Origin of the sequence: Paracoccus xiamenensis, from assembly GCF_011308835.1 — a bacterium.
GTDB lineage: Bacteria > Pseudomonadota > Alphaproteobacteria > Rhodobacterales > Rhodobacteraceae > Paracoccus > Paracoccus xiamenensis.
This window is the reverse complement of sequence record NZ_JAAOHY010000001.1, coordinates 614,145-1,068,822: the sequence shown is the minus strand read 5'-3', so window position 1 is coordinate 1,068,822 and position 454,678 is coordinate 614,145. Positions and strand designations below refer to the sequence as shown.

The window sequence follows — 454,678 nt, the reverse complement described above, 5'->3', positions numbered from 1 at the left end:
GCCTATGTTCTTGAACGCGCGGCTGGCTTTGCCGCCCGTCCTGCGCAATGGTGGTAACGGAACGGATGAAAAAGGGGCGTGCGATGAAGAAGATGTTTCTCGGTCTGGCCTGCCTCGCGGGGCTTGCCGCCTGCGCGGATGGACGGGGGCAAGTGGCCGATCCCCGATATCGGTTCAGCAGCGATGCGCCCTATGACCAGTACCGCGCTGCGCGCGAGATGGCGCTGACCGGTCGGGGCGAGGCGTTGCTGACGGTGCCACGGGCGCGTCCCTATAACGCACCGACACCGGAAATGATCGCCAGCCCGACCGCCATTCAGCGGATGTCTGGCCAGACATCGGGAACAGTTGCGGCCGGTACCGTGCCGGCTTCGGGCAAGGGCGGCTATTACGACCCGGCTACGGGCCAGCGGCTCGCCTCGGCGCCGGCAGCGCGCCCGGCGACGGTTGCCGCTCCGGCAGCTGCTCCGGCGCAGCCAGCCCCGCCTGAACGCCCTACCGACGCACTTACCCGCTACGCTGAATCGCAGCGCCACGCGCCTGGCACGGCGATCTATGCCCGCGCCGGCGGCTCGGCCGCGGATGCCGCAAGGGCCTGCGCACGTTCCCCCAACCCGAACGCGGCGCAATTGCAATTCCTGGCATCGGGCGGCCCGCAGCAGGATCCGATGGGAATGGACCCGGACGGCGACGGTTATGTCTGTGGCTGGACCCCCGCGATACAGCGGGCCAGCCAGTTGTGATCCTGCGCGCCGGCGCTGCACCGATCCGGCTGAACAACTCGCCCTGGCCGCGCCATGTTGCTCAACAGGCGCGGCCCGGCATAACCCTCAATGGCAATGCCGCCTTCAGTCTGGCCCAAATATCCCGGGGTGAGGCCCGGCACGGGCCGAGGGGCAGCGCCCCTGTTCCGCGATGACCCATCCCAGCCCCAACCATGGCGAAAGACGCGATGGCGCGCGACCGTCGCTGATCGTGATCCATTACACCGGCATGTCCGATGCCGCCTCTGCCCGCGAACGCCTTTGTGATCCGGCGGCCGAGGTCAGCGCCCATTGGCTGATCCACGATGACGGCACGCCAGAGGCCCTCGTGCCTGAGGAGCTTCGCGCCTGGCATGCCGGCGCTGGCTCCTGGCGCGGCCGGGATGACGTGAATTCCCGCAGCATCGGGATCGAGATCGCCAATCCCGGCAACCGCCCCTTTGCTGCCGCCCAGATGGACACGCTGGAACTGCTGCTGGCGCGGATCATGGCGCGGTGGTCCATTGGCCCCGACGGGGTGATCGGCCATTCCGACATGGCGCCGGGCCGCAAGATCGACCCCGGCCCGCGTTTCGATTGGGCGCGGTTGGCGCGGCGGGGGCTGGCGTTGCATCCGTCGGCGCCGAGCGATGATGCGCCCCTTGCCGCCAGTCTTGATGCAATCGGCTATCCCGAGGCCGCACCGGAAACGCGTCTTGCCGCCTTTCGCCTGCGCTTCCGCCCCGGTGCGACCGGGCCGGAAAGCGCCGAGGACCGGCGCATGGCTGCTGCCGCGGCAACACTCTTTACCAGTCTTCAGTAAGGCTCTTGCCCTTGTCGTCCGACATCGCTAACGGCGGCGGATGGAATTCGCACGCTATCGCCCTCATCTGATCGCCACGCTGGCGCTCGGCCTGCCGCTGGTCGGCAGCCATCTTGCGCGCATGGCCATCGGCATTTCGGATACGGTCATGGTCGGCTGGTACGGGGTCGAGGCACTGGCGGCGCTGGTGTTGGCGACCTCGTTCCAGTTCATCCTGATGATGCTGGGATCTGGCTATGGCATTGGTGTCATGGGGCTTCTGGCGGCGGCGAATGCGCGCGGCGATACCACCGAGATCCGCCGGGCGACCCGCATGGCGCTGTGGCTGTCGGCCATCCATTCTGTGCTGATCATGCCGTCCCTGTGGTATTCCCAGCCGATCCTGCTGGGGCTTGGCCAGACGCCCGAGGTGGCGCAGCTGTCGCAGGACTATTTGCGAATCGCCGGCTTTGGCGTGGGCGCGGCGCTGTGGGCGATGGTGCTGAATTCCTACCTCGCCTCGATGGAGCGAACGCAGGTCGTGCTGTGGCTGACGGTGGCCGGCATTCCGCTGAATATCCTGCTGAACTGGGTCTTCATCTTCGGTAATCTCGGCGCGCCGGAACTGGGTGTCAGGGGGGCGGCCATTGCCTCGATCTCGACCCAGTTCATCACTTTGGCAGCGATCCTTGCCTATGCGCTGTGGTTGCCTCAGACGCGGCCCATCGCACTGCTGCAGCGCTTCTGGCGCCCTGACTGGCCGGCATTCCGGGCGATCTTCTGGCTGGGATTGCCGGTCGGTCTGACCCTGGTGGCCGAGGTCGGCATGTTCGTCGGCACCAACATCATGATGGGCTGGTTCGGCACCCGCGAATTGGCCGCGCATGGAATAGCGCTGCAACTGGCCTCGATCACCTTCATGTTCCATCTGGGCATGTCCAACGCGGGCACCATCCGCGCCGGGCAGGCGCAGGGGCTTGGCGATCCGGTCATGCTGCGTGATGCGGCGGCGACGGTGATCACGGTTTCGGTCCTGTTCGGGGTGCTGACCAGTCTTTGGTTCATGCTGGCCCCCGGGCCGCTGGTGGCGCTGTATCTGGACCCCTCGGACCCCGAGGCGCCTTCGATCCTTGCGCTTGCGACCGGGCTGATGTTCTGGGCGGCGCTGTTCCAGCTGGTCGATGCGTTGCAGGTGCAGGGGCTGGGGCTGCTGCGCGGGGTGCAGGATACACGGGTGCCGATGGTGCTGGCGGCGATCAGCTATTGGGTGATCGGCCTGCCCACGGCCTATCTGCTGGCTTTCCCGCTGGGGATGGGGCCGGCCGGGCTTTGGGCGGGGCTGCTGGTCGGCCTGTCGGTCGCGGCAGTGCTGATGCTGCGCCGCTTCTATGCCGGGCTTGCGCGCGGGGACTGGACCCGCGCCGCCCCGGCGCGATAGGCTGCGCGGGCAATTACCGAAAGGCTGCCCATGCGCCCCGTTTTCGTGCAGTTTCACTGCGCCCCCGGCAAGACCTATGCCGTCGCCGATGCCATCTATGACCGCGAGGTGGTGTCGGAACTTTACTCCACCTCGGGCGAATTCGACCTGCTGGCCAAGGTCTATATCCCCGATGATGTGGATGTCGGCCACTACCTGAACGAAAACCTGTTCGACATCGAAGGCATTGTCCGCACCCTGACGACGATGACCTTCAAGGCCTTCTAAACCGGTGGCGAAGGTGGCCCACCACGGCCGAAAGCCGAGGCGCGTGCCGATTAACTGGCCGGCGCGGTCTTTTCGCCTGCAACAGGGCCTTTTCACCCGCGCCCCGAAGCCTTAGGTTTCGGGGCGAATTTTCAGGGGGGACGCATGTCGTTCTTTTCCAAGCTGCGCGAGCGGCTGACCAAATCATCATCCAAGATCGGGCAGGGGCTGGACGATCTGGTGGGCGAGGGCACGCCGGAACCGGCCACGCCGGCCGCGCCAGAACCTGCGCCGCCCCCACCCGCACCGCCCAAAGCGGCGGAACCGGCACCTGCCGTGATACCGACGCCCGCACCTGCACCGACGCCTCCGCCGACCCCGGCACCGCGGGCGGCGGAACCTGCGCCTGCACCCGCACCTCAACCCGCGCCAAAGCCCGGCCTGATGGGCCGCCTGTTCGGCACCGGCGCGCCCACGGCCGCCGAACCCCGGCGCGAGCTTGACGATGCCATGTTGGAGGAGTTGGAGGACACCTTAGTCGCGGCCGATATGGGGGTCGAGACGGCCCTGAGCGTCACCGCCAATATCGCCGAAGGGCGGATGGGGCGGCGGATTTCCTCGACCGAGCTCAAGACCCTGCTGGCGGATGAAATCACCCGGATCATGACCCCGGTGGCCCGGCCGCTGCCGCTGTATCCGAAGAAGCCGCAGGTTGTGCTGGTGGTCGGCGTCAACGGCTCTGGCAAGACCACGACGATCGGCAAGCTGGCCAGCCAGTTCAAGGCGGCGGGCAAGAACGTGGTGATTGCGGCGGGCGATACCTTTCGCGCCGCAGCGGTCGAACAGTTGCAGGTCTGGGGGCAGCGCGCGGGCGTCCCGGTGATGACCGCGCCCGAAGGGTCGGACCCCGCAAGCCTCGCCTTCGACGCCATGACCCGGGCAGAGGCCGAGGGGGCGGACCTGCTGATGATCGACACGGCGGGCCGGTTGCAGAACCGTCAGGACCTGATGGAGGAACTGGCCAAAATCGTCCGCGTCATCCGCAAGAAGGATCCTTCCGCGCCGCATAATACCCTGCTGGTTCTGGACGCGACGACCGGCCAGAACGCGCTGTCACAGGTCGAAACCTTCCGGAAGCTGGCCGATGTGTCGGGTCTGGTGATGACCAAGCTGGACGGCACTGCGCGCGGCGGCGTGCTGGTCGCGCTTGCCGACAAGTTCGGCCTGCCGATCCACGCCATCGGTGTGGGCGAACAGATCGACGACCTCGACGCGTTCGAGCCGCAGGACTTCGCCCGCGCGCTTGTGGGGCTTTGATGGCGGGCCGCGTCCCGCCGGTCGCGGTCTTTGCCATCGTCGCACTCGCCCCCGCGCTGCTGCTGATCTGGGGCGCGGCCAACGGCGGCTGGGCCATCTGGGCCGGGTTCCTGTGGATGGCCGTCGCGGCGCCGCTGGCAGACACGATCATCGCGCGCGGCTTTGGCGACGCTGAAGATGGCGCGCGCTTTCCCGGCGCGAATGCGCTTTTGGTCGTGCTGGCGATCATCCATCTTGACCTGCTCGTCGGGGCGCTTCGCGGCTTTGCGAATGACTGGCTCAGCGGGCCGGAACGGGTGGCGCTGTTTCTGGGCGCGGGCATGTGGTTCGGACAGGTCTCGAACTCTTTCGCGCATGAGCTGATCCATCGCGGCAGCCGCGGCCTGTTCCGGCTGGGTGCTGCCGTCTATGTCACGCTGCTGTTCGGTCATCATGTCAGCGCTCACCGGCTGGTCCATCATGTTCATGTGGCGACGGATGGCGACCCGAACTCTGCCCGGCAGGGCGAGGGCTTCTGGCGCTTCTTTCCCCGTGCGTGGTTCGGATCCTTCAAGGCCGGACTGGCGGCAGAACGGAAGCGCGCGGCGTCATCGGGGCGGATGAACCCTTACGCATTCTGGAATGGTGGGGCTGCGCTTTGCACGGTGCTGGTGTGGGTGATTTTCGGACCGCGCGCGACGCTCGACTATCTGCTGCTGTGCCTTTACGCGCAGATGCAGCTGATGCTGTCGGATTACGTCCAGCATTACGGGTTGCGCCGCGCGCGGAATGACGGGCGGCCGGAGCCGGTCGGCCCCCGCCACAGCTGGGATGCGCCGCATCCGTTTTCGTCGCTGGCCATGGTCAACGCGCCGCGCCATTCCGACCACCATGCTCATCCGGGACGGGAATATCCGGCGCTGCGCCTTGGCGCGGATAGTCGCCCGATGCTGCCTTGGTCGCTGCCTGTTATGGGCGCGATTGCGATGGTGCCGCCTTTGTGGCGCCGGGTGATGGACAGGCGGGTGACGCGGATGATGGCAGATTAGGTGCCGCGCGGCTTGGCGCGCAGGGTCGGATCGGCCTCGGTCGGGTCTTCGGGCCACGGGTGACGCGGATAGCGGCCGCGCATATCCTTGCGCACATCGGCGTAAGATCCGGCCCAGAAACCGGGCAGGTCGCTGGTCACCGCAATCGGCTTCTGACCGGGCGACAGCAGGGTGATACGCAGCGGCTGGCGGCCGACGGTCGGGTGCGTGGTCTGGCCGAACAGCTCTTGCAAGCGAAGCTCGATCGAGGGGGTTTCGGCGTCGTAATCAATCGGCACCTTGCGCCCCAGGGGCGTGGTGAAATGGGCAGGAGCCAGCCGGTTCAGCGCCTGTTGGCCATCCCAACGCAGCAGGTCCATCAGCGCAGGAACAAGGTCCAGTGACCTGATATCGTTTCTGTTTTTGACTTTCCCAAGATGCGGAATCAACCAGTCGCCGTCCGCCAGAAGCGCGTCATCTGACACATCGGGGCCATCCGGCAGCAGCCGAATCCGGGCGCGCAGGCGGGCGGCGGCAGGCGACCAACTTAGCCCTTCGGTGCGTACTCCTTCCCATGCGGCGCGGGAAAGCGCGTCGGGGGCAGGAGATTCCAGCGGGCGTTCGGTCAGGGTCAGTGCGCCCAGCTTTTCGCGCAGACGAGCGGTAATGCGGCCTTCGCGCGCGGACCACTCGACAGCCTCCGCGGGTTCGATCCGGTCGGCGAAAAGGTCGCGGATCTCGGATTCGGTGATTGGCAGGGCCAGCCGGATCTTCGATTCGCGCCCCTCGCCGTCCAGATCGGTGGCAACGATCAGGCGTTCGGCGCCCATTGCGTCGCCCTCGGCCATGATCGCGCCGCGCCCGCCCGACAGCAGATATCGCGGCTGGTCGCCAGGCCGGCGCATCCCGATCCGGTCGGGATAGGCGAGTGCAGCCATCGCGCCGGGCGACAGCGCCGGGCCGTCACCCGACAGACGGCGCAGGCGCGCTGCCTCGGTGCGGATGCGGTCAAGCGCGCCACGCGCCGGGCCGTGACGGGCAGGGTCGCGCAGCGCCCGCAGCCGCAACGTCAGATCGGCGCCAGCACCCCGCAGTGGGTCGCGGTCTTCTATCAGCGCTGCCAGCTCGGCCGCGCCGCGTCCCGCCTGCGTCAGCATATGGGCGATGCGCGGATGGACCGGCAGCTGCGCCAGCGCCTTGCCGTGGGCGGTGATACGGCCGCGGCCATCCAGTGCGCCCAGATCGTGCAGCAGCGCACGGGCCTCGGTCAGCGCGGCATCGGGCGGTGGGGTCAGAAAGGCCAGATCGGCACCGTCGCTGCCCCAGTTGGCCAGTTCCAGCGCGAGGCCCGACAGATCCGCCACGGCGATTTCGGGCGGGGCATAGGCGGGCAGGGCGCCTTCCTCGGCCCGCGCCCACATCCGGTAACAGATCCCCGGCGCGACCCGGCCGGCGCGGCCACGGCGCTGTTCGGCCTCGGCCCGGCTGACCTTTTCGGTGACCAGCCGCGACATGCCGGAACCCGGATCAAAACGAGCTCGCCGCGCCCGGCCTGCATCGACCACCACCCGGACGCCGGGGATGGTCAGCGAGGTTTCCGCGATCGAGGTCGCCAGCACGATCCGCCGCCGTGGTCCGGGGGGCGCCAGCACCTCGCGCTGTGCCTTGAAATCCATGGCGCCATAAAGGGGCAGGATCTCGGCGGGCAGGTCTGACAGGCTTGCAGCGACCCGACGGATCTCGCCCTCGCCCGGCAGGAAGGCCAGGATGGAGCCGCCGGGGGCGTGGCGGGTTTCCGCCTCTGCGGTGGCGATCAGGCGGGCGGCTTCGACGTCAAAGCGGGTGCCGGCGGGCAGGGGGCGGGGCAGGTGGCGTGTTTCGATCGGATAGGCGCGGCCCAGGCTTTCGACGATGGGGGCATCATCCAGCAATGCCGCGACCGGACCCGCATCCAGCGTGGCCGACATGACCAGCACTTGCAGATCGGGCCGCAGCGCCCCGCGCGTTTCCCAAACCAGCGCAAGGCCAAGGTCGGCGTTCAGGCTGCGCTCGTGAAATTCGTCGAAGATCACGCAGCCGACACCGTCAAGCGAAGGATCGGATTGCAGCATCCGGGTCAGGATGCCCTCGGTCACAACCTCGATCCGGGTACCCGGCACGGATTGCCCGCGCATGCGATAGCCCACGTCTTGCCCCGGCTGCTGACCCAGACTGTCGGCCAGACGCTCGGCCGCCGCACGTGCGGCAAGCCGGCGGGGTTCCAGCATGACGATCTTGCCGGGGGTCTGGTCCAACAGTGCCAATGGCACCCGCGTGGTCTTGCCCGCGCCGGGCGGTGCGATCAGGACCGCGCGGCCATGCTGGGCCATTGCCGCGCGCAGGGCGGGCAAGGCGTCCTCGATCGGCAGGCTGGCGGGCGCGTTGTCGGTCATGGCTGCGTTATGGCGCGCAGGCCCGCGCCCTGCCAGCGGAAATACTTGCAGAGGTCGCACCGGCAACCGATATGAAACCGGTTGCGGGGGAAAAGGGTTGTCCCGGAAAGAGATGGCGGGACGATGGGCATTACCGACTTCACGAATGACCTGATGCGTGGCATCGGTATGGGCGATCCAGTCATCCGGCTGGGGGTCACCGGTCTCAGCCGGGCGGGCAAGACGGTCTTCATCACCTCGCTGGTGGCCAATCTGATGGACCGGGGGCGGATGACGGCGCTGCGGGCCGCGGCCGACGGCTCAATCAAGGCGGCGTGGTTGCAGCCGCAGCCCGACGACACGGTGCCGCGCTTTGAATTCGAACGTCATCTTGCCGCGCTGACCGGCCCGGAACCCTATTGGCCCGAGGGCACGCGGCATATCTCCGAATTGCGGCTGTCGCTGCGGGTGCAGCCGAAAGGCATCCTCGGCGGTTGGCGCAGCCCGCAGACGGTGCATCTGGATATTGTCGATTATCCCGGCGAATGGCTGCTGGACCTGCGCCTGATGGAACGCAGCTATGACGAATGGTCGGCCGAGGTGCTGGAGCGCATGCCCGGCCGCCCCCGCGCCGAGGATTACATGGCAGCGCTGGCGGCGACCGACCTGCACGCGGCGCTGTCGGAACAGACCGCGCAGGAACTCGCCGCCGCCTATACCGCGCATCTGAACGCCTCGCGCGAGGCCGGCTGGTCGGATTGCACGCCGGGCCGCTTCCTGCTGCCGGGCGAGATGGCTGGATCGCCCGCGCTGACCTTTGCGCCGCTGCCGCCGGTTGAGGGCAAGTCGCCCTTGCGCCGCGAATTCGCCCGCCGATACGAGGCCTATAAGTCGCGGATCGTGAAGCCCTTCTTCCGCGACCATTTCGCCCGTATCGACCGGCAGGTGGTGCTGGTTGATGTGCTGGGCGCGATCCATGCCGGCCCGCCGGCGCTGGAAGATCTGCGCCGAACCATGGCCGACATCCTGTCGGCCTTCAATCCGGGCCGGGCCGGTTGGCTGGCGCAGGTGCTGGGCCTGCGCCGGGTCGAACGGATCCTGTTCGCGGCGACGAAGGCTGACCACTTGCACCACACCCAGCATCCCCGCCTGACCAATATCGCAACCGCCCTGCTGCGCGAGGCCCGCGACCGCGCCGATTTCGCCGGTGCCCGGACCGAGGCCATGGCCATCGCCGCCCTGCGCGCCACGACCGAGGCGATGATCGAACAGAACGGTCAGGAGCTGCCCGCCGTTCGCGGCACGCTGATGGATGGGCGCCGCGCCGCCTTCTATCCGGGCGAGCTGCCCGCCGATCCCGCATCCCTGCTGGTCCCCGCCCGAGAGGGTCGCAGGGAATGGCTGGACGGAGATTATGCGGCGATGAATTTCCGGCCTGCCGCCGATACCTCGCGCCCCGGCGACGGCCCGCCCCATATCCGGCTGGACCGCGCCGCCGAATTCCTGATCGGAGACCGCCTGTGACCGAACCGCGCCGCCACGGACCCGTGCTGATCGAACTGGATGATGGCACGCCCCAGCCCTCTGCCAGCGCCAACCCCGCCGACGCCGCACCGATCGAGGATGGCGCAGCGGTTCTGCCGCGTCCGCGCACGATGGAACTGGTGACACGGCTGGCCGGGCGCGGTCCCTCGCGCCTGACGCGGTTCCTGTTCAATACCGGCGCGGCGCTGTTTACCTTCCTGCTGTCGGTGGGGGCGCTGAATTATATCTCGGGGCTGATGACCAGCTGGCCGATCCTGGGTTGGATCGGGGTCACACTGTTTGCGCTGTTCACGCTGGCGGTGCTGGCGGTGGCCTTCCGCGAATATCGGGCATGGGGCCGGTTCGCGCAGATCGACCAGATCCATCGCGATGCCGGCCTTGCGCTGTCGAAGGACGATCTGACAGCGGCGCGGTCGGTGGTAAAGCGGCTGGATGCGATTTATGCCTCGCGCCCACAGGCGCAATGGGGGCGGGCCGAACTGGCCGAACGCAGCGGCGATGTCTTTGACGCCCAGACCCTGCTGACGCTGGCCGAAACCCAGCTGCTGGCGCAATTGGACCAGGAAGCCCGGCGCGAAATCGAGGCCGCCTCGCGCACCGTCGCCGCCGCCACCGCGATGATCCCGCTGGCCTTCGCCGATGTGGCGGCGGCGCTGGCGGCCAATCTGCGGATGATCCGGCGCATGGCCGAAATCTATGGCGGGCGCGCAGGTGCGGTTGGCGGCTGGCGGTTGGCGCGGACGGTGATGACGCATCTGGTTGCGACGGGCGCGGTCGCTGCGGGCGACGACATGATCCACACGCTGGCCGGCGGCGGATTGCTGGCAAAACTCTCGCGTCGCTTTGGCGAGGGCGTGGTGAACGGCGCACTGACCGCCCGCGTCGGCATCGCCGCGATGGAGGTCTGCCGCCCCTTGCCTTTCATCGCTCAGCCCCGGCCAAAGGTTGGCAATCTGGTCTCGCGCGGTCTCGCCGGGCTGTTCGGCACCGGTGATGCACCCACCGCGCCCCCTGAGGACCAGACTGCCCCGAAGGGCTGAGGGGTGCCGGTAAGGCCCCCTTGAACGCCGCCCCCCGGCTCGTTACCTTGGGACTAACTTGATATCGGAGGGCGTGACCATGGCGCCCAGGCGTCCTGCGGGTGCGGACGCGTTCCCGACTGCAAAGGTTGAGCCGTCAGGCACCCGCCAGCCCGATTCGGGGCCGCTTTATGCGGCTTTGGATTTGGGAACAAATAGTTGCCGGATGCTGATTGCCCGACCGACGGGCAGTCAGTTTCAGGTCGTTGACAGCTTTTCGAAGCCGGTCCAGCTCGGTCAGGGGTTGGAGGCCTCGGGGCGGCTGTCGCGTGCGTCCATGTCGCGCACCGTGCATGCGCTGCAGGTGTGCCGGCGCAAGCTGGAACAGCACGAGGTGCAGAATATGCGGCTGGTCGCGACCGAGGCCTGCCGCCGCGCGCGCAACAGCCGCGACTTCATGCGCATGATCCGGCGCGAGACCGGCCTGCCGATCGAGGTGATCGGGGCCGAGGAGGAGGCGCGCCTTGCCGTCATCTCTTGCGCGCCGCTGGTCAATCAGCAGACGGAACAGCTGCTGGTCGTCGATATCGGCGGCGGCTCGACCGAGCTGGTCTGGATCGATCTGGCCGAAGTCGATCCGAACGAACGCTCGCGCGCGATCATGAAGCTTGGCGACAGTTTCACCTCGATGCCGGGGGGCGCGCGGGTGGTCGACTGGATCAGCGTGCCGCTGGGTGTGGCGACCTTGCGCGACCAGTTCGCCGACGTCACCGACGATCCCGGCCGCTTCGCCCTGATGAGCTGGTATTTCGAAGAAATGCTTGCCGATTTCGCCCCCTATGCAAAGGGTGCGCCGGATCGTGGTTTCCAGATCATCGGCACCTCGGGCACCGTCACCACGGTGGCGGCCAGCCATCTGGGGCTGAAGCGCTATGACCGCACCAAGGTCGACGGGCTGACCATGACCAGTGCAGAAATCGACGCGGTGATCCGCACCTATCTGGCCCTTGGCCCCGAAGGCCGGCGCGCCGATCCGCGCATCGGGCGGGAACGTCACGCGCTGATCATGTCGGGCGCGGCGATCCTGCAGACGCTGATGCGGATCTGGCCGACGCGGCGGCTGTCGGTCGCCGACCGCGGCCTGCGCGAGGGGCTTTTATATTCTCAGATGGTCCGCGACGGGGCCATCACAGACGACGCATTGAACGGGGTAACCTGATGGTAAAGAAGCCGGGCGGCGGCGTGAACGGGCCGCGCGAACGCAAGTCCTCTGGCCGGGGGCAGCGCGACCTGAAGGTGCGGGTGAAGACGGCGAAGGGACGCAAGCTCAGCTCGACCCTTTGGCTGGAGCGACAGCTGAACGACCCCTATGTCGCCCGCGCCCGGCGCGAGGGCTATCGCGGCCGTGCGGCCTTCAAGATCCTGGAGCTTGACGACAAGTATCGCTTTCTGGTCCCCGGCGCGCGTGTGGTCGATCTGGGCTGTGCGCCCGGCGGTTGGCTGCAGGTGGCGATCCCGCGCATCAATGCTTTGGGCGAGAAATCGGGCAAGAAGGTCGGCCGCATCATCGGCGTCGACCTGCAAGAGGTCGACCCGATCCCCGGCGCTGAGATCCACGTGCTGGACTTTTTGGAAGACGGCGCCGACGACAAGGTGAAGACCTGGCTGGGGGGCGAGGCCGATGTGGTCATGTCCGACATGGCCGCCGCGTCCTCGGGGCATAAGGGCACCGACCACTTGCGCATCGTGGCCTTGGTCGAGGCCGCCGCTCAGCTGGCATTCGACGTGCTGGCACCGGGCGGCACCTTTGTCGCCAAGGTTCTGGCGGGCGGGGCCGAGCAGAACCTGCAAGCCCTGCTGAAACAGAATTTCGAAAAGGTCGCGAATGTGAAGCCCGGTGCATCGCGCGCCGATTCGTCCGAGAAATTCGTGGTGGCGATGGGATACCGTGGGGCGCAGCCCGTCGCGGTGGAAGACGAAGACGAGGCTTAACCCTGCGGCCCTACCTGCAGGGTTTCCCATGATTTCATGCGGTTGCGGAACCATATCCGCTGTGATTTCGCATATTGGCGAGTGGCGATGATGGCGCGTTCCAGCGCCGTCGCGGCATCGGTTTCTTCGCGCAGATAGGCGGCGATTTCAGGTGCACCGATGGCGCGGGTCCATTGCGCGCCCGGCGCCCATTCGGGCAGCATGGCGCGCACCTCATCCACTGCGCCTTGATCCCACATCTGCCGGAACCTCCGGTCGATCCGTTCCGCCAGCCAGTCCCGGTCCGAGGTCAGCACCAGACAATGCGCATCCTCTGGCGCGATCATCGGCGCGGGCGTGTCCTGCTGCCAGGCGGAGATGCCGCGCCCCGTCGCCTCCAAAACCTCCCATGCGCGCTGAACGCGGACGGGGTTGCGGGTGTCGATCTTCTCGCGCGTGGGGGGATCAAGGGCCGCGACCATCTGTTCCAGCCCGCCTGCGGCCAGCCAAGCGTCGCCGCGCGCCCGGATTTCCGCCGGCACCGCAGGAATCGGTGCCAGACCCGAGGTCAGCGCCGTTAGATACAGCCCCGTGCCGCCCGCCACGATCAGCCGGCCTTTCAGCCCGGCCACATCCTTCAACCAATCGCCCACCGAATAGGCCCGGCCGGGATCGACATGGCCGTAAAGCGCGTGTGGGGCGGCGGCTTCGTCGGCCTCATCCGGGCGCGCGGTCAGCACGCGCCAGCAGGACCAGATCTGCAACGCATCGGCATTGACCACCGTGCCGCCCTGCGTTTGCGCGATCTGCAATGCCAGTGCGGATTTACCCGATGCCGTCGGCCCCGCGATCACCACATGGCGATCCGGGTCGATCCCGGCGATGATCTTCTGCGCGTCCATGTGTTCACCCGGTTGAACCTTTGGCCCTTTTGCGACATTTTGCGCGCCAGTTGAACCGCTGGAAGGGCAAAGCAGATGAGCGACACCGAAGTTAAGACCCCGACCAGTTATGATCGCGTCATGCTGAAGATCTCGGGCGAGGCGCTGATGGGCGATCAGGGCTTTGGCCTGCACCCGCCGACCATTGCCCGCATCGCTGATGAGGTCGAATCGGTCCAGCAGATGGGCGTAGAGGTCTGCATGGTCATCGGCGGCGGCAATATCTTTCGCGGTCTGCAGGGCAGCGCGCAGGGGATGGAACGCACCACCGCCGATTACATGGGGATGCTGGCCACGGTGATGAATGCGCTGGCGATGCAATCGGCACTGGAAGCCAAGGGCATCCACACCCGCGTCATCAGCGCGATCCGCATGGACGAGGTGGCAGAGCCCTATATCCGCCGCCGCGCCGTGCGCCACCTTGAGAAAAAGCGCGTCATCATCTTCGCCGCTGGCACCGGGAACCCCTATTTCACCACCGATACCGCCGCGACCCTGCGCGCGTCTGAAATGAACTGTCAGGCGATCTTCAAGGGCACCAAGGTCGACGGGGTCTATGACAAGGATCCGAACAAGTTCGCCGATGCCGTGCGCTATGACGAAGTCACCTATGACGAGGCGCTGCAGAAGAACCTCGGCGTGATGGATGCATCGGCGATTGCGCTGGCGCGTGACAACAAGCTGCCGATCATCGTGTTTTCGCTGGACGAGCCGGGCGGCTTCCGTGGCATCCTGTCGGGTGAAGGCACCTATACCCGCGTCACCGACGGCAAGACCCGTCCGGGTCGCGAGGTGAAATCCTGACCCTGATCCCGTCCTGCCCGCGCACGGTCAGCCGCGCGACGGGCACCGGCGGGACGGTCGTTTCAAGCCGGTGATCGCGCAGCATCAGCGACAGCATCAGCGGCCCTTCAACCATCGCAAATCCCGCGCCGGGGCAGACGCGCGCGCCGGCCGAGAACGGGATATAGGCGCGGCGCTGGCAGGCGCGGCCGTTTTCCGTCTCCCATCGTGCCGGATCGAAGCCGTCGGGGTTGTCCCACAGGCGTTCATGGCGGTGCAGATGCCAGGGAGAGACGACGATCTGCGCGCCCTTCGGCACCTCGCGGTCGCGGAACTGTTCCGGGCAGGCGGCCTCGCGCACCATCATTGGCACCGGCGGGTAAAGGCGCAAGGCCTCCCGGAAGACTGCACGGCTGAGGTTCAGGCGTGAAATAACTGAAAATTCGGGGTTTTCTGGATTGATCGCGGTGCGAGACTCGGCCGCGACGCGGTCCTGCCAGTCGGGATTGGCCGCCAGAAGCCACAGCGCCCATGCCAGCGCCGACGCGCTGGTTTCGTGACCGGCAAGGAAGAAGATCGCCACCTGATCGACCATTTCGGGCGGCGTGAAAGTTTCGCCCGTCTGCGGATCCGGCGTGGTCATGATCTTGGTCGCCAGATCGTCGGGTGCGGTGCCGTCCTTGATCCGCGCCGCGCGTTCGGCGACCAGCCGCGCGATCAGCCCTCGGATATGTGCGGCCGTCCGGCGGGTGCGGCGCGAATGGAAGCGCGGGAACCATGCGGGCAGGGGGATCAGCGCGCCGGCATTCACGATCGGCTGGGCGTCCTGATGGGCGCGAAAGGCGGCAAAGACCTGCGCCGCTGTCGCGTCCTCGATCGGCAGCGAAAACAGCGTGCGGAAGATCACATCGGCCGCCGCGTGCGAGGTCACGGGCTCCAGATCGATTTCGGCCGATTGCGGCAGGCGGCGGGCGGCGGCAAGGCTGGCGTCCCAGATCTGCGGAAAGATCTCGCGCAGGCGGCCACCTTCGAATGCGGGATCGATGATGCGGCGCTGGCGTTGCCATTCCGCGCCATTGGTGACGAAGACGGATCGCCCCAGCAGCGGCGCCAGCCCCTCGCGCAGGCGGTTCGATTTCGGGAAATCGGCCGGACGTTCGCGCAGGACGAGGCTGACCAGCTCGGGGTCGTTGCAGACAAAGCTGTGGATCGGGCCGGTGCGATATTCCGCCATCCATGCGCGATAAAGCCGCGCGGGTAGCGCCGACAGCAGATCGCGGCGGAAATGACGCAGGTAATGCAACAGGCCGGTGCGGCCTTCGCTGGAGGCGGGTTTGGGTGCAGTCATGGATAATGCCAACGATTGGCCGGGGTGGTGATGCGGCCGGGCGAATGGCGGCGATTGACAAAGCGTTCGGCCAGCGTCAGGGGGCCGGCGGTGATCTGGAAATAGTCGTACTCGCCGGGCCGGTCGAAGGCGCAGAGATACTGGAAGTGCAACCGGAACCAGCGGTTGCGTAGCACCTTCTGCTTTTCGGGCGACAGCGTGCGGGTGAAGGCCGCCGACAGCACCAGCGGGCCGCCGCCGCCAGCAGGCACAGATCGCGACACCGCCACCGGATCGCAAAGGCCAAAGCTGCAGGCATCGCCCGGCGCGGTCACATCGACCCAGACCTGCCCCTGCGCCGCCAGATCATGCAGGTCCCGGCGCAACTGGTCCGCGCCCGGCAGGAAGGACGCCATCGGCACCACATGGCCAAGCGTCAGCAACGCGACATTCGCAGGCAGCCGCCGCGCGCGCGCAAGCTGCGCCAGGGCGGAAACCGCGATATAGGCGCCCGAGGAATGGCCGATCACCAGCACCTCGTCCCAGTCGCCCGCCGCGACCTGCGCGATACGCTCGGCAAAACCCGTGATACGGTCTTGCAGCGCGGGCGGATAGGCGCCGCCATTCTGCGCCGTGAAGGCAAAATCATGCATCAGGTAATAGGCGAAGATCTTCCCATCCAGCTTGCGCCACTGCCGCAGGCCCAGCACGAAGACCACCAGCGCCACCGGCAGCCCCGCCCACCACGTCGCAACAAGCGACACCAGCCAGCCCGCCAGCCATCCGGCAAACCCCGCGACCAGTGCCTGCGCCAGAAGCACGGCGATGGGATACAGCGCGGCAAGCACAGGCCCCCGCCGAAGCCGCATCAGCCGCCACAGCGCGCCCGATCCGATATAGGCCCATGCGGTCCGCGCCAGTTGCGCATAGGTGGCCGGGATCGACTGGCCCATCGAACCGGCGACGATATCGGACCAGACCAGCACCTCGAATTCGGCCTGCGCTGACTGGCCATCAATGATCGTGCTGGCCCCCCAGCCAAAGCCGGTGCGATCCGTCCGCGCGCCGGTTTCCAGAACATAGCCGGAAATCGCCGCCTGCTCGGCCCCTTCGCGCTTGTAAAGCTCGCGATAGCGGCGCGGCGGAATCGGGTCGTAACCGGGAATATACAGCACCCGGCGACGCATCAGATCTTTCCGATCCTCGGCAGGTCGCGCAGCATGATTTCGCGCGAATTCGACGCGAATTCCCGCCGCCAGGTCAGCGCAAACACCACGGTGGTGGTGATCGCCAACATCCACGCACCGGCCAGCCACCCAAGGGCCGCCAGCCCGAAATAGACGCTGCGCAGCCCGATATTATAGCTTTTGGCGGCGGTCACGTTCAGCTCTGCCGCCTGGTGGGCGCGGATATCGGCCAGGGGATCATCGGCCTCGTTCGGGACCGAGGCCATCAGGATCGCGCAATAGCCGAAAAGCCGATGCGCCCAGACGAATTTCAGGAACGCATTGGCGACGAAGAACAGTGCCGTCATCACTTTCAGCTGCCACAGGACGGTGGGCGCCTGACCCAGTTCCAGCTCTCCGGCGACCTGGCGTAGGCTTTCGGGGTTGCCGATCAGCGCCATGCCACCCCCGATCGCGATCATCGAGGCGGATGCGAAGAACGTCGTCCCCTCGCGCAGGGTTTGCAGGATCGCGCTGTCGAAGATGCGCGGCTGGCGGGTGATGAACTGGCGCATCCATTCGTGACGATAGTTGACCATCAGCGTGCTGACCGACGGGTGCCGGGCAGGGGGATGTTCGGTCAACCAGCCGATGCCAAGCCATGCGGCGAATAGCCACAGCAGCGCCAGCAGGTCGGCGAGTGTCAAGACGGATAGGATCGTGGGCATATGCATGCTGCATTGATAGGGCGACATCGTCACGGTTGCCAGCCGCAAACGCGCCCTCTAACAATGGGATATACGTCAGAAGGAGGACGAGATGGCCGCACCTCACGCCATTCACGAAGAATTCCCCGATGATGCGGAAGTCATTCACAAGCTGAAGATATCCGATGCGCATTTCGCCAGGCTTCTGGAGGAATATGACAGCCTCAACGATGAGGTTGCGGCGGCCGAAACCTTCGTCAAGCCGACCGCCGAGGATGCCGAGACAGAGATGCGCCGCCGTCGCGTGCTGCTTAAGGACCAGATCGCCCGCGCCATCGCTGCGGCGAAGTCCTGAAATGCAGATGCCGGCCCCCGACACGGCCGTGATCGCCCGCCGCGACCAGATCGCGGGGCGGCTGCGTGCGGCGGTGGCTGACAAGGCCGCCGTCATCACCGACCCGGCAGAGACGCGCGCCTATGAATGCGACGCGCTGTCTGCCTATCGCTGCCCGCCCTTGGTGGTGGTGCTGCCCTCGACAACCGAGGAGGTCGCGGCGGTGCTGCGCATCTGCGCCGAGGAGGGCGTGCCGGTGGTGCCGCGCGGTGCCGGCACCAGTCTGGCCGGCGGCGCGATGCCGACGGCGGATGCGGTGATGATCGGGCTGGCGCGGATGAATGCGGTGCTGGAGATCTCGCCCGAGGATCGGCTGATCCGGGTCCAGACCGGGCGCACCAATCTGGCCGTGACCGGTGCGGTTGAGGGGCAGGGGTTCTTCTATGCGCCTGATCCCTCCAGTCAGTTGGCCTGCGCCATCGGCGGCAATATCGCCATGAACTCGGGCGGTGCGCATTGCCTGAAATACGGGGTGACCACCAATAATCTGCTGGGCGTCACCATGGTGCTGATGGATGGCAGTATCGTCGAATTGGGCGGCCCGATGGGCGAGGGCGCGGGGCTGGATCTGCTGGGCCTGATCTGCGGATCCGAAGGCCAGCTTGGCATCGTGACCGAGGCCACCTTGCGCATCCTGCCCAAACCCGCCGGCGCCCGTCCGGTGCTGGTGGCTTTCGACAGCGCCGAAACGGCGGGCGCCTGCGTCGCCGCGATCATCCGCTCGGGCATCCTGCCGGTCGCCATCGAATACATGGACCGCCCCTGCATCGCCGCGACCGAGGATTTCTGCGGCGCGGGCTATCCCCAATGCGAGGCCCTGTTGATTATCGAGGTCGAGGGCACCGCCCCCGAAATCACCGAACAACTGACCCTGATCCGCCAGATCGCCGAGGGCTTCGGCCCTCTGGAATTCCGCGAATCCCGGTCCGAGGACGAATCGAAACGCATCTGGCTGGGCCGCAAATCCGCCTTCGGGGCGATGGGCGTCATCAGCGATTACATGTGTCTCGACGGGACCATCCCGGTCAGCCAGTTGCCGCATGTGCTGAACCGCATCGGCGAGTTGTCCGCAGAAGCCGGGCTGCGCGTCGCCAATGTCTTTCACGCGGGCGACGGCAACATGCACCCGCTGATCCTGTTCGACGCCAATACTCCCGGCGATCTTGAACGCTGCGAGGCGCTTGGCGCCGATATCCTGCGGCTCTGCGTCGAGGTTGGCGGCTGCCTGACTGGCGAACATGGCGTTGGCGTCGAAAAGCGCGAGCTGATGGGGACGCAATACGGCCCCGACGATCTGGAAGTGCAGATGCAGGTCAAGGATGTCTTCGACCCCCATTGGCTGCTGAACGCGGCCAAGGTCTTTCCACTGGCGGTATCCGCGCCGCGACGAGGGCAGGATGCGGCCTGAAAGCGAAAACCAACTTGCGGCGATGATCCGGGGCGCCCCGGGCCCGCTGTCGGTGACGGGCGGGGCTTCGCGCCTGCTGCCGGGAGAGGGGCAGGGCACGCGGATCGACATGGGCGCGATGACCGGCATCACCCTTTACGAACCCGCCACGCTGACGCTGGTCGTGCGTGCAGGCACGCCGTTGGCCGAAGTGAATGCCGCCCTTGCCGCCGAAAACCAGATGCTGGGTTTCGAGCCGGATCCGCGGCCGGGGTCGACCATCGGGGGGGTGGCGGCCAGCAATGCCTCGGGTCCGCGCCGGGTCGCGGGCGGGGCCTGCCGTGATGCGATGCTGGGGGTGCGGCTGGTCACCGGGGACGGCCGGATCGTCAAGAATGGCGGCCGGGTGATGAAGAATGTCACCGGCTATGATCTGGTCAAGCTGCTGGCCGGGTCGCGCGGCACGCTCGGCGCGATCACCGAGATCGCTTTTCGGACCACACCGGTCCCGCCTGCGCGGGCCGTGTTGCGGCTGCACGGGCTGGATGATGCCAGCGCCATTGCCGCGATGACCGCGGCGCTTGGGGGGCCGTACGATGTGACCGGGGCCGGGCGGCTGCCCGATGGTCAGGTGATCCTGCGACTGGAAGGTCTGCCCGGATCGGTGGAGCTGCGCGCCAAGGCGCTCGGCACCGCGCTAGCGGTTTTTGGTGGGGTTGAGATCGTGGAAAATGGAAATGATTTCGACAAGTTACGTGACTTTCCTGCGAAAAATGCCGCCGCGTTGTGGCGGATCGTCCTGCGGCCCTCGCAGGCGGCGGGGCTGCTGGCGAAATTGCCGGGCCGCCACGCGGTCGATTGGGGTGGCGCGCTGATCTGGGCCGAGGCGCCTGCCGACCGGCGCCCCGATCTGCCATCCGGTGCCCGCGCCACCTGCGTCAAGGGCGAGGCAGCAGCACTGCCCCCCGCCGATCCGGTCACTGCCCGGCTGGAAGGCGGGTTACGCGCCGCATTCGATCCGCGCGGCCTGTTCAAGGGGTACCCATGAAAACCGAGTTCACCCCCGAACAGCTGACCGATCCGCATCTGGCAGAAGCCAACAAGATCCTGCGCACCTGTGTGCATTGTGGTTTCTGTACAGCGACTTGTCCGACATTCTTGATCCGCGGGGACGAATTGGACAGCCCGCGCGGCCGCATCTATCTGATGAAGGATATGCTGGAATCGGGCCGCGCCGCCGACGCGAAGACCGTCACCCATATCGACCGCTGCCTTGGCTGTCTGGCCTGCATGACGACCTGTCCCTCGGGCGTGCATTACGCGCATCTGCTGGAAATCGGAAAAGCCCATATCGAGGCCACCTATCGCCGCCCCTGGCATGACCGCGCGCTGCGCTGGATGCTGGCGAAGATCGTGCCCCATGCCGGGCGCTTTAGGCTGGCCATGCTAGGCGCAAAAATTGCTCGTCCTTTCCGTGGCTTGCTTCCTGATCCTCGACTAAGGGCGATGCTTGAAATGGCCCCGCCCAGTCTGCCGCCGGTCAGCCGCAATGACGATGCCCAGACCTTCGCGCCCATCGGCGCCAGACGCGCCCGTGTCGCGCTGATGATTGGCTGCGCGCAGCGGGCGCTGAACACCGACATCAACGACGCCACCATCCGACTGCTGCGCCGCGCCGGGTGCGAGGTGGTGATCCCCAAGAATTTCGGCTGCTGCGGCGCGATGACCCTGCATATGGGCCGCGAGGCCGAGGGCCGCGCCACGGCCCGCGCCTCGATCGCGTCGCTGATCAAGGCGGATCGCGAGGGCCCGCTGGATGCGATCATCATCAACACCTCGGGCTGCGGGACGACGATCAAGGATTACGGGCATCTGTTCGCGGGCGATGCGATTGCGGGCGACGCGGCGCGCGTTTCGGCGCTGGCGAAAGACGTGACGGAATTTTTCGACGCCTTCGGTCTGCCCGAAGTCTCGCCCAAGGCTGCCCGCGTGGCCTATCACTCCGCCTGTTCGCTGCAACATGGCCAGCAGGTGAAGGCCGCCCCGAAATCCTTGCTGGCGCAGGCCGGATTTACCGTGGTGGAGCCGGAGAACCCGCATCTCTGCTGTGGCTCGGCGGGGACCTATAACCTGCTGCAACCGGAGCTGTCCGGCGAATTGAAGCGCCGGAAGGTTGCGACGCTGGCGGCGACCGCGCCGGAAATCATCGCCGCAGGCAATATCGGCTGCATGGTCCAGATCGGTTCTGGCACCGATACGCCGGTGATCCACACGGTCGAGTTGCTGGACTGGGCCACCGGCGGGCCACGCCCACGCGGGCTTGAAACGCGGGCGCACTGAACCCAAGTCATCAGCACGGGACGCCGCAAGGGTCCCGGTCAAATGCCGCCCGGATTCCGGGGGCTTACATAGACATCGCTTCGAAAGGATGTGCCTGATGCGACATTTTGATCGCGCACCGCTTTACCGTGCCTCGGTCGGCTTCGACCGCATGGCCGACCTGATGGACCGCGTGCTGTCGGCCGACACCGCCACCCAGTCCTATCCGCCCTATAATATCGAAAAGACCGGCGACAATGCCTATCGCATTTCTGTCGCCGTGGCCGGGTTTGCTGCAGATGACCTGACGGTCGAACTGCGCGACGGCGCTGTCATCGTTGCCGCCCGCAAGGCCGAGGAAGACAGCGAACGCAGCTTCCTGCATCGCGGCATCGCCACCCGCGCCTTCGAGCGCCGGTTTGCCTTGGCCGAACATATCCGTGTCGAGGGTGCCTCGCACAAGGATGGCATGCTGCATATCGACCTGATCCGCGAAGTGCCCGAGGCGCTGAAGCCCCGTCAGATCGCCATCGACCGCGTGGAACCCACTCCGCGCGTGGCCAAGCTGGACGCCTGATCCCGCTGTCATTTGGGGCGCGAGGGGGAACTCTCGCGCCTTTTTCTTGCGTCCCGTCCCGCGCATTGCTAACCGCCGCCCATGGAACCCGTTCACATCATCGGTGCCGGCCTTGCCGGTTCAGAAGCCGCCTGGCAGATCTCTCGCGCCGGCGTGCCCGTCGTGCTGCACGAGATGCGGCCTGTCGTCGAAACCTTCGCGCATAAGACCGGCGGATTCGCCGAAATGGTCTGTTCGAACTCGTTCCGCTCGGACGATGACGAAAACAATGCCGTCGGTCAGCTGCATTGGGAAATGCGAGCGGCTGGCGGGCTGATCATGGCAATGGCCGACCGGCATAAGCTGCCTGCGGGCGGTGCCTTGGCCGTCGACCGCGATGCCTTTTCCGACGACGTGACCGCCGCCCTGCGGGCAGAGCCGCTGATCACGGTGGAAGAAGGTGAGATCGCCGAATTGCCGACCGAGGGCCGCTGGATCATCGCGACGGGGCCGTTGACCTCTGCCGCGCTTGGTGCGGCCATCCGTGCGGAAACCGGCGCGGAATCGCTGGCGTTCTTCGATGCCATCGCCCCCATCGTCTATGCCGAAAGCATCGACATGAACACTGCATGGCGGCAGTCCCGCTATGACAAGGGCGAGAACGAGGAAGAACGCACCGCCTATATCAACTGCCCGATGACCAGGGACCAGTACGAGGCCTTCATCGACGCGCTTCTGGCCTCGGACAAGACCGAGTTCCACGAGGGCGAAACGGCCGGTTATTTCGACGGCTGCCTGCCGATCGAGGTCATGGCCGATCGCGGCCGCGAGACGCTGCGCTTTGGCCCGATGAAACCTGTGGGGCTGACCAATGCCCATAAACCCGATGAAAAGCCCTATGCAGTTGTCCAGCTTCGTCGGGATAACGCATTGGGAACGCTGTATAATATCGTCGGCTTTCAGACCAAGATGAAATACGGCGCGCAGACCGAAGTGCTGCGCATGATCCCGGGTCTTCAGAATGCCAGCTTCGCGCGACTGGGTGGCATCCACCGCAACACTTTCCTGAACTCGCCCACTTTGCTGGACGACCGTATGCGGCTGCGCGCGCGGCCGAACCTGCGCTTTGCCGGGCAGATTACTGGGGTCGAGGGCTATGTCGAAAGCGCCGCCATGGGCCTGCTGGCGGGGCGGATGGCTGCGGCCGAGGCGAAGGGTATCGACCTTGCGCCGCCCTCGGGCAATACTGCCATGGGCGCGCTGATCCACCACATCACCGGCGGGGCCGAGGCCAAGACCTTTCAGCCGATGAACGTGAATTTCGGCCTGTTCCCCCCGATTGACGCCAAGGGCGGCCGGCGCGGGCGCAAGGACCGCTATCCGGCCTATACCGGGCGGGCAAAGGATGATTTCCGGGCATGGCTGGCGGGACAGTAACGCGCTTTGCGCCCTCGCCAACCGGGCTTCTGCATCTGGGCCACGCCTTTTCGGCGATGATCGCCCATCAGGCGGCGTCCGGCCAGTTCCTGTTGCGGATCGAGGATATCGACCGCGACCGCTGCCGCCCCGAATTCGAGGCCGCGATTTTCGAGGATCTGGCCTGGCTGGGCCTTGACTGGCCTCAGCCGGTGATGCGGCAATCGGCGCGGCTGCCGGTCTATCAGGCGGCGCTGGATTATCTGGCGGATCTGGGCGTCACCTATCCCTGTTCCTGCACGCGCGGCGACATCAAGGCCGCGCTTTCGGCCCCGCAGGAAGGTGCGCCGATCCTCGGGCCGGACGGGCTGGTCTATCCGGGAACCTGCCGGCGCCGGGGCATGAAGACCCTGCGCGACGGTGACGTGATCCGGCTGGATGCCGAGGCTGCATTCGACCTGCTGGGCGACAATATGCTGCATTTTCAGGACGCGAAGCCGCATGTTCTGACCCGCGATGCCTTCCTTGCCGGTATCGGCGATGTGGTGTTGGCACGACGTGGGATGGGAACGTCCTATCACCTGTCGGTGGTGGTCGATGACGCGGCGCAGGGTGTCACGCTGGTGACGCGCGGGCTGGACCTGTTCGATTCGACCTGGATCCATGTGCTGCTGCAACGCCTGCTGGACCTGCCGACGCCGAAATACCACCATCATCGCCTGATCCGCGACGAGGCCGGCAAGCGGCTGGCCAAGCGTGACGATGCGCGGTCCCTGCGCGAGCTGCGCGAGCAGGGGGCAAGCCCGGCAGATATTCGGGCGTTAGTCGGCCTTTAGCGGGCGCAGGATCTCGACCTCGTCGCCGTCGCGCAGGGCGGTGAAGAAGCAGGACCGGCGGTTGGTGTGGCAGGCGGGACCGGTCTGTTCGATCAGCAAAAGCAGCGTGTCGCGGTCGCAATCGACGCGCATCTCCACCAGCTTCTGGACATGGCCCGAGGTTTCGCCCTTGACCCAGAAAGCCTGCCGCGACCGCGACCAATAGGTTACTCGTCCGCTGTCCAGCGTGCGGGCCACGGCTTCGGCATTCATCCAGGCCATCATCAGCACGTCGCCATTTTCTGCATCCTGCGCGATGGCGGGGATCAGCCCATTGGCGTCATAGCGCAGGGTCGAGGGGTCGAACATCGGCTTTCCTTTCGCGGCTTCGATGCCTATCTAATCTTGCAGCCACGCGAGGGGAACCATGTCCGACGCCGATATGATGCAGCTCTATTCGAAACGCATTCTGGCGCTTGCCGCCGATATTCCGCATCTGGGCCGGCTGGAGGACGCCGATGGCAGCGCCATGAAGCGTTCGCCGCAATGCGGGTCCACGGTGACCGCCCATCTGCGCATGGAAGACGGCAGGATCGCCGCCTTTGGGCAAGAGGTGCGGGCCTGTGCGCTTGGGCAGGCCTCGGCCGGGGTGCTGGGGAAGGCGGTGATTGGCGCGCGGCGCGAGGATGTCGCCCGCGGTGCAGCCCAGTTGCAGGCGATGCTGAAAGAAGGCGGCCCCGTCCCCGATGCCCCATGGCAGGGGCTGGAGGTGCTGGTGCCGGCGCGGGATTACCCGAACCGCCATGCCTCGATCATGCTTTGCTGGCTGGCGGTGCTGGATGCGATTGATGCGGCCGAGGCCGGGCAGGGGCAATCTGCATCTGGCTGAGGGCCAGACCTGCCATGAAAAAAGGCGGCGCGATTGCGCCGCCTTTTTCTTTGCATCCGCGAAGGATCACTCCTCGGCGGTCTCGGCTTCGGGTGCTTCTTCCTCGGTCGAACCGGCATCAGCCGACACCAGCGCCGAAGGCGCGGCGATGTTGGCGATCACGAAGTTGCGGTCGGTGGTCGGGGTCGCGCCGGCCGGCAGTTTGATGTCCTGAATGTGGATCGAATCACCGATCTGGCGACCGGTCAGGTCCACGGTGATGCTTTCCGGGATGTCGCCGGCGGTCACGTTCAGCTCCACCTCGGGGCGCACCGTCACCAGCGTGCCGCCACGCTTCAGGCCGGGGCTGTCCTCGGCGTTGATGAAGTCGACATGGATGAACAGGTTCACCTTGGTGGTGCGGCGCAGGCGCATGAAGTCGATATGCGTCGGCAGATCCTTGACCACGTCTTTCTGAACGCCGCGGCAAATGACGCGCACGTCGTCCTGACCGGGAACCTGCAGGTTCCACAGCGTCGACATGAAGCGGCCCGCGCGCAGCGTGGTCAGCAGTTTGTTGAAGTCGAACTGGATGGCGATCGGATCTTTGTGATCGCCATAAACGATACCGGGCACCTTGCCTTCGCGGCGAGCTTGACGGGCGGCCCCCTTGCCTGTCCCCGTGCGTGCCTCGGCCACCAGATTCGGAATCTCTTTGGCCATGATATTTCCCTTTCATGTGTAAGCGGCCTCCTCCAAGGGTGAGACCGAAGGCGCGCGCATAGCAGGGTTTGCAGGGTTTGAAAAGGGGGCGGACCCGGATTTCCGATGCCGGCCTGCCGGCAGGCCTGCACGGCTTGGTGCCCGGGCCCGCTGAACGCGAAAAGGGCGCCCCGAAAGGCGCCCTTCGCAATCCTGACAATCAGATCACAGTGTGCCGTTGCGCTGCTGGATCATCATGAAGGTGTCATAGGTGTATTCGGCGGTCTGGTTGTACAGATACCAATTCTCACGGAACGCCTTGATCGAATCCCAGATTTTCTTCCAGTTTTCGTTACTCGCATCCAGCTCGGTATAGACCTCGTTGGCGGCTTCATAGAAGGCCTGCATGACCTCGGGCGGGAAGGGACGCAGCTGCGCACCGCTGGCGACCAGCTCCTTCAGCGCAGTCGGGTTCTTCCAGTCGTATTTCTGCAGCATGTCGGCATCTTCGGCCTGGCAGCAGGTGCGCAGGATCGCCTGATAGACCGGCGGCAGCGCGTCAAAGCGTTCCTTGTTGAACATGAAGTGGACGGTCGGGCCACCTTCCCACCAGCCGGGATAGTAGTAATAGGGCGCGACCTTGGCGAAGCCGAGCTTCTGGTCGTCATAGGGGCCGACCCATTCAGCGCCGTCGATGGTGCCCTTTTCCAGCGCCGGATAGATGTCGCCGCCGGCAATCTGCTGCGGCACGACGCCCAGCTTTTCGGCCACCGCGCCGGCAAAGCCGCCAAGACGGACCTTCAGGCCCTTCAGATCCTCGACGCTGTTGATTTCCTTGCGGTACCAACCGCCCATCTGGGCGCCGGTATTGCCGCCGGGATATGCGACGATGTTCTGGGTGGCCATGAATTCGTTGAACAGGTCGATCCCGCCGCCGTGATACTGCCAGGCGTTATGCGCACGCGCCGACAGGCCGAACGGAACAGCCGCGCCAAGCGCCCAGGCCGGATCTTTCCCCCAGTAATAGTAGGAAACGGTGTGGCAGCAGTCGACGGTGCCGTCGCTGGCCGCGTCGGCCGCCTGCAGGCCGGGGACGATCTCGCCGGCGGCGAAGACCTGGATCTTGAACTTGCCGTCAGTCGCGTCGCTGACCATTTTCGACAGCACTTCAGCGCCGCCATAGATGGTGTCCAGCGATTTCGGGAAGGACGAGGTCAGGCGCCAGTTCACCGTCGGCATTTCCTGCGCGATCGCAGGCGCCGCCAGCGTCGAGGCGGCAGCCGCAGACGCCCCCCCGATCGTCGCGCGGGTCAGAAAGCGGCGGCGATCAAGTTTCGAATTGTCAGTCATGGTTCCTCCACTGCGCGGGGCTTGTCCTGCACCGCTTGGCCGACATTGTGCACGCAGATCGTGTTGTGTCGAGATGAAAGACCTGCCGCCGGGTAAAAAAGCCGCCATCAAAAGATGACGTTAGGGAAAGCGGGCCGCGAGGCGGCTGTCATTTTATCTGGCTTTTCAAACCCACTATTCCCTTTATAGACTTGGCCAAAACGCCCGCTGGGAGAAATGATGTCCTCAACCCGTTTCGACGCCGAGGCGCGCCAGGGTCTGGCCATGGTGTCGCCGCCGCTGATCTACGCGGTGTTGATGCTGGCCGCGCCACTGATCACCATCCTCGCCTATTCCTTCTTCAAGGACGGCTACCTGGAGGTGGTCCGCGAATTCACGCTGGAAAACTACCGCGCGGTCTGGTCCGATCCGATCTTTCACAAGGTCATGGCGCGTTCGCTTGGGGTGGCATTTGCGGTAACGCTGGCCACGGTGGCCCTGGCCTTCCCGGTGGCCTATTTCCTGTCCTTCGTTGTCCCGCCCGAGCGTAAGGCGCTGTGGATTTTCCTGATTACCATCCCGTTCTGGACCTCGTATCTGATCCGGGTGTTCCTGTGGAAAGTGATCCTCGGTCATAACGGGGTCATCAATTCGACCCTGACCGGCCTGGGCTTCATCGACGAACCACTGGGCTTTCTACTGTATAACGTGCAGGCCATGGTCATCACCTTGGCGCATGCCTATGCGCCCTTTGCCATCCTGCCGATCTATGTGGCGCTGGAAAAGATCGACCGCTCGCTGCTGGAAGCAGGGCGAGACCTGGGCGAATCGCGGCTGATGACCTTCTGGCGGGTGACCTTGCCGCTGGCCATGCCGGGCGTCGTTGCCGCCACGCTGATCGTCTTTATCCCGACCATCGGCGATTACGTCACGCCGGAACTGATCGGCGGCGGCAAGATGCCCATGGTCGCCAATATGGTGCAGGCCAATATGCTGGCGCTGGATAACAAGCCCATGGGCTCGGCCCTTGCGGTGACGGCGATGCTGATCGTGGCCGTGGTCAGCGTGATCTTCCTGTTCCTCAACCGCCGCTTTCTGAGGGTGAAACAATGAAGGGCAGCGGTCTGCGCATCTACGCCATCGCCTATCTGATCTTTCTTTACGCGCCGATTCTGCTGCTGCCGATCTTCGCGTTCAATTCGGGCACCATCATCGCCTTCCCGCTGAAGGGGTTCACGGCCGATTGGTTCATGCAGATGCTGGCGAATGAGACCCTGCGCCGCGCCTTCCTGAATTCGCTGATTATCGCGCTCAGTTCGGCCATATTCGCGACCTGCCTTGGCATCTTTGCAGCGCGGGCCTCGACCCGCTTCGATTTTCCGGCCAAGACCGGCATCATGGGGCTGATCATGCTGCCGCTGGTGCTGCCGGAAATCATCGTGGCAATGTCGCTGTTGGTGGTGCTGCTGGCCATCGGCGTGCAGCTGTCGATCTTCACCGTGATCCTTGGCCATACGCTGATTTGCCTGCCCTATACGATCGCGATCCTGTCGACGGCCTTCAACAGCCTCGACAAATCGCTGGAGGAAGCAGCCTATGATCTTGGCGAAACGAAGTGGAGCGCGTTTCGCCTGGTCATTCTGCCGCTGGTGATGCCGGGCATCATCTCGGCCCTGTTGATGAGCTTTACCATCAGCCTCGATGAATTCATCATCGCCTTCTTCCTTGCTGGGAACGAGCCGACGCTGCCGACCTATATCTTCAGCCAGCTGCGCTTCCCGAAATCCATTCCGGTCATCATGGCGCTTGGCACCGTATTGGTGGTGATGTCGATCCTGCTGCTGACCGTTGCCGAATATTTCCGCCGCCGCGGCGTTGCCCGGACCGGCGGACAAGACCATGGGGGTTTCCTGTGAACGATACGATTAAGGTCGCTGCGCCCGCCACGCCCGCGCGCAAGCCCAAGGCCGCAACCCGCTATGCCGAGCTGCAGGCATCGAAACCGATGATCGAGTGCCGCGAGGTGCACAAGTATTACGGCGATTACCACGCGTTGCGCGGCATCGACCTGACCATCCGTGAAGGCGAGTTCTTCTCGCTTCTGGGGCCGTCCGGCTGCGGCAAGACCACGCTGCTGCGCACCATTGCGGGGTTTGAGGGCATCAATTCCGGCGTGGTCCTGATCGACGACAAGGATATGGCCGCCGTTCCCGCGAACAAGCGCCCGACCAATATGGTGTTCCAGTCCTACGCCATCTTCCCGCATCTGACCGTGGCCGAAAACGTCGCTTTCGGGTTGCGCCGCGATCCGCGCAGCAAGGCCGAAAAGGCCGCCGCCGTGGACGAGGCGCTGAAGATGGTGGGCCTTGCCGGTTACGGCAAGCGGGCGGCACATGCGCTGTCGGGCGGCCAGCGGCAGCGGGTGGCGCTGGCACGCGCGTTGATCCTGAAGCCAAAGGTTCTGCTGCTGGATGAGCCGCTCTCGGCGCTGGATCGCAAGATGCGCGAACAGATGCAGGTCGAACTGATCAAGTTGCAACGTCAGGTCGGCATCACCTTTGTGCTGGTCACCCACGATCAGGAAGAAGCCCTTGTGATGTCGGACCGCATCGCGGTGATGTTCGAGGGCCAGATCGCCCAGCTGGACTATCCCGAGGCGCTGTATTCCCGTCCTGTCAGCCGGCGGGTCGCAGATTTCATCGGGGTTATGAACTTCCTGCCGGTGACGATCCTGTCCGAGGATGCCGACACCATCCGCGTCGATGTCGAAGGACTGGGAGAGATCGATCTGCCGCATTCTCAGGTGGCCGCCAAGGGTGCAGATGACGAACAACCGATGATCGGCTTCCGCCCCGAAGCCATGAACATCTTCCCCGAGGGTCAGCCCCAGACCGCCCCGCGCCAGAACGGCGCGGTGATCGACGAGGTGGTCTATTACGGCGACATGACCTATTACGACGCCCGCCTGGACGAGGCCGACGGCACCCTGTCCGCACCGGTCCGTATCTCGATGCGCAACGTCTTTGGCCGCGACATCCCCGATGTGGGTACCCGCGCCACGGTGGGCTGGTCGCCCTCCAGCCTGATCCTGTTCCGCTGAACCAAGGCGGGCGCGAATGCCGCCGCGCCCGTCCTCCGCGACAGTTATCAGCCCGCGGGTGCCAGCCCGGCCTGCACCTTCTTGGGCAATGATTCGCGAATGATCCGATAGGACTGCTGGATGCGATGCTCCAGCTCGTCAGGAGCGGCATCGCAATCCAGCGCCACCCAACTGCGATGCATATAGGGGGCCTTCTGTGCCACGCCCGCATCAATCAGCATGGCCGCCGTCTCGATCCCGTCGCATTTGACCGAGACGCGCTCTTCCATCGCGCCGATCAACGCAAAGATCTTGCCGCCGACCTTCCAGCAATCATGCCCGCCGCCCCAGGGATCGGACACCTCCGCGCCCGGCATGCCTGCACAAATCTGATTGACCAGCGACCGACTCATGCCCGGCAGCCTAGCATCATCTTCACTGCGAAAATACCGCGCGGAGGTCCGGGGGTGTGATGCCCCGGGCCTGAATCGCCGCTCAGACTTCCTCGATCCGCAACTCCACCGGATCCTCGGCGATGACGCCGGTTTTGGGCAGTTCGGCGATCGCATGGTCAATCGCATCCGGCGTGGTCTTGTGGGTCACGATCAGCACCGGGGCGGGGCCGTCCTGATGATCGTATTGCCGCATCCGGTGGATCGAGATCCCGGCATCGCCCAGAACCGTCGCCACCTTGGCAAGCGCGCCCGGCTTGTCCAGTAAAGCCAGCCGCAGGTAATAGGCCGCCGGCACGGCCGTCCGGGCATGCACCGGCTTTTTCAACCGCCCGGCGGGCTGGCCAAAGACCGGCATGCGCACGCCGCGCGCCAGTTCGACAATGTCGGACATGACCGCGCTGGCGGTGGGCCCTTCGCCGGCACCGGCGCCGCGCAGGACGATCTGGCCGACGCTGTCGCCTTCGACCACGACCATATTCGTTCCGCCCTGCAACTGCCCCAGCGGGCTGTCGGCGGGCACCAGACAGGGCGACATGCGCTGTTCCAGCCCGCGCCCGGTCATCTGCGCCACGCCCAGCAGCTTGATGCGGTAACCCATATCGGCAGCGCGGCGGATGTCGTCGATGCTGACCCGCTCGATCCCTTCGATCTCGACACCGTCGAACGAGACCTGGGTCCCGAAGGCGATGGAAGACAGGATCGCCAGCTTGTGGCTTGCGTCGATGCCGCCCACGTCCAGCGTCGGATCTGCCTCCAGATAGCCCAGCTGGCGGGCTTCCTCGAACACCGCCTCATAGGGAAGACCGGCGCTTTCCATCCGGGTCAGGATATAATTGCAGGTGCCGTTCATCACCCCCATGACGCGGGTGATGTGGTTGCCAGCCAGCGATTCGGTCATCGCCTTGATGACGGGAATGCCGCCGGCGACGGCAGCCTCGAACCGGATGACCTGGCCGTTTTCCTCGGCGAGTGCGGCCAGTTCCTGCCCGTGCATGGCCAGCAGCGCCTTGTTGGCGGTGACCACGTCCTTGCCGGATTTCAGCGCCAATTCGACGGATTCACGGGCCACGCCGTTGTCGCCGCCGATCAACTCGACATAGATATCGATATCGTCGCGGGTCGCCAGCTCGACCGGGTCCTCGACCCAAGTATAGCCCGACAGGTCGGCATCGCGATTCTTCATCCGGTCCCGCGCGCTGACGGCGGTGATCGTCACCGGACGACCGGAACGGGCCGAGAGCAGATCGGCATGCTGCTGGATGATCTTGACGACACCGATTCCGACAGTGCCAAGCCCGGCAATGCCAAGCCGAAGGGGGGCGGACATGAAAGCCTCTTGTCTAAGCGTGCCTGGGTGTTAGCGCGACCCGCGCCCCGTTGCAACGCGGCAGACGGATTCAACGCGCGGCGTTTGCGTCTGTGGACGCCGCGCCCCGACCGCACGACACAGCAGATAGCCCGAAGGCAGATGCGCAATCTGCATGACCTAGTCCTCGGGGTCGTGGCCAACCCATTCGCCATCTATCCCCGTGGCCCGCATGATCGACACGATCCGGGCGGCCACGTCCTGCGTCTCGGCGGCGATGGCGTCGATATCCTTGGCGCTCATGTCGTCGGGGAAGACTTCGCCCTTGGTGTTCAGAAAGGACGGATGCCAGCGCCCTTTCGTTTCCGTGGGCCGCCAGGAGGCATGACACAGCAGGTTGCGGTTGTTGCGGATCTTGCGCAGCTCGGCCGCCAGCTTGGCTTCGTCGCGAATCTGGGCGCGCGCCATCTGCTTGATGAACTGGTCGATCAGCGTCCCCAGCGTGTCATCGGCAATTTCTTCCATTCGTTGCAGGAAAGAGGCCACGGCGCGATCATCGGGGCGCTTGCCCAGGCCTTCCAGCGACAGCGCGAAGATGGCGCGTTTCAGCGCCTCTTCCAGGAAACCGAAACCGGCAATGGCGCGACCAAGGGCGGCGGCGAAATCATCGGGCAGGCGGGCAGGGGTCTTTGGCATGGTCATGGCTGATTTCTAGTCCAGCCCCCGGGGCTTGTCTGCACCCCGAATGCATTTCGTCGGTTCGCTGTGCCTTTCCCATTCGGCGCGCGCACCTATATGGTGAATCCAGCGAGGTGGTAATGAAAAATCTGTTTGCGATCACGATGGTGGTCATGGCCGTGTCGGCAATGGGACCGGGCCGAGAGATGAGCGCGCCGTCGCGCGTCAATCCGCCCTCGGCGGCGGATGTCGATGCGGCGCAGGCAGTGCGGCCCGATCCCGCGCCGAATGACGCCGCGACCGCCAGCGGCCTGCATATTCTGGAGGCCGCGACCACCACGCCAGAGGAGTTCCTGTGGCAGGCCCGACCCATCGTCGTTTTCGCCGACACTGCCGCAGACCCGGCTTTTTTGTTGCAGATCAGATCATTGCAGGATCTTCCTGCGCCAATGATCGAGCGTGACGTGGTTGTCATCACCGATACCGACCCAGCGGCCGCCAGCGTCTGGCGCAGGCAATTGCATCCGCGCGGCTTTTCGCTGGTGATCATGGACAAGGACGGTCAGGTCAAGCAGCGCAAGCCCGCACCGTGGAGCGTGCGCGAGATTTCACGCGCCATCGACAAATTCCCGCTGCGGCGGGAGGAGATCGGCCGAATGGGCGTCCTGCCCTGACGGTAAGGGCCTGTTTACCGCGATCATTCCGAAAGATTGCGAAATGGCGGCGATATGCCTATATTTGCAGATGTGCAGATTGGCATATGCCAATGACGCATTGTCAGAAGGGAGACTTCGCCATGTCCGCGATCTATGCGCCCAAGCCGATCAAGGTCAGAACCGGTCCTCGTCCCGGTTACTAGGCCGTCCCGTCCCGTCCATATTGGACAGGATTGCACCCAAGGCCGCCTCGCCGAGTTCGATGGCGCCCAGTTTCATTGAAATATAGTCGCGATACATTGCCGCCGCCCGCTCGGGGCCGATGCGGACCGTATCCAACGAGCGCAGATCCGCGATCATCGCCCCGATCGCGTTGAGTTGACTGTAATACAGCACCACCGGATCGACCGTATCGCGCGGCAGCACGTGAATCTCGCTGACGATGGCGCGGAAAATGGCGTCGTTATGCTCGGTCGGGATGACGGGGAAATATCCAGGTTCAGTTTCCACGCGTGTGGCGATGGCGGCACCATATTCGGCGATGTGGTCGCGTTCCAGCACCGCCAGATAGGCGCGGATTTCGGCAAACAGGGCACGCTGCACGTCGCGCACCCGTTCAGCCCGCAGCTTGAGGTCGCGCTTGCGGCTTTGCCAGGCGACGACCCACCAGCCGATGGCCAGGAAAAACCCGGCAATCACGGCAGATTGGGCCTGCGGCGCCAGAATCTGGTCGAAAGGCGGCATCGGGTCAGTCGAGCTCCATGATGATGTCGTCGACGCTGAGGCTGTCGCCGAGTGCCGGCCGGATCTTCGCGACCCGGGCCTTGCGTCCGGCGCGCAGGATGTTTTCCATCTTCATCGCCTCGATGGTGACCAGGGACTGCCCGATTTCTAGCGTATCGCCCTCGGCGACTGCAATGGCGGTGACCAGACCCGGCATTGGGCACAGCAGCAAATGCGCAAAATCAGGCACGCGGGGTGCGAATCAGCTCCCGCATACCCGCGCCAGAACTGCGCAGCCGGAACCCCGAGGGATCTTGTGGACACTCACCACCAGCGCCTGGGCTTCCACCGTCACGCGCGCCAGCCGCGTCTCGGTCGCGCGCGGAATGGCCGCCACGGTCGCAATCCCGTCTTGCGTTGGCTTAATGATGCGGCAGGCGATTTTGCCGCGACTGGCGATCATATCTTCTGGAAAATGGCAGCGATGCTGACATGAAAAAGCCGCCTGCGGCAGGGCCGGAGGCGGCTTTGACTTGAATGCCTGCGACACGCATCGTGTCGACGGCAGGGTCACGATCAGCGGCAGAAGCCGACATCATTACAGACCGCACCTGCGGCGGCACCAGCGGCGGCACCTTTCAGGACATCGCTGCTATCCTTGCCGGCGACATGGGCGATGGTCGCACCAGTGGCGGCACCGATTGCGGCGCGGTCAACATCGGTCGGGTTGATGTTCTGGGTGCAACCGGCAACGCCGAGCGCCAGAACTGCGGCAATGCCTGCGAATTTGAGCTTATGCATTGTCTGTCATGCTCCGTATGAGGGTCGCGAACGTGAAGGTTGCGACCCTGGGATTTGCGCATCGCGGCCACATCGGCAGCCGCGACAACATGGGTTTTATTCAGCCTGCTGCCAGGATTACTGGCAGACGCGGGCGTCGTCGCACAGCGCGCCAGCGGCTGCGCCGAGCACTGCGCCGGTGCCGACGTCTTCATCGAATGCCTTGGCGGCCACGGCGCCTGCACCAGCGCCGATCAGCGCGCGCTGTGCGTCCGGCGACATGCCGGTTCCGCCATAGCCTTGCTGGCAAGCCGACAGCGCGACCGCGGCAAAAAGGGCGCCTGCGACGCGAAGAGAGGTTTTGGTCTGCATAGTACACTGCCTTTGTCTAAAGCCCGCTTTTCGGGCGTGTATGTTGTAACGCGCAATCTGCCACAGCGGTTCACCGGGCGAAACTGACAAGTCCGTGAAATTGCAATAAATTGAACCCGGCGGCAATTCACCGCCTATGCGTCATCCTCATCGTCCCAATCCTCGTCATCGTCGTCCCAGTCATCGCCAGCATCGTCCAGATCTTCCTCGTTTGCGGCGAAGATCTCGGGGAAATTGGCCTGGGCCTTCTTCAGGTCGAGGCGGAACAACTGTTCGTAGGATGTCGGGTCCAGCTTGCCCACCGCCACCACTTCGCGGCCCAGCAGCCAGGACAGCCGGCCGGCGTCCAGATTGCCACGTTCGAATTCTTCCTCGCCGAAATGGTTGATCAGCGCGGCCAGGAAACCGGCATCGGCGCGGCGGTCGGCGGCGCTGCGGTCGCGAAAGCGTTCGCGGGCAGCCAGCTTGGTCGCGCCCTTCGGATTGGCGCGGCGAATCGTGAACTGGTAATCGCTTGAGGGTAGGCGGGACGGAAATCCGCGATGTTTCAGCATGTCATGCCCCTGTTCCATGCTTGCGGTTGGTCATGCCGTATGCCGGCACGTGTTGCGCGGGCAGTTGGCCGCCCGCGCCGTGACTGGCCAAGATCAGTTGGCGCCGTATTTGCCATTGTAGACCGGCTCGACCGAGACGGGGGCCGGGGTGGTGATGACTTCCGGCTGACGCGGCTGGCATGCGGCCAGAACACCAACGGCGATGAGGGCAAGCGCGATTTTCTTCGACATGGTCTGCTCCTGTATAAGGGGTTTGACTACCCCTTTTTGTCGATTGTCGGCACGCGGGATGCGCGGACATGCTGAATTTACGAGGGAAACCGGTCCTGCGGTAGCCGGGCCTTGCGGCCATCGGCGCGTCCCCGCCGACCTGTGGCAGGCTTGCATCAGGCATCAAAATGGCTCCCAGATGCATTCATCGCGGTCGGCGGGCAGGCTGAAGGCCTCGAACAGCTGCACTGCACCGGTGGCCAGATCGCCGGATGCCGTCGGGCGGTCTGACAATGAGATCACGATTTCCGTCGGCCTCGGGGCCGGGCTGGCGATGCGGGGAAGCACGAAATTCTCGCACAGCCAGACGATATCGTCATGCATCGGATCCTGCACCAGAATATCGGGGGCAGGGGGCAGCGCCTCGCCGTCGATTTCGGCGGCAATGATGGCGTCTGCCTCCTCCTCGGCCTCATGGAACGAGATGACCGGGGCCAGGTTTAGTTCGTGCTGGGAAATCAGCCCGTCACCGACGGCTGTGGCCAGAATCGAGGCCGCGGGATCGCCCTCGGTATTGGCCAGATCCTCCAGCGCGGCCATGTCTTCCTCGGTCAATTCGTCCATGGGGGCGGTATCGGCCCAGGGCACCAGATCGGCCAGGTCAGGGGCGACAAAGCGAAAGCGATAGGTCAGGCCATGCACGCCGGGGACGCCATGGATGGTTTCCTGCCAGTAGATCGGCTGGCCGGAAGGCACGGGCAGGGGCATCTGCGTGACGTCTTCGGCAAGGGCAGGAAGGGTCAGGGTGCAGAACAGGACAGGCAGGGCAAGGCGCAGCGAGTAATACTTCATCGTGGCGGTTATCGTATTTTTTTCATCGATTGTCCTGCCATATGTTTCGAATGCTGGCAAATGTGCGCGCGGTGCGTCGTCGCGTGCTGCCGGACATTATCGCTTCGTCGATGAAACCGTGCTCGGCGGCGAAGGGGTTGGCAAAGCGAATCTCGTCGTCGCAGGCCAGTTCGGCCATGCGTTCGCTGTCCGCCAGCGCCCAACACAGCGATTTCCGCGATGGGCCGAGCATAAATGCGACCACCCCGCGAGTGTTTCGAACACATCACGATAGAGGCATCGCCATATGCCTTGCGGGTTATCACGGTGATCTTTGGCACTGTCGCCTCGCCGTAAGCGAAAGCCAGCTTCGTGCCGCTTCACGCGGTGAGGTTTGGCCTAGTCATGGGCTTCGCAAAACCAGCCGCACCTTGACGAAGCCGGGATGATAGGGGAAAGCGGCGGCATGGCATTGCAGATCGATCTCGGGGCCCTTCGGGCCAATTATCGCGCGCTTGCGGCGCTGGGGCCTTCGGCGCGCGCTGGTGGCGTGGTCAAGGCGGATGGTTACGGGTTGGGCGCAGGGCTGGTGGCGCAGGCGCTTGCGCAGGAAGGGGTCTCGGATTTCTTCGTGGCGCTGGCGTCCGAAGCCGGTGCCGTCCGCGCGGCCGTTGGCCCCGGCCCGCGTATTTTCGTGCTGTCGGGCCATATGGCAGGCGCCGATCTGGGCGACGCCATCCCGGTCCTGAACAGCCCCGAGCAATATTTCCGCGATCGCGCCATCCGGCCCGGTCAGCCTTTTGCGATCCAGCTGGACACCGGCATGAACCGGCTGGGGTTCGAGCCTGGCGAGTGGGCGGCGCTGAAGGCCGAGATTCTGACCGCCGGCCCCGCGCTGGTGATGTCGCATCTGGCCTGCGCGGACGAGCCCGACCACCCGATGAACCCGCGCCAGCTGGCGGCCTTCCGCGAGATGACCGAGGGCGTGACCGTTCCGCGCAGCTTTGCCGCAACTGGCGGCATCCTGCTGGGGACGGAATATCATTTTGATCTGCTACGCCCCGGCGTGGGTCTGTATGGCGGCATGCCCTTTGCCGATGCGCGCCCCGTGGTGCGCCTGTCACTTCCGGTGATCCAGACCCGCGACGTGGCCCCGGGCGAGACGGCCGGCTATTCCAACACCTGGACCGCCGAACGCGCCTGCCGCATCGCCACGGTGGCGGCAGGCTATGCCGATGGTTTGCACCGGACGCTGTCCTCGGACGGGCAGCGCCCGCGGATTGACCTGTTCGCGGGTGATGTCCGCTGCCCCATCGTCGGGCGGGTGTCGATGGATCTGATCACGGTCGATGTCTCGGCCCTGGCAGAGATCCCGGCAGAGCTGGACCTGATCTGCCCGCAGCAGCCCGTCGATGCCGTGGCCGAGGCCATGGGCACCATCGGCTATGAGGTGCTGACCGGGCTTGGCCGCCGCTATTCGCGCAGCGCCGTATGACCCTGACGGCCCCCGTCTCCGGTCTGGGCCGGCTGGCCCTGGCGGCCCTGCGCGGCATCGGCCGGATCGCGCTTTTCGCGGCGCGCGGGCTGTTCGCGGTCCCGGACCCGCGCGAATTCTTGCGCCAGTTGGTGCAGATCGGCTGGCTGTCGCTGCCAGTCGTCGGGCTGACGGCGCTGTTTACTGGCGCGGCCCTTGCCTTGCAGATGTATTCGGGGGGCGAGCGTTTCGCCGCCGGTGATGTCATGCCCGCCGTGGTCGCCATCGGCATGGCGCGAGAGCTTGGCCCGGTGCTGGGCGGGCTGATGGTGGCGGCGCGGGTGGCCTCCAGCATCGCGGCCGAAATCGGCACCATGCGGGTGACCGAACAGATCGACGCGCTGGTGACCCTGTCGGCGAATCCGATCCACCACCTGGTCACCCCGCGCATCTGGGCGGCGATTCTGGCGGTGCCGATGCTGGTGGGCGTGGGCGACGTGATCGGCATCATGGGCGGCTGGATCGTGGGGACGCAATCGCTGGGCTTTACCTCTGCCGCCTATATCAACGGCAGTTGGTCCTTTCTGGAAAGCTGGGACGTGATTTCAGGGCTGCTGAAAGGGGCCGTCTTCGGGCTGATCGTGGCGCTGTCGGGCTGCTGGTTCGGCATGAATGCCGGACGCGGCGCGGCGGGCGTCGGACGGGCCACGAAATACGCCGTGGTCGTCGCCGCCGTCGGCATCTTCGCGGCGAATTTCGTGCTGACCGGGCTGTTTTTCGCATGACCCCGGTGCTTGAAACCCGCGCGCTGACCAAAAGCTTCGGCGCCCAGAAGGTGCTGAACGGGGTCGATCTTGCGGTGGCACCGGGCGAAAGCCTCGTGGTGATCGGGCAGTCGGGCACCGGCAAGTCGGTGCTGCTGAAGTGCATTCTCGGGCTGGAAAGCCCCGATGCGGGGCAGGTGCTGTGGCAGGGTCAGCCGCTGAATGCCGCCCGGCGTCCGGCCTTTCTGGATGGGTTCGGGATGCTGTTTCAGGGCGCAGCGCTGTTCGACAGCCTGACCGTCTGGCAGAATGTGGCCTTTCGCCTGCGCCGCAGTCATGGCGACCGCCGCGCGCGCGAGATCGCCATCGAAAAGCTGGCCCGTGTGGGCCTTGGCCCCGAGGTCGCCGACCTGCATCCGGCCGCGCTGTCGGGTGGCATGGCCAAGCGCGCCGGCCTTGCCCGCGCCATTGCCGCCGATCCGAAGGTGATCTTCTTTGACGAGCCGACGACCGGGCTTGATCCGATCCGGGCCGCGCGCATCAACGCGCTGATCCGCGACATTGTCACTGAAACCGGGGCAAGCGCGATCACCATCACCCATGACATGACCACGGTGCGCAGCGTCGGCGACCGCGTCGCCATGCTGGCGGAAGGCCGCGTCTGGTGGCAGGGCGACGTCTCGGCCATGGATGCGGCGACCGAACCGCATCTGTACAACTTCATCCGCGGCATCTGGCAGGCGTAAAACTTTTACGACAGAGGCGTGCTTTGTTACGCTAGCCCTTGTGTTAATCCCCTGCGCACCCCACCATGGAACGGACACCCAACCCGGAGAACTCATTGGGCCTGACCCCGACCTCACCCGATACCGCCGCGCCAACCGCCGCATCGCAGGGCGAGACGCTTCTTGAATTTCCCGACAACCGGCTGCTGATCGAGCTATGCGGTCCGGCAGATCGCAACCTCGCGCAGATCGAGGGCGCGCTTGGCGTCCATATCCTGCGCCGGGGCAATCTGCTGGCCGTGGTGGGCGACGCCCAGCCGCAGACGGACGCCGCCCAGCTGTTGCGCGCGCTTTACGCCCGCATCGAACAGGGCCGCCCGGTCGGCAGCGCCGAAATCGACGCCGCCCTGCGCATGGGGCCAGATGCCGAGCCTGCCTCGCTGTCGCCCGACGAACAGCTGGAGATGTTCAGCACCGGCCCGATCGAGCTGCGCACCCGCAAGAAAACGGTTGAGCCGCGCACCGATGCGCAGAAGGACTATGTCCGCAACCTGTTCGCCAATGAAATGGCCTTCGGGATCGGGCCTGCAGGCACCGGCAAGACCTATCTGGCGGTGGCGGTCGGCGTCACCATGCTGATCGGCGGCCATGTCGACCGCATCATCCTGTCACGCCCGGCGGTCGAAGCGGGCGAGCGTCTGGGCTTTCTGCCCGGCGACATGAAGGAAAAGGTCGACCCCTACATGCAGCCGCTTTACGACGCGCTGAACGACTTTCTGCCCGGCAAGCAGCTGGCCAAGCTGATGGAGGAAAAGCGCATCGAGATCGCGCCCTTGGCCTTCATGCGCGGCCGCACTCTGTCCAATGCCTTCGTGGTGCTGGATGAGGCGCAGAATGCCTCGACCATGCAGATGAAGATGTTTCTGACCCGTCTGGGCGAAGGCTCGCGCATGGTCATCACCGGCGACCGCAGCCAGATCGACCTGCCGCGCGGGACGCAATCGGGGCTGGTCGATGCCGAACGCATCCTTGCCAGGGTGAAGGGCATCAGCTTCAACTATTTCACCGCCAAGGACGTCGTGCGTCACCCGCTGGTCGCCCGCGTCATCGAAGCCTATGAGGCCGACGACGCCATCGCCATCGCGCGCGGTGAGGATCCGTCGCGCGGGGGCGGCTATGTGCCGCGCCGCGCGCCGGGATCCTCTGCCCTCGCGCAGGGCCGCGACAATGGCTGAAATCGACACCGTGATCGAGGATGACAGGTGGGAAACCGCCGGTCTTGAGGATCTGGCTGCGCGGGCCGGGCGGGCCACGCTGGACTGGCTGGGCATGGATGCGGATATCGTCGTCATGGGTTGCGACGATGCCCGCATCGCCGATCTGAACGCCGATTTTCGCGGCAAGCCGCAGCCGACCAATGTGCTGTCCTGGCCCGCGGTCGAACATGTCGAACATGCCCCCGGTGCCCATCCCCCGCGCCCGGACACCGACGAACTGGGCGACATCGCCATTGCCTTTGAAACCTGCACCCGCGAGGCGGCACAGCAGGGCAAGGGGTTCGATGCCCATGTGACCCATCTGCTGGTCCATGCGGTCCTGCATCTGGCCGGTTACGATCATCAAAATGATGCCGATGCCGAAACCATGGAGGCTGCCGAGCGTTCGATCCTTTTGCCGCTTGGCATCACCGATCCCTATCTTGAGAGGACCCAATGAACAGCGACCCGTCCCGAAGTCCCACCTCCGCCGCCGATGTCAGCGCCGATCCTGCCGGATGGGCTGATGGTATCGGTGGCGAGGGGCGCGATCTGCCCGCCTCACGCGGGTTTCTGGGCCGGCTGTTCGGCGCCTTTTCTGGCGGGGACGACGGAAATACCCTTGCCGAAGAACACCGCGCGCCAGAGCCGACGGTGCCCGGCATCGGCAACCTGCGCCGGCTTCGCGTCGACGATGTGGCGATTCCCAAGGTGGAAATCGTGGCTGCACCGATCACCGCCAAGCTGGATGAGCTGGTCGAGATGTTTCGCGAACACGGGTTTTCCCGCATTCCGGTCTATCGCGGTACGCTGGATACGCCGGTCGGGCTGATCCACCTGAAGGATCTGGCGCTGAAGCATGGCTTCGGCGCCAGGCCGGGCGGCAAGTTCAGCCTGCGCCCGATGCTGCGCCCGCTGCTTTACGTGCCGCCATCCATGCCCATCGGCGTGCTTCTGCAACAGATGCAGAAGGAACGCATCCATATGGCGCTGGTGATCGACGAATATGGCGGCGTCGACGGGCTGGTCACCATCGAGGACCTGATCGAACAGGTCATCGGCGAGATCGAGGACGAACACGACGAGGCCGAGGGCGAGCCCTGGCTGGCCGAGAAACCGGGGCAGTGGCTGGTTCAGGCCAAGGCACCGCTGGACGAGTTGGAACAGGAAATCGGCCTGCGCCTCGCCCCGGGCGAGGAGGACGAGGATGTCGACACGCTGGGCGGCTTGATCTTCATGCTGACTGGCCGCGTACCGCTGCGCGGCGAGGTGATCCCCCATGATTCCGGTGCCGAATTTGAGATCGTCGATGCGGACCCCCGCCGGATCAAGCGCGTCCGCCTGCGGATGCCGGCAACCGCCACGGGCGAGGACGCGCGGGCCGGCTAGGGCCGCCGCCTTGGCGGCTGTGGTCCGCTGATGGCTGCCTCAGCCATTCATCGGTCAATGGTCGTGCAGTCGGCGCCCGGCTGGGCGCGTGCGAATTGCCCGTGAAATCTACGGTGGTTTTGTCCTGATCGGTGCCAACCGCCGTCTGCCGGTGGGTTTCGGCGCGCGGCGGTGAATGCTGCGTAACGCGGCGGATGAAAGGCGTGGCAATATCTGCTAGACTGCGACCAGAGGACGGTTCGGCCCGGCAGATGCGCGGGCAGATGCCGGGTTTTCCGGCTGATGCCTCGCCGCGCGTGCGGGCTCTCCAGGCAGGGAGGAAGCAGCATGGCAAAGAAGACGATTGGGAACCCGCTTAGCTGGGGCTTGCAGGGGCTGGCCGGTGCCGGTCGCGGCGTCGAGGCCGCGGTTGACGGCATTGCCAGCCATGACATGACCCGGCCGAAGGTCAATCGGATTGGCGCTGCCGATATCCGCGCGGCGCTGCGTGCGGGGGCAGCGGATTTCGCCGCCATGCGCTCTGACGTGATCAGCGCGGTGCTGCTTTATCCGGCGATTGGCTTCGTTCTGGCGATCTGGGCCGTCAGCGCGGGCCAGGTGCATCTGCTGTTTCCGTTGATCGCCGGTTTCCCCATTGTCGGGCCTGTCGCGGCCGTGGGCCTTTACGAGATGAGCCGACGGCGCGAACTGGGCGAGAGCACGGATTGGCGCGCGGCTTTCACAACACTACGCGGCAAGGTTCTGGGGCCGGTGCTGATGTTGGGCCTGTTGCTGATGGCGATCTTCTTCCTGTGGCTGTTCACCGCGCATGCGATCTGGCTGGCCACACTCGGCCCGGAACCGAGCGAGAGCATGTCGGTGCTTTTGCGCGATACGTTCACCACCAATGAAGGCTGGACGATGGTCGTCCTTGGCGTGGGCGTCGGGTTCATATTCGCGGCGGTATCTTTGTGCATCAGCCTGGTGTCGTTCCCGATGCTGATCGACCGCCCCGTGGGTGTGCCGGTCGCCTTGGCAACCTCGCTGGAGGTCGTGCGCCGCAATCCCGGAACGGCGGTACTTTGGGGGCTAGTGGTTGCAGTCACGATCCTGATCGGGGCCATCCCGTTGATGGTCGGGCTGATCGTGGTGCTGCCGATCCTTGGTCACGCAACCTGGCACCTTTACCGCCGCGCCGTATCCTGGCCCGTCCGCAGGTCCTGACAAACCAGATACGCTGTCGTCTAGGTCTCGGCGCGTTGCATGGCGCGTCGACAGCTCGGAGGCATCAAAGCCGCCCGCATCGGCGGGTGAAATCAGACCACCGTAACAGGCCTGTAACGGCACGGCTCCGGCTGCTGCCGCCACCGCTTAACGATGCCGAGGAAGTCGTAATGTGTTGAAATACAGAGAAGAAAGGGGAAACCTTTCCATCAATTCCTCTGCCGCCCGAGGGGCGTCTGTGCAGATGAATTGGGAAAAGGTGGCAGCCCGTAGGGGAGTCGAACCCCTCTTTTCAGGTTGAAAACCTGACGTCCTAACCGATAGACGAACGGGCCATCCTTTGTCGCTTTCAGCGTTTCGCTTCTTGCGTGAGGCGGTGTTTAGGTCAGCGGCGTGGGGGCCGCAAGACGAAAAATCACCTTTATCAAAAATTTTTTCCTCACGCCTCGGCAACATCGTCCAGACGCAGGCGCACGCGGGCGCGGCCGCCCCAATGCGACAGTTCCAACTTGCCTGCGGCATGGAACCGACGACCGCGCGCGCCGATCAATGCAGGGCCTAGCGCGCTGTCCATGGCACCCCAAGCGACGGCTTCCAGCGGTTTCTGCCCCGCGACACGGAACGCTGCGCGCAGGTGGTTTTCGCCCATGGTGGCTGCACTATCCAGAATCAGATCGGCGAAGGCGAAGCGTGGGGCAGGGGCGGCCTGCCCGAAGGGTCCGGCGGATTCGATCAGGGCCATCAATTCGGGCGTGGCGGCGGCAGGCTCCATCAGGCCAGAGATTCGCAGATCGCCAACGCCGCTGCGATCGGCGAGTTCGGGCGCGATCATCTCGGCCAGCCGATCCATGGCTGCGGCGATGCTTGCCTCGGCCACGGTCAGTCCGGCGGCCATGCGGTGCCCGCCGCCTTTCTCGATCAAGCCTTCGGCCGCCAGCCGCTGCACGGCGCGGCCCAGATCCACCCCCGGCACCGACCGGGCCGATCCTTTGCCGACACCGCCTTCGACACCGATCACGACCGAAGGCAGGCCGCTGCGCTCCTTGACCCGTGCCGCGACGATCCCGACGACCCCGGGATGCCAGCCATCGCCCGCCGCCCAGGACAGTACGGCATTGCCGCGCGCCTCGACCTGCGCCAGGGCTTCCTCGCGGACGGCGGCCTCGATGGCGCGGCGGTCGCGGTTCAACTCGTCCAGCTGTTCGGCCATGCGGCGGGCCTGATCTGTATCCGTGGCACTCAGGCAGCGTGCCCCAAGATCGGCGCGGCCAACCCGACCGCCGGCATTGACGCGCGGACCGATCATGAAACCAAGATGAAAACTGGTCGGCGCCGTATCCAGCCGCGCCACGTCGGACAGGGCCACCAGACCGGGCCTTTCGCGCCGGCCCATGATGGCGAGGCCCTGCCGGACAAAGGCACGGTTGACGCCCGTCAGCGGCGCCACATCGGCGACCGTCGCCAAAGCGACCAGATCCAGAAGCGGCAGCAAGGGCGGCTCTTTCAGGCCCTGATCGCGCAGGACGCGTCCAGCCTGAACCAGCGTCATGAAAACGACGCCGGCAGCGCAAAGATGGCCCAGGGCGCCGTCCTCGTCCATGCGGTTCGGATTTACCACCGCCAGGGCCGGCGGCAGGGTCTCGCCGCCAAGGTGGTGATCGAGGACGATGATGTCGGCCGCCGCCCCGGCGGCGAGCGCGTCATGTGACAGCGTTCCGCAATCGACGCAGACAATCAGGTCGTGGTCTTTCGCCAGCGCAGCCATGGCGGGAGCATTGGGGCCATAGCCTTCGTCAATGCGGTCCGGGATATACAGCGTTGCATCGCGGCCCTGCCGGCGCAGCCAATCCAGAAGCAGGGCGGCCGAGGCGCCGCCGTCGACATCGTAATCCGCGAAGATGGCGATGCGCTCGCCCGAGGTTGCTGCAGCAATCAGCCGCTCTGCTGCCTTGGCCATGTCGCGCAGGCTCAGCGGGTCGGGCAACATTTCGCGCAAGGTGGGCGACAGGAAGCCCGGCGCGTCTGCGGCGGCAATGCCGCGCTCGGCCAGGATGCGGGCCACGGGCAGGGGCAGGTCTGCCCCCTGGGCCAGGGCTTCGGCCTGGCGGGCAAGCGCGTCGTCGGGGCCGACCCAGCGACGTCCGGTCAGTGAGGTCTCGACATTCAGAAAGGCTTTCATGCCCTGCTAGATGCGCCATGCGCGACGCCGGAGCAAGGGGTGAGGCCGCGCGGGGGGCTGTCTGCCCCCGTCCTGCGGACTCCCCCGAGGATATTTGCACCAGACTGAAAGACGCGCTTTCACGCTGGCCCCAATATCCCCGGGGGTGAATGGCCGAAGGCCAGAGGGGGCGCGGGCGCCCCTTTAGCGGATCGGGTTGCGATAGATCATGCGGCGGACCGAGCCGGTCTTCGACCGCATGAGGATGGTTTCCGTTTCCAGGAATTTCGGTTCGCGCTTGACGCCGCGCACGATCGAACCGTTGGTCACGCCGGTGGCCGAGAAGATCACGTCTGCCGTCACCATGTCGTCGCGCGAATAGATGCGGTTGAAATCGGTGATTCCGGCCTTTTTCGCGCGGCCGCGTTCGTCGTCATTGCGGAACAGCAGCCGGCCCCACATCTGGCCGCCCATGCATTTCAGGGCGGATGCCGCCAGCACCCCTTCGGGTGCGCCGCCCGCGCCCATATACATGTCGATGCCGGTCAGGTCCGGTTCGGCGCAATGCATGACGCCAGCCACGTCACCGTCGGTGATCAGGCGGATCGCGGCGCCGGTGGCGCGGACCTCGGCGATCAGGTCTTCGTGGCGGGGGCGTTCGAGGATACAGACGGTAATGTCCGAGGGCTTGACCCCCTGTGCGCGGGCAAGCGCCTCGACGCGTTCAGTCGGGCTCATGTCCAGGCTGACCACGTCCTTGTCGTAGCCGGGACCGATCGCCAGCTTGTCCATATAGACGTCGGGCGCGTGCAGCAGCGTGCCGCGCGGGGCCATGGCGATCACGGTCAGCGCGTTCGGCATGTCCTTGGCGGTCAGCGTCGTGCCTTCCAGCGGATCAAGCGCGATGTCCACCTCGGGGCCTGTGCCGCTGCCGACTTCCTCGCCGATGAACAGCATCGGGGCCTCGTCACGCTCGCCTTCGCCGATGACCACGACGCCCTTGATGTCCAGCTTGTTCAGCTGGTCGCGCATGGCGTTGACGGCGGCCTGGTCGGCGGCCTTTTCATCGCCGCGCCCGATCAGCGTGGCCGAGGCATGGGCTGCAGCCTCGGACACCCGGGCCAGGCCCAGCGAAAGCATACGATCGTTGAAATCGGTCTTGGAGGGCATGGGCAAATCCTTTGAAACTGGCTTTGTCGCCTGCATAGGCGCGCCCCTCAACGGGGGCAAGACTGGGGGCGCTAACGCCAAATGATTGCGAACTATGTCCGGCCCTTGGCAGCGCCGCCCTGATGGGCTAAGTCTGCCCCATGTTCGCAATCCGCGCCACCATCTGCATTATCCGCTGACGCATTTCTGCGGGGCGAGGTGCTGTGACCGGATCCCCGCAAGGGGGAACCATGGTCGAAATCAGCCTGACCAACACACGCACCCGGACGAAGGAACGGTTCGAGCCGATCGATCCGAAGAATATTCGCGTCTATGCCTGCGGCCCGACCGTGTATGACCGCGCTCATCTGGGAAATGCACGGCCTGTCGTGGTCTTTGATGTTCTGTTCCGTCTGCTGCGGCACGTTTATGGCGAGGATGCAGTCACTTACGTGCGGAACTTCACAGACGTCGACGACAAGATCAACGCCCGCGCGGCCGTGACCGGCCGCCCGATCCGCGACATCACCGAGGAAACCATCGGCTGGTATCACGACGACATGGACGCGCTTGGCGCGCTGCGGCCGACGCATGAGCCTCGGGCGACGGATTATATCGGCCAGATGACCTCGATGATCGAGGATCTGGTCGCGAAGGATTTTGCTTACCCTGAACAGGGGCACGTCCTGTTCGACGTCCGCAAGTTCCCCGAATACGGCAAGCTGTCAGGCCGTTCGCTGGACGACATGATTGCCGGCGCGCGGGTCGAGGTTGCGCCCTATAAGCGCGATCCGATGGATTTCGTGCTGTGGAAGCCTTCGGCTGGCGACCAGCCTGGCTGGGATTCGCCTTGGGGTTATGGGCGTCCGGGCTGGCATATCGAATGCTCGGCCATGTCGGCGGAATTGTTGGGCGATGTGTTCGACATCCATGCCGGTGGCATCGACCTGCAATTCCCCCATCACGAGAACGAAATCGCCCAGAGCCGCTGCGCCCATGGCACCGAGGTCATGGCGAAGACCTGGCTGCATAACGAGATGCTGCAGGTCGAGGGCAAGAAGATGTCCAAATCTCTGGGCAATTTCTTCACCGTCCGCGATCTGTTGAATCAGGGGATACCGGGCGAGGTGATCCGGTTTGTGCTGCTGATGACGCATTACCGCAAGCCGATGGATTGGACGGCGGAGAAAGTTAGGGAGGCCGAGGCGACGCTGCAGGGCTGGTATAATCTGACTGACGGAATTGAAGCCGATTCATCCATGGACTTCTTGATCGTGGATGCGCTTGCCGACGATCTCAATACCCCAGCCGCTTTAGAAAAGCTGCACCGGTTTTCGAGTTCATCTGCTGCGCGGCTCAAATCGGGGATGCGTTTGCTGGGCCTAAAAGACGCAGAAGAAACCGACTGGTGGCGAACGACTATTGTGTCGCTATCCTCTACATTCTCCACGGGAGATACGCCTCTATATCTATCAGAAATTGTGCCGTTTTTAGAGAAGTGGCAGCAGTTGCGACTCGCTAAAAATTACGAAGAGGCAGATCTACTGAAGAAGCGACTTGAGGGGACTGGTCTCAGTGTCATAGTGCAACCGGCTGGTCCGGTCGCGATAGTTCCGCATGGATTTGATCCCAAGCTTCTCGAAGCGATAGAACTATGACCGACCGCCTCTACCTCTACGACACCACCCTTCGCGACGGCCAGCAGACACAGGGCGTTCAGTTCTCTGCCAGCGAGAAGACCGAAATCGCAACCATGCTCGACGCCCTTGGCGTCGATTACATCGAGGGCGGTTGGCCCGGCGCGAACCCGACCGACAGCGAATTTTTCGACAAGCCGCCACAAACCCGCGCCACGCTGACGGCTTTCGGGATGACCAAGCGGGCAGGGCGCTCTGCCGGGAATGACGAGGTGCTGGCGGCGGTCATCAATGCTGGCACCGATAGCGTCTGTCTGGTCGGCAAGACCCATGATTTTCATGTGCGCGAGGCGCTTGGCATCACTCTGGATGAAAATATCCAGAATATCGCCGCCTCCATCGCGCATATCGTGGGCCTCGGGCGCGAGGCCATCTTCGATGCCGAACATTTCTTCGATGGCTGGAAGGCGAACCGCGAATACGCGCTGTCCTGCCTGATCGCCGCGCGGGACGCCGGCGCGCGTTGGGTCGTGCTGTGCGACACCAATGGAGGCACGCTGCCCCATGAGGTCGAGGCGATCACCGCCGAGGTCATCGCCGCCGGCATCCCCGGCGACCGGCTGGGCATCCATACTCATGACGATACCGGCAACGCGGTTGCGGGCAGTCTTGCCGCGATCCGCGCCGGTGCGCGTCAGGTGCAGGGAACGCTGAACGGGCTGGGTGAACGCTGCGGCAATGCGAACCTGACGACCCTGATCGCGACGCTGGCGCTGAAGCCGGAATTCGCGCCTCTGGTTCCGCAGATCAGCACGGATGCGCTGAAATCACTGCAAAAAATTTCGCGGCGGCTGGATGAGATCCTGAACCGTGCCCCGGCACCGAATGCGCCCTATGTCGGTGCCTCGGCCTTTGCGCATAAAGCGGGCCTGCATGCCAGCGCCATCGTTAAAAACCCTGCAACCTACGAACATGTGGCACCCGAAACCGTTGGCAATGCCCGCATCATTCCGATGTCGAACCAGGCCGGGCAGTCGAACCTGCGCGCCCGCCTGCGCGATGCCGGGCTGGACATTCCCGAAGGCGCCGATCTGGCCGCGATCCTGACCGAGGTGAAGGCGCGCGAGGATCAGGGTTATGCCTATGACGTGGCGCAGGCCAGTTTCGAACTGCTCGCCCGGCGCCATCTGGGCCTGCTGCCGAGCTTCTTCGATGTCGAGCGTTACCGCGTCATCGTCGAGCGGCGGCGTAATGCGATGGGCGAACAGATCTCGGTTTCCGAAGCCGTGGTCACGGTGCAGATCCACGGTCAGCGCGTGATGTCGGTCAGCGAATCCCATGGCGAGACCGACAGCGACGATCGCGGCCCGGTCAACGCGTTGTGGCGTGCGCTCGGCAAGGATCTGGGCGCCTATCAGGCCAGCATCGACGACATGTGGCTGGTCGATTTCCGCGTACGGATCACTCAAGGCGGGACAGAGGCCGTGACCCGCGTCACCATCGACAGTGAAGACGGGCAGGGCAATCGCTGGTCCACGGTCGGCGTCTCCCCCAACATCGTCGATGCCAGCTTCGAGGCGCTGCATGACGCCATCGTCTGGAAGCTGATCCGCGACGGGGCCCGCCCGTGACCCCAGAACATTGCGCCGAGATGCTGCGCAGCGCCGATCCCGACCGTTTTGCCTGCGTGATGGCAGCACGGCCCGGCGACCGCGCCCGGCTGGCCACGCTTTACGCCGCCAATCTGGAAATCGCCCGTGCCGCGCTGGCATCGGCAGAGCCGCTGATCTCGCAGATGCGCCTGCAATGGTGGACCGACCAGATCGCCGCCATCGCCGCCGGCCGCGCCGTCCCCGCGCATGAGGTCGCGAGTCCCTTGGCGGCCGCTTGGGGATCCGACATCGCGCCCTTGGCCGAAGTGGTCGAGGCCCGCCAGCGCGACGCCTTGCGAGAGCCTTTTTCGTCGAAGGCAGAGGTCATCGACCATGTCGAGGGTTGTACCGGCGGGTTGATGCGGCTGGCGGCGACGGCCTGCGGATCAGAGGCCGACGATGTGTTGCAGGATCAAGCGCGCGGGGCGGGGCTAGCAGCTTGGCTGGGCGCGTATCCGCAGCTCAGGGAACTGAATTTGGGGCTGTTCGGCGATCCGCCCGAGCAATTGGCCGACTTGGCGCGGACGGGCATCGCCGCACTTGATTCGGCGCACGTGAAAGGGCGCGGGGTCCCGCGTCATGCGGCACCTGCGCTGTATCCCGGGGCCGGCGCACGTCGTAAGCTGTTGGCCGCCGCACGGGGCGAAATGGTCGAAATTTCGGGCTTTTCGCGAAATCTGTCTTATCTCGCCTTGTCCTTCCTGGGTCGTTGGCAGGGTTAGGGACAGCTCGCAAAAGCGCGTTAAACCTATCTTCATCCATCTGTGCCAGCTTTGCCGCATGACCGGTAAGGAGTGGCAAATGATGTCAGGCACGCGAAGCCGTTTAGGGACGCATTCCAGGTGAAGCCGATCCGCGTGCTCGTCGTGGACGATTCAATCACCATGCGTCGGCTGATCTCGATGCGGCTGCGCGCCGACCCGCGGATCGCGGTGGTAGGAGAGGCCGCCAACGCCGCCGAGGCGAGGGTCGCCATCACCACGCTTTCGCCGGATGTCCTGACGCTTGACGTTGAAATGCCCGGCCAATCCGGCCTCGACTTCCTGCCCGAGTTGATGCGGACCCGGCCGATGCCGGTCATCATGGTCTCGTCCGAAACGCGCAAAGGCAGCGCGGCCGCCATCGATGCACTGTCGCGCGGGGCCATTGAATGCGTGGGCAAGCCGCGCGGCGGGGAATCCGGCAATGCCTTCGCCGATCTGCCGGCGCTGGTAATCGCGGCCTCGACCGCGGATCTGCGAAAGCGCTGCAGGATCCCCACCCGGCCAACGGCTGATGCCGCGCGGCCTTTTCAGTGGAACAACAAGATCGTGCTGATCGGATCTTCCACCGGTGGGGTGGATGCGCTGGAAACGATCATTGCGGGGATGCCGCAGAACTGTCCGCCCGTTCTTATCACCCAGCACATGCCCGCAAGCTTTCTGGCCAGCTTCGCACAGCGAATGAACGCGCTCTATGCGCCCAACGTGATCCTGGCTGAACATAACGTGCCCATGTCGCAGGGCACCATCCAACTTGCGCCGGGCGGCGATCATCATCTGGCGATCATGCCGGGGCCGCGTCCGCGCACTGCGCTGATCGCCTCGGAAAAGGTCTGCGGTCATCGGCCCTCGGTCGACGTGCTGTTCAATTCGGCGCGCCCCATGGCCGCGCGGATCGTCGCGGCAATCCTGACCGGGATGGGGGTGGACGGTGCGCAAGGCATGCTTCACCTGCGGCGCGCGGGCGCCCGCTGCCTTGCGCAGGACGAGGCCAGTTCGATTGTCTGGGGCATGCCGCGCGTGGCGTGGCAGAATGGCGGTGCCGAAAAACTGGTTCCGCTGCATTCCATCGCTGCCGAATTGCTCGCCGCGACGGCGCGGGGTGCCCTCGCCGACCGGACCATCTGATGCGCGGCGGAGAGCGAATTCACCTGATCCAGGGCGAATACCGGGTGATGCGCGAAGGTGGTGACAGCTGTTTGACGACGGTGCTGGGCTCGTGTGTTTCTGTCTGCCTGATCGACCCGCTGTTCCACGTGGGCGGGATGAACCACTTCCTGCTTCCGACTGGCCAGACCGGGGGTGCAAGCTCGGCCAGTTACGGCGTGAACGCCATGGAGTTGTTGATTGATGAGATGATAAAGGCCGGCGCCCATCAGCGCCGGCTGCGCGCCCATGTCTTCGGCGGTGCCCGGATGATGTCGGGGCTGGGAAATGTCGGGGACAGGAATGCCGAATTTGCGCGTGACTTCTTGACCCAAAAGGGAATCCGCATCGCAGGCATCTCGACCGGCGGGACCGCCGCTCGGCGGGTAACGCTGTGGCCCGCAACCTGCCGGGTGAAGGAGGAACTGATTGGCGACACCGTGGTCGAACGCCCCATCACGTTGCCGAAGGCAGATGATGCCTAACGGTTCTGTTCGGCCGAGGGCGCGGCTGAATAAGCCGCGAGTGGGAGGCTGTCGCCTGTTGCCGCGGTGAAACGCAGCGTTCAGCGCTGGCGAATGACGCAATGGTCTTCCAACCATTGCAGGGACTTCCTCGTGCCGTCATAAACTTGGGCGTCCCGAATCGGGGCACGACCAGGAAGGTGCAGCAGATGCGATACGACAAACCCGGCCCCGTTGAACGCGACTGGTCCGATGCAATTTCCGGCATCGAAGAGATCATCGAGGACGCGCGCAATGGCCGCATGTTCGTCCTGGTCGACCACGAGGATCGCGAAAACGAAGGCGACCTGGTAATCCCGGCGCAGATGGCCACGCCCGATGCGATCAATTTCATGGCCACCTATGGTCGGGGGCTGATTTGCCTCGCGCTGCCGGGGCAGCGGATCGACGCGCTCGGGCTCAGCCTGATGTCGCCGAAGAACTCCAGCCGTCACGAAACCGCCTTTACCATGTCGATCGAAGCGCGCGAGGGCGTCACCACCGGCATCTCTGCCCATGATCGGGCGCGCACCATTTCCGTCGCCATCGACCCGACCAAGGGCGCGGCTGACATCGCCACGCCCGGCCATGTCTTTCCGCTGCGCGCGCGCGAAGGTGGGGTGCTGGTCCGTGCCGGCCATACCGAGGCCGCGGTCGATGTCTCTCGGCTGGCCGGGCTGAACGCCTCGGGCGTGATCTGCGAGATCATGAACGAAGACGGCACCATGGCGCGCCTGCCGGATCTGGTGGCCTTTGCGCAAAAGCACGGGCTGAAGATCGGCACTATCAGTGATCTGATCGCCTATCGTCGGCGCCACGACAACCTGATCGCCGAACGGGCGCAGCGCGCGGTGAACTCGGTCTATGGCGGCGACTGGATGATGCGCGTTTTCGCCGATGAAACCCATGGCGCCGAACATATCGTGCTGTCAAAGGGGGACCTGTGCGCGCCCGGTCCGGTGATGGTGCGCATGCACGCGCTCGATCCGCTGCATGACGTGCTGGGCATTGACCGCAGCGGTGACCTGCCCGCCGCCATGCGCATGATCGCCGAGGAAGGCCGCGGCGTCGTCGTGCTGATCCGTGACCTCAACAAGACCATTCCATTCGAGGGCGAGGTCAGCCCGCATACGCTGCGCCAATATGGCCTGGGCGCGCAGATCCTGTCGACGCTCGGCCTGCACGAGCTGATCCTGCTGACCAATTCGGCGCCCGTCAAGGTGATCGGGCTGGACGCCTACGGGCTGTCCATCGCCGAGACCCGCCCCATCGCGAAGGAATAAACCATGGCCGGAGTGTCGCATTACGAATTGCCGCTGCCGCGTTTCGACGCGCCTCCGCGTTTGCTGATCGTCGTCTCGCCCTATTACCGCGAGATCGCCGACGGGCTGATTGCCGGCGCGCGCGCAGTGGCCGAACAGGCCGGCGCGGTGGTGGATCAGATCGACGTGCCCGGCGCATTGGAAATCCCGACGGCTGTCGGCATGGCTGCACGCAGCGGCCGATATGACGGCTTCGTCGCGCTTGGCTGCGTGATCCGGGGCGAGACCACGCATTACGAAACAGTCTGCAATGACAGCTCGCGCGGGCTGACACTGCTGGGGCTGGAAGGCGTGGCGGTCGGCAATGGCATCCTCACGGTCGAGAATGAGGGCCAGGCCATCGTGCGCGCCGACCCGGCCGGGCAGAACAAGGGCGGCGGTGCCGCCGCAGCGGCCTTGCATCTGATCGCATTGTCGCGCAAATACGCCGCCACCCGTCCGCAGAGCGCGCCCGATACCGAGGACCGCGATCCGATCCGGCTGGCGGGACGACTGGAAGGACCAAACGGCGCATGAGCAGCCAAGACCGACAGGATGAACGCCGCCAGCGCAGCACGGCGGCGCGCCTTTACGCCGTGCAGGCGCTGTTCCAGATGGAGGCCTCTGGCCAGTCCGTCGAACGTGTGCAGCGCGAATTCGAAGATTGGCGCATCGGCGTCGAAACCGAAGGCGAGGCATCGCCCGAGGCCGATGAGGCGCTGTTCGCCCGCATCCTGAACGATGCGGTGATGTGGCAGGCGCGTATCGACCAGATGACTGACCGGGCGCTTGTCGCCCGCTGGCCTATCGACCGCATTGACCCGGTTCTGCGTGCAGTGTTCCGCGCGGCCGGCGCCGAGCTGGTCGCAGGAAAGGCGCCGCCGCGTGTGATCATCAGCCAGTATGTCGGCGTCGCCAACGCCTTTTTCACCGAGGGGGCGGAGACGAAATTCGTCAATGCGGTGCTCGACCATATGGCCCGCGAGGCGTCGCCTGACGCCATGTCGTGATGGGCTGACACAGCCGCTTTCGGCCAAATAGCTTTCCAAATGCGCCTTCGATGCCTAGATTTGATTTATCGGTGTCGGAGATCCGCTCATGCCCAAGCTTGTCCGCCTGTATATCGTCAATATCGCCGTTGGCTTTTTGCTGGCGGTGATCTTCACGGCAGCACTGATTGGTCTCAACATCGGTAATCTGCGCCACCTCGTCACCTCGGTCAGTGCTGGCTGGGTTGCGGTGGCCATGCTGATAGCCTTCCACACCGTCCTTTTTGCTGGCGTGCAGTTTGCCATCGCGGTGATGCGTATGGCTGAAGATGGCGGTGGCCCCACCTCTGGCCGACGGATCACGGTGTTCCGCCCGGACGCGTCGCTCCGAGCGGCAATCGCGCCGCAGGGCACGCAGCCGCGCCGGTAAGCATAAGCTGAGATCGAAACGTTAAATCGTAGGCATCAGGCAAGGCAAATTTGCCTGCGACCTGTGGTATTGATGCAACGGGGAGATCACAGTTTGCCGCTATCTGTTACGGTTTCGTAACCACGTCTTGCGCTGATGTGAGCATCCATGAACAGTCTGGGAGGTGATTGTGGTTAACGCAAGCGACCGATTTGGAATGTTTTTTGCCGCAGATTTGAAACTAAAATAACAAGTTTAGTTCGCGGTTCCCTCGCAAATTCTCACATTTCCGCGACAGGTCTGATCGCGCCAGGCATATGGAAACCGGCCTGAGCGAGGCGTAGTTCACTCTACGGGAATGACGGAGCCAGAACCCGTCATGAATAATTTGAGGATGAAACCATGAAAGCAGTTGCTCTTCTTGCTGGTGCTTCCGCGATTGCCGCGGCACTGTCGGCCCCGGCATTTGCCCAAACCGAGATCGCCACTGGCGCCAATGTCTCGGGCGTTTCGGACGTGAACGACCGTATCGACGACGTGCAGGAAGCCGTTGAAGACGATTTTGCCCGTTCGAATGACGCCGACCGCTTCGGTCCGCAAGATCGTCGTCAGGGCCTGTTCGGCGGTGTGTCGCTGACCTATGCCGGCTCGACCGGGAATGACGAAAGCCAGGACTTCGCGCTGGCTGGCCGCATGTCCTATAACCAAGGTCCGTTCGCGCAGTCGGTCGGTCTGGGTATGGAGTTCGGCGAGGACGACGACGGTGACAAGGACAAGGAAGAAGTCTACGCGATCTATGACGCGCAGTACTACTTCAACGATCGCTTCTACGCCTTCGCTCTGGGCCGCATCAACACCGATGGCATGGTTCAGGAAGACCTGGACGATATGGAAGACGGTCTGCTGACCCAGGAAGAAATCGACGAGTTGGAAGGCGAAAAGAAGCGTGACGCGTTCCTGGGCTTCGGTCCTGGTTACCGCATCATCAACACGCCCGACACGACCTGGCGCGTGCAGGCTGGTGTTGGCGTCCGCTACACCCAGCAGGTCGATTTCGACGAGAACGACAACCTGCGTTCGGAAACCGAAACCGGTTACATCGCGTCGTCGCGGTTCTATCACCGCTTCAACGACATGATCTTCCTGACCAACGACACCGACTATCTGACCTCGGATTCGGCTGGTGACGAGATCACCAACGAACTGGGTCTGAACTTCAAGATGTCGGACCAGATGGCGACCCGCATCTCCTACTCGACCGAGTATCAGGAAGAACGCGCGATCCGCACGGACAACACCCTGGGCGTCTCGCTCGTCTACGGGTTCTGATCCGTCCCGCTTGTCTCTCGGGAAAAGGGTGGCCATCAGGCCACCCTTTTTTCATGCGATGACGCGCAGTAAAAAAGCCGCCCCCGAAGGGACGGCTTGTGGCGAGAACCGCAGCGACCGTGAGGCGCAGGTTTTCCCGAAAGCCTGGAGAACCAGGTGGGCACCGGGTAACGTGACCAAGGTCACGACAGAGCCAGCCCCCATCGAGAAATTATAGGCCAGTGGAAAAAATGGCCTTCACGGGAAGAGCAGAAACCCGCCGGAGACCAGAGATAGGCGCGGCTGCAGCGCCTTTCAAGGGCCGAGATATGGGGCAGGGGACTTGCAGTTTGTTTCTGTTTTGTTCATGGTTGGCCCATGACCCTTGACCCGACATTGCCTGATCAGCCCGGCTTTCGCCTTGCCCGCGGGGTGGCGCGGATGCTGCGCAGCTTTGATCACGCGGTTCTGTGCGAATTCGTTCCGGCGCGGGGGTTGCGGGTTGATGTGATTTCGATCTCGCCCTTGGGCGAGATCTGGATCGTGGAATGCAAAAGCTGCCGATCTGATTTTGTCGGCGACCGGAAATGGCAATCGTATCTGGAATGGAGCGATCGGTACTTCTGGGCCGTCGACGGCGATTTTCCCGATGACCTGTTGCCTGCCGATACCGGGCTGATCCGGGCCGATGCCTACGGCGCAGAAATCCTGCGCGAATCGCCGCTGACGAAAATGGCGGCGGCGCGGCGTGCGCGCCTGATGCGGGACATTGCGCGGGTGGCGTCGATCCGGCTGCAAGCATTGACCGACCCGCAGGGGGCCGGCCCTATGTGACTGCCTAGCGGCGCGGCTTGCCTTTCTTGCCGCCCGATCCGCCCAGACTGCGGGCGGCCTCGGCCGAGGCAAGCAGTTCCTCGGCGATTTCGGTGGCTTCATCGGGGTCGAAGTCCAGCGGCAGGTCGATGCCGTTGCCTTCGACATAGATTCGGACCATGCCCTGATCGGTCGGGCCGATCTGCAGATTGGCCGAGATGTCGCTTTCGCTGTTGATACCCATGATCAATCCTTTTTTTCTGTCCTAACGCGCATGCGATTTTGCGGCAAGTCCGTGCTTGCATCCCCCGGCCGGGGGCGCTAAATCACCGCCACGTGCCGCCTTAGCTCAGTTGGTTAGAGCGCTGGATTGTGGATCCAGAGGTCCCCCGTTCAAGCCGGGGAGGCGGTACCATCCTTCCTTTATGCGTTTTGCACCGGCGGCCCGTGGTGGATCGGGATCCGTTTTGCATTTATCAATGCTGGCGCTGGAACGAGGCGCGCGCGATGCGCGTTCTTTTGCATATATCGCCTTATGCAAAAGGAGAGCCGTGATGGCAAAGAACGAATATACCTCCGACGATCTGAAAGCCGACCTGCAAAATACGGCAGACGAAGCACGCTCAACCGCGCGACGTGCCGCCGATCAGGCGGCTGCGAAGGGCGAGGAATTGGCCGGCAAGGTTCAGGATATGGCCCATACTGCCCGCGAGCGTGCCGGAGAGGCCGCCGATTCGGCGCGCGAGTTGGGCCGTGAATATGCCGATGTCGCCCGCGACGAGGCCAAGCGCCTGTATCGCGCGGGCGAGCGCCGCGCTGGCGAGGTCGCAGAGGTGGCCGAGGGCTATTATGACGACGTTTCGGAAATGGTGCGCCGCAATCCAGCGCAAGCGCTAGGCATTGCCGCCGGCGTCGGATTCCTGGTCGGCCTGCTGCTGGCGCGTCGCTGATCCGATGTTTGATTATGTCAACAAGTTGCAGCTGGCGCTTGGCGACAAGGCGCGGCGAACCTCAGCCAAGGCTGGGGCGGGGGTCGTCGCGCTCATCGGGGCTGGCTTCCTGATCGCCTCTCTATGGAGTTGGCTTGCCTGGAATATGGAGTATGGCCCGGCGCTTGCATCGCTGATCATTGGCGGTGGCCTTGTCCTGCTGGCGCTGATTATCCTGGCCGCAACCAAGCCGGTGCGTCACCAGATGCCTACCAGCGACGAGTTGAAAAGCGAAATCGAGATGCGTCTGAGTAACGCCACCGATGCCGCCTTCGACCGGGCGAAGTTCAAGGCCGAGGAGACCATGGACAGCGTCCAGAACCGGGTGACCTCGCTGGTCGGCACTGCCGGCGACAAGGCGCGCGGCGTGTTCGAGGCCGCTGGGTCGCGCGCCCAGGATGCCGCCAGCACCGTGGGGCTGACCGGTGAGAACCTGCAGGATGCGAAGGACGTGATAGACCGCGCCAGTCATCACCGCGCGGCGCCTGCGGTCGGGCTGGCTGGGGCTTTCGCGGTCGGCATGGCGGTTGCCAGCGCCCTTAAATCGCGTCGCAGCAAAGAGGATTTCTATTACGACGATGAGGACGATTATGACGACCTGTCTTATCGTCGTTGATCCGACACATATTTGAAAGGCCGCCCCTCGGGGCGGCCTTTTGGCTTATCGCCATCAGGTCGGCGGGCAGGGGCGTAACGTGATCGCCGCGCCGGGTTCGGCACCAAAGTCGCGACATTCGGTCCCGTCGCAGAACCTCCAGGCCGAGGGCGTGGCGCCCGAGGCAGCAAGTATCAGCTCTGTCTGCGCCGGCAATCTGGGCTGCCAGACCCACCAACCGTCCTCCAGTACAGCATCGGGCCCCGGCTCCATTCCGGCGCCGGACCCCTTGATGGACGCCTTCAGCAGCCGCAGACCGGACTGTTCGGCCACCCATTCCTCGCGCCAAGTGGTCTTTTCAACGGAATGGGTCCATTCCAGCGTAAAGCGGTCGCCGGACAGGGCCACGGCGACAGCCCCGATCAGAAGGCAGCTCATGCCTGCCGGTTCCGACGCCAGATAATGAAAGCAAACAGCGCTGTCAGCGCAAAGCCGATCTCGTCCGTCATCGGCAGGGCTGCGATCAGGGTAAAGGCCGCGACCATCGCCAACAGGCGTTCCCAGACCTGCAGGCGCTTGCCCAGCCAGCCGACCACGGCCGCGCCCCACAGTCCGATGGAGAGCACGCATTTCAGCACGATATAGGCGACTGCCAGCGGGAAGCCCATCGAGTCGGACAGCGGACCGCCCGGTTGCAGCATCAGGGCAGGCGTATAGACCGCCATATAGGGGATGACGAAGCCCGCCGCCGCCACCTTGATCGCCTCCAGACTGATCTTGAAGCCGGATTCGCGCGCGATGGGCGCGGCAGCAAAGCAGGCAAGTGCCACCGGCGGCGTCAGATCGGCGAGAATGCCGAAATAGAAGACGAACATGTGGCTGACAATCAGCGGCACGCCCAGTTCCAGAAGCGCAGGCGCGGCGATCGAGGAGGTGATGATATAGTTCGGGATGGTCGGGATACCCATCCCCAGCACGATGCAGGTCAGCATGGTCAACATCAACGACAGCAGCAGCGAATTCTCACCCACGCTGACGATGAAGATGCCGAAGGTATTGGCCGCTCCGGTCAGGGTCATGGTGCCGATGATGACGCCCACAAGCGCGCAGGCGACGCCAACGGGCAGGGCGGTCTTGGCGCCTTCGGCCAGGCTGTCGATCACCTGCCAGATGGTCTGGCGTCCGCCATTGGTGAAAACGCTGATGGCCAGCAGCGCCACCACCACCAGCCACAGCATCGTTTCCATCCGGTTCTGCAGCATATAGCCGACCAGCAGCCCCAGACCGATCCAGAACACGGTTCGGATTACCGATGAGGGCAGTCCCAGCATCAGCGATGCCCCGAGGATCAGCATGATCGTCAGCGCCAGCCCGACCGCGCCCGCATAAAGCGGGGTAAAGCCGGAAAACAGCAGGAAGACCAGCACCGCCAGCGGCAGGATCAGATACCAGCCATCCTTCAGCGCCTTGCGGGCCGAGGGCAGATCTTCCTTTGCCATACCGCGCAACTCGCGCCGGCCGGCCTCCAGATGGACCATCCAGAAGGCCGAGGCGAAATACAGGATCGCCGGGATGATTGCCGCCTGGACGATGTCGACGTAAGGAACCCCCAGCGTTTCAGCCATGATGAAGGCCACAGCGCCCATCACCGGCGGCATGATCTGTCCACCCATCGAGGCCGTCGCCTCGACACCGCCTGCGAAAGCGGCGCGATAGCCGAAGCTTTTCATCAGCGGGATGGTGAACTGCCCGGTGGTCACGACATTGGCCACGCCAGAGCCAGAGATCGTGCCCATCAGCCCCGAGCTGACCACCGAAACCTTGGCCGCCCCGCCCATCTTGTGCCCGACCATTCCCAGCGAGACATCGGTGAACAGCTTGATCATCCCGGCTTTTTCAAGAAACGAGCCGAACAGGATGAACAGGAAAATATAGGTTGCGCTGACATAAAGCGGGGTGCCGTAGATGCCTTCGGTCCCGAAGGCCATCTGTTCGACCACCTGTTCCAGCGAATAACCGCGCGTCTGCATGGCGCCGGGGAAATATTCGCCGAACAATGCATATATCAGGAAGATGCCGGCCACGACGGGCAGGGCAGGGCCCATGACCACCCAGGCGGCGGCGAAGACGGCGATGATTGTGGCAATGCCGACGACCGTATCGACGCCGTTGATGTCGCCCGCGCGCATCATCAGCGGCACATATTCGATCCATTGATAGGCGGCGATTGCGACACCCAGCAGGCCCATGACCCAGGCCGCGACTTGCAAGGGCGGGCTGCGATGACGCAGCAGCGCCAGAAGCGGAAAGCCCAACAGCAGCAGGAAGCCGAGGTGAATGGCGCGCTGCACCTGGCTGTTCAACCCGATCAGATGGGCGGAAATGGCAATCTGATACAATGAGAATGCGACCGCGATCCAGAACAGAAGACGCCCTTGCAGGCTTGGCGGAAAGCTTTCGGCCAGCGGATCGTGCAGGCCAAGATCGGCTTCGGCAGCCGTGGGGTGGGCGTCGGTCATGTCGGGGGCTCGCGCAGGGGATCGGCAGGGAAGGGCCGGGACGCGAGCGCCCCGGCCGGCAGATTATTCGGCCTTCACGCCAACTTCGTCATAGTATTTCTGGGCGCCCGGATGAACCGGAACCGGCATGCCCTGCAGCGCCTTCTGCACATCGATGTCATTGGCGGCGGCATGGGCGGCCTTCATCTCGTCAAGGCTCTCGAACATGGACTTGGTCATCGCATAGGCCACGTCGTCGCTAACCGCGTCAGAGCTGACCAGATAGTTGATGACTGCGACAGTCGGCACAGTCTCTGCCTGACCCTCATAGGTGCTGGCCGGGATTTCGCCGGCAACATAGGGCGCGCCCAGCTTTTCGGCCACCTCGGCCGGAACCGAGACGACGGTGATCGGGATCGAGGTCGACAGATCCTTCAGCGAGGCCACACCGAGCCCTGCGGACTGCAGCGTCGCGTCGATCTGACGGTTCTTCATCAGCTCGACCGATTCCGCGAAGGGCAGGTACTCGACCTTGCCAAGATCGTCATAGCTCATCCCGGCTGCTTCCAGGATCGCGCGCGCGTTCAGCTCGGTCCCCGATTTCGGCGCCCCGACGGATACCGATTTCCCCTTCAGGTCGGCGAGTGTCTTGATGCCGGATTCCTCGCTGGCGACGATCTGAATATAGTTGGGATAGACAGCGGCGATCCCGCGCAGCTTGTCCAAGGGTGCCGCAAAGCCCGCATCGGCATTGCCTTCAGCCGCCAGCTTCACCGAATCGCCAAGCGAAAAGCCGATCTCGCCCTTGCCCTGTTGCAGCAGGTTCAGGTTTTCGACGCTGGCCTTGGTGGACTGGACCTGAACCTTCGCATCCGGCAGCGCCTCGGTATAGATTTTCGACAGCGCCACACCCATCGGGTAATAGACGCCAGAGGTGCCGCCCGTCAGCACATTGATGAATTCGGCGGCGTGAGCGCCCAGCGGTGCAGTCACGGCCGACAGACCGATTGCGGCTGCGGCCAGACGATTGCGAACGGTCATGTTTTTCCTCCCACGGAATTTTTTTTGACAGATGCAGGTTAGGGGTGAAATGGCCCGGCGTCAAAAGGAAAGCCCCGCAGCGAGGCGGGGCTTTTGAACGGCGCATCAGTTGAATTTTATTGCGAAATCAGGCGTTTGCCGCACGGATCTTTTCTGCAGCGTCCTTGTTGTAGGTGACTTCCTTCTGGTCGAACAGTTGGTCAAGCTCACCCGACAGGGTCATTTCAGTGATGATGTCGCAGCCACCAATGAACTCGCCCTTGACGTAAAGCTGGGGAATGGTCGGCCAGTCGGAATATTCCTTGATCCCCTGACGGATCGCGTCGTCGGATAACACGTTCACATCGCGAAAATCGACGCCCATATAGTTGAGGACGCCGGCGACGCGGCTGGAAAAACCGCATTGCGGCATTTCCTTGGTGCCCTTCATGAACAGGACGACGTCGTTTTCGTCCAGGGTTTGCTGAATCTGCGCGCGGGCATCGGTCATCGGTCGTTCCTCAATCGGGTGCTTTGGTCGTCAGGGCAAGCGCGTGCAATTGGCCGTTGGGACCATCCATCTTGCCATTCAGCGCCGCATAGACGGCACGCTGCTGCTGCACGCGGTTCAAGCCGCGAAAGGATTCGTCAATCACCTCGGCGGCGAAGTGGTTCCCGTCGCCAGCCAGGTCAGTGATCGAGATCTGCGCGTCAGGGAACGCGGCGCGGATCAGGGCTTCGATATCGTGGGCTTCCATGGCCATGCAGCTATCCTTCGGCTTTCCTTAGAGATGTAGGGGATGGCTGTCGCAGTCGCAAGGGCAGGCGGCGGACCTGGTCTCAGATCGCTTGGATCAATGACCGTCACCACCGATATAAGCAGCAGAGGGTCATGCGGAGCCGGTCCGGTTCAACTCTCGGTCAAATGTCTACGCAGCCACAGGATATATTAATAATCGGTATTATGTAACTAAAAACGCAAATTTTGCGGGCCACATTGGCATTCCGGCCATGCACAGACCTTGCGGCGGCGCTGCTGTCGACCCTAGTTAGCAATGCAAAGAACGAATGCGAGGATCAGATGGCCGTTTCAACACCCGTATGCGATTTCGATGCGCCCATCGTGGATTTCGCTTTGCCGGATCCCGACGGCCATCTCTGGCGCCTGGAAGACATCCGCGGCCCGAACGGCACATTGGTCATGTTCATCTGCAACCATTGTCCTTACGTTCAGGCGGTGATGGACCGGATCACCCGCGATGCGGCCGAGCTGCGCCGCGACCATGGTATTGGCGTCGTCGCCATCTCTGCCAATGATACCGAAACCTACCCACAAGACGCACCGCAGTTCATGAAGGTCGAGGCCGAAAGACATGGCTTCGACTTTCCCTATCTCCATGACGCGACGCAAGAGATCGCGCGGGCCTACGGCGCTGAATGCACGCCCGATTTCTTCGGCTATAACGCGGACGGCAAGCTGCAATATCGCGGACGGCTGGATGCCTCGGGGCGTCAGGCTGGCCCGGCGGATGCGCGGCGCGAACTCTTCGAGGCTATGGTCCTGATCGCGCAGACCGGAGAAGGTCCGCGCGATCAGGTTGCTTCGATGGGCTGTTCGATCAAGTGGAAGGACTAAGCGCGCCCTTTCTTTGAACAGCTATTCCGCGCCAAGCGCGCGCTTCACATTCGCCGTCCAGCCCAGAAAGAACTGGCCATCAAGGTCGATTGCCGGGCGCTTCATGAGCGCCGGTTTTGCCGCCAGCATCTCGACCGGCGGCGCGGCACGTTCTTCCTCGGACATGCCGCGCCAGGTCAGGCTGGCGCGATTCACCAGCTTTTCGCCGAAATTATCCAGCATTTGCTGCCATTCTGCCGGGCTTAGCGGATCAGCCTTTACATCGCGGAAATCGATCTGCCAGCCGACGCCTTCCAGCGCAGCGCGGGCCTTCTGGACTGTCGAGCAATAGTCGAGGCCGTAGATTTTCAATCGTTTAGCCATGGCGATCAGACAAACGGAACCAGCGGAACGCCGCAGGCGGCGAGGGTCAGTACAGCGGCTAAGGCAATCAGAATTCTCATTCATTCCTCCATGTTTTGGGGCGTTATGGCTGCCCTGCCCCGACCCGTCCAGTCAGGAATGATGAATTGCCGCCTTCAGTCGCCGCAGGCCCAGCCAGGCCAATCCGACCACGACGGGCGTCGCCAGTGCCATCAGCACCGTCTTGTCGATCCCGGCGGATGCCGCCAACGGCGCCAGCAAATAGCCCAGCAGACCCACCGCATAATAGCTGATCGCGACCACCGACAGGCCTTCGACCGTGTGTTGCAGGCGCAGCTGCAATTCGGCGCGGTGATCCATGCGTTCCAGCAGTTGCTGGTTCTGGCCGCTGCGTTCGACCTCGATCCGGGTGCGCAGCAACTCTCCGGCGCGGCTGGTGCGTTCCAGCATCTGGTTCAGCCGTGCCTCTGTCGATTTGACCGTGCGCATCGCCGGGTCATAGCGGCGGGTCAGAAATTCGCCCAATAACTGCCTGTCTTTAAAGCGTTCTTCCCGCAATGCGCGCACGCGATCCATGGCGATCGCTTCGTAAGCGCGGGTGGCGCCAAAGCGGAAAGCGGTCTGCGTGGCCAGCGATTCCAGCTTTGCGGCGACCGACAGCAGCCGATGCAGCGTGGTTTCGGCCGGGCCGTTTTCCATCTCTCCCGCCATGGCGGCCAGTTCGGGTTCCAGCGCGTTCAGCCGCTCTGACAGCATGCGGGCACGTTCCAGGCCCAGCATGGACATGGCGCGATAGGTCTCGATCTCGCAAAGGCGTTGAATGATGCGACCGGTGCGTCCCGATCCCAGATCCGGGCGCACGAAGACGGCAAAGCGCATCCAGCCATCCGGGTCGATGCGGAAATCCGAGGCGACGAGCGCCGATTTGTCCAGCACCCAGAAGGTGGCGAGGCTGTCGACGCTGAACCAACCGGCAAGTTCACTTTCGACGCCGGATTGGTCTTCGGGCATCTGCTCGACCCGGACCATCATCGCCGTCACCCGACGACCCGGTGCATTGGTCTGCCAGTCGGCGGCAAAAATGGCGGCCGCGCTTGGGTCGAAGTGCCGCGACGGCAGACCTTCGGCGATGGCGGTGTAGCTGACGAACTCTGTATGGCTTTCCCAGGTCACATCATATCGGCCAAGGCGCGCGGCGTAATGGCCGGCTTCCTCATCGGGGCGTGGCGCGCCGTGGCGGTGCGTCAACGCGGCAAGATGCGCGACATCAAGGCTGCGGTCGCGGGCGGCAGCTTCGCGCGGTTCCTTGAAGGCCAGATAAACTGCGTGGCACGGCGCCCGCACCCGCGGCGAGGGCCGTGTGTGCAGTTCGTTCACCAACGTGGTGCGCAGCGGGTGGTCAAGATTGCGATCCATGCCGGCACGTTAGCCGGGCGATTTCAAAGCACAAAGCGAGACGTGAGGGCAACCGCTCAAGCCCTCGTGAAGCGTGGCCGCATTGCACCGCCCTGCCCCAGCGGTCACAATACCGGCAAAGCGGCGAACGCATGAAAGGATGACGGATGCGGAGGGAATTCCTGAAACTGATGCTGGGCGGGGCCAGCCTGCTGGCGATTGCCAGTTGCTCGTCCACGGATCCCAAGTTCAAGACCTATTCCGGTCCGCCGGTCACCCGTATCGACCTGTTCAAGTCGAGCCGCGTGATGACCTTCTATTCCGGCACGACGCCAATCAAGTCCTATAATTTTGGCCTTGGGTTCGCTCCGGTCGGCAACAAGGAATATGAAGGCGACGGCAAGACGCCCGAGGGGCTGTATTACATCGACCGCCGCAACCCCAATTCGCGCTATCACCTCTCGGTCGGGATTTCCTATCCCAACGATGCCGATCGCGCCCGCGCACTGGCACAGGGCGTGCAGGTCGGCAGCGACATCTTCATCCACGGTCAGGGTCCTGAGGGCCGCGTCGCCACCAAGCGCGACTGGACGGCCGGCTGTATCGCCGTCACCGATGCCGAAATCGAGGACATCTATGCCATGGTTCCCGATGGCACGCCTATCATGATCTACGCGTAATGCGTTGAAAGAACAAAAAAAGGGCGGCGCCGAAGCGCCGCCCTTTTTCGTTGTTTTCCGCTGCCTTACTCGATCAAAGGCAGCAGCGCGTTCACCGAATCCTTGGCGTCGCCATAGAACATCCGGGTGTTTTCCTTGTAGAACAAGGGGTTCTCGATGCCCGAATAGCCGGTGCCCTGCCCGCGTTTGCTGACGAACACGTTCTTGGCCTTCCAGACCTCCAGCACCGGCATGCCGGCGATGGGGCTGTTCGGGTCTTCCTGCGCCGCCGGGTTCACGATGTCGTTCGAGCCGATGACGATGACCACGTCGGTCGAGGGGAAGTCCTCGTTGATCTCGTCCATTTCCATGACGATGTCATACGGCACCTTGGCCTCGGCCAGCAGCACGTTCATGTGGCCCGGCAGACGTCCAGCGACCGGGTGGATGGCAAAGCGGACCTCTTTGCCGGCGGCGCGCAGCTTGCGCGTCAGTTCCGACACCGGCCCCTGCGCCTGCGCCACCGCCATGCCATAGCCGGGCACGATAATGACGCTGTCAGCTTCGTTAAGGGCTGCGGCCACGCTGTCGGCGTCGATGGCGATCTGTTCGCCCTCGATCTCTGCCGCTGGCCCCGTGGTGCCGCCAAAGCCGCCCAGGATCACGCTGACGAAATTGCGGTTCATCGCCTTGCACATGATGTAGGACAGGATCGCACCCGACGAACCCACCAGCGCGCCCACCACGATCAGCAGGTCATTGCCCAGGGTAAAGCCGATCATTGCCGCGGCCCAGCCCGAATAGCTGTTCAGCATCGACACCACGACCGGCATGTCGGCCCCGCCGATGCCCATGATCAGGTGCCAGCCGATAAAGAACGCCAGCAGCGCGATCAGGATCAGCCAGAACGTGCCCGGACCGAAACCGGTGCAGTAAAGAATGGTGAACAGCAGCGACAGCCCGACTGCGGTCGCGTTCAGCATATGACCGCCCGGCAGTTTCTTGGGCTTGCCGTCGACCTTGCCCGCCAGCTTGCCATAAGCCACGACCGAGCCGGTGAAGGTCACCGCGCCGATGAAGATGCCGAGAGCCACCTCGATCTTCAGCATGGCGATTTCCTGCGCCGTCTTGTGGGCCAGCACAGCGGCAAAGCCGTCAAAGACCTGGTTGGCGTTTTCCCGCAGCAGTCGGGTGACGCGGCCCAGCTCGAACTGGGCGTTGAAGCCGACAAAGACCGCCGCCAGACCGACCAGCGAGTGCATGGCGGCGACCAGCTGCGGCATCTCGGTCATCTGGACGCGCTTGGCCACGACCCAGCCGATGGCGCCACCAATGGCGATCATCACCAGCGACAGCAGCCAGTTGCCGGCACCCGGCCCCAGCAGCGTTGCGACCACCGCCAACGTCATGCCGGCGATGCCGTACCAGACCGCGCGTTTCGCGCTTTCCTGGCCCGACAACCCGCCCAGCGACAGGATGAACAGCACCGCCGCCACCACATAGGCGGCCGTGGTGAAACCGAATTCAGGAAGTGCAGCCATCACATGCGCCGCAGCGGGATCGGAATTAACGACCACTTGCTCCATGGTGCCCTCCTTACGATTTCTGGAACATGGCGAGCATCCGGCGCGTGACCAGGAAGCCCCCGAAGATGTTGATGCCGGCCATCAGCACCGCCAGCATTGCCAGCAACACCACCAGCCAGCTGCCAGACCCGATCTGCATCAGCGCGCCGACGATGATGATGGACGAGATCGCGTTGGTGATCGCCATCAGCGGCGTGTGCAACGAATGGCTGACATTCCAGATCACCTGGAAGCCGACAAAGACGGCCAGAACGAAGACGATGAAATGCGACAGGAAGGATGCGGGCGCGAACAGGCCGACCAGCAGCATCACCGCCGCACCCACGGCCAGCAGCGTGACCTGGCTGCGGGTCTGGGCCTTGAAGGCGGCGACCTCGGCGGAGCGGCGTTCTTCGGGCGTCAGCTCCTTTTTCTTCTCCTTCGGCTTCTGCACCGCGATGGCGGCGATCTTGGGCGGCGGCGGCGGATAGGTGATGTCGCCGTCATGGGTGACGGTGGCACCCCGGATCACGTCGTCTTCCATGTTTTGCACGATCGCGCCGTCCTTGGCCGGCGTCAGATCGGTCAGGAAGTGGCGGATGTTGTTGCCGTACAGTTCAGAAGACTGCGCCGCCATCCGCGACGGGAAATCAGTATAGCCGATGATGGTGACGCCGTTTTCGGTGACGATCTTCTCGTCGGGCTGGGTCAGTTCGGCATTGCCGCCCTTTTCGGCGGCCAGGTCGACGATGACGCTGCCGGGCTTCATCGCCTCGATCATGTCCTTCGTCCACAGCACCGGCGCATCGCGGCCGGGGATCAGCGCCGTGGTGATGACGATGTCCATCTGCGGGGCCAGTTCGCGGAACTTCTCCAGCTGCTTTTCGCGGAACTCGGGGCTTGAGGGTGCTGCATAGCCGCCCGTGGCCGCGCCGTCCTGCTGCTGTTCGTCGAATTCCAGAAAGACGAACTCGGCCCCCATCGATTCGATTTGCTCGGCCACTTCGGGGCGAACGTCGAAGGCATAGACCTGCGCGCCCAGGCTGACCGCCGTGCCGATCGCGGCAAGCCCCGCGACCCCTGCCCCGACCACCAGAACCTTCGCCGGCGGCACCTTGCCCGCCGCCGTCACCTGTCCGGTGAAGAAACGGCCGAAATTGTTCGCGGCCTCGATCACCGCGCGATACCCGGCGATATTCGCCATGGAGGACAGCGCGTCCATCTTTTGCGCCCGGCTGATGCGCGGCACCATGTCCATGGCGATGGCAGTGACGCCCTGGGCGCGCGCGACCTCCAGCAATTCGGCGTTCTGGGCCGGATAGAAATAGGAAATCAGCGTCTGGCCCTCGTGCATCCGCTTGATCTCGGCGTCCTCGGGGGGGCGGACCTTCACCACCACGTCGACGGCTTCGGTCAGGGCCTTTGCCGTGGGGTGGACGATAACGCCCGCCGCCTCGTAATCGGCATCCGAGAAACCGGCCCGCGCACCGGCCCCGGTTTCGACATGCACCTCATGCCCCAGCTTCTTCAGATGCGCCGCCGAGGCGGGTGTCGCCGCCACCCGCGCTTCGCCATCCTGGCTTTCCTTCAATGCGCCAATTTTCATCGCCATCTCCCTCCGATGTCGGTCGGGGAATGTCTATCATCGCGAAATATTGTTTCACAAGTAACTGAGGCGATATCCGCTTATGAAAATGTATGGGCGAGTTCTGGAAATTTTCGATGCGGACAGCAAAAGGGCCACCTCACACACGGTGCAGTGGCCCCGATGGCGCAATTTGCGCCGTTGCTTCAGATCGTGCCGATCAGTTTGCGGGCGTGGTGGTGGTCGCCGGCGGCACGACGGTCGTGTCGGTCGCCGGGTCGGTCGTCGCGTCCGGCGTGGTGGCTTCTTCAATTGCCGTCACGGCGTCGCTGGCGGTGTCCTCGACAGCGGTCGCGGCGTCCGAGGCGGCTTCGCCGGCAGCCGTCGCCGCATCCGAGGCGGCGCCTTCGACCGCAGTCGCTGCATCGGAAGCGGTATCGGCCGCGGTGGTGGCGGCAGCATCGCCAGCGGCAACAGCGGCCTCGCCGGCGGCTTCTACCGCTTCGCCTGCGGCGCTGGCGGCATCGTCGGCAGCATCGGCGGCGGTGTCAGCAGCGGCGGCTGCGTCGTCAGCGGCTGCCTCGGCTTCGGCTTCGGCCTCGGCTTCTGCAGCGGGCTCAGCGGCCGGCTCGGCGGCGGGTGCGGTTTCAACCGGCGCGGTTTCGGCCGGCTCGGTCACGGCGGGCTCTTCGACCACAACGGGGTCATCGCTGCCCATGAAGCGGGTCAGCACGAAATAGGCAAGCGCCAAGGCCAGCAGGATGCCGATGATCAGCGGCAGCGGGGACGAACGCTTTTCGACCGGTTCGACATAGGTTTCGCGCACCGTAGTCTTGTTCGGATCGTTCGGATCATAATTGGCCATTTGGTTCTCCTTCAAAATGTCAGTCTGTCCCGCTCATCCACCGCCAGGTCCTCCCCATGCGGCTTGCGAGACAGCTATCTTGCGCTTAACTCGGGCGCGACGGGACAAGTTCCCATATCGAAAGCATTTTCCGGAAAGGAAAGATCATGAATCAGGTTCAGCCCAATCAGACCCCGCATCTGTTGGCGGATTATCGCCGATATCCCTTTGCGATCAGTCAGGTACGGCTGGACTTTGCCCTGGACCCCAAGGCGACCCGTGTTCGGGCAGAGATAGACATGACGCGCGAAGGTCCGGGCGATCTGGTGCTGGATATCGGCGCGGGCGTCGTGCTGGATGAATTGGCCGTGAACGGCGTGGCCCTGCCCGCCGGCGACTGGCAGCGCGAGGCAGAGCTGCTGACCATCACCGCCCCCCTGCCCGACAGCTTCACCCTGCAAAGCCAGGTCACCATCGACCCGTCGGCCAATACCGCTTTCGAGGGGCTGTATCTGTCAAACGGCATGTTCTGCACCCAATGCGAGGCCGAGGGCTTCCGACACATCACCCCCTATCCCGACCGCCCCGACGTGATGGCCCCGTTCGAGGTCACCATTCATTCCGATTTGCCGGTGCTGCTGTCGAACGGCAACCCGATCCGGCAAGAACCGGGGCTGGCCGTCTGGCATGACCCCTGGAAAAAGCCCGCCTATCTGTTCGCGCTTGTTGCGGGCGATCTGCGCGCCGTGTCCGACAAGTTCACCACCGCGTCCGGCCGGCCGGTTGATCTGAATGTCTGGGTCCGCCCCGGCGACGAAAACCGCGCCGGTTACGCGATGGAAAGCCTGATCCGGTCGATGAAATGGGATGAGGAGGCTTACGGGCGCGAATATGACCTCGACGTGTTCAACATCGTCGCCGTTGACGATTTCAACATGGGCGCGATGGAAAACAAGGGGTTGAACATCTTCAACTCGAAACTGGTGCTGGCCTCGCCCGAAACTGCGACCGATGGCGATTACGAACGGATCGAGGGCGTCATCGGCCACGAATATTTCCACAACTGGACCGGCAACCGCATCACCTGCCGCGATTGGTTCCAGCTGTGCCTGAAGGAAGGTCTGACGGTTTTCCGCGATCAGCAATTCACCAGCGACATGCGCAGCGCGCCGGTCAAGCGTATCAATGACGTGCTGACCCTGCGTTCGCGCCAGTTCCGCGAGGATCAGGGCCCGCTGGCCCATCCAGTGCGCCCGGATTCCTATATCGAGATCAACAACTTCTATACCGCCACCGTCTATGAAAAAGGTGCCGAGGTGATCGGCATGTTGAAAACTCTGGTCGGTGACGAAGGCTATCGCAAGTCGCTGGACCTGTATTTTGACCGCCATGACGGCGATGCCGCGACCATCGAGGATTGGTTGCAGGTCTTCGAAGACGCGACCGGGCGCGACCTGACCCAGTTCAAGCGCTGGTACACCGATGCCGGGACGCCGGTTCTGACCATGACCGAATCCTGGGATGCGGGCGCCGGCCAGCTGACGCTCAGCTTTGCGCAGATGACCCCGCCCACACCGGGCCAGAAGGACAAGCCGGCGCGCGTCATTCCGATCGCGGTGGGCCTGCTGTCGCCCAATGGCGACGAGGTGGTGCCGACGACGGTGCTGGAAATGACCGAGGCCGCGCAGGACTTCACTTTCGACGGGCTTGCGTCACGTCCGGTCGTCTCGGCGCTGCGCGGGTTTTCGGCCCCGGTGGTGCTGAAGCGCGATCTTGCGCCCTCTGACCGGGCCTTCCTGCTGGCCCATGACACCGACCCCTTCGCACGCTGGGAAGCCGCGCGCGATCTGGCGCGGGGCACCCTGCTGGCGATGCTTGACGGTGCCGCGCCAGAACCCGAATACCTGTCCGCCATTGGGCGACTTCTCGCCGATCCGGCACTGGATCCCGCCTATCGCGCGCTGTGCCTGAAACTGCCCTCGGACGAGGAAATCGCCACCGCTATCGCCGATGCCGGCTCGGTCCCCGACCCCGACGCGATCCATGCCGCGCGAGAGGCGCTGGCGACCGAAATCGCCCGCACGCATGAAGCCGCGCTGCGGGCGATCTATCGCGACAGCGCTGTGCCCGGCCCCTTCAGCCCGGATGCCGATGCCGCCGGCAAACGCGCGCTGCGGCTGGCCGCGCTTGGCCTTCTGAACCGCATCGACGGCGGCACCACGGCGGCCGCGCTTTATGCGGATGCCAACAACATGACCGAACGCGCCGCAGCGCTTGCGGCGCTGATCGCAGCCGGTCGTGGTGATGCCGAAGTCCAGGCGTTCTATAACGAATTCAAGGACGTACGTCTGGTTATCGACATGTGGTTCATGCTGCAGCCGTTGAACACCAGCCCCGAAAAAGCAGTCAGCGTGGCGCGCCACCTTGCGGCCAATCCGGCATTTGACTGGAAGAACCCTAACCGGTTCCGGGCGCTGATCGGCGGACTGTCGGCGAATCATGCCGCCTTCCATGCGGCCGATGGCTCTGGCTATGAGTTCCTGGCGGATTGGCTGCTGAAGATGGATCCGCTGAATCCGCAGATTGCCGCGCGCATGTCGGGGGCATTCGACAGCTGGCGCAAATACGATTCGGCCCGGCAGGACAAGGCGCGCGCCGCGCTCGACCGGATCCTTGCCGCGCCGAAGCTGTCGAAGAACCTCTCGGAAATGGTGACGCGGATCCGCAACGCTGCCTGACATCTTGCCTCCGTGCCCCCCTTGCGGGTTCGTACGGGGGCAAGATAATCTCACGGCATGAACAGCCAGCTGGACAATGCCCGCGACGAGATGCAGCAACGTCTCGACCCGCTTATAGCAGAGCGGGCGCCCTGGCTTTTTTCGGGTCGCCTGCACCACGACCTCGCCCGCAAGCTGTTGATGCGCATGCTGGGTTATCCCCGCACGCTGGACCTTGGCGCGCAGTTCCGCGACACCCCCACCGCCGAGATCTTCGCCCGGATGGAGCAGATGATCATCCGCGATCTGGAAGTTTCGGGGCTGGAACATATTCCAAAGGATGGGCCGGCGCTGATCGTGGCCAACCACCCGACCGGAATCGCCGACGGCGTGGTGATGTATTCGCTGATCGGCCGGGTCCGCCCGGACCTTTTCGTCTATACCAACCAGGACATTCTGCGCGTGCTACCGCAGCTGGAGGATCTGATCGTCCCCGTTGAATGGCGGCTGGAAAAGCGGACCCATGCCAAGACCCGCGCCACGATGGAACAGACCCGAGAGTGGCTGGCCAAGGACCGGATCGGGCTGATTTTCCCGTCCGGGCGGCTGGCCAAGCGGCGCGGGCTGACCCTGCACGAGCGGCCCTGGATGGCCTCGGCGGCGATGATCGCGCGCAAGATGGACGTGCCGGTGATTCCGCTGCGGATCCGGGCGCGCAACTCGATCCTGTTCTACCTGTTCGACGCTATCCACCCGACGCTGCGCGACGTGACGCTGTTCCACGAAGTTCTGAACAAGGCGGGCCAGCAATATCAGATCACGATAGGCGCGCCGGTTGCGGCGAAATCGCTGCCAGCCAAAAGCGACGAGGCGATCGAGATGCTGCGCCGAATCGTGCTGGCCCTGCCCGAGCCCGCCGATACCCGGCCGGTTTCGACCTCGCGGCTGGTCAAGCGGCGGATCATCAAACACGTCTGATCGTCGACTGCCGCAGGTATGAAAAAAGGGGGCCAAAAGGCCCCCTTTTCCGCATTTGGGATGCGCTTACTGAGCCGGCGCGGCAGGCGCTTCTGCAGCCGGTGCGGACTCGGCTGGGGCGGCGGCCGCGGCAGCTTCGGCCTTGGCGCGCAGCTCGTTGACCGAGGTTTCCAGCGCAGTGTAGCCGGCGGTAAAGCCTTTCAGCGACAGGCTCAGGTTCACCACAGCTTCCTTCGGCGCACCGTAAGGCAGCACGCTGACGGTGGCGGCATTGCCGCGCTTCAGCCCGCTCACTTCGTTTGCCGTCAGGCCGACGCGCGAAACGCAGCCAACCGGGGCGCAGAAATTGAACGGATAAGCCTTCGTCTCGCCCGAATCGATCTTCAGCTGGATGCCCTGCTGCAGATCGGTTTCCAGCGGCGACACCACGGTCGCACCGGCCGCTGCTTCGCCGCCATTCGCCAGCGGGATCAGGGTGATTTCGGCCACCGAGTTCCCCTGCCCGTCCTTCATGAGCTGATAAAGTTCGCAAGGATCGGCGTCGTTTTCGGTCTTGATGCAGCGCAGTTGCCAGGAATCGAAGGTTTCGCTGACGTAATAGGCGCCGACCTGCGGTTCGCCCGACGCTTCAGCCGCAGCGGGCGCATCCGTCGCCGCGGGGGCTTCCGCCGCTGCGGGGGCTTCTGCCGGTGCGGCGGGGGCTTCTGCCGGTGCGGCGGGGGCTTCTGCCGGTGCCGCTGCCGGAGCTTCGGCGGGCGCGGTCGTGGCCGGCGCATCGGGTGCCGCCGGTGCCGGGGTCTCGGTTGCGGTCTGCGCCATCAGCGGCGCTGCGCCCAGGACGAGAATCGCCGCCAGCGCCGTCGAGGTGATTTTCGGTGACATGCATGTCTCCTTCCGTGAATGCGGTCGCAGCACGGTTAGCACCTGCGCAGCCGAATGTCAGGGGCGAACGAAAAAACCGCTGTAACAGTTTTGTCACGAAGGATCGTGATAAAATACATCGTAATTTATTGATGTAGAACAAAAAAAGGGCCACGCGAACGTGACCCTTCTCTCCCCGCCGGACTGGTCGGTCATCGTGATTGATCGGACGGTAATGTGACGGAACCCCGCCCGTCAACTGTCCTTTCGGATAGATGCGAACCGATCGAAAACGAAAAAAGCCGCGCCCGAGGGCGCGGCAGTCCAACAGGGAGGAAGTGTTCAGGATGGGGTCACAGACCCCGTGAACACCCCCAGTCTGGCACAAATTAATTAACTTAGTATTGTCTTTCCGCGCGAGAGTTGCGCGTTTCGGCAAAAAAGCACCACTGAGGGCCCCGAATGAACGTAATCGACCTGAACAATGGCAGTATCTTCGTAGGCGGCGCGGGTGCGAATTATGCCGAACCTGAAAATCTGCTTATGAAATACGCCAATAGTCACGGCCTGATCGCCGGCGCGACCGGCACCGGCAAGACGGTCACCTTGCAGACCCTGGCCGAATCACTGTCGCAAGCGGGGGTTCCGGTCTTTCTGGCGGATGTGAAAGGTGATCTCGCGGGTATGGCCAAGGCGGGTGCGCCGGACGGAAAGCTGCATGATGCCTTCACCAAGCGCGCAACCCAGATTGGCGTCGACCTGGAGTATCAGACATATCCGGTCACCTTCTGGGATGTTTTCGGCCAGAAAGGCCACCCGGTGCGCACCACGCCGGCCGAGATGGGGCCGCTGCTGCTGGCCCGGCTGCTGAATCTGACCGATGTGCAGGAAGGTGTGCTGAACATCGCCTTTCGCGTTGCCGACGAACAGGGGTTGGCGCTGCTGGACCTGAAGGATCTTCAGGCGATGCTGGTCTGGGTCGGGCAGAACGCCTCTGAATTGTCGCTCAGCTACGGCAATATCAGCGCCGCCTCGGTCGGGGCGATTCAGCGCGCGCTGCTGGTGCTGGAGGGCGAAGGCGGCGACAAGCTGTTTGGCGAGCCGGCACTGCAACTTTCGGACATCATCCGGGTGGATGCGGCGGGCAAGGGCGTGGTCAATATCCTTGCTGCTGACAAGCTGATGAACGCGCCGCGCCTGTATTCGACTTTCCTGCTGTGGCTGCTGTCGGAATTGTTCGAACAACTGCCCGAGGTCGGCGACCCGGCCAAGCCGGTCTGCGCCTTCTTCTTCGACGAGGCGCATCTGCTGTTTGACGACGCCCCCAAGGCATTGATCGACAAGGTCGAGCAGGTGGCGCGGCTGATCCGGTCCAAGGGCGTCAGCGTCTGGTTCATCAGCCAGAACCCGACCGACGTGCCCGAGGACATCCTTGGCCAGCTGGGCAACCGCGTCCAGCATGCGCTGCGCGCCTTTACCGCCAAGGACCAAAAGGCATTGCGGCTGGCGGCAGAGAACTATCGCCCTAACCCCGAGTTCGACACGGCCGAGGCGATCCAGCAGGTCGGCACTGGCGAGGCGGTCACCTCTTTTCTGGAACCGAAGGGCGTGCCGGGGGTGGTGATGCGCACGTTGATCCGCCCGCCCTTCTCGCAACTGGGCCCCATCACCGAGGCAGAGCGCGCGGCAATCATGGCAGCTTCGCCCATGGCCGTGAAATACGATGCGCCGCTGGACCGTGAATCTGCATCGGAACTGCTGGCCAAGCGCGCCGCCGAAGCGGCGGCCGAGGCGCAACAGACCGCCACCCCGGCGCAGGGCGACGACGATCTCTGGGTCGTTGGCGGCAAGCCGGATGAGAAATTCACCCGCGCCCGCCGCTATGATCCCAAGCTGACTATTCCCGCCGACAGCACGGGGACAGGCAGCAGATCCGGGCGCAAGACAACGACCCGTCGCAGCTCCAGCAGTGATTCCGTGCTGGAGACCTTTGGCAAAAGCGTTGCGCGCGAACTCGGACGCTCGGGGACGCGGTCGATCATGCGCGGCGTGCTGGGCGGGCTTTTCCGCGGCCGCTGAAGGCAATGACGTTGCCCGCAGCCAGGGGCCCCATCTCTGCCTGAAGGCGCATTTCGGCCAGAAGTGCGATGATCAGCCGCACATGGCGGTGCATATCGTAATCGGCGCGGCCCTCGCGGCGCGCGGAATCGGCCGCGCTTTCGGCTGCGCGCAGCATCCGCAACGCCGCCGGATTCGAAGGCAGCGTCTCGCGACCCAGCAACCGCGGCAGGTCGCGGTCCCGCCGCCATCCCGCCTGCCCGGCCCTTGCCGCACGAATCAGCGTGGCCGGTCGGCGCAGCGGTGCCTGTGCCGATGCGAGGTCAAAGATTGCGGGGTCGGTCATGAAGCTCATCGCGGATCCTCCTGGGCGGTGATGACGCGACAAGATTCACACAACTTTAACGTGCGTTGCCGGAATCGCATGAGCAACGTCCGACCTAGAAGGAAATCTTTAGGGATTGTTAGGAAATATGCAGTTCTGCTTAACCTTAACCTGTCCCAAACGACAGGTTTGACCAATAGCGGGCCGCTTCGCTGCCGAAGTGCCCGCCAGAGACAAGGGACGAATATGACCATTTTGACGCCAGATTTCGGTATGGCCGGCGCGGTCCTTCCCAAGGCGCTTGGGGGCGCGACGGCGGGACCGGTGCTGGCACCCTCCGAAGCAGCCATCGACGATAGTCTGACCGAAGATGCCCGGCTGTATCTGCGCCATGTCGAGGGCGGTGAATCGATCCGCGCAATCGCGCGAGAGGCCGGCTGCCACGCCTCGACCATCCTGCGCCGCATCCGCCGTTTTGAATGCCGTCGCGACGATCCGCTGGTCGACGGGGCGTTGCAGAACATCGGCGCGGCGTCTCTGCCCCAACGCAGCGACCGCAGCAATCAGGATCAGGCCCGTCGGGTGCTGCGCCGTCTGGCCGAGCCGGGGGCCGAATTGGTGGTGGCCTCGGGGATGGAAAAGGCAATCGTGACCCGCGGCGAAGTCCGCACCGCCATTGTTGAACGTCGCCTGGCCGAATCCTTTGCCCTTAACGGATGGGTCGAACAGATCACGCAGGGCGCGCGGATGAATCGTTATCGGCTGTCTGTCGCGGGCCGGGCGGCCCTGCGTCGGCTGGGTGCCGGCGAAGGCGGGCTGCCGCGCGCCAGCGACTTCGCCAATGCCCGACCAGTCCAGGCAGAGACACAGGCACCGGGAATGGCAGAGCCGGCAGCCACATTCGATCACGCTGATCAGCATCGTGTCTGGGGCAGCCGCGCCCTGCCCGATACCGAGGACGGCAAGCCGCGCCGCATGCGCGTCAATCTGGCCGAAAGCCCGCTGCAACTGCTGGCCCGTCGGCGCGACAGCAAAGGCAACCCGTTTCTCGACGCCGAACTCGTATCCGCCGGCGAGCGACTGCGCGAGGATTTTGAGACCGCCCAGATGGGGCCGCGGGTGACCCAGAACTGGGACCGCTTCATGACCTCGGGTATAGATGAATCGATGCGCGGCGAGCGGCAACTGGGCGGATCGGACCGCGCTCGCGCCCGCGTGGCCGAAGCCCTGCGCGAGCTTGGCCCCGGCATGGGCGATCTGGTCCTGCGCGTTTGCTGCTTTCTCGAAGGGCTGGAAATGACCGAGCGTCGTCTGGGCTGGTCTGCCCGTTCTGGCAAGGTGGTGCTGAAGCTGGCGCTGGAACGGCTGGCGCGGCACTATGCCGACCGCTACGGCCCCGGCGGCCCGCTGATCGGATAGTCCCGGAAGATGGGCCGTCCGCTGGGGCGGCCTTTTCATGAATGCAGTCACCGCTGCGCGCAGTCCTGAGTTTTGGCACCATCCGGCTGCATGGACGCCGCAACTATCGCGCATACCAGCCCTGACAGGGACGCCGTTGATAACGCGGCGGAAACGGATTAACTCTGGTCGCAATCCCGACGAGAGGCCGCCATGTCTGACCAGCCCCCTGCCCTTCGTGCCGCCGCCGCACGGGCCCGCCACCCTGAAAAGGCGCATCGCGCCGACCAGGCACAGCCGAAAAAGCCCGATTGGATCCGCGTGAAGGCACCGACCTCGCAGGGCTACAAGGACACGCGCGACATCCTGCGCGAAAACAAGCTGTCGACCGTCTGCGAAGAAGCCGGCTGCCCCAATGTCGGCGAATGCTGGAGCCAGGGTCACGCCACCATGATGATCATGGGCGAGATCTGTACCCGTGGCTGTTCCTTCTGCAACGTCATCACCGGCAAGCCCAGTTCGCTTGATCCGTTCGAGCCGGGCCGCGTTGCCCATGCGGTGCAGAAGCTGGGGCTGAACCACGTTGTCATCACCTCGGTCGATCGCGACGATCTGGACGATGGCGGCGCGGAACATTTCGCCCAGGTGATCCGTGCCATCCGTCACCGCTCTCCCGGCTCCACCATCGAGGTGCTGACGCCCGACTTCCTGAAATGCGGCCCCGAGGCGCTGGAAATCGTGGTCGAGGCCCGCCCGGACGTGTTCAACCACAACCTCGAAACCGTGCCCGGCCTTTACCCCACCGTGCGGCCCGGCGCGCGTTACTTCCACTCGCTGCGCCTGCTGCAGCGCGTGAAGGAACTCGATCCTTCGATGTTCACCAAATCGGGCATCATGGTCGGCTTGGGCGAAGACCGGCAGGGGGTCTTGCAGGTCATGGACGACATGCGCGCGGCCGACGTGGATTTCATGACCATCGGGCAATATCTGCAGCCGACGCCCAAACACCACCGGGTGGACCGCTTCGTCACGCCCGAAGAGTTCAAGGGCTATGAAAAATCGGCATTCGGCAAGGGCTTCCTGATGGTCTCGGCGACGCCGCTGACCCGGTCCAGCTATCACGCCGGTGACGATTTCGCGCAACTGCGCGAGGCGCGGCTGACAAAGCTGGGCCGCGCCTGACGCCGGGCGTCAGCATTCTTGTCAACATTCCCGGCACCCCCTTGCCGCCGGGCGCAAACCCCGCTATCGCTTCACCCGCATTGGCCCGAGTGGCGGAATGGTAGACGCAGCGGATTCAAAATCCGCCGACGCAAGTCATGTCGGTTCGAGTCCGACCTCGGGTACCAGCCAAGCGCGTGAGGAAATCACCATGGCGATTCGCGCCCTGCCCGCGCTTTCGGGCCTGATTTCACTGCTGGCGCTTGCCGGCTGCGGCGATCCTTCCGGTGATTATCCGGCGCTGCTGCCGACCGACCGGCTGCTGGCTGAACCCTCGATCCCCGGACATGCGGGCATTGCCGCGACAAGCCCCGATCAGGTGGTCTCTGACCTGACATCGGCAGGTGCGGCGCTGTCGGTCTCGCAATCCCAGGTGACGGCGGCAGATGTGACCGATGACGCCGCCCTTGCCGCGCGGGCCGAAGCGCTGCGCGCCAAGGCTGCGGCGCTGTCTGCTGAAACACCGGCCTGCCCCGACCCCACCAGCGCCGACTGCTAAGCCGACCCCGGACGACCTGCCCCGCCACCCGGCCAACAGGATCGGGCCGCAGGAAAGGGTCACGGATTCATCCCACGTCAAAAATGAAACGGGGGCGCCTGGCCCCCGTCTCGTTGTCAGTTCGATGGCGCGGTCAGACCGGGCGGCAGACCGCCCAATGGGTCCATGCCGCCCGATTGCGCCGGGGCCGCTGGTGCCGGCGCGTCGGTCGCGGGTGCCTCGGTCGCCGGGGCATCGCTCGGACCGCCGAAATTCGGCGGGCCGCCAAGCCCGCCCAGATCGCCGGCCGCAGGCGCAGGTGCGCCGCCCGGTGCGGCATCGGTCGCAGCGGGCGCGCCAAAGGGCGAACCGCCCAGACCGCCCAGGCCACCAAGCCCGCCGAAGCCGCCATCGCCGCCGCCCATCGGGATCTCGATCTTGACATCCTCGACGTTCACCGGCGCGCCTTTGTAGTGCATCACCAGACCCGGGAACATGATGACCACGGCGATCATCAGGATCTGGATGAACACGAAAGGCACCGCGCCCCAATAGATCTGGCTCGACTTGATGCCCTCGACCACCTTTCCCGTGACCCGGTCGGCATAGGCCGCGCGCGGTGCAACGGATCGCAGATAGAACAGCGCGAATCCAAAGGGCGGATGCATGAACGAGGTCTGCATGTTCACCCCCAGGATCACCCCGAACCAGATCAGATCGATCCCCAGACTTTCGGCGGCAGGCGCCAGCAGCGGAACGATGATGAAGGCCAGCTCGAAGAAATCGAGGAAGAAGGCCAGGAAGAAGACCAGCACCGACACCGCGATCAGGAAGCCGTATTCGCCCCCCGGCAACGAGGTCAGCAGGTGTTCCACCCAAAGATGCCCGTTTACCCCGTAGAAGGTCAGCGAGAAGACCCGCGCACCGATCAGGATGAACATCACAAAGGCCGACAGACGCGTGGTCGATGCCAGCGCCTGCTTGATCACGTCAAAGGTCAGCCGGCCCTTCATCGCCGACAGAACCAGCGCGCCGACGGCACCCATGGCGCCGCCCTCGGTGGGCGTGGCCCAACCCAGGAAGATCGTCCCCAGCACAAAGAACACCAGCGCCAGCGGCGGCACCAGAACGATGACGACCTGCTGAGCCAGACGGCTGGTCAGGTTGAAACCGTGTTCCCGCTGCCAGCTGAAGTCGATGACACCCGACAGGATGCGCATCAGCATGCTATAGACGACGAAGGCCAGAATCGCCGCGCCGAAGACGGTGGCGATCAGGGTGCCGGTGCGAACATTGGTCGAAACGCTGTTCATCGCGTCCAGCCCGTTGACCCAATGCAGGAAGAACCAACCGACGAAAGCACCGACCAGACCGGCGCCGACCTTGACCAGAAAGCGCCAGCCCTCCTTGTCGGTCATCGCCAGCAGATACATCGCCGCCACCGCAGCCGCCATGCCAAGGATATCGGCATTGGTGCCCTGGCTCGCCGACAGGTAATGATGCGCGGCATAGAAGATCACCCCGCCCACGACCAGCAGCACCAGCAGCGACACAACGCCCGAACCCAGCGTCCGCGCCTCTTTCGGAAGCGCCGGGACATAGGACGGCCGCACGATCGAGACGACGAAGATGTACAGCAGGTAAATGCCCGTCAGCACCAGACCGGGGATCAGCGCGCCCTTGTACATGTCGCCGACCGAACGGCCCAGCTGGTCGGCCATGACGATCAGCACCAGCGAGGGCGGAATGATCTGCGCCAGCGTGCCCGAGGCCGCGATCACGCCCGATGCCATCCGCCGGTCGTAACCATAGCGCAGCATGATCGGAAGCGAGATAAGCCCCATGGCGATGACCGAAGCCGCGACCACGCCGGTCGTTGCCGCCAGCAGCGCGCCCACGATGACCACCGCATAGGCCAGACCGCCGCGGACCGGACCGAACAGCTGCCCGATCGTGTCCAGAAGGTCTTCCGCCATGCCGGATTTCTCCAGCAGGATCCCCATGAAGGTAAAGAAGGGAATGGCAAGTAAGGTCTCGTTTGCCAGCACCCCCCACAGGCGGTCTGGCATGGTGCCAAGCAGGTTCCAGTCCAGATAGATGGAATCGGACAGCGGCGCCAGTTCGACGCCGATGACGAAGAACAGCAAGCCGTTCGCCGCCAGCGCAAAGGCGACGGGATAGCCGAACAACAGGAACAGGATCAGCGAGGCGAACATGATCGGCGCCATGTTCTGCGCAATAAGTTCCATCATGTGCGGTTCCCCCGGCCGTCATCCTTCGGCTGTGCCTCGGGTCCGCCGAATGCCGAATCGGCCATCAGGGCCGGGTCGATTTCCAGTGGCGCGTGGTGACCGGAATGCGCGTGCGGATCGGGGATCAGCCCCCGCATCACCGCGATCTTCTTGATGATCTCGGAAATCCCCTGAAAGAACAGCAGGATGAAACCGACCAGCAGCATCGCCTTTGCCGGCCACAGGATCAGCCCGCCGGCACTGGACGAGATCTCGCCGCGTTCAAAGGACCGCACGGTCCAAGGATACAGATAATATAGCATCAGGATCACGAAGGGCATCAGGAACAGGACGCTTCCGATCAGGTCGATCCAGTGCTGCACCTTGCGCGACCACATCCCGTAAACCAGATCGATGCGGATATGTTCGTTTTCCAGCAGCGTATAGGCGGCGGCGCCCAGAAAGGCGGCCCCGTACAAATACCACTGCAATTCCAGCCACATGTTCGACGAGGTGTTGAACACCTTGCGCACGATGGCGTTGCCGGCGCTGACCAGCACCGCCAGCAGGATCAGCCAGGACACCGCCTTGCCGATCGTCGTGTTAACGCGGTCGATGCCGCGCGACAGGGCTAATAGCCCATTCATGAAGATCCCTCCCCTTGCGGCGCGCCTTGTCTTTCACATGTCATCTGCATGTGTTCGGCGCGCGCGAACATTTCGTTTTGTAACCTGCCGCCGCGTCCGATCAACCCCCAAGGCTGGAAAATCGCCGCTATGCCGCAATTGCTTCGCTGCACCGCCGCAAGGTTGACCCGACGTCCTCGGCCTGCGGCGTAACATCACTTGCCAGACGGTTCGTTTTGCATAACGTTACGCCATTCCGGCGCCGAAAGAGCGCCCAACGAAAATGGGAGACTACGCCATGACCAAATTCCTGATGACGACGGCGCTTGCGCTGTCCTTTGCGCTGCCGTCGCTTGCTGCCAGCGTGCCAGAAGGAACGAAACTGGCCGAAAAACAAGAATATAACTTCTGGTTGCTCGACGCGATCAAGTCCACGGACCCGGCGAAAAACACCGATGTCGAAGGCTCGGATGTGCTGCGCCAGCTGTTCGAAGGCCTCTATAACGAGGACGGCACCGGTGCGATGGTTCCCGGCGTTGCCTCTGATTACACGCTGTCCGATGACAAGCTGACCTACACGTTCAAGCTGCGCCCGGAAGCCAAGTGGTCGAACGGTGATCCCGTGACCGCCAATGATTTCGTCTATGGCTGGCGCCGCGTCGCCGACCCGGCCACCGCATCCGAATATGCGTGGTTCATCGAGCTGATGAACATCGAAAACGCCACCGCCGTGGTGAAGGGCGAGATGACGCCCGACCAGCTGGGCGTCAAGGCTGTTGACGATCACACGCTGGAAGTGAAGCTGACGACCCCCACCCCCTATCTGATCAAGACGCTGGCCCATACCTCGACCTTCCCGGCCAACCAGAAGGTGATCGAGGCCGAAGGCGACGCCTGGACCCAGCCCGGCAAGCTGGTCGGCAACGGTGCCTATACGCTGACGGGGCACAATCTTGGCGTGGATATCACGCTGGAAAAGAACGACAATTACTGGGATGCCGCCAATACCGTCATCACCAAGGCGACCGGCATCACCGTCAATGACATCAATATCGGCCTGACCCGCTATCAATCGGGCGAGCTGGACCGCGTGGACATCCCGGCCGGCCAGTATCCGCGTCTGGAAGCGGAATCCCCGGACGAGGCAACCTCGACCCCCTATGCCTGCTCTTACGCCTATGTCTTCAACATCTCGGAAAAAGGCCCCGAGGCGCTGAAGGATGTGCGCGTGCGCAAGGCGCTTTCGCTGGCGGTGAACCGCGACGTGATCGTCGACAAGGTGCTGCAAGGCGGCCAAAAGCCGGCCTGGACCTGGTCGCATTGGGCGATCGAGGGCTTTGAAGCCCCCGAAAACGCCGATCAGGCCAAGACCCAGGAAGAGCGGATCGAGGAAGCCAAGGCCCTGTTGGCCGAGGCAGGTTACGGTCCCGACAAGCCGCTGGACCTGACCATCCAGTACAACACCTCGGAAGATCACAAGAAGCTGGCGGTTGCCGTCCAGCAGTTCTGGAAGCAGCTGGGCGTCAATGTCACGCTGAACAACGTCGAATGGAAGGTGCACACCGACCGCCTGCAGAACCAGGACTTTGAAGTCGCGCGCTATGCCTGGTGCGGTGACTTCAACGAAGCCTCGACCTTCCTCGACTGGTTCCGCACCGATGGCTACAACTCGGGCAAATGGTCGAACGCGGAATACGACCAGCTGATGGCCGATGCGAAAACCGCCGCGGACACCAAGCCGATCTACAAGCGGGCCGAGGAAATCCTCGCCGAAGAAGCGCCCGCGGCATTCGTCTATCACTATGCCAACGCGGATATGATCAAGCCGGACGTCAAAGGGCTGCCGCTCGAAAACGTGATGAATACATGGTATCTTAAGGACATGTATCGCGTCGCCGAGTGACGCACGCGCCATTGATCACCCTGACGGGGGGCGCGGACATCGCGCCTCCCGTTTGACCTATTCACCCTTTCGGGTTACGGCCCGCCCTTTTTCGGGCGACCGCCCCAGAGGAAAAGACAGGCATGTTTGGCTTCATTCTTCGACGCATCGGCGTTGCGATTCCGACTCTGCTTCTGCTGATCGTCGCATCCTTCCTGCTGATGCATATGGCCCCCGGTGGCCCCTTTACGCAAGAACGCGCCCTGCCCCCGCAGGTTCTGGCGAATATCAACGCGAAATACGGACTGGACCAGCCGGTGCTGGTGCAGCTGTGGAACTACCTGTCCGGGGTCATATTCCATTTCGATTTCGGACCCAGCTTTGAATATCCCGACCGCACGGTGAACCAGGTGATTGCTGCCGGTTTCCCGGTGACGCTGACCTACGGGTTGATTTCGTTCCTGTTCGCGGTTCTGGTCGGCTGCGCGCTGGGAACGGCCGCGGCGATCCGGCACAACAGCTGGCTGGACTATCTGGCGGTCGGCATCTCCATCGGCGCGCAGGTGCTGCCGAACTTCGTGATGGCGCCGATCCTGGTGCTGTTGTTCACTTTCACTCTCGGCTGGCTGCCCGGCGGCGGCTGGAGCTGGTCTGACCCCAGCTTCTGGATCATGCCGGTGATCGCGCTTTCGACCTCTTACATGGCATCCATCGCGCGCATCACCCGCGCCTCCATGCTCGAGGTGCTCAGCTCCAACCACATCCGCACCGCCCGCGCCAAGGGCCTGCCGGAACGCAAGGTGATCCTGCGCCACGCGCTGAAACCGGCACTGCTGCCGGTGATTTCCTATCTGGGGCCGGCCTTCGTTTCGATGATTACCGGCTCGGTGGTGATCGACATGTATTTCTCGACCGGCGGGATCGGCAAATCCTTCGTCGATTCGGCGCTGAACCGCGATTACGCGGTGATGATGGGGGTCACGATCCTGATTGGCGCGCTGACGATCCTGTTCAGCCTTGTCGTCGACATCCTCTATGCGTGGATCGACCCGAAGATCAGGTATTAACGACATGACAATGATAGAACACGATAAAATCAAGGGCATGTCCGACCGCATGGCGCAGGCCGAGGTCAAGGGCCGCAGTCCCTGGGCCGATGCCCGCAAGCGCTTCTTCCGCAACCGTGCGGCCCTCGTGGCGCTGGTGGTGCTGCTGCTGGTCGGGCTGTTTGCGGCCTTCGGCAATACCGTCGCCGCCTGGTCGAACGAAGATATCGACTTCGAGGTCATGGGCTCTGCCGCGACACTGGGCGCGCCCTCGCTGGCCAACGGGCACTATTTCGGGACCGACGATCTTGGCCGCGACCTGTTCGCGCGCACCGTGCAGGGCACGCAGATCTCGCTGATGGTGGGCATCGTCGGCGCCTTCGTCGCGGTGGTCGTCGGCACGCTGTATGGCGCTACCTCGGGCTATATCGGCGGGCGCACCGATCAGATCATGATGCGGCTGGTCGATATCCTGATGTCGATCCCCTATATGTTCGTGCTGATCCTGCTGCTGGTGATGTTCGGCCGGTCAATCTCGATGCTGTTTCTGGGCATCGGGCTGATCTCCTGGCTGGAAATGTCGCGCATCGTGCGCGGCCAGACCCTGACCCTGAAAAACCGCGAATTCATCGAGGCCGCACGCGCCACCGGCGTTCCCACATGGAAGATCATCCTGCGCCATATCGTGCCCAACCTTCTGGGCGTGGTCGCGGTCTATGCGACGCTGCTGGTGCCGCTGATGATCCTGACCGAAAGCTTCATCAGCTTCCTCGGCCTTGGCGTGCAAGAGCCGCTGACGTCATGGGGTGCGCTGATTTCCGAAGGCGCAGGCACAATGCGCTACGGCACCATCTGGCAACTCGCCTTCCCGCTGGGGTTCTTCGTTGTGACCCTGTTCTCGTTCTTCTTCGTGGGGGACGGGTTGCGGGACGCGCTCGACCCGAAGGACCGCTGATATGGCACTTCTGGACATCAACAACCTCAACGTCACCTTCAACACCAATGACGGGCAGGTCCATGCCGTCAACGGCATCGACCTGTCGCTGGAACGGGGCGAGACGCTGGGCATCGTGGGCGAATCCGGCTCTGGCAAGTCGCAGCTGGCGTTTTCGATCATGGGGCTTCTGGCCAAGAACGGACGGGCCGACGGCAGCATCAGCTTTGACGGGCAGGAAATCCTGAACGCGCCGCTGAAGACCCTGAACCGCATTCGCGCCGAACATATCGCGATGATTTTTCAGGATCCGATGACCTCGCTGAACCCCTATATGCGGGTCTCCGACCAGATGGCCGAGGTGCTGATGCTGCATCACGGGCTGTCGAAATCGGCGGCGGTCGCGGAATCGGTGCGGATGCTGGACGCGGTGCGCATACCTGACGCCAAGGGGCGCGCGCGGCTTTATCCGCACGAGTTTTCCGGCGGGATGCGCCAGCGGGTGATGATCGCCATGGCGCTGCTGTGCAAGCCCGACGTGCTGATCGCGGATGAACCGACCACCGCGCTGGATGTGACGGTGCAGGCGCAGATCATGAAGCTGCTGGCCGATCTACAGGCCGAATTCGGCATGGCGATGATGCTGATCACCCATGACCTCGGCGTCGTGGCGGGATCGTGCGAAAGGGTCGTCGTCATGTATGGCGGCCGCGTCCGCGAGGAAGGCGGCACGGATGCGATCTTTGTCGATCCGACCCACCCCTATACCAAGGGCCTTCTGGCCGCGATCCCGCGTGTAGACCAGAAGGGCGACAAGCTGTCGGCCATTCCCGGCAGCCCGCCCAATATGTCGAACCCGCCGCCCGGCTGCGCCTTTGAGCCTCGCTGCGATTTCGCCTTCGATCTTTGCAGTCTCAAGCGCCCGGCCCTGACCCCATTCGCCAGCGGTCGCACACGCGCTTGCCATGCCGAGATCGATGTGGTCCGCGCCGGTCCGACCCATCACACCGACCTGCCGATGGAAGCCGCCGCCGATGAGATGGGGCAGATGGATATCGGCGATCCAGATGAGCACATCACCGAGGGCCTGACCGTTGGCCCCGCCACTGCCGGAACCCCGCAGGAGCTGCCCGATGACAAACGCTAAGCCGCTGCTCGACGTTCGCGACCTGCGCGTCACCTTCAACATCCGGCGTGAGGGCGACCTGCCCTGGACCAAACCGCGCCTGCTGCATGCGGTGGGCGGCGTCGATTTCACCCTGAACCCCGGCGAGACCTTGGGGATCGTGGGCGAATCCGGTTCGGGCAAGTCGACGCTGGCGCGCGCGCTGATCGGCCTCGCGCCCGCCACCGGCACCGCGCGCTGGCAGGACGGCACCAATCTGGTCGGCCTCAGCCCGCGCAAGATGCTGAAATATCGCAGCGACATCCAGATGGTGTTTCAGGATCCGCTGGCCTCGCTGAACCCGCGCATGACCGTGGGCCAGATCATTGCCGAACCCCTGACCACCCATCATCCCGGCCTGCCGCGCGAAACGGTCAAGACCCGCGTGAAGGAGATGATGGAACGCGTGGGCCTGCTGCCCAACCAGATCAACCGCTATCCGCACGAATTCTCCGGCGGGCAATGCCAGCGCATCGGCATCGCGCGGGCGCTGATCGTGGAACCCAAGCTTGTGATCTGCGATGAACCGGTATCTGCGCTGGATGTGTCCATTCAGGCGCAGGTCATCAACCTGCTGGCGGATCTGCAGCGCGATCTGGGTCTGGCGCTGATTTTCATCGCTCATGACCTGTCGGTGGTAAAGCATATCAGCGACCGGGTGCTGGTCATGTATCTGGGCCGGGTGATGGAAGTGGCGCAGGCGGAATCGCTCTATTCTGCACCGCAGCACCCCTATACGCAGGCGCTGCTGTCGGCGGTCCCGGTCCCCGACCCGGAGCTGGAGCGGAACAAGACCATCATCCCGCTGGCGGGGGAACTGCCCTCGCCCATGGCGCCGCCATCGGGCTGTGTCTTCCGCACCCGCTGCCCGCGCGCGCAATCGGCCTGCGCGGCCACGGTTCCGGCACTGATGGGCACCCCCGGCCACCTGACCGCCTGCCATTTCCCCGGCCCGTTGACGGCGGATGAAGTTGCCCGCGCGCAGGTGGCAGAGCCCGCCTGATGGCCCCGCCACCAAGGGAACTGCCAAAAACCTTCGCCGCCCGCTGGGCGGCGATGAAGAACATCCCGCCCTTCCTGCGCCTCGTCTGGAAGGCGGCCCCTGGCCTGACGCTGGCATCCATGATCCTGCGCCTGACCCGCGCGGTGATCCCGGTCACATCCCTGTGGATCGGCAAGCTCATCATCGACGAGGTCATCCGCCTTGTGGCCCTCGACGGCCCCGAAACCCTGTCGGCATGGTTCACCGGCGGGCAGGCCAACCACCTGATGATCCTCGTCGCCGCCGAATTCGGCCTCGCGATCCTCTCGGACATGCTCGCCCGCCTCGTCTCGCTGATCGATTCATTGCTGGCGGAACGGCTGACCATCTCGCTGACCATGGACCTGATGGAACACGCGGCAAACCTCGACCTCGAAGATTTCGAGGACGCCGTCTTCCAGGACAAGCTCGACCGCGCCCGCCGTCAGGCCGCTGGCCGCATGTCGCTGATGGGCCTGATCTTCCAGCAATTGCAGGACATGGTCACCGTCCTGACCTTCGCCGGCGGCCTGATCGCCTATAACCCCTGGCTCGTCGTCCTGCTGCTTCTGACCCTCATCCCCGCCTTTCTGGGCGAGGCGCATTTCAACGCGAAGAACTACAATCTCGACTTCGGCCGCACCCCCGAGCGGCGAGAGCTCGACTATATCCGCCAGGTCGCCAGCTGGCCCGACACCGCGAAAGAGGTCAAGATCTTCGACCTCCACCGCTTCCTCGCCGACCGCTACCGGACGCTGTCCGAGAAATTCTATACCGAGCGCCGCCAGATCGCCCGCTCACGCGCCTTCTGGGGCGTGATCTTCACCGCCATCGGCACGCTCGGCTATTACACCGCCTATCTCTGGATCGTCGGCGCGACGCTGGCCGGCGCGCTGAGTATCGGCGATCTGACCTTCCTCGCCGGCTCCTTCCAGCGGCTGCGTTCGCTTCTGAACGGCTTGCTCACCTCCTTCTCCTCGACCGCCGCGCAGGCGCTTTACCTCGAAGACCTGTTCGAGTTCTTTCAGGTCGAGCCCGAAATCACCTCCGACCCCGGCGCCATCCCCGTCCCCGCCACCATCCGCGAAGGCTTCCGGTTCGAGGATGTCGGCTTCCGCTATCCCGGCGCCTCGACCTGGGCCGTCCGCAACCTCTCCTTCACGCTCCATGCCGGCGAAACGCTGGCCCTTGTCGGCGAAAACGGCGCGGGCAAGACGACGCTGGTGAAACTCCTCGCCCGCCTCTACGACCCGGACGAAGGCCGCATCACGCTCGACGGACGCGACCTCCGTTCCTACGACCTCGACAGCTTGCGCGCCGCCATCGGCGTGATCTTTCAGGATTTCGTCCGCTACAGCTGGACCGCCGCCGACAATATCGCCGTCGGCCGGATCGAGGCCCGCGCCGACCGCCCGAGGATCGAGGCCGCCGCCGAAAGCGCCATGGCCGACCAGGTCATCGCCAAACTGCCCGGCGGCTACGACCAGATGATCGGCAAGCGCTTCGCAAACGGGGTCGAGCTATCCGGCGGCGAATGGCAAAAACTCGCCATCGCCCGCGCCTATATGCGCGACGCCCAGGTCCTGATCCTCGACGAGCCCACCGCCGCCCTCGACGCCCGCGCCGAATTCGAGGTGTTCGAGCGTTTCAAACACCTCTCCACCGGCAAAACCGCCATCCTGATCTCCCACCGCTTCAGCTCCGTGAGGATGGCCGACCGGATATTGGTGCTGGAAAACGGCCGCGTCGAGGCCGAGGGCACGCATCAGGAACTGATGCTGTCCGAGGGGCGGTATCGGGAGTTGTTTGAGTTGCAGGCGGCGGGGTATCGGTGAGGGGTCCGGCCCACCCAGTTCGCCCATTCATACAATTTTTCCGCCAATACACTGCAACCTATCATTCTAAATTCTCGTGTCAGGCCTAAAATAGGTGCATTGCGAGCAGCCTATATCCGGGTCTTTGATGCTGCCTCAGTTGGATTTAATTAACTGCCAAGTCTGCGGCCAGTTCAATTTCATCAATCCAAGACTTCCATAGGAAGTCAGAACTGTTTGGGTCTACCCAGCAGATCATGTCCGAAGGATGCCTAAATGAGTTGTATAGGTACCGAACCTTTGCGGCCCTCACTCCCTGTAGCGTTGAATTGCTGATGTGGGCTGAAGCGTTTCTGCAGAGTTGCAGATCTGCGATGCGGACACACGCCGACAGCCCCGCAAGAATCGAGGTTCCGTTGCTACAACCGATGCCAGATGCCACGATATTCACCTTTGAGAGGTCGCCCCATGTATGTTCTTGATGGCTTCCGGTAAGAGATCTGATGGTATTGATTGGTTCACTTTTTGATAGCCGTTTTGCAATATACGCAATTTCCATGTCAGATAGTGCGCCATACGGTGATGTAGTGATTGTTCCGCATCTCGTGATTGCGCCCTGTGTAGAGTGGATAATGATCTCTCGACAAAAGCTACACCACGTCTGCCAGAGAGCCGATACATACCCTTCCTGTAACGCAAATTTGTCTGTTTTACGAACAACGATCGGGCTCACGACATGCCTATCAAATGCGCCGTCGAGAACATTTAGGCGTTGCTGTAGTTTGTTTCGAAGAGCATCAAGCGAGATCGGCATCTACTGCTTCCGGGACGTCCGCGCCAAGAATCCGCAGAATCGCTGCTACACGTGCCGTTCGGCGGGACTTTCTGTCTGTGGTGCTTAAGCATCCCCATACATACTTTGCATGGGGACCGTCATCTTCCTTTGCCTCATGAGCTTGAGCGAGTTCGAGAAGCTTCAGCTCGGCATTCCGGGGATCGACAGAAAATTCTCCGAGAGGCTGCACCCCCCACTCATCTTGGATAGCCTGAATGCCAAACCGGCAATGCAAGAGAGCAGTAATCAGCGAGTGAAGCGCATAGGGCTTCATCATGAATGTGGTCCGCAACTTTACTAGGTTCTCAACGATGAACTGGAACGTCTCCGACAACATCTCATGATATTGCATACGGCGATCAAAGTGTTCATCGTAGCGCAGGTAGAGTTGTCGCAAGTTCTTCGGACTCGAACTGATCACGCCGTTCTCATACGCATCCACACACTCGGAAATCATTGCGGCATCAGACATTCGGACAATTTGACGATTGGTAAATACCCCAAACTCCAAGAAGAACTCGTTCAGATTATCGGCAAATTCATTTACGAACCATTTGAATTCTCCCTGAAACGAAGAATGACGCTTTTCGGCCTCGTTAAGAGGCAGCGTGTAAGCGTTCATCCTCCTAAACATTTGGAGAATTTCGCCTCTCTGAGCACTGCGTATTACGTCCACAGAAACAACGTAAGTTAGGAATTTCTCCTGAGCCTCATCATTCAAATCCTGGAACCGGCAACCCGCATATTTTGAGTCTGAACCAAGAGCGAATTCATTTTGATAAAATCTAGTAATCGCAGATATTCGCTGCTGGCCATCCACAATTTCTTTACGAACCTTGCGATCTTCCCGATTTACGAATTCGTACATGTAGATTTTCGGGAAGGGAAAATTCTCGATAATCGTGTCTACAAAGTAGCTACTTGGTCCAGTCGGCCATATGCCAGAACCCCGCTGATAGTCTTGGTTTACAACGAGTTCTCGGCGCTCAAGCATATGAAGGATTTCGATAATGCTATAGTTGTTACTAGTTATCTGCATTTATTATATACCTTCTGAAATGACAGCAGAACTTTCCTCTGCGATCACTGCTCAAGTGGGAGGACTTTTTTGAAGCGTAGGCTGGATAGTTGGGGCGAGCCTTTCGGTTCGAATATGCATGACATGCTTCCATTACATGGCGTCAAATGGGGGGCGCGTGTTCATTACCAACCCTTATTCTATGGCAGCTAGCGCGTGCCAATGGAAGCACTCATTAGGCTTTTATATTGGGATGCTCGCCACTGCCGGCTAAGGCCGCTCAGGTATACGCCGCCAGCTGCCCTTTTTACACCCTCAGGAGCGGAGATACCCATCTAGCCACTCTGTAAACTGTTCGCTTCTGGAGTGAACCGTAGTCGCCATCCGACTCCCACACCCAATATGCACACCCTGTGCACACCCGGTGTACACCCTGTGTACGGGTGGTGAGGCTCAATCCTCGGCCGTCGCCTCGGCGCGGCTCTTGCCCGAAACATCCAGCGCCAGGGTCGCCGCCATGAACGCGTCGAGGTCGCCGTCGAGCACCCCTTGCGTGTCCGAGGTCTCGTGCGAGGTGCGCAGATCCTTCACCATCTGATAGGGATGCAGCACATAAGACCGGATCTGATTGCCCCAGCCGGCATCGCCCTTGGCGTCGTGCTGGGCGTTGATCTCGGCGTTGCGTTTGTCGAGCTCCATCTGGTAAAGCCTTGCTTTCAAAGCATTCATTGCGGCCTCACGGTTCTGGTGTTGCGACTTCATCGAGCTTGTCACAACGATATTCGTCGGCAGGTGAGTGATCCGCACCGCCGAATCCGTGGTGTTGACGTGCTGCCCGCCCGCGCCCGAGGACCGATAAGTGTCGATGCGGATATCGCTGTCCGGAATGGTGATTTCGATATTGTCATCCACCACCGGATAAACCCAGATCGAGCTGAAAGACGTATGCCGACGCGCCGCACTGTCATAAGGCGAAATCCGCACCAACCGATGCACCCCCGACTCCGTCTTCAACCACCCATAAGCATTATGCCCCGAGATCTTGTAGGCCGCCGACCGGATGCCCGCTTCTTCACCCGGAGATTCGGAAATGAGTTCAACGTCATAGCCCTTCTTCTCGGCCCAACGCACATACATCCGCGCCAGCATTGACGCCCAGTCCGCGCTCTCCGTTCCGCCTGCGCCCGCGTTGATTTCCAGGAAGGTGTCGTTGCCGTCCGCCTCGCCGTTCAGCAGGGCTTCCAGCTCCTTCTGCGCGGCTTCCTCGGCCAGCGATTTCAGGTTCGCCTCGGCCTCGGAAACCAGATCCGCGTCGCCCTCGGCCTCGGCCAGTTCGACCATCTCCGCATTCGCCTCCAAGTCGCCCGCGATGCGGCGATAACCCTCGACCGCATCCGACAAAGCCTGCCGGTCGCGCATCAGTTTCTGCGCCCGCGCGGGATCGTTCCACAGATCGCCCTGCTCGATCATCGCGTTCAGTTCTTCCAGCCTGTGCGGCGCGGTTTCCCAGTCCATGCGCTGCGCCAGCAGCCGCAGGGATTTGCGGATCGCTTCGATGGTGGCGGCAGTGTCGGCGCGCATGGGCTCGGTCCTTCTTTAAGGGTGGCCCGTCAGATAACCCGTCAATGACGCCCTCACAAGGGCCGCATGAAAGGCGAGCACGAAACCGGACAGGCTACCCCGCGTTCATTGTTGTCACAGTACTGTCATGAGAGTGTCATGGAGCGAGTCTTAGAGTATATTGGCCACCTTGAATCCATGTCTGAACTGGACGCCACGCTGCGGATGTCCGCAGCCTTGTTTCTCGGTGCGCTGATCGGATGGGAGCGAGAGGCGAACGCGCGTGCAGCGGGCCTTCGCACGCATATGCTGATCTCGCTGGCCGCGGCGCTTTTCACCATCATCGCGATGGAACTGACACATATCGAGGGCGACCCGCAGGCAGCGATGGCCTATGATCCGGGCCGACTGATTGAGGCGGTGACCTCTGGCGTCGCGTTTCTGGCAGCGGGGTCGATTGTCATCAACGGCATGAATGTCCGTGGCGTGACGACCGGAGCGTCCATGTGGCTGGTGGGGGCAATCGGGCTTGCATGCGGGACTGGTGACCTGCTGCTGGCCAGCATGGCGACGCTGATGGCGCTGATCGTTCTGTGGCTGGTCCGCATCTCCATTAAACCAATCGCACAGAACGGCGCGAGCCTTGAAACGCAGCCAGACCCGAACGGTCAAGATCAGTAAAGGCCACCCGAAGACATTGATCCGAAATCAGCCTTCTGCGGGATCACCTTGCGCTTCCCGGACGATGTCGTGACCGACTTTGACCCCGCCCCCTGGCCCGAGGATTTCGGCAGCTCTTTCAGTGTGTCGGGGATGCCTTCGACCTTCGGCATGACCCTGGCGACGAAGCCGCCATCGATCATGCGGCCGGCGTCGTTTTCGGTGCCGTTGCGGAAGAATTCCGAGATGACATTGTCACCCGAGGCATTCGCCGACAGCAGTTGGCCGGTGAAGCGGTCGATCTTTTCGAAATGGCCGCCCTCAGGGACGCGGAACCGGGTGCCGCCGAATTCGCGCACAGCCTCGCGCATGAAGGCGTTGAAGACCGGCACGCACAGCGTTCCGCCGAAGGCGTTGTCACCAAGCGAGCGCGGCTGGTCATAGCCGAGATAGCAGCCCGCAACGATATTGCTGGAATAGCCGATGAACCACACGTCTTTCGCGTCGTTGGTGGTCCCGGTCTTGCCAGCAATCGGCACCGGCAGGTTGACCCCCTTGCCCGAGCCGCGCCTGACAGCGCCTTCCAGCATCGAGGTCAACTGATAGGCAGTGACCGCGTCCATCACCCGTTCGCGGTTGGTGTCGATTTCGGGCGCGGTGCCGGCGGGAAGGGCGTTCTGCGCGCAGCCGACGCAATCGCGCTGATCGTGGCGATAGATGGTGCGGCCGCGACGGTCCTGAACGCGGTCGACCAGAGTGGGCTCGACCCGCTCGCCGCCATTGGCGAACATGGCGTAAGCCGCGACCATCTTGAACAGCGTGGTTTCCTGCGCCCCCAGCGAGTTGGCCAGGAAATGCCGCATCTGACCGTCGTCATAGACGCCAAAACGCTCGGCATATTTGGCAACCGTGTCCATGCCGATATCCTGCGCCACACGGATGGTCATCAGGTTCCGCGACTGCTCGATCCCGGTGCGCAGCGGCGTCGGGCCGTAGGTCCGGTTCGAGCTGTTCTTGGGTCGCCACAAGCCGGCGGGGGTGTTGATGGCGATCTCCTCGTCCACGACGATTGTGGCGGGGGTATAGTTGTTATCCAGCGCCGCCGCATAGACGAAGGGCTTGAAGCTGGACCCCGGCTGGCGCATTGCCTGCGTCGCCCGGTTGAAGACCGAAGACTGGTACGAGAACCCGCCCTGCATCGCAATCACGCGGCCGGTGTTGACGTCCATGGCCATGAAGCCGCCCTGGATCTGCGGCACCTGGCGCAGCGTCCAGCGGATGAACTTGCCGGTGCTGTCCTCGGTCATGGCGCGCACCATCACCACGTCGCCGGGCTGGACCAGATCGCCTGCACCCTGCGCGCGCGCGCCCAGTTTGCCGTCGGGCAGCAGCGGCCGCGCCCATTGCGCGTCCTTGGCCGGGATCCAGTGGCCGTCGGCGTCTTCCTCGATCCCTTCGATGCCGATGCGGGCATTGCCGTCTTCAACGGCCAACACCACGGCGGGGATCCAGTCCTCGACATCGCGGGGGGCTTCGCGGGTTCCGAACAATGCACCGCGCCAGCCGGCTTCCGTGGCCAGCTCTTCGGGGGGGAGTTTCGCGATCACGCCATGCCAGATGCCCCGGCCGCGGTCATAGCTTTCCAAGGCGCTCTGCAGCGCCTTTGCTGCGATGCCCTGAAGGGTCGGGTCGACGGTGGCGCGGATGGTCAGGCCGCCGCCGAAAAATTCGTCCTGCCCAAAGTCCTGCGACAGCTGGCGACGGATTTCGTCGGTGAAATAGTCGCGCGGCGGCAGCTTTTCGGCGAATGCGGGGAAGTCGCCATTCTGGACCGAGCGCAGCGGCTTTTCCGCCTCGGACCGATAGGTCGCCTCGTCGATATAACCGTTCTGCCACATCTCGCGCAGCACATAGTTGCGCCGTTCCGTCACCCGTTCCTTGGCCTTGACCGGGTGATAGCGGCCCGGGGCTTGCGGCATGGATGCAAGGGTCGCCGCCTCATGCGGTTCCAGTTGGGACAGGGTCTTGTTGAAATAGGTTTGCGCGGCGGCAGCCACGCCATAGCTGTTCTGTCCAAGGAAAATCTCGTTCAGATAAAGCTCCAGGATCTGATCCTTGCTCAGCGACTGTTCCAGCCTTGTGGCAAGGATCAGTTCCTTGACCTTGCGTTCGACACTGCGATCCGAGGACAGCAGGAAGTTCTTCATCACCTGCTGGGTGATGGTCGAGGCGCCGCGCAGGTTTTCGCCGCGCGAAACCAGCGCATCGCGCGCCGCCGCCATGATGCCCATGACATCGAAGCCGTGATGGACGTAGAAATTCTTGTCCTCTGCCGACACGAAGGCCTGCTTGACCTGATCGGGGATCTCCTCGCCCGGCACGAAGATGCGGCGTTCCTGCGCGAATTCGTCGATCAGGCGCCCCTCGCCGGAATAGACGCGACTGATGGTCTTGGGCGCGTATTGGGACAGCTGTTCATGGCTGGGCAGATCGCGCCCATAGGCCCAGAACACCCCACCAAGGATGAGCATGGCGAAAAGCAGCCCGGTCACCAGAAGCGAGAAAATCCCGCCAAAAAACGAAAGAATGAATCGGACCACAGGCCTGCCTCGCGCGTATTTATGCGGCTTCATAAACTTCGGGGGCGCGGCAGTCAAAACAAGCTTCGGTCATCGGAACGACCATGGGGCGGAAAAATGCGCGCCAAAGCGTCCTAGTGCCGACGCAGTGCGGCGCGGGCGTTGTCGTCCTGCGACCAGTCGGTGACCGCGCCGGCGATGGCCTGCGCCATGCGCGCGCGCCATTCGGGATTGGTCAGATTGGCCCTGTCCCTTGCGTCAGTCAGGAAACCCATCTCGACCAGGGCGGAGGGAATATCCGGTGATTTCAATACGCTGAACGCCGCACCTTTCACCGGATTGCGATGCAGCGCCAGCCCGGCCTGCGCCAGATGGGACGACAGGTGTTTTGCAAATGCTTCGGATCGGGGCTGCGTGTCGGCGCGCGCCATATCCATCAGCGTGCCCGCGATCTGGTCGTCTGTGCCCTGCAGATCCAGACCGGCCACCAGATCGGCGCGGTCATGGCGCGCTGCCAACTGGCGCGAGGCGCGATCATCGGCCTGACTGTTCCAGATGAACACCGACGCCCCCGCCGCCTGCCCCTCTGGCAGCGCATCGGCATGAAGCGAGATGAACAGATCCGCGCCCGAGGCCCGCGCCTCGGTCATCCGCGCCTCCAGCCCGAGGAATTCATCCTTGCGGCGCGTCAGCACCACCTCGAATCCGGCGCGGATCAGCTTTTCGGTCAGTTCGCGCCCAAAGGTCAGCATCAGATCGGCCTCGCGCAGGCCTTCTGCGATGGCGCCGGAATCGATGCCGCCATGGCCGGGGTCGATGGCGACCCGTAAGGGTTGAGGCCGTGACGGATCGACGACCGGCGTCGTCGGCAGCGGAAGGTTCCACAGCGCCGACATGGCGTTGGGCGCGCCAGCGAAATCTTCAGCCGCGACAGGCGACAGTCGCAGGCGCAGCGTTGCGCCCTGCCCTGTGCCCCCGGTCTGCTGGACGGCCTCGATCACCGCATAGGGCGCGCGCAACTGAAAGACCAGGCGCCCCCAGTCGGTCCGAAAAGGGCCGGCGCGCACTGCCTCCATTGCGGTGGATCCAGGGATCGATGCGGCGTCCGTGCCGTCCAGTTCCAGCCCCTTCATGTCGATGACCAGCCGCTTGGGATCATCCAGCAGCAAGATGCGGTAAGGCGCGGGCGCGTCCAGCCGCAGCGACAGCACCAGATCCTCCTTGTCGATCACGATGGTCGAGGCCGCTACGTCCAGCCGCACCGGCCCTTCGGCATGTGCCGCGAAGGGGATCAGCAGCCAGATCAGCAGCAGCCAACGCATTAGCGCGCGCCCATGAAACGGGTTAGCCGGGCGATGCCTTCGGCAATATCGGCGGTGCTGCGGGCATAGGAAAAACGCAGCGTTTGCACCCCCCGCAACGGATCGAAATCCAGCCCCGGCGTGACGGCGACGCCCGCGCCTTCCAGGATCTCGGCGGCAAGCGCGCGGCTGTCATCGGTCAGATCCGAGACATCGGCATAGATATAGAAGGCCCCGTCCGGCGGCGCGATGCGGTCGAAACCGATCTTCGGCAGCGCCTCTAGCAGCAGGCGACGGTTTTCGGCATAGGTGGCCATGTTGGCTTCGCATTCATCAACCGCATCCAGCGCCGCCAGCGCCGCGACCTGGCTGGCATGGGGCGGGCAGATGAACATGTTCTGGGCAATGCGTTCGACGGTGCGGATATGATCCTCGGGCACGACCATCCAGCCGATCCTCCAGCCGGTCATCGAGAAATATTTCGAAAACGAGTTGATGACATAAACGTCGTCGCTGACCTCCAGTGCGGAGTGACAACGCTCGCCATAGCTCAGCCCGTGATAGATCTCGTCCGAGATCACGCTGATACCCAGCTCCCTGGCGCGTCCCAGCAGCCCGCGATAGTCCTGAAGGCTCAGCATGGTGCCCGATGGATTGCCGGGCGAGGCCAGCATCAGCCCGGCGACATCGGCCGGGATTTCGTGCGGCTGCGGCTGATAGCGATGGGCCGGATCGGTCTGGATGCCCACGGGTTCCAGCGACATGGCGCGCAGGATCTGGCGATAGCTGGGATACCCTGGCTCGCCTAAAGCCACGCGGTCGCCAGCGTCGAACAGCGCCGCAAAGGCCAGCATGAACGCCCCCGAGGACCCGGGCGTCACCACCACACGGGCCGGGTCCAGATCGACGCCGTACCAGCGTTTATAGAGGTCCGCGATCCCGGCCCGCAATTCGGGCAGACCCAGCGCAACTGTATAGCCCAGCGGATGATCCAGCCGCGCCTTCAGCCCGGTACGTGCAGCGGCCGGTGCAGGGGTCGAGGGCTGGCCTACCTCCATATGGATGATGCTGCGACCCGCCTCCTCGGCACGGCGCGCTGCCTCCATGACGTCCATGACGATGAACGGATCGACCTGACCCCGCTTCGACTGCCGCATCTCTGCCTCGCTTCTTTTTGTCATGGTCTATGCCCGCCAGCCCGGCGCCGGGTCAAGCGGATCACGCATCCTTGGCTTGTCATCGTGGGGATTTGCGGCCAGTCTCCGGCCAGAAATGAAAAGGACGCAAAGATGAAATCGCTGATCGCCGCCCTGCTGCTGACCGCCACGCCCGCGCTTGCCCTTGATCTGGGGGCAATGTCCGACAGCGAGAAAGAACAGTTCGGCGCCGCCGTCCGCGCCTATCTGATGGAGAATCCGCAGGTCCTGATCGAAGCCATGACAGAGCTGGAACAGCGCCGCGTGGCTGACGAGGCGAAAAACGACAGCGCCATGATCGCCCAGCTTCAGGAGCAGATCTATAATGACGGTCACAGCTGGGTCGGCGGCAATCCCGAAGGCGACGTGACCGTGGTCGAATTCATCGACTACCGCTGCGGCGTTTGCCGGCAGGTCTTCCCGCATGTCGAGGAAACTGTCGCAAATGACGGGAACGTAAGAATTATCTTCAAGGATCTTCCGATCCTCGGGCAGGAAAGCGACCTTGCCGCGCGCTTTGCCATCGCGGTCAAGCAGAACGAGGGCGATGCGGCCTACAAGAAGGTGCACGACCATTTCTTTACCATGCGCGGCAATGTGACCGTCGAAGGGCTGAAGGCCACCGCCGAGGAGATGGGCTTTGATGCCGACAAGGTTATCACGGCGATGAGCTCGGATGCGGTGACCGATGTGCTGCGCAAGAACGCGCAACTGGCCGACGCGCTGCAGATCGCCGGCACGCCAAGCTTCATCATCGGTGACACGCTGATGCGTGGCATGCCGCAATCGGGCATCGTGCCGGTGATCGAACAGGCGCGCGAAAAGGCGAAGTCTGACAGCTAAACCTATATAGATGCGGGATAAAGCGGCCATGCGGTTCCCCGTTGGCCGCCTTCCTGACCGTCCCAGCCCGCTTCGCTAGCAACACGTCCGCGACGGCATCGCTGCGCCGGAATCCCTGATCCCGCGGGCAGACCGTTTGTCTTCGGAGTTGAAAGATCTTGGGGCGCGTGGGAACGCCCCGAAAATTATTCTGCCGCTTCGGCCTTTGCGGCTTCGATCTTCGCGGCGCGTTCCTCGACCAGTTCGACGATATGGTCGATCATCTGGTCGTTGGTCATCTTGTGGTCCTGCCGTCCGGCCAGATAGACCATGCCCGACCCAGCCCCGCCGCCGGTAAAGCCGATATCGGTCATCAATGCCTCGCCCGGCCCGTTGACCACGCAGCCAATGATCGACAGCGACATCGGCGTCTTCACATGTTCCAGCCGCTGTTCCAGCGCCTCGACAGTCTTGATGACGTCAAAGCCTTGCCGCGCGCAGGACGGGCAGGAGATGATCTGCACGCCGCGCGTGCGCAGGCCCAGCGATTTCAGGACCTCAAAGCCGACCTTGACTTCCTCGACCGGATCGGCGGACAGGCTGACGCGAATGGTATCGCCAATCCCGGCCCAAAGCAGGTTGCCGAGGCCGATTGCCGATTTTACCGTGCCGCCACGCAGGCCCCCGGCCTCGGTGATGCCCAGATGGATCGGTGCGTCGGTCGCATCGGCCAGCTGTTGATAGGCCGCAGCGGCCAGAAACACGTCCGAGGCCTTCACGCTGATCTTGAATTCATGAAAATCGTGATCCTGCAGGATCTTGATATGGTCCAGCCCGCTTTCGACCATCGCATCCGGGCAGGGCTCGCCATATTTTTCCAGCAGGTGCTTTTCCAGACTGCCCGCATTGACGCCAATGCGGATCGAGGCGCCATTCTCGCGCGCAGCCCGCACCACCTCGGCCACGCGCTTGGCATCGCCGATATTGCCCGGATTGATGCGCAGGCAGGCCGCGCCGGCATCGGCGGCCTCCAACGCGCGCTTATAGTGGAAATGGATATCGGCCACGATCGGCACCGGGCTTTCGCGGACGATCTCGCGCAGCGCCCGGGTCGAAGATTCGTCAGGGGTCGAGATGCGCACGATATCGGCCCCCGCCTCGGCCGCGCGGATGACCTGGTCCAGCGTCGCGCGCACATCCGACGAATCGGTGTTGGTCATCGTCTGCACGCTGATCGGGGCGTCGCCGCCCACGGGGACATTGCCGACCATGATCTTGCGCGACTTGCGCCGTTCGATGTCGCGCCAGGGACGGATCGGGTTGTGGGTCATCTGAAACCTCTTTTCCTGCGCCCCAGATAGTCCCTTGCCGGGGTGCCGGCAAGCGCGGGCGCGCATCCGTGCGGATCAGCGCCGGTCGGCACGGTCGGGCAGGATGACCGTAAAACTGGAGCCCTGCCCCTTTTCCGATTCGATCTTCAGCCTGCCGCGATGGCGGCTGATGATATGCTTGACGATGGCCAGACCCAGCCCCGTCCCCCCCTTCTGGCGCGAACGGTGGCTGTCCACGCGGTAAAACCGCTCGGTCAGACGCGGCAGGTGCATGGGGTCGATCCCGTCGCCGCGATCCGCGACCTCGACGGCGGTTGCGGGACCGCGCAGCACGGGGTCATGGGAAACAGCCGTCAGGCGCAACCTCACCTCGCCCCCGGAGCCGCCGTATTTCACCGCATTTTCCACGAGATTGTGAAACACCTGGGTCAGCTGGTCGGGGTCGCCATGGACGTAAACGGGACTGGAGGCACCCTCGACCCGGATCTGCACACCGGCCGCCGCGGCCTGCGGCTGCAATGTCGCGGCGACAGCGCGGATCAGCATGGCCAGGTCGATCGGTTCGGCGGGACGGCGGCGTTCCTCGGATTCCACTCGGCTCAGCGACAGCAGGTCCTGAACCAGACGATTCATTCGCGCCGCCTCGGATTCCATGATGCTCAGGAAACGCTCGCGCGCGGCGGGATCGTCGCGGGCGGGACCGCGCAGGGTCTCGATAAAGCCCATCAGCGCGGTCAGCGGGGTGCGCAGTTCGTGGCTGACATTGGCGACGAAATCGCGGCGCTGCTGCTCGGCCTCCTCGATGCCGGAACTGTCTTCGATCACGATCAGCGCGCCCGCGCGAGCGGGCAGGCCGGAAACCGTGACTTCGGCGGGAATGTCGCGCCCTCGTGCAGAAATCTGCACCCGCATCCGATGCCCGCCCGAGGCCACGGCCTTCAGCGTCGGATCAACCACCGGCGGGACCACATGGGCCGGATCCAGCACCGCGTCCACCGCCTGCACCACGACCGGCTGGCGCAGGACATGGACGAAAGGCCGGTCTGTCAGCGCTTCGCCCAGCAGCGCCTTGGCGGCACTGTTGGCGGCAGTCACCCGCGCCTCTGCGTCGACGGCCAACACCGCGACGGGCAAGGCCGCGATCAGATCCCGGACCAGCCCGGCGTCCATCGCGATCAGTCCAGCCGTTTCAGCCCGGCGCGGAAACGCGCGCCATTGGCTTGATAACGAGCGGCCGAGTCCAGAAGGCCCTGATATTGCGCTTCGTCGATCTCGCGCACGACCCGGCCGGGTGCGCCCATGACCAGAACGCGGTCGGGGATCTCCTTGCCTTCCGACACCAGTGCCGAGGCGCCGATCAGGCTGCCCTCACCAATTCGGGCACCGTTCAGCACCGTCGCCCCCATGCCGATCAGGCTACCTTCGCCGATAATGCAGCCGTGCAGCATCGCGCGATGACCGACGGTCACATTGGCACCGATGTGCAGCGGAAAGCCCGGATCAGTATGCAGGCAGCACAGATCCTGAACGTTGGAGCCGCGCCCGACACGGATTTCTTCGTTATCCCCGCGCAGCACGGCACCCCACCAGATGCTGGCACCCGGCTCGACCACCACCCGGCCAATGATCTGTGCATCGGGCGCAATCCAGGCATCCTCGGCGATTTCCGGGGCGACCCCGTCCAGTTCCCAGATCATGCGCGCTCTCCCTCCATCAGCGTCTTGACGAACCCGCCCAGACCTTTTTGCCTCTCGCGCCGCAGCCGTTCGGCCGAGAGGATCGCGGTCAGCCGGTCAAATGTGGCGTCCAGATCGTCATTCACCAGTACATAGTCATATTCGGCCCAATGGGAAATCTCGTCGCGGCTCTTGTCCATGCGGCCCCGGATGATCTCGGCCGTGTCCTGACCGCGACTGACCAGCCGGCGCTCCAGCTCCTCCAACGAGGGCGGCAGGATGAAGATGCTGACCACATGCGGGCCGAGAGCCGAGGCGCGGATCTGCTGGCCGCCCTGCCAGTCGACATCGAACAGCGTATCGCGACCAGCCAGCATCGCGGCCTCGACTGGTCGGCGCGGCGAGCCATAGAGGTTGCCGAACACCTCCGCATGTTCCAGCATGTCGCCGGCTTCGACCATGGCGGCGAAATCCGGGCGGGCAATGAAATGGTAGTGCTGGCCATCAACCTCGGCGGGCCGTGCTGCGCGAGTGGTGGCGGAAACCGAGAAGGACAGCGTTGGATCCCACTCGATCAGGCGCCGCGCGAGTGTCGATTTGCCTGCCCCGGAAGGTGAAGACAGAATGATGAGTAGCCCGGTCCGGTCCATGCCGCCCCCTTATTGTTTGGCCGCATTTGCGCGGGACGGGCAGCAAGAATCAAGTCTCAGGTCTTAACCATCTGGAAAGAAATTCCGGGATGAGGGGGTGCGAATGGGCTATGGTGGATTTTCCGCGACATGGTGTGCCGGTGCTTGACGCCGGAATGCGGCAACCGGAATGATATGTGATGAGTGACGATTTTGACGACAGTTTCCCCGGCGACATTCGGACCCGGTCAGACAACAGGTCTGATCCGGCGGGTGGTGATGTCGTGGAGTTTCAGGCCACGGGCGGTCCCGATCCGGCGCGAATCCTGGCGGATCTGCGTGCCTACTGGGAAAGCTTGCGCAAGGGGCGTGCGGTTCCCGACCGCGCCGAGGTCGAACCGAAGGGCATCCGGCGGGCGCTGGATTACGCCTTTATTCTGGAACGCATTGCGCCGGGAGCGGCGCGGTTTCGTCTGGCCGGACGCCATCTTGTCGACGTGATGGGGATGGAGGTCCGCGGCATGCCCGTCTGCTCGCTGCTCAATCCGGGCAGCCGTGGGCGGCTGTCGGACGTTCTGGAAACGGTCTTCAAAGGCCCGCAGATCGCCGAGGTGGCGCTGCAGTCCGAGGCCGGTTATGGCAGGCCGCTGCTGGCGGGGCGGATGTTGTTCCTGCCGCTGAAATCCGATCTTGGTGACGTCACCCGCGCGCTTGGCTGTCTGGTCACGCAAGGTCAGATCGGGCGCGGCCCGCGCCGCTTTGACCTGACCCGTGACGCGGTGTTCCCGGTGATCGAGGGCGCGCAGCCGCTGTCGCCCAACCCGGGCGGCTTTGCCGATGATCCGGCACTGTGGCGTCCGCCGGTATTGGCGCGCCCTGTCCTGAACCCCGTCCGCAGCGATGAAACCCCCGAAGAACGCCGCGCCCGGTTTTGCATCGTGACCAAGAGAACCGGCGACTGATCGCCCATCCGCCGCCCGATCTGCGCAAGAATATTACCAGCCATGCCGTCTGCGCATGGCTGCATTCCGCTGCTGGCGATTACCGCGAAACTTCGTTAAGACAGGCGCATTAGCTGCCTATGGCATAGCCACACGGAAGGACTGATCATGCCCGCCTATCGTTCCCGCACCTCGACCCATGGCCGCAATATGGCTGGCGCGCGCGGTCTATGGCGCGCGACGGGCATGAAAGATGGCGATTTTGGCAAGCCGATCATTGCCATCGTGAACAGCTTTACCCAATTCGTGCCCGGTCACGTCCACCTGAAGGATCTGGGCCAGCTTGTCGCGCGCGAGGTCGAAAAGGCCGGAGGCGTCGCCAAGGAATTCAACACCATCGCCGTCGACGACGGCATCGCCATGGGCCATGACGGGATGCTGTACTCGCTACCCTCGCGCGAGGTGATCTCTGACAGCGTCGAATACATGGTCAACGCGCATTGCGCCGATGCGATGGTCTGCATCTCGAACTGCGACAAGATCACGCCCGGCATGCTGAACGCGGCGATGCGGCTGAATATCCCGGCGATCTTCGTCTCGGGCGGCCCGATGGAGGCCGGAAAGGTCGTGCTGCAAGACGGCAAGCTGCATGCGCTGGATCTGGTCGATGCCATGGTCGCCGCCGCCGATGACAGCGTCAGCGACGAGGACGTGGCAACCATCGAACGTTCGGCCTGCCCGACCTGCGGGTCGTGCTCGGGCATGTTCACCGCGAACTCGATGAACTGCCTGACCGAGGCGCTTGGCCTCTCGCTGCCCGGCAACGGTTCCACCCTTGCCACCCATGCCGACCGCCAGCGCCTGTTCGAGGAAGCCGGTCAGCGCATCGTCGGCCTGGCAAAGCGTTATTACGAGCAGGAGGATACCAGCGTCCTGCCCCGCAACGTCGCAAACAAGAAAGCGTTTGAAAACGCCATGTCGCTGGATATTGCCATGGGCGGCTCCACCAACACGGTGCTGCATATCCTTGCCGCCGCTTACGAAGGCGGCATCGATTTCGATATGGACGATATCGACGCGCTTTCGCGCAAGGTGCCCTGCCTATCCAAGGTCGCGCCGGCCAAGCAGGACGTGCATATGGAAGACGTCCACCGCGCCGGTGGGATCATGGCGATCCTCGGCCAGCTTGATCGCGGCGGACTGATCCATCGCGACAGCCCCACGGTTCATACCGCGACCCTGGGTGAGGCGATCGACCAATGGGACATCTCGCGCAGCGAAGATCCGGCGGTCCACAAGTTCTATTCCGCGGCCCCCGGCGGGGTGCCGACCCAGACCGCGTTTTCACAGTCGCAGCGGTGGGAGACGCTTGATCTCGACCGCGAAAGCGGCGTGATCCGGTCGGTCAACTCGCCCTTCTCGGCGGATGGCGGGCTGGCGGTGCTGAAGGGCAATATCGCGCTGGATGGCTGCATCGTGAAAACGGCGGGCGTCGACGAATCCATCCTGAAATTCGCCGGCCCCGCTGTCGTTTATGAAAGCCAGGACGCAGCCGTCAGCGGCATCCTGACCGGCAAGGTCAAGGCAGGCGACGTGGTCGTTATCCGCTATGAAGGCCCGAAGGGCGGTCCGGGGATGCAGGAAATGCTGTACCCGACCAGCTATCTGAAATCCAAGGGCCTCGGCAAAGCCTGCGCGCTTGTGACCGATGGCCGCTTCTCGGGCGGGACCTCGGGGCTGTCCATCGGCCACGCCTCGCCCGAAGCGGCGCAGGGCGGCCTGATCGGTCTGGTCCGTGACGGCGACCGGATCGAGATCGACATCCCGAACCGCACCATCCATCTGGCCGTCGATGAGGCCGAGCTGGAGGCTCGCCGCGTCCACCAGAACGAGATCGGCTGGCACCCGGCAGAAAAGCGCAAACGCAACGTGACCACGGCGCTGCGGGCGTATGCCACTTTCGCTGCCAGCGCCGACAAGGGCGCGGTGCGGGTGCTGCCGGACTAAGTTCCGCTGCCATCTCCCGTCGCGTTCGATAGTGAGTCTCGCCGACCAGAGGTCGGCGGGGTTACTTTTCTAGCTTGCGAGAAATGGCAGCCTTGAGCCCTAAGCGGACCATCGCTGTCAGCGCAACGCGAAGCTACCCGGAACGCGAACCCCAAGAACTTCGATCATCGGAACGATGAGGGCTTCCTCCCCACTCTCGGGTAACCCTGGGCCAGCGAACAAGAGAACGCGAGCCTCTCCAGGCTGAAGGTCGCCGGGTATGTTTGCCGTTTTGAATAAATTCGGCCCCTGGAAGCCGGCTTGAACCAACGGTGTCTCCCGACCTTTTTCCAAGTAGCGCACGCCATATCTTATCGACTCGATGGCTTCGGAAGATTTGTTGAAGATAGAACAATACAACAGTTTGAACCGCCCATCTCCCATCTCACCCGCCAGGAAAGAGCAGTCCGTAATCTCGACATCCTGCTTCAGGGAAGGGGGTGGATGGTAGGCAAGGACGCACTTGTCAGGATCATAGGCATTGCCGGGAATGGGGGGCAGACAAGCAGCCGCGGACAGGGGCGCCACGTCCGCAAACGCTGGCAAAGAGGGTGCGGCCAGGCAGATGAAAATCAATGCAGCGCGCAACTCTTGCTCCAAATACCAGCCGTGAAAGCGGCGTCAGCTTCTGTGCCTAGCCCCTCAGTATCGCTCCTTCAATGGCTGGTTTGTCCCACAAAGCGGCCACTCTACCTAAAATGCAAAAAAAAACCTCGCGAACCGCCCCTCAAACCACCATGTCATCCCGATGCACAAGTGCTGCGCGGCCGGCATAGCCCAGGATCTCCGCGATCTCTTCGCTGCGATGACCGGAAATCCTGCGCGCCTCGTCCGAGGTATAGCGCGTCAGCCCCCGAGCCAGCGTCTCGCCTGAAGGGCCAAGCACGGCCACCGGCTCTCCGCGACCGAAATCGCCTGATACCCGCGTCACCCCGGCAGGCAACAGCGATTTTCCAGCCTGCAAGGCACGGGCGGCACCGGCGTCGATCACGAATTCGCCCTTGGGCTTCATCGCCGCGATCCAGCGCTTGCGGGCGAGCTGAGGGTCGCCGTCGGGCAGGAACCATGTCACGCGCGCGCCCTGCGCCACCGCTGAAATCGGGCGCAGCACGGACCCCTCGGCAATTGCCATCGCGCAGCCGCCCGACACCGCCGTGCGGGCCGCCATCAGCTTGGTCTTCATCCCGCCCTTCGACAGGCCAGATACCGGATCGCCGCCCATCGCCTCGACCTCGGGGGTGATGCGCTCGACAACGGGCAGATGCCGCGCCGAAGGGTCAGTCTTGGGGTTCGCGGTATAAAGCCCGTCCACGTCGGACAGCAGCAGAAGCTGATCGGCCCCCGCCGTCACTGCAATCTGCGCGGCAAGTCGGTCATTGTCGCCATAGCGCATCTCGTCGGTGGCGACGGTGTCGTTCTCGTTCACGATGGGCACGACGCCGTAACCCAGCAGCGCCTGCATGGTCGCGCGGCTGTTCAGATAGCGGCGGCGGTCCATCGTGTCTTCCAGCGTCACCAGCACCTGCGCGGTGCGGACGCCATGGGGGGCAAGCGCTTCTTCGTAAGCGCGGGCAAGCCGGATCTGGCCGACAGCGGCCGAAGCCTGCGCCTGTTCCAGCGACAACGCGCCCGGCGGCAGGTCCAGCACCCGGCGACCAAGCGCGATCGCACCCGAGGATACCAGCACCACATCGGCCCCTTGCGCCCGCCAGTCGGCCACGTCGTCGCACAGCGCGCGAAGCCAGTCGCCGCGCAAGCCGTCAGGCCCGACCAGCAGGGCCGAGCCGATCTTGACGACAAGTCTGCGGGCCGATGCGATATTGGGGCTTAAGGTTGCCACTTCGTCGGTTCCTCTTCCGCCGCCATGCGGGTGGGCGCAATATCGGACCACAGCGCGCGCAGCACCTCGGGGACGCCCTGTTTCGTCACGCCTGACATGGTCAGAACCTTGGCTCCTAGCGCGTCTTCCAGCGCGGCGCGGCGTTCTTCCAGTTCTTCCGGGTCCACGGCGTCGGTCTTGTTCAGCGCGGTCACGCGGGGCTTTTCCATCAGCACCGGTGAATAGGCGGCGAGTTCGGCCAGCACCGTTTGCGCGTCGGTAACCACATCTTCCGAAGTCGCGTCGATCAGGTGCAGCAGCGTCGCGCAGCGCTCGATATGGCCGAGGAAGCGGTCACCGATCCCCCTGCCCTCGGATGCGCCTTCGATAAGGCCCGGAATATCGGCCATGACGAATTCGCGCCCGTCGATGCCGACCACGCCCAGGTTCGGATGCAGCGTGGTAAAGGGATAATCCGCGATCTTCGGCCGCGCGTTGGAGGTCGCGGCGAGGAAGGTCGACTTGCCGGCGTTGGGCAGCCCGACCAGACCGGCATCGGCGATCAGCTTCAGACGCAGCCAGATCGTGCGCTCCACCCCTTCCAGACCGGGGTTGGCGTTGCGCGGCGCGCGGTTAGTCGAGGTCTTGAAGTGCAGGTTCCCAAAGCCGCCATTGCCGCCCTTGGCAAGCACCACGCGCTGCCCGACCTCGGTCAGGTCCGCGATCACGGTTTCCTCGTCCTCGTCCAGGATCTCGGTTCCCACTGGCACCTTCAACACGATGTCATCGCCGGAGGCGCCGGTGCGTTGCCGACCCATCCCGTGCTGGCCGTTCTGGGCATAGAAATGCTGCTGATACCGGAAGTCGATCAGCGTGTTCAGCCCTTCGATCGCCTCGACGATCACGTCGCCACCGCGCCCGCCGTCGCCGCCATCGGGGCCGCCGTATTCGATGAACTTCTCGCGCCGGAAGCTGACGGCGCCCGCGCCGCCCGAGCCGGACCGGATATAGACCTTGGCGAGATCGAGGAATTTCATCGCGTTTCTCCTTTGGCATTCGCGATACGCGGTCCACCGACAAGCTGCAAGGGAGCCATGACACTTGCTTTTTGTTAAGAAGCACGCAATCTGCGCGAGGTTTTGCCCATGCAGACAAGAGGGTATCATGTCTCAAAAATTTGTGGCCGAAGTTTTCGGCACGTTCATTCTGGTCTTTTTCGGCTGCGGCGCGGCCGTTCTGATGGGGTCGGAGATTGGCTTTCATGGCATCGCGTTAGCTTTCGGCCTGTCGATCGTAGCGGCGGCATACGGCTTGGGCACCATGTCTGGCGCCCATCTGAATCCGGCAGTTTCGTTGGGTTTCGTGCTGTCAGGTCGGATGTCGACCGGCGATTTCGTCAGCTATGTGATCGCTCAGCTGATCGGCGCCACGCTTGGCGCGCTGGTGATCATGCTGATCGCGCAAGGCCAGCCGGACTACACTGTGGCCGTGAATGGCCTTGGCCAGAACGGCTACGGTGCCGGCTATAACGGCGGTTATAACCTGGCCGCCGCGCTGATCTTCGAATTCGTGGCCACTCTGGTCTTCGTCACCGTCATTCTGGGTGCCACGCAGTCAGATTCCCCGGCGGGCTTTGCGGGTCTGGCGATCGGTCTGACCTTGGTTGCCATCCATCTGGTTGGCATCAACGTCACCGGCGTATCGGTGAACCCTGCGCGCAGCTTCGGCCCGGCGGTCTTTGTCGGCGGCAAGGCGCTGGCGGATCTTTGGGTCTTCATCGTGGCGCCTCTGGCGGGCGGTGCGCTGGCGGGCATTCTGCACGGCATGGGCATCACCCGGTCGAACAACGCCAAGCCCACCGGCAATTGAGCCGGTCGCCAATCATCTCGAAGGGGCCATCTCGGATGGCCCTTTTTTATTTGCGCGCCTGTCCTTAAATCTTCTTTCATGAGCGCACCCCAGTTCGACAATAGCTATACCGCCCTGCCCGCCCGCTTCTTCGCGCGTACGGCCCCCGCCGGCAGCCCCGATCCGCAGTTGCTGGCGCTGAACCGACCATTGGCAGAACGCCTCGGGCTTGATCCAGACTGGCTTTCAGGCGCCGGGGGCGTCGCGATGCTATCTGGCAACGCCCTGCCTGAAGGTGCTGCATCCATCGCGCAGGCCTATGCGGGGCATCAGTTCGGCAATCTCGTTCCGCAGCTTGGCGATGGCCGGGCGCTGATGATTGGCGAGATCGTGGCCCCGGACGGCAAGCGGTTCGATCTGCAACTGAAAGGCAGCGGCCCGACGCCGTTCTCGCGGCAGGGCGACGGTCTGGCATGGTTGGGGCCGGTGCTGCGCGAGTATCTCGACAGCGAATTCATGGCGGCGATGGGTGTGCCCACCACGCGCGCGCTGGCGGCGGTGGCGACCGGCGGTCTGGTACAGCGTGAAACGGTGTTGCCCGGCGGCATCCTGACACGCGTCGCCGCCAGCCATATCCGTGTCGGCACCTTCGAATATTTTGCGCTGCGCGGCGATAACGAGGCGCTGCGCGCCCTGACGGATCACGTCATCACCCGCCACTACCCGGATGCGCAATCCCCGCTGCAACTGCTGGAAAAGGTTGTCGCCGCACAGGCTCGTCTGATCGCGCAATGGATGGCGCTTGGCTTCATCCACGGGGTGATGAATACCGACAACATGGCGATTTCGGGCGAGACGATCGACTATGGCCCGGCGGCCTTCATGGACGCCTATCATCCCGATATGGTTTTCTCCTCGATTGACCGGCGGGGGCGATATGCGTGGTCGCAGCAGCCGCAGGTGGCCGTGTGGAACCTGGCGCAATTCGCCTCTTGCCTGATCCCGCTGATGGGGCAGGATGAGGAAAAAGCCGTCGAGGAGGCGACCCGCGCCGTGCACAGTTTCCCGCATATCTATCAGGCCGAATGGCAGGGCCGTTTCGCGGCCAAGATCGGGCTTTCCCCCTCTCCCCAGGCGTTCGATCTGGTGAGCCGGCTGCTGGACCTGATGGCCGCAGGTCAGGCCGATTTCACCCGCAGCTTTGCCGGGTTGGCCGATGGTCGGGCGCGTGACGAGTTTCTTGATCGCGCTGCCTTTGATGCGTGGGAGGCCGACTGGCAGGCCGCCGATCCCGATGCCGGGCTGATGGCGGCCGCGAACCCGGTCCGCATCCCCCGCAACCACCGGATCGAGGAAGCAATTCAGGCCGCGGTCGCCGGTGATCTCGCGCCTTTCCAACGGCTGGAGGCCGCGCTGACCCACCCGTTCGAGGCGCGCCCCGAATGGGACGACCTGTCGCGCGCGCCTTTGGCTGATGAGCGTGTCCTGCGGACCTTCTGCGGCACATGAAGCTTCGCATCGCCAGCTATAACCTGCACAAGGGGCGCGGCATGACCGGCCCCCATGCGCCAGAGCGCAATCTGCAAGTCATCGCCGAACTGCGCCCCGATATCATCACCCTGCAAGAGGTCGATTTCCGCTTTGGCGCCCGGCCAGAAGCGCTGCCCCGTGCGCTGATCGCCGAAATGACCGGGCTGGTTCCGATCCAGATGCGCACGACCGGCGAGACTTCGCTGGGGTGGCACGGTCAGTCTGTGCTGATGCGGGCGGATCTGGCCGAACAGGCCGTCACCCGCCGCCTGCCCCTGCCGGGGATCGAGCCGCGCGGCGCATTGGCGGTGCGGGTGCATGACCTGACCCTGATCGGCGTGCATTTGGGCCTTGCGCGGTCGTCGCGCCGGGCGCAACTGGCGCGGCTGGTGGCCAAGGCTTCAAGGCTGGCCGGCGGCTCGGTCATGTTGATGGGCGATTTCAACGAATGGCGCGATGATCGCGGTCTGGAATCGCTGGAAACGCTGCGGGTGATCGCGCCCGGACCCAGCTATCCGGCACCGATGCCGCGGCTTCGGCTGGACCGGATCGCGGTGTCCCATTGCGTCGAGGTTCTGGCAACCGGCGTCGGCGACACACCGCTGGCGCGACAGGCATCGGATCATCTGCCGATCTGGGCAGAAATCAGGCTACCGCGCGACTAGCCGAACTCTGCCGACGCCGCGGAAATTTGCGCCTTTCACCCCCCGATCCGCGAGGTTATACCCGGCGCAACGGATCAGGAGGGACCTATGACCGCGATCATCGACATTTATGCCCGTGAAATCCTCGACAGCCGGGGCAATCCGACCGTCGAGGTCGACGTGACCCTGGAAGACGGCACCATGGGCCGCGCGGCGGTGCCCTCGGGCGCGTCCACCGGTGCGCATGAAGCCGTGGAAAAGCGTGACGGCGACAAGTCGCGTTATCTGGGCAAGGGCGTGCTGGACGCCGTGGACAACGTCAATGGCGAACTGGCCGAGGCTCTGATCGGCGAAGATGCGACCGATCAGCGGACCATCGACGCGCTGATGATCGAACTGGACGGCACCCCCAACAAGGCCCGCCTTGGCGCCAATGCCATTCTGGGCGTGTCGCTGGCGGTGGCGAAGGCTGCGGCGGATGCCTCGGCGCTGCCGCTGTACCGCTATGTCGGCGGCGCCTCGGCGCATATCCTGCCAGTGCCGATGATGAACATCATCAATGGCGGCGAACATGCCGACAATCCGATCGACATTCAGGAATTCATGATCATGCCGGTCAGCGCGGAAAACATCCGCGAGGCCGTACGCATGGGGTCGGAAGTCTTCCATACGCTGAAGAAAGAACTGTCTGCGGCTGGCCTGTCGACCGGCATTGGCGATGAGGGCGGCTTTGCGCCGAACCTGTCCAGCACCCGCGACGCGCTGGATTTCATCCTGAAGGCGGTCGAGAAGGCCGGCTATAAGCCCGGTGACGACATCATGCTGGCGCTGGATTGCGCATCGACCGAGTATTTCAAGAACGGCAAGTACGAAATGGTCGGCGAAGGCAAGTCGTTGAGCTCGGCCGAGAATGTCGATTATCTGGCGGCGCTCTGTGCCGATTACCCGATCCTGTCGATCGAGGACGGCTGCGCAGAGGATGACTGGGAAGGCTGGAAGCTGCTGACCGACAAGCTGGGCAAATCGGTGCAGCTGGTCGGCGACGACCTGTTTGTGACCAACCCTGTCCGTCTGGCCGAGGGGATCAAGAAGGGCTGCGGCAACTCGCTGCTGGTGAAGGTCAACCAGATCGGCACGCTGTCGGAAACGCTGGACGCCGTCGCCATGGCCACCCGCGCCGGCTATACATCGGTCATGTCCCACCGCTCGGGCGAAACCGAGGACGCCACCATCGCCGATCTGGCGGTCGCCACCAATTGCGGCCAGATCAAGACCGGCTCGCTGGCGCGGTCGGACCGGCTGGCGAAATACAACCAGCTTATCCGCATCGAGGAAATGCTGGGCGACGCGGCGGTTTACGCAGGAAAGTCGATCCTGCGCTGATCATCCATCAGGTCAAATAAGATGGGGGGCGCCCAAAGCGCCCCCCATTTTTTGTTCCAAAGACGGCCTTGCGTCATTCACAAAGGCCGGTCAGCAGCGCTTCAAGGCCTTTGCGATCTGAACCTTGTCATTCGCCTCGATCGCCCTGGTTTCTTCAATCCCGCCAAAAATCGCCTGGGTCTGCCCATAGGTCTGCGCCTCTGCGCCACCCAGTGCCGCGGTCAGCCCGCCCGTCAGTGATTTTGAGCGCGCCGCACCAAGTTCGCCGTCAAGCCGGCCTTCGTGATAGGCCAGCTCGCGGCAGCTCATGCGGTTGTAATCCCGCTGTTCCGGTCCGTCCGATGCGCACCCGGAAAGCAGTGTCAGCCCCGCAACAAGCGTTATTCCTACCTTCAAACCTATCTCCTTGTTTTCCTGCTAGATTCGGATTGGGCGGTCCTGCTAGCGGAAGCGGCAAGGCGATGACACCGTTATCGGATAACAACTCGTTGAATGGGCTTTTTGTCGCAGTTTCAGCCTGCCTCGGCCAGCCGGGCGACGTATCGAGCCAGCGTATCAATTTCGAGGTTCACCTTGTCGCCGACGCGCGCCCCGCCCCAGGTCGTCACCTCCTGCGTATGCGGGATCAGGTTGATGCCAAAGCGGTTGCCGCTGACTTCGTTCACCGTCAGCGAGGTGCCATTCAGCGCCACCGAGCCCTTGGGCGCGATGAAGCGTGCCAGTTCCGGCGGGGCCTCGAAGGTCAGGCGCAGGCTGTCGCCTTCGTCATGCATCTCGACCAGTTCAGCCACGCCGTCGACATGGCCCGAGACGATATGCCCGCCCAGCTCGTCGCCGACCTTCAGCGCCCGCTCCAGGTTGATGCGGACGCCCGGAGCCCAGCCGTGATGGCCGATATTGGTCTTGGAAATTGTCTCGGCCGAGATGTCGACGTCGAACCAGTCCGGCCCCTTGCCGACCACCGTCAGACAGACCCCGTTACACGCGATGGACGCGCCCATATCCACGCCCGCCATGTCATAGGAATTCTGAATGCGCGCGCGCAGATCGCCGCGCTGCTGGGTCTCGGTGACGGTGCCGATATCGGTAATGATCCCGGTGAACATGATCTCTCCTCAGATTTGGGTCTTGGGTAGCGAAGCCGACCCGGCCGGGCAAGGCAGAAGGGACACAGGACGCGCCCCATTGCCGCCCATTTCACAAGCCGGCTTTCCAAGCCCGCGCGAAGCTGCAACATAGTGCCCGTTCAACAGCCCTGGTCTTCGCTACTTCCATGCCGCGCCTTTCCCCATCCCCGAATATGTCTCAGGATCCGACGACGCAGGCGCCTGACATCCCGGTAGATGGGCGTGTTTTCCTGATGTTGCAAGGGCCGCATGGCCCGTTCTTCAGCAGGCTTGGCAGGCTGCTGCAGGCGACGGGGGCGCAGGTCTGGCGGGTGGCCTTCAATGCCGGTGATGCCTTTTTCTGGTCCGACCCCGACCGGTTGATTTTGCATCGCGACCCGCCCGAGGACTGGCCCGCCCATCTCGACCGCATCATCGCCGAGAAAGGCGTCACCGATATCGTGCTTTACGGCGATGTTCGCCCCGTCCACGCGGCCGCCCGCGCGGCCGCGAAGGCAAACGGTCTGACGCTGCATGTCTTTGAAGAAGGGTATCTGCGCCCCTTCTGGGTCACCTACGAGCGTGGCGGCTCGAACGGGCATTCGCGCTTGATGGCGATCACCCTGGACGAGATGCGCGCGGCTCTGCGCGGCCCGCAGCCCGACCTGCCTCGCCCGCCTGCCAACTGGGGCGACATGCGCCAGCACAAGTTTTACGGTGCGCTCTATCACTTTCTGATCCTCACCGCGAATGGCCGCTTTCCCGGTTATCGGACCCATCGCGCCATCTCGGTTTTGCAGGAGTTCCGGCTGAACTTGCGCCGCCTGCTGTTGAGCCCGGCGATTATGGTCGATCACTTCCTGCGCACCCGGCAGATCCGGCGCAGCGGCCATCCGTTCACGCTGGTGCTGATGCAGCTGGAACATGACGCCAGTTTCCGCGCGCATTCCGAATACGACGCCATGGCCGACTTCACCGCCGAGGTGCTGGAGGCTTTCGCTGCCAACGCCCCGCGCCATCATCATCTGGTCTTCAAGGGCCATCCGCTGGATGACGGCCGCTCGCAGCAGCGCCATGACATTATGGTCAAGGCCGAAGAACTGGGCATTCGCGACCGTGTCCACCACGTCCCCGGCGGCAAGCTGGCGCTGCTGCTGGGACAGGCGCGATCAGTGGTGACGGTGAACTCGACCTCGGCCCAGCAGGCGCTTTGGCGCGGTTTGCCGGTCAAGGCGATGGGTCGGGCTGTGTTCGATAAGCAACAGCTTGTTTCGGACCAGAGCCTGCCGGACTTCTTCGTTCACCCGCAGCGTCCCGATCCGCGCAGCTATAGGTTGTATCGCGACTATCTGCTTGAAACCAGCCAGATACCCGGGGGGTTTTATGCTGCCCGCGCCCGTGCGCCCGCTCTGCGACTGGTTGTCGATATGATGCTGGCCCCGCCCGACCCCTATGACGCGCTTGCCGAAGGGCGGGCAGAAACCCGCCAGCAACGGGGATCGGATTCACGCTAAATAACATCAACATATAGATAATCACGCCGCCTCGCGCTAACGTGTCCGCGAGGGACGCCCGACTCGGCGTGAAGCAGGAGATAAGAACTTGACCGCCACAGAAGTGTTCAACGCACCGGCGCGATCCATGCGTTTGCCTTTGATTGCCGCCTTGATCGCCGTGACCGCATTGGGGGCCTGCGGATTGCCCCGATCCGGCCCCAGCAAGAAAGAAATTCTGTCGGGGGCAGTGGAAAATGGCGGTGACGCGCATGTGATCTTCGTCAACAACCACGTCAACCGCACCGCCAACTTCACCCCGGCCTATGGCTTCTCGAATGAGTTCCTGAATGCCGGTACCGTCGGCGCCGATGAAATCCGGCCCGGCGATACGCTGGGGCTGATGATCTGGGAAAACGTCGATGACGGCCTTCTGGTGGGCCTCGGGCAAAGCTCGACCCAGTTGCAGCAGCTGCAGGTTGACAGTCAGGGCTATATCTTCGTGCCCTATGCCGGCCGGATCCGCGCCGCCGGCAGTTCGCCCGACCAGCTGCGCGAAGCGATCACCCAGCGACTGGAAAGCCAAACCCCCGACCCGCAGGTCTCTGTCACGCGGGTGGCTGGCGACGGCGCGACCGTGTCGGTCATGGGCAAGGTCTTCGGCCAGGGCGTCTACCCGATCGAACGCCCGACCCGGACGCTGTCGTCGATGCTGGCGAAATCGGGCGGCGTGAATGTCGAGCCCGAGGTCGCTGTGATCACCGTCAAGCGCGGCCGCGAAACCGGCAAGGTCTGGCTGTCCGACCTGTATTTCAACCCCGCCTATGACATCGCGCTGCGCCCCGGCGACGTGATCCTGGTCGAGGAAGATCAGCGCAGCTTCACCGCGCTCGGCGCAATTGGCGGTCAGACCAAGGTGCCGCTGGGCAACGAACAGATCAGCGCGATCGAGGGGATTGCGATGGTTGGCGGTCTGGCCACGGTCACCGCAGACCCGACCGGCGTTTTCGTGCTGCGCGATGAACCGGCGCAGGTTGCCTCGGCCGTACTCGGCCAACCGGTTTCGGGTACCCAGCGTATGGTCTATGTTCTGGACCTGACCCGACCGAACGGGCTGTTCCTGGCCCGCGACTTCATGATCCGCGACGGCGATACCGTTTACGTCACCGAGGCGCCTTATGTTCAGTGGCAGAAGCTGCTGGGCGCGATCACCGGCGGCGCGAATTCGGTCCGAACGCTGGAAACGCTTGGCAATTGATCGGGGATCTTCGCAATACAGCCGCCGGGGTTCAGCCTCGGCGGCTGTTCTCATATAATGGTGGCCTGCTTCGTGGTCGGGTGCGACGGATCCTCGATCTGGCCGGTTGGGGGCCGCGTCTGGGGCTGGCCGGCAGGGATGATCTGATCGGCATCTGGGGTGCCGCCGGCACCGCATGGCGGGGGCACGCCGTTGCCGCGCGGACCGGCGCGGGCCTGGTCCATGTCGAGGACGCCTTCCTGCGTTCGATCCTACCCGGACGGGCGCGAGGGGCGTTGGCGCGGCGCGGGCCCATCGGGCTGATCGTCGACCCTCTGGGACTGCATTTCGACCCAGGTCGCCCCTCGCTGATCGAAACCCTGATTGCCAGCGGCGCAACCGCCCCGTTCCATGCACAGGCTCGCGGCAGCATCGCCCGGCTGATCGCGGCCGACCTGTCGAAATACAATGCCCACCTGCCCGATGCCGCCCCGCCAGAGCATGGCTATGTTCTGGTGATCGACCAGACTGCGGGCGATGCGGCGCTAATGGGGGCGGACCGTGGTGTCTTTTTGCGCATGATCGCCGCCGCACGTGCCGAAAACCCCGGCCAACGGATCATCATCCGCAGCCACCCAGAGACCGCCCAGGGCCTGCGCCCCGGCCATTTCACCCGCGCCGACCTGCGACCGGGCGAAGGCTTCTGCGACACCCCCGTCTCTCCCTGGGCGCTGCTTGCCGGCGCGCGGGCGGTCTATGCCGTCAGTTCCCAACTGGGATACGAGGCGATGCTGGCGGGGCACCGGCCGCGCCTGTTTGGACAGCCATTTTATGCGGGCTGGGGCCTCAGCACCGACGAGACCGCGACCCCACACCGCCAACCGGCGCCGATCGAGGCACTGTTTGCCGCCAGCCACCTGATCGCGCCGATCTGGTATGATCCCTGCCGGGACGCCCTGACCGATTTCGACGGCGCACTGGATCAACTGGAGGCCGAGGTCCGCGCCTTCAGGCAGGATCACGCCGGCCATCTGGCCTATGGGATGCGGCTGTGGAAACGACCCCATATTGCGCGCGCTTTCGGCGTGGCGGGCATCAGGTTCACCCGAAAACCAACCTCCCAGGTCACACTCGCCTGGGCCAATCGCGCCGCCGAACTGCCCTCGCCGCATGTCCTGCGGGTCGAGGACGGCTTCCTGCGCTCCCGCGGGTTGGGCGCGGCACTGGTGCCGCCGCTGTCGCTGGTCGCGGACGATCTTGGCATCTATTACGACCCGACCCGGCCCTCGCGGCTGGAGGCGCTGATCGCTGCACCCCTGCCCCCCGGTGGTGCCGAGCGCGCGGCCCGGTTGCGTGCGGCACTGATCGCGGCCGGTCTCAGCAAGTATAATCTGGGCGGCGGCGGCGATCTTCCACCCCGCGATGCGCGGCCGCGCATCCTTGTGCCGGGCCAGGTCGAAGATGACGCCTCGATCCGCCTTGGCGCCGGCGCCGAAAAGACGAATCTCGCCCTGCTGGCGCGTGTACGTGCCGAAAATCCGGGTGCTTTCCTGATCTACAAACCGCATCCCGATGTCGAGGCCGGCCTGCGTCCCGGCCGGATCCCGCCCGAGGATCTGGCGCGTCTGGCCGATCATACGGCCCCCAACGCCGACCCGGTGGCGCTGTTGAACCAGATCGATGCGGTGTGGACCATCACCTCGACCCTCGGGTTCGAGGCGCTTCTGCGCGGTATTCCCGTCACCACGCTGGGGGTTCCATTCTATGCAGGATGGGGGCTGACCCGTGATCTCGGGACGGTGCCGGTGCGGCGGCAGGCGCGCCCCGACCTAGACGCGCTGACCCATGCGGTCCTGATTTCCTATCCGCGCTATTGCGATCCGGTCAGTGGCCTTCCCTGCCCGCCCGAGCTGGCGCTGGAGCGGCTGTCGGGCCCCACCACCCAACGCAGCATGCGATTGCGGTTACTGGCCAAGGCGCAGGGCGCGCTAGCGGGCCATGCCTGGATCTGGCGCCGCTAGGACGCCAAGCGGGTCCAGTGCTGGCACAGGTCAGGGCCCAGCCGGAAGCTGCCTTGCAGTTCAAAACGCGGGGCAGCGGCCAGTTTCGTCAACCCGAGCGGGCCGATGGCGGGGCGCGCGTCGGCACCAAGAACCAATCCGGCGCTGTAAAAGACCAGCTCGTCCACCAGATCATCGGCTAGTAGCTGCGCGGCCAACATGCCGCCACCTTCGCAAAAAATGCGGGTCAGGCCCTGTTCGGCCAGCCCCGACAGCGCCGCGCGCAGGTCGCCGGACACCTGCCAAAGCGGGCCGTGATTTGCATCCTCTTCTGCCAGGCCCTGTACCGGTCGGTCTGAAACCACGATTCGCACCGGCTGCCGCACCGGACCAAAGCCGCGCACATTCAGCGACGGACGATCTGCCCGCGCGGTGCCGCCCCCGACCATGATCGCGTCATGCTGAAGCCGCAGCAGATGGACATGCCGGCGCGCCGCCTCTCCGGTGATCCACTGGCTTTCGCCGCTGGCGGTGGCGATGCGACCGTCCAGACTGGCGGCGAGTTTCAGCGTCACCATCGGCAGGCCTTCTGCGACGCGTTTCAGAAAACCGCGTTGCAGGGCGGCGGCCTCGGCGGTGCGGACGCCTTCGACGACCTCGATCCCGGCGGCGCGCAGCTTCGCATGCCCCTGTCCGGCCGTGCGCGCATCTGGATCGGTCAGCGCGGTTACGACGCGCGCGACACCCGCCGCGATCAGCGCGTCAGAACAGGGCCCGGCACGGCCCTTATGGGCGCAGGGCTCCAGCGTGGCATAGGCGGTGGCGCCGCGCGCATCCGCGCCGGCCTGATCCAGCGCCATGCGTTCGGCATGGGGCCGCCCGCCCGGCTGGGTCCAGCCACGCCCGACGACGCGACCGTCCTGAACCAGGACGCAACCCACCGCCGGATTCGGCCATGTATTTCCCAAGCCCCGCCGTGCCAGGCGAAGGGCATGGTCCATGTGTTGCAGATCTGGTGTCACTCTTCGGTCGGGGGGCGCAGTTCCGACACGAATTTATCGAAATCGCCCGCATCCTGGAAGTTCTTGTAAACGCTGGCAAAGCGGACATAGGCGACATTGTCGATCCGGGCCAGCGTCTCCATCACGATCTCGCCGATGATCTTCGACGAGATATCAGTCTCGCCCATGCTTTCCAATCGCCGCACGATGCCGGAAATCAACTGGTCGATGCGGTCGGCTTCGACCGGGCGCTTCTGCATGGCGATACGGATCGACCGGGCCATCTTGTCGCGGTCGAAATCCTCGCGCCGGCCATTGGACTTGACCACCACAAGATCACGCAACTGCACGCGTTCATAGGTGGTGAAGCGTCCGCCGCAGGCGGGACAAAAACGTCGGCGTCGGATGGCGACATTATCCTCGGCAGGACGCGAGTCCTTGACCTGAGTATCCACATTTCCGCAAAACGGGCAGCGCATCCTGTGTCCCTTATCTCGTCCTCAAGGCAGAGTTATCCACAAGCTGCGCGGAAATCGCAACAGAGATTGTGGAATAAGCACAGGTTAACACCAGATGCGGGTCAGGTCGACAGGAATGCCAGCGCCACCTCACGCCGATGGGCATGGGTGCGGTGCTCGACCAGGTAGATGCCCTGCCAGCGGCCCAGCAACATCCGCCCGGCGCGCACAGGCACTTGCAACGAACTGGGCAGAACCGAGGCCTTGATATGCGCAGGCATGTCATCGGGGCCTTCCAGCCGGTGGGTAATCCAGCTCATGTCCGGGGAATCCGCCGGCGGGGCCAGCCGGTCCAGCCATGCCAGAAGATCGGTCCGCACATCGGGATCGGCATTTTCCTGAATCAGAAGACTGGCCGAGGTGTGCCGGATCAACAGCGTCAGAACGCCGTCGCCGCAGCCCGCCAGAACCCCCGAAACCGCATTGGTAATTTCGTAAAATCCAACGCCCTGCGTCTCTATCTGCAATAGATCGATCATGCGTTGCGATCATCCGGCGCGGGCAAAGCGTCGGCCTTGTCATGGTCGAGGGCCAGCTTCTTCGTGGTTCGCGCACCCAATTCACGCAGCATTTCGACCTGACGGATGACGTTGCCCTGACCGCGCGACAGCCGGTCGACGGCAGTGCGATGCGCCTGCCCAGCCTTGTTCAGCGCCGCGCCGACATCATCCAGCGCGTCCACAAAACCTACAACCTTATCATAGAGTTGACCGGCGCGCTTCGCAATTTCCAAGGCGTTGGATTCGCGGCGTTCTACCGTCCAGATGTGTTCAACCGTGCGCAGGGTCAGCATCAGCGTGGTCGGCGTGGTCAGCCCAACGCGGCGATCCATGGCAAAGCTAGCGAGGCCGGGATCGACGCGCAGCGCTTCGGAAAACGCCCCTTCGATAGGAATGAACATCAGCACGTAATCGACCGCGCCGTCATCAAGCTGGTCATAACCCTTGGCAGACAACGCGGTGACATGGGCGCGCACGGATTCAACATGGCGCTTTAGTGCCGCCGTCCGGTCCGCGTCGGTTTCGGCGTTCACCGCCGCCTCATAGGCATTCAGCGAGACCTTGCTGTCAACGACCAGCAACTTTTTCTGCGGCATCCGCACGATCACATCGGGGCGCCAGACATTACCGTCCTCATCCGTCCAGCTTGATTGGATATCATAATGAAGACCGCGCTCCAGCCCGGATTCTTCAAGGATCCGTTCAAGGATCATCTCGCCCCAAGCACCCTGTTTCTGCTTGTCGCCCTTCAGCGCGCGGGTCAGTGCGCTGGCTTCATTGCCGATATTGGCGATCTGTTCGCGCAGCCGTGCGCCTTCCTCGTCGAGAATGCGGTTACGGTCGCGCAGCTCGCGCTGGAAGTGCTGCACCTGTTCGCGAAACGGGTTCAGCAGAGCATTCAGCTGCTCGCCATGGGTCTTCTGCATATCGGCGCCCTGCACGCGCAGGGTTTCATTGGCCATCAGGCGGAAATGCCCGGTCATTTCCTCGCGCAATTCGCGCAACTGCTTTAGATCATGGGCCGCACGTTCCCGGTCTTTTTCGGCAGAAAGTCGCGTCTCTGCCAGATCGGTTTCCAGCCGAGCCAGCGCCTGCCGGGCGTTGTAGAGCGCGTCGTTCAGATCGTCCCGCTCCTCGGTCAGTTCTGCAACTCGCGCAACACGATCTTCCAGTCGTGTCTCGGCCTGGCTGGCGCGAAGCGCATGATTTCGCGCGACCTCGGCTTCGGCATCATAACGCTGCCTCATATCGGCAAGCGAACTGGTTTCGCGTTCAAGCGCTTCTGTCCGCTGGTTCAGATCGCGGTCAAGACGCGCAGCCCAGTCCTGCGAAGCTGCAAGTGCCCGGCGTGCGCGAAGGAACATGACGGTCAGCCCGGCGATCAATGCCGCACCGAGCGCCACAACCCAGCCCATCAGCTGCGGATCACCCAACCAGTTCTGAAAATTCTCGCCCATCGCCGGCCCCGTTTCGGCACAATTTCGTTGTTCTTGTTTTGTGCTAACGGATCGACGGGTTCACTGCAACAGTCCTGCCGGACTCAGGCTGCACGCAAAAGCAGGAACTGCTGCAGAGACTGACCAAAGCCGCGCAAATCATGTGATGGCGCACCCTGTTCAGTCAGCCACTCGAACAGGGGGGCTTGCCGGCCGCTTGAAAAGCCCATCGTCCAGTTCGGGAACTTGCGGACATCGATACCACCTTCGCTATAGACGGTGATGTCACGATGGCGAGGATCGTTCATGATGCTTTCGACGACTAGACGGATTTCCTCCTCTGGTCCTTCCAGCCATTGGATGAACACCCCGTCTTCCGCATGAAGGAAACCTGTCAGTCCAGCCTCACTGTTTCTTGTGCGGGCAACACGAAGAATTTCCTCGCAATCCTTGTCGAAAACTTCAGTGTTACCGCTGCTGCGATAGAGGATGTGCTTGAGGGGCATGCTGTTTCCTTTCAGGCCGTCCGCAATTGGGCCAGCATTTCCCCAATCAATGCAAGAAGTTGTTTCACAAACTAGGAAACGTTAACTCGTTTCTACTGGTCCAGGAAGCTGCGCAGCTTGCGCGACCGCGAGGGGTGCTTCAGCTTGCGAAGCGCCTTGGCCTCGATCTGGCGGATGCGTTCGCGGGTGACGCTGAACTGCTGGCCGACCTCTTCCAGGGTATGGTCGGTGTTCATGCCGATGCCGAAACGCATGCGTAGAACACGTTCCTCGCGCGGGGTCAGGCTGGCCAGAACGCGGGTCGTGGTTTCCTTGAGGTTTTCCTGAATGGCGCTGTCCAGCGGCAGGACGGCGTTCTTGTCCTCGATGAAATCGCCAAGCTGGCTGTCTTCCTCGTCCCCGATCGGGGTTTCAAGGCTGATCGGCTCTTTGGCGATCTTCATCACCTTGCGGACCTTTTCCAGCGGCATCTGCAGCTTTTCGGCCAGTTCTTCCGGCGTCGGCTCGCGGCCGATTTCATGCAGCATCTGGCGACCGGTACGGACCAGCTTGTTGATCGTCTCGATCATGTGGACCGGGATGCGGATGGTACGCGCCTGATCCGCGATGGACCGCGTGATCGCCTGACGGATCCACCATGTAGCATAAGTGCTGAACTTGTAGCCACGGCGGTATTCGAACTTGTCCACGGCCTTCATCAGGCCGATATTACCTTCTTGAATGAGATCAAGGAATTGCAGGCCACGGTTCGTGTATTTCTTGGCGATGGAGATAACCAGACGCAGGTTCGCCTCGACCATTTCCTTCTTGGCCTGACGCGCCTCTTTCTCGCCGCGCTGCACCTGGTTCACGATGCGGCGGAATTCTTCGATATCAACGCCAACATATTGGCCGACCTCGGCCATGTCGTTGCGCAGCTGTTCGACCTTGTCGAGGCTGCGTTCAAACAGCGCCTGCCAGCCGCGGCCCTTGTTGGCCGACATGCGATCGACCCAAGCCGGGTCAAGTTCGGCGCCACGGTAGGCGTCGATGAATTCGCGCCGGTTGATGCGCGCGGCATCCGCCAGCTTCACCATGCCGCTGTCGATGGTCACGATGCGGCGGTTGATGCCGTAAAGCTGATCGACAAGCGCCTCGATGCGGTTGTTGTGCAGGTGAAGCGAGTTCACCAGCACGACGATTTCGCCGCGCAGTTTCTGATAGGCGATCTCATCAGAGACCGAGAAGCTGCCATCCTCGTTCAGGGTCGCGGACATCCGCTGATCCTGCATGTCGGCAAGGTTTTCATAGTCGCGGGCAATGGCTTCCAGCGTCTCCAGCACCTGCGGCTTAAGGCTGGCTTCCATCGCCGCCAGCGACAGGTTGGCGCCTTCGTCTTCCTCGTCATCGTCCGACTGCAGCGGGTTGCCGTCGGCGTCGGTTTCCTGCTCGCGTTCGGTCCGTGCGGCGGGGGTGGCGCTTTCGGTCAGGTCTTCCTCGCCCTCTTCGTCCATGGACTGACCGAAGGTGGTTTCAAGGTCGATCACGTCGCGCAGCAGGATGTCTTCGTCGAGAAGTTCCTGCCGCCACATGGTGATGGCCTTGAAGGTCAGCGGGCTTTCGCACAGGCCCGCAATCATGGTGTTGCGACCGGCTTCGATACGCTTGGCGATGGCGATCTCGCCTTCGCGAGAAAGCAGCTCGACCGAGCCCATCTCGCGCAGATACATGCGCACCGGGTCGTCAGTGCGGTCCAGCTTCTCGGTTTCGGTGGTGGCAACGGCCACCTCGCGCGAACCCGAGCCGGTGACGGCCACTTCGCCGCCTTCGCCGTCCTCGCCCTCTTCCTCGTTCTCGACGACCTGAATGCCCATTTCGGACAGCATCGACATCACGTCCTCGATCTGGTCGGAACTGACCTGTTCGGGGGGCAAGACCGCGTTCAGCTGGTCATAGGTGATGAAGCCACGCTCGCGCGCCTCGGCGATCATTTTCTTGACCGCCGTCTGGCTGATATCGAGCGAGTGGTCGTTATCCTGGCTGTCGTCGCGGGAAGTGTCGTCGTCCTTGGCGGCCATGGGCGTCCTGTCAGCGTAGTGATTCGATTTGACCCGAATCAGATGGGGATCGGCACCGTTGTAGACAAGATGCGCGCGGGGTTCAAAGGCCGGGCGATTCGCATTTTCGCGAATCAGGTCCGAATCACCCGCGCCTGTCGCGCTTGGTGTCGAAATAGGAAGCAAGACGCGCCGAAAGCGCGCTGCGGTCTTCGTTCATATCCGAGGTATCTTCGATCTCGGGACTTTCGGCGCGGTGCCGGGCACGGGCCGATTCGCTCATCCTCCAGGTCAGGCCCTCATCGACGAGGCCCTGAATTTCTGCTTCGGCCCGGGCCAGTTCCGCCATGGCGGCGCGGCGGGCCTCGATCTTGTCGAGAATATTGGCAAGCACCACGGCGGCCTTGTCGGGGTTGTCGGGTTGGCGGATCAGCGGCGAGGCCCTGACGTAGGCATCCTCCATGATCCGCGCAAGGGCTGCACGGCCAGCCACGCTGTCGGAACCTGCCAGCAGGTCGTGGCACAGCGCCGCGCGGTCTTCGTCGGTCGGGGCCAACAGCTCCATCCGCGATTCGACCCGGTGGGCGAGACCCGGATAAGCGGCACAAAGCGCCAGCACCATGGATTCCATCGTCACGTCGCCCGCGTCCTGTTGCCCCAGCGGCGTTGCCATTGTCTGCGCGCGGGCAGGCTCTGGCAGGCCCCGCCGGCCTCGCTGGTCGCGGGTTTCGCGGGGACCGGGCGTCAGCCGCCCTGCCCCGCGCCGGCCGCCGAAAAGTTCGTATCGGCGGTCCTTCAGCGCGGCGGCATAGTGGTTTCGCGTGGCCTCGTCGGGAATCACGGCGATGGCTTTGCGCAGGCTGGCATCCAGCGCCGCGCGCCGTTCGGGGCTGTCGAAATCGCGCCCCTCGGTTTCGCGCTGCCACAGCAGATCGACCAGCGGGCGCGCGCTGTCCAGAACCGCCTGCATGGCACCTGCCCCCTGCGCGCGGATCAGGTCGTCGGGGTCCTGCCCCGCCGGCAGCACCGCAAAGCGCAGCGCCTGCCCCGGCCCGGTCATTGGCAGCGCCAGATCAATCAGCCGCAGCGCCGCGCGCTGCCCGGCGGCATCACCGTCCAGCATGATGACCGGCTCAGGCGAGATCCGCCACATCAGCCGCAGCTGATCCTCGGTAATGGCGGTGCCAAGGGGGGCCACCGCGCCCTCGAACCCCGCGACCACCAGCGCGATCACGTCCATATAGCCCTCGGCCACGATCAGCGGCGCACCCTTGGCGACGGCGGAGCGGGCGGGGGCGACGTTGTAAAGGTTGCGGCCCTTGTCGAACAAAGGCGTTTCCGGGCTGTTGAGGTATTTGGCCCGTGCATTCGGGTCCATCGCCCGGCCGCCGAAGGCGATGGCGCGGCCGCGCGCGTCGCGGATGGGGAAGATGATCCGGCCCCGGAAGCGGTCGAAAGGGGCGCCGCCATCGTCGGGCTTGGCGGCAAGCCCGGCATCGACGATCACCTCGGGCGGCATGCCTTTTTCGCGCAGCGTGTGGAACAAGCCCTGCCGCGCATCGGGGGCAAAGCCCAACTCGAACCGGTCGATGACCGCCTGATCCAGCCCGCGCCGGGTCAGGTATTCCCGCGCCGCCGTCCCCTGCCCGGTCGACAGCTGCATCCGGTAATGACGGGTCGCGGCCTCCATCGCCTCGACCAGGACGCTGCGACGGTCGGCGCGCTGACGCTCGCCCGGGTCGCGTTCGGGCATGGGCAGCCCGGCCTCCGAGGCCAGCACCCTGACGGCCTCGATGAAATCCAAGCCCTCGGCTTCGCGCAGGAAGGTCAGCGCGTCGCCCTTGGCGTGGCAGCCGAAGCAGTAATAGAAGCCCTTTTGATCATCGACATGAAAGGACGCGGTTTTTTCGCCGTGAAACGGGCACGGCGACCACCAGTCGCCCTTGGCCTGATTGGACCGGCGCAAATCCCATGTGACCTTTCGCCCGACGATCCGGCTGACCGGGACGCGGGCGCGCAATTCGTCCAGAAAGGCGGGTGAGATCGACATTATCGCTATATCGGGCTTCGTGGGGTCTTGGGCAAGTGCGGCGGTGTCAGCGTTCCACGGCACCGACCGCGCCGCGAACCAGCCCACGATAGTAGTGATGCAACTGCCCGCGGTCCAGACGTCCGCCATCGCGATACCAGTTCGTCACCGAGGTCAGCATCCCGATCAATGCCATCCGCGTCAGCCGGGTGTCGTCGATCCGCATCTGCCCCTCAACCACGCCCGCATCCAGTATCTGCTGCAACGCCCGTTCATATCGCCGCCGAAGATCGGTGATAAGTGCCAGATTGTCCGGGCTGAGATTGCGGAGCTCCATGTAAGACAGGAAAACCCCGTCGGGATGATCGAGGCTCATGTCGATGTGGAAATCCACGAACCGATCCAGCTGCGCCAGCGGCGGCTGGTCAGGATCGTCCCGCCAGGCCGTCAGGATCATCTCCATATGATCGCGCAGCAGATCGGTCAGCAGCGCCTGCTTGTCCGCCGTATAGGCGTAAAGGGTGCCGACCTGCACGCCGACCTCGGCCGCGATCTGCCGCATCGAGACCGCTGCATAGCCATGCCGCGCGAAAAGGCGCAGCGCGGCATCGCGGATCAGCGGCCCGGTCACCTCGGCACGGGAACCCTGCGTCCGGGCCATGGCGGGCTTACTTCAACGGGGGCGAGCCACGCTCGCCCGAGGTGCCGAACAGGTCGAAAAACTCGGCCGGTGCACGGGCGCGCAACTCATCAGCCAGATCGCGGCCCATATCCGCACCGTCTGACGCCAGCCCCTCACGGCGGCCCGCGAACACGGCCGAGCCGTCGGGCATGATGATCTCGCCCCGCAGGGTCAGGATATCGCCGCGTAATTCGGCCAGCCCGGCGATGGGGGTCTGGCAGGACCCGTCAAGCCGGGCCAGAAAGGCGCGTTCGGCATTGATGCGCAACGTGGTGTCGGCGTCATTGATCGCCGCCAGCAAGGGGCCGGTGCGGGCATCGTCGCGGCGGCGTTCGATGCCGATGGCGCCCTGGGCCACGGCGGGCAGCATCTCGTCGGTGGAGATCTCGCTGCGGACCACGTCCAACCGCCCCAGCCGGGTTAGCCCGGCCATGGCAAGGAATGTCGCCTGCGCCACCCCGTCCGCCAGTTTCTGCATCCGTGTCTGGACGTTGCCGCGAAACTCGACCAGCACCAGATCGGGCCGGCAATGCGCCAATTGTGCGCGTCGGCGCAGGCTGGAGCTGCCAACCACCGCCCCCTGCGGCAGATCCGCAATCGTGGCGAAATCCGGGCTGACGAAGGCATCGCGCACGTCCTGCCGGGGCAGATAGCAATCAATCACCAGCCCGTCGGGTTGCAGGACCGGCATGTCCTTCATCGAATGCACCGCAATGTCGATGTCGCCGTCCAGCAGCGCGTCCTCGATCTCGCGGGTGAACAGGCCCTTGCCGCCGATTTCCTTCAGCGGTCTGTCCAGAATGCGGTCGCCGGTGGTCTTGATAACCACGACCTCGAACGCGTCCTCGGGCAGGCCATGGGCCAGCATCAGCCGGTCGCGCGTCTCGTAAGCCTGCGCCAGCGCCAGAGGCGAGCCGCGCGTGCCGATTTTCAGGGTGCTCTCAGGGGTCGGCCATTGTGTCATGCGGAAGGCATAGCGACGCTGCGAAGACTTGACAATGGGCAGGCCCCTGCGGTGAAAGGCCGCGAAGGAGACCGCGATGACCAAGACGATCCTGCGCGCCCTGGCGGGCGAGACCCTGCCCACCCCCCCGATCTGGATGATGCGTCAGGCCGGGCGTTATCTGCCCGAATACCGCGCCACGCGGGCGCAGGCGGGTGACTTCCTGTCGCTGTGCTACACCCCCGATCTGGCGGCCGAGGTGACCTTGCAGCCGATCCGCCGTTACGGCTTCGACGCGGCCATCCTGTTCGCCGATATTCTGCTTGTTCCGCAGGCACTTGGCGCCGATTTGTGGTTTGTCACCGGCGAAGGCCCGCGGCTGTCGACGATCACCGATGCGGCGGGTGTGGCCGCCCTGAAGCCCGTCGATGCGATCCACGAGACGCTGTCGCCAGTCTATGAAACCCTGCGGATCCTGTCGCGCGAACTACCGCGCGAGACGACGCTGATCGGTTTTGCCGGTGCGCCCTGGACCGTCGCCACCTATATGGTCGCCGGTCGTGGCACCAAGGACCAAGGCCCGGCCCATGCGATGAAAGCCGCTGATCGCGCGGCATTTTCGGCGCTGATCGACCGGATCACCGATGCCACCATCGAATATCTCTCGGCCCAGATCGACGCCGGGGCCGAGGTCGTAAAACTGTTCGACAGCTGGGCGGGCAGCCTGAAGGGGCAGGATTTCGACGATTTCGCCCTGGCCCCCGCCACCCGCATCATCGCGGCCCTGAAGGCCCGCCATCCGGGCATCCCCGTCATCGCCTTCCCGCGCGAGGCCGGCCCCCGCTATGAAGGTTTCGCCCGCGCGACCGGAGCGGATGCGGTGGCCATCGACAATTCCGTTGACGCGGCATGGGCAGCGGCCCATGTGCAGCGGGACGGCTGCGTTCAGGGCAATCTCGACCCGCGGCATATGGTCACGGGCGGGGCCGAGTTGGTGTCGGAAACGCGCCGCATCGTCGAGGCCTTCCGCGGTGGTCCGCATATCTTCAATCTCGGCCACGGGATCACGCCGGACGCGGATCCCGACCACGTCGCCCTGATGATCGAGACCGTTCGCAAGGGCTAGCCATGTGGATCCTCGCCACCCTGATCGCGGCGGCGGCCCAGACCGGCCGCAATGCCGCGCAGGCGGGACTGACAGGCCAGATCGGCACCATCGGCGCGACCGCCGTTCGCTTCATCTTCGGCCTGCCCTTCGCCGCGCTGTTCCTGGCAGTGCTGGCGTGGCAGACGCCCCTGCCGGCGGTGGGGGCGCGAACCCTTGCCTGGGCCGCGCTTGGCGGCAGCGCCCAGATCGCCGCAACCGCCTTCATGCTGGTGACCATGCGCGGCCAGAGCTTTGGCGTGGCCACCGCATTGATGAAGACCGAGCCGGTGACCCTTGCCATCTTCGGGGCGCTGCTTCTGGCAGAGCCGCTCGGCCTGCCACGGCTGGCTGCAATCTCGCTTGCGGTCTTGGGCGTGGTGCTGATGTCGGGCGCCGATTGGCGGCGCGCCCGCACAGCAACAGTTGCGACGGGAATCGTGGCGGGGGCGTTGTTCGGATTGTCAGCTGTCGGCTTTCGCGGCGCGATCCTGGCCTTGCCCGAGGGCAGCGCGCTGCTGCGTGCCGCGGTGGTGCTGGTAATTTCATTGGCGATGCAATCGGTGGCGATGGTTCTGTGGCTGGCCCTGCGCGAGCCGCATACGCTGGGGGCCATCGCCCGCAGCTGGCGGGTCTCGCTGCTTGCGGGTGCGCTTGGCGCCTTTGCGTCGCTGTTCTGGTTCATCGGCTTCGCGCTGACTGCGGCCGCCAATGTGCGCACATTGGCGCTGATCGAGGTGCTCTTCGCACAGTTCCTGTCCGCGCGCCTGTTTCGCGAAGGCGTCCAGCCACGCCAACTGCTGGGCATGGGGTTGATCGTGGCGGGTGTGGCGCTGCTGATCCGGGTGGCGTAAATATCCGTTCGAAAACCGCCATTTTCCGCTTGTGACCCCCCCGCTTGCGCTGCTAAACGCGTCGACGGAGACGTGGCCGAGTGGTCGAAGGCACACCCCTGCTAAGGGTGCATACCGGGAACGGTATCGAGGGTTCGAATCCCTTCGTCTCCGCCACCTTTCCTTGGTTTTTCTGGCGAATTCCACGGGCGCGGAATTTGCGTGCTGTGTACGCTACAGTCCTGCACCAGAACTGAAAAGATCCGCAGACAAACGCCCGGACACAGGAAAAGCCCCGCCTGAGCGGGGCTGATGGTCGCTATGGGAAAACCGCCGGCAGGCGGTCGGTCCGGTCGAAAGGCAGAGCGCCTATCTATTCCTGCTTTTCATCATCCGGGTGCCCGATATCGACGAACCAGCCGCCAAGGCAGCGAACCGCCGGCGCGCGCGGATCGGGGGTGTCGGTGCGGGCCTCCATCGCGCTGCGGAAGCGTTCGGTATTGTCCTTGGGGTGATAGCCCAGATGTCCCGCCAGACGGTTGTCGACCGGCTTAACCGTGTTGTCAGAGATCCCGAAGCTGACCGTGAAGCCCACCCGCGGCGCGGTCAGTGCGGCGGTCACCAGCCGGACGCAATCGTCGAAGGACAGCCACGACCACAGCATCCTGCGATCCGCCGGTTCCGGGAAGGAGGAGAAGATGCGCAGCATCACGCTCTCTATCCCGAACTTGTCCCAGTAGAGCCGGCCCAGATCCTCGACAAAGCACTTCGACAGCCCGTAAAGACTGTCCGGCCGGTGCGCGGCGGCGGCGTCGATATGGGTTTCCAGATCGTGATAGCCGATCGCGTGGACCGAGGACGCATAGATCACCCGTGGCACGCCATGTTTCCGCGCGCCCTCATAGATGTGATAGCTGCCGCGGATATTGGCGTTCAGAACCTCGTGCCAGGGCCGTTCATGCGGGGCGCCGCCGAAATGGACGATGGCGTCGACGCCTTCGCAGGCGGCCATCACCGCGTCCATATCGGCCAGATCGAAGGTCAGCACTTCCTCGTTCGGCTTGGGATCCGTGACTGGGGCGACATCGGCCAGGCGCAGCTTGCGGGCCAGCGGCGCAAGGCCCCGGCGCAGCTCGGTTCCAAGGCGGCCGGCGGCGCCCGTGATCAGGATGGTGTCGAAACGGGGGCTCATGCAGTGGTCTCCTCGGCAGGTTCAAGTACGGCGACGGCGCGGCCGATGCGCGCCACTGCCTCGGTCAGCACCTCGTCCGACGTGGCGGTCGAGATGCGAAAGAAGGGCGACAGGCCGTAAGCCGATCCGGGGACCGAACCTACATGAGCTTCCGCCAGAAGGTAATCCGAGACGTCGCGGTCGGTTTCCAGCAGCTTGCCCTGCGGCGTGCGCCGCCCGATCAGATCGGCGCAGCCGATATAGGCATAGAAGGCACCTTCTGGCGCGGGCAAGGTCAGCCCCTCGATCTGCGCGATGCCGTCGACCACCAGATCGCGGCGACGCTGGAAGGCCTCGCGAAACTGGGCCACGCAATCCTGCGGGCCACTCAGCGCTGCCAGCGCCGCCGCCTGCATCGGGGCCGCGACCGAGGTGCAGCTTTGGCTTTGCACCGTGGTCATGGCCTTGATCAGCGGCGCAGGCCCCGCCGCATAGCCCACCCGCCAGCCGGTCATGGCATAGGCCTTGGCGACGCCATTCACGATCAGCGTGCGGTCGCGCAATTCCGGGCAGGCCTGCCCGAAGCTGACAAATTCGCGACCGTCGAAGATGATATGTTCATAGATCTCGTCCGACAGGATCAGCACCTGCGGGAAATCCGCCAGCACCGCGCCAAGCGCCTGCATCTCCTCGCGGCTGTAAACCGCGCCCGAGGGGTTGCCGGGGGCGTTCAGGAACAGCCATTTCGAGGCCGGGGTCAGCGCTGCGCGCAGCACCTCGGGGGTCAGGCGAAAGCCCGCTTCGGCCGTGCAAAGCGGCATGACCGGCACGCCGCCCAGCAGCTTCACCATCTCGGGATAGCTGACGAAATAGGGGGCGGGCAGGATTACCTCGTCACCTTCGTTCAGCGTCGCCAGCAGGGCGTTGAAGATGATCTGCTTGGCGCCATTGGCAACGACGATATTGTCGGGGCCACAATCAAGGCCGTTCTCGCGCCGGAACTTGTCTGCCACCGCCTGCCGCAGGGCCAGCGTCCCGGCAGATGCCGTATACAGCGTCTCACCCGCCAGTGCGGCGCGATAGCTGGCTTCCGAGATATGCGCAGGCGTCGGAAAATCCGGCTCCCCCAGCCCGAGGTCGATCACATCCACCCCGGCTGCCGCCAGCGCCTTCGCCGCCTGCGACGCCGCCATCGAGGCCGAAGGCTTCACCACCGAAAGCCGTGTTGCGACATAGCTCATTGCCCGTCCTCCGTCACATAACCTTTTGAGACATCATTTGACCGTGCCGCGTTGCTGCGCCGCGCGGGGTCGCCGTAGCCGCCACCGCCGGGCAGCTCCAGCACCAGCCTGCGGCCGGGCGGAACATGCTGCCAGCCCTTCGGCCGCATCTGCGTGCCATCGTCCAGCCGGGCCGCGCCGGGTTTGCCGTTCTGCCCGCCATTGCGTCCGCGCGGGGCATTGACGATGCGGTCGAACATGGCCGAGAAATCAAACTGGTGACCCTCGGCGGCGGCGATCTCGATCACCTGCCCCAAGCCTCCGCGATATTCGCCGTCGCCGGCGGAATCGGGGCGCAGCTCCTTGCGCCAGATGACGATGGGGCCGGTCTGCTCGGTCGCCTCGATCGGCATGGTCATCACGCCCGAGGGGAAGGCCGTGGCCGACAACCCATCCAGTTCCGGCCGCGCACCCATGCCGCCGGAATTGAACATCAGGATTTCGGCGCTGCGCCCTTCTGCCCCCGGCAGCGGTCGGGCAGAAATATGGATGTTCCACAGCGCCCCTGCCCCCTCGGCCAGGATCTGACCCGGCAGTGCCTGCGCAAGCGCCCCCAGCACCAGATCGGGAACCATATGGCCAAAGACGTGGCGCAGACTGACCGGGGCGGGGCGCTGCGCGTTCAGGATATTCACTGGCGAGGATACCGTGAACGGCTCCAACGAGGCCCAGTTGTTGGGAATATCGGGCGCGATCACGCATTTCATCGCATAGCAGGCATAGGCCTTGGTATAGATGATCGGCACGTTGATGCCCCAGCGGCTGACCGGATCGCTGCCGGTGAAATCGACATTCACCGTCTCGCCGCGCGTTTCCAGCCGCGCCTTCAGGTGGACGGGATCGTCATAGCCGTCGACGGTCAATTCGTTTTCCCATGCACCTTCAGGCAGCGTCGCGATGCGTTCCAGCGTGGCCGCACGGGTGCGCGAGAAGATGAAGGCCCCCAGCTTGTCGAGGCTGTCCAGCCCGATCTCCTCCATCATCTCGATCAGGCGGCGGTGGCCGACATCGTTGCAGGCGGCCAGCGAATAGAAGTCCCCGATCACCTGATTGGGCTCGCGGATATTGGCGCGCAGGATGCGGATCAGGTCGCGGTTCACCTCGCCCTTTTCGGCGAATTTCATGATCGGGATCTGGATGCCTTCCTCATAGACGGATTTCCCATCCGCCCCGAAACCGCGCCCGCCGACATCGACGACATGGGCGGTGCAGGCGAAGAAGCCGACCAGATTTTCGCCCTTGAAGCTGGGTGAGACCATGGTGATGTCATGCAGATGCCCGGTTCCCAGCCAAGGGTCGTTGGTGACATAGGTATCGCCCGGAAACATCTGATCGCGCGGGATTTCAGCCATGAAGTTGCCGACCGCCTCGGCCATTGTGTTGACATGGCCGGGCGTGCCGGTGACGGCCTGGGCCAGCATCCGCCCCTGCGGGTCGAAGACGCCCGCCGACAGGTCGCCGGCCTCTCGCACGGATGTCGAAAAGGCCGTGCGCAGCAGCGTCATCGCCTGCTCCTCGACGACCGAGATCAGTCGGTTCCACATCACCTGCATGCGGATTTCCAGAGTGGCTTCTGCCGGTGCGTCTCTCATGGCTGGGCCTCCTTGCGGGTCAGAAGAAGCGATCCGTCGCTTTGCATCACGACGTCGAAGGGCGAGGTCACAACGGTCGAGGTTTCGCGTTCGGTGATGATCGCGGGGCCGCTGACGCGCGCACCGGGGGGCAGACCGGCGCGCTCAATGATCGAGGACGCCACCATCCGCCCCTGCGCGGGGTCGAACACCTCGCGCAGGACGCCGTTGAACTTGCCAATCTCGCCAAGGGTGATGCGGTGGGGATCGGGCGCGGCTCGTTCGTCCTGCGCCTTGACCGAGAAGGTCACGATCTCGATCTCCAGCCCGTCCAGGCCGTCGATGGCGCGCCCGAAGAAGCGGGCATAGGCGGCGCGGAAACTGTCGCGCAGCCAATCCGCATCGGCCGATGTGAAAGGCCGGTCCGGCAGCAGCACCGGGATTTCCCAGCCCTGCCCGACATAGCGCATGAAGGCGGTGGCTTCGCGCTGGATCGCGCCCTTGCTGCCTTCGCGGACGAAACCTTCGGCGGTGTCGGTCAGATCGGCCAGCAGCGCGTTGATGCGGTCCGCGTCGAAATCCGACAGCCGCACCACCTGCGAAATCAGCGCCTCATAACCGAAGGGGGCTTTCAGAAAGCCGATGGCCGAGCCCACGCCCGCGCCCGGCGGCACCAGGCATTGGTCGATCCCCAGCTTCTCGCACAGTCGTGCGGCATGCAGCGGGGCCGCGCCGCCAAAGGCGATCATGATATTGTCCGAGATATTCTTGCCGTTTTCCACCGCATGGACGCGCGCGGCATTGGCCATGTTTTCATCCACCACCTCGACAATACCGAAGGCTGCGGCCTCGACCGGCAGGCTGAGTCGTGTGCCCACATCGCGCGAGATGGCGCCTTCGGCATTGGCCATCGACAGCCGGATCGCGCCGCCGGCGAAATTGTCGGGATCCAGTTTGCCAAGCGCCAGATCGGCATCGGTGATCGCGGGCTTCTCTCCTCCCCGCTGATAGCAGGCTGGACCGGGTTCCGAGGCCGCCGATTCCGGGCCAGTCTGGATGCGGCCCATGGCATCGACCCAGGCAATGGACCCGCCCCCTGCCCCGATCTCGATCATCTCGATCACCGGGATAGAAATCGGCATGCCAGAACCCTTGCAGAAGCGATAGGTGCGCGCGACTTCGAAGGTGCGGGCGGTTTTCGGTGCGAAATCCTCGATCAGGCAGATCTTGGCGGTGGTGCCGCCCATGTCATAGCTGACGACTTTTTCCAGCCCGAAACGCTGCGCGACGTCGGCGGCAAAGATCGCGCCCCCTGCCGGGCCGGATTCGACCAGCCGCACCGGGAATTCGGCGGCAGTGTCGACGCCGATCAGCCCGCCGCCGGAATGGATCATGAAGACCGGGCAATCCGCCCCCATCTCCTTCAACCGCACCTGCAAGCGGGTCAGATAATCCTGCATCTGCGGGCGGACATAGGCGTTGGCGCAGACGGTGTTGAAGCGCTCAAACTCGCGCATCTGCGGCGAAACCTCGCTTGAGATCGAGATCGGCACGGCGACCTTCTCGGCGATGATTTCGCGGGCGCGGCGTTCATGTGCGGGGTTCATGTAGGAATGGATGAAGCCGATGGCGACGGCGCCGAAACCTTCGGCTGCGATGCGGTCGGCCAGTTCTTCCAGTGCGACTTCGTCCAACGGCTGCAATTCCTGCCCTTGCGCGCCGATGCGGCCCGCGACGGTAAAGCGGTCCTCGCGCGGGATCAGCGGCGTGGGCAGCCGGAGGTTCAGGTCATATTGTTCAAAGCGGTTTTCGGTCCGCATCTCGATCACGTCCCGGAACCCCTCGGTCGTGATCAGCGCCGTGCGCGCGCCGCGCCGTTCGATCAGCGCATTGGTGGCCAGCGTCGTGCCGTGGATGACGATGTCCAGATCGGCGGGCGTGATGCCTGCGTCGCGCAGCACGACCTCGATCCCGTCCAGGATCGACTGTTCGGGGGCAGCGTAATTCGTCAGCACTTTGGTCGAGAACATCTGCCCCCGGCATTCAAGGGCGATATCGGTGAAGGTGCCGCCAATATCGGCGCCAAGGCGGATCGCGTCGGTCATGCGGTTTCCTTTGCGGCTAGGGCTGCTTCGCGCATCTGGGTCAGGGTCTGGCGCGGGGTCAGTGCCTCGGGCGAGATGTTCAGGTCGAGGACCGCGCCCGTCGGCGAACCCATGGCGCGGGCGAAGGCGGCGGGAAAAGCGTCGGTGCTGTCGACCTTTTCGGCGTGGAAGCCGTAGGCGCGGGCCAGCCCGATGAAGTCGGGGTTTTGCAGCGTGGTGCCTGATACGCGGCCGGGATAGCCGCGTTCCTGATGCGCCCGGATGGTGCCATAGATGCCGTTGTTCAGGATCAGCACGATGGGCTGCGCGCCGGCCTGCATTGCGGTGCCGAGCTCTTGGCAGTTCATCTGGAAATCACCGTCGCCGGCGAAGCAGACCACCACGCGGTCAGGATGGGCCAGTTGCGCGGCGATGGCGGCGGGCAGGCCGTAGCCCATCGCCCCCGATTGGGGGGCCAGCAGGCGCGCCTTGGGACCGTAGGCGAAGAACTTGTTTGGCCAGACGGTGAAATTGCCCGCGCCGTTGGTCAGGATTGCATCATCCGGCAAGACATCGCGCAGATGCGCCGTCACCGCGACCATATCGACCGGCGAGGGCTGGGCCGGGGCATTGAGGCTGGCCAGCCATGCCGTCCGCGCGCTTTCGCGCCACGCAGCCCAATCGCCACTGACAGGAGACAGCGCGGCCACGAAAGCATTCGGCCCGGCATGGATGCCAAGGGTCGGCTGATAGATCTTGCCGATCTCACGGTCCGATCCGTGGACATGGATCAGTTTCTGCGCCGGCACTGGCACATTCAGCAGCGTATAGCCGTCGGTGGTCATCTCGCCGAAGCGGGTGTTGATGGCGAGGATCAGGTCGGCATCAACGATCAGCGCCCTGACATGCGGCGGCATCCCGACACCGGCCTCGCCCGCATAGCAGGACGAGAAATTGTCGAACTGGTCTTGATAGCGGAAGGCGGCGACGACCGGGATGTCCGAGGCTTCGGCGAAGCCCTGCAGTGCCGCCTGCCCTTCCTGCGTCCAGTTGCAGCCGCCCATCAGGATCAGCGGGCGCTGTGCCGCGGCCAGCATCGCACGCGCTTCGGTGACGGCCTCGGGACTGGGCGCGGGTTCGGCGATCCGGGCCGGGCCAGTCAGCGGGGCTGCGTTCGTCAGACTTGTCAGCATATCTTCTGGCAATGCGATGACCACCGGGCCGGGCCGTCCGGTGGTGGCCGTCACCCACGCGCGGCCGAGGATTTCGGGAATGCGGGTCACATCGTCGATCTCGACCGCCCATTTCGCCATGGTGCCGAAGACGGCGCGATAGTCGATTTCTTGAAACGCCTCGCGGCCTTTCATGTCGGTGCCGACCTGCCCCACAAAGACGATCATCGGCGCCGAATCCTGCATCGCAGTATGGATCCCGATCGAGGCATTGGTGACGCCGGGGCCGCGGGTCACGAAACACAGGCCCGGGCTGCCGGTCAGCTTACCCCAGGCGGCAGCCATGAAGGCGGCACCGCCTTCGTTCCGGCAAAGCACGAAATCCAGCTTGCCGGCAGTGTCGTGCAGCGCGTCCAGAACCGCCAGATAGCTTTCGCCCGGCACGCCAAAACCCTTGCGCGCCCCCAACGCGATCAGGCTTTCGACCAGCAACTGACCTCCGTTGCGTATCATCCCTGCGGCTCCCTTTGCGTGCATCCTGACATCAGACTGCCTTTCCAGCCGGGCCGAGAAAACAAAGAAGCACGGCCAACATGAAAGTAAGTCTTTGCGTTCACGCAGACTTTTGCGCTTGGAAATGCGCAAAGTGGCCCTTCCGGCGCAGGCGCGCGCCGGCCGCAAAAGGTGATCTTTCGGGTCGGGCCGCTCAGTGCCCCATGACCTGCGACAGGAACTGGCGGGTGCGCTCGTTCTTGGGGGCTGAAAAGAAGGTCTCGGGGTCGGCGGTCTCGACGATCTCGCCGCGGTCCATAAAGATCACGCGGTCGGCCACGCGGCGGGCAAAGCCCATCTCGTGGGTGACGCAGATCATCGTCATCCCGTCCGAGGCAAGGCTGACCATCACATCCAGCACTTCCGAGATCATCTCGGGATCCAGCGCCGAGGTCGGCTCGTCAAACAGCATCACCTTGGGTTCCATGCACAAGGACCGCGCGATGGCCACGCGCTGCTGCTGGCCGCCCGACAGCTGGCCCGGATACTTCTGCGCCTGTTCGGGGATGCGCACCTTTTCCAGGTAACGCATGGCGGCGGCCTCTGCCTGCGCGCGCGGGGTCTTGCGAACCAGCATGGGCGCGAGGACGCAGTTTTCCAGCACCGTCATATGCGGGAACAGGTTGAAGTGCTGGAAGACCATGCCGACCTCGCGGCGGATCTCGTCGATATTGCCGACATCGTCGTTCAGTTCGATCCCCAGCACCTCGATCAGGCCGGAGTTATGTTCCTCCAGCCGGTTGATGCAGCGGATCATCGTTGATTTGCCAGAACCCGAGGGGCCACAGACGACCACCTTCTCGCCGGGCTCGACCCTCAGGTCTATGTCCTTCAACGCATGGAAATTGCCGTAATATTTGTTCATGGCCGCAATGCTGACGGCAAGATCGGAACGGGTCATCCGGATGCTCCCTAGAACGTGCCGACCGCCATGCGCCGTTCCAGATAGGCGCCATAGCGGGACAGGCTGAAGACAAAGACAAAATAGATCAGGGCGATGAAGGCGTAGACCTCGCGGTAAGCAAAGGTCCAGTCACCGGTGCCATAGGCGGCATTGCCCGAGGCGAGGATTTCGAAGAAGCCGACGACAATGACCAGCGAGGTTTCCTTGAACGAGATGACGAACTGGTTGATCGTCGCTGGCAACGCGTTGCGCATGGCCTGCGGCAGGATGATCCGGCTGATCCGGTGCCAATAGCCGATGCCCAGCGATTTCGCTGCCTCGTCCTGACCCAGCGCCACCCCCTGCATGCCGCCGCGAATGATCTCTGCCTGATAGGCGGCGAAGAACAGCGCGGCGCCGCAGATGACGCGGTACAGCTTGCCGGTCTGCAACCAGCCGGGCAGCATGAAGGGCACGACGACCGCGAAGGCGAACAGGATCGACAAAAGCGGCAGGGACCGCACCGCGTCGATGAAAAGCCCGATCCCCTTCGAGATCACCGGCAGCTCTGACCGGCGCAGCAGTGCAAGGACGATCGACAGCGGAAACCCGATCAGGCAGGTGGCGACGAAGATGAACAGCGTCAGCGCCAGCCCGCCCCATTTCTCCTCTCCGATCAGCGGCAGGCCCAGCAGGCCACCCTTCATCAGCAGATAGAAAAGCCCGGTGCCCAGCACCCAGACCGCCGCCAGCCGCCTGCCCGCCCAGAAGGCCGGAACGCAGCTGAGCACAACCATCGCCACGACGACGACGCAAGCCAGCGCCGAGCGCCATTGCTGGTCGAACGGATACAGCCCGAACAGGATGATCCGCCAGCGCTGCGCGATCACCGTCCAGCAGGCACCGGCGGCGGCGCGGCAGGTTTCGGGGCTGGCCTGCCCATCCCAGACGGCGGAAAACACCGCCCAATTCAGCAGAGTCCACAGGATCCAGCCCAGCAGCCCTAACCCGAGGATCGAGATCACGGACTGGATCGGCGTCGGGAAATAACGCCGGCGGACGTTGTCAAACCAGCCGGGCGGCGTGTTGGCGATTGTGCGTTTTGGTGAGGTGTCGGTCATCGCATCAGCCCCGCAACTGGTTGCCCTTCAGGGCAATCGCCTTGTTGATCCGGTTGAAGATCGCCGCCAGCGTCAGGTTGATGGCCAGGAAGCCTGCCATGAGGATGGCAATCGCCTCGATGGTCTGGCCCGACTGGTTGATGGTGACGGCAACGATCATGAAGAAGTCGGTAAAGCCGATGGCGATGCCCATCGTGGTGGCCTTGATCAGCCAGATGTACTGGTTGGCCAGGATCGGCAGCATCGCCCGCAGCGCCAGCGGCAGCCGGATACGGAAGAAGCTTTGCAAGGGCGTCAGGCCAAGGGCGTGGGCGGCCTCGGTCTGGCCGCGGCCCACGGCCTTGAAGCCCCCGCGCACGATTTCGGCGATATAGGCCCCGCCATAGATGCCGATGGCGATCAGCATGGCGCTGAACTCCGGCGGGATGCGCAAGCCGCCGCGAATATTCAGCCCTTGCAGTTCTGGCCGGCTGATCAGCGGCCCGGCCGCGTCACGACCAACCAGCAGGATGACGAGCGCGGCGAGGATACCACCCGCCAGCACGCCACGCACCAGGCCGCGCCGCTCCTCGGGCGGGCGGGAAATGCGGCGGGTCCGCGCCAGCCAAAGCGGCAGCACCAGCGCCAGCAGCAGCGTCAGACCTGCCGCCGCCAGATACCAGCCGCCGACATTCAGCGCCGGCATATACAGGCCGCGGCTGGACAGGGTCAGCGGCCCGAAGTCAATGGCATTGCGCGGGGCCGGCAGGTGGGTAACCAGCGCATACCAAAAAAACACCTGCAAGATCAGGGGGATGTTTCGGAAGAAATCGACATAGCTGCGCCCCAGCAGGTTCAGGACGGGATGGGCAACGGTGCGCATGATCCCGATGGTTCCGCCGATCAGCGTGGCCAAGGCCAGCCCCAGCGTGCCGAGAAACAGCGTGTTGACGATGCCGATCAGGAAGAACCACCAATAAGGGTCTGAGGCCGAATGCGGCAGCAGCGAAAAGTTGACGTCCCAGCCGGTGGCCTTTTCCAGCAAACCAAAGCCCGACACGATATGCTGGGCCTGCAGGGTCTGCTGGGCGTTGCGCCAGCCGCCGACGACGATGACCAGCACCGCCGCCACGAACAGGACTTGCAGCAGGATGTTGCGAATCTTCTGGTTGCGCAGAAAGCCGGGCATCGGAACCCTCCGTCACGGTAAGACGGCGCCGCCACAGCGGCAGCGCCGCCGGATTTCAGTCGATCACATAGGGGTAGAGCACGCCGCCATTGTTCCACAGCGCGGTCATCTCTCGGTCCATCTTGTAGGGAGAGTCCGCCCCCAGCGTGCGGTCAAAGATCTCGGCATAATTGCCGACATTCTTGATCACGTTATAGGCCCAGTCATCCGACAGGCCCAGCGAGGCACCCATGCCGGGGCTGCCGCCCAGAAACTTTGCCACATCGGGGCTGGGCGGATTGGCCTTGATCTCGTCGACATTGGCCGAGGTGATGCCTTCCTGTTCGGCAAACCACAGCGCCGAAAGCGTCCAGTTGGCGATGTCGATCCAGTTGTCGTCGCCCGGTCGCATCACGATCACCTCGGGCTCTACCGCCAGGACGTCGGGCAGGATGACATGTTCGTCAGGGTTGCCTTTGGCGGCGCGGGCGATGGCGAGGACCGGTCCCCATTGGGTGTAAAGATCGCAGCGGCCCGAGAAATAGGCCTGCTCCAATTCCTCGGTCTTTTCGATGATCACCGGCTCCAGCGTGATGCCCAGCTTGGCCCCGTAAGATGCGATCTGCTGTTGCTGCGTGGTCCCGGCGGGGATGCAGACCGTGCCGCCATCGGCATCCTTCAGCGAGGTCAGTTCCAGTTCCTTATGGGCCATGATCTTCGTGGTCCCGAGATAGTAGGACAACGAGAATTGCAGCCCCAGTTCGGTATCGCGGCTGAGCGTCGCGCCCGAGGCCTTGATGACCATGTCCACCTCGCCCGATTGCAGCGCGGGCCAGCGTTGCGCCCAGCTGATCGGGATGATGGTCAGCTTGGTGGGATCGCCGAAGATGGCGGTGGCGACGGCGCGGCACAGCTCGATATCGATGCCTTGCCATTCGCCCTTGTCATCGACCTCGGCAAAGCCAAGGTAGGATCCATCGTGGCCGGTGCACAGCAGATTGCCGCGTTCCTGCACCGCCTTCAACGTGTCGCCATTGGCCGCCCAGGCCGCGCTGCCCGAAAGGGCAAGGGCGGCGGCGGCAAGAAGACCGTATGTTCCAGAACTCATCGAAGTCACTCCCAGTTGGTTTCGGCTTTCTTGGTCTTGGTCGTCAGCCCGCCCGCAAGGATGCCGGTCGGGATCGTTCAGCTGGCCACCCTGCCGGCGCGGTCGTCTCGGGCCGGATCGGGGTGGCGCAGATCGTGGTTCCAGTCCTGCGCAACCATCCAGCGATGCAGCGCTGCCACGCCCTGCACGCGCAGATGCCCGCGCGGCACCAGCAGATAGAAGCCGGGCACCTGCGCCTCGGGCATGTCGGCCAGCACGTCGCGGCCAAGCGGCGCCATCAGCGCGCCCGCGCGCATGTCGGCGTCGGCCTCGTGGGGCGACAGCAGCCCGACGCCGATCCCCTGCAAGGTCGCGCGCCGCATCGAGGCGGCATCGTCAAAGCCGATGCTGCCGTGACGTTCGCCGGCGGCGACGCCCAGATGGTCAAAAATGTCGTTCCACAGCCGCTTGGATTTCACCGTGTCCAGCAGCGTGCAGTCCAGAAGATCGGTAGGCGTCTTCAGCCGGGCGGCGATCTCGGGCGTGCAACAGATGACTTTGGGATCGCGCACCAGCAGGGTGCATTCCACATCGCTCCAATTGCCATAGCCCCATTGGACGGTCATATCGACGTCGTCGCGGGCGAAGTCCGGCAAGTCGATCATGGTCGTCAGCCGCAGGTCCAGATTGGGCATTTCCTCGCGGAACTCGGACAGGTGGCGCAGCAGGTAATTGGTGGCGAAATAGGGGCTGGTGTTCAGGTTGATGCGGTCGCGATAACTGCTGCGGGTGATGCGGCGTACACCCTCGGCGAATTCGGCGAAACCGGCCTCGACATAATGGGCCAGCAGGATGGCCGCCTCGGTCGGCTCGATCGAGCGGCCCTTGCGTTCGAACAGCGCCACCTGCAGCGAATCCTCCAGCAGCTTGATCTGCTGGCCGACCGCCTGCGGGGTGACGTAAAGTTCGTCCGCCGCCTGACGCAGGCTTTTGTGTCGGGCGACGGCGTGAAAGGCGCGCAGGGCGTTCAGGGGCGGAAGGCGCAGCTTGCCGCTCCCCTGACCTTTCCCGCGCGCGCTCTCTCCGTCATGCATAGATGTAACCACCCGAAACGATGACGTTTTCCCCGGTCATATAGGTGTTCTTCGGGCCGCCCGTCATCAGCACCCATTCGGCGATCTCGGTCGGCTGGGCACCGCGATTCAGCGGGCTGGCCTTGGCCAGTTCCTCCAGGAAACCCAGTTGACGGGCGCGTTCGGTGGCCATGCCGGCGGGCGCAACCGAATTGACCAGGATCCCGTCGCCGGCAAGATGATGGGCAAAGGACCGCGTCAGGCTGACCACTGCCGCCTTGGTGGCGGCGTAATGGGCGTTCTGCGGATGGGCCTTGAAGGCATCGACCGAGGTCAGGTTGACGATGCGCCCGCGCACATGAGCCTTTGGTTCCTGCCCGCGCATGTGGTCGGCCGCGGCGACCATCATGTGATAGGTGCCCTTGATATTGATCCCGTTCGAGGCGTCCCAGTCAGCGTCCAAGATCTCCATGATCGGTTTGCGGGGATAGATCGCGGCGCAGTTGATCAGCGTATCGACGCGGCCAAGCTGAGCGGCCACCGTCTTGAATGCCGCGTGACATTCCGGGCCGTTCTGGATGTCGGCCACGGCCGAGGCCGTTGGCAGGCCCTTGTCGTGGGCGGGTTTCAGCGCCGCCTCGGCAGCGTCGCTGTTGATATCGATGATGCCGATGGCGCTTGCGCCGGCATCCACTGCCATCTGCGCCAAAAGCGCCCCGAGACCCGAGCCGCCACCGACGATCAGCACCGAAAGATCCTTCATCATCACACCTTTTTCGCAGGAGGGGTTGGGCGCGTCGGCACGATGTCGAAGCGCGAGACGGTAGCCCATTCGGGCAGATCCAGAACCGCGCGAACCATGCGCGCGATGTCTTCTGGCTGGACGGCCTTGCTGGCATACATGGCCGCCCGCGCCGTATCGTCGAGGATGTTCTTGTAAAGCGCGGTCTCGACCCGGCCGGGGACGATCTCGGTCACGCGGATGCCAAAGGGTGACAGGTCGGCGCGCAAGCCCTGGGCAAAGCTGGCAATGGCGCCCTTGGTCGCCGAATAGACCGCCATGTTCGGAAAGACCGCATGCGCGGCCGCCGAGCCGGTGAACAGGATGTCCCCCCGTCCACGGTCGCGCATCTGCGGCACCACCAGCCGGGTCAGGGCAATTGCCGCGCTGAGATTGACCTCCAGCGCGGTGTCGATATCGGCCATGGCCATATCGGCGAAATTACCCAAGGGCGGCATCATCCCGGCATTGTTGACCAGCACGTCGATTTCCAACCCCTCCAGCGCGGCATGGGCGGCCTCTCGGTCGGTCACGTCAAGCGCGATTGGGGTGATGGCGGGATGGGCGGCGCGCAGCGCGTTCAGCCCCCGCTCACCGCGGGCAATGGCAAAGACCTGCCGGCCCGATTGCGCCAATTCCAGCGCGATGGCCAGTCCGATCCCGCTTGATGCGCCCGTCACCAGTGCTGCGCCCATGGGCCTGTCACCTTTCCTGATCCTGCCACCCAGTGTCCGGCCAGATGTCAGTTCACAAAATCAAGAATTTCCAACAATACGAAAGTAAATCTTTCCATAAGTCAGGCAAGCAGGCTTTATTCACCGCGAAAGCGCAGGCGGGCGTACCTTCGGCCGACGCAGATAAGGCCGAAATTACAAAGCTGCGCTTACCGGTTGCCGCAACCGCTCAGGCCCCGGCCGCGGGCATGGCCCGGGCAAACAGGGCACGGGCAGCTTCGGCATTCGCCGATGGATCGCCCTTCACCCCTGCGGTCGCCGCCAGCGCCTTCATCCGCTCAAGGCTGTTGACCAGATGGCGCCGCATCGCGTCACGGGCGGCGGCAGGGTTGCCGGCCGAGATGGCGGCGACGATGCGCTGATGTTCATCATGGATGCGGGCGTAATAGCCATCTTTCAGATCGGCGGTCACGATATCGCCCAGTTGAAAGCGCGGCACGATCAGCGGGCGCAGATATTCCAGAAAGGCCAGCATAAACGCGTTTCGCGCGGCTTGGGCGATGCGCAGGTGAAAGTCGTAATCGTAATGGATCTCGACCACCGAAGGGTCGGCATGGGCGCGGTCGATCCGTTCCATCAGCGCGGCGATCTCCTGCGCCTCGGCATCGCTGCGACGCTCGGCGCACAGCCCCGCCGATTCCACCTCGACGCTCAGGCGCAATTCCAGCAGCGCAATGGTTTCGCCCAGTGTCTGCAACGCTTCTTCCGAGATCTGAAAGGCCGGTTGACGCGGCGCCTCGCTGACGAACATGCCGCGGCCTTGCTGGGGGATCACCAGACCGGCGGATCGCAGCCGCGCAATCGCTTCGCGCACGACGGTGCGGCTGACCTCGTATTCGGCGCAAAGCTCTGCCTCTGTCGGCAGCTGCGCGCCGGGTTTCAGCACGCCCGAGGCGATCTTGTCGGACAGGCTTTCCCAGACGAGGGTCGAGAGTGGTTTGCGCTTGGCCATCAGCCTTCCTTGATCGGATTTCCGCGCAGATAATGCGCATAGGGGGCCTGAATCAACCAGCCCGCATCAACCGGCAGCGTCACCCCGGTGATCGAGGCGGCCCGGTCCGAACACAGAAACAGCGCGGCTTCTGCAACATCTCCGGGCAGCACGAATTTCTTCAGTGCCGTACTGTCAGTGATCGCGTCCGGGTCACGTTCCCCCGCCGCGATCTTTGCTTTCAGCCCGTCCGACAGCGTATAGCCGGGCGCCACGGCGTTGACGCGGATGCCATGCGGGCCAAGTTCGGCCGCCAGCATGCCGGTCAGGGCCGTCACCGCATGCTTGCCCGGGGTATAGGCCGGCAGCGACAGTGGGGCGAAAGAGGCCAGCGAGCCGACATTCAGGATTGCCCCCCGCCCTGCCCGCTTCATCAACCGCCCGACGACCTGACAACCCAGCAATGTCCCACGATAATTGATCCGCCAGAGCCGTTCGTCCTCATCCAGATCCTGGTCGAGGACGCGCTTGCCGCTTTGCAGGATACCAGCGCAGTTTACCAGCACCTGCGGTGTCCCGATGGCGTCATCCGTCGCATCCGCCAGCGCCTGAACCGAGGCCGGATCGCCCACATCGACGGCGATGAAATGCGCCTCGGGCGCGCCGGCCCGCCTGCTGGCTTCCGCAACCTCAAGGCCGCGCGTGGCGTCGCGGCCGGCAATCAACACCCGCGCACCATCGACCGCCATCCGCAGCGCGATGGCCTTGCCGATACCCGAGGTTCCGCCGATGACGACGGCGCTTTCGACCTCAGCCATCATTCCGGTCCTTGCGGTCGATGTCGAAGAATTCAGCCATCGCCTCGACCTGATAATCCATCATCGGTCGACCCGGCTGGATCTTGCAGCCGATGCGTCTTGCCGCTTGCAGCAGCGGCGTCTCGGCGGGCTCCATGATGATGTCGACGACGGTCATGTCGGGTGTCAGCGCGGATATGTCCAGCGGCAGCGGATCGGTTGGCTTCAGCCCCATGGGCGTTGCATTGACGACCAGATCCATCCCGGTCGGATCGGCTGCGCCGACCACAACCCGGCAGGTCGGGAAGGCCTTGGCCACCAGTTCCGCCAGAGTCTCGGCGCGGCTTTCGTCCACGTCGCTCAGCCGGATTTCTGCGGCGCCTGCCTCGGCCAGGCAATAGGCCAGCGAGGCCCCCGCCCCGCCCGCGCCAACCTGCACCACCCGCTTGCCGGCGACCTGGTGGCCCGCCGCTTTCAGCGCGTCGATGAAGCCCACGCCGTCGAAATTGTCAGCGTACCAGCTGCCGTCTGGATTGCGGCGAACGGAATTGGCGCTGCGCACACGCACCGCCCGGTCATGGCCGCCCGCGCATTTCTCGAACACTGCCGCCTTATAGGGGACCGAGACGATAACACCGCGCACATTTTCCGCCGCTGTCAGCCCCTCCCAGAAGATGTCGAAATCCTCGGGCCGGCAGCTCAGCGGGACCATCAGGCTGTCGAGGCCTTTTTCCTCGAAGATCTGGTTGAAGATGCCGGGGCTTTTGGCGTGGCCCACCGGATGGGCCAGCATCACGAAAACATCTGCCTTGCCGGTTCCGCGCATCATGCACCGCCTTTCACATTCGGGACATTCGCGATGGGGTGATCTGCCATGCGTTCCAGCGCTTCGACCATGGCCGAGTGGTCCTTGTCGGCCCCACCATGGGCGACACAGGCATTCAACAATTCCTGCGCGGTCGCCGTATTGGGCAGGGCCACGCCAAGCGTTCGCGCACTGTCCAGTGCCAGCCCCAGATCCTTCTGGTGCAGCCGGATCCGAAAACCCGGCGCGAAGCCGCGCTGAATCATCCGCTCGCCATGTACCTCCAGCACGCGCGAGGCGGCAAAGCCGCCCAGCAGCGCCGCACGGACTTTTGCGGGGTCGCAACCGGCCTTGGCGGCGAAAACCAGCGCCTCGGCCACGGCCTCGATATTCAGGGCAACGATGATCTGATTGGCGATCTTGCAGGTCTGACCGGCGCCGTTATCAGTGCCGACAAGGGTGATGTTCTTGCCCAGCAGCTGGAAGATCGGCAAGGCGCGCTGGAAATCGGCATCCGCGCCGCCGACCATGATCGTCAGGCTGGCGGCCTTGGCCCCGACCTCGCCACCAGAAACCGGCGCATCCAGATAACCCGCGCCCGCATCTCGGATCCGTTCCGCGATCCGCGCGGTGGCAATCGGGCTGATCGAGCTCATGTCGATCACCAATGCGCCGGACTGCACACCCGCAACCACGCCCTCCGGCCCCAGCATGACCGTTTCGACATCGGGCGTGTCGGGCAGCATGGTGATGACGATCTCGCTGAGCCGCGCGACCTCGGCCGGACTGTCCACCACCCGCGCCGTGATCCCTTCGGGCAGGCCTGCCCTGTGCAACGTCACCGTCAATTCATGCCCGGCTGCGGACAGGTTGCGTGCCATCGGCGCCCCCATGACCCCCAGGCCGATAAAACCGATTTTCACCGCGATGATCCTTTCACTTGCGACTCATTGCGTCTCGGCATTATCGTCATTCATAAGACATCATACAACATACAAATCTGCATGATGGAGCGGAGCATGATGCAAGAGCGTGAGAATGTCCTGAAGCAGACCCTGGCAGATGGGGGGCCCGCCTTTGGCCTGTGGTGCTCACTGGCCGAAGCGCTGACCACCGAGGTCATGGCGGGTGCAGGTGCTGACTGGTTGCTGATCGACGCCGAACACAGCCCCAACGACCTGCGCAGCGTCGTGAGCCAATTGCAGGTCGCCGCTGCCTTCCCATGCGAGCCGATGGTTCGCCTGCCGGCGGACGACGCAAACCTGATCAAGCAGTTCATGGATGGCGGGGCCCGCAGCCTGATGATCCCGAATGTGCGCACGGCCCAGCAGGCGCGTGCCATCGTCAACGCCATGGCCTATGCGCCGCTCGGGGGAATTCGCGGTTTCTCGGTCGGGCACCGCGCCAACCAGTTCGGGCGCATCAAGGATTACCACAGCAAGGCCCGCGACCGGCAATTCCTGGCAGTGCAGATCGAATGCGAGGCCGGGGTTGCCAATGCCGCTGAAATCGCAGGCGTCGAGGGCGTCGACGCGCTGTTCGTCGGACCGGGCGATCTGTCGACCAACCTCGGCGCCATGGGCAATCCCAATGCGGACCATGTGCAGGCGGCCATCACCTCGGTTCTGGACGCGGCCCGCCGGGCGGGCAAACCCGCCGGTATCCTTGCGCCGCTGAAATCCGACGCTGACCGTTATCTGGCGAATGGCTTCACCATGGTCGCCATCGGATCCGATCTCGGGCTGCTGGCACGCGCTTCGGACGCGCTTGTCGCCGCCTTCAGAAGCTGAGAGCCGACATGCCTATTCCCGCCTACAAGGCCCCGAAATCCCGCGCCTATGACATCGTGATCGCCGGCGGTGCCGTGGTCGGTTCGTCGACCGCCTATTGGCTCAGCCAGAAATTGGGGCGCGAGGCGTCGGTGCTGGTGGTCGAACGCGACAGCAGCTATGAATTTTCCTCGACGGCGCTGTCGACAAGCGCCATCCGGCAGCAATATTCGAACCCGATCAACGTGAAGATCAGCCAGTTCGGGATCGAATTCATCCGCGATTTCCCCGAACGGATGGCCCCCTTCTTCCGCGATGAGGCCGCGCCGGATCTCGGCTTTCGCGAACATGGTTATCTTTACTGCGTGTCTCCCGAGGGGGTCGACCCCGCGCGCGAGCGGGTCGATCTGCAACGCAGCCTCGGCGCGCATACGGTGTTTCTAGAGCCTGGCCCGCTGAAGGAACGCTTCCCCTGGCTGAATGTCGACGACCTCGGCGGCGGCGCCTGGGGGGCGCGCGACGAAGGCTGGTTCGATTCGATGGGCATGCTGAACGGGCTACGCCGGGCCGCGCGCTGCAGCGGCATCGAATATATCGACAATGCGGTCATCGGGTTGGGGATGCAGGGCGGCCGTGTGGCCTCGGTCCGGCTGGCAACGGGCGAAGAAGTCGCATGCGGCGTGCTGGTCAATGCGGCCGGTCCCCGCGCCCAGCAGATCTGCGACATGGCGGGACTGTCAATCCCGGTCGCGCCCTTCAAGCGCTACAGCTTCGTTTTCGCCAGCTGCACGCCGATCCCCGGCCGGATGCCCAATGTCATCGATCTTTCCGGCACCTTTGTCCGGCCTGAGGGCGAGCTGTTCCTGACCGGCAACACGCCGCTGAACGACGGCCCCGCCGATTACGACGATTTCGAAATTCACCACGACGAATTCGACGATCGCATCTGGCCGGCGCTGTGGCACCGCATCCCCGATTTCGACGCCTTGCGGGTCAAGCAGTGCTGGACCGGGCATTACGAATACAACATGCTGGACCATAACGGCATCGTGGGCTTTCACCCGGAGGTGACGAATTTCATGTTCGCCAACGGCTTTTCCGGCCACGGGCTGCAGCAATCCCCCGCGGTCGGCCGCGCCGTCGCCGAACTGATCGTCGATGGAGGTTTCCAGACCCTCGACCTGAGCGCCTTTCGATACGAGCGCATCCCCCTGAACGAACCCTTCGTCGAGGAAGCGGTCATCTGACAGCAGGCCTGCGCGGGCCAACGCCGCGTGCTGGCAGGCCCGCCGCCCCGTCGTTTTCAGCCGCGCCCGATATAGGGCATGGCGGTGGCCATCACGGTCATGAATTGCACATTCGTGCCTTTGGGAAGCGTCGCCATATGCCAGACCGAGCGCGCGACATCTGCCGCCGCCATCACCGGCTCAACCCGCATTTGCCCATCGGCCTGCGGAACACCCCGGGTCATCTTTTCGGCCATGTCGGTCATGGCGTTGCCGATGTCGATCTGGCCGCAGGCGATATCGAAGGCGCGCCCATCCAGCGACAGCGACCGCGTCAGCCCGGTGACCGCGTGTTTCGACATCGTATAGGCGGCCGAGCCATAGCGCGGCACCTGCGCTGAAACCGAGCCGTTGTTGATGATCCGCCCGCCTTGCGGATCCTGCTGCCGCATCTGCGCAAAGGTTGCCCGCGCCGCCAGGAACATGCCCGTAATGTTCACATTCGCCAGCGCCAACCAATCCTCGACCGCGATCTCGTCGATCATCGCGGTGGGCAGCGAGATGCCGGCATTGTTGAACAGCACGTCGAGCCGTCCAAACCGCGCCGCACAAGCGGCCACTGCGGCACCAATGGCTTCGGCGTCGGTCACATCGCAGGGCAGCAGCATGGCACCGGCCGCGCTTTCGGCGGTATCGGCCAAGGCGTCCTCGCGCCGGCCCACCAACCCGACATTCCAGCCATTTTGCAGGAACAGCCGCGCCGTTTCCCGCCCGATTCCGCTGCCGGCCCCCGTGATCAGGATTGTTTCGGTCATCCTCTCCTCCTTCATCATCGCGCGTTGACAGGTTAAAATGTTATCGTTACCATTAACGCAGGGAGAGGATTCGGGCAAGCTGTTTTGCTGCCTGCGAATCCGGTCAACCAGAGGGAGGAACCGACAGATGATTGAACGCGGCACCGCCGTGATCTGGGTCCTGATCGAGGCGCTTCTGGCGCTTCTTCTGGCCGGCATGATCATCCTGGTATTTACCAATGTCGTGATGCGCTACGGTTTCAACTCTGGCCTGCGTTGGGGGATCGAGCTGTCCCGCCTGGCCTTTGTCTGGATCGCCATGCTCGGCTCGGCGCTGGCGCTGCGCAGCAATGAACATCTGGCCGTCACCGAGGTGGTGGAAACATTCCTTCCCAATGCACTGCGACCGATCTGGGTCGTGACGCGGCTGGTCATTATCGGGCTGCTGGCGATCTTCGTCATCGGCTGCTGGCGGCAGATGAACCTGAACTGGGTCAATATCAGCCAGGTGACCGGCTTGCCGACGGCGTTGATCTATATGGCGGGCGTGGTCGGTGGCGGCCTTATGATCGTCGTGGCGGCCGCCCAGATCCTCAACCCGGTCCCCTTTGGCCGCCATGACGAAAGGCCGATCGAATGACGCTGGCGCTTTTCCTTGGGGTCCTGATCGGCTCTATCCTGCTGGGTCTTCCGGTGGCCTTCGCACTGCTGCTGTCCTCGCTTGCACTGATGCTGCATCTGGACACGTTCAGCGTCGACATCATGGCGCAATCGCTGATCAACGGCATCGACAGCTTTCCGCTGCTGGCCATCCCGTTCTTTCTGGTCGCGGGCGAGGTGATGTCCGTCGGCGGCCTGTCAAAGCGTATCGTGCGGCTGGCCACCAGCCTGATGGGCCACCGCAAGGGTGGTCTGGGCTATGTCGCGATCTTCACCTCGGTTCTGCTGGCGGGGCTGTCGGGTTCGGCCGTGGCCGACGCGGCGGCGCTGGTGTCGATCCTGTATCCGATGATGAAACAATCGGGCTATCCCGAGGGGCGCTCGCTGGGCCTGCTGGCAGCTGGCGGGATCATCGCCCCCGTCATTCCGCCCTCGCTGCCGCTGATCGTGCTGGGCGTTGCCGGCAATATCTCGATCGCGCAGCTTTTCATCGGCGGCATCGTGCCCGGCCTGATGATGGGGGCCGCGCTGATGATCACCTGGTCGATCACAACCCGCAACGAGGATCTCGCCGTCGCGCCCCGTGCCAGCGCGGCAGAACGCTGGGCGGCGCTGCGCGACGGGATCTGGGCGCTGTTCATGCCGATCCTGATCATTGGCGGCATCCGTTCCGGCATCGTCACGCCGACCGAGGCCGCCGTCGTCGCCGCTGTCTATGCCATCCTCGTCTCGATGCTGATCTATCGTGAGATGACCTGGAAGACGCTGTTCCGCACGCTGATCTCGGCCGGGCGTTCCACCGCGATGGTGATGTTCCTTGTCGGCTCGGCGATGGTTGCGGCGTGGCTGATCACCATTGCCCAGCTGCCGCAGCAGCTGGCGGTGGCGCTTGGCGGGCTGGTCGACAATCCCCGCCTGCTGATGCTGGTCATCATGATCGTGGTCTTCCTGGTCGGCATGGTCATGGACCTCGTGCCCTCTGTCCTGATCCTGGTGCCGCTGATGCTGCCAGTGGTGAAGCAGGCGGGCATCGACCCGGTCTATTTCGGGCTGATGTTCATCATCAATTCCTGCATCGGGCTGATCACGCCGCCCGTGGGTTCGGTGCTGAACGTCGTCTGTGGCGTCGGCAAGGCACCGGTGTCGCGGGTGGTGCGCGGCACCCTGCCCTTCGTCGGCGCCTATCTGGTCCTGCTGGGCCTGTTCATCCTGTTCCCCAGCCTCATCACCGTGCCGCTCGGCCTGCTGACCGGCAAGTAAACCCAAAACGACGAAAACAAGGAGGATCCCATGACCCAATTTTTCCGTACCACCGGACTGGCGGCCGTGATGGCGCTGGCAGGCTTTGCCGCCCAGGCGCAGGTCACGCTGAAGCTGGCCCACCCGGTGCCCGAGGCCGATCTGCAGCAGAACCTCGCCGTCGAATTCAAGCGCGTGATCGAGGAAAAGACCGGCGGCGAGGTGACCGTCCAGATTTTCCCCAACGGCCAGCTGGGCAATGATCAGCAGATGATCGACGGGACGCGCTCGGGCATCATCGACGTGGCGCTGATCGGCCTGAACAACTATACCGGTCTGGTCCCCGAAGCCGGCGCGTTCGAGCTGCCCTTCATCTTCCCGACGCGCGAGGTCGCCTATAAGGTGCTGGACGGCGCACCGGGTCAGGCAGTCGCGACGCAGATGGAAACCCACGGGCTGAAACTGCTGGGTTACGGCGAAAACGGTTATCGGAACATGACCAACAATCGCGGACCGATCCGCGCGCCGGCTGATCTGGATGGGCTGCGGATGCGGGTCAACAACTCCAAGGCGCTGAACGACATGTTCGAGATCCTCGGGGCCAACCCGCAGCAGCTGCCCGTGGCTGAACTGTACACGGCGCTGGAAACCGGCGTCGTCGATGCGCAGGACCACCCGATCGGCGTGGTCGTGTCCTTCAAATTCAACGAGGTCCAGCAATATCTGAGCCTGACCCAGCACGCCTATTCGGCGCTGGGTCTGACCATGAACAAGGCCAAGTTTGACGGCCTGACGCCCGAACAACAAGCCGCCATCACCGAGGCCGCCAAGACCGCCATCGATCTGCAACGCGGACTGGTGCAGGAGAAGGAAGAAGAAATGATTGCCGGGCTGGAGGCCGAAGGGATGGAGGTCAACCGCGACGTCGATGCCGCTGCCTTCCAGGCCGCGATCAAGCCGGTCTGGGACAATTTCGTCGCCGAGAACGGCGATGAGCTGCTGAACCAGGTGCTTGAAACCGCGAAGTGATTGCCTATCCCGCGCCGGTCGAGGCGCGGGCCACAAGCTGCGGCTCGATCTCGATCAGGGTCGGGCCGTTTTTCGTGACCTTGCCGCGCAGCAACCCGGCGATCAACTCGCCCGCCTGTTCGCCCATGCGGGCCGGAAACGGGTCAATGGTGGTCAGCGCGGGCACCGACACGCCCGAAATCTCGAAATTGCCGAAGCCGGCAATGGCAATGTCGTCGGGCACACGGATGCCGCGACGGTGGCATTCGGTCAGCGCGCCGAAGGCGGCGGGATCAGCCACCGCGATCACGGCCTCGGTATCGGGCAGCGTATCCAGCAGGATCGCCATTGCCGCCGCGCCTTCACGCATCGACACCGGCGGGCGTCCGACAGTAATCAGCCGCGACGGGTCGAGCCCGCGATCCTGCATCGCCGTGACAAAGCCCCGCCGACGGTCGGCGCCGCGGGTGTCGAAGCTGGAATCGCCACCGATGAAGGCGATCTTGCGATATCCGCGCGCCGACAGATGCGCGACCATCACCCGCATCGCATCGGCATTGGAAAAGCCCACGACATTGCCCAGCGGCTCCTGCGGCAGATCCCAGGTTTCGATCACCGGAATGGCAGCGTTCTGCATCATTCGCCGGGCGCGTTCAGTGTGGTGCCCGCCGGTGATGACAAGCGCCTCTGGTTGGCGACGTAGCAACTGGCCGATCAGACGCTCTTCCTCGGCCATGTCGTAATTGGTGCGCCCCAGCAACACCTGCAGGCCTGCCGGATCCAGCCGACCGCTCAGCGCGGCGACAGTGTCGGCGAAATTGGCATTGTTGATCGACGGGATGGTGACGGCCACAAACCCGCTGCGCTGCGAGCGCAGGTTCGAGGCGACGGCGTCAAAGACATATCCCAGTTCATCGGCGACATTGCGGATGCGTTCGCGCGTGTCGTCGCTGATCGAGGCATCGCTGCGGAAGGCACGCGACACGGTCATCACCGAAACGCCCGCAGCCGCTGCCACTTCCTTCATTGTTGGTTTCGTGCTCATCCCGGCTCCTCCCGGGCAGGAATAGAGTGGATCAGTCGGAATAATCAAGCATATCAGAGACATGATGATGGATTTTTCCCTCGAACCGCCCGGCGATGGCTGCCTGGGTGGCCGCGCGGCTGGTCAGGCGGACCGGATGTTCCAGCGCCGCCTCCATCGTCGGGCGGTCGGGATAGGTAATGGCGAGGATCAGCGGATATTCCGGCGCGCCCTCGTCACGTTCCAGCCCAAAGGTGATGCGCAGCCCGGTCTGTCCGGGGAATTGCCGCCACATCGGGACCAGATCTTTGATGACGGCCTCGCGGAATGCCTCGGCCTGGCCGGGCAGCAGGTGGCCTTCGAAAATCGCATAGCGGGTCAGCATCATGATACCTTTGGGCTTGGCAGGGTTGCAGTGAAATATTCCATCAGCGCGGCCTGATCCTCACCGCCAAGACCGGCGGCGGTCAGCATCCGGTGCACCTCGGCGCACAGGCTGGTCAGCGGCATCGGCGTCGTCGTTTCGCGGGCCACAGCCAAGGCTCCGTCAAGGTCTTTGACCATGTTGTCGATCCGGCCAGTCCGGCGGTAATCGCGCGCGGCAAAACGCGGCATGTATTCCTGCAAGATGGCGCTGTCGGCGCGCCCGCCACGCAGGGCTTGCGGGATGCGGTCGGCGGCGATCCCGGCGGCTTCGGCAAGCGCCGTTGCCTCGGCCACGGCCAGGAAGTTCAGCCCGCATAGCACCTGATTGATCAGCTTCGTCGCCTGTCCGGCGCCTGCCGGTCCCATATGGGTGATGTTGCTGGCGACATGGCCCAGCACCACGCGTGCGCGTGCGACATCGGCATCCGTGCCCCCAAGCATCAGGGTCAATTCACCCGTCGCGGCCTTGGGCGCACCGCCAGACAATGGGCTGTCGACCCAAGCCAGCCCGGCTTCGGCGGCACGCGCAGCCAGATCGCGGGTGGCGGCCGGGTCGATCGAGGACATGTCGATGACCAGCGTGCCCGGCCCCGCACCTTCGGCAACGCCACCCGGACCGAAGACCGCTGCCTCGACAATGCGCGGGCTGTTCAGGCTAAGGATCACCGCATCCGCCCCGCGCGCGGCATCCGCCGCCGAAGGCGCGGCCTCGGCGCCCTGATCCACCAGTGCGGCGACCTTGCCGGCATCCAGATCGAAAACCCGCAGGGGCTGGCCCACGGCACACAGCCGCGCGCCAATCGCCCCGCCCATGGCGCCCGCGCCAATCAACGCCACGCTCATAGCGACACCGAGATGCCGCCGTCGACGAACAGCGTATGTCCGTTGACGAAGCTGGACGCATCCGACGAGAGGAAGACGCAGGCGCCGACCAGTTCCTCCACCTTGCCCCAGCGACCGGCGGGTGTTCGACCCTCCAGCCAGCTGCTGAAATCGGGGTCTGCCACAAGGGCGGCGTTCAGCGGCGTGTCGAAATAGCCCGGCGCGATGGCGTTGCAGTTCAGCCCCAGCCGCGCCCAATCGGTGGCCATGCCCTTGGTCAGGTTGCCCACCGCGCCCTTGGTCGCGGTATAGGGCGCGATGCCGGGCCGGGCGAGCGCCGTCTGCACGCTGGCGATATTGATGATCTTGCCGCGACCGCGCCCGATCATGTGGCGGGCCACCGCCTGCCCGACGTGGAAGACGCTGGCGATATTGGTCTGTAGAAGGCGTTCGAACGCATCTGCGGGGAAATCCTGCAACGGCGTGCGATGCTGCATGCCCGCATTGTTGACCAGAATGTCGATGGGGCCGGCTTCGGCCTCGAACGCATCGACAGCGCGGCGGACGGCGTCGTGGTCGGTGGCATCGAAGGCCAGTTCCTCGACCTGAAAGCCATCGTCCCGCAGCGCCTGGGCGGCCTTGGCAAGCCGCGCGGTGTCCCGCCCGTTCAGCACCACCGCGGCCCCCGCTTCGGCCAGCCCGCGCGCCAGCGCGAGCCCGATCCCCTGTGTCGAGCCGGTCACCAGCGCCCGCCGGCCGCTGAGATCGAACATCGCCACACCTTTGACTTCAGGCTGCATGGCCACAACTCCCCGCTTTTCAAATCCCTCTCATCCATGTATGTTATCGTTAACACGTTATGTCAAGCGAGTCGCCCATGCCCGAGATGAAAGCCATCGTCGTCCATGCCGCACATGATGTGCGGATCGAGGACCGGCCCATGCCCCTTGCCCCCGCGCCCGGACAGGTGCTGTTGCGACTGGCCGCTGGCGGCATCTGCGGGTCGGATCTGCATTACGCGCAGCATGGGGGCTTCGGTGCCGTACGACTGAAGGAACCGATGATCCTTGGCCACGAGGTCTCGGCCCATGTGGTGGCACTTGGTGACGGCGTGGATGGGCTGCGGCCCGGTCAACTGGTCGCGATTTCACCCTCGCGCCCCTGTGGTGCCTGTCGCTATTGCCTGGAAGGGTTGCCCAATCACTGCGAGAATATGCGCTTCTATGGCAGCGCCATGCCCTTCCCCCATATTCAGGGCGCTTTTCGTGAATATCTGCTGGCCGATGCGCGCCAATGCGTGCCTGCCGACGGTCTGACCCCGGCCGAGGCGGCGATGGCCGAACCGCTGTCGGTCGCGCTGCATGCGACGCGGCGGGTTGGCGGCATGCTGGGGGCCAGCGTGCTGGTGACCGGCTGCGGGCCGATCGGGCTGCTGGCGATACTCGCCGCGCGGCGGGCGGGGGCTGACCACATTGTCGCCGCCGACCTTTCGGATTTCACGCTCGACATGGCGCGCCGCGTGGGCGCGGATGAAACCGTCAACCTTGCCCGTGATCCGTCGGGGCTGGCCGCTTTTGCCGCTGGCAAGGGGACGTTCGGGGTGATGTATGAATGCTCTGGCGCCAGTGCGGCGCTGAATGCGGGGATCGCGGCGATGCGGCCGCGCGGGATCATCATGCAGCTTGGCCTTGGCGGCGACATGACTATCCCGCTGGGCCTGCTGACCGCGCGCGAGATCGACCTGCGCGGCGCCTTCCGCTTTCACGAGGAATTCAGCCTCGCCGTCAGTCTGATGCAGAAGAGGCTGATCGACGTTCGCCCGCTGATTACCCACAGCCTGCCGCTGGCCGATGCGCTAGAGGCATTCCAGATCGCCGCCGACCGCAGCCGCGCCGTCAAGGCCCAGATCGTTTTTGACCAGACCGAGGAACCGACCCAATGACCCAGACCATCGCCATCGGCGCCTATACCGACACTGACGCGCAGGCCCTGACCGGGGAACTGGGCGCGCTCGCCCTGCCCGAGCTGGCTGCACTGGCCGCGCTTCCCGAAGATCAGCGAAATGGCGTGCGCGCGCTCGCCTATAAGGGCCATGATCCGCTTGGCGGTGCGCAGATGGACCTGCTGCCAAAGCTCGAGGTGATCGCGAATTTCGGCGTCGGCTATGATGCGATCGACGTTGCGGCGGCGAATGCCCGGAAGGTTCTGGTCACTAACACGCCTGATGTGCTGACCGAAGATGTGGCCGATCTGGCCGTGGCGCTGATCCTGACCCACGCGCGCGAGGTGGTCCCGGCGGCCCAATATGTGCTGGACGGCGACTGGGCGCGCGGCGCGGACCTGCCGCTGGCGCACAAGGTCTCTGGCCGGCGCGTGGGCATTCTGGGCTTGGGGCGGATCGGCCAGCAGATCGCGCAACGCATGGCGGCCTTCAACTGCCCGATCCATTACTGGTCGCGGAGACCGAAGGACGCCCCCGGCTGGACCTGGCACGACACGCCCGAGGCGCTGGCGGCCAACAGCGATTTTCTGGTCATCGCGCTTGTCGGGGGGGCGGAAACCGCCGGGCTGGTCTCTGCCCCGGTGATCGCCGCGCTGCCCGAAAACGCGGTGGTGGTTAACATCTCGCGCGGCTCGACCGTGGATGAAGACGCCCTGATCGCGGCGCTGGAGGATGGCCGCATCCGCGGCGCGGCGCTGGATGTTATGCTGAACGAGCCGAACCCCAACCCGCGCCTGCTGGCGCTGCCGAACGTGCTGCTGCTGCCGCATATCGGTTCGGCCACGGTGGAAACCCGCGCCGAGATGGGTGCATTGCAGCGCCGCAATATCACGGCCGTACTGGCCGGTCAGCCGGCCGAGACGCCGGTAAATACCGGCTTCGGTGCCTGATCGTCGCGCCCCGACATGAAAAGGCGCGGCAATCGCTTGCCGCGCCTTTCTACTGTGATGTCGGATCAGGGACGAACGGCGGTGACCTCGATCTCGACCAGCCAGTTCGGGTTGACCAGCTGATCGACGATCATCGCTGAACGGGCCGGCAGGTTCGGCTGTTCGGAGGTGCCGAAGAACTGAGTATAGCCCTCCATAAAGCCCGCGAAGTCTGCCGGCGCGCCTTCGGGGGCGACCAGGAAGACCTGCATCTTCACCACGTCACCCATGGTCAGATCCATATCCTTCAGATTTGCGTCGATGGCATTCAGGACGCTGACGGTCTGGGCCTTGGTATCGCCCCAGGCTTCGGGCGTCGCGGGGTCTGCGGCTTCGTCGGCCACCGCCGGCACCACGCCGGACAGGTAAACGGTGGTTTTGCCCGCCGGAATTTCCACCGCGCGCGAAATCGGGAAATCGGAATCGGGCAGCTTATGGCGGACGATGTCCTGCGCTTGCGCCAGCAGCGGCAGTGTGGCCAGGGCGGCGGCGAGGGCAAATGTCTTTTTCATCTGATATCCTTTCATTCTGTTCCGTCTCATTGGCGGGTCCGCATCAGCGCGCGGCGGCAACGTCTTCGGCAGTGGTCTCGCCTTCGAAGTTATTACCAAGATCGTGGCGAATGTAATTCACGACTGCGGCAATCTGGGCGTCATCCATCACATCGCCGACCGGCGGCATCGCCTTCTGCCCGTTGATGATCAGGTAGATCGGATAATCGGGCACTTCCAGGTTCGCGTTTCCAGCCAGCGCCGGATAATGCCCTGCCCCGGTCGCGCCCTCTCCCGCGGCCATGTGGCAGCCCGAACAGATGGCGTTATAGATCGCCTTGCCCTCGGTCCCGGGCAGTTTGGCATCGCTGCCGCTTTGCACGAAATCCTGCGCCGAAGCCGCGCCCGAAAGCGCCGTCATGGCTGCGAAAACCGCCAGATAAATGCGTTTCATAGCTGTGATCCTTTCCGGTGGCGTCACTCAGGCGCCGATGACATGCTTGTGCAGACGCTCGATGGCATCCAGCGCCGACAGGATGGCGCCCTCCTGCCATGCCGGCAGGTACGAGATATGTTCGCCCGCCATCAGCGTGCGCTGATCCATCTGGGTGGCGATCGGGTAATATTCTTCCTGGTTGCGCCAGATGCCGTAACAGCCCAGCGTCCAGGGCACCCGGTGCCAGGCGACGGAAACGCCACTGGCGAATTCGTCACGATATTGCGGATGGATCTGCGACCCGAATTCCAGCGCGCGCTCGATCCGTTCGGCGGGCGGGACGGCACTGAACTGATAGGCAGCCGCGCCCCAGGAATAGGTCGCCAGCAACACGCCCGGCCCGTCACTGAAGAAGTCCGTCGAGGGATAGGAAATCAGCGTGATCGGCAGGTTCGTATAGCTGATCCCGCCATAGATGTGATCGTCCTGCTCCCAGAACCGGCGCTTGAATTCCAGACCGACCTTGATCGAGGCCTCGTAATAGACATCGTCGATTGCGGCCGACATGTCGGACGAGAAATTGTGGTCGATCTGCCCGAGGACCGAGAAGGGGATCGTGCAGATGCAGTAATCGGCGCTCGCGGTCTGCTCCTCGGTGCCGCCATTGCTGTCGACCCAAGTGGCCTCAACGCCGGTTTCGCTGCCGCGGATGCGGATGACCTTGGCATCATAGGTGATGACATCGCCCAATTCGCGGGCGAAGGCCTGCGCGATCATGTCCATGCCGCCGACGGGCTGGAAGATCGCCGCCTGATGGTCGATGGATTCGCCGGTGATGAGGTCATTCCACAGCCGCCCCTGCAAAATGTCGCTCAGCGAGATCGTGTCCGAAGGCACACCCGGTCCCTGGGTGCCGCCGCCCGGATCCTTCTCCCATCCACGATACAGCGACACCGCGTCAGATTTAACATAGGCGAGGTCATCGTTCAGCACGCCGTATTTCTTCAGCGATGCGACCAGCATTTCGGCATCGGCATCTGTCACCAGACCGTCCAGCTTCTTCTGGTCAACGGCCTTGGCCAGCAATTCGGCGATCTGGCCGCGATAATCGGCCTGGATCTGCTTGAAGCGCTGCGGCTTGCCTTCGAAGGCCTCGGTATTGTGCAGGTAGGCGTTCCAGTTGACCTGAATGAACGGCTCCAGCTTGACGCCGAAGCGCTTGCAGTAATCCAGCACGGCGTAGTGGTCCGAGGGGATGCGCCAAGGGCCGGGGTTCATGTAATTGCCCTCGGCGAATTGCACCTCCTGAACATCGTCGCCCAGTTCGGCATAGCTGTCACCGCTGCGCAGCGTCCAGCAGCGGCCGCCCGCTTTTTCACGATATTCCAGCACCTGAACGCTATAGCCGGCATTACGCAGTTCATAGGCGGCGGTCATGCCAGCCAGTCCCGCGCCCAGCACCAGCACCTTGGTGCCCTTGGGATCACCTTCCAGCTTGATCGGACCCTTGTAGTCGGATGTCGCGGCATAGCCCATGCCCGACATGGCGGCGTACATTGCTGAGGCGCCAGCCGTCATGCCGACCATGGTCAGCAGATCGCGACGCGACATTCCAGTCGGATTGCTTGTCATGTCATTCTCCATCTCGCGCAGAAATTCTGAGACGATTTGCCGCATTGCAAATGAGGATATCGCCTGACCTGAACTGATCTCGCCTGAGGGAAAGTTGCAAGGTAAATTCAGAATATTCGAGTGAATGCGTATAATATATTGATTTATTTGAATATTTTTTTTGAACCAAAGGGTGCAAAGCGCTGCCTGTACATCGGGCAATGCAGAACTTCCGGATCAGCGCGGACATGGCGCAAGTCAACGCCCTCGGCAAGCGCGGCCGGTATCAGCGCCTCTCATCAACTGTTCGACCAGTAGGCCGCCTGACATCGCGGGTTTCCGCTGCACCCGAGAAATTTCCGGGGTCCGACAGCAGCGAAAATAAAATATCCAATTGATTTACATGAATGAATTGACACAATGCAGTCGAATTTTTTGAGCCACACTGATTCTGATGCACATTTTGCAGAACGCACTCAACGACCGCATTGGGAATCACGATGCCACTGTGCCAGCGCTTCGCCTGACAGGCGCGACGGATCGAAATCACCGCCGGCACGTCGAGACTGAAAACAGATACTCCCATAGCCCGGAACAACGTGATTCCACCAGTTGGGAGAGGATTGACCGATGACGACAACGCGGACCGAACATGGCTCGTTGGGCGAGATCGGCGTGCCTGCAGGCGCCCGGTACGGGTTGCATAGCCTGCGGGCACTGGACAGTTTGCCGCGCCCCGGAGTTGGGCTGAACCACTTCCCCGAACTGGTCCGGTCGCTGCCGACGGTCAAGGAAGCTGCCCACTTTGTCGGCGGCTTAAGCGATGCCGACATGGGTGAGGCTTTTCAACCGGATGTGGTTCTGGGTCCGCAGACGCTGCGGGCGAAGGTTTCTTGAACACGACGAAATTAACGGAGGCGCTTTTGCGCCGCCGCATTAAACTCCGAGGGAGGGGAATATGACCGACAACACGAAGATACCCGACGATCACGCGCAGCCGCGCGGTCTTTGGGGCCGCTGGCGCGGGATGATGTTGTGGAAGCAGATCTTCATCGCGCTGGCACTGGGTGCCGGGCTTGGCATCGTGCTGAATCAGACCGGAAATGCTGACATCGCGCTGGCGATCAAGCCCGTCGGCACCATGTTTGTTAACGCCATCAAGATGCTGATCGTGCCGCTGATCTTCGTGTCGCTGGTGGTCGGCATGATGTCGATGCAGGATCTGGGCAAGATGGGCCGCGTCGGGGTAAAGACGGTGCTGCTGTATCTGGTCACCACCGCCATCGCGATCACCATCGGGCTGGGGCTTGGGATCATCCTTCAACCCGGTGCCGGGATCGACATGTCGGCCGCCTCCGCCGCTGCCGAAGCCGGGGCCGCCCCCAGCCTTGTCCAGATCGTCGTCGATCTGATCCCGACCAACCCGATCGCCGCCGCGGTCGATGGCAATGTGCTGCAGCTCATCGTCTTCGCGATCCTGTTCGGCATCGCCATCAATCTTGCCGGCGACAAGGCCCGCCCGGTGCGCGAATTCTTCGAATCGCTGTCCGAGGTGATTTACAAGCTGACCGCCATCATCATCGCCTTTGCGCCCTACGGTGTCTTTGCGCTGATGGTCTGGGTGGCTGGGACATACGGCCTCGACATGCTCCTGCCGCTGGGCAAGGTGATCTTTGCCGTCTATCTGGGCTGCGTCATCCATGCCGTGCTGGTCTATGGCGGCCTGGTCAAGCTGCTGGCGCGGCTGAACCCGGCGCGCTTTTTCCAAGGCGTGTTCGAACCCGCCATGGTGGCCTTCACCTCGACCTCCAGCTCTGGCACGCTGGCAGTGTCGATGACGGCGGCGGAAAAGAACCTCGGCGTGTCGCGCGGGATTTCCAGTTTCGTGTTGCCGCTGGGGGCGACCATCAACATGGACGGCACGGCGCTGTATCAGGGCGTCTGTGCGCTGTTCGTGGCGCAGGCCTTCGGGGTGGACCTTGGCGGTGCCGACTATGTCACCATCATCCTGACCGCGACGCTTGCCTCGATCGGGACGGCGGGCGTGCCGGGGGCGGGTGTGATCATGCTGTCGCTGGTGCTGGCTTCGGTCGGGTTGCCGCTGGAAGGCGTGGCGGTGATTGCGGGCATCGACCGGATCCTCGACATGGCGCGTACGGCGCTGAATGTGACTGGCGATTGCGCAGTGTCCGTGGTGGTCGGGAAAAGCGAGGGCGAGTTGGACCAGCAAGCCTATGACACCCCGCATGTCATGGACACGCCCACGATGAATGAACTGCGGCAATAGATCACGCGGGCGGGCGTCTCGGCGCCCGCCGCAGCCTTTCGTGACGGGCGGCGCCGCAGCTTAGGCTGCATTCAGCGCCGCGCATGGCCTGTCACGGTCGATTTCGGCGAGCACCGGAACCGCATATATGCCCCGACATCAGGCCGCCGAGGCCAGAACCTCTTGCAGGTCCGACACCGTCAGGGTGACCGGGTTGCCCTTGTAGGACGAGCTTTGCATCGCTGCCCTCGCCACCTGCGCATGCAGCGACGGATCCAGCCCCTGCGCCATCAGCCCCTGAAGCCCCGCGTTGCGCGCCCATGCGGCAAGTGCGGCAGGGGCGTCGGCCTCGGGGACCGACAGCGCGGCGGCGATCAGGTCGCAGACATGGGCGATCCGGCGCGCGGCCTCGCCTTCGGCACGCATCCGGTTCATCGCAAGAACCGGCCCCAACAGCGCGCCGCAGATGGCCCCATGCGCCGCCGGCGTCACGCCGCCGATCACGCCCGCCAACCCATGCACCGCGCCGAGACCGCCATTCGCCAGCGCCATGCCGCCCGACAGGCTGACCCAGGCCATGGTATCGCGCGCCGCCGCGTCCTCGGCCTGCATCAGGCGTCGAAGCGCCGCCAGACCCGGCCCGATCACCGGCAGGGTCAGCGCATCAGTGAAGGGCGTGGCCTTGGCCGAAATATAGGGCTCGATCACCTGCGCCAGCGCATCCAGCCCCGAGGTCAGCGTCACCGCGCGCGGGCAATGATCTATCAGGGCTGGATCGACAATGGCGATGCGCGGCAGCATCCGCACGTCACGCAGCGAGACCTTGCGGCCATGGTCGGGCAGGCCGATGACGGCGTTGCGTGTGGCCTCGGCCCCGGTGCCGGCGGTGGTGGGGATTGCAACAAAGGGCAAGGGCGGAACCGCCAGCGGCAGCGCGCGGCCCACGACCTCAAGGTGATCCATGGGGGTGCCGGGCGCAGGTATCAGCGCCGCCAGCGCCTTGCCCATGTCGATGGCCGCGCCGCCGCCCAGAGACGCTACCCAGTCGGGCCGCGCCGCGCGGGCCTGATCCAGAGCGTCCATCAGCATGGGAAGCGTCGGTTCCGACCCGCAGGCCACCGCCGTGACTTGTTGGCCCGCCGCGCGCAATGCGTCCACCAGCCATGCGGCGCGGTCGGCGGAATGGCCGTGGACGACGACACCCCTGCCCCCGAACGCGGCGATCAGGCCGGGCGCTTTCGCAGCCTCGCCGCGCCCGAACAGCACCTGTCCGGGCAGCGCGAATCCGAAAGCCCCGCTCATGTCGCGGAAATCGTGGCTTGCACGGCGCGCTGCCAGCGGGCGTATTTCGCGGACCGCTTATCCTCATCCATGGCAGGATCAAAGCGGCGTTCAAGCGCCCAGCTTTCGGCAAATCCTTCCTGTCCCGGACAGATCCCGGCCCGCATCCCCGCAAGCCATGCCGCGCCGAGCGCGGTGGTTTCAGTCACGATCGGCCGGTCCACCGGCGCGCCCAGAATGTCGGACAGGAACTGCATCGCCCAGTCAGAAGCCACCATGCCGCCATCGACGCGCAATACGCCCTCGGCCTCTGCCGTCCAGTCGGCATGCATGGCCTCCAGCAGGTCGCGCGTCTGATAACCGACGCTTTCCAGCGCCGCGCGGGCAAATTCCGCCGGCCCGGAATTGCGGGTCAGCCCATAGACCGCGCCGCGGCTTTCCGGCCGCCAATAGGGCGCGCCAAGCCCGGTGAAGGCCGGCACCAGCACCACGTCCTGCGTCGGATCGGCGGCCTCGGCCAACCCCTGCGTTTCGGACGCATGGCGAATGATCTTCAGCCCGTCACGCAGCCATTGCACGACCGCACCGGCAATGAAGATCGAGCCTTCCAGCGCATAGGTGGTCCGGCCGTCAAGCCGGTAAGCGATGGTGGTCAGCAGCCGGTTGGTCGAGGGCACCATCTCCTCGCCCGTATTCAACAGTGCGAAGCAGCCAGTGCCATAGGTCGATTTCATCATGCCGGGCTGGAAACAGGCCTGCCCCATCGCGGCGGCATGCTGATCGCCCGCAACGCCCAATATGGGGATCTCGCGCCCGAACAGATCGGCGCGTGTCACGCCGAAATCATCGGCGCAATCGCGGACCTCGGGCAGCAGGGCGGCGGGAATCTCCAGAAGCGCCAGGATCTCGTCGTCCCAGCGGTTTTCGGCGATGTTATACAGCAGCGTGCGCGCCGCATTGGTCGCATCGGTCGCATGCACCTTGCCGCCGGTCAGGTTCCAGATCAGCCAGCTGTCGACGGTGCCAAAGGCCAGCTCGCCCTTCGCCGCCCGTTCGCGCGCGCCGGGGATGTTGTCCAGCAGCCATTTCAGCTTGGTGCCCGAAAAATAGGGGTCCAGCAGAAGGCCGGTGCGCGCGGTGACCATCTCCTCGTGGCCCTGATCTTTCAGCGACGCGCAGATATCGGATGTGCGGCGGTCCTGCCAGACAATCGCATTATGCAGCGGTTGCCCGGTCGCACGATCCCACAGCAGCGTGGTTTCGCGCTGATTGGTGATGCCGATGGCGCTGATGGCCGAGGCCTGAATCTTTGCCTTCTCGATCGCCGCCCGCGCGGTGGCGGCGACGGTGGCCCAGATGTCCGAGGGGTCATGTTCGACCCAGCCCGATTGCGGGTAATGCTGGGGAAATTCTTCCTGCGCGGTGGCGACGGGGCGAAGCTCCGCGTCAAAAAGGATGGCGCGGGACGAGGTCGTGCCCTGATCGATGGCAAGGATATGGGTCATGGCGCAGCTTCCCCCCGTGCTGCCGGGCGCAGACGCCCGTCGAAAATGTCATAAGAAAAGGCGGGCAGCCGCAGCCGCCCGCCCTGCCCGGTCTTACTGCCAGGATTTCAGCAGCTCGTCATAGGAAACCGTTTCGCCCTGCGGCTTTTCGTTTTCCAGCGCCGCAACAGGTGCGCCGGGTGCGTCCAGCCATTCCTGCGGATCCTTTTCCTCGTTCATCACCGGCCCAAGATCGCCCTGAACACCTGCACGTTCCAGACGCTCCAGCACACGCTCCTGCTCGGCGCAGAGGGCATCCAGCGCCTCCTGCGGGGTTTTGGCACCCGACAGCGCGTCACCGATATTCTGCCACCACAGCTGCGCAAGCTTCGGATAGTCAGGAATGTTGGTGCCGGTCGGCGACCACTGCACGCGCGCGGGCGAGCGGTAGAATTCGACCAGACCGCCCAGTTTCGGCGCGCGATCCGTGAAGGACTGGTCCTGAACGGTCGATTCGCGCACGAAGGTCAGCCCGACATGGGACTTCTTCACGTCCACTGTTTTCGAGCCGACGAACTGCGCATACAGCCATGCGGCCTGTGCGCGGTCCACGGGGGTCGATTTCAGCAGCGTCCACGACCCCACGTCCTGATAACCGATCTTGGTGCCTTCTTCCCAGTAAGCGCCATGAGGCGAAGGGGCCATGCGCCATTTCGGCGTGCCGTCCTCGTTCACGACCGCAGTGCCTTCCTTGACCATATCGGCGGTGAAGGCGGTGTACCAGAACATCTGCTGGGCGATATCGCCACGCGCCGGCACCGGGCCGGCCTCACCAAAGGTCATGCCCATGGCTTCCGGTGGCGTGAACTTGTTCAGCCAGTCGATCGCCTTGGTGACGGCATAGACCGCCGCCGCGTCGTTCGTCGCACCACCGCGCGCCACGCAGGAGCCGACAGGACGCGAGTTTTCGTCCACGCGGATGCCCCATTCGTCGACCGGCAGCCCGTTCGGGTCGCCTTTGTCGCCCATGCCGGCCATGGACATCCAGGCATCGGTGTAACGCCAGCCGAGGCTGGGGTCCTTCTTGCCGTAATCCATGTTGCCCCAGGCAGAGGTCGGGCCGCCCTCGATATAGGACATGTCGCGGCCGGTGAAGAATTCGGCGATGTCTTCATAGGCCGACCAGTTCACCGGAACGCCCAGATCATAGCCGTATTTGGCCTTGAAATCGTCCTTGGTCTTCTGGTCGTTGAACCAGTCATAGCGGAACCAGTAGAGGTTCGCGAATTGCTGGTCGGGCAGCTGATACAGGTCGCCATCCGGCGCGGTGGTGAATTTCAGACCCAGATAATCGTCCAGATCCAGACCAGGGTTGGTGAAGTCCTTGCCTTCGCCTTCCATCCAGTCGGTCAGGCTGCGGGCCTGCTGATAGCGCCAATGGGTGCCGATCAGATCGGAATCGTTGACATAGCCGTCGTAGATGTTTTCGCCGGTCTGCATCTGGGTCTGCAGCTTTTCGACGACGTCGCCCTCGCCGATCAGATCATGGGTGACCTTGATGCCGGTGATCGCGGTGAAGGCCGGGGCCAGCACCTTCGATTCATATTCATGCGTGGTGATGGTTTCGGAAACGACCTTGATTTCCATCCCCGCCAGCGGCGCTGCCGCATCGATGAACCATTGCATTTCCGCTTCCTGATCGGCGCGCGACAGCGACGACATCTCGCCGATTTCGGCATCGAGGAAGGCCTTCGCGGCATCCATATCCGCAAATGCCGGTGCCCCGGTCACCATCAGCGCAAGCGCCATGGCGGTGGTCGTGTAAGTCAGTCTCATGTGATCCTCCCGTTGAGACGTTTTATATGCCGGGGGCGGGCAGCCGCCCCGCAGCTTATCGTGGTGCCGTCAGACCCAGCGAAACACCGCTGCGGCATAGACGAGGCATAGCATCAGGCCCCACCAGACCGGGGCGCCGAAGAAGAACAGCCAGCCAAGGCAGATGAAGGCTGAGCCGAGAAGCGTGATGAACAGCCGGTCCCCGCGCGTGGTTTCGATCCGCAGGATGCCGCGTCGGGGCGTTTCCGGGAAGCGGACGGCCAGAATGGTGAACAGGACCAGCAGGCTGGCGATGACCCAGAAGAACAGCGCGACCGGGAAGGTCCACGCCATCCACCCGCCGGGGATCATCGGATCGGTCCATGCCTTCGCGCCGTCCTCGGTCACCGGCGTGGCCCAGATCAAAAAGCCGAGGGCAGCACCAAGGATGATGATGGCCGCCCCATAGATCGCGGGCCAGTTGGCGCGGCGGGTCGGGATTGCGGTATCGGTCATCAGACCCTCCCCAGGGCGAAGCCCTTGGCGATGTAGTTGCGGACGAACCAGATGACCAAGGCACCCGGTATGATGGTCAGCACCCCTGCCGCGGCCAGCACGCCCCAGTCCATGCCGGACGCGCTGACCGTGCGGGTCATGGTGGCGGCGATGGGCTTGGCGTTGACTGATGTCAGCGTGCGCGACAGCAGAAGTTCAACCCAAGAGAACATGAAGCAGAAGAAGGCGGCGACGCCGATGCCACTCGCGATCAGGGGCATGAAGATGCGGATGAAGAAGCGGGGGAAGGAATAGCCGTCGATATAGGCGGTCTCGTCGATTTCCTTCGGCACGCCGCGCATGAAGCCTTCCAGAATCCACACAGCCAGCGGCACGTTGAACAGGCAATGCGCCAGCGCCACCGCGATATGCGTATCGAACAACCCGATGGACGAATAAAGCTGGAAGAAGGGCAGCGCGAAAACTGCGGGGGGCGCCATGCGGTTCGTCAGCAGCCAGAAGAACAGGTGCTTGTCGCCGATGAAGTTATAGCGGCTGAAGGCGTAAGCCGCCGGCAGCGCCACCGCAATCGAGATTACCGTGTTCATCACCACATAGATGATCGAATTGACATAGCCCATGTACCAGCTGGGATCGGTCAGGATCACCGTATAGTTCCGCAACGTGAAGTTGTCCGGGAACAGGGTGAAGGCGCCGGTGATCTCGGCATTGGTCTTGAAGCTCATGTTCACGAGCCAGTAGATCGGCACCATCAGGAACAGCAGGTAAAGCGCCATCACCACGGCAGAGGATTTGATCCGCATTACAGTTCCTCCGGGATGTCGGATGCCGAACGGTCCATGTTCGTCATCACGGTGTAGAAAACCCAGCTGACCAGCAGGATCACAAGGAAATACATCAGGCTGAAGGCGGCGGCCGGGCCAAGGTCGAACTGTCCCACGGCCATCTTCACAAGGTCGATGGACAGGAAGGTCGTGGCATTGCCCGGACCGCCGCCGGTGACGACGAAGGGCTCTGTATAGATCATGAAGCTGTCCATGAAGCGCAGCAGAACGGCGATCAGCAGCACGCCCGACATCTTCGGCAGCTCGATATAGCGGAAGACGGCCCAACGGCTGGCCTGATCGATCTTGGCGGCCTGATAATAGGCCTGCGGGATGGATTGCAGCCCGGCATAGCACAAAAGCGCCACAAGCGAGGTCCAGTGCCAGACATCCATCACCACAACGGTGATCCACGCATCCAGCACATCGGCGGTGTAGTTATAGTCGATGCCAAGGGCTGCCAGCGTATGGCCCAGCAGGCCGATATCGGTGCGCCCGAAGATCTGCCAGATGGTGCCCACCACGTTGAACGGGATCAGCAGCGGCAGCGACATCACCACCAGCACGAAGCTGGACCAGAAGCCCTTCTTCGGCATGTTCAGCGCCACGAAAATCCCCAGCGGCACCTCGATCGCGAGGATAATGGCCGAGAACAGGATCTGCCGGCCAAGTGCCTCGTGCAGGCGCGAGGAATGGATCATCTCGTCGAACCATTCCAGACCCGCCCAGAAGAACTGGTTATTCCCGAACGTGTCGTTGAAGGCGTAATTCACCACCGTCATCAGCGGGATCACCGCCGAGAAGGCGACCAGCACCAGCACCGGCAGGACAAGGAACCAGGCCTTGTTGTTCTGTGTCTTGTCCATCAGGCCGCCCTCCCCAGCGGAGCGACGCGCCAGTCATCGGCATAGACGTTGATTTTAGCGGGCGTGAAGGCGACGCGGGCGTTTTCGCCGACCGGCTGGCCTTCCGGCAGGACGATGTTCAGGGGGCTGCCCATCACCTCGCCGCGCAGGATGCGGTGACGGCCAGCATCCTCGATCCGGTTGATCGTCAGCGGCAGGCCCGCGCCATCGGTCAGCACCGCATGTTCGGGGCGGATGCCGATCTGCACCTTGCCCGAGGCGGGCGCATATTCCGCACCCAGATCGACGCTTTCGCCACCGGGCAGCAGCGCGCGATTGCCCTGCACATCCGCATCCAGAAAATTCATTCCGGGCGAGCCGATGAAGTAACCCACGAAGGTATGCGCCGGGGTTTCGAACAGTTCTTCGGGCGTGCCCATCTGGACGACGCGGCCGTCATACATCACCACAACCTTGTCGGCGAAGGTCAGCGCCTCGGTCTGGTCGTGGGTGACATAGATCATCGTATGGCCGAATTCGCGGTGCAGCTGCTTCAGCTGCGTGCGCAATTCCCACTTCATATGCGGGTCGATGACGGTCAGCGGTTCGTCGAACAGGATCGCGTTCACGTCCTCGCGCACCATGCCGCGGCCAAGGCTGATCTTCTGCTTGGCATCCGCCGTCAGGCCCTGCGCCTTGCGCTGCAGCATCGATTCCATCCCGATCATCTGGGCGATCTGGTCGACGCGGGCCTTGATATAAGCCGCATCCATGCCGCGATTGCGCAGCGGGAAAGCCAGATTGTCGCGCACCGACATGGTGTCGTAGACGACCGGGAACTGGAAGACCTGGGCGATGTTTCGTTCCGCCGTCGCCGCATCCGTCACATCGCGGTCATTGAACAGCACCCGCCCATGACTGGGCCGCAGCAGGCCAGAGATGATGTTCAGAAGCGTCGTCTTGCCGCAGCCCGATGATCCCAGCAGCGCGTAAGCGCCCCCATCCAGCCAGACGTGATCCATTTCCTTCAGCGCGTAATCCTGCTCCGATTGCGGGTTCGGATAATAGCTGTGGGCGAGGTTTTTCAGCGTGATCTGTGCCATGGTCCCCTCAGGCCGCCATTGCATAGGAGGCGGGCGCGGCAAGCCGGCCTGCATCGTCGAACAGATAGACATGGGCCGGGTCCAGCCAGACCGTCAGCACCTGACCGGGGGTCAGGTCATGCACGCCCTCGACCAGACCGACCCAGCGGTCAGCGCCGTGACGAACATGGATGAAGGTCTCGGAGCCGGTGATTTCGGTCACGGACAGGGTGCAATCGAAGGGGATCGCCGCGTCGCTGTGCTTTGCCAGATGCAGGTGATTGGCGCGGAAGCCGGCCTGATAGCTGCCGTCGGGCAGATCGCTGAAACCGGCGACCGGTGAGCTGCTGTCGCCAAGCGTGACCTGCCCGCCTTGCTTGCGGGCGGTGACGAAATTCATCGGCGGGTCGCTGAATACGCGCGCGGTGGTGGCGTCCTGCGGCTGACGGTAAACCTCGGTCGTGGGGCCGAATTGCGTCACCCGGCCTTCCCACAGGGTCGCCGTGTTGCCACCCAGAAGCAGCGCTTCTTCGGGTTCGGTGGTGGCATAGACGAAGATCGCGCCTGAGGCTTCGAAAATGCGCGGGATTTCCACGCGCAGTTCCTCGCGCAGCTTGTAATCGAGGTTCGCCAGCGGTTCATCCAGCAGCACCAGCCCCGCGCCCTTCACCAACGCGCGGGCAAGCGCGCAGCGCTGCTGCTGGCCGCCCGACAGTTCCAGCGGTTTGCGCTCCAGCATCGGGGTCAAGCGCATCATTTCAGCGGTTTCGCGCACCTGGCGGTCGATTTCATCCGCCGGCCGGCCAAGGATGCGCAGGGGCGAGGCGATGTTTTCGTAAACCGTCAGGCCGGGATAGTTGATGAACTGCTGGTAAACCATGGCGACGCCCCGGTCCTGCACCCGCTGGCCGGTCACGTCCTGACCGTCCCAAAGGATGCGGCCCGCGCTTGGCTGGTCCAGCCCGGCCATCAGCCGCATCAGGCTGGTCTTGCCGGCCAGGGTCGGCCCCAGCAGCACGTTCATCGTGCCCTTCTGCAATGTCAGGCTGGTGGGGTGGATATGCATCCTTCCCCCAACCGCGCGTGACACTCCTTGCAACTCCAGCGACATTCGCCCTCCCCTTTATCTGCTTCGCGCGCCTGCCTTGGCCCGGCGGCAGCGCGTTTATTCTGCGGCGGCCTCGTGCCGTGCCTGCCGCACATAGTCGTCCACTGCCGCCGCCCGGTCTGGCGGCAGATGCAGCCCCAGCTTGGTGCGACGCCACAGAATATCCTCGGCCGAGCGGGCATATTCCTTTGAAATCAGCCAGTTGACTTCGGCCCCGGTCAGCGTTGCACCGAAATCCGGGCCAAGATCGGCGGCGGTATTCGCAGCACCCAGCAAGTCGAACGCATCGGTCCCATAGGTGCGGACCAATCGGCCGGCCCATTCGCGCGTCAGGAACGGGTAACGCTTCTGGATCGTCGCGATGAGTTCCTCGACACCGTCGACCGCGAAATCCCCACCCGGCAGCGCCACCCCGGCGGTCCAGTCGCCCGAGGCCTGCGGAAACCAAGGTTTCAGCTTCGCCAGCGCGCTTTCGGCCAGCCGGCGATAGGTGGTGATCTTGCCGCCGAAAACGTTCAGCAGCGGCGCACCCTTGTCGTCGACGGTCAGGACATAGTCGCGCGTCGCCGCCGTCGCCGATTTCGCGCCGTCATTATACAGCGGCCGCACCCCGGAATAGGTCCAGACCACATCGTCGGGCGTTACCGGCTTGGCGAAATACTGGCTGGCAAAGGCGCAAAGGTAATCGCGTTCCTCGTCAGAGCAATGCACCTGATCCGGGCGGCCCTGATGGTCCTTGTCGGTGGTCCCGATCAGGGTGAAGTCCTGCTCGTAAGGGATTGCAAAGATGATCCTTCCGTCCGAGCCCTGGAAAAAATAGCAGCGATCGTGATCGTACAGCTTGGGCACGACGATATGGCTGCCGCGCACCAGACGCACGCCCTCGGTTGAATCGATATGAACCACATCGCGGATCACACCCTCGACCCACGGCCCACCCGCATTCACCAATGCGCGGGCATAATGGGTGGCAGGGCCGTTCGGGCCGTCAACCTCGACCCGCCACAGATCGCCCTCACGATAGGCGGCGGTCACACGGGTGGCGGTCATGATCTGGGCGCCGCGTGCTTCCGCGTCGCGCGCATTCAGCACCACCAGACGGGAATCCTGCACCCAGCAATCGCTGTATTCATAGGCCAACCCGAAGCCCGGCTTCAGCGGCTGGCCGGCCGGATCGGTCCTCAGGTCCAGCTTGCGCGTGCCCGGCAGGATCTTCCGCCCGCCCAGATTGTCATACAGAAACAGGCCCAGCCGGATCAGCCATGCCGGCCGACGCCCCTTCATCCAGGGCATGACCACCCCCAGCAGACGCGAGGTCGGAGTGTCGTTTTCGAACCGCATGTCCGGCGAATAGGGCAGCACGAAACGCATCGGCCAGCTGATATGAGGCATGGCGCGCAGCAGGGTTTCGCGTTCCTCCAGCGCCTCACGGACCAGACGGAACTCGAAATACTCCAGATACCGCAAACCGCCGTGGAACAGCTTGGTCGAGGCCGAAGACGTACCCTGCGCCAGATCGCCCTGCTCGGCCAGCACCACCGACAATCCGCGCCCGGCAGCGTCGCGGGCAATGCCACAGCCGTTGATGCCGCCGCCAATGACGAACAGGTCGACAGGTGCGGTCAATGCGGATGCTGGCACGTTTCCTCTCCCCCACGCGTTAGCGACGCGTTTTTTGATGCCCTCAGCAGTAACCGTTTCGGGGTGATGGTCAAGAATTATTTTCGTTCATGTTCGTTTTCATCTAAAGCGAACATGAATACGCTGCGTCGTGGTGCCAAACAGTGGTTCTATGCCGCATGTGCAGCATGATTTGCCCCTTGAATGCGCGTTTTCCTTGGGTCAGTTTTACGAAAGGGAAAACCGGAGGGACCATGGCGCTGAGCATCCGTCAGAATGAGATCGTCGAACTTGCGCGCGCCGAGGGTCGGGTTCTGGTCGATGACCTTGCCCAGCGTTTCGAGGTGACGCTGCAGACCATTCGCCGCGATCTGGGCGACCTGGCCGAAGCGGGGCTGGTTGATCGCGTCCACGGCGGCGCCGTGCCGCGCATGGGTATGGTCAACCTGGGATACGAGGCGCGCCGCCGCCTGCATTCGGATGCCAAGGCCGCCATTGGCGCAGCCTGCGCGGCGGCGATCCCTGACAATTCCAGCCTGATCCTGAACCTCGGCACCACGACCGAGGCGGTTGCCCAGGCGCTGATTCACCACTCCAACATCACCGTCATCACCAACAACATGAACGTGGCCAATATCCTTGCCGCCAATCCGGGCTGCGAGATCATGGTGGCGGGGGGCGCGCTGCGCAGGTCCGATGGCGGGCTGGTGGGCGAACTTGCCACCCAGTTCATCGAGCAGTTCAAGGTTGATTATGCGATCATCGGCTCTTCGGCGCTGGATCTGGACGGCGACATGCTGGACTACGACCTGGCCGAGGTCCGCGTCAGCCGCGCCATCCTGCGCCAGGCGCGCCAGTCCTTTCTGGTCAGCGACCACTCCAAGCTCGGCCGATCGGCCCCGGCGCGCATCGCCAGCCTGTCAGAGATAGACGTCTTCTTCACCGACCTGCCCCTGCCCGATCCGTTGATGGAACGCTGCGCCGATTGGGGAACCGAGGTGCAGCTGTGCGGCGGCGACGCCGACGATTAACGCAGCGCGGTCGCCCGAAAAAACGCGAAAGGGCCGCCCCGAACGGCGGCCCCTGATGCTTTCGCGTTGTCGCTCGGGCTAGTTCAGGCCCAGCAGGCGCATGGCCTCGGTGACCTGATCCTCGACCGCCAGCGCCATGTCGACGACTACGCCATCCTCGTCCGGCTCCAGCAGTTCCAGCGTCGCCAGCTGCGAATCCAGCAGCGAGGGCGCGAAGAAATGGCCCGAGCGGTGGGCCAGCCGGTCGGTCAGCAACTCGCGCGAGCCATGGACATGCAGGAACCGGACCCGTGGTGCGCCGCTGCGCAGGATGTCGCGATAGGACCGCTTCAACGACGAACAGCCCATGACCGCGCATTCGCCCTGCGCTTCGAACCGCGCGAGTTCGGCCGCCAGCGCATGCAGCCAGGGATCGCGGTCGGCATCGGTCAGCGGGATACCGGCATGCATCTTTTCGACATTGGCGGCAGGATGGAAGCTGTCACCTTCGATAAAGGGCCAGCCCATCCGGCGGGCGAGCGCTTCGCCGGTGGTGGATTTGCCGGCACCCGACACGCCCATCACCACGATATGCTGAAGGATCGCGCTCACAGCAGCCACCAGCCGATGGCGGCAAGGGTAAAGCCGATGGTGCCCAGCAGGGTCTCCATCACGGTCCAGGTCTTCAACGTGGTCTTTTCATCCATGTTCAGGAACCTCCCCACCAGCCAGAAGCCGGAATCGTTGAAATGGCTGAGCACGGTCGAGCCGCTGGCAATGGCGATCACCAGAAAGCACAGGTCCAGCTGGCTGAGACCGGTGGTCGCGGCGACCGTCGGCGCGATCAGCCCCGCCGTGGTGGTCAGTGCCACCGTGGCCGAACCCTGCGCCACCCGCAAGGCTGTTGCGATCACGAAGGCCGCGACGATCAGCGGCATGCCGATGTCCTGAAGGCTGCCCGCCAGCGCCTGCCCGATGCCGCTGGCACGCAGCACGCCGCCGAACATGCCGCCCGCCCCGGTCACCAGAATGACCGTGCAGATCGGTGCCAGCGCGCGGTCCATGATTTTTTCCAGCTCGGCCGGATTGCGCCCGCCCCGCAGCAGGAACATCGCAACGATCACCGTAATCAGCAGCGCCACCGGCGTCTGCCCGATCAGGCGCAGCGCTGCGACCCATGTCGCACCGCCATCGACCGTGCCCATCGTTGCCAGCGTGTTCAACCCGGTATTCAGGAAAATCAGCCCCAGCGGCAACAGCAGCACCGTCATCACCCGCCAGAAATCGGGGGGCGTGGTCTTGCTGGCGTTTTCCGACAGGTCGGCGCCCAGCAGCTCCGGCACCGGCAGGACCACCCGCTTGCCGATCCACAGGCCATACAGATAGGCCCCGAAGAACCAGGTCGGGATGGCCAGGATCAGGCCGACGATCAGCAAAAGCCCGATATCGGCGCCCAGCAGATCGCCCGCCGCGACCGGGCCGGGATGGGGCGGCACGAAGGCATGCATGACCGCGAATGCCCCGGCGGCCGGAAAGGCATAGCGCAGGACCGAGCCGCCGAACCGCAACGCAACACTGAAGATGATCGGCAGCATGACCACCAGGCCGGCATCGAAGAAGATCGGAAAGCCGAACATCAGCGAGGCCACACCAAGCGCCAGCGGCGCACGGCTTTCGCCGAACTTGTTGATCAGCCGGTCTGCCAGCACCTGCGCGCCGCCGGTAACCTCCAGCAGGCGGCCGATCATGGCACCGAAACCGACCAGCAGCGCGACCGAGGCCAGCGTGCTGCCAAAGCCCTTCAACATCTCGGGGACGACATCGGCAAAGGGAATCCCCGCCACCAGCGCCGTCAGCAGGCTGACCAGCACCAGTGCCACGAAGGCATGCAACCGGAAGCGCATAATCAAAACCAGCAGCAACACGACCGCAAGCGCGGCAATGGTCAGCAGCACGCCCGTACTGTGGACCGGTTCAATCGGAGTCATGTTTCCATCCCCTCGTTTAAATGATGCATCAATTCCCCCAAAAGCTGCCATTTGCAACCGCACATTGTCCCCGCCTGCGACCGTCCGCCGGCACGTGCGCCAGCCGCAGCAAACGACAGGCACGACGAAAGGCCATGGCTTCCTCGAACCTCTGCGGCTTATGGTGCAAGGCATCTGCCCCTGTATCCGTTTCGAGGTCCGCATGTTCCGGCTGTTTCAGTTTTTTCTCGCGCTCATCCTGATCGCCCCGGGCGCATGGGCCGAGACCTTGCCCGCATATCAGCCCGCGAATGTCCGGCAGGTCTGCGCGCCCGCCGCGCTTCTGGATCAGCCGGGCGGCGCGGTGATCGGGCAGCTCGATCCGGGAATGGCGGTCACGATTGACGGCATCGGCTTTGATGCGAGCGGTCAGGGCTTTCTTCGGATCGAAAGCCAGGGTGAGCCTGGCTTTGCCGAGATGGGCCCGCTTTACCATTTCTGCGCGCCAGTTCACCCGCTGCTGGCGCCGCCGAATAGCTGCCATCTGGTGCTGGCCCGACGCGCAAGTCTGGAAGGGGTGAACGAGGCCGCCGCCCGCAGCCCCGACTTTCTACCGATGATGACGGCTTACCGAACCCGCGATGGCTATGCGCTTACCGCCGGGCCGATCAGCTTGCTGGCGCGGAGCCGCGTGCTCTCATCGGACCGGTTACCAGAGGGCGCCGATTGTGAAACCGGCGCGGATTTCACGGCGCCGCTGGACCGCATCGGGGACCGTTTCGAGATGGTGCCCGATACCCCGCCCGCCGAAGCTTCAAACGATGCGCAACAGCTTTTGCGCTGGCGTTGCCAGCAGGGCGAGGCCGCCGATTGTGCCCGCTATTCCCAGGCGCTTGGGGATATCCGGCCCCGAGACGACGCGCTGGAGGCCGAAATGGCGCGCTTTGATTTGCTGGGTTGCATGGCAGGCCGCGCGCTGAGCTGTCAACGGTTGATGGAATCCGATCAGGGCTGGATCAACAAGCCTGTTTTTACCGCCTTGCCCAATGCCGGTTCAGGCATCGCGCTGATCGAACCGGAATTGGGCAAGATCGGCTGTGATGCAGGACGCGTGGACAGCTGCCTGTTGCTGGGGCGGCCAGAGCTCCAGTTCAAGACGCATGAGCGGGGCGCGCATCTTACCGCGTTTTTGGCCTATCTTCATGCCTGCCGTAAGGCTGGTGGCTGGACCTGCGAAGAACTGGCGGGCCTGATTGACGTCACCCCGCAGGTGCTCGACGCCAGTCTGACGGCAGATGACGAATATGCTTTGGCCGAGGCCTTGTTTTCCGGCTGCGATCTGGCCCGAGCGTCGCGTCGGGGCTGCAACCGGGCATTCACCGGTTTCACGCGTTTTGCAGAGGCACAGACCGGCGACACCACACGCGACGGCGTGGTCTATTTCCGGCTGCGCGACGGCTGCGCGGCGAACAATGTCATCGCCTGCGTCGGCGTCAGCAAGCTTGAGAGAATGTTCAGCGTGCTGGACCGCAGGATGGCGGCCGCGCGGGCGTTGGAGCTTTGCGAGGAACGCGGTTCCGCGGGGGCCGGCTGCGGGAGCCTGGCCTATACCCTTTCCCCCGATCTGCCCGAGGCGCGCGCACCTCAGCAGGCAAAATTTGACGAAGAAGCCAGAAAATGCGCCGAGGAAAGCGGCCTGACTGCCAGTCAGGCCTGCAAATCGGCGCTTTCATTTTTTCGCGACAACCTTTCCAGCGGGCCAGAGGACTTCCCCGAACAGCTGTTGCGCGAAAATTGCAGCGGCGACAGGATCCACGGCTGCGCCGCGCTTGCCTCTGCCTATAGCGTGCAGGAGCGGAAGGGCCCGGATGGTCAGGCGATTTCCTGGCCGGGCCAGCCCGATCAGCGGCTGCGGGCGTTGCAGGCCGGCTGCAAGGCGGGCTCGGTTGGCATGGAAAACTGCGAGAGCCTCGGCTGGCTGCTGGAGCGGCAGGGCGATGCGGCGGGTGCCTCTGCCGCCTATGCCATGGGCTGCACATCGGCAATGACATTGGATGCCGACCCACTTTCCTGCTATTCCGGGGGCAAGCACGCCTTGAATAACACCCGCGATTACGACACCGCCGGGCGCTATTTCACACATGTCTGCGATAGCGATGATCTGCGCATCGCACCTTATGCCTGCAAGTATCTGGGCCAGATGGCGGCTGCCGGTCAGGGCGGGGATGTCGATCCTTCCGACGCGATGGCGCAGTTCCAGCGGGCCTGTTTTCACGACCGGGTGGAAACGGTGGATGGCGAAGGCTGCCTGCTTTACGGGCGCGCACTTATCGAAAATCGCGCGCATCTGGATTGGGACGAAACGACCTATGGCCTCGCATTCGTGCCGGGCCATGACAGCCATCCCGAGATCGCGCGCTACGGTCTCAGCCGGGCATCCCACGCCTTTCTGCGCGGCTGCCGCGACGGTATCGGGCAGGCCTGCGATGCCAACCGAGCCCTGCTGGCGGCGTGGTCCGCAGGCGATTACCCCCGCGCGGCCGCGGCCTGCCGGGTGACGGATGCGGCGGGGCGGGTCACCTCGCAGAAGGATTGCGGGCGGTTCCGCTACCATGTGCTGGAATTCGAAGGCGATGGCGCGGCCGAGATTTTCGTCTGGCCCGATGGCGACCGCACGGTGACCAACCGCGCAGGCGGCGATTGGCGCCTGAACGGCGGCGAGGTCAGCGACCACCGGATCGGTGATGGCTGGGAATGCTGGACCAACGCCCGCAGCGGCAACAGCTTCTGCGCCGACTATCAGGAAGTCGTTGACGAATATTGACAGATGCCGCGCCCGCGCACAGCTTACCGCCATGGCCCAGAACCCTGATATCGTCGCCCGCCTTGCAACCCGCCTGAAAGAGGCACGCCGCGCCAAGGGGCTCAGCCTTGATGCCGTGGCCAAGCTGTCGGGCGTCAGTCGGTCGATGGTCAGCCAGATAGAGCGCGGCGAATCCAGCCCGACGGTGGCCACGCTGTGGAACCTGACCCAGGCGCTGCAGGTCGATTTCGCCGGGCTGCTGGAAGGCCGCGTGGAACCAGAGATCCGCGTCGTCCCCGCCGCCGCCGCCCCGGTGATCGAAGACCGCGGCCGCGACGTGGTGATCCGCATCCTCAGCGCGCCGCAATCGGTGGGCGAACACGAGATCTACGAAATCCGATTCAAGCCGGGCGCGGCACTGGATTCAGCGCCCCATCGCGCCGGGTGCCGCGAGGATCTGGTGGTCCTCGAAGGCTCGGTCACCATCACGTCGGGCAGCGAGCAGGCGCAGTTGCGGGTGAATGACGCCGCCAATTACGCCGCCGACTGCCCCCATACTGTCACCGCGGGGGAGGATCCGACACGGGTGTTGATGATCGTCAGGAACAGCTAAAAATCCGTCATACCGGATTTTATCTTCTATCTTGCACGAATCTACGCCCCCTCGTATCTTCCGTTAAAACGGAGAGGATTCACTTATGGCGGATGCGACGGAGTTCCTGAACCATGCCAGCGCCGAGCTGGCGTCAATCGCGGCTGACGGGCTGACCAAGCGCGAAAGGCTGATCACCAGCCCGCAGGGCAGCCGCATCACGGTGGGCGACCGCCAGACCATCAACCTTTGCGCCAACAACTATCTGGGGCTGGCCAACCACCCTGCCCTGCGCGCCGCGGCCGATGAGGCGATGGAAACGCATGGTTACGGCATGGCCTCGGTCCGGTTCATCTGCGGCACCCAGGACCTGCACCGCACGCTGGAACAGCGCATCGCCCGCTGGCTGGGCCATGATGATAGCATCCTGTTCGCCTCTTGCTTCGATGCCAATGGCGCGTTGTTCGAACCGCTGCTGGGGCCGGAAGACGCCGTCATCTCGGACGCGCTCAACCACGCCTCGATCATCGACGGCATCCGGCTGTGCAAGGCGAAACGCTATCGCTATGCCAATTCCGACATGGCGGATCTGGAATCGCAGTTGCAAAAGGCCCGCGCCGATGGCGCCCGCTTCATCATGATCGCCACCGATGGCGTCTTTTCGATGGATGGTTATCTGGCGAAGCTTCCCGAAATCCGCGCGCTGGCAGATCAGTACGGCGCGCTGCTGATGGTCGATGATTGCCATTCGGCGGGCATTCTGGGGCCGAAGGGGGCCGGGACGGCGGCGCATTTTGGCACCCGCGCCGACGTCATCACCGGCACGCTGGGCAAGGCGCTTGGCGGGGCGCTTGGCGGCTATATCGCCGGGCCGCAGCCGGTCATCGACCTGCTGCGCCAGCGCGCGCGACCCTATCTGTTCTCGAACGCGCTGCCGCCGGCGATCACCGCCGCCGGCCTTGCCGCGATTGATCTGGTCGAGGGCGCGGACGACCTGCGCAGCGAACTGTTCCGCAAGACCCAATACTGGCGCGACGGCCTTGCCGATGCGGGTTTCGACCTGCTGCCGGGCGAAACCGCCATCGTCCCGGTGATGCTGGGCGAGGCCACGCTGGCCCAGCAGATGGCGCAGGCGCTGGATCAGCGCGGCGTCTATGTCGCTGGCTTCTTCTTCCCGGTCGTGCCGCGCGGTCAGGCCCGCATCCGCACCCAGATGAACGCGGCCATCGCCATGGAAGATCTGGACATCGCCTTGCAGGCCTTCCGCGAGGCAGGCCGCGAAACAGGAGTAATCCGATGAAAGCTCTGGTCAAGGCGAAACCCGAAGTCGGGCTGTGGCTTCAGGACGAACCCGTCCCTGAAATCGGCCCCTCGGACGTGCTGATCCGCATCCGCAAGACCGGCATCTGCGGCACCGATATTCATATCTGGAACTGGGACGAATGGGCGCAGCGCACGGTGCCGGTGCCCATGATCACCGGCCATGAATTCGCGGGTGAGATTGTCGAGCTGGGCCGTGATGTGAAGGATCTGACCGTCGGTCAGCGCGTCTCGGGCGAGGGGCACCTCATCGGCACGACCAGCCGGCAAAGCCGGTCCGGCCAGTTCCATCTGGACCCCGAAACCAAGGGGATCGGGGTGAATGTGCAGGGTGCCTTCGCGCAATATCTGCGCCTGCCTGCCTTTAACGTGGTCCCGCTGCCCGACAGCGTGCCCGACCGGATCGGGGCGATTCTGGACCCGCTGGGCAATGCCGTCCATACCGCGCTCAGCTTTAACCTGATCGGCGAGGACGTGCTGGTCACCGGCGCCGGTCCCATCGGGATCATGGCGGCGGCGGTCGCGCGCCATGTCGGTGCGCGCCATGTGGTGATCACCGATGTGAACCAGACCCGGCTGGATCTGGCGGCGCGCGTCGCCGATGTCGTTCCGGTGAATGTCGCAACCGAGGATCTGGCCGCGATCCCCGCCCGTCTTGGCATGCGTCAGGGCTTTGACGTCGGACTGGAAATGTCTGGCAATCCGCGCGCCTTCGATCAGATGGTCGAGGCCATGGTCATGGGCGGGCGCATCGCCATGCTGGGCATCCCGCCCGGCTCGACCCCAGTGGATTGGAGCCGGATCGTGCTTAAATCCATCACCATCAAGGGCATCTATGGCCGCGAGATCTTCGAGACCTGGTACAAGATGCTGGCGATGCTGGAAAACGGGCTGGATATCAGCGGGGTGATAACCCACGAACTGCCGGTCGACAGCTTCGTCGAAGGGTTCGAGACGATGCGACAGGGTCACAGCGGCAAGATCGTTCTCGATTGGGACTGAACACAGCAGCAAGATGCAGGAAGGGCCGGGCGCTACGCCCGGCCTTTCGCATATCGAAGGTAGTCTCATTAGCGCGCAATGGTAATGCGCCTGGCCCAACTAAGCTGAACCCAGCATCGCATCGTTGGTGCGGCCCGCGCTTCCACTGCGGGCAAGGCTCACCGTTAGCCGAGGCTCTCTAGGCAGTACGACCCGGCCCCAACAACGCCAACATATCGTCGAAAAGTCGGGTCCAATCGGCATCTTCAAATTCGATCAGCCCAAGCGCCCGCAGCAGAAACGCACCCTCGCCGGCCAGAAACGCCAAGGCCACCCGGCGATCCCCGTCGCGGCCCAGATCCAGCCCGGCCAAACGCTGCATGTACCAGTCGCGCAACTCTGCCACGCGTTCGGGACGATCCAACAGTGCCGTCATCATGACCGCCGAGCGAGAATGATCGGCCGCGTCCTCGTCCCGCGTCACGGTCAAATGGCCTCGGACCACCTCGGCCGGTGCGGGATCGGGACCGACCAGATTGGCGATGTTGACCTCAAAAGCGTCGCTCCAGCGATCGATCATGGCGCCGATCAGCTTTTCCTTGGTGCCAAAGCAATACTGCACGCCACCCTTGGTGATGCCGGCAGCGCGGGCAACGGCTTCAAAGGTCAGACCAGCCGCCCCCGTGGTCGTAACAATGCCTTCGGCCGCGTCCAGAACCTTGTCCCTGTCGATGCTGCGCGGGCGTCCCGTCATGTTTTCCTCCTAATTTCCATACGCAGGTATTGAATAGCAGCCGCACTTTCAGTACAACCGTATTTATAGTGGTGGTGAGGCCCGCGACCGGAAAGGAAAGGCAATGCTGTCTCGTAATCGCTGGCTGGTGCTGGCCATTGTTTCCAGCGCGTTGCTGCTGATCGTCGTCGACATGACAGTGCTGTATACGGCCCTGCCCCGTCTGACCCATGATCTGGGCGCGACGGCCTCGGAAAAGCTGTGGATCGTGAACGCTTATCCGCTGGTGGTGGCAGGGCTGCTGCCCGGGCTGGGCACGCTGGGTGACCGGGCCGGGCACAAGCGGATGTTCCTGATGGGGCTGGTCCTGTTCGGGCTTGCCTCGGCGTTTGCGGCATTCGCGCCCACGCCACAACTGCTGATCGCGGCGCGGGTCCTGCTGGCGGTGGGGGCGGCAATGATGATGCCCGCCACGCTGTCGCTGATCCGGCTGACCTTCACCGACGAGGCAGAACGCGCATTCGCCATCGGCATCTGGGCCGCCGTGGCATCGGGCGGCTCGGCGCTTGGGCCGGTACTGGGCGGTCTGCTGCTGGAATATTTCTGGTGGGGCTCGGTCTTTCTTATCAACGTGCCGGTGGTGCTGGTGGCCCTGCTCGCGGGTGCGATGCTGCTGGAAAACCGGCCCGGCAATGCTGATCGGCCATGGGATCTGATCGGTTCGCTGCAAGTGCTGATCGGGTTGGTGGGTGTGACATTTGCCATCAAGGAAATCAGCAAGCGCAACCCGGATCCGGCGCTTGTCGTGCCGGCGCTGATCCTCGGGGCGGTGTTTCTGACGCTGTTCGTGCGCCGCCAGTTGGGCAGCGCGCATCCGCTGATCGATTTTGCGCTGTTTTCCAATCCCCGCTTTTCGGCCGGGGTGGCCACGGCGCTAACCGCATCGGGGGCGCTTGTGGGGGTGGAACTGGTGCTGAGCCAGCATCTGCAACTTGTCCAGAACCTCAGCCCCTTGCAGGCGGGACTGGTGATCTTGCCCATTCCGGCCGCGGCCTTCTTCGCCGGGCCACTGACGGGGCTGGCATTGCCCCGTATGGGTGCGATGCGGGTTTTGTGGATGGCGTTGCTGTCGACGGGGCTGGCGCTGGCGGCCTATTTGCTGACGCGGGACGGGCCCGCTGTCATATGGATTGCGGCGCTGGCAGCGATGGGGTTTTCGGTGAGTGCAGCCATGACCGGGGCCTCCAGCGCGATCATGCTGTCCGCACCCGAGGATCGCGCCGGCATGGCCGCCTCGGTCGAGGAAGTGTCCTATGAACTGGGTGGGGCGCTTGGCGTCGCCCTTCTGGGCAGCCTGATGACAGCGATCTATACTCGCAGCCTGAGCCTGCCGGGCCATATCGCCATTGCGCCCGAAGCCCGCGACAGTCTGGACGAGGCACTGATCCTGTCCGAGGCCCTGCCCGCCGCGCAGGCGGCAGAGGTCACCATGCTGGCCCGCATGGCGTTCGAAAACGCCTTTATCGGCGTGACCGTGGCGGCAACGGGGATCCTGATCGCTGTGGCATTGGTCATCTGGCGCCGGTCCTATTCCGCGCCGCACCAGTCGGACACGGCAAATTCGGCCGCGAGATAGTCAATCAGCATCCGCAACTTGATCGGCATGGGCGAGACAGGCGGCCAGACCGCCATGATCGGCATCACGCGCGACTCGACGTCTTGGAGAACCCGAACCAGACGACCATCGGCAAGGGCGCGGGCGACGATAAAGCCCGGCAGCATGGCAAGGCCCAGCCCTTCGACCGCCATGTCGCGGATCGCCTCGCCATTGTTCAGCGTCAGCCGACCATTGACCGCTGGCGAGATCATGCGACCGCCCTGTTTGAACTGCCAGATCTGCGCATTGGGGACATGGCTGTAACCGATCACCGGATGCTGGGCCAGATCGGCCGGGGTCGCCGGGATGCCCGCCCGTTCCAGATAGGCCGGGCTGGCCACGACCACAGGCCGATCCTCGCACAGCTTGCGCGCCATCAGCGCGCCATCGCGGGCATTGCCGACACGGATGCCCAGATCGAAACCGTCGCGGGTAATATCGCGCAGCCGATCGTCGTAATCGACCCGCAGTTCCAGCGCCGGGTGGGCTGCGGCAAAGCGGGCCAGAACCGGGGTCAGGTACATGGTGCCAAAGGTCATCGGCGCGGCAATCGCCAGTGAGCCGCGCAGACTGGCCGCGCCGTCCATCCCCCATGCGGCGCTTTCGGTGGCTGCGACCAATTCCGATAATGCCGGACGCAACCGTTCGGACAGGCGGATCGCGGCCTCGGTCGGGGTGATGCGGCCGGCATTGCGCTTGAACAGTGCCGCCCCGATCACCGTCTCGAAATCGCTGATCCGTTTCGAGATGACGGATTTCGACAGGTTCAGCCGCGCCGCCGCCGCGGTCACGGTGCCCAGTTCCATCACCGCAAGGAAGGTCTCTATCTGGTCGAGGTCATAGCGCATGGCGGCAGCATAGCAGCCCCCGCCCCGTTCGCAATATTCGAACGCCGGCTTCGGCTTTGTCCGGCTGGCGTAAGGCACGACAGGGGTCAATATTGATGGCAACGAAAAGGAGACCGACATGGACCTTACCGGCATTCACCACCTGACCGCGATCACCGCCGATGCTCCGGCCAACAATCGCTTCTATACCGATACGCTGGGCCTGCGCCGCGTGAAGAAGACCGTGAACCAGGACGATACCTCGGCCTATCACCTGTTCTTCGCCGATGGCAAAGGCAGCGCTGGCACCGATCTGACCTTCTTCGACTGGCCCGTCTCACGCGAAAGGCGCGGCACCCATTCGATCAGCCGCACCGGGCTGCGCGTGAATGAATCCAGCCTTGATTTCTGGTCCGCGCGGCTGCGCGACCGGGGCCTGCTGGTCGGCGATATCGCCAGTACCGATACCCGCGCCACGCTGGATTTCGAAGACCCAGAGGGGCAGCGCTTTCGCCTGACCGGCGACATTCCGGGCGAGGCGAACCCGTGGGAACGCAGCCCCGTCGACGCCGAACACCAGATCCGTGGTCTTGGCCCGATCACCATTTCAGTCGCCGATCTTGCCCCGACCGAGGCGGTGCTGACCCGCGTGATGAACATGCGCCGTGTCCGCGACTATGCCAGCCCGGACGGCCAGGGCCAGGTTCATGTGTTCGAGATGGGACCCGGCGGACCGGCAGCCGAACTGCATGTCGCCGTCCAGCCCGATCTGCCGGTCGCGCGTCAGGGCGCGGGCGCCGTCCACCACGTCGCGTTCCGCACCCCGGACGTGCAGACGATCCACGGCTGGGCCAACCGCCTGAACGAGTTCCGCATCCCCTCCTCGGGCGAGGTCGAGCGGTATTACTTCCGCAGCCTCTATTTCCGCGAACCCGGCGGCAACCTTTTCGAGATCGCCACCGACGGCCCCGGTTTCGCCGTGGACGAACCGATCGAGACCATGGGCGAAGGCCTGTCCCTACCCCCCTTCCTGGAGCCGCGCCGCGCCCAGATCGAGGCCGGGCTGAAGCCGCTGGACTGAAGCGGGACAGTTGCAAGCCATTTCGGGGCCGCCGGGACTTCCGGCGGCCCTTTCTTGCGTCGTTTCGCCCAAGCCGAACGGACTGCTTGCAACTTGATCTCTGGGCACGAACAATCAGGCAAACCGGAGAAAAGGAGAATCGCATGGCGGTCGAGGGCTTGGGGCACACGATCGGGCCGGTTGTGGTCCTTATGGCTGCAGCGGTGGTTGCGGTTCCGCTGTTTCGGCGGCTGGGGCTCGGTTCGGTGCTGGGCTATTTCGCTGCCGGCGCTCTTGTCGGGCCGTCGGTTCTGGGGCTGTTCACCGATCCGCAGGCGATCCTGCATTTTTCAGAACTGGGCGTCGTCATGTTCCTGTTCGTCATCGGGCTGGAGCTGCGACCGCAGAAACTGTGGACCATGCGCGGGCAGATTTTCGGGCTGGGGCTGGCGCAGGTCAGCGTGGCGATCGCGCTGCTGACGCTCGCTGGCTACCTGATCTTCGGACTGCCCTGGGCGATTGCCTTTGTAGCCGGGTCCGGCTTCGTGATGTCCTCGACCGCCGTGATCATGTCCACCCTTGCGGATCGCGGCGAGCTTGCCAGTGCCGAGGGGCAGAAGGCCGTCTCGATCCTGTTGTTCGAAGATCTGATGATCGTGCCGCTGCTGGCGGTGGTGGCCTTCCTTTCCCCGGCCGATACCGGCGAAGGCGGGCTGCGCGCGTTGGGAATGGCGCTGGCGGGGCTTGCGGTGCTGCTGATCGTCGGGCGCTGGCTTCTGGATCCGTTCTTTGCGCTGCTGGCCCGCGCCCGCGCGCGCGAAGTGCTGACGGCGGGCGCGCTTCTGGTGGTGCTGGGTTCGGCGCTGCTGATGGAAGCGGTCGGGCTGTCGATGGCAATGGGTGCGTTTCTTGCGGGCGTGATGCTGTCGGGCTCCAGCTATCGCCACCAGATCGAAAGCGATATCGAGCCTTTCCGGGGCCTGCTGATGGGGCTGTTCTTCCTGGCCGTCGGCATGTCGCTTGACCTGCGCATCGTCGCCACGGAATGGCCGCTGCTGCTGGCCATGCTGGCGGTCTATGTCGCGGTCAAGGGCATCGCGATCTACGGCGTCGCCCGCGCCTTCGGCAGCACAAATACCGCCGCCCTCCACCGCACGGCGATGTTCGCCCAGGGCGGTGAATTTGCCTTTGTCCTTTACACCGCGGCACTTGGCGGCGGGCTGATCAGCGACCGCGAGACGGCGATCTTTGCCAGCGTCGTGATCCTGTCCATGGCGGTAACGCCGCTGGTGCTGCTGGCCTCGGACCGGTTTCTGCGCAGCGATCCCTCGATGGAGGGTGTCGATCCCGCCTTCGAGCTGAAGGGCCAGGTGCTGGTCATCGGCTTTGGCCGTTTCGGCCAGATCGCCCTGCAACTGCTGCTGGCGCGCGGCGTCCAGGTTTCCGTCATCGACAGCAGTCCCGACCGCATCCGAGAGGCCGAACGCTGGGGCTTCAAGGTCTATTACGGCGACGGCACCCGGCTGGATATCCTGCGCCATTCCGGCGCCGAGGATGCCGAGGTGATCATGGTCTGCGTCGATGACCGCAAGGCGGCAAACCAGATCGTCGAATTGGCCAAGCACCAGTTCCCCAATGCCACGCTTCTGGTGCGCAGCTATGACCGGGGCCATTCGATGGAGTTGCGCCGCGCTGGTGTCGATTACGAAATCCGCGAAACCGTCGAATCCGCGCTTCTGATGGGGGCCGAAGGTCTGCGCGCCCTCACCTGCTCGGAAGCCAGCATCGAGGAAACGCTGGCCGACATCCGCAACCGCGACGCCGACCGCCTGATCGAGCAGACGCAGGGCGGCATGATGTCGGGCCGCGACCGTATGCACACGGCACCAGTGCCGGAACCGCTGACGATGCCGCGAGAACGCACCGAAACCAGCACCGGCGACGCGGGGGCGTAAACTGTCCTAGCCTCGGCCGTGCGGCTCCATCCAGTCGATAACCGGGTTGATCGGGATGATCCGATACGGGTTAATCGTGTCGTGGCTGTAATGATAGTGGCGGACGATATGGCCCATATCCACCGTCTCGGCCACGCCGGGGATCTGGTAAAGCTCGCGCGTCCAGCCCCAGAGGTTCGGATATTCGCGCAGCCACTTTCGGTTGCATTTGAAATGCGTGTGATAGACCGGGTCGAAGCGGACCATGGTGGTGAACAGGCGCCAATCGGCCTCGGTCAAACGGTCGCCGGTCAGATAGCGGTTGCGGCCCAGCAGATCCTCCAGCCAGTCGAGGCTTTCGAACAACGGAACGACGCCCTCGTCATAGGCTTCCTGCGTGGTGGCAAAGCCGGCCTTGTAAACGCCGTTATTGACGGTGTCGTAGATGCGGGCGTTCAACGCCTCGATCTGCGGGCGCAGATCTTCTGGCCAATAGTCGTCCGTGTTTCCGGTCAGCCCGTCGAAGGCGGAGTTGAACATGCGGATGATATCGGCGCTTTCGTTGCTGACGATGGTGTCCGTCTGCTTGTCCCACAGAACCGGCACCGTCACCCGGCCAGAAGCCTTTGGATCGGCCTTAAGGTAGATGTCGCGCAGGAAAGGCAGCCCGAACAGCCGGTCGCCGGTAGCGCCGGGGAAATCGGTGCGGAATTCCCACCCGTCCGAAAGCATGTCGGGATGCACCGCCGAGATGTCGATATGGGGCTGAAGCCCCTTCAGCGCCCGAAAAATCAGCGTGCGATGCGCCCATGGGCAGGCTAGGCAGACGTAGAGATGATAGCGCCCGCTTTCGGCCTTGAAGCCGCCCTTGCCCGTTGGCCCGGCCGCGCCGTCGGGCGTGATCCAGTTGCGCCAGCCGGTCGTGCTGCGCTGAAACCGTCCGCCCGTGCTGGCGGTGTCATACCATTTGTCCTGCCAGACGCCGTCGACAAGCAATCCCATCGGTCTTCCTTTCCGTTACATCCCACCCGCAAGCATGCTGCGGATCGCTGTGGTCCTGTGCGACGACAACTCTCAGGGGTCTTCGCCGGGCTTGGTGGTGAACAGGTCCGACCATTCCGGGTGACGCGCATATTGGCCGCGCACAAAGGGGCAGATCGGAATGATGCGGAAACTATTGGCGCGCGCGTCCTCCAGCATGAAATCCAGCAACGCCTTGGCCACGCCCTTGCCACCCATCGCATCGGGAACCCCGGTATGATCGGCACTGATGACGCCGGGGCCGCGATGGGTAAAGGTGATCTCACCCTCGGCCGCGATGCCGTCGATGCGGGCGACATAACGGCCATGGCGGCCGTCTTCTTCCTTGGTGATGGTGGTCATCTCGGCTCTCCCTCTCCTGCGGTATCTCTCGCGGCCAACCATGGACCCGGTTCAGCCGCGCGGCAATGAAAAGGGCGGCCGTTGTGGGCCGCCCTGATCGGATTACGCGGTTTTTTCGCGCGCCGCCTTGGTGGCATTCGTCCACCATGCCAGCTCGTCCAGCGTCGCCTGCAACGAGGGCTGCAGCACGGCATCGACCTCGGACATGTCGCCGTTCTGGCCCAGCGGGCTGACCTTCATGAACTCGCCCCCGCCCAGATGGACGGCATTGCGGATCGGGACCATCTGAAGCTCAACCGCGATGCCGCGCAGATGTTCGATGGCGCGCGCGGCACCCACGCCGCCATAGCCCATCGCGGCCATCGGTTTGTGGTTCCATTCCTTATAGGCCTGATCCAGCGCGTTTTTCAGCGAACCGCTGACCGAGTGGTTGTATTCCGCGGTCACGAACATATAGCCGTCGAATTCGGCCAGCTTCTGCTGCCATTTCACCACTCGCGGGTCCTGCGACGGCACCCACAGGTTCGAGGCGACCTCGTTGAACAACGGCAGGTCGTAATCGCGCAGATCGACCAGTTCGAATTCCAGGTCGTCACGCTTCTGGGCGTTTTCCAGCAGCCAGGCAGCCGGTTTGTCGGCGAAACGCGTCTCGCGGGTCGAGCCGATGATAATGGCGATTTTCGGTTTGCTCATGATTATCCCGATCTGTTTCGGTTCAGGTATGTGTCGGCCGTGATGGCCGGAAATCTGTCTTCTGGGTCGAAGTTACGATCGCGGATCGTTCGCAACAAGCGGGCTTGAATGAAATGCCGCGTTCGACGGAACCGAACAGCGGATTGATCGCCGAGGGCTTTTGCGCAGCCCCGCATGACGCTCCGCTCAGCCATAGTCGCGCGCGGTCTCGGGCACCTGATCCAGCATCTGGTCAAGCGCAGCCAGAAAGGCCGCCTCGGCGGCCGAGAAGCGACGCCCCCCGTGTCGCACCAGATGGACCGGCACCCGCGCCACGCCGCCGGGCACCTCGATCCGCCGCAACCGGCCTCGCGCGACATCATCGGCGGCAATATGAACCGGCAGCGCGCCGATCCCCAGCCCGGCGGCGATCATCCGACGCAACTCGTGCAGGCTGGATGACAGTCCGCGCGGATGTGATTTCAGGCCGATCCGGTCACGCATCAGGCGTACGTCGCGCAGCGGGCCGTCCAGCGTCTCGGTCTGGAAGCTGACGGTTTCATATTCGGCCAATTCTGCCGCCGGTATCGCCACGCGACCGAAGCCCGGATGGCCAGCCCCGCAATAGATGGCGAAATGTTCGTGAAACAACACGCGGGTCTGCAACCCCTCGGGCGGGTGATCCAACAGGCAGATTCCGGCGGTGACGCGGTTTTCGCGGACCATGTTCGCCACTTCGCGGCTTTCATGGACCGGCAGCGCAAAGCCAATTCCGGGATGTTCCAGCCCGAAGCGTGACAGCAGATCGTCGAAATGGGTCGAGACAACATGGCTTGCCAATGCGACGGTCACCTGTCCCTGCAGCCTGTCGCCATTCTCGGCAATCAGGTCGGGAAGCTGGGCGACGGCGCCGAAAATCGCTGCCGCTTCCTGATACAATTGCCGCCCCGCCGGGGTCAGGTCGAACTGGCGCGGCCCACGGGCAACCAATTGGACCTGCATGCTGGCCTCCAGCCGTTGCAGGGCCGCGCTGACGGTGGGTTGCTTCACCCCCAGCACATTCGCAGCCGCCGTGATACCCTGCCGGTCGGCGATTACCATGAAGGTTCGAAGCAGATTCCAGTCCAGATTCCAGACGAAGCGGCGGTCGTACATAAATGTCATCTATGCTTTGAATAGGAATTATCTGTTTGTCCGATGAAAACTGACAACGCAAGATAATCCGAGGACTCGTAAAAAATGCGACCAACATGGGAGAAGATGATGAGCTTTATCAGCCGTGCGCTGACCAGTGGCGCCCTGATCGCAGCGGCGCTGACCGCAGCACCCGCCCTTGCCGAGGATCTGGACAAGATCAAGGAAGCCGGCGTGATGCGCATCGCCATGTCGGGCGCCTATCCGCCCTTCAACTTCGTCAACGAACAGAACGAAGTCGTGGGCTTCGATGCCGCAATCGGCACCGAGATCGCCAAACGCATGGGCGTCGAGGCCGAGATCGTCACCACCGCCTGGGACGGCATCATCGGCGGGTTGCTGGCCAACAAATATGACGCTGTCGTCGGCTCGATGTCGATCACCGAGGAACGCCAGCAGGTCGTCGACTTCGTTGGCCCCTATTACAACACCCGCCGCGGCATCTTCGCCCCGGCCGATGGCAAGGTCAAAAGCGTCGACGACCTGAAGGACGCCACCGTCGGGGTCACTCTGGGCGAAACGCATGACCAATGGACACGCGACCAGGGCTATAACGTCCGCACCTACAAGGGCTTGCCAGAGCTGCTGCTGGAACTGGAAAACGGCCGCGTCGACGCCATCGTCAACGACGACATCCCGGTGATGATCGCCATCAAGGAAGGCAAGACCAACGCGGTCGAGGTCGACTATCCCGAGGCAGAAACCTTCGCCGCCGGGATCGCCATCCGCAAGGACAACCCCGCCCTCGCCGCCGAGATGCAGAAGGCGCTGGATGCGATGATGGAAGACGGCACCTATCTGAAAATCGCCGAGGAATGGGTCGGCGGCGACATCCGCTAAGGTGAAACGCCCCGGCCGGGCAGATGCCTGCCGGGGCCGCGCGAACAGGCGGGGCAATGGATTTCGAACTGATCCGCACGGTCTTCCCCTTCTTTCTGAAGGCGGCTTGGGTGACGGTGCTGCTGTCGGTGCTGACGGCGATCCTCGGGCTGATCTGCGGATCGCTGGGGGCGGCGGCGCGGCTGTCGCGCTCACGCGTTCTGCGCTTTCTGGGGGCGGCCTATGTCAGCGTTTTTCGCGGCACGCCGGCGCTGATCCAGCTGTTCCTGCTGTATTTCGGCGGCCCGCAGATCGGCATCCAGCTGGACGCCTTTCAGGCCGGGGTCATCGGGCTGGGCGTCAATGCCGGCGCTTATATGACCGAGACGATCCGCGGCGCCATCATCGCCGTCGATCGAGGCCAGACCGAGGCGGCGCGCACCATCGGCATGTCGCGTTGGCAGGCCATGCGCCACGTCATCCTGCCGCAGGCGATGCGGCTGATGATCCGGCCGCTTGGCGTCAATATCAACGCGCTGATCAAGGCCACCGCCCTTGTCGCGCCGATTTCCGTGGTCGAGCTGACCTATACCGCGCAGCGCTATATCGGCTCGACCTATCGTCCGTTCGAAATGTTCCTGCTGGCGGGGATTCTCTACCTCATCATCATCCTGTCGGTCGGCCGTGTGGTCGGCTGGCTGGATCGCAAGGCACGCATCGCATGACCGGGGGGCAGCATGGGACTTGATTTCAGCGTTCTGGGCGGCTTCTGGGGGCTGCTTCTGCAAGGCACGCTTTGGACCGTTGCCATCACCGTGCTGGCGGGGGTGCTGTCCTATATCGGCGGGGTGCTGTTCGCGGTGGTGGCACTGTATGCGCCGGCAGTGATCCGCTGGCCCTTTCGCCTGTTCGAGGCCCTGTTCATGGGCACGCCGCTGCTGCTGCAACTGTTCCTGATCTATTTCGGGCTGATCCAGATCGGCATCGACCTGCCCGCCTTCGTTGCCGGCGTCATCGGGCTGGGGCTGCATTTCGCGGTCTATAACTCGGAACTGATCCAGGCCGCGATCCTGGCCGTCGACAAGGGCCAGACCGAGGCCGCCCGCACCATCGGCCTGTCGCGCTGGCAGGCGCTGCGCCATGTCGTCATCCCGCAGGCGGTGCGCGCGGTCATCCCGCCCATCGGCAACAACATGATCGCGCTGCTGAAGGATTCGGCGCTGGTATCGGTGATCGGGGTGGCTGAACTGACGCTTTCGGCGCAGCAGGCCATCAGCCGCACCTTCCGCCCGTTCGAATTCTACCTGGCGGCGGCGGTTCTTTACTACATCGTCAACCTCGGCATGGAAGCCGTGCAGCGCCGGATCGAGCGCCGCATCGCCGCTTCGCGCTGAAAGGGGGATCCGTGTGACCGAACAACCCATCATCGAGATCCGAAACGCTGCCAAAAGCTATGGCGCGCTGGAGGTGCTGAAGGATATCAGCCTGACCGTGAACCGGGGCGAGATCGTGGCGATCATCGGTCCTTCGGGATCAGGCAAATCCACCTTCCTGCGCGCCATCAATGAGCTTGACCCCCTGTCGGGCGGCGAGATCTTCCTTGAAGGCGAGCAGGTGAACAAGCGTCTGCCGCCGCGCGAATACGAACGCCATATCAACCGGATCCGGCAGGAAATCGGCATGGTGTTCCAGCATTTCAACCTGTTCCCGCATCTGACCGTGCGCGGAAATGTCACCCTTGGCCCGCGCCTGCTGAAGGGTCTATCGCAGGCCGATGTCGACAAGCTGGCCGAGGAACAGCTGGATCATGTCGGCATGCTGGAACGCATCGACTATTTCCCCAGCCAGTTGTCGGGCGGCCAGAAACAGCGCGTGGCCATTGCCCGCGCGCTGGCGATGAAGCCCAAGGTGATGCTGTTTGACGAAGCGACCTCGGCCCTTGATCCCGAACTGGTCGAAGAAGTGAACGCAGTGATGAAGCGGCTGGCGCAGGAACACATGACCATGCTGATCGTCACCCATGAAATGGGCTTCGCGCAGGATGTCTGCGACCGCGTCCTGTTCATGGATCAGGGCGTCGTGGTCGAGGAAGGCCCGCCCGATGTGATCTTCCGCAACCCCACCAACGAACGCACCCGCAACTTCCTGCGCAAACATCTCGAAGGCCGATCATGAGCAGCCATCTTTTCTATCAGTCCCGCCTGTCCCGCCCAATGCTGGACCGGGCCGAGGGGATCTATCTGTGGGACACAGAAGGGCGGCGCTACTTGGACGGGTCATCGGGCGCGATGGTCAGCAATATCGGCCACTCCAACCCGCGCGTGCTGGCGGCGATGCAGGCACAGATGGCGAAATCGACCTTCGGTTACCGGCTGCATTTCCAGAACCAACCGGCCGAGGATCTGGCCCGGATGACCGCCGAGATGATGCCCGCGGGCCTTGACCGGGTGTTCTTCGTCTCGGGCGGGTCCGAAGCGGTCGAAAGCACGATCAAGCTGGCGCGCCAATACGCGCTAACCCAGGGGCGCGACAGGGCGTGGAAGGTGATCTCGCGCTTTCCGTCCTATCACGGCTCGACCATGGGGTCGCTGGCGATCACCGGCATGGACAGCTTTACCGGCCCATTCGCGCCGATGATGCGGGTGATGCCCAAGGTTCCCGCGCCCACCTGCTATCTGGACCGCGACAATCTGGACGATGCCGCGCGCGGCCTGCGCTATGCCGAGATGCTGCGCGACGAGATCGTCGCCCAAGGCCCCGAAACCGTGCTGGCCTTCATCATGGAGCCGGTGGGCGGCGCCTCGACCGGGGCGTTGGTGGCGCCCGACAGCTACTATACTCGCATCCGCGAGATCTGCGACGAATTCGGCATACTGCTGATCTATGACGAGGTGATGACCGGCGCCGGCCGCACCGGCCGCTTTGTCGCCGCCCAGCACTGGGGGGTGACGCCCGACATCATGGCGCTGTCCAAGGGCTTTGCCGCCGGCTATGTGCCGCTTGGCGCGATGGTCGCGCGCGGCGATATCGTCGAGCCGGTGCTGGACGCGGGCGGCTTTTTGCACGGCCATACCTATGCTGGCAACCCGCTGGCCTGCGCGGCTGGCTGCGCGGTGCTGACCGAACTACAACGTGGCGGGCTGACCGACAACGCAGCGCGCATGGGCGATCTGCTGAAATCGCGGCTGGAAGGGCTGATGAACCGCTATCCCTTCATCGGCGACGTGCGTGGCAAGGGGCTGCTGCTGGCCTTCGAACTGGTCTCGGATCGCAGCACCATGGCGCCCCTGCCCAAGGAACTGAACGCCTATCTGCGACTGGTTGATCTGGCTTACGAACGTGGGCTCATCATCTATGCGCGCCGCACCCGTGGCGGGTTGGAGGGGGATCATTTCATGGTCTGCCCGCCGCTGATCGTGACGCCCACCCAGATCGACGAGATCATCAGCCTGCTGACCGAGGCGCTGGATGCCTTCGCGGTCGAAGCCGGCCTGCCAGTGGCGGAGGCGGCATGAGGCTCGACAGCCGCATCATCGACGCCGCCCGCGCCGTGGCCGATATTCCCGACGGGGCTTCGGTCATGGTCGGCGGCTTCGGCGTGCCGGGCACACCCTTCACGCTGATCCGCGCGCTGGTGGACCATGGCGCCCGCGACCTGACCATCATCAAGAACGACGCCAACGAATCCGGCATGGGCATCGACCTGTTGCTGCAATCGGGCCAGATGGCGCGGCTGATCACCAGCCATATCGGGCTGAACGCCAATATGGTCGCGGCGATGAACGAAAGCCGGGTGGCGGTCGAATTCGTGCCGCAGGGCATCCTTGCCGAACGGATCCGCACTGGCGGCGCGGGAATGGCGGCGTTTCTCAGCGACATTGGCATCGGCACCCGCATGGCCGAGGGCAAGCAGCGCGTCACCATGCCCGACGGTCGCAGCTATCTGGTCGAGCCCGCCTTGCGCGCCGACTTCGCGCTGATCCATGCGGCGGCGGCGGACGGCTTCGGCAATCTGCGCTTTGCGGCCTCGGCCAGGAATTTCAACCCGCTGATGGCCATGGCCGCCCGCACCACCATCGCCGAGGCGGAATGTGTGCTGCCTCTGGGCGGCCTTGACCCCGATGACATCCACACGCCCGGCCCCTTTGTCGACCGGGTCGTCGCCCTGCCCGAATCCCTGCCGGAGGTTTACGGTGTCGTCAAGCGATAGCCCGCGCGAACGCATGCTGGCCCGCGCCGCCCGCGATATTCGCGCCGGCATGGTGGTCAATCTGGGCATCGGGTTGCCCACCCAGGTTCTGCGCCATGTGCCGCCCGCCCTGCCCGTCTGTCTGCATGCCGAAAACGGCATCAGCGGCGTCGGCCCGGTGCGCGCGAAAGGGTCCGAGGACCGCAACCTGATCGACGCCGGTGGGGCCTATGTCTCGACCCTGCCGGGCGCGGCCTTTTTCGACAGCGCCGTCAGCTTTGCAATCGTGCGCTCGGGCCGGCTGGACCTGACGCTGCTGGGCGCGTTCGAGGTCGCGGGCAATGGCGATCTGGCAAACTGGATGATCCCCGGCAGCTTCACCCCCGGCGCCGGCGGCGCCATCGAACTGGCGCAAAAGGCCCGCCGCGTCGGCGTCATCACCACCCATACCGACAAGGCCGGCCGGCCAAAGATCGTTGCAAGCTGCTCGCTACCGCTGACCGCGCCGGGTTGCGTCGACCGCATCTATACCGATCTCGCCGTCTGCGATGTCACGCCCGACGGGCTGGTGCTTGCCGAACTGGCGGCCGGTGTTACCACCGCCGAGGTGGTGGCCAAGACCGGCGCCCCGCTGATCCTGCCCGCGGGCGAGATCCCACGCTTCTGAGGCCGACGATGAACCAGACACCCGACCTTCCAACCACCGGGATCCTGCGCGCCGTCGATGCCGGTTTCGACGCGCAGACCGAATTTCTGGCCGAACTGACCGCCCATCCCTCGACCCGTGGGCAAGAACAGTCGGCGCAGGACTTCATCGCCTCTGAATATGCCGCGCGCGGGCTGTCCGTGGACCGCTGGCAGATCCGGCTGGACGATATCCGCCACCTGCCCGGCTTTTCCCCAGTCATCGGCGATTACGAGGACGCGGTGAATGTGGTCGCCAGCCACACGCCCCGGAGTGCCAAGGGCCGCAGCCTGATCCTGAACGGCCATATCGATGTGGTCCCCGAAGGTCCGCTGGACATGTGGGACAGCCCGCCCTTTGCGCCGCGTGTTGACAGTGGCTGGATGTATGGGCGCGGCGCAGGCGACATGAAGGCCGGGCTGGCGGCGAACCTGTTCGCGCTGGATGCGTTGCGCCGCGCGGGCTTCCAGCCTGCCGCGCCCGTCTTTGTGCAATCCGTGGTCGAGGAAGAATGCACCGGCAACGGCGCGCTAGCCTGCCTTGCGCGCGGCTATCGCGCCGATGCGGCGCTGATCCCGGAACCCTTCGCCGAAACGCTGGTCTCGGCACAGGTCGGCGTGCTGTGGTTTCAGATCCATCTGAAGGGGCTGCCCACCCATGTCGCCTATGCCGGCACCGGTGCCAATGCCATCGAGGCCGCGCCGCCCATCTTCGCCGCCCTGCATGCGTTGGAGCATCGCTGGAACGCGCCCGACCGCCGCAGTCCCGACTTTGCCGGTCATGACCATGCGCTGAACCTGAATGTCGGCCGCATCCGGGGCGGCGACTGGACCAGCTCTGTCCCGGCCTGGTGCGTCTTTGATGTGCGCATGGGGGTCTTTCCTGGTCAGGATCTGGCCGAGGCCCGCGCCGAGATCACCGATTGCGTCATGGCCGCTGCGCGTGAGGTCCCTTTTCTGAAAAACGCCCTGCCAGCGATCACCTGGCACGGCTTCGCCGCCGAGGGCTATGCGCTTGCGCAGGACCGCTCGGCCATGGCCGGGGCCGCAACTCGCGCGCTGGAAGGCGCCCATCGCGCGGTGACGGGGGGCGAGCTGACCCGCGCGCCGATCACAGCCACCACCGATGCCCGCTTCTTCGGGCTTTACGCGGACACCCCGGCACTCGTCTATGGTCCCCGCGCCGAGGCGATCCATGGCTTCAACGAACGCGTCGATCTGGAATCCATGCGAAGGGTGACCCAGACCACGGCGCTGTTCATCGCCCAATGGTGCGGGCTGGAGGCGATCTGATGCGTGATCCGGTTATCGTGTCCTATGCCCGCACGCCCATCGGCAAGGCCTATCGCGGGGCCTTCAACGATACGCCGGTGCCGCTGCTGGGGGCGTCGGCCCTGCACGCCGCGACCGCCCGCGCCGGTCTGGACGGGGCCGAGATCGAAGACCTGACCATGGGCTGCGCGCTGACGCAGGGGACCGGCGGGATCAATGCCGCGCGCCATGTGGTGATGGCGGCGGGGCTGCCCGATCAGGTGGCGGCGGCGACCGTCGATAGGCAATGCGCCTCGGGGCTGAACGCCATTGCCGTTGCCGCCAGCCAGATCCGTGACGGCGCGCAGATCGTGGCGGCGGGCGGGATGGACAGTATTTCGCTGGTGCAGAACGAACACTGGAACAGCCACCGTTATCGGCTGGATCAGGTGCGCGCGGGCTATTACCTGCCGATGCTGGACACGGCGGAAATGGTCGCCAGGGAGTGCGCCGTCACCCGCGCAGCGCAGGATGCCTATGCGCTGGAAAGCCAGCGCCGGACGGCAGCAGCGCAGGCGGCGGGACTGTTCGGCGATGAAATCGTCCCGGTCACTGCCCGCAAGCAGGTCACCGACAGGGCCACGGGCGAAACCTGTTTCGAGGAGGTCACGCTGAGCGCCGACGAATGCAACCGCCCCGGCACCACGGCCAAAGGGCTGGCCGCCCTGCCCCCGGTCCGCGATGGCGGCACGGTGACCGCCGGCAATGCCAGCCAGATGTCAGACGGTGCTGCCGCCATGGTATTGATGGACGCGGCCGAGGCCGCCCTGCGCGGGCTGGCCCCGTTGGGCGCATTTCGTGGTTTCGTCGCGGTCGGCTGTGCGCCCGAGGAAATGGGGCTGGGGCCGCTTTTCGCCATTCCGCGCCTGCTGGAGCGGCACGGGCTGCGGATCGCCGATATCCACCTGTGGGAAATCAACGAGGCCTTCGCCGCCCAGCTTCTGCCATGTCGCGACCGGCTGGGCATCGACCCGGAACGGCTGAACGTCAACGGCGGCGCCATCTCCATCGGCCATCCCTACGGCATGAGCGGCGCGCGCATGGTCGGACATCTGCTGATGGAGGGAAGGCGGCGCAAGGCCAAGCTGGGCGTGGTGTCGATGTGCGTGGGCTTCGGACAAGGCGCAGCGGGGCTGTTCGAGATATTCTAGGCGGGCCGCGTCAGCGCCGCGAACATGCCGGTCATGCTGTCCAGCACCGGCGCTGCACCCTTCCTGCGCAACAGCTCGACATGTTCGGCCCGTCTGCTGTCCAGATGAGAGCCCCCCACGAAACCGACAGCCCGCGCGCCGGCCCGCAGCGCGCCGGTGACGCCATGGGGCGAATCCTCCAGAACCACGCAATCCGCGGGATCGACGCGCAATTCGCGCGCGGCCAGCAGGAACAGATCCGGCGCGGGTTTGCCCATCGCCACCTGATCGGCGCTGAAGGCGCGGCCCCGAAACCAGCGATCAAGGCCCGAGACCCGCAGCGTCTCGCCCATGCGGCGCAACGAGCCGCCGGTGGCAATGGCGATGGGAATGCCCGCATTCGTCAAGTCATCCAGCAGTTCCGGCACGCCGGGGATCACCCGCAACTCTTTCGGATAGCGGGCCAGCAGGCGGTCCTCGAAACGCTCGGCAAAAGCCTCTGGCACGGGGCGGCCAAGGCGTTCGGCGACATAGGCGCGGATCACTGGCAGCGCCACGCCAAGGAATTGCCGCCCGACCTCGTCCGCGGTGGCGTCGGCTATGCCGGCCGCGCGCATCTCCTCGGCGAGGACGCCAAGCGACAGGGGCTCGCTGTCGACCAGCACCCCGTCGAGGTCAAATATCACCGCCGCGGTCATTGCGGTCAGATCCGCTGTTCGGTCTTGGCGTCGAACAGATGGACGTTGGCAGGGTCAATCACGAAATGGATCTGCGAACCCGGTGCCGCGCGGATGCGATCCTTGACGATGGCGTCGATCACATCGCCGCCGGCCTTGGCAAATATCTGGGTTTCCGATCCCGTGGGTTCGACCACCACCACATTGACCGGGACCCCCCCCGCGGTCCCGTCCGCGGACACGCCGATATGTTCGGGGCGGATGCCATAGATGACCTCGGCCCCGTCGGGCGCGCCGGTGTCCGGCAGCGGCAGGCGAAGCCCGCTGTCAGAGGCGAATTGCTTTGCACCGTCGGCGCTGGCGATCTTGCCACGCAGGAAATTCATCGAGGGCGAGCCGATGAAGCCCGCGACGAAAACATTGCCCGGACGGTCGTAAAGATCCAGCGGCGCGCCGATCTGTTCGACGCGGCCATCGCGCATGACGACGATCTTGTCGGCCATGGTCATCGCCTCGATCTGGTCATGGGTGACATAGACGATGGTGGTTTTCAGGCGCTGATGCAGCTCCTTGATCTCGACCCGCATGGTCACGCGCAGCTTGGCGTCGAGGTTCGACAGCGGTTCGTCGAACAGGAAGACCTGCGGATCGCGCACGATGGCGCGGCCCATTGCGACGCGCTGGCGCTGACCACCCGACAGCTGTTTTGGAAAGCGGTCCAGCAGATGCGCAAGGTCCAGGATCTTGGCCGCGCGGGTGACCTTTTCGTCGATCTCGGCCTTGGGGCGCTTGGCCATTTTCAGCGGAAATCCGATGTTTTCGGCTACGGTCTTGTGCGGGTACAGCGCATAGGACTGAAACACCATCGAGATGTCGCGATCCTTGGGCGAGACGCCGTTCACCACCTTGTCGCCGATGGAAATCGTGCCGTCGCTGATCTCCTCCAGCCCGGCCAGCATCCGCAGCAGCGTGGACTTGCCGCAACCCGAAGGCCCGACCAGCACGACGAATTCGCCATGCTCGATATCCACGTTGACGCCATGCATGACCTGCACGGCCCCATAGCGTTTGACCACATTGTCGATCTTCACGTTTGCCATGACGGCCTCCGGTTACTGGGGCAGGACGATCTGCATTTTCACGTCCGCCGGCGGGGCGGATGCGGCGATCTCGAAGGCCTGCACGCTGTCCTTGAAATCAAATGTCCGGGTAATCAGCGGCTTCACGTCGATGGCGCCGGAGGCGAGCATGGCGACGCAGCGCGGGAAGACATGGGCGTAGCGAAAGATGTTCTCGACCCGCGCCTCGCGGATCATGGCGGCACCTGCGTCATAGCTGATCGGATCGGGCTGGCCGCCGATCATCACCACGCAGCCCCCCGGTGCCAGCGGTTCGAACACGCCGGCGGCCGCCTTCGGCGAGCCAGTGGCCTCGAAGACCACATCCGCGCCCCAGCCCTCGGTTTCTGCCTTCACCCGTTCGACAAGGTTTTCGCGCGCGACATTGACCGGGGTGATGGCCGGCGAAAGGCTGGCCGCGATTTCCAGCTTCTTCTCGGCCAGATCAGCGACATAGACCCGCGCGCAACCGGCGGCGAGCGCCGACAGCGCCGTGACAAGACCAATCGGCCCTGCCCCGATCACCAGCCCGATATCGCCCGGCTTGATCCGCGCCTTGGTCGCGGCGTGGACACCGACGGCCAGCGGTTCGACCATCGCGGCCTCGGCAAAGCTGACATTGTCGGGCAGCTTGAAGGTGAAGGCCTCGGGGTGGGTGCAGGTCGGGCGCAGGATGCCATGCACCGGCGGCGTCGCCCAGAAACGCACCGCCGGGTCGATGTTATACATTCCCAGCCGCGTGGCCTTGCTGTTCGGGTCGGGAATGCCCGGCTCCATACAGACCCGGTCACCGGGTTGCAGGGTGGTGACGGCAGACCCGATCTCGATCACGGTGCCTGACGCCTCGTGACCCAGGATCATCGGTTCGTTGACGACAAACGGCCCGATCCGGCCATGCGTGTAGTAATGCACGTCCGACCCGCAGATCCCCACCGTATGCAGCCGGATGCGCACATCATGGGGCCCGAGGCTTTCCTCCTCGCGGTCGATGGCGGGAAAATCCCGCAGCGAGAGTTCGTCTTTCTTTTCAAGAACAAGCGCTTCCATGGCTATCCCTTGCGAATGATGAAGACGGCGGCGATCAGGGACAAGGCGAGGCACAGCCAGATCGACAGGCCGAGCGGTTCCAGAAAGCGAAACCAGAACAGCGACAGCGCCACCCAAAGCACGACGCTGATGAAAACGCGGTCGAACCAGTTCGTCTCAATCGGAAGAAAGCCGGTGGCGGCGCTTGGGGCGCGGTCGGCGTCTTCCTCGACCAGATGGGCGAGGACGAGGGCGGGGTTCTCCTCCTGCGCCAGCTTTTCGGTGTCGTTGCTCATGGCTTATCCTTTCACCGCGCCGAAGGTCAGGCCGGTCACGATATGGCGCTGCACAAGGCTGAAGACGATCAGCGCCGGGATCAGCGTGAAGACGGAAATCGCCGCCATGATCCCCCATTCGGTGCCGGTCGTGGTGACATATTCCGAGAGGCCGGTGGTCAGCGTGCGGGCGTTGAAATTGGTCAGGGTCGCGGCCAACAGATATTCGTTCCAGGCGAAAACCCAGGTCAGGATCAGCGTGACGGCAAGACCGGGGCGGGCCAGCGGAAAGACGACCTCGGTGATGACCTTCCAGGGGCTGGCCCCGTCGACATAGGCGGCCTCATCCAGCTCTTTTGGGATGCCGTCGACGGTGGGGCGCAGGGTCCAGATCGCGAAAGGCAGGTTGAAGGTGCAATAGACAAGGATCATCCCGATCCGCGTATCGGCCAGCGAGAAGTCCCCGATCTTGTAGACCTGCGTCAGCAGCAGGAACATCGGCAGCAGAAAGACGGCGGGCGGGGCCATGCGGTTGGTGATGGTCCAGAAGAAGATGCTTTCCTTGCCCGGCAGGTTAAAACGCGACAGCGCATAGCAGGTCAGGAAGCCGAGGATCGTGCACAAGACCGCGTTGCCGGTCGAGATGATGAGCGAGTTCATCATATAGCTGCGCAGCGTGCGGTCGTTCAGAACGTCGATGTAATTCTGCCAGTAGAACTTGGTCAGGATCACATCGGGTGTCGAGAACAGCTCGACCGCGGGTTTCACCGACACGACGAACAGCCAATAGATCGGGAACAGCGTCAGGAAGCTGACAAAGCACCAGAACAGGATCATCAGCCAGGGGCGAAGGGCTTTCATGGCCTATCCTTTCTTCGTGTTGCGGGGGGCGATCAGGCCGACATAGAGCAGCCAGCAGATGACGATGGTCATGTACAGCACGACGACCGAGATGGCCGAACCATAGCCGTAATTCGTGCGCGGGAAGACTTCCTTGAAGATATGCACGCCGATATAGCGCGTGGCAGATCCGGGGCCGCCTCCGGTCAGCATCAAGACCTCGTCCACGGTGCGCAGCGCATCCATCAGGCGGATGAAGACGGTTGCGACAACGGCGGGGGCGATCATCGGCAGGGTGATGTGCCAGAAGATCTGGCGCTTGTTCGCGCCGTCGATCTGGGCCTGTTCGAACGGGTCGGGCGGCAAGGATACAAGTGCTGCGATCAGCGACAGCGTTACGAGTGGCGTCCAGTGCCAGATATCCATCACCACCGTGACGGTGAAGGCGGCAAGCGCGCTTTGCCCGATATTCAGATCAAGCCCGAACCAGCTTTGCACAAGGCTGGGAATGATGCCGATGGAGGGCGTGGTCATCAGCTTCCAGATCGAGCCGACGATGATCGGCGCCATGATCAGCGGCAGCGTGTGGATGGTGCGGAAGAAGGCCTTGCCGGGAAAATCCTTCATGAAGGCCTGCGCCAGCAGATAGCCGAGGATCAGTTCGGACACGACCGCGAAGAAGACGAACGCGAAGGTGACCCCAAGGGACGCCATCAACTGCGCGTCAAACACCACCTGCCGGTAATTCGAGGCCCAGTTGAAAACCATGTTCGGATTGGCCGCGAAGGGGTTCCATTGGTGGAAGGACACCCAGATCACATAAAAGAAGGGGACCACTCCGAAGAAGAACAGAATGATCATCGTGGGCGCCAGCAGCAGCCAGCCCAAACGATTGGAGTGCATGCGCAGATCCTCCGGCGTCATGGGGGTCAGGGCGGGTGACCGGGGCCGCGAACGGCCCCGGTCGTTGGCAGAGAGCCTTATTGACGGTAACCGAGTGCCGTCAGTTCTTCCTCGGCCTTCTGGGCCATCTGGTCGACGCCCGCGTCGGCTTCGATCTGGCCGGTCAGGATCTGGTAATAGATCGGGGCCAGTGCCTCGCGAAGCTGGGCGTGGAACGGATAGGCCGGCGCGCCGCCGAAGATCGCGCCCTGATCCTTCAGCATGGTGAAATAGCCACCAAGCTTGCCGTCCAGTTCCTGCACCTTGGGATCTTCATAGGTCGCGTTATTGGTGATGCGCGACCCGGCGACGGCCCAATCGGCCTGCAATTCGTCCTGGGCGATGAATTCAAGGAACAGCATCGCCGCTTCCTTGTTCTTGGAGGTGATCGGGATGCCGAATGCGCCGCCGTCGTAATAGCCGACATAGCCCTCACCGGCCTGCGCCTGTTCCAGCACGCCTTCCGACATTGGCGGCAGAGCGACGCCGATATTGCCGACAACCCGCGACTGGTTTTCATCGGATGCGATCCAGGCGGCGTTTTCGCCATAGATCATGCCTTGCGCGGCGCGGCCGGCGGCCATCGTCGTCGCGGTTTCGGTCCATGTCGACTGCACCGATTCCGGCGGCGCGAGGTCGCGCAGTTGCAGGACATAGCGCATCGCCTCTTTCGCCTCGGGCGAATTCATCCGGCCGCCACTTCCCACGGTCGCGGCGAAGTTGTTTTCCGCGTCGATGCCCCAGTTGTAGACACCGAAAGTCGGCAGCACGGTTTCGACATATTCGTACCAGCTGGCCGGGTGGCCGGTATGCGATTGCGAGGTCGTGCCCCACAGCTCGCCCCCATTGGCCTGCCCCCATTCGGTGAAATACTGGGCAATCGCCAGATAGTCCTCATGCGTCGTTGCTGGCGCCAGATCCTTGCCGGTCTTTTCCTTGTAGGCCGCCTGATGTTCGGGATCGTTGAACAGGTCCGTGCGGTACAGATAGGGCTTGATGAAAGCCTCAACCGGGATGCCATAAAGATGGCCATTCTCGCCCCGGAAGCTTTCGGCAAAGGTCGTGAACTGCGATTCGTCATAGCTGGGCGATTTCAGCGCCGCATTGTCAGCCAGCAATTGCGTCGTGTCGGTCAGGAAGTCGCGCGACAGATAGGCATAGACGATGTCCTGTTCGATATAGACCATGTCATAGATGCCGGTCCCGGCCTCCATGTCCTTGATGGCCTTGTCATACATCTGGTCCCAGGATGTCGTCTCGATATCGACGCGGATACCGGTCAGCTCCTCGAACTGCGGGGCCAGCACGTCCTTGATGTAGTTTGACGGCGGCGTGGATTCGGTCACCCCATGCAGCGTGACGCCCTCGTAAGGTTTCGCCGCCTCGGCCCAGAAAGCGCTGGCATCCTGCGCAAGGGCAATTCCCGCGCTGGCAGTCAGCGCGATCACCGAGACGCCGAGCTTGAAAGCGAAGCTCATATCATTCCTCCCAGATTGTTTAGCTTGGTCCGCCCTTGGCGCGGTGTTTGTAACCGCCGGCGTCCTCACCTGCCAAATCATTACAAATGTAATCCGATTCTCTCAAGTGATAATTTCATCTGTATGCATGACGTGACATTTGTAATATTAATCCTGGCACTAGTCCGAACCGGAGAAATGCCCTTAAAAGCAGATGGATTGCAGCAGGGACTGGACGCGCATGGCCAGAGAAAAAATCGACGACAGCGATGCCTTCATCACCGAGGTTTGCTGGCACTATTATGTCAACAGCATGACCCAGGCCGACATCGCGCGGCATATGGACGTGACCCGGCTGCGGGTGAATCAGGCGATCCAGCGGGCGAAATCGCTGGGCATGGTGAAGGTGCAGATCGAATCACCTTTCCTGCCCAGGATCGAGCTGCAAGAAAAGCTGGTCGCAACCTATGGGCTGGATCAGGCCATGGTCGCCCCAGCCGATCCCGAACATTACGACTACAACTATCCCGCCGGCGCGGCCCTTGCCAGCTTTCTGCAACGCCGGGTCGAGACGGGCGACCTGCGCAAGATCGGCGTGTCCTGGGGGATCACCCTGCAAAGCGCCATCGCCAACATGCCGCGCCAAAGCCATCCGGATCTGGAGGTGATCTCGATGTTCGGGGGCACCGTCCGGGGGGCGACGTTCAATTCCTTCGCGATCGTTTCCGGACTGGCCGAACGGCTGGGGGCCAGCTACTCGATCCTCGCGGCGCCGAATTTTCTGTCAAAAGGCGTCGACCGTGACCTGTTCCTGTCGCAGGAACAGTTCCGCGAACATTTCGACAAGTTCGAACAACTGGACGCGGCGGTTCTGACCTGCAGCGACATCTCGGCGAAATCCTATCTGGTACAGGAAGGCCTGCCGCCCGAGGTCAGCCCTCAGGATCTGATCGATGCCGGCGCAGTTGGCGACGTGGTGGGCATTTTCCTTGACCGGAACGGGATCGCGGTCCCAACCCCGCTGAGTTCGCGCACCATTGGGATCTCACTGGAAACCCTGCTGCGTGTTCCCTTGCGGGTGCTGGTCGCGGCCGGCCCCCACAAGGCCGAGATCATCCGCGCCGTGCTGCGCCAAGGCATCGCCAACACGCTTATCACCGACGACGTGACCGCCGAGATGCTGCTTGAGGACAGCGCGCCCTGACCGTTTTCGCCGGCCCGTCGGCTGATCTTGTCCCATACAGAATTTCCATTTGTATTTTATAAAATGCAAATGTAACGTCCTTCTTGCCGGCCGTTGGCGGATTCGCGCGGCCATGGACGGGATATACGGAGGACAAGATGGGACGTCTGGGAATTCACTCCTTTGTCTGGACCGGCGGTCAGACCCAGGACGGGCTGGAACGCGCGCTGGAAAAATCGGCAGAGCACGGCTATCGCACCATCGAATTCGCATATCTTCGGCCTGAACTGTTCGATCTGGACCGGCTGGCGCAAAAGGCACAGGCGCTGGATGTGGAAATCGGCGTGACCATGGGGCTGCCGCGCGACAAGGACGTGTCCTCGACCGACCCGGATGCGGTCAAGGCGGGCAAGCAGATGCTGGCGGATGCGGTCCATGCCGTGCGCGATATTGGCGGCAACAAGCTGGGCGGGATCCTTTATTCCGCGCATACGAAATACGACCGCCAACCGACGCCCGAGGGCTGGAAAAACAGCATCGACGCCATCGCCGAAACCGCCGAGATCGCACAGGCCGCCAATGTCGATCTTGTGCTGGAGGTGGTGAACCGCTTTGAAACCAACCTGCTGAACACCACCGCGCAGGGGTTGAAATTCATCGAGGATACCGGCTCGGACCATGTGCGCCTGCACCTGGACACCTTCCACATGAATATTGAAGAGGCCAATCCCGCCGGCGCGATCCGGCTGGCGGGCGACAAGCTGGGTTATTTCCATATCGGCGAAAGCAATCGCGGCTATCTGGGCGACGGCACGATCCCGTTCGACCGCGTTTTTGACGCGCTGCTGGATATCGACTATCAACGGGACATTGTCTTCGAAAGCTTCTCGACTGCGGTGGTCGATGAAAGCCTGTCGCTGGCCTGTGCGATCTGGCGCGACACCTGGACCGACAACGACCCGCTGGCGGCCCATGCCAAGGAGTTCATCGAGCTGAAGATGGCCGAGGCCGAACGCCGCCGCGCCACCAATTCCCGGCCCTGAGCCATGGCCGCGCTTGCCCCCGACGCGCTTGGCCCGACCGTCTGCGTTGGCGAAATTCTGGTCGAAATCGTCGCCACCACCATCGGCGACGGTTTCCGGGCCGCCCAACCGCTGACCGGTCCCTATCCAAGTGGCGCGCCTGCGATCTTCATTGACCAATGCGGCCGCATGGGCGGCGCGGCGGCGATGGTGGGCGCGGTCGGGCGCGACGATTTCGGGGCCGTGAACCTTGACCGGCTGCGCGCCGACGGGGTCGATGTCTCGGCCATCGCCGAAGACGCGGACTATCCGACCGGCAGCGCTTTTGTGCGTTATCGCACCGATGGGTCGCGCGATTTCGTCTATAATATCGCCACCTCGGCCGCCGCCCGTTTCGGGCTGAGCGATGCGGTGCGCGCACTGATCGACCGTGCGGGGCATCTGCATGTCATGGGCACGGCGCTGTCGATGCCCGCCGCCCGCACGGTGATCGAATTCGCCGCCCCGCGCATCAAGGCGCAGGGCGGCAGCATCTCGGTCGATCCGAACCTGCGCAAGGAACTGGCCCGCGATGCCGAAACCGAGGCGCTTTTCGCGCAGCTCATCGCCCAGTCAGACCTGCTTCTGCCCTCGGGCGAGGAGTTGGAACGGGCGGCGGGCGTCAGCGGCCAGGACGCCGCCATCGCCCGCCTGTTCGAGATGGGCGTGACCGAAATCGCACTGAAACAAGGCGCAGCCGGGGCGACGGTGTTCACCCCCGGCGCGGACCCCGTCCACCACTCGGGCTTCAAGGTCGAGGAACGCGACCCGACCGGCGCCGGCGATTGCTTCGGCGGCGCCTATGTCGCCTGTCGCCGGCTGGGCCTGCCCATCGCCGACGCCCTGCGTTACGGCAATGCGGCCGGCGCGCGCAATGTCACCGTGCTGGGACCGATGGAGGGCGCGGGAACGCGCGCCGAACTCGACGCCTTCATCGCCGCACAGGAGGGATCGACATGAGCCTTCAGGCCCTGACTGAATTGGCGGTGGCGCGGGTTGCGGGGCAGCCCTTGGGCATTACCTCGGTCTGTTCGGCCCATCCGCTGGTCCTGCGCGCGGCGCTGCGCGCAGGCGCCGAAACCGGCGCGCCGGTCCTGATCGAGGCGACCTGCAACCAGGTCAATCATCAGGGCGGCTATACCGGCATGACGCCGCAGGATTTCGCGGATCTCGTCTTTGGACTTGCGGCGCAGGAAGGTTGCCCGAAGGAACTGATCATCCTTGGCGGCGATCATCTGGGCCCAAACCCCTGGCGCGACCGCCCGGCCGAAGATGCCATGGCCGAGGCGGAAAAGATGGTCGCGGCCTATGTCGCGGCGGGGTTTCGCAAGATCCATCTCGACTGCTCGATGGGCGCGGCAGGGGAACCAGAGGCGCTTGACGACGAGACCACTGCCCGGCGCGCCGCACGGCTGGCCAAACTGGCAGAGGCCGCGGCGACGGATGCGGGCGGCGACATGCCGGTCTATGTCATCGGCACCGAAGTCCCACCGCCGGGCGGTGCCGATCATGTGCTGGACACCATCACGCCCACCTCGCCCGAGGCCGCACGGCGCACCATCGACATTCATCGCAAGGTCTTCGCCGAGGCCGGTCTGACCGATGCGCTTTCCCGTGTCATCGCCCTTGTCGTCCAGCCCGGCGTCGAATTCGGCAATCAGAACGTCATCTTCTATCGCCCCGAACTGGCCCGCGATCTGGCCGCCACGCTGGCCGGTGAACCCGCCCTGATTTTTGAGGCCCATTCGACCGATTATCAGGGCACTGGCCCGCTGTCAGATCTGGTCGCGGACGGCTTTGCCATCCTCAAGGTCGGGCCAGAGCTGACCTTCGTGCTGCGCGAGGCACTTTATGCGCTGGATCTGATCGCTTCGGATCTTGATCCGGCATACGGCGACCGCCCCCTGATGGCCGCGATGGAGGCCGAGATGCAGGACCATCCGGCAAACTGGCAACGTCACTATGCAGGCGACCCGGCCAAGCTGCGCATGCTGCGGCATTATTCGCTGTCCGACCGCATCCGATACTATTGGCCCTCGGAACGCGCCGAAAAGGCGGTGAAGCGCCTGTTCGACACGCTGAAGGGCCGCACCATCCCCCTGCCCCTTCTGTGGCAGCACCTGAACGGCCGCACCGACCTTGCTGACGGCCCCCTGAACCCCGAGGAGGTGGTGGTAGCCCATGTGCGCCGCAGCCTCGACACCTATCACGCGGCCTGCCGGGCTGGCAGCGCCCCCGACTATAGCGGAGCATGACGATGACGATGGAGAAATTCCGGCTGGACGGAAAGGTGGCGCTGATTACCGGCGGCAATCGCGGCATCGGGCTGGCGATTGCGAAACTGTTTGGCGAGGCGGGCGCGCGCTGCATGCTGACCAGCCGCAGCGAGACGCCGGCACTGAAGGAGTTGCTGGCATCCGACCCGGACCGCTTCGCATGGGTGCAGGCCGATGTGAATGACGACGACGCGCCCGCGCGGATCGTGGCGGCGGCGCTGGAACGCTTTGGCCAGCTGGATGTGCTGGTCAACAATGCCGGCGTCGCGGCGGATGGGGATTTCCACGATTTCGACGATGAACGCATGCATTACATCTTCGACACCAACCTGATCGCCCCCTTCCGCATCGCGCGCGAGGCGATCCGGCCGATGCTGGCGCAGGGCAGTGGATCGATCGTCAATATCGGCTCGATCTCGGCACTGGTGGCGAACAAGCCGCAATTGCAGGTGGCTTACAACTCGTCAAAGGCCGCCATCCATACGATGACGCTGACCATGGCCTTCGAATATGCCGGCAGGGGCATCCGGGTCAATGCGCTGGCGCCGGGCTATGTGGTCTCGGACATGACGGCAGGCGGAATCGCCAATGAGGAGTGGAACCCGGTCTGGACCGCGAACACGCCGATGGGCCGCTTTGGCGAGCCCGAGGAAATGGCGACCTGCGCACTGTTTCTGGCATCCGACGCGGCCAGCTATGTCACCGGGTCGGTGCTGGTCGCCGATGGCGGCTATACCACGCATTAGGGGGAAATCATGGCAGAAGATCTGAACGGAAAAATTGCGGCGGTCACCGGCGCGGCCTCAGGCATCGGGCTCGCGACGGTCGAGGCGCTGCTGGACGCGGGCGCCACTGTGGTCATGGTCGACCGCGATACCGCGGCGCTGGAAAAGCTGCGCGAACGTCTGGGCGAACGCGCCATCCCGCAGGTGACGGACCTGCTGGACTCGGCAAGCTGCGATGCGATGGTGCCCGAGATCCTTGAAAAGGTGGATCATATCGACATCCTGCACTGCAACGCCGGCACCTATATCGGCGGCGATCTGGATGAAACCGATCCCGCCACCATCGACCGGATGCTGAACCTGAACGTCAACGCGGTGATGAAAAACGTCCACGGGGTCATCCCGCATATGGCCGAACGCGGGACCGGCGACATCGTCGTCACCTGCTCCGTCGCCGGCCATTTCCCCGTCCCGTGGGAGCCGGTCTATTCCGGCTCGAAATGGGCGATCACCTGCTTTGTGCAGACCATGCGCCGGCAGCTGAACAAGAAGGGCATCCGCGTGGGCCAGGTCTCGCCCGGGCCGGTGGTGTCTGCCTTGCTGGCCGACTGGCCCGAGGAAAACCTGAAGAAGGCCAAGGACAGCGGCAGCCTGATCGAACCGACCGAGGTATCTGACGCGATCATGTTCATGCTGACCCGGCCGCGCAATGTCACCATCCGCGACATGATCGTCCTGCCGACGAATTTCGACATCTGAGGGGCCGCATATGTCTGATCTGAGCGGCAGGACCGTCTTGATCACCGGCGCGGCAGGCGGGATCGGCACGGCGATGGCGGAACGCTTTGCCGCTGCCGGCGCGCGGCTGGCGCTGGTGGATATCGGCGACGCATCCGATCTGGCGGCCCGGCTGGGGCCCGACAATCGGACCTACTCGCTGGATCTGGGCGATCCGGCGGCGATTGCCGAAACCGTGGCGCGGATCGGGGCCGAGATGGGCATCGACGTGCTGGTCAACAATGCCGGTGTCGGCATGGTCTTTCCGGCGGAGACGGCCGATCTGGCCGCCTGGGATCTGACCATGAACATCAATCTGCGCGCGCCCTGGCTGGTCGCGGCGGCAGCGCTGCCGTTTTTGAAGGCCTCGGGTCGGGGGCGGATCATCAATATCTCGTCACAGGCGGGGCTGGTGGCCATCGACGAACATGCGGCTTACGGGGCCAGCAAGGCGGGGCTGATCCTGCTGACGAAAATTCAGGCGCTGGAATGGGCGCGTTTCGGGATCACCGCAAATTCCATCGCGCCGACGGTCGTGGAAACGCCGATGGCGCTGGTGGGCTGGTCGGGCGAGAAGGGCGTGAAGGCGCGGCAGGAAATCCCCGTCGGCCGCTTCGCCAAACCGTCCGAGATCGCGGCGGCGGCGGTGTTTCTGGCCGGTGAGGATGCCGGGATCATCAATGGCGAAACGCTGGTCGCCGATGGCGGTTTTACCATTCGCTGACACCGGTCCGGGTCAGCGGGGCGGATCCAGCAGAAAGCGCCCCAGTCCTTCCGTCGCGGTCTGGCCGCCCAGACAGGCTGCGGCCGCCCGGTGCCCCAGATCAACGCAGGCCTCGCGCGGCCAACCTTCGTGCAAGCCATGGATCACCCCGGCAGCAAGCGCGTCCCCCGCCCCGACCGAGCTGACGATCCGTTCCGGTGCCAGCGTTTCTGGGACAAAGACATGCGCCTCGGCCCCTTCCAGCCAGATGGTGCGCGCGGGCGAATGCAGGATCACCGCGTGGCCGATGCCCCCCGCCATCAGCGTGTGCGCAGCGGCGATCATGCCGGCTTCGTCCTCGGGTCCGGTGATCGGCAGGGCGGTGGCGCGGGCGGCCTCGATCTCGTTCAGGAACAGCACGTCGATTTCGGGCAGGCAACCGAAGACGGTGGCGCGGAAGGCCTCGCTTTGCGATGACACCAGATCGACGCAGGTCATCATCCCCCCTGCCCGCGCCCGCGCCAGCACCCCGGCGGCGCGGGGACGGCCATCCGGCCCCGGCGCATCCAGCCGCGCCAGTAGGTTCAGATAGCCGAGATAGAAGATCTTCAACCCCATCGCCGCCAGCCCGTCCACATCGATCATCTCTGCGTCCAGCAGGTCATTGGCGCCGGTATGGTGAAAGAAGGTGCGGCTGTCGCCCGGCACGTTCATCACATGCGTCTGCGAGGTCGTGGCCTGCGTCGTGCGCCCGATCCGCGCTGTATCCAGCCCCGCCGCCTGCGCCATCGCGATCATGCCGTCGCCAAGCGCCCGCGCGCCGACCAGCCCGACCGGCACCAGCGGATAATCCACCCCCATCGCCGCCAGCCCGGCAGCGACATTGGCAGGGCCGCCGCCCAGCCCGCTGGTCTGCGCCCGGATCTGGACGAGGTCCGATTTTTCCGGCCATGCCGGGATGTCATGGACGATGTCGAGGATCCAGTTCCCGACACAGGCAATCCCGCGCCGCGTCACGTTCCGCCCTCGTTCCACAGCAGGCGGTAAGGCGGTTCGTCCTCGTCTATCTGAGAAAACCGGCCGATCGGCTCCAGAAAGAAGTTGTCGGCGTGGTCGTCGTTACACTGGCTGACCTCGGCAACAAAGGCGGGCGCACCTTCGGCCCAGAAGCGATGCTGCATGCCGCGTGGGACGGTGACGCCTTGGCCTGCTTCCAGCCGGTGGACGCGGCCATAAGCAGGGTGCTCGGCGCCGTCGATGCGGATGGTGTCGGGGACCGGCTCGCCGCTTTGGGGCACCTCCGCGCCTTCGGGGGTGAATTCGATGCACAGCGTGCCGCCGGCGCGCAGGATGATGTCTTCCAGCTTCATGCGATGCGCGTGGTAAGGGGTTTCCTGCCCGACGCCGGCAAACAACAGCTTCTCGGCATAGGGCCGTTCGCCCGGCGAGCCGAAGATACCGTTGCGGGTGCACAGCAGCACCAGCCCCCGCGCCGCAAAATCGCCTGATCCGAAATCGGTTACATCCCAGCCGATCTGGCGTTCCGACAGCCAGCGGCTGCGTGCGGCATGGCGGCTGTGGTCCTGCGGCGTCCAGCGGGCGAAATCGGGGACGGCCCAGCCATGGGCGGCCAGCATTTCTTCGGCCTGACGGATGGCGGCGTTGATCTGTGAACGTTTCATCGGGGATACTCCACTTCGACCACGCGGCCTTCCTTGCCGGCGGTCAGGGCGGCGGTCAGAATGGCGTGATGGGCGGCGGCTTCTTCGGGCGTGGCACAGGTGAAGCCGCGCGCATCGCCGCCGGCCAGTTCATCGACGAATGCCGCCCACATCTGCTGGATCGCGTCCGTAAAGCCGAACTCAAAAATGCCGCCGGTGATGGCCGGGAACAGCGACTGATAGCCCAGATCCTCGACCTGCCAGGTCTGCGACCCGCCCGGTTCGTATCGCATGAAGCGCCATTGCCGGGGATTCTTGGTCGAAAACTCGGCCGAGCCGTGCATCCCCAGCACCCGGATCGACCAGGTGTTCGATTCCCCCGGCGCGATCCGCCAGGTCTTCAAGACCAGCGGAAAGGCATCTGCGCCCTCGCCCACCATGCCGGTGATGGTGGCATTGTCCCAGGTCTCGCAGGGGACGCGGTTGCCCTTGCCGTCGGGGCGCGTCGTCACCCGTTTGACAAGGCTGGCGCTGACCGTCCGCGGACGCCAGCCAAGGCGCAGCGGCACATGGCAGACATGCATCCCCAGATCGCCCATGCAGCCATATTCGCCGTTCACGCCAACCACGCGCTTCCAGTTGATCGGCTTGTCGGGGTTGATGTCGGAGGAATGCAGAAAGGCGCATTCGACCTCCAGAATATCGCCAAGCGCGCCCGAACGCACAAAGTCGATCACCCTTTGCGCACCCGGATAGAACGGCATTTCCGAGGAACAACGCACCAACTGCCCCGGCCCGTCCCGCAATGCCGCCATGATCGCGGCATTCTGGGCGCGGTCCATCCCGAAGGGCTTTTCCCCCAGCAGCGCCTTGCCCGAGGCGATGATCTGGGGATAGATCTCTGCGTGCAGGACATGGGGGACGGCGCAATAGACCGCCTCGACATCCGGGTTGTCCAGCAGCTCGCGGTAGTCGTTCGTCGTCTGCCCGACATGGGGCAGATTGTCGGTATACCAGCCCATCAGCGCCGGGTTGGTGTCGCAGACGGCGACGATTTCGGGCCGGGCGGGCATGTCGGTCAGATGCATCCAGCGCGCAGCGGCCGAGGCGAATTCGCGCCCCATCAAACCGCAGCCGATAATGCCGAAATTGATCCTGCGCATCGCCTAGCTCAGCTTTGCCATGGCGTCATCGACGCTGGCGCCGTCATGGACAATCGCCATCAGCGCCGCGGTCATGCCCGCCGGGTTCTGGTGGTGGATGACGTTGCGACCGTAAACGATGCCGCGCGCGCCCTGTTCCATCAGCACCCTGGTTCGCGACAGGATTTCTTCGTCAGAGACCTTGCCGCCCCCGCGCACCAGCACCGGCACCCCTTGGGCGATCTGGATAACGCGGCTGTATTCCTGCGGGTCGTCGCAGGGATCGGCCTTGATGATGTCCGCACCCAGCTCGACCGCCTGCCTGACCAGCGGCAGGATCTTGTCGATATTGCCGTCTACCATATAGCCGCCCTTGGAGTTGTCCTGCATCACCAGCGGCTCGATCATCAGCGGCATGCCGGCATCGTCGCAGGCGGGTTTCAGGCGGTTGATGTTGCGGATGCAGGCCTCGTAGACCTCAGGCTCATCGGGCAGCATCAGCAGGTTGACCACCGCGCAGGCCGCGTCCAGCCGGACCGCCTGTTCCACGGCGCGGTCTATGACCTCGGAGAAAAGCTTGCGCGGCAAGGGCGTGCCATAGACATTCGCAATATCGGTGCGCAACACCAGCGCCGGGCGGTCCTTGCCGGGGCGCGATTGCAGGATCGGCGCGGTGCCGGGCGGCAGCTGAATCGCGTCGGGCCGGGCCGAGGCCACGACCTCAATCGCCTGGCGCATATCCTCGATCCCGCCCAGAAAGGTCTTTTCGTTGAACATGCCGTGGTCGATCGCCACGTCGAAACAGTTCCCCGAGGTGCCGAACAGGCGCATCATCCGTGCTTGTTTCATCTTGCTCTCCTTCAAACCACCGAAATCAAACTGCTGTGAAACCGCCATCAATTGGCAGCGCCGCGCCCGAGATCATCGATGCCCCATCCGACAGCAGGAAGGCGATGGGGGCGGCAATCTCCTCCTCGGTGGCCCAACGACCCAGCGGCATCTGGGCAAGGAATGGGCCCTCGATTTCCGGGCGGCCCCAATACCAGGCGGACATCGGCGTCATCACCACCGTCGGATGCACGCTGTTCACTCGGATCCCATGCGGCCCCAGTTCCAGCGCCGAGACCTTGGTGATGTTATCCAGCGCCCCCTTGGATGCACCATAGCTGACATGCCCCTTCAGCGCGACCAGCGAGGCCTGGCTGGAGACATTGACGATGGCCCCGCCCTTCCCCAGCCGGATCATGCTGGCGGCGGCGTATTTCGTCACCAGCAGCGCACCGCGTGCATTGATCGCGATCACCTTGTCGAAAACGTCGATATCGGTGTCCATGGGCGTCGCGATCTCGCCGCCGAAGCCGCCGCAATTGACGACGCCCCACAGGTCCAACCCGTCAAGCGCATCCTTCACGCTGTCTTCGCTGGTCAGATCGAAGGGCAGCGCCCGGCAGCCCGTATCGGCCGCGAGGGCGTCCAGCTTGCCGGCGTTCTGGCCCGCGGCAATCACATCGGCCCCCTTCTGGCACAGCAGGCGCACGGTCGCGCCGCCGATGCCGCCGCTGGCGCCGGTGACCAGGATCGCACCCTTGTCGTAATCTGCCATGCTTCCCTCCCCGAATAAGGTTTCTATCCCGTCTCGCCTTCCCGAAGCGCCGCAAGCACCTGCGCGGCCAGATCGCCCTGCGGCGCGCCCGCGCCTTCGACTTCGATCACCGGACCCAGCGCGATGGGCCGGGCGCGCGCGGCCAGTTCGGCCAGTTCCTCGGCATAGCTGGCGGGCAGATGGCCCGAATGCCGACGGCAGGCGCGGGCGCGATAGCGGCGCGCGGCCTCGGCCGGATCCACCCGAACCCAGATTTCCACCACACGCGCAGCACCTGCACGGGCCAGGTGGTCGCGCAGCACGCTTTCGGGCTGAAAGCCGTGCCAGGCATCGATCACCGGCAGAATCCCGTCCGAAAATCCTGCGACCAGGTTGAATATCGCGTGATAGCTGGCGCGGCCGAGCATCCGGTTGTGATCTCGGTCTCCGGTGCCAATCTGGGCGAAAAGCCCTTCCTTCACGGTGTCGAGACCCAGCGGCACCACCGCCATGCCCTCTGCCACCAATGCGCGTACCAACATGCGGGCCACGGTGGACTTGCCGCTGGCCGGCACCCCGTTGACCAGCACCACGCGCTTCATGCCGTCCTCGCCTGATGTTCCGGCGCCGGAATGGCCGCCAGCCCGGCGCCGATTACGCCTGCATTATCGCCCAGCCGCGCGGCGGTGACCGGCAGGCCGAACCAGCCCCCACCCGCCGGCAGACGTGCCAACGCCGCGACCATTTCAGCGCCGACCCCGCCACCGATCACGATCAGCTTCGGATCGGCGACCGCGACCAGCGTTTCCAGCGCCCGGCGCAGGGGTTCGGCCCAGTCCGCCAGCACCGCGGACGCGACCGGATCGCCTGCCTCAGCCCGCGCAAGAAGAGCTGCTGCCCGAGTGTCCGGCGGCAAGTCCTCGCCCGCGATCAGCCTTCCAAGCGCGGTGCCAGAGCTCAGCGTCTCGACACAGCCGCGCCGGCCGCATTTGCAGGCGGGCCCATCCGCTTCGACGACGATATGGCCGAACTGTCCGGCAATGCCGCCACCGTGCCACGGCCTACCGTCCAGCAGCGCGGCACCACCGATCCCGGTGCCGATGGTGACCATCAGGATCAACCCCGAGACGCCATGGCCTGACAGCGCGGCCTCGGCAATCAGCGCCATGGTGGCATCGTTTTCGACACGGGCGGGCAGGCCGGCATGGTCGGCGATCAGGCGCGGCAGGTCCAGCCCGGCAATGTCCAGATAGCCCGCCGACAGGATCCGCTGGGTCGCGCCCTCGACCCGGCCGGGAATGCCGATACCGACCGCCACGCTGCCCGGATCGCGCAGATCGTCGATCAATCGCAGAAGCTGGGCGGAAAACCCGGCGCGGTCGTGCCGCACCGCTTCGATCACGCAGCCATGCATGGTTCCGTCGCGCGCGATCCGGGCGACGCGGATATGGGTGCCGCCGACATCCACCCCAAGCGTGTTTTCAGGCCCTTCCCGCATATCTGTCCAAGACGCCCTGAATTTCCCTCAGCCTTGCGCTGGCGATGGTTTCCAGCCTGTCCCGCTGAATCTCCGCATCCAGCGAGATGCAGTCCTTCCACAATGCCCGGCCCGCGATCACACCGGAAGCCCCGTTCTGCATCGCCGTTTCGACCTGGCCGATGAAGGTGGCATGATCCACCCCTGCCGACAGCACTGCCCAAGGCACGCTGCCGCAAATGTCGGAAATCGCGGCGCATGCCTCTGGCGTGCCGGGATAGGGCAGCTTCAGCACTTTCGCCCCCAGCCCGACCGCGATGCGGGCGCTTTCGACGATCAGCCCCGGAAAGGCCGCGCGGTAATCGTCATCACTTTCCCCTTCCAACTGGTAAGTCAGGATTTCCACCACCAGCAACAGGTCTTCGGCACCGAAATCGGCGATGCAGTCGCGAATGATGCCCAGATTGACGGCATTCGCCTCGGGCCGGTCGGGGCGCAGATAAACCATCAGCTTGGCCCCCGTCCCGCCAAGCGCGCGCACGCGGCGTGCATCGACCCCCGGCACCAGCTGCGAGATGCGATAGCCCGCCGCATCGGTCCCCCAGCCCGAGGCATCAAGCCCCACCAGCAGCCCGGTATCGCGTCCCAGCACGCCCTGATCGACCACGCCGGGTACTGCGCAAACCGCATCCAGCAAGACACATGAGGCCTTGTTGGCCAGATTGCGCACGACACCCGCTTTGACCACGCCAAGCGTCGCCTCGTCGATGCGCGCTTGTGCGTCAGGGGTGTCGGCCAGCACCTTGCGCATCCCGCCCCGTTGGTCGCAGGCCACCACCATCATCATGCCATTCTGGCCGCAGATCTGCTGATAGCCGCGTCGTTCCGACGTGGTCATGGCCGAAGTCATCGGGCCGTCCCCCCTGATGTCATGCCGTCCGGCATATGCACATCGGCAGCCAGCAGGCTGCCCCGAACGGCAGCCTAGCGCGGGCCAATTGTACGTACAACAATATTTTTCAGAAATATATTTCTGCTAACCGTCCGCGGCCAGCAGCTCCAGCATGGCAGCGGCGGCCCGGGTATCGGTCACCAGCGCATTGACCATGCCGGAACGTACAGCGCCGATGATGGCAGCAGCCTTTTCGCGCCCCATGGCGGCACCGATGGACAGCGGAATGCGCTGCAATTCGGCCCGGCTGATCGACATCAGCCCGTGCATGCCGGGCCACGCGATATCGCGGCCTTCAAGGTCGACATAGTGGCGCGCCACATCGCCCACCGCCGCCTCGGCCGCGGCCGCGTCAAGGCCGGGATCGCTGCCGGCACCGCGATGATAAAGGCCGATGCCCAGAATGGCCGCATCGACCCGGCCCCAGGCGGCGATGACCTGCGCCGCGTCGAGATCGCGCGCCAGCACGGCCCGCAATTCGTCCGAAACGGTGGACGGGGCGTGCAGAAACCGCGCCTCGGCCCCCATCTGGGCTGCCGCCTTGCGCACGAATTCGTTGATCTGGAAATGCGAGGCGGTCTCACTCATGCCGCCGGTTGTGGGCACCACCACCAGACCGGGCAGCTGCGGCAGGCCTGCGGCGATCACGCTTTGCACCGTGCGCCCCCAGCCGATGGCCAAGACCGCACCCGCCGCCAGCCCGGCCCGCTGCAGAAGCGCCGCAACCTCGGCACCAAGTGCTGCGGGAAGCGCGCCGTCGATGACCCTGACGGCCTGCAAACCCAGCGCCAGCGCCAGCTTCTCGCCCAGAATGTCCGCCTCGTCGAAATCGACGACCTGAATGCGCACGATCCCTTCCTCTCGCGCCAGCGCCAGCAACCGTGAAACCGTCGCGGTCGAAACCTCCATCCGCCGCGACACCTCAAGCTGGGACAGCCCGTCCAGGTAATGCAGCCGCGCCGCCGCATGCATCAGGCTGCGGTTCAAAAGCCGGGCGGATGTGGGACGGCGGACCATGAAATCCTCGTGTGAAAGAAATTTCAGCTGTAACCTGACTGCCGGAATTGCGCCTGCACCGCAATGGTCAGAGCGATCAGGCAGATTCGCGCAGCACCAGCCGGCCCGGGATTCGGCGGAAATCATGGGGGCCATCCGGGCTGCGCGGCGTTTCGATCCGGCCCAGCAGGATCGAGACCGCCTCGCGCGCGATCCGCGGCACATCCTGTTCGACCGTGGTCAGGCCGGGATGCAGAAAGCGGGTCAGCGCATCATTGTCATGCCCGGCCAGGTGGAACCCCGACGCCTTGCCTTGCGGGAACAACCCGAATTCATGCGCGGCTTTCAGCGCCCCCATCGCCACCCGGTCACTGGCGCAAAGCACCGTCGCGCGGGTGTGCCGGCCGGCAGCGAATTCGGCGTGCATCACCGAATGGCCGTGGCGTTCGAAATCCCAATGCGGGGCCTCCGCCGAATCCGCCAGCACCTCGGCCGGGCGGTCATGCCGGGCCATGGCGGCACGATAAGCCTCGACCCGTTCGACCGCGTTCAGGTTGACGGGTGGCATCGGCAGAAAGACCGGATCGTGGCCCGAGCGGACCAGATAATCGACCACCAGCCCGATGCTGTGGTGATTGTCATTGCCGACGAAATCGAAGGCCTCGATCTCGGTGTCGGCACGCGAATCGATCAGCACCAGCGGCAGATGGGTTTCCGCCCGGCGCAGCATCTCGGTATCCGAGGCCAGCCCCAGCGGTGCGATCAGGATACCATCCGCATTCATCGACCGAAGCGCCTCGATCGCCGCTGCTTCGCGGGCGGGGTCGTTGTCCGAATTCTGAACGATGATCTTATAGTCGCTTTCGCCGGCGGCGGCGTCGATGGCGTTGATGAGGCTGGTCTGGAAAATGTCGTTGAGATGCGGCACCACCACCCCGATCAGCCGCGTGCGCTTGCGGTTGAGGTTGCGGGCGAAAAAGTTCGGCACATAGTCGACGGCGGTCAGCCGCGCCTCGATCTTGGCGCGGGTCTTGCTGCGCACGCTGGACGGGTCGTGAAAGTAACGCGACAGCGTCGGCCGCGAGACGTCAATCTCGGTGGCCAGTTCTTCCATCGTGCGGATCGTCTTGCGTGTCATGCCCGTCCCAATGTCAGCCCTGCGCTTCATCGAACAGCGAGGCGACCTGATCGACGAGGCTTTGTTCATAACTGCGCGGATTCACGGGGAAATTCCAGCCCCTTTGCAACGCGCCGATGAAATCGGCATTGGCCGCAAAGGGGCCGGTGACGTGGACAGGCCCCCGCGCGCCGATCGCCCGCATGCCGTCAAGTGCCGCGCCTGCCAGCAGCCGGTCCAACCCGGCTGCGGGGCTGTCGCCGTCCGGGCGTGCGGGGCGTCCCGCCTTATCCAGCAGCCGGAATTGCCCCGTTGCCGGATCCTGTTCGATCCGGCACGTCTCTGCCGGACGCGCGGCCAGATCAACAGGGGCGGCCAGAATATCGGCCCGCGCCTTCCCGGCCATGAAACGGAAATTCGGCACCAATTGCCCGAAGATATCCAGACTGGCCATCACACCCGGCAAGGCCTTCGGCGGCATCGCCTCGACCCCAATGGCGAAGGCCGTCAGCCATGTCCCGGTCGACATCGCGACCGAGGGCGCACGCCGCCCGCGTCCGGCATGGGGCACCAGCGCAAGACTGCTGTCATGTGCGCCGACATGGACAGTCAGGTCCGCCGGCAAGCCATGGGCCGCTGCCAGATCTTTGCGCAAAGTGCCAGCAACCGACCAAGCCGAAGCCAGCGCCGGAAACAGCCCGCCTGCCATGCCGTCCACCTGCGTCCCGTCAGCCAGCGACCACAGGTCGGCATGGCTGGTGGCATAGGAAATCTCGCTGACGGCGCGACCGGTCAGCCACCAAGTCCAGTATTGCGGCCAGAAAAGCGCCTGGCGTGCCTGCGCCACCCGCTCGGGAAAACAGCGGCGCAGCCAGTGCAGTTGCGCACCGATATTCAGCCCGCCCGGCATCCGGGGCGAACCGGTCAGGGCGAAATCCGGCCGCAGCCGGTCATATTCGGCTGCCAGTTCGTCAGGGCCGGAAAACTCGTAATCCAGAACTGGCAGAACCAGCCCGGAATCATCCACCAGCGCCACCGTCGCGCCATGGCCGATGACCATGACACCGGTAAGCCGTGCCAGCGCCGCGAATTCTGTCAGCGCCGAGATGATAAACGCAGCCTGCACCTTCACATCAAGATGCGGATAGGGCGGCCCCGGCAGGACGTGGTTTTCCATGCGGCGTACGGCCAGTTCCTGCCGTGCGGTCAGATCTGCCAGTATCGCGCGGATGTTGGTCTTGCCGATGTCGATGATGACGAAGGCCTCAGGCATCGCCCTGCCCCGAACGGTTTTGTGCCTGGCGATATTTCTCTGCCTCCCAGTTCAGCAATTCGGCGCATTCGGCCGGGCTGAAATAGCGGATCTCACCGCCGCCATTGCTGAGATAGCGTTTCAGAACCTGGGCATATCCGGCAAGCAACGCCTCGGTCCCGCGCATGGCGTCGGTGCGGATCAGCGCGCCCTGCCCCTCGACCAGAACCACCGCATTCAGCGGCAGCGGTTGCGCCGACAGCGCGGAAAGGCGCGCGGGCAGGTCCGGGCCGGGTTGCAGGATCGGCACAGAAGGGCCGAAGAAAACGACGAAATCCGGCGCGATGGCGCAGTTCCCGGCAAGCGCGCACAGCGCCTGCGACAGGGCAAGATCATGGCCGTCTGGCACCTGCGCCGGTGCATAGCCGGTCCCTTCCAGTGCCGGCAGCGCCGGCATCGCCGCTTGCGATGGGGCGATATCCCCGCCCAGACGATGCCGCATATCGGCAATCAGCTCCTCGGCCTCAAGCGGTGTATCGGCGCTGACGATCAGGCCGTGATTGCCCAGCACGATGATCGCAGCGCGATCGGCCCCAGCCGCTCGCATCGCCATTGTCAGCCGCACACCCGGCTTGACGTAGGGCTGCCAGTGCCAGGCCACCCCCGGAAGCCGTTGGGCAAGCCGCGCCTGTCCGTCCGCGAGAATGGCCATGGCAATCGTATCGACGCAATGGACATGGATCACGCAGCGCCCCGGCAGCAAGGCGTGGAACGGTGCCTCGACCGAAGCGCGCAGGCCCGCCGGCCCGCCCGGCAGCGTCATGGCGGCAATCTCGGATTCCATCAGATCCCCCGACAGCACCCGCCCGCGCAGCGCCGCCAGATCGACCGGCACCATGACCGGTTCCGTCGCCGCATCGGCCAGCCAGGTGCCCGACGCCTTGATCCACATCGTCGCGCCATCCTTCAGCGAGGTATTCCCACCCGCCCCCTGAACCAGCCCGACATCGCCGCCGATCCGGGCCGAGACGGTCAGGAAATCGTCCCAGATCGGACCTTCGGGAACCGCCACCACCCCGATCACCAGCAGGTATAGCCGGCATCGGCCGATACAATGGCGCCGGTCATCAGGCTGGACGCGTCCGAGGCCAGAAACAGCACGACCGAGGCGATCTCATCCGGGCGGCCGAGGCGTTTCATCGGGGTCATGTCCAGCCAGATCCGTTCCATCTCGGGGATGTCCTTCAACACACGGCTGACCAGCTCTGTCTCGATCACGGTCGGCGCGACGGCATTGACACGGACCCCGCGGGAGGCCCATTCAGCAGCCAGCGATTTCGTCAGGTGATGCACGCCGGCCTTCGAGGCGTTGTAAAAGCTCTGCTCCTGCGGCTTGTTCACGATCAGCCCCGACATCGAGCCCATATTGACTATGCTGCCCCGTCCCCGCGCCAGCATCCGCCGGCCAAAACTGCGGGCGCAGAAAAAGACCCCGTCCAGATTAACCGCCATGTGACGCCGCCAATGGTCGTCTGGGCAGTCCTCGGCGGGCATGTTCGACTGCACGATACCGGCATTGTTGATCAGGATATCAACGCCGCCATCCGCCTCCAACGCCTCGGCCAGGGCCTCGACACCGGTGCTGTCGGTGACGTCCAGAAACACCCCCACCGCCTGCCCGCCCGCGTCGCGGATGGCTGCCGCCCGCGTCTCGGCGGCGGCGGTATCCAGATCGGCGATCACCACCCGGGCGCCCGCCTCGGCGAGCGCCTCGGCGCAGGCCGCACCGATACCTTGCGCGCCACCGGTCACCAATGCCGACCTTCCGCCGAGGTCAAACTTTTGCAGATACATTGCCCGCCTCCCCTTGCATGTCATTCCTGCAAAGCATGCGCCACACAATTTACATGCGTCAATTTTAAAGTGTGAAGACTGGACAGAAGTTGCCGCTGCGTAGCCTGATTATACAACCCCCACTCGCTCATCGGAAAAGTTGGTTGAAAGATTTTTATTTACGCGCGTAATTTTTGATGTCAGCCTGCAACCGGAGGACTCGGCGGGGCGATCCCGCGCAGTGAATCGAAGGGGGGGACGATGCCGGACATTCGGGGGAAAGTGGCGCTCATTACCGGGGCCAGTTCGGGCATCGGGTTGGCCACGGCAGAGGCGCTTGTCGCGGCCGGCGCCAAGGTGGCCCTTGTGGCGCGGTCGACCGAAAAGCTGCAGGCGGCGGCCGAGCGGTTGGGACCGGATGCCGTCGCGCTTGCTGCCGACCTTACCGGGCCGGGGGCGTCGGAGATGGTGCTGGAACAGGTGGAAAAGACGCTGGGACCGGTGGACATCCTGATGGCCAATGCCGGGATCTATCTGGCCGGTGATCTGGTCGAGGCCGATCCGCAGGACATCGACAAGGTGCTGGCGACCAATGTCGTCGCCGTTTTTCAGATGGTCCGCGCGGTGCTGCCCGGCATGATCGAACGCGGCGGCGGCGACATCCTGGTCACCAGTTCGGTCGCCGGCCATCAGGCGATCCCGTGGGAGCCGGTCTATTCCGCCTCGAAACACGCGGTGCAGTCATTTGTCCATGGGCTGCGCCAGCAGGTCGGGCCGCAGGACGTGCGCGTTCTGGCCATCGCGCCCGGCGTGGTTCTGAACGATCTGTGGGGCATTTCCGACCCCGAGGAGATCGACCGCAAGGCCGCCGAAGGCCTAGGCCTGCGATCCGAGGACGTTGCTGACGCGGCGCTGTTCATGCTGACACGCCCGCGCAACGTAACCATCCGCGACCTGGTGATCCTGCCGCGCGCGCAGCAGATCTGACGGCCGCAGACGACCCGCCGCGAGAGGAGCGTGGCGGACCGATGCGGCCCCATCCAGGCCGCGCCCCAACAGGAGGAGACACGCATGAGGAACATCATCACTTCGGCCGCGCTTGCCTGCGCGATGGCCACTGCCGCTTTGGCGCAGGACGCCAAGGACGTGACCATTGCATTGGTGCCGGGCCTGACCACTGACGCTTTCTATATCACCATGAACCGCGGCGCGCAGGCTGCCGCAGAGGCGCTTGGCATCACGGTCGACTTTCAGGGTGCCGAGGAGTTCGACCCGGTGCTGCAGACCCCCGTGCTGGACGCGGTGATCGGGCGCGGTCCCGACGCGATCCTGATCGCACCCACCGACAGCACGCAGATGATCGAGCCCCTGCGCCGCGCATCGGATGCCGGCATCCCGGTGATCACCGTCGACACCTTCATTGACGACGGCATGTATCAGGACGGCGGCGGCGACGGTGATTTTCCGCTGGCCTATATCGCCTCGGACAATATCGGCGGTGGCCGGATGGCGGCGCGCTATATGGCTGACAAGATCGGTGCCACGGGTCAGGTCTATGTCGCCAACCTGCGGCCCGGCGTATCGACAACCGATCAGCGCGAGGAAGGCTTCAAGGCCGAAATGGCCGAGAATTTCCCCGATATCGAGGTGCTGGAAACCCAGTATAACGAGAATGACGCCTCGCTTGCCGCCTCGCAGTTCCAGGCCGTGCTGGCGCGCAACCCAGACATCAAGGGCGTCTTCGGCGCCAATCTGTTTTCCGCGCTTGGGGCTGGGAACGGTGTCGAAAGTGCGGGCAAGATCGACGACGTGACCGTCGTGGCCTTTGATGCGCCCGCTTCAATCGTCAACAATATCTCCTCGGGCCTGGTCGATGCTGCCATCGCGCAGCACCCGGCCGAGATCGGCTATTTCGGTGTCATGGCGGCCTATGCCAACCTGACAGGGGAATCGATCCCGACCAGCATCGGCACCGGATTTACCGTGATCGACGCCGGCAATGTCGATGACGAGGCGACCAAGAAATTCATCTATTCGGAATGAATGATGGATCATGTCGTGCAACGGAATGGGACTTCATTCGTGAAGTCCCTGCTCAACGCCTGGTCATGGCTGTTTCTGGTGCTGATCCTCGGCTTTTTCGAGGTTTACGCCCAGACGCAGACCGGCAGCACCTTCCTGTTCCGGGTCTATAACCTGCAATCCATCGCGGTCGCGGCATCGCAGATCCTGCTGCTGGCGCTTGGGCTGACTCTGGTGATCGTGGCCGGACATATCGACCTGTCGATTGCGTTCTCGTCCGGTCTTGCGTCGGTGGTGATCGCCTTGGTGATCCGTGCGGGCGGTGTCGATGCCGGCTGGGGCATCGTGGCCCTTGCTGCATTTGCCGGACTGGCGGCGGCGGCCATCGTGGGCGTCGTCAATGGCTGGCTGGTCGCCTGGCTGGCGGTGCCAAGCTTCATCGGCACGCTGGGCACTTACGGCGTTGCGCGGGGCGCGGCGCTGATCATGGCCGGCGGTGCGACCGTGTCGATCCGCAACGAACATGCCCGCGAACTGGGCAACGGCACCCTGCTGGGCTTTCCGATACCGCTGGTTACCGCAATGGTGCTGGCGCTGATCTGCCATTACGTGCTGAAACACACCCGCTTTGGCGCGCATACCTATGCGCTTGGCGCCAATCCGGCATCGGTCGAGCGGGCGGGCGTCGACGTCAAGCGACACCTGATCATGCTTTTCGTGATCTCGGCCCTGACGGCCGGGATGGGCGGGCTGATCTATACCTTCCGCTTCTCGGCCGGGGCGGCCAATTCGGGCGAACCCATCCTGCTTTATGCCGTCGCCGCGGTCTTTATCGGTGGCGCGTCGCTGACCGGCGGACAGGGCACCATCTCCGGCACGGTCATCGGGGCCTTCATCATCGCGGTCATCCAATTCGGCCTCGTTTTCTGCGGTTTGCCGCCCTATTGGCAATTCGTCGCGGTGGGGCTTGTCATCATCGTGGCGGTGCTGGTCGACCAGTCCAAGGACCGCATCGTGGGGGGCAAGGCATGAGCGAACTGCTGAAGGTCGAAGGCCTGCGCAAGCGTTTCGGCGGCAATGAGGCGGTGAAGAACGTCACCTTCACCGTCGGTCCGGGCGAATGCGTGGTGCTGGCGGGCGATAACGGGGCCGGCAAATCCACGGTCATCAAGATGATCTCTGGCGTCTATCAGCCGACTGATGGCCAGGTCTTTCTGAATGGCGACCTGCTGACCGGCAAGACGCCCGAGGCCGTGCGGACGGCCGGGATCGAGACGATCTATCAGGATCTCGCGCTTGCCGACAATCTGGACCCCGGCCTGAACCTGTATCTGGGCCGCGAACGCACGATCCGCCGCTTTGGCCTGCCGTTTCTGGACCGCAAGACGATGCGGGACGACGCGGTCGAGGTGATGAAAAGCCTTGGTATCGTCGTCCCCGACCCGGCCGCACCCGTGCGCGAGATGTCGGGCGGCCAGCGTCAGGCCATTGCCATCGCCCGCGCGATCCATTGGCAGGCCGGGCTTGTCATCATGGACGAACCCACGGCGGCGCTTGGTGTGCCCGAGCAGCGCGAGGTCATGGCGCTGATCCATCGGCTGAAAGCGAAGGGTGTGGGGATCATCCTGATCTCGCACAACCTGCCCGACATCTTCGCCGCCGCCGACCGGATCATCGTGCTGGCGCGCGGCGTGGTGGCGGGCGAGCGCCGCCCAGCCGAGACCAATGACGAAGAGATCGTCCGGATGATGATGGGCGCGACGCTGTAGCCTCGGGTCACGAACCGCCGCGCCCGGCGGACTGGGTTCCGGGCGCGTTCAGACGAGGAGCTCGCAGACGATCAGAACGAAGCCTGCCAGAAAAAGCGTCTCGGCCACAAGCAACGCGATCGCACCGGGTCCGACCTTCAGGACCTGATCCAGTCGGGTGCGCATTCCGACTGCGGCGATGGCGATCAGCAGCGCCCAGCCGGACAGCTGTTGCAGCGCCGCCCTGACCGGTTCGGGCAGCCAGCCAAGCGAGTTGATGGCCGCCAGCACCGCAAAGCCGATCACGAAGCCGGGCAGCGGCACCCCCGCCCCGGCCGTCGCCCCCCGACCGCGGTAGCAAAGCGACAGGGCAATCACCACCGGCGCAAGCATGCTGACCCGGATCAGCTTGACCAGGGTCGCGGTCTCTCCGGCCTCATCCGAGATGGAGAACCCGGCCCCGACCACCTGCGCAACATCGTGGATCGTACCGCCAAGGAAGATCCCCGCCATGCGGTCGGTCATCCCGAAGGCGGCGGCAATGGCGGGATAAAGGATCATCGCCAGCGTCGACAACATGGTGATGCCCAGCACGGTGAACATCAGCTGCTGATCGCTTTTTTCGGTGCGCGGCTGCACGGCGGCAATGGCAATGGCCGCCGATACCCCACAGATCGCGACCGCCCCCGCGGTCAGCACCGAAAAACGCGGATCCTGCCGCAGCAGCCGGCCCAGCACCACGCCTGCACCGATGGTCAGCACAATGCCAAGGACCAGCATGGCGATCGTGCCAACCCCCAGATCCGCCAGCAGCCCGGCGCTGATCCGCGCACCCATCAGCGCCACGCCAACCCGCAGCACAACACGGTTGGCAAAGCCGATCCCTTCGACCGCGCGGCCCTCTTGTCCAAGGAAGTTCAGCGCGATCCCGAACAGCAGCGCCATCAGCATCGCCGGTGCGCCGTAATGTTCGGCCACGAATTGCGCCGCCACCGCCACCAGCACCGCCACCAGCAAGCCCGGCACCATTCGATGGGCCCAATCGCGCCCCATTTCCGCCCGCATCGGCCTTCTCCTGCCCAGATCAGTTGTCGGCCGCAATCCGCCCATGGCACCGCGAAGTCAAGGGCCGCGCCCCATCAGGCGCGGTCTCGATCCTTGGCGAATGACCTGATCGGGGCGGCAATTCCGACCGGCCCCGCACTCCGGCGCGGGGGCTGCCGATTTCGGCTTGCCTGTCGCGCGCCGAATGCCGAGGCTCGGCCCTGTCCGGCACCGGGTAGCGACGCGAAGGCGTCCGCCCCAAAGCTGGCATCGAGTGAAAGGGCCGGATCGGGCGCGATAAAAGGAGACATGATGGGCGAAATGCTGTTGGGAGCGTTGAAGCCGCTGGAATGGATCAACGCGCGGCTGGCTCGGTTAGGCGCGATCCTTGCCGCATCGGCGCTGGCGCTGATGGTGGTGGTGATCCTGGTGCAGGTCTTCTGCCGCTATGTGCTGAACAGCGCCCTGCCGTGGCCCGAGGAAGCCGCGCGGTTTCTGATGCTGTGGATGACCGGGCTGGCAGCACCCGCCGTCTATCGCCGGGGCGGTTTCGTCGCCATCGACATGCTGGATCTGGCCTTGCCCCCGCGCCTGTCCGCGCTTCTTTCGCTGCTGCTGTTGATCGTCTCGGGCGCGGTGCTGGCAATGGCGCTGCATTTCGGCTGGAAACATGTCGGCTCGGGCTGGCTGTTCAATTCATCCTCGTTACGCCTGCCGCTGGACCTGATCGGCATGCAGGCGATGCGGATCAAGCTTGCATGGATGTATCTGTCGCTGTTCACGGGCTTTGTCCTGCTCGCAATGGTCAATGCCGAACTGATCCTGCGCAGCCTGATCCGCCTGCTGGGGCATGAGGCCGCCCTGACCCCGATCCCCCCCGTCGCCATCGCCGAGGCCGAGTAATGCTGATCTGGTTTCTGCCCCTGTTCCTGATCCTGTTGATGATCGGCCTGCCGGTCTTTTTTGCGCTTCTGGCCGCGCCCGGTCTTGTGCTGTGGTTGAACGGGCAGGAGCGCGATGTCGCGCTGCTGTATCGCAACGCCTATAACGGCATGGACAGCTTTCCGCTGATGGCGATCCCTTTCTTCATGCTGGCGGGCGAGCTGATGAATCGCGGCGGCATCACCGAAAGGCTGGTCGAGTTCAGTCAGGCGTTGATGGGCCATCTGCGCGGCGGGCTTGCGCATGTGAACATCCTGTCCTCGATGTTGTTTGCGGGGCTTTCGGGTTCGGCGGTCGCGGACACTTCGGCGCTTGGGTCGATGCTGATCCCGGCGATGGAAAAGCAGGGTTATACGCGGCGGTTTTCGGCCGCGATCACCGCGGCCTCCAGCGTGATCGGGCCGATCATCCCGCCGTCGGGGATTATGATCATCTATGCCTATGTCATGGGCGAAAGCGTGGCGGCGCTGTTTCTGGCGGGCATCCTGCCCGGTGTTATGGTCGGACTGTCACTGATGCTGATGGTGAAGGTCATGGCCGACCGGTATGATTTCCCCATTGCCAGCCGCAAGACCAGCTGGCGCGAACGCGGCCAGGCCAGCCTGCGGGCCTTCTTTCCGCTGATGACCCCCGTCATCATCATGGGTGGCATCCTTGGCGGCGTCTTCACACCAACCGAAGCCGCCGCTGTCGCCGCCGCATACGGGCTGATGATAGGGCTGTTCGTCATGCGCACGCTGACCTTGCGCGACATCCCGGGCATCCTGCAACGCGCTGCGGCGATGTCGGCGGTCGTCCTGTTGCTGGTTGGTGCGGCCATGGCCTTCAAGACCGTGGTCAGCCTGTCGCACGCACCCGAAATCCTGGCCGAGATGATCCTCGGCCTGTCGGAAAACCCGCTGATCCTGCTGTTCCTCATCAATCTTCTGCTGTTCGGTATCGGCATGTTTCTGGATGCCGGCCCTGCGATCATCATCCTTGGCCCGGTGTTGGGGCCGATCTTTACCCAGATGGGGGTCGATCCGATCCATTTCGCCATCATCATGTCGGTAAACCTGACCGTGGGCCTGATCACGCCGCCGATGGGGCTGGTGCTGTTCGTGGCCTCATCTGTTTCAGGAGAGCGGATCTCTACCATATCCCGCGCAATCCTGCCCTTCCTGCTGATGGAGATCGCCGTGATCTTTCTGATCACCTATGTCCCCGCCATCTCGATGACTGTCCCGCGTTTGACGGGCTTCGCCGATTAGGTAGGAATGAACCACCAACACGGGAGAAGACGATGCTGAAGACGACATTGACCTCTATGCTGCTGCTGGCGGCCCTTGCGGGGACCGGCGCGGCCCAGGAATACACCCTGCGCGCAACCGCCAATTCCAACGAGCAGGACGAGGATTTCGACGGGCTGGTCGTGTTCAAGAATTATGTCGAGAACGCCTCGAACGGTGCGATCAAGGTCGATCTGTTCATCGGGACCCAGCTTTGCGGCAATGGTGCCGAGTGCCTGCAGGGTGTGGCCGACGGCTCAATCGACATTTTCATGTCGACCTCGGGCGGTGCGGCAGGGATTTTCCCGTATATTCAAATTCTTGACCTGCCATATCTGATGAGTGACGACCGCGTCGCAGAGGCGGTCTTGACCAGCGATTTCCCCACCATGCTGCGCGACAGGATGCTGGACAGCAGCGGCGGCAAGATCCGTCTGATGACCATCGGCAATACCGGCGGCTGGCGCAGCATCGCCAATACGGAAAAGCGCGTGCAGACCCCCGCCGATCTGGCCGGAATGAAGCTGCGCACGGTCGAGGCCGACCTGCCGCAGGAACTGGTGCGCGCGCTTGGTGCCTCGCCCACGCCGATCCCCTGGCCCGACCTGTTCACCTCGTTGCAGACCGGCGTCGTCGAGGGCACGCAGAACGGCATCACCGACATCATGAACATGAAATTCCCCGATGCGGGTCTGAACTATCTGACGCTGGACAACCATTCCTATATGGGCGGGTTCTGGTTCATGTCGAACGACAGGTTCATGTCCATGCCCGAGGATATGCGCCAGATCGTCGCCGATGGCTTCTATCAATTGCAGCAGGCCACCTTCGCCAGCCCCAAGCGCAAGTCCATCGCGGGGTACGAGGAATTTGCGGCTGCAGGCGGCGATCTTTATGTGCCCACCGCCGAAGAAAAGGCCGCATTCCAGGAAGCCGCCGCCCCGGTCTATGAATGGTTCACGACCAGCGTCGAAGACGGCGCCGAAGTCTTCGCCGCCTTTGAGGAAGCCGTGGCCGCCGCCCAGTCCGAGGTTGATGCAGAACGCGCGTCCGAGATCAACTGAAACAGGTCCGGGCGGCGCACCCCGCCGCCCGGGTCAGGCCCTAGCGCCGCAACCTGGCGATCAGTGACGAGGTGTCCCAACGCCCGCCGCCCATGCCCTGCACCTCTTTGTAGAACTGATCCACCAGCGCGGTGACCGGCAGGCTGACGCCCAGATCGTCGCCGGCGTCCAGACAGATCCCCAGATCCTTGCGCATCCAGTCGACGGCGAAACCGTGGTCGAATTCGTCCGCCGCCATGGTCTTGTGGCGGTTCGACATCTGCCAGCTGCCGGCGGCGCCCTGACTGATGACCTCGACCACCTTTTCGATGTCCAGCCCCGAGGCCTCGGCGAAGCGCAGCGATTCAGACAGCGCCTGCACCAGACCGGCAATGGCGATCTGGTTGCACATCTTAGTCGTCTGCCCGGCCCCCACCGGCCCCATCAGCCGGCAGATCTTGGCATAGGCGTCGATCACCGGCTGGGCGCGGTCGAATTCGCCCTGTTCGCCGCCGCACATTACCGAAAGCTGGCCATTCTCGGCACCCGCCTGCCCGCCCGAAACCGGCCCGTCGACATAGCCGATCCCGGTCTCGGCGGCTTTTTCGGCCAACTCGCGCGTGACCCGCGCCGAAACCGTGGTGTGATCGACAAAGACCGCGCCGGTCGCCATGCCGGCGAATGCGCCATCATCGCCCAGGCAGATGCTGCGCAGGTCGTCATCATTGCCCACGCAGGCCATGACGAATTCCGCGCCCGAGGCGGCCTCTCGCGGGGTTGCCGCAGCGCTGCCGCCGTGCCGCGAAACCCAGTCTGCGGCCTTGGCTGCGCTGCGGTTATAGACGGTGACATCATGGCCCGCCGCCGCCAGATGGCCCGCCATCGGAAACCCCATCACGCCCAGTCCCAGAAATGCCACCTTCGCCATAAAGGCCCCCTTGTCCTGCTGTTATCCGCGTTGAAAGCCAGCTTCGCTTGGCCTACACAACCGCAAAGACACCACCCCCCGGCCCCGCGGTCAAGCGAGGGCGTTGCGAAGGACCCTGCCCGACATGTTGACCCTGTTCCGCTGGTTTTTGCGGCTGACCCTCGGTTTGATCGTCGGGCTGTTGCTGGCAACGGGGCTGATCTGGTATTTCGCCGTCCGCTCTTTGCCCGATTATGACGCCAGTTATCGCGTGGCCGGGATTACCCAGCCGGTCGAGATCGTCCGGTCGACCGAGAACGTGCCGCATATCTTTGCCACAGCCGATAGCGACGCCTATTTCGCGCTTGGTCTTGCCCATGCGCAGGACCGGCTGTTCCAGATGACCGTTCTGCGCCGCGCCGCGCAGGGTCGTCTGGCCGAGATTTATGGCACCCGCGCCCTGCCGGCCGATGATCTGGCCAGGCGCATCGGGATCGCAAGGGTCGCCCGCGCCTCGCTGGCGGCACAGACGCCACAGACGCGCGAGGCGTTGCAGGCCTATGCCGATGGTGTGAATCAGTGGATCGAGATCGTCAATCAAGGCGCGCTTGGCCGAGGCGCCCCGGAATTCTTCCTGTTTCCCGATGACATCGCCTATTGGCAGCCTGCCGATTCGCTGGCCATCCTGAAACTGTTCGCCGCCGCCAGCAGCCGCCAGATCCCGGCCGAGGTGCTGCGCGCCCAGCTGTCGCTGGTGGCGCCCGAACGCGGGCAGGACCTGGTCGCGGGCCTGGGCGAACCGGCCATGCCGGCCTATGCGACGCTGTTTTCAGCGGCCCGTATCTCGCCCACGCAGCCCGCCGGGGGACAGGACTGGCCCTATGACCTCGCCGGCTATCTGCGGCCCTTCGCAGGCAACGGCGCCACGGCCTTCGCCGCCGACGGGCAGCGCACCACCGCCGGCCAGCCGCTGCTGGCAAACGACCCGCAGGCGGCGCTGACCCTGCCGTCGCTGTGGTATCTGGCGCGGATGCAGCTGCAATCGGGCGATGTGATCGGGGCCACCATTCCAGGGATCCCGGCGGTGATGTCGGGACGTTCGGCCAAGCTGGCCTGGGGCTTCGTGCCCGCCCAGATCGACGATGCCGACATCCATATCGAGGAGATCCAGCCCGGCGACATGAACCGTTATCGCGGCGTCACCGGCTGGCAGGATTTCACCGCCCGGCGCGAGATCATCCGCGTCCGCGACAGCGAGGACCGTGCCATCACCCTGCGCGAGACCGAAAACGGCCCGCTGCTGTCGGCAACAAGCTTTGGCCTCGGTTCGGTCATGCCGGCGGGGTTTGCCGCCTCGCTGAACTGGACCGGGTTGACCTCGGACGACCGAACCATGAGCGCGCTGATCGGCGTCATGACCGCGCCCGACCGCAACGCTGCCTTCACCGCCGCGCAGGACTGGGTTGCCCCGGCCGTGCGGCTGTCGCTGGCCGATCGCGACGGCATTGCTGAACGGCTGATCGGGCTGGTCCCGCAGCGGCTGGCGGATCACGCCACCAAAGGTCGGATGCCGACGCCGGGCTGGATCGCCGGCAACCGCTGGCAAGGCCTCGGTCGCCCGGAATCGCCGGATGCGACGGAAAACGGGCTTGATCTGTCGACCGGCGCGCTAAGCGGCGGCGCTTACGGCTTCGATGGCGATTCCGCCCTGCGCCGCGAACGTCTGCGCCGGCTTCTGGACGGCCGCGAGGTCCATAGCCGCGACAGTTTCATCGAAACCCAACTGGACATCGTCAGCCCCGCCGCCCGCGCGCTGCTGCCGCTGGTCGGTGCCGATCTGTGGTTCGCAGGCGAGCCGGCGGCCCAAGGCACGCCCGAACGCCAGCGCCAGGATGCCCTGCGCCTGCTGGCAGAATGGGACGGCGCGATGAGCGAACACCTGCCCGAACCGCTGATCTATGCCGCCTGGATGCGCGCGCTTCAGGATCGCCTGATCCGGGACGAGCTGGGCCCGCTGGCCGATCACATCGCCCCCCTTCAGCCAGCCTTTATCGAGCGGGTCTATCGCAATCGTGGCGGCGCGGCGGCCTGGTGCGATATCCGCCAGTCGGCGGCGGTCGAATCCTGTTCAACCTTGGCCCGGCAGGCGCTGGATGCGGCGATCCTGGACCTGACCGACCGCTACGGCCCCGATGTGACCAGCTGGCGTTGGGGCGATGCGCATGAGGCCGTGCAGATGCACCCCGCGCTTGGGCCGATCCCGCGCCTCGGCTGGATCGCCAATCTGCGCCAATCGCTGTCGGGCGGCGATACCACGCTGGCACGCGCACCGGCGCAGGACGCGGGCGGACGCCCGTTCCAGCCGATCAGCGGGGCGGGCTATCGCGGCGTTTACGATCTGGCGGACCCCGACAGCTCGGTCTTCATCATCGCTTCGGGCCAGTCGGGGCATCCCTTCTCGCGCCATTATGACGACCTTGCGGTGAAATGGCGGCGCGGCGAATATGTGACGATGTCGCTGGACCCGGATCTCGCGCGGGCGGCGGCGGCGGGTGTCACGCGGCTGCTTCCCGCCGCAGCCGGGCCTGCGGGCCGCTAGGCCGTCTTGGCAAAGCGGGCAGCGGCGGAATATTAACGGATGAAATCTGGTAGGGCGGATGAGCAAGCAAGCTGACCTTCTATGTATTGGGGCTATGCTCTGGGACGTGATCGGCCGTTGCCCGCGTCCCATGGCAACGGGTGCCGACATGCCGGGCCGGATCAGCCATATTCCGGGCGGCGTGGCGCTGAACGTGGCGCTTGCCGTCTCGCGCTGGGGCATGACGCCGGCCATCCTGTCGGCCGTTGGCCGCGACAGCGAAGGCGAGGCGCTGATCGCCGCCGTCACCAAGCTGGGCGTCGTGACCGATTTTCTGTGCCGCGATGGCGGCCCGACCGATGTGTATATGGCGATCGAGGATGTGAACGGCCTGATCGCCGCCGTCGCTGACGCCCATTCGCTGGAAGAAGCGGGCGAATCCGTGCTGACGCCGATCCGCGATGGCCGCCTGGCTGCCGAGGCCGCGCCCTGGCAGGGCGTCGCAGTAATTGACGGCAACCTGACCATGGACCAACTGTCCCGCATCGCGCAGGAGCCAGGTCTTGCACAGGCTGATCTGCGCATCGTGCCGGCCAGCCCCGGCAAGGCCGAACGGCTTGCTCCGCTGATCGGGTCGGCCCATGGCTGCTTCTATCTGAACCGCTATGAGGCCGAGGTGCTGGCCCGGCGCGATCTGCCCGATGCCGCAACTGCTGCCCTGGCGATGCTGGATCTGGGGATGCATCGGGTGCTGGTCACCGATGGCGGCCAGCCGGTCGCCGACGGGCTGGCCGGCGCGGGCGTCATCAACATCACGCCGCCACCCGTTACAATCGCCCGCGTCACCGGGGCGGGTGACTGCTTCCTTGCCGCCCATCTGGCCGCCGAACGCGCCGGCCTTGACCGGATGCAGGCGCTGACCCGCGCCACCCAAGCCGCTGCTGCCCATGTTTCGGGAAAGGACATGCCATGAAGAACCTGATCGACTACGCGCCCGAAGTGGCCGAGGCCCGCGCCAAGGGCGCCCCCATCGTGGCGCTGGAATCGACCATCATCACCCATGGCATGCCCTTCCCGCAGAACCTTGAAATGGCCCGCAAGGTCGAGGCAGAGATCCGCGCCCATGGTGCCGTGCCCGCCACCATCGCGGTCATGGATGGCCGCATCCGGATCGGTCTGGACGATGCCGCGATGGAACAGCTGGCCCGCACCCCGCAGGCGCAGGTGATGAAGCTGTCGCGCGCCGATCTGGCGGTCTGCGTCGCAGCGGGCCGCACCGGCGCGACGACTGTCGCCGCCACCATGATCTGCGCCCATTTGGCTGGGATCGGGGTCTTCGCCACTGGCGGGATAGGCGGCGTCCATCGCGGGGCGGAACTCAGCTTCGACATTTCCGCCGACCTTCAGGAACTGGCGCAAACCCCCGTCACCGTGGTCTGCGCGGGCGCCAAGGCGATCCTCGACCTGCCGAAAACGCTGGAAGTTCTGGAAACCCTTGGCGTGCCGGTCATCGCCTTCGGGCAAGACCAGCTGCCCGCCTTCTGGTCGCGGGATTCGGGACTGAAAGCGCCGCTGCGCATGGACGATGCGGCCCAGATCGCCCGCGCTGCCGCCATCCGCGCGCGGCTCGGCCTGCCCGGCGGCCTGCTGGTCGCCAACCCGATCCCGGCCGAAGCCGAGATCCCCCGCACTGTCATCGGCCCGATCGTTGAAAAGGCGCTGGCGGATGCCGCCCAACACCGCATCGCCGCCAAGGCCGTGACCCCCTATCTGCTGCAGCGCATTTTCGAGCTGACCACGGGCGCCTCGCTAGAGGCCAACATCGCCCTGGTGCTGAACAATGCCCGCCTTGCCGCAAAAATCGCCGTCGACGCCGCAGCGCTTGAAAATTCCGTCTGACCCCGAGATGAAAGTTTCGTGACATCAATGCCTTGAAAACAGGGCTTGACGGAATCGGGCGGGTTGGAAAGCATCGCGGGGGAAGGAAACCGCGATGACCCAAGACCTGCCTCCGCTGCGCCCGGCGCAAGTGAAGCGCCGCCGCTCTGGCCCGTTTTCAGCGCTGCGCGCATCGTTCCTGACCGGGCTGATCGTCATCGCCCCGATTGGCATCACCGTCTGGCTGATCTGGGCACTGACCGGCTGGATGGACAGCTGGGTTCTGCCGCTGATCCCGCCGCGCTGGCGCCCGGAAAACCATATCGGCATCGACCTGCGCGGCATCGGCGTGCTGGTCTTTCTGATCTTCACCTTGCTGATCGGCATCATCGCACGCGTCTGGATCGGCCGCGCGGTGATCGAGGCGGGCGAGGCGGTCGTCACCCGCGTCCCCTTCATCGGTGCCATCCATGGCGGGCTGAAACAGATCGCGGAAACCATCCTCAGCCAGGACGATGACAAGTTCGACCGCGCCTGTCTGATCGAATATCCCCGAAAGGGTCTGTGGGGTCTGGGTTTTGTCGCCGGCCCCGCCAAGGGCGAGGTGGCGCGGATCAGCGCCACCATGGGAAGCGGGAACTATCTGGCGGTCTTCGTGCCAACCACACCCAACCCGACCTCGGGCTTTCTGCTGTTCGTGCCCGAGGAAGACGTCCATATCCTTGACATGGGGGTCGAGGACGCGGCCAAGCTGATTATCTCGGGCGGGCTGGTGTATCCACCGACGGATGGATCGGTGCCGCCCGTGGGAACAGCGCCGCAAAATCAACCGAATCGCGGTGATTGAGGTCACCTGCATGCTGTTCCAGAAAGCTGTCTGCTGCCACCTGACCTGCCGCAAACATGCGCTGCAACAGACCGGGATCGGGCAGGATCTTGGTGCGCGCGCTAAGATCGTTCATCAGCGTGTCGTCCAGGATCATATGCATCAGGACGTTCTTCATCACCTTGCCTTCCAGCCGCCCTTCATCATGCAGTCGCTTGACGAAATAGACGGCCCGCAACTCTGACAGAAGCGCTGTGTTGAAGCTGACCTCGTTCACCCGGTCGGCGATGGCGGCGGGTGTTTTCGGCAGCGCCTCGCGCCGCAAGGGGTTGATGTTGACCAACACAATGTCGCGCGGCAACCCCGGCGCGTAAAGCGGCCAAAGCGAGGGGTTACCCGAATAGCCGCCATCCCAGTATTCTTCCATGCGACCGGTGAGGGGGTCGTTGATCTGTACCGCGCGATAGATCGTCGGCAAGCAGGCCGAGGCCAGCACCGCATCCACCGTCACCTCGGCATCGCTGAAAACCCGCGGCTGACCGGTCCGCACATTGGTGGCATTGACGAAAAGCCGCGTCCCGCCTTCTGCCCCCAACTGTGGATAGGGCATGTTCTTCAGAATGCCGCGCAGCGGGTTGGTATAGAAGGGGCCGGAATCGTAGGGGCTGAACATCCGCGTCATGCTGTCCAGCCAGGCAAAGGGCGAAAACGCCTCGGCCCAGCGTTCCATGGCGCGCGGCACGGGCGAGAAGGAACATAGCCAGCGGACGATCGCGGAATCGCTGACCTGCCCCACCTCTGACCAGATATGCGCCAGGTTTTCGCGTGCGGCCTGACGTGCGTGCCGCCCCTTTGCCGCCGCCAGCCCCGCCTGCAAGGCCGCGCCATTCAAGGCCCCGGCCGAGGTCCCACTGATCGCTGCGATGTCCAGCCAGTGCTCGTCCAGAAGGCGGTCCAACACCCCCCAGGTAAAAGCGCCATGCGCCCCACCGCCCTGAAGGGCGAGGTTGATGCTGCGCCGATCCATATGCGTATCCTGCCTGTTTCCTGGCGGATTCTTACGCCGATTCAGCCGCCTGCTGCAACGCCGCATAAAAAAGCGGGCGGCGGGCTTTCGCCACACCACCCGCAAGGAACTGATCCAAGGCCAGGGGGACCGAGCTGGAACAGGTCAGGCAGACAGGATCGCAGGAAGCCACAAAACGGTGGCCATGGTAACGGACAGTGCCAGCACACCCACAGCATCGCCCAGCAATTCGCGGGCAGAGGCGGTTTCACCGGACAGGACGGCTTTGACGGCTTGGCTCATGGCAATCTCCCTTGCGAGTTGCCCTTTTGTTCTCATGTTCTCACGATTCGCGCAAGAACTTTTTAAGAACATTTTAACCTGTCTTGATCAGCCGGATCGCCTGGTCCTGCTCCATCAGCCACAAAAGCGCCCGAATGGCGCGGCCGCGATCGCTGGTCATCTCGGGATCGCGTTCCAGAAAGGCGCGCGCATCGGCCTGCGCCACCTGCATCAACCCGGCCTGACGTTCCAGATCGGCGATGCGGAACCGCGGCAGCCCCGATTGCGCGGTGCCGATCACATCGCCGGCACCACGCATTTCCAGATCCACCTCGGCAATCCGAAATCCGTCCTCGGTTTCGCGCAGGGTGTGCAGGCGCCGTGCGCCGCCTTCGGTCAGCGGTGCGTGATACATCAACACGCAGCTGGAGGCCGCCTGTCCGCGTCCGACCCGCCCGCGCAACTGGTGCAACTGCGCCAGACCAAAACTTTCGGCGCGCTCGATCACCATAATCGAGGCTTCGGGCACATCCACACCCACCTCGATCACCGTGGTCGCAACGAGGATCTGGGCGCGGCCGGCGACGAAATCGGCCATGGCGGCGTCGCGTTCCTCGGCCGGCATCTGGCCATGGACCATCCGCACCGCATCGCCGAAACGCGCCCGCAGCGCTGAAAACCGCGCCTCGGCCGCCGTCAGATCGGAAAGCTCGGACTCCTCGACCAGCGGGCAGACCCAATAGGCCCGCGCGCCGCCCTGCAACGCCTTGCCGATCCGGTCCACGATTTCATCCATCCGCCGGTCATCCAGCATGATGGTGGTAATCGGTTTGCGCCCGGGCGGTTTTTCGTCCAGCACCGACAGGTCGAGGTCGCCATATTGCGCCAGCGACAGCGAACGCGGGATCGGCGTCGCCGTCATCACCAATACGTCGGGCGGTGCGGCGTCGCCCTTGGCGGCCAGCTTCAGCCGCTGCGCCACGCCGAAACGGTGCTGTTCGTCGATCACCGCAAGGCGCAGGTCACGAAATCGCACCTCGTCCTGAAACACCGCATGGGTGCCGACCAGAATGTCGATGCGCCCCTCGGCCAGATCGGTCAGGATATTGGCGCGGGCATCACCCTTGTCGCGGCCGGTCAGCGCCTCGATCCTGATGCCCGCCGCCTGCGCCAGCGGCATGAGCGCGCGCAAGTGCTGGCGGGCCAGGATCTCGGTCGGGGCCATCAGCACGCCCTGCCCGCCCGCCTCGACCGCGATCAGCAGCGACAGCATGGCGACCAGCGTCTTGCCCGCGCCCACATCGCCCTGCAACAGCCGGTTCATCCGCAAATCCGAGGCCATGTCGTCCGCGATTTCCGCCACCGCGCGGCGCTGCGCCCCGGTCGGTGGCCATGGCAGACTGGATAGAACGCGCTCGCGCAACTGGCCACCACCCTGACTGCGGCGCCCTTTGCCGCGCCGATGTTGGCGCCGCGCCAGCGCCAGCGTCAGTTGATGGGCGAACAGTTCGTCATAGGCCAGACGCGTTCGCGCGCTGGAACTCGCCGCCAGGTCTGCTGGTCCCTGCGGCGCATGGGCCTGCATCAGCGCATCACGCCAGCCCGGCCAGCCCTCGCGCGCCAGCAGCGCCGGGTCGATCCACTCCTCCATCTCAGGGGCGCGGGCCAGTGCGGCCTCGGCACCCTTGGCCATCTGCTTCTGCGTCAAGCCGGCGGCCAACGGATAGACCGGCTCGAAATCCGCCGGCAGATCCTCGCCTTCGTGCAGGATATGGTCGGGATGAACCATCTGCGCAGTGCCGTCGAACCTTTCGACCTTGCCGGAAACGACGCGCTTCTGGCCGATCGGCAATTCCTTTTCCAGCCAGTCACGGCGCGCATGAAAGAAGACCAGAACCAGATCGCTTTGCCCATCGGTGCAGGTGACGCGGTAAGGGCGGCCGCGCCCCGAGGGCGCGGAATGCCGCGTGACGGTGACCTTCAGCGTCGCGACTTCCGGCGGGCGCAGATCGGCAATACGGTCAACCGCACGCCGCGCAATCCCGCCGCTTGGCAGGGTCAGGATCAGGTCGCGCGGGCGGGTAACGCCCATGGTTTCCAGCGCATCCGCCGCCTTCGGGCCGATGCCCGGCAGCGTCTCGATCCCCGCGAAAAGCGGGAACAGCGCCGGCGGCCGGCCCTTCGGCGTCATCCGATCAGCGTCAGCCATGCGTCCTCGTCGATCACCTCGACGCCCAATGCGGCAGCCTTGCTGGCCTTGGACCCCGCCCCCGGCCCGGCCACCAGGATATCGGTTTTAGCCGAGACAGAGCCCGCGACCTTCGCGCCCATCGCTTCGGCCCGCGCCTTGGCTTCGGCGCGGGTCATCCGCTCCAGCGTGCCGGTGAAGACGATGGTCTTGCCGGCAATCGGGCTGTCATCGGTCGAGGGCATCTCTGCAGGTTCGACATTGCGCAGTTGCGCAACCAGATCGTCGATAGCACCACGTTCGGCCGGCTGGTGAAAGGCCGTGACCAGCGACTGCGCCAGAACGGCGCCGATGCCGTCGATACTGACCAGTTCGTCCCAGGCGGCCCTGGCCGCGGGCCAATCGGCGACATCGTCCGGCACCACATCCCAGACCGCCTGCCGGGTGTCGCTGATACGCGCACGCCGGCCTTCGGCCTCGGCGGCCCGGCGCTCGACAGCGACCGCGTCCTCGGCAGCCAGATGACGCGCGGCGGCTGGAGCCGAGGCGTCAAGCGCGGCGGTAAAGCTTTCCCAAGTCCCGTAATGCCGCGCCAGTACCGCCGCCGCGACCTCGCCAACATGCCGGATCCCGAGCGCAAAGATCAGCCGGGCCAGCCCGATATCGCGCCGCGTATCTATGGCACGGAACAGGTTCTCGGCCGAGGTCGCCCCCCAGCCGTCGCGATTTTTCAGCTTGCTCAACCCGGCAGAGTCGCGGGCCTGCAGGGTGAAAATATCTGCGGGGGTGCGGATGGGCAGGCTGTCGTCGCGGTAGAAGGCCTCGACCTGCTTGGCACCCAGGCCTTCGATATCGAATGCCCCACGACTGACGAAATGCTTCAGTTTTTCGATGGCCTGCGCCGGACACGCGATGCCGCCCGTACAACGGCGCGCAGCATCGCCCGGCTCTCGGATGGCGGCGGAACCGCATTCAGGGCAGGTTTCAGGGAAGACATAGGGCTGTTCAGCGCCGCTGCGCTTGGCCACATCCACGTCCGAGATCTTCGGGATCACGTCGCCGGCCCGGTAAACCTTCACCCAGTCGCCGATGCGGATGTCTGTCTCTCGGATCCGTTCGCCCGCGCTGTTCAACCCGGCGATATAGTCTTCGTTATGCAGCGTGGCGTTGGAGACGGTCACGCCACCGACCGTCACCGGATCCAGCCGCGCCACCGGCGACAGCGCGCCGGTGCGACCGACCTGGATCTCGATGTCGCGCAGCCGTGTCCATGCGGTCTCGGCCGGAAATTTATGGGCGATGGCCCAACGCGGCGTGGTGGACCGAAACCCAAGCCGCGCCTGCAGTCCGAGGTCGTTGACCTTGTAGACGACCCCGTCGATGTCATAACCGAGGCTCGCCCGTTGCGCCTCGATCGCGGCCCATTGCGCAACCATCTCGGCGGTGTCGCGGCACAGTTTGGTCAGCGGATTGGTCTGGAACCCGAAACTGGCCAGCCGCTCCACCGCGCCCATCTGGGTTTCGGCCACTGGCGCGCTGATCTGACCCCAAGCATAGGCGAAGAATTTCAATGGCCGGGCAGCGGTGACCGTCGGATCCAGCTGGCGCAGCGATCCGGCGGCGGCATTTCGCGGATTGGCGAAGATGCGCGCGCCCTCGCCCGCATTCAGGGCAGTGAAATCGGCATGAGACATGTAGACCTCACCCCGAACCTCCAGGATTTCAGGCGGATCGCCCGTCAGCAGTTGCGGGATATCTTCGATGGTGCGAGCGTTGGCAGTGACATTCTCGCCCACCGTACCATCGCCACGCGTGGCCGCCTGCACCAACCTGCCCGCCTCATATCGTAGCGAGAGCGATAGCCCGTCGATCTTCGGTTCCGCAGTGAAATCAAGTTCGGCACCGGCGCCAAGGCCCAGAAAGTTGCGAATTCGGGCAACGAATTCGTCGATCTCAGCGGCGGCAAAGGCATTTTCCAGCGACATCATGCGTTGCGCATGGGTGATCTTGCCGAATGCCTCGGAGGGGGCGGCACCCACCTGGCGCGTCGGGCTGTCGGCGCTGGCAAGTGCTGGAAATGCCTCCTCCAAGGCGGCGAGCGCGCGCTTGGCCCGATCATAATCGGCATCAGAAATGGTCGGGGCGTCGCTCTGGTGATAGTCCAGATTGGCCTGGGTGACGATGTCGGTTAGCGCCGCGATCCGGTCTGCCGCCTGCGCTTCGGTCAGGGTTTTCGGATCTGCCTCGGCTGCCGATCCGTCCAGCAGATTCGCACCCGGTTCGCTGACACCATCACCATTCCGATCCGATCCCGCCATATTCTGCCCCGTCGATTGATCGCGGGCCAATTCGAACTGCCCGCGCCTAGGGTGATAAACCGGGACCGACGGCGAGACCAGACGCGACCGCGGCGCACGGGTCAGGCGCGAACGTGCCGCGCCTTCCTTTTTTCCATGCCCGATCAGGCACCGAGGGCAAGTCGCTCGCTATCGGCATGCTGGGGGTCACGCAGCACATAGCCACGCCCCCAGACCGTCTCGATATGGTTTTCGCCGTCCATCGCTTCGGACAGCTTCTTGCGCAGCTTGCAGATGAAGACGTCGATGATCTTCAGTTCCGGCTCATCCATGCCACCGTAGAGATGGTTCAGGAACATCTCCTTGGTCAGGGTGGTGCCCTTGCGCAGGCTGAGCAATTCGAGGATCTGGTATTCCTTGCCCGTCAGGTTCACGGGCTTGCCATGCACCTCGACCGAGCGGGCGTCGAGATTGACGACCAGATCACCGGTGCGGATCACCGAATGGCTGTGTCCCTTGGAACGGCGGATAATGGCGGCAATGCGGGCGACCAGTTCCTCGCGATGGAAGGGTTTTGTCATATAATCATCGGCACCGAAGCCAAAGCCGCGCAGCTTGCTTTCGGTGTCATCCGAGCCGGTCAGAATCAGGATCGGCGTATTGATCCGCGACATGCGGATCTGGCGCAGAACCTCCATCCCGTGCATATCGGGCAGATCCAAGTCCAGCAGGATCAGGTCGTAATCATAGAGTTTGGCGAGGTCGATGCCTTCTTCGCCCATATCTGTCAGGAAAACGTTGTAATTCGCGTGGGTCAGCATCATTTCAATGCTGCGTGCAGTGGTCGGATCATCCTCAACCAGAAGGATACGCATGGCTCGGTCCCCGTTTCGAATCGATGTCTGACGTTCACATTCGCGGCAATTAGTTAAGATCGGGTTACTCAACGCGTTTTATCGACATTAATCAACCTCTGGTTGTCTGTACTGCTGCAAGGCAGTCACCCTTAAAGCGCGTACACCATGTTCGCGAATAGCCGCCGACCAGCTATCAAACTCCTCCTCCGACAGTCCATAACGCGCGATGGCTTCGTCGCGCGTGATCAGTCCATGCGTCACGGCCTTCACCACAATCGCCTTGCGGCTGGCGACCCACCGCGTCGCGGGTGGCGGCAAATCGGCCAGTGACAGCACCGTACCATCCGGCAGGTGGACGGCACGCGGGCCCGTGGTTCGTCGCAGATACATTGGCACCTCCTTTATGCCACCTGCCTAGAACAGACTGCTTAATAGTGCGTGAAGCCGCCCCTTGTGAAAACGCGGATAATTACTATAATTTTCACGAGATCGGAGCCCGCAGCGGCAGCCCGAAAGGATATTCCGTGACAGTTACGACCAAAATCGCCCCGGAAACGGGCCTGAATTCATTGGGTTTTGCCAAGCCTCCTGCCGAGACGCGGGTGGTTGTCGCCATGTCGGGCGGCGTCGACAGTTCGGTCGTCGCGGCTTATCTGGCCGAGCAGGGCTATGATGTGGTCGGCGTGACCTTGCAGCTTTACGACCATGGGGCGGCACTGGCCAAAAAGGGCGCCTGCTGCGCCGGGCAGGACATTCACGATGCTCGTCGGGTGGCAGAACGCATCGGATTTCCGCATTATGTCCTTGATTACGAAAACAAGTTCCGCGAATCCGTCATCGACGAATTTGCCGATGCCTATCTGGCAGGTGCCACGCCCGTGCCCTGCATCCGCTGCAACGAGCGGGTGAAGTTCCGCGATTTGCTGGAAACCGCGCGTGATCTTGATGCCGATTGCATGGCGACGGGCCACTATATCCAGCGCAAGATGGGCGCGCTTGGGGCCGAGCTGCACATGGCCAGCGACCCAAACCGGGATCAGAGCTATTTCCTGTTCTCGACCACGCAGGAACAGCTGGATTTCCTGCGCTTCCCGCTGGGCCATTTGGCCAGCAAGGCCGAGACGCGGGCGATGGCCGCGCGATACGGGCTGTCAGTGGCGGACAAGCCTGACAGTCAGGACATCTGCTTCGTGCCGAATGGCAATTACGCCGCCGTCATTGAAAAGCTGCGCCCCGGTGCCGCCGATCCCGGCGAGATCGTCGATATGGACGGCAATGTGCTGGGCAGCCATAACGGCGTCATCCACTATACGATCGGTCAGCGGCGCGGCCTTGGCATCGGCGGACTTGGCGATCCGCTTTACGTCGTCAAGCTGGACCCGGAAGCGCGCCGCGTCATCGTCGGCCCGCGCGAGGCGCTGTCGACGCGGGTCGTGCCGGTGGGCGAGGTGAACTGGATCGGTGACGGCCCCTTCGAAACCGCCGAGCCGCGCGAAATTCTGGTTCGCATCCGTTCGACCCGGCCACCGCGCGCGGCGATCTTGCGTCCGACCGGTCCCCGGTCCGCCGAGATTGAGTTGATGGACCCCGAAGAAGGCGTCAGCCCCGGCCAGGCCTGCGTCTTCTATGATACCGGCAGCACCCGCGTATTGGGCGGCGGCTGGATTCAGGCGCGTCGCTAAGACGATCCCTAACGAGCGCTCCGGTCAATATCCGGGGTCATGCAAGAAACATAACCTGAGCTATTGCAGAACGTTGTCTGTAATCCCTCAGGTTTTTACCTGCTTCCCGCGTGCAAGAAAATCCAGAACCGATTTTGCCGCCCGCAGGCCGGGCGGTGCGCCGCCCTCTCCCAATCGCTTCATCGTCAAGGACATGGCCTCGGCCTGCGCCGCACGCTGTTCCGGGTGTTCAAGCAGGTCCAGAAGCGCTGCCGCAATCGCTTCCGCGCGGCATTTATTGCCCAGAAACTCCGGCACGGCGCGGGTCTCGCTGACAAGGTTAACCAGTGTGACCGTATCCGTCTTCAGCAGCAGGCCGATGATCCAGCGCGACAGCGGCGCCATGTCATAGGCAATGATCATCGGCACCGCATTGGCGGCGAGTTCGAGGCTGACCGTACCCGAGGCCGCCAGCGACAGGTTGGCGGCCTGAAAGGCGGCGCGCTTGTCGGCAGCGTCTTCGACCACGATGGGCGCGGTTGGCCAGCGGCGCGTCATCTCGCGCACCAGACGCGCAACGCCGGGCACAGTCGGGATCACCACCCGCAATTCGGGGATGCGGTCACGAACCCGGATCAACGCCTCGTCGAAACGAGGGCCCAGCCGCGAAACCTCGCCCCGGCGCGAGCCGGGCAGGCACAGGACCAGTGGCGCGTCGGGGGTGATGCCATGGGCGGCGCGGAAGGCCTCAGCCTCGGCGCGGGTGGCGCGTTCTTCGGCAACGACGGGATGGCCGACGAAATCGCAACTCATCCCGGCGGCTTCCATATAGGGCGGCTCGAAGGGCAGCAGGGCAAGGACATGATCGACCACCTTGGCCATCTTCGCCGCTCGTCCCGGACGCCAGGCCCAGACAGAGGGCGCGACGTAATGAATGACCGGGCCATCATAGCCCAGATCCTTTGCGGCTTTGGCAACGCGCAGACAGAAATCGGGGCTGTCGATGGTGATTAGCGCGTCGGGGCGCGCCTTTGCCACGGCAGCGGCGGTTTCGGCGATGCGGCGCTTCAACTGGCGGTATTTGGGCAGCACCTCGGCGATGCCCATGACCGAGAGTTCTTCCATCGGGAAGCGGCTTTCAAGACCCTGCGCGGCCATCTCTGCCCCGCCGATGCCGGCGAATTCGACACCCGGCGCAAGGGCCTTCAGGCCCGCCATCAACGCCCCGCCCAGCTTGTCGCCAGAGGGTTCTCCTGCGATCAGGAAGACACGCATGCCGTTCCTCCCTTGCTTTGAATCAGCGTCGTACAGGGGCCGCCGATCAGCGTGCCCACAGGAAAACACCCGCGTCGCGGGCGCGTTCCACCGCGACCTCTCGTTCCAGCAGAATGACGCCACCGGCCTGCCAGGCGATCCCGGCCAGACCTGCCCGAGCCACTTGATCGACGGTTTCGGGGCCGATGGCCGGCAGGTCGATCCGGCGGTCCTGTCCCGGTTTCGGCGCCTTCCAGAACACACCGCGCGGGCCGTTCGGGCGCGGGCGCATGTCGCGATGGGCGGCGACGAAATCCAGCATGGCCCCGGTGCCGGGCAGCGTTTCCACGGCAAGGCACAACCCCTGCGCGACAACTGCGCCCTGCCCCAGATCCAGCGCGCCCAGGCCCTCGACGATCTTCGCCGCACGGTCGGTATCGGCAATGTCGGCAGCCGTCGGCTCGCCCACCAGAATGCCCTCACCCGGCACCAGATCGGGGGCGATTTCCTCGGTCCCGGCAACGGTGAAGCCCGCTTCTTCAAACAGCGCGATCACCTCGCGCAGGGCGGCGTCGTCGCCTGACTGCATGGCGGTCAGGATGCGCGGCACCAAGCTGGCGGTGCGCGGATCGAAGGCTTCGGGGTCAAGCCGGGGGCGGCGGACGGCACCGGCAAATGTCACCCTGTCGACGCCCCGTTCGGCCAGCCAGTCAAAGAACGGCACCAGCCGCTCCAGCCGGAAGTTCTCATGCGGGATCGAAGGCGCAAAACCTTCCAGAGCGGCCACAACCGGGTCCTCCAGCCTGGCGGCGATGGCCGGGGCAAGCGCACCCTGACCGGCGATGATGGCGGTACGGCTCATGCGGGTTTCAGGAAGCTGCGGTCAGAGGGACCAAGGATGAAATCCAGCACCTCACCGACCATCGCGCCGCGGTCCATGGACGAAAGCTCGCGCGCGGTGTCCCGGAACGCGCCGTCATGCAGGCGGGCCAGCACCTCGCGCAATTCCGCGATCTCGGCGCGGCTGGTGCCACGACGCTTCAGCCCGACAAGGTTCAAGCCGTCCAGATGGGCGCGCGGCCCCTGCACCAGCCCGTGCGGGATCACGTCGGCGGTGACCATGGACAGCGCCCCGATCATCGCGCCGCGCCCGATACGGACGAATTGGTGGATGCCCGACAGCCCGCCCACGATCACCTCGTCCTCGACCACGCAGTGACCGGCAACAGCGACCGAGTTCACCAGCACGACATGATTGCCGATGCGGCAATCATGGGCGACATGGCAGCTGGCCATGAACAGCCCGTCATCGCCGACCTGCGTCAGCCCGCCGCCGCCCTCGGTTCCCGGCTGCATGGTGACATATTCGCGGATCCGGTTGCGGGCACCGATTTCCAGACGGGTATGTTCGCCTTTGAATTTCAGATCCTGCGGGTCATGGCCGATTGACGCAAAGGGATAGATCACCGTGTCCTCGCCGACCGAGGTGTCGCCGGCAATCACCACATGCGATTTCAGTTCGACCCCTGCGGCCAGCCGCACCTGCGGGCCGACGATGCAGAAGGGGCCGATGCGCACGCCCTGCCCGATTTCCGCCCCCGGCTCGATAATGGCCGAGGGGTGGATCAGCGTCTCAGCCATCCGCGGCCTCGCGCGCGGGCTGGTCCATCATGGCGGTGAACTCTGCCTCGCAGGCGGTTTCGCCGTCGACGATGCCCTTGCCCTCGAATTTCCAGATCTTGCCGCCGCCACGCTTGACGGTGACATGCAGTTCCAGCACGTCGCCCGGAACCACCATGCGGCGGAATTTCACCTTGTCGATGGCCATGAAATAGGTCTTCATCCCGCGGTCGGCGAGGTCAAGGCTGACGCCCACCACCACCGCAGCCGTTTGCGCCATCGCCTCGACGATGGTCACGCCCGGCATCACCGGCTGGTTCGGGAAATGGCCCTGGAAATGCGGCTCGTTGAAGGTCACGTTCTTGATACCGGTGCCGGATTTATGCGGCACGATATCGCGGACCTTGTCGATCAGCAGGAACGGATAGCGGTGCGGGATGATCCGCTGGATCAGGCCGATGTCGGCTTCGGTCGTCTGGGTCTCGGCCATGCGGTTGCCTTTCGGGTATGTTCGCCAATGGTGCTAGCAAACGGGGGGGCTGATTGGCAAGGCGAAGCGGGCGCAGATCAGACCCGGCGGCGGCCTTCGACCAGCCAGCCGGCCAGCATGACCCCACCGATCAGGCACAACCATGCCCAACCCGGAAGCAGCGGCCGGCGGCTGAGACCGGTGACGGTTTCCGCCTCGCGCGCGACCAGCCCGATCCAGCGCCCGGCCACGCCGCGCCCATCGGTCGGGCGGCCTTCGGCCACGCGGCGCAGATCGGGGATGCCGTCGGACAGCCGGTGGATGCTGCCGCCCGAGTTTTCGGTCAGCCCCGCCATGTCGGCGGCATTGGCCACGGTACGATCAAATTCGCGTGGCGCCGCCGGACCGACCGCGATTGAGCGGGTCAGATCGTCCTGCCGCACCGTGTAAAGTCCCGGCTCTGGCGCGGTGAAGCGGCCGGTGAACAGGCCCGCACCGTTTTCCTGCAAGGTGATCTCGGCGGTCTGGCCCTGCGGGCCGGTCAGCCCGACCGCACCCACGGTTTCGCGCAGGCTGCGCCGCGTCACCTCGACCTGCTGGCCGGGAAGGCCGCGCAGTTCCAGCGCCTCTTCCTCCAGCTCGGGTTCCTTCATCGACCAATGCGCGACCCGCCGCATCAGGTCCAGTTGCGGCCCGCCGCCTTCGAAACCGCGCCCCCACAGCCAGATCTGATCCGAGGCGATCAGCGCCACCCGCCCCTCGCCCTGACGGCGCAGCATCAGCAGTGGCTGGTTGCTTTCGCCCACCATGGCCACGGTGCTGTCGGGCGCAGGCGAAGTTTCGATCATCCGCAGCCAGCGGCCCCAGCTGTCATCGCCCGGGGTGCCGTCCTCGGCCGGTGCGCCGGGCAGACCGGCGGTCACGGGATGGCGGCGGCCGTCATCGGTCAGGCGGGGCAGCAGGGGCGCTTCGATGACCCGGCCGGTCGGACGGGCCGGCAGGATCGGGCCAAGGGCCGAGCGCGCGATGCTGTCAACGCCGGCAAATTCCGGCCCGGCCGAGACCAGCACCGCGCCACCGTTTTCGACATAGCGGCGGATATTGTCGTAATATTCCGGCAGCAGGATGCCGCGTATCCGATAGCGGTCGAAGATAATCAGGTCGAAATCCTCGATCCGCTCCATGAACAACTCGCGTGTGGGAAAGGCGATCAGCGCCAGTTCATCCACGGGCACACCGTCGAATTTTTCCGGCGGGCGCAGAATGGTGAAATGGATAAGATCGATATTCGCGTCCGACTTCAAAAGGTTGCGCCACGTTCTTTCACCGGGGTTCGGCTCTCCCGAGACCAGCAGCACCCGCAGCCGGTCGCGCACCGCATTGATGGTCAGCGCGGCCTGGTTGTTCAGGCCGGTCAACTCTCCGTCCAGCGTCTCGACCGAGATCAGCACCACGTTCGGACCCGCCGTATTCAACGTGACCGGCAGGTCGATCCGGCTGCCGGGGGTGACGGCGACGCTGGCGATCACCTCGCCATCCAGCCGCGCGGTCAGCGTCATCGGGCCCGCCAGCTCTGCCGGCAAGGCGCCCTCATCGGCGATATGCAGGCGGATCGTCGTCGGTTCCCCGATCAGGGCAAAGCGCGGGGCCTCGTCGATGACAATGCGGCGGTCCCAATCCGTGGGCGCGCCGGTTTGCAGGAAATGCACCGGTGCGGGTGCGGTTTCCGGGATGGCAGCGGCATCATGGCTTAGCCCGTCGCTGATGACGATCGCCCCGGCCAGCCGGTTCGCCGGTTCCGCCGCAATCGCCTTGGACAGCGCTGCACCCAGCAAGGTGCCGTCCTCGGTGTCGGCGACGGTCAGGCGGCGGATCTCGGTCTCTGGCCATTGGGCCAGCTGCTCCTCGATCTGCGCCAGCGCCGTGTCGCTGGCCGCGCCGCGACCGGGCAGCGACTGGCTGGCGCTGCGGTCATCGACCAGCAGGACGATATCGGACAACGGCCGTGCGGTGCCCTGCTGCAAGGCCGGACCGGCAAGCGCCGCCGCAATCAGCAGCAGTGCAAACCCGCGCCACCACGCCCCGCGCAACCCGCGCCACAAGGCGAACGCAGTTGCCAGCACTGCCAATACCGCCACGATCCCCGCGATCCAGGCCGCCGCCATCGGCCCGACCAGCGGCGACAGGATCGGGTCCAGAACCAGCGCGCCCCAGGCGAACCCCCCGTTCATTGCGCCTCCTCCTGCCGCAGGCGTTCCAGCAGCGCGGGCACATGGATCTGGTCGGATTTGTAATTGCCGGTCAGCACATACATGATCAGGTTGACGCCGAAGCGATGGGCCAGTTCGCGCTGACGTTCGCCATCAAGCCCGGCGCCGACTGCAAACAGCGGCAGCCCGCGGTCGTCGGTGGCCCAGGCCTCGGCCCAGGCATTGCCACCGATCACCACCGGTGAGACGCCGTCATTGACCGTCCCCGCCTCGGCCGTGGCGGTTTCGACCCAGACATCGCCATCGCTGAAGCGGCCGGGCAGATCGTCCAGCAGGTAGAAGCTGCGGGTCAGAACGTGGTCGCGCGGCACCAGCTGCAGGGGCGGCATGTCCAGCGGCCCGGCCAGCCGGCGCAGATCCTCGGCCCCATCGGCCCCGCTGCCCGCCAGATCGGCGTCGCGGGTGTCGAACAGGATCATACCGCCGCCGCGCAGAAAGCGGTTCAGGCGCAGATAGGCCTCGGCCGTCGGGACCGGCTGATCGGGGCCGATGGGCCAGTAAAGAAAGCTCATCAACGTCAGGTCGGCGGTTTCCAGATCGATGGCGACGGGCGGGGTCGGCTCGACCGTGGTGCGCGCCATCAGCGTCAGCGAAAGCCCCTCCAGCCCGGCGCGCGAAATCTCGTCCAGCTCCGCGTCGCCGGTCAGCACGTAGCCCATTGCAAATTCCGAGGCCGCGCGGGCCAGTTCAGGGTCAATCTCTTGCGCGCGCGGGGTTTCGGGCGGCAAGGTCAGCGCGAGGGCGGCGATCAGCACTGCCGCCAGCCGCCCCCGGCGCAGCGCCGCGCTGCCCAACAGATCAGCCAGCAAAGCCGTGGCGGCGGCCAGCAGCAGCCAGCCCGCAAGCGGAATGCCGGGCTGGCTGTCGGTTTCAACCGTGGCACCGGGCCAATCGGCGGCCACCATCGGCAGGCCTGCATTCAGCGCAAGGATCCGCTCACCCGAGGCATAGATCCCTGCCGGCAGATCGGGCGCCGCGCCCTGCGCCAGAACCTCGGTCTCGACCGGCACCGGGGACTCTGCCGGGGACAGCCGGCCAAAGCCGTCCAGCACTTGCGTGGCCGTCCAGATCCCGCCCTGCGGCAGTTCCTGCGCGGGACCGGCTGCGCGACCGGCCCCGGCGATCAGGCGTTCCAGCATCTGCACGAACAGCCCCGAGATCGGCAGCGAGGACCAGTCGGCATTGGCCGTGGAATGGAACAGCACCACCCGCCCCTCGCCCAGCGGCGCGCGGGTCACCAAGGGCGTGCCATCGGTCAGCGTGGCGATGCTGCGGGCGGCCAGATCGGGCGCGGGTTCGGCCATCAGTTGCGCGCGGATGGTCACATCGCCCGGCACCGAAAGACCGGCGAAAGGGCCATCGGCCGCAAAGGGCGCAATCGGGCGCGGGTCGCCCCAGCTGAGCGCACCGCCCATGTCACGCCCGCCCGGCCGCAACCGCACCGGCAACAGCGGTTCGTTGGCGAGCTGCGGATCGGCGGCCATGCGGGGCCCGGCAAAGCGGATCAGCAGCCCGCCTGCAGTCACCCAATCGGCCAGCGGGCCGTCAGCCTCCAGCCCCGAACGGTCCATCAGCACGATCACATCGGGCTGGGCGGCCAAGGCGTCATCCAGCCCGGCCTCGATCACCCGGGCGGAGCCGTCAAGCGCGCTGCGCAGAAAATGCGCCGGCGACAGCAGCGCTTGCCCTTCCGAGCGCGCCTGCCCCTGCCCGATCAGCGCCACAACGGGGCGGCGCAGGCGGTCATCGCCCAAGACCACGGCGGCGGCGGATTCCACGCCCTCGATCTGAAAACGGGTGACGCGGCCCAACAATTCCGGCGGCAGATCCACCGGCACCGGGCGCGAGGTGATGCCGTCGCGCGTGGTCGGCGCGCCGGGCGTAAGCCGGGCAAGTTCGCGGGGGATACCCTGCGGATCGGGGCCGAGCGCCAGGATTGCGCCGGCGCCAGTCTCAGCCTCATTTGTCGTCGATTGAAGTTGCAATTCCGGTTGGGCACCGTCGCGCGCCATGCGCAGCATCTGCGGGGCGACGGCAGGCGAGACGACACCGACCGGCCCCCGCGCCGACAGTGCCGCCAACCATTCGGCCCGTCCCGGATGGTCCAGCCCATCGCTGAGCCAGAGCGTGCGCAGACCGTCTTCGGGCGCATTGGCCAGCAAATCCTCGGGCGCGTCAGGATAGGCACCGGGCCAGGCCTGCGGCGCCGCCGCGCGCAGCAATGCCGCCACACCGTCATCGGCGCCGAACGGCAGCGCACCTTCTGACCGGCCATCGGCCAGCAGCACCGCCACCGGATGCCCGCCGGCAATGGCACCTTCGGCAGCGCGAAGCGCGCGGATCTGCGCCGCACGCCAACCGGGCGCAGCGGTGGCGCCGGCATCCATGACGATCAGCAGCGCCTCTCCCTCGACCGGAGGCGGCGCGGGCCGCCACACCGGGGCCGAAAAGGCCAGGATCGCCGCCGCAACCGCCATCAGGCGCAGCAGCAGCAGCCACCACGGCGTGCGCCGCGCCACCGGATTGGGGTCCTGCAACCCGGCCAGCAGCGCCGTGCCAGGAAAGCGGATGCGTTTCGGCACCGGCGGCAGCGCCCGTAACAACCACCACAGCAGCGGCAGCGTCGCCAGCGCCAGCAGCACCAGCGGCGCGCCGAAACCTATCGGGCCCAGCATCATCATCGCGCCGCCAGCACCCCATGCAACCAGATCATCGCCTCGGTCACCGGACGGCCAAGGTCGTGGGTGCCGAAGACAAAGCCGGTCTGCTGCGCCATCCGGGCCAGCAACGCGCGGCGTTCGTCAAGCCGCGCCAGATAGGCCGCGCGCAACCCGCCTGCATCACGGGTGTCATGTTGCAACCCACCCACGGTTTCGAACCGGATGGCGCCGTCGAAGGGAAAGACCTCCTCGTCAGGGTGCAGCAATTGCAGGATCACGCCGCTTGCTCCAAGATCGGAGGCCGCTTGAAGAAACGACCCCAAATCACTCGTATCGTTCAGAAAATCGTCAATCAGAATAATGACCTGACCGGCCCGCGCAGTTCCCAAAGCAGGCGCATCGGCATCCCGGGCAAGCGGAGCCACGGCCGCGATGGCTTCGGACAGTTTCGCCGCCTGCGTGGCGCCAGAGCCGGGACTGTCACCCAGCAGGGCCACCCGCTCGCCCGCGCGGATCAGCGCCAGCGACAGCGCCAATCCGATGACCCGGGCGCGGTCAAGCTTGGTTTCGCTGCCCTGCTGTCCGGCATAGTCCATGCCCGCGCCGCGCCCCAGCCAGATCGCCGCCGTCCGCGCAGTCTGACGCTCGCGGTCACGCACGAAGCGTGAATCGCCGCGCGCCGAACGCCGCCAGTCGATGGCGGATGCGGTATCGCCCTCATGCGCCAGACGATACTGCCAGAAGTCTTCGCCCAGACCGGGACGGCGCAGGCCATGTCCGCCGGGCGCCACGGTCGCAGCAATCGGGCCACGCGCCAGCAGCAGGGGCGGCAGCGCTGCTGCGGCTGCCTCGGCCTTTGCGCGCAATTCGGCCGGCGGGATCCGTTCTGGGCTCACGCCGCCTTCCGGAACTGGCTTTCCCGGATGCGGGCGATAATGCCATCGACGGTCTCGCCCCGTGCACGCGCCCCGAAGCCGAGCGCCATGCGGTGACGCAGGACCGGCGCGGCCATGGCGTCGACATCCTCCAGCGTCGGCGCGAAACGACCGTTCAACACCGCCCGCGCCCGCGTGACCAGCATCAGCGCCTGCGCCGCACGCGGACCCGGCCCCCAGCTGAGCGTCTCTGCCACCCAGGGCGCGCCCTCTGGCCCCGGACGCAGCGCCCGCACCAGGTCGAGGATCGCATTCACTACCGTCTCGCCTACCGGCATCCGCCGGATCAAAGCCTGCGCGGCGATCAGCCCGTCCGCGCTCATGACCGCATGGGGTTCGTCGCGCAGGGTGCCGGTGGTGGCCAGCAGGATCGCGCGTTCGGTGTCGCGGTCGGGATAATCCACGTCGACCTGCATCAGAAAACGGTCCAGCTGTGCCTCGGGCAACGGATAGGTGCCTTCCTGCTCGATCGGGTTCTGGGTCGCCAGCACATGAAAGGGGCGCCCCAGCGAACGATGTGCGCCGCCAACAGTCACCTGTCCTTCCTGCATGGCCTGAAGCAGGGCGGATTGGGTGCGCGGGCTGGCGCGGTTGATCTCGTCGGCCATCAGCAGCTGCGTGAAGACCGGCCCCTCGACAAAGCGGAAGGCGCGGCGGCCATCAGGCGACTGATCCAGCACCTCGGAGCCAAGAATATCGGCGGGCATCAGGTCGGGCGTGAACTGGATGCGGGCGTCCTGAAGCCCCAGCACCGTGGCCAGCGTATCGACAAGCATGGTCTTGCCCAGACCCGGCTGACCAACCAGCAGCGCGTGGCCGCCTGACAGGATTGCCGCCAGAACCTGCTCAACCACCTCGTGCTGGCCGACGAAACGGCGTTCAATGCTGCTTCGTGCCTCAGCCAGCTGACCACCCAGGATCAAGATCTCGTCAACCAGTTTGTCATCCTCGGACATGACAACTCTCTCATTCTGCTCTAAGACATATGAAACCACGGATCGAACACAGGTGAAATGGGCAATACGTCCGACATCGCATCAAGGTCAGGGCCGGCGGGGGATCGCGCAGACGGCATTGCCGCGGCTGCGCGCAAGGCCGGCATACGCGGCCCCGCACCGGTGCATCTGTGGAACCCGCCCTATTGCGGCGAAATGGACATGGAAATCCGCGCCGATGGGACCTGGTTTCACGAAGGCTCACCGATCGGCCGGCCCGGCATGGTGCGGATGTTCGCCAATATCCTGAAATATGAAGATGGACGTCACTATCTTGTGACCCCGGTCGAAAAGATCGGAATCCGGGTCGAAGACGCCCCCTTCATTGCCGTGGATGTCGATATCGGTCCCGATATCGTCTTTCACACCAATATCGGCGACAGCGCCCGTCTGGACGCCGATCATCCGCTCGTCATGGAAGGGACGCCCGATCTGCCGCGCCCCTATGTCGAGGTTCGTGGCGGCTTGCGCGCCCGGATAGACCGCAAGAGTTTTTATCGGTTGGCCGAACAGGCCTCCAAAGGCCCTGACGGGCTGATGGGGGTGCGTTCGGCCGGTGTTTACTTCCCGTTGGAGTTACCATCATGGCACGGTTCGCCGCCAATCTGACACTACTGTTCAACGAACTCCCCATGCTGCAACGATTCGATGCAGCGAAGCGCGCAGGCTTTCAGGGGGTCGAAATCCTCTTCCCCTATGACCTTGCAGCACCAGAGCTGCGTCAGGCCGCCCGACAGGCCGGCATGGACATCGTGCTGATCAACTGCCCACCGCCAAACTGGGCTGGCGGTCCGCGCGGCTTCGCGGCAGTGCCGGGACTGCGCGACCGGTTCCAGCGCGATTTCGAGCGCGCGCTACGCGTGGCAGAGGTCTTGTCGGCACGCCACATCCACATCATGTCCGGCAAGGCCGAGGGCGAGCCCGCAATGGCCTGCATGATCGAAAACCTGCGTTGGGCCGCTGCGCGCGCACCCCATGCCAGCCTGACGATCGAGCCGATGAACCAGACCGACATGCCCGGCTACTTCCTGTCCGACTTCGATCTTGCCGCCAAGATTCTGGACGCAGTCGCAGCCCCCAATCTCGGGCTGCAATTCGACGCCTATCAGGCCCATATGATCACCGGCGACGTGCTGACAACATGGGAGACGCACCGCCACCGCGTCCACCACATCCAGATCGCTGGCGCCCCCGGCCGTCACGAGCCACGCGAGGGCGATATCGATTACCCGGCCTTCTTCCGCGCCGTCGATGCCTCGCACTATCCCGGCTGGGTCGCGGCTGAATATACCCCGCGGACCACGACCGAGGCCGGCTTGCGCTGGATGGGGCGACCCGCTGCCGGAATGTAACCGCGACGACCGCCTTGCCGCGCCCTGCGCAGGTGCTGCAATGGATATTTGGGCCAGAATGAAAGCGATAGCGGATCACGCTGGCCCAAATATCCCGGGGTGAGGCCCGGAACGGGCCGAGGGGCAGCGCCCCTGTCGCCGCGGACAGGAAGCGCCGTAACGGCCTTCAGACCCGCTTCAACGCGATCACCGCATTCAGCCCGCCGAATGCAAAGGCATTGGAGAGGACCGCATCGACCTTCGCATCGCGGGCGACATTCGGGACCACATCCAGCGCGCATTCGGGATCGGGCTCCTCATAGCCGATGGTCGGCGCAATGATCCCGTCGCGCAGCGCCAGGATGCAGGCCAGCATCTCGATCGCCCCGGTGCCACCGATGACATGGCCATGCATCGACTTGGTCGATGAAATCATCAGCCGGTCGGCATGATGGCCAAAGGCATGGGCGACGGCGGCGCATTCGGTCTTGTCATTGGCCGCGGTGCCAGTGCCATGGGCATTGATATAGCCGATATCATGCGGGTTGAGGCCGGCATCGCGCATCGCGCCGGTGATCGCCCTTTCGGCCCCTTGGGCGCTTGGCATCACGATATCCTGCGCATCCGAAGACATGGCAAATCCCACCACCTCGGCCAGAATATCGGCACCGCGGGCGCGAGCGTGATCGTAATCCTCGAAGACAAAGACGCCGGCACCTTCGCCCTGGACCATGCCGTTGCGGTTGGCGCTGAAGGGGCGGCAGGCATCCTTGGACATGACGCGCAGGCCCTCCCATGCCTTGACGCCGCCGAAGCACAGCATCGCCTCGGACCCGCCGGTCAGCATCACCTGCGCAGCCCCCGAACGCACCATCTGGAAGGCCAGTCCCATCGCATGGTTCGAACTCGCGCAAGCGGTGGCGACTGTAAAGGACGGCCCGCGCAGCCCGAACTCCATGCTGACATGAGAGGCAGCTGCATTGTTCATCAGCTTCGGCACCACGAAGGGGTGAACGCGGTTCTTCCCTTCTTCGTAGACGGTGCGGTAATTTTCGTCCCAGGTGTTCATCCCGCCCGCCGCAGTGCCCAGCACCACGCCCGCGGAAAGCCCGAGTTCACCTTGAAATTCCAGCCCGGATTGCGCCACCGCCTCTTTGGCGGCCATCAGCGTGAACTGGGTGAACTTGTCGTAAAGCAGGATCTGCTGGCGGTTGAACCAGGTTTCGGGCTGCCAGTCATGGATCTGGCCACCGATCTGGATGGTCAGCCGGTCGACATCGCGGAAATCCAGCTGGGTGATCCCGCAGCGCGCCTCGCGGAATGCTTCCAGCGTCGCGGCCACGTCGAGGCCGAGCGCGTTGACCGTTCCCATCCCGGTGATGGCAACCCGGCGCAGCCCGCCAGCCGTCCGCACAACCTGAGGGGTCGGTGACGCCTTGCCCTTGTCTTCCTTGACTTTCTTCGCACTCATCCCTTCGCAGCCACCAGTTTTTCAACCGCCGCGATGATGCTGCCCATGTTCGAGATGTCGAATTCCGACTTCTCCGGTTCGTTGGCGTTGAAGGGGATGGTGATGTCGAACTCCTCCTCAAGCGCGAAGATCGATTCGACAAGGCCAAGGCTGTCGATGCCCAGATCGGCCGGGGTGGAATCGTCGGTCACCTGATCCACGTCCAGCATGGCTTGTTCGGCGATGATGTTTCTGATGCGATCGCGAATATCGGTCATGTGGTTCTCCGTTCAGGCCTTTTCGATCAAGTCTGTAACAGTTTTCTGAAGCTTTGCGACCGTGGCGGCGAGTCGCGGCAAACGGCGGGTGGCCCGGTCCATTTCCAGCCGGGTGGTCATCTCGACCGCCGGGTTGCCCAGAACCACGCGCCCGGCCGGCACGCGGCTGAAAATCTTGGCCGAACCGCCCGCAATCACGTCATCCCCGATGGTAATGTTGTCGGACACGCCCACCTGCCCCGCCAGGACCACCCGGTCGCCGATCACCACCGACCCCGCGACACCGACCTGCCCGCAGATCAGGCAGTCGCGCCCGATGATCACGTTATGGCCAAGATGAACGAGGTTATCGAGCTTGGTGCCCGACCCGATTTTCGTCGCCCGGACGGTTCCCCGGTCGAGGGTCGCGCCAGAGCCGATCTCGACATCATCGCCAATCTCGACTCCGCCGAGCGAGTGGATCCGCTCCCACGATTGCGGAGTAAAATTTTCGCGTTTTCCAAGGCTTCGGCGCATTTCCTCGACGCCTGATTCCTCAGCGGTCACGAAGGAAAATCCATCGCCGCCGATGATCGCGCCGGGCTGGACCACCACCCGGTCGCCGATCTGAATCCCGTGCTGAAGACGCGCGCCGTTCAGGATCAGCGCATCATCGCCGATCTGCGTCCCCCGCTCGATCGAGACATGGCTGGCGATCCGCGCCCGCGCGCCAATGGTCACGCCCGCGCCGATGCTGACGAAGGGACCAATGGCCGCATCCGCGCCGATGGTCGCGGAGGGATCGACCACCGCGCAGGGATGGATGCCGGGGGCAATGTCGGGGCCGGGATCGAAACTGCGCGTCAGCCCGGCCATCACCAGCCGCGGGCGCGGCGCGAAAATGGCTGCGGCCAGACCGTATGCCTCTGGGTCCATGCCTTCCGACAGGATGGCAGCGCTGCCGGGGCGCAGTGCCTCGGCATATTTGGGCGTCATCGCAAGGGCGATCTGGCCCGGCTGATCCTGACCCGGTTCTGCCGCGCCAGAGATCAACATGGTCTGATCGCCCCAGGCGCGGGCGTTCAGAGCCTGCGCGAGTTCCCTGATCGTGATCTGCATGGCGGTCTCCTTTTCGCGGAATGATCTAGACATCCGCGGGCCGCTTTGCCAGTCCCATGCGTCCCGAAGGTCAGGTGCCGGCCTCGGCCGCCTTTTGCATCGCCGACCAGACCTTCGCGTCGCGACCGTAAATATCGGGATAGGTGCGCAGCGTGCCGTCCGGGCCGGGAATGGCGGTGAAATACACCAGATGGATCGGCAGCGGCTCTTCCAGTTTCAGCCAGCGCTCCTCGCCGGTGTCCAGCACCTTGTGGAACAGCGCCCTGGGATCCGATGAATTGCCGCGCAGCAGATCATAGGCCAGCTCGAACGGCTTGGCGACGCGGACGCAGCCATGCGAGGCGGCGCGGTTCCGATTCCCGAACAGCCCTTTCGAGGGCGTGTCATGCAGATAGATGTTCCAGGGGTTCGGGAACATGAACTTCACCAGCCCCAATGCATTGTCGGGCGACGGCTTCTGTCGCAGCCGATAGGGAAAATTCTTGTCATTATAGCGATTGAAATCGACCTGATCGCGGGGGATCACCCGACCCTTGCGATCCACAACGTCCAGATGCGCCACCGCATAACGGTTGGCGCGCAGTTTCGACAGGTAGGATTCGGCGGCAATGGATTGGGGCACGTTCCAGCGCGGGTTGGGCACGACGAATTCCATCGTGTCGCTGAATTCGGGCGTTTCCCAATCGGGATCAGGCTTGCCGACGACGACGCGCGTGTCGAAGGTCGTTTGCCCGTTTTCGCGGATCTCGGCCATGTAGCTTGGGATATTCACCCAGATCATCCGCGCGTTCAGGTCATTGCCGTTGAGCCAGCGCAGCCGCTCCATCGCGATCATGATCCGGCGCGTCTGCGGCCCCGCATCGCCGCCGCTCAGTTGCGCCACCGTCTTCGGGCCGGCAATGCCGTCGTCGGGCAGTCCTGCCGCCTGCTGATAGCGGGCGACGACCTGGGCCAAGTCCTCGTCGAACAGCTGCGGATCGGCGGGCGTCACGTCCGGCGCGAATCCAATGCTGGACAGCCGCGCGCGCAGGTTAGCGACCTCGGCCCCGCTGACGCCAATCTTGTACAGGCCCTTGGCCACGGTCGGCGCATCGGCCGGCGGGACCAAGGCGGCATGATCGGCCAGCACGGCCTGTAGCTGCAGATAGGCCGGATCGTTGGGCGGCAGTGCCGCCAGCGCAGCCGCCGGATCGTCAGAGATGAGGCTTTCCAGCAGCGCGGACATGTCAACCGGGGCCACATTGCGCTTGTTCATCGAATCCGTGCGCTGCGGATCGACCAGCCCGTTGGAAACATCATTGGCCCAACGCGACAGCAGCCGGGCATAGCGCAGCTCGACCGCGATGTCCTGTCCGGTCTCGGCCGCGCTTAGCCCGGAAACATCATAGCGCACGGGTGGCAGCCCGTGCTGAGGAGCAGTGGAAACGGCGGCCAGCAGCGCGGCGCGGCGGCCCTCGGCCTCGGGGCCCAGAAAGACCGGTTTCAGCCCATGCGCGCCGTAAAAGGCCGCCAGACCCGCATCGCTGGCGACGGTCTGGGCCAGCAGCATCTCGGCTTCGGTAAAATCCAGTTTCGGCGCGGGCATTGCCGCAGCCAGCACCGGCGTGATCGCCAGGCAGGCCCCGGCAAGGACGATTCGGCGAATACGATTCGCAAACTTGTTCACGTTTTAACCTCTGCTCGGCACTTTTGGTCCCTTTTGCCAGCGGCGGATGGGATCGTCCAGCGAAGCTGCGGCGTCTTGCCCCTTGACGCGTCCTTGCTGATCGAATCGTTGCGGGCAGACCACAGACTGGCGGATTTCCGCCGATTTTGGCACAATTTCGCCGTGCAGGGAACGAATTGCTTTCAGCCCGTAGGGGCTTGGTGACATATTCTTAATCAGTTCCGCATAAGCAGGGACATGCCACCGAACTGTGGTGAGTTAAGAAAAGCAGGACAGGCGATCTGAAATGACAATCGACATCACCCGCCGCGGCATCCTCGGGGTATTTGCCGCAACCGCCGTTGTGGCCGCGCCCGTAGCCAGCAACGCCTTTGGCATTTTGCGCCGCGCCGGCGACTATCGGCGCGTCAGCATGTACTCGCCGCGAACCGGCGAAAGCATCGACACCGTCTATTGGATCGATGGGAAATACATTCGCGACGCCCTGAACGAGATCAATTACTTCATGCGCGACTGGCGCAGCGGTCAGGCCATCGGGATCGACCCGCGCACCATCGACATCGCCGCCGCATCGCACCGGATGCTGCAAACCAACGAACCCTACATGATGCTGTCGGGCTACCGCTCGCCCAAGACCAATGCCATGCTGCGGTCGCGGTCGGAAGGCGTGGCCAAGAATTCGCTTCACATGACCGGCAAGGCCGCCGACCTGCGGCTGAAATCGCGCTCGGTCAACCAGATGTACAAGGCCGCGATGGCTTGCCGCGGTGGCGGCGTCGGCAAATACTCGCGCTCGAACTTCGTGCATATGGATTGCGGCCCGATCCGCACCTGGGGCGCCTGAACGACAGCGCAACCGCATAAAACGGCCCGCCTCTTGGCGGGCCTTTGCATTCGCGCAAGGGCTGTCCCGGATTTCGGTTAGACAGACCTCATCACGCGGGCGTTACGCCGGATTTCCGGCTGCGAGCTCGTCGATGACCTGACGCCACAAATCTGCCGGCTGCGCGCCCGTCAGCACATGCGTATCGCCGATGATGAAAGTCGGGACCGAACGGATCCCCCGCTCGCGCGCATGGGCCTCGCGCGTCAGCACCTCTTCGCGGTCGGCATCGCTGGCCAGCAGCCGCAGGATCATCGCGGGATCCATCCCGGCGCCCTGCCCGACTTGGGACAGGACCTCGGGATCGGAAATATTGCGCCCTTCGCGCCAATAGGCCCGCATCAGACCGGACATCACGCGCGTCTGCGCCCCTTCGATCCCGGCCCAATGAAGCAGCCGGAACGCGTCCAGCGTTTGCGGAACCCTCTCGATCGCAGCCATGTTGAGCCAAAGGCCAAGACGTTCCGCAGCTTCCAGCACCGGCTTGTTGGCGGCAATGATGCCCGCCTCGTCACCGAATTTCGCCTTCATGTAATCGACGTGGTCGACGCCCGACGGGGGAAGATTGGGGTTCAGCCGGAACGGGTGCCAGACCAGGTTGAACGGATGGCCGGGGCGCGATTCCAGCGCCAGATCCAGCTCTGCCTTGCCGATAAGGCACCACGGGCAGGTCGGATCGGCAAAGATATCAAGCGTAGTCATAGGCTTCTGGTCCCGTGCATGTCAGACATCCCACCGGAATAGTCGCACAGGCGACCCGGTGCAATGAATCAGGATCAGTTTGGCCTGCCGAAGCAGCCGCCAATACAAGGTCGCGGATTTTGAGAGCGCGCCTTCAGGATCGGCCATCCACCTGCTGCGCAGGTTCAGACCGCCAATAAAAGGAAGAAATGACCGGTAGAACAGGCGCAGCGCCCGCACACTTCGGCCGAATGATTGCGAGAGCAGCTATCGGGCCGCTCTCGCATAATAGATCAGAGCAGTTTCAGATCCGAAGCCGATTCACGGCCGTCGCGGCCCGACTGCAGCTCGAAGCTGATTTTCTGGTTGTCTTGCAGGCCGGTCAGGCCGGCGCGCTCAACAGCCGAAATGTGGACGAACACGTCTTTTCCGCCCGAATCGGGTGCGATGAAGCCGTAGCCTTTGGTGTTATTGAACCATTTGACGGTGCCAGTGGCCATTCCGTACTCTCCTTCAAATTTCCTGACCGCGGGGTTGCGGTAAGGCCGTGCAGCCCTTTCGAGATTCCGGCTGCCCCGTGAAGGGAGGCGGTAGAAAGTCATGCTCACGTCGCCAGCATGAACAAGCGCCGACAAAACGCAAGCGAGAAACGCCGCGAAACATGTTCGCAGCGTTAACTTTTAATGACATCGGCGTAAATCAGCCCAAGTCGGGCGGCGTCGCCTCGGCCTGCAATGCTGCGATCACTGCGTCCAGACCCAGCGTTTCGCTGCCCTGCTTGTCCAGCCGCCGCATCGAGACAGTGCGATCCTCAACCTCTTTCATACCGATTGCAAGTATAGCGGGAACTTTTGAAACCGAATGCTCGCGTACTTTGTAATTGATCTTCTCGTTGCGGGTATCGGCCTCGGCGCGGACACCGGCGGCGCGCAGGGCGGACACGACTTCATGGACGAAATCATCCGCATCCGACACGATCGAGGCGACGACCACCTGACGGGGCGCCAGCCAGAAGGGCAGCTTGCCGGCGAAGTTTTCGATCAGGATGCCGATGAACCGTTCGAACGAACCCAGCGTCGCGCGGTGCAGCATGACCGGGCGGTGCTTGGCCCCATCCTCGCCGATATAGCTGGCATCCAGCCGCTCGGGCAGCACGAAATCGACCTGATGGGTACCGCATTGCCAGTCTCGCCCGATGGCGTCGGTCAGCACGAATTCCAGTTTCGGGCCATAGAACGCCCCCTCGCCCGGGTTGATTTCCGGTTCGATCCCGGCCGCACGCGTGGCCGACAACAGCGCGGATTCGGCCTTGTCCCAGGTCTCGTCCGAGCCGGCGCGGTGTTCGGGACGGGTGGCGAATTTCACCCGGAAGGACTGGAATCCCAGGTCGCGGTAAACCGAGGACAGGAAGTCGATGAAACGCTTGGTTTCGTCTTCGATCTGGTCTTCGGTGCAGAAGATATGCGCGTCATCCTGCGTGAAGCCGCGCACCCGCATGATCCCGTGCAATGCACCCGAGGGCTCATAACGGTTGCAGGATCCGAATTCGGCCATGCGCAGCGGCAGGTCGCGATAGGATTTCAGCCCGACATTGAAGATCTGCACATGGCAGGGGCAGTTCATCGGCTTCAGCGCGTTGACCGTCTTGGTCTTGGCGTGCTCCTCGTCCACCTCGACGATGAACATGTGGTCCTGATAGTTTTCCCAGTGCCCGCTGTCTTCCCACAGCTTGCGGCTGACCACCTGCGGCGTGTTCACCTCGACATAGCCGCCATCGCGCTGGCGGCGGCGCATATAGTCCTGAAGCTGGGTGTAGATCGTCCAGCCATTGGGATGCCAGAAGACCTGACCGGGGGCCTCTTCCTGCATGTGGAACAGGTCCATCTCGCGGCCCAGCTTGCGGTGGTCGCGCTTGGCGGCCTCTTCCAGCATGTGCAGATGGGCTTTCAGCTCATCCCGGTTGCGGAAAGCCACGCCGTAAATGCGTTGCAGCATCGGGCGCGTGCTGTCGCCCAGCCAGTAGGCCCCGGCGACATGGGTCAGCTTGAAGGCATCGGCGGGCAGCTGTCCGGTGCTTTGCAGATGCGGCCCACGGCAAAGATCCTGCCAGTCGCCATGCCAATACATCCGCAGATCCTCGTTTCCGGGGATGCGGTCGATCAGCTCGACCTTGAAGGGCTCGCCACGCTCTTTGTAATAGGCGACGGCGCGGTCACGGTCCCAGACCTCGGTGCGGACGGGATCGCGGGCGTTGATGATCTCTTTCATCTTCGCCTCGATCCGGCCCAGATCTTCGGGCGTGAACGGCTCTGCCCGGTCGAAGTCATAGAACCAGCCATAGTCGCGGACCGGGCCAATAGTGACCTTCACATCGGGCCAGATTTCCTGCACCGCACGCGCCATGACATGGGCGAAGTCGTGCCGGATCAGTTCCAGCGCCGGGGCGTCGTCCTTCATCGTGTTGATCGCCAGCGTGCCGCTTTCGGTGATCGGCCAGGCGAGGTCGATGTGACGGCCGTCCAGACTGGCCGAGATCGCCTTCTTGGCCAGACTTGGCGCGATCGAGGCAGCAACTTCGGCGGCGGTGATCCCGGCGGGGTAATCACGGCTCGCACCATCGGGGAATGTCAGGGAAATCTGGCTCATCGGCCGTTCTCCTCGTCAGTTTGGCGCCCACGGAACGCCCGGTTGCGGGTTATGTCGGCAGGTGAAATGCGACGAAGGGACTGAAATGTCAACTGAAAGGTGATTATCAACTGTCGGGCGATCAGAGGTCGGGGTCATTGGCGATTTCGGCGATCAACGCGCCATAGCGCCGCTCGGTCTCGGCCTGGGCTTCGGCGACGCCGGGAAGGGCCAGCAGGCGCGCCATTTCGGCCTCGGTCTCGGCACCGTAACGGTCCAGGATCCGACGGTCCTCGATCCTGGCGCCCGCGAAACGCATCCAGTATTGTTCGGTATGGCGGAGGTTCTGGGGCTCGTCGCCGATTGCACGCGCCCCCCGGCCCCGCCTGCGCCGCATCATGAAGCTGTCGATCGACTTGATCGGATAGTGATTGTACCACGCCAGTTCATGGGTGATCCGGTCGGTGGGAAAGGCCCGCAGGTGGTCCCAGATCTTGTCGGTGGCGGGGAAGCGGGAGACCTCACCATTGCCGCGCATATAGGTGACCTCGGGGCCAAGCAGATAGCCGACGGGATGGTGATTGTGCATCTTCCACCAGCGCCCCCGCCCGCGGCTGAGGCATTTGACCGGCTTGTTATGCGGGTCTGCCGTCGGCAGGCGCTTGGTAAACTGCGGGGCCACGCGGCCCGGCTGCCAATCCATCCCCTTGCCGGTCCCGAAGTTCATCGAGCTGAGCGCGATGATGTCGATCTCTGGCCCCGCAAGCGCAGTCAGGTCGCTGACGCGCCCGTTGCCGACATTGACGTAAAGCAGCTCGTCGGCATCCAGCACCATCGTCCAGTCAGCCTCGTCGGTCTGGTGCTGCCTGCGGATGCGCTGATAGCCGCGATGCTGTGGGATGTCGCCGGTAGAAACGGGGTTCGGCGTATGGGTCACGATCCCCTGCGCGGCAAGCGCGTCCAGCAACAGGTCGGTGCCATCGGTGCAGTCGTTGCTGGCAATATGGATCGCATCAAAGCCCAGCACACGATGATGGGCAACGAATTCCAGCACGAAAGGACCTTCGTCCTTCATGGCGCTCAGCAGAATATGGCGGGGAGGTTGGGGCATCTCGGTCTCGTTCATGGCGGGGAAATTGCCAAAGGCCACCCCGCCGCGCAAGCCCAGACGGGTTGCCCCTGCGGGCGGGCGGGTATATGGCGCAATTCTCGTTACATGGTGAGCCTCATGCAGACCCCGGTCTCTCAATCCCCGGCAGGCGCGCGCCAGCTGCCCCTGTTTGAATTCGTGGTCATGCTGGCCGTGCTGTTCGCAACGGTGGCCTTTTCCATCGACGCCATGCTGCCCGCCCTGCCCGAGATCGCGGCAGAGCTGTCGCCCGACAACATCAACCGCGCCCAGCTGATGCTGACCGCCTTTGTGGCGGGCATGGGCGTCGGCACTGCGGGCGCGGGGGCGCTGTCGGACGCCATCGGACGCAAGCCCGCGATTCTGCTAGGGTCTGCCATCTATATCGCCGCCTCATTCGGTGCGCTTTATGCGCCGACGCTGGAATCGCTGCTGGTGCTGCGCTTCGTCCAGGGCTTTGGGTCCGCGGGCCCCCGGATCGCCGGGACGGCGCTGATCCGCGATCTATACGCGGGTCGCGAGATGGCACGGATCACCAGCTTCGTGATGATGATCTTCATCATGATCCCGGCCGTCGCCCCAACCATTGGTGAGCTGATCATCAACGCCGCTGGCAGTTGGCGGTCGGTCTTCGTGGCCTTCATCATCTTCGGCCTGGTCGGCGGTCTCTGGGTCGGACTGCGTCAGCCCGAAACGCTGCCCCCGACCCGTCGCGTGCCGCTGAGCCTGCGCAACCTGTTCCTGTCCGCCCGCGAGGTTCTGTCGAACCGGCAGGTCATGCTGTGTACGCTGGTGCTGACGCTTGGCTTTGGCCAGATGTTCGCGCTGCTGTCCAGTTCGCAGCAACTATTCGGCGAGACCTATGGTAGGGCCGAGACCTTCACCAAATGGTTCGCGCTGATGGCCTTGCTGTCGGGGATCGGCACGGTGCTGAATGCGCGTTATGTCATGCGCTACGGGATGCGGCGGATCGCGCGTTCGGCCTATGCGATGCAGGTCGTATCCTCGACGCTGGCGCTGCTGCTGGTCGCCTCGGGGGCGCTGCAAGGAAATGCCGCGTTCTATGGCTTCTTCATCTGGGCCGTCAGCGTCTTCTTTATGGCCGGCGTGACCTTCGGCAACCTGAATGCGCTGGCGATGCAGAACATGCCGCATCTGGCCGGCATGACCGCCAGCGTCGTGGCGGCGCTGTCCAGTCTTGGCGCGGTGCTGATCGCCGCCCCGGTGGGGCTTGCCTATGACGGCACCGCATTTCCGATCATGCTGGCGACGCTGATCTGTTCGGTGCTGGCCTGGCTGCTGATGGGACGGATGCGCGACTAGGCGAAACGTTCGGGCCGGGCATAGATCTCGGCCCGCGCGGCGGACCGTGCGCGGCCCGCCAGACCGATCCCGGCCTCTTCCGCCGCCGCCACCGCCGCCGAGGTCGGCGCCGCCAAAGCGATCAACGCCGGCGCACCGAGTACCGCGGTTTTCTGAACCAGATCGACCGAGATCCGGCTGGTCAGCACCACCGCCCCCTGCCCGATCAGCCCGACATGACCGCCGCGCAGCAAGGCACCCGCCAGCTTATCCAGCGCATTGTGACGCCCGACATCTTCGCGCAGCGCAATCAGCCCACGCCCCGGCACCAGAAAGCCCGCCGCATGGCTGGCCCCGGTCGCATCGCGCAACCGCTGCCCGGCATCCATCTGCGCCAGCGCCGCGTCCAGATCGGCCGAGGAAATCACGCATTCCCCCACGACAGGCTCCAACTCTCGCATCGCCGCCGCCAGCGTCTCGACCCCGCAAAGCCCGCAGCCGACCGGCCCCACCGTCCGCCGCCTGCGCCCGATAAAGCGTTGCCCCGCATCGCGGGCCAGCCAGATGCGCAGGTCGATCCCCTGCTCGACACGCTCGGGCGTGACCGCTTCGATTTCTTGCGGCGTGGCAATGCCTTCGGTCAGCGAAAAGCCATAGGCGAAATCTTCCAGGTCGGCGGGACTGCCCATCAGCACTGCCTGCGTCGTGCCGTCATAGCTGATGGCGATGGCGGTTTCCTCGGCCAGATCGACCCCGATCGGGGTTTTGTCCGACATCCGCCGGGCAGAGGTGGCAAGAACGCTCACGGGTCTCTCCTGTCAAACTGGCGCGACTGAACCGGGATGCGGGCACGCGGTCAAGGGCGTGATCGGCGGAAGCTTCCCATCAGGGCGGCATTTCCGACCCCATGATCGTTGCGCGCCAGACCGGGGCAGCCTAACATGGCAGACAGGAACCCGCACGGCAGCCGCGCGTTCTGTCGCTGCAGTTGCTACAGCAGAAAGGACCGGCCATGCGCTTCATGCTCGCCTCGACCCTTATGGCGCTGACGGCTCTGCCCGTCGGCGCGGACGTGTCCGAAGCCCCGATCCCCGATGGCCAGCCCATGGCCGTCGACGAGATCCTGGCCGATCTTCCCGCCTCTGCCCCCACGCCAAACCCGCCGGCTGTGACGGCGCAAAACACGCCAGCCGTGGCCATCCCGGCGGCTCCCGCGCCTGAAGAGGCCACCGATCAGCCCGAAGCCGCCGATGCAACGGCAGAGCCGCCCGATGCATCTAGCCCGGTCACGGTTGCAGAACCCGCCCCGGCAACCGACGCGCCCGCGTCGGAGGTCACCACGGCAGACAGTGCCACGACCGAAAGCGTCACGGGCGAGAGCACCGCAACGACAGAGCCCCCAGCGGCCACCCAAGAAGGCACCCAGGCCGAAATCGGCAGCGCCGGCGCCGTCGATACCCCGGCCACAGCGCCCGCGCCGGGTCAGGACGGTACCGCGGCCGCCAATGCCGGGACCACCGGATGGACCGGCGGCACCGGCGGGGCGCGATTGGGGACGACGCCCTCGGGTGCGGTGCCGGAATCGAAGACCTGGCAGCCGCCCGTCGCCACCGGCATCGACCTGAAGGGCAATGCCAGCAGCTAGAACAGGTCGGCGCGGTGCGGATTGACGCGCCGAAGATCGCCGCGGCGCAACGTCATGCCCAGCCGGTCGAAGAAGTCCAGAATCTCGATGGCGACCTTGCGGCCGTTCTGGACCTGATCGCGAAACAGCGGTGCCGCGAACCAGCCGTCATCGGCAGCAGCCGACAGCGCGCGCACAATCGCCGCCATCTCAACCGTGGTCTGGCGCAGAAAGAAGTGATCCCGAGCAATCTGGTCAACGCGGCCCAGCCGTGCGGACAGCTTCATCAGCCGGCGGATCTCGGCCTCTGGCTGCGCCAGTTCGGCGGCCAGATCGCGGACACGGGGCGGGCGAAACCGCGCATCGCCGCCCAGCAGCGGCTGAACGCGGGCATAAAGCGCCTCGTCATCGGTGCTCATTCGCGGGGCGTGGTCGGGCAAGCGGACAAAACCGGCCTCGACCGCGATCAGCCCGGCATCGACGCCTGCGCGCAGCAGTGCCGCAAAACCCGGCACGGGCAGGCGTGGGTTCAGGGACAGGCGCAGCGCCTCTTGCCCGATGCCCTGAAGATCGGGATTTTCAGCGTGATAGGCAGCCAGCAGGCCCGTCATCTGGCCCTTCAGATCTGCGAGGCGGTCAGGCGACAGCGCAATGCGGGCGCCCGCCGGACCCAGAATGACCGCATCGCCCGCCACACCTGCGTCAGGCGCAAGCGCGCGGTCGCGCAGGAACGGATCCAGCGCGACATGAAACGGGGCGATGTCCAGTTGTGCCGCGAGCGCCTGCGCCGGATCGGCAAGCGACATCGCCGCCAGCGCGGCATGGCGTTCCGGCACCGCCCGGCGTCGCGCGGGCGGGCGCAGGTCCAGCAACCGCCCGCCACCCAGCGTCCGGCTGGCCGAGCCGTCGCGCAGGATAAAGGCATCGCCCCAGCCAAGCGCCAGCGGCTGGTCCGTCACCATTTGCACCAGCGTGCCCCCTTCAAGGTCAGCATTCAGCGGCACGATCCGGGCCTCGGCCTCGGCTGTGCCGACATGCAGGCGCGCGCGCAGCCCGCTGCGCAGCGGCTTTGGCGCGATCCAGTGCAGCACTGCATCCACGCGGTCGGTCGGCGCGTGCAGCCCCGGTGACAGCACCACATCGCCGCGCCCGATCTGATCCTTGGACACGCCACTCAGGTTCAGCGCGACCCGCATCCCGGCCTCGGCCCTTTCAACCGGGCGATTTTGCGCCCTCAAACCACGCACGCGCACCTCCTGCCCGGAGGGCGACACGGTCAACTGATCGCCCGCCGTAACTTGCCCCGAGCGGAGGATGCCGGTGACCACGGTGCCCGCGCCCTCCATCGTGAACGCGCGGTCGACAATCAGCCGCGCCTGCCCCGAAACATCGCGGCTTGCGGTATCTGCGGCCGCCTGCGCAAGCAGGTCGCGCAGTGTCGCGATCCCATGTCCACTGCGGGCTGAAACGGCGATCATTTGCGCCCCGGCCATCGGGGTTGCGGCCATTTCTGTTCCGATTTCGACCTGAAGCGCGGCAATTCGGTCGGGATCCACAAGGTCAGCCTTGCTGATCGCCACGACCGCACGGGTCACACCCAGAAGCGACAGGATCGCCAGATGTTCGCGCGTTTGCGGCATGATGCCGTCATCGGCAGCGACCACGATCAGCGCCAGATCGACCCCGCCGGCCCCGGCCACCATGGTGTGGATCAGGCGATCATGCCCCGGCACATCGACAAAACCGGTGATGCTGCCATCACCCAGATCGGCATAGGCAAAGCCCAGGTCGATGGTGATGCCGCGGGCCTTTTCCTCGGTCAGGCGATCGGCATCAACGCCGGTCAGGGCCTGGATCAGCGCGGTTTTGCCATGGTCGATATGGCCGGCCGTGCCGACAATCACCGCCCCATTCCCGACAGCGCCGAGGCCAGCAGCCCGTCATCGCGCAAGGTCCGCAAATCGAGGATCAGCGCTCCGCCCTCGATCCGGCCGATGATCGGCACCGGCAGCCCGCGGAACGCCGCAGCAAGCGTTTCTGGCGCCCGCCCCGACGGCCCGCTGAGCGCCAGCCCGGCGCTTGGCAGCGTGTCGGTGGGCAGCGAACCTGAACCGACCTGACTTTCACAGTCGCAGACGGTCACGCAATAGCCCATCCGGCCCATCGAATCCGCAACCACCGGCAGCAAACGCTGCGCCTGCTCGACAATTTCAGAGCGCGGCCGCGCCAACATCCGCAGCGTCGGCAGCCGCTGCGCCAGCCGGTCTGGGTCCTGATATAGTTTCAGAACCGCCCCAAGCGCCGCGATGCGGATCTTGTCCAACCGCATCGTCCGTTTCATCGGGTTGGCATTGATCTTCGCGATCAGATCCGCGCGCCCGACGATGAACCCCGCCTGTGGTCCGCCAAGCAACTTGTCGCCGGAAAAGGTCACCAGATCGGCACCTTCGGCCACCGCCTCGGCAACGGTCGGTTCCTTGCGCAGACCATAGCGCGACAAGTCGATCAGCGAGCCAGAGCCGAGGTCGTTCAGCAACGGCACCCCTGCGTCACCGGCGATCCCAGCCAGTTCAGTTGCCAGAACCTCGTGGGTAAAGCCCTCGATCCGGTAATTCGAGGTATGGACCTTCATCACCACGCCAGTCGCATCCGAAATGGCGCTGCGATAATCCTTGGCATGGGTGCGGTTGGTGGTGCCGATTTCGACCAGCCGGGCGCCGGCGCGGGCCATGATGTCGGGGATGCGGAAAGCGCCGCCGATCTCGATCAACTCCCCGCGCGAGACCACCGCCTCGCGCCCGAGCGCCAAGGTGTTCAGCGACAGCAGCACGGCGGCGGCATTGTTGTTGACGACGGTGGCGTCCTCGGCCCCGGTCAGCTCACACAGCAGCGCGCGCAGATGGTCGTCGCGCTCCCCGCGCCCGCCGCTGTCCAGATCGAATTCCAGTGCGACCGGCGCGCGCATGGCGGCGGCGGCGGCCTCGATTGCCTCCTCGGGCAGCATCGCCCGGCCCAGATTGGTGTGCAGCACGGTGCCGGTCAGATTCAGGCAGGGCCGCAGCGGGTCCAGTTGGTCCAGCATGGCAAAGGCGCTTGCCAGCGCGGTCGCCGACGGGTCGACAGGCATGGGACGACCGTTCAGCACTTCGGCACGCATCGTTGAGACGGCACTGCGAATTGCCTCGGTGGTCTTGATCCGCCCATGCATTCCGACCATCGTTTCTCCGACAGCGGTGCTTAGAAGGCGATCCACCGAAGGCAATCTGCGCAGCGTCATCTCAATAACCGATCAAAAAGGGGTTGAACCCGCCTCGTCGCCACTGGCTGTCTCGCAACAGCGCATCAAGTCCGAGACTGGCAATGTCATCCGCGACCGCTTCCAATGCCGTGTCGCGGTTCTGATAAAATATCTTCACCCAAGAATGGCATTCATCACAAACTTCGGCCTTGATGACCGGATCGGTGCTGCCGTCGTCAACGGCGCGATAGCCGATGCCCTTGGTCGAACCGCAGCACAGGCATTTCAACCGTACCTCGTTCCACTGCGTCGCACAGGTGGCGCAGCAGGCATAACGCGCGCCTTCCTGATGCTGCGTCGCCGTCACCATGGACGCGCCGGGCCGTCCGCCGCAGCTGGGACAGGTCCCCACCCGGATCGGCACCAACTGGCCCGCGTCCAGCACCTGCGCCGCACGCGCCCCCGCCACCTGCAACGCCGCCGCGGCAAAGGCTGCGGGCGCAGCAAAGCCGTCCGGCACCCGATCGGCCACCAGTTCCGCCAGCAGCGCCTGCCGGTCCGCGGCTGGCGCCTCGCGCAGGGATTGCAGGGCCGCGCGGGCGGGCGCGGGCATCTCGATACCCTCGGCCTCGGTCAGCAATCCATCGAGGATGCGCCCCATTTCGTCCGACGCGATCAGCGCCGCCCTGTCGATGGGCGGCATGCGACAGCTGCGGTTGCGTTCGATCACGGCCGGATCGGGGGGCGCCGGTGCCTGCAGCGAGGCAGCCACCCTGCCCTGCGCGTCGCAAAGATCGGCGATAAAGCGCAGGTATGGGCCAAGGTTCGACCCCTGCGCCAGGTGGCGCAGGCGGGCGGCGCGGCGCTGGAACAGCTCGCGCGGATCAGGAAGTCGGGCGAATTGCGGTGTCGCAACGCCACCAATCACGGAAGGGTCTGGGGTCAGGCTCATCATCAATTCCAGGGCGCGGGCCAATCAGGCCAACCCATCTATTCTGCGGGAGGGGTGTCCTGACGTCTAGCAACTTCGCGCAGCCATTTGCGGTGATGGCGCCAAGCCCATCCGCCGGTGACGGTGCCGCGCGTCATCGCGCTGATGGTCCCCCGCGTCCAGATCGCTGCATAGACATGCACGATGATGATCAGAACCGACAGCACGGCCGAGATGGAATGGACCAGCACCGCCCAACGCCGTACCGGGATGCTTACAAGGTCGGGAAAGAACTGCTGCCAGATCATCACGCCAGATATCACCATCGCCAGCAGCAGCCAGAACATGCCCCAGAAGACAAACTTCTGGCCGAGGTTGTATTTCCCCAGCTCGGGCAGGTTTTCCTCCTGCCCGTCCAGCAGCTCGCGGATGTTGCGGGCCCAAACCAGATCCTCGCGCCGCATGATGTTCAGCTTCCACAGTTGCAGGAACAGCAGCAGGAAGCTGAAACAGGCGACAACGCCAAAGATCGGGTGCAGGAAGCGCGCGTTCTGACCGCCGCCGAACAGGCCGGTCAGAAAGAACAGCGGCGGCCAGAACAGAGCAAAGCCCGACAAGATCAGCAGAACGATCAGGGCCGCAGTGAACCAGTGATTGATGCGCGTATGGGTGGCATAGCGGCGCACCTCGACCGGTTCGGTGGCGACGATCCGGTCGGTGCTTTCGGAAAACTCGCGCTTCGCCATTACGCCTTCCCTTCATCATTCGGTGTGGCGAGTTCGGCCGTCTCCTCGGGGCCGAGAATGTCGTCGACCATCTCCTCGGCCTCGACCCGGTCATGTTCGGTCACCCGGTTCGGCTTGGAGAAGATCGAGTGCAGCACCGCGCCGACGGCTGCCAGACCGATGGCCGCCATGCCGACCGACTTGGTCGGGCCTTTCCAGCCCTGCACCACGTTCGAGATCTTGGGATCGGCAGGAAGACCCGAATATTCCTCGGGCTTGTCGCCGATGGGCAGGACATACATCACATGCGTGCCGCCCACGCCCGCCGGATCATACAGCGACGCCTTGTCATAGCCGCGCGTGTTCAGGTCGGCGATGCGTTCCTCGGCATGGGCGATCATGTCGTCCTTGGTGCCGAAGACAATGGCCTGCGTCGGGCAGGCCTTGGCGCATGCAGGACCCTGCCCAACAGCGACCCGGTCCGAACACAGCGTACATTTTGAGACCACATGCTTTGTCGGCGACATGCGCGGAATGTCGAAGGGACAGCCCGAAATGCAATAACCGCAGCCGATGCATTTATCATGAATGAAATCAACGATTCCGTTGGAATACTTCACAATCGCACCGGGCGACGGGCAGGCCTTCAGGCAGCCCGGATCCTCGCAATGCATGCAGCCGTCCTTGCGGATCAGCCAATCGAGGTCCCCGGTTTCGGGATCCTCGTATTCGTTGAACCGCATCAGCGTGAACATTTCCGAAGTCAGATCATGCGGGTTTTCGTATGAGCCGAAATTCACCCCGATTTCGGGATGGGTGTCGTTCCATTCGATACAGGCCGACTGGCAGGCCTTGCAGCCGATGCATTTGGAAATGTCGATCAGCTTTGCCAGCTTGTCCAGCTGCCGGGTGGGCGGCGGCAAGTCCGGCGTGGCCGAGGCCAGTACGATATCGCCGTCGCCCAGATTGGGCGCCAGCGCCTCGACCGGTGGATTGGACACGGCTGTGGTCGGCGGGGGTGCGGTATGTTCGCTCATGCCACCGGCTCCTCTGACGGTTCGATATTGACCAGGAAGGCCTTTGATTCCGGCGTCTCGATATTGGCGTCACCGATGAACACCGTCAGCGAGTTGGGGCCGTAGCCCTTCTTCGCATTGCCGGTGAAGCCCCAATGCAGCGGCACACCGACGACATGGACGGGCTTGCCGTCGCAGATCAGCGGCTTGATCCGCTTGGTCACCACGGCTTTCGCCTTGACCGATCCGCGCTTGTTCCAGACCCTGACCCAGCCGCCGTTCTGAATGCCTTTCTCCTCGGCAAGCTGGACGGAAAGCTCAACGAAGAACTCGGGTTGCAGGACAGAGTTCACCCGGTTGTGCTTGGTCCAATAGTGGAAATGCTCGGTCAGTCGGTATGAGGTGCCGACATAGGGGAACTCGTCCGAGGTCCCCAGATCCGCCACGTCCGCCTCGAACACGCGCGCGACCGGGTTGCCCCGCATCTCGGCGTTGAAGACGTTCTGCATCGGGCTTTCGAACGGCTCCATATGGGTCGGGAAAGGCCCGTCGCGCATCATCCCCCGGCTGAACAGGCGCGAGGTGCCTTCGGGGTTCATGATGAACGGCCCGACATCCTGCGGCCTGGCGGTCGGTGAAATGTCCGGCACGTCGCTGCCAACCCATCTCTCTCCATTCCATTCGATGATGGGCCGGGTCGGATCCCAGGGCCTGCCCTCCATATCGGCCGAGGCGCGGTTATACAGCGTCCGTCGGTTCAGCGGCCATGACCACGTCCAGTTCGGATAAACCCCCATGCCCGACGGGTCTTCGTTATCGCGCCGGGCCATGTTGTTGCCGTCCTCGTTCCAGCAACCGGAATAGATCCAGCAGCCGCACATCGTAGAGCCGTCGTCGCGCAACTGGCTGAAATTCACCACCTGCTTGCCGGCCTCGACCACGACCTTCGTCGGATCGGTGCTGTCATAGACGGCGGTCAGCGCCCGGCCATTGACCTCGCGCGCCAGTTCTTCCGGCGTCGGATCGCCCTCATCCGCGTAATCCCAGCTGAGGTTCAGGATCGGATCGGGGACCGAGCCACCTTCCTTCCGGTAAAGTTCGCGCACCCGGACGAAGATCTGCGACATGATCCAGGTGTCCAGCTTCGCCTGCCCCGGCGGCGTCGCGGCCTTCCAGTGCCATTGCAGCCAGCGGCCCGAGTTCGTCAGCGACCCGTCATCCTCGGCGAAGCAGGTCGAGGGAAGCTGGATCACCTCGGTCTGGATCGAGGCGGTGTCGACATCGTTGAACTCGCCATGGTTTTCCCAGAAACGCGAAGTCTCCGTCTCCAGCGGGTCGATCGTCACCAGCAGTTTCAGCTTGGACAGCGCCGATGTCAGCTTGCCCCGGTTGGGGAAAGCCAGCAGCGGGTTGAAGCCCTGGCAGAAATACAGGTTCACATGGCCGTCATTCATCAGTTCGAACATGCGCAGAATGTCGTAATTCGGCACGTCCAGCTTGGGCAGCCAGTGATAGCCCCAGTCGTTTTCCGCCTGCGCGGCATCCCCGTACATGGCCTTCATGAATGAGACCATGAACTTGGAATAGTTCTGCCAATAGCTGGTCTGACCCGGCCGCAACGGCTTGAAGTTCCGCGTCGACATATAGGTCGGGTAGTCGACCTCGCGTTCGGTCGGCATCGACAGATAGCCGGTCAGCAGGTTCGACATCAGGCCCATATCGGTCAGGCCCTGAATGTTCGAATGCCCGCGCAGCGCGTTCATGCCGCCGCCCGCCATGCCGATATTGCCAAGGATCAGCTGCAACATCGCCATGCCGCGGATGTTCTGGCTGCCCTTGGAATGCTGAGTCCAGCCAAGCGCATACATCGAGGTCATGGTCTTGTCGGGGGCCGAGGTCTCGCCGATCATCTCGGCGATGTGCAGGTAGTTCTCGACCGGCGTGCCGCAGATATTTTCGACAAACTCCGGCGTATAGACATCGACATGCCGCTTCAGCAACTGCCAAACGCAGCGCGGATGTTCCAGCGTCATATCGACTTCGGCGAAACCATCCTCGCCGATGACATAGTCCCAGGTCGAGCGGTCATAGTCCCGCTTTTCGGGGTCATAGCCGCTGAACAGCCCATCAGACCAGCCGAAGCCATCCTGCACGATGAAGGCCGCGTTGGTGAAGTTGCGGACGTATTCCCAATGGACCTTATCGTTTTCGATCATCCAGCGGATCATGCCCATCAGCCAGGCAATATCGGTGCCGGGCCGGATCGGGGCATAGTAATCGCTGACCGCCGCCGTGCGGGTATAGCGCGGATCGACCACGATCAGCTTGGCGCCGCGATGCGCCTTGGCTTCCGTGACCCATTTGAACCCGCAAGGGTGGGCTTCTGCGGCATTGCCGCCCATCACGATCACCAGATCGGTGTTCTTGATGTCCGTCCAGGAGTTGGTCATCGCACCGCGACCGAAACTTGGAGCCAAACTGGCCACCGTCGGTCCGTGTCAGACACGCGCCTGGTTGTCGAATCCTGCTATGCCCATGCCCTTGACGACCTTGAAGGTCGCCCAGGCGGTTTCATTGGTGGTGGCAGATGCGGCAAGAAAACCGGCGGTGGTCCAGCGGTTGACGGGCACGCCCGCCTCGTTGAACTGGACCATATTCTCGTCGCGGTCGTCCTTGATCGCGCGGGCGATGCGGTCAAGCGCATCTTCCCAGCTGATCGGTTCGAAGCTGTCGCTGCCGGGGCGGCGAATCTTCGGCTCGGTCAGGCGCGTGTCCGAGGTGACGAAATCCTTCAGCGCCGAGCCTTTCGGGCACAGCGTGCCGCGATTGGTCGGGTGATCCACGTCGCCTTCCACATGGATTAGATCGGCCTGACCCTGATGCACGTCACCCTTGGTATACATGATGATACCGCAGGCGACCGAGCAATATGGGCAGGTGTTGCGGGTTTCGTTCAGCGTCGCAAGCTTGTAGGGGCGGATCTGCGCAAGCTCCTGCGCCTCTGCCTCGCCGAATCCCATTGATCCCAGCGATGTGGCCACGACGCCCGCGCCTGCCAGCTTCAAAAAGCCGCGCCGCGAGAGGTCAATATTCATCATCCCCTCCTGTTGCCTACCCAAAGTTCGGTATGTTCAGGTTGGGCGGAACTGTCTTTTTTGTCAATGCCGCAGGAACGTTCCGAAATGTGGTCCAACGCGCCCGGCCCTCCCGCAATTCACTGAAAAGAAATGCCCTGCCAAAGGGGGACTCCGGCACGGCTTCATGTCACGGGACCGGGTTTTGGCCGGCGGAACCGGTCAGCCAGCGCCGGGCGGCAGGCCCGCCAATGCCGCGGTCAGGGCGTGATAGATGTCTGGCTTGCCGGGGAACAGCGTCTCGACCGGCTGACCGGCCTCGTCGATCTCGCCGAACCAGCTGCCATGTTCATGGTCGATATGGTGGCGGTCGAGATGTGTCCACAGCCGGTCGAGATCCGCCAGCCAGCCGTCGTCCCCAGTTGCCTGTCGCAACGCATGGGCCGTGGCAACCGCCTCGGCCACGGGCCACCAAAGGCGGCGACGGTTGTCGATCTGGCCATCCCAGCCCATCGTATAGGCCAGCCCACCCTCGGGCAGCCAGGCGTCTTTCATGGCGCGAGAATAAAGCTGCTTTGCGGCCTCGACCGTCCAGTCATCCTGCGGGTCGCGGCCGCCCAGTTCGCGCATCTCCAGCACCAGCCGCGCCCATTCGATGGCATGGCCCGGTGTCGTTCCAGGTGGGCGGAACATCGGGTCACCGGCGAAATCGCGGTCGATCTGCCAGTCCGGGGTGAAATGTTCCGGCACCACCCAGCCTTCTGCGCGGGCATGGCGGTCGATCATGAAGGCCGCAATCTGGCGCGCCATGTCCAGAAATTCCGGGTCGCGCCATGTGTCATAGGCCGCCAGCAGCGCCTCGGTCAGGTGCATGTTGGCATTGCCGCCGCGATAGGCGGGCGGGTTCGTCCAATCTTCGTCGAACGTGTCCGACACCGCGCCCGGATCGGCCTCCCAGAACCGATTGCGCAGGTTGTCCATCACCAGATCGCGCAGCTTGTCGGCATCGGTGTTGCCCAGCTTTGCAGCCCATGCGGCGGCCAGCAACACGAAGGCGTGACCATAGGCCTGCTTCTTGCGGTCAAGGGGGCCGGCGTCATCCGCGCTCCACCAGAAGCCGCCATTTTCGGGGTCGTAATGGCCGTTCAGCAGGAAGGTCGTACCATGATCGACGATCTCGCGCGCCTTCGGGTAGCCAAGCGGCGCACCGCGTGCATAGGCGTGGATCATCCGCGTGGTTTCGTGCAGTTCGCGGGCATTTCCCTTGCCGCGCGGATCATCAGGCAGTTGCGACCCATCGCGCGCCAGTTTGTAGAACCCGCCATCCGGATTGACCGCAGCGGCATGAAAATCCAGCAGCCGCAACGCCTCGGCACGGCTCCAGTCTGCATCGTATTTCGACACGCTACCCTCCTGTCTGATCGCGTTATGGCTTGCTTGCGGCGCGGGAAAGGTCAATATGTCCCACGAAACATAACGGAGGACGCAATGAAGATCACCAGTCTCGCCGCAGCCATGACCCTGATCGCCCTGCCCGCCACGGCCGAGGAGGTTTCCGTCTTCGCCGCCGCCTCGATGAAGACGGCGCTGGATCAGGTCGCCGCCGATTTCGAGGCCGCGACCGGCAATGATGTGACCATCAGCTATGCCGGGTCCAATGCGCTGGCAAAGCAGATCATCGAAGGTGCGCCCGCCGACATCTATGTCTCTGCCGCGGTCAACTGGATGGACGAGGTCGAAAAGGCCGGTCTGGTCGCCGATGACAGCCGCCGCGACCTGTTCGGCAATACGCTGGTGCTGGTCGCCCATGACGAAGTCCCCGCGACCGAGATCGGCGCGGATCTGGACCTGACCGGCATGGTGGGTGACGGCAAGCTGGCAATGGCATTGGTCGATGCGGTGCCCGCCGGTCAATACGGCAAGGCGGCGCTGGAAAGCCTGGGCCTGTGGGACGGCATCGCGCCTTCGGTCGCGCAGGCCGACAATGTCCGCGCGGCGCTGGCACTGGTCGCTGTGGGCGAGGCCCCTTATGGCATCGTCTATGCCACCGACGCCAAGGCCGAGCCGCGCGTCCATGTCGTCGGCACTTTCCCCGACGACAGCTATCCCCCGGCGATCTATCCCGGCGCGCTGCTGACCGGTGACGCCGATCAGGCCGACCGCGATTTCTTCGAAGCGCTTTCCTCGGACGCGGCAGATGCCGTCTTTGCCGAACAGGGTTTCAAGATCCTGAATTGACGCGATGGACTGGCTGACCCCGGAAGAATGGCAGGCGGTGGCGCTGTCTCTGAAGGTCTCGCTTTGGGCGGTGGCCGCCAGCCTGCCGTTGGGCGTGCTGGTCGCCTATGCGCTGGCGCGCTGGCGCTTTCCGGGGCGGCAGGTGCTGAACGGGCTGGTCCATCTGCCGCTGATCATGCCGCCCGTCGTCACCGGCTATCTGCTGCTGCTGGCCTTCGGGCGGCGCGGCATCTTCGGTGCACCGCTGGCAGAATGGTTCGGCATCGTCTTTGCCTTTCGCTGGACGGGTGCTGCATTGGCGGCGGCACTCATGGCCTTCCCGCTGATGGTCCGCACGATCCGCCTTGCGATCGAGGCGGTCGACCCCCGCCTTGAACAGGCCGCATCCACCCTTGGCGGCAGCCGGGTGATGGTTTTCGCGACCATCACCCTGCCGCTGATCCTGCCCGGCATCATCGCCGGCAGCATCATCGCCTTCGCCAAGGCCATGGGCGAATTCGGCGCGACGATCACCTTCGTGTCCAACATCCCCGGCCAGACCCAGACCCTGCCAAGCGCCATTTATACCGAGTTGCAGGTGCCGGGTGGCGAAGCCCAGGCCGCGCGGCTGGTCATGGTCTCGCTGGTCATCGCGCTTGGCGCATTGCTGGCGTCGGAATGGGTCGGTCGCGCGGTGGCCAGACGGATTTCCGGCGCATGAGCCTGTCTGTCCAGATCAAGCACGATTTCCCCGGCTTCGCGCTGGATGTCGATTTTACCGCCGGGCCGGGCGTCACAGCGCTGTTCGGCAGGTCCGGCGCGGGCAAGACGACGGTGGTCAATGCAGTCGCGGGTCTGCTGCGCCCGGATCACGCCCGCATCACCTTTGGCGATGAAGTGCTGACCGATACGCAGCGCGGCATCTTCCTGCCGCCCCACAAGCGCCGCGTCGGCTATGTCTTTCAGGACGCGCGGCTGTTCCCGCATCTCAGCGTGCGGGGCAATCTGGACTATGGCCGCAGGCTTGCACCCCGTACCGCACGGCCAGACGATGCCCGTGTGACCGAGATCGTCGATCTTCTGGGCATCGGTGCGCTGCTTGATCGCCGCCCCGGCGCGCTGTCGGGCGGCGAAAAACAGCGGGTGGCGCTTGGCCGGGCGATCCTTTCGGGGCCGCGCCTGCTGCTGATGGATGAACCGCTGGCCGCACTTGACGACGCCCGCAAGGCCGAGATCCTGCCCTATCTGGAAAACCTGCGCGACAATCTGGGGCTGCCGATCCTGTATGTCAGCCATGCAATGCCCGAAATCACCCGGCTGGCCAGCACCGTCATCATGCTGGACGGCGGCCGCGTGATGACTGCGGGCCCGACCGAGGCGGTGCTGTCCGACCCCGCCAGCAGCACCGCATTGGGCCGGGAAACCGGCGCTTTGCTGACGGCGAGCGTGGCGGCGCAGGATGTCGACGGGCTGGCGCGGCTGGATACGCAAGCCGGGCCGGTCTGGGTGGCGCGGCCCGATCTTGCAATCGGCACGAAGGTACGCCTGCGCATTCTCGCGCAGGACGTGATGCTGGCGACCGAGGCGCCGCGCAATATCTCGGCGCTGAACGTGCTGACGGGGCGGATCGACCGGATCGAGAATGCGCCCGATGGTAGCGTGCTGGTCCGGCTGCACCTGGGCGATGGTACGGCGATCCTGTCCCGGATCACCTCGCGGTCCCGCGACGCCTTGCAGCTGGAGATCGGGGCGTCCGTCCACGCCGTTCTGAAATCCGTGTCAATTGCCGAGGTGGCGGCGAACTGACCAAAGCGCCCCTGTCCAGGCAGGGGCGCCGCCCGAGATCAGGCGTTGAACAGGAAGTGCAGGACGTCGCCGTCCTTGACCTCATAGGTCTTGCCTTCAACGCGGAACTTTCCGGCCTCACGCGCGCCAGATTCGCCATTGCCTGAGACATAGTCGTCATAGGCGATGGTTTCAGCGCGGATGAAGCCACGTTCAAAATCGCCGTGGATCACGCCCGCCGCCGCCGGGGCCAGCGTGCCCTTGCGGATCGTCCAGGCGCGCGCCTCCTTCGGGCCGACGGTGAAATAGGTCTGCAAGCCCAGAAGGTCGTAACCCGCACGGATCAGCCGGTCCAGACCGGCCTCGTCCAGCCCCATTTCTGACAGGAACATCTCTTGCTCGTCTGCGGGAAGCTGGCTGATTTCTTCCTCGATCCGGGCAGAAATAACCACATGTCCGGCACCCTGCGCCTCGGCCATCTTGGCCACGGCGTCGGAATAGGCGTTGCCCTTCGACGCCTCGTCCTCGGCCACGTTGCAGACGAACAGCACGGGTTTGGCGGTCAGCAGTTGCAGCATGTTCCAGGCCTTGCGGTCGTCATCGGACACCTGGACCGAGCGCGCGGGCTTGCCGTTTTCCAGCGCCACCTGCGCGGCCTTCAGCAGGCGCTCCTGCTCGACCGCCTCCTTGTCGCCGCCCTTCAGCTTGCGGGTCAGGTTCGCCAGCCGCTTTTCGACCGATTCCAGATCGGCGATCATCAATTCGGTCTCGATGGTTTCCGCATCGGCGATGGGATCGACGCGGCCCTCGACATGGGTCACGTCGCCATCTTCAAAGCAGCGCAGCACATGGGCGATTGCGTCCACCTCGCGGATATTGGCCAGGAACTGGTTGCCAAGGCCCTCGCCCTTCGAGGCGCCTTTCACCAGACCGGCGATGTCGACGAAGGTGATCCGCGTCGGGATGATCTGCTTGGACCCGGCGATCCCGGCCAGCTTGTCCAGCCGCGGGTCGGGCACAGCCACATCGCCGACGTTCGGCTCAATCGTGCAGAAGGGAAAATTCGCCGCCTGCGCGGCAGCGGTGCGCGTCAGCGCGTTGAACAGGGTCGATTTGCCGACATTCGGCAGCCCGACGATCCCCATGCGAAAGCCCATGTCGAAATCCCATGCGATTGGTTTGCGCGGTCTTTACGCGCCCGATCCGGGTTCGTCCAGTTCCCCGGCCTTTCCCCTGCCCGTCAAATGGGGTTTAAGCGGCCATATTCCTAGCGAACCGGACAAGATGATGAAACGCGCGATCCTGTGGGACATGGATGGAACGCTGATCGACAGCGAGCCGGCACATGGCGCCGCATTCGATAAATCCGTGGCCGAACTGGGCCTGACCTTCCCGGCCGATTTCCACGACCGGCTTCTGGGCAGTTCCTCGGTCGAGGTGCATGCGGCCGTGGCCGAAAAGGCTGGCCCCGACTTTACCTATGACGACTGGATGGGGCTGAAATGGGGGCATTTCGTCGATCAGATCGCCAAGGTTCAGCGCCGCAAAAGCCTTGCCGACATCGCCGAGGCGAAGGCCGCGCAAGGGCTGCCGATGGCGGTGGTGTCGAACTCGACAGCGGATGAGGTCGCCATCGGGATGAAGGTCACCGGGCTGGACAAGATCATCCCCGTGACCGTCAGCCGCGCCGATGTCGAAGCCGGCAAGCCCAGCCCCGAAGGCTATCGGCTGGCAGCGGCAAGGCTGGGCGTGCCGCCAGAAGACTGTCTGGTGGTGGAAGACAGTCTGGTCGGCGCGCAAGCGGGCCTGAACGCCGGGATGCGTGTCCTGTATCACCCGCAGCACGCAGCCCGCGATCCGGGCAGCCTTCCGCCGGGGTTGCGCTATTTGCCGCCCGATGCCGATCCGGCGCCGGTGATCGAGGAAATGCTGCGCTGAACGACCAGATCTCGCTGAGTTTCCTCAGCCGTCTGATCGGGACGGTCATCTGGGGCAGGCCGACTACCCTGCCCCAAGGCCTGCATCACCCCGCGACGATCCGAACCGGGATGGATTTCGCGGCCGGCGTCCCGCTGAGGGGATCGAAATAGTACAGCGGAAGCAATGGGTTGAGTTCGGGATAATAGCCCGCCACCGCACCGCGCGGCAGTGAATAGCGGACCACTGACAACCCTTCGACCCGGCGCGGTTCACCATCGGTGCTGATGGTTTCCAGCGCAATCTCTGCGCCTTCGGACAGACCATTCGCGGCGATATCCTCGGCATTCATGAACAGCACCATGCGGCCACCGCGAATGCCGCGATAGCGGTCATTGTCGCTGTAGACGGTGGTGTTGAACTGGTCATGCGAGCGGATCGTGGCCAGCCGCAGCATCGTAGGATCGGCCACCGGGTCGTTAACCTCCAGCCCCGGCAGGATCAGGAAATTCGCCCTTCCGTCGGGCGTGTTCCAGATCCGTTGGCGCGGCGGAACCTCCAGATGGAAACCCATCGGCTGTTGGATGCGGGTGTTGAAATCGGTGTAGATCTCCGGGAAGACCTCGGCGATCTTGTCGCGGATCAGGTCGTAGTCCTGCGCGTATTCGGCCCATTTCACCGGGCTGTCGGGCACAGCCGCCTGAGCGATGCGGCAGACGATTTCCACCTCTCCGATCAGGTCTGGACTGGCCGGTTCCAGCACCCCGCGCGAGGCGGTGACATTGGCCATCGCGTCCTCGATGGTGACGAATTGTTCGCCTTTGGCGGTGGCCAGCACTTCCGAGCGCGCGATGACCGGCAGGATCAGCGCCTCATGGCCATGGACCACGTGGCCCCGGTTCAGCTTGGTCGCGATCCCGACCGTCAACCCGACCGAGCGCATGGCCCGGTAGGCCCGATCCGTATCCGGCACCGCGCGAACGAAATTGCCGCCCAGACCGATGAAGACGCGGACGGTCCCCGCTTCCATCGCGGCAACGGTTTCCACCGCGTGATGGCCCGGCGCGCGCGCCGGCTCGAACCCGAAAGCGTCGCGCACGCGGTCCAGATAGGCCTCGGTCGGGGCCTCGTTGATCCCTACCGTGCGGTCGCCCTGCACATTGGAATGCCCGCGCACCGGAACGATGCCCGCGCCGGGCTTGCCGTAATTGCCGCGCAAAAGCAGCAGGTTCGAGATCTGCTGGACCAGTTCGGTGCCGCGCTGATGCTGGGTGATCCCCATCCCGTAAGCGATCATCGTCGCATCGGATTTCGCATAAATGTCAGCGCATTCGCGGATCTTCGCCTCGGGCAGCCCGCAGGCTTCGACCAGTTCCGGCCAGTCATGGGCCATCACATCGGCGCGCAAGGCATCAAGCCCCGAAGTGTGATCGCGGATAAAGTCGTGATCCAGCACGCCCTCGCCCGCCGCGTCGCGTTCGAACAGGGCGCGCATCATGCCCTTCAGGAAGGCCAGATCACCGCCGATGCGGATCTGCAGGAAGTCGCTGGCGATGTCGGTATGGCCGAACCGCGCCATCTGGATCACGTCCTGCGGTTCGGTAAATTCGATCAGCGCCCGTTCGGGCATCGGGTTCACGGCGATGATCGGAACGCCGCGTTTTCGCGCCTCGACCAAGTTCGACATCATCCGCGGCGAGTTGGTGCCGGGGTTCTGCCCCAGGATGAAGATCGCCTGCGTATGGTCCCAATCCTCCATCACGCAGGTGCCCTTGCCGATGCCGATTGACGGCGGCAGCCCCCTGCTGGTCGGCGCGTGGCACATGTTGGAGCAATCGGGGAAATTGTTGGTCCCGAAGGCGCGGCCGAGAATGGCATACAGAAACGCCGCCTCGTTCGGGGTCCGGCCCGAGGTGTAGAACTCTGCCTGGTTGGGGTCCTCCAAGGTGCGCAGATGCTGGCCAATCAGCGCGAAGGCGTCATCCCAGCTGACCGGGACATAGTGGTCAGTCGCCGCATCATAGCGCATGGGTTCAGTCAGGCGGCCCTGCTTTTCCAACCAGTAATCCGACTGCGCCGCCATTTCGGTCACGCTATGGCGGGCGAAGAAATCCCGGTGGGCACGGAACTTCGTCGCCTCATGTGCCAGCGCCTTGGCGCCGTTTTCGCAGAATTCCAGCTTCTTGGTGCAATGCGCATCGGGCCAGGCGCAGCTGGGGCATTTGAACCCGCCCGGCTGGTTCATCGACAAGAGCGCGCGAGACCCCTTGGTCAGCACGCTTTCCTGCATCAACGCCTTTGCGGTGGCCGCAGCGGCCCCCCAGCCCCCCGCGGGATGGGCATAGGGTTTGAAGCGCAGTTTCTGCCTGGCCATGATGAACCTCCTGTATCGCGCAGCGTTAGACAACCATGAGCGGGCGGGTTTGGCCAGCAGACAAGGGCCGCCCTGCCCTTGCGGCAATATGGGAATCGCGGTCTTAATCGGCCTCGGGGAGGACCGAATCGGCATCCATCATACCCCCACGGGACCACATCGCCCGCATTCGACCGGAAATATCTGATTGACTGAAATCTGACCGGAGAAAGATATGGCACAAGAACTTTGCGAAATCTGCGGCATCCGCCCGGCGACAATGCGCGTGGCCGTCATGCAGGACGGGCAGCGCGAGGAACTGGATATATGCGATTACGACTATGCCCGCCTGACGCGGCAGCAGCGCTATTCCTCGCCAATGGAATCGATGTTCGGCGGCGATCCTTTCGGCGATCTGATGGGGCGGGCGCGGGAAATGATGGGCGCTTCCGACCGCGGCCCGCGCCGTCAGGCCGCGCCGGATGCGTCGCTGGGCGAACGCCAATATGTCGACACGTTCAGCGAACAGGCCAAGGCCATGCTGCAAAAGGCGGCCGAGCGGACCACCAAGGCCGGCAGGCGCGAAATCGACACCGAACAATTGCTGTATGTGCTGCCCGACAGCGACGCGGTGGAGGCCATTCTGAAGCAGTTCAAGGTCAACCCGGCAGATCTGCGCGCCGAAATCGACCGCCGTGCCACGGACGAGCCGGGCGGAAAGATCAGCGAAGATGATGAAATCGGCGTCTCGCCTCGCGTGAAAAGCGCGCTGAACCGGGCCTTTACCGCTGCGAAGGAAATGGGTCACAGCTATGTCGGGCCCGAACATCTGCTGATCGGCCTGTCGGAAGTGCCGGACAGCTATGCCGGCACGCTTTTGAAGAAATACGGCCTGACCCCGCAGGCCTTGCGCCAGCAGACCGTGAAGGTCGTCGGCAAAGGGGCCGAGGATGGCCGGGTCGAGACGCCGACCAGCACGCCCGAACTGGACAAGTTCAGCCGCGACCTGACCAAGATGGCGCGTGAAGGCAAGCTGGATCCGGTGATTGGGCGCGCCCAGGAAATCGAAACGACGATCGAAATCCTGGCCCGACGCAAGAAGAACAACCCGGTGCTGATCGGCGAGCCCGGCGTCGGCAAGACTGCCATCATCGAGGGTCTGGCGCAGCGGATCAACAATGGCGAAGTGCCCGAGGTTCTGCGCGACAAGCGCCTGATCGAACTGAACATCAACTCGCTGGTGGCCGGTTCCAAATATCGCGGCGAGTTCGAGGAACGCGTCAAGACGCTGATGGACGAAATCACCGCCGCCGACGACCTGGTGATCTTTATCGACGAAGTTCACACCATCGTCGGCGCCGGGACCGGTGGTGGCGAAGGGGGCCTTGACGTGGCCAATACCTTCAAGCCCGCGATGGCGCGGGGTGAGTTGAACCTGATCGGTGCGACGACGCTGGCCGAGTACCAGAAATACATCGAAAAAGACGCGGCGCTTGAGCGCCGGTTCCAGCCGGTCATGGTGCCCGAACCTTCCGTCGATCAGACCATCAACATCCTGCGCGGCCTGCGCGACAGCATGGAGGCGCATCACAAGGTCATCATTCTGGACGAGGCGCTGGTATCGGCGGCGGAGCTGTCCGACCGCTATATCACCGGCCGCTTCCTGCCCGACAAGGCCATCGACCTGATCGACCAGGCGGCGGCGCGGGTGCATCTGTCGACCACCTCGCGCCCCGCCGACATCCAGGAATCCGAGGCAGAGATCGCCGGGCTGAAACGCGAACAGGCCTATGCCACCTCGCGCAAGAACTTCGACAAGGCCAAGGAATACGAGGGCCAGATCGCCGAACGCGAGAAGGATCTGGAGGAAAAGACCGACGCCTGGCGGTCCAAGGTCGGATCCTCCAGCGCCGAGGTGAAGGTGGGCGACATCGCCGATATCGTGTCCAAGCTGACCGGCATCCCGGTCAACGACCTGACGCAGGAAGAAAAGGACAAGCTGCTGCAGATGGAGCAGCTGCTGCACCAGCGCGTCATCGGTCAGGATCAGGCCATCGACGCGGTATCGGACGCCGTGCGGCTGTCGCGCTCGGGGCTCAAGCAGGGCAACCGCCCGATTGCGTCCTTCCTGTTCCTCGGGCCGACCGGCGTCGGCAAGACGGAACTTGCAAAGGCGCTGGCGGAATCGATCTTCGGGGATGAAGACGCGGTGATCCGCATCGACATGTCCGAATATATGGAACGCCACGCCGTGGCCCGGCTGATCGGCGCGCCGCCCGGCTATGTCGGCTATGACGAGGGCGGGCAGTTGACCGAACGCGTCCGGCGGCGGCCCTATAGCGTCATCCTGCTGGACGAGATCGAGAAGGCCCACCCCGACGTCTATAACGTGCTGTTGCAGGTGCTGGACGACGGGCGGCTGACCGATGGCAAAGGCCGGGTGATCGACTTCAAGAACACGATCATCATCGCGACCAGCAACCTCGGGTCCAAATACATCATGGACAATGCCAAGGTGGACGGCGGTAAGGTCACGCCCACGGTCCGCGAGGAAGTGATGGAGGTTCTGCGCGGCCATTTCCGCCCGGAATTCCTGAACCGCATCGACGAGATCATCATCTTCGACAGCCTCGCGAAGAACGAGATCGGCAATATCGTGAAGCTGCAGCTGGACGGTGTGAAGCGGCTGGCACTGGGTCAGGACATCACCCTGAACTTCGATGACAGCATGGTCGGCCATCTGGGCGATGAAGGTTTCCAACCGGAATTCGGCGCGCGTGAATTGCGCCGTCTGATCCGGCGCGAGATCGAGGCGCCGTTGGCCAAGGAAATGCTGGCCGGCAAGGTGAAAGAGGGCGACAACGTCACTGTCACCTGGTCGGAAGCCGATGGCGCGGGCTTCAAGGTCGATGCACCCAACCCGCCCAAACCCGCCAAGGCCAAACCCAACGGCGACGGCGCGGCGGCCTCGTGACCTTTTGAGGCGCGGCGGATCTTCGCCGCGCCTTCCTTTGGGCGCAGAGCCCGCGCAATAGTGGATGCGCCGGGCCAACCGCATCCCGTTTCCGAACTGCCACAGTCAAGGACCGCACATGATCGCCGCCCCTCAAGCCGTCGAAAGCCCGCTGACCCGCGCGGCGATCTTTATCGTTGTGACCGTGAAACCGGACGAGGCCGCGCTGGAAACGGTGCGCAAGGTTTGCGGCGGCATGGCCTCGCTGATCCGCGCGGTGGGCTTTCGCAATCCCGACGCGCAGCTGAGCTGCGTCATGGGCATCGGCGCAAACCTGTGGGACCGGCTGGGCCAACCGAACCGCCCGCAGGGGCTGCACCCATTCCGTGCCATCCACGGCGTGTACGATGCGCCGTCCACACGGGGCGACATCCTGCTGCATATCCGCGCCCAGCGGGTCGATTACTGCTTCGAAATGGCGATGCAGGTGATGCGGCAGCTGGGCGAGGCGGTCGAATTGCAGGACGAAACGGCGGGGTTCAAATATTTCGACAACCGCGACCTGCTGGGCTTTGTCGACGGCACTGAAAACCCCGCCGGTCAGGATTTGGACGCCGCCGTCGTGATCGGCGACGAGGATCCCGATTTCGCCGGCGGGGCCTATGTCATCACCCAGAAATACATGCATGACCTGGCAAAATGGAACGCCCTGCCCGTGGAAACCCAGGAACGCATTATCGGCCGTCACAAGCTTTCGGATATCGAGTTCCCTGACGACAAGAAGGCACCTTATGCCCATAACGTGCTGACCAATATCGACGATGCCGAAGGCAGGCAGTTGCAGATCCTGCGCGACAACATGCCCTTCGGCAGCCCGTCGCGTGGCGAATTCGGCACCTATTTCATCGGTTATGCCTGCGAGCCGGGCCGGATTGAACGCATGTTGGACAACATGTTCATCGGCGATCCGCCCGGCACCTACGACCGGATTCTGGATGTCAGCACTGCCGTGACCGGCAACCTGTTCTTCGTCCCATCCGCCGACTTGCTGGAGGCGCTTGGCGATGGTCCCGGCGATGTGCCCGACAATAGCGGGAACGGCGGGGCGGATGATGACAACGCCCCTGCCCGTTCCCGCGACGGGTCGCTGGGCATCGGATCCTTGAAAGGGGGAAACTAGGATGAACAACCTGAATCGCGATCTGGCACCTGTCAGCGCCGCCGCCTGGGACCAGATAGACGACGAGGCCGCCCGCACCCTGAAGCGCTATCTTGGCGGGCGGCGTGTGGTCGATATGCACGGCCCTGACGGCTACGCGCTCAGCGCTGTCGGGACGGGCCATATCCGTCCGGTCGAACCGATCGCCGATGGCGTGCAATCGGCGCAGCGCGCGGTCGATCCGCTGGTTGAGCTGCGCGTGCCCTTTACCCTGTCGCGTCGGGCCATTGACGACGTCGCACGCGGATCGAACGATTCCGATTGGCAGCCACTGAAAGACGCCGCCCGCCAGATCGCGCTGGCAGAGGATCGGTTGATCTTCGAAGGCTATGCCAGCGCCGGCATCAAGGGCATCCTGCCCGAAACCAGCAACCCGACGGTCACGCTGCCCAAGGAGGCGTCCGACTATCCGCAGGCGGTTGCACGCGCCGTCAGCCAGTTGCGGCTGGCCGGCGTGAACGGACCCTACGCGCTGGTGCTGGGCACTGCCGCCTTCACCGCTGCCACTGGCGGGGCCGAGGACGGCTATCCCGTCGCCAGTCACCTGAAAAAGCTGGTCGACGCCGATGTGGTCTGGAGCCAGGCGCTGGAGGGCGGCGCAGTGGTGACCACGCGCGGCGGCGATTTCGACCTGTATCTGGGGCAGGATATCTCGATCGGCTATCTCAGCCATGATGCCGACAGCGTCACGCTGTACCTGCAGGAAACGCTGACCTTCCAGATGCAGACCTCGGAAGCGGTGGTGGTGCTGACCGCCTGAATAAACGGCGGCCCGGTATCACAGCACCGGGCCGAGGATCGCCAGTGCGTTGTTCCAGATCCGACGTGTGACCGGCCAGGCGGCCACCTCCTCAAGCAGAACCTGACGACTGTCTGCCAGATAGCTTTGCTGGCGTTCGCAAATCATCGCCGTGGTCGCCTTGTCGTTCAGCAGGATGTTGTTTTCATAGTTCAGATCAAAACTGCGCCGGTCCATATTGGCCGACCCGATCAGCGCGATGCGCCCGTCCACCGTCAGCGTCTTGCTGTGAAGAAGGCCCGGTTTGTATTCCCAGACATTCACCCCGTCCCGAATCGCAATCGTGCCTGCACGCCCCATCGGATTGGCTGTGGCCCCAGGCGCACAGTGCGAGGGCCCGCATGGTGGGCCGCGAATTGCCCAAAGCGTGTGCATTCCCGTCTAGCGACCTGACCCGCAAATCCTGGTTGCTCGCCACTAACCTGCCCATTTCCGAAGCAGAATAAAAGACGACTGCCGCAGTCGAGATTTTTTTCTTGCCATACACGATAATCTCGGTCGTAATTATGGTGTAGGGCCGACAATCGCCGCCCCGCACCAAAAGAAGGGACATGCAGATGACCGAAGTCCGGGCCATCAGAACCACCGTGCAAACCGTCCGTCTGCGGATGCTCCGCGCATGAACGGCACGCCCCAACGCTTCCTAAATTTGCAGATTACCAACAGGGACCAGACCGATATGAAACCGCATACGACCCCTACCCTTAGATTCCCGACCGTCTCGCTGCGCGCCGGCATCTCGACCCTGGCGTTGGCGGCACTGGCGCTGACGGCCCTGCCGGGCACCCTACGCGCGCAAGAGCTGCTGAATGTCAGCTATGACCCCACGCGCGAACTGTACCGCGAGGTGAATGAGGCCTTCGCCCAGAAATGGCAGGCCGAAGGGCACGATGTCCCCGGGATCGAGACCAGCCACGGCGGCTCGGGCGCGCAGGCCCGCGCGGTGATCGACGGCCTTGGCGCGCAAGTGGTGACGCTGGCGCTTGCCTCGGACATCGACAAGATCGCGGCCACAGGCAAGCTGCCTGCTGACTGGCAGTCGAAACTGCCGCATAATTCCAGCCCCTACACCTCGACCATCGTCTTCCTGGTCCGCAAGGACAATCCCAAGGGGATCAAGGATTGGGGCGATCTGGTCAAGGACGGGGTCGAGGTGATCACGCCGAACCCGAAAACCTCGGGCGGGGCGCGCTGGAACTATCTTGCCGCTTGGGCCTGGGCCGAAAAGAACGGTCAGGACCCGAAGGCATTCGTGGGCGAGTTGTTCACCCATGTTCCGGTTCTGGATACCGGCGCGCGCGGCGCGACAACCACCTTTGCACAGCGCGGCATCGGCGATGTGCTGCTGGCCTGGGAAAACGAGGCCTATCTGGCGCTGAAGGAAATCGGCCCGGACGCGTTCGAGATCGTCGTCCCCTCGGTCAGCATTCTGGCCGAACCGCCGGTCGCCGTGGTCGAGGCGAATATCGCGGATGACGCGCAGCGCGCCCTTGCCGATGCATATCTGGATTTCCTTTACAGCCCCGAAGGTCAGGCGCTTGCCTTCAAGCATTACTATCGCGCCTGGGATGACAGCGCCGCCGCACCGGAAGACGTGGCCCGTTTTCCCAAGCTGGAACTGGTCGATATCGGCCATTTCGGCGGCTGGGCAAAGGCGCAGCCGGAACATTTCGGTGATGGCGGCATCTTCGACCAGATCTTTACGGCGAAGTGACCGTCATGCCCGCCCTGGTCCAGAAAACCCCGATGCCGGGCCTGCGCCTGTCCGCCGGCATCACCCTGACGATGCTGTCCATCGTCGTGCTGCTGCCGATTGGTGCCCTTCTTCTGAAGGGCGCCAGCTTCGGGCCCGGCAATGTCTGGGAGGTGGTCAATCGCGAACGGGTCTGGACGGCGCTGCTGTTGTCCTTCCGGCTGTCGGTCTTCGCGGCGCTGTTCAATCTGGTGTTCGGGGTGCTGCTGGCTTGGGTTCTGGTTCGTTATGACTTTCCGGGCCGGCGCCTGGTCGACGCTGCCGTCGATCTGCCCTTTGCCCTGCCCACGGCCGTCGCCGGCATCGCGCTGACCACGCTTTACGCGCCCAACGGCGCATTCGGACAGCTGGCCGCGCAGATCGGCTGGAAGATAGCCTATACCCAATGGGGGATCCTGCTGGCCCTGATTTTCGTGGGCCTGCCCTTCGTGACCCGCACCGTCCAGCCGGTGATCGAAGAGATCGACCGCGAGGTCGAGGAAGCCTCGGCCACACTTGGCGCATCGCGGCCGCATACGCTGCGCCATGTCATCCTGCCGATGCTGACACCCGCCGCGCTGACCGGCTTTGCGCTGGCGCTGGCGCGGGCGGTCGGCGAATACGGCTCGGTGATCTTCATTGCCGGGAACATCCCCCTGAAGACCGAAATCGCGCCCCTGCTGATCGTCATCCAGCTGGAGGAGTTCAACTATGACGCCGCTGCCGCAATCGGCATCGCCATGCTGCTGATCTCGTTCGCGATGCTGCTGGCGATCAACATCATCCAGATCGTTTCGCGCAGGAAAATGGGCCATGTCTGACGCCAGCCTCATCACCCCCGACGCCCGGCCGGGCCGCCCGCGCAAGTTCCGGGCCGCCACCGCCGAAGCCGCACCTGCCAGGCTGGCGCTGATCGGGATCGCCCTGACGGGCGTCGCCATCCTGATCCTCGCCCCGCTGGCAACCGTCTTCGCCGAGGCATTGGCCGATGGCTGGGCAGCCGCCCTTGCCAGCCTGACCAAGCCCGACGCCCGCAGCGCAATCCAGTTGACGCTGCTGATCACCGCCATCGCCCTGCCGCTGAATGCCGCATTCGGCGTCGCCGCCGCCTGGCTGATCACCAAGTTCGACTTTCGCGGCAAGGCCTTCCTGATCACGCTGATCGACCTTCCTTTCTCGGTCAGCCCGGTCGTGGCGGGCCTGTGTATCGTGCTGCTGTTCGGGGCCAATTCGCTGATCGGCGGCTGGCTGGTGGCGCATGGTCTGCCCATCGTCTTCGCCATTCCCGGCATCGTGCTGGCCACCGTCTTCGTCACCTTCCCCTTCGTCGCCCGCGAACTGATTCCGGTGATGATCGAACAGGGCCGAACCGAGGAAGAAGTCGCGCTGACCCTTGGCGCGTCGGGTTGGCGGGTGTTCTGGACCGTGACCCTGCCGAATATCCGCTGGGCGCTGCTTTATGGCGCGCTTCTGTGCACCGCCCGTGCCATGGGCGAATTCGGCGCCGTGGCCGTCGTTTCGGGCAAGATCCGGGGCAAGACCGCGACCATGCCGATCACCATCGAGATGCTGTATAACGAATACCTCTCGGTCGCCGCCTTCTCGATGGCTGCTGCGCTGACGGCGCTGGCACTGATCACCCTGACCCTGAAAACCGCGTTGGAGCTGCGTCACGCCGACCAGCTTGCCGCCATCCGCCGACACTGAGGGAGCCATGGACATTCATATCGACGAAATCGCCAAGGAATTCGGCAAGGCCACCGCGCTGAAACCGGTGACGCTCTCCATCCCCTCGGGCGCGCTGGTGGCGCTGCTGGGGCCGTCCGGCTCTGGCAAGACGACGCTCTTGCGCATTCTGGGCGGGCTAGAATTTCCGACCTCGGGCCGGGTGCTGTTCGATGGGCAAGACGCGACGGGGATGAGCGTTCAGGACCGCCGCGCGGGCTTTGTCTTTCAAAGCTATGCCCTGTTCCGGCACATGACGGTTTTCGACAATATCGCTTACGGTCTGAACGCCCGCCCCCGCGCCAAACGCCCGGAAAAGGCCGAAATCGCCCGCCGCGTCACCAAGCTGCTGGAGCTGATCCAGCTGCCCGATATCGGCGCGCGATACCCCAGCCAGCTTTCCGGCGGTCAGCGCCAGCGGGTCGCCCTCGCCCGTGCGCTGGCGATCGAGCCGCGGATGCTGCTGCTTGACGAGCCCTTCGGCGCGCTTGATGCGAAGGTCCGCAAGGAGTTGCGTCAGGGCCTGCGCGACATCCATGACGAGACCGGCCTGACCACCGTCTTCGTCACACATGACCAGGACGAGGCGATGGAGCTGGCCGATGTGGTCGTGGTCATGTCGATGGGCAGCATCGAACAGATCGGACGCCCGCAGGACATCCGCGACCGACCCGCCACCCCCTTCGTACGCGATTTTATCGCCGCCTAGCACGCGCATGATATGGTGGCAGCCGCCGCCATATCGTTCTGCAATCAATCCGCAGCCGCCTGCGGATAAGGACAACATTCCACATCCGCACCTCAGCGAAAAACAACCTCCTGATGCCTGCGCAGAATGACCTGCATATCCCGCTTCATCACCACGCCCCCGAACAACATCCCGGAATTGCGGGCAAATCCCGCCGCAATCCGTCAACATCCGTCTTGTATCCGTCACATTGTGGAAATATTTCCCTGTTCGATAAGGGGACCCCATGACCATCAGCATTACCGGCCTGACCAAAAGCTTCGACGCGACGCAAGTGCTGCGCGGCATCGACCTGAAGGTCGAGGATGGCGAGTTGCTCGCGCTGCTGGGGCCATCGGGCTCGGGCAAAACGACATTGCTGCGCATCATCGCCGGTCTCGAATGGCCAGATGCCGGGCAGTTGGTAGTTGCCGGTCAGGATTGGCTGGCCCTGCCCGCCCAAAAACGCCGCATCGGCTTTGTCTTTCAACATTACGCGCTGTTCCCGCATATGACCGTGCGCGACAATATCGCCTTTGGCCTGACCGTGCGGCCCCGCAGCGAACGCCCCGCGCCGGCACAGATCGACGCAACCGTCGACAACCTGTTGAACCTGTTGCAGATCCCCCATCTGGCAGACCGCTTTCCCGGCCAGCTTTCCGGCGGGCAGCGGCAGCGCGTGGCGCTTGGCCGGGCGCTGGCGATTCAGCCCGCGGTCCTGTTGCTGGACGAACCCTTTGGCGCGCTTGACGCCGCGATCCGCCGCGATCTGCGCCGTTGGCTGCGCGAGGTCCACGAAAAGACCGGTTCGACCACGATTTTCGTCACCCACGATCAGGAAGAAGCGTTCGAGCTGGCCGATCGCGTGGTGGTAATGGGAGATGGCCAGATCAGCCAGATCGGCACCGCCGACGAGATCCACGATCACCCGGCATCGGCCTTTGTGGCGCAGTTCATGGGTGCGTCGATCACCCTGCCGGTCACCCTTCGCGGCGGCCGCGCCGAGGCACCGGGCCTGGACGCGCGCGAACTCATGACCTGCGCCGAGGCGGACGGGCCGGGCCAGCTGCACCTGCGCCCCGACAGCATCGCGCTGGAATCCGATCCGGCAAGCCCCTGGGTGCTGACACGCAAGGACAGCAACGGCACCGACCTGCGGCTGGTCCTGACCGGGCCCGACGACAGCCAGATCGACGTCGACCTGCCCCGGCGCGGCGCGCCCGCGCTGGTGGTCGGCGGCCACTTCCGCCTGCGTCCGCTTTGGGGCGCCATGTTTTCGGACGCCGGGCCAGTCGCGCCCGCCGCCCCTATCCGACTTTCAGCCTGAGGAGCATTCCATGAAACACGGTCTTTTCCGGGCCGCCGCCCTTGCCATCGGCATCGGCGCCGCCTTCCCTGCGCTTGCGCAGGACAAGATCCTGAATGTCAGCTATGACATCGGCCGCGAGGTTTATGAGGCGCTGAACCCGCTGTTCATCGCCGAATGGAAGGAAGAGACGGGCAAGGATCTGACCATCGACCAAAGCCACGCTGGGTCGTCCAAGCAGGCCCGCGCCATTCTGGAAGGGCTGCCCGCAGACGTGGTGACCTTCAACCAGGAAATCGACGTGGACATGCTGGCCAAGGGCGGCATGCTGCCCGAAGACTGGCGCGCGCAACTGCCGAACAACGCCTCGCCCTATTACTCGCTGCCCAGCTTCCTAGTCCGCAAGGGCAACCCCAAGAACATCCGCGACTGGTCCGACCTTGCGCGTGAAGATGTTCAGCCGGTCTTCCCGAACCCGAAAACCTCGGGCAACGGGCGCTATACCTATCTGGCGGCCTATGCTTACGGGCTGGACCAGAATGGTGGCGACGCGGCCAAGGCGCAGGAACTGGTCAAGGCGATCTTCGCCAATGTGCCGGTCTTTGACACCGGCGGGCGCGCCTCGACCCAGACCTTCGCCGAACGCGAAATCGGCGACGTGCTGATCACGTTTGAGGCCGAAACCGGCGCCATCGCGAAACAATATGCCGACAAGGGTTTCGAACGCGTCACGCCTTCGCTGTCGCTGTTCTCGGCCTTCCCGGCTGCGGTGGTGACGGCCAATGCCGACAAGAACGGCACCGCCGAGGTATCCAACGCCTATCTGGAATGGCTGTACACGCCCGAGGCACAAGAGGTCATCGCCCAGAACTTCTATCGCGTGAACGATCCCGACGTCACCGCCAAGCATGCGGCAGAGTTCCCCGAGGTGAAGCTGGTCACCGTCGACGAGGTTTTCGGCGGCTGGGACGCAATCAGCGCGGAACACTTCGCTGAAGGCGGCATCCTCGATCAGGTTTTCGTCAACCAATGACCGACATCGCGGCACCCATCCGCGCAAAACGCGTCCTGCCGGGGTTCACATTGAGCCTCGGCACGGTGCTGCTTTACATGACCGTGATCGTGCTGCTGCCGGTGCTGGCCCTGATCCTGAAGGGCGCGGAAATCGGCCCGGCGCGGTTCTGGGATATCATCACTTCGGCCCGGACGCTGGCAGCGCTGCGCCTGACGATTACCGCCGCGCTGATCGCCACCGCCATCAACGCCGTATACGGGTTGCTGATGGCCTGGGTTCTGACGCGTTACGAATTTCCGGGCCGCCGCATTCTGGACGCGCTGATCGACGTGCCTTTCGCCCTGCCGACCGCCGTCGCCGGCCTGTCCTTGACGGCGTTGTTTTCGGGCAATGGCTGGTTCGGCCAGTTGCTGGAGCCCTTGGGGATCAGCGTCACCTATACGATCTGGGGCGTGGCACTGGCGATGTCCTTCACCTCGATCCCCTTTGTCGTGCGCACGGTTCAGCCTGTGCTGGAAGACCTCGACCCGGCTTATGAACAGGCCGCGCGCACGCTTGGGGCCAGCGAGTTCACCATTTTCCGCCGCGTCGTCTTTCCGCAGATCCTGCCCGCCTATCTGGCCGGCTGCACCATTGCGCTTGCCCGTAGTCTGGGAGAGTTCGGCGCCGTCGTTTTCATCGCTGGCAACCTGCCCTTCAAGACCGAAATCGCCGCGCTATTGGCGTTTATTCGGCTTGAAGAATACGACTATCAGGGTGCCGCGGCCATCGCGCTGGTGCTGCTGTTTTTTGCGCTGATCCTGCTTTTCGTCTCGAACCGACTGCAAGCGCGCGCCATGCGATTCAAGGAGCGGTGATGACACGTCAAAGCCGTCTTTTGCCCCGCCTGCTGATCGCAATCGCCGTGTTGTCCACGCTGGTCATGGTGGTGGCGCCGCTGTTCTATATCTTCGCCGCCGCCTTTGCCCAAGGCTGGCGGGCCTACGTCCAGAACATCATGGACCCGCTGACACTGCACGCCATCTGGCTGACGGTGTTGGTGGCGCTGATCGTGGTGCCGCTGAACATCGTCTTTGGCGTCGCGGCCGCCTGGCTGATTGCCCGCTTCCGCTTTCCCGGTCGCAGCCTGCTGGTGACAGCGATCGAGATCCCCTTCTCGATCTCGCCCATCATCGCCGGCATCTGCTATCTGCTGCTTTACGGACGCCAGGGCTTTCTGGGACCGTGGCTGGAAGCCCATGACATCCAGATCCTGTTCGCCCTGCCCGGCATCGTGCTGGTGACGCTGTTCGTCACCTCGCCCTTCGTCGCGCGCGAGGTGCTGCCCTTGATGCAGGCACAGGGAAGCGAGCAGGAAGAGGCCGCCGTGACCCTTGGCGCAAGCGGCTGGCAGATTTTCCGTCGGGTGACCCTGCCCAATATCCGCTGGGCGCTGCTGTATGGCGCGGTGCTGTGTACGGCCCGTGCGGTCGGCGAATTTGGCGGTGTATCCGTCGTGTCGGGCAGCATTCGTGGGCAGACGAACACCCTGCCCCTGCATGTCGAACTGCTGTTCAACGACCTCAACGTCGCTGGCGCGTTTGCCGCTGCCTCGACCCTGACATTGATCGCGGTGGTGACGTTGCTGCTGAAAGCGGTGCTGGAAGGCCGCGCCCGCTGACGGTTGCGGGGCCGTCGGCCGTGGCCTAGTCTGGTTTCAGCCAGAGGAGACCGCCATGAGCTGGAACCCCGCCCTTACCCCCGGAAACCCCGACGAAATCGGTCTGGACGCCATTGAGACCGTCATCGTGCCGCGCACCCGCGACCTTGGCGATTTCGAAGTCCGCCGCGCCCTGCCCGCGCCACAGCGTCAGATGGTCGGGCCTTTCATCTTCTTCGATCAAGCCGGGCCAGCCGAGTTCCTGACCGGCCAGGGCGTCGATGTGCGCCCGCATCCCCATATCGGGCTTGGCACCGTCACCTTCCTGTATCGCGGCGACTTCCATCACCGCGACAGCATCGGCACCGATCAGGTGATCCTGCCCGGCGCGGTCAACTGGATGGTCGCGGGCAAAGGTGTGACGCATTCCGAACGCACCTCGGAAGCGGGGCGCAAGGGGCCGCACAGCCTTTACGGCATCCAGACCTGGATCGCGCTGCCCGAAGACCGCGAGGATATGGACCCGATCTTTGAACATCACGGCAAGGAAACCCTGCCGCAATTCGAGGCCGAAGGGGTGCAGGCGACGCTGATCCTTGGCAATGCTTACGGCGAAAAGGCCCCGGCGACGCTGTATTCGGAAACCTTCTATCTGGATGTGGCTCTGGCACCCGGTGCCCGTTTTCCACTGCCTGACGATCACGAAGATCGCGGGCTTTATATCACCGAAGGATCGGTCACCATCGCCGGCGACACCTTCGAGGCCGGGCGGATGATGGTCTTCCGCCCCGGCGACAAGATCACCGTGGCCGCAGGTTCGCAGGGCGCGCGGTTGATGGCGCTTGGCGGTGCGACGCTGAACGGTCCGCGCTATGTCTGGTGGAATTTCGTCGCCTCCAGCCGCGAGAAGATCGCCCATGCCCGAGAGGAATGGCGCGCCGCGAATTGGGGCGAGGGCCAGTTCGAACTGCCCACGGGCGACAAGCACGAATACATTCGCGCGCCCGAGAAATAGCCGCGCCCGGCAGGCTTTCGTGCAGCGTCAGCGCCAGCCAAGTGCCGGCGCGACATGGCGCAGGATACTGTCCAGCACATGCACGTTGTATTCGACGCCCAGCATGTTCGGGACCGCAAGCAGCAGGGTATCGGCTTCGGCAATCGCCTCGTCTTCACGCAGCTGTTCGATCAGGCGGTCGGGCGTATCGGCATAGCTGCGCCCGAAGATCGAGCGGGTCTGGTCGATCATGCCGACCTGATCATCCTCCTTGCCGCCACGCCCGAAATACATCCGGTCCTCGGGCGTCATCAGCGCGAAGATCGAGCGGCTGACCGAAACGCGCGGCGCGCGGTCGTGGCCGGCGGCTTTCCAGGCCTCGCGGTAAGCGCGGATCTGCTTGGCCTGCTGGATATGGAAAGGCTCGCCGGTCTCATCCGTCTTCAGGGTCGAGCTTTGCAGGTACATCCCCTGTTCCGCGGCCCAGACCGCAGTCGCGTCCGAGGCCGCCCCCCACCAGATCCGGTCGCGCAATCCTTCCGAGGTCGGCTCCAGTCGCAATAGCCCCGGCGGATTGGGGAACATCGGGCGCGGGTTGGGTTGCGCGAAGCCCTTGCCTTCCAGCAGTTGCAGGAAGGTCAGCGCATGTCGCCGGGCCATCGCAGCCTCGTCCTCGCCCTCGGCCGGGGCAAATCCGAAATGCCGCCATCCGTCGATCACCTGCTCGGGCGAGCCGCGGCTGATGCCCAGTTGCAGCCGGCCACCGGCGATCAGATCGGCGGAACTCGCATCCTCAACCATGTAGAACGGGTTTTCATAGCGCATATCGATGACGCCGGTCCCGATCTCGATTTTCGAGGTACGCGCACCGATCGCCGCCAGCATCGGGAAGGGCGACGAAAGCTGGCGGGCAAAGTGATGGACGCGAAAATAAGCGCCGTCGATGCCGATCTTTTCGGCCTCGACCGCGAGTTCGATGGATTGCAGCAGCACGTCCGAGGCGCTGCGCACCTGCGAACCGCGTTCTGGCGACCAGTGCCCGAAGGACAGGAAACCCAGCTTTTTCATGTGATCCCTCCAGAATGACCGCTGCCGGCCAGCGGGTCCAAGACACCAAGGTTAGGCAGACGCGCAGGAAGCGCAAGCGCATCGAAAGATGCGACGCGGGAACGATTGGTATCCACGCACCGTCCGTGCGATTCGGGAATGCAGCCCGGCAAGCGCAGACTGGAAAGGCCACGCCGGAAGCCACAACTGCTGAGTGATGGTCGGGGCGAGAGGATTCGAACCTCCGGCCTACGGTACCCAAAACCGTCGCGCTACCAGGCTGCGCCACGCCCCGACGGGTTGCTTCTAGCGGCTGTCGCCGCCGGGGGAAAGCCCTATCGGCAGGGGGCGGCTGCCTGTTTTTGGTCCAGACGCGGATGCGACATGGCCATGCCCACGGTCAGGCCCAACCGGGCGGCTTCGCCGCCGGCAACTTCCAGCACCATCAGCCGCTCGGGCGCGGGATCGCCGGGCGCGGCACCCGGAACCGGCGTTAGATCATGCGGCACCGCTGACGGGTGAATGTGCCGGATGACGCCCTTGGCATCCATAAAAATCATGTCCAGCGGAATCAGGGTGTTTTTCATCCAGAAGGCGGCCTCGCGCGGCTCTTCGAAGATGAACAGCATACCGGAATTTTCAGCCAGGCTGCTGCGGTTCATCAGCCCTTGCGCACGTTCGGCCGGGTCATCCGCGATCTCGACGCGAATCGCACGCTCGGCCGTAGGAAACAGCGCGATATCTTCCTGACAAGAGGGCGGCGCCGGGGATGTGGCAAAGCTGGCGGACGCGCCCGCCAACGCAACGGCAATCGCTGGCAGCAATCGCACGCTATTGCGGATCATTGTCTTCCTGCGCCGGGCCGCCCCGTTCCCAGGGTGCGATCTGCGCCGCCATAAGCCCGCGGCGGCCATCGACGACCCGCAGCGCGACGGCCTCTCCCACGCCCAGATCTGCCAGGCCGGAATGGCGCAGCACCTCGCAATGCAGGAAGACATCGCCAGACTGGCCGAACAGATTGGCAAAGCCGAAGCCCTTGGCCTTGTCGAACCATTTCACCCGCGCAGGCAGGAAAGGCAGCGTTGCCAGAACTTCCGGCGGGGTATCGGCCAGATCGCTGATCGGTGGCACCCCTTCGTTATCGGGCGGTTCGATCGACAGGATCCTGACAGCCTGCAAGCCGCGCGCAGTGGGCTGCACCAGCACGCGAATCCGTGCCCGGTCAGCGACCGACCCCTGCCCGAAATTGCGCAGGACATTCGTGTGCAGCAGAATATCCGGTCCGGTCTCGTCGCTGATAATGAAGCCAAACCCGCGCGCCGGATCGAACCATTTAATCGTTCCGCTAACCTCTATAACAACACTGTCGTCTGCTATCGCCATACCACTGCTTCATACTCTCGCCGCAAATCAAACCGGCGCATCCAGCCCCATCCAGAACTCGACTCATCGCAAAGATACTCACATATGTGCCGCATTCCGTCCCCATCAAAATACATTACTTGACGTAACGTAAAGTGGGCGCAAGCCCATACATTTCAAGCATATAAAATTTATATCAGCCTCAGGCGGATCAGGGGGACAAACGTTGCACCTTCCAGCCCGCCGAAACGACTCGCCCATCCTCGCCCGAAGCAGCCTCCCTGACCCACTGAAAACGGTCATGCAAGCGAAACGCGCCGTCACTCCAGAACTCTATTTGTACAGGGTCAATGCGGAACCCGCCCCAGAAGGGCGGCCGGGGCGGATTTGCACCCCATTTCGCACCTTGACGGGCGACAGCCAGCATCAATGCCCCGCGTGATGACAGCGGCTGGCTTTGCGCCGAGGCCCAGGCCCCGATGCGGCTTTGCAGGGCGCGACTGGCATAATAGGCATCCGCCTGAGGGCCGTCTTCGCGGGTGACCGTGCCGCGCACCCGAATCTGGCGGCGCAGTGATTTCCAATGCATCACGAAAGCGGCCTTGCCTGTCGCGGCGATCTGGCGGCCCTTGGCGCTGTCATAATTGGTGTAGAAGACGAAGGCGCCCTGCCCGTCGCCATAGGATTCGATGTCTTTCAGCAGCACCATGCGCACGTCGGGCATACCCTCGGCATCGACCGTTGCCAGCGCGATCGCATTTGCATCGTTGGGTTCGCTGGCCTCGGCTTCGGCCAGCCAGGACCGCGCTATGACGAAGGGATCTTCGCCGTCAAATCGGTCGTCCTGTGCGCTCATGCTTGATGCCCCCCGGGCTTTCGCCTAATCCTGCCCAAAAGGTAAGACGGAGAGGGGTATGTCAAGCAGCGAACGCGGGGGCCTGATGGCCGGCAAGCGCGGCCTTATCATGGGGCTGGCCAACGACAAATCCATCGCCTGGGGCATCGCCAAGCAACTGTCCGATCAGGGCGCCGAGCTTGCGCTGTCCTATCAGGGCGAGGCGATGAAGAAACGGGCAGAGCCACTGGCCCAGGCACTGGGCAGCAATCTGCTGTTCGATTGCGATGTCTCGGATGAGGAATCCGTCAAGTCGATGTTCGACGCGATCAGCGCCGAATGGGGCCAGATGGACTTTCTGGTCCATGCCATCGGTTATTCCGACAAGGAACAGCTGCGCGGTCGCTATGTCGACACGACGCGCGACAATTTCCTGAAAACGATGGATATTTCTGTCTTTTCCTTCACCATGGTGGCGCGCTACGCCGCCGCCATGATGCCTGCGGGCGGCAGCATGGTCACGCTGACCTATTACGGCGCCGAACGGGTCATGCCGCATTACAACGTCATGGGCGTCGCGAAATCTGCGCTTGAGGCCTCGGTTCGTTACATGGCCGAGGATCTGGGCAAGGATGGCATCCGCGTCAACGGCATCTCGGCCGGGCCAATCAAGACGCTGGCGGCCTCTGGCATCGGCGATTTCCGTTATATCCTGAAATGGAACGAGCTGAACTCGCCCCTGCGCCGCAACGTGACGCAGGACGAGGTGGGCAAATCGGCCCTGTATCTGCTTTCCGATCTTGGCAGCGGCGTCACGGGCGAAACCCATCACGTTGACGCCGGCTATCACGTCGTCGGCATGAAGGCGGTGGACGCGCCGGATATCGACGTGGTTTCGGGCCGCAAGGACGGCTGAGCTGTCAGGCATCGAACCTTACCTGGCCCTGATCGGCGCAATGACCCTGGCGATCCTGTCGCCGGGGCCCGCGATCATTGCCGCCATTCAGACCGCCTTTTCGCGCGGGCGCGAAGTCGCCCTGCCCTTCGGCATGGGGCTGGCCTTCGGTGCCTCGCTTTGGGGGCTGATCGCGCTTGCCGGGCTGGCGGTGGTATTTCAGACCCATCCCGAAGTTTACCGGACGGTGAAGGTTTTCGGCGGCCTTTACCTGCTGTGGATGTCCTGGGGGCTGTGGCGCGCCGCGACCGAGCCGCTGCCCGAGGCAGCCGAGAAGCGTTTCGGGCGTGGCTTTCTGGGCGGCATGCTGCTGAACCTGTCCAACCCGAAGCCGGCGCTTTTCTATGCGTCGCTGTTGTTGTCGCTGTTTCCGGGGCCGCTGAGTCTGGCGAAACAGGCCTCGATCTATCTGACAGCGCTGTCGACCGAGGTTTTCTGGTATGCTGTCGTGGCCATAGGGATGTCGACAGCCGCCATGCGCCGACGCTATTTTGACGCAAAGTTCTGGATTGACCGGGCGGCCGCAGTCGCACTATTCGCGCTCGGCATCCTGCTGATCGTCAAAAGCTGAGAGGGAATATGACCGACGCCGACCGTTTGCCCCACGAAAAAGGGTTTCATGTTAGCTGGGACCAGCTGCACCGCGACGCGCGCGCGCTTGCCTGGCGCATGGACGGGACCGAATGGCGCGCGGTGGTCGCCGTTACCCGCGGCGGCATGGTGCCGGCGATGATCGTCGCGCGCGAACTGGACATCCGCACCATCGACACGATTTCGGTCAAATCCTACAAGGGCGTCGGGGCCGAGGCCGGGCAAAGCGAGCTGCAGGTCCTGAAGCAACCCGATCCCGCGCTGATGGGTGATGGCGAGGGCATTCTGGTCGTCGACGATCTGGTCGATTCGGGCCGCACGCTGGAACTGATCCGCGAGATGTATCCCAAGGCCCATTTCGCCACCGTCTATGCCAAGCCCAAAGGTAAGCCGATGGTGCAGTCCTATGTGACCGAGGTCAGCCAGGACACCTGGATCTTCTTCCCCTGGGACATGGCGCTGCAATACGTCCGCCCCTATCGCGGCGAAGACTGACCCGGCACCCGCCGCATTGCCTTGCACCTTCGACGCCGCCCTGATGGGCGGCGTTGGCTTTTGGGGTCGATTGCAACCTCATCGCAATATTCCCGTGCTCCTGCGCGCGACCTCGCAGCGCGATCTTGTCGTTGGCCATCATGTCCCCGGACGTCACGGCCCTTGTCGGCACCGGCGGTCAGGCCCGCAGAAAACGGCCAACACTGGCGAAGACTTGCCAGAAAATCGACCCATTCGGCCCAACGACACGGCAGGAAGTCACCGCAAAAGACCTTTTAACCGATTGGCTTAGAATATTTTACCTCCACAAGGGACGGGCTCTCAGGATGCTCACGTTTCCGCCAACAAAAATCAATCTGCGGAACCAGAATCGCGGCTTGGGGATTGGATGGGTGATGCGGGTGCCGACCGGTACTCGTGAGATGATTGAGGAGATGATCATATGCGCAACATTCTTCTGACCACTGCCCTGGTGCTTCCGCTGACGGGCATGGCCTTCGCGCAAACGGCCACCACCACGCCGGAAACCGCCGCCGAAGCGACCGCCGACAGCGCTGCAGAAGCCGCTGATACCTCGGCTGAGGCTGCAACCGACGCCGCCAACGAAGCTGCCGATGCTGCTGCAACCGCGGCGGATAACGCGGCCGAGGCTGCTGGCGACGCGGCCGATGCCGCCGCTGATGCGACGACCGCTGAACCGATGCCAGCAGGCGATCCGGCAGCTACCACCAGCGAGATGGAAACCGATGCTGACGCCGCTGCTGTCGACGCCACCGAGTCCGCCGAAGCGGCAGAGGAAGCGGCGCTCGAGGCCGAGATGGCCAGCAGCGACAAGATTGCCCGTGAACAGGCCGGCAACGAGCTGCGCGTGGACTGGGTGACTGGCGCGAATGTCACCTCGCCCGACGGCACTGCCGTTGGTCAGGTCCGTGACATCATCGTCGACGCGGAAAGCGGTCAGATGATCGCCGCGATCATCGGTGTGGGCGGCTTCCTGGGCATCGGTGAAAAGCAGATCGCCGTGCCGTGGGAACAGCTGACCATCAACTATGATGCTCAGGAAATCACCACCGAGCTGACCCAGGACGAGGCAAACGCCGCCCCGGAATACGTCTTCCGCGAACGTGAGGCTGCCCCGGCAGCGGCGCCGGCTGACCCGGCAGCAGCGGGCGACCCCGCCGCGATGCCGGCTGACCCGGCCGCGCCCGCCGATCCGGCCGCGATGCCGGCTGACCCGGCAGCACCGGCTGATCCGGCAGCACCGGCTGATCCGGCGGCCCCCGCACCGGCCAACTGATCGGCGCAGCATACCAAAGCGAAAGGGCGGCCAAACGGCCGCCCTTTTTCCTTTGCCACTGAAGGCCGGGCAGTCTTTCTTTAGCCGTTGTTGCGGACGAAGCGCGTGGCGCTCTCGGCGGCGCGGATCAGTGCGCGCGACTTGTTCACGGTTTCCTGATACTCGCCCTCGGGGTCGCTGTCGTAGACGACGCCGCCCCCGGCCTGCACGTAAAGCTGACCGTCCTTGATGACGCCGGTGCGCAGCGCGATGCACATGTCCATCTCGCCATTGGCGGCGAAATAGCCGACAGCCCCGCCATAGACGCCGCGCTTTTCAGGCTCCAGTTCGTCGATGATCTCCATCGCGCGGACCTTCGGCGCGCCGGAAACAGTGCCTGCGGGCAGGCCCGCCAGCAGCGCCGACAGCGCATCTTCGCCTTCGCGCAGCTCACCCACCACGTTCGAAACGATATGCATGACGTGGCTGTAGCGTTCGATCACGAATTTCTCGGTCGGGTGAACGGTGCCGATTTTAGCCACCCGTCCGACATCGTTGCGGCCCAGGTCCAGCAGCATAAGATGTTCCGCCAGTTCCTTCTGATCAGCCAGCAGATCGGCCTCCAGCGCCCTGTCCTCGGCCTCATTCGCGCCACGCGGGCGGGTGCCGGCGATGGGTCGGATGGTGACCTCGCCTTCGCGCAGGCGCACCAGAATTTCGGGGCTGGCGCCAACGATCTGAAAGCCGCCTTCCTGCGGCGCGAGATTCAGATAGAACATGAAGGGCGACGGATTGGTGCGCCGCAGGCTGCGATACAGGGCGAAGGGCGGCAGCGGGAAGTCGATCGCCCAACGCTGCGCCGGCACCACCTGGAAGATGTCGCCAGCGCGGATATAATCCTTCGCCTTCTCGACCGCGTCCTTATAGCCCTGATGAGTGAAGTTCGACCGGGGCGCACCGATTTCGTGCGAACGTCCCATCTCGCGCGGCTCATGCGGCATCCGGTCAAGGCTGCGCAACGCCTCGGACAGGCGTTCGGCGGCCTGGGCATAGGCGGCGCGCGCAGGCATCGCCGGATCATGCCAGACCGGTGCGCACAGCGTCACCTCGCCCTTGACGCCGTCCAGCACCGCCACGACCGAGGGCCGGGTCAGCATCGCATCGGGCACGCCGATCGGGTCCGGGTTCACATTCGGCAGGTTCTCGACCAGCCGGATCATGTCATAACCCAGATAGCCGAACAGCCCCGCCGCCGCCGCCGGCACACCCTCCGGCATGTCGATGCGGGCTTCCGCGATAAGCGCGCGCAGGCTTTCCAGCGCCGGGCGCTGATCCTCGGTGAAGGCGTCGGAATAGCGCGCCTCGCGGTTGATGCGGGCGCGGCCGGCGCGGCATTCCCAGATCAGATCCGGCTTCATGCCGATGATCGAATAACGGCCGCGCACCTCGCCGCCCGTGACGCTTTCCAGCACAAAGCTGTTGGGCGCGGCCTCGGCCAGTTTCAGCATCAGGCTGACCGGCGTGTCCAGATCGGCGGCCAGTCGCGTGGTCAACAACTGGTTGCGGCCTTGTTCCCAGCCAGTGGAAAACGCCGCGAAATCAGGGCTGATCTGCATTCATCACATCCGCGATTCGATTGCGGCGATCCCCGCCGCGTTCAGCGTGACACCATTCTGTGCCTGCACCGCGCGCGAGTAATAGTCGAACAGATCCTGTTGCAGCGACTGCCCCATCCGGGCGCTGGTATTGTCCAGAATCTCGCGCGCGATCTCGGTCGAGAGGTCCGCGGCTTCGATCCGGTCAATCCGGACAAGCGCGACACGCTTGCCGTCATCGACGATCTCGGTCTCACCATCAGCCAGCTTGAAGGCTTCCTCGATCATCTGCGGCGGGGCGGTTTCCAGATAGCCGTCGCGCATCAGGCCGATTTCCTGCGTCCAGGCCGTGGATTCGGGCTGCGCGGCAGGTTCGACCTCGGCGGTGGCTGCACCTTCTGCGGGCGTGTCGACCAAAGGCATCGGCGGGATCGTTTCCGATACCGCTTGCAGTTTGCGCTCCTCGGCAAGCGCGACAAGCTGGCGATGGGCTTCGCCCTCGGCCCAGTCGGCAGCGACTTTTTCGCGGACCTCATCGAAGGGGATCAGAGTCGGCGCTACGACTTCATCAAGGCGCAGCGCGAAGACGCCACCATCCTCCAATTCGACCAGTTCGGGGAAGTCACGATCGGTCACCGCCGCCGCATATTCGCGGAAGGTCGGATAGCCGCCGATCTCGCCGGGTGCGGCTTCCAGCGTCGCGCTCCAGTCGATCTGGCCCAGTTCGGCACCAGTTTCTTCGGCCACCTGTTCCAATGTCGCGCCACCAGCCAGCAGATCCTCGATGGCGGGGGTCTGGTCGGCGATCAGGCGTCGGGCGCGGTCGGCGGCGGCTTCGGCGCGCAGATCCGGCAACGCTTCCTCATAGGTGACATTGACCGGATCGAGGATGGCATTGACCGCATAAAGCGCAGGGCCCAGTTCGGTGTCGACCGGGCCGACCACGCCGTTATCCTCAGCCGCAAAAACCGTGGTGCCGGCAGCGGCCAGTTCTTCCTCAGTCATCTCCCCAAGGTCGGTATCGGCCAGCGTCAGCCCGCGCTCGATCGCCAGCTGTTCGAAATTCGCTTCGCCCGCATCCAGCCGGGCCTTGGCAGCAGCAGCCGCATCGGCGCTTTCAAAGACCAGACGACCGACCAGACGGCGGGCGGGCTGGATATAGTCAGCGGCCTTGGACTCGTACAGATCGCGCAGCGCGGTCTCGTCCAGCTCGACGGTATCGGCCAGCATTTCCGGAGTCATCCAGGCATAGGTGATCTTGCGGATTTCCGGCGCCGTGAAGCGGTCAGCGTTGGCCTGATGCCAGGCGGTCAGGATCTCATCATTGGCGGGGTCGACCGGTGCGGCAAGGTCGGATTCTGTCAGTTCGATCCACGAGATGTCGCGCTTCTCCAGCCGCCAATTGGCGGTCTGTTCGGCCTGCGCGCTGGGTGCGGCGACGCCTGAGACGACCGCCGCCTGAAGAATGGTCCGCGCCAGATCGCTGCGTACATCACGTTCGAAACGCTCCTCGGTCAGGCCCTGCCGGCGCAGGGTCTCGGTGTAAGCGGCGCGGTCGAAGCCACCCGGCCCCTGAAATGCGGGCGCGGTGGTGATGGCATCGGCCACGGCGCGGTCACCGACCGAGACGCCGGCCAGCCGGGCTTCCTCTGCCAGCGCGGCCGAGTTGAACAGCTGCGCCTGCACCGCCTGGGTCAGCCCCATCGCGCGGGCCTGTTCCATGGTGATCCGCTGGCCGGACTGGCGGCTGATATTGTCGATCTCGCCCTGCAGCGCGCGCCCATAGGTCTGGGCGTCGATTTCGGTTTCACCCACGGCCCCGATTTCCGAGCTGCCGCCGGTAAAGCTGGTGACGCCGAACCCGCCAAGCCCCAGCAGAAGCAACCCCATCAAGATCCAGACAATCGTGGATTTGCCCTTGGTGCGCAGGCTGCTCATGCGTCGTATCCTTTATGTTGCTGGCAGGGTTTTAGGGCGGCAGATCGTTCGCTTCAAGGGTGGGTCCGGCTTCCAGTTCAGGGCTTGGGACGAAAACCCGCCAGCCGCGCCGCCATGGCGGCGATGCCCTGGGCGTCGGCATTGGCATAGGCGATGCGCAGATGGCCCTGCCCTTGCCCATCGGGCATGAACATGGTGCCGGGCAGCATCAGAATGCCAGCCTGCTGCACCAGCTGTTGCGCCAGCTGGTCCGAGGGCATGTCGAACGGATGGGCGACCCAGGCGAAATACGCCCCGGCCGAGACGACCTGCCAGCCCGGCACGCCTTCCATCGCGGCAATCATGTCAGCACGCCGCGACAGGATCTCGGCGCGCTCGCCAGCCAACCAGTCGCCCATCTCGCGCAGGCCATATTCGGCACCGATCTGCCCGATCTGGCTGGTCGAGATCGCCACGGTGTCCAGAAACTTCTCTACCTCGGCCAGACGTGCGGGGCCGGTCAGGATGGCGCCGACCCGATGGCCCGTCAGCCGGAAGACCTTTGAAAAACTGTACAGCTGGATCAGGACCTCATCGGCCTCAGGCCGGGCGCGCAGGTCATGCGGCGCGCCCTCGCGGCTGTCGAAATCGCGATAGGTCTCGTCCACGATCAGCGCGAGGCCCCGCGCGCGGGCGAGTTCATAAAACGCCGAAAGCGTCGCCGCCGGGTATTCCGCGCCGGTCGGATTATTCGGGCTGACCAGCACAATGGCGCGGGTCTTGTCCGTGATCAGCGCGGCCGCATCCTCGGCGCGCGGCACCATGTCCGGCCCGCAGCTCAGCGGCACCGTGCGAATGCCCTGCATGTCCAGCCACATCTTGTGATTGAAATACCACGGCACCGGAATGATGACCTCATCCCCCGCGCCCGCCAGCGTGGCAATGGCCGCGCAAAAGGCCTGGTTGCAGCCTTGGGTGATCGCGACATGGTCCGGGCTGACCGGGGCGTCATAGAAACGCGACCAGCTTGCGGCCAGCGTCGCGCGCAGATCGGCATTGCCCAACACGGGGCCGTAAAGATGCGCCTCGGCCCGGTTCAGCGCGGCATCGGCCATGACCCGGCGCAGCACTTCGGGCGGCGGATCGACGGGGGCCGCCTGGCTGACATTGATCAGCGGACGCTCTGGCGGGAAGCTGGCACCCGCCAGCCAGCGGCGCGCCTCCATCACCGGGGGGGCGAAAGTGGCGGCAAGTGCGGGGTTCACTGGGGTCATGGCAGACTCGGGATGGAAAGCGACGGAAGGCTGAGATCGGGGGCCGGACGCGTGCCGGGGGAGGTGACAGCAGCGGGTGCCGCCGGTTCGGGCGCGGTCGCGGAAGGCTGATCCTCGGGGCGCGGCTCGGTGGCGGCAATCAATGGCTCCTCGGCCTGTTCGACAGCCGGATCGGCTGCGGCTTCCGGCGGCGGGGGCACGGACTCGCGGCTGGGATCGGGCGTTTCCAGCACCGGAGGCGCGGATCGCGCGGGCTCAATCGCGGTGATCGCGGCGGGGGCCGAGGTTTCGGGCTCGACCGCAGGCTCGCTGCGCTGTGCGGCGTCGGCCTGGGTGGCCGGCAAGGCTGCGCTTGCGGTCTCGGGCGCGGCGGCCTCGGGCATCGCTGGCGCGTCGGGGCGCGGCGCAGCGGCAGTTTCAGGCGCGGTATCGGTGCCGGGCAAGGCCGCCGCCGTCTCGGGGGGCAAAGGCGTGGGTGCCGTGCGCGAGGCGACCGCCGGCCCCGCATCCTGACCGGGATCGCTGATCCGGCCGGGGCTGGGCGCGGTGACCGGCGCATCAGCGGTGAATGCGGGCGCCGCAAGCGCGGGCTGGGGCTCCTCGGCAGGGCGCGGAGCCTCGCCGAGTTCGGGCGCATCGGGCCGCCCGGCCGGCACGGTCGCAGGCGCGGGGTTCGGCTCGGTCGCGGGGGCGGTAACGATGGGCGCCTCTGCCAGCGTCGGCGTGCCGGGGGCCGCAGCGCCGCCCGGAACGATCGGCGGCAGGTCATCCGCGCGGGCAAATTCCGATCCCGGCGGCGGCGCGATCTCGGGCGCTGGCGCCAGCGGCGTGGCGGCTGGTTCGGCAACCCCTGCGGGCGCTGTTGTTTCGGCACTGGTCGGCGTTTCCGGGCTGATCGCTGCCACCGCTTCGTCAATCGTGGTGGGAACCGAGGTGACCGCAGGTTCGTCCGTCGCGGTCGCCGGCGCGGGTGGTTCGGGCGCCTGCAATGCCGGCATTTCCGGCAGCGGCAAGGCAAGCGACAATGCCGCCAAAGCCGCCGCCCCGATCAGCCCGCCATGCAGCGCACCCCGCCCGAATCCGTCCGCCGTTGCCATTTCCGCCCCATTTCGTGACGCGCGACGGCTTGCCCCGCCCCGCCATTTGGCACATCTATAAGACCTGATCCCGCCGGGTTCACCCCAAATTGCGACGGACTGACATGATCCTGCTTATCGACAACTACGACAGCTTCACCTGGAACCTCGTTCATTACCTTGGCGAAGAAGGTGCAAATGTCGAAGTCTGGCGCAACGATGCCCTGACGGTCGAGCAGGCGCTGGCGATGCGCCCTGACGGGATCGTGATCTCTCCCGGTCCCTGCGATCCGGCGCAGGCGGGCATCTGTGTGCCGCTGATCCGCGCCGTGGCCGAACGCGGTGACATCCCGCTGTTCGGCGTCTGCCTGGGCCATCAATCCATCGGTGAGGCATTCGGCGGACGCATCACCCGCGCCGACCGCATTCTGCACGGTAAGGTGGACGAGATGCTCCACGACGGTACCGGCGTTTTCACCGGCCTGCCCTCGCCGCTGAAGGCCACGCGCTATCATTCGCTGACCATCGCGCCCGACAGCCTGCCCAACGCGCTGCGCGTGACGGCACGGGCCGGTGATGGCACCATCATGGGCGTCATCCACAACGACCTGCCCATCGAAGGCGTGCAGTTCCACCCCGAATCCATCGCCTCGGAACACGGCCACGCCATGATCCGCACCTTCCTCGACCGCTGCCGAAAGCCAGAGCTCGCATGACCGTTGATATCCGCCCGCTGATCGGGCTTGCCGCCGAACGCCCGCTGACCTCGGACGAGGCCGCCGGCGCCTTCGCCGCCCTGTTCGAAGGCGCAGCCACCCCCGCCCAGATCGGCGGGTTGCTGATGGCGATGCGGGTGCGCGGCGAAACCGTGGACGAGATGGCCGCCGCAACCAGCGCCATGCGCCAGCGCATGAACCGCATCACCGCCCCCGATGGCGCGGTCGACATCGTCGGCACCGGCGGCGACGGGCGCAAGACGCTGAACATCTCGACCGCAGCGGCGCTGGTGGTGGCCGGCGCGGGCGTGCCCGTCGCCAAGCATGGCAACAAGGCGCTGTCGTCCAAATCCGGCTCTGCCGATGCACTGACCGAACTCGGCATCAACATCATGGCCGCGCCCGAACAGTCGCAGAAGGCGCTGAACCAGATCGGCCTTTGCTTCATGATGGCGCCGGTTCACCACCCCGCCATGCGCCATGTCGGGGCACCGCGGGCCGAACTTGGCACCCGCACCATCTTCAACCTGCTGGGACCGATGACCAATCCCGGCGGGGTGACACGCCAGCTGACCGGCACCTTCGACGCCGCCTGGTGCCGCCCCATGGCCGAAACCCTGCGAGAGCTTGGATCGACCCATGTCTGGCTGATCCACGGCAGCGACGGCACCGACGAGCTGGCGATTTCCGGTGACAGTTTCGTGGTCGAAATGAAGGATGGCCAGATCCACGAATTCACCATCACCCCCGAAGATGCAGGCCTTCCGCGCCATGATTTCGACCAGATCGTCGGCGGAGACGCCGCCCATAATGCGGCGGCCGCGCGGGCAATCCTTGACGGGGCGAAAAATGCCTATCGCGATGCGGTAATCCTGAACGCAGCCGCTGCGCTGCTGGTCGCGGGCCGCGCGGAAGATCTGCGCGAGGGCGCGGCGCTGGCAGCGCAAAGCATCGATTCGGGTGCTGCAAAGGCCAAGCTGGCGGCACTGGCAGCCATCGTGCCGCTGTGACCCCGCCCGGCCCCTGGGCGCATCTGCCGTTCTTCCGCGACAGCTGGCCCGCCATTCAGGCCAGGCTGACCGGCACCGATTTCCTGCCCGGCCCCGGCGCGATCTTCCGCGCCTTGCAGATTCTGCCGCCCGAAGCGGTGCGCGTGGTCATCCTCGGCCAGGATCCCTATCCGACGCCGGGTCATGCGGACGGGCTGGCCTTTTCGGTCACCGAACCCACCCCTCTGCCCCGATCTCTTTCCAACATTTTCAAGGAAATGGACGACGATCTTCAAGTGCGCCCGGCGCATGGCGACCTGTCCCATTGGGCGCGGCAAGGCGTGCTGTTGCTGAATACCTCGCTTTCCGTCCCGCCCGGCTCGGCGGGGGCGCATGGCCGCTGGGGCTGGGACCGGCTGGCCCGCCAAGCCGTGGCCGAGGCGCAGCGACACGGCCCGCTGGCCTTCATCCTCTGGGGCAATCACGCGCAGAAGGCGATTTCCGATCTGCCGCGCGCCGAGGATCTGGTGATCGCCAGCGCGCATCCCTCGCCCCTGTCGGCACGGCGCGGCTTTTTCGGCTCACGCCCTTTTTCGCGGGTGAATGCCTGGCTCGCGGCCCGCGGGAAGCCGCAGATCGACTGGGCCACGTCCTAGCGCGCCCGACCCTGCAACCGACTGCCGGCAGCGCGCGACATTCCGCACCGCGGGGCTTTTCGCGCCGCGCGTCAAGGCTTATGGTCGCGCCATGGATATTCTCGACAAGATCAAGAGCTACAAGCTCGACGAAATCACGGCCGCCAAGATCGCCCGGCCCTTGGCCACGGTCGAGGCTGCCGCCCGCGCCACCAGCGCCCCGCGCGGCTTTGCCGATGCGCTGACCGCAAAGGCCGCCGGCGGCTATGGACTGATCGCCGAAATCAAGAAAGCAAGCCCTTCCAAGGGATTGATTCGACCGGATTTTGATCCGCCGGCGCTGGCGCGTGCCTATCAGGCGGGCGGTGCGGCCTGCCTGTCCATCCTGACCGACACGCCTTCGTTTCAAGGCGCGCCGGAATTTCTGACCGCTGCCCGCGACGCTGTGGACCTGCCAGTCCTGCGCAAGGATTTCCTTTACGACACCTATCAGGTGGCCGAGGCGCGCAGCTGGGGTGCCGACGCCATCCTGATCATCATGGCCTCGGTCGAGGACACGCTCGCCGCCGAGCTGGAAGACGCCGCCCGCCATTGGGGCATGGACGCGCTGATCGAAGTGCATGATCGCGCCGAACTGGATCGCGCGCTGCGCCTGAAATCGCCCCTGATCGGTATAAACAACCGTAATCTCAAGACCTTTGAGCTGGATCTTCGCGTGACCGAAGAACTGTCACCGCACATCCCCGCCGATCGTGATCTGGTCTGCGAAAGCGGGCTGTTCACCACCGCCGATCTCGACCGGATGGCGCGTGTCGGCGCTCGCCGCTTCCTGATCGGCGAAAGCCTGATGCGCCAACCCGATGTAGCCACCGCCACCCGCAGCTTGCTGGGTGCTGCATGAGCTTGACGCATTTTGACAAGCAAGGTCAGGCGCATATGGTCGATGTCTCGACCAAGCCGGTGACGGATAGGGAGGCGGTTGCCGAGGGCATGGTTATCATGCAGCCGGAAACCCTCGCCCTGGCACAAGGCGGCGCGGCCAAGGGCGACGTGCTGGGTGTGGCACGACTGGCGGGGATCATGGGGGCGAAACGCACCTCGGACCTGATCCCGTTGTGCCACCCGCTGCCAATCACCAAGGTGGCGCTGGAACTCACCCCTGATCCCGACCTTCCCGGCATCCGCGTAACGGCAACCGTGCGCACCTCTGGCCAGACCGGGGTCGAGATGGAGGCCCTGACCGCCGTCTCAACCGCCTGCCTGACCATCTATGACATGCTTAAGGCGGCCGAAAAGGGCATGCGCATCGAAGGCATTCGCCTTCGTCGCAAGACAGGCGGAAAATCAGGTACTTACGAGGCATAGATGATTACGGTTGACGAGGCGCTGCAAAAGGTTCTGGCGCTTGCCGGCCCGGTTCAAAGCGAGGAAATCGCCCTTGCCGACGGTTTCGGCCGGGTGCTGGCGAAGCCGGTCAGCGCGCGCCTGACCCAGCCGCCATTCGACGCGGCGGCCATGGATGGCTATGCCATACGCCAAGCGGATCAGAAGCGCTCATTGCGGGTCATCGGTGAATCCGCCGCCGGCAGGCCATGGGACGGCACTGCCCAGCCCGGCACCGCGATCCGCATCTTTACCGGCGCCGCCGTACCAGCCGGATATGACCGCGTGGTAATGCAGGAACATGTCAGCCGGGATGGCGACGAAATTCGCGTCACGACCGCTCAGCAACACGACAACATTCGTCCGCAAGGCAATGATTTTCATGAAGGATTAACATTCGACCCGTGCCGCCGCCTGACTGCCCGTGATCTGGGGCTGATCGCGGCGATGAATGTGCCGCATCTGACCGTCCCGCGCCGCCCGCGCGTCGCCATCCTGCCCGGCGGCGATGAACTGGTGCCCCCCGGCACCACGCCCGGTCCGGGGCAGATCGTCAGCTCAAACGACCTTGCCATTGCCGCGATTGCGCGCCGCGCCGGGGCCGATGTCACCCTGTTGCCCATCGCGGCAGATACCGAAGCCAGCCTGCGCGACAGCCTGAACCGCGCCGCCGATGCCGATCTGATCGTCACCATCGGCGGCGCCTCGGTCGGCGATCACGATCTGATCGGCAAGGTCACCGAGGGCGTGGGGATCGAGCGCGCCTTTTACAAGATCGCAATGCGCCCCGGCAAGCCGCTGATCGCCGGGCGTATCGGCCATTCTGCAATGATCGGACTGCCAGGAAATCCCGTTTCATCAATAGTCTGCGCGGAATTATTCATTCGCCCACTGTTGCATGCGATGCAAGGACTGCCGCCCGAAGAACGTGTCCGCCTTGGCCGCCTGACCGCACCGCTGGGGCCCGAGGGCGACCGGCAGCACTATTTGCGCGCCACATTGGCCGAGGCCGACGGATACCCGCAACTGACGCCGCTGGCCGATCAGGATTCGGCACGGCTGGGGCTGCTGGCACAGGCCGATGCGTTGTTGGTCCGCCCCGCTGGGGATCCCCCCCGCGAGGCTGGCGACACGGTCGCGTTCATCGCGTTGGATTGACGGGCAGCCCGCCCCGGCCGCGCGTCATCTGGCGGCTCCGTAAGGCCTGCGCGATCCTTGCCGCCGCCCTGTGGGCGGGATGCGGGCGCCGTCAGCCCTTCGCCTTTGCCGCCAGATCGCGGGCGATGCCATAAGCGCCCTTGACGCGTTCGGCATCCGTGGACCAATCGCGGCGGATGACGATCTTGTTGCCCTCGACCTTTGCCTGTCCGCGCTGATCGGTCAGGAATTCGACCAGACCGGCCGGGTTCGGGAACTTGTCATCGTGGAACTGAACCGTGGCCCCTTTCGGCCCCGCATCAAGCTTGGCGATATTGGCGCGCTTGGCCATCGCCTTGATGCGAATGACGTTCATCAGCGTATTCACCTCGCGCGGGACCGGGCCGAAACGGTCGTGAAGTTCGGCTGCGAAGCCCTCCATCTCGACCTTGGTCGCGATCTCGGCCAACCGGCGGTACAGGCCCAGCCGCACGTCAAGATCGGCGACATAGCTGTCGGGGATCGTGACCGGTACGCCAAGGTTCAGCTGCGGCGCCCATTCGTCTTCTGGCGTGCCCTCCAGCTCGCCCGATTTCAGCTTGGCGATCGTTTCCTCCAGCATCGCCTGATACAGTTCGAAGCCGACCTCTTTGATATGACCCGACTGTTCCTCGCCCAGCAGGTTACCCGCCCCGCGCAGGTCCAGATCCTGCGACGCGAGGTTGAAGCCAGCCCCCAGCCCGTCAATATTGCCCAGGAATTTCAGCCGCCGCTCGGCCTGCGGGGTCAGCGGGCTGCGCGGTTTCGTGGTCAGATAGCAATAGGCCCGCGTCCGCGAACGGCCCACACGGCCCCGGATCTGGTAAAGCTGGGCGAGGCCGTAAATATCGGCGCGCCAGACGATCATCGTGTTGGCGGTCGGGATATCCAGACCGCTTTCGACGATGGTCGTCGCCAGAAGCACATCGGCCTGACCGTCATAGAAGGCGTTCATCCGCTGATCCAGATCGCCCGCCGAAAGCTGGCCATGAGCCACGATAAAGCTGACCTCGGGCACGTGTTCGCGCAGCCAGTCCTCGATTTCCGGCAGATCGGCGATGCGGGGCACGACAAAGAAGCTTTGCCCGCCGCGATATTTTTCGCGCAGCAACGCCTCGCGGATGGTGATGCTGTCGAATTCCGACACATAGGTGCGGATCGCCAGCCGGTCGACGGGCGGCGTGCCGATCACCGACAGATCGCGGACACCCGACAGCGACAATTGCAGCGTGCGCGGGATCGGGGTCGCAGTCATGGTCAGGACGTGGACATCCGAGCGGAGCTCCTTCAGCCGTTCCTTGTGACCGACGCCGAAATGCTGTTCCTCGTCGATGACCAGCAGGCCGAGGTTCTTGAACTTCACCGCCTTGGCCAGCACCGCATGGGTGCCGACAACAATGTCGACCGTCCCATCGGCAAGCCCTGCCCGCGTCGCCGCTGCGTCCTTGGCGGTTACGAAACGCGACAGGGGCCGCACGTTCAGCGGCGTGCCACGGAAACGCTCAGAAAAGCTGCGGGCGTGTTGGCGGGCCAGCAGCGTGGTGGGCGCGATCACAGCCACCTGCTTGCCCTGCGATGCGGCGATATAGGCCGCGCGCATCGCCACCTCGGTCTTGCCGAAACCCACATCGCCGACGATCAGCCGGTCCATCGGTCGGCCCGCCGCAAGGTCCGCCATCACGTCGTCGATGGCCCCCATCTGGTCGTCGGTCTCGGTATAGGGAAAGCGGGCGGAAAAGGCTTCCCAATCGTGATGTTCGGGTTCCAGAACCGGGGCGGTGCGCAGCAGGCGTTCCGCCGCAACCCGCATCAGCCGGTCGGCGATCAGGCGGATGCGTTCTTTCAGGCGCGCCTTGCGGGCCTGCCACGCCCCGCCACCCAGCCGGTCCAGCAGCCCTTCTTCATGGCCGTAACGGGACAGCAGTTCGATATTTTCCACCGGCAGAAACAGCCGGTCGCCCCCGGCATATTCCAACGCCACGCAATCATGGGGGACGCCCGCCGCCTTGATGGTTTCAAGCCCGGTATAGCGGCCGATTCCGTGTTCGACATGGACGACCAGATCGCCCGGCGTCAGCGCCGTGGTATCCTTCAGGAAGTTCTCGGCCCGTCGGCGCTTGCGCGCGCCCCGGATCAGCCGGTCGCCCAGCACGTCCTGTTCGGAAATCACCGCCAGCTTGCCCGCCGCCGCGCCATCGGCGACAAAGCCTTCCTCCAGCGGCCAGACGGCAAGCCCTATGGCGCCGGCCTGGTCCGACAGGTCCGAAAGCCGGGCGATGTCGGTCATGCCTTCGATGCCTTCGTCGGCGATCAGGCCGCGGAGGCGCTCGCGCGCACCTTCCGAGAATGAGGCGATGACCACGCGATGGGTCTTCTGCAAATCGCGCAGATGGGCGGCAAGCGCGCCGAAAAGATCCAGCTGCTCGGCCTGACGCTCGGGCGCGAAATTGCGGCCGACCTTGCCGCCAGCATTCAGCACGCCGGGGCCCGGAGGGGCTGCATTTACCGACAGTCGCAGCTGGCGGCGATCGGCCAGCCAGTCGGTCCAGTCGGCATCGGTGGCGAACATCTTTTCCGGTGCGACCGGGCGATAGATGTTGTCAGCGCCGCGCTTTCCCGCGGCCTCGCGCCGCGCGGCATATTGTTCGGCGACCATCTCCCACCGGGCGGCGCGGACCTGATCGAGGCGGTCGTCCATCATCACCGCCGCGCCCGGCAGGTAGTCAAAAATGCTGTCGAGGCTTTCGTGGAACCAGGGCAGCCAATGTTCGACCCCGGCCAGCTTGCGCCCGGCGCTGACGGCCTCATACATCGGATCGTTTGCGCCGCCGCCATATTCAGCGCGGTAGGTGGTGCGGAACCGGGTGATGGCGTCCTCGTCCAGGATCACCTCGGACATGGGCACCAGTTCAAGGCGGTCCAGCTTGTCGCGGCTGCGCTGGGTTTCGGGGTCAAAGCGACGCGCCGAATCCAGCACATCGCCGAACAGGTCCAGCCGGATCGGGCCTGAAGGTCCCGGCGGCCAGATGTCGATGATGCCGCCGCGAATGGCGTAATCGCCCGGCTCCGTCACCGTGGGCGCCTGCGCAAAGCCCATTCGCGCCAGCCAACCGCGCAGTGCCGGTTCGTTTACACGATCGCCCACGCGGGCGGTAAAGCTGGCATCTTTCAGCACCGCGCGCAGCGGCACGCGCTGAATGGCCGCGTTCAGCGTCGTCAGCACCACGAACTTGCCCGGCACCGCCCCATGCGCCAGCGCCGCCAGCGTGGCCATGCGCGCCGCCATCACCTCGCCCGCAGGCGATACGCGGTCGTAAGGCGTGGTGTCCCAAGCGGGGAATTCAAGAACCGTCAGATGCGGCGCGAAGAAGCGCAGGCCTTCGCGCATCGCCTCGGCCCGCCGATCGTCGCGGGCGATGTGGATTACGGGGCCGCGTTCGGCCTCGCGCGCCAGCAGCGCGGCGTCATAGCCCTCAGGGGCGCCGGAAAGGGTGATGATGTCAGCCATGTGGTCCAGATATCCCGACAAGCGGCGTGGTCAAGGGCGGGCCGCCACTTACAGCCCGTTCGGATGCATCAGCATCCACAGCGAGGCCCAGAACGCCGTCACCACCACCGCCAGAACCGAGATGATGCCGTGCAGGATGCGGTAACGGTTGATCCGGCGCAGCGCCTCGGCGGCGGCCTCGGCCGCGGGCTGGCCCAGTTCCGCGGCTTCCAGCACCCAGTAAAGCTGTCCGGCAAGGCGGGCGCGCAAGGCCAGCAGCAGGGCCTGCGGCAAGCCGATCAGCACCAGCGCCTGCGCCATTTCCAGCCCAAAGGAGAAACCCAGAATCGCCAGCACGCTAAGCGCAAAGCAGATCAGCGCCGTCAGCACCGCCCCCGTGCGCGGCCCGGCCTGCCAGCGCGGCACGCTCAGCGACATCCAGTCCAGCAGCGCGAAGACCTCGGCCGACGCTTCACCGGGCTGTTCGCGCAGGGCGCGCGCCGCCTGCGCGGGCACATCGACCGGAATGCCCACCACCCGACGGCCGGACAGTGTCCAGACAGTCAGCAATACCGCCCAGAACCACGGCGAGGAAAAGGATCTGGCATCAAGGAACGAAAGGATGTCGGTCAGGAACACGCGGTCTTGCCTGCTTGTCTTGGCGTGGCGCCGACCTTAGAACAGCGGGCGAACAAGGAAAAGCCGAAAGCCGCATCCCATGTCTTCCAATCCCATTCTCGCCCCCTTCCCCCAGACCCGCCTGCGCCGCCTGCGCCGCACCCCGGCGCTGCGTGCAATGGTGAACGAGACCGAGCTGAGCGCGGCAAACCTGATCTGGCCCGTTTTCGTGACCGAGGTTGACGGCGCCGATGTCGAGATCCCCTCGATGCCCGGTGTGGTGCGCTATACGGTTGAGGGGGTGAAGGCGGCGGCGGAACGCGCCGCCCGGCTGGGGATCCCGGCGATCTGCGTCTTTCCCCATTCCGATGAGGCCTTGCGCACGGAAACCTGCGAACGCGCCTGGGATCCCGACAATATCGGCAACCAGGCCATCCGCGCCATCAAACAGGTTGCGCCGGACCTGACGGTGATGACCGACATCGCGCTGGATCCCTATAACGCCAATGGCCATGACGGGCTGGTGCGGGGGAGCGAGATCCTCAATGACGAGACTGTCGAATGCCTGGTCCGCATGGGGCTGGCACAGGCTGAGGCCGGCGCCGATATCCTCGGGCCGTCGGACATGATGGACGGCCGCATCGGTGCATTGCGTGCGGCGCTGGAAAAGCGCGGCCACAAGGATGTGGCGATCATGTCCTATGCGGCCAAATTCGCCTCTGGCTTCTACGGCCCGTTCCGCGACGCCGTCGGCGCGGCGGGCCGGCTGGTCGGCGACAAGAAGACCTATCAGATCAACCCCGCCAATCGTCAGGAAGCCCTGCGCTGCGTCGCCCGCGATCTGGCCGAAGGCGCCGACATGGTGATGGTCAAGCCGGGCATGCCCTATCTGGACCTCTGCCGCGAGGTCCGCGACCAGTTCCACGCCCCCACTTTCGCCTATCAGGTCAGCGGTGAGTACGCGATGATCGAGGGCGCCATCCGGCAGGGCTGGTTGTCGCGCGACGTGGTGCTGGAAAGCCTGCTGGCCTTCCGCCGCGCCGGCTGCGACGGGGTGCTGACCTATTTCGCGCCCGAAGTCGCGGAAGCTCTGGCCTGAGCGTCTTGTTTTAGGTAACATAACCTCAAAATAATGGGGCATTGAGCATGGCTGAACACAACTTCTTGACGCGTCGCGGTTTCATGGCGATCGGTGCAGGTGCCGGGGTTCTGGCGCTGGCGGCGTGTAACAACGGGCTGGCAACCAACGCGACGCAAACGCTGGAAGGCCGGGTCAACGCCACCCTGAATGAGCTGTTCGCGAAGTATCCCAATGCCCGCCCGCTGGTTGAAAATGCCCGCGGCGTACTGGTCATGCCAGTGATGACGCAGGCCGGGTTTGGCGTCGGCGGATCCTATGGCGAGGGCGCGCTGCGGGTCAACGGCGCCACGGCCGACTACTACTCGGCGGCGCAGGCCTCGATCGGGTTTCAGGCGGGCGCGCGCCAGTTCGCGCATGTGCTGGTCTTCCAGACCGACAGGGCACTTGCCGGTTTCCGCGCCGCGCCCGGCTGGGTTGCGGGCGCCGGTGCGTTCTATGCCCTGCCGGAAGACGGCATGACCTTCGGCACCGATACCGTGACCAACAACCACCCGGTTGTGGCGATGATCTTCGGTCAGACCGGCATCATGGCGGGTGCCGCGATCGAGGGCACGAAATACACCCGCATCATCCCCTCGGCGCTGGCGTCGCGGATCTGACGCGACACCGTAGAGCGTGGAAATAAAAAAGGGGCCGCGAGGCCCCTTTCCTTTTGCGCGTCCGCCGCGATCAGCCGCCGGCGATGATGCGGACATAATTACGGGTTTCACGGTAAGGCGGGATGCCGCCGTATTTCTTCACCGCGCCCGGCCCGGCATTATAGGCCGCCAGCGCCAGCCGCCAGTCGCCGAACTGGTTGTACATCATCCGCAGATAGCGCGCGCCACCTTCCAGGTTCTGCACCGGATCGCCCGGGTTAACGCCCAGCTTCGCGGCCGTGCCCGGCATCAGCTGCGCCAGACCCATCGCACCCTTGTGCGACCGTGCATTGGGGTTCCAGCCTGATTCCTGATTGACCAGCCGCAGGAACAGCGCTTCGGGGATGCCGTATTTGCGGGCCATGGCCTGCGCGTGGGGCATATAGGCCGAGCGCCGGCCCGAATAGGCCTTGGTCGAGATGGTCGGCGACAGTTCTATCGTGGTGACATTGACCACCTGGCGGCCCGTCGGGCGCAGACGTTTGGACTGCTGGTATTGCTTCGCAAGCCGGGAATCCATCAGCTGTTTCTGGCGGGCGAACTGCTGCTGGCGCGATTTCGCGGTCGCCTGTCGCAGGTTCAGCCCGTCGGCAAAAGCGGGCGGCGCCGTAGTTCCAACAAGCGCAGCCAAGACCCCGACTTTGGCAAAAATGCCAAGACCTTTCAGTAAGTTACCGATCATGTCCCTCACTCGTGCCTCGTTTTCTTTTGCCAAGACTATACGCGAAATCCGTCATATCGCCAGCCGCATTCCTTAACGGTTCCCACCCACCCAATCATCGGCGAGTTTCTGCCGATGCCAAATTGCTTGAAGCGGAGGGCGCAGGCGCGCTAGACGGTCGCAATCAAATAACGAAAGGTGCGATATGGCGGGCTCTGTGAACAAGGTGATCCTGATCGGCAATCTGGGTCAGGACCCGGAAATCCGATCCTTCCAGAATGGCGGCAAGGTGGCGAATCTGCGCATCGCGACCTCGGAACAGTGGAAGGATCGCAACTCGGGCGAGCGGCGCGAGCGCACCGAATGGCACCGCGTGGCGATCATGTCCGAAGGTCTGGTGAACGTGGTCGAGCGTTACCTGAAAAAAGGCATGAAGGTCTATATCGAGGGCCAGCTGGAAACCCGCAAATGGCAGGACCAATCGGGTCAGGACCGCTATACGACCGAAATCGTTCTGCGCGGTTTCAACTCGACCCTGCAGATGCTGGACGGACGCGGCGACGGCGGCGGCGGCCAGGGCGGCGGATCGTCGCGCGGCGGTTATGATAGCGGCTACGGGGACGATTATGGCGCGCCTTCGCAAGGTGGCGGCGGCAGCCAGGGCGGCGGTTCCAGCCGGTCCGATTTCGACGACGAAATCCCGTTCTGATCCGCAAAAGCGTCAGAACTCTTGCAAGCGACAGGAAGGGGGCAGGTTCTGCCCCTTTTTTTTTGCCGCGGCGCCTCCCCCTTGCCAGTGCCACTGTATGGCCAAAACAGAAAAGCTATCTCAATCATGCAATCCCGCGCTCAGTAGAGGAGAGGGCCTCGCTGCGTAAGCATCGAATATTTGTAGATAAATCTTTTAAGGAGAATTTCGTACCAATTTTACAATCCACGGTTGTGTAGCCCTGGTCCGCTGATCTAGTTAGTTAACCTTACGTCAATTTAAGATCTAGGGGCGCTTCATGGCACTCAGGAATATTATCGTTAATCGGCATTTCGAGTTGGGAGTGACCGGCTGGTCCGGCACGGATATCGAGATTGGCAGAGAAACTTCCTACCGACGCCCCGGCAATCCGCGCGCCCATGTCGCTGAAATGGATGGCCATTCGGGTCAGACCACTGTTTTGGAACAGGAAGTCAGCATCAACTTCGCCACTACGCGAGAACTGGGTTTTGGCGCTACAACGCGCAATACCGGATCGCCCAAGCCCGGCGAAGGCATGCGCGCGGAGGTTCTGGACAGCGAAGGCAACGTCATCGCAAGCAAAGATGTTTACCCGGGTGGTAAGTGGAAGTCTTACTACCTCTCGGTCCCCTTTCCTGCGCCCGGAAAGTACACCGTAAGGTTTACGGAGCTGGGTATTGACGATGGGCTAGGCGCACTTCTTGACGGCGTAAGGCTGTTCGTGTGCTTCGCCGGCGAGACCAATATCCGTACGCCCGGCGGCACAAAACTGGCGCGAGAAATCGAGGTCGGCGATCTGATCGCGACCGAGCGCGGGCCAAAGCCAGTCCGGTGGGTCGGCAAACGCAAGTTGTCCAAGGCAGAGATGAAGGCCGAGGAAAAACTGCGTCCGGTCCGCATCAGTGCCGGTGCGCTTGGCGACGGGATGCCGAAGGCCGACCTGACGGTATCGCGACAGCATCGGATGCTGATCCGCTCGCCCATTTGCGAACGGATGTTCGGCACGCCCGATGCCTTGGTTGCGGCGATCCGGCTGACCTCTCTGCCGGGGGTTTACGTCGATGAGGGCGCGAAACAGGTGGAATATGTCCATGTCCTCTTTGACGAACATGAAATCGTCTATGCCGAGGGCGCGCCAAGCGAGAGCCTGCTTCTGGGCGAGCAGGCCCAGAAGATCCTGCCACCGGAATCTCTGGAAGAAATCCGGCTGATTTTCCCGGATCTGGACCAGAAAGGCGCAAAGATGAGCACCGCCAAGCTGGTCCCGGAAAATGCCCGCCAGACGGGGCTGGCCAAGCGTCTGGCCCGCAAGGCAGAGCGGCTGGCAGAGGCCTGCTAAGCAGACATCAGAAACCGGCCTGCCCGCTCAGGCGGGCCGGCATCACACCAATCACCGGTTATCTGGACGCGGCCAGAACCGCCCTCACATCCTCGTCACGCACTGCATCGGTCACGAAAGCCTGACCGATCCCCCGCGCCAGAATGAAGCGCAGCTTGCCATCGACCACCTTCTTGTCCTGCCCCATCAGCGCGATCAGGCCATCGTCATCAGGCAGGTCACCGGGCACATCGGATAGCCGCGCCGGCATCCCCATCGCCGCCAGATGCGCCCCCACCCGCGACGGGTCTTCCTGGCTGCACAGCCCCATCCGGGCCGAAAGCTCGAACGCCAGCGCGCAGCCGATGGCCACGCCTTCGCCATGCAGCAGCCGGTCGGAATAGCCGGTTGCCGATTCCAGCGCATGCCCGAAGGTATGTCCGAGGTTCAGCAGCGCGCGCTCACCCTGTTCGGTCTCGTCGCGTTCGACGATCCCGGCCTTCATGGCGACAGAATGGGCAACCGCGTGGGCACGGGCATCCATATCGTCGCGCAGGCGCGGCGCGTTGGCTTCCAGCCAGTCGAAGAAATCCGCATCGCCCAGCAGCCCGTATTTCATCACCTCGCCATACCCGGCCAGAAAATCGCGCGGGGTCAGGGTGTCCAGCACGGCAATATCGGCCAGCACCAGCGCCGGTTGGTGAAAGGCGCCGATCAGGTTCTTGCCATGGGGCGAGTTGATGCCAGTCTTGCCCCCGACGCTGCTGTCGACCTGCGCCAGCAGCGAGGTCGGCATCTGCACAAAGCGCACGCCGCGGCGCAGGATCGCCGCCGCAAAGCCCACCAGATCGCCGATCACCCCGCCGCCAAGCGCGATGACGATGTCGCGCCGCTCGATCTTCTGTTCCAGCAGCCATTCGACGGTGCGGGTCAGATGTGGCCAGGATTTCGTCGCCTCGCCCGCCGGCAGGACCAGCACCTCGGACGCAATGCCTTCGGCCGAAAGCGCCGCTTGCAGTGCGGGAAGATGCAGGGCGGCAACGTTTTCGTCACTGACGATGGCCACACGGGGACGCGCCAGCAGCGGCGCAATCTCGACGCCCGCGCGTTCGATCAGGCCGGGCCCGATGCGCACGTCATAGGCACGATCACCCAACGGAACATGAACTGTGCGGATCGCTTCGGTGCGGGTCATTTTTCCTCCAGAAAGGCGGGTCGGGCCTGGTGGATCGCCGCGATCACGCGGCGGGCGGTGGTCTCGATATCGGCTTCGGAATCGGTGGGCACGCGCAGATCGGCACGCGCATAGACGGGGCGGCGCGCCTCCAGCAGGGACGCCAGCGTCTCGCGCGGGGTGGCGGTCATCAGCAGCGGCCGCGTCGGACGCTGACGGACCCGCGCCCACAGGGTTTCCAGCGTCGCGTCCAGCCAGACGGCGATCCCAGCATTGCGGATCAGCGCCCGGTTGCGCGGCTGGATCCAAGCCCCCCCGCCGGTCGAGATGACGCCGCGCGGCCCTTCCAGCAGCCGCCCCAGCACCACCGATTCGCGGTCACGAAAGAAAGTCTCGCCATCGCGGGCGAAGATCTCGGGGATGGTCATGGCGGCTGCGCGTTCGATCTCGGCATCGGTATCGGTGAAGGCGATACCCAGCTGACGGGCGATTTCCTGCCCAACGGCGGTTTTTCCCACCCCCATCATCCCGACAAGCGCGATCTGACCCTGCATTAGCGATCCTCATCAATTCGTTACGTCAATGGCGTGATCTTTCCCGAAATGCCAGTTATAAAGCAGCAAAACCGGCCGAAAGACCGGACGAGGCAGCGGGCGAAAGGACTGATGATGCGGTTGCTGAAGATTCTGGTGGTGCTGGTCGTGCTGGCATTCGTGGCCCTGGCCGGATACGCCTATCTGGGCGACATGGGTCCGCGCCAGCAGGAGATGCGCAAGCCCGTCAGCCTGGACACCGGCACCCCGGCCGCGGCAGTCCCGGCCAACGCAACCACCACAGATCCCGCCCCAGAGGCGACGCCAGCCGAGCCCGATGCGCAACCGGGCGAGGATGCGCCCGAACAATCCGATGACCAGATGGGCACGAATGAGCTGGATTGATCGAGGGTCGCGGCTGGCCGGGCTGGCCGCGGGGCTGGCGCTGATCGCCTTTGGTGCGGCGGCGCAGCAGGGACCGCTTTCGGCCAATGACTGGCTGAAGGGCAAATCCGGCCCCCCCACCAGTTCCAGCGCCTGGCGGCCCGGCGATCCGGTGCCGCCCGATGCCTCAAGATTGCGACCGACGCGGCCGCCAGTGCGCGGCCAGGGTGGACAGGTCGCCTCCAGCGCTGCGGCGGTGCCGATCGGGGTCAGCAGGCTGGGCGCGGCCAATTCCGATGGTGCCGGCGTGATCTCTGCCCGTCAGGCGGGACTGCCGGACAACTTCTGGGATGGCACCGATCTTGATACCGCGATCCGGCTGCTGCGCGCCGATCCGGGTCTGCCCGCCTCATCCCAGATCGCCCGCCGCGTGATCGAGGCGCAGCTGCCGCCCCCCGCCATCCCCGCCGAAGGCCGCATTGGCGAGTTCTTCTTGGCCCGCGTGGACCAGTTGATCGCGGACGGCGCCCTGCCCTCGGCGCGGGTACTGCTGCAAGGCGCAGGCCCCGACAACGCGACCACCTTCCGGCGGCTGTTCGACATGTCGCTGCTGCTGGGCGGCGAGGGCGAGGTCTGCAACCGCATGAACATCGCCCCCGGCATCGCCCCTGACCCGGCGGCGCGGATATTCTGCCTGGCTCAGGCGGGCGACTGGCCCGGCGCTGCGACCGTTTTCGTAGGCGCGCGCAAGCTCGGCCTGATCGAGCCCAACCAGGCCGAGCTGCTGGCGCTTTATCTGGACGATTCAACCGCCGATGGCAGCACCCCCGTACTGCCGCATGACCCGATGTCGCCTTTGTCCTTCCGCCTGCACGAAGCGATCGGCCACCCGCTGCCGACCACCACCCTGCCCTTGCAATTCGCCTGGGCGGATCTGGATGAGCGTTCCGGCTGGAAGGCACAACTGGAGGCCGCCGAACGGCTGGCACGTGCCGGCGTGCTGCCGGGCGGCAGCCTGCGCCAGCTTTATTCGGCGCAAAGCCCGGCGGCTTCGGGCGGGGTCTGGGAACGCGCGGCCGCCGTGCAGGCGCTGGATGCGGCGCTTGTTACCGAAGACCCGGACCGCATCGCACCGGCGCTGGTGCTGGCTTTCCAGCGCATGGAAACCGCCGGGCTGCGCGACGCCTTCGCGACCATGTTCGCCGATCGCATCGCCCCCGAGACGCTGAGCGGTAATGCCGCCCGGCTGGCGCTGTGGCTGCGGCTGTGGTCCGGCCAGACCGAGGTCGCCTTGGCGCCACCAGAACCGCTGGACAAGGCCCTGCTGGCCCTTGCCAGCGGTGGCCAGCCTGAACCCTTGTCGCCCGCGCTTGGGGCGCTTGCCCCCATTTTCGCCGCCGACCTGCCGCCCGCGCCTGATCCGGATGATCGGATCGCACTGGCACCGGCGCTTTACGGCGCGCTCGCCGATGCCGATGCCGGAACGCAAGGCGACGTCACCCGTGCCGCCCGGGGGGTGCAGACGCTGCGCCATTTGGGCCTGATCGCCGATGCCCGGCGCGTCGCCACCCAGATCGCACTGGATCCACTGCTGAAAGGTGCCATTCAGTGAACACCTTGTCGCGCATCGCCGCCTTTCTTGACGCCCAAGCGGCAGAGGCCGGCGCGGCACGCAACACCATCCTTGCTTACGGCCGCGACCTCAACGAGTTTGCCGGCTGGATGGAGGCACGCGAACTGGCGCTGGAAACCGTCACCCGCGACGACATCACCGCCTATCTGGCCGATTGCGACGCGCGCGGACTGGCGCGGGCGACACGGGCGCGGCGGCTGTCCTCGATCCGGCAGCTGACCCGTTTCGCGCTGGAAGAAGGCTGGCGCGAGGACGACCCGGCCATCCGCCTGACCGGGCCCGGCAAGACCCAGCGGCTGCCCAAGGTGCTGTCCCAGCCCGAGGTCATCCGCCTGCTGGACGCCGTCCCGGAAACCGGCCGGACCGAGACCGACCGCATCCGCAACCGCTGCCTGATAGAACTGCTATACGCCACCGGCATGCGCGTCAGCGAGCTGGTCTCATTGCCGGTCGCGGCCACGCGCGGGGATCCGCAATTGCTGCTGATCCGTGGCAAGGGTGGGCGCGAACGCATGGTACCGCTGTCCGAACCGGCGCGGCAGGCGCTGCAGGATTGGCTGGCGACGCGCGACAATGCGACCAGGGACAGCCCGCTGGGCCGGCTGGTCGCGGGCAAGGGGGTGCGCTTCCTGTTCCCCTCATCCTCGGCCGCCGGGCACATGCCGCGCAAGGGCATGAACGACCTGATCCGCGACCTGTCGCTTGCCGCCGGGATCGACCCCGCGCGGGTCACCCCCCATGTCATCCGCCACGCTTTCGCGACCCATCTGCTGGAAGGCGGCGCCGACCTGCGCGCCATCCAGACGCTGCTGGGACATGCGGATCTTTCGACCACCGAAATTTACACTCATGTGCTGGATCAGCGAATGCGTGATCTGGTGTTGAACCATCATCCCCTTGCCCGCGTTTGAGCGCCATGTCCTTACCCTTTCTCACCGCCGCCCTCGCCCAGACTGCCACCGATACCCCAGCCCCGGCCAGCGGTGCTGGACATGGCGCCATGATCCTGACCTTCTCGCTGGCCATTCTGGCGCTGCTGATCGGTTCGGCCTTCTTCTCGGCATCCGAAACAGCGCTGACGGCGGCCAGCCGGGCCAAGTTGCGCAGCCGCGCTGACCGCGGTGACAAAGGCGCGGAAACCGCGCTGGCGGTGACACGCGACAGCGACCGCCTGATCGGCGCGATCCTGCTGGGCAACAACGTGATGAACATCCTGTCGGCTTCGCTGGCGACGGCGCTGTTCACGGCGCTTTGGGGCTCAAGCGGGGTCGCGGTGGCCACCATGGTGATGACAGTGCTGGTGCTGATCTTCGCCGAGGTGATGCCGAAATCCTATGCCATCGCGAACCCGGAAACGTTGGCCTCGATCGTGGCGCGTCCGATGCGGGTGGTGATGCGGGTGCTGTCGCCCATCGTGATGGTGGTGCGCGGCCTCGTGCGGGCGCTGCTTGGCCTGCTGGGTCTGGAAAGCGACCCCAGCAAGAACATGTTCTCGGTCCACGAAGAAATCGCCGGCGCCCTGACAATCGGCCATGAAAGCGGCACGGTTGAAAAAGAGGATCGCGACCGCCTTCTGGGCGCGCTCGAACTGGGCAGCCGCACCGTTGATGAAATCATGAAGCACCGGTCCGAGATCCAGATGGTCGATGCCGACCTGCCCCCGGCCACGATCCTCGATCAGGTGCTGACCAGCCCCCATACCCGCCTGCCCGTCTATAAGGATGAACGCGAAAACGTCGTCGGCGTCATCCATGCCAAGGATGTGCTGCGCGCCATCCACAAATCCGCCTATGACAACAAGGGTGATCCGGCAGATGCGGTGCGCGATTTCGACGTGATGTCTGTGGCGATGAAGCCGTATTTCGTGCCCGACACCACGGCGCTTGACGAACAGATGCGCGAGTTCCTGAAACGGCGGTCGCATTTCGCGCTTGTCGTCGACGAATATGGCGCGCTGCGCGGGCTGATCACGCTGGAAGACATTATCGAGGAAATCGTGGGCGAGATCGCCGACGAACACGATACCGAGGCCGACCACAACCTGAAGCCCGGCCCCGGTGGTGACTATCTGATCGACGGCGCCATGACGATCCGCGACCTCAACCGCGCGCTCGACTGGAACCTGCCCGATGACGAGGCCAATACCGTCGCCGGTCTGGTCATCCACATGGCCCAGTCGATCCCGGCGCAGGGCCAGGTGTTTTCCTTCCACGGCTACCGGTTCGAGGTGGTGACGCGGAAGGATAACCGCATCACCAAGCTGCGCATCCGCCCGCTGGCCCTGCCCGCGTCAGAGTGACGCCAGCCGGTCCGCCAGCGCCGGGCTGCGGCGCAGCGCATCCCTGAACAGCCCATCGCGGCGGCGATACAGGTCCAGATGCCAGTCGCGCCGCGTCGCAACCTGCGCGGCCATCATTCGGCCCTGCACAACCTCGGCGCGGGCGGTCGTGGCAATACGGTTGCGCAGATCCGGATCGCCGCCCAGTTTGATCAGCAAGCGCGACCAATCCGCGTCGCTGCGGGCCAGAAGGCCGTTTTCGCCGTCACGGATGGTCTGCGCATAGATCGGGACCGAGGCGAGGGCCACGGCACTGCGGCTGGCGGCCTCGACCCATTTCACATCGGATTTTCCCAGTTCTTCGGGCCGGCCTTCCAGCGGCATCAGCGCCACATCGGCCCGCCCCATCAGCGCCAGATAGTCGCGATAAGGCAGCAGCTTGTGAAAGCGCTTGCGGCTGGTGGGCAGCGCATCAAAGAAGGCGCGGTCAAACACCACGTCAAATTCCAGATCAGGCAATGCCTCGATCGCGGGGGCGAACAGGGCCGCCGTCTCGGCGGTGCGGGTGCGGTGCAGCGCCGCGAACAAGACCCGCAGCGCCCCGGCGGCATGCATTCGCAGCGGCGGCACGTCTTCAGCCGTGTTGGCGAAGACCGCAACCTCGGGGTTCACCCGCCCGAATTGGGTCGCAAGCGCGGGGGTTGAGGTCTGGATGGCATGGGCCAGAGACATGTTGTGAGCATAGACCGAAGGCACATCGGCGCGCGGCAGAACCCGCGCCACCAGCGAGGGGTCGTCGTCATATTCGATCACCACCACGATGCCACGCTGCTGGCAGCGGGCGACATAGTCGAGCATCCGCTCCGGGTCGGAAACTCGCGGTCGCTGCACCACGACGACGCCGCCGCGCGTCCCCATGTCCGGCACGGCCAGCGACTTGCTGATGGTGGTGACGTGCAGCATCGGCTCGGCCCTCAGCGCCTCGGCCGGGATGCGGGTTCGGACATCCATGCTGAGGGCCAGCTCGACCAGGTGAAGGTTCAGGGGCGGTCCGGGATCGGGCGGCTGGGCGGCCACCACCACGAAATCACTGGCTGTGATCCGCTGGCGCAGCTTCTGCGCCTCCAGCCCGGTCGCCCGGCCCAACTGTTCAAGCGCGTCCAGCCAGGTCCGCATCTCGGGCTTGTCGACATCGGGGCGGCGCGCGCGCATCCGGCGCAGGAAAAATCCGGCCTCGCCCATCAGCGCCTGCAACGAACTCTGGTCAAGCGCTCCTTCGCGTCCGGGGGCGCTCTCCGTCTCACCGCTGATCAGGCCCGAGAGCCGACGCCAATAGGCTCGATTTGGGCTAGCCACCACCAACGTGCCGCCGGGCCGGATCAGCCCGCGCAAGCGGCGCAGCAGCGCGCCGGGATCGCGTAACTTCCCAAGCGTTTCGTCGAGAACCGCCAAGTCATAACCTTGCGCGGTCGCCAGCCGCGCCTTGCTGAGCGTGCCCGGATCGCCGGCGACGAAGCGGTCGAAACCGTCCATCTCCACCGGGCCAAAGCCGGTCAGTCGGGCAGCGGGATTGCGGCTGCGGTAGGCTTCGGCCAGTTCGGCACTGCCGCAGATCAGCACCTCGCGGGCCGATAGCGGCATCAGCGCCAAAAGTTCCGGGATGAAGCCGCGTGCCGCGTCGCTGCGCATGATTACCTCGCCTTGACGGACCGCTCAGTCGGCCTTCTCGGCAAGCAGAAGCCACTCTTCCTCGGCAGCGTCAAGCGCGCTCTGCCGTTCGGCAAGCGCCTCAGTCGCCTTCTGCGCCTTGGCGGGCGCATCGGTATAGATGGCCGCATCGGACAGGAATTCCGACAGCTTGGCGATCTCGGCCTCCAGCCGGGCGATGATGGCGGGCAGTGCCTCCAGCCGGTGCTTTTCGGTGAAACTTAGCCCCGCCTTCGCGGCTTTCGGTTTTTCCGTTGCCGGCTTTTCGGTGACGCTGGCGGGTTTCGCCGTGACCGGGGCGGCGGTTTCGGCCCGTTGGGCGCGGTAATCGCTCCACCCGCCGGGATAGATCACCGCGCGGCCGTCGCCTTCCATCGCCACGGTCGAGGTGGCGACGCGGTCGATGAAATCGCGGTCGTGGCTGACCAGCAGCACCGTGCCCTCGTACTCACCCAGAATGTCCTGCAACAGGTCCAGCGTTTCAACGTCCAGATCGTTGGTCGGTTCGTCCAGCACCAGCAGGTTCGAGGGCCGCGCCATGATCCGGGCCAGCAGCAGCCGTGCCTTTTCGCCGCCCGACAGGCTGCCGACCGGCGCCCGCATCTGGGCGTCGTCGAACAGGAAATCCTTCAGGTAACCCACGACATGCCGAGGCTGGCCGCGCACCATCACCTGATCGGACCGCCCAGATACCGCCATCGAAGGGTCCTGCGTCATTGCGTCCCATAGGCTTACCGCCGGATTGATGGCGCTGCGCGCCTGATCGAATATTGCGATGTCCAGATTGGTCCCGTGGGTGACGCTGCCGGTGTCTGGGGGGATTTCGCCGGTCAGCATCTTGATAAGCGTGGTCTTGCCAACACCGTTCGGGCCGACGAAGGCCACCCGGTCGCCGCGCAGCACGCGCAGATCGAAAGGCTTCAGGATCACCCGCTCGCCAAAGGATTTGCCGATCCCCTGCGCCTCGATCACCCGCTTGCCCGATTGCGGGCCCGCGTCCAGTTCCATCGCCGCCGCACCCTGCCGGCGGATCTGGCCGGCGCGTTCGGCGCGCAGCGCCTGCAAGGCGCGGACCCGGCCCATATTGCGCTTGCGCCGGGCGCTGATGCCTTCGACCGCCCAACGGGCTTCGGCCTTGATCTTGCGGTCCAGCTTGTGGCGCGCCTCGTCCTCGGCCGCCCAGGTGGTTTCGCGCCAATCCTCAAAGGCCTCGAAGCCGCGTTCCTGCCGGCGCACCTCGCCCCGGTCGATCCACAGGGTGGCGCGGGTGAGGTTGCGCAGGAACGCGCGGTCGTGGCTGATCAGGACGAAGGCGGCGCGGGTCTGGGACAGCTGATCTTCCAGCCAGGCGATCGCCTCGATGTCCAGATGGTTGGTCGGTTCGTCCAGCAGCATCAGATCCGGCGCCTCGGCCAGCAGACGCGCCAGTGCGGCCCGGCGGCGTTCCCCGCCCGAGGCCGTTGCCACCGGCCGGGCGGCGTCGAATTTCAGCCCTTCGGCGGCCATCTCGACCCGGTAGGTCTCGCCCGGCGGCAATCCGGCAGCGGCGAAATCGCCAAGCGTGGCAAAGCCCGACAGGTCCGGGTCCTGCTCCATATAGCCGACGCTGATCCCGGCGGGGCTGACCACCTCGCCCCGGTCGGGTTCCACCAGACCGGCCATGACCTTCATCAGCGTCGACTTGCCAGAGCCGTTGCGCCCGACAAGCGCCACCCGGTCACCCGGCTGGACGGTCAGGCTGAGGTCGTCGAAAACAGGGTCGCCGCCAAAGGTCAGCGAGATGTCGGTCAGTTGTAAAATCGGTGCGCGCGCCATGAGGCGGCAGTATCGCCAGACCCCGGCGGCGTCAATCATGGCCGAGCGGTTCAGTTCCATCACATTGCATCGCACAGTGTTTACCGCCCCGCCAATTGACCCCGCCCTGTGTCCGCGCGACAACAGCCCAGCATTTCGCGGCAACTTAACCCGCCTTCGGGCGGTCCTCATGTTCGCGCGGTGTCGCCTGCCTTGTCCCCTCTTGCAGGCTCTCGGTTGCCCGGTCGCCTTGCGCGGCCGGGCATTTTACGTTGATCTGTGCCGAACCCTTTCGGAGCAGACATGACGCGCAAGATCATCATCGACACCGACCCCGGACAGGACGACGCCGTCGCCATCCTGCTGGCACTCGCCTCGCCCGAGCTGGAGGTGTTGGGCATCACCACCGTCGCCGGCAACGTGCCGCTGACGCTGACCACCCGCAACGCCCAGCTGATTGTCGGCCTGTCGGGGCGCACGGTCCCCATCCACGCCGGCTGCGACCGGCCGCTGAACCGCAAGCTGGTGACGGCGGAATATGTCCATGGCCAGACCGGCCTGGACGGCATCGACCTGGGCGACCCCACCGTACCCGTCACCCCCGGCAACGGCGTCGATTTCATCATCGATACGCTGCGCCGCGAGCCGGCGGGCACCGTCACGCTGGTCCCGATCGGTCCGCTGACCAATATCGCCGCAGCCTTTGCCCGTGCGCCCGACATCATCCCCCGTGTTCAACAGGTCGTGCTGATGGGCGGCGCCTATTTCGAAGTCGGCAATGTTACCCCGGCCGCCGAGTTCAACATCTATGTCGACCCAGAGGCCGCCGCCCAGGTCCTCGGGTCTGGCGTGGATGTGGTGATGATGCCGCTGGACGTGACCCACAAGGCGCTGACCTCTGCCGGATGGCTGGCGGGTTTGCGCGCGCTTGGCACCCGCGCGGGCGAGGCGGTGGCCAGCTGGACCGATTTCTTCGAACGCTACGACCGCGAGAAATACGGATCCGAAGGCGCACCGCTGCACGACCCATGCACCATCGCCTGGCTGATCCGGCCCGAACTGTTTTCAGGCCGCCGCATCAATGTCGAGATCGAGACCGAGGGCCGTTACACGACCGGCATGACGGTGGCCGACTGGTGGGGCGTGACCGGGCGCGAACCCAATGCGCTGTTCATCCGCGACATCGACCGCGAGGGCTTTTTCGACCTGCTGACCGAACGGATCGCGAGGTTCAGCTAAGCGCTATTGCGCGGGCGCATCAGGCACCGGCGCGTCTGTCGCCGGGGCGTCGGTCTGCGGGGTGGCCGGGGCCTGATCGTCGGCAGGTGCGGTCTGAGCCGGCGGCACGGCCTGCGCGGCGGCGTCCTCGGGCACCGAACCGCCGGGCTCGGGCAACCCTTCCCCGGCGCCCACCTCCTGATCCATACGCTCGACCAGCTGCGCGGTGATGTCGACGGACGTAATGGCCAGCAAGGTCTGCCGCCGGTCCAGAACGACTGCCGCGTGATGTTCCTGCATCAGCGTTGTCACCACAGGCAGCGAGGCATTCAGGAAAGCATTGCGATCCGCATCGGCGCGGCTGCCCAGATCGCGCGCCACCTCTGCACGTTCGCGCCGGACGGTCTGGGCGCGGGCGTCGAATTCCTCGGCCTTGCGACGGAAGGCGTCGGGGGCCAGCGTCGCGCGTTCGGCTGTCAGCGCCTGCTCCTCTGACGTCAGCAGGGCCTCCAGCCGCTTGTTCTCCGCCTCGATCTCGCGGGCCGCGGCCTCGATATCGGCCTTGGCACGGCGACCCCAGGCCGAGGTCTCATAGGCCTGGTCAACGTCCAGAACCAGAACGGCGACCGGTAGGCCTGCGGGCATGTCGATACTGACCGGCGGGACGCCTTCCCCCCGCGTCGGACCGGGATCGGCGGCGGGTATTTCGGGGCTGGTATCTGTATCGGACAGGGGCGTCGACGGCGGCGGCGTCTGCGCCAGCGCGAAACCAGAAAGGCCGGCCCAGAACAGGGCCGGCGCAAGATGGTTCAGCCGGAAGCCCCGGCGCATCAGAACCTCGTCGACAGCGTCAAATCGAAGGACTGCGTTTCGTCATAGTCCTCTTTCTGGACTGCCTTGGACAGGTTCATCCGCAGCGGACCGATCGGCGTGGTCCAGAACAGCGACACACCGACCGCAGCGCGGACATGCATGTCGTCATCGACCTCGACCCCGTTGGCGCCAGAGGTGTTGTTCAGCCCCCAGATCGAGCCGACATCGGCAAAGAGGCCGCCGGTCAGCCCGTATTCCTCGGGCAGGCCCAGCGGGAACTGCACCTCGCCGCGCGCCACCCAGTAATAGTTACCGCCAAGCGCGTCTTCGTTCGGCGCTTCGTTGTCGCGCGGGCCAATGCCGTTGACTTCGAAACCGCGCACCTTCTGGCCGTTGAAGCGGTCGATCACGCGGCTGTCCTGGTCGTCCAGCATATGGACGGCGCCGGCCTCGAATTCGCCACGCAGGGTGACGTTCGGCCGCCAGGCGGTCGATTCGACCCCTGCCGTCAACACCGAGGTGACCGATTTCACATCGCCACCAAACCCGGCGAAGTCCTGGGTGAAGCGCAGTTTTGTCGCGGTACGCGGGTTCAGACCGACGCGACGGCTGTCATAGCTGTAGGAATAGCCAAGGGCCGAAGTCCACAACCCGCCTTCTTCCTCGACCAGGATCGGCGACGAGCCCGCCCATTCCTGCCGCTCGGCGTCATATTGAATGGGGTCAACGTCGAACAGCGTGTCCTTCGACAGCTTGTAATGCACGTCCAGCCGCGCCGATCGCGAGACTGGGAATTCCAGCCCGGTAGAGATGCCGACCGAACGGGTGTTGTATTTCGAATTGTCCCGCTCGGTCTCGCGATACCAGGTCGAGAAGCTGAACCGCAGGTCGCGGGTCAGGAAGAAGGGCTCCGCGAAGGTAATCGAACCTGCGCGCGACCCCTCGGTGGTCGAGATCGAGGCGGCCAATTCCTGGCCCCGGCCAAGGAAGTTCCGTTCCGACAGGCCAATATTGATGCCCACGCCCGAATTGGCGCCATAGCTCGCACCAAATTCCAGCGAGCCGGTCGGCTGCTCTTCGACGTTCACATCGACGATGACCTGCTGGGGGGTCGAGCCTTCGCGGGTCTCAACCTGAGCATCGGCGAAATAGCCGAGTGCGCGGATACGTTCGGCCGAGTTGCGGATCTCGCGCGGGTTGAAGGGGTCACCTTCGACGGTGCCGAACTGGCGGCGGATCACCTCGTCCAGGGTGGTGGTATTGCCCTCGATGTCGATGCGCTCGACGAAGACGCGCTGCCCGCGGGTCAGCGCAAAGGTCAGGTCCAGCGTCTGACGGCGCATATTGCGGGTCACGCGCGGCTCGATATTGACGAAGTCGAGGCCCTGCTGCAGCGCGATGGTTTCCATCCGCCGGATGGTCACGTCGATGGTTTCGGGCGTATAGTAGCTGCCGGTCCGAACGGTGTTCTGCGCATGGAAAGGCGCGGCGTCGACACCGGGGATTTCCGAAATGGTATTGATCTGGCCAAAGCGATAGCGCGGGCCTTCCTGGATCGCATAGGTGACGAAATAGGCGTCCCGTTCACGCGCCAGTTCCGGCGCCACGCCCTGCACCTGGAAGTCGGCAAAGCCCTGCGAGCGGTAGAATTCGGTCAGCAGGCGTTCATCCAACGCCAGCCGTTGCGGGTCATAGGTATCCGACTGGATGAAGGTCCGCAGCAGGCCCGCCTGCTTGGTTTCCAGCACGTTGCGCAGCCGCCGGTCCGAAAAGGCGCGGTTGCCGGTGAAGCCGATGCGTTCAACCTCGGTCACGTCGCCTTCGCGGATTTCAAAGACCAGATCGACGCGATTGCCGTCGCGCGGGATGATCTTGGGCGTCACCCGCGCCGCCAGACGGCCTTGCGAGGAATAGGCCTGCGCCATGTTCGAGGCGTCGCGTTCGGCCTGGCGCGGCGAATAGACACGGCGCGGTTCGGACTGGGCGATCTCGTCCAGCTGTTCGTCCTTGATGCGGCGGTTGCCTTCAAAGCTGACCTGGTTGATCGTCGGCCATTCGCGGACGCGGATCACCAGCGTATTGCCCTGCGGGATCACCTCGACGGTTTCGAACAAGCCGGAATTCTGGATCCGTTGCAGTGCGTCGTTGACCTCGCCCGCGGAAACATCGGTTCCGCGCGTGATGTTCGCGAAGGACAGGATGGTTTCGGGCTCGATCCGCTGGTTGCCTTCGATGCGGACCTGCGTGAACACATAGGCCCATGCAGGCGCGGGAACGGTCGCCGGAACAGTGCCGGCCAAACCTGCAATCAGCGCCACCGCGCATGTGCTGCGTTTCAGTTTCATTCTGCCTGCCCCTTCGATATCGGCGTGGCGCCTGAACGCGCCCTATTTTGCCGGCAAATCTACAAGCTTAGGGGGGGCAGTGTCAAAACCCGATTTACCTTTTCAACAACGCAGATCGTTGCTGAGACCGAAAATCATCAGCCCCACCACCAGCGCCAGCCCGATCCCGCTAAGCAGTTCGCGCGCCCGCGCCGAGGGCGGACGGCCCGTCACCGCCTCCCACGCATAGAAGGCCAGATGCCCGCCATCCAGGACCGGAATCGGCAACAGGTTCAGGAACCCGATGGCGACGGAAAGGATCGCGATCCACCAGATGAAATTGCCCGCCCCCGCATTCGCAGCCTGCCCGGTGCTTTCCGCGATCGAGATCGCGCCGCCCAGATTGCAGGCGCCGATCTGGCCGGTAATCATCGCCCACAGCCCGGTCAGGCTGGAAACGATGATGGTCCAGACCTGCACCAGCCCCTGCCAAAGCGCCGAGATCGGCCCCACAGCCTGCGTCGCCGGGTCGAAATAATTGTCGGCTGTGATCCCGATCAGCCAGCGCTTTTCGAACCCGCCCTCGGGGCGGGGAAGATCCTGCTCCTTGGGCGACAGGGTAATGTCTTGCGTGGCACCGTCGCGCCAGATCTGCAGGGTCAGGGGCTTACCCGCCGCCGCCTCGACATGGGTGCGCAACTCGTCAAAGCGGGCAATGGGCTGGTCATTGACGCGCAGCACCACATCGCCGGGTTGCAGCCCGGCGGCAGCCGCGGCACCGCCCGGTGCCACGCCGCCGATACGGGCGGGCATCGGATCGGGGCCGCGCACGACCGTCTCGACCCCGTCGCGGCGCACGGTCCAATCATGGCCGGGGGCGGCTGGAACCGTCTCGGACGCGGTGAACAGATCGGGCCAACTGCTGACGGCGTGGTCACCAATGGCCAGGATTTCGTCGCCGGGCTGAATCGCCATCTCGACCCCCGGCGGGACCGAGGCCAGTTCGCCCACGGTCGGGGTCTCGACCGGGACGCCGCGCAGCAGCAGGAAGCCTGCGAAGATCAGCGTCGACAGGACAAAGTTGAACAGCGGCCCTGCGGCGACCGTGGCCACCCGCGCCCATAACGGCGCGCCTTCCAGCGTCTGGCGGCGGGATGCCGGGTCAACCTCGCGCCCCGGCCCGGCGCTGGCGGCATTGGCGTCGCCGTGGAACAGCACATAGCCCCCCAGCGGCACCGCCGCCACCTGCCAATAAGTACCGCGCCGGTCGCGGCGGCCGAACAGCTTTGGCCCAAAACCCAACGAGAAGACCTCGGCCCGGATCCCGGACCAGCGGCCGACGATGTAATGGCCGTATTCATGCACCGTCACGATGACCGACAGCGCGATGATGAATGCAACCAGCGTCCAGACGCCACCACCAAGACCCGCCAGAAAATCCATTATCGCGCTCCGTTCCGGGCCGCCCATCCGGCGGCGAATTGCCGGGCCTGCTGGTCCCAGTCGAGCACCGTCGCCAGATCCGTCGGCGCGGTGGTGAATGCGTCGCGTGCCGAAAGCGCGTCCAGCGTCGCCTCGACCGCGGCCGCCATGTCGGGAAAGCGCATCCGCCCGGCGATGAAATCATCCAGCGCCTGTTCCTTGGCGGCGTTCAGCACCGCACCGGCCGCGCCGCCCGCCTGCATCACCTCACGCGCGAGGCGCAAGGCCGGCCAGCGGATCTCGTCGGGCGCGCGAAAGGTCAGGCTGCCAAGCGCGGCGAGGTCCAGCTTGGCCACCGGCAATTCGGCACGTTCCGGCCAATGCAGCGCATAGCCGATGGCGTGGCGCATGTCGGGCGCGCCCATATGCGCGATAGAGCCGCCGTCGCGATGGCTGACAAAGGCGTGAATGATCGATTCCGGGTGGACCAACACCTTGATCCGCTCAGGCTCAACGCCGAAAAATTCCCGTGTTTCAATTATTTCCAGCGCCTTGTTGAACATCGAGGCGCTGTCGATGGTGATCCGCTGCCCCATCGCCCAATTCGGATGAGTCGAAGCCTGCGCGACCGTCGCCGTCGCCAGTTGCTCCAGCGGCCAATCGCGAAATGCCCCCCCCGAGGCGGTGATGGTCACGTCCTCGACGTGATCGAGGTTATCCAATCCAAGCGCTTGAAAAATAGCGGAATGTTCGGAATCGACCGGCAGGATGCGCGCGCCTGTTCGGGCGGCGGTGCCCATGACCAAACGGCCGGCAGTGACCAGCGATTCCTTGTTCGCCAATGCCAGCGTGCCGCCGCGTTCCAGCACCCGCAGCCCCGGCGGCAACCCCGCCGCGCCGACAATTGCCGACAGCGTCCAGTCGGCAGGCATATCGGCTGCCTCGACAATGGCGGCCGGTCCGGCGGCGGCGGCGATGCCAGACCCGGCAAGCGCGCTCTGCAGGTCCTCAAGCAATTCGGGATAGGCGGTGACCGCGATCTCGGCGCGCAGGGCGCGGGCCATCTCGGCCAGTCGGGCGATATTAGCGCCCCCGGTCAGCGCCATGACCCGCCAGCAATCAGCCCCGCCCGACCGCATCAGCAGATCAAACGCGCTTTCCCCGATTGAACCGGTGGCCCCCAGAACCGTCACGCTGCGCATTATTCAGCCTCCGGCAGCCGGGGGGCTGGTCAGGAAGATGCAGATCACCACCAGAAGGGCCAGCGGCATCAACAGGAAGGCGCCGGTCATGGCGTCGAAACGGTCCATGACCCCGCCATGGCCCGGGATCAGGTCCGAGCTGTCCTTGACGCCCACCCGCCGCTTCAGCCAGCTTTCGGCGATGTCGCCCATCTGCCCGGCAAAGGCGACCACCGGGGCCATAAGGGCCAGTTGCCAGTTGCTTTGCCCGGTCAGCAGCAGAATGAGCACGGTGAAGGCGACGGCCCCGACCCAGCCGGCAATCGTGCCGCTCCAGGTTTTCTTCGGGCTGATTGCGGGCCAGAATTTCGGGCCGCCAAAGGAACGACCTGCGAAATAGCCCATGATGTCGGAAACGACGACGATCCCCGCCACCCACAGCACCGCGCCGACCCCAAAGCCCTCGCGCGTCAGCAGGATCCCCAGCGAGGCGCCAAATATCGCCAACGCAAACAGCAGAAACGGCCAGCGGTTACGCGTAGCCGCACCAAGCCAGCCGATGGCCAGCGGAACAAGCAGCAAAAGCAGATAAGGCAAAAGTTGCCCGGTCATATCAGATGCGCCCGCAGGCATTCCCAGCATCGCCACAACCGCCGCAGCGACGCCGGCAGAGATCCCGGTCAGCAGCGCATGGCGGGCATTGCGTTCGGGCTGGTCCAGCGGGCCGGTCAGCCGCGCCAGTTCCCACATCATCAGCCCGACCAGAACCGACAGCCCAGCACGCAGTACCAACCCGGAAGACAGCAGCAGGCCCAGCCCCAGAAGCGCCAGGATCACCCCAGAGACCAAACGCGTTCGCAAATCGGCCCAGTTGCCGCCGGCGGCGGATGGGCCGGGCTTCTGGGAACCACCGGTCATGCGCCGCCAAAGCGCCGGTCGCGCAATCCAAAACGGTCAAGGATCTCTGCCAGATGCTCGGGCGAGAAATCCGGCCAGAGCGTGGGCGTGAATTCATATTCGGCATAGGCCGATTGCCAGGGCAGGAAATTCGAGGTCCGCGTCTCGCCCGAGGTGCGGATCACCAGATCCGGGTCGGGAAGGCCGACCGTGTCGAGACAATCGTTGAAATCGGCTTCGGTCGGGTTCTCGATTTGCCCGGCGGCGATCTTTTCCGCCAGCCTGGTCGAGGCGCGCAGGATCTCGTCCCGGCCGCCGTAATTGATGGCGACCGTCAGGTTCAGGCGGGTATTGCCCGCCGTCCGCGCCTCGATCCCGGCCATCAGGGCCTGAAGCTTGGGGTCCAGCCTTTCGCGCCCGCCGATGAAGCGCATGCGCACGCCTTCCGCCGACAGCCCATCGGCCTCGCGCAGGATATAGCGGCGGAAGATCTTCATCAGCCCGAGGACTTCCTCGGTCGAACGCTTCCAGTTCTCGGTCGAGAAGGCGTAGACGGTCAGCCAGCCGATACCGAGGTCGGGCGCTGCGCGCACGATCTGCTTGACCCGTTCAGCCCCGCGGCGGTGTCCCACCAGCCGGGGCCAACCACGGTTCTTGGCCCAACGGCCGTTGCCGTCCATGATGATGGCGACATGGCGCGGCGTGGCGGGCCCCTGCGACGGCTCGGCGGCAGTGACTGCCATCTCAGACCTGCATGATCTCGGCCTGCTTGGCCTCAAGCGCTTCGTCGACCTTGCCGATCAGGCGATTGGTCAGGGACTGAACTTCTTCTTCCCAGAATTTCTGGTCGTCTTCCGACATGCCCTGAGCCTTGGCCTTCTTCACCTGATCCATCCCATCGCGGCGGACGTTGCGGATGGCGACGCGCGCGCTTTCCGCGTATTGGGCGGCGACCTTGGTCAGTTCGCGGCGGCGTTCCTCGTTCAGTTCGGGGATGGGCAGCATGATGATGGTGCCGTTCAGCTGCGGGTTGATCCCAAGGCCCGATTCGCGGATCGCCTTTTCCGCCTTGCCGACAAGCGCCTTGTCCCAGACGTTGATCGTGACCATGCGCGGCTCGGGCACGTTCACGGTGCCGATCTGGTTGATCGGCGTGGGCGAGCCGTAGGCGTCGACCATGATCGGTTCGACCATGCTGGCCGAGGCGCGGCCGGTCCGCAGGCTGCCGAATTCATGGCGCAGCGCTTCCATTGCGCCATTCATGCGGCGCTCCAGATCGTCGGTGTCGATTTCGATATCGTCGGACATGCGTCCCTCTCATCCATTCGTTCTGGCCGTTCTAACGCGATGACAGGCGCATGGCAAAGCCCTATCCCGTCGGCACCCCTTAACCCGCCCATGACAACGGCGTGAGATCAAACATTCATCTGCTGGCCCAGCTCCACCACGCGGTTCGAGGGCAGGCGATAGAAGTTCGTAGGCTCTGCCGCCGAGCGGTACAGCCCCGCGAAAACCCGCCCCTGCCAGCGCGGCATCAGGTTGCCCTTGCCGACCCGCAGCGTGCGCCGGTTCAGGAAATACGATGTCAGCATGATGTCGAATTTATGCCCGAAGCGCTTGGCCCCAGCCAACCCACGCGGCACGTTGGGTTGTTCCATATAGCCAAAGCGCAACCAGACCTTCCAGAAACCGGGCGCGACTTCCTCGATGCGGACGCGGTCTTCCTCCTCCACGCGAGGGGTATTGGCGCTTTCGACCTTCACGATGAAATTGCGCTCGTGCAGGACACGGTTGTGCTTGAGGTTGTGGATCAGCGCCGGCGGCGCGACCGAGGGATCGGCGGTCAGGAAAACCGCAGTGCCCGGCACCTGTACAGGCGGCTTGGCGGCCAGTTTTCCGGTCAGCATGTCGGTATCGACGCTGTCGGCATGGATCTTGGCCTGCAAGCGCCGCATGCCGTCGGTCCAGACCAGCATCAGGACCACCGCGACCGCCGCGAAGGCGATGGGGATATAGCCGCCATCGGCGAATTTCATCAGGTTTGCGGTAAAGAAGATCAGCTCGACCGTCAGAACCGGGACCATGATCGCGGCAACGACGGGCCAGCTCCAGTTCCAGGCCCAGCGGAAGACGATCACCGCAAGGATCGAGGTGATCACCATGTCGCCCGTGACCGCGATCCCGTAAGCGCTTGCCAGCCGGGCCGAGGATCCGAAAGTCAGCACCAGTGCCACAACCCCGATCAGCAGCACGATATTGACGCGCGGCAGATAGATCTGGCCCACCTGAGTATCCGAGGTGTGCTGGATTTCCAGACGCGGCAGAAGCCCCAGCCGCACCGCCTGCGCGGCGACCGAATACGCGCCCGAAATCACCGCCTGCGACGCGATGACGGTGGCGACAGTGGCCAGCAGCACCAGCGGCAGGCGGAACCAGTCGGGCGCCATCAGAAAGAACGGGTTTGATACCGTTTCGGGATGGGCCAGCACCATCGCCCCCTGCCCCAGATAGGACAGCGCCAGCGCCGGAAAGACCAGCACGGTCCAGGCGATGCGGATCGCCGAGCGGCCGAAATGCCCCATATCGGCATACAGCGCCTCGGCCCCGGTGACGGCCAGGAAGACCGATCCCAGCACCGGCATCGCAGCAAAGCCGTAACTCTGCACAAATCCCACCGCGCGCAGCGGGTTCAGTGCCTGCAGGATGCGCGCATCATCGGCGATGTGACTGATGCCCAGGATCGCCATGGTCGAAAACCAGATCAGCATGATCGGCCCGAACAGCCGCGCGATGCGATCCGTCCCGCCGCGCTGCACCCAGAACAGCACGAAGACGATGGCCAGCGTGATCGGCACGACATAGCGTTCAAACCCCGGCTGGATCAGGGTCAGGCCCTCGACCGCCGAGAGGACGGAAATCGCAGGCGTAATCATCGAATCGCCGAAGAACAGCGACACGCCGACAATGCCTAACAACATCAGCAACAACCGCTTGCGCGAATTGGCCCCGCCCTTCAGCGCACCCTGCGCCTTAGCGACCAGCGAAAGCGTGCCGCCTTCGCCGTTGTTATCGGCGCGCAGGATCAGGATGACGTATTTCACCGTCACGATCAGAACCACCGTCCAGAACAGCAGCGACACGATCCCGATCACGGATGTCTCGGGCAGTCCTTCCTCATGCGCATGCACCAGCGACTCGCGCAGTGCATACAGGGGCGAGGTGCCGATATCGCCGTAAACCACGCCAAGGCAGGCAAGGACGAGTGCGGCATTCACTTTGTTGGGGGAATGGGCATGATCCGCGATCATGCTGTCATCAACCGGGTCTGCCATCTGGCTCTCCGAGGAATTTGCAGGCGCAGCATATGCGCGTGCTGCGGTGCAAAATCAAGTCTTCGTTACGCGCGGCGGCGAAATCCAGCCGCGCCGCGCATCGTCGCAACGCTTGACCAAAGCCTGCCGCGTGCTAGCGTCCATGCCGACACAGCAAGGAACACAGCGCATGGCCCTGGACCGCAAGCCCGCCCCGAACGACCTTTCTGCCTTCTGGATGCCCTTTACGGCGAACCGCCAGTTCAAATCGAACCCGCGCCTGTTCGTGGCCGCGAAGGACATGCACTATACCACCGCCGACGGGCGGCAGGTGCTGGATGGAACCTCTGGTCTGTGGTGCTGCAACGCGGGCCATGCCCGCCCGAAGATTTCCGAGGCGATCGCGACGCAGGTAGCGACGCTGGACTATGCGCCCGCCTTCCAGATGGGGCACCCTGCCGCGTTTGAGCTGGCCAACCGCGTCGTGGCACTGGCCCCCGACAATATGGAGCATGTCTTTTTCACCAATTCCGGCTCGGAATCGGTGGATACCGCGCTGAAAATCGCGCTCGCCTATCACCGCGTCCGGGGCGAGGGCACCCGCACCCGCTTCATCGGGCGCGAGCGTGGATATCACGGCGTGGGCTTTGGCGGTATCTCGGTCGGCGGCATCGTCAATAACCGCCGCTTTTTCGGCACGGCGCTTGGGGGCGTCGACCACCTGCCCCACACCCACCTCCCGGAAAACGCCTTCTCAAAGGGATTGCCCGAAAACGGCGCGAATCTGGCCGACAATCTGGAAGGGCTGGTGACGCTGCACGGGGCCGAAAACATCGCCGCCGTGATTGTGGAACCGATGGCAGGCTCGACCGGCGTGCTGATGCCGCCCAAGGGCTATCTGGAAAAGCTGCGCGCGATCACCAAGAAACACGGCATCCTGCTGATCTTTGACGAGGTCATCACTGGCTTCGGCCGCCTTGGCGCGCCCTTCGCGTCCCAATATTTCAACGTCCTGCCCGACATGATCACCTGCGCCAAGGGCCTGACCAATGGCGTCATCCCCATGGGCGGCGTCATCGTCACCGGCGAGATTCACGACGCCTTCATGAACGGCCCCGAACACGCGATCGAGCTGTTCCACGGCTATACCTATTCCGGCAACCCGGTCGCCTCGGCCGCCGGTCTGGCGACGCTGGACACCTATGCCGAAGAAGGCCTGTTTGAACGCGCAGCCACGCTGGCCCCGAAATGGGAAGAGGCGCTGCATTCGCTGAAGGGCCTGCCGCATGTCACCGACATCCGCAATCTGGGCCTTGTCGGCGCGGTGGAGCTCGCCCCCATCGACGGCCAACCCGGCAAGCGCGGCTTCGACGCCTTCCTGGAGGCTTACGACGCCGGCATCCTGATCCGCGTCACCGGCGACATCATCGCGCTGTCCCCGCCGCTGATCGTGTCAGAAGCGCAGATCGACGAGCTGGTCGGCAAGCTGGCCGAGGTGCTGAAATCGCTCGATTAAGGCCGCACCTGGCCCTCGTCTGGCGTTTCCTGCTGTTCCATTTCCTCTCGGTGGCGGCGACGGCGATATTCGCCGCCGTCACCTTCGAGATTATCACTCGTCACGACGGCGCGACCCCGAACCTGACACCCGCGCTTCTTTTCGGCATCCAGATGACGCTCGCATTCGGGCCGGTCCTGTTGATCCCCTCGGCACTTGGCTGGTGGATCGGCGGAGCCTTCCTGCGTCTTCGTGGACCTTCGGCAACCCCACGCCCCGCCGTTCAGGGTGCGTCCGCCGGGCTGGCAGCGCATATTCTTTTCTCGACCGAGATCGGGTGGATGCCACCAACACTGATCGGCATCCCCATCGGGGCACTGTTCGGTTGGCTGGTCTTCATAAGATGGTTTCCGATGCTGCCCGACATTGCCGTTCGTGACGCAGACGCATAGTGAACAGTCATGCCTGAAATCTCCCCTCCCGCCGCGCCACCCCAGAACCGCCACACCCCGCTCGATGACGGGCAAGGCATCGCCTATGGCAGCTTCATGGCAGCGCTGAGCATTGTCATACTGACGCATCTGGGCTTCGTTACCGGCCAGACGGCGGGGCTGGCGCTGCTGATTTCCTATGCCACCGGCTGGGACTGGGCACCTGTCTTCTTCGTGGTGAACATCCCCTTCTACTGGATCGGCTGGAAGCGCTTTGGCCCGACCTTCGTCGCCAAAAGCCTGTTTGCCGTCACGCTGACCTCGGCGCTGGCAGCGATCCTTCCGCACTATATCAGCTTTGCCGACCTGAACCCCTTGCTGGGCGCAGTGATGATCGGCACGTTCACCGGATCGGCCCTGATCGCGCTGTTCCGCCACGGCGCCAGCTTGGGCGGCATCGGCATCGTCGGACTGTATATTCAGGACGCAACGGGATTTCGCGCCGGTTGGGTGCAACTGATCTTTGACGCCTGTATCTTTGCGGTGGCGCTGTTCCTTCGCGACCCGGTGGCCGTCGCGTGGTCGTTCCTTGGCGCACTGGTTGCCAACCTGACCATCGCCATCAATCACCGGAAAGACCGTTATATCGTTTGATAAATCGGGAACCCCTTGGAATGGCAGGACGTTCCCTTGCTGACCAGTCAGAAAGGAATGCCAAATGAACTCGATCATCTATATCGTCGGCCTTGTCGTCGTGGTTCTGTTCATCCTGTCGATGCTGGGCTTGCGCTAAGCAGACCCGCATTTGCTAAACGGCGCGAGGGCATCTGCTCTCGCGCCGTTTTTCATGCGCCTTCCGCTGCGACGCTCGCAGCGCCGGGTCTGCAACCGGACATTCCTCTGGCCTTTATCCGGCCTCTGCGGTAGGGGGGCGCAACTTTTCCTTACAGGCCGCGCCCCATGGACATCCGCAATATCGCCATCATCGCCCACGTTGACCACGGCAAGACGACGCTGGTCGACCAGTTGCTGAAGCAATCCGGCTCCTTCCGTGAAAACCAGGCCGTCGCCGAGCGCGCCATGGACAGCAACGATATCGAACGCGAACGCGGCATCACCATCCTCGCCAAGGCGACCTCGGTCGAATGGAAGGGCACGCGCATCAATATCGTCGACACCCCCGGCCACGCCGATTTCGGCGGCGAGGTCGAACGCATCCTGTCGATGGTCGATGGCGTCTGCCTGCTGGTCGATGCTGCCGAAGGCCCGATGCCGCAGACGAAATTCGTGACCTCCAAGGCGCTGGCACTGGGTCTGAAACCCATCGTGGTGCTGAACAAAGTCGACAAGCCAGCGGCCGAACCCGAGCATGCCTTGAACGAGGTGTTCGACCTGTTCGCCAACCTCGGCGCAAATGACGAACAGCTTGATTTCCCGCACCTTTATGCCTCGGGCATCGGCGGCTGGGCGGTCAACGAACTGGACGACGAACGCAAGGACATGTCGGCGCTGTTCGACCTGGTCCTGAAACATGTCGAGCCGCCAAAGCAGATCGCCAAGACCGATCAGCCCTTCACCATGCTGGCCACCACACTGGGCGCGGATCCCTTCCTGGGCCGTATCCTGACCGGCCGCGTCGAATCCGGCCGCGCCAAGGCCGGGGATACCGTGAAGGTGCTGAACCGCCAGAACGAGCGGGTGGAACAATTCCGCATCTCGAAGGTGCTGGCGTTCCGCGGCCTCACCCAGCAGCCCATCGACGAAGCCGTCGCAGGTGACATCGTCAGCCTCGCCGGCATGGCCAAGGGCACCGTGGCCGACACGATCTGCGCGATGGAGGTCGAGGCGGCCATCCCCGCCCAGCCCATCGACCCGCCGACCATCAGCGTCACCTTCGGCATCAACGATTCGCCCCTGGCCGGCCAGGACGGCAAGAAGGTCCAGTCCCGCGTCATCCGCGAGCGCCTGATGAAAGAGGCCGAATCCAACGTTGCCATCCGCGTCGAAGACACCCCCGGCGGCGAGGCCTTCATCGTCTCGGGTCGCGGCGAATTGCAGATGGGCGTTCTGATCGAAAACATGCGCCGCGAAGGGTTCGAGCTGTCGATCTCGCGCCCGCGCGTGATCTTCCGCGAGGAAGATGGCCAGCGGATGGAACCGATCGAGGAAGTCATCATCGACGTTGATGACGACTTTACCGGCGCGGTGATCGAAAAGCTGACCGGCGACCGCAAGGGCGATCTGGTCGACATGCGCCCCGCAGGCCACGGCAAGACCCGGATCGTCGCCCATGTCCCCTCTCGCGGGCTGATCGGCTATCATGGCGAATTCATGACCGACACGCGCGGCAACGGCGTGCTGAACCGCATTTTCCACGGCTGGGCCCCTTATAAGGGCGCTATTCAGGGCCGCCGTCAGGGCGTTCTGATCAGCATGGAAAACGGCGTTTCGGTGGCCTATGCCCTGTGGAACCTGGAAGAACGCGGCAAGCTGTTCATCGGCGCGCAGGAACAGGTCTATACCGGGATGATCATCGGCGAACACAGCCGCGACAACGACCTGGAAGTGAACCCGTTGAAGGGCAAGAAGCTGACCAACGTCCGTGCCTCGGGCACCGACGAAGCGGTCCGCCTGACCCCGCCGGTGCGGATGTCGCTGGAAGAGGCCATCGCCTATATCGACGATGACGAACTGGTCGAAGTGACGCCGAAAAGCATCCGCCTGCGCAAGCGCTATCTGGATCCGCACGAGCGCAAACGCCAGGCGCGCGCCGAGTAACCCCAACCGCGCCGCCGGGGCGATGCGCCCCGGCCCGACGGTATTGGATGGGCCGAGAGGCCGCAGGATATTTGGGCCAGAATGAAAGGCGCGATGCCTTCATCATTCTGGCTTCCTCATTTCATTCTGGTCGAAATATCCCGGGGTCCGGGGCAGCGCCCCGGCCGGTCTTGCCGACTGTCACTCGCCGAAATTCTGGGTAATCCAGCCATTGATGCGCGTCGCCACTGGCGCGGTCTGTCCGGGCGACAAAACGTCGCCGGCTATTACATGCGTCGAGGCATCGTCGCCCGGACCCACGGTCACCGGCACCCGCGTCACCGTTCCACCCCATTGCGACAAAAAGCGCCTGGTCCCCTCGGGATCGACGATATTGTCAGCCTCGGACCAGAGCGCAAGAAGTGGCTGGGTCGCCGCAGTATAATCGGCGTGACTGGCATCGGCAACAAGGGCCGCGACCGGCAGCACGGCCACGATCGGATAGCATTCCGTCCAGTATTCGCGGTGCCTGTCGTTGACCGGAGTCATACAGCGCTCTCGCCCGGCGATCAGCGGCAACCAATAGCGGGCAAGTGGCTGGCGCAGCAGAAACGCTCCGCGCGCCTGAAGCCCGAAATTGGGCGAGATCAGCACCACGCCGTCGATCTGCGGGCCCAGCACCGGATCGCGGGCCGCCAGCGCCGCCAGCGTGCCCCCGGTCGAGGTGCCGATCAGCACCACCTTTTCCCCGATACGCTTGCCGATGGCCACGGCCTCGGCCACGTCACGCGCCCAGTCCGATACCCGCGCCCCGGCAAGCGATTCACCGTCAAGCCCATGCCCGCCCAGCCGGGCGAAATACAGGTTCGACCCCCGCCAGGCCGCCACCAGATCGGGCACAGGTCGGATTTCCTGCGAACTGGCGGAAAACCCATGCAGATAGACAAGCGCCACTGGCGTTTTCACACCCGTTCGCCCCGCCCAGACGATACGACGCGAGACCTCGGGGCGGATGCCGCTTTCCTGCAGGTAAAGCCAGGCGTCCAGATCCTCGGGCAGTTCCGCGATCTCAGGGGGCGCAAAGCGGCCGGGCTCGCGCGGGGCGAAGGCCCAGGCAAGCACGACAAGCACCATTCCTACGGCCAGGGTGGCGAAGAGGATGCTCATGATCCGCCTGCGCACAGGCACCCGATCCGCAGGCGCGGGCGGGGATTTCCGCGCGGACTTTCGGGTGGGGGCCCGTCCGGGGCCGGAGCGGGGCTTATCAGGTTCATTCGCTCTAGCCACGAAGGACCTCGGCAATCGCCGCTTCGATCAGCCCCAGGCATTCCGGGGTCGAGAAACGGTGATCGGCACCCTTGACCAGCGTCAGCCGCAAGTCCGGGGATTGCGCGTGATCCAGCAGCCGCAGCGCCCAATCCATCGGCACATCCGCATCCGCCGTGCCCTGCAGCAGGCGCACCGGGAAGGGCATATTCAGTGGGGATTGCAGGACCAGATGATCGCGCCCTTCCTCGATCAGGCGTCGGGTGATGACATAGGGCGCATCGGAATATTCCGATGGAAGCTCCCACCGGCCATCGCGCATCAGCGCCTCGCGCTGCGCAGGCGTGGCGGCGGCCCAATAGCCCTGCTCGGTGAAGTCCGGCGCGGCGGCGATGCCGACCAGCCCCGCCACGCGTTCGGGCATGGCGCGCGCCACCAGAAGCGAGATCCAGCCGCCCATGCTTGATCCGACCAGCACCTGCGGGCCTTCGGTCAATGCAGCAATCGCGGCCATGGCGTCGGCGGCCCAGTCGCCGATACTGCCGTCTTCGAAATCGCCGGACGATTCGCCGTGGCCGGAATAGTCAAAGCGCAGGAAGGCGCGACCGCTGCGCGCCGCCCATTGGGCCAGATATTCAGCCTTGCTGCCGCGCATGTCGGACTTGAACCCGCCCAGAAAGACCACGCCCGGCCCCTGCCCCGGCTGGCGTTCAAAGGCGATGCGGCGGCCTTGCGGCCCATCCAGAAACTCGGTCATCAGCGTTCCGTCAATTTCAGCTCGATCCGGCGATTCCTCGCGCGGTTTTCCGGGCTATCCTCGGGCGCAAGCGGGCGGGTTTCGGCGAATCCCGTCGGCGCCAGCCGGTCGGCCGGAAAGTCCAACTCGTCCACCATATAGCGCACAACCGCAAGTGCCCGCGCCTGACTGAGTTCCCAGTTGTCGCGATAGCGGCCCGCCCCGGACAGGGGTGTCGAATCGGTATGGCCATCGACGCGAATGACCCAGTCGATCTCGGACGGAATGGTCTGGGCGATGTCCTGCAGCATCGTGGTGACGCGCGCGATGCTGGCACGTCCGGCCTCGGACAGGGTTGCCTCGCCCATGCCGAACAGGACCTCGGACTGGAAAACGAAGCGGTCGCCGACGACCTGCACGCCCTCGCGCCCCTGCAAAACCTCGCTGAGACGCCCGAAGAATTCGGAACGATAGCGGGCCAGATCGGCGGCCTCTGCCTCCAGCCGCTTACGCTCTGCTTCCTCCAGCGTCAGCCGGCGCTGCTGTTCCTGCGAGGCGCTGAGCAGTGCCGCGTTCAGCTGCAGGCCGAGATCCTCCAGCCGCACCTCGGCCGCCTGCTTGTCGTTTTCGGTCGCGTTCAGCGCCTGCTGAATGGCGGAAAGCTGCTGATTCAGCGTTGCCACCTGCTGGTTCAACAGCGCCACCCGCCGCTGCGCCTCGTCCGAACTTTTCTGCTCGCCGGCCAGTTTTTCCTGCGCCACCGCCAGCAAGGCTGCCTGCCTTTCGGCTTCGGACGCGGCACCGCCCGCCTGCGCGGTCAGATCGCGCTTGGCGGCCTCGGCGGCGGCCAGCAGGGTCAGCGTATCCTCGGCCTGCTTGCGGCTTTCTTCCAGCGACAGGGTCATTGCGGTCAGTTCGGCTTCCGAGGACCGCAGCCGTGCCCGCAACGCCTCGGCTGCGGCGGCTTCGGTCAGGCGTGCGGCCTCGGTTTCGGTCAGTTTCTGGCCGGCATCGCTGTTCTGGGCTTCCAGATCCTTGACCAGGGCCTCCAGCGCTTCGCGGCGGGCGGCGGCAAGGCGCGCGGCCTCGGCGGCGGCGTCGATTTCCGTGCGCGCGGCACCAAGCGCGGCCTCGGCCGCGCCGGCGCGCTGGGATTCGGCATCGCGCGCCTGTGCCAGCCGCGCGACCTGGGTTTCGAAATCCAGAATGCGGGCCTGCGCCTCGGTCAGGCCGGCCTGGGCCGCATCCTTTTCGCCCTGCGTGACGGAAAGCGTGCTGGACAGGCCCGCCACCTGCTGGCCCAGCCGGTCAAGCTGGCTTTCCTGCCGGTCGACGGTATCGCGCAGGACCGACTGCACCACCATGAAGATGGTGATGACGAACATCAGCACCATCAGCAGCGCCGTCATCGCATCGACGAAGCCCGGCCATATCGTGGCCGAAAAGCGGTTCACGCCCCTGCCCCGCAACAATGCCATCAGCTTCGCCCCAAGGCCCGCAGCGCGTCGGTCAATTCGACCAATTCGCGCCTGAGATCAGCAGTCGACAATTGACGGGCGGCATGGGTTTCATCGGCCAGCCGGCCCACATTGTCGTTGATAGCGCGCAGGTGCTGACGCGATTCATCGTCGGTCGGACGGGTTGAAAGGCCTTCGATCAGCCGTTCCTGCGCCTCGCCCATGCGGGTCAGCGCGCGAGAGACCTCGATCATGTTATCGGGGCGTGCTTCGGTCGCGCGGACCAGCTTGTCCTGCCCATCCGCCACCCGCGACATCGCCCGCGACATCTCGCCCAGGCGGGACACATTGGCCTCGGAATCGTCCAGCATGAACTGGCCCAGCCGTTCGACATTGCGGGCCATCAGCAGCACACGTTCATCGGCCTCGATCGCTTCCTGTTCGCGGATTTCGTCGCGTTCGGCATAGAAGGCCTGCAAGTCAGTCATCTGCCCGGCGATCTGGTCCAGAAACCCCATGATGCTGGCCTGATCCAGCCTGTCGCTGTCATCCCCGGCAATGCCCAGCCGGGTAAAGCCCGACAGCCATTCTTCCAACTCGCGGTAAAAGCGGTTCTGGCCATGGGTCGCGAACAGTTCCAGCAGCCCCACGACCAGCGATCCCGCCAACCCCAGAAGCGAGGATGAAAACGCCACCGCCATGCCACCCAGCTGAGCCTCCAGCCCTGACATCAGCTTGTCGAAGACCTGCAGGCCGGTCTCTCCCTCCTGCGGCGCCAATGCGCGGATGGTGTCGACGACCGCTGGAACCGTGGTCGCAAGACCATAGAAGGTGCCCAGAAGCCCGAGGAAGATCAGCAGGTTGGACAGGTAACGGGTGATGTCGCGGGCTTCGTCGATGCGGGTCGCCACCGATTCGAGGATCGAGCGCGCCGAACTGGCCGAGATCACCCCGCCCACCGGTCCCCGCGCGCCCAGCAGCGCCGCCAGAGGCGCCAACAGGCGCGGCGCGACATCGTCGCCCTCGCCCACGGCAGCCACGCCCTTTTCGGCGGCATTGCGGCGACGTTCGGCAAAGCGTTCGATCCAGCTGACCGACTGGATCAGCTGCGCCACCTGCCAGAAGCAGGCCAGAACGCCGATCACGAAAACCGCCAGAATCAACCCGTTGAGGTAAATATTCGCGGTGAATATGGGCAGGATCCGGCCATAAGCGAACCAGCCCCCCGCCGCCACCAGCACCGAAACGATCAGCATCAGCACGATCTGGCGGATGGGCTGGCTGAAATGCGGTTGCACCACCCGGCGTTCCTGCGCGCGCCGTGCCGTCAACCGACGCGAGGGACGCGCGGCGGGCGCATCCGCCCCGATCAGCCTGCGCTCGGCCGTTTTATCCCGATCCTCCGGCGAGGCGGCGGTTGGGTTGGATTCGGGTGGCGTCTCTGCGCTCATCTCGGTCCTCCGGGGACGGGTTTCCCGGCAAGTCTAGCAGCCCGGCGGCCGCTGCCAACAGCGGAATTTTCCTTTTAGGTTGACAGCTTGCGCACTTCGGCGGCAAGCGCCTCCATTTCCGGGTCGGGCAGACCAAGTTCCGCCAGATGGGCGGCGGTGTTATACAGGTAGTCGCGATTGGGACCGCGCCCGCCGGTCGCGCTGGCGATGATCCGCGCCTGTTCGGTCGCACACAGGTCGCCCGCATATTGGTCATGGTCACGCTGCATCACGTAGGTGATGGCCTCGACGCGGCGGCCATCGGCCAGTTCGACCGGCAGCACCGCCTCGCGGTAAGCATAGGTCGACATTTCACGCGCGCGCACGTCCGCAATCACCTGCGGCCAATCGGAATCGCCCACACGCAGCGCCACGCCGCGACAGGATGCGCCATGCGCCTCGTCAAGGCCCAGCACCAGGCCGGGATGTTCAGGCGTGCCGCGATAGACGATGGAACGCAGGCAGAAGCTGCGATGAAAGCCCTGCAAGGTGCCAATGGCGCGTTCGGCCACCGCGAAGCCGGGATCCCACATCAGTGATCCATATGCGAAAAGCCAGTTCTGATCCTGCATAGCCGCCTCTTTCCTCAAGACATATTCTAGGCTTACATGCGCCGGGTTCCAAGATCGGCGGAGACATGGATGAAAAATCTGCTTATCGGCACGGCGCTTGTGGCCGCAATGCTTGGTGCCGCGTGGTATGGCGGCGAAACCTGGCTGAGCGGCAAGGCCCGTGAAGCCGTCACCAGCAGTCCGGTGGTCGAGGCCGCCAGCGTCACCCCCCTGCGCGATCCGCGCCGCATCGGGCTGCGCATGGCCGAGGTCGAAATCGGCGATGCAGAAACCGGGCTGAGCGCGCCCGGCCTGAAGCTCTATGCGCCGCTGATCGCGCCGACCACCATGACGGTGGCGCTGCCTTCGCAGATGGAACTGCGGATGGGCAACGCGCCGGTATCGGTGACATTGGGCCAGGGTCAGGCCCACGCCGCGCTTTCCCTCACGCATGAGATGGCCATACGCGAGGCCGGGATCGACGCGCGCGATCTGGACGTTGACGGCGTCGACATGCTGCAATCGTTGGAGATAACGGCCCGGCTGGCCCATATGGGCGGCGCTGCCCCGCAAGGGTCGCGCGCCGCCTATGCCGTCGACGCCACGGCGCGCGGTTTGACGCTTCCGGGTTTGCAGGAACGGCTCGACATAATCGGGCCGGTCCAGCTGTGGCTGACAGAGGTCCCCGGCCAACCGATGCTGGAGGGTCGCGTGCCCCCGCCGGCGCTGACCGGCATGCAGACGCAAGGCCTGCGCTTTTCGCTGGCGGGGGCCGAGGCCACGCTGATCGGCCGCATCCAAGCCGATGCCCAAGGCCGCGCCGAGGGCGAAGCCGCGCTTTACACCCGCGATGCACGCCCGTTCATCGACGCCGCAGTCGAGGCCGGTCTGATCCCCCAAAAGGCGGCGATGCTGGTTGGCGCGATGATCAACACATTGTCGAAGACACCACTGCCCGGCGAGATAAAGGAAACCGTGGTGCGCTCCGCCGAGGTGCTGCCCCTGACCCCAGAGGAGGCAGGCACCGATGACGACATGCTGGTCGCGCTTCCGCCGGCGCAGGAAGGTCAGATCCGGCTGCCTCTGATCCTCAAGGATGGCGAGGTCAGGCTGGGGCCGGTGCCCATCGGCCCCGCCCCCCGGCTGTTCCCCGCCACCTAAGCGCTGATGCGGTTCCGGCGCGTTCCCGCGCCGCTCAACGGCGCGCCGGTCGCGCGCGCACGAAGATGCCCCGCCTTCTCGCCGCTTTCCCCGTCAGGGCGGCGGGGGCGTCAATGTGCCTCGGCCCAGTTCAACCCGGTGCCTGCATCCACCACCAGCGGCACCGACAGCTTGACCGCCGGGTCCGGGGCGTTTTCCATCACATCGCGCGCGCTGGCAATCAGGCGGTCCACGGCACTGTCCTCGACCTCGAAGACCAGTTCATCATGGACCTGCAGCAGCATCTTGGCTGGAATGTCCTTGATCGCCTCGGGCATGCGGATCATCGCGCGGCGGATAATGTCGGCTGCCGCGCCCTGAATGGGCGCGTTGATGGCCGCGCGTTTCGCGCCACCGGCCGCCGGTCCCTTGTCGTTGATGAAGGGCGTGGCGATCTTGCGTCCGAAGATGGTGCGCACGAAGCCGTCGCGTTTCGCGTCGGCGACCGTCTTGTCCATATAGGCGCGGATTTCGGGGAAACGTTCGAAATAGGTGTCGATGAAGGCCTGCGCCTCGGCGCGCGGGATGCGCAGGTTGCGCGCCAGACCGAAGCCCGAGATGCCATAGATCACCCCGAAATTGATCGCCTTTGCCTGACGGCGGATCATCGGATCCATGCCTTCGACCGGCACGCCGAACATCTGGCTGGCGGTCATGGCGTGAATGTCGATGCCTTCGCGGAAGGCTTCCTTAAGCGCCGGAATGTCCGCGACATGGGCCAGCACGCGCAGCTCGATCTGGCTATAGTCCAGACTGACCAGCTTATGCCCCGGCGTGGCGATGAAGGCCTGGCGGATGCGGCGGCCTTCCTCTGTCCGCACGGGGATATTCTGCAGGTTCGGCTCGGTCGAGGCGAGCCGCCCGGTCTGCGCGCCGGCGATGGAATAGCTGGTATGAACGCGGCCGGTATCGGCGTTCACATGGGTCTGCAGCGCGTCCGTATAGGTCGATTTCAGTTTCGAGATCTGCCGCCAGTCCAGTACCCGCGCCGGCAGGTCGTGGCCTTCGGCGGCCAGATCCTCCAGCACGTCTGCACTGGTGGAATAGGCGCCGGTCTTGCCCTGCTTGCCGCCTTGCAGACCCATCTGATCGAACAGGATTTCGCCAAGCTGTTTCGGGCTGCCGACGTTGAATTTGCCACCCGCAAGGCCGTGGATCTCATCCTCCAACCCTGCCATCTGCTGGGCGAAGACATTCGACATACGCGCCAGATGTTCAGTATCGACCTTGATCCCCGCCATTTCCATATCCGCCAGCACCGGCACCATGGGACGCTCCAGCGTTTCATAGGCTGTGGTCACGGCATTCGGCGACAGCTGCGGGCGCAGCATCCGCCACAGGCGCCACGTCACCTCGGCATCTTCGCCCGCATAGGGCGTGGCCTTGTCCAGCGGCACTTTATCGAAGGTAATCTGCGACTTGCCGGACCCGATCAGATCCTTGATCGGCATGGTCTTGTGGCCCAGCACGCGTTCGGCCAGCCCGTCCATGCCGTGGTTGAACACATCGGAAGACAGCGCGAAGGACATCAGCATCGTGTCCTCGATGGGCGTCATGCGGATGCCGTTCCGGGCAAGGATCTTCCAGTCATACTTGATGTTCTGACCGATCTTCAGGATCGCGGCGTCCTCAAGCACCGGCTTCAGCTTCTTCAGCACCAAGGCACGGTCCAGTTGTCCGTCCAGCAATGCGCCGGAATCGAACAGATCGCCGCCGCCGGAAACATGGCCCACGGGGATATAGCAGGCCATGCCCGCCGCCTTACACAGCGAGATCCCGACCAGATCGGCGGTCATCTCGTTCAGACCGGTGGTTTCGGTATCGATGGCGACCGCGCCGGCCTCATGGATCGCAGCGATCCATGTTTCCAGATCGGCCTCGGTCGTGACGGTCTGGTAATTGGCGACGTCGATGGCGGGCCAGTCTGGGCCGGTGGCGGCGGCGGCCTTGGCGCTTGCGGCGGGCTTGTCGGCAATCACCGGGGCTTCCACGCTGAACTTCTCTGCCACGCGGTTCGACAGGGTGCGGAACTCCATATCCGTCAGGAAACCCAGCAGGGTTTCCGGGTCGGGATCGGCGATTTCAAGGCTTTCGAGCGTGAAGTCCAAGGGCGTTTCGCAATCCAGTTGCACCAGCTTCTTGGAGATGCGGATCTGTTCGGCATTGTCGATCAGGGTCTGTCGGCGCTTGGGCTGCTTGATCTCTCCGGCGCGGTCCAGCAGCGTTTCCAGATCGCCATATTCGTTGATCAGCAGCGCCGCGGTCTTGATGCCGATGCCCGGCGCGCCCGGCACGTTGTCGACGGGATCGCCCGCCAGCGCCTGAATATCGACCACGCGGTCGGGGCCGACGCCGAATTTCTCCTCGACCTCCTCGGGGCCGATTTCCTTTGACTTGATCGGGTCCAGCATCACCACGCCGTCACCGACAAGCTGCATCAGATCCTTGTCGGAACTGATGATCGACACGCGCCCTCCGGCCTCGCGCGCCTGACAGGCGAGCGTTGCGATAATGTCGTCGGCTTCAAACATCTCCTGTTCGATACAGGCGATGTTGAAGGCCCGCGTGGCCTCGCGCGTCAGGGGAAACTGGGGCTTCAGATCCTCGGGCAGCGGCGGGCGGTTCGCCTTGTACTCCGGGAAAATATCGTTGCGGAAGGTCTTGGAGCTGTGATCGAAAATCACCGCGACATGGGTCGGCGCATCGTTCCCCTTGGCATCCTGCACATACTTCCACAGCATGTTGGAAAAGCCCGCGACCGCCCCGATGGGCAGCCCGTCGGACTTGCGCGTCAGCGGCGGCAGCGCGTGATAGGCGCGGAAGATGAAGGCAGAGCCGTCAATCAGGTGAAGGTGGTGGCCCTTGCCGAAAGCGTTGGACATGCGAGGCTCCTTTTCGTCGCGCATGTTCTGCCACAAGCACCCGCCGGGGCAACCCCCCAGCGACCGGGCAACCGGTCAGTGGTCGTCGTGAACGTGTTCGCGGTCGACCACGAAACGCTTGTCGCAATAGCCGCAGTCGACATAGCCGGTGAACGGCGAGATCAGCATCCACACCTTCGGATGGCCAAGCCCGCGCGATTCGTCGCCCGAGCAGGCGACTTTCCAGCTGGTCACGACCTCTGTTTCCAGCGGCGGATGCTGGTTTGGCGCGTCCTGTCCGGTCGAGAGCGGGCTTTCGGGAAGGACGAATTCGGTATCAGTCATTGCGGACCTGCTTGTCTGGCTCGGCTGGATCGGGTCTAACCCCTCCCATACCGCAGCCAAGGCCACCTCGCAAGAACGGTGCCCGCCGAAAGCCAGGGAACCCAATGACCGACACCGCCCATGCCATCGACATCAGCGGGCTGCGCAAGACCTATCGCGCAGCCGGCAATGCCCCCGCCAAGGAAGCGCTGAAGGGGATCGACCTGAAAGTGCCTGCGGGCTCTATCTTCGGGCTGCTGGGACCGAACGGCGCGGGCAAGTCGACGACGATCAATATTCTGGCCGGGCTGGTGAACAAGACCGCCGGCCGGGTGGTGATCTGGGGCTTCGATCAGGATGAGAACCCGCGCAATTCCCGCGCCGCCATCGGTGTCATGCCGCAAGAGCTGAACATCGACCCCTTCCTGTCGCCCCGCACCAGCCTGGAGGTGCAGGCGGGCCTTTACGGTGTGCCGAAATCGGAACGCTGGACCGATGACCTGCTGGAGCTGGTCGGGCTGACCGAACAGGCCGAAAGCTACACGCGGCACCTTTCGGGCGGGATGAAGCGGCGGCTGCTGCTGGCCAAGGCGCTGGTGCATCGCCCGCAGGTGCTGGTGCTCGACGAACCCACGGCAGGCGTCGACATCACCCTGCGCGACATGCTGTGGGCCAATGTGCGCCGCCTGAACGAACGCGGCATGACCATCATCCTGACCACCCATTACCTGGAAGAGGCCGAGGCGATGTGCGACCGCATCGCCATCATCGACCGCGGCGAGGTGCTGGTCGAGGACACCACGCGCGCGCTGCTATCGCGCGCGGATGGCAAGACGATGGTGATCGAAACCGATGCCGCCGACCTGCCCGCCCTGCCCGACGGCGTGATGCCGGAATGGCGCGGCGATGGGCGGCTTGCGATCAGCTATCAGCCATCGCGCGTGCAGCCGGACCGGATCATCGACGCCTTGCGCGCGGGCCGAATGCCCATTCGCGACATTGCGATCGAGCAGCCAAGGCTGGAAGATGTGTTCATCGAACTGACCCGACGCTGAGGATGGGCCCATGACCGACGATCACATCACCACCGGATCCTGCCGCTGCGGGCATGTCAGCATCGCCGTCCGTGGCGCGCCGCTGATGACCTTTGCCTGCCATTGCACTGGCTGCCAGCGCATGACCGCCAGCGCCTTTTCGTTAAGCGCGATGTATCCCGAAGCGGCCGTCACCGTCGAAGGTGAAACCGTGCTGGGCGGCATGCGGGGCGAGTTGCAACATCATTTCTGCCCCGGCTGCCTGAGCTGGCTGTTCACCACCACGCCCCTGATGGGACCGATGGTGAACGTCCGCAGCAGCATGCTGGACGGCGGCCCGGCGCAGGAACCCGCCTTCATCGAATGCTGGACCAGTGAAAAACTGCCATGGGCACAAACCGGCGCCGCGCACAGCTATGAAGGCTTCCCCCCGCAAGAGGAGTTCGGCCCGCTGATGGCCGCCTATGCCGAGGGTCGCGGATAAACAACCAGCCGGGCGCGGCTGCGACAGGTGCGCCCGGCTGGACCGGCGATAAGTGCCGGATCAGTGTGCCATCATTTCCTCGGCCACCTGCTCGGCCGTCAGCGCCGCCGGGTAATAGGTCGGCCAGTTGGTCAGTTCCTTCAGCACCTCGGCCCGGTCCTCACCCCAGTAAAGATGGTAATGATCGGCCTTTGAAGGCGCGATCTTGTGGTCGCTGAACTGGATGAATTGGGGCGCTTCGGCATCGCCCTCGACCTTCTGGAAGATGAAGCGGACGCCGCGATTGCCCTTCTTGTAGGTCAGGATCTCATGCCCATCATCGGCGTAGCGGGCCGAGACCGGCTTGCCGTCGCGGACAAAGGTCACCCGATCGCCCGCAACGGTGATGCGTTCGACATCGGTCGCATAGCCGGTCTTGTAATAGTCGGTGTATTCGGCGGCGGTCTTGTCGCCGTGTTCGGCCTTATGCACCATCACCGCATCCAGCTTGCCGTCCAGCAACAGCGGATAGACGGATTGCCATTCCCCCTGCCAATCAGACAGCCCGCGCGGCGCGATCTGGTCATCGTCGAAATAGCCCTTGGCAGCGGCTTTGGTGACCTCATCGCCATGGTCATGCGCATGGTCGTGATCGTGCGAATGCGCATGGTCATGGCTGTGATCATGGCCGTGATCCTTGGCCGCGCCCTGCCCGGCATGGGTTGGAACTGCTGCAACCATCAGCGCGAAAGCCGCCGCCAAGGCGGGGATCCGGGTTGTCTTCTGCATCATCTGGGTCTCCTTCATGATTCGAGATGTTATTACATAACGTTTTTGAATCAGACAACCCGCTAAACCCTTGATTTTGCAACAAGCGAAAATGGCCCCGCATCGCTGCGGGGCCATTCCGCGATCAGTCGCGCAGCTGGATCATCGGGCCGATGACCCGGCCGCCAAGGATATGCAGGTGGAAATGCGGCACTTCCTGCACACCGTCATTGCCGGCATTGGAAATGGCGCGGAAGCCGTTGCCGCCCTCGCCGGTCGACAGGCCCTCGTCCCTGGTGATCTTGGCCACCGTGCGCATGAAATCGACGATCTCCTCGGCCGAGGCATTCTCGGCGAAATCGTCCATGGTCACGTATTTCCCCTTTGGGATCACCAGCACATGACTGGGTGCCAGCGGCCGGATGTCGCGAAAAGCCAGCGTATGTTCGGTTTCCGCCACGGTGTTGTTGGGGATCTCACCACGCAGGATGCGGGCAAAGATGTTGCTGTCGTCGTAGTCATAGGCCATCGGGCTCTCCTTCGAACGGATCAATCGGCGAATAGATGCGGGGTCGAGGCGATGCTTCGGGCGCGTTCCTCTTCGACGCCGAGGAAGGCGGCAAGGGCGGCGGCGTTGCGGATCGGGCCGTCCTTTTCGCTGATTTCGAAATAGTCGTTGAAACGGACATCGCGCAACCTCTCTGCCTCGTGTTCAAGATCGTCGCGCACCACCGGCAGCAGGCGTTCGATCACCTCGGACGGGGTTGAGGGGTTGGCCAGACCGACACGATCAATATGGCCGCGCAGATAGGAATCATCAAAACCGGCGTCGATGAACAGGATGCGGGTATTGCCCTTGTCATTGGCGAAATCGAGCACGAAATCCAGCGCCGAGGGGTCGATACAGATGGCCAGCCGCGAATCTCCGAATTCATCCATCAACAGCCGAATCAGTGCCCGGCGGTGTCGCGCACGCTTGCCCACCGTCTTTTCCACACCGCCAAGATCAGGCAGACGGGCATCGCGTTCGTTGAACAGGTAATCGACGGCCGGAATGTCGGTGTGACGCCGGATCGCCTCGGTCAGGCGCTTGGCGACATGCCACTTCTTGGCGACGATGATGAGCAGCCGGCTTTCACGGCCCAGCGACGCTTCGGTTTCCCAAAAGCGCGGGGCAAAGCGACGGCCGACCCGACCGCGACCGGTCAGGAAGCTGAACAGCGACTTGCCCTCGCCCGAGATGGCGAAACTCAGCCCCCGCGCCTGCCACAGCGCGCCCAGCCTTTCCTTCAGTTCCAGCGCCTCGGGGCTGATCTTGCGGGCGAACAGGTAGTCCTGCCCCAGAAGAAGGTCATAGTGATCGTTGCAGAAAACCAGCGGCATCCCGTAATCGGTGAACATCAGATAGGTCAGCGTGCGCGCGCGAATCTCGCGCCGGGGCACCACATGGCGCACGACGGTCTGAAAGAAGGTCTCGTCCGGGATCCATGTCGTGGCGAAGAAACGCAGCACCTCTGGACGCTGCTTGCAGAATTCCAGCACCTTCTCGATCGTCAGGCGACGCAGGCACCACCACTGGCTGCCGATCATCATTTCCAGATCCTCGGGCACCTTGCGCACCAGACCGAAGCGTTTTTGCAGGTTATAGCTGGCGTTGAATCGCCGGGTCTGGGTGCGTTCGTTGAACCAGTGCCGATAGATCAGCCGGTCTTCCTTCATGCCGGTCTTGATCCAGTTCGAGGTGAAGAAATCGAAGCTCTCGATATAATCCACATGCTCGGCATCAAGGAAAGCATGAGCAAACTCGGCCGATTTGACCGGCATGCAATCGCCTGAAAGCATGTAGAAATGCGTGGCTGAAGGGAAAGCCGCCACCGCCGCGCGTACCGTATCCAGCGTGGCGGCAACCAGGGACCACTCGCCCCAGCCGCATTTGTGCCGGCTGCTGGCGAATGTGACATTGGAATTCGGTCCAAGGGCGGCGCGGATGTGGTCGAATTCCGCGCGCGACGAGCGACCATCATAGTGGATCGCCACATAATCGCCGGTCGCGGTCAGCCGCTCTGCTTGGGCGATAACGCCCTTGGGATCCTTGTGGGCCAGCAGGATAAAGGCGATCTTGGCCATGGCTCTCCGTCGCGGGTATCAGAATCGGGCATCGAAACCGCTGCTAGGCGTTGAAAACATTGCAACGATCTGCTTTTTGTCTCTAACGATTTTGACAGGTGCCGCAAGCAGGCGGCAAGCAAGAGGTAAAACTATGGGCTTTCCCGGAACCTGGATGACCGAAAGCGAAAGCATGGTCTATCGGGTGGTCCCCAAATGTGCCTGCTCGACCATCGGGCAGATCATGTTCTATTCCGATCACGGCCGCTATTTCGATGGCGACATTCATGACAGCAAGCAAGGCCTGCACAAATGGGCGCAGGATGACAGCCAGACGCCCATCGAACAGGCGGTTCATGCGCGCAAGGGCGTGACCTTCACCTGCGTGCGCAACCCATATGCACGTCTGCTGTCGTCGTTTTTCGACAAGATCGCCGGCATCCAGCGCAATGGCAAACGCTATCGCGGCAACCTAGTGCCGCAGCTGATCCAGAAATACGGCATCGAGGTCGGCAGCCCCGAGGACAATTTCGATTTCGACCAGATCAAGTCCTTCCGGCGTTTTCTTCTGTTCGCCCGCGACACCATCCGCTGGCGCCGCCCGATGGAGCCGGACATTCACTGGTCGGCCATGTCGGGGCATATCTCGACCTTCATCGTCAATGGCGGGCGTTACGACCAGATTTTCTTCACCGAGCGCTTCAACGACGGCATGAAGAAGGTGCTGGATGCGGCCGAGACCCCGGTAAAGGTTGATGTGGCCGACGTGCCGCGCTTCAACGAATCCGAGGGTCATGGACCGAAGCGCGCCCATAAGGTCAGCGAGTATTTCGACGACCTGTCGCGGCATCTGATCTGGGAAATCTACAAGAAGGATTTCCAGCTGTTCAAATATGACTTCGACGACCCGGATAACAAGTTCCCGCTGGCCGAGGTTGATCTGGACGAGGTTCACGCCAAGCTGGGCCGATAAGAAGGGCGAAGGGGCGCTGCCCCTCGCGCCTGGCGGCGCTCACCCCGGGATATTTGGGCCAGCGTGAAATCAGCCCGCTGCGGGCCCATGGGCGGCGGCGAGATTGGCGTCGCTGAGCAGGCGGCGGTATTTCTGCGCCTGCTGCAAGACCTGTTCGAAGCGCGAGATGCCCTTGGCCTCCAGCGCGGGCAGCATGCGCAGAAAGGCCTGCGCGGTTGCCTCGGCATCGCCCATCGCAGTGTGGCGAAGGTGATCGGGGATCGAGATCCCGAGCCGCGCGCAGATCGCATCAAGGCTGTGCGTGGCGCTTTGCCCCCAGATCATCGCCGACAGCAGCACCGTATCCATGACGCGATTCGGGAAATGCAGGCCAGTTTCGCCTTCGGCGGCGCGCAGAAGCCCCATGTCAAACGGCGCATTATGGGCGATCAGTACTGCGCCTTCGGAAAAGTGGTGAAAGCCGCGCAATGCGGTGGTCATGTCGGGTGCATCTTCGACCATGGCGTCGGTGACATGGTGGATCGCCGTCGACGCGGGCGGGATCGCCATGCCGGGATGAACCAGGGTATCGAACTGCTCTCCCGTCAGGCGCCCGCCGGCGATGCGAAGGCCGGCAATCTGAACGATCCGGTCCGATAGCGACAGGCCGGTGGTTTCGGTATCGAAGACGACGCAGGTCAGTGCCGAAAGCGGGCGCATGTCGGGCATGCCCTGTCGGGCAAGGGCGAAATCATAAGTGACGGCAGGACGCGCATTGCGCGTGACCGCCGACACCGCCAAGGGCAGCACCAGTTGGGCCTCGTTCGGGGGGACAGTTTCGGGCCAGATCCCGGTGCCATGCGCCGCAAGGATGTCGGCCCCGCTGAGTTCCGGGTGATCGGGATCCGGGGCGTCCCGCAGCCAGAGGTCGAGTTCGTCGATGGACAGGGGCGCACCTGTCCAGCGAAGGCGCAAGGTCGCTTCGGCCCCGGCTTGGGTGACATCTGCCGTTGGCGGGCGGCCGCTGTTCTGCAGCCTTTGGCCCAGCTGCGCCGCAAGCCCGCCGATCTGCCAGCCATCGGCGGCAAGGGTGACCGGGGCAATATCGGCCAGCGGTAGGCCAAGCCCGCGGGCCAGTTCCTCGGCGGCGACGCGGCGCTGTTTGGGCGCGCCCGGATGCAGCGCCGTATCCAGTTCAGCCAGCGCGGCAGAGAGGCCCTGCCCTTCGCTGCGGATCATGTCGCTTAGCGCCGGGGGCAAGGGGCTGGACAGATCGTCCAGAAGCGGGGTCAGCACGGCGGCATGTCTGCGCAGCTTTTCCATCGCGGCGCGGGGCGGCACCAGTTCGCGCCGGGCAGGACGCAGGATCAGCACGGTGCCCCCGTCCTCGCCGGGCATATGCCGCAGACGGCCTGTCAGGCGCGTACCCTCCGCACCAAGCAGCGCGACATCGCTGGCCGCCGCGCCCGCCGCAATCCGGGCCTGTGCCGCCGCCAGCCCTCCGCCGCGCAGGAACCGGCCCAACTCGCGATCAAGCGCCAGTCCCGGCAGCAATTGCGCTGCTGCCGCGTTATAGAACAGCACGCGCGCCCGGTCATCGGTCAGCACCGCGCCCGCGCCGATATCCGACAGGATATTTTCCAGAATCGAGCTTTCATGTGCCAGCGTCTCAGCATGGGCCTCGATAGCTTGATCCAGATCGGTCAGGGCCCGCGCCCGGTCCGCCACGGCCCGCGCGGCAGGCGCAAGATCGGCGAGATAGCGGCCCTCGGCCTCGGACGGAGTCGCACCGGTCAGAAGGTTGCCCGCCAGCGTTTCTATCGGACGCGCGACATGGGTGTCGAACAGATACCACACCAGAGTGGTCAGCCCCAAGGCACCAAGCCCCGCGATCAGCGCCATCAGAACCAGCGCATCGGTCAGCTGTGCCGGGGGCACACCCGCATCCCGCAGCATCACCTGCGCCGTCACGATACCTGCCCCGATGGTCACCAACAGCCCGGCAACCAGCGCCGCGAAGATCAGGAATACCCGCAGACGCAAGGACAGCTGAGACATCACGCCTGCCCGCCCAGAACGCGGGCCATTTCGGCGCGCAGCTCGGCCAGTTCGAAAGGTTTGGCAACGAAACCGTCAGCACCAAGCGCCATCCCCTTGCGTCGTTCCATCACCGAGCCGCGCGCCGTCATCATCAGCACCCGCACATCGGCAAGCTCCGGGTCAGCCCGCATGTCCTGCACGATCTGATAGCCGGACATTCCGGGCAGCATCACGTCCAGCAGAACCAGATCGGGATGGGTCGCGCGCAATGCCTCGATCGCGCCTGCGCCGGTGGCCAGCCGGCTGTGGTCATGGCCGTCACGGGTCAGCAGGAAATCCAGCGCGATGGCGATGTTGTCCTCGTCCTCGATCACCATGACGCGCGCCATGTCAGCCCCCTGCGCAAATCGCCGCGAAGACCGGGTCATCGGCGGGCGCGGGATGCCAGTTGCCCTGCGGGTCACGCAGCCGCCCCCCGGCACAATCGACGCCCTGTTCAACGGTGACGCTGCGCTTCCAGCGTTCGACCAGCGTCACCGGGGCGATCCGCGTGCCCTGCCCGTCATCTTTCAGCGCCCCCCGGTCGATCAGCGCCAGCCGCGCGGTGGGTGCCGCCAGATAGGTCCAGGGCCGCAGCGGGCTGCGGGCACTGCCTTCGGCCACAACAGCCACGCGTTCGGGCAGCTGCGCCTTGACGCGCGCGGCCCAGCTGTATTCGTTCCAAGTGGCAAAGCCGATCATCGCCAGACCGATCCCCGCCGGCAGCAGCCAGCGCGGCAGGCTGTGCCCCGCCGCCCGCATCGCATGCATCAGCGCGTAAAGGACCGCAGCCGCGCCCCCGCCCACCGCCAGCGTGCCGATCAGGTCCCAGCCGATCCCGCTTGCTCCGGTCATCCCAATACTCCCCTTCCCTGTCCAAGTGCAGATTGCATCGTGCGCACCACCACGAAGGCGTCGCGCAGATGGCTGCGTTCGAAATCCGCCAGATCAGCCGGCGAAAGATAGTTGTCGGGCTTGCGCCCGGCCCGGACCAGATGCGCCTGATTTTGCAGACGAAGGGTCTGGATCAGGTCGTAGGCCGCGATCAGGTCGCGCGCCCCACTGCCCGAGATCACGCCTGCCGCTTCGGCCGCCTCCAGCCGGGCGCGCGTATTGACCGGGGTCAACTGCCCCTTCAGCGCATAGACGCGGGCCAGATCGGCGACCGGCACAACGCCGTTCATCTTCATGTCGATATGGCCCTGATGCTGACCGGAACGGATGGTTGCAAACCCCCTGATCAGCCCAAGCGGCGGCTGGTGCTTCAGCGAGTTCGAGATCATATGCGCCACGAAGATCGAGTTCGCCGATGCCATCGCCAGCGTTTCCGACTGCAGACCCGCCAGCAGCGATGCATCACCGCCGATTGCCCGCAGGTCGAACATGACTGATGCCAGCATCTGCGCCTCGGGCGAGGGATTGGCGATCCAGTCGGCGAAATACTTGCGCCAGACACGGCGCGGCTGACCCCAGCGCGGATTGGTGGCCATCATGTCGCCCGGGCAATAGACATAGCCGCAGGTGTTCAGCCCATCGCTGACAAAACGGGCGAGTTCAGCGAACCACGGATCGTCCGGGTTCGCCTCATCCGACAGGATCAGCACATTGTCCTGATCGCTGACCCCGGTCTGGTCCTGCCGCCCCTGACTGCCGCAAGCGGCCCACAGCCAGGCCGCAGGCGCAGGCCCCAGTTTGTCCTGTGCCATCGCCAGAAGGCGCCGGGTCACGGCGTCTGCAATGTCGGTGATCAGGCGGGTGACGACTTCGTGTCGCTGATGGCCGGCGACAAGGCTGACCAGAAGATCCGGGATGCGGGCGGTCACCTCGGCCATCTGTTCCACGGTTTCCGCGCCCGCCACGTCGTGGATCAGCACCGAGGTCGAGATTGCCTGCAGCCGCGTCAGGTCGGTCTGGGTGACCATGCCGACCAGCCGCCCCGCCTCGATCACGGGAAGATGGCCGATGCTGCGCTCGATCATCGCGTGCAGCACGTCCGAGCCGAGCGCATCGGGCGGCAGCGTCACTGGATCGGACGTCATGATGGTTGAAACCGGGGCCTGAAGGTCAAGCCCTTCGGCAACGACGCGGTTCGACATGTCGCGAATGGTGACCAGGCCCAGAAGCCTGCCGTCCGGGTCGGTGATCCCGAGCGATGAAATCTTCGCCTCGCGCATTATCCGGGCCGCCTCGCGGATGGGCGTGGTCGGTTCGGTCGTGACCGGGCTGCGGGTCAGGATGTCGGATATCTTAAGCGTCGCGACATCGGGCCCGCCGCGGCCCGAACGTTCGCGCCCGCCACGTTCGAAGAAGCGCGCAAAGTCAGGGCTTTCCGCGATCAGACGGCGGAATTCAGCGGCAGGCAGCAACAGGACCGTGCCCGTTCGCGCCATCCGCGCAGTGGTGACCGCGCGGCCATCGGCCAGCAGCCCGCGTTCGCCAAAGCTGTTGCCGCGTTCCAGCAGCGACACCAGGGCGCCGTTCGCATCGGTGATTTCCACGGCCCCGTTTTCGACAATATAAAGCCCGTCCAGGATCTGACCGCGGGTATAGATCATGGCCCCTTCGGGCAATTGGCTGCGGGCGAAGGAACGGACCACACGGGCCCGCTCGTCCTCCGACAGCGTGTCATAGGGATGCAGCACTGAAATGAGAGCGTCGATGGCTTCCATAGGCTCCTCGGGTCAGATGCCGCGCCCCCAGTGAAGGGGACGCGGCGGTTTCTGTCAGTGGTGCGTCGCCGTACCCGCACCGCGCGGGATGCGGATGGATTCGACCAGCTCGACGACTTCGACCGGCGGTTCCTCGGTCGCGTTCGATACCAGATAGGCCACGCCGAAGTTGATCAGCGCACCGATCACCCCGAAGCTTGCGGGCGAGATGCCGAACAGCCAGTTCGCCGCCGTATCTTCCAACATGTTGGTGCCGGCAATGAAGAACCAACCCTTGTAGGTGAAGATATAGATCAGCGTCGACAGGATACCGGCCAGCATCCCCCAGATCGCGCCCTGCTTGTTGATGCGGGTCGAGAAGATGCCCATCATCAGCACCGGGAAGATCGACGAAGCCGCAAGACCAAAGGCAAGCGCCACCGTCTGCGCGGCAAAGCCCGGCGGGTTAAGCCCCAGAATGGTGGCGACAAGGATCGACACCGCCATCGAGATACGGGCGGCCATCAGTTCGCCCTTCTCGCTGATTTCGGGTGCCAACCAACCTTTGACAAGGTCATGCGACACCGCGCCCGAAATCGCCAGCAGCAGACCTGCCGCCGTCGACAGTGCCGCCGCAAGACCACCCGCCGCAACGATGGCGATGACCCAGCCCGGAAGGTTCGCGATTTCCGGGTTGGCCAGAACCATGATGTCGTTGTTCACGGTCGGCAGTTCGTTGCCTTGCAGGTTCTGCTCGGCAATGGTTGCTGCCAGCGCCTCGGACGGTTCGCCCTTGTCGTTGTAATACTGGATCAGGCCGTCGCCGTTCTTGTCTTCCCAACCCAGCAGACCGGTGACCTGCCAGTTGCGCATCCATTCCAGCTCGGGCGCGTTATCAATCTGGTCCAGCGAGACCGCGGGCTGGCTGAAGGTCTCGCCTTCGGCAGCACCCGGCCACATCGTCGTGGTCAGATTGAAACGCGACATCGCCCCAACGGCAGGCGCCACGGTGTAAAGCAGCGCGATGAACACAAGCGCCCAGCCCGCCGAAGAACGCGCATCCGACACTTTCGGCACCGTGAAGAACCGGATGATCACATGCGGCAGCCCCGCCGTGCCGATCATCAGCGCCAGCGTGAACAGCACCATGTCCAGCGTCGATTTGTGGTGGCCGGTATAGTTGGCAAAGCCCAGATCCGTGACCACCTGGTCAAGTTTGGTCAGGAACTTCGTGTCTCCGCCAGCCAACGAGCCAAACAACCCCGTCTGCGGCAGAACATGCCCGGTCAGTTGCAGGGCAATGAAGATCGCAGGAATGGTATAGGCGATGATCAGCACGACATATTGCGCCACCTGCGTATAGGTAATGCCCTTCATGCCGCCAAGAACGGCATAGCAGAAGACGAGCGCCGCACCGATCCACAACCCGGTCGAGTTAGACACCGCGAGATAGCGCGAGAAGGTGACGCCCACGCCGGTCATCTGACCGATCACATAGGTGATCGAGATGATCAGCAGGCAGACGACCCCAATGATCCGCGCGGTGCGCGAATAGAAGCGGTCGCCGATGAATTCCGGCACGGTGAACTTGCCGAATTTTCGCAGGTAAGGCGCCAGCAGCAGCGCCAGCAGCACATAGCCGCCGGTCCAGCCCATCAGATAGGTCGAGTTGTCATAGCCGGTAAAGGCGATCAGACCCGCCATCGAGATGAAGGACGCCGCCGACATCCAGTCGGCAGCCGTGGCCATCCCGTTCATGACCGGGCTGACGCCGCGGTTCGCGGCATAGAATTCGGCCGTCGATCCGGCGCGTGCCCAGATCGCGATGCCGATATACAGCGCGAACGACGCGCCAATGAAGATGAGGTTCAGCGTAAATTGCGACATGGCTTATTCCTCCACGCCGTGTTCACGGTCCAGCCGGTTCATCCGCGCCGCGTACCAGAAGATCAGTACGATAAAGACCAGAATGGACCCCTGCTGCGCGAACCAGAAACCCAGATCGCTGCCGCCAACCGGAATGCCGCTGACCAGCGGCCGCAGGATGATCCCGAAGCCGTAAGATACCAGCGCCCAGATAGCGATGCAGATCCAGATGATCCTGATATTCGCCCGCCAATAGGCGTTCGAAGATTGCCTGTCACTCATGTCCCGTTCCTCCCTTGAACAGTCCTTTTTTGGCCGCCTGCTTCGTTCGTCACCCCATCCCGGCGGCCGGGATGGATGGGCGAAAGGCCCCGACGCGAAGCTGCGCGTTGGGGCCAATTTCCAGCGTCATCCGCACATCGAAACACGTGCCTCGTGGCAGTCGTCAGCGGCATCGAAATCCGTCACCGGCTTGGTGCGCGATGCCCTTGGTTCAAGCGTCCAGCCAAGGCGGGACCTCCCGGTCCTCATCTTCTGGTCGTCCGGGTCCGCAGAGATTTTTTCTGCCAGGGACTGTTCCATCTGGGTTTTCCTCAACTGGAAAGTTGGCTGTCTTCAGGTCAGGTCTTCCAGTCCCACCGGCGATGTCGGCGGGTCGAGACGGTGTTTCAAGAGATGGCACGCGCGGCTGTCGCGGGCTGTGGCGGCAACATGGCCTGGTTGGCCGCGCACGCTTTGGGCATCACGCCGGGCGGATGGTCCGCCCGGCGCCAATCTTGTCAGTCCCGGTTCATCCGGTTGTCGATCAGTTCTTCGACAACACCGGGATCGGCCAGTGTCGAGATATCGCCCAGGGCGCCGAAATCGTCTTCGGCGATCTTGCGCAGGATGCGGCGCATGATCTTGCCGGATCGGGTCTTGGGCAGGCCCGGCGCCCATTGGATCAGGTCAGGCTTGGCAATGGGCCCGATTTCGGTGCGGACCCAGGTTTCCAGCTCGCGGCGCAGCTCGTCGGTCGGCTCTATCCCATTCATCAGGGTGACATAGGCATAGATGCCCTGCCCCTTGATTTCGTGGGGGTAGCCGACAACGGCGGCCTCGGCGACCTTGGGATGGGCCACCAGCGCCGATTCAACCTCGGCGGTGCCCATTCGGTGACCAGAGACGTTGATGACGTCATCGACGCGCCCGGTAATCCAGTAATAGCCATCCGCATCCCGCGTGCATCCGTCACCGGTGAAGTAATAGCCGGGATATTGCTGGAAATAGGTTTCCATGAAGCGCTGATGATCGCCCCAGACCGTGCGCATCTGACCCGGCCAGCTGTCGGCAATGCACAGCACGCCCTCGGCGGGATTGCCGGACACGATCTTGGCCGATTCCGGCTCTAGGATCTCGGGCTTGACCCCAAAGAAGGGCAGCGTGGCCGAACCCGGCTTGGTCTCGATCGCGCCGGGCAACGAGGTGATCATGTGCCCGCCGGTTTCGGTCTGCCACCAGGTATCGACGATCGGGCAGCGGCCCTTGCCCACATATTTGTCGTACCAGTTCCACGCCTCGGGGTTGATCGGCTCGCCCACCGTACCCAGCACGCGAAGGGTGGACAGGTCGTATTTTTCGACGAACTCCGTCCCCTGCCCCATCAGCGCCCGGATCGCCGTTGGCGCGGTATAGAACTGGTTCACCTTGTGCTTGTCGCAGACGGCCCAGAAACGCCCGGCATCGGGCCAGGTCGGCACGCCTTCGAACATCAGCGTGGTGGCCCCGTTGGCCAGCGGGCCATAGATGATATAGCTGTGGCCCGTCACCCAGCCCACATCCGCGGTGCACCAGAAGATGTCGCCTTCCTTGTAATCGAAGACATATTCATGGGTCATCGCCGCATAAACCAGATAGCCGCCGGTGCTATGTACGACCCCCTTCGGCTTGCCGGTCGAACCAGAGGTATAAAGGATAAAAAGCGGATCCTCGGCCGCCATCGGCCGCGGCGGACAATCGGGGCTGACCTGTTCCATCATCGCCAGCACGTCAACGTCGCGGTCGGCGATCCAGGTCGTCTGATCGCCGGTATGTTTGACCACCAGGCAGCGCACCTTGTCGGAACAATGCAGCAAGGCGGCGTCGGCATTGGATTTCAGCGCCGTTCGCCGGCCGCCGCGCGGCGCGGTATCGGCGGTGATGACCAGCTTGGCGTCACTGTCGTTGATCCGGTTCGCCAGCGCGTCAGGCGAGAAGCCCGCGAAGACGATCGAATGGATCGCCCCGATCCGCGCGCAGGCCAGCATCGCATAAGCCGCCTCGGGGATCATCGGCATGTAAATGACGACGCGGTCACCGCGCATGACGCCTTGGCTTAGCAGGACATTGGCCATGCGGTTCACCTTGTCGCTCAACTCGCGATAGGTGATGTGGCGGACAGGGGCGTCGGGGTCATCAGGCTCGAAAATAATCGCTGTCTGGTTGCCGCGCTTGGCCAGATGACGGTCAATGCAATTCACCGAGGCGTTCAGCACCCCATCCTCGAACCACTTGATCGACACATTGCCAAAGGTGAAATCGGTATCCTTCACCTTGGTATATGGCGTGATCCAGTCCAGCCGCTGGCCCTCGCGCCCCCAGAAGGTTTCGGGATCGTCAATCGATTCGGCGTACATGCGGGCGTAATCGTCAGGACCGGCATTCGCACCGTCGAACCCGGCCGGGATCGGATGTTTCGCTACGTTATCAACGGACATGGCATTTCCCCCACTGGCGTATGGCAAGGATATGGCGCCCCTCCGGCGGCATTCACCTTACTTGAGCTGCCAGCAGTTAATCACGCATTTGCATTCTCGCAAAGCATTTTTTTCTAAGGATAATTTTGTAAATTCATTGACCTGATGCGATTGTAATTTGTAAATTATTCACAGCCGCGTGATCGCGCGGCGCGACTTGCATCGCAATGTTATCAAAGGCAGTTTACAGGCATGGCAACAAACCCCATCCGCGACGTCGATCTGCGCGCCCGCGCCTTGGTGCAGGACATGGTCGCATCCATGCGGCATGCGATTCTTTCGGTCTATGACGCCGCGAATGGCTATCCACACCTGTCTCGGATCGCAGCGCAGGCCGATCGCGACGGGGTGCCGATGGCCCTGCTTTCGGAAATTGCGGCCCATACACACCTTTTGGAGGCCAACCCACGCGCAGGCCTGCTGATCGAGGCGACGCAGGCAACCAAGGGTGACGCCATGGCTCAGCCGCGCATGACACTGCAGGTCGTGGCGCGTCGCCTGCCCCGCGATGGGTCCGAACATGCCGCCCGGTTGGACCGGTGGATCGCCCATAACCCCAAGGCGCGGGCCTATGCGCAGCTGCCCGACTTCCATTTTTGGCGGCTGGAGCCGCATGGCGGCCTGCTGAATGCCGGCTTTGGTCAGGCCTATTACCTGCAGCCCGCTGATCTTAAAAAACCCCCGACCGAAAACGGCCGGGGGGAATAAAGGCAAGGCGGTGAAGACGGATCAGCCCGGCTCGTCCATGCGGGCGCGGATGGTGACCGTGCCCTTGGCCGGCTGGGCCCATTCGATCTGCAGGTTCTGCTTTTTCGCCCCCCGTTGGGTGCGCACCCAGGGCATTTCTGTAACGCGCCCGTTGCCGGCATTCTGGATCATCGAGACGGCCGTCACGGAATCGACATTCTTCGCCCAGCCATGGAAGGGCAGGCAATCGGTCAGCGGCACCACCCAGCTGGCCTGCGCCGTCGCCTGGCTGTGCTTGATCTGGATCGGGTTTGCGATGTAATCCAGCACGCCATTGAAGTTGTTGCCGTCAAACAGGATGTTACGCATCCGCGAATAGTCCAGATCGGCGAAGCTGGTATCGACCTTCTCAACGCGCTGGATTTTCGGTCCGATCACCAAAAACACGTTATTGGACACGGTCAGACCGTGGATGTGATGCCCGGTGCCGTAGGGCTTGACCGACAGCCATGAGAAATCGCTCAGCACCCGTTTGACGGTAAAGTGGTTCCCCGAAATCGAAAGCCCGCCAAAGGAATACTCGTTCGGCCCAAAGTCAGGGACGGCATCATATTCATTGGTCCATTCGATGACGTTGTTGTCGATGTAGTTGCCGGTGATCGCCATCTTGCAGTTCTTCTGGGCAATGACCAAGCCCGGCACCCGCTTGCCGCTCGACGTGTCATCGCCTTGAAACCAATGATTGCCGACCAGCAGGTGCCCCGTCCCCGATGCCACCATGAACGTGCCGAAGCGCACGAAGCGGTTATCGCGGATCTTGGCGTCATTCGCATTCACATTGATCGCAACGGACTTGCGGGCCTGCGCGGTCAGGCTCATCTCGGATGACAGGAACTGACAGCGATCGACCAGCAGATCCTGGCAGGCTCGCCCGACCGAGGTGATACCACGATCGCCCGGCCCGCTGATGTAACAGTCGCGCACATGGAACAGCTGGCCTACAGCCGGCAACATCAGGAAGCTGGCGCGCCCACCCAGCGAGAACTCGATATCGGCAAAGTTGACCCGCGACATCTCCTCCATGCCGAGGAAGTCGAACATATAGCGGAAGCGCTGGAAGGTATAAGTCCGCGTCCCAGAGCCGCCGTAAAGCGGCTGCGAAAGCGTCAGCGTCTTGGCACCGACATTTTTCTCGCGGACATAGACCTCACGACCTACACCGGGACCGGTGATCAGGCTGCCCGCCTCGATATTGGCAATATTGGCGACATTGCTCAGCGTGGTCGGCTGGTTCGCGTCATAGGTCGCCTGCGAACTGGCAAGATTGGTGTTCCACGCCGGGCCGTCAACGATGCGAAACTCGCCGTTGCAGATCAGCCTGCGGGCGGAAAACTCGGTCAGGCCAGGGGCGATTTCGGTCATGACCAGCGGCTCGGTCAGATCGACCCGGCGACCGCGCAGGTTCAACTCGATATGGTCGGTATAGCCGAACAGCGCCTGCAACGCGCGCTTCATCGCCTCGGTCTCATCACCGAATGCCTCGGCATAGGTGGGATAGTCGAAACTGCCCATCAAGGTTAGCCGGGCGGCGCGCGGCATGGTCAATTTGCCGGTAAAGCGCACGGGCGCGCGTATCGTCAGATCTGAGCCGATCTTGTAGGTGCCCTCTGGCACGACAATCACCCGACCGTTTGCTGCCTTGTCAGCTGCGACGAAGGCGGCGTGATTGTCGGCGCGGCCGTCGCCGATGGCGCCATAGTCGCGGACGTCGACGATATCCATCATCTCGCGCAAAAACACCGATGTGACATCTTCGATCCGCACCGATTCGATGCGCACCGTCCCGCCATTGGTGCCGATCAGGTCGATGCCGAAATGGCCATAAATCGGACGCGCGCCCCAGGCCATATCGACACCGCGGCGATCGCCGGTACCGACAATTGCGCTGACCTCGACCACCTGGCCGTAATCAGGCAAGCTCACGTCATCACCAAGTTCGTCCAGCCCGGTGACGTGGTTGCGCGCCCCGTCGCCGGCCCAGCCGCCGATCCGCACCGCCGGACGCGGACCCGCAACCGCCTTCACCCGCGCCGAAACGCGCAGATAGGTGCCGGGCAGGATCGGTGTCTCGCCCATGAAGCGGATGCGGGTGGTGGTGTCGACCTTGTTGATTTCCAGGCAGGGCCCGAAATCCGGATCCGCCGCGATGATGGCCGCGTTGGCGCGATTGGCCCAGGTTGCACTGCCGGGGGTGCCGTATTCCCGCGACCAGGCCGACAGTCCGGCCGCGAAGCCCGGCGGCATCAGTTGCAGCCCGGCGGTAATGGCGATGTTCATGCGCGATCTCCCCTGTATCCGGCCGCAGCTGGCGGCCCATATGCGTTGGGGGAATGTCGCGTCAACGGGTTAACCTGTCGTTAACCCTGCGGGCGTTGCGCGCCAATGGGCGCGCAACAGCGCGCTCAGGCGGCCAGTTCGCCTTTCAAGGCGCGATCAATCAGCGCGCGGGTTTCATCCACGCCGTAAAGCGCGATGAAGCCGCCGAAGCGCGGTCCCTGATCCGCGCCCAGAAGCACCTGATAAAGCGCCTGGAACCATTCGCGCAGCGGCTCGAACCCGTGTTCGGTGCCGACGGCGAAAACCATCGTCTGCAAGGCCTCCGCGTCCAGCGGCCCATCCCATTTTGCCAGACGATCGGCCAGATCCTCCAGCGCCGCACGCTCCTTGTCCGAGGGCGCGCGGAAGGTCCGGCCCGGCGCCACGAAATCGTTGAAGTAGCGCACGGCATAGCCCGCCGCCTGATCCAGCTGCGGGTGCGTTTCGGGCGAGGCATCGGGCGCATAGCGACGAATAAATCCCCAAAGCCCGTCCTTGTCCTTGGCACCGGCAACCGATGCAAGGTTCAGCAGCATCGAGAAGGGCACCACCATATCCGAAGCCGGCACTTGCCCGCGATGGATATGGAAGACCGGATTGGCCAGCTGCTGTTCCGGCGCCTGACCGGGGAAGGCGCGCAACTGCTGGTGATATTCATCCACCGCCTTCGGGATCACATCCCACCACAGCCGCTTGGCCGTCTTCGGCTTCTGATACATGAAATAGGACAGGCTTTCGCTGGCCGCATAGGTCAGCCATTCGTCGATCGACAGCCCGTTGCCCTTGGACTTGCTAATCTTCTGGCCCTTGTCGTCCAGGAACAGCTCATAGGTGAAATGCTCGGGCTTCTTGCCGCCCAGCACCTGACAAATGCCGTCATAAATCGGCGTATTGGTGCTGTGGTCCTTGCCATACATTTCGAAATCGACGTCGAGCGCGGCCCACCGCGCCCCGAAATCCGGCTTCCACTGCAGCTTTACCTGCCCGCCCGTGACCGGCAGCGTCCATTCGCGGCCGTCTTCATCATCGAAGGTTACGGTGCCGTCCTTGGCATCGACATGCTTGATCGGCACATACAGCACGCGGCCGGTTTCGGGGTGGATCGGCAGGAAGCAGCTATAGGTCTGCTGGCGTTCTTCGCGCAGGCTCGCCAGCATGATCTCCATGATCGCATCATAGCGTTCGGCTGCCAGCAGCAGCGTCGGATCGAAAGCGCCGGACTTGTAGAACTCGGTCGCCGACATGAATTCGTATTCGAAACCGAACGTATCCAGAAAGCGGCGCAGCATGGCGTTGTTGTGATCGCCGAAGCTTGCGAACTCGCCGAAGGGATCGGGCACCGAGGTCAGCGGCTTTTGCAGGTTCGCCTTCAGCAATTCCTGCTGCGGCACGTTTTCCGGCACCTTCCGCATCCCGTCCATGTCATCCGAGAAACAGAACAGCCGCGTCGGAATGTCCGAGATCATCTCGAAGGCGCGGCGGATCATCGTCGTGCGCGCGACCTCGCCAAAGGTGCCGATATGCGGCAGACCCGAGGGGCCATACCCCGTCTCGAACAGCACATATCCCTTCTCGGGGTCCTTCTTTTCGTACCGTTTCAGCACCCGGCGCGCCTCTTCAAAGGGCCAGGCCTTGGAAGTCATCGCGGCATCGCGCAGGGTGGTCATGATCATATCTCCTGAAAGGGTCGCTGGCGGCTTATTGAAACCACGGTGAATCGTCAATATTTCGGGGTCAAACACAGGAAACAAACGTGACCATCGACCTTCCTTCCTTTTCCGCCTGCGACGCGCTGGTATCCGTCATGGTGGCGGTTTCGGTTTCGGACGCGAATATCCGCACCTCTGAACTTGTCGCGATCGAGCGCATGGTGAACCATATGCCGGTCTTCGCGGATTACGATGTCGACCGCATCCGCGCCGTCTCGCAGACCGTGATGTCATTGTTCGAGGACGAGGACGGCATCGACGCATTGTTCGGCCTGGTTCGCGACGCCCTGCCCGCGCGCCTGTTCGAGACCGCCTATGCGCTTGCCTGTGACGTGGCTGCCGCTGACGGCCGGCTGAGCGATGACGAGGCCGAGATGCTGCGCGAGATCCGCCACCAGTTGGAAATCAGCCGCCTGCACTCCGCCGCGATTGAGCTTTCATCGCAGCTGCGTCACCGCACCCTTCAGGCATAACGCCCGATCCATCCCGCGACCAGTTCCTGCTGCAGCAGTTTGGCGCGGCTGGTCCAGCCGATGACACCGGCGGGAAGCTCTTGCCCCTCGGTCGCCGCGCGGCGTGCCATGTCACTGATATAGACAGCGAAAATCACCTCACCTCGGCCGGGAATACTGCCGTAACCGGCCAGATTCGACACGAAGTTCAGGGTGCCGGTCTTGGCCTCCAGTCGCAGCCCCGCGGGCGGCGGCGCGCCCTTGCGCTGCTGCAGCGGCACATGCTTCATCAACCCGCGAAGATCGGCCTTGGCCCCCAGCGTCGCGATAACCTGCGCCATCGCCCGTGCCGTCACCCGGGTGTCCGGCGACATGCCGGAATGATCGCGCAGATCCAGCGCGGCGATTCCCTTCGCCTCGGCCCAGTCCTGCATCGCCTTGGCCGAGGCCAGCAGATCCCCCGCGCCGCTGGCATGAAGCCCGACCATCTCGGCGGTCAGATTGGTGGAGTACTCCATCATCCCACGCAGGATCTCGCGCAAGCGTGGGCTTTCGATCCGCGCCACCTCAACGGCACCCGCCGGCAAATCGGCGATGCGCTCGGGCGCCGGCAGCGGCAGGCCTTCGGCACGGCTCAAGGTCTGGAACACGTCGCCGGCATAAAGCTCTGGCCGGCGGACTGGCAACCAGCGGCTGCCGCGGGTCCTCATGCCGGCGCGGTTGATCTCCCAGATCTCTCGGTCGCCTTCCTCGCGCCAGGAAAATAGAGGGCCCTGCCCGACGGCCGCCGCCTGAATAGAATAGGCCCGTGGGCTGTGTCGCGCGGCGCGCGCCTGCGTCGACAAATCCGCCCCGCCCGACTTCCAATCCAGATGCACGCGATTGAAATTTAACGCGATTCCGGAAACCGAGGGGTTATAGGCCAGGTGATCGGCCTGTTCGACCGAGATTTCCTCGATTTGCGGCAGCGCCCCACCCCAGACCGCAAAACGCGTGGGCGGCGGGTGGCCGGCATCCGCGACCAGACCCGCAAGTTGCGCCAGCCCATCCGTATCCAGCACCGGATCGCCGCCGCCAGCAAGGATCAGCATGTCGCCCGCGCGCAACACCCGCGTGGCAAAGCGGTGATCTGCCCCCAGCCGATCCAGCGCATAAAGCGCCGTCAACACCTTCAGCGTGCTGGCAGGCGCAATGGGGCGATCCGCGCCACGCCCCTCGATCAGTGTGCCCGCCAGGTCGAACACAGCATAGTCGACCTCGGCCTCCAGCCGTGCATCGGCAATCAGCCGCCCGGGGCGCGGCGCGGGCTTCAGCGGTGGCGGCTCAGCCAGACCGGTCGGCGCAAGTGCATGCGCGGAATAAGGCAGTGCGCAAGTCGCGCCCAATATTCCGCCCAACACTTGGCGGCGGCCGATCCGGGCCCGCGATCTCATCCGGCCGCCCCCAATTGAAGAAAGCGTGATCGCGTGTCGCGGTTGTCAAAGAAAGGCACGCTTGCGGGTGCCTGCAAAGGCCCCGCCGCCGCCGCTGCAACCATTGCGGCACATTCGGCCAGAACCACTTCTGTTATGAACGGCAAATGCAGTGCGCGGGCCTCGGCCATCGGGACCCAGTGAAGATGTGATAGCTCGTCACAGGCCGCAGAAAAATCGTCCAGATCGCCCGCGACCTGCGCCGCATCCATCAGAAAGAAACGCGCATCGAAACGACGTGGCCGTCCGGGCGGGGTAATGGCGCGGAATACGTAATGCAGCGCCGAGGCGTCCGGCACCAGGCCGGCACGGTCGTATCCGACCATGCTGCTTGGCCCCGGCCGCCCTATCAGCAGCCCGGTTTCCTCGGCCAGTTCGCGAAGGGCGGCGGCAAGAATTTGTTGCGCCGTGACGTCCGATTCGCCCCGCAGGTCAATCTCCAGCCGTGCCAGCGTCTTCTCATCGGGCAGACCAGAGAGTGCTTCGGCACGGTCACCGGGGTCGACGGCACCACCCGGGAAGACGTATTTCGACGGCATGAAGGCAGCATTGGCCCCACGCATGCCCATCAGCACCGCCGGCTGATCCCCGTCCCTGCGGACAAGGATGATCGTCGCCGCATCGCGCAAAGCTGCGGGGTCGGGGGCGGTCACGCCGAGGTCGCCTCGGCCTGCTCGGTCCCGAAGCCATGCATCCGCCGCGCCCATTGTGCGCCGACCATTGCCCCCTTGATCAACGGCAACAGCGCCAGGCAAAGCACGATCGCCCCAGCGGAAAAGCCGATCAGCATTGAGATCGGCGAAGGCTGATAAGTCAGGAAAACCCACAGCAACAGCGGCGCGCCTAGGTGAGATACCAGCAGGATGGTCAGATAGGCCGGACCATCATCGGCGCGCTGATAGTGCAGCGCCTCGCCGCAACTCGGGCAATGGTCACGAACTTTCAGATAGCCCTCAAACATTGCCCCCTTGCCGCATGCTGGGCATTTCCGCATCGCGCCTCGCCGCATCGCCGGCCATGTTGGCCGGTCTTCCAGTGCTGGATCGCTCATTTCCTGTTTCCTATGGTCATATTTGGACCTCAAGATAGTCTCTCCGCCGCCACCCGACCATAGCGGCACACGCGCCGAATTGTCGCATTTACGCAAGATATGCTCAAGTCGCTGAAACCCGCCCCGGAAAGCGTCCAATCCGATTCAGTCAAGTTGGAGCACAAGCTGGCGCCAGTCATAGCTGTTTCCCGGCAGCCGTTCGGCTGCAGAGCATCAGCCCGACTCAAACAGACGTATACAGGCGCGCCCATCTCTCTTGGCGGCATAGAGCGCTTCGTCCACATCCGACAGGATCTGCTCGGCAGTGATATCCAGATAGCTGTCAGACAACACGGCACCAATACTCGCCGACGTCCGACAAAGGTGTTTTTCGTACCAGACAGGTTGCTGGATTGCGTCGATGATGCGCCGGCCAAGCTGCTGCAAAGCTGCCCTTGCCTGCAAGCCGGGCAACAGAATCAGAAACTCGTCGCCGCCGATGCGCGCAATACTGTCATCGGCGCGCATTTCCTGACGCAAGACTTCGGCCACGCGTTTCAGCACCGCGTCACCCGCCGCATGCCCGAAATTATCGTTGATATCCTTGAACCGATCCAGATCGAGCTGCATGATCGCAAACTGCTGGGACCGCTCTGACGGGGCGTTACGCCCTTCCAGAGCCAGGCTGAACGCCAGTTCGAACCCGCGCCGGTTCAGCAGACCTGTCAGCGGATCGGTGAACGCCTGGATCTCCGCCGCCTCGCGTGCCTCCTCCAGGCGCATGCTGTGCCGCGCAAGCTCACCCCGGATCGCCTGATTGGATTTGTGCAGGTACAGGATCTCAATCGCCAGATCGTTCGCGGCAAAATCCGCATCGGTAAGGTCGTAGGAAGCAATCGCCTCGATCACGCCGATCCCGAACCCGAGGTTAAGCAGGACGTCACCCGCCGGAAGTGCCGTCGCCTCCCCCCGCAGCGGGGGCAGATCACTGTTACGCAGGTCGAGAAAAACGCGCCGACCATTCTGCGCCGCCTGATACATGCCCTCGATCGGGGTGTTGTCCGGGGGCGCCCGGCGAAGCTCAAAGGCCGCATCCACGTGCTCGACACGGCCGATCAGCTTACGCAGCGTTGGGCCGCAAGACCGAATAGCACCCGAAGGATCGACCAGCAGATGCATGGGCATCAGCGAGGCCAGCCGCTCTACCGGGACCGAGTTGTAAGTCATGCGACACCCGAGATGCGTTGTGTGAAGGAAAATTCGCTGCCTTCGGCAAAGCGCTCATCAACGATCTGTACGTCAAGATGGGCGTCGTCACGCTCGACCATCGCGAGCACGCCGTAGTCATCGGCCATGCCACGCAACAGGCCAGCCAGAACCGGATACCATTCCCGAGCATCCGAGGTGACGTCGACGTGATAATGTTGCGGGCCGATCATTTGCGTGGCGATTTTGGGCAGTTCCAGCCCCGGCAGCACGATTCGCGCGCGATCATGCAGGTCGTCCAGCGAAAGGACAAAGTCCTCGAAGCTGGAACCGCTGAAGCGCAAGATGTATCTGACGCTTTCAAGTCGTGGGATCCAACCGCCGATATCTTCCAGCAGTTCCTCGCGTTCGATGTGTAACGTGGTGCTGGCAGAAAAAATCATCCGCTGCAGCATTTCGGCCTTGTAGCTGCGCATGACCTGCGTGCCGCGCCGGTCCAGCCCGGTCGCTGCGCATACCGCAGCCCAGGCGGCATCGCCGTGCCTCGCCCGCAGAAAAAGTTCAACCGCTCTGATAATCAGTCCGTGCATGCTGCCTCCTGCTGAAGGTGCTAGCATGCAAGTTTTAAGAATACGTCAATCGCGCCGCAGCAATATGCGTGCGGCCATGCCGATCTCCTCAGGCGTCACCCCGATGGCTTCGGCGCATGCAAAGACGCGTTCATCGCTCTCGGTGACGAACTCCATGATGAACTCATTGATTTCCGGAGAGTTTACGACAGAGCGAAGCTGAGACGGCGACATCCCGCTGCGGCCCAGCAGGCTGCTGACCAGTTCCTCATCACCAAGGATATGTAATAGCAAGCGGTCGGCAAGATCGCGGGTCTGTGACGTGCTGGGCATGTTTTCTCTGGCTGCGGAAAGGTTTTGTTAACGAGTTCGTGCGAACTTGCTCTCGGAAACGCTTCGGGGCAAGGGCGACATGCTAGGACGGCTGCTGGTTATTGATGGCGACGTAACATCGCGCTTCACGATGAAGGCGCGGTTAACGGCGGCAAACCACAAGGTGCTGACGGCGAATAGCGTCGCTGAGGCCTGCATGCACTGTGACACGGTCAATGCGGTCCTGCTGCGCAATCCAGATGCAAGGGCGCTGGCGCACGACGTGGCTCTGCTGCGCCCCAAGGCCGCAGTGCCGGTCATCGCCATTTGCGATTCGTCGCAGCGCTCTGCCGCGTTCCGTGCGGGGGTGGATCACGTTCTTGATCCGCATTGCTCGGATCTGGTGTTGCGCGCCCGGCTTAGAAGTTGGCTTGCCCAGCCTGCGGAAAGCAATCCCGGCTTTGCCGAGCCAAGTTCAGGTTTCGACTATCCCGACCAGATCGCGCTGGTGACGGACGAAGCGACGCTGTCCTCCGAGTGGCGTCAGGCGATTGCCGAGGCGACCGGTCGGCCGTTGCACATTGTTTCGTCACAGGCGGCATTCGGGAAGATCGCGGCCAATTTCGCTGTTGTCCTGGTCGATGGCGGTCAACAGGGTGAGGGCATGCAGCATCTCGCCGATTTGCGCGCCCGTTTGGCAGCCGATGGCCGGGGCACCGCGCTGGCATTATTGCAGCGCAAGCCGCTACCAGAGCAGGAAGCGCAGGCGCTGGATTTCGGAGCAATCGAAGTATTGCCGACCCGGCTTTCTGCGCTGGAGAGGCGGGGCGAGCTGACGGCGCGGCTGAACTGGCTGCTGCGCCGCGGGATTGAGGCCGAGCAGCGCCAATCCGATGCGCGGCTTGCCCGGCAATTGGCAACTCTCGACCCGTTGACCGGTCTGGCAAACCGACGCCGGATCAGCGCCGATATTGCTGCCGCGGCCAAATCGGGGGACGGCTATTCGGTTCTGATGATCGACATAGACCGGTTCAAATCGATCAATGACACATATGGGCATGCGGCGGGTGACGCTGTGCTCGTTTCGGTCGCGGCGACGCTGGCCGGACTGGTCGAGGGTCGGGGGAAAGTCGCTCGCTATGGCGGTGAGGAATTTCTCGCCCTGCTGCCGCATGCGGAAGAGACGATGGCAGTGTCGCTGGCCGAGCGGATTCGTTATGAACTGGCCGCCCTGCCCGTTCAGGCTCGGGGGCTGACCGGGATGGTCGAGCTGAAGGTATCAGTCTCGATCGGTGTTGCGGTCAGCGAGAACCGGTATGGGGTAAGGCAATCGACGGATCTTGTGCTACGTCAAGCGGATGCGGCCCTGTTGGCAGCCAAGGCGGCAGGACGCGACCTTGTCATGCTTTCGCGCGAGCCGCATGCTGCCTGAGCGAGCGCCGCTGCTATGACCTTTCCCCCGAAAGGCGTCCGTGCAACCGATATCTGTATCACTTCATGAGACATCGTAGCTGCAGGGCAGCCCGTGCTGGGCGATCCGCGCAACCACCCGAATGACCAAGCCACGCAGCGCCTGCGCGGCCAGCTGTCCCCAGCCGCGCCAACTTGCCTGAGTACTTGACTGCCGCATTGGCCGCAGTGGTTGCCGCCGGCTGGCAAACGCGGATTTCCAGCAATCTTAACCCACGGAGTTTCGCGACCGATTGTGGTCGCGGGCGATCAGGCGGGCGGCATCCGTCAGCGGCACCAATGGCGGAAGCCCCGAGGAAGTGGCCAGATAATGCGGATACCACTCCGGGTCGAACTTGCGTTTGAAGGCTCGCAATCCCTCGAAATTGTAGAACCGACCGCCGCGGCGATAGATGATATGGCCGAAGCGGTCCCAGATACGGCCACTGCGATGTGGCGTCAATCCGGCCAGCGGTGCCATGCCAAGCGAAAAGCGGGTGAAGCCCTGCGCCTTCAGTTGAAGCATCACCTCGGTGAACATGAACTCCATTGTGCCGCCGGGCGCGGCACCGGAGTAACGCATCAGGTCAATGCTGCCGAATTGGCGGGAATTTGTGGTCATTATGTTGGCGAAGGCGACGATCTGCTGCCCTTGACGTGCCAGCGCTATCGGCCAGCGGTTCAGCCAGTCGGGATCGAAACGCCCGACCGAAAAGCCCTTCTCTCGCCCATTCTTCGCTGCCAGCCAATCGTCCGAGATCGCCTGCAATTCCGCCATCAGTGCGCTATCATGGGGCGGCATCACGATTTCCAGCGACAGGCCATCCCGTCCGGCTCGCGCATGGGTGGTTCGCAGCCGCTTGCGGCTTGGGCCCTCCAGCGAAAAACGCGTCAGGTCGACGACCGCCTCCTCGCCCATCTTGTGCAGGACCATCCCCAGCTCCAGCATCAGGGGCACGGCGTCGGGGCCGATCTCGTAAAAGACCGGGCGCGCGCCAGCGCGGCGGGCGGCGTCCACGAAGGTGAAGGCCACCTCCTCGGCGCCGTCGGTGTCACCGACCGGGGCGCCAAAGGCCAGCCATGAACGCCCCGAAATCCCGAACATCACAAAGGCGCTGCGGTCGTCCGACAGCATGATCGCCTTGTCACCGGTCAGAACAAAGCCCGCATCGGGCTGGTCCCCCGCCATCGCGATCCGCCGCGCCACGTCGAGCGTGTCGGCATCAGGCGGCGTGATACGGATCAGCGGCGCACGCAGCAGGAACAGCAGCGCGCCGGCCCCGATCAGCAAGCTGATCAGCAGGCCGGATCGCAACGCCCGCGGCGCGGATTCGTTCGCGGCAAACTGCCACCACAATTCGCGCGCATAGGGCGTGCTTTTATGGGCGAAGAACAGCACAAAGCCGACGCTGACCATCGCCGCCAGCATCAGCACCGCCCATCCCGGCGTCAGAGCCCCATGCGTCAGCACCGAATGCCGGCGAAACGCATGGCGAAACGGCAGCAGGATCAGCACGCCAAGAACCAGCGTCACCGCCTGTTCGATTTCGCTACGCTGCAAGGCGGCGACAACAGCGCCTGCCAGCATGGCGCCCATTGTCAGCCAAAGCGCCCCCTGACTGCGCCGCGCCAGGCCAAGCGACAGCACGATCAGCCAGGCGCCAAGCGCACTGGTCAGCAGCGCCGAGCCCTCGATGAAGGCCAGCGGGAACAGCTTTTCGGCGGCTTCACCCGCCTCGCTGATCGGTGGCAGCAGCGCCGAAAGCGACATCCACAAGCCAGAGCCGAAGACCATCATCGCCAGCAGCAAGGGTGCCGCAGGGGCAATCGCGCGGAAGGCCGGCTCGGTCGCGGCGACGATATGGGCCAGCCGGCCGTCGCGGGTCCTGCCGCCAAAGGCCCGCCAGCTTTCAAACAGCGCCATCAGGATCAGCGCGATCGCGAAGGGGACCAGATAATAGATCAGCCGGTAAAGCAGCAGCGCCGCCGCTATCTTGTCGATGCCCATCGCCGCCGGCAGTGCGGCGATGATGATCGTCTCGAAAACGCCGACGCCACCCGGCACATGGCTGACAACCCCCGCCATGGTCGCTGCCGCGAAAACCGCGACGAAGGTCATGAAATCCGGTCCGCCCGCGGGCAAGAGCAGATACAGCGTCAGGGCCGAAAAGGTGATGTCACCGAGGCTGATCAGCAGCTGCATCGCCAGTAGCGAGGGCGAAGGTGCCTGCAGTTGAAAGCGCCCGACCCTGAGCTGCTTCCGGCTCAAGCTGGCCCGGATCAGCGGCACCAGGATGACCAGAATGGCCGCAAGCGCCAGCAGCCGCACGCTGGCGGCGGACAGGGGCAGAAGTGATGCCAGGGCCAGCGGATGTACCGCCAGTGCCGCAAGACCGACCACTGTCGAGGCGACCCCAAAGGCCGCCGCGGTAAAGGTCGACACCGCCGCAATGTCATAACCGTCAAGATCCAGCCCGGAATACAGCCGCCAGCGCACAGCGCCACCCGACACCGCTGTCAGCCCCACGGTATTGCCGAAGGCATAGGCCAGGAACCCGCCGCTGATCACCACCGGAAGCGGCAACCGCTTGCCGATATGCCTCAGCGCAGACCAGTCATAGGCCGCCAGGCACAGATACCCGGCAAAGGTCGCCCCCATCGCGAGCGCGATCAGCTGCCACGGGGTCGAGCGGATCTGTTGCGCGACCGCGTGAACCTCGACCGGCGCCAGCAGGTGGTACAGCGCATATGCGCCCAGCCCGAACAGCAGCAGCGCCAGCAAATAGGGGGCAGCCGCGCGCATCCTTGCGGCCCGAAGCCGGCCGTCGGCGCCTTGCTGCAGCCGCGTCGCATCCGTCAAGGCTGCATCTTCCAAGCGTCGTCCCGTTCAAGCCCGCCGAATCGCGCCGGCCCGTCCCAATACCAGAATCCGGCGATCTTGTAGCAACTCTGCACAATCTTCCGGACCATCTCGCTGCCCGGCCCCGCTCGACAGCGGCACCCAGCCGGACTATCTATAATCCATGACAACCCGCCCTTCCATGCCGGCCCGACCTGAAGAAACCCAAGCCGCACGGATCGCGCGAATCCTTGCCGACCGCATTATCACCGGCGAGATCCGTCCGGGCGCACGCCTGCGACAGGACCATATCGCGGCCGAATTCGCCGTCAGCCACGTCCCCGTGCGCGAGGCGTTTCGCGAATTGCAGGCCCAAGGCCTGGCGGAAAGCCAGCCTCGGCGCGGCTTTCGCGTCAGCGAATTCGACGTGTCCGAACTGCGCGAAGTGGCCGAGATGCGGGCCAGCCTCGAATCTCTCGCCCTGCGTCACGCAGCCCCAAACCTGACCGGTGCCCTGCTGGACGAGGCCGAAGAGGTCACGCGCCACGGCGACAATGCCAGCACCGTGCGCGACTGGGAGGCGGCAAACCGCCGTTTTCACCGCCTGATTCTGGCACCGTGCAGCATGCCGCGGCTTCTGCGCTGCATTGACGACCTGCAAGCCGCCAGCGCCCGCTTCCTGTTCGCTGCCTGGCGGCGCGATTGGGAAGCACGCACCGACCACGATCACCGCGCCATCCTGGACGCACTGCGCAAGGGCCAGACCGAACGCGCCTGTGCGACACTGGCGCGCCATGTCGGTTGGATTGGCAAGCGCAAGCCGGCGGGAAAAAATGCATATCCTCCAGAGACTTACGAAATATCCGGATAATTATATATAATCCTGATTGCTCAAAACGGTGCGCTGCCCCGTAATTATAGATAGATTCTACGCTATCTTCCGAGGACAGTCTCATGCCAATTCTCGCCCCATCTCTGACACGGCCCACATCGCTTTGGCCGGGGCTGGGCCTCGCCCTTTGCGGCGCAGCACTCATCACGCTGGGCGCCAAGGTGCAGATCCCGTTCTGGCCAGTGCCGATGACGCTGCACACGCTGGCCGTCTTCTTCATCGCCGCTTCGTTTGGCCCAAGGCTGGGGGTGGCAGCAATGGCAAGCTATCTGATCGCCGGGGCGATGGGGTTGCCGGTATTCTCTGGCACGCCCGAACGCGGCATCGGGCTGGCCTATATGGCCGGACCGACCGGCGGCTATCTGGCAGGCTATCTGCTGGCAGCCGGGGTGATCGGCTGGCTGGCGCAAGGCCGCGGGGCATTGGGCCGGGTGGTGGCGATGCTGGCCGGACTGGCCGTGGTCTACGCGCTCGGCCTGGCGTGGCTTTCTCGCTTCGTCCCTGTCTCGGGCCTGGTCGCGGCGGGGTTCACGCCCTTTATCCTCGGCGATCTGGTCAAGATCCTGCTGGCTTCCGGCCTGATGACGGCGCTTCACAGCCTGAAGGGACGCTTCAAATGATCCGCAACGACTGGACCATGGCCGAGGCGCGGTCGATTCACGCCCTGCCCTTTCCCGACCTTCTGCACCGGGCGCAGACCATCCATCGCGCCCATTTCGACCCCACCGCGATCGAGACAGCCAGCCTGCTCAGCATCAAAACCGGCGGCTGTCCCGAGGATTGCGGCTATTGTTCGCAATCCGCGCATCACCAGACCGGCGTCAAGGCAACCAAGCTGATGGGCACCGACGAGGTGCTGGCGGCAGCCCGCCGCGCCAAGGCCGCCGGTGCGCAGCGCTTCTGCATGGGGGCCGCCTGGCGCAGCCCCAAGGCCCGCGACATGGACCAGCTTTGCACCATGGTTACGGGCGTGGCCGCGCTCGGGCTTGAGACCTGCATGACGCTGGGCATGCTGTCGCCCGAACAGGTGGCCCGGTTGAAGGAGGCGGGCTTGGATTTCTATAACCACAACATCGACACCTCGCCCGAATACTACGCCCAGATCGCCACCACCCGGACGATGGAGGACCGGCTGGACACCGTGGCCGCCGTGCGCGCGGGCGGCATCAAGGTCTGCTGCGGCGGCATTCTGGGCATGGGCGAGACCGAGGAAGATCGGATCTCGATGCTGGTGACCCTGGCCACCCTGCCAACCCATCCCGACAGCGTCCCGGTCAACCTGTGGAACGAGATCGAGGGCACGCCAGTTCAGGACCGCGCCCGGCCGGTCGACCCCTTCGCCCTGGTCCGCATCGTCTCCCTCGCCCGCATCCTGATGCCGGCCTCGGTGCTGCGGCTGTCCGCCGGACGCACAGAGATGAGCGACGAGCTGCAGGCGCTTTGCTTTCTTGCAGGTGCGAATTCGATCTTTGTCGGCGACCAGTTGCTGACCACCGACAACCCCGCGGCCTGGAAGGATGCCGATCTGATGGCACGGCTGGGCATGCACCCGGCCCCTGCCAAACCGGCCTCTGCGCCTCTGGCGGCGGAATAGCCGCGCCGCACGCAGACAGGCGATGCCGCGCCAGTTCATTTTGCCGGCATCGCCATCAGCACCAAGCGATTAACCGTTTCTTTACTCTGTTGATGTCAGTCTATTGACCGATATAAGGAATTATGTAAGAACATTCCTCGAACACCGACGCAACGGGACCAGAACATGCTGACAAAAAAGCAGATCGAGCTGCTGGAGTTCATTCAAAAGCGCATGGCGCGCGATGGCGTCCCCCCGTCTTTCGACGAAATGAAGGTCGCGCTTGATCTGCGATCCAAGTCGGGAATTCATCGTCTGGTCACCGCGTTAGAGGAACGGGGCTTCATCCGCCGCCTGCCCCATCGGGCGCGAGCACTTGAAATCGTGCGGCTGCCGGACAGCCTTGCGAAATCGGCCCCCGGCTTTACGCCTCAGGTTATCGCAGGCGACCGCAAGGCTGCGCCCGCCGCGCCGCACGGCGCGATAGAGGTGCGCGCCGACGCAGTTGAGCTTCCGGTGATGGGCCGCATTGCCGCTGGCGTCCCCATCGAAGCGATTTCAGAGGTTTCGCATCACATCGCCGTACCGGGCAGTATGTTGTCGGGACGCGAAAGCCATTATGCGCTCGAGGTGAAGGGCGATTCCATGATCAATGCCGGGATTAATGACGGCGACGTCGTGGTGATCCGCGAACAGGACGCCGCGCAGAATGGCGATATCGTGGTGGCCCTGGTCGAAGGGCACGAAGCGACTTTGAAATATTACCGCCGCAAGGGCGCGATGATCGCGCTGGAAGCCGCGAATCCCGCCTATGAAACCCGCATCCTACCCGAGAACAAAGTGCGCGTTCAGGGGCGTTTGGTGGGCCTGATCCGCAGCTACTAGCCGCGGGACTTGCTCGCCCCCCTCGGCCTGATCAGGCCGGGGGTGGCATCGTCGGGCAGCAGCGCCTTTGCTGGCGGCAGGGGCCATCGAGAGCAGCCAATTTCTCCAGCGAACGACCACAGAGGCAGCTCTATTCGCAGTTGCGCTAAACCATCGTGCCAAGTGGACCAGAATGAGCCAGCTGTCGGATGCAGCAGCACATTGAACTACGTCGCGACAGAGGCGGAACGGACGAGATTTGAGCAGCTGCGCCCGACCAGCACCCTGCTGATCCAGATGCTTCCCAAGCCGATCCATTTCGCCGACAGTCAGGGCAAAAGCACCGAGATGAGTGAGCGGCTGTTGCGCGGCCATTTGACCGAGGCCTGCAATGTCGGCAGGGCGGAGGAACTGGTGGATCTGGCGGCGGAAATCGGACTGGACCGTGCGGCAGCCGAGCAGGCGCTGAAATCTGGTACATTCCCCGACGCGGTCGCCAAGGACAGGAAGCAGGCACAGGCTTTTGAAATCTGCGGCGTCCCCTTCACCCTGATTGACGGCAAATATGCGATCTCGGGCGCGCAGGAAACCGACACATTCCTGCAGGCCCTGCGCAAGGTTGGGGCGGAACACTAGAGCGGCACGTGACAGCGGGCCCCGGCGAGCACAGCCTTCGCACCCGGGCCGGTGCCTATCTATATCGCACTTGTCCTGAAGCGCTTGCCGCCATTTCCGCGAGTGAATCGCGCCACCTGAACGTGCGATGGATCACTCGCCCATCCGCGCCCCAATTTGCTGCGCCAGCGCCAAAAAGCCCGCAATGTAATCGGTCTGCTCTTCCCCCTTTCTCACACCAATATGCAGCGCCATCCCGATCCCTTTCCCGGGACGCACCGCGCGGATCGGCAAATCCGCCCCCTCCTCGCGCAGGATCCAGTCCGGCACCGCGCTGACACCCCGCCCCGCCGCGACCAGTTGCAGCATCATTTCGGTTGTCTCGACGCTGCGGTGGCGGCGGGGCAGGCAATTGCCGGGGACAAGGAAGCGGGTGAAGATGTCCAACCGCTCGGGCGAGACAGGATAGGTGATCAGCGTCTCGGTGGTCAGATCCTGCGGGCTGGCCACGCGTCCCAGCGGGTGCGCCTCTGGCACCGCGAGTACCAGTTCATAACCGAAAACACGGGTATAGTGGATGCCGGGCAGGTCCAGCGGATCGGGGGTAATCAGCAGGTCGATCTCGTGGCCCAAAAGCGCGCCGATGCCGCCAAAACGAAAGGCGGTGCGCAGATCCAGATCGACATCCGGCCAGTCCGCCAGATAGGGCGCGACCACCCGCATCAGCCAGTGCTGGCAGGGGTGACATTCCATCCCCGCGCGCAGCGCACCGCGATGGCCTTGGGCAAATTCGGACAGCACCCGCTCGGCATGGTCGATCTGCGGCAGCACCCGTTGCGCGAGCGCCAGCAGGTACTCACCCGCCTGTGTCAGACGCAGCCCTCGCCCTTCTTTCTGCCAGACACGAATGCCGTGGCGGTCTTCGAATTTTCGGATGGTATGGGACAGGGCCGATTGGGTCAGGTGCAGGCAATCTGCGGCGGCGGTGACCGAACCGGTGCGGTCAACCTCGCGCAGGATGGCAAGATGTTGGCGGTCAAGCATCGATGAACCTCGATCATGGATTGATGAAGTAATGCCATTTCCGCTCATGGAACGCATCGCCTAATTTCGCGGAAACTGACGTATCGGAGAAAGACCATGCCCGTTTCCGCAAATCTCGGCTTCCCCCGCATCGGCGCCCGGCGCGAGTTGAAGGCCGCCGTCGAGGCATATTGGAATGGCACCATGCCCGAGGCCGATCTGGCAGCCGAGGGCGCCCGGCTGCGGGCGCGCCACTGGCAATTGCAGCGCGATGCCGGGATCACGTTGATCCCCTCGAACGACTTTTCTTTCTATGATCAGGTGCTGGACACGACCGCGCTTCTGGGCGCAGTGCCCCGCCGTTTCGGGCCCTTGGGCGACCGCGTCACCACGGCGCAATATTTCGCCATGGCCCGCGGGACGCAGCAGGCACCGGCGATGGAGATGACCAAGTGGTTCGATACCAACTACCACTATATCGTGCCGGAATTCACCAATGGGCAGCATTTCCGGCTGGGTTCCGTGAAGCCGGTCGAGGAGTTTCTGGAGGCGCGCGACCTGGGCATCCAGACCCGGCCGGTGCTGCTGGGGCCGGTCACCTGGCTAAGCCTTGGCAAGGCCAAGGATCCGGGGCTTGATCCGCTGGCCTTCCTGTCCGCGATCTTGCCGATCTATGTCGAAATCCTGTCGCGGCTTGCCGCTGCCGGTGCCGATTGGGTCCAGATCGACGAACCGATCCTTGTCACCGACCTGTCGCCCGAACAGAGTCGCGCCTTGCGCACCGCCTATGCGGAACTCGCCTCGGCCGGGCCGCAGATCATGCTGGCCAGCTATTTCGGGGCGCTGGATGACAATCTGGACCTGGCCCTGTCCTTGCCGGTCGCCGGGCTGCATCTGGATCTGGTACGCGCGCCCTGGCAACTGGCCGATCTGCTGGCGCGCGGCAGCGACAAGGTGTTGTCACTGGGCCTGATCGACGGCCGGAATGTCTGGCGGACCGAGCTTGCGCCGGCGTTGGAACTGGCGCGGGGGGCTGTCGATGCCGTCGGCGGCAATCGCATCCAGATCGCGCCCTCCTGCTCTTTACTGCATGTGCCGGTGGATCTCGACGCGGAAACCGGGCTGGATACTGAACTCAAGTCGTGGCTGGCCTTTGCCGTGCAAAAGCTGGCCGAGACCGCCACCATCACAGCCACGCTGAACGGCACAGACACCGCGGCCGAGCTAGGCGCCAATGCGGCGGCGCTTGCGGCGCGCCGGGCGTCACCGCGCATCCATGACCCGAAGGTCAAGGCGCGCGCCAGTGCCGTCAGCAACGCCGATCTGGCCCGCAAATCCGCCTATCCGGCACGACAGCGCGCGCAGGCCGCGCGCCTGAACCTGCCCGCCTTCCCGACCACAAGCATCGGATCTTTCCCGCAAACGACCGGAATTCGCCGCGCCCGCGCCGATCACCGCAAGGGCTTGATCTCGGATACGGAATACGACGCCTTTCTGAAACGCGAAACCGACGCCTGCATCCGCAAGCAAGAGGAAATCGGCCTCGACCTGCTGGTCCATGGTGAGTTTGAGCGCAATGACATGGTCGAGTATTTCGGCGAGCATCTGTCGGGCTATGCCTTCACGAAACTTGGCTGGGTGCAAAGCTATGGGTCGCGCTGTGTGAAGCCGCCGCTGATCTTCGGCGATGTCTCGCGACCGCAGCCGATGACGGTCGGCTGGTCGGGCTATGCGCAGGCGCAGACGGCGCGCCCGATGAAGGCGATGCTGACCGGGCCGGTCACTATCCTGCAATGGTCATTTGTGCGCGACGACCAGCCCCGGTCCGAGACATGCCGCCAGATCGCCTTGGCGATCCGCGACGAGGTGGCCGATCTGGAAGCCGCCGGCCTGCCCGCCATCCAGATCGACGAGCCCGCCCTGCGCGAGGGTCTGCCGCTGCGCCGCCGCGACTGGGAGGCCTATCTGGGCTGGGCGGTCGACTGTTTCCGGCTGTCCTCGGCGCCGGTCCGTGACGACACCCAGATCCACACCCATATGTGCTATGCCGAGTTCAACGACATCATGCCCGCCATCGCGGCGATGGACGCCGATGTCATCTCGGTCGAGACCTCACGGTCGGACATGGAACTGCTGGAGGCTTTCGGCGACTTCTCCTATCCGAACGAGATCGGACCGGGGGTTTGGGACATCCATTCCCCGCGCATCCCGGAGACCGACGATATGGTGCAGCTGTTGCGCAAGGCCAGCAGTGTGATCCCGGCAGAACGGCTGTGGGTGAACCCCGATTGCGGCTTGAAGACGCGCGGCTGGCCAGAGACCGAGGCATCGCTGAAAAACCTCGTCGCGGCGGCGCAGCTGCTGCGCGAAGGTGGCCAGACGCCGCTGCCGATCGAACCGAAGGGGCTGGCGCTTGCCGGTTGCGGCTGCGCGTCGCACTAGCACAAGGCGCCGGAATAACAGGGCGTGGCCGGTCGGCAGGTCCGCCACGCCTTGGCAAGAACAGCCCCGATCAGCGGCGCTGCACCACCAGCGCGGACCAGTCGCCCAGATCCTCGCGGCTTTCCAGATTGAAGCCGGCGGCGTCATAGGCCGTCAGAACCTCATCGGCCTGCGTCGTCAGCACGCCGGACAGGATCGCCCGCCCGCCTTGGGCGACATGACGCGCCATGTCAGGCGCGAGGTCGATCAGCGGTTGCTTCAGGATATTTGCAAAAACCAGATCGAAAGGCGCGGCGTCGTCCAGCAGGTGATGGTCAAAGCCGACCGCCTGGAAACAGGCAACCCGCCCATCCAGCCCGTTGGCGATGACATTTGCCTCGGCCACGTCGACAGCCACCGGGTCGATATCCGACGCAAGCACCGTCCCCGGCCAGACCCGTGCCGCCGCCATCGCCAGCACCGCCGTGCCAGCGCCGATGTCGGCGATGCGATGGGGCTGCCAGCCGGTCTCGATCAGCCGGTCAAGCGCCAGCAGGCACCCTCGCGTCGTATTGTGATGGCCGGTACCGAAGGCCATTGCGGCCTCGATCAGCAGCGCCTCGGCACCGGCGGGCACCTTATCGTCGTCATGGCTGCCATGGACAAAGAAGCGCCCGGCCGCGACCGGCGTGAGTTCGCGTTTCACATGAGCGACCCAGTCGACTTCGGGCAGTTCACTGATGACGAAGGGATTCGCGCCTTGCGCCGCAGCCAGCAGCGCCAGACCGATCTCGTCAGGCGTTTCGGTGAAATAAGCACCGACTTCCCAGCGATCAGAGCCGTCCTCGATCTCGAAAATACCCGTGCCGACGGGTTCGGGCACCAGATCCTCACACAGTTCGGCAAGGTTGGCGGCAGCTTCGCGGCCGATCACATGTGTCAGTGCAGTCCAGGTGGGCATCAGGGGATCTCGTGTCCTTCGGGCATCACCGCTTTGACGCCGGTGCCGCGCATGTTGCAATAGCCATCCGGCACTTTGTGCAGGTATTGCTGGTGGTCCGGCTCTTGCGCCGGGTAGAAATTGTCAAGTGGCAGAACCTCGGTCGTGACCTTGCCAAGACCGGCAACCGCCAGACGGTTGTCATAATCCGTCTTTGATGCCTCAGCCAGTGTCCGTTGGGTATCGGTGTAATACATGATCAGCGAACGGTATTGGTCACCGATGTCGTTATGCTGGCGGTTGCCCTGCGTGGGATCGTGGTTTTCCCAGAACAGCTTCAGCAGGAGGTCATAGCTGATGCGCGAAGGATCATAGACCAGATGCACGACCTCTGCGTGGCCGGTGCCACCTTCGCAGACCTGCTGATAGGTCGGGTTCGGAACGGTGCCGCCGGCAAAGCCCACTTGCGTCATCCATATGCCCGGCTGTTCCCAGAACAACTGCTCGACGCCCCAATAGCAGCCCATACCGAATATCGCCTGCTCGAACCCTTTCGGAATGGGTCCATCCATCGGACGGTCGAAGATCGCGTGATTTGCCATGTTTCACCTCTTTGCGGTTCAGCCTCAACGCCGCTGCCCCCGGCTGGTTTCGGCGTCGGTGTCGCATCTTGTCCCGACCAATAAGGGATTGCCGCGTCAAAATACCAGAGGGGAGCTGCCTTCCCGGAACCGTACGCCCCGCGCAAAGCAGGATTCAGGCAAGAAAAAACCCCGGCCGCATCACTGCTTGGCCGGGGTTCGGTTGGTCGGCGCCGTGGCGCAGCCTTCAGGCACGGTGGTTCACCACAGCGTCGATGTCAGCGCGGGTCAGGCCGATATCGCGCAGTTCGCGGTCGGTCAGGCGTTCCAGCTGAGCGCGGGTATCCATGCGAACCAGCCAGCTGCGGACGGTCTCGGTCACGCGGGCAAAGAAGCCGTTGGTTTCAACCGGGGCGTGGGTCAGGGTCATCGTGGTCATATCTACATCCTCACTTCGTTCTGCGCCGGATCAGGCGCGTTTCATTCAGTGAGGCTGAGATAGGCTTATGCTGCGCGCGCAACCAGTCCCCAAACCCGCAATCCCGCTATGCACTGCCGGCATAAATGACCGCTTTAATTGAATTTCATACACATATTCGCGATTTTCGACGATCCGGCCGAACCGGTTTCATGTTCGCAAATGCTGCGACGCAGCGTCACCAATCGCCCAGATGCGCCTGAAACAGCGCCAAGGCTGCGACGGCAGCCGTATCGGCCCGCAGAATCCGGGGGCCGAGGCTGACCGGTTGCACGAATGCCGCGTCAGACAGCCGCTTGCGCTCTGCCTCCGAAAAGCCGCCCTCGGGACCGATCAGTACCGCCCATTTGCCGCGTTCCAGTCCCGACAGCGCATCTGCCGGCCCCACCCGCGATTCATCAGCCCAAAGAATGCGCCGCGTCGGATCCCAACTGTCCAGAAGCTTCGACAGGCTGACCAGCCCGGCGACCTCGGGCACGAAAGTGCCGCCGCATTGCTCTGCCGCCTCGACCGCATGGGCTTGCAGCCGGTCCTGGCGGATGCGTTCGGAATTTGTGAAAGCGGTCTGCACCGGCAGGATCCGGGCGGCACCCAGTTCAGCCGCCTTTTCGACGATGAAATCGGTGCGCGCCTTCTTGATCGGGGCAAAGATCAGCCACAGGTCCGGCGGATCGCGCTGCGGGGCGACCTGCGCCCGCACCGTCAATTCGCCCCCACGCTTGGAGGCCGCAGTGATTTCCGCGTCCCAGGCCCCGTCTTGGCCGTTGAAAACCTCGATCACCGTGCCCGCCGGCAGCCGCATCACCCCCGAGAGGTAATGCGCCTGATCCGCATTCAAGGGGACGGCTTGCCCCGAACCGAGCGGGTGATCTATGAACAGCCTGACTTTCGACATGGGACATTCCTATGAAAACCGCCTTCCAAATACCAGATGCCGTGCGCGATGCCGTCAATGGCAACTGGGTCGACACCCGCGCGCCCGCCCATTGGCGGCCCTGGCTGCGGCTCAGCCGGATCGACCGCCCGATCGGCACCTGGCTTTTGCTGCTGCCCTGCTGGTGGGGGATCGGGTTGGCGATGATGGCCAGCGGGCCGCGCTGGTTCGACCTGTGGATCTATCCGGCCTGCGCCATCGGCGCGGTGGTGATGCGCGGCGCGGGATGCACCTGGAACGACATCACCGACCGCGATATCGACGGTTCGGTCGACCGCACCCGCAACCGGCCCCTGCCCTCGGGTCAGGCGACGTTGCGGGGGGCCTATGTCTGGATGGCGCTGCAACTGGCGATCGGGCTGCTGGTGCTGCTGACGCTGGGCCGGGCGGCGATCTGGCTGGGGGTGCTCAGCCTGTTGCCGGTGCTGGTTTATCCGTTCGCGAAACGCTTCACCTGGTGGCCGCAGGTCTTTCTGGGCATCGCCTTCAACTGGGGGGTGATGCTGGCCTATGCCGCGCATCGCGACGGGCTGGATCTGGCGCCGATCATCGCATGGTTCGGCGGCATCGCCTGGACGGTTTTCTATGACACGATCTATGCCCATCAGGATGCCGAATATGACGCGCTGATCGGGGTGAAATCGACCGCACGGCTGTTTGGCGAGGATACGCCCCGCTGGCTGGCGGCATTTGGTGCGCTGGCGGTCACGCTTCTGGCCATCGCGATTTCGGCTACCGGCATCGACGGCTTTGGCTGGTGGGTGGCGATGGCGGGCCTGATGGCTTTTGCCGCGCATCTGGTCTGGCAGCTTTACATGCTGGACCTGCATGACGATCAAAACCAGCTGCGGCTGTTCCGGTCCAATCGCGATGCCGGAATGATCCTTGCGGTGTTCCTGGGGCTTGCAGGGCTGTTGCAGCTTGCCAGCTGACACGGCATCGTGTGTAACTGCATGATTTACAACCCTGGCCGCCAGCATTAACCCGTCGCTATGAACGATCCGCAGATTCAAGATCCGTCCTCGCGGCCCGGACGCAGCGCGCGACAGGTGGTCCTGACGCTGTTTCTGCTGGCCGCCGCAGGTATCGGCAGCTGGCAGGCGGCCATCCGCATCGCAGCACAGATCGAGACCCGCAGCGCCGCACAGATCTGGGCCGCATTGGCGTCCGAGGGGCAGAGCTGGGCCTCTGTCAGCACCGACGGGCTGGTCGTCCGCCTGCGCGGTACCGCCCCCGATGAGGTCGCCCGCTTTCGCGCGCTGACCACCGTCAGCGGGCTGGTCGACGACCGCCGCATCCTTGACGAGGTGAAGATCGCCGAGCGTGACATGCTGGAGCCGCCCAAATTCTCGTTGGAGCTGATGCGCCAGGGTGACAGCCTGTCGCTGATCGGCCTGCTTCCCGCCCGCACCGACCGCGAGGGGATTGCCACGCGGCTGAGCGCCTCGGGTGTCGAGGTCGCGGACCTGACCAGCACCGCCGCCTTCCCCGCACCGCAGAACTGGCAGCCGGCACTGGACTTTGCCATGCGCGCGGCGGACATGCTTGATCAGGGAACCATCTCGGTCACGCCGGGTGCGGTGCGTATTCAGGCCAATGCCCACGACCCCGAAGACAAGACCCGACTGGAAGCCGCCCTGCGCAATGCCGCGCCCGAAGGTATCTCGCTGAGCGCGACAGTCACCGCGCCCCTGCCTGTCATCGCCCCTTATCAGCTGCGTTTCGTGCGCGGTGCCGAAGGCGGGGTGCTGGAAATCTGCGCGGCCGACAGCAGCGACGCCCGCGATTCCATCCTGACCGCAGCCACGCAGGCCGGCGCGCCGGATTCGGAATGTGCATTGGGGATCGGCGCCCCCACCGGCTGGGCACAGGTGGCCGGCGCGGCACTCGCGGCCATGCAGGATCTGGGCACCGGCACGTTGGTCATCACCGACCGCAGCATTCAGATCACCGCCCCCGCCGACCTGCCCCCGCCAGAGTTGACCCGCCAGATGGACCAGTTGGCCGCGCAATTGCCGACCGGCTGGACACTGAATGCCAGCCTTGCCGAGGCAGCCCCCGAGGACGGACCCGCAAGTTTCACCGCCGCCATCGACACCGGCGGGCAGGCCTCGATCGCCGGGGTGGTGCCCGATGACACGATGCGCCAGACCGTGCAATCGCTGGCCCGCGCCCAGCTTGGCCCGACAGAGGGCGAGTTGAAGCTGGACCCGGCCCTGCGCGAGGGTTGGGCGCTGCGGGTGATGGCGGGCCTGGATGCAATGGGCGTCGTGGACGAGGGCCGGCTGGAGGTGACCCAGGATCTGATCCGTCTCAACGGTGTCAGCGGCGACCCACTGGCCCCGGAAAAGGCGATTGCGGCACTGTCGATGCGGCTGGGCGCCGGCGCCGATTACGCGCTGACCCTGGCTTACGACCGCTACCGCGACCCCAATATCGCGCAACCCGATGCCGCCAATTGCGTCGACCGGCTGAACGGCGCGATGCTGCAATCCGAAATCGGCTTCGAACCGGGCGGTGCCCGCATCGCCGGCGACATCGCCCCGGTGCTGGACAAAATGCGCCCGATCCTTGCGGAATGTGGCGATTACCGGATGGAACTGGCCGGTCATACCGATGCGCAGGGTAGCGACGTTTCCAACCTGGCTCTCTCGCGCGACCGTGCCAACACTGTGCTGGAGGCCATGCGCACCGCCGGTTTGTCCGTGCAGAACATGGTTGCCGCAGGCTATGGCGAAACCCGCCCCATCGCCGAAAACGACACTCAGGAAGGCCGCGACGCCAATCGCCGGATCGAGGTGACGCTGCTGTCGCCCGACCCGGTGCGCGTGCCGGTGGCCTCGGTGCCCGAACTGGTCGGCAAGACCCCCTCGGCCGAGGCTGCCGCCGAAACCCTGCGTCGCGCCATGCCCGAGGTCGAGACCGGCGAGGCCCTTCCAGAAGATCTGGACATTCCAGCCCCGGCCTTCGATCCGGGCCTGCTGGCCGCCCCGCCGAAGATGGAGCCACCCGCCACCGTGCAGGAAGCCGGTGCCGACACACCACGCCCGCCCGGCCGGCCCGAAGATACGACGCCAACGGACACCCCCACCCCTTCCGAGGAGGCGCAATGACCCGCGACAACCTGATCATCGCCATCGCGCTAGTGCTGTTCGCAGCCTTCCTTCTGGGCTGGTTCGCCAGCTGGCTGGTTGGCCGCGTGACACGCCCCGGCAGGGCCGAGTTGAAAGTGCTGGACCGGCTGGCCCAGGATCTGCACGAGGCCGAAACGGCCCTTGAACGGGTAACCGGCGAGGGCTTGCAACGCGAGGCGGCCATGCACGAACGGCTGGCCTTCTCGGCCTCGGAACTGGCCACGGCGCGCAGCGCCTTGCAGGAAGCCAGCGAGGAAATCGAGGAACTGCGCGGCTATATCGACACCCATATCGCCAAGCCATAGCGGCAATTGCCGCAGGCCCATCCTAGGCGCTAGCGAGTCACGTGGGTTTGCGCCGTCATCGAAGGCGCTTCAATGAATCTGCAGCGAACCACCGCCGCAAAGAGTTCCATCGTGCCGGTTCAAGGACTCGATTGTGGAAATCGGGACGCGGACCAGCCCGCATGAAAATGCGTCGGCCATGACCAAGCTTTCGCACCAATAACAAAGGGGGCCTTGCGGCCCCCTTTGTTACATTGGAGTGATCCTGGATCAGACGCCCGCTTCGACAATGGCGCGGGCCAGAACCGGGATGGAATCGCGGTTCAGACCGGCGATGTTCAGCCGCGAATCGCCGACCATGTAGATGCCAGCGTCCTGCTTCATCTTCTCGACCTGCTCGGGCGTGGCGCCCAGACGCGAGAACATGCCGCGGTGACGCTGAATGAAGTCGAAGCGGTCGGTGCCGGTCAGGGTCCGCAGTTCCTCGGCCAGTTGGGTGCGCAGGCCCAGCATGGTCTGGCGCACGTCCTCCAACTCGGTTTTCCATTCCTGCGTCAACGCGGCGTCGTTCAGAATGGTCGACACGATCCGCGCGCCGTGATCGGGCGGGAAGCTGTAATTCTGGCGGTTCAGAAATGCCATCGCGCCCTGGCTGAGGTCGCGCGCCTTGTCATCGCTGGTCAGCGTCATCAGGATGCCGGTGCGCTCGCGATAAATGCCGAAATTCTTGCTGCACGACGCGGCGATCAGCACCTCTGGCAGGCGCTGAGCGATCATCCGCGTGGCGGCGGCGTCTTCGTCCAGACCGTCGCCGAACCCCTGATAGGCAAGGTCGATCAGCGGGATCGCCCCGGTCTGTTCCAGCACCTCGGCGATGGCGTTCCACTGTTCGGCCGTCGGGTTCGCGCCGGTCGGGTTGTGGCAGCAACCATGCAGAAGCACCACGTCGCCCTTCTTGGCGCGCTTGATGCCGTCCAGCATCGCGTCAAAGGCAACGCCGCGAGTCTCGTTGTCGAAATAAGGATACATTTCATAGGCCTGGCCCATGAAGTTCAGGATCGACAAGTGGTTCGGCCAGGTCGGGTCCGAGACATGGACGACCGCATCCGGGTTGGCCATGCGGATCAGTTCCAGCGCCTGCCGGATCGCGCCCGTGCCGCCGACAGTCCCGACCGAGGCCACGCGCCCCTTGGCCGTATCGCCCAGCACCAGCCCGGCCATGGCATCGCGATATTCGGGCTCACCGGCGAGCGCGGTATAGCTCTTGCTGTTCTGGGTTTCCCAGATCTTCTGTTCCGCAGCCTTGACCGCGCGCATCACCGGGGTCAGCCCGTTCGGGTCCTTATAGACACCGACGCCCAGGTCGATCTTGCCCTGCCGGGTATCGGCCTTGAATTCGGCCATCAAGGACAGGATCTTGTCGGGGGCTTGGGGTTTCAGATTGCCCAGCATCATGCGTCTCCGGTTGCGGTTTTCACGTTTGGTAAAGCGCCCCATTCGGCCCAGGAGCCATCATAGAGCGAATGGTTGCGGTGCCCCAGCCGTTCCAGCGCCAGCGACAGCGAGGCCGCGGTGATGCCCGACCCGCAGCTGGTGATGGCGGGCCGGGACAGGTCGACGCCGGCATCCGCGAAGGCGGCGCGCAGGGCGTCCGCATCCTTCATGGTGCCGTCGGGACGGTAAAGCTGGCCGAAGGGCAGGTTCTTCGCGCCGGGCATGTGCCCGCTGGTCAGGCCCGGACGCGGCTCGGGCGCCTCGCCCCGGAAACGGTCGGCGGCGCGGGCGTCGATGATCTGGGCGCTTCCCTGGGCCGAGGCCTCTGCAACCTGCGCGGCATCGCGGATCAGATCAGGGCGCAGATTGGCGGTCAGATGCGCCTTTGGCGCAGCGGTCACGGCTTCGGTCACCGGGCGTCCCTCGGCCCGCCACTTGGCCAAGCCGCCGTCCAGAACGGCGACACGGTCATACCCCATCGCCCGAAAGGTCCACCATGCGCGCGCGGCGCTGTGGGTGGCGGCGTCGTCATAGATCACCACCTGATCGCCATCGCCGATGCCAAGCGCCGAGACAGCGCGGGCGAAGGCCTCGGGCGTGGGCAGCATATGGGGCAGATCGGTGTCCGGGTCGGCCACCGCGTCAATGTCGAAGAACTGTGCGTCAGGGATATGGGCAGTTGCGTATTCGGTGCGCGCATCGCGCCCCGCCGCCGGCATGTGCCAGCTTGCGTCGAGGATGCGCAGGCCCGGATCATCCAGATGCCCGGCCAGCCATTCAGTGCTTACCAGCGTCTTCGGATCGTCGGTCACGGGCCTCTCCCTGCCAGCGGTTGCGGCACGTGCTTAGCGCCGCCGCGCCGTTGGGGCAACCAGATTGCGTCAGCGCTGCGACTGCGCGCGAATCTGTGACAAAGTGGCCGAGCTGGTCAGCGCCTCCGGGTCCAGCATCAGCTCGATCACCGCCAGCGATCCGGCAGCCTGCGCGCGGGCGAAGGCTGCGGGGAAATCGGCGTCCGCCGTCACCACCTCGCCATGGCCGCCATAGCTGCGCGCCAGCGCCGCAAAGTCAGGACTGGCAAGCGCCGTGCCGGAAACGCGCGCCGGATAGTGGCGTTCCTGATGCATCCGAATGGTGCCGTATTGGCCGTTATTTGCAACGATGACGATGACATGCGCGCCGTGCTGGGCAGCAGTTGACAACTCGTTCACGGTCATTTGCAGGCAACCATCGCCGGCCAGACACACGACCGCGCGTTCGGGCGCGTTCAGCTTGGCGGCAATTGCAGCGGGCAAGCCGTAACCCATGCTGCCAGAGGTCGGCGCGACCTGTGTGAAGGGCCGCTTATAACGGAAATAGCGATGCAGGAAGGCGGCGTAATTGCCCGCGCCATTGGTCAGCACCGCGTCCTCTGGCAGGTTCTGGGACAGCCAGTGGATGACGTTCTCCATCCGCACCGTCCCCGGCGTCGGGCGCGGGGTCTGCCAGTCCTCGTAACGGGCGCGCAGATCGCGGGTCCAATCGGTAAAGCTGCGCGTGGCTGGGCGCGTGGCGAGGGCTGCGATCATGGCCTGCGGATCGGCCGCGATGCCGGGATCGGCGCGCCAGAGGTGGCCGATCTCATTCGGATCGGGGTGGACCATCACGATCCGCCGCCCCTGCCCGGAAGGCTTCATCAGCGTATAGCCATTGGTCAGCGTATCCCCCAGCCGCGACCCCAGCGAGATGACCAGATCCGCCTCGCCAAGTGCCGCGCCAAGCTGCGGGTTCATGCCCACGCCCAGATCGCCGACATATTGCGCCAGCCGGTTGTCGATGCGGTCCTGACGCCGGAAGGGCACCGCCACCGGCACATCCCATGCGGCGGCAAAGCGACCAAGGTTTTCGGCGGCGGCTTCAGACCACAGCGAACCGCCCGGCACGATCAAGGGCCGCTCTGCCTGCGCCAGCGCGGCGATCACCGCATCCACGGCCGCATCCGAGGGCGCGTTCATCACCGGCTTGGCGGGCGGCAGGTCGGGGGTCTCGACATGATCGCTCAGCATATCTTCGGGCAGGGCCAGCACGACCGGGCCGGGACGGCCGGACATGGCGACATGAAAGGCGCGGGCCATATATTCGGGGATGCGGGCCGTGTCGTCGATCTGGGCTGCCCATTTGGCAAGGCCGCCGAAGACCAACGGATAATTCACCTCTTGAAACGCCTCGCGGTCGCGATCCGCGCGGGCGATCTGGCCCACCAGCAGGATCATCGGGGTCGAATCCTGCATGGCGACATGGACACCGGCGCTGGCATTGGTGGCGCCGGGTCCACGGGTGACGATTGCCACGCCGGGCCTGCCCGTCAGCTTGCCCGTCGCCTCTGCCATCATCGCGGCACCGCCTTCCTGGCGGCAGACGACGTTCTGAATACCGGATTCGTAAAAGCCGTCCAGCACCGCCAAAAAGCTTTCGCCCGGGACGGAAAAGACCCGCCGGACCCCGTTGGCCTTCAGCGCGTCGACCAGGATCTGCCCGCCATGCCTGCTATCAGTCCCGCCCATATGCCGCCCCTTCCCTTGTCCCGTTCCGCCGGCAGAGGATCAGATGACGGCCAAGGGGGCAAGCCCCACCGGCATCAGCCAGAGGTCACACCGTATTTTTGCCGGAGCGCGCGGATGGAATCGATCATCACTGCCGTCAGCACACCGATGTTCAGCATCCCATTCACCGCCGCCAAAGCCCCCAGCACCCGCAGCCCCTTGGGCAGCAGCACATCGCCGTAACCCAGCGTGGTAAAGGTCACCAGCGTGTAATAGATCGCCTCTTCGCGGTCGGTGAAGGCGCCCAGATATTGCAGCACCACCGCCCACAGCCAGACCTGCGCCGAGATCGCTGCCAGCGCCCACAGCGTCATCACCATGACCCCGACCGTCACCCGCACCCGCGGCCGCCAGTTGCGCAGCCAGTCGCCGCGGCTGTCCAGCGTCAGTTCCAACGCCCAGGTGGTCAGGCCGGCAATCGCAACCGTCGCCATCATCAGGACAGAGCCCAATCCGATCTGAAAAAACATCCCCGCCCTCCTGAGGTTTGCGCGCAGGTTAATGCGGCCCGGCGGGGGCCACAATCAGGCTGACCTTGCCCCGGGCCGAGGATCGCGTAACCTGTCACAATCGCCCAACCCGGAAGCCTAGATCATGTCAACGCCCTCGGTTCTGTTCGTCTGCCTCGGAAATATCTGCCGCTCGCCTTTGGCCGAGGGCGCGATGCGCGCGGTGGCGGCGCGCGATGGCGTGACGATGCTGATCGATTCAGCTGGCACCGGCAATTGGCACGCCGGCAATCCGCCCGATCCGCGTGCGCAAGCCGTCGCGGCGCGGCATGGCGTCGATATCTCGACCCTGCGGGCGCGTCAGGTCCGGGCCGAGGATTTCCAGCGCTTCGACCATATCGTCGCCATGGACCGCGACAATCTGGCCGAGCTGCGCCGGCTGGCGCCTGCAGATGCACCGGCGCGGCTGTCGCTGATGCTGGATCACGTGCCGGGGCAAAAGGGCAAATCGGTCGCCGATCCCTATTTCGGCGATGCCGCTGGCTTTGGCGCCACGTGGGAGGAGGTGCTGGCCGGGGCCGAGGGGCTGCTGGCCCGCATCACCGACCCGCGCCACTAGGGGGCACGTCTTTACTTCGCCCCGCCCTGCCCCTATCTCAGCACGACCATGGCCACGAAATCAGACCCCAATTACAAGATCATTGCCGAGAACCGCCGGGCGCGCTTCGATTACTTCATCGAAAGCGATCTGGAGGCAGGTATCATCCTGACCGGGTCCGAGGTGAAATCCCTGCGGACCGGCCAGTCCAACATTGCCGAAAGCTATGCCAATGTCGAAAATGGCGAGCTGTGGCTGATTAACGGCTATATCGCCGCCTACAAGCAGGCCGGCGTCTTCGGGCATGAGGAACGCCGCCGCCGCAAGCTGCTGGTGTCGAAGAAGGAACTTTCGCGCCTGTGGTCGGCCACCGCGCGCGAGGGGATGACGCTGGTGCCGTTGGTCATGTATTTCAACGACCGCGGCATCGTGAAGCTGAAGATCGGCGTCGCCAAGGGCAAGAAGAATGCCGACAAGCGCGAGACCTCGGCCAAGCGCGACTGGAACCGTCAGAAGCAGCGTCTGCTGAAACAGAACAGCTGAGGCGGGCGCGGCAATTGCCGCCGTTGCAAAGGCGTGGCGGATCAGTCCTGCGCGCGGGCCAGACGGATGCGGGCGATCACGCGCTGGCGGGCCTCGTCGGGTTCTTCCGCCAGCGCTGCCATCAGCGCCTGCATCTCGCCGCGCAAGCCGTGTGCCTCGTCCAGCAATTGCATCACCAGCGACAGCGCGTCGCCGTCAAGCCCGTAATCCTCGCTGAGATCACACAGCAGCCGGGCGCGGGCGCGGTCGATTTCACGGAAGCGCGCGCCTTCAGCCGAGATGACGGGTTGCAGCACCCGCATCTCGACATAGTGGGTCAGGCGCGGCCCGGTCAGCTCGTCGATGGTGGCGATCAGCTCCTCGGCGGTATAGCGGGCCATCTCACACCCCCATCCCGCCGCGCGGATCATAGGGGTTTTCCTGACGCCATTTTTCCATGAACTCGACCAGATCCTGATCGACATTCGGCGGCATCACGATCTTGAGCTGCACATATTGATTGCCGCCCTTGATGCCCTTGCCCTTCAGCCGCAGCTTCTGACCCGTTGTCGCGCCGCGCGGCAGGTTCATCGACACCGCCCCGTCCAGCGTCGGCACCTCGACCTTGCCGCCCAGCACGGCCTCGTCGATGGTGATGGGCAAGGTGATGGTCACGTCATTGCCGTCGCGGGTCCAGTCCGGGTGACTGCCCACATGCAGCGTCAGATAGGCGTCGCCCGGCGCGCCCTGACCGTGTCCGGGGCCGCCCTTGCCGCGCAGGCGGATGGTCTGGCCGTCGGACGCGCCCTCGGGGATCTGCACCTCGACCGCGCCGCCGGTGGGCAGCGTGATCCGGGTGCTGCCGCCCTTGGCAGCGGTCAGAAAATCCACCTCCAGATCATAGCGGGCGTCCTGCCCGCGCATGTCAAAGCCCTGCCCGCCCGCGCCTGACCGCCGGAAACCGCCGAAGCCACCCCTCCGGCCGTCATCGCCGAACAGGTCGTCGAACACATCCGAGAAATCGCCATATCCGGCGCTGGAATATTGCCGATAGGGGTTGTCGCCGCGTTCCGCGAAGTCGCGATAGAATTTCTGTTGGGCGCGTTCCTGCCCGGTGGCGTCGATCTCGCCCCGGTCGAAACGGGCGCGCTGATCGGGGTCTTTCAGCAGATCATAGGCCGAGGACGCCGCCTTGAACCGTTCGGCTGCCGCCGGATCTGGGTTCAGGTCGGGGTGGTCGGTCTTGGCGATCTTGCGATAGGCCTTCTTGATATCGTCCTGACTGGCGGATTTCGTCAGCCCGAGCGCCTTATAGGGGTCGTCCATCTTCATCTTTCCAAATCTCGATCTCAGCGCGCCCCGGCGGGCCCGGGATCATCGCGGAAGAAGCTTGCCAGCGGTTCCGGGATGGCGAAGTCGACAAGCGCGCGGGCGCGCGCCATGGCCGACATCTTGCGGGCGGTCTTGTTGACGATCCGCTCCATATCCTCGGGCGTCTGGGTCTCGGCGAAAGGCGCCATATAGTGACGCATGAAGGTAAAGCAGGCCACATCTTCAAGGGCCTGCACATCGGCATCGCGCTTGATCCCTTCCTTGCGCAGCATTTTTTCGACATGGGCGATGTCATCCGGCGCAAATCCGGCCGCGGCCATGAATTCAGCCACCCGCGCGGCGTGGCGGCGGCCCTGTTCGACGCGCCAGGCCAGATAGCCCGCGCGCCCTTCGGGAAAATCATGGCGCGGCAGCTTCCAGCGTTCGACATGCTGGCCGCGGCAGGCGATCTGCAACGGCTCGGACGCCTCGGGGTACAGCGCGCGCTGTTCCACGGTCATCCGAAGACCATATAGCAGCTCGGCCGGCTGGGCGTCTTCCATATGCGGATCGGCGGCGTTGGCCGCATCGATTCGGGCGAATACATCTTCTAGCTTCATGCTCATGGCCGCATCTTGCCCAAGGCGCGCGCCCATGTCATGCCTCAATCATGCTGACCAATGCCGATATCGCCGAACTGACAGAACTGCGCCGCGATCTGCATCGTGCGCCGGAACTGTCCGGCCACGAGGTGCGGACTGCCGCCCGCATGGCGGCGATGATGCGGGATCTGGGCGCCGACCAGGTTCTGACCGGGATCGGCGGCACCGGGGTCATGGCCGAGTTTCGCGGCACCGCACCCGGCCCGCAGGTGATGTTTCGCGCCGAACTGGACGCCCTGCCGATACTGGAAGCGATCGGCCCCGACCACCGCTCGGCGATCGAAGGCGTCGCCCATCTGTGCGGGCACGAAGGCCACATGACCGGGCTGGTCGGCCTTGCGCGACTGCTGTCGCGTCAGCGGCCCATGCGCGGCGCGGTCTGGTTGCTGTTCCAGCCGGCCGAGGAAAACGGTGCCGGTGCTGCCGCCATGCTGGCCGATCCGGCATTGCCCGAATTCGACTATGGATTTGCGATCCACAACTTTCCCGGCGTTGCGCAGGGTCGCGCGCTGCTGGCACCGGGTCCGGTCAACTGCGCCTCGGTCGGGATGCGGGCGCGGCTGGTGGGCGCGACCTCGCACGCCTCGGAACCCGAAAAGGCGCGCACGCCGACATTGGCAATTGCGGCGATCCTGCCGGCGCTGCTGGCACTGCCAAGCGGCAGTCAGCAGGATCCCGATTTCCAACTGGTCACCGTCACCCATCTGGCAATGGGCGAGCCCGCATTCGGCATCACCCCCGGCACGGCCGAGATCTGGGTGACCCTGCGCACACAGCGCGACGACGCGATGGCCGCGCTGCGCGCAGCCGCGCAGGCGATCATCCGCGACGCCGCCGACCTGCACGGGCTGCAGGCGGATTTCGACTGGCATGACGAATTCGCCGCCTCGATCAACCACCCCGAGGCCGCCGCGATCCTGGCCCGCGCTGCAAAGGCCACCGGCATCGCTGTTTCAGCCGAGGGCCTGCCGATGCGCGCATCCGAGGATTTCGGCCGCTTCGCCGCCCGCGCGAAAACCGCCATGATACTGCTGGGCGCCGGCGCCGATCACCCGCCCCTTCATGCCGAGAATTACGACTTCCCCGATGCGCTGATCGCGCCCTCGGTCCGGCTGTTCCATCAGGTCGCGCGCGATCTTACCGGCTAAGCGCGTCCTTCAGCATCAGATATGAGCCTTTCGGCGTCCGCTTCTGGGTGTCGTAATCGACATGGACGATGCCGAAGCGCGGACCGTAGCCCTGCGACCATTCGTAATTATCCAGCAGCGACCACTGAAAGAAGCCGCGCAGATCGACGCCCGCGTCAATGGCGCGATGCGCCGCCGCCATATGGTCGCGGATATAGTCCTGCCGGTCCCGGTCATCGACGCGGCCGCCATCGACCCGGTCATCCCAGGCCATGCCGTTTTCCGTCACGTAAACCGGCACACCCGGCGCCTGCGCCTTGATCCGCAGCAGGAATTCATAAAGCCCTTCAGGGCGGATTTCCCAGCCGATCTGGGTCTTGGGCAGCGGCCCCGTCACGGTCTCGCCCGCCGGCCACGCCCCCGCCGTCGCCCGATACAATGCGCGCGTGTAATGGTTGATGCCGATCCAGTCGATGGGCGCGGCAATGGCGGCCATATCGTCCTGCCAGCCCATGGGCAGATGCGGGGCCAGCCCCTCCATCGCGGGGGCGGGATAGCCGGCGCCGGTCAGCGCCTCCAGAAACCATCGGTTATAGATGGCGTCCTGCCGCGCGGCGGCGGCCATGTCGACGGCGCTGCGGGTGGCGGGATGGGCGGTTTCGAAGTTCAGCACGATGCCCAGATTGCCATGCCCATCAGCCCGCAGCGCCTGCATCGCAGTCGTATGGGCCAGGAGCGTGTGATGCATGGCATGGGCGGCGGCGCGAATGTCGCGCAGGCCGGGCGCGTGAATGCCCAGGAAATGCGAAAGCCAGGCGATGCACCATGGCTCGTTCAAGGTGGCGGTCATCGCCACCCGGTCGCCAAGGCGCGCCATCACCGCGCGGGCATAATCGGCAAAGCGGGCGGCAATGTCGCGATTGGTCCAGCCCCCCTGCACCGCCAGATCCGAGGGCAGATCCCAGTGATACAGCGTCAGCACCGGGTCCAGCCCCCGCGCCAGCATCCCGTCGACCAGCCGGTCATAGAAATCCAGCCCCTCGGGGTTCAGCATCACGCCATCGGGCATCACCCGCGCCCAGCTGGTTGAAAAGCGATAGGCGTCGAAATTGCCGTCGCGGATCAGGTCCAGATCCTCCTGCCAGCGGTGATAGTGATCACAGGCGACCGATCCGTCGGTGCCATCGGCGACATTGCCGGGCGTGGCCGCGAATGTGTCCCAATGGCTGGCCCCCGCGCCGCCGAAACTGCTGCCCTCGATCTGATAGGCCGCCGTAGCGACACCGAAAACGAAATCTGCGGGAAAATCGCTGCGTTTCAACATGGGGCACCTCCGACGCCCTATTCCTACGCCGCGGCATGCGCGCCGCCAATCCCTGCATTGATCCCGGCGCGCCCGCGCGCTAACCCCGTCCCGACACGGAGGGAACCGATGAGCCGAATCGACGCCACCTTCGCCCGGCTCGGGGCGGAAAAACGCAAAGCCTTCGTGGCCTATATCATGGCCAGCGATCCCGACCGCGACACCTCGGCGCAGATCCTTGCGGGCCTGCCGGGTGCGGGCGTGGACATCATCGAATTGGGCATGCCCTTCACCGACCCAATGGCCGATGGCCCCACCATCGAAGCCGCCGCCCATCGGGCGCTGGATGCCGGTGGCAGTGTCACTGAAACGCTGGCCATGGTGCGCGAATTCCGCCAGACGGACAATGACACCCCTATCGTGCTGATGGGCTATTACAACCCGATCTATGCCCGCAAGGGCGGCGTCCAGCAGTTCCTGAAGGACGCTGTCGAGGCCGGGATCGACGGGCTGATCGTCGTCGACCTGCCACCCGAGGAAGACGCCGAGCTGTGCCTGCCCGCGCGTGAAGCCGGCATCAACTTCATCCGTCTGGCCACGCCCACGACCGATGACCGCCGCCTGCCGGCGGTGGTCGCGAATACCTCGGGCTTCGTCTATTACGTCGCCGTCGCCGGCGTGACCGGCGGCCTTTCTGCCGACGCCGCGACCGTGGCGCCCGAGGTCGCGCGCATCCGCGCCGCTGCGGATCTGCCGGTTGTGGTGGGCTTCGGCATCTCGACCCCCGAAGCGGCCGAGGCGATCGCTGCCGTCGCGGATGGCAGCGTCGTGGGTTCCGCCATCGTCAAGCGTATCGGCGAAGGCCGGCCCGTGGCCGAGGTGCTGGACTTCGTCGCCTCGCTGGCCGAAGGCGCGCATCGGGGCTGACATGCCGCTGGAACTCGATCACCTCGTCGTCGCCGCAGAAACCCTGCCCGAGGGCGAGGCCATGCTGACCGATCTGTTCCGCGCCCCGCCAGAGCCGGGCGGCAAACACGCCATCATGGGCACGCATAACCGGCTGTGGCGGCTGACCGCCCGCGAATATGTCGAACTGATCGCCATCGACCCGCAGGCAGAGGCCCCGCCTTATCCGCGTTGGTTCGGGCTGGATGATTTTCGCGGCCCGCCCCGGCTGGTCGCCTGGGTCTGCCGTGCCAAGCCCCTGAAGCCACCGCCCGGCAGCACGATCCGAGAGGCCGCGCGCGGCGACCTGCACTGGCGCATCGCCATCCCCGATAGCGGACAGAGCGACAGCGACGGCCTTGATCCCCTGCGCATCGACTGGGGGACCGGCCCACATCCGACCGATACCATGCCCGATCTGGGTCTGCGGCTGCTGCGGCTGGACCTGCACCACCCGAAGCCGCCAAAGCTGGACATGAAGGATCCGCGAATTTCGATTTCCAAATCAGATCCGCAGCTTGCCGCGCATATCTCGACACCTTTCGGCAAGGTCACCCTGTGATCCGAGATGCCGTCCCCGGCGATGCTGCCGCCATCGGCGCGATCTGGAACCCCATCGTCCGCGACACTGCCATCACCTTCTGGCCGACCGAGCGCAGCGATGACGAGATCCGCGCCTATATCGCCGCCAAGCAGGATGCCGGCCATGGCGTCTTCGTGGCCGAGGAGCGGGGCCTTATCACCAGCTTTGCCGCCTACGGCCAGTTCCGCAACGGTGGCGGCTATGCCCATTCGATGGAGCACACCATCTATACCGACCCGGCGCTGCGCGGCTCGGGACTGGGCGCGGCGCTGCTGGCCCATCTGGAAGCGCATGCACGGACGCGCGGCGCGCGGCTGATGATCGGCGGGGTCACCGGCTCGAACGCAGGCTCGATCGCCTTTCACGCCCGCCATGGCTATGCCGAATGGGGGCGGATCCCGGCAGCGGGGTTCAAGTTCGGCCAGTGGCATGACCTGATCCTGATGGGCAAGGATCTGTCCCGGTGATCGCGGGCGGGCTTGCAACGCTTGGTGCGGCACTGGCACTGATCTATCAGGCGCGGGGCGCTGGAGTCGAACATCCCGGCCCCGCCGCCTCGGCCGCCAAGACCGGGGCCACGGCGGCGCTGGCGCTTGCCGGGCTGGCGGCGGGCGCACCGCTGGCGGTGGTGCTGGGGCTGGCGCTTGGCGCGCTTGGCGATTTCTTCCTGACCCGCCGGGCCGAGACGGCCTTTCTGGCCGGCATGGCCGCCTTCGCAGCCGGACATCTGGCCTATGCGGGTTGGATGTTCACGCCCGAACATGCCGCGCGCATGTTCTGGGCATTGCCGATGCTGGCACTGGCCCTGTCAACGGAGCGCTGGCTGTTGCCACGCACAGGTCCGCTAAGGGCACCGGTGCGGGCCTATGTCTGGGTCATAACGCTGATGGCTGCTGCGGCGGCGACCCTGCCGTTGCCGCTTTGGCCGGCGATGGTTGGGGCGGCGCTGTTCGTGGCCTCGGACCTTGTTCTGGCGATACGACTGTTCGTTGCGCGCGGGGAAACCATGCAAAGGCGGCTGTCGCTGCTGCTGTGGCCGGCCTATTGGGGCGGGCAGGCCCTGATCCTGGCCGGCGCGATCCGGGCCGCCTAGCGCACGGTCAGAAAACCCGTTAGCATCCCCGCCATGTCGGATCCCACCCCCATTTCTGCCCCCGAACTTCCGCCTCCACGCAGCTTCTGGCGGCGGATCGTCGACCGGATGGCAGCCTTTATCGGCGCCAAGAAACCGGCCACGCCGCCTGAAAAATCGGTGGCTTTCACCATTGCCGTGATTGCGCTTGCCGCCAAGATGGCCAAGGCCGACGGCCGCGTCCACCGGTCCGAGGTGGCGGCGTTTCGGCGCATCTTCACCATCCCCCGGTCCGAGGAAAAGAACGCCGCGCGCGTGTTCGACCTGGCCCGGCAGGACGTGGCCGGATACGACGCCTGGGCCGGGCGCATCGCGCGCATGTTTCCCGCCGGCGACCCGGTGCTGGACGACGTGATCGAGGGCATGGTCATCATCGGCACCGCTGACGGCGCGCTGCATCCAGCCGAACACGAGATGCTGCAGGACGTGGCCCGGATCTTCGGCATCGCCCCCGAACGCCTGGCCGCCATCATCGCCCGCCATGACACGGAAGCCGAAGCCCCGCCGCATGTCGTGCTGGGCCTGCCCCCCGACGCCACCGTCGAACAGGCACGCGCCCGCTGGCGCAGCCTCGTGCGCGAGAACCACCCGGACCGGGCGATCGCCGCCGGCCTCCCGCGCGAGGCGATCCGGCTGGCCGAAACCCGCACCCGCGCCATCAACGACGCCTGGACGCATTTCCGCAACCTGCGGGTGCCACAGCAGTCCTAGGGCGGTAGTTGGCCGCGGGAACCATGGCAGGCCGTTGGCGGTTCTGCTTTCTCGATGCTCAGGGGATTCCAGATGGCAGGCATGAAACTGATCGCAGCGGCGGCCCTGACAGTGGCGCTCGGCGCACCGCTTCTGGCCCAGCAATGGCAGATGCCGCGCGCCGATGAAGGCACCGGCAGCGAACCCCCGCAGGCCGAGGATCCCTTCACCCTGCCCGACCGGAACAGCGAAGGGCTGGAGGGCGAGCTGGAAGGCATCATGGGCGACATGTTCCAGCGCCTGCAGCCGCATCTGGAAGGATTGGCGAACGAGCTGGCCTCGACCGCTGACGAATTCCGCCCGGCGCTCAACGAGTTTTCGGGGCTGATGGACGATATCGGCAACTACGAACGGCCCGAGCGGCTGCCCAATGGGGATATCCTGATCCGCCGCCGCGCCGATGCGCCGCCCCCGCCGCCGCTGGAAGAATTGCAGAACCTGCTGCCCAAACAGCAACCGCCCGCGCCGTCGGCACCGAACGCCCCGCTGACCCCGACGGCACCGGAAACCGAGCTTTAGCTGCGGCAAAGGCAATGACGGAATGAAAAAGGGCGGCCCATCGCGGCCGCCCTTCATCTTTTCCGGCTGATCGCCTAGCGCACGATCATCACGCTGACGGGCGAGTGGCGCACCACCCGGTCGGCCTGCGCACCGATGCGGAAAGTGCGCATCTCATCCGGGGCATTGGCGGCCACCACGATCAGATCGGCATGGACCTTGTCCGCCATCGCCACGATGGTCTCGGCGACATGGCCGTGGCCGACATGGGTGACGACATTGGCCACATCCGGCAACTCGCGCGCGGCGAAGGCGCCAAGCTGGGCCTTCATCTCCTCCAACGCGCGTTTCTCGTAACCTTTCGGCAGATAGCTGGCGACCCAGGCATTGCCCACATCATGGACAATGCCCAGCAGGTGCAGCTTGCCGTCGGTATCCAGCAAGCGGCGCGCCACCGGCAGGGCCTGATCCCAGCTGGCGCTGTGCTGAAGGTCGATCGGCAGAAGGATGGTCTTGAACATCGGCTTTTCCTTTCCTTATGCCGCGACCGGGCGGCCGGCGGGCTCATCCGGGCCGATACGTCGCCGCTGCATCCAGACTACCAGCGCCAGCAGCGTGAAGGCCGGGATGTACATCCAGTATTTCGACGGTGCCGGGTTCGGCGCGCGGACCAGCAGGATCTTCTGATCCCAGTCCAGGCCAGCCTGCTGGGCCGGGCTGTCAAAGGCCACGTCATCGACAAGGATCTCTTCGCCATTGGTCACGGTCGTCAGGCCAAGCGCCGCCAGTCGATCCACCCCGGTCGCCCCTTCGGGAACCGGCATCTGGACACGGAACTCGACCGGATCGCCGACATCGTTCAGGCCAGCGATCACCAGTCGGAACGGTTGACCAACGGGGGCCTCCTCCAGCGCCTGCTCCAACTGGGCGGGCGGCATGTCGTGCCAGGGCGGCGCAACCATGTCCATCCAGAAGCCCGGGCGGAAGATGGTGAAGGCGATCAGCAGCAACGCGACCGTTTCGAGGATATTCGAGCGGGTCAGGAACCAGCCCTGTGTCGCCGCCGCGAACAGCAACATGGCGACGGTCGCCGTGATGAAGACGAAGATGCCCTGCACCCAGCCCACATCTATCAGCAACAGATCGGTGTTGAAGATGAACAGGAAGGGCAGCAAAGCCGTCCGCAGGCTGTAGAAGAAGGCCACGACCCCGGTCTTGATCGGATCGCCCCCAGACACGGCCGCCGCAGCAAAGCTGGCAAGCCCCACGGGCGGCGTCACATCCGCCATGATCCCGAAGTAGAAGACGAACAGATGCACCGCGATCAGCGGCACGATCAGCCCGTTCTGCTGGCCCAGCGTCACGATCACCGGCGCCAGCAGCGCCGAGACGACGATATAGTTTGCCGTGGTCGGCAGGCCCATGCCCAGGATCAGCGACAGAACCGCCGTCAGCAGCAGAATCGCCATCAGGTTGCCACCCGACAGCACCTCGACCACGTCGGCCAGTGCCGAGCCCACGCCCGTCTGGCTGACCGCACCCACGATGATCCCGGCAGTCGCGGTGGCGATGCCAATGCCGATCATGTTGCGCGCGCCTGCGATCATGCCATCGACCAGATCGCTGACACCGGCGCCGAAAGACGCGCCCATGCTGCGATTGCCGGTCTGATCCTCGCCCCGCAACATCATCATCAGCGGACGCTGGGTCAGCAGGATGAAGATCATGAAGGCGGTTGCCCAAAAGGCGGACAGGCCGGGCGACAGACGGTCGACCATCAGCGCCCAGATCAGCACCACCACCGGCAGCAGGAAATACAGCCCCGAACGGACCGTCGGGCCCGGAAGTGGCAGCTGCGTGATCTCGGCATTGGGGTCGTCGATCTGCAACGGCTCCTCGCGCGATCCGACCCAGAGCAGCGCGATATAGACCGCGACCAGTGCCGCGAAGATGACATAACCCGCAGCTGCGCCAAAGGCCGGGCGGATCCAGCCCATGCCATAATAGACCAGCAGCGACAGGATGCAGATGACCATCACCCCGAAGACAAAGCCGACAAGACGGCGCAGCAGCGGCGACGGCTCATAAGCGCGGGGAAGCCCCTTCATGCCGGTCTTCATCGCCTCAAGATGGACGATATAGACAAGCGCGATATAGGAAATCGTCGCGGGGATGACAGCGGTCTTGACGACCTCGAAATAGGGGATGCCGACATATTCCACCATCAGGAAGGCAGCGGCCCCCATCACCGGCGGCATGATCTGCCCGTTCACCGAGGACGCCACCTCGACCGCGCCGGCCTTTTCACTGGAAAAGCCCACACGCTTCATCAGCGGGATGGTGAAGGTGCCGGTGGTGACCACATTGGCGATCGACGACCCGGAAATCAGCCCAGTCATGGCCGAGCTGACAACCGCAGCCTTCGCAGGTCCGCCGCGCATGTGCCCCATCAGCGAAAACGCGACCTGGATGAAGTAATTCCCGGCGCCCGCCTTATCCAGCAACGCGCCGAACAGCACGAACAGGAAGACGAAGCTGGTCGACACGCCAAGCGCGATGCCGAAGACGCCCTCGGTGGTGATCCACTGGTGGTTGGCGACCTCTGACAGCGAATTGCCCTTATGGGCGATGATCTCGGGCATGACCGGCCCGAGGAAGGTATAGACCAGAAACAGCGAGGCCACGATCATCAGCGCCGGGCCAAGCGCGCGGCGCGTGACCTCCAGCAACAGCATGAGCCCGATGACAGAGATGACCAGATCCTGGGTGATCGGCTTGCCGATCCGCATCGCGATCTGGTCGTAATAGACATAGAGATACAGCGCCGCCGCGACCGAAACGAGCGCCATTGCCCATTCCCATGGCGGCACCCAGTTCTTGGGGCTGCCCAGCAGGATCGCCACGATCACAGCTGCCCCGATCGGCAGGATCCACCACGCACCCCCGGCAGGCCCGCCCTGTATGAACAGGTAGGTCAGCACCACCGGAACGGCGACCGCCAGCGCCAGCTGCACGGGCGAGCGTTCGGCAGGATAGGCCAGATAGGCCAGGAACATGGCAAACGCCAAATGGATCGAACGGGCATCCGTGTCGTTCAGGATCCCCCAGTTCAGCATGAAGGGCAGCGGTGAGGCGATCCAGATCTGGAAGGCCGACCACAGGAAGGCCACAACAAGGATGGTCATCCCCACCCAGCCCGCAGGCGTCCGCGCGCCGGTATCGGACGAGGCGACCAGTTCGTCCAGTTCGTCCTGGCTCATCCCCCCGGCGCCTGCGGCCGCGTTCTCGACCGCGGCGGCCTGCCGCTGATCGGTGGCACGATGCGCCGGGCCGTCTTCGGCCGGGTCGCGCCCCGTTGGATCATTGTCTGTCGTCATGTCCCATCCCCTGCTGCGCCGGCGTTTCATCCCGGCATTGTGAAGGAAGTTTTCTTGAAGTGTTGAAAAAAAACGGCCCCGCCGCAAGGGCAGAGCCGTTCATCAGTCATTTCCGCAACGTAAGCCGGGCCGGATCAGGTTACTGAATCCAGCCTTGTTCGCGGTAATATTTCTCGGCACCGGGGTGCAGCGGGGCGCTGTTACCCTGGGTAACCATGTCTTCCGGCTTCAGTTCGGCAAAGGCCGGGTGCAGCCCCTTGAAGCGGTCGAAATTGTCGAAGACCGCCTTGACGACTTCATAAACCACGTCTTCGGGCACATCGGCCGAGGTCACGAAAGTCGCCTTCACGCCGAAGGTTTCAACCGGATCGGGGTTGCCGGCATACATGCCGCCCGGAATGGTCGCCTTGGCGTAATAGGGGTTTTCGTCAACCAACTTGTCGATTTCGGGACCGGTGACGGGAACCAGGTTCGCCTCGACGGTCGAGGTCGCTTCCTGGATCGAGCCGTTCGGGTGACCAGCGGTATAGACGATGGCGTCGACCTTGTTGTCACCCAGTGCGGCCGACTGTTCCGCAGGCTTCAGGTCCGATGCCAGCGAGAAATCACCCATGGTCCAGCCTTTGGCGTCCAGCACGACCTCCATCGTGGCCAACTGGCCCGAGCCGGGGTTGCCGACGTTGACGCGCTTGCCCTTCATGTCCTCGAAGGTGGCGATATTGGCGTCCTTGCGGGCGACGATGGTGAAGGGCTCGCCATGGACCGAGAAGACCGCCCGTTCCTTGTCGAACTTGTTGTCGCCTTCGAATTCCGGGGTATCGCCGTGATAGGCGTGATACTGGATGTCCGATTGGGCCACGCCCATGGTCATGTCGCCGGCCTTGATGGCGTTGACGTTGGCCACCGAGCCACCGGTCGAGGGCGCGGTGCACTTGATCCCGGTGGTGGCGGTGTCGCGGTTCACCAGCCGGCAGATCGACTGGCCGACGACGTAATAAACACCGGTCTGGCCGCCGGTGCCGATGGTGATGAACCGTTCCTCGGGCGCGGTCTGTGCCTGCGCGCCTGCCGCCAACGTGGCCAGTGTAAAGGCCGCGGTGAAGGTTTTCATGAGGCTCATTTTCTTCTTCTCCCCTGTTTTCTGATAACCTACCGTCCGATATCTGCGCCGAAAGTGCAACAGTTCTGCAGCGCCCTGACGAATTGAAAGATATGGGCTGCACGATGATGAATCTGCTGGCATATTTTCCCTGCCCCTTGACAAACGAACAATTGCAGGAAGATTACTGCGGCACCAGCCGGAAACCGCTTTGCAATGGGCGGGTGAAGTGGCCAGACAGGACGGCGAAGGACACGGGCACCGGCAGGAGGCGGGACAGTCATGGCCACGAATCTGAAACCTATCGCGGATGCCGACTGGCCGGAATCGCTGGCTTCGCTGAAAGGCGGCTTTGCCACCGGGCTGAACGTCTATCGCACCATGGCGCACCACCCCGATCTGCTGGCCGCATGGGCACCGTTGCGCGCCCATGTCGTGACCGCGCCCGCGCTGACACCTGACCAGTCCGAGGTGGTGATCCTGCGCACCGGCCACCGGCTGGGCGCGGCCTATGAATGGGCCCATCACGTCCATCGCGGCCGCAAGATCGGCATGACCGATACCCGCATCGCCAGCATTGCCGGACCGGTCGCCGCAATGTCACCCGAAGACGCGATACTTGCCGGCGCGGTAGATGAGCTGTTCGACCACCGCCGCCTTTCGCCCGCCACTCAGGCAGCACTGGTGGATCTTGTTGGCACCCATGGCATGTTCGACCTGATCGCCACGGTCGGCTTCTATTCGGTGCTGGGCTTCATCGTCGAAAGCTTCGACACCCCCATCGACGCCGCCGTCGCGGCCGAACTGAAGGAAAATCCCCTTGCATAGCGATATCATCGTCATCGGCGGCGGCATTGCCGGGGTTTCGGCGGCGGCGCGGCTGGCCGCCGGTGCCAGCGTCACGCTGCTGGAAACCGAGGCCCGGATCGGCAGCCACTCCTCGGGGCGTTCGGCCGCGATCTTCATCCAGAATTACGGCAGCCTCGCGATGCGTGACGTGAACGCCGCTGCCCGCGCCTTCTTCGAAAACCCGGCCGAGATCACGGATCTGCCCCTGCTCGCCCCGCGCGGCGAAATGGTGGTCGCCCGGGCCGAGGACGACGCGGCCATGGACGATTATCTGCGCACGGCGCGAGAGGTCGAGATCCTGTCGACCGATCAGGCGCTGGCACTGTGCCCGATCCTGCGCCCCGAGGCCGCCACCCGTGCCGCGATCGAACGCAGCGCGCAGACAATCGACTGCGACCTGCTGCTGCACGGCTTCGCAAAGCTGTTCCGCCGTCTGGGCGGTCGGACCGAAACAGACGCGCCCGCCCAAAGTATCACCCGCGAAGGCGGGATGTGGCGGGTCGCGACGCCCAAGGGCGAATTCACCGCGCCGGTGCTTGTCAACGCCGCAGGGGCCTGGTCCGATACGGTGGCGGCACTGGCCGGGCTGGCGCCCTTGGGGCTGGTCCCCCATCGCCGCAATGCCGCCATCCTGCCCGCACCGACGGGGATGGAGGTCGACAATTGGCCGATGGTCGTGAATGCGGCCGAGCGCTGGTATCTCAAGCCCGAGGCCGGCAAGCTGATGTTCAGCCCCTGCGACGCCATCGCGACCACGCCGCATGACGCCTGGTCGGACGACATGGAACTGGCCGAGGGGCTGGACCGCTTCGACCGCGATGTCACCTACGAAGTCACCCGCGTCGAACGGTCCTGGGCGGGCCTGCGCACCTTCGCCCCGGACGAGGTGCCTGTGGTCGGGTTCGATCCGCGCGCGGAGGGCTTTTTCTGGCTGGCCGGACAGGGCGGCATCGGCATCCAGACCGCACCCGCGCTTGCCGAACTGGCAGCGGCGCTGATTCTGGACCGACCCGCCCCCCTGCCCGAGGCCACGACGCGCGCCCTGTCGCCCGAACGCTTCGCCAGCGCCTGATCCGCCTCAGCCGTACAGGACGCGGGCGCGTTCCTCAAACGCACGGACGATGCGGCTCATCGCCTCGTCAAAGACCACGCCGATCAGCTTGGCGAGGATGGCGTTGCGGAATTCGAAATCGACGAAGAAATCGACCTCGCAACCGCCTTCGGGGATGTCGCGGAAGGTCCAGCCGGAATGCAGGTGGCGGAAGGGACCGTCAAGATAGTCGGTCTCGATCTTCATGTCTTCGGGATGCAGCGTGACCCGGCTGCCAAAACGTTCGCGGAACACCTTGAACGAGATGACCAGATCGGCCTCGATCACCTCGGCCCCGTCGGGGCGGGTCTGGCGCGAACGGATCCGGGCGGCGCTGTTCCACGGCAGGAACCGCGGATAGCTTTCGACATCGGCGACCAGATCATACATCTGGCGGGCCGTATAAGGCAGTTTGCGCGTTTCAGAGCGATGAGGCAAAGTGTAGTCCGTCGTCAGGCTGGATCTTGGCGGGGATAACGCAGGGGACGCATATGAACAACATGAACTGGCTGATACGCGCCTCGCGTTGGGCACGAAATCCACCGGGGCCGCGTCAGATCAAGCTGGTCTTCGGCATCATCGCTGCCGGGCTTTTGCTGGTGGCGCTGGAAAAACTGGGGCTCTGGCCGGACTGGGCCACGCTGGATCGCGGTCGCGGCCCCTAAGCAGACGCCAAGGGACCGCGATGATGTGACGCGGGTTTACAGACCCGCCGCCTTGAAGGTGTTGCACGATTCCAGATTGCCTGCGTCATAGCCGCGCATGAACCATTCCTGCCGATCCGCCGAGGAGCCATGCGTGAACGCATCCGGCACCACGGCCCGGCCGGCGCTTTGCATCAGCGCGTCGTCACCCACGGCGGCGGCGGCATCCATCGCCTCGCCGATATCTTCACGGGTGATCTGCAGATCCTGCGCCGAGTTGCGCGCCCACATGCCGGCGAAGCAATCGGCCTGAAGTTCGGTCAGCACCGAAAGATAGTTCGAATCGCGTTCGCTGGACTGCTGGCGCATCTGGGTCACGCGCGGCAGGATCCCCAGCTGGTTCTGGGCATGGTGGCCGACCTCATGCGCGATGACATAAGCCGCCGCCAGATCGCCGCCCGCGCCCATGCGATTCTGCATCGTCGCGAAGAAATCGGTATCCAGATAGACCTTCTGGTCCATCGGGCAATAGAACGGCCCCATCTGCGCCGAAGCACCGCCGCAGCCCGACTGGGTGGCGCCCGAATACAGCACCATCTGCGGGTCACGGTAATCCGGGACGGTCTGGCCGAAAACATCCTCGGTCTCGGCCAGGATGACCGAGACGAATTCGCCCATCTGCTGTTCCTCGGCGGTCAGTTCGCGCTGTTCACCGCTGCTCATCTGGGTCTGCGACACGCTGTTGACCACCGGCGAGATGTCGATACCGAAGAAATAGCCGAAGGCCAGCACCGCCAGCATGCCCACGATGCCGATCCCTCCGGCGCCGCTGACGCCCATGCCGCGCCGGTCCTCAATATTGCGGCTGCCCCGCTTCCCGCGCCATTCCATCCCTGTCGTCTCTCCTGCAAGTGGCAACGCGCCGCAGCCGGCGCGCATGATAGGCTAGGATAAACCCTAAGCAGGCTTGACGGTTCCCGCAAGCCGCGCGACACCCCCCGCATCGCAAGGTTCAGAAGGGTTTCAGGATGTTTGAGTGGATCGTTTCAGTTATCGAAAGCTGGGGCTATACCGGTGTCTTCCTGCTGATGCTGGCCGAAAACCTGTTCCCGCCCATTCCGTCCGAGGTCATCATGCCGCTTGCGGGGTTCCTTGTCGGCGAAGGCAAGATGAACCTGGCGCTGACCATTCTTTCAGGCACGGCAGGCGCCGTGATCGGGACCAGCTTCTGGTACTTCGTCGGCCGCGCCTTCGGGGCCGAGCGACTGAAGCGGTGGGCCGCACGCTGGGGCCGGCTGCTGACAATGTCACCGTCCGACATCGACGGCGCGGTCGGCTGGTTCGACCGGCATGGTGGCACGGCCGTGTTCTTCGGGCGCATGCTGCCAGCCATCCGCACGCTGATTTCCGTGCCGGCAGGCATCGCCCGGATGAACTTCGCCCGGTTCCTGATGTTGACGACCATTGGCAGCCTGATCTGGACGGTACTTCTGACGGTGGCAGGGATGCTGCTGCAAGAGCGGTTCGAGCAGGTGTCTCACGTCATCGACCCGATTTCGAAGATCATCGTGCTGGGCGTTGTGGCGGTCTACGTCTACCGCGTGGCGACCTGGAAGCCGCACTAGCCCTCACGACAACGCGATTTGCGCGCATGGCCACATCGACCTAACGGACGGACATGATGAATATTTCTCCTCGACAACTTGCGATTCTGGCCGGGGCCGGTTCGGCCGCGCTGCTGATCGCAGCCCTTGGTTTTCAGTATGTGGGTTACGTCCCTTGCGAGCTGTGCATCCTGCAACGCTGGCCCCATCTGGCCGCCGCGATAGTCGCCGCGATCCTGATTTTCGCCGATGTGAAGCTGCTGCGTTGGGCGGGTGCCTTGGCAGCAGGTCTGGCCACGGCCTTCGCGATCTATCATGCGGGCGTCGAGGCCGGGTGGTGGCAGGGGCCGGTGGCATGTTCGGGCGGAATCGACGCGATGATCAACATGTCCACCCAGGACCTGATGAGCCAACTGCAATCGGCCCCGGTCGTGCGCTGCGATCAGCCGCAGTGGTATTTCCTGGGCCTGACAATGGCGGCGTGGAACGCCATCTGCTCGGCCATTCTGACCGGCATGTGGCTGCGTTCCGCTTTTGGGCGCGGCGTCCGCATCTAGCGGCGTTGCACCCAAGCCTGCGTAGGTGCTATACCCCGCCTCAACAATATCTTGAGGCGTGAGACGTGGCGGATACCCCCGAAGACGACGATCTGGAACTGGCTGGAAACGGCGGCGACGGCGAAGGCTCTGGCCGGGCGGTCATGGTCCATGACGGCCCGCAGATCGACATCACCGACGAAATGCGGTCGAGCTATCTTGATTACGCGATGTCGGTCATTGTCAGCCGGGCGATCCCCGATCTGCGCGACGGGCTGAAGCCGGTGCATCGGCGCATCCTTTATGCGATGCACGAGACCGGCAACACCCATGACAAACCCTATCGCAAGGCCGCCCGCCCGGTCGGCGACGTGATGGGTAAATATCACCCCCACGGCGACGGCGCGATCTATGACGCCTTGGTGCGGATGGCGCAGGATTTTTCCATGTCGCTGCCGCTGCTGGACGGTCAGGGGAACTTCGGTTCGATGGATGGCGATCCGCCTGCGGCAATGCGCTATACCGAAGTGCGCATGGCCAAGCCCGCCGACTATCTGCTGGCCGATATCGACAAGGACACGGTCGATTTCCACCTGAACTATGACGGCAAGGATAACGAGCCGGGCGTGCTGCCCGCGCGTTTCCCGAACATGCTGGTCAATGGCGCGGGCGGCATCGCCGTCGGTATGGCCACCAATATCCCGCCCCACAATCTGGGCGAGGTGATCGACGGCACGCTGGCCCTGATCGAGGACCCGGACCTGTCGACCGAAAAGCTGATGGAGATCATCCCCGGCCCCGACTTCCCGACCGGCGCCACGATTCTGGGCCGTTCGGGCATTCGCAAGGCCTATCTGGAAGGCCGCGGATCGGTCGTGATGCGCGCCAAGACCAAGATCGAGGCCTCAGCCCGTGGCGGGCGCGAGTCGATCATCATCGAGGAAATTCCCTATCAGGTGAATAAATCCACGATGATCGAGAAGATCGCCGAACTGGCCAAGGAAAAGCGGATCGAGGGCATCGCCCATGTGCAGGACGAATCCGACCGCCACGGCGTCCGCGTTGTCGTGGAACTGCGCCGTGATGCCACCGCCGAGGTGGTGCTGAACCAGCTTTTCCGCTTCACGCCGATGCAGACCAGCTTCGGCGCCAACATGCTGGCGCTGAACGGGGGCCGTCCCGAACAGCTGACGCTGCGCGATTTTCTGACCTATTTCATCCAGTTCCGCGAAGAAGTCGTTGCGCGCCGTACCGCGTACGAATTGCGCAAGGCGCGCGAGCGCAGCCATATCCTGTGCGGTCTGGCGGTTGCGGTCTCGAACGTCGACGAGGTGGTGCAGACCATCCGCAGCTCTGCCGATGCGGCCGAGGCGCGCGAGCGCCTGATGTCGCGCCGCTGGCCCGCGCATTCAATTCTGGAATATCTCAAGCTGATCGACGATCCGCGCCACCCGGTCAACGATGACGGCACCTATAACCTGTCGGAAATTCAGGCCCGCGCCATTCTGGACCTGCGCCTGCAACGCCTGACCCAGTTGGGCGTGCAGGAAATCACCGATGAATTGCAGGTGCTGGCCGACAATATCCGCGACTTCCTGGCGATCCTTGCCAGCCGCGAACGGATCATGGCCATCATCTCGGACGAGCTGAACGAGGTGAAACGCCTGTTCGCCGTGCCGCGCCGGACCGAAATCACCGATTGGGCCGGTGATATGGACGACGAGGACCTGATCGAGCGCGAGGATATGGTCGTCACCATCACCTCGGGCGGCTATATCAAGCGCACGGCCTTGGCCGAGTTCCGCTCGCAGAAGCGCGGCGGCAAAGGCCTGTCGGGGATGGCGACCAAGGAAGACGACGTGGTCACCACGCTGTTCGTCGCCAACACCCATACCGAACTGCTGTTCTTCACCACCGACGGCATGGTTTACCGCCTGAAGACATGGCGGCTGCCGCTTGGCGGGCGCACCGCCAAGGGCAAGGCGCTGGTGAACATCCTGCCAATCGACGGCGGCACCTCGATCGCGGCATTGCTGCCGATGGATGCGCCAGAAGCGGAATGGGACGACTATCAGGTGATCTTCGCCACCGATGGCGGCGAGGTCCGCCGGAATGCGCTGTCCGACTTCACCAACATCATGCGCAACGGCAAGATCGCCATGAAGCTGCCCGAAGGTGTCAGCCTTGTCGGCGTCCGTCTGGCCACCGACGAAGACGATGTGATGCTTGTCACCGCCAAGGGCCGCGCCATCCGCTTTGCCGCCACCGATGTCCGCGTCTTCCAAAGCCGCAACTCGACCGGCGTACGCGGCATCCGGCTGGCACCGGGCGACCGCGTGGTCAGCATGTCGATCATCCGCCATTTCGAGGCAGACCCCGCCGAACGCGCCGCCTATCTGAAGATGCGCCGCGCGGTCGAAGGCGCGCTGGATGACGGGGCCGAGGCTGACGAGGACGAGGAAAACGTCGCAGAAGCCGCGATCACTCAGGAACGCTATGCCGAGATGTCGGCGGCCGAGGACAAGATCCTGACCATTACCGCCAAAGGTGCGGGCAAGACCAGCTCCAGCTTCGACTATCCGCTGCGCGGGCGTGGCGGTCAGGGCGTCATGGCCATGGACAAGGCCATGCGCGGGGGCGAGCTTGTCGCATCCTTCCCGGTGGACGCGGACGACCAGATCATGCTGGCGACCTCGACCGGGCAATCGATCCGGGTGCCGGTCGACGGGATCAGCTTCCGCTCGCGTTCGGCAGGGGGTGTACGGGTCTTCAACACCGCGCCGGGGGAAACCGTGGTTTCCGTTGCGCGCATCGCCGATCAGGGCGAGGATGAGGCCGACGAAAGCGCCGAATCCTGAGAACGGGGACCTGAGTGGAGTCGCAAAAACAACAGCTGCGCGAAAGGCTGCAAACCGGCTTTTTGGGAATCATTGCCTTCGCGCTTCTGCTGTTCCTGCTGGTGCAGGCGCGGTTCATGCTGATCTGCCTGGCGATTGCGATCATCATCTTCTCGCTGACCTCGGACGCCATCGGTGCCATCGCCCGAAGGCGGGTGCCGAACTGGCTGGCGACGACGCTGGCGCTGATCGGGATCGGGACCGGGCTGTTATGGGCCTCGGCCACTGTGGTCAGCCAGATCAACGAAGTCGTCACCACCTCGATTTCCTATGCCGAACAGATGCAGGCCGCCCTGCCCGCATTGCTGGAATGGCTGGGACCGCAGGCGCAGGAAACCGTCGACACCGCGCTGCGCAACTTCAACCTGACGGGCTGGATGCGGACGGCGGCGGGCAGTGCATCGAACCTGCTGTCAGGCGCGGTGCTGATCTTCCTGTTCGTCGGCTTCATGTTCGCGGAACGGGCGTGGTTTCCGCTGAAAATCGAAAGCCTGATGAGCAATGACGCCGCCGCGGCAGAGCGTGTGCAACGCATCATCACCTCGATCATGCGGCGGGTGAACCGTTATCTGGTGGTCAAAACGCTTGTCAGCGCCGCCACGGCGACCTCTGTCTGGGCGATTTTCACCTTGGCCGCACTGCCCCTGGCCGGGCCGGTGGCGGTAATGACCTTCATCCTCAACTTCATCCCCTCGGTCGGGTCGATCGTGGCGACGATAATCTCTGTCGTGCTGACCTATGTCCTGACCACAGACCTGAGCACGACCGCCGTGATCGGCATCGCCTGCACGGCGGTTCAGTTCACCATCGGCAATGTGCTGGACCCGATGCTGCTGGGCCAGACCCTGCGGCTGTCCAGCTTTGGCATCATCATCAGTCTGGCCTTCTGGGGGGCGATCTGGGGCATTCCGGGGATGTTCCTGGCGGTGCCGATCATGGTCGCGGTGATGATCGTCTGCGCGCATATTCCGTGGCTGCGACCAGTGGCGGTCCTGTTATCGCGCGAAGGCCACCCCGATGACGGGCTGGCCGACTGACACCAGATCCCGGACACAAAAAAGCCCCCGGCAAGGGGGCTTTCTTATCGGCCTCTGACCGGGTCAATCCTTGAAGTGACGGCTGTCCTTGATCTGGTCCCAGGCCCAGACCACTTCGGCCAGACGATCCTCGTCAGACCGGTCGCCACCATTCATATCCGGGTGAAGAACCTTTACCAGGGCTTTGTATTGCTTTCTGATTTCTGTCTTCGTTGAACTATCCTGCGCTTCCAGAATTTCTAGCGCACGGCGTTCAGTCGGGGGCAGTTTGCGCCGCGCACTGGCGGCGCGGACGGCCGGGTCGGTGCCATTCGCGCCCAGGATCTCCATCGGGTCGCTGATGCCATGGCGCGCCCAGGCCTGTTCCTGCACGCCGCGCGCAAAGGGCTTGGTCGGGCGTTCCCAGACGGTGGCATTGTCCAGAAAGGCCTGGAATTCCTCCTCGGACTGGCCCTGGAAATAGTTCCAGTTCTGGTTGTATTCGCGGACGTGATCCTTGCAGAACCAGAAATAATCGTCGAGGTGACGCGGGTTTTTCGGCGCGCGGTACTGGGCCGGCTCCTCGCAGCCCGCCTTGTCACAGATCCGGGTCGAGGTCTCGAACGCACCGGTCATGCCGCGTCGCCCCTTGGTCCGGCGTTTCTTGTCCGTCTTCGCCGAAAGATCGAATCCGAAAGGGTCGTCCTTAGTCATTTCCACGCCTTGTTCTGCTCGGGTTCAGCAGTCTAAGCTATTTCGCACCGGATGAAAGGGGGGCAAGGATGATTGCCGACGAGATGCGCGAAAGACTGCAGCAATTGGGGCCGACCGCGCTGGATGTCATCGACGAAAGCGAACAGCATCACGGCCATTCCGGCTGGAGCGAGGGCGGGCAGACGCATTTCCGCATCCGCATCAGCGCCCCTGCCCTGACCGATCTTAGCCGAATCGAACGTCACCGTCTGATTCACCGCACGCTTGGCGACATCGTGCCGCGCATACATGCCCTTGCGATTGAGGTGCAGACCTGATCGCAGGCCTCAGATGGGAAAGCCACCTGCCCTTTGCAAGTGTGGCCTGAAACGCAAAAGACCGGGCCGAGGCCCGGTCTTTTTGATCGAAGAAACTGGAGCGGGCGATGAGATTCGAACTCACGACCCTAACCTTGGCAAGGTTATGCTCTACCCCTGAGCTACGCCCGCATCCGTTTCGTCCCGGTGGTTGCCCGCCGGTGAGGGGCGATTTAGGTCAGCCCGCCGAAGGCTGCAAGCGAAAAACGCCGCGCGTCGGCATTTTTTTTCGCACTTGCGGAAAACCCCGCGATTTGCCCAGATTCCGCCCTGGAGGTTCAACATGTCCCTACCCCGCCAGATCACCGGATTCGTCCATGACGCGCTGGAACGCGGGCGCAGCCCCGCTGAAATCGACGCAGCCCTTGCCAGCACCGGCTGGTCAGCGCGCGAAAGGGCTGATGCGCTGGCAAGCTGGATCGCCGCGCCCGGCATGCCGCCGATTCCGCGGCCCCGGCCCTATCTGTCCGCGCGCGAGGCGCTGCTTTACGGGCTTTTGTTCATCTCGCTGGCCGTGGTCGCCTTTCAACTGTGCCAGTTGGGCTTCGGTCTGGTCGACAACCTGGTCCTGCCGGCGGGCGGCATTGAAGGCCAAACCAGACGCGAGCTGAACGGACCGATCGCCACGCTGATCATCTTTACCCCGGTGTTCCTGCTGCTGAACCGGATCATTTCGCGCGGGCCGGAACGCGAATTGGGCCGCCGTTCGCTGGTGCGGCAATGGTATGCCTCGATCACGCTGCTGATCACCTCGGTGGTGCTGCTCAGCGATCTGGTGGCGGCGGTCTATATGTTGTTGGGTGGTGAGATGACCTTGCGCTTCCTGATCAAGGCGCTGATCGTCGCGGCCGTGGCCGGGCTGGTCATCGGCTATTATCGGGACGAGATGCATGATTGATACCCGCCGTGGCGCCACCATCGCCATTGCGCTCTGCGTGGCGTTTGCGGTGGCTGCCGGGCTGTTCATCAGCGGCGGCCCCGGCCGGGCCCGAAAGGAGGCCCGCGACGATCACAGGCTGCGCGACCTGCGCCAGATCAGCGCCAACATCCGCTGCCAGGCCCAAACCTCTGGCCGGGTTGCGGATACCCCGCAACTGACCGATCTGTGCCCGCGCCCCTTCACGATGCAAAACCCCAACACGGGCGAGAATTACACCTATATCCGCATCGATGACCGCAACTGGCGCATTTGCGCATCGTTCGAGCTGCCCGACCGCATCCGCCCGCGCGACGGCGCCCAGTTCGATGCGAAAACCGGCTGTCTGCTGGGCAACATGAGCGCGCGCCAGCGATCAGGCTTTCCGGCCTTGAACCCGCTCCTGCCGACGCCGCAGGATTGACCGGCTGGACGCCCCTGCCCGCACAGGCTAAGCCAATGCCCAATCAAAGGCAGAGGTATCCATGGCCAAGCGCCCCGTCTTCCAGGACGTCACCGCAGACACCCCACGCCCCGCACCGACCGCTGGCGGGCTGATCGACGCCGCACCCAAAGGCGCGCGCCGCGCCATCCGTGCCTGGCTGATCGTGATCTTCGTCATGGTCGCCGCCATGATCGCGCTTGGCGGGGCGACGCGGCTGACCGGCTCGGGCCTGTCCATCGTCGAATGGAAACCCGTTACCGGCACCTTGCCGCCCATGGATCAGGCCGCCTGGCAGGCCGAATTCGACGCCTATAAGCAGATCCCGCAATATACGCAGGAAAACGCCGGCATGGATCTGGCAGGCTTCAAGCGCATCTACTGGTGGGAATGGTCGCACCGGCTGCTGGGCAGGCTGGTGGGCCTCGTTTGGGCGGCGGGCTTTATCTTCTTCTGGGCCACCAAACGCATTCCGCCGGGCTGGACGCCGCGCCTGCTGGGCCTTGGCGTGCTGGGCGGGCTGCAGGGTGTGGTCGGCTGGTGGATGGTCCATTCCGGCGTGGCGACAACCACGCTCACCTCGGTCGCCAGCTACCGGCTGGCCATCCATCTGGGCCTCGCCTTCGCGATCCTGGGTCTGATCGCCTGGTACGCGATGCAATTGTCGCGGACGGAAGCCGATCTTCTGCGCGCCCGACGCGCGGGCGAACAGAAGCTGTTTTCGATGTCCACGGGGCTGATGCATTTCGCCTTTCTGCAAATCCTGCTGGGCGCGCTTGTCGCCGGCATCGACGCCGGCCGCCAATATACCGGCTGGCCGACCATGGGCGGCGAATGGATCCCGGCGGCAATCTGGGACCCGGCGCTCGGCTGGCGGAACTTCTTTGAAAACCCGGCGCTGGTGCAATTCGTCCATCGCATGGCCGGCTATCTGCTGACCATCTTCGCGGTGGTGGTCTGGCTGCGCGCCCGCAAATCACCCCATCCGGTGACACGCGGCGCCTTCACCGTCATGCTGGTCGCCCTGGCCGCACAGATCGCGCTTGGCATCATGAACGTCATTCACGCCTCCCCGCTGGCGCTGGCGCTGCTGCACCAGCTGGGTGCGGTCGTGCTGTTCGTGCTGATCATCCGCGCCCGCCACAACGCGCGCTATCCCTATGAAACCTCGATCCGCGGAGCCTTGAGATGAGCGATTTTGACGCCTTGATGGAATTCCAGCGCACGACCGAGGCGCTGTCTTCGGTCGCAGAACGCCTGGGCTGGGACCAGGAAACCGTGATGCCGCGCGGCGCAACCGAACAGCGGGCCGAGGAAATGGCCGCGATGGAGGCGGTGCTGCACGAACGCCGCACCGATCCGCGCATCGGCGAATGGCTGGACGGGGCCGAGGCAGAGGTCGAAGACGAAGAAGACGCCCGCATGCTGGAACTGATCGGGCGCGACTATCGCCGTCAGACCCGTATCCCGGCGCGGCTGGCCACCGAACTCGCGCGGGCGACCTCGCTGGCGCAGGGCATCTGGGCCGAGGCGCGCGGCAATGAAGACGTTGCCGCCTTCCTGCCCACCTTGTCCGAAATCCTGATGCTGAAGCGTGAAGAAGCCGCGGCCATCGCCGATGGTGGCGATGCCTATGACGCGCTGCTGGACGATTACGAACCGGGCGCCACCGCCCAATCCATCGCCGCGATCTTCGACGAAATGCGCCCGCGACTGGTGCAGCTGCGCGATGATGTCATGGGGGCAGACCGCCAGCCAATCCGGCTGGACGGGCAATTCCCATCGGAAACCCAACTGCGCCTCGCCCGCCAATGCGCCACAGCCTTCGGCTATGACTGGACGCGTGGACGGATGGACCTGGCGGTGCACCCGTTCAGTTCGGGCCGCTGGCAGGACAGCAGGATCACCACGCGCGTCGTCACCTCGGACCCGTTCAACTGCCTTTACTCGACCATTCACGAGGTCGGTCATTCCAATTACGAACTAGGCATCGACAGCGATTATGCCTTCACCGCGCTTGGCCGAGGGGTTTCGCTGGGCGTTCACGAATCGCAGTCACGCATCGCCGAAAACCAGATCGGCCGCTCGCGCGCCTTCACCGAATGGCTGTTCGCGCGCATGTCGGACGCTTTCGACGGCATGAATATCGACAATGCTGATGACTTCTATGCCAGCGTGAACCGCGTCACCCCCGGCTATATCCGAACCGAATCGGATGAGGTGCAATACAACCTGCACATCATGATGCGTTTTGATCTGGAACGTGACCTGATCGCGGGCCGCCTGCACACCGCCGACTTGGAGGAGGCATGGAACACCCGCTTCCTCAAGGATTTCGGCGTGGCCGTCGACAAGCCCTCGAACGGGGTGCTGCAGGACGTTCACTGGTCCGTCGGCCTGTTCGGCTATTTCCCGACCTATGCGCTTGGCAATGTCTATGCGGGCTGCCTGAACCGGGCAATGGGCGCGGCGGTGCCTGATCTGGATGCATCGCTGACACGCGGCGACGCGACCCCGGCGGTCGAATGGCTGCGCGAGAATGTCCACCGCCACGGCGCGCTGATCCCGCAGGTGCCGCTGATCGAACAGGCCAGCGGCGCGCCCGTCTCGGCCGATCCGCTGCTGGATTATCTGGAAGAAAAATTCGGCGCCATCTACGACCTGTAACGCAGCAAGCCGGGGCTCAAACCCCGGCCTTCTTCATTCTGGCCCAAATATCCAAAAAAGCGGCGGCCCCATCGCCGCCCGCGTCTCAATCCGCGCGATGTCCGCCCCAGCGGCCCTGCGCAAAAACCAGCGGACGCCCCTCATTCGTGTCGACCCGCAGCACACGGCCGACGACAAGGGTGTGGTCGCCTGCGTCATGGGCGACCTCCTGCGCGCAATCGAACCGCGTCAGCACGCCGGGAATGACCGGCACGCCTTCGGGCGACAGCGTTACATCCAGCCCATCAAATTGCGCGCCTGCACGCGTAAAACGGTCGGCCAGATCCTTCTGATCCTCGGCCAGAACATGCACGCTGAAATAGGGCGCATGCGCAAACAGGTCATGCCGGCGCGAGAACTTGCCCGGCGACCACAGCACCAGCGGCGGCGCCAGCGACAGCGAGGCAAAGCTGTTCGCCGTCACCCCCTGCGGGCCGACCGGCGTCGGAATCGTCACCACTGTCACCCCGGTCGCGAAACTGCCAAGCGCATCGCGGAAAGCCCTCGCGTTCTGGTGGTCGGGAACGAATTCCGTCATGGGACATCACGCCCAAGGGCGGCCGCATAAAGGATAAACCAGTCTTCCAGGTCCAGCTCGATCCGCGGGGCCTGATCAAGGGTGGCGATCCGGTCCAGCGTGTTGGTACCCATCACCGGAACGATCCCCGCCGGATGCGCCAGCAGCCAGGCCACCGCCAGCGCGGCAATATCGGTGTCCTTCGCCTCGGCCATCTCGCGCAGCGCCGCAATCAGCGCCGGTCGTCCTCCGGCCAGCAACGAGCCCCCCGCCAGCGGCGACCAGGCCATGGGCAACATGCCGGCGCGCTGGATGAAAGCCAGGTCGCCATTGGTAAACGGCTCCAACGCCGCCAGCGAGATCTCTATCTGATTGGCAACCAGCGGCTGGGTCATATTGTCAGCCAGAAGCTCGACATCGAAGGGACGGAAATTCGACACACCCACGGCGCGCACCTTGCCGGATGCGACCAGATCATCCAGCGCCCGCCCGGTATCCACGACATCCATCATCGGATTGGGACGGTGGATCAGCAGCAGGTCGATCCGGTCGGTCTGCATGGCACGCAGGCTGGCCTCGACCGAGGCGGTTATATGCGCGGCCGAGGTATCGTAATGCTTGATCCGCGCCCCGGCATGGCGACCGATCGGCGCGACGATCCCGCATTTGGTCACGATCTCGATCCGGTCGCGCAGGCCCGGAGCGGACGCCAGCGCCGCGCCCAGAATCTCCTCGGCCTGGTAATCGCCGTAGATATCAGCCTGATCGACCGAGGTGATACCCTGCGCAAGACAGGCCTCGATCTTCGCCTGCACATGCCGCGGGCTGGTATCGGCATCCGCCGCAATACGCCACATCCCATAGGCAATACGGCTGATCGCAACATCATCGGCAATCTGGAAACGCAGCATGTCGATCATGGCTCTTTCGAAGGTCACGCATCCCTATAGGGGCTGAGGCGGGGGATTTGAAGCAGAACCGGGACAACAGATGCCGCCCCGGCGGAATGCTTATTCAGCCATCCGGCGCAGATAGGTCCAGGTCGGTACCCGGGCATTGCGCGCCACCGACCAGCTTTCGGCATCGCCCAGATAGGCAAAGCCGCAATTGGTCAGCACCCGAGCGGACCCCGGATTATCCTGAAAGACCTCGGCGAACAGCGTACGCGCGCGATGCGGGTTCACTGCCACCAGCGCGGCCACGGCCTCGCTTGCGAAGCCGGTATTCCAGAAGCCCGCGCCGACCCAGAAGCCGAGTTCCGACTGCTGATCTTCCATCCGCGTCAGCGAGACCACGCCCAGAACCTCGCCCAGACCATGGGCCGATCCGTCGATGGCCCAGACATCCTCCGTTCGGTCCGGTTCCATCGCGCGGGCGACGAAAGCCTCGGCCGCGCCGGGGGGCAACGGGTGCGGAATGGCCCGGGTGCCTTCGGCCACACGTCGATCGGCGGTGTAATGCGCGATCAGCCCCACGTCGGATCGGCGCAGCGGCCGCAACAGCAGCCGTTCGGTTTCGATGAGGGGCTGTTCTGCGGCCAGATCGGGCGGCGCGAAAGCCAAAGAACTCATGACACTTCCTCCAACGGACCCCGGGGTCCCAAAAAGCATAAAGGGACCGGCTTGCGCCGATCCCCCTATCACAGCCGGGTTAATATCGGCTTACTCGGCAGCCTCGGCGTTGGCCGGCAGCACCGAAATATAGGTGCGCCCCTTCAGACCTTTCTTGAAGGTCACGGCGCCGTCGGTCAGTGCGAACAGGGTATGATCGCGGCCCATGCCGACATTGGCGCCCGGCCACCAGGTGGTGCCGCGCTGACGCACGATGATGTTGCCGGCGATGGCCGACTGGCCGCCGAACAGTTTCACGCCGAGACGGCGACCGGCCGAATCGCGACCGTTGCGGGACGAACCGCCTGCTTTCTTGTGTGCCATGACTTTAGTCCTCTTGCACTGTGGTCAGACCTGCTGACCGAATATTGCGTTCATCGGGGCGCCCCTGCCGGACGCCCATCCCCAGATCAGGCTTTGTCCGAAGCGGCGGCAGCCTTCTTGGCGCGGGCCGGCTTCTTCGCAGCGGGTTCAGCGGCGTCAGCCTTGGCGGCCTTGGCAGCCTTTGCTTTCGCGGGCTTCTTGGCCTTGGCGGGGGCTTCGGCGGCAACCGCCGGACCCGCGGCGCGCATGCCCACGGCTTCCTTCACGCCCGACTTGTCGGCGCCTTTTTCCAGCACGTCGGTCACGCGCAGCAGCGTCAGTTGCTGACGGTGGCCACGGGTGCGCTGCGAGCTGTGCTTGCGGCGACGCTTGACGTAGGTGATGACCTTGTCAGCCTTGATCTGGTCGATGACTTCGGCCTGAACCCCAGCACCGGCAACCAGCGGCGCGCCCACGGTCGAACCGACCATCAGGATCTCGTTGAACTGGACCTTGTCACCTGCATTGGCAGCCAGCTTTTCCACGCGCAGCACGTCGCCCGCCTGAACGCGGTACTGTTTGCCGCCCGTCTTGAGAACTGCGAACATCGCATCTTCCTTCGTATCCCGCATCCTGCGGCCCCAGCAATTGCTGGCGTTTCGGAGGCATACAGCCCCGCCTTCGGACAGCGCACCCGGTCAGGGGTGATGGTTGAAAATAAACTGCCGGCCAAGGGCGCAAGCCCGGCCGGAAGCGTTCATATGGCGGATTCGCCCCACCAAGTCAACGCCTGTTTCATAAAGATCGCAGGGAATCCCCCGCATTTACAGCCTGAACCGCGCGGCGGCACGACACGGCGCCATCTGGCATAACCGCGTCGCGGGCGCTTGAAACCGGGCCGACAACTGGTATCAGGGTTCCAACTTTCTTTGCAAGGATAGCGCCATGGAAATCGACCTCGACGCCCGCCGCAAGGCTGACCCCCAGCACTGGGCCCTCGCCACCTCGATCCGGGTGCTGGCCATGGACGCGGTGCAGGCGGCAAATTCGGGCCATCCCGGCATGCCGATGGGCATGGCCGATGTGGCCACGGTGCTGTTCACCAAGCACCTGAAATTCGACGCCTCGGCCCCGCATTGGTTCGACCGTGACCGCTTCATCCTGTCGGCCGGCCACGGCTCCATGCTGCTTTACGCGCTGCTGTACCTGACCGGTTACGAGGACATGACCCTCGACCAGATCAAGCATTTCCGGCAGTGGGGCGCGAAAACCGCCGGCCATCCCGAATACGGCCATGCCGAAGGGATCGAGACCACCACCGGTCCGCTGGGTCAGGGCATCGCCAACTCCGTCGGCTTCGCCGTGGCCGAAGAAGCCATGCGCGCCGAATTCGGTGACAACCTGTGCGATCACCGCACCTGGGTCATCGCAGGCGACGGCTGCCTGATGGAAGGCATCAGCCAGGAAGCGATCTCGCTTGCCGGCGCCCAGCAACTCGGCAAGCTGATCGTGCTGTGGGACAATAACAACATCACCATCGACGGCCGCGTCAGCATCGCCGACAAGACCAACCAGCACGAACGCTTCGAGGCCTCGGGCTGGCGCGTCCTGTCCTGCGACGGCCATGACGCCGCCGATATCGACCGCGCCCTGACCGAGGCCGCGAATTCCGACGGCCGCCCCACGCTGGTCGACTGCAAGACCATCATCGGCTTCGGCTCGGCCAAGAAGCAGGACACCGCCGGCGCACACGGCTCGCCGCTGGGGGCCGAGGAAATCACCGCCACCCGCCGCGCCTATGGCTGGGAACATGCCGAATTCATCATCCCCGACGACATCCTCGCCGAATGGCGCAAGGCCGGCTCGCGCGGCGCCACCGATCGCGCGGCCTGGCAGCAACGCGTCGACGCCCTGCCCGAGGATGATCGCGACGAATTCGCCCGCCGCATCTCGCACGAGGTCAGCGCCAAGCTCGGCCCGGCCATCGACGCGCTGAAGCAGCAGGCGCTGGAGGGCAAGCACAAGGTGGCAACCCGCCGGGCATCCGAAATGGTGCTGGAAGTGATCAACCCGCTGCTGCCGGAAATGTTCGGGGGTTCCGCCGACCTGACCGGTTCGAACAACACCAAGACGCCGGATCTGGGGGATTTCAACGTCCAGAACCGTGGCGGCCGCTATATGCGTTACGGCATCCGTGAACACGGCATGGCTGCCGCGATGAACGGCATCTTCCTGCATGGCGGCTTCCGCCCCTATGGCGGCACTTTCCTAACCTTCACCGATTACGCACGCGGTGCGATGCGCCTGTCGGCGCTGATGGGCGTGGGTCCGGTTTACGTGATGACCCATGACAGCATCGGCCTGGGCGAGGACGGCCCGACCCACCAGCCGGTCGAACATCTGGCCATCTGCCGCGCCACGCCCAACACCATCGTGCTGCGCCCTTGCGACCTGATCGAAACCGCCGAGGCCTGGGAAATCGCGCTGGAAAGCGTCGATGCGCCCTCGGTCATGGCGCTGTCGCGGCAGAACCTGCCGCTGCTGCGCGAAACCGCAGGCGAAAACCTGTCGGCCAAGGGCGCCTATATCCTGCGCGAGGCCTCGGCCGCGCCCAAGGTGATCCTGATGGCCACCGGCTCGGAAGTCGAAATCGCCGTGAACGCGCGCGAGAAGCTGGAAGCAGACGGCATCCCGACCCGCGTCGTCTCGGTCCCGACGATGGAGCTGTTCCGCGACCAGCCCGAGGAATACCGCCGCGAAGTCCTGCCCGCCGGCACCGTCCGCATCGGCATCGAGGCTGCCGTGCGTCAGGGCTGGGATTGGCTGCTGATGGGCGAAGGCGGCAGCGATGCCACGTCGGATTTCGTCGGCATGACCCATTTCGGCGCCTCGGCCCCGGCGGACCGGCTGTACAAGGAATTCGGCATCACCCCCGAAAACGTCGTCGAAAAGGCAAAGGCACTGCTGTGATCGACAGCGGTCGCCACAACGACCTTCACAACAACGACCCGCAGCGACTTGATGTCGCTGCGGTTTTCTGACGAACATGCCGAAGCAGACGCATCTGGGCGTGGTGCCCTCGCATGGGCAGAATGACCAGACGCGCGGCATCCTGATCCTGTTGCTGGCGATCTTCCTGTTCACGCTGATGGATGCGACCGCCAAATATCTGGGTCAACATTACCCGGTGCCGCAGGTCGTCTGGGCGCGGTTCATGGGCAATCTCGTCATCGTGGCGCTGTATTTCCGCGCCAGTTTCATCCCCAGCCTGCGCTCGCGCCAGCCCGGGCTGCAATTCGCCCGCGCGCTGACGCAACTGGCCTCGGCCTCGCTGTTCTTCACCTCGCTGCAATATATCGGCATCGCCGAGGCGACCGCGATCATGGACATCAACCCGGTGCTGATCACCCTGGGCGCGGGGCTGTTTCTGGGCGAGCGGATCGGCTGGCGGCGCATTCTGGGCATTGTCGCCGCGCTGATCGGGGCGATGATCATCATCCGCCCCGGCATGGGCGTCTTCCACCCTGCCGCCGTCCTGCCGCTGATCGGGGCGTTCACCTATGCCGCGGGCGCGCTTCTGACGCGAGTCGTGCGGACGGATTCGCTGGCCACCTCTGTCGTCTGGTCCGTGCTGGTTGGCAGCGTCGCCACCAGCCTTGTCGTGCCCTTCTTCTGGCAACCGATCCAGATGGAACATCTTTGGGCCTTCGTCATCATCGGGTTGCTGGGCGCGGTCTCGCAAGCGCTGATCGTCTATGCGTTCTCGCTGGCCGAGGCCGGGGCCATCGCGCCTTTCGGCTATACCAGCCTGATCTGGGCGGCGCTGTGGGGCTGGATGTTCTGGGGCGTGCTGCCCGATCAATGGACGGTGCTGGGGGCGGTTATCATCGTGGTCGCGGGTCTCTATATCTGGTCCCGAGAGAACAGGACTGCCCGCAAGGATGCACCCCGGCATGAATAACGACCCGCTGCATCAGGAACCGCCTGCGACTGTCGGGGCCCCGGCACCGACGCCAAAGAAGCGCAAGAAAAAGCGCCGGTCCGAGGATGACCCGATCGAATGGACCGACCGCATCGCCAATGCGGCTTTTCTGGGCGTCATGGGTCTGGCGCGGTTGCTGCCATACGAGCGCCGCATTCCACTGGTCGGCTGGTTTTTCGCGCATGTGCTTGGCCCCATCGCCGGCTGGTCGCGCCGCGCGCGCGAAAACCTTGCCCTTGCCATGCCTGACCTTTCGGAGGCGGACCGTCGCCAGATCGCCCGCGACGTGCTGAACAACGCCGGCCGCTCGATGGCCGAGATCTATTCGGGCGAGGAGTTCACCGCCCGCATCCGCGACCACGACCCGCTGACCGGACCCGGCCTTGCCGCTTTGGAAGACGCCGCCGCCAATGACCGCCCCGTCATCCTGGCCTGTGCGCATTTCGGAAATTACGACGCCATGCGTGCGGCGCTGGCGGCACGGGACTGGCCGGTGGGGGCGCTGTACCGGCCGATGAACAACCCGGCCTTTAACGCCCATTACATCCCCGCCATACGCGCCATTGCCGAGCCGATCTTTCCGCGCGGACGTTCCGGCTTTGCCGCGATGCTGAAATTCCTGCGCGGTGGCGGGATGCTTGCCCTTGGCTTCGACCAGTTCATCCATGACGGCGCGACGCTGCAATTCTTCGGCATCCCCTCGCGCACGGTGCTGACACCTGCCGAGCTGGCGCTGCGCTATGATGCGCTGCTGATCCCCATTGCGGGCGTGCGCCAGCCCGACGGGCTGAGCTTTAAGGTCGAGGTGCGCGAGCCCATCGCCCATTCCACGCCCGAGGGGATGATGCAGGCGCTGAACGACGATCTGGAAAACCAGATCCGTGCCAATCCGGGACAATGGTTCTGGGTTCACCGGCGCTGGAAGAAACGCGGCCGCTAGGCCCGCGGCCAGTCCGCAACGGCCACGCCGGTCGCACCGGTAGGGGTTAGTTGCTCAGGACATAGCCATCTGGCCAGCGGATCGTCGTCTCCAGCGTGATTTCCTGCGTCGCGCCTGCGGCCAGTTCGCTTTCCCAGACCAGCAGGCCGCGCTTGCCGTCGGGATCTTTTTCGGTCGGCTCGACCGAGGCGTCCCAGTCCACCACGACCTCTTTCTGCTCTGACACCGGCACCTGGTCGATCATCCGCAACTGATAGTCGCGCCCGGTCAGGTTCTTCGCCTCCAGCACAGCGGTTTCGGTCATCGAGGCGTCGCGCCGGATCAGCCCGCCTTCCGCGCTTTCGCGGTCCGGGGTGCGGCGGTCCAGCACGATCCCGTCGATGGGACCAAAGCCCAACTGCATCTCGTCGCCTGCCGCGGTCAGCGACAGGTCCATCTGCCCGACCATCACACCGTCATTATACAGCGCGGCCGGACCGGGCAGGATTACCTCGGCCAGCGGGTTTTTCGTATCCACGACCAGATAGGCGGCCTTGTCATAAAGGGGCACGGCCTCTGCCACCAACACCTCGACCGGCAGGTCGCGGCTGTCCAGTTTCAGGCGCAGCGCATCGACACTGCTGCGCAGGTCAACCGGCGCGGCGTAACGGTAAACGGCGGTCGTGCCCTGAAAATCGACCGAGGCGGCATCGACCACCACCGCCTCGACCTCGGCGACCGGGGCAGCGAGGGCGGCGTCAGCCATAGGCTCGGGTGCATAGGCGCGTTCGGCCACGCCCGCGCGGGGATCGTAGGCCCGTACCACGCGCGGATAAACTTCGCTTGTCGTCGACTGCCCCGACGGCCGGCTGGTCGACATGGTCAGCGTGACGCCCGACCAATCCTCGCCGGTCGACTGGGCCACCATCAGCCCACGCTCCAGCACCAACGTCTTCGCCTGCTGATCCAGCCGCAGGTCATAGACCGGGCGCCAGCTGGCGAAATCGGCGTTGGAGGTCACGGTGATCTGCGCAGGCCCACCCTGCCCCTCGACCGCCAGCACAAGCGCAGCCTGATCGCCGCGCGGTTCCTGAAGGGCGTCCAGCCGGGCAATGGCATCATTCAGCAGACGCTCATCTTCGCTGCGGCCCTGTTCGGCGGCAAGCGCGCGGGTCTCTGCCTCGATCCCGGCGCGACGGGCGGCCAGCATCCGCCCCGCGACCATATCGGTCAGCCCCGCGACATCGCCCGTGGTCGCATTGTCGGAACTGGCCAGCGTGCGCAGGAAAGACAGCAGATCCTCCGAAGCCTCAACCTCGGCCCTGATCGCGGCAACGGCGGCGTCGCGGTCGCGTAGTGCGCGTTCCAGACGCTCGACCTCGGCCCGCGCGTCCTTGATGGCCTGCGTGTCCGGCGCCCCGTCAGGCAAGGCGCGCCCCGTCTGCAGGCTGACCGCGCCGATCGTGGCGCCTTCCGCCACGACACGCATGCCAGCCGGATCGGTATCGGCCGGCAGTCCCGGAATGACCAGCTGATGCGACCCCGCTGGCAGGTCCAGCCGGCCACTGCGAATGACGCTGGCGCCCTGCGGGTACAGTGTCGCCGCCGTGACCGGGGCCTGAACCTCGAACGTGTCGGCCAGGGCGGGGGCCGTGGCGAGGATGGCAACCGTGGACAAGAGAAACCGCATAAAATCCTCCGAATTATCAAGCGGAAGATTGCGGCAGCACCCCTTGGCTTGGCAAGCGCCGAGATCGCGCGGCGCATTACATCTGTGTTACCCTTCTAGATGCGGCGCAGCGGGCCTATCCTTTATTGCCGCCATCTGTTTTGTCCGCCTGATCGGGCTGATCGGTTGGGGCATTGTTATTGGATGCCTCGCCATTATCCTCGGTATCGGAATCCTTTTCGGGCGATCCCGACGCGCCGGGTTTGACTTTACCTTCGCTGCCGCGACCTTCGCCCTCGCGGACGGCACGGGCTTCATTCTTGGCGATCTCGCGTTCTTCCGCAGCCTCTTCGGTTTCGCGGCGGATCTTTTCGGCGATCTCGGGCGGGATCAACGAAATGATCCGCATTCCCGGACGCCCGGTGAGCTGTTCATTCTTGGCCACGAACCGGACAGAGTTGTCCCGAATGAAGGCCAGCGGGATTGCACCTTCACGCGCCGCCGCCCAGTCGTCCAAGGTATATTCCTCGGTCAGGCGGGTATTGCGGAATATCCAGCCCTCGGCCAGCAGCTCAAGGTATTGCGCCAGCGTCTGCCCGCCGTTCAAGGACTGCCCGCCCAGCTGGCTGGGCAGCGCGTGACGCGCCCGATCCTCGCGCGCGCGGGCAACCTGCCAGATCGCATCGCGACCGAATTCCGGCGCAAGGTCGGTGGCCACCAGCGTGTTATAGGCATCATTGTCCGAGGCCGCGAGGATCGTGGAATAGGCGATAAATTCAACGCCGTGCTCTGCGGCCTCAGACAGGATGTCGCCGTAATAGCTGGGCAGCCCCGCCTCGCGCGCGGAACGCAGCTGGCCGTGATTGGGGTCGGTGACAAGCACGTTCACGTCGGCATTCTTCAACGCGCGCCCGAGCCCGGTCGTGAAGGCTGAACCGCCGACGATGATAACACCCGGCACCTCGCCAGAGGTCAGGCCCAGCCATTTCGCAAGCGGCTTGAGCGTAAACCCGTGCAACACCACCGTCGCCACCACCAGCGCAAAGGCCAGCGGCGTCAACACGGCGCCGTCCTCGACCCCCTCGCTGACCAGTCGTTCGGCGAACAGCCCGGTAATTGCCAGCAAGACGACACCGCGCGGTCCGGTGAAGGCGACCAGCAACCGCTCTTTCATCGGGATCGAACTGCCCGCCAGAGAGATCAACACCGTCGCCGGCCGGACCAGCAGGATCACCGCAGCGATGAACAGCCCCGAACGCCAGTCCAGAAGGTTCAGCGTCTCCAGCTTCACGTTCGACGCCAGCAGGATGAACACGCCCGACAGCAACAGCGTTGTTGCCTGTTCCTTGAAGCGGTAGATCTCGGCATATGATGGCAGGTTCGCGTTGGCGATGATGAGGCCCATGACCGTCACCGCCAGCAGACCGGATTCGTGCAGAACCGAATCCGACAGCGCAAAGGCCGCCAGCACCAGCACAAACAGCATCGGCACCTTCATATATTCCGGCACCAGCGATTCCCGGAACGCCTTGACCACGGCAAGGCCCGCGCCAAAGCCCACCAGTGTTGCAAAGGCGATGCCCCGACCTAGGGTCCACAGCGCCTCGGCCGGTCCCAGCTCCTGCTGGCGGACCAGCACCACCACCAGCGCGATCACCGCCACCAGCGCGCCCAAGGCGTCGTTCACGATGGCTTCCCATTGCAGCATCTGCGCGGGCCGGTTGTGCAACTTCGCCGCCCGCAGCAAGGGCGCGATCACCGTCGGGCCGGTAACGATCATCACGCCGCCGAAGACGATCGCCGATTGCCAGCTGAGCCCCGCGATCAGCGCCAGCGCAGCAGATGACAGCAGCCAGCCAAGAGGCGCACCTATCAGAACCAGCCTGCGCACGGCGGGCGCGGCATCCTGCAGCTGCTTGAAGTTCAGCGTCAGCCCGCCTTCGAACAGGATCACCGCCACCGCGAGCGAGATCATCGGCGCGACCAGCGGCCCGATATCGCGCGATGGGACGAAAACACCCGTCAATGGTCCCAGGATCAGGCCGGCCGTCAGCATCATCACGATGCCCGGCAGCCGGAACCGCCAAGCCAGCCATTGCGCACCAACGCCAACAACGCCGACAAGCGCAAAGGCCTCGACTGGGCTCAGCCCGGTTTCAGCGGAAACTGCCATTTAAAATCCCTCATTCGACAGAGGCGCAATTTGCCACGTGTGCTTTGGGTTCCACAACTGCCGCTGCGGACATTGGTTTTTTCTGTTAACATTGACGTCTGACAGCTATTGAGCTAGGGCAATCCGCGTTCGCATCCGGCGAACGGACGAGGGGCGTGGAACGGCGTCCCATTTTTTCATCTGCGCAATCCGCGCAGCGAATGGACGCATATGACCAAATTTTCCGATCTGAAGCTTGATCCCAAAGTTCTGAAGGCCGTGGCCGAGGCAGGGTATGACAACCCCACCCCAATTCAGGCAGGTGCGATTCCGCCGGCACTGGAAGGCCGCGACGTGTTGGGGATCGCCCAGACCGGCACCGGCAAGACCGCCAGCTTCACCCTTCCGATGATTACACGGCTATCGCGCGGCCGCGCCCGTGCGCGGATGCCGCGTTCGCTGGTGCTGTGCCCGACTCGCGAACTGGCCGCTCAGGTGGCCGAAAACTTCGACACCTATGCCAAGCACACTCGCCTGACGAAAGCGCTGCTGATCGGCGGCGTCAGCTTTGGCGAACAGGACAAGCTGATCGACCGCGGCGTCGATGTGCTGATCGCCACGCCGGGCCGGCTGCTGGACCATTTCGAACGTGGCAAGCTGCTGCTGACCGGCGTCGAGGTGATGGTCGTGGACGAGGCCGACCGGATGCTCGACATGGGTTTCATCCCCGATATCGAGCGGATCTTCCAGCTGACCCCCTTCACCCGCCAGACGCTGTTCTTCAGCGCCACCATGGCGCCGGAAATCGAACGCATCACCAACACCTTCCTGCACACGCCGGAACGGATCGAGGTTGCGCGTCAGGCCACCACGTCGGAAACCATCACTCAGAAGCTGGTCGAAATCACGCCGACGCGGAAGGACCAGACCGCCAAGCAGAAGCGCGAATTGCTGCGCGCCCTGATCACCGCCGAGGGCG

Annotated in this window: 428 protein-coding genes, 6 tRNA genes, 1 other RNA gene and 4 pseudogenes (2 of these 439 only partly in view); 204 read left to right on the top strand and 235 right to left on the bottom strand. The window is 64.4% G+C overall.

What is annotated here, in order from left to right:
* From gatA to G7044_RS05230, 7 genes are all read left to right on the top strand, one after another.
* A protein-coding gene (gene gatA, locus G7044_RS05260; protein ID WP_166326690.1) for an Asp-tRNA(Asn)/Glu-tRNA(Gln) amidotransferase subunit GatA crosses the window boundary here: on the top strand, positions 1-57 show its end. 1,425 nt of this gene lie to the left of the window's left edge; the window shows 57 of its 1,482 coding nt (coding positions 1,426-1,482); its start codon lies beyond the left edge, outside the window; its stop codon occupies positions 55-57.
* Between the two features lie 26 nt (positions 58-83).
* Positions 84-743: a hypothetical protein gene (locus G7044_RS05255; protein WP_166326688.1), complete on the top strand. Its 660-nt coding sequence runs from the start codon at positions 84-86 to the stop codon at positions 741-743.
* 172 nt (positions 744-915) lie between these two features.
* Positions 916-1,566, top strand: coding sequence for an N-acetylmuramoyl-L-alanine amidase (locus G7044_RS05250; protein ID WP_166326686.1), 651 nt, complete (start codon positions 916-918; stop codon positions 1,564-1,566).
* A 40-nt stretch (positions 1,567-1,606) separates the two neighbouring features.
* Positions 1,607-2,983 (top strand): MATE family efflux transporter, encoded by a 1,377-nt coding sequence (locus tag G7044_RS05245; RefSeq protein WP_166326684.1) that lies wholly within the window; start codon positions 1,607-1,609, stop codon positions 2,981-2,983.
* Between the two features lie 30 nt (positions 2,984-3,013).
* Positions 3,014-3,250, top strand: a complete 237-nt coding sequence (locus tag G7044_RS05240; protein ID WP_166326682.1) for an Lrp/AsnC ligand binding domain-containing protein — start codon at positions 3,014-3,016, stop codon at positions 3,248-3,250.
* Between the two features lie 144 nt (positions 3,251-3,394).
* Positions 3,395-4,546, top strand: a complete 1,152-nt coding sequence (gene ftsY, locus G7044_RS05235; RefSeq protein WP_166326680.1) for a signal recognition particle-docking protein FtsY — start codon at positions 3,395-3,397, stop codon at positions 4,544-4,546.
* On the top strand, positions 4,546-5,574 hold the full coding sequence (locus tag G7044_RS05230) for an alkane 1-monooxygenase (RefSeq protein WP_166326678.1): 1,029 nt from the start codon (positions 4,546-4,548) through the stop codon (positions 5,572-5,574). Before ftsY ends, G7044_RS05230 begins: the two co-directional genes overlap by 1 nt.
* Here G7044_RS05230 and hrpB read toward each other — a convergent pair.
* Entirely contained in the window at positions 5,571-7,985 is a 2,415-nt protein-coding gene (gene hrpB / locus G7044_RS05225) for an ATP-dependent helicase HrpB (RefSeq protein WP_166326676.1), read from the bottom strand. The genes G7044_RS05230 and hrpB overlap by 4 nt on opposite strands.
* Positions 7,986-8,108: 123 nt before the next feature.
* Here hrpB and G7044_RS17945 point away from each other — a divergent pair, with 123 nt between their 5' ends.
* The 4 genes from G7044_RS17945 (at position 8,109) to G7044_RS05210 (ending at position 12,520) form a co-directional block, all read left to right on the top strand.
* On the top strand, positions 8,109-9,488 hold the full coding sequence (locus G7044_RS17945) for a YcjX family GTP-binding protein (RefSeq protein WP_235931133.1): 1,380 nt from the start codon (positions 8,109-8,111) through the stop codon (positions 9,486-9,488).
* A complete protein-coding gene (locus tag G7044_RS05220; protein WP_328803808.1) occupies positions 9,485-10,549 on the top strand; it encodes a YcjF family protein in 1,065 nt (354 codons plus the stop codon). The genes G7044_RS17945 and G7044_RS05220 overlap by 4 nt, the downstream gene beginning before the upstream one ends.
* Before the next feature lie 79 nt (positions 10,550-10,628).
* Entirely contained in the window at positions 10,629-11,747 is a 1,119-nt protein-coding gene (locus G7044_RS05215; protein WP_166326672.1) for a Ppx/GppA phosphatase family protein, read from the top strand.
* Positions 11,747-12,520 (top strand): RlmE family RNA methyltransferase, encoded by a 774-nt coding sequence (locus tag G7044_RS05210; RefSeq protein ID WP_166326670.1) that lies wholly within the window; start codon positions 11,747-11,749, stop codon positions 12,518-12,520. The genes G7044_RS05215 and G7044_RS05210 overlap by 1 nt, the downstream gene beginning before the upstream one ends.
* Here the strand turns inward: G7044_RS05210 and miaA are convergent.
* The gene (gene miaA, locus G7044_RS05205; protein WP_166326668.1) at positions 12,517-13,401 is read right to left on the bottom strand and encodes a tRNA (adenosine(37)-N6)-dimethylallyltransferase MiaA; all 885 of its coding nucleotides are present in this window, start codon (positions 13,399-13,401) and stop codon (positions 12,517-12,519) included. The genes G7044_RS05210 and miaA overlap by 4 nt on opposite strands.
* A gap of 75 nt (positions 13,402-13,476) precedes the next feature.
* On the opposite strand from miaA, the gene pyrH reads away from it, so the two are divergent.
* A complete protein-coding gene (pyrH, locus tag G7044_RS05200; RefSeq protein WP_166326666.1) occupies positions 13,477-14,244 on the top strand; it encodes a UMP kinase in 768 nt (255 codons plus the stop codon).
* Here pyrH and G7044_RS05195 read toward each other — a convergent pair.
* The 3 genes from G7044_RS05195 to G7044_RS05185 are packed head-to-tail and all read right to left on the bottom strand — an operon-like array spanning position 14,201 to position 17,444.
* Positions 14,201-15,571: a cytochrome P450 gene (locus tag G7044_RS05195; RefSeq protein ID WP_166326664.1), complete on the bottom strand. Its 1,371-nt coding sequence runs from the start codon at positions 15,569-15,571 to the stop codon at positions 14,201-14,203. The genes pyrH and G7044_RS05195 overlap by 44 nt on opposite strands.
* A complete protein-coding gene (locus tag G7044_RS05190; RefSeq protein ID WP_166326662.1) occupies positions 15,568-16,737 on the bottom strand; it encodes a hypothetical protein in 1,170 nt (389 codons plus the stop codon). Before G7044_RS05190 ends, G7044_RS05195 begins: the two co-directional genes overlap by 4 nt.
* Positions 16,737-17,444, bottom strand: coding sequence for a DUF599 domain-containing protein (locus tag G7044_RS05185; protein WP_166326660.1), 708 nt, complete (start codon positions 17,442-17,444; stop codon positions 16,737-16,739). The genes G7044_RS05190 and G7044_RS05185 overlap by 1 nt, the downstream gene beginning before the upstream one ends.
* 91 nt (positions 17,445-17,535) lie before the next feature.
* Here G7044_RS05185 and G7044_RS05180 point away from each other — a divergent pair, with 91 nt between their 5' ends.
* From G7044_RS05180 to gluQRS, 7 genes are all read left to right on the top strand, one after another.
* Positions 17,536-17,778, top strand: a complete 243-nt coding sequence (locus G7044_RS05180) for a YdcH family protein (protein WP_166326658.1) — start codon at positions 17,536-17,538, stop codon at positions 17,776-17,778.
* Between the two features lies 1 nt (position 17,779).
* The gene (locus G7044_RS05175; protein ID WP_166326656.1) at positions 17,780-19,225 is read left to right on the top strand and encodes an FAD-linked oxidase C-terminal domain-containing protein; all 1,446 of its coding nucleotides are present in this window, start codon (positions 17,780-17,782) and stop codon (positions 19,223-19,225) included.
* Positions 19,215-20,252, top strand: coding sequence for an FAD-binding protein (locus tag G7044_RS05170; RefSeq protein WP_166326654.1), 1,038 nt, complete (start codon positions 19,215-19,217; stop codon positions 20,250-20,252). Before G7044_RS05175 ends, G7044_RS05170 begins: the two co-directional genes overlap by 11 nt.
* Positions 20,249-21,544, top strand: a complete 1,296-nt coding sequence (gene glcF, locus G7044_RS05165) for a glycolate oxidase subunit GlcF (RefSeq protein ID WP_166326652.1) — start codon at positions 20,249-20,251, stop codon at positions 21,542-21,544. The genes G7044_RS05170 and glcF overlap by 4 nt, the downstream gene beginning before the upstream one ends.
* 97 nt (positions 21,545-21,641) lie before the next feature.
* Positions 21,642-22,100 carry an Hsp20 family protein gene (locus G7044_RS05160; RefSeq protein ID WP_166326650.1) on the top strand — a complete coding sequence of 153 codons (459 nt, stop codon included), beginning with the start codon at positions 21,642-21,644 and terminating at the stop codon, positions 22,098-22,100.
* An 81-nt stretch (positions 22,101-22,181) separates the two neighbouring features.
* Entirely contained in the window at positions 22,182-23,516 is a 1,335-nt protein-coding gene (gene trmFO / locus G7044_RS05155) for a methylenetetrahydrofolate--tRNA-(uracil(54)-C(5))-methyltransferase (FADH(2)-oxidizing) TrmFO (protein ID WP_166326648.1), read from the top strand.
* Positions 23,498-24,331 (top strand): tRNA glutamyl-Q(34) synthetase GluQRS, encoded by an 834-nt coding sequence (gluQRS, locus tag G7044_RS05150; RefSeq protein WP_166326638.1) that lies wholly within the window; start codon positions 23,498-23,500, stop codon positions 24,329-24,331. The genes trmFO and gluQRS overlap by 19 nt, the downstream gene beginning before the upstream one ends.
* Here gluQRS and hisI read toward each other — a convergent pair.
* The gene (gene hisI, locus G7044_RS05145) at positions 24,317-24,679 is read right to left on the bottom strand and encodes a phosphoribosyl-AMP cyclohydrolase (RefSeq protein ID WP_166326636.1); all 363 of its coding nucleotides are present in this window, start codon (positions 24,677-24,679) and stop codon (positions 24,317-24,319) included. The genes gluQRS and hisI overlap by 15 nt on opposite strands.
* 58 nt (positions 24,680-24,737) lie before the next feature.
* Here hisI and G7044_RS05140 point away from each other — a divergent pair, with 58 nt between their 5' ends.
* A complete protein-coding gene (locus G7044_RS05140; protein ID WP_166326634.1) occupies positions 24,738-25,199 on the top strand; it encodes an iron-sulfur cluster assembly scaffold protein in 462 nt (153 codons plus the stop codon).
* Between the two features lie 66 nt (positions 25,200-25,265).
* Here G7044_RS05140 and G7044_RS05135 read toward each other — a convergent pair whose 3' ends face one another.
* Both G7044_RS05135 and G7044_RS05130 read right to left on the bottom strand, forming a co-directional pair.
* On the bottom strand, positions 25,266-25,901 hold the full coding sequence (locus tag G7044_RS05135) for a 50S ribosomal protein L25/general stress protein Ctc (protein WP_166326632.1): 636 nt from the start codon (positions 25,899-25,901) through the stop codon (positions 25,266-25,268).
* Between the two features lie 204 nt (positions 25,902-26,105).
* Positions 26,106-27,230 carry a TRAP transporter substrate-binding protein gene (locus G7044_RS05130; protein WP_166326630.1) on the bottom strand — a complete coding sequence of 375 codons (1,125 nt, stop codon included), beginning with the start codon at positions 27,228-27,230 and terminating at the stop codon, positions 26,106-26,108.
* A 219-nt stretch (positions 27,231-27,449) separates the two neighbouring features.
* Here G7044_RS05130 and G7044_RS05125 point away from each other — a divergent pair, with 219 nt between their 5' ends.
* The 3 genes from G7044_RS05125 (at position 27,450) to G7044_RS05115 (ending at position 30,309) form a co-directional block, all read left to right on the top strand.
* Positions 27,450-28,322: an ABC transporter permease gene (locus tag G7044_RS05125; protein WP_166326628.1), complete on the top strand. Its 873-nt coding sequence runs from the start codon at positions 27,450-27,452 to the stop codon at positions 28,320-28,322.
* Complete coding sequence (locus G7044_RS05120; protein WP_166326626.1) at positions 28,319-29,125, top strand: ABC transporter permease; 807 nt, start codon at positions 28,319-28,321, stop codon at positions 29,123-29,125. Before G7044_RS05125 ends, G7044_RS05120 begins: the two co-directional genes overlap by 4 nt.
* 89 nt (positions 29,126-29,214) lie before the next feature.
* The gene (locus G7044_RS05115) at positions 29,215-30,309 is read left to right on the top strand and encodes an ABC transporter ATP-binding protein (RefSeq protein WP_166327392.1); all 1,095 of its coding nucleotides are present in this window, start codon (positions 29,215-29,217) and stop codon (positions 30,307-30,309) included.
* Between the two features lie 47 nt (positions 30,310-30,356).
* On the opposite strand, the gene G7044_RS05110 is transcribed toward G7044_RS05115, so the two are convergent.
* The 3 genes from G7044_RS05110 to G7044_RS05100 all read right to left on the bottom strand — a co-directional run bounded on the left by G7044_RS05110 (position 30,357) and on the right by G7044_RS05100 (position 32,751).
* On the bottom strand, positions 30,357-30,701 hold the full coding sequence (locus G7044_RS05110; protein WP_166326624.1) for an MmcQ/YjbR family DNA-binding protein: 345 nt from the start codon (positions 30,699-30,701) through the stop codon (positions 30,357-30,359).
* 82 nt (positions 30,702-30,783) lie between these two features.
* Positions 30,784-32,070 carry a homoserine dehydrogenase gene (locus G7044_RS05105; RefSeq protein WP_166326622.1) on the bottom strand — a complete coding sequence of 429 codons (1,287 nt, stop codon included), beginning with the start codon at positions 32,068-32,070 and terminating at the stop codon, positions 30,784-30,786.
* Positions 32,071-32,229: 159 nt separating this feature from the next.
* Positions 32,230-32,751: a hypothetical protein gene (locus tag G7044_RS05100; RefSeq protein ID WP_166326620.1), complete on the bottom strand. Its 522-nt coding sequence runs from the start codon at positions 32,749-32,751 to the stop codon at positions 32,230-32,232.
* A 116-nt stretch (positions 32,752-32,867) separates the two neighbouring features.
* Between G7044_RS05100 and G7044_RS05095 the strand changes: the two genes are divergently transcribed.
* Positions 32,868-33,401: a DUF4174 domain-containing protein gene (locus G7044_RS05095; RefSeq protein ID WP_166326618.1), complete on the top strand. Its 534-nt coding sequence runs from the start codon at positions 32,868-32,870 to the stop codon at positions 33,399-33,401.
* A gap of 156 nt (positions 33,402-33,557) precedes the next feature.
* Here G7044_RS05095 and G7044_RS05090 read toward each other — a convergent pair whose 3' ends face one another.
* The 9 genes and pseudogenes from G7044_RS05090 to G7044_RS05050 all read right to left on the bottom strand — a co-directional run.
* Complete coding sequence (locus G7044_RS05090; RefSeq protein WP_166326616.1) at positions 33,558-34,127, bottom strand: hypothetical protein; 570 nt, start codon at positions 34,125-34,127, stop codon at positions 33,558-33,560.
* A 4-nt stretch (positions 34,128-34,131) separates the two neighbouring features.
* Positions 34,132-34,356 carry an acetyl-CoA carboxylase biotin carboxyl carrier protein subunit gene (locus G7044_RS05085; RefSeq protein ID WP_328803806.1) on the bottom strand — a complete coding sequence of 75 codons (225 nt, stop codon included), beginning with the start codon at positions 34,354-34,356 and terminating at the stop codon, positions 34,132-34,134.
* Positions 34,357-34,368: 12 nt separating this feature from the next.
* Positions 34,369-34,680, bottom strand: a complete 312-nt coding sequence (locus G7044_RS05080) for a hypothetical protein (RefSeq protein WP_166326614.1) — start codon at positions 34,678-34,680, stop codon at positions 34,369-34,371.
* A 2-nt stretch (positions 34,681-34,682) separates the two neighbouring features.
* Positions 34,683-34,907, bottom strand: a complete 225-nt coding sequence (locus G7044_RS05075) for a YMGG-like glycine zipper-containing protein (protein WP_166326612.1) — start codon at positions 34,905-34,907, stop codon at positions 34,683-34,685.
* A gap of 117 nt (positions 34,908-35,024) precedes the next feature.
* The gene (locus G7044_RS05070) at positions 35,025-35,258 is read right to left on the bottom strand and encodes a hypothetical protein (RefSeq protein WP_166326610.1); all 234 of its coding nucleotides are present in this window, start codon (positions 35,256-35,258) and stop codon (positions 35,025-35,027) included.
* Between the two features lie 134 nt (positions 35,259-35,392).
* On the bottom strand, positions 35,393-35,812 hold the full coding sequence (locus G7044_RS05065; protein ID WP_166326608.1) for a hypothetical protein: 420 nt from the start codon (positions 35,810-35,812) through the stop codon (positions 35,393-35,395).
* 93 nt (positions 35,813-35,905) lie between these two features.
* Positions 35,906-36,043 carry a hypothetical protein gene (locus G7044_RS05060; RefSeq protein WP_166326606.1) on the bottom strand — a complete coding sequence of 46 codons (138 nt, stop codon included), beginning with the start codon at positions 36,041-36,043 and terminating at the stop codon, positions 35,906-35,908.
* Between the two features lie 162 nt (positions 36,044-36,205).
* Positions 36,206-36,874, bottom strand: coding sequence for a DUF6497 family protein (locus tag G7044_RS05055; protein ID WP_166326604.1), 669 nt, complete (start codon positions 36,872-36,874; stop codon positions 36,206-36,208).
* A 22-nt stretch (positions 36,875-36,896) separates the two neighbouring features.
* A pseudogene (locus G7044_RS05050) lies at positions 36,897-37,230 on the bottom strand (carboxyl transferase domain-containing protein); the annotation flags it as partial.
* Positions 37,231-37,319: 89 nt separating this feature from the next.
* Here G7044_RS05050 and alr point away from each other — a divergent pair.
* The 7 genes from alr (at position 37,320) to G7044_RS05015 (ending at position 43,664) form a co-directional block, all read left to right on the top strand.
* Entirely contained in the window at positions 37,320-38,348 is a 1,029-nt protein-coding gene (gene alr, locus G7044_RS05045) for an alanine racemase (RefSeq protein ID WP_166326602.1), read from the top strand.
* Complete coding sequence (locus G7044_RS05040; RefSeq protein WP_166326600.1) at positions 38,345-39,112, top strand: MlaE family ABC transporter permease; 768 nt, start codon at positions 38,345-38,347, stop codon at positions 39,110-39,112. The genes alr and G7044_RS05040 overlap by 4 nt, the downstream gene beginning before the upstream one ends.
* Before the next feature lie 5 nt (positions 39,113-39,117).
* Positions 39,118-39,837: an ABC transporter ATP-binding protein gene (locus G7044_RS05035; RefSeq protein ID WP_328803822.1), complete on the top strand. Its 720-nt coding sequence runs from the start codon at positions 39,118-39,120 to the stop codon at positions 39,835-39,837.
* 65 nt (positions 39,838-39,902) lie between these two features.
* Positions 39,903-41,051: a PhoH family protein gene (locus G7044_RS05030; protein WP_166326596.1), complete on the top strand. Its 1,149-nt coding sequence runs from the start codon at positions 39,903-39,905 to the stop codon at positions 41,049-41,051.
* Entirely contained in the window at positions 41,044-41,532 is a 489-nt protein-coding gene (gene ybeY, locus G7044_RS05025; protein WP_166326594.1) for an rRNA maturation RNase YbeY, read from the top strand. Before G7044_RS05030 ends, ybeY begins: the two co-directional genes overlap by 8 nt.
* The gene (locus G7044_RS05020; RefSeq protein ID WP_166326592.1) at positions 41,529-42,461 is read left to right on the top strand and encodes a hemolysin family protein; all 933 of its coding nucleotides are present in this window, start codon (positions 41,529-41,531) and stop codon (positions 42,459-42,461) included. Before ybeY ends, G7044_RS05020 begins: the two co-directional genes overlap by 4 nt.
* A 327-nt stretch (positions 42,462-42,788) precedes the next feature.
* Complete coding sequence (locus tag G7044_RS05015) at positions 42,789-43,664, top strand: DUF2189 domain-containing protein (protein WP_166326590.1); 876 nt, start codon at positions 42,789-42,791, stop codon at positions 43,662-43,664.
* 260 nt (positions 43,665-43,924) lie between these two features.
* Here the strand turns inward: G7044_RS05015 and G7044_RS05010 are convergent.
* The 3 genes from G7044_RS05010 to glpX all read right to left on the bottom strand — a co-directional run bounded on the left by G7044_RS05010 (position 43,925) and on the right by glpX (position 46,992).
* Positions 43,925-43,999, bottom strand: a tRNA-Glu gene (locus G7044_RS05010).
* A 104-nt stretch (positions 44,000-44,103) separates the two neighbouring features.
* Complete coding sequence (recJ, locus tag G7044_RS05005) at positions 44,104-45,843, bottom strand: single-stranded-DNA-specific exonuclease RecJ (RefSeq protein WP_166326588.1); 1,740 nt, start codon at positions 45,841-45,843, stop codon at positions 44,104-44,106.
* Between the two features lie 183 nt (positions 45,844-46,026).
* Entirely contained in the window at positions 46,027-46,992 is a 966-nt protein-coding gene (glpX, locus tag G7044_RS05000; protein WP_166326586.1) for a class II fructose-bisphosphatase, read from the bottom strand.
* A gap of 230 nt (positions 46,993-47,222) precedes the next feature.
* Here glpX and cysS point away from each other — a divergent pair, with 230 nt between their 5' ends.
* The 10 genes from cysS to G7044_RS04950 all read left to right on the top strand — a co-directional run bounded on the left by cysS (position 47,223) and on the right by G7044_RS04950 (position 56,698).
* Complete coding sequence (cysS, locus tag G7044_RS04995) at positions 47,223-48,629, top strand: cysteine--tRNA ligase (protein ID WP_166326583.1); 1,407 nt, start codon at positions 47,223-47,225, stop codon at positions 48,627-48,629.
* Positions 48,626-50,239: a citramalate synthase gene (gene cimA / locus G7044_RS04990; RefSeq protein WP_166326581.1), complete on the top strand. Its 1,614-nt coding sequence runs from the start codon at positions 48,626-48,628 to the stop codon at positions 50,237-50,239. Before cysS ends, cimA begins: the two co-directional genes overlap by 4 nt.
* The gene (locus G7044_RS04985) at positions 50,236-50,982 is read left to right on the top strand and encodes a squalene/phytoene synthase family protein (RefSeq protein WP_166326579.1); all 747 of its coding nucleotides are present in this window, start codon (positions 50,236-50,238) and stop codon (positions 50,980-50,982) included. Before cimA ends, G7044_RS04985 begins: the two co-directional genes overlap by 4 nt.
* 120 nt (positions 50,983-51,102) lie before the next feature.
* Entirely contained in the window at positions 51,103-52,149 is a 1,047-nt protein-coding gene (gene cheB / locus G7044_RS04980) for a chemotaxis-specific protein-glutamate methyltransferase CheB (RefSeq protein WP_166326577.1), read from the top strand.
* Positions 52,149-52,652 (top strand): chemotaxis protein CheD, encoded by a 504-nt coding sequence (locus G7044_RS04975; RefSeq protein ID WP_166326575.1) that lies wholly within the window; start codon positions 52,149-52,151, stop codon positions 52,650-52,652. Before cheB ends, G7044_RS04975 begins: the two co-directional genes overlap by 1 nt.
* A gap of 188 nt (positions 52,653-52,840) precedes the next feature.
* Positions 52,841-53,953 (top strand): 3,4-dihydroxy-2-butanone-4-phosphate synthase, encoded by a 1,113-nt coding sequence (gene ribB, locus G7044_RS04970; RefSeq protein ID WP_166326573.1) that lies wholly within the window; start codon positions 52,841-52,843, stop codon positions 53,951-53,953.
* Between the two features lie 3 nt (positions 53,954-53,956).
* Entirely contained in the window at positions 53,957-54,508 is a 552-nt protein-coding gene (locus tag G7044_RS04965) for a 6,7-dimethyl-8-ribityllumazine synthase (RefSeq protein WP_166326571.1), read from the top strand.
* Positions 54,505-54,981, top strand: a complete 477-nt coding sequence (nusB, locus tag G7044_RS04960) for a transcription antitermination factor NusB (protein WP_166326569.1) — start codon at positions 54,505-54,507, stop codon at positions 54,979-54,981. Before G7044_RS04965 ends, nusB begins: the two co-directional genes overlap by 4 nt.
* Before the next feature lie 88 nt (positions 54,982-55,069).
* Positions 55,070-55,390, top strand: coding sequence for a hypothetical protein (locus tag G7044_RS04955; RefSeq protein ID WP_207630165.1), 321 nt, complete (start codon positions 55,070-55,072; stop codon positions 55,388-55,390).
* A 381-nt stretch (positions 55,391-55,771) separates the two neighbouring features.
* Complete coding sequence (locus tag G7044_RS04950) at positions 55,772-56,698, top strand: DUF481 domain-containing protein (RefSeq protein WP_166326567.1); 927 nt, start codon at positions 55,772-55,774, stop codon at positions 56,696-56,698.
* Positions 56,699-56,799: 101 nt separating this feature from the next.
* Here G7044_RS04950 and ssrS read toward each other — a convergent pair.
* Positions 56,800-56,956: non-coding RNA, 6S RNA (gene ssrS, locus G7044_RS18275), on the bottom strand.
* A gap of 99 nt (positions 56,957-57,055) precedes the next feature.
* On the opposite strand from ssrS, the gene G7044_RS04945 reads away from it, so the two are divergent.
* Positions 57,056-57,511 carry an MmcB family DNA repair protein gene (locus G7044_RS04945; protein WP_166326565.1) on the top strand — a complete coding sequence of 152 codons (456 nt, stop codon included), beginning with the start codon at positions 57,056-57,058 and terminating at the stop codon, positions 57,509-57,511.
* A gap of 4 nt (positions 57,512-57,515) precedes the next feature.
* On the opposite strand, the gene G7044_RS04940 is transcribed toward G7044_RS04945, so the two are convergent.
* Positions 57,516-57,734, bottom strand: a complete 219-nt coding sequence (locus G7044_RS04940) for a DUF6324 family protein (RefSeq protein ID WP_166326563.1) — start codon at positions 57,732-57,734, stop codon at positions 57,516-57,518.
* A gap of 94 nt (positions 57,735-57,828) precedes the next feature.
* Between G7044_RS04940 and G7044_RS04935 the strand changes: the two genes are divergently transcribed.
* From G7044_RS04935 to G7044_RS04925, 3 genes are all read left to right on the top strand, one after another.
* A tRNA-His gene (locus G7044_RS04935) sits at positions 57,829-57,905 on the top strand.
* A 139-nt stretch (positions 57,906-58,044) separates the two neighbouring features.
* Entirely contained in the window at positions 58,045-58,440 is a 396-nt protein-coding gene (locus G7044_RS04930; RefSeq protein WP_166326561.1) for a DUF883 family protein, read from the top strand.
* A 4-nt stretch (positions 58,441-58,444) separates the two neighbouring features.
* Positions 58,445-59,095 (top strand): phage holin family protein, encoded by a 651-nt coding sequence (locus G7044_RS04925; protein WP_166326559.1) that lies wholly within the window; start codon positions 58,445-58,447, stop codon positions 59,093-59,095.
* A 54-nt stretch (positions 59,096-59,149) separates the two neighbouring features.
* Here G7044_RS04925 and G7044_RS04920 read toward each other — a convergent pair whose 3' ends face one another.
* From G7044_RS04920 to G7044_RS04900, 5 genes are all read right to left on the bottom strand, one after another.
* Positions 59,150-59,512 (bottom strand): DUF1850 domain-containing protein, encoded by a 363-nt coding sequence (locus G7044_RS04920; protein WP_166326557.1) that lies wholly within the window; start codon positions 59,510-59,512, stop codon positions 59,150-59,152.
* On the bottom strand, positions 59,509-61,593 hold the full coding sequence (locus tag G7044_RS04915; RefSeq protein WP_166326555.1) for a TRAP transporter permease: 2,085 nt from the start codon (positions 61,591-61,593) through the stop codon (positions 59,509-59,511). The genes G7044_RS04920 and G7044_RS04915 overlap by 4 nt, the downstream gene beginning before the upstream one ends.
* A 63-nt stretch (positions 61,594-61,656) precedes the next feature.
* Complete coding sequence (locus G7044_RS04910; protein WP_166326552.1) at positions 61,657-62,613, bottom strand: TAXI family TRAP transporter solute-binding subunit; 957 nt, start codon at positions 62,611-62,613, stop codon at positions 61,657-61,659.
* 127 nt (positions 62,614-62,740) lie between these two features.
* Entirely contained in the window at positions 62,741-63,103 is a 363-nt protein-coding gene (gene grxD, locus G7044_RS04905; RefSeq protein WP_166326550.1) for a Grx4 family monothiol glutaredoxin, read from the bottom strand.
* Positions 63,104-63,113: 10 nt separating this feature from the next.
* Positions 63,114-63,356, bottom strand: coding sequence for a BolA/IbaG family iron-sulfur metabolism protein (locus G7044_RS04900; protein WP_166326548.1), 243 nt, complete (start codon positions 63,354-63,356; stop codon positions 63,114-63,116).
* Between the two features lie 317 nt (positions 63,357-63,673).
* Here G7044_RS04900 and G7044_RS04895 point away from each other — a divergent pair, with 317 nt between their 5' ends.
* On the top strand, positions 63,674-64,228 hold the full coding sequence (locus G7044_RS04895; RefSeq protein ID WP_166326546.1) for a thioredoxin family protein: 555 nt from the start codon (positions 63,674-63,676) through the stop codon (positions 64,226-64,228).
* Positions 64,229-64,249: 21 nt separating this feature from the next.
* Here G7044_RS04895 and G7044_RS04890 read toward each other — a convergent pair whose 3' ends face one another.
* Positions 64,250-64,591 (bottom strand): ArsC/Spx/MgsR family protein, encoded by a 342-nt coding sequence (locus G7044_RS04890; protein WP_207630164.1) that lies wholly within the window; start codon positions 64,589-64,591, stop codon positions 64,250-64,252.
* Positions 64,592-64,723: 132 nt separating this feature from the next.
* Positions 64,724-66,007: a DUF3422 family protein gene (locus tag G7044_RS04885; protein WP_166326544.1), complete on the bottom strand. Its 1,284-nt coding sequence runs from the start codon at positions 66,005-66,007 to the stop codon at positions 64,724-64,726.
* A 146-nt stretch (positions 66,008-66,153) separates the two neighbouring features.
* Here G7044_RS04885 and G7044_RS04880 point away from each other — a divergent pair, with 146 nt between their 5' ends.
* Positions 66,154-66,666 carry a L,D-transpeptidase family protein gene (locus G7044_RS04880; RefSeq protein WP_166326542.1) on the top strand — a complete coding sequence of 171 codons (513 nt, stop codon included), beginning with the start codon at positions 66,154-66,156 and terminating at the stop codon, positions 66,664-66,666.
* 65 nt (positions 66,667-66,731) lie between these two features.
* Here the strand turns inward: G7044_RS04880 and G7044_RS04875 are convergent, their stop codons facing one another.
* The 3 genes from G7044_RS04875 to G7044_RS04865 form a co-directional block, all read right to left on the bottom strand.
* The gene (locus tag G7044_RS04875) at positions 66,732-68,186 is read right to left on the bottom strand and encodes an NAD(P)(+) transhydrogenase (Re/Si-specific) subunit beta (protein ID WP_166327386.1); all 1,455 of its coding nucleotides are present in this window, start codon (positions 68,184-68,186) and stop codon (positions 66,732-66,734) included.
* 55 nt (positions 68,187-68,241) lie between these two features.
* Positions 68,242-69,816 (bottom strand): Re/Si-specific NAD(P)(+) transhydrogenase subunit alpha, encoded by a 1,575-nt coding sequence (locus tag G7044_RS04870; protein WP_166327384.1) that lies wholly within the window; start codon positions 69,814-69,816, stop codon positions 68,242-68,244.
* Positions 69,817-70,015: 199 nt separating this feature from the next.
* A complete protein-coding gene (locus tag G7044_RS04865) occupies positions 70,016-70,660 on the bottom strand; it encodes a hypothetical protein (RefSeq protein ID WP_166326540.1) in 645 nt (214 codons plus the stop codon).
* A 146-nt stretch (positions 70,661-70,806) separates the two neighbouring features.
* Here G7044_RS04865 and pepN point away from each other — a divergent pair, with 146 nt between their 5' ends.
* Positions 70,807-73,377: an aminopeptidase N gene (pepN, locus tag G7044_RS04860; protein ID WP_166326538.1), complete on the top strand. Its 2,571-nt coding sequence runs from the start codon at positions 70,807-70,809 to the stop codon at positions 73,375-73,377.
* A 57-nt stretch (positions 73,378-73,434) separates the two neighbouring features.
* Entirely contained in the window at positions 73,435-74,334 is a 900-nt protein-coding gene (locus tag G7044_RS04855) for a lysophospholipid acyltransferase family protein (protein ID WP_235931132.1), read from the top strand.
* 66 nt (positions 74,335-74,400) lie between these two features.
* On the opposite strand, the gene G7044_RS04850 is transcribed toward G7044_RS04855, so the two are convergent.
* A complete protein-coding gene (locus G7044_RS04850) occupies positions 74,401-75,216 on the bottom strand; it encodes an invasion associated locus B family protein (RefSeq protein WP_166326536.1) in 816 nt (271 codons plus the stop codon).
* 441 nt (positions 75,217-75,657) lie between these two features.
* Here G7044_RS04850 and G7044_RS04845 point away from each other — a divergent pair, with 441 nt between their 5' ends.
* Positions 75,658-77,274: a helicase HerA-like domain-containing protein gene (locus tag G7044_RS04845; protein ID WP_166326534.1), complete on the top strand. Its 1,617-nt coding sequence runs from the start codon at positions 75,658-75,660 to the stop codon at positions 77,272-77,274.
* Here the strand turns inward: G7044_RS04845 and G7044_RS04840 are convergent.
* Positions 77,234-77,608 (bottom strand): DUF6477 family protein, encoded by a 375-nt coding sequence (locus G7044_RS04840; RefSeq protein WP_207630163.1) that lies wholly within the window; start codon positions 77,606-77,608, stop codon positions 77,234-77,236. The genes G7044_RS04845 and G7044_RS04840 overlap by 41 nt on opposite strands.
* Positions 77,609-77,824: 216 nt before the next feature.
* On the opposite strand from G7044_RS04840, the gene G7044_RS04835 reads away from it, so the two are divergent.
* The 4 genes from G7044_RS04835 to G7044_RS04820 all read left to right on the top strand — a co-directional run bounded on the left by G7044_RS04835 (position 77,825) and on the right by G7044_RS04820 (position 80,696).
* Positions 77,825-78,997: a DUF6456 domain-containing protein gene (locus G7044_RS04835; RefSeq protein ID WP_235931131.1), complete on the top strand. Its 1,173-nt coding sequence runs from the start codon at positions 77,825-77,827 to the stop codon at positions 78,995-78,997.
* Between the two features lie 192 nt (positions 78,998-79,189).
* Entirely contained in the window at positions 79,190-80,158 is a 969-nt protein-coding gene (lipA, locus tag G7044_RS04830; RefSeq protein WP_166326532.1) for a lipoyl synthase, read from the top strand.
* Positions 80,159-80,241: 83 nt separating this feature from the next.
* Positions 80,242-80,325 (top strand) — tRNA-Leu (locus tag G7044_RS04825).
* 23 nt (positions 80,326-80,348) lie between these two features.
* Positions 80,349-80,696 (top strand): hypothetical protein, encoded by a 348-nt coding sequence (locus G7044_RS04820; RefSeq protein WP_166326530.1) that lies wholly within the window; start codon positions 80,349-80,351, stop codon positions 80,694-80,696.
* Positions 80,697-80,812: 116 nt separating this feature from the next.
* Here the strand turns inward: G7044_RS04820 and G7044_RS17940 are convergent, their stop codons facing one another.
* Together G7044_RS17940 and G7044_RS04810 are read right to left on the bottom strand one after the other, a co-directional pair.
* Positions 80,813-82,927, bottom strand: a complete 2,115-nt coding sequence (locus G7044_RS17940) for a TRAP transporter large permease (RefSeq protein WP_235931130.1) — start codon at positions 82,925-82,927, stop codon at positions 80,813-80,815.
* A complete protein-coding gene (locus tag G7044_RS04810) occupies positions 82,924-83,553 on the bottom strand; it encodes a TRAP transporter small permease subunit (RefSeq protein ID WP_166326528.1) in 630 nt (209 codons plus the stop codon). The genes G7044_RS17940 and G7044_RS04810 overlap by 4 nt, the downstream gene beginning before the upstream one ends.
* A 277-nt stretch (positions 83,554-83,830) precedes the next feature.
* Here G7044_RS04810 and G7044_RS04805 point away from each other — a divergent pair, with 277 nt between their 5' ends.
* The 6 genes and pseudogenes from G7044_RS04805 to G7044_RS04780 all read left to right on the top strand — a co-directional run bounded on the left by G7044_RS04805 (position 83,831) and on the right by G7044_RS04780 (position 91,415).
* A complete protein-coding gene (locus G7044_RS04805) occupies positions 83,831-85,435 on the top strand; it encodes a peptide ABC transporter substrate-binding protein (protein ID WP_166326526.1) in 1,605 nt (534 codons plus the stop codon).
* Positions 85,436-85,557: 122 nt separating this feature from the next.
* Positions 85,558-86,481 carry an oligopeptide ABC transporter permease OppB gene (oppB, locus tag G7044_RS04800; protein ID WP_166326524.1) on the top strand — a complete coding sequence of 308 codons (924 nt, stop codon included), beginning with the start codon at positions 85,558-85,560 and terminating at the stop codon, positions 86,479-86,481.
* A 10-nt stretch (positions 86,482-86,491) separates the two neighbouring features.
* The gene (locus G7044_RS04795) at positions 86,492-87,415 is read left to right on the top strand and encodes an ABC transporter permease subunit (RefSeq protein WP_166326522.1); all 924 of its coding nucleotides are present in this window, start codon (positions 86,492-86,494) and stop codon (positions 87,413-87,415) included.
* A 1-nt stretch (position 87,416) separates the two neighbouring features.
* A pseudogene (locus tag G7044_RS04790) lies at positions 87,417-88,385 on the top strand (oligopeptide/dipeptide ABC transporter ATP-binding protein); the annotation flags it as partial.
* Between the two features lie 142 nt (positions 88,386-88,527).
* Positions 88,528-89,562: an oligopeptide/dipeptide ABC transporter ATP-binding protein gene (locus tag G7044_RS04785; protein WP_166326518.1), complete on the top strand. Its 1,035-nt coding sequence runs from the start codon at positions 88,528-88,530 to the stop codon at positions 89,560-89,562.
* Positions 89,562-91,415, top strand: coding sequence for an ABC transporter ATP-binding protein (locus tag G7044_RS04780; RefSeq protein WP_166326516.1), 1,854 nt, complete (start codon positions 89,562-89,564; stop codon positions 91,413-91,415). Before G7044_RS04785 ends, G7044_RS04780 begins: the two co-directional genes overlap by 1 nt.
* Positions 91,416-92,191: 776 nt before the next feature.
* On the opposite strand, the gene G7044_RS04775 is transcribed toward G7044_RS04780, so the two are convergent.
* Positions 92,192-93,223, bottom strand: coding sequence for a DUF262 domain-containing protein (locus G7044_RS04775; RefSeq protein ID WP_235931183.1), 1,032 nt, complete (start codon positions 93,221-93,223; stop codon positions 92,192-92,194).
* A 477-nt stretch (positions 93,224-93,700) separates the two neighbouring features.
* Positions 93,701-94,828, bottom strand: a complete 1,128-nt coding sequence (gene prfB / locus G7044_RS04770; protein WP_166326512.1) for a peptide chain release factor 2 — start codon at positions 94,826-94,828, stop codon at positions 93,701-93,703.
* A 138-nt stretch (positions 94,829-94,966) separates the two neighbouring features.
* Here prfB and G7044_RS04765 point away from each other — a divergent pair, with 138 nt between their 5' ends.
* Positions 94,967-95,488 carry an MgtC/SapB family protein gene (locus G7044_RS04765; RefSeq protein ID WP_166326510.1) on the top strand — a complete coding sequence of 174 codons (522 nt, stop codon included), beginning with the start codon at positions 94,967-94,969 and terminating at the stop codon, positions 95,486-95,488.
* Here G7044_RS04765 and G7044_RS04760 read toward each other — a convergent pair.
* The 3 genes from G7044_RS04760 to G7044_RS04750 all read right to left on the bottom strand — a co-directional run bounded on the left by G7044_RS04760 (position 95,482) and on the right by G7044_RS04750 (position 100,504).
* Entirely contained in the window at positions 95,482-98,067 is a 2,586-nt protein-coding gene (locus tag G7044_RS04760; RefSeq protein WP_166326508.1) for a penicillin-binding protein 1A, read from the bottom strand. The two genes, G7044_RS04765 and G7044_RS04760, sit on opposite strands and share 7 nt — an antisense overlap.
* Positions 98,068-98,180: 113 nt before the next feature.
* Positions 98,181-99,368 carry an N-acetylmuramoyl-L-alanine amidase gene (locus G7044_RS04755; RefSeq protein WP_166326506.1) on the bottom strand — a complete coding sequence of 396 codons (1,188 nt, stop codon included), beginning with the start codon at positions 99,366-99,368 and terminating at the stop codon, positions 98,181-98,183.
* A complete protein-coding gene (locus G7044_RS04750; protein ID WP_166327377.1) occupies positions 99,368-100,504 on the bottom strand; it encodes a pyridoxal phosphate-dependent aminotransferase in 1,137 nt (378 codons plus the stop codon). Before G7044_RS04750 ends, G7044_RS04755 begins: the two co-directional genes overlap by 1 nt.
* 132 nt (positions 100,505-100,636) lie before the next feature.
* On the opposite strand from G7044_RS04750, the gene G7044_RS04745 reads away from it, so the two are divergent.
* Positions 100,637-101,386: a DsbA family protein gene (locus tag G7044_RS04745; protein WP_166326504.1), complete on the top strand. Its 750-nt coding sequence runs from the start codon at positions 100,637-100,639 to the stop codon at positions 101,384-101,386.
* Between the two features lie 185 nt (positions 101,387-101,571).
* Here the strand turns inward: G7044_RS04745 and ispG are convergent, their stop codons facing one another.
* The 4 genes from ispG to gmk all read right to left on the bottom strand — a co-directional run bounded on the left by ispG (position 101,572) and on the right by gmk (position 105,022).
* Positions 101,572-102,696, bottom strand: a complete 1,125-nt coding sequence (ispG, locus tag G7044_RS04740; RefSeq protein ID WP_166326502.1) for a flavodoxin-dependent (E)-4-hydroxy-3-methylbut-2-enyl-diphosphate synthase — start codon at positions 102,694-102,696, stop codon at positions 101,572-101,574.
* Between the two features lie 75 nt (positions 102,697-102,771).
* Entirely contained in the window at positions 102,772-103,866 is a 1,095-nt protein-coding gene (locus tag G7044_RS04735) for an ATP-binding protein (protein ID WP_166326500.1), read from the bottom strand.
* 5 nt (positions 103,867-103,871) lie between these two features.
* The gene (locus G7044_RS04730; protein WP_166326498.1) at positions 103,872-104,393 is read right to left on the bottom strand and encodes a gamma carbonic anhydrase family protein; all 522 of its coding nucleotides are present in this window, start codon (positions 104,391-104,393) and stop codon (positions 103,872-103,874) included.
* Positions 104,390-105,022, bottom strand: coding sequence for a guanylate kinase (gene gmk, locus G7044_RS04725; RefSeq protein ID WP_166326496.1), 633 nt, complete (start codon positions 105,020-105,022; stop codon positions 104,390-104,392). The genes G7044_RS04730 and gmk overlap by 4 nt, the downstream gene beginning before the upstream one ends.
* Positions 105,023-105,201: 179 nt before the next feature.
* Here gmk and G7044_RS04720 point away from each other — a divergent pair, with 179 nt between their 5' ends.
* Together G7044_RS04720 and ilvD are read left to right on the top strand one after the other, a co-directional pair.
* Positions 105,202-105,963, top strand: coding sequence for a PAS domain-containing protein (locus tag G7044_RS04720; protein ID WP_166326494.1), 762 nt, complete (start codon positions 105,202-105,204; stop codon positions 105,961-105,963).
* Between the two features lie 147 nt (positions 105,964-106,110).
* Positions 106,111-107,949, top strand: a complete 1,839-nt coding sequence (gene ilvD / locus G7044_RS04715) for a dihydroxy-acid dehydratase (protein WP_166326492.1) — start codon at positions 106,111-106,113, stop codon at positions 107,947-107,949.
* Positions 107,950-108,066: 117 nt separating this feature from the next.
* Here ilvD and G7044_RS04710 read toward each other — a convergent pair whose 3' ends face one another.
* The 3 genes from G7044_RS04710 to obgE form a co-directional block, all read right to left on the bottom strand.
* Positions 108,067-108,576, bottom strand: coding sequence for a hypothetical protein (locus G7044_RS04710; protein WP_166326490.1), 510 nt, complete (start codon positions 108,574-108,576; stop codon positions 108,067-108,069).
* 139 nt (positions 108,577-108,715) lie between these two features.
* The gene (gene proB / locus G7044_RS04705) at positions 108,716-109,828 is read right to left on the bottom strand and encodes a glutamate 5-kinase (protein WP_166326488.1); all 1,113 of its coding nucleotides are present in this window, start codon (positions 109,826-109,828) and stop codon (positions 108,716-108,718) included.
* Positions 109,816-110,844, bottom strand: a complete 1,029-nt coding sequence (obgE, locus tag G7044_RS04700; RefSeq protein ID WP_166326486.1) for a GTPase ObgE — start codon at positions 110,842-110,844, stop codon at positions 109,816-109,818. The genes proB and obgE overlap by 13 nt, the downstream gene beginning before the upstream one ends.
* 127 nt (positions 110,845-110,971) lie before the next feature.
* On the opposite strand from obgE, the gene G7044_RS04695 reads away from it, so the two are divergent.
* The 4 genes from G7044_RS04695 (at position 110,972) to eno (ending at position 115,212) form a co-directional block, all read left to right on the top strand.
* The gene (locus G7044_RS04695) at positions 110,972-111,676 is read left to right on the top strand and encodes an MIP family channel protein (RefSeq protein ID WP_166326484.1); all 705 of its coding nucleotides are present in this window, start codon (positions 110,972-110,974) and stop codon (positions 111,674-111,676) included.
* Between the two features lie 78 nt (positions 111,677-111,754).
* Positions 111,755-113,164 carry a protein adenylyltransferase SelO gene (locus tag G7044_RS04690; RefSeq protein ID WP_166326482.1) on the top strand — a complete coding sequence of 470 codons (1,410 nt, stop codon included), beginning with the start codon at positions 111,755-111,757 and terminating at the stop codon, positions 113,162-113,164.
* Positions 113,161-113,850, top strand: a complete 690-nt coding sequence (locus G7044_RS04685) for an endonuclease/exonuclease/phosphatase family protein (protein ID WP_166326480.1) — start codon at positions 113,161-113,163, stop codon at positions 113,848-113,850. Before G7044_RS04690 ends, G7044_RS04685 begins: the two co-directional genes overlap by 4 nt.
* Before the next feature lie 87 nt (positions 113,851-113,937).
* A complete protein-coding gene (eno, locus tag G7044_RS04680) occupies positions 113,938-115,212 on the top strand; it encodes a phosphopyruvate hydratase (protein ID WP_166326478.1) in 1,275 nt (424 codons plus the stop codon).
* 90 nt (positions 115,213-115,302) lie between these two features.
* On the opposite strand, the gene G7044_RS04675 is transcribed toward eno, so the two are convergent.
* Positions 115,303-115,521 carry a hypothetical protein gene (locus G7044_RS04675; protein WP_166326476.1) on the bottom strand — a complete coding sequence of 73 codons (219 nt, stop codon included), beginning with the start codon at positions 115,519-115,521 and terminating at the stop codon, positions 115,303-115,305.
* A gap of 203 nt (positions 115,522-115,724) precedes the next feature.
* Positions 115,725-116,318, bottom strand: a complete 594-nt coding sequence (locus G7044_RS04670; protein ID WP_166326474.1) for a riboflavin synthase — start codon at positions 116,316-116,318, stop codon at positions 115,725-115,727.
* A 254-nt stretch (positions 116,319-116,572) separates the two neighbouring features.
* On the opposite strand from G7044_RS04670, the gene G7044_RS04665 reads away from it, so the two are divergent.
* From G7044_RS04665 to G7044_RS04655, 3 genes are all read left to right on the top strand, one after another.
* A complete protein-coding gene (locus G7044_RS04665; RefSeq protein ID WP_328803805.1) occupies positions 116,573-117,832 on the top strand; it encodes a capsule biosynthesis protein in 1,260 nt (419 codons plus the stop codon).
* Positions 117,833-117,959: 127 nt separating this feature from the next.
* Positions 117,960-119,069 carry a polysaccharide biosynthesis/export family protein gene (locus tag G7044_RS04660; RefSeq protein ID WP_207630203.1) on the top strand — a complete coding sequence of 370 codons (1,110 nt, stop codon included), beginning with the start codon at positions 117,960-117,962 and terminating at the stop codon, positions 119,067-119,069.
* Between the two features lie 80 nt (positions 119,070-119,149).
* Positions 119,150-121,069, top strand: coding sequence for a capsular polysaccharide biosynthesis protein (locus G7044_RS04655; RefSeq protein ID WP_166326470.1), 1,920 nt, complete (start codon positions 119,150-119,152; stop codon positions 121,067-121,069).
* Here the strand turns inward: G7044_RS04655 and ribD are convergent.
* From ribD to hemC, 9 genes are all read right to left on the bottom strand, one after another.
* Complete coding sequence (ribD, locus tag G7044_RS04650; RefSeq protein ID WP_166326468.1) at positions 121,066-122,049, bottom strand: bifunctional diaminohydroxyphosphoribosylaminopyrimidine deaminase/5-amino-6-(5-phosphoribosylamino)uracil reductase RibD; 984 nt, start codon at positions 122,047-122,049, stop codon at positions 121,066-121,068. The two genes, G7044_RS04655 and ribD, sit on opposite strands and share 4 nt — an antisense overlap.
* A gap of 17 nt (positions 122,050-122,066) precedes the next feature.
* On the bottom strand, positions 122,067-122,528 hold the full coding sequence (gene nrdR, locus G7044_RS04645; RefSeq protein WP_166326466.1) for a transcriptional regulator NrdR: 462 nt from the start codon (positions 122,526-122,528) through the stop codon (positions 122,067-122,069).
* A 101-nt stretch (positions 122,529-122,629) separates the two neighbouring features.
* A complete protein-coding gene (locus tag G7044_RS04640; RefSeq protein WP_166326464.1) occupies positions 122,630-123,046 on the bottom strand; it encodes a secondary thiamine-phosphate synthase enzyme YjbQ in 417 nt (138 codons plus the stop codon).
* Positions 123,043-124,524: a DNA recombination protein RmuC gene (gene rmuC, locus G7044_RS04635; protein WP_235931129.1), complete on the bottom strand. Its 1,482-nt coding sequence runs from the start codon at positions 124,522-124,524 to the stop codon at positions 123,043-123,045. The genes G7044_RS04640 and rmuC overlap by 4 nt, the downstream gene beginning before the upstream one ends.
* 83 nt (positions 124,525-124,607) lie before the next feature.
* The gene (locus tag G7044_RS04630) at positions 124,608-125,009 is read right to left on the bottom strand and encodes a BLUF domain-containing protein (protein WP_166326462.1); all 402 of its coding nucleotides are present in this window, start codon (positions 125,007-125,009) and stop codon (positions 124,608-124,610) included.
* 92 nt (positions 125,010-125,101) lie between these two features.
* A complete protein-coding gene (gene rpoD / locus G7044_RS04625) occupies positions 125,102-127,066 on the bottom strand; it encodes an RNA polymerase sigma factor RpoD (protein ID WP_166326460.1) in 1,965 nt (654 codons plus the stop codon).
* A 124-nt stretch (positions 127,067-127,190) separates the two neighbouring features.
* Positions 127,191-129,095 carry a DNA primase gene (dnaG, locus tag G7044_RS04620; RefSeq protein WP_166327371.1) on the bottom strand — a complete coding sequence of 635 codons (1,905 nt, stop codon included), beginning with the start codon at positions 129,093-129,095 and terminating at the stop codon, positions 127,191-127,193.
* A gap of 46 nt (positions 129,096-129,141) precedes the next feature.
* Positions 129,142-129,735 (bottom strand): TetR/AcrR family transcriptional regulator, encoded by a 594-nt coding sequence (locus G7044_RS04615; protein WP_166326458.1) that lies wholly within the window; start codon positions 129,733-129,735, stop codon positions 129,142-129,144.
* Between the two features lie 7 nt (positions 129,736-129,742).
* Positions 129,743-130,720 carry a hydroxymethylbilane synthase gene (hemC, locus tag G7044_RS04610; protein WP_166326456.1) on the bottom strand — a complete coding sequence of 326 codons (978 nt, stop codon included), beginning with the start codon at positions 130,718-130,720 and terminating at the stop codon, positions 129,743-129,745.
* Between the two features lie 76 nt (positions 130,721-130,796).
* Between hemC and hemE the strand changes: the two genes are divergently transcribed.
* The 3 genes from hemE to G7044_RS04595 all read left to right on the top strand — a co-directional run bounded on the left by hemE (position 130,797) and on the right by G7044_RS04595 (position 132,853).
* Positions 130,797-131,825, top strand: a complete 1,029-nt coding sequence (hemE, locus tag G7044_RS04605; RefSeq protein WP_166326454.1) for a uroporphyrinogen decarboxylase — start codon at positions 130,797-130,799, stop codon at positions 131,823-131,825.
* Between the two features lie 2 nt (positions 131,826-131,827).
* On the top strand, positions 131,828-132,697 hold the full coding sequence (locus G7044_RS04600; RefSeq protein ID WP_166326452.1) for a DMT family transporter: 870 nt from the start codon (positions 131,828-131,830) through the stop codon (positions 132,695-132,697).
* Between the two features lie 66 nt (positions 132,698-132,763).
* Positions 132,764-132,853 (top strand) — tRNA-Ser (locus G7044_RS04595).
* 196 nt (positions 132,854-133,049) lie between these two features.
* On the opposite strand, the gene G7044_RS04590 is transcribed toward G7044_RS04595, so the two are convergent.
* The 16 genes from G7044_RS04590 to G7044_RS04515 form a co-directional block, all read right to left on the bottom strand.
* The gene (locus tag G7044_RS04590) at positions 133,050-133,868 is read right to left on the bottom strand and encodes an NAD-dependent epimerase/dehydratase family protein (protein WP_166326450.1); all 819 of its coding nucleotides are present in this window, start codon (positions 133,866-133,868) and stop codon (positions 133,050-133,052) included.
* Positions 133,865-135,088 carry a pyridoxal phosphate-dependent aminotransferase gene (locus G7044_RS04585; protein WP_166326448.1) on the bottom strand — a complete coding sequence of 408 codons (1,224 nt, stop codon included), beginning with the start codon at positions 135,086-135,088 and terminating at the stop codon, positions 133,865-133,867. The genes G7044_RS04590 and G7044_RS04585 overlap by 4 nt, the downstream gene beginning before the upstream one ends.
* A complete protein-coding gene (locus G7044_RS04580; RefSeq protein WP_166326446.1) occupies positions 135,085-136,719 on the bottom strand; it encodes a hydantoinase B/oxoprolinase family protein in 1,635 nt (544 codons plus the stop codon). Before G7044_RS04580 ends, G7044_RS04585 begins: the two co-directional genes overlap by 4 nt.
* On the bottom strand, positions 136,716-138,803 hold the full coding sequence (locus G7044_RS04575; protein ID WP_166326444.1) for a hydantoinase/oxoprolinase family protein: 2,088 nt from the start codon (positions 138,801-138,803) through the stop codon (positions 136,716-136,718). Before G7044_RS04575 ends, G7044_RS04580 begins: the two co-directional genes overlap by 4 nt.
* Complete coding sequence (locus G7044_RS04570; RefSeq protein WP_166326442.1) at positions 138,800-140,467, bottom strand: thiamine pyrophosphate-binding protein; 1,668 nt, start codon at positions 140,465-140,467, stop codon at positions 138,800-138,802. Before G7044_RS04570 ends, G7044_RS04575 begins: the two co-directional genes overlap by 4 nt.
* A gap of 193 nt (positions 140,468-140,660) precedes the next feature.
* Complete coding sequence (locus tag G7044_RS04565) at positions 140,661-141,407, bottom strand: amino acid ABC transporter ATP-binding protein (protein WP_166326440.1); 747 nt, start codon at positions 141,405-141,407, stop codon at positions 140,661-140,663.
* An 11-nt stretch (positions 141,408-141,418) separates the two neighbouring features.
* The gene (locus tag G7044_RS04560) at positions 141,419-142,510 is read right to left on the bottom strand and encodes an amino acid ABC transporter permease (RefSeq protein WP_166326438.1); all 1,092 of its coding nucleotides are present in this window, start codon (positions 142,508-142,510) and stop codon (positions 141,419-141,421) included.
* 4 nt (positions 142,511-142,514) lie between these two features.
* Entirely contained in the window at positions 142,515-143,678 is a 1,164-nt protein-coding gene (locus G7044_RS04555) for an amino acid ABC transporter permease (RefSeq protein WP_166326436.1), read from the bottom strand.
* Between the two features lie 55 nt (positions 143,679-143,733).
* A complete protein-coding gene (locus G7044_RS04550) occupies positions 143,734-144,765 on the bottom strand; it encodes an amino acid ABC transporter substrate-binding protein (RefSeq protein WP_166326434.1) in 1,032 nt (343 codons plus the stop codon).
* 77 nt (positions 144,766-144,842) lie between these two features.
* The gene (locus tag G7044_RS04545) at positions 144,843-145,838 is read right to left on the bottom strand and encodes a LysR substrate-binding domain-containing protein (RefSeq protein ID WP_166326432.1); all 996 of its coding nucleotides are present in this window, start codon (positions 145,836-145,838) and stop codon (positions 144,843-144,845) included.
* Complete coding sequence (locus G7044_RS04540) at positions 145,831-146,583, bottom strand: SDR family NAD(P)-dependent oxidoreductase (protein WP_207630160.1); 753 nt, start codon at positions 146,581-146,583, stop codon at positions 145,831-145,833. Before G7044_RS04540 ends, G7044_RS04545 begins: the two co-directional genes overlap by 8 nt.
* Positions 146,583-147,293 (bottom strand): SDR family oxidoreductase, encoded by a 711-nt coding sequence (locus tag G7044_RS04535; protein WP_166326430.1) that lies wholly within the window; start codon positions 147,291-147,293, stop codon positions 146,583-146,585. The genes G7044_RS04540 and G7044_RS04535 overlap by 1 nt, the downstream gene beginning before the upstream one ends.
* 208 nt (positions 147,294-147,501) lie before the next feature.
* Positions 147,502-148,284 (bottom strand): FadR/GntR family transcriptional regulator, encoded by a 783-nt coding sequence (locus tag G7044_RS04530; protein ID WP_166326428.1) that lies wholly within the window; start codon positions 148,282-148,284, stop codon positions 147,502-147,504.
* Entirely contained in the window at positions 148,284-149,081 is a 798-nt protein-coding gene (locus G7044_RS04525) for an SDR family NAD(P)-dependent oxidoreductase (RefSeq protein WP_166326426.1), read from the bottom strand. Before G7044_RS04525 ends, G7044_RS04530 begins: the two co-directional genes overlap by 1 nt.
* Positions 149,074-149,889, bottom strand: coding sequence for a shikimate dehydrogenase family protein (locus tag G7044_RS04520; protein ID WP_207630159.1), 816 nt, complete (start codon positions 149,887-149,889; stop codon positions 149,074-149,076). The genes G7044_RS04525 and G7044_RS04520 overlap by 8 nt, the downstream gene beginning before the upstream one ends.
* Entirely contained in the window at positions 149,886-150,788 is a 903-nt protein-coding gene (locus G7044_RS04515) for a 2-hydroxy-3-oxopropionate reductase (RefSeq protein WP_166326424.1), read from the bottom strand. The genes G7044_RS04520 and G7044_RS04515 overlap by 4 nt, the downstream gene beginning before the upstream one ends.
* A gap of 96 nt (positions 150,789-150,884) precedes the next feature.
* Between G7044_RS04515 and G7044_RS04510 the strand changes: the two genes are divergently transcribed.
* Both G7044_RS04510 and G7044_RS04505 read left to right on the top strand, forming a co-directional pair.
* Entirely contained in the window at positions 150,885-151,655 is a 771-nt protein-coding gene (locus tag G7044_RS04510) for an HpcH/HpaI aldolase family protein (RefSeq protein WP_207630158.1), read from the top strand.
* Between the two features lie 8 nt (positions 151,656-151,663).
* Positions 151,664-152,881 carry an NAD(P)/FAD-dependent oxidoreductase gene (locus G7044_RS04505; RefSeq protein ID WP_166326422.1) on the top strand — a complete coding sequence of 406 codons (1,218 nt, stop codon included), beginning with the start codon at positions 151,664-151,666 and terminating at the stop codon, positions 152,879-152,881.
* A 56-nt stretch (positions 152,882-152,937) separates the two neighbouring features.
* On the opposite strand, the gene G7044_RS04500 is transcribed toward G7044_RS04505, so the two are convergent.
* Positions 152,938-153,675 carry an SDR family oxidoreductase gene (locus G7044_RS04500; RefSeq protein WP_166326420.1) on the bottom strand — a complete coding sequence of 246 codons (738 nt, stop codon included), beginning with the start codon at positions 153,673-153,675 and terminating at the stop codon, positions 152,938-152,940.
* A gap of 127 nt (positions 153,676-153,802) precedes the next feature.
* On the opposite strand from G7044_RS04500, the gene G7044_RS04495 reads away from it, so the two are divergent.
* The 3 genes from G7044_RS04495 to G7044_RS04485 are packed head-to-tail and all read left to right on the top strand — an operon-like array spanning position 153,803 to position 156,582.
* Positions 153,803-154,294 carry a TRAP transporter small permease gene (locus tag G7044_RS04495; protein WP_166326418.1) on the top strand — a complete coding sequence of 164 codons (492 nt, stop codon included), beginning with the start codon at positions 153,803-153,805 and terminating at the stop codon, positions 154,292-154,294.
* Positions 154,291-155,574, top strand: a complete 1,284-nt coding sequence (locus G7044_RS04490) for a TRAP transporter large permease (RefSeq protein ID WP_166326416.1) — start codon at positions 154,291-154,293, stop codon at positions 155,572-155,574. The genes G7044_RS04495 and G7044_RS04490 overlap by 4 nt, the downstream gene beginning before the upstream one ends.
* 30 nt (positions 155,575-155,604) lie before the next feature.
* Positions 155,605-156,582 carry a TRAP transporter substrate-binding protein gene (locus G7044_RS04485; RefSeq protein ID WP_166326414.1) on the top strand — a complete coding sequence of 326 codons (978 nt, stop codon included), beginning with the start codon at positions 155,605-155,607 and terminating at the stop codon, positions 156,580-156,582.
* 4 nt (positions 156,583-156,586) lie between these two features.
* On the opposite strand, the gene G7044_RS04480 is transcribed toward G7044_RS04485, so the two are convergent.
* From G7044_RS04480 to G7044_RS04465, 4 genes are read right to left on the bottom strand one after another with little or no spacing between them, the layout of a single operon-like run.
* Entirely contained in the window at positions 156,587-157,606 is a 1,020-nt protein-coding gene (locus G7044_RS04480; RefSeq protein WP_235931128.1) for a LacI family DNA-binding transcriptional regulator, read from the bottom strand.
* 31 nt (positions 157,607-157,637) lie between these two features.
* Positions 157,638-157,973, bottom strand: a complete 336-nt coding sequence (locus tag G7044_RS04475; RefSeq protein WP_235931127.1) for a hypothetical protein — start codon at positions 157,971-157,973, stop codon at positions 157,638-157,640.
* A complete protein-coding gene (locus G7044_RS04470) occupies positions 157,970-158,854 on the bottom strand; it encodes an NAD(P)-dependent oxidoreductase (protein WP_166326412.1) in 885 nt (294 codons plus the stop codon). The genes G7044_RS04475 and G7044_RS04470 overlap by 4 nt, the downstream gene beginning before the upstream one ends.
* The gene (locus G7044_RS04465; RefSeq protein ID WP_166326410.1) at positions 158,851-159,633 is read right to left on the bottom strand and encodes an SDR family oxidoreductase; all 783 of its coding nucleotides are present in this window, start codon (positions 159,631-159,633) and stop codon (positions 158,851-158,853) included. Before G7044_RS04465 ends, G7044_RS04470 begins: the two co-directional genes overlap by 4 nt.
* Before the next feature lie 86 nt (positions 159,634-159,719).
* On the opposite strand from G7044_RS04465, the gene G7044_RS04460 reads away from it, so the two are divergent.
* Both G7044_RS04460 and G7044_RS04455 read left to right on the top strand, forming a co-directional pair.
* The gene (locus tag G7044_RS04460; protein ID WP_166327359.1) at positions 159,720-160,775 is read left to right on the top strand and encodes an L-idonate 5-dehydrogenase; all 1,056 of its coding nucleotides are present in this window, start codon (positions 159,720-159,722) and stop codon (positions 160,773-160,775) included.
* Entirely contained in the window at positions 160,772-161,725 is a 954-nt protein-coding gene (locus G7044_RS04455) for a 2-hydroxyacid dehydrogenase (RefSeq protein ID WP_166326408.1), read from the top strand. Before G7044_RS04460 ends, G7044_RS04455 begins: the two co-directional genes overlap by 4 nt.
* Before the next feature lie 65 nt (positions 161,726-161,790).
* On the opposite strand, the gene G7044_RS04450 is transcribed toward G7044_RS04455, so the two are convergent.
* From G7044_RS04450 to G7044_RS04440, 3 genes are read right to left on the bottom strand one after another with little or no spacing between them, the layout of a single operon-like run.
* The gene (locus G7044_RS04450) at positions 161,791-162,276 is read right to left on the bottom strand and encodes a RidA family protein (protein ID WP_207630157.1); all 486 of its coding nucleotides are present in this window, start codon (positions 162,274-162,276) and stop codon (positions 161,791-161,793) included.
* Positions 162,277-162,319: 43 nt separating this feature from the next.
* Complete coding sequence (locus tag G7044_RS04445; protein WP_166326403.1) at positions 162,320-162,709, bottom strand: c-type cytochrome; 390 nt, start codon at positions 162,707-162,709, stop codon at positions 162,320-162,322.
* A gap of 27 nt (positions 162,710-162,736) precedes the next feature.
* Positions 162,737-164,323, bottom strand: a complete 1,587-nt coding sequence (locus G7044_RS04440; RefSeq protein WP_207630156.1) for a flavin monoamine oxidase family protein — start codon at positions 164,321-164,323, stop codon at positions 162,737-162,739.
* Between the two features lie 609 nt (positions 164,324-164,932).
* Here G7044_RS04440 and G7044_RS04435 point away from each other — a divergent pair.
* The gene (locus tag G7044_RS04435) at positions 164,933-165,199 is read left to right on the top strand and encodes a hypothetical protein (RefSeq protein ID WP_166326401.1); all 267 of its coding nucleotides are present in this window, start codon (positions 164,933-164,935) and stop codon (positions 165,197-165,199) included.
* Positions 165,200-165,260: 61 nt separating this feature from the next.
* Positions 165,261-166,589, top strand: a complete 1,329-nt coding sequence (locus tag G7044_RS04430) for a dicarboxylate/amino acid:cation symporter (protein WP_207630155.1) — start codon at positions 165,261-165,263, stop codon at positions 166,587-166,589.
* A gap of 138 nt (positions 166,590-166,727) precedes the next feature.
* Here the strand turns inward: G7044_RS04430 and G7044_RS04425 are convergent, their stop codons facing one another.
* From G7044_RS04425 to glpD, 9 genes are all read right to left on the bottom strand, one after another.
* Entirely contained in the window at positions 166,728-167,870 is a 1,143-nt protein-coding gene (locus tag G7044_RS04425; RefSeq protein ID WP_166326399.1) for an iron-containing alcohol dehydrogenase, read from the bottom strand.
* The gene (gene glpK / locus G7044_RS04420; RefSeq protein ID WP_166326397.1) at positions 167,867-169,354 is read right to left on the bottom strand and encodes a glycerol kinase GlpK; all 1,488 of its coding nucleotides are present in this window, start codon (positions 169,352-169,354) and stop codon (positions 167,867-167,869) included. Before glpK ends, G7044_RS04425 begins: the two co-directional genes overlap by 4 nt.
* Before the next feature lie 93 nt (positions 169,355-169,447).
* Positions 169,448-171,169, bottom strand: a complete 1,722-nt coding sequence (locus G7044_RS04415) for an ABC transporter substrate-binding protein (RefSeq protein WP_166326395.1) — start codon at positions 171,167-171,169, stop codon at positions 169,448-169,450.
* A gap of 69 nt (positions 171,170-171,238) precedes the next feature.
* Positions 171,239-171,664, bottom strand: coding sequence for a DUF2160 domain-containing protein (locus tag G7044_RS04410; RefSeq protein ID WP_235931126.1), 426 nt, complete (start codon positions 171,662-171,664; stop codon positions 171,239-171,241).
* On the bottom strand, positions 171,664-172,467 hold the full coding sequence (locus G7044_RS04405; protein WP_166326393.1) for a carbohydrate ABC transporter permease: 804 nt from the start codon (positions 172,465-172,467) through the stop codon (positions 171,664-171,666). Before G7044_RS04405 ends, G7044_RS04410 begins: the two co-directional genes overlap by 1 nt.
* On the bottom strand, positions 172,467-173,354 hold the full coding sequence (locus tag G7044_RS04400) for a carbohydrate ABC transporter permease (protein ID WP_166326391.1): 888 nt from the start codon (positions 173,352-173,354) through the stop codon (positions 172,467-172,469). The genes G7044_RS04405 and G7044_RS04400 overlap by 1 nt, the downstream gene beginning before the upstream one ends.
* Positions 173,354-174,436 carry an ABC transporter ATP-binding protein gene (locus G7044_RS04395; protein ID WP_166326389.1) on the bottom strand — a complete coding sequence of 361 codons (1,083 nt, stop codon included), beginning with the start codon at positions 174,434-174,436 and terminating at the stop codon, positions 173,354-173,356. Before G7044_RS04395 ends, G7044_RS04400 begins: the two co-directional genes overlap by 1 nt.
* A 7-nt stretch (positions 174,437-174,443) precedes the next feature.
* Positions 174,444-175,526 (bottom strand): ABC transporter ATP-binding protein, encoded by a 1,083-nt coding sequence (locus G7044_RS04390; protein WP_166326387.1) that lies wholly within the window; start codon positions 175,524-175,526, stop codon positions 174,444-174,446.
* 54 nt (positions 175,527-175,580) lie between these two features.
* On the bottom strand, positions 175,581-177,164 hold the full coding sequence (gene glpD / locus G7044_RS04385) for a glycerol-3-phosphate dehydrogenase (protein ID WP_166326385.1): 1,584 nt from the start codon (positions 177,162-177,164) through the stop codon (positions 175,581-175,583).
* 233 nt (positions 177,165-177,397) lie between these two features.
* On the opposite strand from glpD, the gene G7044_RS04380 reads away from it, so the two are divergent.
* Positions 177,398-178,174 carry a DeoR/GlpR family DNA-binding transcription regulator gene (locus G7044_RS04380; RefSeq protein ID WP_166326383.1) on the top strand — a complete coding sequence of 259 codons (777 nt, stop codon included), beginning with the start codon at positions 177,398-177,400 and terminating at the stop codon, positions 178,172-178,174.
* A 78-nt stretch (positions 178,175-178,252) separates the two neighbouring features.
* On the opposite strand, the gene G7044_RS04375 is transcribed toward G7044_RS04380, so the two are convergent.
* Both G7044_RS04375 and G7044_RS04370 read right to left on the bottom strand, forming a co-directional pair.
* Positions 178,253-178,765: a gluconokinase gene (locus tag G7044_RS04375; protein WP_328803804.1), complete on the bottom strand. Its 513-nt coding sequence runs from the start codon at positions 178,763-178,765 to the stop codon at positions 178,253-178,255.
* Positions 178,762-180,141 carry a GntP family permease gene (locus G7044_RS04370; protein ID WP_166326381.1) on the bottom strand — a complete coding sequence of 460 codons (1,380 nt, stop codon included), beginning with the start codon at positions 180,139-180,141 and terminating at the stop codon, positions 178,762-178,764. The genes G7044_RS04375 and G7044_RS04370 overlap by 4 nt, the downstream gene beginning before the upstream one ends.
* Positions 180,142-180,343: 202 nt before the next feature.
* On the opposite strand from G7044_RS04370, the gene G7044_RS04365 reads away from it, so the two are divergent.
* The 4 genes from G7044_RS04365 to tdh all read left to right on the top strand — a co-directional run bounded on the left by G7044_RS04365 (position 180,344) and on the right by tdh (position 185,837).
* Positions 180,344-182,944: a hypothetical protein gene (locus G7044_RS04365; RefSeq protein ID WP_166326379.1), complete on the top strand. Its 2,601-nt coding sequence runs from the start codon at positions 180,344-180,346 to the stop codon at positions 182,942-182,944.
* Between the two features lie 31 nt (positions 182,945-182,975).
* Positions 182,976-183,536 carry a helix-turn-helix domain-containing protein gene (locus G7044_RS04360; protein ID WP_166326377.1) on the top strand — a complete coding sequence of 187 codons (561 nt, stop codon included), beginning with the start codon at positions 182,976-182,978 and terminating at the stop codon, positions 183,534-183,536.
* A gap of 85 nt (positions 183,537-183,621) precedes the next feature.
* On the top strand, positions 183,622-184,815 hold the full coding sequence (locus G7044_RS04355; protein WP_166326375.1) for a glycine C-acetyltransferase: 1,194 nt from the start codon (positions 183,622-183,624) through the stop codon (positions 184,813-184,815).
* Positions 184,812-185,837 carry an L-threonine 3-dehydrogenase gene (gene tdh, locus G7044_RS04350; RefSeq protein WP_166326373.1) on the top strand — a complete coding sequence of 342 codons (1,026 nt, stop codon included), beginning with the start codon at positions 184,812-184,814 and terminating at the stop codon, positions 185,835-185,837. The genes G7044_RS04355 and tdh overlap by 4 nt, the downstream gene beginning before the upstream one ends.
* 178 nt (positions 185,838-186,015) lie before the next feature.
* Here tdh and G7044_RS04345 read toward each other — a convergent pair whose 3' ends face one another.
* Complete coding sequence (locus G7044_RS04345; protein WP_166326371.1) at positions 186,016-186,570, bottom strand: TetR/AcrR family transcriptional regulator; 555 nt, start codon at positions 186,568-186,570, stop codon at positions 186,016-186,018.
* Positions 186,571-186,673: 103 nt separating this feature from the next.
* Between G7044_RS04345 and G7044_RS04340 the strand changes: the two genes are divergently transcribed.
* Positions 186,674-188,185 carry an MFS transporter gene (locus G7044_RS04340; RefSeq protein WP_166326369.1) on the top strand — a complete coding sequence of 504 codons (1,512 nt, stop codon included), beginning with the start codon at positions 186,674-186,676 and terminating at the stop codon, positions 188,183-188,185.
* Here G7044_RS04340 and G7044_RS04335 read toward each other — a convergent pair.
* Positions 188,137-189,054: a LysR family transcriptional regulator gene (locus G7044_RS04335; RefSeq protein WP_166326367.1), complete on the bottom strand. Its 918-nt coding sequence runs from the start codon at positions 189,052-189,054 to the stop codon at positions 188,137-188,139. The genes G7044_RS04340 and G7044_RS04335 overlap by 49 nt on opposite strands.
* A 118-nt stretch (positions 189,055-189,172) precedes the next feature.
* Between G7044_RS04335 and G7044_RS04330 the strand changes: the two genes are divergently transcribed.
* Both G7044_RS04330 and G7044_RS04325 read left to right on the top strand, forming a co-directional pair.
* Positions 189,173-190,114: a ring-cleaving dioxygenase gene (locus G7044_RS04330; RefSeq protein WP_166326365.1), complete on the top strand. Its 942-nt coding sequence runs from the start codon at positions 189,173-189,175 to the stop codon at positions 190,112-190,114.
* A gap of 143 nt (positions 190,115-190,257) precedes the next feature.
* Positions 190,258-192,048: a monovalent cation:proton antiporter-2 (CPA2) family protein gene (locus tag G7044_RS04325; protein ID WP_166326363.1), complete on the top strand. Its 1,791-nt coding sequence runs from the start codon at positions 190,258-190,260 to the stop codon at positions 192,046-192,048.
* 6 nt (positions 192,049-192,054) lie between these two features.
* On the opposite strand, the gene G7044_RS04320 is transcribed toward G7044_RS04325, so the two are convergent.
* The 4 genes from G7044_RS04320 to G7044_RS04305 form a co-directional block, all read right to left on the bottom strand.
* Positions 192,055-193,029 carry a glutathione S-transferase family protein gene (locus G7044_RS04320; RefSeq protein WP_166326361.1) on the bottom strand — a complete coding sequence of 325 codons (975 nt, stop codon included), beginning with the start codon at positions 193,027-193,029 and terminating at the stop codon, positions 192,055-192,057.
* Positions 193,030-193,101: 72 nt separating this feature from the next.
* Positions 193,102-193,410 (bottom strand): GNAT family N-acetyltransferase, encoded by a 309-nt coding sequence (locus G7044_RS04315; protein ID WP_166326359.1) that lies wholly within the window; start codon positions 193,408-193,410, stop codon positions 193,102-193,104.
* A gap of 102 nt (positions 193,411-193,512) precedes the next feature.
* Positions 193,513-194,106 carry an NADPH-dependent FMN reductase gene (locus G7044_RS04310; protein ID WP_166327349.1) on the bottom strand — a complete coding sequence of 198 codons (594 nt, stop codon included), beginning with the start codon at positions 194,104-194,106 and terminating at the stop codon, positions 193,513-193,515.
* 183 nt (positions 194,107-194,289) lie between these two features.
* Entirely contained in the window at positions 194,290-195,237 is a 948-nt protein-coding gene (locus G7044_RS04305) for a LysR family transcriptional regulator (RefSeq protein ID WP_166326357.1), read from the bottom strand.
* Between the two features lie 108 nt (positions 195,238-195,345).
* On the opposite strand from G7044_RS04305, the gene G7044_RS04300 reads away from it, so the two are divergent.
* The 9 genes from G7044_RS04300 to G7044_RS04260 are packed head-to-tail and all read left to right on the top strand — an operon-like array spanning position 195,346 to position 203,430.
* On the top strand, positions 195,346-196,116 hold the full coding sequence (locus tag G7044_RS04300; protein ID WP_166326355.1) for a transporter substrate-binding domain-containing protein: 771 nt from the start codon (positions 195,346-195,348) through the stop codon (positions 196,114-196,116).
* Between the two features lie 56 nt (positions 196,117-196,172).
* Complete coding sequence (locus G7044_RS04295) at positions 196,173-196,820, top strand: amino acid ABC transporter permease (protein WP_166326353.1); 648 nt, start codon at positions 196,173-196,175, stop codon at positions 196,818-196,820.
* 12 nt (positions 196,821-196,832) lie between these two features.
* Entirely contained in the window at positions 196,833-197,489 is a 657-nt protein-coding gene (locus G7044_RS04290; RefSeq protein WP_166326351.1) for an amino acid ABC transporter permease, read from the top strand.
* A gap of 13 nt (positions 197,490-197,502) precedes the next feature.
* Positions 197,503-198,270, top strand: a complete 768-nt coding sequence (locus tag G7044_RS04285) for an amino acid ABC transporter ATP-binding protein (protein ID WP_328803803.1) — start codon at positions 197,503-197,505, stop codon at positions 198,268-198,270.
* On the top strand, positions 198,267-199,610 hold the full coding sequence (locus G7044_RS04280; RefSeq protein WP_166326349.1) for an aminotransferase family protein: 1,344 nt from the start codon (positions 198,267-198,269) through the stop codon (positions 199,608-199,610). The genes G7044_RS04285 and G7044_RS04280 overlap by 4 nt, the downstream gene beginning before the upstream one ends.
* On the top strand, positions 199,607-200,305 hold the full coding sequence (locus G7044_RS04275; RefSeq protein ID WP_166326347.1) for a CoA transferase subunit A: 699 nt from the start codon (positions 199,607-199,609) through the stop codon (positions 200,303-200,305). The genes G7044_RS04280 and G7044_RS04275 overlap by 4 nt, the downstream gene beginning before the upstream one ends.
* On the top strand, positions 200,289-200,951 hold the full coding sequence (locus G7044_RS04270; protein ID WP_328803802.1) for a 3-oxoacid CoA-transferase subunit B: 663 nt from the start codon (positions 200,289-200,291) through the stop codon (positions 200,949-200,951). Before G7044_RS04275 ends, G7044_RS04270 begins: the two co-directional genes overlap by 17 nt.
* An 8-nt stretch (positions 200,952-200,959) precedes the next feature.
* Positions 200,960-202,261, top strand: coding sequence for an ArgE/DapE family deacylase (locus tag G7044_RS04265; RefSeq protein WP_166326345.1), 1,302 nt, complete (start codon positions 200,960-200,962; stop codon positions 202,259-202,261).
* Positions 202,261-203,430, top strand: coding sequence for an acetyl-CoA C-acyltransferase (locus tag G7044_RS04260; RefSeq protein WP_166326343.1), 1,170 nt, complete (start codon positions 202,261-202,263; stop codon positions 203,428-203,430). Before G7044_RS04265 ends, G7044_RS04260 begins: the two co-directional genes overlap by 1 nt.
* Here G7044_RS04260 and G7044_RS04255 read toward each other — a convergent pair.
* The 7 genes from G7044_RS04255 to G7044_RS04225 form a co-directional block, all read right to left on the bottom strand.
* A complete protein-coding gene (locus G7044_RS04255) occupies positions 203,427-204,107 on the bottom strand; it encodes an HAD family hydrolase (RefSeq protein ID WP_166326341.1) in 681 nt (226 codons plus the stop codon). The two genes, G7044_RS04260 and G7044_RS04255, sit on opposite strands and share 4 nt — an antisense overlap.
* Before the next feature lie 5 nt (positions 204,108-204,112).
* Complete coding sequence (locus G7044_RS04250; protein ID WP_166326339.1) at positions 204,113-205,186, bottom strand: ABC transporter ATP-binding protein; 1,074 nt, start codon at positions 205,184-205,186, stop codon at positions 204,113-204,115.
* A 12-nt stretch (positions 205,187-205,198) separates the two neighbouring features.
* Positions 205,199-206,251 carry an NAD(P)-dependent alcohol dehydrogenase gene (locus G7044_RS04245; protein WP_166326337.1) on the bottom strand — a complete coding sequence of 351 codons (1,053 nt, stop codon included), beginning with the start codon at positions 206,249-206,251 and terminating at the stop codon, positions 205,199-205,201.
* Positions 206,252-206,253: 2 nt separating this feature from the next.
* Complete coding sequence (locus G7044_RS04240; protein WP_166326335.1) at positions 206,254-206,526, bottom strand: DUF2160 family membrane protein; 273 nt, start codon at positions 206,524-206,526, stop codon at positions 206,254-206,256.
* A 3-nt stretch (positions 206,527-206,529) separates the two neighbouring features.
* Complete coding sequence (locus G7044_RS04235; RefSeq protein WP_166326333.1) at positions 206,530-207,366, bottom strand: carbohydrate ABC transporter permease; 837 nt, start codon at positions 207,364-207,366, stop codon at positions 206,530-206,532.
* 3 nt (positions 207,367-207,369) lie between these two features.
* Positions 207,370-208,248 carry a carbohydrate ABC transporter permease gene (locus G7044_RS04230; RefSeq protein WP_166326331.1) on the bottom strand — a complete coding sequence of 293 codons (879 nt, stop codon included), beginning with the start codon at positions 208,246-208,248 and terminating at the stop codon, positions 207,370-207,372.
* Positions 208,249-208,325: 77 nt separating this feature from the next.
* Entirely contained in the window at positions 208,326-209,765 is a 1,440-nt protein-coding gene (locus G7044_RS04225) for an extracellular solute-binding protein (RefSeq protein ID WP_166326329.1), read from the bottom strand.
* 220 nt (positions 209,766-209,985) lie between these two features.
* Here G7044_RS04225 and G7044_RS04220 point away from each other — a divergent pair, with 220 nt between their 5' ends.
* From G7044_RS04220 to G7044_RS04190, 7 genes are all read left to right on the top strand, one after another.
* A complete protein-coding gene (locus G7044_RS04220; RefSeq protein WP_166326327.1) occupies positions 209,986-210,948 on the top strand; it encodes a sugar-binding transcriptional regulator in 963 nt (320 codons plus the stop codon).
* 137 nt (positions 210,949-211,085) lie between these two features.
* On the top strand, positions 211,086-211,970 hold the full coding sequence (locus G7044_RS04215; protein ID WP_166326325.1) for a sugar phosphate isomerase/epimerase family protein: 885 nt from the start codon (positions 211,086-211,088) through the stop codon (positions 211,968-211,970).
* 3 nt (positions 211,971-211,973) lie between these two features.
* Positions 211,974-212,948: a tagatose kinase gene (locus G7044_RS04210; protein WP_166326323.1), complete on the top strand. Its 975-nt coding sequence runs from the start codon at positions 211,974-211,976 to the stop codon at positions 212,946-212,948.
* Positions 212,945-214,243 carry a D-tagatose-bisphosphate aldolase, class II, non-catalytic subunit gene (locus tag G7044_RS04205; protein WP_166326321.1) on the top strand — a complete coding sequence of 433 codons (1,299 nt, stop codon included), beginning with the start codon at positions 212,945-212,947 and terminating at the stop codon, positions 214,241-214,243. The genes G7044_RS04210 and G7044_RS04205 overlap by 4 nt, the downstream gene beginning before the upstream one ends.
* Positions 214,244-214,245: 2 nt before the next feature.
* A complete protein-coding gene (locus G7044_RS04200; protein WP_166326319.1) occupies positions 214,246-215,010 on the top strand; it encodes an SDR family NAD(P)-dependent oxidoreductase in 765 nt (254 codons plus the stop codon).
* 9 nt (positions 215,011-215,019) lie between these two features.
* The gene (locus G7044_RS04195) at positions 215,020-215,748 is read left to right on the top strand and encodes an SDR family oxidoreductase (RefSeq protein ID WP_166326317.1); all 729 of its coding nucleotides are present in this window, start codon (positions 215,020-215,022) and stop codon (positions 215,746-215,748) included.
* 10 nt (positions 215,749-215,758) lie between these two features.
* Positions 215,759-216,490, top strand: a complete 732-nt coding sequence (locus tag G7044_RS04190; protein WP_166326315.1) for an SDR family oxidoreductase — start codon at positions 215,759-215,761, stop codon at positions 216,488-216,490.
* 12 nt (positions 216,491-216,502) lie between these two features.
* Here G7044_RS04190 and G7044_RS04185 read toward each other — a convergent pair whose 3' ends face one another.
* The 13 genes from G7044_RS04185 to G7044_RS04125 form a co-directional block, all read right to left on the bottom strand.
* Positions 216,503-217,486 carry a carbohydrate kinase family protein gene (locus tag G7044_RS04185; protein ID WP_166326313.1) on the bottom strand — a complete coding sequence of 328 codons (984 nt, stop codon included), beginning with the start codon at positions 217,484-217,486 and terminating at the stop codon, positions 216,503-216,505.
* Complete coding sequence (locus G7044_RS04180; RefSeq protein WP_166326311.1) at positions 217,483-218,151, bottom strand: D-lyxose/D-mannose family sugar isomerase; 669 nt, start codon at positions 218,149-218,151, stop codon at positions 217,483-217,485. The genes G7044_RS04185 and G7044_RS04180 overlap by 4 nt, the downstream gene beginning before the upstream one ends.
* Entirely contained in the window at positions 218,148-219,293 is a 1,146-nt protein-coding gene (locus G7044_RS04175) for a Gfo/Idh/MocA family protein (RefSeq protein WP_166326309.1), read from the bottom strand. The genes G7044_RS04180 and G7044_RS04175 overlap by 4 nt, the downstream gene beginning before the upstream one ends.
* Positions 219,294-219,296: 3 nt before the next feature.
* Positions 219,297-220,121, bottom strand: a complete 825-nt coding sequence (locus tag G7044_RS04170; protein ID WP_166326307.1) for a class I fructose-bisphosphate aldolase — start codon at positions 220,119-220,121, stop codon at positions 219,297-219,299.
* 25 nt (positions 220,122-220,146) lie between these two features.
* A complete protein-coding gene (locus G7044_RS04165) occupies positions 220,147-220,875 on the bottom strand; it encodes an SDR family oxidoreductase (protein WP_166326305.1) in 729 nt (242 codons plus the stop codon).
* A gap of 23 nt (positions 220,876-220,898) precedes the next feature.
* A complete protein-coding gene (locus tag G7044_RS04160) occupies positions 220,899-221,456 on the bottom strand; it encodes an AAA family ATPase (protein WP_166326303.1) in 558 nt (185 codons plus the stop codon).
* Entirely contained in the window at positions 221,453-222,352 is a 900-nt protein-coding gene (locus tag G7044_RS04155; RefSeq protein ID WP_166326301.1) for an ROK family protein, read from the bottom strand. The genes G7044_RS04160 and G7044_RS04155 overlap by 4 nt, the downstream gene beginning before the upstream one ends.
* Positions 222,336-223,229, bottom strand: a complete 894-nt coding sequence (locus G7044_RS04150) for a tagatose-bisphosphate aldolase (RefSeq protein WP_235931125.1) — start codon at positions 223,227-223,229, stop codon at positions 222,336-222,338. The genes G7044_RS04155 and G7044_RS04150 overlap by 17 nt, the downstream gene beginning before the upstream one ends.
* A 138-nt stretch (positions 223,230-223,367) precedes the next feature.
* On the bottom strand, positions 223,368-224,300 hold the full coding sequence (locus tag G7044_RS04145; RefSeq protein ID WP_207630152.1) for a sugar-binding transcriptional regulator: 933 nt from the start codon (positions 224,298-224,300) through the stop codon (positions 223,368-223,370).
* Between the two features lie 76 nt (positions 224,301-224,376).
* Positions 224,377-225,417 (bottom strand): LacI family DNA-binding transcriptional regulator, encoded by a 1,041-nt coding sequence (locus G7044_RS04140; protein WP_166326297.1) that lies wholly within the window; start codon positions 225,415-225,417, stop codon positions 224,377-224,379.
* A 13-nt stretch (positions 225,418-225,430) separates the two neighbouring features.
* Positions 225,431-226,669, bottom strand: a complete 1,239-nt coding sequence (locus G7044_RS04135; RefSeq protein ID WP_166326295.1) for an FGGY family carbohydrate kinase — start codon at positions 226,667-226,669, stop codon at positions 225,431-225,433.
* Positions 226,662-227,720, bottom strand: a complete 1,059-nt coding sequence (locus tag G7044_RS04130) for a class II aldolase/adducin family protein (protein ID WP_166326293.1) — start codon at positions 227,718-227,720, stop codon at positions 226,662-226,664. Before G7044_RS04130 ends, G7044_RS04135 begins: the two co-directional genes overlap by 8 nt.
* Before the next feature lie 8 nt (positions 227,721-227,728).
* A complete protein-coding gene (locus tag G7044_RS04125; protein WP_166326291.1) occupies positions 227,729-228,502 on the bottom strand; it encodes an SDR family NAD(P)-dependent oxidoreductase in 774 nt (257 codons plus the stop codon).
* A 240-nt stretch (positions 228,503-228,742) separates the two neighbouring features.
* Between G7044_RS04125 and G7044_RS04120 the strand changes: the two genes are divergently transcribed.
* The 4 genes from G7044_RS04120 (at position 228,743) to G7044_RS04105 (ending at position 232,272) form a co-directional block, all read left to right on the top strand.
* Positions 228,743-229,468 (top strand): SDR family oxidoreductase, encoded by a 726-nt coding sequence (locus G7044_RS04120; protein WP_166326289.1) that lies wholly within the window; start codon positions 228,743-228,745, stop codon positions 229,466-229,468.
* Positions 229,469-229,552: 84 nt separating this feature from the next.
* A complete protein-coding gene (locus tag G7044_RS04115; protein ID WP_166326287.1) occupies positions 229,553-230,524 on the top strand; it encodes an ABC transporter substrate-binding protein in 972 nt (323 codons plus the stop codon).
* 39 nt (positions 230,525-230,563) lie between these two features.
* Positions 230,564-231,535, top strand: a complete 972-nt coding sequence (locus tag G7044_RS04110; protein WP_328803801.1) for an ABC transporter permease — start codon at positions 230,564-230,566, stop codon at positions 231,533-231,535.
* Positions 231,532-232,272, top strand: a complete 741-nt coding sequence (locus tag G7044_RS04105; RefSeq protein WP_166326285.1) for an ATP-binding cassette domain-containing protein — start codon at positions 231,532-231,534, stop codon at positions 232,270-232,272. The genes G7044_RS04110 and G7044_RS04105 overlap by 4 nt, the downstream gene beginning before the upstream one ends.
* A 48-nt stretch (positions 232,273-232,320) precedes the next feature.
* On the opposite strand, the gene G7044_RS04100 is transcribed toward G7044_RS04105, so the two are convergent.
* Positions 232,321-233,316, bottom strand: coding sequence for a YeiH family protein (locus G7044_RS04100; protein ID WP_166326283.1), 996 nt, complete (start codon positions 233,314-233,316; stop codon positions 232,321-232,323).
* A 291-nt stretch (positions 233,317-233,607) separates the two neighbouring features.
* Here G7044_RS04100 and G7044_RS04095 point away from each other — a divergent pair, with 291 nt between their 5' ends.
* The 3 genes from G7044_RS04095 to G7044_RS04085 are packed head-to-tail and all read left to right on the top strand — an operon-like array spanning position 233,608 to position 236,569.
* Positions 233,608-234,198: a TRAP transporter small permease gene (locus G7044_RS04095; RefSeq protein WP_166326281.1), complete on the top strand. Its 591-nt coding sequence runs from the start codon at positions 233,608-233,610 to the stop codon at positions 234,196-234,198.
* Positions 234,198-235,487 (top strand): TRAP transporter large permease, encoded by a 1,290-nt coding sequence (locus G7044_RS04090; protein ID WP_166326279.1) that lies wholly within the window; start codon positions 234,198-234,200, stop codon positions 235,485-235,487. Before G7044_RS04095 ends, G7044_RS04090 begins: the two co-directional genes overlap by 1 nt.
* Before the next feature lie 32 nt (positions 235,488-235,519).
* Positions 235,520-236,569, top strand: a complete 1,050-nt coding sequence (locus tag G7044_RS04085; RefSeq protein WP_166326277.1) for a TRAP transporter substrate-binding protein — start codon at positions 235,520-235,522, stop codon at positions 236,567-236,569.
* Positions 236,570-236,609: 40 nt separating this feature from the next.
* Here G7044_RS04085 and G7044_RS04080 read toward each other — a convergent pair whose 3' ends face one another.
* Positions 236,610-237,476, bottom strand: coding sequence for an NAD(P)-dependent oxidoreductase (locus G7044_RS04080; RefSeq protein ID WP_166326275.1), 867 nt, complete (start codon positions 237,474-237,476; stop codon positions 236,610-236,612).
* A 124-nt stretch (positions 237,477-237,600) separates the two neighbouring features.
* On the opposite strand from G7044_RS04080, the gene G7044_RS04075 reads away from it, so the two are divergent.
* From G7044_RS04075 to G7044_RS04060, 4 genes are all read left to right on the top strand, one after another.
* A complete protein-coding gene (locus tag G7044_RS04075; RefSeq protein WP_166326273.1) occupies positions 237,601-240,054 on the top strand; it encodes a penicillin acylase family protein in 2,454 nt (817 codons plus the stop codon).
* A gap of 58 nt (positions 240,055-240,112) precedes the next feature.
* Complete coding sequence (locus G7044_RS04070) at positions 240,113-241,006, top strand: PfkB family carbohydrate kinase (protein WP_166326271.1); 894 nt, start codon at positions 240,113-240,115, stop codon at positions 241,004-241,006.
* On the top strand, positions 241,003-241,932 hold the full coding sequence (locus tag G7044_RS04065; protein WP_166326269.1) for a pseudouridine-5'-phosphate glycosidase: 930 nt from the start codon (positions 241,003-241,005) through the stop codon (positions 241,930-241,932). The genes G7044_RS04070 and G7044_RS04065 overlap by 4 nt, the downstream gene beginning before the upstream one ends.
* A gap of 94 nt (positions 241,933-242,026) precedes the next feature.
* A complete protein-coding gene (locus tag G7044_RS04060) occupies positions 242,027-242,758 on the top strand; it encodes a DUF502 domain-containing protein (RefSeq protein WP_166326268.1) in 732 nt (243 codons plus the stop codon).
* Here the strand turns inward: G7044_RS04060 and G7044_RS04055 are convergent.
* The 6 genes from G7044_RS04055 to sciP form a co-directional block, all read right to left on the bottom strand.
* Positions 242,667-243,764 (bottom strand): patatin-like phospholipase family protein, encoded by a 1,098-nt coding sequence (locus G7044_RS04055; protein ID WP_166326266.1) that lies wholly within the window; start codon positions 243,762-243,764, stop codon positions 242,667-242,669. The genes G7044_RS04060 and G7044_RS04055 overlap by 92 nt on opposite strands.
* A 144-nt stretch (positions 243,765-243,908) precedes the next feature.
* Positions 243,909-244,046, bottom strand: a complete 138-nt coding sequence (locus tag G7044_RS04050) for a hypothetical protein (protein WP_166326264.1) — start codon at positions 244,044-244,046, stop codon at positions 243,909-243,911.
* A 73-nt stretch (positions 244,047-244,119) separates the two neighbouring features.
* On the bottom strand, positions 244,120-246,234 hold the full coding sequence (recG, locus tag G7044_RS04045) for an ATP-dependent DNA helicase RecG (RefSeq protein WP_235931124.1): 2,115 nt from the start codon (positions 246,232-246,234) through the stop codon (positions 244,120-244,122).
* Positions 246,213-248,531, bottom strand: a complete 2,319-nt coding sequence (gene ligA / locus G7044_RS04040; RefSeq protein ID WP_166326262.1) for an NAD-dependent DNA ligase LigA — start codon at positions 248,529-248,531, stop codon at positions 246,213-246,215. The genes recG and ligA overlap by 22 nt, the downstream gene beginning before the upstream one ends.
* 143 nt (positions 248,532-248,674) lie before the next feature.
* On the bottom strand, positions 248,675-249,385 hold the full coding sequence (gene ctrA / locus G7044_RS04035; RefSeq protein ID WP_166326260.1) for a response regulator transcription factor CtrA: 711 nt from the start codon (positions 249,383-249,385) through the stop codon (positions 248,675-248,677).
* 87 nt (positions 249,386-249,472) lie between these two features.
* Positions 249,473-249,757 (bottom strand): CtrA inhibitor SciP, encoded by a 285-nt coding sequence (sciP, locus tag G7044_RS04030; RefSeq protein WP_166326258.1) that lies wholly within the window; start codon positions 249,755-249,757, stop codon positions 249,473-249,475.
* Between the two features lie 152 nt (positions 249,758-249,909).
* Here sciP and mnmA point away from each other — a divergent pair, with 152 nt between their 5' ends.
* On the top strand, positions 249,910-251,049 hold the full coding sequence (gene mnmA, locus G7044_RS04025; RefSeq protein WP_166327337.1) for a tRNA 2-thiouridine(34) synthase MnmA: 1,140 nt from the start codon (positions 249,910-249,912) through the stop codon (positions 251,047-251,049).
* Positions 251,050-251,136: 87 nt separating this feature from the next.
* Here the strand turns inward: mnmA and lpxB are convergent, their stop codons facing one another.
* From lpxB to G7044_RS03985, 8 genes are all read right to left on the bottom strand, one after another.
* Complete coding sequence (gene lpxB, locus G7044_RS04020) at positions 251,137-252,303, bottom strand: lipid-A-disaccharide synthase (RefSeq protein WP_166326256.1); 1,167 nt, start codon at positions 252,301-252,303, stop codon at positions 251,137-251,139.
* A 46-nt stretch (positions 252,304-252,349) separates the two neighbouring features.
* On the bottom strand, positions 252,350-253,144 hold the full coding sequence (locus G7044_RS04015) for an LpxI family protein (RefSeq protein ID WP_166326254.1): 795 nt from the start codon (positions 253,142-253,144) through the stop codon (positions 252,350-252,352).
* Entirely contained in the window at positions 253,141-253,923 is a 783-nt protein-coding gene (gene lpxA, locus G7044_RS04010; protein WP_166326252.1) for an acyl-ACP--UDP-N-acetylglucosamine O-acyltransferase, read from the bottom strand. The genes G7044_RS04015 and lpxA overlap by 4 nt, the downstream gene beginning before the upstream one ends.
* On the bottom strand, positions 253,916-254,392 hold the full coding sequence (fabZ, locus tag G7044_RS04005) for a 3-hydroxyacyl-ACP dehydratase FabZ (protein ID WP_166326250.1): 477 nt from the start codon (positions 254,390-254,392) through the stop codon (positions 253,916-253,918). The genes lpxA and fabZ overlap by 8 nt, the downstream gene beginning before the upstream one ends.
* Positions 254,393-254,469: 77 nt before the next feature.
* Complete coding sequence (locus G7044_RS04000; RefSeq protein ID WP_235931123.1) at positions 254,470-256,602, bottom strand: hypothetical protein; 2,133 nt, start codon at positions 256,600-256,602, stop codon at positions 254,470-254,472.
* Complete coding sequence (locus G7044_RS03995; RefSeq protein WP_166326248.1) at positions 256,599-259,322, bottom strand: DUF4159 domain-containing protein; 2,724 nt, start codon at positions 259,320-259,322, stop codon at positions 256,599-256,601. The genes G7044_RS04000 and G7044_RS03995 overlap by 4 nt, the downstream gene beginning before the upstream one ends.
* Positions 259,319-260,197 (bottom strand): DUF58 domain-containing protein, encoded by an 879-nt coding sequence (locus tag G7044_RS03990; RefSeq protein WP_328803800.1) that lies wholly within the window; start codon positions 260,195-260,197, stop codon positions 259,319-259,321. Before G7044_RS03990 ends, G7044_RS03995 begins: the two co-directional genes overlap by 4 nt.
* Positions 260,194-261,192, bottom strand: coding sequence for an AAA family ATPase (locus G7044_RS03985; RefSeq protein WP_166326246.1), 999 nt, complete (start codon positions 261,190-261,192; stop codon positions 260,194-260,196). Before G7044_RS03985 ends, G7044_RS03990 begins: the two co-directional genes overlap by 4 nt.
* 57 nt (positions 261,193-261,249) lie before the next feature.
* Here G7044_RS03985 and G7044_RS03980 point away from each other — a divergent pair, with 57 nt between their 5' ends.
* Together G7044_RS03980 and G7044_RS03975 are read left to right on the top strand one after the other, a co-directional pair.
* Entirely contained in the window at positions 261,250-261,840 is a 591-nt protein-coding gene (locus G7044_RS03980) for a DUF1285 domain-containing protein (protein ID WP_166326244.1), read from the top strand.
* On the top strand, positions 261,816-262,583 hold the full coding sequence (locus G7044_RS03975; protein WP_166326241.1) for a hydroxypyruvate isomerase family protein: 768 nt from the start codon (positions 261,816-261,818) through the stop codon (positions 262,581-262,583). The genes G7044_RS03980 and G7044_RS03975 overlap by 25 nt, the downstream gene beginning before the upstream one ends.
* Before the next feature lie 166 nt (positions 262,584-262,749).
* On the opposite strand, the gene G7044_RS03970 is transcribed toward G7044_RS03975, so the two are convergent.
* The 4 genes from G7044_RS03970 to G7044_RS03955 form a co-directional block, all read right to left on the bottom strand.
* Positions 262,750-263,958 carry a beta-ketoacyl-[acyl-carrier-protein] synthase family protein gene (locus G7044_RS03970; RefSeq protein ID WP_166327331.1) on the bottom strand — a complete coding sequence of 403 codons (1,209 nt, stop codon included), beginning with the start codon at positions 263,956-263,958 and terminating at the stop codon, positions 262,750-262,752.
* Between the two features lie 71 nt (positions 263,959-264,029).
* Complete coding sequence (locus G7044_RS03965; protein WP_166326238.1) at positions 264,030-264,290, bottom strand: acyl carrier protein; 261 nt, start codon at positions 264,288-264,290, stop codon at positions 264,030-264,032.
* Positions 264,291-264,302: 12 nt separating this feature from the next.
* Positions 264,303-265,388, bottom strand: a complete 1,086-nt coding sequence (locus G7044_RS03960) for a UDP-3-O-(3-hydroxymyristoyl)glucosamine N-acyltransferase (protein ID WP_166326235.1) — start codon at positions 265,386-265,388, stop codon at positions 264,303-264,305.
* A gap of 70 nt (positions 265,389-265,458) precedes the next feature.
* The gene (locus G7044_RS03955; RefSeq protein ID WP_166326232.1) at positions 265,459-267,054 is read right to left on the bottom strand and encodes a L,D-transpeptidase family protein; all 1,596 of its coding nucleotides are present in this window, start codon (positions 267,052-267,054) and stop codon (positions 265,459-265,461) included.
* A 286-nt stretch (positions 267,055-267,340) separates the two neighbouring features.
* Here G7044_RS03955 and G7044_RS03950 point away from each other — a divergent pair, with 286 nt between their 5' ends.
* On the top strand, positions 267,341-267,898 hold the full coding sequence (locus G7044_RS03950; RefSeq protein ID WP_166326229.1) for a YcbK family protein: 558 nt from the start codon (positions 267,341-267,343) through the stop codon (positions 267,896-267,898).
* Between the two features lie 102 nt (positions 267,899-268,000).
* On the opposite strand, the gene G7044_RS03945 is transcribed toward G7044_RS03950, so the two are convergent.
* From G7044_RS03945 to G7044_RS03930, 4 genes are all read right to left on the bottom strand, one after another.
* On the bottom strand, positions 268,001-268,639 hold the full coding sequence (locus G7044_RS03945) for a DsbA family oxidoreductase (RefSeq protein WP_166326226.1): 639 nt from the start codon (positions 268,637-268,639) through the stop codon (positions 268,001-268,003).
* A 272-nt stretch (positions 268,640-268,911) separates the two neighbouring features.
* Positions 268,912-269,118, bottom strand: a complete 207-nt coding sequence (locus G7044_RS03940) for a cold-shock protein (protein WP_166326223.1) — start codon at positions 269,116-269,118, stop codon at positions 268,912-268,914.
* 199 nt (positions 269,119-269,317) lie between these two features.
* Positions 269,318-271,264 (bottom strand): threonine--tRNA ligase, encoded by a 1,947-nt coding sequence (gene thrS, locus G7044_RS03935; protein ID WP_166326220.1) that lies wholly within the window; start codon positions 271,262-271,264, stop codon positions 269,318-269,320.
* Positions 271,265-271,385: 121 nt separating this feature from the next.
* Entirely contained in the window at positions 271,386-272,354 is a 969-nt protein-coding gene (locus tag G7044_RS03930) for a glycosyltransferase family 2 protein (RefSeq protein WP_166326217.1), read from the bottom strand.
* A gap of 117 nt (positions 272,355-272,471) precedes the next feature.
* Here G7044_RS03930 and G7044_RS03925 point away from each other — a divergent pair, with 117 nt between their 5' ends.
* Positions 272,472-273,695, top strand: coding sequence for a multidrug effflux MFS transporter (locus G7044_RS03925; protein ID WP_235931122.1), 1,224 nt, complete (start codon positions 272,472-272,474; stop codon positions 273,693-273,695).
* On the opposite strand, the gene fdhD is transcribed toward G7044_RS03925, so the two are convergent.
* Positions 273,692-274,480, bottom strand: coding sequence for a formate dehydrogenase accessory sulfurtransferase FdhD (gene fdhD, locus G7044_RS03920; protein ID WP_328803799.1), 789 nt, complete (start codon positions 274,478-274,480; stop codon positions 273,692-273,694). The two genes, G7044_RS03925 and fdhD, sit on opposite strands and share 4 nt — an antisense overlap.
* 206 nt (positions 274,481-274,686) lie before the next feature.
* Here fdhD and G7044_RS03915 point away from each other — a divergent pair, with 206 nt between their 5' ends.
* On the top strand, positions 274,687-275,319 hold the full coding sequence (locus G7044_RS03915; protein ID WP_166326214.1) for a hypothetical protein: 633 nt from the start codon (positions 274,687-274,689) through the stop codon (positions 275,317-275,319).
* On the opposite strand, the gene selB is transcribed toward G7044_RS03915, so the two are convergent.
* The 7 genes from selB to G7044_RS03880 form a co-directional block, all read right to left on the bottom strand.
* Entirely contained in the window at positions 275,316-277,202 is a 1,887-nt protein-coding gene (gene selB, locus G7044_RS03910; RefSeq protein WP_166326211.1) for a selenocysteine-specific translation elongation factor, read from the bottom strand. The genes G7044_RS03915 and selB overlap by 4 nt on opposite strands.
* Positions 277,199-278,575, bottom strand: a complete 1,377-nt coding sequence (gene selA / locus G7044_RS03905; RefSeq protein ID WP_166326208.1) for an L-seryl-tRNA(Sec) selenium transferase — start codon at positions 278,573-278,575, stop codon at positions 277,199-277,201. The genes selB and selA overlap by 4 nt, the downstream gene beginning before the upstream one ends.
* A gap of 1 nt (position 278,576) precedes the next feature.
* Entirely contained in the window at positions 278,577-279,488 is a 912-nt protein-coding gene (gene fdhE / locus G7044_RS03900) for a formate dehydrogenase accessory protein FdhE (protein WP_166326205.1), read from the bottom strand.
* Between the two features lie 38 nt (positions 279,489-279,526).
* Positions 279,527-280,213, bottom strand: a complete 687-nt coding sequence (locus tag G7044_RS03895) for a formate dehydrogenase subunit gamma (protein ID WP_166326202.1) — start codon at positions 280,211-280,213, stop codon at positions 279,527-279,529.
* Positions 280,213-281,229, bottom strand: a complete 1,017-nt coding sequence (gene fdxH / locus G7044_RS03890; RefSeq protein WP_166326199.1) for a formate dehydrogenase subunit beta — start codon at positions 281,227-281,229, stop codon at positions 280,213-280,215. The genes G7044_RS03895 and fdxH overlap by 1 nt, the downstream gene beginning before the upstream one ends.
* Positions 281,226-284,303, bottom strand: a complete 3,078-nt coding sequence (fdnG, locus tag G7044_RS03885; RefSeq protein WP_166326196.1) for a formate dehydrogenase-N subunit alpha — start codon at positions 284,301-284,303, stop codon at positions 281,226-281,228. The genes fdxH and fdnG overlap by 4 nt, the downstream gene beginning before the upstream one ends.
* A gap of 201 nt (positions 284,304-284,504) precedes the next feature.
* Entirely contained in the window at positions 284,505-285,686 is a 1,182-nt protein-coding gene (locus G7044_RS03880) for an AGE family epimerase/isomerase (protein ID WP_166326193.1), read from the bottom strand.
* An 84-nt stretch (positions 285,687-285,770) separates the two neighbouring features.
* Between G7044_RS03880 and modA the strand changes: the two genes are divergently transcribed.
* From modA to modC, 3 genes are read left to right on the top strand one after another with little or no spacing between them, the layout of a single operon-like run.
* Positions 285,771-286,520 carry a molybdate ABC transporter substrate-binding protein gene (gene modA / locus G7044_RS03875; RefSeq protein WP_166326190.1) on the top strand — a complete coding sequence of 250 codons (750 nt, stop codon included), beginning with the start codon at positions 285,771-285,773 and terminating at the stop codon, positions 286,518-286,520.
* Positions 286,521-286,524: 4 nt separating this feature from the next.
* Positions 286,525-287,220 carry a molybdate ABC transporter permease subunit gene (gene modB, locus G7044_RS03870; protein ID WP_166326187.1) on the top strand — a complete coding sequence of 232 codons (696 nt, stop codon included), beginning with the start codon at positions 286,525-286,527 and terminating at the stop codon, positions 287,218-287,220.
* Positions 287,217-288,305 (top strand): molybdenum ABC transporter ATP-binding protein, encoded by a 1,089-nt coding sequence (gene modC, locus G7044_RS03865; RefSeq protein ID WP_166326184.1) that lies wholly within the window; start codon positions 287,217-287,219, stop codon positions 288,303-288,305. Before modB ends, modC begins: the two co-directional genes overlap by 4 nt.
* A 38-nt stretch (positions 288,306-288,343) precedes the next feature.
* Here modC and ychF read toward each other — a convergent pair whose 3' ends face one another.
* The gene (gene ychF, locus G7044_RS03860; protein ID WP_166326182.1) at positions 288,344-289,441 is read right to left on the bottom strand and encodes a redox-regulated ATPase YchF; all 1,098 of its coding nucleotides are present in this window, start codon (positions 289,439-289,441) and stop codon (positions 288,344-288,346) included.
* Between ychF and G7044_RS03855 the strand changes: the two genes are divergently transcribed.
* Entirely contained in the window at positions 289,440-290,222 is a 783-nt protein-coding gene (locus tag G7044_RS03855; protein WP_166326179.1) for an HAD family hydrolase, read from the top strand. The two genes, ychF and G7044_RS03855, sit on opposite strands and share 2 nt — an antisense overlap.
* Before the next feature lie 85 nt (positions 290,223-290,307).
* Here the strand turns inward: G7044_RS03855 and G7044_RS03850 are convergent, their stop codons facing one another.
* Complete coding sequence (locus G7044_RS03850) at positions 290,308-292,575, bottom strand: FdhF/YdeP family oxidoreductase (protein ID WP_166326176.1); 2,268 nt, start codon at positions 292,573-292,575, stop codon at positions 290,308-290,310.
* A 214-nt stretch (positions 292,576-292,789) separates the two neighbouring features.
* On the opposite strand from G7044_RS03850, the gene G7044_RS03845 reads away from it, so the two are divergent.
* The 3 genes from G7044_RS03845 (at position 292,790) to G7044_RS03835 (ending at position 297,486) form a co-directional block, all read left to right on the top strand.
* Positions 292,790-295,528: an ATP-dependent Clp protease ATP-binding subunit gene (locus G7044_RS03845; RefSeq protein WP_166326173.1), complete on the top strand. Its 2,739-nt coding sequence runs from the start codon at positions 292,790-292,792 to the stop codon at positions 295,526-295,528.
* A gap of 118 nt (positions 295,529-295,646) precedes the next feature.
* Positions 295,647-296,687, top strand: a complete 1,041-nt coding sequence (locus G7044_RS03840; protein ID WP_166326170.1) for a Dyp-type peroxidase — start codon at positions 295,647-295,649, stop codon at positions 296,685-296,687.
* Position 296,688: 1 nt separating this feature from the next.
* Positions 296,689-297,486 carry a family 1 encapsulin nanocompartment shell protein gene (locus G7044_RS03835; RefSeq protein ID WP_166326167.1) on the top strand — a complete coding sequence of 266 codons (798 nt, stop codon included), beginning with the start codon at positions 296,689-296,691 and terminating at the stop codon, positions 297,484-297,486.
* 18 nt (positions 297,487-297,504) lie between these two features.
* Here the strand turns inward: G7044_RS03835 and G7044_RS03830 are convergent, their stop codons facing one another.
* The gene (locus tag G7044_RS03830; protein ID WP_235931119.1) at positions 297,505-297,825 is read right to left on the bottom strand and encodes a phospholipase D-like domain-containing protein; all 321 of its coding nucleotides are present in this window, start codon (positions 297,823-297,825) and stop codon (positions 297,505-297,507) included.
* A 379-nt stretch (positions 297,826-298,204) separates the two neighbouring features.
* Between G7044_RS03830 and G7044_RS03825 the strand changes: the two genes are divergently transcribed.
* From G7044_RS03825 to G7044_RS03785, 9 genes are all read left to right on the top strand, one after another.
* Positions 298,205-299,239: a sulfate ABC transporter substrate-binding protein gene (locus tag G7044_RS03825; RefSeq protein ID WP_166326161.1), complete on the top strand. Its 1,035-nt coding sequence runs from the start codon at positions 298,205-298,207 to the stop codon at positions 299,237-299,239.
* A gap of 5 nt (positions 299,240-299,244) precedes the next feature.
* On the top strand, positions 299,245-300,078 hold the full coding sequence (gene cysT / locus G7044_RS03820) for a sulfate ABC transporter permease subunit CysT (RefSeq protein ID WP_166326158.1): 834 nt from the start codon (positions 299,245-299,247) through the stop codon (positions 300,076-300,078).
* The gene (gene cysW / locus G7044_RS03815) at positions 300,071-300,964 is read left to right on the top strand and encodes a sulfate ABC transporter permease subunit CysW (protein ID WP_166326155.1); all 894 of its coding nucleotides are present in this window, start codon (positions 300,071-300,073) and stop codon (positions 300,962-300,964) included. Before cysT (G7044_RS03820) ends, cysW (G7044_RS03815) begins: the two co-directional genes overlap by 8 nt.
* Positions 300,965-300,971: 7 nt before the next feature.
* On the top strand, positions 300,972-301,691 hold the full coding sequence (locus tag G7044_RS03810) for a sulfate/molybdate ABC transporter ATP-binding protein (RefSeq protein ID WP_166326152.1): 720 nt from the start codon (positions 300,972-300,974) through the stop codon (positions 301,689-301,691).
* Between the two features lie 265 nt (positions 301,692-301,956).
* Positions 301,957-303,036, top strand: coding sequence for a sulfate/molybdate ABC transporter ATP-binding protein (locus G7044_RS03805; protein WP_166326149.1), 1,080 nt, complete (start codon positions 301,957-301,959; stop codon positions 303,034-303,036).
* 10 nt (positions 303,037-303,046) lie between these two features.
* Positions 303,047-304,048: a sulfate ABC transporter substrate-binding protein gene (locus tag G7044_RS03800; protein WP_166326146.1), complete on the top strand. Its 1,002-nt coding sequence runs from the start codon at positions 303,047-303,049 to the stop codon at positions 304,046-304,048.
* Positions 304,045-304,887 (top strand): sulfate ABC transporter permease subunit CysT, encoded by an 843-nt coding sequence (gene cysT / locus G7044_RS03795; RefSeq protein WP_166326143.1) that lies wholly within the window; start codon positions 304,045-304,047, stop codon positions 304,885-304,887. The genes G7044_RS03800 and cysT (G7044_RS03795) overlap by 4 nt, the downstream gene beginning before the upstream one ends.
* Positions 304,887-305,690: a sulfate ABC transporter permease subunit CysW gene (cysW, locus tag G7044_RS03790; protein ID WP_166326140.1), complete on the top strand. Its 804-nt coding sequence runs from the start codon at positions 304,887-304,889 to the stop codon at positions 305,688-305,690. Before cysT (G7044_RS03795) ends, cysW (G7044_RS03790) begins: the two co-directional genes overlap by 1 nt.
* Before the next feature lie 55 nt (positions 305,691-305,745).
* Entirely contained in the window at positions 305,746-306,684 is a 939-nt protein-coding gene (locus G7044_RS03785) for a pirin family protein (protein WP_166326137.1), read from the top strand.
* A gap of 27 nt (positions 306,685-306,711) precedes the next feature.
* Here the strand turns inward: G7044_RS03785 and G7044_RS03780 are convergent, their stop codons facing one another.
* The 5 genes from G7044_RS03780 to pdxH all read right to left on the bottom strand — a co-directional run bounded on the left by G7044_RS03780 (position 306,712) and on the right by pdxH (position 309,928).
* On the bottom strand, positions 306,712-307,731 hold the full coding sequence (locus G7044_RS03780) for an LLM class flavin-dependent oxidoreductase (protein WP_166326134.1): 1,020 nt from the start codon (positions 307,729-307,731) through the stop codon (positions 306,712-306,714).
* A 197-nt stretch (positions 307,732-307,928) separates the two neighbouring features.
* Positions 307,929-308,005 (bottom strand) — tRNA-Pro (locus tag G7044_RS03775).
* A 40-nt stretch (positions 308,006-308,045) separates the two neighbouring features.
* Positions 308,046-308,555: a DUF192 domain-containing protein gene (locus G7044_RS03770; RefSeq protein ID WP_166326131.1), complete on the bottom strand. Its 510-nt coding sequence runs from the start codon at positions 308,553-308,555 to the stop codon at positions 308,046-308,048.
* Positions 308,542-309,093, bottom strand: coding sequence for a cold-shock protein (locus tag G7044_RS03765; protein WP_166326128.1), 552 nt, complete (start codon positions 309,091-309,093; stop codon positions 308,542-308,544). Before G7044_RS03765 ends, G7044_RS03770 begins: the two co-directional genes overlap by 14 nt.
* Before the next feature lie 190 nt (positions 309,094-309,283).
* Complete coding sequence (pdxH, locus tag G7044_RS03760) at positions 309,284-309,928, bottom strand: pyridoxamine 5'-phosphate oxidase (RefSeq protein WP_166326125.1); 645 nt, start codon at positions 309,926-309,928, stop codon at positions 309,284-309,286.
* A gap of 58 nt (positions 309,929-309,986) precedes the next feature.
* On the opposite strand from pdxH, the gene fabI reads away from it, so the two are divergent.
* The 4 genes from fabI to G7044_RS03740 all read left to right on the top strand — a co-directional run bounded on the left by fabI (position 309,987) and on the right by G7044_RS03740 (position 313,245).
* Positions 309,987-310,823 carry an enoyl-ACP reductase FabI gene (gene fabI, locus G7044_RS03755; protein WP_166326122.1) on the top strand — a complete coding sequence of 279 codons (837 nt, stop codon included), beginning with the start codon at positions 309,987-309,989 and terminating at the stop codon, positions 310,821-310,823.
* A gap of 40 nt (positions 310,824-310,863) precedes the next feature.
* Positions 310,864-311,433 carry a LysE family translocator gene (locus G7044_RS03750; protein ID WP_166326119.1) on the top strand — a complete coding sequence of 190 codons (570 nt, stop codon included), beginning with the start codon at positions 310,864-310,866 and terminating at the stop codon, positions 311,431-311,433.
* Positions 311,434-311,441: 8 nt separating this feature from the next.
* Positions 311,442-311,948: a xanthine phosphoribosyltransferase gene (gene gpt, locus G7044_RS03745; protein ID WP_166326116.1), complete on the top strand. Its 507-nt coding sequence runs from the start codon at positions 311,442-311,444 to the stop codon at positions 311,946-311,948.
* Between the two features lie 442 nt (positions 311,949-312,390).
* Positions 312,391-313,245 (top strand): PRC-barrel domain-containing protein, encoded by an 855-nt coding sequence (locus G7044_RS03740; protein WP_166326113.1) that lies wholly within the window; start codon positions 312,391-312,393, stop codon positions 313,243-313,245.
* A gap of 80 nt (positions 313,246-313,325) precedes the next feature.
* Here the strand turns inward: G7044_RS03740 and trpE are convergent, their stop codons facing one another.
* The 4 genes from trpE to G7044_RS03720 all read right to left on the bottom strand — a co-directional run bounded on the left by trpE (position 313,326) and on the right by G7044_RS03720 (position 319,107).
* Positions 313,326-314,840: an anthranilate synthase component I gene (trpE, locus tag G7044_RS03735; RefSeq protein WP_166326110.1), complete on the bottom strand. Its 1,515-nt coding sequence runs from the start codon at positions 314,838-314,840 to the stop codon at positions 313,326-313,328.
* A gap of 3 nt (positions 314,841-314,843) precedes the next feature.
* Positions 314,844-316,757: a peptidylprolyl isomerase gene (locus G7044_RS03730; protein WP_235931118.1), complete on the bottom strand. Its 1,914-nt coding sequence runs from the start codon at positions 316,755-316,757 to the stop codon at positions 314,844-314,846.
* A 77-nt stretch (positions 316,758-316,834) separates the two neighbouring features.
* Positions 316,835-318,010 (bottom strand): aminotransferase, encoded by a 1,176-nt coding sequence (locus G7044_RS03725; RefSeq protein ID WP_166326107.1) that lies wholly within the window; start codon positions 318,008-318,010, stop codon positions 316,835-316,837.
* Entirely contained in the window at positions 318,007-319,107 is a 1,101-nt protein-coding gene (locus G7044_RS03720) for a hypothetical protein (protein WP_166326104.1), read from the bottom strand. The genes G7044_RS03725 and G7044_RS03720 overlap by 4 nt, the downstream gene beginning before the upstream one ends.
* A 104-nt stretch (positions 319,108-319,211) precedes the next feature.
* Here G7044_RS03720 and G7044_RS03715 point away from each other — a divergent pair, with 104 nt between their 5' ends.
* From G7044_RS03715 to G7044_RS03690, 6 genes are all read left to right on the top strand, one after another.
* Positions 319,212-319,802, top strand: a complete 591-nt coding sequence (locus G7044_RS03715; protein WP_166326101.1) for an anthranilate synthase component II — start codon at positions 319,212-319,214, stop codon at positions 319,800-319,802.
* The gene (gene trpD, locus G7044_RS03710) at positions 319,799-320,812 is read left to right on the top strand and encodes an anthranilate phosphoribosyltransferase (RefSeq protein ID WP_166326098.1); all 1,014 of its coding nucleotides are present in this window, start codon (positions 319,799-319,801) and stop codon (positions 320,810-320,812) included. Before G7044_RS03715 ends, trpD begins: the two co-directional genes overlap by 4 nt.
* Positions 320,809-321,447, top strand: coding sequence for a uracil-DNA glycosylase (locus G7044_RS03705; RefSeq protein ID WP_166326095.1), 639 nt, complete (start codon positions 320,809-320,811; stop codon positions 321,445-321,447). The genes trpD and G7044_RS03705 overlap by 4 nt, the downstream gene beginning before the upstream one ends.
* Before the next feature lie 91 nt (positions 321,448-321,538).
* Positions 321,539-322,327 carry an indole-3-glycerol phosphate synthase TrpC gene (gene trpC / locus G7044_RS03700; RefSeq protein ID WP_166326092.1) on the top strand — a complete coding sequence of 263 codons (789 nt, stop codon included), beginning with the start codon at positions 321,539-321,541 and terminating at the stop codon, positions 322,325-322,327.
* On the top strand, positions 322,324-322,791 hold the full coding sequence (gene moaC, locus G7044_RS03695) for a cyclic pyranopterin monophosphate synthase MoaC (protein WP_166326089.1): 468 nt from the start codon (positions 322,324-322,326) through the stop codon (positions 322,789-322,791). Before trpC ends, moaC begins: the two co-directional genes overlap by 4 nt.
* Complete coding sequence (locus G7044_RS03690; RefSeq protein ID WP_166326086.1) at positions 322,792-323,967, top strand: molybdopterin molybdotransferase MoeA; 1,176 nt, start codon at positions 322,792-322,794, stop codon at positions 323,965-323,967. It abuts the gene before it with no gap.
* 91 nt (positions 323,968-324,058) lie between these two features.
* Here G7044_RS03690 and mfd read toward each other — a convergent pair whose 3' ends face one another.
* Both mfd and G7044_RS03680 read right to left on the bottom strand, forming a co-directional pair.
* A complete protein-coding gene (mfd, locus tag G7044_RS03685; RefSeq protein ID WP_166326083.1) occupies positions 324,059-327,493 on the bottom strand; it encodes a transcription-repair coupling factor in 3,435 nt (1,144 codons plus the stop codon).
* A gap of 48 nt (positions 327,494-327,541) precedes the next feature.
* On the bottom strand, positions 327,542-328,111 hold the full coding sequence (locus G7044_RS03680; RefSeq protein ID WP_166326080.1) for a hypothetical protein: 570 nt from the start codon (positions 328,109-328,111) through the stop codon (positions 327,542-327,544).
* A 79-nt stretch (positions 328,112-328,190) separates the two neighbouring features.
* Between G7044_RS03680 and hemB the strand changes: the two genes are divergently transcribed.
* Together hemB and G7044_RS03670 are read left to right on the top strand one after the other, a co-directional pair.
* The gene (gene hemB / locus G7044_RS03675) at positions 328,191-329,189 is read left to right on the top strand and encodes a porphobilinogen synthase (protein ID WP_166326077.1); all 999 of its coding nucleotides are present in this window, start codon (positions 328,191-328,193) and stop codon (positions 329,187-329,189) included.
* Positions 329,190-329,236: 47 nt separating this feature from the next.
* On the top strand, positions 329,237-329,830 hold the full coding sequence (locus tag G7044_RS03670; protein WP_166326074.1) for a lipid-binding SYLF domain-containing protein: 594 nt from the start codon (positions 329,237-329,239) through the stop codon (positions 329,828-329,830).
* Positions 329,831-329,900: 70 nt separating this feature from the next.
* Here the strand turns inward: G7044_RS03670 and G7044_RS03665 are convergent, their stop codons facing one another.
* Complete coding sequence (locus G7044_RS03665) at positions 329,901-330,551, bottom strand: lytic transglycosylase domain-containing protein (RefSeq protein WP_166326071.1); 651 nt, start codon at positions 330,549-330,551, stop codon at positions 329,901-329,903.
* 184 nt (positions 330,552-330,735) lie between these two features.
* On the opposite strand from G7044_RS03665, the gene ssb reads away from it, so the two are divergent.
* Both ssb and G7044_RS03655 read left to right on the top strand, forming a co-directional pair.
* Positions 330,736-331,239 carry a single-stranded DNA-binding protein gene (ssb, locus tag G7044_RS03660; RefSeq protein ID WP_166326068.1) on the top strand — a complete coding sequence of 168 codons (504 nt, stop codon included), beginning with the start codon at positions 330,736-330,738 and terminating at the stop codon, positions 331,237-331,239.
* Between the two features lie 298 nt (positions 331,240-331,537).
* Entirely contained in the window at positions 331,538-332,599 is a 1,062-nt protein-coding gene (locus G7044_RS03655; protein WP_166326065.1) for a Hint domain-containing protein, read from the top strand.
* Between the two features lie 58 nt (positions 332,600-332,657).
* Here G7044_RS03655 and aroB read toward each other — a convergent pair whose 3' ends face one another.
* Entirely contained in the window at positions 332,658-333,773 is a 1,116-nt protein-coding gene (gene aroB, locus G7044_RS03650) for a 3-dehydroquinate synthase (protein WP_166326062.1), read from the bottom strand.
* The gene (locus G7044_RS03645) at positions 333,770-334,306 is read right to left on the bottom strand and encodes a shikimate kinase (RefSeq protein WP_166326059.1); all 537 of its coding nucleotides are present in this window, start codon (positions 334,304-334,306) and stop codon (positions 333,770-333,772) included. The genes aroB and G7044_RS03645 overlap by 4 nt, the downstream gene beginning before the upstream one ends.
* Positions 334,307-334,420: 114 nt before the next feature.
* Between G7044_RS03645 and G7044_RS03640 the strand changes: the two genes are divergently transcribed.
* The 4 genes from G7044_RS03640 (at position 334,421) to G7044_RS03625 (ending at position 338,601) form a co-directional block, all read left to right on the top strand.
* Positions 334,421-334,690: a hypothetical protein gene (locus tag G7044_RS03640; protein ID WP_166326056.1), complete on the top strand. Its 270-nt coding sequence runs from the start codon at positions 334,421-334,423 to the stop codon at positions 334,688-334,690.
* Positions 334,677-336,281: a hypothetical protein gene (locus tag G7044_RS03635; protein ID WP_166326054.1), complete on the top strand. Its 1,605-nt coding sequence runs from the start codon at positions 334,677-334,679 to the stop codon at positions 336,279-336,281. The genes G7044_RS03640 and G7044_RS03635 overlap by 14 nt, the downstream gene beginning before the upstream one ends.
* The gene (locus G7044_RS03630; protein WP_166326051.1) at positions 336,278-337,213 is read left to right on the top strand and encodes a tyrosine recombinase; all 936 of its coding nucleotides are present in this window, start codon (positions 336,278-336,280) and stop codon (positions 337,211-337,213) included. Before G7044_RS03635 ends, G7044_RS03630 begins: the two co-directional genes overlap by 4 nt.
* An 89-nt stretch (positions 337,214-337,302) precedes the next feature.
* Positions 337,303-338,601 carry an HlyC/CorC family transporter gene (locus tag G7044_RS03625; protein ID WP_166326048.1) on the top strand — a complete coding sequence of 433 codons (1,299 nt, stop codon included), beginning with the start codon at positions 337,303-337,305 and terminating at the stop codon, positions 338,599-338,601.
* On the opposite strand, the gene G7044_RS03620 is transcribed toward G7044_RS03625, so the two are convergent.
* Together G7044_RS03620 and G7044_RS03615 are read right to left on the bottom strand one after the other, a co-directional pair.
* Positions 338,593-340,269 carry a methyltransferase domain-containing protein gene (locus tag G7044_RS03620; RefSeq protein WP_166326045.1) on the bottom strand — a complete coding sequence of 559 codons (1,677 nt, stop codon included), beginning with the start codon at positions 340,267-340,269 and terminating at the stop codon, positions 338,593-338,595. The genes G7044_RS03625 and G7044_RS03620 overlap by 9 nt on opposite strands.
* 24 nt (positions 340,270-340,293) lie before the next feature.
* Complete coding sequence (locus G7044_RS03615; protein WP_166327323.1) at positions 340,294-342,102, bottom strand: ABC-F family ATP-binding cassette domain-containing protein; 1,809 nt, start codon at positions 342,100-342,102, stop codon at positions 340,294-340,296.
* Positions 342,103-342,384: 282 nt separating this feature from the next.
* Here G7044_RS03615 and G7044_RS03610 point away from each other — a divergent pair, with 282 nt between their 5' ends.
* Positions 342,385-343,320 carry a nucleoside hydrolase gene (locus tag G7044_RS03610; protein ID WP_166326042.1) on the top strand — a complete coding sequence of 312 codons (936 nt, stop codon included), beginning with the start codon at positions 342,385-342,387 and terminating at the stop codon, positions 343,318-343,320.
* Positions 343,321-343,323: 3 nt separating this feature from the next.
* On the opposite strand, the gene G7044_RS03605 is transcribed toward G7044_RS03610, so the two are convergent.
* The 8 genes from G7044_RS03605 to G7044_RS03570 form a co-directional block, all read right to left on the bottom strand.
* Positions 343,324-344,130 (bottom strand): OmpH family outer membrane protein, encoded by an 807-nt coding sequence (locus G7044_RS03605; RefSeq protein ID WP_166326039.1) that lies wholly within the window; start codon positions 344,128-344,130, stop codon positions 343,324-343,326.
* Positions 344,130-346,457, bottom strand: coding sequence for an outer membrane protein assembly factor BamA (gene bamA, locus G7044_RS03600; protein ID WP_166326036.1), 2,328 nt, complete (start codon positions 346,455-346,457; stop codon positions 344,130-344,132). Before bamA ends, G7044_RS03605 begins: the two co-directional genes overlap by 1 nt.
* 102 nt (positions 346,458-346,559) lie before the next feature.
* Positions 346,560-347,879, bottom strand: a complete 1,320-nt coding sequence (gene rseP, locus G7044_RS03595) for an RIP metalloprotease RseP (RefSeq protein WP_166326033.1) — start codon at positions 347,877-347,879, stop codon at positions 346,560-346,562.
* Positions 347,879-349,060: a 1-deoxy-D-xylulose-5-phosphate reductoisomerase gene (dxr, locus tag G7044_RS03590; RefSeq protein ID WP_166326030.1), complete on the bottom strand. Its 1,182-nt coding sequence runs from the start codon at positions 349,058-349,060 to the stop codon at positions 347,879-347,881. Before dxr ends, rseP begins: the two co-directional genes overlap by 1 nt.
* A 3-nt stretch (positions 349,061-349,063) precedes the next feature.
* On the bottom strand, positions 349,064-349,957 hold the full coding sequence (locus G7044_RS03585; RefSeq protein WP_166326027.1) for a phosphatidate cytidylyltransferase: 894 nt from the start codon (positions 349,955-349,957) through the stop codon (positions 349,064-349,066).
* Positions 349,954-350,679 carry a polyprenyl diphosphate synthase gene (gene uppS / locus G7044_RS03580; protein ID WP_166326024.1) on the bottom strand — a complete coding sequence of 242 codons (726 nt, stop codon included), beginning with the start codon at positions 350,677-350,679 and terminating at the stop codon, positions 349,954-349,956. Before uppS ends, G7044_RS03585 begins: the two co-directional genes overlap by 4 nt.
* Position 350,680: 1 nt before the next feature.
* A complete protein-coding gene (gene frr, locus G7044_RS03575) occupies positions 350,681-351,244 on the bottom strand; it encodes a ribosome recycling factor (protein ID WP_166326021.1) in 564 nt (187 codons plus the stop codon).
* A gap of 107 nt (positions 351,245-351,351) precedes the next feature.
* On the bottom strand, positions 351,352-353,268 hold the full coding sequence (locus G7044_RS03570) for a potassium transporter Kup (protein WP_166326018.1): 1,917 nt from the start codon (positions 353,266-353,268) through the stop codon (positions 351,352-351,354).
* Between the two features lie 169 nt (positions 353,269-353,437).
* Between G7044_RS03570 and G7044_RS03565 the strand changes: the two genes are divergently transcribed.
* The 4 genes from G7044_RS03565 to typA all read left to right on the top strand — a co-directional run bounded on the left by G7044_RS03565 (position 353,438) and on the right by typA (position 357,951).
* Complete coding sequence (locus G7044_RS03565) at positions 353,438-354,763, top strand: aspartate aminotransferase family protein (RefSeq protein ID WP_166326015.1); 1,326 nt, start codon at positions 353,438-353,440, stop codon at positions 354,761-354,763.
* A gap of 152 nt (positions 354,764-354,915) precedes the next feature.
* Complete coding sequence (locus G7044_RS03560; protein WP_166326012.1) at positions 354,916-355,194, top strand: hypothetical protein; 279 nt, start codon at positions 354,916-354,918, stop codon at positions 355,192-355,194.
* 9 nt (positions 355,195-355,203) lie between these two features.
* The gene (locus G7044_RS03555) at positions 355,204-355,827 is read left to right on the top strand and encodes a YitT family protein (RefSeq protein ID WP_166326009.1); all 624 of its coding nucleotides are present in this window, start codon (positions 355,204-355,206) and stop codon (positions 355,825-355,827) included.
* 306 nt (positions 355,828-356,133) lie between these two features.
* Entirely contained in the window at positions 356,134-357,951 is a 1,818-nt protein-coding gene (gene typA / locus G7044_RS03550; protein WP_166326006.1) for a translational GTPase TypA, read from the top strand.
* A gap of 180 nt (positions 357,952-358,131) precedes the next feature.
* On the opposite strand, the gene G7044_RS03545 is transcribed toward typA, so the two are convergent.
* From G7044_RS03545 to G7044_RS03525, 5 genes are all read right to left on the bottom strand, one after another.
* Complete coding sequence (locus G7044_RS03545) at positions 358,132-359,097, bottom strand: alpha/beta hydrolase (protein ID WP_166326003.1); 966 nt, start codon at positions 359,095-359,097, stop codon at positions 358,132-358,134.
* A 112-nt stretch (positions 359,098-359,209) separates the two neighbouring features.
* On the bottom strand, positions 359,210-359,953 hold the full coding sequence (locus G7044_RS03540; protein ID WP_166326000.1) for an alpha/beta hydrolase: 744 nt from the start codon (positions 359,951-359,953) through the stop codon (positions 359,210-359,212).
* Positions 359,953-361,410, bottom strand: coding sequence for a peptidoglycan -binding protein (locus tag G7044_RS03535; protein WP_166325997.1), 1,458 nt, complete (start codon positions 361,408-361,410; stop codon positions 359,953-359,955). The genes G7044_RS03540 and G7044_RS03535 overlap by 1 nt, the downstream gene beginning before the upstream one ends.
* Positions 361,410-362,840, bottom strand: a complete 1,431-nt coding sequence (locus G7044_RS03530; RefSeq protein WP_235931117.1) for a hypothetical protein — start codon at positions 362,838-362,840, stop codon at positions 361,410-361,412. Before G7044_RS03530 ends, G7044_RS03535 begins: the two co-directional genes overlap by 1 nt.
* Positions 362,841-362,914: 74 nt before the next feature.
* Positions 362,915-363,451, bottom strand: coding sequence for a gamma-glutamylcyclotransferase (locus tag G7044_RS03525; RefSeq protein WP_166325994.1), 537 nt, complete (start codon positions 363,449-363,451; stop codon positions 362,915-362,917).
* A gap of 69 nt (positions 363,452-363,520) precedes the next feature.
* Between G7044_RS03525 and G7044_RS03520 the strand changes: the two genes are divergently transcribed.
* Complete coding sequence (locus G7044_RS03520) at positions 363,521-364,591, top strand: DUF2125 domain-containing protein (RefSeq protein ID WP_166325991.1); 1,071 nt, start codon at positions 363,521-363,523, stop codon at positions 364,589-364,591.
* 110 nt (positions 364,592-364,701) lie between these two features.
* Here the strand turns inward: G7044_RS03520 and polA are convergent, their stop codons facing one another.
* Both polA and G7044_RS03510 read right to left on the bottom strand, forming a co-directional pair.
* On the bottom strand, positions 364,702-367,512 hold the full coding sequence (polA, locus tag G7044_RS03515) for a DNA polymerase I (protein ID WP_166325988.1): 2,811 nt from the start codon (positions 367,510-367,512) through the stop codon (positions 364,702-364,704).
* A 75-nt stretch (positions 367,513-367,587) separates the two neighbouring features.
* Positions 367,588-367,761, bottom strand: coding sequence for a zinc-finger domain-containing protein (locus G7044_RS03510; RefSeq protein ID WP_235931175.1), 174 nt, complete (start codon positions 367,759-367,761; stop codon positions 367,588-367,590).
* A 179-nt stretch (positions 367,762-367,940) separates the two neighbouring features.
* Here G7044_RS03510 and G7044_RS03505 point away from each other — a divergent pair, with 179 nt between their 5' ends.
* The gene (locus tag G7044_RS03505; protein WP_166325982.1) at positions 367,941-368,870 is read left to right on the top strand and encodes an ABC transporter ATP-binding protein; all 930 of its coding nucleotides are present in this window, start codon (positions 367,941-367,943) and stop codon (positions 368,868-368,870) included.
* A 10-nt stretch (positions 368,871-368,880) separates the two neighbouring features.
* Entirely contained in the window at positions 368,881-369,333 is a 453-nt protein-coding gene (locus G7044_RS03500) for a GFA family protein (protein ID WP_166325979.1), read from the top strand.
* A gap of 60 nt (positions 369,334-369,393) precedes the next feature.
* Here G7044_RS03500 and G7044_RS03495 read toward each other — a convergent pair whose 3' ends face one another.
* From G7044_RS03495 to G7044_RS03485, 3 genes are all read right to left on the bottom strand, one after another.
* Positions 369,394-370,101: a metal-binding protein ZinT gene (locus G7044_RS03495; RefSeq protein ID WP_166327319.1), complete on the bottom strand. Its 708-nt coding sequence runs from the start codon at positions 370,099-370,101 to the stop codon at positions 369,394-369,396.
* 124 nt (positions 370,102-370,225) lie between these two features.
* Complete coding sequence (locus G7044_RS03490) at positions 370,226-370,609, bottom strand: HIT domain-containing protein (RefSeq protein ID WP_166325976.1); 384 nt, start codon at positions 370,607-370,609, stop codon at positions 370,226-370,228.
* Between the two features lie 20 nt (positions 370,610-370,629).
* Complete coding sequence (locus G7044_RS03485; protein ID WP_166325973.1) at positions 370,630-372,207, bottom strand: DUF5928 domain-containing protein; 1,578 nt, start codon at positions 372,205-372,207, stop codon at positions 370,630-370,632.
* A 133-nt stretch (positions 372,208-372,340) separates the two neighbouring features.
* Here G7044_RS03485 and G7044_RS03480 point away from each other — a divergent pair, with 133 nt between their 5' ends.
* On the top strand, positions 372,341-373,159 hold the full coding sequence (locus G7044_RS03480; RefSeq protein WP_166325970.1) for a sulfotransferase family protein: 819 nt from the start codon (positions 372,341-372,343) through the stop codon (positions 373,157-373,159).
* A 69-nt stretch (positions 373,160-373,228) separates the two neighbouring features.
* Here G7044_RS03480 and G7044_RS03475 read toward each other — a convergent pair whose 3' ends face one another.
* The 7 genes from G7044_RS03475 to acs form a co-directional block, all read right to left on the bottom strand.
* Positions 373,229-375,196: a 3'-5' exonuclease gene (locus tag G7044_RS03475; protein WP_207630148.1), complete on the bottom strand. Its 1,968-nt coding sequence runs from the start codon at positions 375,194-375,196 to the stop codon at positions 373,229-373,231.
* Positions 375,196-375,567: a response regulator transcription factor gene (locus tag G7044_RS03470; protein WP_166325964.1), complete on the bottom strand. Its 372-nt coding sequence runs from the start codon at positions 375,565-375,567 to the stop codon at positions 375,196-375,198. Before G7044_RS03470 ends, G7044_RS03475 begins: the two co-directional genes overlap by 1 nt.
* Position 375,568: 1 nt before the next feature.
* Positions 375,569-376,072 (bottom strand): hypothetical protein, encoded by a 504-nt coding sequence (locus G7044_RS03465; protein WP_166325961.1) that lies wholly within the window; start codon positions 376,070-376,072, stop codon positions 375,569-375,571.
* The gene (locus G7044_RS03460; RefSeq protein WP_166325958.1) at positions 376,069-377,886 is read right to left on the bottom strand and encodes a putative nucleotidyltransferase substrate binding domain-containing protein; all 1,818 of its coding nucleotides are present in this window, start codon (positions 377,884-377,886) and stop codon (positions 376,069-376,071) included. The genes G7044_RS03465 and G7044_RS03460 overlap by 4 nt, the downstream gene beginning before the upstream one ends.
* Before the next feature lie 54 nt (positions 377,887-377,940).
* Entirely contained in the window at positions 377,941-379,752 is a 1,812-nt protein-coding gene (locus tag G7044_RS03455; protein ID WP_166325955.1) for a sodium:solute symporter family protein, read from the bottom strand.
* Between the two features lie 3 nt (positions 379,753-379,755).
* A complete protein-coding gene (locus G7044_RS03450; protein WP_166325952.1) occupies positions 379,756-380,013 on the bottom strand; it encodes a DUF4212 domain-containing protein in 258 nt (85 codons plus the stop codon).
* Between the two features lie 497 nt (positions 380,014-380,510).
* Positions 380,511-382,466, bottom strand: coding sequence for an acetate--CoA ligase (gene acs / locus G7044_RS03445; protein WP_166325949.1), 1,956 nt, complete (start codon positions 382,464-382,466; stop codon positions 380,511-380,513).
* Positions 382,467-382,697: 231 nt separating this feature from the next.
* Here acs and G7044_RS03440 point away from each other — a divergent pair, with 231 nt between their 5' ends.
* Positions 382,698-383,213 carry a HugZ family pyridoxamine 5'-phosphate oxidase gene (locus G7044_RS03440; RefSeq protein WP_166325946.1) on the top strand — a complete coding sequence of 172 codons (516 nt, stop codon included), beginning with the start codon at positions 382,698-382,700 and terminating at the stop codon, positions 383,211-383,213.
* Positions 383,214-383,234: 21 nt separating this feature from the next.
* On the opposite strand, the gene G7044_RS03435 is transcribed toward G7044_RS03440, so the two are convergent.
* A complete protein-coding gene (locus tag G7044_RS03435; RefSeq protein ID WP_166325943.1) occupies positions 383,235-385,529 on the bottom strand; it encodes a glycosyl hydrolase family 28-related protein in 2,295 nt (764 codons plus the stop codon).
* A gap of 125 nt (positions 385,530-385,654) precedes the next feature.
* Entirely contained in the window at positions 385,655-387,235 is a 1,581-nt protein-coding gene (locus G7044_RS03430) for a lysine--tRNA ligase (RefSeq protein WP_166325940.1), read from the bottom strand.
* 86 nt (positions 387,236-387,321) lie between these two features.
* On the opposite strand from G7044_RS03430, the gene G7044_RS03425 reads away from it, so the two are divergent.
* Entirely contained in the window at positions 387,322-387,750 is a 429-nt protein-coding gene (locus G7044_RS03425) for a tellurite resistance TerB family protein (protein WP_166325937.1), read from the top strand.
* Here G7044_RS03425 and G7044_RS03420 read toward each other — a convergent pair.
* The 6 genes from G7044_RS03420 to G7044_RS03395 all read right to left on the bottom strand — a co-directional run bounded on the left by G7044_RS03420 (position 387,741) and on the right by G7044_RS03395 (position 392,339).
* Complete coding sequence (locus tag G7044_RS03420; RefSeq protein WP_166325934.1) at positions 387,741-389,162, bottom strand: D-alanyl-D-alanine carboxypeptidase; 1,422 nt, start codon at positions 389,160-389,162, stop codon at positions 387,741-387,743. The two genes, G7044_RS03425 and G7044_RS03420, sit on opposite strands and share 10 nt — an antisense overlap.
* Entirely contained in the window at positions 389,159-389,854 is a 696-nt protein-coding gene (locus G7044_RS03415; protein ID WP_166325931.1) for an NUDIX hydrolase, read from the bottom strand. Before G7044_RS03415 ends, G7044_RS03420 begins: the two co-directional genes overlap by 4 nt.
* Positions 389,851-390,252, bottom strand: a complete 402-nt coding sequence (locus G7044_RS03410; protein WP_166325928.1) for a DUF983 domain-containing protein — start codon at positions 390,250-390,252, stop codon at positions 389,851-389,853. The genes G7044_RS03415 and G7044_RS03410 overlap by 4 nt, the downstream gene beginning before the upstream one ends.
* 213 nt (positions 390,253-390,465) lie before the next feature.
* Complete coding sequence (locus G7044_RS03405) at positions 390,466-391,458, bottom strand: GGDEF domain-containing protein (protein ID WP_166325925.1); 993 nt, start codon at positions 391,456-391,458, stop codon at positions 390,466-390,468.
* The gene (locus tag G7044_RS03400) at positions 391,455-392,027 is read right to left on the bottom strand and encodes a heme NO-binding domain-containing protein (protein WP_166325922.1); all 573 of its coding nucleotides are present in this window, start codon (positions 392,025-392,027) and stop codon (positions 391,455-391,457) included. The genes G7044_RS03405 and G7044_RS03400 overlap by 4 nt, the downstream gene beginning before the upstream one ends.
* A gap of 45 nt (positions 392,028-392,072) precedes the next feature.
* Positions 392,073-392,339: a DUF3572 family protein gene (locus G7044_RS03395; RefSeq protein ID WP_166325920.1), complete on the bottom strand. Its 267-nt coding sequence runs from the start codon at positions 392,337-392,339 to the stop codon at positions 392,073-392,075.
* 46 nt (positions 392,340-392,385) lie between these two features.
* On the opposite strand from G7044_RS03395, the gene G7044_RS03390 reads away from it, so the two are divergent.
* Entirely contained in the window at positions 392,386-393,750 is a 1,365-nt protein-coding gene (locus G7044_RS03390) for a diguanylate cyclase (RefSeq protein ID WP_166325917.1), read from the top strand.
* A 246-nt stretch (positions 393,751-393,996) separates the two neighbouring features.
* Here the strand turns inward: G7044_RS03390 and mprF are convergent, their stop codons facing one another.
* A complete protein-coding gene (gene mprF, locus G7044_RS03385) occupies positions 393,997-396,627 on the bottom strand; it encodes a bifunctional lysylphosphatidylglycerol flippase/synthetase MprF (protein WP_235931115.1) in 2,631 nt (876 codons plus the stop codon).
* A gap of 181 nt (positions 396,628-396,808) precedes the next feature.
* Here mprF and G7044_RS03380 point away from each other — a divergent pair, with 181 nt between their 5' ends.
* The 5 genes from G7044_RS03380 to G7044_RS03360 all read left to right on the top strand — a co-directional run bounded on the left by G7044_RS03380 (position 396,809) and on the right by G7044_RS03360 (position 400,571).
* Entirely contained in the window at positions 396,809-397,477 is a 669-nt protein-coding gene (locus G7044_RS03380) for a GntR family transcriptional regulator (protein WP_166325914.1), read from the top strand.
* An 83-nt stretch (positions 397,478-397,560) separates the two neighbouring features.
* Positions 397,561-398,118 (top strand): biotin transporter BioY, encoded by a 558-nt coding sequence (locus G7044_RS03375; RefSeq protein ID WP_166325911.1) that lies wholly within the window; start codon positions 397,561-397,563, stop codon positions 398,116-398,118.
* Positions 398,115-399,092, top strand: a complete 978-nt coding sequence (gene bioB, locus G7044_RS03370; RefSeq protein WP_166325908.1) for a biotin synthase BioB — start codon at positions 398,115-398,117, stop codon at positions 399,090-399,092. Before G7044_RS03375 ends, bioB begins: the two co-directional genes overlap by 4 nt.
* 165 nt (positions 399,093-399,257) lie before the next feature.
* Positions 399,258-399,956 (top strand): transcriptional repressor LexA, encoded by a 699-nt coding sequence (gene lexA, locus G7044_RS03365; protein WP_166325905.1) that lies wholly within the window; start codon positions 399,258-399,260, stop codon positions 399,954-399,956.
* A gap of 201 nt (positions 399,957-400,157) precedes the next feature.
* Positions 400,158-400,571 (top strand): DsbA family oxidoreductase, encoded by a 414-nt coding sequence (locus G7044_RS03360; protein ID WP_166325902.1) that lies wholly within the window; start codon positions 400,158-400,160, stop codon positions 400,569-400,571.
* A 132-nt stretch (positions 400,572-400,703) separates the two neighbouring features.
* Here G7044_RS03360 and G7044_RS03355 read toward each other — a convergent pair whose 3' ends face one another.
* A complete protein-coding gene (locus tag G7044_RS03355; RefSeq protein ID WP_166325900.1) occupies positions 400,704-401,594 on the bottom strand; it encodes a LysR family transcriptional regulator in 891 nt (296 codons plus the stop codon).
* A gap of 96 nt (positions 401,595-401,690) precedes the next feature.
* On the opposite strand from G7044_RS03355, the gene metE reads away from it, so the two are divergent.
* Positions 401,691-404,015, top strand: coding sequence for a 5-methyltetrahydropteroyltriglutamate--homocysteine S-methyltransferase (gene metE, locus G7044_RS03350; RefSeq protein ID WP_166325897.1), 2,325 nt, complete (start codon positions 401,691-401,693; stop codon positions 404,013-404,015).
* Positions 404,016-404,085: 70 nt separating this feature from the next.
* Here the strand turns inward: metE and G7044_RS03345 are convergent, their stop codons facing one another.
* From G7044_RS03345 to G7044_RS03330, 4 genes are all read right to left on the bottom strand, one after another.
* Entirely contained in the window at positions 404,086-404,955 is an 870-nt protein-coding gene (locus G7044_RS03345; protein ID WP_166325894.1) for a 50S ribosomal protein L11 methyltransferase, read from the bottom strand.
* A complete protein-coding gene (gene msrA, locus G7044_RS03340; RefSeq protein ID WP_166325891.1) occupies positions 404,955-405,536 on the bottom strand; it encodes a peptide-methionine (S)-S-oxide reductase MsrA in 582 nt (193 codons plus the stop codon). Before msrA ends, G7044_RS03345 begins: the two co-directional genes overlap by 1 nt.
* Before the next feature lie 226 nt (positions 405,537-405,762).
* On the bottom strand, positions 405,763-405,954 hold the full coding sequence (locus tag G7044_RS03335) for a DUF1127 domain-containing protein (protein ID WP_166325888.1): 192 nt from the start codon (positions 405,952-405,954) through the stop codon (positions 405,763-405,765).
* A gap of 217 nt (positions 405,955-406,171) precedes the next feature.
* Positions 406,172-406,888, bottom strand: a complete 717-nt coding sequence (locus tag G7044_RS03330) for a 16S rRNA (uracil(1498)-N(3))-methyltransferase (RefSeq protein WP_166325885.1) — start codon at positions 406,886-406,888, stop codon at positions 406,172-406,174.
* 11 nt (positions 406,889-406,899) lie between these two features.
* Between G7044_RS03330 and ubiA the strand changes: the two genes are divergently transcribed.
* Genes ubiA through G7044_RS03315 form a run of 3 tightly spaced genes read left to right on the top strand, consistent with a single transcriptional unit; the run spans position 406,900 to position 410,366 of the window.
* Positions 406,900-407,859: a 4-hydroxybenzoate octaprenyltransferase gene (gene ubiA / locus G7044_RS03325; RefSeq protein WP_166325882.1), complete on the top strand. Its 960-nt coding sequence runs from the start codon at positions 406,900-406,902 to the stop codon at positions 407,857-407,859.
* 60 nt (positions 407,860-407,919) lie between these two features.
* Positions 407,920-410,040, top strand: a complete 2,121-nt coding sequence (locus tag G7044_RS03320) for an OmpA family protein (protein ID WP_166325879.1) — start codon at positions 407,920-407,922, stop codon at positions 410,038-410,040.
* The gene (locus G7044_RS03315) at positions 410,037-410,366 is read left to right on the top strand and encodes a hypothetical protein (protein ID WP_166325876.1); all 330 of its coding nucleotides are present in this window, start codon (positions 410,037-410,039) and stop codon (positions 410,364-410,366) included. The genes G7044_RS03320 and G7044_RS03315 overlap by 4 nt, the downstream gene beginning before the upstream one ends.
* A gap of 249 nt (positions 410,367-410,615) precedes the next feature.
* Here the strand turns inward: G7044_RS03315 and G7044_RS03310 are convergent, their stop codons facing one another.
* From G7044_RS03310 to G7044_RS03295, 4 genes are all read right to left on the bottom strand, one after another.
* Positions 410,616-411,797, bottom strand: a complete 1,182-nt coding sequence (locus tag G7044_RS03310) for an amino acid aminotransferase (protein WP_166327315.1) — start codon at positions 411,795-411,797, stop codon at positions 410,616-410,618.
* A complete protein-coding gene (gene sseA / locus G7044_RS03305) occupies positions 411,797-412,651 on the bottom strand; it encodes a 3-mercaptopyruvate sulfurtransferase (RefSeq protein WP_166325873.1) in 855 nt (284 codons plus the stop codon). The genes G7044_RS03310 and sseA overlap by 1 nt, the downstream gene beginning before the upstream one ends.
* A gap of 69 nt (positions 412,652-412,720) precedes the next feature.
* Complete coding sequence (locus G7044_RS03300; RefSeq protein ID WP_166325870.1) at positions 412,721-414,382, bottom strand: thiamine pyrophosphate-binding protein; 1,662 nt, start codon at positions 414,380-414,382, stop codon at positions 412,721-412,723.
* A gap of 74 nt (positions 414,383-414,456) precedes the next feature.
* The gene (locus G7044_RS03295) at positions 414,457-414,891 is read right to left on the bottom strand and encodes an ion channel (protein ID WP_166325867.1); all 435 of its coding nucleotides are present in this window, start codon (positions 414,889-414,891) and stop codon (positions 414,457-414,459) included.
* Between the two features lie 124 nt (positions 414,892-415,015).
* Between G7044_RS03295 and G7044_RS03290 the strand changes: the two genes are divergently transcribed.
* On the top strand, positions 415,016-415,489 hold the full coding sequence (locus tag G7044_RS03290) for a low molecular weight protein-tyrosine-phosphatase (RefSeq protein ID WP_166325864.1): 474 nt from the start codon (positions 415,016-415,018) through the stop codon (positions 415,487-415,489).
* A gap of 48 nt (positions 415,490-415,537) precedes the next feature.
* Complete coding sequence (gene smpB / locus G7044_RS03285; protein WP_166325861.1) at positions 415,538-416,011, top strand: SsrA-binding protein SmpB; 474 nt, start codon at positions 415,538-415,540, stop codon at positions 416,009-416,011.
* Between the two features lie 41 nt (positions 416,012-416,052).
* On the opposite strand, the gene G7044_RS03280 is transcribed toward smpB, so the two are convergent.
* The 3 genes from G7044_RS03280 to G7044_RS03270 are packed head-to-tail and all read right to left on the bottom strand — an operon-like array spanning position 416,053 to position 417,927.
* Positions 416,053-416,391, bottom strand: a complete 339-nt coding sequence (locus G7044_RS03280) for a hypothetical protein (protein WP_166325858.1) — start codon at positions 416,389-416,391, stop codon at positions 416,053-416,055.
* A gap of 1 nt (position 416,392) precedes the next feature.
* Positions 416,393-417,316: a DnaJ C-terminal domain-containing protein gene (locus G7044_RS03275; RefSeq protein WP_166325855.1), complete on the bottom strand. Its 924-nt coding sequence runs from the start codon at positions 417,314-417,316 to the stop codon at positions 416,393-416,395.
* Between the two features lie 23 nt (positions 417,317-417,339).
* Positions 417,340-417,927: a DUF4202 domain-containing protein gene (locus G7044_RS03270; protein WP_166325852.1), complete on the bottom strand. Its 588-nt coding sequence runs from the start codon at positions 417,925-417,927 to the stop codon at positions 417,340-417,342.
* A gap of 44 nt (positions 417,928-417,971) precedes the next feature.
* Between G7044_RS03270 and G7044_RS03265 the strand changes: the two genes are divergently transcribed.
* Positions 417,972-419,111 (top strand): amidohydrolase, encoded by a 1,140-nt coding sequence (locus G7044_RS03265; RefSeq protein WP_207630147.1) that lies wholly within the window; start codon positions 417,972-417,974, stop codon positions 419,109-419,111.
* On the opposite strand, the gene G7044_RS03260 is transcribed toward G7044_RS03265, so the two are convergent.
* On the bottom strand, positions 419,101-420,414 hold the full coding sequence (locus G7044_RS03260) for a GH1 family beta-glucosidase (protein ID WP_166325849.1): 1,314 nt from the start codon (positions 420,412-420,414) through the stop codon (positions 419,101-419,103). The genes G7044_RS03265 and G7044_RS03260 overlap by 11 nt on opposite strands.
* 108 nt (positions 420,415-420,522) lie before the next feature.
* Here G7044_RS03260 and trpA point away from each other — a divergent pair, with 108 nt between their 5' ends.
* The 6 genes from trpA (at position 420,523) to G7044_RS03230 (ending at position 424,322) form a co-directional block, all read left to right on the top strand.
* On the top strand, positions 420,523-421,320 hold the full coding sequence (gene trpA / locus G7044_RS03255) for a tryptophan synthase subunit alpha (protein ID WP_166325846.1): 798 nt from the start codon (positions 420,523-420,525) through the stop codon (positions 421,318-421,320).
* A 1-nt stretch (position 421,321) separates the two neighbouring features.
* A complete protein-coding gene (locus G7044_RS17935) occupies positions 421,322-421,900 on the top strand; it encodes a VOC family protein (RefSeq protein ID WP_166325843.1) in 579 nt (192 codons plus the stop codon).
* Positions 421,897-422,388: a GNAT family N-acetyltransferase gene (locus tag G7044_RS17930; protein WP_166325840.1), complete on the top strand. Its 492-nt coding sequence runs from the start codon at positions 421,897-421,899 to the stop codon at positions 422,386-422,388. The genes G7044_RS17935 and G7044_RS17930 overlap by 4 nt, the downstream gene beginning before the upstream one ends.
* Positions 422,385-423,014: a lysoplasmalogenase family protein gene (locus G7044_RS03240; RefSeq protein ID WP_166325837.1), complete on the top strand. Its 630-nt coding sequence runs from the start codon at positions 422,385-422,387 to the stop codon at positions 423,012-423,014. The genes G7044_RS17930 and G7044_RS03240 overlap by 4 nt, the downstream gene beginning before the upstream one ends.
* Positions 423,015-423,047: 33 nt before the next feature.
* A complete protein-coding gene (locus G7044_RS03235) occupies positions 423,048-423,764 on the top strand; it encodes a molecular chaperone DjiA (protein WP_166325834.1) in 717 nt (238 codons plus the stop codon).
* A gap of 72 nt (positions 423,765-423,836) precedes the next feature.
* Entirely contained in the window at positions 423,837-424,322 is a 486-nt protein-coding gene (locus tag G7044_RS03230; protein WP_207630146.1) for a hypothetical protein, read from the top strand.
* Positions 424,323-424,396: 74 nt separating this feature from the next.
* Here G7044_RS03230 and G7044_RS03225 read toward each other — a convergent pair whose 3' ends face one another.
* The 3 genes from G7044_RS03225 to G7044_RS03215 all read right to left on the bottom strand — a co-directional run bounded on the left by G7044_RS03225 (position 424,397) and on the right by G7044_RS03215 (position 428,789).
* Positions 424,397-424,822, bottom strand: coding sequence for a universal stress protein (locus G7044_RS03225; RefSeq protein ID WP_166325831.1), 426 nt, complete (start codon positions 424,820-424,822; stop codon positions 424,397-424,399).
* Between the two features lie 15 nt (positions 424,823-424,837).
* Positions 424,838-427,561 carry a TRAP transporter permease gene (locus tag G7044_RS03220; protein ID WP_166327289.1) on the bottom strand — a complete coding sequence of 908 codons (2,724 nt, stop codon included), beginning with the start codon at positions 427,559-427,561 and terminating at the stop codon, positions 424,838-424,840.
* Between the two features lie 256 nt (positions 427,562-427,817).
* A complete protein-coding gene (locus G7044_RS03215; RefSeq protein WP_166327287.1) occupies positions 427,818-428,789 on the bottom strand; it encodes a TAXI family TRAP transporter solute-binding subunit in 972 nt (323 codons plus the stop codon).
* A 270-nt stretch (positions 428,790-429,059) separates the two neighbouring features.
* On the opposite strand from G7044_RS03215, the gene G7044_RS03210 reads away from it, so the two are divergent.
* Both G7044_RS03210 and G7044_RS03205 read left to right on the top strand, forming a co-directional pair.
* Positions 429,060-429,605, top strand: coding sequence for a carboxymuconolactone decarboxylase family protein (locus G7044_RS03210; protein WP_166325828.1), 546 nt, complete (start codon positions 429,060-429,062; stop codon positions 429,603-429,605).
* The gene (locus G7044_RS03205) at positions 429,598-430,698 is read left to right on the top strand and encodes an NAD(P)/FAD-dependent oxidoreductase (RefSeq protein ID WP_207630144.1); all 1,101 of its coding nucleotides are present in this window, start codon (positions 429,598-429,600) and stop codon (positions 430,696-430,698) included. Before G7044_RS03210 ends, G7044_RS03205 begins: the two co-directional genes overlap by 8 nt.
* Positions 430,699-430,704: 6 nt before the next feature.
* Here the strand turns inward: G7044_RS03205 and G7044_RS03200 are convergent, their stop codons facing one another.
* Positions 430,705-431,154, bottom strand: coding sequence for a type II toxin-antitoxin system RatA family toxin (locus tag G7044_RS03200; RefSeq protein WP_166325825.1), 450 nt, complete (start codon positions 431,152-431,154; stop codon positions 430,705-430,707).
* Between the two features lie 53 nt (positions 431,155-431,207).
* Between G7044_RS03200 and G7044_RS03195 the strand changes: the two genes are divergently transcribed.
* Entirely contained in the window at positions 431,208-431,381 is a 174-nt protein-coding gene (locus G7044_RS03195) for a hypothetical protein (RefSeq protein WP_166325822.1), read from the top strand.
* A gap of 36 nt (positions 431,382-431,417) precedes the next feature.
* Here the strand turns inward: G7044_RS03195 and ypfJ are convergent, their stop codons facing one another.
* Positions 431,418-432,251, bottom strand: a complete 834-nt coding sequence (gene ypfJ / locus G7044_RS03190; RefSeq protein WP_166325819.1) for a KPN_02809 family neutral zinc metallopeptidase — start codon at positions 432,249-432,251, stop codon at positions 431,418-431,420.
* Positions 432,252-432,388: 137 nt separating this feature from the next.
* Here ypfJ and G7044_RS03185 point away from each other — a divergent pair, with 137 nt between their 5' ends.
* From G7044_RS03185 to G7044_RS03170, 4 genes are all read left to right on the top strand, one after another.
* Positions 432,389-432,985 carry a DedA family protein gene (locus tag G7044_RS03185; RefSeq protein ID WP_166325816.1) on the top strand — a complete coding sequence of 199 codons (597 nt, stop codon included), beginning with the start codon at positions 432,389-432,391 and terminating at the stop codon, positions 432,983-432,985.
* Between the two features lie 53 nt (positions 432,986-433,038).
* Positions 433,039-433,521: a disulfide bond formation protein B gene (locus tag G7044_RS03180; RefSeq protein ID WP_235931114.1), complete on the top strand. Its 483-nt coding sequence runs from the start codon at positions 433,039-433,041 to the stop codon at positions 433,519-433,521.
* Between the two features lie 65 nt (positions 433,522-433,586).
* Positions 433,587-436,358 (top strand): DNA gyrase subunit A, encoded by a 2,772-nt coding sequence (gene gyrA / locus G7044_RS03175; RefSeq protein ID WP_407947371.1) that lies wholly within the window; start codon positions 433,587-433,589, stop codon positions 436,356-436,358.
* A 14-nt stretch (positions 436,359-436,372) separates the two neighbouring features.
* On the top strand, positions 436,373-437,434 hold the full coding sequence (locus G7044_RS03170) for an AI-2E family transporter (RefSeq protein WP_328803798.1): 1,062 nt from the start codon (positions 436,373-436,375) through the stop codon (positions 437,432-437,434).
* Positions 437,435-437,497: 63 nt separating this feature from the next.
* Here the strand turns inward: G7044_RS03170 and G7044_RS03165 are convergent, their stop codons facing one another.
* Complete coding sequence (locus tag G7044_RS03165) at positions 437,498-438,127, bottom strand: J domain-containing protein (protein WP_166325813.1); 630 nt, start codon at positions 438,125-438,127, stop codon at positions 437,498-437,500.
* Between the two features lie 68 nt (positions 438,128-438,195).
* Between G7044_RS03165 and G7044_RS03160 the strand changes: the two genes are divergently transcribed.
* Positions 438,196-438,444: a BolA family protein gene (locus tag G7044_RS03160; RefSeq protein WP_166325810.1), complete on the top strand. Its 249-nt coding sequence runs from the start codon at positions 438,196-438,198 to the stop codon at positions 438,442-438,444.
* Positions 438,445-438,540: 96 nt separating this feature from the next.
* Here G7044_RS03160 and G7044_RS03155 read toward each other — a convergent pair.
* Positions 438,541-438,615: transfer RNA gene (locus tag G7044_RS03155), tRNA-Gly, on the bottom strand.
* Between the two features lie 151 nt (positions 438,616-438,766).
* On the opposite strand from G7044_RS03155, the gene G7044_RS03150 reads away from it, so the two are divergent.
* From G7044_RS03150 to G7044_RS03135, 4 genes are all read left to right on the top strand, one after another.
* Complete coding sequence (locus G7044_RS03150) at positions 438,767-439,381, top strand: DUF5671 domain-containing protein (RefSeq protein ID WP_166325807.1); 615 nt, start codon at positions 438,767-438,769, stop codon at positions 439,379-439,381.
* Positions 439,374-439,823 carry a hypothetical protein gene (locus G7044_RS03145; RefSeq protein WP_166325804.1) on the top strand — a complete coding sequence of 150 codons (450 nt, stop codon included), beginning with the start codon at positions 439,374-439,376 and terminating at the stop codon, positions 439,821-439,823. Before G7044_RS03150 ends, G7044_RS03145 begins: the two co-directional genes overlap by 8 nt.
* Before the next feature lie 61 nt (positions 439,824-439,884).
* Positions 439,885-441,033: a heme A synthase gene (gene ctaA / locus G7044_RS03140; protein WP_166325801.1), complete on the top strand. Its 1,149-nt coding sequence runs from the start codon at positions 439,885-439,887 to the stop codon at positions 441,031-441,033.
* On the top strand, positions 441,030-442,508 hold the full coding sequence (locus G7044_RS03135) for a carboxypeptidase M32 (RefSeq protein ID WP_166325798.1): 1,479 nt from the start codon (positions 441,030-441,032) through the stop codon (positions 442,506-442,508). Before ctaA ends, G7044_RS03135 begins: the two co-directional genes overlap by 4 nt.
* A gap of 85 nt (positions 442,509-442,593) precedes the next feature.
* Here G7044_RS03135 and G7044_RS03130 read toward each other — a convergent pair whose 3' ends face one another.
* The 5 genes and pseudogenes from G7044_RS03130 to rplU form a co-directional block, all read right to left on the bottom strand.
* A complete protein-coding gene (locus tag G7044_RS03130; RefSeq protein ID WP_166325795.1) occupies positions 442,594-443,085 on the bottom strand; it encodes a flavin reductase family protein in 492 nt (163 codons plus the stop codon).
* Positions 443,082-443,975, bottom strand: a complete 894-nt coding sequence (locus G7044_RS03125) for an aldo/keto reductase (RefSeq protein WP_166327278.1) — start codon at positions 443,973-443,975, stop codon at positions 443,082-443,084. The genes G7044_RS03130 and G7044_RS03125 overlap by 4 nt, the downstream gene beginning before the upstream one ends.
* A gap of 99 nt (positions 443,976-444,074) precedes the next feature.
* A complete protein-coding gene (locus G7044_RS03120) occupies positions 444,075-444,635 on the bottom strand; it encodes a GNAT family N-acetyltransferase (RefSeq protein ID WP_166325792.1) in 561 nt (186 codons plus the stop codon).
* A gap of 90 nt (positions 444,636-444,725) precedes the next feature.
* Entirely contained in the window at positions 444,726-444,998 is a 273-nt protein-coding gene (gene rpmA / locus G7044_RS03115; RefSeq protein WP_166325789.1) for a 50S ribosomal protein L27, read from the bottom strand.
* A 101-nt stretch (positions 444,999-445,099) separates the two neighbouring features.
* Positions 445,100-445,585: pseudogene (rplU, locus tag G7044_RS03110) on the bottom strand (50S ribosomal protein L21); the annotation flags it as partial.
* 343 nt (positions 445,586-445,928) lie between these two features.
* Between rplU and tkt the strand changes: the two are divergent.
* From tkt to G7044_RS03095, 3 genes are all read left to right on the top strand, one after another.
* Complete coding sequence (gene tkt, locus G7044_RS03105) at positions 445,929-447,947, top strand: transketolase (RefSeq protein WP_166327276.1); 2,019 nt, start codon at positions 445,929-445,931, stop codon at positions 447,945-447,947.
* Positions 447,948-448,023: 76 nt separating this feature from the next.
* Positions 448,024-448,938, top strand: a complete 915-nt coding sequence (locus G7044_RS03100; protein ID WP_166325783.1) for a DMT family transporter — start codon at positions 448,024-448,026, stop codon at positions 448,936-448,938.
* Positions 448,931-449,899 carry a lysophospholipid acyltransferase family protein gene (locus tag G7044_RS03095; protein ID WP_166325780.1) on the top strand — a complete coding sequence of 323 codons (969 nt, stop codon included), beginning with the start codon at positions 448,931-448,933 and terminating at the stop codon, positions 449,897-449,899. The genes G7044_RS03100 and G7044_RS03095 overlap by 8 nt, the downstream gene beginning before the upstream one ends.
* A 46-nt stretch (positions 449,900-449,945) precedes the next feature.
* Here G7044_RS03095 and G7044_RS03090 read toward each other — a convergent pair whose 3' ends face one another.
* A complete protein-coding gene (locus G7044_RS03090; protein ID WP_166325777.1) occupies positions 449,946-451,568 on the bottom strand; it encodes a mucoidy inhibitor MuiA family protein in 1,623 nt (540 codons plus the stop codon).
* A gap of 115 nt (positions 451,569-451,683) precedes the next feature.
* Complete coding sequence (locus tag G7044_RS03085; RefSeq protein WP_166325774.1) at positions 451,684-453,720, bottom strand: cation:proton antiporter; 2,037 nt, start codon at positions 453,718-453,720, stop codon at positions 451,684-451,686.
* Between the two features lie 210 nt (positions 453,721-453,930).
* Here G7044_RS03085 and G7044_RS03080 point away from each other — a divergent pair.
* A pseudogene (locus G7044_RS03080) lies at positions 453,931-454,678 on the top strand (DEAD/DEAH box helicase); its annotated part runs 881 nt beyond the window's last position; the annotation flags it as partial.

Excerpts from the sequence above, each read along its gene's own strand:
- G7044_RS03180 (WP_235931114.1), top strand. The coding sequence starts at position 433,039 with ATGATGAATATTTCTCCTCGACAACTTGCGATTCTGGCCGGGGCCGGT.
- G7044_RS03485 (WP_166325973.1), bottom strand. The coding sequence starts at position 372,207 with ATGGCCAAGATCGCCTTTATCCTGCTGGCCCACAAGGATCCCAAGGGC.
- miaA (WP_166326668.1), bottom strand. The coding sequence starts at position 13,401 with ATGGACGCGCAGAAGATCATCGCCGGGATCGACCCGGATCGCCATGTG.
- G7044_RS03085 (WP_166325774.1), bottom strand. The coding sequence starts at position 453,720 with ATGGCAGTTTCCGCTGAAACCGGGCTGAGCCCAGTCGAGGCCTTTGCG.
- typA (WP_166326006.1), top strand. The coding sequence starts at position 356,134 with ATGGACATCCGCAATATCGCCATCATCGCCCACGTTGACCACGGCAAG.
- G7044_RS04345 (WP_166326371.1), bottom strand. The coding sequence starts at position 186,570 with ATGACGGGACGCCCGCGCAGCATCGACAGGGACAAGGTTCTGGACGCG.
- G7044_RS04460 (WP_166327359.1), top strand. The coding sequence starts at position 159,720 with ATGAAAGCCATCGTCGTCCATGCCGCACATGATGTGCGGATCGAGGAC.
- G7044_RS03460 (WP_166325958.1), bottom strand. The coding sequence starts at position 377,886 with ATGGAAGCCATCGACGCTCTCATTTCAGTGCTGCATCCCTATGACACG.
- G7044_RS04115 (WP_166326287.1), top strand. The coding sequence starts at position 229,553 with ATGAGGAACATCATCACTTCGGCCGCGCTTGCCTGCGCGATGGCCACT.
- G7044_RS05040 (WP_166326600.1), top strand. The coding sequence starts at position 38,345 with ATGACCCTGACGGCCCCCGTCTCCGGTCTGGGCCGGCTGGCCCTGGCG.
- G7044_RS04805 (WP_166326526.1), top strand. The coding sequence starts at position 83,831 with ATGACCAAATTCCTGATGACGACGGCGCTTGCGCTGTCCTTTGCGCTG.
- G7044_RS04785 (WP_166326518.1), top strand. The coding sequence starts at position 88,528 with ATGACAAACGCTAAGCCGCTGCTCGACGTTCGCGACCTGCGCGTCACC.
- G7044_RS05170 (WP_166326654.1), top strand. The coding sequence starts at position 19,215 with ATGCGGCCTGAAAGCGAAAACCAACTTGCGGCGATGATCCGGGGCGCC.
- G7044_RS05135 (WP_166326632.1), bottom strand. The coding sequence starts at position 25,901 with ATGGCCAAAGAGATTCCGAATCTGGTGGCCGAGGCACGCACGGGGACA.
- G7044_RS04695 (WP_166326484.1), top strand. The coding sequence starts at position 110,972 with ATGTCTCAAAAATTTGTGGCCGAAGTTTTCGGCACGTTCATTCTGGTC.
- msrA (WP_166325891.1), bottom strand. The coding sequence starts at position 405,536 with ATGGCAAATCACGCGATCTTCGACCGTCCGATGGATGGACCCATTCCG.
- G7044_RS04390 (WP_166326387.1), bottom strand. The coding sequence starts at position 175,526 with ATGTCGCTGGAGTTGCAAGGAGTGTCACGCGCGGTTGGGGGAAGGATG.
- G7044_RS04570 (WP_166326442.1), bottom strand. The coding sequence starts at position 140,467 with ATGATACGCAACGGAGGTCAGTTGCTGGTCGAAAGCCTGATCGCGTTG.
- G7044_RS03855 (WP_166326179.1), top strand. The coding sequence starts at position 289,440 with ATGTCGAAATCCCATGCGATTGGTTTGCGCGGTCTTTACGCGCCCGAT.
- G7044_RS04265 (WP_166326345.1), top strand. The coding sequence starts at position 200,960 with ATGAACCAGACACCCGACCTTCCAACCACCGGGATCCTGCGCGCCGTC.
- G7044_RS17935 (WP_166325843.1), top strand. The coding sequence starts at position 421,322 with ATGCCGCTGGAACTCGATCACCTCGTCGTCGCCGCAGAAACCCTGCCC.
- G7044_RS05250 (WP_166326686.1), top strand. The coding sequence starts at position 916 with ATGACCCATCCCAGCCCCAACCATGGCGAAAGACGCGATGGCGCGCGA.
- G7044_RS04750 (WP_166327377.1), bottom strand. The coding sequence starts at position 100,504 with ATGCGGCAGTCGAAGCGGGGTCAGGTCGATCCGTTCATCGTCATGGAC.
- tdh (WP_166326373.1), top strand. The coding sequence starts at position 184,812 with ATGAAAGCTCTGGTCAAGGCGAAACCCGAAGTCGGGCTGTGGCTTCAG.
- G7044_RS04640 (WP_166326464.1), bottom strand. The coding sequence starts at position 123,046 with ATGATCGATCTATTGCAGATAGAGACGCAGGGCGTTGGATTTTACGAA.
- G7044_RS03940 (WP_166326223.1), bottom strand. The coding sequence starts at position 269,118 with ATGGCCACTGGCACCGTCAAATGGTTCAATAACACCAAAGGCTACGGC.
- G7044_RS05175 (WP_166326656.1), top strand. The coding sequence starts at position 17,780 with ATGCAGATGCCGGCCCCCGACACGGCCGTGATCGCCCGCCGCGACCAG.
- G7044_RS04245 (WP_166326337.1), bottom strand. The coding sequence starts at position 206,251 with ATGGAAGCGCTTGTTCTTGAAAAGAAAGACGAACTCTCGCTGCGGGAT.
- G7044_RS04305 (WP_166326357.1), bottom strand. The coding sequence starts at position 195,237 with ATGTACGACCGCCGCTTCGTCTGGAATCTGGACTGGAATCTGCTTCGA.
- hisI (WP_166326636.1), bottom strand. The coding sequence starts at position 24,679 with ATGTTCGACCCCTCGACCCTGCGCTATGACGCCAATGGGCTGATCCCC.
- G7044_RS04445 (WP_166326403.1), bottom strand. The coding sequence starts at position 162,709 with ATGAAACGCATTTATCTGGCGGTTTTCGCAGCCATGACGGCGCTTTCG.
- G7044_RS04365 (WP_166326379.1), top strand. The coding sequence starts at position 180,344 with ATGTTCCGGCTGTTTCAGTTTTTTCTCGCGCTCATCCTGATCGCCCCG.
- G7044_RS04835 (WP_235931131.1), top strand. The coding sequence starts at position 77,825 with ATGACCATTTTGACGCCAGATTTCGGTATGGCCGGCGCGGTCCTTCCC.
- G7044_RS03315 (WP_166325876.1), top strand. The coding sequence starts at position 410,037 with ATGACCCGCGACAACCTGATCATCGCCATCGCGCTAGTGCTGTTCGCA.
- G7044_RS03565 (WP_166326015.1), top strand. The coding sequence starts at position 353,438 with ATGGCCCTGGACCGCAAGCCCGCCCCGAACGACCTTTCTGCCTTCTGG.
- G7044_RS04200 (WP_166326319.1), top strand. The coding sequence starts at position 214,246 with ATGACGATGGAGAAATTCCGGCTGGACGGAAAGGTGGCGCTGATTACC.
- G7044_RS04415 (WP_166326395.1), bottom strand. The coding sequence starts at position 171,169 with ATGAGACTGACTTACACGACCACCGCCATGGCGCTTGCGCTGATGGTG.
- cysW (WP_166326140.1), top strand. The coding sequence starts at position 304,887 with ATGACACGTCAAAGCCGTCTTTTGCCCCGCCTGCTGATCGCAATCGCC.
- G7044_RS04060 (WP_166326268.1), top strand. The coding sequence starts at position 242,027 with ATGACCCAAGACCTGCCTCCGCTGCGCCCGGCGCAAGTGAAGCGCCGC.
- G7044_RS04925 (WP_166326559.1), top strand. The coding sequence starts at position 58,445 with ATGTTTGATTATGTCAACAAGTTGCAGCTGGCGCTTGGCGACAAGGCG.
- G7044_RS04690 (WP_166326482.1), top strand. The coding sequence starts at position 111,755 with ATGAGCGCACCCCAGTTCGACAATAGCTATACCGCCCTGCCCGCCCGC.
- G7044_RS03800 (WP_166326146.1), top strand. The coding sequence starts at position 303,047 with ATGAAACACGGTCTTTTCCGGGCCGCCGCCCTTGCCATCGGCATCGGC.
- G7044_RS04050 (WP_166326264.1), bottom strand. The coding sequence starts at position 244,046 with ATGAGCCAAGCCGTCAAAGCCGTCCTGTCCGGTGAAACCGCCTCTGCC.
- G7044_RS03780 (WP_166326134.1), bottom strand. The coding sequence starts at position 307,731 with ATGAAAAAGCTGGGTTTCCTGTCCTTCGGGCACTGGTCGCCAGAACGC.
- ubiA (WP_166325882.1), top strand. The coding sequence starts at position 406,900 with ATGAAAACCGCCTTCCAAATACCAGATGCCGTGCGCGATGCCGTCAAT.
- G7044_RS04840 (WP_207630163.1), bottom strand. The coding sequence starts at position 77,608 with ATGAGCTTCATGACCGACCCCGCAATCTTTGACCTCGCATCGGCACAG.
- G7044_RS05095 (WP_166326618.1), top strand. The coding sequence starts at position 32,868 with ATGAAAAATCTGTTTGCGATCACGATGGTGGTCATGGCCGTGTCGGCA.
- G7044_RS04355 (WP_166326375.1), top strand. The coding sequence starts at position 183,622 with ATGGCGGATGCGACGGAGTTCCTGAACCATGCCAGCGCCGAGCTGGCG.
- G7044_RS04175 (WP_166326309.1), bottom strand. The coding sequence starts at position 219,293 with ATGCGCAGGATCAATTTCGGCATTATCGGCTGCGGTTTGATGGGGCGC.
- G7044_RS03475 (WP_207630148.1), bottom strand. The coding sequence starts at position 375,196 with ATGTCTCAGCTGTCCTTGCGTCTGCGGGTATTCCTGATCTTCGCGGCG.
- pepN (WP_166326538.1), top strand. The coding sequence starts at position 70,807 with ATGAATCAGGTTCAGCCCAATCAGACCCCGCATCTGTTGGCGGATTAT.
- G7044_RS04730 (WP_166326498.1), bottom strand. The coding sequence starts at position 104,393 with ATGATCTGGGAACTGGACGGGGTCGCCCCGGAAATCGCCGAGGATGCC.
- modB (WP_166326187.1), top strand. The coding sequence starts at position 286,525 with ATGGACTGGCTGACCCCGGAAGAATGGCAGGCGGTGGCGCTGTCTCTG.
- G7044_RS03215 (WP_166327287.1), bottom strand. The coding sequence starts at position 428,789 with ATGAAAACCTTCACCGCGGCCTTTACACTGGCCACGTTGGCGGCAGGC.
- G7044_RS04495 (WP_166326418.1), top strand. The coding sequence starts at position 153,803 with ATGATTGAACGCGGCACCGCCGTGATCTGGGTCCTGATCGAGGCGCTT.
- gluQRS (WP_166326638.1), top strand. The coding sequence starts at position 23,498 with ATGGCTGGCGGGACAGTAACGCGCTTTGCGCCCTCGCCAACCGGGCTT.
- G7044_RS03750 (WP_166326119.1), top strand. The coding sequence starts at position 310,864 with ATGACCCTGGCGATCCTGTCGCCGGGGCCCGCGATCATTGCCGCCATT.
- G7044_RS03270 (WP_166325852.1), bottom strand. The coding sequence starts at position 417,927 with ATGAGCATGAAGCTAGAAGATGTATTCGCCCGAATCGATGCGGCCAAC.
- G7044_RS05060 (WP_166326606.1), bottom strand. The coding sequence starts at position 36,043 with ATGTCGAAGAAAATCGCGCTTGCCCTCATCGCCGTTGGTGTTCTGGCC.
- glpX (WP_166326586.1), bottom strand. The coding sequence starts at position 46,992 with ATGCCCTCCAAGACCGATTTCAACGATCGTATGCTTTCGCTGGGCCTG.
- G7044_RS04340 (WP_166326369.1), top strand. The coding sequence starts at position 186,674 with ATGCTGTCTCGTAATCGCTGGCTGGTGCTGGCCATTGTTTCCAGCGCG.
- G7044_RS04600 (WP_166326452.1), top strand. The coding sequence starts at position 131,828 with ATGTGGATCCTCGCCACCCTGATCGCGGCGGCGGCCCAGACCGGCCGC.
- G7044_RS04850 (WP_166326536.1), bottom strand. The coding sequence starts at position 75,216 with ATGTCACCGAAAATCACCTCGACGGCGCTGGCGGCGATTCTCGTCCTG.
- G7044_RS03210 (WP_166325828.1), top strand. The coding sequence starts at position 429,060 with ATGGCCACGAATCTGAAACCTATCGCGGATGCCGACTGGCCGGAATCG.
- G7044_RS04865 (WP_166326540.1), bottom strand. The coding sequence starts at position 70,660 with ATGGCCAATTATGATCCGAACGATCCGAACAAGACTACGGTGCGCGAA.
- G7044_RS03455 (WP_166325955.1), bottom strand. The coding sequence starts at position 379,752 with ATGTCGCAATTTACGCTGAACCTCATCTTCATTGGCGCGTCGTTCGCG.
- G7044_RS04125 (WP_166326291.1), bottom strand. The coding sequence starts at position 228,502 with ATGTATCTGCAAAAGTTTGACCTCGGCGGAAGGTCGGCATTGGTGACC.
- bioB (WP_166325908.1), top strand. The coding sequence starts at position 398,115 with ATGATCCGCAACGACTGGACCATGGCCGAGGCGCGGTCGATTCACGCC.
- G7044_RS04240 (WP_166326335.1), bottom strand. The coding sequence starts at position 206,526 with ATGAGCAACGACACCGAAAAGCTGGCGCAGGAGGAGAACCCCGCCCTC.
- G7044_RS04480 (WP_235931128.1), bottom strand. The coding sequence starts at position 157,606 with ATGAGCACGAAACCAACAATGAAGGAAGTGGCAGCGGCTGCGGGCGTT.
- G7044_RS03160 (WP_166325810.1), top strand. The coding sequence starts at position 438,196 with ATGATTGCCGACGAGATGCGCGAAAGACTGCAGCAATTGGGGCCGACC.
- G7044_RS04325 (WP_166326363.1), top strand. The coding sequence starts at position 190,258 with ATGGCGGTCGAGGGCTTGGGGCACACGATCGGGCCGGTTGTGGTCCTT.
- lpxB (WP_166326256.1), bottom strand. The coding sequence starts at position 252,303 with ATGCGTGTCTTCCTGATCGCAGGAGAACCCTCTGGCGACAAGCTGGGC.
- G7044_RS04940 (WP_166326563.1), bottom strand. The coding sequence starts at position 57,734 with ATGGGTATCAACAGCGAAAGCGACATCTCGGCCAATCTGCAGATCGGC.
- G7044_RS04670 (WP_166326474.1), bottom strand. The coding sequence starts at position 116,318 with ATGTTCACCGGGATCATTACCGATATCGGCACCGTCACCGAGACCCAG.
- G7044_RS04900 (WP_166326548.1), bottom strand. The coding sequence starts at position 63,356 with ATGGCCATGGAAGCCCACGATATCGAAGCCCTGATCCGCGCCGCGTTC.
- G7044_RS05215 (WP_166326672.1), top strand. The coding sequence starts at position 10,629 with ATGGCGCCCAGGCGTCCTGCGGGTGCGGACGCGTTCCCGACTGCAAAG.
- G7044_RS04470 (WP_166326412.1), bottom strand. The coding sequence starts at position 158,854 with ATGAGCGTGGCGTTGATTGGCGCGGGCGCCATGGGCGGGGCGATTGGC.
- G7044_RS04810 (WP_166326528.1), bottom strand. The coding sequence starts at position 83,553 with ATGAATGGGCTATTAGCCCTGTCGCGCGGCATCGACCGCGTTAACACG.
- G7044_RS03225 (WP_166325831.1), bottom strand. The coding sequence starts at position 424,822 with ATGTTCAAGACCATCCTTCTGCCGATCGACCTTCAGCACAGCGCCAGC.
- G7044_RS03825 (WP_166326161.1), top strand. The coding sequence starts at position 298,205 with ATGAAACCGCATACGACCCCTACCCTTAGATTCCCGACCGTCTCGCTG.
- ftsY (WP_166326680.1), top strand. The coding sequence starts at position 3,395 with ATGTCGTTCTTTTCCAAGCTGCGCGAGCGGCTGACCAAATCATCATCC.
- G7044_RS03845 (WP_166326173.1), top strand. The coding sequence starts at position 292,790 with ATGGCACAAGAACTTTGCGAAATCTGCGGCATCCGCCCGGCGACAATG.
- glpK (WP_166326397.1), bottom strand. The coding sequence starts at position 169,354 with ATGACCCATATCCTTGCCATCGATCAGGGCACGACCTCGTCCCGCGCC.
- G7044_RS03980 (WP_166326244.1), top strand. The coding sequence starts at position 261,250 with ATGGGCAATACGTCCGACATCGCATCAAGGTCAGGGCCGGCGGGGGAT.
- G7044_RS04225 (WP_166326329.1), bottom strand. The coding sequence starts at position 209,765 with ATGAGCTTCGCTTTCAAGCTCGGCGTCTCGGTGATCGCGCTGACTGCC.
- G7044_RS04920 (WP_166326557.1), bottom strand. The coding sequence starts at position 59,512 with ATGAGCTGCCTTCTGATCGGGGCTGTCGCCGTGGCCCTGTCCGGCGAC.
- G7044_RS05255 (WP_166326688.1), top strand. The coding sequence starts at position 84 with ATGAAGAAGATGTTTCTCGGTCTGGCCTGCCTCGCGGGGCTTGCCGCC.
- uppS (WP_166326024.1), bottom strand. The coding sequence starts at position 350,679 with ATGGCAGTCACTGCCGCCGAGCCGTCGCAGGGGCCCGCCACGCCGCGC.
- G7044_RS04535 (WP_166326430.1), bottom strand. The coding sequence starts at position 147,293 with ATGGGCGCAGCACTGGTGACGGGCGCATCAAGCGGGATCGGACTGGCC.
- G7044_RS03355 (WP_166325900.1), bottom strand. The coding sequence starts at position 401,594 with ATGCTTGACCGCCAACATCTTGCCATCCTGCGCGAGGTTGACCGCACC.
- G7044_RS05020 (WP_166326592.1), top strand. The coding sequence starts at position 41,529 with ATGAACAGCGACCCGTCCCGAAGTCCCACCTCCGCCGCCGATGTCAGC.
- rseP (WP_166326033.1), bottom strand. The coding sequence starts at position 347,879 with ATGGATTTTCTGGCGGGTCTTGGTGGTGGCGTCTGGACGCTGGTTGCA.
- G7044_RS04085 (WP_166326277.1), top strand. The coding sequence starts at position 235,520 with ATGCTGAAGACGACATTGACCTCTATGCTGCTGCTGGCGGCCCTTGCG.
- G7044_RS03930 (WP_166326217.1), bottom strand. The coding sequence starts at position 272,354 with ATGCCCCAACCTCCCCGCCATATTCTGCTGAGCGCCATGAAGGACGAA.
- G7044_RS03495 (WP_166327319.1), bottom strand. The coding sequence starts at position 370,101 with ATGCAGAAGACAACCCGGATCCCCGCCTTGGCGGCGGCTTTCGCGCTG.
- G7044_RS03765 (WP_166326128.1), bottom strand. The coding sequence starts at position 309,093 with ATGGCGATAGCAGACGACAGTGTTGTTATAGAGGTTAGCGGAACGATT.
- G7044_RS04395 (WP_166326389.1), bottom strand. The coding sequence starts at position 174,436 with ATGGCACAGATCACGCTGAAAAACCTCGCCCACAGCTATTATCCGAAC.
- recJ (WP_166326588.1), bottom strand. The coding sequence starts at position 45,843 with ATGAAAGCCTTTCTGAATGTCGAGACCTCACTGACCGGACGTCGCTGG.
- G7044_RS03850 (WP_166326176.1), bottom strand. The coding sequence starts at position 292,575 with ATGGCCAGGCAGAAACTGCGCTTCAAACCCTATGCCCATCCCGCGGGG.
- G7044_RS04320 (WP_166326361.1), bottom strand. The coding sequence starts at position 193,029 with ATGGGATTGCTTGTCGACGGCGTCTGGCAGGACAAATGGTATGACACC.
- sciP (WP_166326258.1), bottom strand. The coding sequence starts at position 249,757 with ATGTATCTGCGACGAACCACGGGCCCGCGTGCCGTCCACCTGCCGGAT.
- G7044_RS04435 (WP_166326401.1), top strand. The coding sequence starts at position 164,933 with ATGACGACAACGCGGACCGAACATGGCTCGTTGGGCGAGATCGGCGTG.
- G7044_RS03330 (WP_166325885.1), bottom strand. The coding sequence starts at position 406,888 with ATGTCGAAAGTCAGGCTGTTCATAGATCACCCGCTCGGTTCGGGGCAA.
- G7044_RS05140 (WP_166326634.1), top strand. The coding sequence starts at position 24,738 with ATGTCCGACGCCGATATGATGCAGCTCTATTCGAAACGCATTCTGGCG.
- G7044_RS03670 (WP_166326074.1), top strand. The coding sequence starts at position 329,237 with ATGGCTGAACACAACTTCTTGACGCGTCGCGGTTTCATGGCGATCGGT.
- G7044_RS03275 (WP_166325855.1), bottom strand. The coding sequence starts at position 417,316 with ATGGACGACCCCTATAAGGCGCTCGGGCTGACGAAATCCGCCAGTCAG.
- G7044_RS03120 (WP_166325792.1), bottom strand. The coding sequence starts at position 444,635 with ATGAGTTCTTTGGCTTTCGCGCCGCCCGATCTGGCCGCAGAACAGCCC.
- G7044_RS04135 (WP_166326295.1), bottom strand. The coding sequence starts at position 226,669 with ATGCCTGAGGCCTTCGTCATCATCGACATCGGCAAGACCAACATCCGC.
- G7044_RS03720 (WP_166326104.1), bottom strand. The coding sequence starts at position 319,107 with ATGGCAACGGCGGACGGATTCGGGCGGGGTGCGCTGCATGGCGGGCTG.
- G7044_RS05160 (WP_166326650.1), top strand. The coding sequence starts at position 21,642 with ATGCGACATTTTGATCGCGCACCGCTTTACCGTGCCTCGGTCGGCTTC.
- G7044_RS05120 (WP_166326626.1), top strand. The coding sequence starts at position 28,319 with ATGAAGGGCAGCGGTCTGCGCATCTACGCCATCGCCTATCTGATCTTT.
- G7044_RS03095 (WP_166325780.1), top strand. The coding sequence starts at position 448,931 with ATGAATAACGACCCGCTGCATCAGGAACCGCCTGCGACTGTCGGGGCC.
- G7044_RS03995 (WP_166326248.1), bottom strand. The coding sequence starts at position 259,322 with ATGATGATGCTGGGCCCGATAGGTTTCGGCGCGCCGCTGGTGCTGCTG.
- G7044_RS04300 (WP_166326355.1), top strand. The coding sequence starts at position 195,346 with ATGAGCTTTATCAGCCGTGCGCTGACCAGTGGCGCCCTGATCGCAGCG.
- G7044_RS03470 (WP_166325964.1), bottom strand. The coding sequence starts at position 375,567 with ATGGCGCGCGTCATGGTGATCGAGGACGAGGACAACATCGCCATCGCG.
- G7044_RS04675 (WP_166326476.1), bottom strand. The coding sequence starts at position 115,521 with ATGAGCTGCCGCGAGCTGGCCTATCACGAAGGCCGGCTTGACGGCGAA.
- G7044_RS03295 (WP_166325867.1), bottom strand. The coding sequence starts at position 414,891 with ATGTTTTTTCAGATCGGATTGGGCTCTGTCCTGATGATGGCGACGGTT.
- G7044_RS04590 (WP_166326450.1), bottom strand. The coding sequence starts at position 133,868 with ATGAGCCCCCGTTTCGACACCATCCTGATCACGGGCGCCGCCGGCCGC.
- G7044_RS04260 (WP_166326343.1), top strand. The coding sequence starts at position 202,261 with ATGCGTGATCCGGTTATCGTGTCCTATGCCCGCACGCCCATCGGCAAG.
- G7044_RS04330 (WP_166326365.1), top strand. The coding sequence starts at position 189,173 with ATGGACCTTACCGGCATTCACCACCTGACCGCGATCACCGCCGATGCT.
- G7044_RS04180 (WP_166326311.1), bottom strand. The coding sequence starts at position 218,151 with ATGAAACGTTCACAGATCAACGCCGCCATCCGTCAGGCCGAAGAAATG.
- obgE (WP_166326486.1), bottom strand. The coding sequence starts at position 110,844 with ATGAAATTCCTCGATCTCGCCAAGGTCTATATCCGGTCCGGCTCGGGC.
- G7044_RS03770 (WP_166326131.1), bottom strand. The coding sequence starts at position 308,555 with ATGATCCGCAATAGCGTGCGATTGCTGCCAGCGATTGCCGTTGCGTTG.
- G7044_RS04280 (WP_166326349.1), top strand. The coding sequence starts at position 198,267 with ATGAGCAGCCATCTTTTCTATCAGTCCCGCCTGTCCCGCCCAATGCTG.
- G7044_RS05190 (WP_166326662.1), bottom strand. The coding sequence starts at position 16,737 with ATGCGTCGCCGGGTGCTGTATATTCCCGGTTACGACCCGATTCCGCCG.
- fdxH (WP_166326199.1), bottom strand. The coding sequence starts at position 281,229 with ATGAGCGAACATACCGCACCCCCGCCGACCACAGCCGTGTCCAATCCA.
- G7044_RS04360 (WP_166326377.1), top strand. The coding sequence starts at position 182,976 with ATGGCCCAGAACCCTGATATCGTCGCCCGCCTTGCAACCCGCCTGAAA.
- rmuC (WP_235931129.1), bottom strand. The coding sequence starts at position 124,524 with ATGGGCGAGAATTTTCAGAACTGGTTGGGTGATCCGCAGCTGATGGGC.
- G7044_RS04165 (WP_166326305.1), bottom strand. The coding sequence starts at position 220,875 with ATGGCAGATTACGACAAGGGTGCGATCCTGGTCACCGGCGCCAGCGGC.
- G7044_RS04910 (WP_166326552.1), bottom strand. The coding sequence starts at position 62,613 with ATGACCGTTCGCAATCGTCTGGCCGCAGCCGCAATCGGTCTGTCGGCC.
- G7044_RS04475 (WP_235931127.1), bottom strand. The coding sequence starts at position 157,973 with ATGATGCTGACCCGCTATGCGATTTTCGAAGGCCACCTGCTGCCCGGC.
- G7044_RS03230 (WP_207630146.1), top strand. The coding sequence starts at position 423,837 with ATGGCAGGCATGAAACTGATCGCAGCGGCGGCCCTGACAGTGGCGCTC.
- G7044_RS04950 (WP_166326567.1), top strand. The coding sequence starts at position 55,772 with ATGAAAGCAGTTGCTCTTCTTGCTGGTGCTTCCGCGATTGCCGCGGCA.
- cysW (WP_166326155.1), top strand. The coding sequence starts at position 300,071 with ATGTCTGACGCCAGCCTCATCACCCCCGACGCCCGGCCGGGCCGCCCG.
- G7044_RS03520 (WP_166325991.1), top strand. The coding sequence starts at position 363,521 with ATGAAAAATCTGCTTATCGGCACGGCGCTTGTGGCCGCAATGCTTGGT.
- G7044_RS03290 (WP_166325864.1), top strand. The coding sequence starts at position 415,016 with ATGTCAACGCCCTCGGTTCTGTTCGTCTGCCTCGGAAATATCTGCCGC.
- G7044_RS03125 (WP_166327278.1), bottom strand. The coding sequence starts at position 443,975 with ATGCTGCGTTTCCAGATTGCCGATGATGTTGCGATCAGCCGTATTGCC.
- G7044_RS04845 (WP_166326534.1), top strand. The coding sequence starts at position 75,658 with ATGAACGTAATCGACCTGAACAATGGCAGTATCTTCGTAGGCGGCGCG.
- G7044_RS04015 (WP_166326254.1), bottom strand. The coding sequence starts at position 253,144 with ATGAGCCGTACCGCCATCATCGCCGGTCAGGGTGCGCTTGCCCCGGCC.
- G7044_RS05100 (WP_166326620.1), bottom strand. The coding sequence starts at position 32,751 with ATGACCATGCCAAAGACCCCTGCCCGCCTGCCCGATGATTTCGCCGCC.
- G7044_RS03280 (WP_166325858.1), bottom strand. The coding sequence starts at position 416,391 with ATGGCCCGCTATACCGCCGAGGAGCTGATCGCCACCATCGACGAGCTG.
- thrS (WP_166326220.1), bottom strand. The coding sequence starts at position 271,264 with ATGAGCCAGATTTCCCTGACATTCCCCGATGGTGCGAGCCGTGATTAC.
- gpt (WP_166326116.1), top strand. The coding sequence starts at position 311,442 with ATGACCGACGCCGACCGTTTGCCCCACGAAAAAGGGTTTCATGTTAGC.
- G7044_RS03785 (WP_166326137.1), top strand. The coding sequence starts at position 305,746 with ATGAGCTGGAACCCCGCCCTTACCCCCGGAAACCCCGACGAAATCGGT.
- G7044_RS04095 (WP_166326281.1), top strand. The coding sequence starts at position 233,608 with ATGGGCGAAATGCTGTTGGGAGCGTTGAAGCCGCTGGAATGGATCAAC.
- G7044_RS04505 (WP_166326422.1), top strand. The coding sequence starts at position 151,664 with ATGCCTATTCCCGCCTACAAGGCCCCGAAATCCCGCGCCTATGACATC.
- G7044_RS05115 (WP_166327392.1), top strand. The coding sequence starts at position 29,215 with ATGATCGAGTGCCGCGAGGTGCACAAGTATTACGGCGATTACCACGCG.
- G7044_RS03620 (WP_166326045.1), bottom strand. The coding sequence starts at position 340,269 with ATGCGCAGCGACGCGGCACGCGGCTTCATCCCGGAACTTTTGGCGCTG.
- acs (WP_166325949.1), bottom strand. The coding sequence starts at position 382,466 with ATGTCCGTTGATAACGTAGCGAAACATCCGATCCCGGCCGGGTTCGAC.
- G7044_RS04150 (WP_235931125.1), bottom strand. The coding sequence starts at position 223,229 with ATGACCACGTCGGAACGACGCGGCTATCAGCAGATCTGCGGCCAGAAT.
- G7044_RS03395 (WP_166325920.1), bottom strand. The coding sequence starts at position 392,339 with ATGCCCAGCACGTCACAGACCCGCGATCTTGCCGACCGCTTGCTATTA.
- G7044_RS03985 (WP_166326246.1), bottom strand. The coding sequence starts at position 261,192 with ATGTCCGAGGATGACAAACTGGTTGACGAGATCTTGATCCTGGGTGGT.
- G7044_RS03310 (WP_166327315.1), bottom strand. The coding sequence starts at position 411,797 with ATGCTGGGCAATCTGAAACCCCAAGCCCCCGACAAGATCCTGTCCTTG.
- cysS (WP_166326583.1), top strand. The coding sequence starts at position 47,223 with ATGGTCGAAATCAGCCTGACCAACACACGCACCCGGACGAAGGAACGG.
- G7044_RS03915 (WP_166326214.1), top strand. The coding sequence starts at position 274,687 with ATGCGCTTCATGCTCGCCTCGACCCTTATGGCGCTGACGGCTCTGCCC.
- G7044_RS03130 (WP_166325795.1), bottom strand. The coding sequence starts at position 443,085 with ATGACGGAATTCGTTCCCGACCACCAGAACGCGAGGGCTTTCCGCGAT.
- G7044_RS04965 (WP_166326571.1), top strand. The coding sequence starts at position 53,957 with ATGGCCGGAGTGTCGCATTACGAATTGCCGCTGCCGCGTTTCGACGCG.
- G7044_RS03835 (WP_166326167.1), top strand. The coding sequence starts at position 296,689 with ATGAACAACCTGAATCGCGATCTGGCACCTGTCAGCGCCGCCGCCTGG.
- G7044_RS04665 (WP_328803805.1), top strand. The coding sequence starts at position 116,573 with ATGTTGCAAGGGCCGCATGGCCCGTTCTTCAGCAGGCTTGGCAGGCTG.
- G7044_RS03615 (WP_166327323.1), bottom strand. The coding sequence starts at position 342,102 with ATGGCGCGCGCACCGATTTTACAACTGACCGACATCTCGCTGACCTTT.
- G7044_RS05055 (WP_166326604.1), bottom strand. The coding sequence starts at position 36,874 with ATGAAGTATTACTCGCTGCGCCTTGCCCTGCCTGTCCTGTTCTGCACC.
- G7044_RS04405 (WP_166326393.1), bottom strand. The coding sequence starts at position 172,467 with ATGCGGATCAAATCCTCTGCCGTGGTGATGGCGCTTTACCTGCTGTTC.
- trmFO (WP_166326648.1), top strand. The coding sequence starts at position 22,182 with ATGGAACCCGTTCACATCATCGGTGCCGGCCTTGCCGGTTCAGAAGCC.
- lpxA (WP_166326252.1), bottom strand. The coding sequence starts at position 253,923 with ATGGCTGAGACGCTGATCCACCCCTCGGCCATTATCGAGCCGGGGGCG.
- G7044_RS03570 (WP_166326018.1), bottom strand. The coding sequence starts at position 353,268 with ATGGCAGACCCGGTTGATGACAGCATGATCGCGGATCATGCCCATTCC.
- hrpB (WP_166326676.1), bottom strand. The coding sequence starts at position 7,985 with ATGACCGACAACGCGCCCGCCAGCCTGCCGATCGAGGACGCCTTGCCC.
- G7044_RS03535 (WP_166325997.1), bottom strand. The coding sequence starts at position 361,410 with ATGGCATTGTTGCGGGGCAGGGGCGTGAACCGCTTTTCGGCCACGATA.
- G7044_RS03300 (WP_166325870.1), bottom strand. The coding sequence starts at position 414,382 with ATGGGCGGGACTGATAGCAGGCATGGCGGGCAGATCCTGGTCGACGCG.
- hemC (WP_166326456.1), bottom strand. The coding sequence starts at position 130,720 with ATGACACAATGGCCGACCCCTGAGAGCACCCTGAAAATCGGCACGCGC.
- G7044_RS04490 (WP_166326416.1), top strand. The coding sequence starts at position 154,291 with ATGACGCTGGCGCTTTTCCTTGGGGTCCTGATCGGCTCTATCCTGCTG.
- G7044_RS04525 (WP_166326426.1), bottom strand. The coding sequence starts at position 149,081 with ATGGCTGAGGTCGAAAGCGCCGTCGTCATCGGCGGAACCTCGGGTATC.
- G7044_RS04195 (WP_166326317.1), top strand. The coding sequence starts at position 215,020 with ATGGCAGAAGATCTGAACGGAAAAATTGCGGCGGTCACCGGCGCGGCC.
- G7044_RS17945 (WP_235931133.1), top strand. The coding sequence starts at position 8,109 with ATGGGCATTACCGACTTCACGAATGACCTGATGCGTGGCATCGGTATG.
- G7044_RS03960 (WP_166326235.1), bottom strand. The coding sequence starts at position 265,388 with ATGCAGATCACGATCAGGGAACTCGCGCAGGCTCTGAACGCCCGCGCC.
- G7044_RS04550 (WP_166326434.1), bottom strand. The coding sequence starts at position 144,765 with ATGAGTTCTGGAACATACGGTCTTCTTGCCGCCGCCGCCCTTGCCCTT.
- moaC (WP_166326089.1), top strand. The coding sequence starts at position 322,324 with ATGAGCTTGACGCATTTTGACAAGCAAGGTCAGGCGCATATGGTCGAT.
- G7044_RS04100 (WP_166326283.1), bottom strand. The coding sequence starts at position 233,316 with ATGCGGGCGGAAATGGGGCGCGATTGGGCCCATCGAATGGTGCCGGGC.
- G7044_RS03730 (WP_235931118.1), bottom strand. The coding sequence starts at position 316,757 with ATGAGCAGCCTGCGCACCAAGGGCAAATCCACGATTGTCTGGATCTTG.
- G7044_RS04105 (WP_166326285.1), top strand. The coding sequence starts at position 231,532 with ATGAGCGAACTGCTGAAGGTCGAAGGCCTGCGCAAGCGTTTCGGCGGC.
- G7044_RS05240 (WP_166326682.1), top strand. The coding sequence starts at position 3,014 with ATGCGCCCCGTTTTCGTGCAGTTTCACTGCGCCCCCGGCAAGACCTAT.
- fdhE (WP_166326205.1), bottom strand. The coding sequence starts at position 279,488 with ATGAGCCTGACCCCAGACCCTTCCGTGATTGGTGGCGTTGCGACACCG.
- alr (WP_166326602.1), top strand. The coding sequence starts at position 37,320 with ATGGCATTGCAGATCGATCTCGGGGCCCTTCGGGCCAATTATCGCGCG.
- G7044_RS03605 (WP_166326039.1), bottom strand. The coding sequence starts at position 344,130 with ATGCGCCGGGGCTTCCGGCTGAACCATCTTGCGCCGGCCCTGTTCTGG.
- G7044_RS03810 (WP_166326152.1), top strand. The coding sequence starts at position 300,972 with ATGGACATTCATATCGACGAAATCGCCAAGGAATTCGGCAAGGCCACC.
- grxD (WP_166326550.1), bottom strand. The coding sequence starts at position 63,103 with ATGACCGATGCCCGCGCGCAGATTCAGCAAACCCTGGACGAAAACGAC.
- trpA (WP_166325846.1), top strand. The coding sequence starts at position 420,523 with ATGAGCCGAATCGACGCCACCTTCGCCCGGCTCGGGGCGGAAAAACGC.
- G7044_RS03690 (WP_166326086.1), top strand. The coding sequence starts at position 322,792 with ATGATTACGGTTGACGAGGCGCTGCAAAAGGTTCTGGCGCTTGCCGGC.
- smpB (WP_166325861.1), top strand. The coding sequence starts at position 415,538 with ATGGCCACGAAATCAGACCCCAATTACAAGATCATTGCCGAGAACCGC.
- G7044_RS04775 (WP_235931183.1), bottom strand. The coding sequence starts at position 93,223 with ATGCTTGAGCGCCGAGAACTCGTTGTAAACCAAGACTATCAGCGGGGT.
- ybeY (WP_166326594.1), top strand. The coding sequence starts at position 41,044 with ATGGCTGAAATCGACACCGTGATCGAGGATGACAGGTGGGAAACCGCC.
- G7044_RS17940 (WP_235931130.1), bottom strand. The coding sequence starts at position 82,927 with ATGATGGAACTTATTGCGCAGAACATGGCGCCGATCATGTTCGCCTCG.
- G7044_RS03610 (WP_166326042.1), top strand. The coding sequence starts at position 342,385 with ATGACGCGCAAGATCATCATCGACACCGACCCCGGACAGGACGACGCC.
- G7044_RS03925 (WP_235931122.1), top strand. The coding sequence starts at position 272,472 with ATGCAGACCCCGGTCTCTCAATCCCCGGCAGGCGCGCGCCAGCTGCCC.
- oppB (WP_166326524.1), top strand. The coding sequence starts at position 85,558 with ATGTTTGGCTTCATTCTTCGACGCATCGGCGTTGCGATTCCGACTCTG.
- G7044_RS03540 (WP_166326000.1), bottom strand. The coding sequence starts at position 359,953 with ATGACCGAGTTTCTGGATGGGCCGCAAGGCCGCCGCATCGCCTTTGAA.
- G7044_RS03480 (WP_166325970.1), top strand. The coding sequence starts at position 372,341 with ATGGGCTTTCCCGGAACCTGGATGACCGAAAGCGAAAGCATGGTCTAT.
- G7044_RS04235 (WP_166326333.1), bottom strand. The coding sequence starts at position 207,366 with ATGAAAGCCCTTCGCCCCTGGCTGATGATCCTGTTCTGGTGCTTTGTC.
- G7044_RS03410 (WP_166325928.1), bottom strand. The coding sequence starts at position 390,252 with ATGAGCGATCCAGCACTGGAAGACCGGCCAACATGGCCGGCGATGCGG.
- G7044_RS04120 (WP_166326289.1), top strand. The coding sequence starts at position 228,743 with ATGCCGGACATTCGGGGGAAAGTGGCGCTCATTACCGGGGCCAGTTCG.
- ribD (WP_166326468.1), bottom strand. The coding sequence starts at position 122,049 with ATGGACCATGCCCTTCGCCTGGCACGGCGGGGCTTGGGAAATACATGG.
- G7044_RS03840 (WP_166326170.1), top strand. The coding sequence starts at position 295,647 with ATGATCGCCGCCCCTCAAGCCGTCGAAAGCCCGCTGACCCGCGCGGCG.
- G7044_RS04975 (WP_166326575.1), top strand. The coding sequence starts at position 52,149 with ATGCGCGGCGGAGAGCGAATTCACCTGATCCAGGGCGAATACCGGGTG.
- nrdR (WP_166326466.1), bottom strand. The coding sequence starts at position 122,528 with ATGCGCTGCCCGTTTTGCGGAAATGTGGATACTCAGGTCAAGGACTCG.
- G7044_RS03465 (WP_166325961.1), bottom strand. The coding sequence starts at position 376,072 with ATGACCGGAGCAAGCGGGATCGGCTGGGACCTGATCGGCACGCTGGCG.
- ilvD (WP_166326492.1), top strand. The coding sequence starts at position 106,111 with ATGCCCGCCTATCGTTCCCGCACCTCGACCCATGGCCGCAATATGGCT.
- G7044_RS04755 (WP_166326506.1), bottom strand. The coding sequence starts at position 99,368 with ATGCGTTGGCTGCTGCTGATCTGGCTGCTGATCCCCTTCGCGGCACAT.
- G7044_RS05125 (WP_166326628.1), top strand. The coding sequence starts at position 27,450 with ATGTCCTCAACCCGTTTCGACGCCGAGGCGCGCCAGGGTCTGGCCATG.
- G7044_RS04895 (WP_166326546.1), top strand. The coding sequence starts at position 63,674 with ATGGCCGTTTCAACACCCGTATGCGATTTCGATGCGCCCATCGTGGAT.
- G7044_RS04410 (WP_235931126.1), bottom strand. The coding sequence starts at position 171,664 with ATGACCGATACCGCAATCCCGACCCGCCGCGCCAACTGGCCCGCGATC.
- G7044_RS03655 (WP_166326065.1), top strand. The coding sequence starts at position 331,538 with ATGGCACTCAGGAATATTATCGTTAATCGGCATTTCGAGTTGGGAGTG.
- G7044_RS04630 (WP_166326462.1), bottom strand. The coding sequence starts at position 125,009 with ATGCCCCTCAAGCACATCCTCTATCGCAGCAGCGGTAACACTGAAGTT.
- G7044_RS04080 (WP_166326275.1), bottom strand. The coding sequence starts at position 237,476 with ATGGCGAAGGTGGCATTTCTGGGACTGGGCGTGATGGGGTTTCCGATG.
- hemE (WP_166326454.1), top strand. The coding sequence starts at position 130,797 with ATGACCAAGACGATCCTGCGCGCCCTGGCGGGCGAGACCCTGCCCACC.
- dnaG (WP_166327371.1), bottom strand. The coding sequence starts at position 129,095 with ATGTCGATCTCACCCGCCTTTCTGGACGAATTGCGCGCCCGCGTCCCG.
- G7044_RS04065 (WP_166326269.1), top strand. The coding sequence starts at position 241,003 with ATGAAGAACCTGATCGACTACGCGCCCGAAGTGGCCGAGGCCCGCGCC.
- G7044_RS03715 (WP_166326101.1), top strand. The coding sequence starts at position 319,212 with ATGATCCTGCTTATCGACAACTACGACAGCTTCACCTGGAACCTCGTT.
- G7044_RS03185 (WP_166325816.1), top strand. The coding sequence starts at position 432,389 with ATGTTTGAGTGGATCGTTTCAGTTATCGAAAGCTGGGGCTATACCGGT.
- G7044_RS05070 (WP_166326610.1), bottom strand. The coding sequence starts at position 35,258 with ATGCAGACCAAAACCTCTCTTCGCGTCGCAGGCGCCCTTTTTGCCGCG.
- recG (WP_235931124.1), bottom strand. The coding sequence starts at position 246,234 with ATGGCTGACGCTGATCGGATGACGCCGAAGGGCCGGCCGCCGGCGCTG.
- G7044_RS04890 (WP_207630164.1), bottom strand. The coding sequence starts at position 64,591 with ATGGCTAAACGATTGAAAATCTACGGCCTCGACTATTGCTCGACAGTC.
- ribB (WP_166326573.1), top strand. The coding sequence starts at position 52,841 with ATGCGATACGACAAACCCGGCCCCGTTGAACGCGACTGGTCCGATGCA.
- G7044_RS03220 (WP_166327289.1), bottom strand. The coding sequence starts at position 427,561 with ATGAGCCAGGACGAACTGGACGAACTGGTCGCCTCGTCCGATACCGGC.
- G7044_RS04220 (WP_166326327.1), top strand. The coding sequence starts at position 209,986 with ATGGCCAGAGAAAAAATCGACGACAGCGATGCCTTCATCACCGAGGTT.
- G7044_RS04455 (WP_166326408.1), top strand. The coding sequence starts at position 160,772 with ATGACCCAGACCATCGCCATCGGCGCCTATACCGACACTGACGCGCAG.
- G7044_RS04575 (WP_166326444.1), bottom strand. The coding sequence starts at position 138,803 with ATGACCGACGCGATCCGCCTTGGCGCCGATATTGGCGGCACCTTCACC.
- polA (WP_166325988.1), bottom strand. The coding sequence starts at position 367,512 with ATGTCCAACGCTTTCGGCAAGGGCCACCACCTTCACCTGATTGACGGC.
- pyrH (WP_166326666.1), top strand. The coding sequence starts at position 13,477 with ATGAGCGACACCGAAGTTAAGACCCCGACCAGTTATGATCGCGTCATG.
- metE (WP_166325897.1), top strand. The coding sequence starts at position 401,691 with ATGCCCGTTTCCGCAAATCTCGGCTTCCCCCGCATCGGCGCCCGGCGC.
- fabZ (WP_166326250.1), bottom strand. The coding sequence starts at position 254,392 with ATGGCCGAGACCCAGACGACCGAAGCCGACATCGGCCTGATCCAGCGG.
- G7044_RS03645 (WP_166326059.1), bottom strand. The coding sequence starts at position 334,306 with ATGCAGGGTCAGATCGCGCTTGTCGGGATGATGGGGGTGGGAAAAACC.
- G7044_RS04615 (WP_166326458.1), bottom strand. The coding sequence starts at position 129,735 with ATGGCCCGGACGCAGGGTTCCCGTGCCGAGGTGACCGGGCCGCTGATC.
- G7044_RS04485 (WP_166326414.1), top strand. The coding sequence starts at position 155,605 with ATGACCCAATTTTTCCGTACCACCGGACTGGCGGCCGTGATGGCGCTG.
- ctrA (WP_166326260.1), bottom strand. The coding sequence starts at position 249,385 with ATGCGTATCCTTCTGGTTGAGGATGATCCGACCACTGCACGCAGCATT.
- G7044_RS04230 (WP_166326331.1), bottom strand. The coding sequence starts at position 208,248 with ATGCACTCCAATCGTTTGGGCTGGCTGCTGCTGGCGCCCACGATGATC.
- G7044_RS03235 (WP_166325834.1), top strand. The coding sequence starts at position 423,048 with ATGTCGGATCCCACCCCCATTTCTGCCCCCGAACTTCCGCCTCCACGC.
- G7044_RS04565 (WP_166326440.1), bottom strand. The coding sequence starts at position 141,407 with ATGACCCGTTCCGATCTTGCCGTCAGCATTGCGGCCATGAACAAATAT.
- G7044_RS04335 (WP_166326367.1), bottom strand. The coding sequence starts at position 189,054 with ATGCGCTATGACCTCGACCAGATAGAGACCTTCCTTGCGGTGATGGAA.
- trpE (WP_166326110.1), bottom strand. The coding sequence starts at position 314,840 with ATGCAGATCAGCCCTGATTTCGCGGCGTTTTCCACTGGCTGGGAACAA.
- gmk (WP_166326496.1), bottom strand. The coding sequence starts at position 105,022 with ATGGACCGGACCGGGCTACTCATCATTCTGTCTTCACCTTCCGGGGCA.
- G7044_RS03530 (WP_235931117.1), bottom strand. The coding sequence starts at position 362,840 with ATGAGCGCAGAGACGCCACCCGAATCCAACCCAACCGCCGCCTCGCCG.
- G7044_RS04290 (WP_166326351.1), top strand. The coding sequence starts at position 196,833 with ATGGGACTTGATTTCAGCGTTCTGGGCGGCTTCTGGGGGCTGCTTCTG.
- G7044_RS04215 (WP_166326325.1), top strand. The coding sequence starts at position 211,086 with ATGGGACGTCTGGGAATTCACTCCTTTGTCTGGACCGGCGGTCAGACC.
- G7044_RS04450 (WP_207630157.1), bottom strand. The coding sequence starts at position 162,276 with ATGAAAAAGACATTTGCCCTCGCCGCCGCCCTGGCCACACTGCCGCTG.
- G7044_RS03400 (WP_166325922.1), bottom strand. The coding sequence starts at position 392,027 with ATGCACGGACTGATTATCAGAGCGGTTGAACTTTTTCTGCGGGCGAGG.
- G7044_RS05230 (WP_166326678.1), top strand. The coding sequence starts at position 4,546 with ATGGCGGGCCGCGTCCCGCCGGTCGCGGTCTTTGCCATCGTCGCACTC.
- G7044_RS03380 (WP_166325914.1), top strand. The coding sequence starts at position 396,809 with ATGCCGGCCCGACCTGAAGAAACCCAAGCCGCACGGATCGCGCGAATC.
- G7044_RS03555 (WP_166326009.1), top strand. The coding sequence starts at position 355,204 with ATGCCTGAAATCTCCCCTCCCGCCGCGCCACCCCAGAACCGCCACACC.
- G7044_RS04090 (WP_166326279.1), top strand. The coding sequence starts at position 234,198 with ATGCTGATCTGGTTTCTGCCCCTGTTCCTGATCCTGTTGATGATCGGC.
- G7044_RS03635 (WP_166326054.1), top strand. The coding sequence starts at position 334,677 with ATGAGCTGGATTGATCGAGGGTCGCGGCTGGCCGGGCTGGCCGCGGGG.
- G7044_RS05195 (WP_166326664.1), bottom strand. The coding sequence starts at position 15,571 with ATGACTGCACCCAAACCCGCCTCCAGCGAAGGCCGCACCGGCCTGTTG.
- trpC (WP_166326092.1), top strand. The coding sequence starts at position 321,539 with ATGGATATTCTCGACAAGATCAAGAGCTACAAGCTCGACGAAATCACG.
- G7044_RS03585 (WP_166326027.1), bottom strand. The coding sequence starts at position 349,957 with ATGACCGGTGGTTCCCAGAAGCCCGGCCCATCCGCCGCCGGCGGCAAC.
- G7044_RS04205 (WP_166326321.1), top strand. The coding sequence starts at position 212,945 with ATGAGCCTTCAGGCCCTGACTGAATTGGCGGTGGCGCGGGTTGCGGGG.
- G7044_RS04520 (WP_207630159.1), bottom strand. The coding sequence starts at position 149,889 with ATGATGCGCGGAACCGGCAAGGCAGATGTTTTCGTGATGCTGGCCCAT.
- G7044_RS03525 (WP_166325994.1), bottom strand. The coding sequence starts at position 363,451 with ATGCAGGATCAGAACTGGCTTTTCGCATATGGATCACTGATGTGGGAT.
- G7044_RS03975 (WP_166326241.1), top strand. The coding sequence starts at position 261,816 with ATGGCACGGTTCGCCGCCAATCTGACACTACTGTTCAACGAACTCCCC.
- lexA (WP_166325905.1), top strand. The coding sequence starts at position 399,258 with ATGCTGACAAAAAAGCAGATCGAGCTGCTGGAGTTCATTCAAAAGCGC.
- G7044_RS05210 (WP_166326670.1), top strand. The coding sequence starts at position 11,747 with ATGGTAAAGAAGCCGGGCGGCGGCGTGAACGGGCCGCGCGAACGCAAG.
- G7044_RS03545 (WP_166326003.1), bottom strand. The coding sequence starts at position 359,097 with ATGAGCATCCTCTTCGCCACCCTGGCCGTAGGAATGGTGCTTGTCGTG.
- G7044_RS03640 (WP_166326056.1), top strand. The coding sequence starts at position 334,421 with ATGCGGTTGCTGAAGATTCTGGTGGTGCTGGTCGTGCTGGCATTCGTG.
- ctaA (WP_166325801.1), top strand. The coding sequence starts at position 439,885 with ATGGCCAAGCGCCCCGTCTTCCAGGACGTCACCGCAGACACCCCACGC.
- G7044_RS05105 (WP_166326622.1), bottom strand. The coding sequence starts at position 32,070 with ATGTCCGCCCCCCTTCGGCTTGGCATTGCCGGGCTTGGCACTGTCGGA.
- dxr (WP_166326030.1), bottom strand. The coding sequence starts at position 349,060 with ATGCGCAGCGTGACGGTTCTGGGGGCCACCGGTTCAATCGGGGAAAGC.
- bamA (WP_166326036.1), bottom strand. The coding sequence starts at position 346,457 with ATGAAACTGAAACGCAGCACATGCGCGGTGGCGCTGATTGCAGGTTTG.
- G7044_RS03450 (WP_166325952.1), bottom strand. The coding sequence starts at position 380,013 with ATGAGTGACAGGCAATCTTCGAACGCCTATTGGCGGGCGAATATCAGG.
- G7044_RS03490 (WP_166325976.1), bottom strand. The coding sequence starts at position 370,609 with ATGGCCTATGACTACGACGACAGCAACATCTTTGCCCGCATCCTGCGT.
- G7044_RS04070 (WP_166326271.1), top strand. The coding sequence starts at position 240,113 with ATGAGCAAGCAAGCTGACCTTCTATGTATTGGGGCTATGCTCTGGGAC.
- G7044_RS04140 (WP_166326297.1), bottom strand. The coding sequence starts at position 225,417 with ATGACACGCAAGACGATCCGCACGATGGAAGAACTGGCCACCGAGATT.
- rpoD (WP_166326460.1), bottom strand. The coding sequence starts at position 127,066 with ATGGCCGCCAAGGACGACGACACTTCCCGCGACGACAGCCAGGATAAC.
- eno (WP_166326478.1), top strand. The coding sequence starts at position 113,938 with ATGACCGCGATCATCGACATTTATGCCCGTGAAATCCTCGACAGCCGG.
- cysT (WP_166326158.1), top strand. The coding sequence starts at position 299,245 with ATGCCCGCCCTGGTCCAGAAAACCCCGATGCCGGGCCTGCGCCTGTCC.
- G7044_RS04155 (WP_166326301.1), bottom strand. The coding sequence starts at position 222,352 with ATGCGGGAAGGGCCTGAAAACACGCTTGGGGTGGATGTCGGCGGCACC.
- G7044_RS04145 (WP_207630152.1), bottom strand. The coding sequence starts at position 224,300 with ATGGTCCGCCGTCCCACATCCGCCCGGCTTTTGAACCGCAGCCTGATG.
- ssb (WP_166326068.1), top strand. The coding sequence starts at position 330,736 with ATGGCGGGCTCTGTGAACAAGGTGATCCTGATCGGCAATCTGGGTCAG.
- G7044_RS04870 (WP_166327384.1), bottom strand. The coding sequence starts at position 69,816 with ATGAAAATTGGCGCATTGAAGGAAAGCCAGGATGGCGAAGCGCGGGTG.
- G7044_RS04210 (WP_166326323.1), top strand. The coding sequence starts at position 211,974 with ATGGCCGCGCTTGCCCCCGACGCGCTTGGCCCGACCGTCTGCGTTGGC.
- G7044_RS03375 (WP_166325911.1), top strand. The coding sequence starts at position 397,561 with ATGCCAATTCTCGCCCCATCTCTGACACGGCCCACATCGCTTTGGCCG.
- aroB (WP_166326062.1), bottom strand. The coding sequence starts at position 333,773 with ATGACCCGCACCGAAGCGATCCGCACAGTTCATGTTCCGTTGGGTGAT.
- G7044_RS03090 (WP_166325777.1), bottom strand. The coding sequence starts at position 451,568 with ATGCGGTTTCTCTTGTCCACGGTTGCCATCCTCGCCACGGCCCCCGCC.
- G7044_RS04795 (WP_166326522.1), top strand. The coding sequence starts at position 86,492 with ATGATAGAACACGATAAAATCAAGGGCATGTCCGACCGCATGGCGCAG.
- G7044_RS05090 (WP_166326616.1), bottom strand. The coding sequence starts at position 34,127 with ATGCCGCCTTTCGACCAGATTCTGGCGCCGCAGGCCCAATCTGCCGTG.
- G7044_RS04765 (WP_166326510.1), top strand. The coding sequence starts at position 94,967 with ATGGAGCGAGTCTTAGAGTATATTGGCCACCTTGAATCCATGTCTGAA.
- G7044_RS03950 (WP_166326229.1), top strand. The coding sequence starts at position 267,341 with ATGACAATCGACATCACCCGCCGCGGCATCCTCGGGGTATTTGCCGCA.
- G7044_RS05185 (WP_166326660.1), bottom strand. The coding sequence starts at position 17,444 with ATGCCCACGATCCTATCCGTCTTGACACTCGCCGACCTGCTGGCGCTG.
- G7044_RS04745 (WP_166326504.1), top strand. The coding sequence starts at position 100,637 with ATGAAATCGCTGATCGCCGCCCTGCTGCTGACCGCCACGCCCGCGCTT.
- G7044_RS03965 (WP_166326238.1), bottom strand. The coding sequence starts at position 264,290 with ATGACCGATATTCGCGATCGCATCAGAAACATCATCGCCGAACAAGCC.
- G7044_RS05130 (WP_166326630.1), bottom strand. The coding sequence starts at position 27,230 with ATGACTGACAATTCGAAACTTGATCGCCGCCGCTTTCTGACCCGCGCG.
- G7044_RS04425 (WP_166326399.1), bottom strand. The coding sequence starts at position 167,870 with ATGAGCGGGGCTTTCGGATTCGCGCTGCCCGGACAGGTGCTGTTCGGG.
- G7044_RS04000 (WP_235931123.1), bottom strand. The coding sequence starts at position 256,602 with ATGAACGGGGGGTTCGCCTGGGGCGCGCTGGTTCTGGACCCGATCCTG.
- G7044_RS05015 (WP_166326590.1), top strand. The coding sequence starts at position 42,789 with ATGGCAAAGAAGACGATTGGGAACCCGCTTAGCTGGGGCTTGCAGGGG.
- G7044_RS04075 (WP_166326273.1), top strand. The coding sequence starts at position 237,601 with ATGTTGACCCTGTTCCGCTGGTTTTTGCGGCTGACCCTCGGTTTGATC.
- hemB (WP_166326077.1), top strand. The coding sequence starts at position 328,191 with ATGTCTTCCAATCCCATTCTCGCCCCCTTCCCCCAGACCCGCCTGCGC.
- G7044_RS03440 (WP_166325946.1), top strand. The coding sequence starts at position 382,698 with ATGGCAACAAACCCCATCCGCGACGTCGATCTGCGCGCCCGCGCCTTG.
- trpD (WP_166326098.1), top strand. The coding sequence starts at position 319,799 with ATGACCGTTGATATCCGCCCGCTGATCGGGCTTGCCGCCGAACGCCCG.
- rpmA (WP_166325789.1), bottom strand. The coding sequence starts at position 444,998 with ATGGCACACAAGAAAGCAGGCGGTTCGTCCCGCAACGGTCGCGATTCG.
- G7044_RS03405 (WP_166325925.1), bottom strand. The coding sequence starts at position 391,458 with ATGACTTACAACTCGGTCCCGGTAGAGCGGCTGGCCTCGCTGATGCCC.
- G7044_RS04660 (WP_207630203.1), top strand. The coding sequence starts at position 117,960 with ATGCGTTTGCCTTTGATTGCCGCCTTGATCGCCGTGACCGCATTGGGG.
- ligA (WP_166326262.1), bottom strand. The coding sequence starts at position 248,531 with ATGGCGGGATCGGATCGGAATGGTGATGGTGTCAGCGAACCGGGTGCG.
- G7044_RS03505 (WP_166325982.1), top strand. The coding sequence starts at position 367,941 with ATGACCGACACCGCCCATGCCATCGACATCAGCGGGCTGCGCAAGACC.
- G7044_RS03265 (WP_207630147.1), top strand. The coding sequence starts at position 417,972 with ATGCTGACCAATGCCGATATCGCCGAACTGACAGAACTGCGCCGCGAT.
- modC (WP_166326184.1), top strand. The coding sequence starts at position 287,217 with ATGAGCCTGTCTGTCCAGATCAAGCACGATTTCCCCGGCTTCGCGCTG.
- G7044_RS03500 (WP_166325979.1), top strand. The coding sequence starts at position 368,881 with ATGACCGACGATCACATCACCACCGGATCCTGCCGCTGCGGGCATGTC.
- G7044_RS03420 (WP_166325934.1), bottom strand. The coding sequence starts at position 389,162 with ATGAGATCGCGGGCCCGGATCGGCCGCCGCCAAGTGTTGGGCGGAATA.
- G7044_RS04255 (WP_166326341.1), bottom strand. The coding sequence starts at position 204,107 with ATGACCGCGGCGGTGATATTTGACCTCGACGGGGTGCTGGTCGACAGC.
- G7044_RS04875 (WP_166327386.1), bottom strand. The coding sequence starts at position 68,186 with ATGGCTGCACTTCCTGAATTCGGTTTCACCACGGCCGCCTATGTGGTG.
- G7044_RS03805 (WP_166326149.1), top strand. The coding sequence starts at position 301,957 with ATGACCATCAGCATTACCGGCCTGACCAAAAGCTTCGACGCGACGCAA.
- G7044_RS04250 (WP_166326339.1), bottom strand. The coding sequence starts at position 205,186 with ATGGCAAACGTGAAGATCGACAATGTGGTCAAACGCTATGGGGCCGTG.
- G7044_RS04190 (WP_166326315.1), top strand. The coding sequence starts at position 215,759 with ATGTCTGATCTGAGCGGCAGGACCGTCTTGATCACCGGCGCGGCAGGC.
- G7044_RS05075 (WP_166326612.1), bottom strand. The coding sequence starts at position 34,907 with ATGCATAAGCTCAAATTCGCAGGCATTGCCGCAGTTCTGGCGCTCGGC.
- G7044_RS03725 (WP_166326107.1), bottom strand. The coding sequence starts at position 318,010 with ATGACCCCAGTGAACCCCGCACTTGCCGCCACTTTCGCCCCCCCGGTG.
- G7044_RS04735 (WP_166326500.1), bottom strand. The coding sequence starts at position 103,866 with ATGGACGCCGGGCTGGTCCGGGATCTGATCGCGGCCTTGCCCGTCGCG.
- G7044_RS04530 (WP_166326428.1), bottom strand. The coding sequence starts at position 148,284 with ATGGCCAAGCGCAAACCACTCTCGACCCTCGTCTGGGAAAGCCTGTCC.
- prfB (WP_166326512.1), bottom strand. The coding sequence starts at position 94,828 with ATGCGCGCCGACACTGCCGCCACCATCGAAGCGATCCGCAAATCCCTG.
- G7044_RS04380 (WP_166326383.1), top strand. The coding sequence starts at position 177,398 with ATGGCGCTGAGCATCCGTCAGAATGAGATCGTCGAACTTGCGCGCGCC.
- G7044_RS05180 (WP_166326658.1), top strand. The coding sequence starts at position 17,536 with ATGGCCGCACCTCACGCCATTCACGAAGAATTCCCCGATGATGCGGAA.
- G7044_RS05065 (WP_166326608.1), bottom strand. The coding sequence starts at position 35,812 with ATGCTGAAACATCGCGGATTTCCGTCCCGCCTACCCTCAAGCGATTAC.
- G7044_RS04685 (WP_166326480.1), top strand. The coding sequence starts at position 113,161 with ATGAAGCTTCGCATCGCCAGCTATAACCTGCACAAGGGGCGCGGCATG.
- cysT (WP_166326143.1), top strand. The coding sequence starts at position 304,045 with ATGACCGACATCGCGGCACCCATCCGCGCAAAACGCGTCCTGCCGGGG.
- G7044_RS04160 (WP_166326303.1), bottom strand. The coding sequence starts at position 221,456 with ATGAAGCGCGTGGTGCTGGTCAACGGGGTGCCGGCCAGCGGCAAGTCC.
- G7044_RS04315 (WP_166326359.1), bottom strand. The coding sequence starts at position 193,410 with ATGACCACCATCACCAAGGAAGAAGACGGCCGCCATGGCCGTTATGTC.
- G7044_RS04855 (WP_235931132.1), top strand. The coding sequence starts at position 73,435 with ATGAACAGCCAGCTGGACAATGCCCGCGACGAGATGCAGCAACGTCTC.
- G7044_RS04720 (WP_166326494.1), top strand. The coding sequence starts at position 105,202 with ATGAGTGACGATTTTGACGACAGTTTCCCCGGCGACATTCGGACCCGG.
- G7044_RS03135 (WP_166325798.1), top strand. The coding sequence starts at position 441,030 with ATGAGCGATTTTGACGCCTTGATGGAATTCCAGCGCACGACCGAGGCG.
- G7044_RS04540 (WP_207630160.1), bottom strand. The coding sequence starts at position 146,583 with ATGATGAAGGATCTTTCGGTGCTGATCGTCGGTGGCGGCTCGGGTCTC.
- G7044_RS04500 (WP_166326420.1), bottom strand. The coding sequence starts at position 153,675 with ATGACCGAAACAATCCTGATCACGGGGGCCGGCAGCGGAATCGGGCGG.
- lipA (WP_166326532.1), top strand. The coding sequence starts at position 79,190 with ATGTCTGACCAGCCCCCTGCCCTTCGTGCCGCCGCCGCACGGGCCCGC.
- G7044_RS05110 (WP_166326624.1), bottom strand. The coding sequence starts at position 30,701 with ATGAGTCGGTCGCTGGTCAATCAGATTTGTGCAGGCATGCCGGGCGCG.
- selA (WP_166326208.1), bottom strand. The coding sequence starts at position 278,575 with ATGACGCTGCGCAGATTGCCTTCGGTGGATCGCCTTCTAAGCACCGCT.
- G7044_RS04780 (WP_166326516.1), top strand. The coding sequence starts at position 89,562 with ATGGCCCCGCCACCAAGGGAACTGCCAAAAACCTTCGCCGCCCGCTGG.
- G7044_RS04585 (WP_166326448.1), bottom strand. The coding sequence starts at position 135,088 with ATGAGCTATGTCGCAACACGGCTTTCGGTGGTGAAGCCTTCGGCCTCG.
- G7044_RS03740 (WP_166326113.1), top strand. The coding sequence starts at position 312,391 with ATGCGCAACATTCTTCTGACCACTGCCCTGGTGCTTCCGCTGACGGGC.
- nusB (WP_166326569.1), top strand. The coding sequence starts at position 54,505 with ATGAGCAGCCAAGACCGACAGGATGAACGCCGCCAGCGCAGCACGGCG.
- G7044_RS04930 (WP_166326561.1), top strand. The coding sequence starts at position 58,045 with ATGGCAAAGAACGAATATACCTCCGACGATCTGAAAGCCGACCTGCAA.
- G7044_RS03260 (WP_166325849.1), bottom strand. The coding sequence starts at position 420,414 with ATGTTGAAACGCAGCGATTTTCCCGCAGATTTCGTTTTCGGTGTCGCT.
- G7044_RS03100 (WP_166325783.1), top strand. The coding sequence starts at position 448,024 with ATGCCGAAGCAGACGCATCTGGGCGTGGTGCCCTCGCATGGGCAGAAT.
- G7044_RS03145 (WP_166325804.1), top strand. The coding sequence starts at position 439,374 with ATGATTGATACCCGCCGTGGCGCCACCATCGCCATTGCGCTCTGCGTG.
- G7044_RS03150 (WP_166325807.1), top strand. The coding sequence starts at position 438,767 with ATGTCCCTACCCCGCCAGATCACCGGATTCGTCCATGACGCGCTGGAA.
- G7044_RS04945 (WP_166326565.1), top strand. The coding sequence starts at position 57,056 with ATGACCCTTGACCCGACATTGCCTGATCAGCCCGGCTTTCGCCTTGCC.
- ispG (WP_166326502.1), bottom strand. The coding sequence starts at position 102,696 with ATGACCCACAACCCGATCCGTCCCTGGCGCGACATCGAACGGCGCAAG.
- G7044_RS04555 (WP_166326436.1), bottom strand. The coding sequence starts at position 143,678 with ATGCCCGGCTTTCTGCGCAACCAGAAGATTCGCAACATCCTGCTGCAA.
- G7044_RS04580 (WP_166326446.1), bottom strand. The coding sequence starts at position 136,719 with ATGAGAGACGCACCGGCAGAAGCCACTCTGGAAATCCGCATGCAGGTG.
- ychF (WP_166326182.1), bottom strand. The coding sequence starts at position 289,441 with ATGGGCTTTCGCATGGGGATCGTCGGGCTGCCGAATGTCGGCAAATCG.
- G7044_RS04510 (WP_207630158.1), top strand. The coding sequence starts at position 150,885 with ATGATGCAAGAGCGTGAGAATGTCCTGAAGCAGACCCTGGCAGATGGG.
- G7044_RS03435 (WP_166325943.1), bottom strand. The coding sequence starts at position 385,529 with ATGAACATCGCCATTACCGCCGGGCTGCAACTGATGCCGCCGGGCTTC.
- frr (WP_166326021.1), bottom strand. The coding sequence starts at position 351,244 with ATGTCCGACGATATCGAAATCGACACCGACGATCTGGAGCGCCGCATG.
- modA (WP_166326190.1), top strand. The coding sequence starts at position 285,771 with ATGAAGATCACCAGTCTCGCCGCAGCCATGACCCTGATCGCCCTGCCC.
- pdxH (WP_166326125.1), bottom strand. The coding sequence starts at position 309,928 with ATGAGCGCACAGGACGACCGATTTGACGGCGAAGATCCCTTCGTCATA.
- G7044_RS03625 (WP_166326048.1), top strand. The coding sequence starts at position 337,303 with ATGATCCTGACCTTCTCGCTGGCCATTCTGGCGCTGCTGATCGGTTCG.
- G7044_RS04560 (WP_166326438.1), bottom strand. The coding sequence starts at position 142,510 with ATGACCGACACCTCACCAAAACGCACAATCGCCAACACGCCGCCCGGC.
- G7044_RS04430 (WP_207630155.1), top strand. The coding sequence starts at position 165,261 with ATGACCGACAACACGAAGATACCCGACGATCACGCGCAGCCGCGCGGT.
- G7044_RS03830 (WP_235931119.1), bottom strand. The coding sequence starts at position 297,825 with ATGGGGCGTGCAGGCACGATTGCGATTCGGGACGGGGTGAATGTCTGG.
- G7044_RS03430 (WP_166325940.1), bottom strand. The coding sequence starts at position 387,235 with ATGACCACCCTGCGCGATGCCGCGATGACTTCCAAGGCCTGGCCCTTT.
- mfd (WP_166326083.1), bottom strand. The coding sequence starts at position 327,493 with ATGGCTGACATCATCACCCTTTCCGGCGCCCCTGAGGGCTATGACGCC.
- G7044_RS04820 (WP_166326530.1), top strand. The coding sequence starts at position 80,349 with ATGGCGATTCGCGCCCTGCCCGCGCTTTCGGGCCTGATTTCACTGCTG.
- G7044_RS03335 (WP_166325888.1), bottom strand. The coding sequence starts at position 405,954 with ATGACCACGATGACCCTGACCCACGCCCCGGTTGAAACCAACGGCTTC.
- G7044_RS03165 (WP_166325813.1), bottom strand. The coding sequence starts at position 438,127 with ATGACTAAGGACGACCCTTTCGGATTCGATCTTTCGGCGAAGACGGAC.
- G7044_RS03320 (WP_166325879.1), top strand. The coding sequence starts at position 407,920 with ATGAACGATCCGCAGATTCAAGATCCGTCCTCGCGGCCCGGACGCAGC.
- ypfJ (WP_166325819.1), bottom strand. The coding sequence starts at position 432,251 with ATGGAATGGCGCGGGAAGCGGGGCAGCCGCAATATTGAGGACCGGCGC.
- cimA (WP_166326581.1), top strand. The coding sequence starts at position 48,626 with ATGACCGACCGCCTCTACCTCTACGACACCACCCTTCGCGACGGCCAG.
- G7044_RS05030 (WP_166326596.1), top strand. The coding sequence starts at position 39,903 with ATGGAACGGACACCCAACCCGGAGAACTCATTGGGCCTGACCCCGACC.
- G7044_RS03195 (WP_166325822.1), top strand. The coding sequence starts at position 431,208 with ATGAACAACATGAACTGGCTGATACGCGCCTCGCGTTGGGCACGAAAT.
- fabI (WP_166326122.1), top strand. The coding sequence starts at position 309,987 with ATGTCAAGCAGCGAACGCGGGGGCCTGATGGCCGGCAAGCGCGGCCTT.
- G7044_RS04275 (WP_166326347.1), top strand. The coding sequence starts at position 199,607 with ATGAGGCTCGACAGCCGCATCATCGACGCCGCCCGCGCCGTGGCCGAT.
- G7044_RS04440 (WP_207630156.1), bottom strand. The coding sequence starts at position 164,323 with ATGACAAGCAATCCGACTGGAATGTCGCGTCGCGATCTGCTGACCATG.
- G7044_RS04465 (WP_166326410.1), bottom strand. The coding sequence starts at position 159,633 with ATGCAGCCTGAAGTCAAAGGTGTGGCGATGTTCGATCTCAGCGGCCGG.
- G7044_RS04885 (WP_166326544.1), bottom strand. The coding sequence starts at position 66,007 with ATGGATCGCAATCTTGACCACCCGCTGCGCACCACGTTGGTGAACGAA.
- G7044_RS05245 (WP_166326684.1), top strand. The coding sequence starts at position 1,607 with ATGGAATTCGCACGCTATCGCCCTCATCTGATCGCCACGCTGGCGCTC.
- G7044_RS04545 (WP_166326432.1), bottom strand. The coding sequence starts at position 145,838 with ATGCATGACGGAGAGAGCGCGCGCGGGAAAGGTCAGGGGAGCGGCAAG.
- G7044_RS04955 (WP_207630165.1), top strand. The coding sequence starts at position 55,070 with ATGCCCAAGCTTGTCCGCCTGTATATCGTCAATATCGCCGTTGGCTTT.
- G7044_RS04170 (WP_166326307.1), bottom strand. The coding sequence starts at position 220,121 with ATGAAACAAGCACGGATGATGCGCCTGTTCGGCACCTCGGGGAACTGT.
- G7044_RS03665 (WP_166326071.1), bottom strand. The coding sequence starts at position 330,551 with ATGATCGGTAACTTACTGAAAGGTCTTGGCATTTTTGCCAAAGTCGGG.
- G7044_RS04055 (WP_166326266.1), bottom strand. The coding sequence starts at position 243,764 with ATGGATCGGCGCAGCATCAACCTCGCCCTTCAGGGCGGTGGGGCGCAT.
- G7044_RS04295 (WP_166326353.1), top strand. The coding sequence starts at position 196,173 with ATGGATTTCGAACTGATCCGCACGGTCTTCCCCTTCTTTCTGAAGGCG.
- G7044_RS03945 (WP_166326226.1), bottom strand. The coding sequence starts at position 268,639 with ATGACTACGCTTGATATCTTTGCCGATCCGACCTGCCCGTGGTGCCTT.
- G7044_RS04400 (WP_166326391.1), bottom strand. The coding sequence starts at position 173,354 with ATGGACAAGACACAGAACAACAAGGCCTGGTTCCTTGTCCTGCCGGTG.
- G7044_RS04915 (WP_166326555.1), bottom strand. The coding sequence starts at position 61,593 with ATGACCGACGCCCACCCCACGGCTGCCGAAGCCGATCTTGGCCTGCAC.
- G7044_RS04880 (WP_166326542.1), top strand. The coding sequence starts at position 66,154 with ATGCGGAGGGAATTCCTGAAACTGATGCTGGGCGGGGCCAGCCTGCTG.
- G7044_RS03345 (WP_166325894.1), bottom strand. The coding sequence starts at position 404,955 with ATGCCCACCTGGACTGCACTGACACATGTGATCGGCCGCGAAGCTGCC.
- G7044_RS04370 (WP_166326381.1), bottom strand. The coding sequence starts at position 180,141 with ATGACTCCGATTGAACCGGTCCACAGTACGGGCGTGCTGCTGACCATT.
- glcF (WP_166326652.1), top strand. The coding sequence starts at position 20,249 with ATGAAAACCGAGTTCACCCCCGAACAGCTGACCGATCCGCATCTGGCA.
- G7044_RS03560 (WP_166326012.1), top strand. The coding sequence starts at position 354,916 with ATGACGCTCGCATTCGGGCCGGTCCTGTTGATCCCCTCGGCACTTGGC.
- G7044_RS03895 (WP_166326202.1), bottom strand. The coding sequence starts at position 280,213 with ATGGCGAAGCGCGAGTTTTCCGAAAGCACCGACCGGATCGTCGCCACC.